This is a genomic window from Psychrobacter sp. S1-30-MNA-CIBAN-0213 (genome assembly GCF_040309845.1).
Lineage (GTDB): Bacteria > Pseudomonadota > Gammaproteobacteria > Pseudomonadales > Moraxellaceae > Psychrobacter.
This window is the reverse complement of the sequence record NZ_JBEOPE010000002.1, coordinates 1-401,079: the sequence shown is the minus strand read 5'-3', so window position 1 is coordinate 401,079 and position 401,079 is coordinate 1. Positions and strand designations below refer to the sequence as shown.

Annotated in this window: 320 protein-coding genes, 5 tRNA genes, 1 other RNA gene and 1 pseudogene; 198 read left to right on the top strand and 129 right to left on the bottom strand. The window is 41.9% G+C overall.

Features of this window, described 5'->3' with window-relative positions; translation table 11 throughout:
• Nucleotides 1-80 precede the first annotated feature (80 nt).
• From AAEY87_RS03485 to AAEY87_RS03455, 7 genes are all read left to right on the top strand, one after another.
• The gene (locus tag AAEY87_RS03485) at nt 81-1,061 is read left to right on the top strand and encodes an O-antigen ligase family protein (protein ID WP_350655964.1); all 981 of its coding nucleotides are present in this window, start codon (nt 81-83) and stop codon (nt 1,059-1,061) included.
• Nucleotides 1,062-1,082: 21 nt separating this feature from the next.
• Nucleotides 1,083-2,210 carry a glycosyltransferase family 4 protein gene (locus AAEY87_RS03480; RefSeq protein WP_350655963.1) on the top strand — a complete coding sequence of 376 codons (1,128 nt, stop codon included), beginning with the start codon at nt 1,083-1,085 and terminating at the stop codon, nt 2,208-2,210.
• A gap of 6 nt (nt 2,211-2,216) precedes the next feature.
• A complete protein-coding gene (locus tag AAEY87_RS03475; protein ID WP_350655962.1) occupies nt 2,217-2,816 on the top strand; it encodes a sugar transferase in 600 nt (199 codons plus the stop codon).
• 2 nt (nt 2,817-2,818) lie between these two features.
• Nucleotides 2,819-3,784: an ATP-grasp domain-containing protein gene (locus AAEY87_RS03470; RefSeq protein ID WP_350655960.1), complete on the top strand. Its 966-nt coding sequence runs from the start codon at nt 2,819-2,821 to the stop codon at nt 3,782-3,784.
• 116 nt (nt 3,785-3,900) lie between these two features.
• Nucleotides 3,901-4,842: a DUF4184 family protein gene (locus tag AAEY87_RS03465; protein WP_350655958.1), complete on the top strand. Its 942-nt coding sequence runs from the start codon at nt 3,901-3,903 to the stop codon at nt 4,840-4,842.
• Nucleotides 4,843-5,152: 310 nt separating this feature from the next.
• Nucleotides 5,153-5,488 carry a hypothetical protein gene (locus tag AAEY87_RS03460; RefSeq protein ID WP_068034810.1) on the top strand — a complete coding sequence of 112 codons (336 nt, stop codon included), beginning with the start codon at nt 5,153-5,155 and terminating at the stop codon, nt 5,486-5,488.
• A 156-nt stretch (nt 5,489-5,644) separates the two neighbouring features.
• Nucleotides 5,645-6,856 carry a DegT/DnrJ/EryC1/StrS family aminotransferase gene (locus AAEY87_RS03455; RefSeq protein WP_350655957.1) on the top strand — a complete coding sequence of 404 codons (1,212 nt, stop codon included), beginning with the start codon at nt 5,645-5,647 and terminating at the stop codon, nt 6,854-6,856.
• A gap of 25 nt (nt 6,857-6,881) precedes the next feature.
• Here AAEY87_RS03455 and scpB read toward each other — a convergent pair whose 3' ends face one another.
• The 8 genes from scpB to mrdA all read right to left on the bottom strand — a co-directional run bounded on the left by scpB (nt 6,882) and on the right by mrdA (nt 14,897).
• On the bottom strand, nt 6,882-7,439 hold the full coding sequence (scpB, locus tag AAEY87_RS03450; protein ID WP_350655975.1) for an SMC-Scp complex subunit ScpB: 558 nt from the start codon (nt 7,437-7,439) through the stop codon (nt 6,882-6,884).
• Nucleotides 7,440-7,549: 110 nt separating this feature from the next.
• Nucleotides 7,550-8,371 (bottom strand): segregation and condensation protein A, encoded by an 822-nt coding sequence (locus AAEY87_RS03445; RefSeq protein WP_350655974.1) that lies wholly within the window; start codon nt 8,369-8,371, stop codon nt 7,550-7,552.
• A gap of 219 nt (nt 8,372-8,590) precedes the next feature.
• On the bottom strand, nt 8,591-9,670 hold the full coding sequence (locus AAEY87_RS03440; protein WP_350655956.1) for a tryptophan--tRNA ligase: 1,080 nt from the start codon (nt 9,668-9,670) through the stop codon (nt 8,591-8,593).
• Between the two features lie 135 nt (nt 9,671-9,805).
• Nucleotides 9,806-10,897 carry an LpxL/LpxP family acyltransferase gene (locus AAEY87_RS03435; protein WP_068326327.1) on the bottom strand — a complete coding sequence of 364 codons (1,092 nt, stop codon included), beginning with the start codon at nt 10,895-10,897 and terminating at the stop codon, nt 9,806-9,808.
• Nucleotides 10,898-11,169: 272 nt separating this feature from the next.
• Nucleotides 11,170-11,556 (bottom strand): 30S ribosomal protein S9, encoded by a 387-nt coding sequence (gene rpsI, locus AAEY87_RS03430; protein ID WP_068034814.1) that lies wholly within the window; start codon nt 11,554-11,556, stop codon nt 11,170-11,172.
• Nucleotides 11,557-11,566: 10 nt separating this feature from the next.
• Nucleotides 11,567-11,995: a 50S ribosomal protein L13 gene (gene rplM / locus AAEY87_RS03425; protein WP_068034815.1), complete on the bottom strand. Its 429-nt coding sequence runs from the start codon at nt 11,993-11,995 to the stop codon at nt 11,567-11,569.
• Between the two features lie 211 nt (nt 11,996-12,206).
• On the bottom strand, nt 12,207-12,893 hold the full coding sequence (gene rsmD, locus AAEY87_RS03420; RefSeq protein ID WP_068034816.1) for a 16S rRNA (guanine(966)-N(2))-methyltransferase RsmD: 687 nt from the start codon (nt 12,891-12,893) through the stop codon (nt 12,207-12,209).
• 12 nt (nt 12,894-12,905) lie between these two features.
• A complete protein-coding gene (gene mrdA, locus AAEY87_RS03415) occupies nt 12,906-14,897 on the bottom strand; it encodes a penicillin-binding protein 2 (RefSeq protein ID WP_350655955.1) in 1,992 nt (663 codons plus the stop codon).
• Between the two features lie 587 nt (nt 14,898-15,484).
• Between mrdA and AAEY87_RS03410 the strand changes: the two genes are divergently transcribed.
• The 6 genes from AAEY87_RS03410 (at nt 15,485) to adk (ending at nt 22,507) form a co-directional block, all read left to right on the top strand.
• Entirely contained in the window at nt 15,485-16,819 is a 1,335-nt protein-coding gene (locus AAEY87_RS03410) for a DUF445 domain-containing protein (RefSeq protein WP_350655954.1), read from the top strand.
• A 324-nt stretch (nt 16,820-17,143) separates the two neighbouring features.
• A complete protein-coding gene (locus AAEY87_RS03405; protein WP_350655953.1) occupies nt 17,144-19,159 on the top strand; it encodes a heme lyase CcmF/NrfE family subunit in 2,016 nt (671 codons plus the stop codon).
• A 1-nt stretch (nt 19,160) separates the two neighbouring features.
• Complete coding sequence (locus tag AAEY87_RS03400) at nt 19,161-19,820, top strand: DsbE family thiol:disulfide interchange protein (protein WP_082785627.1); 660 nt, start codon at nt 19,161-19,163, stop codon at nt 19,818-19,820.
• A gap of 68 nt (nt 19,821-19,888) precedes the next feature.
• Nucleotides 19,889-20,374: a cytochrome c-type biogenesis protein gene (locus AAEY87_RS03395; protein WP_440455122.1), complete on the top strand. Its 486-nt coding sequence runs from the start codon at nt 19,889-19,891 to the stop codon at nt 20,372-20,374.
• On the top strand, nt 20,371-21,651 hold the full coding sequence (gene ccmI, locus AAEY87_RS03390) for a c-type cytochrome biogenesis protein CcmI (protein WP_350655952.1): 1,281 nt from the start codon (nt 20,371-20,373) through the stop codon (nt 21,649-21,651). The genes AAEY87_RS03395 and ccmI overlap by 4 nt, the downstream gene beginning before the upstream one ends.
• A gap of 199 nt (nt 21,652-21,850) precedes the next feature.
• Nucleotides 21,851-22,507: an adenylate kinase gene (gene adk, locus AAEY87_RS03385; protein ID WP_350655951.1), complete on the top strand. Its 657-nt coding sequence runs from the start codon at nt 21,851-21,853 to the stop codon at nt 22,505-22,507.
• A gap of 227 nt (nt 22,508-22,734) precedes the next feature.
• On the opposite strand, the gene secB is transcribed toward adk, so the two are convergent.
• The 4 genes from secB to rsgA form a co-directional block, all read right to left on the bottom strand.
• Nucleotides 22,735-23,187 carry a protein-export chaperone SecB gene (gene secB / locus AAEY87_RS03380; protein WP_068034823.1) on the bottom strand — a complete coding sequence of 151 codons (453 nt, stop codon included), beginning with the start codon at nt 23,185-23,187 and terminating at the stop codon, nt 22,735-22,737.
• Nucleotides 23,188-23,372: 185 nt separating this feature from the next.
• The gene (gene grxC, locus AAEY87_RS03375; RefSeq protein WP_068034824.1) at nt 23,373-23,636 is read right to left on the bottom strand and encodes a glutaredoxin 3; all 264 of its coding nucleotides are present in this window, start codon (nt 23,634-23,636) and stop codon (nt 23,373-23,375) included.
• Nucleotides 23,637-23,894: 258 nt separating this feature from the next.
• Nucleotides 23,895-24,350, bottom strand: a complete 456-nt coding sequence (locus AAEY87_RS03370) for a rhodanese-like domain-containing protein (RefSeq protein WP_068034825.1) — start codon at nt 24,348-24,350, stop codon at nt 23,895-23,897.
• Between the two features lie 137 nt (nt 24,351-24,487).
• A complete protein-coding gene (gene rsgA / locus AAEY87_RS03365) occupies nt 24,488-25,591 on the bottom strand; it encodes a ribosome small subunit-dependent GTPase A (protein WP_068034826.1) in 1,104 nt (367 codons plus the stop codon).
• A 226-nt stretch (nt 25,592-25,817) separates the two neighbouring features.
• Between rsgA and orn the strand changes: the two genes are divergently transcribed.
• Nucleotides 25,818-26,405, top strand: a complete 588-nt coding sequence (orn, locus tag AAEY87_RS03360) for an oligoribonuclease (protein ID WP_068034827.1) — start codon at nt 25,818-25,820, stop codon at nt 26,403-26,405.
• Between the two features lie 88 nt (nt 26,406-26,493).
• On the opposite strand, the gene AAEY87_RS03355 is transcribed toward orn, so the two are convergent.
• Nucleotides 26,494-27,333 (bottom strand): UDP-2,3-diacylglucosamine diphosphatase, encoded by an 840-nt coding sequence (locus AAEY87_RS03355; RefSeq protein ID WP_350655950.1) that lies wholly within the window; start codon nt 27,331-27,333, stop codon nt 26,494-26,496.
• 103 nt (nt 27,334-27,436) lie between these two features.
• Entirely contained in the window at nt 27,437-27,952 is a 516-nt protein-coding gene (locus tag AAEY87_RS03350) for a peptidylprolyl isomerase (protein ID WP_068034829.1), read from the bottom strand.
• Nucleotides 27,953-28,216: 264 nt separating this feature from the next.
• Here AAEY87_RS03350 and AAEY87_RS03345 point away from each other — a divergent pair, with 264 nt between their 5' ends.
• The 7 genes from AAEY87_RS03345 (at nt 28,217) to AAEY87_RS03315 (ending at nt 36,427) form a co-directional block, all read left to right on the top strand.
• Nucleotides 28,217-29,956, top strand: a complete 1,740-nt coding sequence (locus AAEY87_RS03345; RefSeq protein WP_350655949.1) for a glutamine--tRNA ligase/YqeY domain fusion protein — start codon at nt 28,217-28,219, stop codon at nt 29,954-29,956.
• 214 nt (nt 29,957-30,170) lie between these two features.
• A complete protein-coding gene (locus AAEY87_RS03340) occupies nt 30,171-31,184 on the top strand; it encodes a patatin-like phospholipase family protein (RefSeq protein ID WP_350655948.1) in 1,014 nt (337 codons plus the stop codon).
• Nucleotides 31,185-31,329: 145 nt separating this feature from the next.
• Nucleotides 31,330-32,082 carry a phospholipase D family protein gene (locus tag AAEY87_RS03335; RefSeq protein WP_350655947.1) on the top strand — a complete coding sequence of 251 codons (753 nt, stop codon included), beginning with the start codon at nt 31,330-31,332 and terminating at the stop codon, nt 32,080-32,082.
• A 43-nt stretch (nt 32,083-32,125) separates the two neighbouring features.
• Complete coding sequence (locus AAEY87_RS03330) at nt 32,126-33,376, top strand: TerD family protein (protein ID WP_350655946.1); 1,251 nt, start codon at nt 32,126-32,128, stop codon at nt 33,374-33,376.
• A 209-nt stretch (nt 33,377-33,585) separates the two neighbouring features.
• Nucleotides 33,586-34,224, top strand: a complete 639-nt coding sequence (locus tag AAEY87_RS03325) for a peroxiredoxin (RefSeq protein WP_068326362.1) — start codon at nt 33,586-33,588, stop codon at nt 34,222-34,224.
• A 231-nt stretch (nt 34,225-34,455) separates the two neighbouring features.
• On the top strand, nt 34,456-35,118 hold the full coding sequence (locus tag AAEY87_RS03320; RefSeq protein ID WP_350655945.1) for a glutathione S-transferase family protein: 663 nt from the start codon (nt 34,456-34,458) through the stop codon (nt 35,116-35,118).
• Nucleotides 35,119-35,557: 439 nt separating this feature from the next.
• A complete protein-coding gene (locus AAEY87_RS03315) occupies nt 35,558-36,427 on the top strand; it encodes an META domain-containing protein (RefSeq protein ID WP_350655943.1) in 870 nt (289 codons plus the stop codon).
• Between the two features lie 79 nt (nt 36,428-36,506).
• On the opposite strand, the gene ruvC is transcribed toward AAEY87_RS03315, so the two are convergent.
• Nucleotides 36,507-37,091, bottom strand: a complete 585-nt coding sequence (gene ruvC, locus AAEY87_RS03310; protein WP_068034835.1) for a crossover junction endodeoxyribonuclease RuvC — start codon at nt 37,089-37,091, stop codon at nt 36,507-36,509.
• A 152-nt stretch (nt 37,092-37,243) separates the two neighbouring features.
• Here ruvC and AAEY87_RS03305 point away from each other — a divergent pair, with 152 nt between their 5' ends.
• Entirely contained in the window at nt 37,244-37,867 is a 624-nt protein-coding gene (locus tag AAEY87_RS03305) for an FxsA family protein (protein WP_068034836.1), read from the top strand.
• 77 nt (nt 37,868-37,944) lie between these two features.
• Here the strand turns inward: AAEY87_RS03305 and ssrS are convergent.
• A non-coding RNA gene (gene ssrS / locus AAEY87_RS03300) (6S RNA) lies at nt 37,945-38,140 on the bottom strand.
• Between the two features lie 235 nt (nt 38,141-38,375).
• On the opposite strand from ssrS, the gene gpmI reads away from it, so the two are divergent.
• Nucleotides 38,376-40,034 (top strand): 2,3-bisphosphoglycerate-independent phosphoglycerate mutase, encoded by a 1,659-nt coding sequence (gene gpmI, locus AAEY87_RS03295; RefSeq protein WP_350655942.1) that lies wholly within the window; start codon nt 38,376-38,378, stop codon nt 40,032-40,034.
• Nucleotides 40,035-40,265: 231 nt separating this feature from the next.
• Nucleotides 40,266-41,768, top strand: coding sequence for a S41 family peptidase (locus tag AAEY87_RS03290; RefSeq protein WP_350655941.1), 1,503 nt, complete (start codon nt 40,266-40,268; stop codon nt 41,766-41,768).
• 41 nt (nt 41,769-41,809) lie between these two features.
• Here the strand turns inward: AAEY87_RS03290 and AAEY87_RS03285 are convergent, their stop codons facing one another.
• The 3 genes from AAEY87_RS03285 to AAEY87_RS03275 all read right to left on the bottom strand — a co-directional run bounded on the left by AAEY87_RS03285 (nt 41,810) and on the right by AAEY87_RS03275 (nt 46,178).
• A complete protein-coding gene (locus AAEY87_RS03285; protein ID WP_350655940.1) occupies nt 41,810-43,498 on the bottom strand; it encodes a sigma-54-dependent transcriptional regulator in 1,689 nt (562 codons plus the stop codon).
• Between the two features lie 189 nt (nt 43,499-43,687).
• Nucleotides 43,688-45,478, bottom strand: coding sequence for a sensor histidine kinase (locus AAEY87_RS03280; protein WP_350655939.1), 1,791 nt, complete (start codon nt 45,476-45,478; stop codon nt 43,688-43,690).
• 64 nt (nt 45,479-45,542) lie between these two features.
• Nucleotides 45,543-46,178, bottom strand: a complete 636-nt coding sequence (locus tag AAEY87_RS03275) for a response regulator (RefSeq protein ID WP_068034841.1) — start codon at nt 46,176-46,178, stop codon at nt 45,543-45,545.
• 475 nt (nt 46,179-46,653) lie between these two features.
• Between AAEY87_RS03275 and AAEY87_RS03270 the strand changes: the two genes are divergently transcribed.
• Entirely contained in the window at nt 46,654-47,736 is a 1,083-nt protein-coding gene (locus tag AAEY87_RS03270) for a serine hydrolase (RefSeq protein WP_068034842.1), read from the top strand.
• A 102-nt stretch (nt 47,737-47,838) separates the two neighbouring features.
• Nucleotides 47,839-48,516: a thiamine phosphate synthase gene (locus AAEY87_RS03265; protein ID WP_350655938.1), complete on the top strand. Its 678-nt coding sequence runs from the start codon at nt 47,839-47,841 to the stop codon at nt 48,514-48,516.
• Between the two features lie 46 nt (nt 48,517-48,562).
• On the opposite strand, the gene AAEY87_RS03260 is transcribed toward AAEY87_RS03265, so the two are convergent.
• Entirely contained in the window at nt 48,563-48,892 is a 330-nt protein-coding gene (locus tag AAEY87_RS03260; protein ID WP_350655936.1) for a TraR/DksA family transcriptional regulator, read from the bottom strand.
• Between the two features lie 338 nt (nt 48,893-49,230).
• On the opposite strand from AAEY87_RS03260, the gene AAEY87_RS03255 reads away from it, so the two are divergent.
• The 5 genes from AAEY87_RS03255 (at nt 49,231) to ruvB (ending at nt 54,505) form a co-directional block, all read left to right on the top strand.
• Entirely contained in the window at nt 49,231-50,451 is a 1,221-nt protein-coding gene (locus AAEY87_RS03255) for a phosphoglycerate kinase (protein ID WP_350655935.1), read from the top strand.
• Between the two features lie 305 nt (nt 50,452-50,756).
• Nucleotides 50,757-51,143: a hypothetical protein gene (locus tag AAEY87_RS03250; protein ID WP_350655934.1), complete on the top strand. Its 387-nt coding sequence runs from the start codon at nt 50,757-50,759 to the stop codon at nt 51,141-51,143.
• Nucleotides 51,144-51,578: 435 nt separating this feature from the next.
• On the top strand, nt 51,579-52,616 hold the full coding sequence (fba, locus tag AAEY87_RS03245; RefSeq protein WP_350655933.1) for a class II fructose-bisphosphate aldolase: 1,038 nt from the start codon (nt 51,579-51,581) through the stop codon (nt 52,614-52,616).
• A 118-nt stretch (nt 52,617-52,734) separates the two neighbouring features.
• Nucleotides 52,735-53,355 carry a Holliday junction branch migration protein RuvA gene (gene ruvA, locus AAEY87_RS03240; protein WP_068034848.1) on the top strand — a complete coding sequence of 207 codons (621 nt, stop codon included), beginning with the start codon at nt 52,735-52,737 and terminating at the stop codon, nt 53,353-53,355.
• Between the two features lie 172 nt (nt 53,356-53,527).
• A complete protein-coding gene (ruvB, locus tag AAEY87_RS03235; protein ID WP_068039014.1) occupies nt 53,528-54,505 on the top strand; it encodes a Holliday junction branch migration DNA helicase RuvB in 978 nt (325 codons plus the stop codon).
• 98 nt (nt 54,506-54,603) lie between these two features.
• Here ruvB and AAEY87_RS03230 read toward each other — a convergent pair whose 3' ends face one another.
• From AAEY87_RS03230 to AAEY87_RS03210, 5 genes are all read right to left on the bottom strand, one after another.
• On the bottom strand, nt 54,604-56,046 hold the full coding sequence (locus tag AAEY87_RS03230; RefSeq protein ID WP_350655932.1) for an FAD-binding oxidoreductase: 1,443 nt from the start codon (nt 56,044-56,046) through the stop codon (nt 54,604-54,606).
• A 214-nt stretch (nt 56,047-56,260) separates the two neighbouring features.
• Nucleotides 56,261-57,922, bottom strand: coding sequence for an ABC1 kinase family protein (locus AAEY87_RS03225; RefSeq protein WP_350655931.1), 1,662 nt, complete (start codon nt 57,920-57,922; stop codon nt 56,261-56,263).
• Between the two features lie 72 nt (nt 57,923-57,994).
• Complete coding sequence (locus AAEY87_RS03220) at nt 57,995-58,702, bottom strand: ubiquinone biosynthesis accessory factor UbiJ (protein WP_350655930.1); 708 nt, start codon at nt 58,700-58,702, stop codon at nt 57,995-57,997.
• Between the two features lie 88 nt (nt 58,703-58,790).
• A complete protein-coding gene (ubiE, locus tag AAEY87_RS03215; RefSeq protein WP_350655929.1) occupies nt 58,791-59,906 on the bottom strand; it encodes a bifunctional demethylmenaquinone methyltransferase/2-methoxy-6-polyprenyl-1,4-benzoquinol methylase UbiE in 1,116 nt (371 codons plus the stop codon).
• A 164-nt stretch (nt 59,907-60,070) separates the two neighbouring features.
• Nucleotides 60,071-60,784, bottom strand: a complete 714-nt coding sequence (locus AAEY87_RS03210; protein ID WP_068326409.1) for an FFLEELY motif protein — start codon at nt 60,782-60,784, stop codon at nt 60,071-60,073.
• 317 nt (nt 60,785-61,101) lie between these two features.
• Between AAEY87_RS03210 and AAEY87_RS03205 the strand changes: the two genes are divergently transcribed.
• The gene (locus AAEY87_RS03205) at nt 61,102-62,844 is read left to right on the top strand and encodes an ATPase (RefSeq protein ID WP_350655973.1); all 1,743 of its coding nucleotides are present in this window, start codon (nt 61,102-61,104) and stop codon (nt 62,842-62,844) included.
• A gap of 721 nt (nt 62,845-63,565) precedes the next feature.
• Complete coding sequence (locus tag AAEY87_RS03200) at nt 63,566-65,173, top strand: inorganic phosphate transporter (protein ID WP_068034856.1); 1,608 nt, start codon at nt 63,566-63,568, stop codon at nt 65,171-65,173.
• A 179-nt stretch (nt 65,174-65,352) separates the two neighbouring features.
• Here AAEY87_RS03200 and AAEY87_RS03195 read toward each other — a convergent pair whose 3' ends face one another.
• The gene (locus AAEY87_RS03195) at nt 65,353-67,008 is read right to left on the bottom strand and encodes an aminotransferase class I/II-fold pyridoxal phosphate-dependent enzyme (protein ID WP_350655928.1); all 1,656 of its coding nucleotides are present in this window, start codon (nt 67,006-67,008) and stop codon (nt 65,353-65,355) included.
• 651 nt (nt 67,009-67,659) lie between these two features.
• On the opposite strand from AAEY87_RS03195, the gene msrB reads away from it, so the two are divergent.
• The 13 genes from msrB (at nt 67,660) to AAEY87_RS03130 (ending at nt 85,256) form a co-directional block, all read left to right on the top strand.
• Entirely contained in the window at nt 67,660-68,085 is a 426-nt protein-coding gene (gene msrB, locus AAEY87_RS03190) for a peptide-methionine (R)-S-oxide reductase MsrB (RefSeq protein WP_068326416.1), read from the top strand.
• Between the two features lie 66 nt (nt 68,086-68,151).
• Nucleotides 68,152-68,640 carry a glutathione peroxidase gene (locus AAEY87_RS03185; protein WP_350655927.1) on the top strand — a complete coding sequence of 163 codons (489 nt, stop codon included), beginning with the start codon at nt 68,152-68,154 and terminating at the stop codon, nt 68,638-68,640.
• Between the two features lie 376 nt (nt 68,641-69,016).
• Nucleotides 69,017-69,092, top strand: a tRNA-Val gene (locus AAEY87_RS03180).
• A gap of 49 nt (nt 69,093-69,141) precedes the next feature.
• A tRNA-Asp gene (locus AAEY87_RS03175) sits at nt 69,142-69,218 on the top strand.
• 576 nt (nt 69,219-69,794) lie between these two features.
• The gene (locus AAEY87_RS03170) at nt 69,795-70,124 is read left to right on the top strand and encodes a hypothetical protein (RefSeq protein ID WP_350655926.1); all 330 of its coding nucleotides are present in this window, start codon (nt 69,795-69,797) and stop codon (nt 70,122-70,124) included.
• A 94-nt stretch (nt 70,125-70,218) separates the two neighbouring features.
• Nucleotides 70,219-72,510: a tyrosinase family protein gene (locus AAEY87_RS03165; protein WP_350655925.1), complete on the top strand. Its 2,292-nt coding sequence runs from the start codon at nt 70,219-70,221 to the stop codon at nt 72,508-72,510.
• Nucleotides 72,511-73,433: 923 nt separating this feature from the next.
• Nucleotides 73,434-73,706, top strand: a complete 273-nt coding sequence (locus AAEY87_RS03160) for a hypothetical protein (protein WP_350655924.1) — start codon at nt 73,434-73,436, stop codon at nt 73,704-73,706.
• A 108-nt stretch (nt 73,707-73,814) separates the two neighbouring features.
• Nucleotides 73,815-76,796, top strand: coding sequence for a tyrosinase family protein (locus AAEY87_RS03155; RefSeq protein ID WP_350655923.1), 2,982 nt, complete (start codon nt 73,815-73,817; stop codon nt 76,794-76,796).
• A gap of 468 nt (nt 76,797-77,264) precedes the next feature.
• Nucleotides 77,265-78,011, top strand: coding sequence for an acetoacetyl-CoA reductase (gene phbB / locus AAEY87_RS03150; protein WP_068330131.1), 747 nt, complete (start codon nt 77,265-77,267; stop codon nt 78,009-78,011).
• Between the two features lie 237 nt (nt 78,012-78,248).
• On the top strand, nt 78,249-78,932 hold the full coding sequence (locus AAEY87_RS03145; protein ID WP_350655922.1) for a phasin family protein: 684 nt from the start codon (nt 78,249-78,251) through the stop codon (nt 78,930-78,932).
• A 196-nt stretch (nt 78,933-79,128) separates the two neighbouring features.
• Nucleotides 79,129-81,291, top strand: a complete 2,163-nt coding sequence (gene phaC, locus AAEY87_RS03140; protein WP_350655920.1) for a class I poly(R)-hydroxyalkanoic acid synthase — start codon at nt 79,129-79,131, stop codon at nt 81,289-81,291.
• Between the two features lie 179 nt (nt 81,292-81,470).
• A complete protein-coding gene (locus tag AAEY87_RS03135) occupies nt 81,471-83,996 on the top strand; it encodes a DUF3141 domain-containing protein (protein ID WP_350655919.1) in 2,526 nt (841 codons plus the stop codon).
• Between the two features lie 258 nt (nt 83,997-84,254).
• A complete protein-coding gene (locus AAEY87_RS03130; protein ID WP_350655918.1) occupies nt 84,255-85,256 on the top strand; it encodes a D-cysteine desulfhydrase family protein in 1,002 nt (333 codons plus the stop codon).
• A 239-nt stretch (nt 85,257-85,495) separates the two neighbouring features.
• On the opposite strand, the gene AAEY87_RS03125 is transcribed toward AAEY87_RS03130, so the two are convergent.
• The 5 genes from AAEY87_RS03125 to AAEY87_RS03105 form a co-directional block, all read right to left on the bottom strand.
• Entirely contained in the window at nt 85,496-86,476 is a 981-nt protein-coding gene (locus AAEY87_RS03125; protein ID WP_350655917.1) for a glutathione S-transferase family protein, read from the bottom strand.
• A gap of 344 nt (nt 86,477-86,820) precedes the next feature.
• Entirely contained in the window at nt 86,821-87,825 is a 1,005-nt protein-coding gene (locus tag AAEY87_RS03120) for an AraC family transcriptional regulator (RefSeq protein ID WP_350655916.1), read from the bottom strand.
• Nucleotides 87,826-87,988: 163 nt separating this feature from the next.
• Nucleotides 87,989-90,067, bottom strand: a complete 2,079-nt coding sequence (gene capA, locus AAEY87_RS03115) for a caprolactamase subunit alpha (RefSeq protein WP_068034868.1) — start codon at nt 90,065-90,067, stop codon at nt 87,989-87,991.
• Between the two features lie 56 nt (nt 90,068-90,123).
• Complete coding sequence (gene capB, locus AAEY87_RS03110) at nt 90,124-91,908, bottom strand: caprolactamase subunit beta (protein ID WP_068326455.1); 1,785 nt, start codon at nt 91,906-91,908, stop codon at nt 90,124-90,126.
• A 117-nt stretch (nt 91,909-92,025) separates the two neighbouring features.
• Nucleotides 92,026-93,399 (bottom strand): purine-cytosine permease family protein, encoded by a 1,374-nt coding sequence (locus AAEY87_RS03105; protein WP_350655915.1) that lies wholly within the window; start codon nt 93,397-93,399, stop codon nt 92,026-92,028.
• Between the two features lie 396 nt (nt 93,400-93,795).
• Between AAEY87_RS03105 and AAEY87_RS03100 the strand changes: the two genes are divergently transcribed.
• Nucleotides 93,796-95,586, top strand: a complete 1,791-nt coding sequence (locus AAEY87_RS03100; RefSeq protein WP_350655914.1) for a potassium/proton antiporter — start codon at nt 93,796-93,798, stop codon at nt 95,584-95,586.
• A 47-nt stretch (nt 95,587-95,633) separates the two neighbouring features.
• On the opposite strand, the gene AAEY87_RS03095 is transcribed toward AAEY87_RS03100, so the two are convergent.
• Entirely contained in the window at nt 95,634-96,551 is a 918-nt protein-coding gene (locus AAEY87_RS03095) for a LysR family transcriptional regulator (RefSeq protein ID WP_350655913.1), read from the bottom strand.
• Between the two features lie 181 nt (nt 96,552-96,732).
• On the opposite strand from AAEY87_RS03095, the gene AAEY87_RS03090 reads away from it, so the two are divergent.
• The 15 genes from AAEY87_RS03090 to AAEY87_RS03020 all read left to right on the top strand — a co-directional run bounded on the left by AAEY87_RS03090 (nt 96,733) and on the right by AAEY87_RS03020 (nt 113,079).
• Nucleotides 96,733-97,122: a RidA family protein gene (locus AAEY87_RS03090; protein ID WP_350655912.1), complete on the top strand. Its 390-nt coding sequence runs from the start codon at nt 96,733-96,735 to the stop codon at nt 97,120-97,122.
• A gap of 109 nt (nt 97,123-97,231) precedes the next feature.
• Nucleotides 97,232-98,707, top strand: a complete 1,476-nt coding sequence (locus AAEY87_RS03085) for an aldehyde dehydrogenase family protein (RefSeq protein ID WP_350655911.1) — start codon at nt 97,232-97,234, stop codon at nt 98,705-98,707.
• Between the two features lie 106 nt (nt 98,708-98,813).
• Nucleotides 98,814-99,803 (top strand): membrane dipeptidase, encoded by a 990-nt coding sequence (locus tag AAEY87_RS03080; RefSeq protein WP_350655910.1) that lies wholly within the window; start codon nt 98,814-98,816, stop codon nt 99,801-99,803.
• 183 nt (nt 99,804-99,986) lie between these two features.
• On the top strand, nt 99,987-101,660 hold the full coding sequence (locus tag AAEY87_RS03075) for a BCCT family transporter (protein ID WP_350655909.1): 1,674 nt from the start codon (nt 99,987-99,989) through the stop codon (nt 101,658-101,660).
• 143 nt (nt 101,661-101,803) lie between these two features.
• Nucleotides 101,804-103,570 (top strand): hypothetical protein, encoded by a 1,767-nt coding sequence (locus AAEY87_RS03070; RefSeq protein WP_350655907.1) that lies wholly within the window; start codon nt 101,804-101,806, stop codon nt 103,568-103,570.
• A gap of 3 nt (nt 103,571-103,573) precedes the next feature.
• The gene (locus AAEY87_RS03065) at nt 103,574-104,299 is read left to right on the top strand and encodes a DUF3726 domain-containing protein (RefSeq protein WP_350655906.1); all 726 of its coding nucleotides are present in this window, start codon (nt 103,574-103,576) and stop codon (nt 104,297-104,299) included.
• Between the two features lie 440 nt (nt 104,300-104,739).
• Complete coding sequence (locus AAEY87_RS03060) at nt 104,740-105,435, top strand: hydrolase (RefSeq protein ID WP_068326484.1); 696 nt, start codon at nt 104,740-104,742, stop codon at nt 105,433-105,435.
• Between the two features lie 90 nt (nt 105,436-105,525).
• Nucleotides 105,526-105,789: a DUF1427 family protein gene (locus AAEY87_RS03055; protein WP_350655905.1), complete on the top strand. Its 264-nt coding sequence runs from the start codon at nt 105,526-105,528 to the stop codon at nt 105,787-105,789.
• Between the two features lie 171 nt (nt 105,790-105,960).
• Complete coding sequence (locus AAEY87_RS03050; protein WP_350655904.1) at nt 105,961-107,847, top strand: amidohydrolase; 1,887 nt, start codon at nt 105,961-105,963, stop codon at nt 107,845-107,847.
• A gap of 348 nt (nt 107,848-108,195) precedes the next feature.
• On the top strand, nt 108,196-108,558 hold the full coding sequence (locus AAEY87_RS03045; protein WP_350655903.1) for an ArsR/SmtB family transcription factor: 363 nt from the start codon (nt 108,196-108,198) through the stop codon (nt 108,556-108,558).
• 119 nt (nt 108,559-108,677) lie between these two features.
• Nucleotides 108,678-109,085, top strand: a complete 408-nt coding sequence (arsC, locus tag AAEY87_RS03040; protein ID WP_350655902.1) for an arsenate reductase (glutaredoxin) — start codon at nt 108,678-108,680, stop codon at nt 109,083-109,085.
• Nucleotides 109,072-109,830, top strand: a complete 759-nt coding sequence (arsH, locus tag AAEY87_RS03035) for an arsenical resistance protein ArsH (protein ID WP_350655901.1) — start codon at nt 109,072-109,074, stop codon at nt 109,828-109,830. The genes arsC and arsH overlap by 14 nt, the downstream gene beginning before the upstream one ends.
• A gap of 79 nt (nt 109,831-109,909) precedes the next feature.
• A complete protein-coding gene (locus AAEY87_RS03030; RefSeq protein ID WP_350655899.1) occupies nt 109,910-111,220 on the top strand; it encodes an arsenic transporter in 1,311 nt (436 codons plus the stop codon).
• A gap of 93 nt (nt 111,221-111,313) precedes the next feature.
• Entirely contained in the window at nt 111,314-111,583 is a 270-nt protein-coding gene (locus AAEY87_RS03025) for an ArsR/SmtB family transcription factor (protein ID WP_350655898.1), read from the top strand.
• Between the two features lie 263 nt (nt 111,584-111,846).
• Nucleotides 111,847-113,079 (top strand): NADH:flavin oxidoreductase/NADH oxidase family protein, encoded by a 1,233-nt coding sequence (locus tag AAEY87_RS03020; RefSeq protein WP_350655897.1) that lies wholly within the window; start codon nt 111,847-111,849, stop codon nt 113,077-113,079.
• Between the two features lie 24 nt (nt 113,080-113,103).
• Here AAEY87_RS03020 and AAEY87_RS03015 read toward each other — a convergent pair whose 3' ends face one another.
• Both AAEY87_RS03015 and AAEY87_RS03010 read right to left on the bottom strand, forming a co-directional pair.
• Nucleotides 113,104-114,678, bottom strand: coding sequence for an ATP-binding protein (locus tag AAEY87_RS03015; RefSeq protein WP_350655896.1), 1,575 nt, complete (start codon nt 114,676-114,678; stop codon nt 113,104-113,106).
• Nucleotide 114,679: 1 nt separating this feature from the next.
• A complete protein-coding gene (locus tag AAEY87_RS03010) occupies nt 114,680-115,441 on the bottom strand; it encodes a heavy metal response regulator transcription factor (RefSeq protein WP_350655895.1) in 762 nt (253 codons plus the stop codon).
• A 375-nt stretch (nt 115,442-115,816) separates the two neighbouring features.
• Here AAEY87_RS03010 and AAEY87_RS03005 point away from each other — a divergent pair, with 375 nt between their 5' ends.
• From AAEY87_RS03005 to AAEY87_RS02945, 13 genes are all read left to right on the top strand, one after another.
• Nucleotides 115,817-116,140 carry a hypothetical protein gene (locus AAEY87_RS03005; RefSeq protein WP_350655894.1) on the top strand — a complete coding sequence of 108 codons (324 nt, stop codon included), beginning with the start codon at nt 115,817-115,819 and terminating at the stop codon, nt 116,138-116,140.
• Nucleotides 116,141-116,348: 208 nt separating this feature from the next.
• Complete coding sequence (locus AAEY87_RS03000; RefSeq protein WP_068326508.1) at nt 116,349-116,621, top strand: hypothetical protein; 273 nt, start codon at nt 116,349-116,351, stop codon at nt 116,619-116,621.
• 98 nt (nt 116,622-116,719) lie between these two features.
• Nucleotides 116,720-117,319: a c-type cytochrome gene (locus AAEY87_RS02995; protein WP_350655893.1), complete on the top strand. Its 600-nt coding sequence runs from the start codon at nt 116,720-116,722 to the stop codon at nt 117,317-117,319.
• Between the two features lie 201 nt (nt 117,320-117,520).
• Complete coding sequence (locus tag AAEY87_RS02990; protein ID WP_350655891.1) at nt 117,521-118,162, top strand: DUF411 domain-containing protein; 642 nt, start codon at nt 117,521-117,523, stop codon at nt 118,160-118,162.
• Nucleotides 118,163-118,236: 74 nt separating this feature from the next.
• Entirely contained in the window at nt 118,237-119,940 is a 1,704-nt protein-coding gene (locus AAEY87_RS02985) for a copper resistance system multicopper oxidase (protein WP_350655890.1), read from the top strand.
• 25 nt (nt 119,941-119,965) lie between these two features.
• Nucleotides 119,966-121,135 (top strand): copper resistance protein B, encoded by a 1,170-nt coding sequence (locus AAEY87_RS02980; RefSeq protein ID WP_350655889.1) that lies wholly within the window; start codon nt 119,966-119,968, stop codon nt 121,133-121,135.
• Nucleotides 121,136-121,232: 97 nt separating this feature from the next.
• Nucleotides 121,233-121,709: a DUF305 domain-containing protein gene (locus tag AAEY87_RS02975; protein ID WP_350655888.1), complete on the top strand. Its 477-nt coding sequence runs from the start codon at nt 121,233-121,235 to the stop codon at nt 121,707-121,709.
• A 129-nt stretch (nt 121,710-121,838) separates the two neighbouring features.
• Nucleotides 121,839-122,018, top strand: a complete 180-nt coding sequence (locus AAEY87_RS02970; protein WP_068034903.1) for a hypothetical protein — start codon at nt 121,839-121,841, stop codon at nt 122,016-122,018.
• Between the two features lie 114 nt (nt 122,019-122,132).
• A complete protein-coding gene (locus tag AAEY87_RS02965) occupies nt 122,133-124,760 on the top strand; it encodes a copper-transporting P-type ATPase (RefSeq protein ID WP_350655886.1) in 2,628 nt (875 codons plus the stop codon).
• A gap of 78 nt (nt 124,761-124,838) precedes the next feature.
• Nucleotides 124,839-125,138: a Sec-independent protein translocase subunit TatA gene (tatA, locus tag AAEY87_RS02960; protein WP_350655885.1), complete on the top strand. Its 300-nt coding sequence runs from the start codon at nt 124,839-124,841 to the stop codon at nt 125,136-125,138.
• A gap of 87 nt (nt 125,139-125,225) precedes the next feature.
• Nucleotides 125,226-126,518: an ATP-grasp domain-containing protein gene (locus AAEY87_RS02955; RefSeq protein ID WP_350655884.1), complete on the top strand. Its 1,293-nt coding sequence runs from the start codon at nt 125,226-125,228 to the stop codon at nt 126,516-126,518.
• Nucleotides 126,519-126,609: 91 nt separating this feature from the next.
• The gene (locus tag AAEY87_RS02950; protein WP_350655883.1) at nt 126,610-126,939 is read left to right on the top strand and encodes a DUF6122 family protein; all 330 of its coding nucleotides are present in this window, start codon (nt 126,610-126,612) and stop codon (nt 126,937-126,939) included.
• 269 nt (nt 126,940-127,208) lie between these two features.
• Nucleotides 127,209-127,649: an ion channel gene (locus AAEY87_RS02945; RefSeq protein WP_350655882.1), complete on the top strand. Its 441-nt coding sequence runs from the start codon at nt 127,209-127,211 to the stop codon at nt 127,647-127,649.
• A 112-nt stretch (nt 127,650-127,761) separates the two neighbouring features.
• Here the strand turns inward: AAEY87_RS02945 and AAEY87_RS02940 are convergent, their stop codons facing one another.
• Complete coding sequence (locus AAEY87_RS02940) at nt 127,762-128,259, bottom strand: hypothetical protein (RefSeq protein ID WP_350655881.1); 498 nt, start codon at nt 128,257-128,259, stop codon at nt 127,762-127,764.
• Between the two features lie 854 nt (nt 128,260-129,113).
• Here AAEY87_RS02940 and AAEY87_RS02935 point away from each other — a divergent pair.
• Nucleotides 129,114-129,809, top strand: a complete 696-nt coding sequence (locus tag AAEY87_RS02935; protein WP_350655880.1) for a hypothetical protein — start codon at nt 129,114-129,116, stop codon at nt 129,807-129,809.
• Between the two features lie 137 nt (nt 129,810-129,946).
• Here AAEY87_RS02935 and AAEY87_RS02930 read toward each other — a convergent pair.
• Both AAEY87_RS02930 and AAEY87_RS02925 read right to left on the bottom strand, forming a co-directional pair.
• Nucleotides 129,947-130,033, bottom strand: a tRNA-Leu gene (locus AAEY87_RS02930).
• A 150-nt stretch (nt 130,034-130,183) separates the two neighbouring features.
• Nucleotides 130,184-130,957 carry a ferredoxin--NADP reductase gene (locus tag AAEY87_RS02925; RefSeq protein ID WP_068034907.1) on the bottom strand — a complete coding sequence of 258 codons (774 nt, stop codon included), beginning with the start codon at nt 130,955-130,957 and terminating at the stop codon, nt 130,184-130,186.
• Between the two features lie 500 nt (nt 130,958-131,457).
• On the opposite strand from AAEY87_RS02925, the gene AAEY87_RS02920 reads away from it, so the two are divergent.
• Nucleotides 131,458-132,441 (top strand): tRNA (N6-threonylcarbamoyladenosine(37)-N6)-methyltransferase TrmO, encoded by a 984-nt coding sequence (locus AAEY87_RS02920; RefSeq protein ID WP_350655878.1) that lies wholly within the window; start codon nt 131,458-131,460, stop codon nt 132,439-132,441.
• A 44-nt stretch (nt 132,442-132,485) separates the two neighbouring features.
• Nucleotides 132,486-134,273: a type IV pilus assembly ATPase TfpB gene (gene tfpB / locus AAEY87_RS02915; RefSeq protein WP_350655877.1), complete on the top strand. Its 1,788-nt coding sequence runs from the start codon at nt 132,486-132,488 to the stop codon at nt 134,271-134,273.
• Between the two features lie 21 nt (nt 134,274-134,294).
• Here the strand turns inward: tfpB and AAEY87_RS02910 are convergent, their stop codons facing one another.
• Nucleotides 134,295-134,960 carry an acyltransferase gene (locus AAEY87_RS02910; RefSeq protein ID WP_350655876.1) on the bottom strand — a complete coding sequence of 222 codons (666 nt, stop codon included), beginning with the start codon at nt 134,958-134,960 and terminating at the stop codon, nt 134,295-134,297.
• 241 nt (nt 134,961-135,201) lie between these two features.
• Between AAEY87_RS02910 and AAEY87_RS02905 the strand changes: the two genes are divergently transcribed.
• The 6 genes from AAEY87_RS02905 to gspK all read left to right on the top strand — a co-directional run bounded on the left by AAEY87_RS02905 (nt 135,202) and on the right by gspK (nt 140,392).
• A complete protein-coding gene (locus AAEY87_RS02905; RefSeq protein WP_350655875.1) occupies nt 135,202-135,990 on the top strand; it encodes a TatD family hydrolase in 789 nt (262 codons plus the stop codon).
• Between the two features lie 272 nt (nt 135,991-136,262).
• Nucleotides 136,263-136,952 (top strand): TetR/AcrR family transcriptional regulator, encoded by a 690-nt coding sequence (locus AAEY87_RS02900; protein ID WP_350655874.1) that lies wholly within the window; start codon nt 136,263-136,265, stop codon nt 136,950-136,952.
• 198 nt (nt 136,953-137,150) lie between these two features.
• Nucleotides 137,151-138,023 carry a pilus assembly FimT family protein gene (locus AAEY87_RS02895; RefSeq protein ID WP_350655873.1) on the top strand — a complete coding sequence of 291 codons (873 nt, stop codon included), beginning with the start codon at nt 137,151-137,153 and terminating at the stop codon, nt 138,021-138,023.
• Nucleotides 138,024-138,026: 3 nt separating this feature from the next.
• Nucleotides 138,027-138,515 (top strand): type II secretion system minor pseudopilin GspI, encoded by a 489-nt coding sequence (gene gspI / locus AAEY87_RS02890; RefSeq protein WP_350655872.1) that lies wholly within the window; start codon nt 138,027-138,029, stop codon nt 138,513-138,515.
• Nucleotides 138,512-139,318, top strand: a complete 807-nt coding sequence (gene gspJ / locus AAEY87_RS02885) for a type II secretion system minor pseudopilin GspJ (protein WP_350655871.1) — start codon at nt 138,512-138,514, stop codon at nt 139,316-139,318. The genes gspI and gspJ overlap by 4 nt, the downstream gene beginning before the upstream one ends.
• Before the next feature lie 12 nt (nt 139,319-139,330).
• Nucleotides 139,331-140,392 carry a type II secretion system minor pseudopilin GspK gene (gspK, locus tag AAEY87_RS02880; protein ID WP_350655870.1) on the top strand — a complete coding sequence of 354 codons (1,062 nt, stop codon included), beginning with the start codon at nt 139,331-139,333 and terminating at the stop codon, nt 140,390-140,392.
• A gap of 37 nt (nt 140,393-140,429) precedes the next feature.
• Here gspK and AAEY87_RS02875 read toward each other — a convergent pair whose 3' ends face one another.
• The 7 genes from AAEY87_RS02875 to AAEY87_RS02845 all read right to left on the bottom strand — a co-directional run bounded on the left by AAEY87_RS02875 (nt 140,430) and on the right by AAEY87_RS02845 (nt 148,764).
• Nucleotides 140,430-141,110, bottom strand: a complete 681-nt coding sequence (locus AAEY87_RS02875) for a TetR/AcrR family transcriptional regulator (protein ID WP_068034913.1) — start codon at nt 141,108-141,110, stop codon at nt 140,430-140,432.
• A gap of 108 nt (nt 141,111-141,218) precedes the next feature.
• A complete protein-coding gene (locus tag AAEY87_RS02870) occupies nt 141,219-142,667 on the bottom strand; it encodes a deoxyguanosinetriphosphate triphosphohydrolase (protein ID WP_350655869.1) in 1,449 nt (482 codons plus the stop codon).
• 185 nt (nt 142,668-142,852) lie between these two features.
• Nucleotides 142,853-143,944 (bottom strand): redox-regulated ATPase YchF, encoded by a 1,092-nt coding sequence (gene ychF / locus AAEY87_RS02865; protein WP_068034915.1) that lies wholly within the window; start codon nt 143,942-143,944, stop codon nt 142,853-142,855.
• A 232-nt stretch (nt 143,945-144,176) separates the two neighbouring features.
• Complete coding sequence (locus AAEY87_RS02860) at nt 144,177-144,986, bottom strand: phosphodiester glycosidase family protein (protein WP_350655868.1); 810 nt, start codon at nt 144,984-144,986, stop codon at nt 144,177-144,179.
• 59 nt (nt 144,987-145,045) lie between these two features.
• Nucleotides 145,046-146,848: an FMN-binding glutamate synthase family protein gene (locus AAEY87_RS02855; protein ID WP_350655866.1), complete on the bottom strand. Its 1,803-nt coding sequence runs from the start codon at nt 146,846-146,848 to the stop codon at nt 145,046-145,048.
• A 281-nt stretch (nt 146,849-147,129) separates the two neighbouring features.
• Entirely contained in the window at nt 147,130-147,723 is a 594-nt protein-coding gene (locus AAEY87_RS02850; RefSeq protein ID WP_350655864.1) for a hypothetical protein, read from the bottom strand.
• 213 nt (nt 147,724-147,936) lie between these two features.
• Complete coding sequence (locus AAEY87_RS02845) at nt 147,937-148,764, bottom strand: IclR family transcriptional regulator (protein ID WP_350655863.1); 828 nt, start codon at nt 148,762-148,764, stop codon at nt 147,937-147,939.
• 170 nt (nt 148,765-148,934) lie between these two features.
• Here AAEY87_RS02845 and AAEY87_RS02840 point away from each other — a divergent pair, with 170 nt between their 5' ends.
• Together AAEY87_RS02840 and AAEY87_RS02835 are read left to right on the top strand one after the other, a co-directional pair.
• A complete protein-coding gene (locus AAEY87_RS02840) occupies nt 148,935-150,119 on the top strand; it encodes an acyl-CoA dehydrogenase (RefSeq protein ID WP_068034925.1) in 1,185 nt (394 codons plus the stop codon).
• Nucleotides 150,120-150,310: 191 nt separating this feature from the next.
• Nucleotides 150,311-151,549, top strand: a complete 1,239-nt coding sequence (locus tag AAEY87_RS02835) for a CaiB/BaiF CoA transferase family protein (protein ID WP_350655862.1) — start codon at nt 150,311-150,313, stop codon at nt 151,547-151,549.
• A gap of 114 nt (nt 151,550-151,663) precedes the next feature.
• On the opposite strand, the gene AAEY87_RS02830 is transcribed toward AAEY87_RS02835, so the two are convergent.
• Nucleotides 151,664-152,434 (bottom strand): IclR family transcriptional regulator, encoded by a 771-nt coding sequence (locus AAEY87_RS02830; RefSeq protein ID WP_350655861.1) that lies wholly within the window; start codon nt 152,432-152,434, stop codon nt 151,664-151,666.
• 255 nt (nt 152,435-152,689) lie between these two features.
• Between AAEY87_RS02830 and AAEY87_RS02825 the strand changes: the two genes are divergently transcribed.
• The 3 genes from AAEY87_RS02825 (at nt 152,690) to AAEY87_RS02815 (ending at nt 157,371) form a co-directional block, all read left to right on the top strand.
• A complete protein-coding gene (locus tag AAEY87_RS02825; RefSeq protein ID WP_350655860.1) occupies nt 152,690-154,165 on the top strand; it encodes an NAD-dependent succinate-semialdehyde dehydrogenase in 1,476 nt (491 codons plus the stop codon).
• Between the two features lie 149 nt (nt 154,166-154,314).
• Nucleotides 154,315-155,577, top strand: a complete 1,263-nt coding sequence (gene gabT, locus AAEY87_RS02820) for a 4-aminobutyrate--2-oxoglutarate transaminase (RefSeq protein WP_350655858.1) — start codon at nt 154,315-154,317, stop codon at nt 155,575-155,577.
• A 351-nt stretch (nt 155,578-155,928) separates the two neighbouring features.
• Nucleotides 155,929-157,371, top strand: a complete 1,443-nt coding sequence (locus tag AAEY87_RS02815) for an APC family permease (protein WP_068034930.1) — start codon at nt 155,929-155,931, stop codon at nt 157,369-157,371.
• Nucleotides 157,372-157,453: 82 nt separating this feature from the next.
• Here AAEY87_RS02815 and AAEY87_RS02810 read toward each other — a convergent pair whose 3' ends face one another.
• The 6 genes from AAEY87_RS02810 to AAEY87_RS02785 all read right to left on the bottom strand — a co-directional run bounded on the left by AAEY87_RS02810 (nt 157,454) and on the right by AAEY87_RS02785 (nt 165,533).
• A complete protein-coding gene (locus AAEY87_RS02810; protein ID WP_068034931.1) occupies nt 157,454-158,827 on the bottom strand; it encodes an NAD-dependent succinate-semialdehyde dehydrogenase in 1,374 nt (457 codons plus the stop codon).
• Nucleotides 158,828-158,955: 128 nt separating this feature from the next.
• Nucleotides 158,956-160,059, bottom strand: coding sequence for an agmatine deiminase (aguA, locus tag AAEY87_RS02805; protein WP_350655856.1), 1,104 nt, complete (start codon nt 160,057-160,059; stop codon nt 158,956-158,958).
• An 82-nt stretch (nt 160,060-160,141) separates the two neighbouring features.
• Nucleotides 160,142-161,011, bottom strand: a complete 870-nt coding sequence (gene aguB, locus AAEY87_RS02800; protein ID WP_068326584.1) for an N-carbamoylputrescine amidase — start codon at nt 161,009-161,011, stop codon at nt 160,142-160,144.
• A gap of 128 nt (nt 161,012-161,139) precedes the next feature.
• Nucleotides 161,140-162,633 (bottom strand): Na+/H+ antiporter NhaC family protein, encoded by a 1,494-nt coding sequence (locus AAEY87_RS02795; RefSeq protein WP_350655855.1) that lies wholly within the window; start codon nt 162,631-162,633, stop codon nt 161,140-161,142.
• Nucleotides 162,634-162,829: 196 nt separating this feature from the next.
• A complete protein-coding gene (locus tag AAEY87_RS02790) occupies nt 162,830-164,188 on the bottom strand; it encodes an NAD(P)/FAD-dependent oxidoreductase (protein ID WP_350655853.1) in 1,359 nt (452 codons plus the stop codon).
• 1 nt (nt 164,189) lies between these two features.
• Nucleotides 164,190-165,533 (bottom strand): glutamine synthetase family protein, encoded by a 1,344-nt coding sequence (locus AAEY87_RS02785; RefSeq protein ID WP_068034935.1) that lies wholly within the window; start codon nt 165,531-165,533, stop codon nt 164,190-164,192.
• A gap of 479 nt (nt 165,534-166,012) precedes the next feature.
• Between AAEY87_RS02785 and AAEY87_RS02780 the strand changes: the two genes are divergently transcribed.
• The gene (locus tag AAEY87_RS02780) at nt 166,013-166,753 is read left to right on the top strand and encodes a gamma-glutamyl-gamma-aminobutyrate hydrolase family protein (protein WP_068034936.1); all 741 of its coding nucleotides are present in this window, start codon (nt 166,013-166,015) and stop codon (nt 166,751-166,753) included.
• Nucleotides 166,728-167,399, top strand: a complete 672-nt coding sequence (locus AAEY87_RS02775) for a cupin domain-containing protein (protein ID WP_350655852.1) — start codon at nt 166,728-166,730, stop codon at nt 167,397-167,399. The genes AAEY87_RS02780 and AAEY87_RS02775 overlap by 26 nt, the downstream gene beginning before the upstream one ends.
• 72 nt (nt 167,400-167,471) lie before the next feature.
• Here the strand turns inward: AAEY87_RS02775 and AAEY87_RS02770 are convergent, their stop codons facing one another.
• The 7 genes from AAEY87_RS02770 to carA form a co-directional block, all read right to left on the bottom strand.
• Nucleotides 167,472-168,812 carry a glycosyltransferase family 4 protein gene (locus tag AAEY87_RS02770; protein ID WP_350655851.1) on the bottom strand — a complete coding sequence of 447 codons (1,341 nt, stop codon included), beginning with the start codon at nt 168,810-168,812 and terminating at the stop codon, nt 167,472-167,474.
• 149 nt (nt 168,813-168,961) lie between these two features.
• Nucleotides 168,962-169,834, bottom strand: coding sequence for a TIGR03915 family putative DNA repair protein (locus AAEY87_RS02765; protein WP_350655850.1), 873 nt, complete (start codon nt 169,832-169,834; stop codon nt 168,962-168,964).
• Nucleotides 169,835-169,899: 65 nt separating this feature from the next.
• Nucleotides 169,900-171,168, bottom strand: a complete 1,269-nt coding sequence (locus AAEY87_RS02760) for a putative DNA modification/repair radical SAM protein (RefSeq protein WP_350655849.1) — start codon at nt 171,166-171,168, stop codon at nt 169,900-169,902.
• A gap of 273 nt (nt 171,169-171,441) precedes the next feature.
• Nucleotides 171,442-172,380 (bottom strand): hypothetical protein, encoded by a 939-nt coding sequence (locus AAEY87_RS02755; RefSeq protein WP_350655848.1) that lies wholly within the window; start codon nt 172,378-172,380, stop codon nt 171,442-171,444.
• Between the two features lie 281 nt (nt 172,381-172,661).
• Nucleotides 172,662-173,138: a transcription elongation factor GreA gene (gene greA, locus AAEY87_RS02750; protein WP_068034942.1), complete on the bottom strand. Its 477-nt coding sequence runs from the start codon at nt 173,136-173,138 to the stop codon at nt 172,662-172,664.
• Nucleotides 173,139-173,443: 305 nt separating this feature from the next.
• The gene (carB, locus tag AAEY87_RS02745) at nt 173,444-176,707 is read right to left on the bottom strand and encodes a carbamoyl-phosphate synthase large subunit (RefSeq protein ID WP_350655847.1); all 3,264 of its coding nucleotides are present in this window, start codon (nt 176,705-176,707) and stop codon (nt 173,444-173,446) included.
• A gap of 156 nt (nt 176,708-176,863) precedes the next feature.
• Nucleotides 176,864-178,096 (bottom strand): glutamine-hydrolyzing carbamoyl-phosphate synthase small subunit, encoded by a 1,233-nt coding sequence (gene carA / locus AAEY87_RS02740; RefSeq protein ID WP_068034944.1) that lies wholly within the window; start codon nt 178,094-178,096, stop codon nt 176,864-176,866.
• 408 nt (nt 178,097-178,504) lie between these two features.
• Between carA and AAEY87_RS02735 the strand changes: the two genes are divergently transcribed.
• The 14 genes from AAEY87_RS02735 to AAEY87_RS02670 all read left to right on the top strand — a co-directional run bounded on the left by AAEY87_RS02735 (nt 178,505) and on the right by AAEY87_RS02670 (nt 198,996).
• The gene (locus tag AAEY87_RS02735) at nt 178,505-179,041 is read left to right on the top strand and encodes a gamma carbonic anhydrase family protein (protein WP_350655846.1); all 537 of its coding nucleotides are present in this window, start codon (nt 178,505-178,507) and stop codon (nt 179,039-179,041) included.
• A gap of 261 nt (nt 179,042-179,302) precedes the next feature.
• Entirely contained in the window at nt 179,303-180,010 is a 708-nt protein-coding gene (locus AAEY87_RS02730; RefSeq protein WP_350655845.1) for an HAD family hydrolase, read from the top strand.
• A gap of 277 nt (nt 180,011-180,287) precedes the next feature.
• A protein-coding gene (prfB, locus tag AAEY87_RS02725) for a peptide chain release factor 2 (protein ID WP_350655844.1) occupies nt 180,288-181,383 on the top strand; the annotation gives its coding sequence in 2 pieces (ribosomal slippage) (nt 180,288-180,359 and nt 180,361-181,383; 1,095 coding nt in all).
• A gap of 59 nt (nt 181,384-181,442) precedes the next feature.
• Nucleotides 181,443-181,727: a pyrimidine/purine nucleoside phosphorylase gene (gene ppnP / locus AAEY87_RS02720; protein WP_350655843.1), complete on the top strand. Its 285-nt coding sequence runs from the start codon at nt 181,443-181,445 to the stop codon at nt 181,725-181,727.
• Nucleotides 181,728-181,906: 179 nt separating this feature from the next.
• On the top strand, nt 181,907-183,025 hold the full coding sequence (locus AAEY87_RS02715; protein ID WP_350655842.1) for a DNA topoisomerase IB: 1,119 nt from the start codon (nt 181,907-181,909) through the stop codon (nt 183,023-183,025).
• A 205-nt stretch (nt 183,026-183,230) separates the two neighbouring features.
• The gene (locus tag AAEY87_RS02710) at nt 183,231-184,943 is read left to right on the top strand and encodes an AMP-binding protein (RefSeq protein ID WP_350655841.1); all 1,713 of its coding nucleotides are present in this window, start codon (nt 183,231-183,233) and stop codon (nt 184,941-184,943) included.
• Nucleotides 184,944-185,039: 96 nt separating this feature from the next.
• Nucleotides 185,040-185,831, top strand: a complete 792-nt coding sequence (locus tag AAEY87_RS02705; RefSeq protein ID WP_350655840.1) for an SDR family NAD(P)-dependent oxidoreductase — start codon at nt 185,040-185,042, stop codon at nt 185,829-185,831.
• A 159-nt stretch (nt 185,832-185,990) separates the two neighbouring features.
• Nucleotides 185,991-186,572 carry a L,D-transpeptidase family protein gene (locus AAEY87_RS02700; RefSeq protein WP_350655839.1) on the top strand — a complete coding sequence of 194 codons (582 nt, stop codon included), beginning with the start codon at nt 185,991-185,993 and terminating at the stop codon, nt 186,570-186,572.
• Between the two features lie 256 nt (nt 186,573-186,828).
• Nucleotides 186,829-188,802 (top strand): acyltransferase family protein, encoded by a 1,974-nt coding sequence (locus tag AAEY87_RS02695; RefSeq protein WP_350655838.1) that lies wholly within the window; start codon nt 186,829-186,831, stop codon nt 188,800-188,802.
• Between the two features lie 397 nt (nt 188,803-189,199).
• Nucleotides 189,200-191,797 carry an ATP-dependent chaperone ClpB gene (clpB, locus tag AAEY87_RS02690; RefSeq protein WP_068034953.1) on the top strand — a complete coding sequence of 866 codons (2,598 nt, stop codon included), beginning with the start codon at nt 189,200-189,202 and terminating at the stop codon, nt 191,795-191,797.
• A 165-nt stretch (nt 191,798-191,962) separates the two neighbouring features.
• Nucleotides 191,963-193,201, top strand: a complete 1,239-nt coding sequence (locus tag AAEY87_RS02685; RefSeq protein ID WP_350655836.1) for a PQQ-dependent sugar dehydrogenase — start codon at nt 191,963-191,965, stop codon at nt 193,199-193,201.
• A gap of 312 nt (nt 193,202-193,513) precedes the next feature.
• Entirely contained in the window at nt 193,514-195,163 is a 1,650-nt protein-coding gene (locus AAEY87_RS02680; protein WP_068326640.1) for a BCCT family transporter, read from the top strand.
• Nucleotides 195,164-195,460: 297 nt separating this feature from the next.
• Complete coding sequence (locus AAEY87_RS02675) at nt 195,461-197,089, top strand: BCCT family transporter (RefSeq protein ID WP_068326643.1); 1,629 nt, start codon at nt 195,461-195,463, stop codon at nt 197,087-197,089.
• A gap of 248 nt (nt 197,090-197,337) precedes the next feature.
• Complete coding sequence (locus tag AAEY87_RS02670) at nt 197,338-198,996, top strand: BCCT family transporter (RefSeq protein WP_350655835.1); 1,659 nt, start codon at nt 197,338-197,340, stop codon at nt 198,994-198,996.
• 125 nt (nt 198,997-199,121) lie between these two features.
• Here the strand turns inward: AAEY87_RS02670 and AAEY87_RS02665 are convergent, their stop codons facing one another.
• The 9 genes from AAEY87_RS02665 to dnaQ form a co-directional block, all read right to left on the bottom strand.
• Nucleotides 199,122-199,463, bottom strand: a complete 342-nt coding sequence (locus AAEY87_RS02665; RefSeq protein ID WP_068034957.1) for a hypothetical protein — start codon at nt 199,461-199,463, stop codon at nt 199,122-199,124.
• A 276-nt stretch (nt 199,464-199,739) separates the two neighbouring features.
• Nucleotides 199,740-200,117, bottom strand: coding sequence for a DUF3144 domain-containing protein (locus tag AAEY87_RS02660; RefSeq protein WP_068326646.1), 378 nt, complete (start codon nt 200,115-200,117; stop codon nt 199,740-199,742).
• A gap of 34 nt (nt 200,118-200,151) precedes the next feature.
• Complete coding sequence (gene metK / locus AAEY87_RS02655; RefSeq protein ID WP_068034959.1) at nt 200,152-201,318, bottom strand: methionine adenosyltransferase; 1,167 nt, start codon at nt 201,316-201,318, stop codon at nt 200,152-200,154.
• A gap of 144 nt (nt 201,319-201,462) precedes the next feature.
• Nucleotides 201,463-202,059 (bottom strand): DJ-1/PfpI family protein, encoded by a 597-nt coding sequence (locus AAEY87_RS02650; RefSeq protein WP_350655833.1) that lies wholly within the window; start codon nt 202,057-202,059, stop codon nt 201,463-201,465.
• Nucleotides 202,060-202,140: 81 nt separating this feature from the next.
• Nucleotides 202,141-202,785, bottom strand: a complete 645-nt coding sequence (gene nth, locus AAEY87_RS02645; RefSeq protein ID WP_502945443.1) for an endonuclease III — start codon at nt 202,783-202,785, stop codon at nt 202,141-202,143.
• Between the two features lie 139 nt (nt 202,786-202,924).
• Complete coding sequence (locus AAEY87_RS02640) at nt 202,925-203,815, bottom strand: RnfABCDGE type electron transport complex subunit B (RefSeq protein WP_350655832.1); 891 nt, start codon at nt 203,813-203,815, stop codon at nt 202,925-202,927.
• Between the two features lie 111 nt (nt 203,816-203,926).
• A complete protein-coding gene (gene nudC / locus AAEY87_RS02635; protein ID WP_350655830.1) occupies nt 203,927-204,925 on the bottom strand; it encodes an NAD(+) diphosphatase in 999 nt (332 codons plus the stop codon).
• Nucleotides 204,926-204,982: 57 nt separating this feature from the next.
• Nucleotides 204,983-206,665, bottom strand: coding sequence for a hypothetical protein (locus AAEY87_RS02630; protein ID WP_350655829.1), 1,683 nt, complete (start codon nt 206,663-206,665; stop codon nt 204,983-204,985).
• Between the two features lie 145 nt (nt 206,666-206,810).
• The gene (gene dnaQ / locus AAEY87_RS02625) at nt 206,811-208,457 is read right to left on the bottom strand and encodes a DNA polymerase III subunit epsilon (protein WP_350655828.1); all 1,647 of its coding nucleotides are present in this window, start codon (nt 208,455-208,457) and stop codon (nt 206,811-206,813) included.
• Nucleotides 208,458-208,756: 299 nt separating this feature from the next.
• Here dnaQ and AAEY87_RS02620 point away from each other — a divergent pair, with 299 nt between their 5' ends.
• Together AAEY87_RS02620 and AAEY87_RS02615 are read left to right on the top strand one after the other, a co-directional pair.
• A complete protein-coding gene (locus AAEY87_RS02620) occupies nt 208,757-209,356 on the top strand; it encodes a hypothetical protein (protein ID WP_350655827.1) in 600 nt (199 codons plus the stop codon).
• Between the two features lie 76 nt (nt 209,357-209,432).
• On the top strand, nt 209,433-209,738 hold the full coding sequence (locus AAEY87_RS02615; protein WP_068326668.1) for a hypothetical protein: 306 nt from the start codon (nt 209,433-209,435) through the stop codon (nt 209,736-209,738).
• Between the two features lie 118 nt (nt 209,739-209,856).
• On the opposite strand, the gene AAEY87_RS02610 is transcribed toward AAEY87_RS02615, so the two are convergent.
• Complete coding sequence (locus AAEY87_RS02610; RefSeq protein ID WP_350655825.1) at nt 209,857-210,309, bottom strand: YkvA family protein; 453 nt, start codon at nt 210,307-210,309, stop codon at nt 209,857-209,859.
• A 274-nt stretch (nt 210,310-210,583) separates the two neighbouring features.
• Between AAEY87_RS02610 and AAEY87_RS02605 the strand changes: the two genes are divergently transcribed.
• The 4 genes from AAEY87_RS02605 (at nt 210,584) to AAEY87_RS02590 (ending at nt 214,567) form a co-directional block, all read left to right on the top strand.
• The gene (locus tag AAEY87_RS02605; RefSeq protein WP_350655824.1) at nt 210,584-211,843 is read left to right on the top strand and encodes an LD-carboxypeptidase; all 1,260 of its coding nucleotides are present in this window, start codon (nt 210,584-210,586) and stop codon (nt 211,841-211,843) included.
• Nucleotides 211,844-212,330: 487 nt separating this feature from the next.
• Nucleotides 212,331-212,537, top strand: a complete 207-nt coding sequence (locus AAEY87_RS02600) for a cupin domain-containing protein (RefSeq protein WP_350655823.1) — start codon at nt 212,331-212,333, stop codon at nt 212,535-212,537.
• Between the two features lie 156 nt (nt 212,538-212,693).
• Nucleotides 212,694-214,322, top strand: coding sequence for a long-chain-fatty-acid--CoA ligase (locus tag AAEY87_RS02595; protein WP_350655822.1), 1,629 nt, complete (start codon nt 212,694-212,696; stop codon nt 214,320-214,322).
• Nucleotides 214,323-214,336: 14 nt separating this feature from the next.
• On the top strand, nt 214,337-214,567 hold the full coding sequence (locus tag AAEY87_RS02590; protein ID WP_350655821.1) for an SDR family NAD(P)-dependent oxidoreductase: 231 nt from the start codon (nt 214,337-214,339) through the stop codon (nt 214,565-214,567).
• Here the strand turns inward: AAEY87_RS02590 and AAEY87_RS02585 are convergent.
• From AAEY87_RS02585 to AAEY87_RS02570, 4 genes are all read right to left on the bottom strand, one after another.
• Nucleotides 214,568-214,654 (bottom strand) — tRNA-Leu (locus AAEY87_RS02585).
• Between the two features lie 111 nt (nt 214,655-214,765).
• A tRNA-Cys gene (locus AAEY87_RS02580) sits at nt 214,766-214,839 on the bottom strand.
• Nucleotides 214,840-215,135: 296 nt separating this feature from the next.
• Nucleotides 215,136-215,270, bottom strand: coding sequence for a putative transporter small subunit (locus AAEY87_RS02575; protein WP_227514116.1), 135 nt, complete (start codon nt 215,268-215,270; stop codon nt 215,136-215,138).
• 34 nt (nt 215,271-215,304) lie between these two features.
• On the bottom strand, nt 215,305-216,975 hold the full coding sequence (locus AAEY87_RS02570) for a sodium:solute symporter family protein (RefSeq protein WP_350655820.1): 1,671 nt from the start codon (nt 216,973-216,975) through the stop codon (nt 215,305-215,307).
• An 824-nt stretch (nt 216,976-217,799) separates the two neighbouring features.
• On the opposite strand from AAEY87_RS02570, the gene folD reads away from it, so the two are divergent.
• Nucleotides 217,800-218,714: a bifunctional methylenetetrahydrofolate dehydrogenase/methenyltetrahydrofolate cyclohydrolase FolD gene (gene folD / locus AAEY87_RS02565; RefSeq protein ID WP_502945441.1), complete on the top strand. Its 915-nt coding sequence runs from the start codon at nt 217,800-217,802 to the stop codon at nt 218,712-218,714.
• On the top strand, nt 218,707-219,261 hold the full coding sequence (locus tag AAEY87_RS02560; RefSeq protein WP_227514117.1) for a phosphate-starvation-inducible protein PsiE: 555 nt from the start codon (nt 218,707-218,709) through the stop codon (nt 219,259-219,261). The genes folD and AAEY87_RS02560 overlap by 8 nt, the downstream gene beginning before the upstream one ends.
• A gap of 101 nt (nt 219,262-219,362) precedes the next feature.
• Here AAEY87_RS02560 and corA read toward each other — a convergent pair whose 3' ends face one another.
• Nucleotides 219,363-220,577: a magnesium/cobalt transporter CorA gene (gene corA, locus AAEY87_RS02555; RefSeq protein WP_068034990.1), complete on the bottom strand. Its 1,215-nt coding sequence runs from the start codon at nt 220,575-220,577 to the stop codon at nt 219,363-219,365.
• A gap of 189 nt (nt 220,578-220,766) precedes the next feature.
• The gene (locus tag AAEY87_RS02550) at nt 220,767-221,156 is read right to left on the bottom strand and encodes a DUF2237 family protein (protein ID WP_068034991.1); all 390 of its coding nucleotides are present in this window, start codon (nt 221,154-221,156) and stop codon (nt 220,767-220,769) included.
• Between the two features lie 699 nt (nt 221,157-221,855).
• Between AAEY87_RS02550 and AAEY87_RS02545 the strand changes: the two genes are divergently transcribed.
• The 12 genes from AAEY87_RS02545 to AAEY87_RS02490 all read left to right on the top strand — a co-directional run bounded on the left by AAEY87_RS02545 (nt 221,856) and on the right by AAEY87_RS02490 (nt 237,851).
• Nucleotides 221,856-223,163 (top strand): ATP phosphoribosyltransferase regulatory subunit, encoded by a 1,308-nt coding sequence (locus AAEY87_RS02545; RefSeq protein WP_350655819.1) that lies wholly within the window; start codon nt 221,856-221,858, stop codon nt 223,161-223,163.
• 147 nt (nt 223,164-223,310) lie between these two features.
• Nucleotides 223,311-224,600 (top strand): adenylosuccinate synthase, encoded by a 1,290-nt coding sequence (locus tag AAEY87_RS02540; RefSeq protein WP_350655817.1) that lies wholly within the window; start codon nt 223,311-223,313, stop codon nt 224,598-224,600.
• Between the two features lie 339 nt (nt 224,601-224,939).
• Entirely contained in the window at nt 224,940-225,371 is a 432-nt protein-coding gene (gene ndk, locus AAEY87_RS02535) for a nucleoside-diphosphate kinase (RefSeq protein WP_350655816.1), read from the top strand.
• Nucleotides 225,372-225,849: 478 nt separating this feature from the next.
• On the top strand, nt 225,850-227,094 hold the full coding sequence (gene rlmN / locus AAEY87_RS02530; RefSeq protein WP_350655815.1) for a dual-specificity RNA methyltransferase RlmN: 1,245 nt from the start codon (nt 225,850-225,852) through the stop codon (nt 227,092-227,094).
• Between the two features lie 216 nt (nt 227,095-227,310).
• Nucleotides 227,311-228,267 carry a type IV pilus biogenesis/stability protein PilW gene (gene pilW, locus AAEY87_RS02525; RefSeq protein ID WP_350655814.1) on the top strand — a complete coding sequence of 319 codons (957 nt, stop codon included), beginning with the start codon at nt 227,311-227,313 and terminating at the stop codon, nt 228,265-228,267.
• Entirely contained in the window at nt 228,258-229,094 is an 837-nt protein-coding gene (locus AAEY87_RS02520; protein WP_343286416.1) for a helix-turn-helix domain-containing protein, read from the top strand. Before pilW ends, AAEY87_RS02520 begins: the two co-directional genes overlap by 10 nt.
• Nucleotides 229,095-229,206: 112 nt before the next feature.
• Complete coding sequence (ispG, locus tag AAEY87_RS02515) at nt 229,207-230,322, top strand: flavodoxin-dependent (E)-4-hydroxy-3-methylbut-2-enyl-diphosphate synthase (protein ID WP_068034998.1); 1,116 nt, start codon at nt 229,207-229,209, stop codon at nt 230,320-230,322.
• Between the two features lie 101 nt (nt 230,323-230,423).
• Nucleotides 230,424-231,725: a histidine--tRNA ligase gene (hisS, locus tag AAEY87_RS02510; protein WP_350655813.1), complete on the top strand. Its 1,302-nt coding sequence runs from the start codon at nt 230,424-230,426 to the stop codon at nt 231,723-231,725.
• A gap of 93 nt (nt 231,726-231,818) precedes the next feature.
• The gene (locus AAEY87_RS02505; RefSeq protein WP_350655812.1) at nt 231,819-232,637 is read left to right on the top strand and encodes a YfgM family protein; all 819 of its coding nucleotides are present in this window, start codon (nt 231,819-231,821) and stop codon (nt 232,635-232,637) included.
• 178 nt (nt 232,638-232,815) lie between these two features.
• Nucleotides 232,816-233,964: an outer membrane protein assembly factor BamB gene (bamB, locus tag AAEY87_RS02500; protein WP_350655811.1), complete on the top strand. Its 1,149-nt coding sequence runs from the start codon at nt 232,816-232,818 to the stop codon at nt 233,962-233,964.
• Nucleotides 233,965-234,309: 345 nt separating this feature from the next.
• Nucleotides 234,310-235,740: a ribosome biogenesis GTPase Der gene (gene der, locus AAEY87_RS02495; RefSeq protein WP_068326750.1), complete on the top strand. Its 1,431-nt coding sequence runs from the start codon at nt 234,310-234,312 to the stop codon at nt 235,738-235,740.
• A gap of 164 nt (nt 235,741-235,904) precedes the next feature.
• Nucleotides 235,905-237,851: a sensor histidine kinase gene (locus AAEY87_RS02490; RefSeq protein ID WP_350655810.1), complete on the top strand. Its 1,947-nt coding sequence runs from the start codon at nt 235,905-235,907 to the stop codon at nt 237,849-237,851.
• A gap of 142 nt (nt 237,852-237,993) precedes the next feature.
• Here the strand turns inward: AAEY87_RS02490 and AAEY87_RS02485 are convergent, their stop codons facing one another.
• Both AAEY87_RS02485 and AAEY87_RS02480 read right to left on the bottom strand, forming a co-directional pair.
• Nucleotides 237,994-239,160: a D-alanyl-D-alanine carboxypeptidase family protein gene (locus AAEY87_RS02485; protein WP_068035003.1), complete on the bottom strand. Its 1,167-nt coding sequence runs from the start codon at nt 239,158-239,160 to the stop codon at nt 237,994-237,996.
• 514 nt (nt 239,161-239,674) lie between these two features.
• A complete protein-coding gene (locus AAEY87_RS02480; protein ID WP_227514120.1) occupies nt 239,675-240,019 on the bottom strand; it encodes an MCR_0457 family protein in 345 nt (114 codons plus the stop codon).
• A gap of 838 nt (nt 240,020-240,857) precedes the next feature.
• Here AAEY87_RS02480 and surE point away from each other — a divergent pair.
• The 3 genes from surE to AAEY87_RS02465 all read left to right on the top strand — a co-directional run bounded on the left by surE (nt 240,858) and on the right by AAEY87_RS02465 (nt 245,155).
• Nucleotides 240,858-241,763 carry a 5'/3'-nucleotidase SurE gene (gene surE / locus AAEY87_RS02475; protein ID WP_350655809.1) on the top strand — a complete coding sequence of 302 codons (906 nt, stop codon included), beginning with the start codon at nt 240,858-240,860 and terminating at the stop codon, nt 241,761-241,763.
• Between the two features lie 166 nt (nt 241,764-241,929).
• Nucleotides 241,930-242,727, top strand: a complete 798-nt coding sequence (locus AAEY87_RS02470; protein WP_350655808.1) for a LysM peptidoglycan-binding domain-containing M23 family metallopeptidase — start codon at nt 241,930-241,932, stop codon at nt 242,725-242,727.
• Between the two features lie 241 nt (nt 242,728-242,968).
• Complete coding sequence (locus AAEY87_RS02465) at nt 242,969-245,155, top strand: ATP-dependent helicase (protein WP_350655806.1); 2,187 nt, start codon at nt 242,969-242,971, stop codon at nt 245,153-245,155.
• 53 nt (nt 245,156-245,208) lie between these two features.
• Here AAEY87_RS02465 and AAEY87_RS02460 read toward each other — a convergent pair whose 3' ends face one another.
• Nucleotides 245,209-249,885, bottom strand: coding sequence for a PDDEXK-like endonuclease domain-containing protein (locus AAEY87_RS02460; protein ID WP_350655805.1), 4,677 nt, complete (start codon nt 249,883-249,885; stop codon nt 245,209-245,211).
• 237 nt (nt 249,886-250,122) lie between these two features.
• Between AAEY87_RS02460 and AAEY87_RS02455 the strand changes: the two genes are divergently transcribed.
• The 8 genes from AAEY87_RS02455 to AAEY87_RS02420 all read left to right on the top strand — a co-directional run bounded on the left by AAEY87_RS02455 (nt 250,123) and on the right by AAEY87_RS02420 (nt 259,653).
• The gene (locus AAEY87_RS02455; protein WP_350655804.1) at nt 250,123-253,101 is read left to right on the top strand and encodes a contractile injection system protein, VgrG/Pvc8 family; all 2,979 of its coding nucleotides are present in this window, start codon (nt 250,123-250,125) and stop codon (nt 253,099-253,101) included.
• A 32-nt stretch (nt 253,102-253,133) separates the two neighbouring features.
• Nucleotides 253,134-253,877 carry a hypothetical protein gene (locus AAEY87_RS02450; RefSeq protein ID WP_350655803.1) on the top strand — a complete coding sequence of 248 codons (744 nt, stop codon included), beginning with the start codon at nt 253,134-253,136 and terminating at the stop codon, nt 253,875-253,877.
• Between the two features lies 1 nt (nt 253,878).
• Nucleotides 253,879-254,862, top strand: coding sequence for a hypothetical protein (locus AAEY87_RS02445; protein ID WP_350655802.1), 984 nt, complete (start codon nt 253,879-253,881; stop codon nt 254,860-254,862).
• A complete protein-coding gene (locus AAEY87_RS02440; protein ID WP_350655801.1) occupies nt 254,837-256,435 on the top strand; it encodes a M23 family metallopeptidase in 1,599 nt (532 codons plus the stop codon). Before AAEY87_RS02445 ends, AAEY87_RS02440 begins: the two co-directional genes overlap by 26 nt.
• A 47-nt stretch (nt 256,436-256,482) precedes the next feature.
• Nucleotides 256,483-257,160, top strand: a complete 678-nt coding sequence (locus AAEY87_RS02435) for a hypothetical protein (RefSeq protein ID WP_350655800.1) — start codon at nt 256,483-256,485, stop codon at nt 257,158-257,160.
• Between the two features lie 183 nt (nt 257,161-257,343).
• Nucleotides 257,344-257,658 carry a hypothetical protein gene (locus tag AAEY87_RS02430; RefSeq protein WP_350655799.1) on the top strand — a complete coding sequence of 105 codons (315 nt, stop codon included), beginning with the start codon at nt 257,344-257,346 and terminating at the stop codon, nt 257,656-257,658.
• 339 nt (nt 257,659-257,997) lie between these two features.
• A complete protein-coding gene (locus AAEY87_RS02425) occupies nt 257,998-259,251 on the top strand; it encodes an NAD(P)/FAD-dependent oxidoreductase (RefSeq protein ID WP_350655798.1) in 1,254 nt (417 codons plus the stop codon).
• A gap of 63 nt (nt 259,252-259,314) precedes the next feature.
• Nucleotides 259,315-259,653: a RidA family protein gene (locus tag AAEY87_RS02420; RefSeq protein ID WP_068035018.1), complete on the top strand. Its 339-nt coding sequence runs from the start codon at nt 259,315-259,317 to the stop codon at nt 259,651-259,653.
• Between the two features lie 139 nt (nt 259,654-259,792).
• Here the strand turns inward: AAEY87_RS02420 and AAEY87_RS02415 are convergent, their stop codons facing one another.
• Nucleotides 259,793-260,707: a LysR family transcriptional regulator gene (locus tag AAEY87_RS02415; protein ID WP_350655797.1), complete on the bottom strand. Its 915-nt coding sequence runs from the start codon at nt 260,705-260,707 to the stop codon at nt 259,793-259,795.
• 329 nt (nt 260,708-261,036) lie between these two features.
• Between AAEY87_RS02415 and speB the strand changes: the two genes are divergently transcribed.
• The 4 genes from speB (at nt 261,037) to AAEY87_RS02395 (ending at nt 267,084) form a co-directional block, all read left to right on the top strand.
• Entirely contained in the window at nt 261,037-262,005 is a 969-nt protein-coding gene (gene speB / locus AAEY87_RS02410; protein WP_068035022.1) for an agmatinase, read from the top strand.
• A 114-nt stretch (nt 262,006-262,119) separates the two neighbouring features.
• On the top strand, nt 262,120-263,868 hold the full coding sequence (locus AAEY87_RS02405) for a 5-guanidino-2-oxopentanoate decarboxylase (RefSeq protein WP_350655795.1): 1,749 nt from the start codon (nt 262,120-262,122) through the stop codon (nt 263,866-263,868).
• 50 nt (nt 263,869-263,918) lie between these two features.
• A complete protein-coding gene (gene dld / locus AAEY87_RS02400) occupies nt 263,919-265,688 on the top strand; it encodes a D-lactate dehydrogenase (protein WP_350655794.1) in 1,770 nt (589 codons plus the stop codon).
• Entirely contained in the window at nt 265,678-267,084 is a 1,407-nt protein-coding gene (locus AAEY87_RS02395; RefSeq protein WP_350655793.1) for a YjiH family protein, read from the top strand. Before dld ends, AAEY87_RS02395 begins: the two co-directional genes overlap by 11 nt.
• 250 nt (nt 267,085-267,334) lie before the next feature.
• Here the strand turns inward: AAEY87_RS02395 and AAEY87_RS02390 are convergent, their stop codons facing one another.
• Complete coding sequence (locus AAEY87_RS02390; protein ID WP_350655792.1) at nt 267,335-268,381, bottom strand: GlxA family transcriptional regulator; 1,047 nt, start codon at nt 268,379-268,381, stop codon at nt 267,335-267,337.
• 264 nt (nt 268,382-268,645) lie between these two features.
• Between AAEY87_RS02390 and AAEY87_RS02385 the strand changes: the two genes are divergently transcribed.
• The 8 genes from AAEY87_RS02385 (at nt 268,646) to scpC (ending at nt 280,329) form a co-directional block, all read left to right on the top strand.
• The gene (locus AAEY87_RS02385) at nt 268,646-270,466 is read left to right on the top strand and encodes an acyl-CoA dehydrogenase (RefSeq protein WP_350655791.1); all 1,821 of its coding nucleotides are present in this window, start codon (nt 268,646-268,648) and stop codon (nt 270,464-270,466) included.
• 75 nt (nt 270,467-270,541) lie between these two features.
• A complete protein-coding gene (locus tag AAEY87_RS02380; protein WP_350655790.1) occupies nt 270,542-271,324 on the top strand; it encodes an SDR family NAD(P)-dependent oxidoreductase in 783 nt (260 codons plus the stop codon).
• 168 nt (nt 271,325-271,492) lie between these two features.
• Nucleotides 271,493-272,257, top strand: a complete 765-nt coding sequence (locus tag AAEY87_RS02375; protein ID WP_228138917.1) for an SDR family oxidoreductase — start codon at nt 271,493-271,495, stop codon at nt 272,255-272,257.
• Nucleotides 272,258-272,784: 527 nt separating this feature from the next.
• Complete coding sequence (gene tynA / locus AAEY87_RS02370; protein WP_350655970.1) at nt 272,785-275,046, top strand: primary-amine oxidase; 2,262 nt, start codon at nt 272,785-272,787, stop codon at nt 275,044-275,046.
• A gap of 163 nt (nt 275,047-275,209) precedes the next feature.
• On the top strand, nt 275,210-276,634 hold the full coding sequence (locus tag AAEY87_RS02365) for an aldehyde dehydrogenase family protein (protein ID WP_350655789.1): 1,425 nt from the start codon (nt 275,210-275,212) through the stop codon (nt 276,632-276,634).
• Between the two features lie 244 nt (nt 276,635-276,878).
• Nucleotides 276,879-277,916: a histone deacetylase family protein gene (locus tag AAEY87_RS02360; RefSeq protein ID WP_350655787.1), complete on the top strand. Its 1,038-nt coding sequence runs from the start codon at nt 276,879-276,881 to the stop codon at nt 277,914-277,916.
• A 230-nt stretch (nt 277,917-278,146) separates the two neighbouring features.
• Nucleotides 278,147-278,569 (top strand): tetratricopeptide repeat protein, encoded by a 423-nt coding sequence (locus AAEY87_RS02355; protein ID WP_350655786.1) that lies wholly within the window; start codon nt 278,147-278,149, stop codon nt 278,567-278,569.
• A 215-nt stretch (nt 278,570-278,784) separates the two neighbouring features.
• Nucleotides 278,785-280,329: a succinyl-CoA:acetate CoA-transferase ScpC gene (gene scpC, locus AAEY87_RS02350; RefSeq protein WP_350655785.1), complete on the top strand. Its 1,545-nt coding sequence runs from the start codon at nt 278,785-278,787 to the stop codon at nt 280,327-280,329.
• Between the two features lie 379 nt (nt 280,330-280,708).
• Here scpC and yihG read toward each other — a convergent pair whose 3' ends face one another.
• From yihG to hsdR, 5 genes are all read right to left on the bottom strand, one after another.
• On the bottom strand, nt 280,709-281,650 hold the full coding sequence (gene yihG, locus AAEY87_RS02345) for a 1-acylglycerol-3-phosphate O-acyltransferase, YihG family (protein ID WP_068035042.1): 942 nt from the start codon (nt 281,648-281,650) through the stop codon (nt 280,709-280,711).
• A 213-nt stretch (nt 281,651-281,863) separates the two neighbouring features.
• Nucleotides 281,864-282,952 (bottom strand): WG repeat-containing protein, encoded by a 1,089-nt coding sequence (locus AAEY87_RS02340; protein ID WP_350655784.1) that lies wholly within the window; start codon nt 282,950-282,952, stop codon nt 281,864-281,866.
• Between the two features lie 32 nt (nt 282,953-282,984).
• Complete coding sequence (locus AAEY87_RS02335) at nt 282,985-284,736, bottom strand: restriction endonuclease subunit S (protein WP_350655783.1); 1,752 nt, start codon at nt 284,734-284,736, stop codon at nt 282,985-282,987.
• 203 nt (nt 284,737-284,939) lie between these two features.
• Nucleotides 284,940-286,214 carry a type I restriction-modification system subunit M gene (locus AAEY87_RS02330; RefSeq protein WP_502945440.1) on the bottom strand — a complete coding sequence of 425 codons (1,275 nt, stop codon included), beginning with the start codon at nt 286,212-286,214 and terminating at the stop codon, nt 284,940-284,942.
• Between the two features lie 168 nt (nt 286,215-286,382).
• Nucleotides 286,383-288,809 carry an EcoAI/FtnUII family type I restriction enzme subunit R gene (gene hsdR, locus AAEY87_RS02325; protein WP_350655969.1) on the bottom strand — a complete coding sequence of 809 codons (2,427 nt, stop codon included), beginning with the start codon at nt 288,807-288,809 and terminating at the stop codon, nt 286,383-286,385.
• A 763-nt stretch (nt 288,810-289,572) separates the two neighbouring features.
• On the opposite strand from hsdR, the gene AAEY87_RS02320 reads away from it, so the two are divergent.
• The 5 genes from AAEY87_RS02320 (at nt 289,573) to AAEY87_RS02300 (ending at nt 293,950) form a co-directional block, all read left to right on the top strand.
• A complete protein-coding gene (locus tag AAEY87_RS02320; protein ID WP_350655782.1) occupies nt 289,573-290,955 on the top strand; it encodes a type II toxin-antitoxin system HipA family toxin in 1,383 nt (460 codons plus the stop codon).
• 35 nt (nt 290,956-290,990) lie between these two features.
• On the top strand, nt 290,991-291,341 hold the full coding sequence (locus AAEY87_RS02315) for a helix-turn-helix transcriptional regulator (protein ID WP_350655781.1): 351 nt from the start codon (nt 290,991-290,993) through the stop codon (nt 291,339-291,341).
• A gap of 81 nt (nt 291,342-291,422) precedes the next feature.
• On the top strand, nt 291,423-291,836 hold the full coding sequence (arfB, locus tag AAEY87_RS02310; RefSeq protein WP_350655780.1) for an alternative ribosome rescue aminoacyl-tRNA hydrolase ArfB: 414 nt from the start codon (nt 291,423-291,425) through the stop codon (nt 291,834-291,836).
• Nucleotides 291,837-292,014: 178 nt separating this feature from the next.
• Nucleotides 292,015-292,719, top strand: coding sequence for a cupin domain-containing protein (locus AAEY87_RS02305; protein ID WP_350655779.1), 705 nt, complete (start codon nt 292,015-292,017; stop codon nt 292,717-292,719).
• Between the two features lie 70 nt (nt 292,720-292,789).
• Nucleotides 292,790-293,950 carry a flavin monoamine oxidase family protein gene (locus tag AAEY87_RS02300; protein ID WP_350655778.1) on the top strand — a complete coding sequence of 387 codons (1,161 nt, stop codon included), beginning with the start codon at nt 292,790-292,792 and terminating at the stop codon, nt 293,948-293,950.
• 62 nt (nt 293,951-294,012) lie between these two features.
• Here the strand turns inward: AAEY87_RS02300 and AAEY87_RS02295 are convergent, their stop codons facing one another.
• A complete protein-coding gene (locus AAEY87_RS02295; RefSeq protein ID WP_350655776.1) occupies nt 294,013-294,837 on the bottom strand; it encodes an enoyl-CoA hydratase in 825 nt (274 codons plus the stop codon).
• 254 nt (nt 294,838-295,091) lie between these two features.
• Nucleotides 295,092-295,592, bottom strand: coding sequence for a lactoylglutathione lyase family protein (locus tag AAEY87_RS02290; protein ID WP_055124259.1), 501 nt, complete (start codon nt 295,590-295,592; stop codon nt 295,092-295,094).
• Nucleotides 295,593-295,685: 93 nt separating this feature from the next.
• On the opposite strand from AAEY87_RS02290, the gene AAEY87_RS02285 reads away from it, so the two are divergent.
• Nucleotides 295,686-296,555 carry a LysR family transcriptional regulator gene (locus AAEY87_RS02285; RefSeq protein WP_350655775.1) on the top strand — a complete coding sequence of 290 codons (870 nt, stop codon included), beginning with the start codon at nt 295,686-295,688 and terminating at the stop codon, nt 296,553-296,555.
• A 380-nt stretch (nt 296,556-296,935) separates the two neighbouring features.
• On the opposite strand, the gene AAEY87_RS02280 is transcribed toward AAEY87_RS02285, so the two are convergent.
• The 14 genes from AAEY87_RS02280 to AAEY87_RS02215 form a co-directional block, all read right to left on the bottom strand.
• Nucleotides 296,936-298,300 carry an aromatic acid/H+ symport family MFS transporter gene (locus AAEY87_RS02280; RefSeq protein ID WP_350655774.1) on the bottom strand — a complete coding sequence of 455 codons (1,365 nt, stop codon included), beginning with the start codon at nt 298,298-298,300 and terminating at the stop codon, nt 296,936-296,938.
• 479 nt (nt 298,301-298,779) lie between these two features.
• Entirely contained in the window at nt 298,780-300,075 is a 1,296-nt protein-coding gene (locus tag AAEY87_RS02275) for a M20 family metallopeptidase (RefSeq protein ID WP_350655773.1), read from the bottom strand.
• Nucleotides 300,076-300,166: 91 nt separating this feature from the next.
• Nucleotides 300,167-300,949 (bottom strand): 3-oxoadipate enol-lactonase, encoded by a 783-nt coding sequence (gene pcaD, locus AAEY87_RS02270; RefSeq protein ID WP_350655772.1) that lies wholly within the window; start codon nt 300,947-300,949, stop codon nt 300,167-300,169.
• An 87-nt stretch (nt 300,950-301,036) separates the two neighbouring features.
• A complete protein-coding gene (pcaF, locus tag AAEY87_RS02265; protein WP_350655771.1) occupies nt 301,037-302,269 on the bottom strand; it encodes a 3-oxoadipyl-CoA thiolase in 1,233 nt (410 codons plus the stop codon).
• A 50-nt stretch (nt 302,270-302,319) separates the two neighbouring features.
• Nucleotides 302,320-302,979, bottom strand: coding sequence for a 3-oxoacid CoA-transferase subunit B (locus AAEY87_RS02260; RefSeq protein ID WP_068326840.1), 660 nt, complete (start codon nt 302,977-302,979; stop codon nt 302,320-302,322).
• A gap of 26 nt (nt 302,980-303,005) precedes the next feature.
• Nucleotides 303,006-303,728 carry a 3-oxoacid CoA-transferase subunit A gene (locus AAEY87_RS02255; protein ID WP_350655770.1) on the bottom strand — a complete coding sequence of 241 codons (723 nt, stop codon included), beginning with the start codon at nt 303,726-303,728 and terminating at the stop codon, nt 303,006-303,008.
• A 149-nt stretch (nt 303,729-303,877) separates the two neighbouring features.
• Nucleotides 303,878-305,071 (bottom strand): benzoate/H(+) symporter BenE, encoded by a 1,194-nt coding sequence (gene benE / locus AAEY87_RS02250; RefSeq protein ID WP_350655769.1) that lies wholly within the window; start codon nt 305,069-305,071, stop codon nt 303,878-303,880.
• Nucleotides 305,072-305,288: 217 nt separating this feature from the next.
• Complete coding sequence (locus tag AAEY87_RS02245; protein WP_502945439.1) at nt 305,289-306,068, bottom strand: 1,6-dihydroxycyclohexa-2,4-diene-1-carboxylate dehydrogenase; 780 nt, start codon at nt 306,066-306,068, stop codon at nt 305,289-305,291.
• A 218-nt stretch (nt 306,069-306,286) separates the two neighbouring features.
• Nucleotides 306,287-307,303: a benzoate 1,2-dioxygenase electron transfer component BenC gene (gene benC, locus AAEY87_RS02240; protein WP_350655768.1), complete on the bottom strand. Its 1,017-nt coding sequence runs from the start codon at nt 307,301-307,303 to the stop codon at nt 306,287-306,289.
• A gap of 177 nt (nt 307,304-307,480) precedes the next feature.
• Nucleotides 307,481-307,978: a benzoate 1,2-dioxygenase small subunit gene (gene benB / locus AAEY87_RS02235; RefSeq protein ID WP_068035068.1), complete on the bottom strand. Its 498-nt coding sequence runs from the start codon at nt 307,976-307,978 to the stop codon at nt 307,481-307,483.
• Nucleotides 307,979-308,088: 110 nt separating this feature from the next.
• Nucleotides 308,089-309,468 (bottom strand): benzoate 1,2-dioxygenase large subunit, encoded by a 1,380-nt coding sequence (gene benA / locus AAEY87_RS02230; protein WP_068035069.1) that lies wholly within the window; start codon nt 309,466-309,468, stop codon nt 308,089-308,091.
• A gap of 131 nt (nt 309,469-309,599) precedes the next feature.
• Nucleotides 309,600-310,523 carry a catechol 1,2-dioxygenase gene (catA, locus tag AAEY87_RS02225; protein WP_068326855.1) on the bottom strand — a complete coding sequence of 308 codons (924 nt, stop codon included), beginning with the start codon at nt 310,521-310,523 and terminating at the stop codon, nt 309,600-309,602.
• A gap of 125 nt (nt 310,524-310,648) precedes the next feature.
• Nucleotides 310,649-310,939, bottom strand: coding sequence for a muconolactone Delta-isomerase (gene catC / locus AAEY87_RS02220; protein WP_068035072.1), 291 nt, complete (start codon nt 310,937-310,939; stop codon nt 310,649-310,651).
• Between the two features lie 33 nt (nt 310,940-310,972).
• Complete coding sequence (locus AAEY87_RS02215) at nt 310,973-312,133, bottom strand: muconate/chloromuconate family cycloisomerase (RefSeq protein ID WP_350655767.1); 1,161 nt, start codon at nt 312,131-312,133, stop codon at nt 310,973-310,975.
• Between the two features lie 246 nt (nt 312,134-312,379).
• On the opposite strand from AAEY87_RS02215, the gene AAEY87_RS02210 reads away from it, so the two are divergent.
• On the top strand, nt 312,380-313,297 hold the full coding sequence (locus AAEY87_RS02210) for a LysR family transcriptional regulator (RefSeq protein ID WP_068035076.1): 918 nt from the start codon (nt 312,380-312,382) through the stop codon (nt 313,295-313,297).
• Between the two features lie 13 nt (nt 313,298-313,310).
• Here the strand turns inward: AAEY87_RS02210 and AAEY87_RS02205 are convergent, their stop codons facing one another.
• Complete coding sequence (locus tag AAEY87_RS02205; RefSeq protein WP_350655766.1) at nt 313,311-314,447, bottom strand: glycerate kinase; 1,137 nt, start codon at nt 314,445-314,447, stop codon at nt 313,311-313,313.
• Between the two features lie 110 nt (nt 314,448-314,557).
• Here AAEY87_RS02205 and cobT point away from each other — a divergent pair, with 110 nt between their 5' ends.
• From cobT to AAEY87_RS02190, 3 genes are read left to right on the top strand one after another with little or no spacing between them, the layout of a single operon-like run.
• The gene (gene cobT, locus AAEY87_RS02200; RefSeq protein ID WP_350655765.1) at nt 314,558-315,625 is read left to right on the top strand and encodes a nicotinate-nucleotide--dimethylbenzimidazole phosphoribosyltransferase; all 1,068 of its coding nucleotides are present in this window, start codon (nt 314,558-314,560) and stop codon (nt 315,623-315,625) included.
• The gene (cobS, locus tag AAEY87_RS02195) at nt 315,625-316,512 is read left to right on the top strand and encodes an adenosylcobinamide-GDP ribazoletransferase (RefSeq protein ID WP_350655763.1); all 888 of its coding nucleotides are present in this window, start codon (nt 315,625-315,627) and stop codon (nt 316,510-316,512) included. The genes cobT and cobS overlap by 1 nt, the downstream gene beginning before the upstream one ends.
• 45 nt (nt 316,513-316,557) lie before the next feature.
• A complete protein-coding gene (locus AAEY87_RS02190) occupies nt 316,558-317,118 on the top strand; it encodes a histidine phosphatase family protein (protein ID WP_350655762.1) in 561 nt (186 codons plus the stop codon).
• Nucleotides 317,119-317,125: 7 nt separating this feature from the next.
• Here AAEY87_RS02190 and AAEY87_RS02185 read toward each other — a convergent pair whose 3' ends face one another.
• The 9 genes from AAEY87_RS02185 to AAEY87_RS02145 all read right to left on the bottom strand — a co-directional run bounded on the left by AAEY87_RS02185 (nt 317,126) and on the right by AAEY87_RS02145 (nt 328,244).
• Nucleotides 317,126-317,917 (bottom strand): sterol desaturase family protein, encoded by a 792-nt coding sequence (locus AAEY87_RS02185; protein WP_350655761.1) that lies wholly within the window; start codon nt 317,915-317,917, stop codon nt 317,126-317,128.
• A gap of 50 nt (nt 317,918-317,967) precedes the next feature.
• A complete protein-coding gene (locus tag AAEY87_RS02180; RefSeq protein ID WP_350655760.1) occupies nt 317,968-318,609 on the bottom strand; it encodes a CDP-alcohol phosphatidyltransferase family protein in 642 nt (213 codons plus the stop codon).
• 64 nt (nt 318,610-318,673) lie between these two features.
• Complete coding sequence (locus AAEY87_RS02175; protein ID WP_350655759.1) at nt 318,674-319,318, bottom strand: ATP-binding cassette domain-containing protein; 645 nt, start codon at nt 319,316-319,318, stop codon at nt 318,674-318,676.
• 99 nt (nt 319,319-319,417) lie between these two features.
• On the bottom strand, nt 319,418-321,187 hold the full coding sequence (locus AAEY87_RS02170; protein ID WP_350655758.1) for an ABC transporter permease: 1,770 nt from the start codon (nt 321,185-321,187) through the stop codon (nt 319,418-319,420).
• Nucleotides 321,184-322,503 (bottom strand): ABC transporter substrate-binding protein, encoded by a 1,320-nt coding sequence (locus tag AAEY87_RS02165; protein WP_350655757.1) that lies wholly within the window; start codon nt 322,501-322,503, stop codon nt 321,184-321,186. Before AAEY87_RS02165 ends, AAEY87_RS02170 begins: the two co-directional genes overlap by 4 nt.
• A 51-nt stretch (nt 322,504-322,554) precedes the next feature.
• On the bottom strand, nt 322,555-324,741 hold the full coding sequence (locus AAEY87_RS02160; protein WP_350655756.1) for a dihydrolipoyl dehydrogenase family protein: 2,187 nt from the start codon (nt 324,739-324,741) through the stop codon (nt 322,555-322,557).
• A 252-nt stretch (nt 324,742-324,993) separates the two neighbouring features.
• The gene (locus AAEY87_RS02155) at nt 324,994-325,434 is read right to left on the bottom strand and encodes a hypothetical protein (RefSeq protein WP_350655755.1); all 441 of its coding nucleotides are present in this window, start codon (nt 325,432-325,434) and stop codon (nt 324,994-324,996) included.
• A 476-nt stretch (nt 325,435-325,910) separates the two neighbouring features.
• Nucleotides 325,911-327,107, bottom strand: a complete 1,197-nt coding sequence (locus AAEY87_RS02150; protein WP_068035097.1) for an amino acid aminotransferase — start codon at nt 327,105-327,107, stop codon at nt 325,911-325,913.
• A 207-nt stretch (nt 327,108-327,314) separates the two neighbouring features.
• The gene (locus tag AAEY87_RS02145) at nt 327,315-328,244 is read right to left on the bottom strand and encodes a LysR family transcriptional regulator (RefSeq protein WP_068035100.1); all 930 of its coding nucleotides are present in this window, start codon (nt 328,242-328,244) and stop codon (nt 327,315-327,317) included.
• Nucleotides 328,245-328,390: 146 nt separating this feature from the next.
• On the opposite strand from AAEY87_RS02145, the gene hppD reads away from it, so the two are divergent.
• From hppD to nhaC (AAEY87_RS02125), 4 genes are all read left to right on the top strand, one after another.
• On the top strand, nt 328,391-329,497 hold the full coding sequence (hppD, locus tag AAEY87_RS02140) for a 4-hydroxyphenylpyruvate dioxygenase (RefSeq protein ID WP_068326892.1): 1,107 nt from the start codon (nt 328,391-328,393) through the stop codon (nt 329,495-329,497).
• Nucleotides 329,498-329,633: 136 nt separating this feature from the next.
• Entirely contained in the window at nt 329,634-330,479 is an 846-nt protein-coding gene (phhA, locus tag AAEY87_RS02135) for a phenylalanine 4-monooxygenase (protein WP_350655754.1), read from the top strand.
• A 154-nt stretch (nt 330,480-330,633) separates the two neighbouring features.
• On the top strand, nt 330,634-330,987 hold the full coding sequence (locus AAEY87_RS02130; protein ID WP_350655753.1) for a 4a-hydroxytetrahydrobiopterin dehydratase: 354 nt from the start codon (nt 330,634-330,636) through the stop codon (nt 330,985-330,987).
• A 91-nt stretch (nt 330,988-331,078) separates the two neighbouring features.
• On the top strand, nt 331,079-332,482 hold the full coding sequence (nhaC, locus tag AAEY87_RS02125) for a Na+/H+ antiporter NhaC (protein ID WP_068326901.1): 1,404 nt from the start codon (nt 331,079-331,081) through the stop codon (nt 332,480-332,482).
• A gap of 133 nt (nt 332,483-332,615) precedes the next feature.
• Here the strand turns inward: nhaC (AAEY87_RS02125) and AAEY87_RS02120 are convergent, their stop codons facing one another.
• Nucleotides 332,616-333,293, bottom strand: a complete 678-nt coding sequence (locus AAEY87_RS02120) for a DUF421 domain-containing protein (RefSeq protein WP_350655752.1) — start codon at nt 333,291-333,293, stop codon at nt 332,616-332,618.
• Between the two features lie 406 nt (nt 333,294-333,699).
• Between AAEY87_RS02120 and fahA the strand changes: the two genes are divergently transcribed.
• The 3 genes from fahA (at nt 333,700) to AAEY87_RS02105 (ending at nt 336,822) form a co-directional block, all read left to right on the top strand.
• Nucleotides 333,700-334,983, top strand: a complete 1,284-nt coding sequence (fahA, locus tag AAEY87_RS02115; protein ID WP_203226520.1) for a fumarylacetoacetase — start codon at nt 333,700-333,702, stop codon at nt 334,981-334,983.
• Between the two features lie 136 nt (nt 334,984-335,119).
• On the top strand, nt 335,120-335,695 hold the full coding sequence (locus AAEY87_RS02110; protein ID WP_068035116.1) for a VOC family protein: 576 nt from the start codon (nt 335,120-335,122) through the stop codon (nt 335,693-335,695).
• Between the two features lie 59 nt (nt 335,696-335,754).
• Complete coding sequence (locus AAEY87_RS02105) at nt 335,755-336,822, top strand: TRAP transporter substrate-binding protein (RefSeq protein ID WP_350655751.1); 1,068 nt, start codon at nt 335,755-335,757, stop codon at nt 336,820-336,822.
• Nucleotides 336,823-336,878: 56 nt separating this feature from the next.
• On the opposite strand, the gene AAEY87_RS02100 is transcribed toward AAEY87_RS02105, so the two are convergent.
• Nucleotides 336,879-337,736, bottom strand: a complete 858-nt coding sequence (locus AAEY87_RS02100) for an IclR family transcriptional regulator (RefSeq protein WP_350655750.1) — start codon at nt 337,734-337,736, stop codon at nt 336,879-336,881.
• A 292-nt stretch (nt 337,737-338,028) separates the two neighbouring features.
• Here AAEY87_RS02100 and maiA point away from each other — a divergent pair, with 292 nt between their 5' ends.
• From maiA to AAEY87_RS02045, 11 genes are all read left to right on the top strand, one after another.
• Nucleotides 338,029-338,670, top strand: coding sequence for a maleylacetoacetate isomerase (gene maiA / locus AAEY87_RS02095; protein ID WP_350655967.1), 642 nt, complete (start codon nt 338,029-338,031; stop codon nt 338,668-338,670).
• Nucleotides 338,671-339,047: 377 nt separating this feature from the next.
• Nucleotides 339,048-340,010: a LysR substrate-binding domain-containing protein gene (locus tag AAEY87_RS02090; RefSeq protein WP_350655749.1), complete on the top strand. Its 963-nt coding sequence runs from the start codon at nt 339,048-339,050 to the stop codon at nt 340,008-340,010.
• A 299-nt stretch (nt 340,011-340,309) separates the two neighbouring features.
• Complete coding sequence (locus AAEY87_RS02085; RefSeq protein WP_350655966.1) at nt 340,310-341,686, top strand: 2-aminoadipate transaminase; 1,377 nt, start codon at nt 340,310-340,312, stop codon at nt 341,684-341,686.
• A 298-nt stretch (nt 341,687-341,984) separates the two neighbouring features.
• Nucleotides 341,985-343,364, top strand: a complete 1,380-nt coding sequence (gene hglS, locus AAEY87_RS02080; RefSeq protein WP_502945442.1) for a 2-oxoadipate dioxygenase/decarboxylase HglS — start codon at nt 341,985-341,987, stop codon at nt 343,362-343,364.
• A gap of 177 nt (nt 343,365-343,541) precedes the next feature.
• Entirely contained in the window at nt 343,542-345,032 is a 1,491-nt protein-coding gene (gene amaB, locus AAEY87_RS02075) for an L-piperidine-6-carboxylate dehydrogenase (RefSeq protein WP_350655746.1), read from the top strand.
• A gap of 223 nt (nt 345,033-345,255) precedes the next feature.
• Complete coding sequence (nhaC, locus tag AAEY87_RS02070) at nt 345,256-346,719, top strand: Na+/H+ antiporter NhaC (RefSeq protein ID WP_068035120.1); 1,464 nt, start codon at nt 345,256-345,258, stop codon at nt 346,717-346,719.
• A gap of 17 nt (nt 346,720-346,736) precedes the next feature.
• On the top strand, nt 346,737-348,023 hold the full coding sequence (gene amaA, locus AAEY87_RS02065) for an L-pipecolate oxidase (RefSeq protein WP_068035121.1): 1,287 nt from the start codon (nt 346,737-346,739) through the stop codon (nt 348,021-348,023).
• Nucleotides 348,024-348,182: 159 nt separating this feature from the next.
• Complete coding sequence (locus AAEY87_RS02060; RefSeq protein WP_350655744.1) at nt 348,183-349,034, top strand: HpcH/HpaI aldolase/citrate lyase family protein; 852 nt, start codon at nt 348,183-348,185, stop codon at nt 349,032-349,034.
• 121 nt (nt 349,035-349,155) lie between these two features.
• Nucleotides 349,156-350,433, top strand: a complete 1,278-nt coding sequence (locus AAEY87_RS02055) for an efflux RND transporter periplasmic adaptor subunit (RefSeq protein ID WP_350655743.1) — start codon at nt 349,156-349,158, stop codon at nt 350,431-350,433.
• Complete coding sequence (locus tag AAEY87_RS02050) at nt 350,430-351,653, top strand: ABC transporter permease (RefSeq protein ID WP_350655742.1); 1,224 nt, start codon at nt 350,430-350,432, stop codon at nt 351,651-351,653. Before AAEY87_RS02055 ends, AAEY87_RS02050 begins: the two co-directional genes overlap by 4 nt.
• 28 nt (nt 351,654-351,681) lie before the next feature.
• The gene (locus tag AAEY87_RS02045) at nt 351,682-352,437 is read left to right on the top strand and encodes an ABC transporter ATP-binding protein (protein WP_350655741.1); all 756 of its coding nucleotides are present in this window, start codon (nt 351,682-351,684) and stop codon (nt 352,435-352,437) included.
• Between the two features lie 43 nt (nt 352,438-352,480).
• On the opposite strand, the gene AAEY87_RS02040 is transcribed toward AAEY87_RS02045, so the two are convergent.
• The 5 genes from AAEY87_RS02040 to AAEY87_RS02020 form a co-directional block, all read right to left on the bottom strand.
• On the bottom strand, nt 352,481-353,065 hold the full coding sequence (locus AAEY87_RS02040) for a TetR/AcrR family transcriptional regulator (RefSeq protein ID WP_068035129.1): 585 nt from the start codon (nt 353,063-353,065) through the stop codon (nt 352,481-352,483).
• Nucleotides 353,066-353,288: 223 nt separating this feature from the next.
• Complete coding sequence (gene yghU, locus AAEY87_RS02035; protein WP_350655965.1) at nt 353,289-354,149, bottom strand: glutathione-dependent disulfide-bond oxidoreductase; 861 nt, start codon at nt 354,147-354,149, stop codon at nt 353,289-353,291.
• Between the two features lie 163 nt (nt 354,150-354,312).
• The gene (locus AAEY87_RS02030; RefSeq protein ID WP_350655740.1) at nt 354,313-355,005 is read right to left on the bottom strand and encodes a glutathione S-transferase family protein; all 693 of its coding nucleotides are present in this window, start codon (nt 355,003-355,005) and stop codon (nt 354,313-354,315) included.
• Nucleotides 355,006-355,146: 141 nt separating this feature from the next.
• Nucleotides 355,147-356,409, bottom strand: a complete 1,263-nt coding sequence (locus AAEY87_RS02025; RefSeq protein ID WP_350655739.1) for an MFS transporter — start codon at nt 356,407-356,409, stop codon at nt 355,147-355,149.
• 430 nt (nt 356,410-356,839) lie between these two features.
• Nucleotides 356,840-358,039, bottom strand: a complete 1,200-nt coding sequence (locus tag AAEY87_RS02020; RefSeq protein WP_068035138.1) for a sugar transporter — start codon at nt 358,037-358,039, stop codon at nt 356,840-356,842.
• Nucleotides 358,040-358,654: 615 nt separating this feature from the next.
• Between AAEY87_RS02020 and AAEY87_RS02015 the strand changes: the two genes are divergently transcribed.
• The 5 genes from AAEY87_RS02015 to AAEY87_RS01995 all read left to right on the top strand — a co-directional run bounded on the left by AAEY87_RS02015 (nt 358,655) and on the right by AAEY87_RS01995 (nt 362,954).
• On the top strand, nt 358,655-359,152 hold the full coding sequence (locus tag AAEY87_RS02015; RefSeq protein WP_203226492.1) for a hypothetical protein: 498 nt from the start codon (nt 358,655-358,657) through the stop codon (nt 359,150-359,152).
• Between the two features lie 372 nt (nt 359,153-359,524).
• Nucleotides 359,525-360,172: a glutathione S-transferase gene (locus tag AAEY87_RS02010; RefSeq protein ID WP_350655738.1), complete on the top strand. Its 648-nt coding sequence runs from the start codon at nt 359,525-359,527 to the stop codon at nt 360,170-360,172.
• Between the two features lie 198 nt (nt 360,173-360,370).
• A complete protein-coding gene (locus AAEY87_RS02005; protein WP_350655737.1) occupies nt 360,371-361,084 on the top strand; it encodes a DarT1-associated NADAR antitoxin family protein in 714 nt (237 codons plus the stop codon).
• Between the two features lie 361 nt (nt 361,085-361,445).
• Complete coding sequence (gene rluF, locus AAEY87_RS02000; protein WP_350655736.1) at nt 361,446-362,438, top strand: 23S rRNA pseudouridine(2604) synthase RluF; 993 nt, start codon at nt 361,446-361,448, stop codon at nt 362,436-362,438.
• A gap of 78 nt (nt 362,439-362,516) precedes the next feature.
• Nucleotides 362,517-362,954, top strand: a complete 438-nt coding sequence (locus AAEY87_RS01995; protein ID WP_350655735.1) for an SRPBCC family protein — start codon at nt 362,517-362,519, stop codon at nt 362,952-362,954.
• 93 nt (nt 362,955-363,047) lie between these two features.
• On the opposite strand, the gene AAEY87_RS01990 is transcribed toward AAEY87_RS01995, so the two are convergent.
• Both AAEY87_RS01990 and AAEY87_RS01985 read right to left on the bottom strand, forming a co-directional pair.
• Complete coding sequence (locus AAEY87_RS01990; RefSeq protein ID WP_350655734.1) at nt 363,048-363,365, bottom strand: DUF1244 domain-containing protein; 318 nt, start codon at nt 363,363-363,365, stop codon at nt 363,048-363,050.
• A gap of 330 nt (nt 363,366-363,695) precedes the next feature.
• Nucleotides 363,696-364,223, bottom strand: coding sequence for a peroxiredoxin (locus AAEY87_RS01985; RefSeq protein WP_350655733.1), 528 nt, complete (start codon nt 364,221-364,223; stop codon nt 363,696-363,698).
• Nucleotides 364,224-364,545: 322 nt separating this feature from the next.
• Between AAEY87_RS01985 and AAEY87_RS01980 the strand changes: the two are divergent.
• Together AAEY87_RS01980 and ppiC are read left to right on the top strand one after the other, a co-directional pair.
• Nucleotides 364,546-364,674 (top strand): annotated as a pseudogene (locus AAEY87_RS01980) (transposase); the annotation flags it as partial.
• Between the two features lie 277 nt (nt 364,675-364,951).
• Nucleotides 364,952-365,230: a peptidylprolyl isomerase PpiC gene (gene ppiC / locus AAEY87_RS01975; RefSeq protein ID WP_350655732.1), complete on the top strand. Its 279-nt coding sequence runs from the start codon at nt 364,952-364,954 to the stop codon at nt 365,228-365,230.
• Between the two features lie 1,061 nt (nt 365,231-366,291).
• On the opposite strand, the gene dpaL is transcribed toward ppiC, so the two are convergent.
• From dpaL to AAEY87_RS01960, 3 genes are read right to left on the bottom strand one after another with little or no spacing between them, the layout of a single operon-like run.
• On the bottom strand, nt 366,292-367,467 hold the full coding sequence (gene dpaL / locus AAEY87_RS01970; protein ID WP_350655731.1) for a diaminopropionate ammonia-lyase: 1,176 nt from the start codon (nt 367,465-367,467) through the stop codon (nt 366,292-366,294).
• A 60-nt stretch (nt 367,468-367,527) separates the two neighbouring features.
• Complete coding sequence (locus tag AAEY87_RS01965; RefSeq protein ID WP_350655730.1) at nt 367,528-367,911, bottom strand: RidA family protein; 384 nt, start codon at nt 367,909-367,911, stop codon at nt 367,528-367,530.
• Between the two features lie 22 nt (nt 367,912-367,933).
• Nucleotides 367,934-368,635 (bottom strand): helix-turn-helix transcriptional regulator, encoded by a 702-nt coding sequence (locus AAEY87_RS01960; RefSeq protein WP_203226578.1) that lies wholly within the window; start codon nt 368,633-368,635, stop codon nt 367,934-367,936.
• A gap of 379 nt (nt 368,636-369,014) precedes the next feature.
• Here AAEY87_RS01960 and AAEY87_RS01955 point away from each other — a divergent pair, with 379 nt between their 5' ends.
• The 8 genes from AAEY87_RS01955 to AAEY87_RS01920 all read left to right on the top strand — a co-directional run bounded on the left by AAEY87_RS01955 (nt 369,015) and on the right by AAEY87_RS01920 (nt 377,597).
• On the top strand, nt 369,015-370,181 hold the full coding sequence (locus tag AAEY87_RS01955; protein ID WP_350655729.1) for a M24 family metallopeptidase: 1,167 nt from the start codon (nt 369,015-369,017) through the stop codon (nt 370,179-370,181).
• Between the two features lie 18 nt (nt 370,182-370,199).
• Complete coding sequence (locus AAEY87_RS01950) at nt 370,200-371,777, top strand: BCCT family transporter (protein ID WP_068326968.1); 1,578 nt, start codon at nt 370,200-370,202, stop codon at nt 371,775-371,777.
• Between the two features lie 209 nt (nt 371,778-371,986).
• Entirely contained in the window at nt 371,987-372,664 is a 678-nt protein-coding gene (locus AAEY87_RS01945) for a maleate cis-trans isomerase family protein (RefSeq protein ID WP_203226579.1), read from the top strand.
• 182 nt (nt 372,665-372,846) lie between these two features.
• Nucleotides 372,847-373,428 carry a TRAP transporter small permease gene (locus tag AAEY87_RS01940; protein ID WP_068326974.1) on the top strand — a complete coding sequence of 194 codons (582 nt, stop codon included), beginning with the start codon at nt 372,847-372,849 and terminating at the stop codon, nt 373,426-373,428.
• Complete coding sequence (locus tag AAEY87_RS01935) at nt 373,352-374,695, top strand: TRAP transporter large permease (protein WP_350655728.1); 1,344 nt, start codon at nt 373,352-373,354, stop codon at nt 374,693-374,695. Before AAEY87_RS01940 ends, AAEY87_RS01935 begins: the two co-directional genes overlap by 77 nt.
• A gap of 28 nt (nt 374,696-374,723) precedes the next feature.
• Nucleotides 374,724-375,764: a TRAP transporter substrate-binding protein DctP gene (dctP, locus tag AAEY87_RS01930; protein ID WP_350655727.1), complete on the top strand. Its 1,041-nt coding sequence runs from the start codon at nt 374,724-374,726 to the stop codon at nt 375,762-375,764.
• 94 nt (nt 375,765-375,858) lie between these two features.
• A complete protein-coding gene (locus tag AAEY87_RS01925; RefSeq protein WP_068326983.1) occupies nt 375,859-377,007 on the top strand; it encodes a M20 aminoacylase family protein in 1,149 nt (382 codons plus the stop codon).
• Nucleotides 377,008-377,327: 320 nt separating this feature from the next.
• The gene (locus AAEY87_RS01920; protein ID WP_350655726.1) at nt 377,328-377,597 is read left to right on the top strand and encodes a type II toxin-antitoxin system HicB family antitoxin; all 270 of its coding nucleotides are present in this window, start codon (nt 377,328-377,330) and stop codon (nt 377,595-377,597) included.
• Between the two features lie 730 nt (nt 377,598-378,327).
• Here the strand turns inward: AAEY87_RS01920 and AAEY87_RS01915 are convergent.
• Both AAEY87_RS01915 and AAEY87_RS01910 read right to left on the bottom strand, forming a co-directional pair.
• Complete coding sequence (locus AAEY87_RS01915) at nt 378,328-384,204, bottom strand: RHS repeat-associated core domain-containing protein (protein WP_350655725.1); 5,877 nt, start codon at nt 384,202-384,204, stop codon at nt 378,328-378,330.
• A 3-nt stretch (nt 384,205-384,207) separates the two neighbouring features.
• On the bottom strand, nt 384,208-386,661 hold the full coding sequence (locus AAEY87_RS01910) for a hypothetical protein (RefSeq protein WP_350655724.1): 2,454 nt from the start codon (nt 386,659-386,661) through the stop codon (nt 384,208-384,210).
• A gap of 957 nt (nt 386,662-387,618) precedes the next feature.
• Here AAEY87_RS01910 and AAEY87_RS01905 point away from each other — a divergent pair.
• The 4 genes from AAEY87_RS01905 (at nt 387,619) to AAEY87_RS01890 (ending at nt 390,851) form a co-directional block, all read left to right on the top strand.
• Nucleotides 387,619-387,918 (top strand): IS3 family transposase, encoded by a 300-nt coding sequence (locus tag AAEY87_RS01905; protein ID WP_350655723.1) that lies wholly within the window; start codon nt 387,619-387,621, stop codon nt 387,916-387,918.
• Nucleotides 387,919-388,030: 112 nt separating this feature from the next.
• Nucleotides 388,031-388,888 carry a PP2C family protein-serine/threonine phosphatase gene (locus AAEY87_RS01900; protein WP_350655722.1) on the top strand — a complete coding sequence of 286 codons (858 nt, stop codon included), beginning with the start codon at nt 388,031-388,033 and terminating at the stop codon, nt 388,886-388,888.
• A gap of 53 nt (nt 388,889-388,941) precedes the next feature.
• On the top strand, nt 388,942-390,036 hold the full coding sequence (locus AAEY87_RS01895; protein ID WP_350655720.1) for a helix-turn-helix transcriptional regulator: 1,095 nt from the start codon (nt 388,942-388,944) through the stop codon (nt 390,034-390,036).
• 128 nt (nt 390,037-390,164) lie between these two features.
• Entirely contained in the window at nt 390,165-390,851 is a 687-nt protein-coding gene (locus tag AAEY87_RS01890; RefSeq protein WP_350655719.1) for a hypothetical protein, read from the top strand.
• A gap of 248 nt (nt 390,852-391,099) precedes the next feature.
• Here the strand turns inward: AAEY87_RS01890 and AAEY87_RS01885 are convergent, their stop codons facing one another.
• The gene (locus AAEY87_RS01885) at nt 391,100-392,914 is read right to left on the bottom strand and encodes an NAD(P)/FAD-dependent oxidoreductase (RefSeq protein ID WP_350655717.1); all 1,815 of its coding nucleotides are present in this window, start codon (nt 392,912-392,914) and stop codon (nt 391,100-391,102) included.
• Nucleotides 392,915-393,635: 721 nt separating this feature from the next.
• Here AAEY87_RS01885 and AAEY87_RS01880 point away from each other — a divergent pair.
• Nucleotides 393,636-393,818, top strand: coding sequence for a hypothetical protein (locus tag AAEY87_RS01880; RefSeq protein ID WP_350655715.1), 183 nt, complete (start codon nt 393,636-393,638; stop codon nt 393,816-393,818).
• The gene (locus AAEY87_RS01875) at nt 393,811-395,223 is read left to right on the top strand and encodes an amidase (protein ID WP_350655714.1); all 1,413 of its coding nucleotides are present in this window, start codon (nt 393,811-393,813) and stop codon (nt 395,221-395,223) included. The genes AAEY87_RS01880 and AAEY87_RS01875 overlap by 8 nt, the downstream gene beginning before the upstream one ends.
• A gap of 1,594 nt (nt 395,224-396,817) precedes the next feature.
• Here AAEY87_RS01875 and AAEY87_RS01870 read toward each other — a convergent pair.
• The 3 genes from AAEY87_RS01870 to AAEY87_RS01860 form a co-directional block, all read right to left on the bottom strand.
• On the bottom strand, nt 396,818-396,994 hold the full coding sequence (locus AAEY87_RS01870; protein ID WP_350655713.1) for a hypothetical protein: 177 nt from the start codon (nt 396,992-396,994) through the stop codon (nt 396,818-396,820).
• 243 nt (nt 396,995-397,237) lie between these two features.
• Nucleotides 397,238-398,074, bottom strand: a complete 837-nt coding sequence (locus tag AAEY87_RS01865; RefSeq protein ID WP_350655712.1) for a hypothetical protein — start codon at nt 398,072-398,074, stop codon at nt 397,238-397,240.
• Nucleotides 398,075-398,293: 219 nt separating this feature from the next.
• Nucleotides 398,294-399,445 (bottom strand): DUF1353 domain-containing protein, encoded by a 1,152-nt coding sequence (locus AAEY87_RS01860; RefSeq protein ID WP_350655711.1) that lies wholly within the window; start codon nt 399,443-399,445, stop codon nt 398,294-398,296.
• Between the two features lie 713 nt (nt 399,446-400,158).
• Between AAEY87_RS01860 and AAEY87_RS01855 the strand changes: the two genes are divergently transcribed.
• Entirely contained in the window at nt 400,159-401,001 is an 843-nt protein-coding gene (locus tag AAEY87_RS01855) for a hypothetical protein (protein ID WP_350655710.1), read from the top strand.
• Nucleotides 401,002-401,079: the final 78 nt, after the last annotated feature.

Below are 401,079 nucleotides of genomic sequence, written 5' to 3'. Positions count from 1 at the left end.
CTTTATGATTATGTTTGATGATCGTATCAGCAAGCATTTAATCTAAATGGCAGTTACACAGAATCAGGGATGGTCTCAGTTTGATTGCTATATTCTCTCTTGTATTCTTTGTCGTTATACAAAGTATTATCTTCCAAGGTAGTATGTTGATCATAGTTCAGTCTATAGCTTTGGTCCTATTTTTATTTTTTACATCTCAGATAGCTTTAGCTGAAGGTAAGTCTTTCTATCATAAGGAACAATATAAAACACTATCTAAAATCTTACTTATATTGCTCCCTTTTTTCCTTGTAAGCTTTACGCGTTGGTCTGACTTTCGCCAACCTGGGTTATTTATGAACCCAAACATTACCAGCCATCTGGCAGTGATGTTATTACCTTTTATCTTATTGGGTTTGGATCGTAAGAAATACAAATTTCTAGCAGTAATGTTAGTAGCTTTAATCACCGTTATTACTGCGTCTAGAAGTGCAACGTTAGCATTCATATTGAGTTTGTTGTCTTATATCTTTGTCACAAAATTCCCGAGAAGTAATTTTTTCACGTTGTTTTTATTACTAGCAACAGTACTAGGTATATCTATTTATTCGGTCGAAATTGCAGATTGGGTAGCTGGTCATGTTTCTGGTTTAGCAAGTTCGTCTGATTCACGTCTATTGGACACTGGTTATAACGGGCGTGATGTATTAATGCAGTTAGCGCTCGAAAGGTTTCAAAGTCAACCTATAATAGGATTGGGTTTTGATGGTGTTAAATTTGATAGAGGTGGTGGACGTGAGCTTGGCACACACAACGGACTGATAGAAACTTTGATAAAGTTTGGAATTATTGGCACTGTTATTTTCGCTCTGTTTTGCTTGTCTTTAATATGGATGACATCCAAACATAATCCTAGATTCAAAGCTGTTACGGTAATGTCACTTGCAGCAATATTTTCTTTATCTACCAATAGTTCAACTTTCTTTGTACTTAATTACCTGTTTATTTATTCAGTTATCTTGGTTTATTTAGGTTATAGAGCACAAGATGAAAATGAGAAAGAGCTTTCTGTCGAACACTAATATATTTTAATAGAGTTATTTATGAAATTTTTACTTGTAGCTAGTTTTGCCAGTTCTTTAATTGGTTTTCGCAAACCCCTTATAGTTGCGCTATTAGAGAGAGGGTTAGAAGTTCATGTGGCTGCTCCAGAACTATTAGATAATCAAGTGGTAATGACAGAGCTAACACGATTGGGCGTCATACCTCATAGTATTTCGATGCAACGAACAGGCATCAACCCTGTAGCAGATACACAAGCTTTGATTTCTCTCTATGCTTTGATGAGAAAAATCAAGCCAGACTATATGATGGGATACACTATCAAGCCTGTCATTTACGGAACGCTTGCAGCTTGGCTGGCTCGTGTGCCTAAGCGTTTTGCTCTAATTACAGGTTTAGGCTTTGCTTTTACCGGAGAGGATGATAATAAGCGCAAACGCGTACGTGCTGTCGCTCAAGGTTTATACCGTTCAGCGTTGCGTCATTGCCAAGTGGTATTCTTCCAAAATCACGATGACGAGGCTTTGTTTCGTCAGTTGAATATTGTGTCTTCAAAAACACGTACATGTGTAGTCAGTGGCTCAGGTGTAGATGTAGAGGAATTTGATGTTGTACCTTTTGATACGCAAAAGCCATTACGCTTTTTATTGATTGCTCGATTATTAGGCGATAAAGGGGTGCGAGAATACAATCAGGCCGCTCAACAAGTTAAAAAGCTATACCCTGAAGTGCAGTTTGATTTAGTCGGAGGCCTTGATGCTAATCCAACTAGCATTACCCAAGCTGAATTAGATGAATGGATTAAAGCGGATACGGTTAACTTCTTAGGTCGCTTAAACGATGTACGCCCAGCGATTCAAGCATCTTCAGTCTATGTGTTGCCGTCTTATCGTGAAGGTACACCACGTACAGTACTAGAAGCGATGGCAATGGGACGTGCAATTATCACTACTGATGCACCAGGCTGTCGTGAAACAGTTGTAGATGGTGACAATGGTTTCTTAGTTCCTGTCAAAGACGTAGATGCTTTAGCACAAGCGATGCTACGCTTTATTGAGCAGCCAGCATTGATTGCACAGATGGGCCGACGTGCACGCATAATAGCTGAAGAAAAGTACGATGTGCATAAAGTAAATGCCCATATGATTTCGGAAATGGAACTGGAGTAACAACACATGATAAAGCGAATCTTTGATATTACAGCCGCTACTACGGCGCTAGTGGTTTTATCTCCGGTATACGCGGTTATAGCATATAAAGTTAAGAAGAATCTCGGCTCGCCGGTATTGTTTCGACAGATACGTCCCGGTATTAATGGTGAGCCTTTTGAGATGGTTAAGTTCCGTTCTATGAAGGATGCTAAAGACGCTGACGGTAACCTTTTACCTAGCAACGAGAGACTGACACCATTCGGTAAAAAATTACGCGCTAGTAGTTTGGATGAATTGCCTGAACTCTGGAACGTAGTAAAAGGTGATATGAGCCTTGTTGGCCCTCGTCCTCTACTAATGGAATACTTGCCACTTTATAGTGAAGAGCAAGCCCGTCGCCACTTAGTTCGCCCTGGCGTTACTGGTTTTGCCCAAGTCAATGGCCGCAATTCAATTTCTTGGGATGAGAAATTTAATCTTGATACATGGTACGTCGATAATCAATCCCTATGGCTAGATATCAAGATTCTATTCAAAACAGTAAAAAAAGTACTGATAAAAGATGGGATTAATGCTGATGGTGAGAAGATCATGGGCAAATTTAAGGGCAATACTGGAGAGTGATAATGAACATTTTGATAACTTCTGCTGGACAGAGAGTTTCCCTCGTTAAATCCTTCCAAAAGGAGTTGACTGACATCGATGAGAAAGCAAAGGTCTTTACTGCTGATTTTAATCCAATGTTAGCACCAGCTTGCCATATTTCAGATGGGTTTTTTTCTGTACCGAAAGTGACTGATGAAGAATACATTAGTCAATTGCTAAAAAATTGCTTAGACAATGACATAAAGTTAATCATTCCGACCATCGATACTGAATTAAATATTCTTAGTACCAATATCTCAGAGTTTGAAAAAAATGATATTCAAGTAGTGGTTAGTGATGCTTCCTTTATAAAGAAATGCCGTGATAAAAGAAAAACCAATGAGCTGTTTGAAAAGTATGGAATAGATACGCCCACACAGTTTGATCAAGATAACCTTGAGTTTCCTGTATTCGTAAAACCATACGATGGAAGTCGAAGTGAAGGCATATTTACAGCTTTTGAACCGAGCGATATAAAAGATGAGCATATCGATAATAAAAAACTAATGTATATGGAATACATCTCGGATGAGGACTACGACGAATTTACCATAGATTGTTATTATGATAAAAATTCTACTTTGAAATGTGTGGTTCCACGTAAGCGTATCTTAGTGAGGGCAGGCGAGGTAAACAAAGGCGTTACTAAGAAAAATATTATCGTAGATGAGTTTACAAAGAAGCTTGCCAAATTAGAAGGCGCTAGAGGATGCTTAACCATTCAAGTATTTCTACATAAAACTAAAGATATTATGAAAGGTATTGAAATTAATCCAAGATTTGGTGGTGGTTATCCTTTGACTTATTTGTCAGGTGCGAACTATACGAAATGGGTGATTGAAGAATATCTACTGAATAAAGAAGTCACAGACTTTAGTGATTGGGAAGGTGATTTACTCATGCTACGTTATGACGCAGAAGTTTTGGTCAGCAATTACGATAAGTAGAGTAATAGTTTTGGTTTGTATAATCTCTAGTTGTATATGATTCAGCTAGAATGTTAATCGATTAAGTACAAGATTTTTGACTTTTCGTTTAACACAAATAATAGAGTAGATTACAAATGGCTTTTACACCAGCTCATATGGCAGCAGCATTGCCGTTTTATCCTATTAGACGTTGGTTGCAATTTGAGGCATTACTCATTGGCACCATGATGCCAGATTTACATTATTATTTGAATATTCCTGACTCGTTTTCTCGTCAATCCCATGAGTGGGCAGGTTTACTTACGTATTGTTTACCATGGGGCTTATTGGTATTTGCACTATGGTATTGGTTATTGAAACCTGCTGCTTTTGCACTTATTGAACCGTTTATAAAAGGGTTTAGAGAAAATCCTTATGAGCAAAGATATGAAGAGCTAGGGACGAATTTATCTAGTAGGGAACGACAAATTACTGGTTATACTCCTAGATATTGGTCTTTTGCAGGACTAAAGAAGCGTACTAACCATTTGTTAAGCTCATTTTGGCCAACCGTAGTATTTGGGTTGATCTTAGGTGCAGCTACCCATCTAGTTTGGGATGGTATTACTCATGCCGATGGATTTATTGCACAGCGTATAGATTGGTTGCAGTATCCTTTATATTTTTATCCTTTTAAAGGAACAACCATTTCTCGGCTGTTGCAGTACTTAAGTTCGATGGCAGGGTTATTGGCACTGTTTTGGTTTGCTTTAGTAAAATTTAAGTCTTGGCAGCGTAGTAATCATGGATTGAAGAGCAGTAATCAAGTCTTAGATAGACAAGCAGAAGATAGTGTAACAAAGCCAGTATTAGCAAGAAAGCATAGCCTATTAATAGTTAATTCCATTGCCATTTTGTCAATACTATGGAATATGGATACTTTTTTAAGATGGTATCCGTCATTAACTAGTAGTCCATATACTTTCGCTGCAAAAGTATTGGTAAGTTTGCTTCAAGATGTTGCAATACTATGTATTGGTTACGCTGTGATTTATCATTTAATTTATTTATCTAGATACGCATTTCGGAAGAAATAAAAATTTGCTATAAGAAATGTTACTTCAGGTTTTTGCTATATTAAAAATTGGATAGAACTTTGTAAACAGCACTTTAACAAAAATGGCTGACTTATCTAGTTTTTGTGTGGATAGACTGAGTATTGAAAATTTTCTCAATATTTTATAATTCAATAGTCATTGTTAGAGCATTTAATATGTATTTGCTCTGATTTTAGTTAGCTTAGTTAATTTAATGTTTGATATGGCTAGAAGTTTGTATTATATTCGGATTAAAGAATATATAGAAAAATCCCACTAAATTATTTATATATCAACACTTGGAAATATCATGATTCTTATACACAATGCGCTTATTAATAATATCAAACGCTCTGAAGCGGCTTATAAGGTCTACCAACAGGGCTTGACCTATCATCAGGCTTTGCACATTTTTCATGCGAATGAAAAGATTTATGAAGAACTTAATTTTTTGTTGAACAATAACAATATAGATATGGCTATGAGTAAAAAAATATTTAATTATATTTTTTATCTCGAAGATTGGTTTTTACAGTTTTCAAAGCTTGAGAGTGAGATTGATGATATTGAAGATCGCTTTTCTTTTGTGTCATTAAAACATAGTATAGTTTATCCCTCGAGCTTCTTAGATGATGTTATACAATAGGGTGTGTTATTAATTGAACGTCATTGTTGTTTCGATATTAACAATACTCTTGAAGGATTTTTAACAATTACTATTTCTCGCACACTGCATATAAAATAACAAAGATAGAATAAAATCAAAAATTATTAATTTTCAATACTACAATGAGGAAGCTATATGTTAAATTCACCTTTTTCACCTTGGCCAAGCTTTACGCAAGAAGAGGCTGATGCTGTCAGTAAAGTGCTACTGTCTAATAAAGTAAACTACTGGACAGGACAAGAGTGTCGTCAATTTGAGCAGGAATTCGCTGATTGGTCAGATAGTAAGTATGCTATAGCGTTGGGCAATGGTACTTTAGCATTGGATGTGGCTTTGCAAGCGCTAGAAATCGGCGTAGGTGATGAAGTTATTGTTACTCCGCGTACTTTTATTGCTAGTATTTCTAGTGTAGTAAATGCGGGCGCTACGCCTGTGTTTGCGGATGTTGATGAGTCTACTGGTAACATTGCCTCAGAAACGATTGCTGCGGTTATAACAGACAAAACCAAAGGTATCGTGTGCGTGCATCTAGCCGGCTGGCCATGCGATATGGATGGCATGATGGCGCTTGCAGACAAGCATAACCTATATGTGATTGAAGACTGTGCACAAGCGCATGGTGCTCATTATAAAGGCCGTAGTGTTGGTAGTATTGGTCACATTGGCGCATGGAGCTTCTGTCAAGATAAGATTATGACAACTGGTGGCGAAGGCGGGATGGTCACTACTAATGACGAAAATCTATGGCGTAAGATGTGGGCATATAAAGATCATGGCAAAAGCTACGCTGCTGTATATGAAAAAGAGCACCCACCTGGCTATCGTTGGTTACATGAGAGCTTCGGTACTAACTGGCGGATGACTGAGATGCAAGCGGTCATAGGACGTATTCAGCTTGAAAGGATGTCTGACTGGACGGCTAAGCGTACTGCTAATGCGCAAGCAATCTTACAAGCGTGTACCCAATGGGAAGATAAAGGTTATTTGAATGCGCCAAAGTTAGAAGAAACACCAGAGTTTGCAGATTCTAAGCATGCATACTACAAGTTATATGTTTATGTGAATGCTGATAATCTGCCTGATGGCTGGTCGCGTGACCGTATCATTGAAGAAATCAGTCAGCTAGAAGTGCCTTGTTTTTCTGGATCTGCGTCTGAAGTCTATTTAGAAAAAGCATTTGATGGCACAGGGCTGCGTCCTGAGACTAGATTGCCTATTGCAAAGGAGCTTGGAGAGACTAGCTTAATGTTCTTGGTACACCCAACACTTACCGAAGCCGAAATCGAAAAAACGGTTCAGGCAATAAATACGGTATTTGCTAAAATAGACAGCTCAATTCAAGCATAATATTTGCCATTATACTAATTAGAACTCAAGATTCGCCACCAATAGCTGATATATCCGACATTGGTGGCAACTCGTCTAAATTAGTCAGTCCGAATGCATCTAAGAATTGCGCTGTAGTATGCAACAAGGCTGGACGACCCAACGTTTCTTTATAGCCATCTTCCTTTATCCAGCCTTTGTCAAACAACTGACGCAATATATTGCTAGATAGGGTCACACCGCGCACATATTCGATGTCACTGCGTGTCACAGGTTGTTTGTAGGCAATGACGCTCAGAGTCTCAAGCAATGCTTGGCTCAGGCGTTCTTGACGTTGAGGAAAAACGCGTTGTATCAACGCACTATAACTATCCGCTATTTGTAGGCGATAACCGCTGGCAGTCTCATGCAATCTTAGAACACCAGCGTCCAAGCGTAGCTGTAATAACTCTAAAGCTTGCTTTAACTCTTTATTAGATAAAGATAAATGCTTCTTGATGGCGTTCGCAGTGAGTGGTGCTTCTGACGCATGCAACAGTACTTCAATATGTTTGCTCAAATCTTCAAGATAATGATGATGCTCTTCAACAGAAGAAGGTAACATTGCCGATACCGGTTTTTGTCCTTTAGCACTGTGCTTTGTATCGTCAATATCTGTCATTAGAAAACGGCTCTTTTTTAATTATGCTGTGTAAATAAATAAGTAAAAAACGATTAAGCTAGCCACTGTAATGTTAACTGCCCGATTTGATTGTCTATTGCAGAATGATTAACATCAGCAGTATTTGCTACAGTAGTATCTATATTTGAATCAGCATTTACCACACCAACCAGCTGACGCTTCATCAACTCTAACACCGCAACAAAGCTGACTACCACACCTATCTTACCTTGCGCTTTATCTAGTAGCTCATAAAAGGAGCGCATGCCATCAGTGCTTAATTGCCTACTAATACTGGCAATACGGTCAGCAAGTGGTACCGCATCGATCTTGATGGTATGCATTTGATAGTCTGGCTGTAGCTGCATTTTAAACAAGCTATCGATTAATAAGGTAGGTGAGTAGTTCGGTAATTCAGCATTCATAATGTCTTGGCTAGGCATACTCACCATCGCTAAAAACACATCGCGTTCAAGACGGACTAGATTGTCCAAGCGCTGGCTGGCTGCTTTTATTTGCGCATACTCTTCCAAACGCTCAATCAGCTCTGCTTTTGGATCACGCTCATCGCTAGGTGTTTCAGACGAAGGTAGTAGCAGCTCCGTTTTGATCGCAATCAATGTCGAGGCCATCAGTAGATAGTCACCCGCTAACTCAAAATGCTCTGTATCCAACTCACTAATATAAGCCAAGTACTGCTCTGTGATAGGCAATATCGGCATTTGCGTCAAGTCGACGTTGTTTTTTTTGACCAGATATAATAAAAAATCTAATGGCCCAGCAAACTGTTCTAGCCAAATAGCAAACGCTTGCGGTGGCACATAGAGATCTTCAGGCAGCTGCTGCACTGGTGTCTGATAAATGCGCAGAGACATGTCGTGGATAACTGAGCCATCATGTTCGTTGTCATCAGATAATGACTCAGAGGCTCGATTCACGGCTGCAGACAAGACAGCTTTTGGCAAAGCCGATTGTTTGTTTTCTAGCTCAGTCTGCACGTTTAATATCCGCCCTGATTACGACAAGTTATGATAATCAAATGGTTGTTTGAGCCATATGACTATTCATACAAAATAATTGTTTATATTAAGCCACTATTTAAGTTTGGCAAGCGGACGGATACCAATGGCACGGCGAGTTTTGTCTAGTTGTTTACGGCTATGGCGACGAGCTTTGTCTGCGCCCATTTGTAAGATTTCTTCCAACTCTTTTGGATTGGCCATTAGTTCTTCATAACGAGCACGGAATGGCGCAATCTCGTTATTAATTTTGTCAAACAACACTTGCTTGGCATCACCCCAGCCGATACCTGCGGCATACTGCGCACGCATATCAGCAATCTCTTCAGAAGTAGCAAAGGCTTTGTAAATCTCAAAGATAGCAGAGTCATCAGGATCTTTTGGCTCGGAAGGAAGCTGTGAGTTGGTCACAATTTTCATAATAGCTTTATGCATCTGCTTTTCAGGACTGACTTGCGGATTAGGTTCACCAAATAGAGGAATAGTATTGCTATAGCTCTTACTCATTTTGCGACCATCAAGCCCTGTTAGTAGCGGGATGTCTTCATCAACGACCGCTGAGGGTAGCGTAAAGAGGGTTTTATAGCGATGGTTAAAGGTACCGGCAATATCTCGCGCCATCTCAATATGTTGTACTTGGTCGCGACCTACTGGCACATGGGTAGCATTAAACATCAAGATATCTGCTGCCATAAGGACGGGATAACCAAACAGGCCCATCGTAACCCCTTGATCTGGATCGACGTCTGCCTTTTCTGTATTGATATCGACGGCAGCCTTATAAGCATGTGCACGGTTCATCAGACCTTTGGCACAAGAGCAGTTTAAAATCCAAGCAAGCTCTGAGATTTCAGGTACATCTGATTGACGATAGAAGGTCACACGCTCTGGATCAAGACCACAGGCAATCCAAGTCGCAGCAATTACTTTGGTTGACTCATGAATGATAGCAGGGTCATAACAGCCGATAATACCATGATAATCTGCCAAAAAGAAAAATGCTTCATGATCACTATTTTGAATGGATTCAATTGCTGGACGAATCGCACCAACGTAATTACCCAAGTGTGGAATGCCCGTTGGTTTAATGCCCGTTAGAATACGTTTGGTTTCTTTTTTAGGTATATCTATAGGTGCGTCAGTTTGATTGCTCATGAAAAATCCGTTGTTGGTTTAATTTTTGGTTTATTCGATTATCGTTAATATGATATCAATCACTTGAGTAAACGACTCGATTTAATGGGGCAAAGTATAGCAAATTTTCCCAGTCATTTTCTTAGGAATAAAAGCCTACTTATAGATATCGGTACGACCTTCAGGGCTATTTTTAAAGCGACGGTGAAACCACATCCACTGAGTTGGATCAATACGAACCAATCCTTCTAGCACTTCATTGACGCGTGTAGCATCAGCGACCTCATCATTACTTGGATAGTTATCCAGTTCTGGTGTAATCGTGAGATGATAATGTGGCCTTTTACCGCTTGGTAGATTATCTGGCGTTTGCCGATAGGTATGCAGTGCCATTAGCGCTGGTGGATGCTGCTTGTCGCCTAACTTGGCCATACGCCGCGAAGCCGTGATAGTGGCTGCTGGCACGCCAAAAAATGGTGCCATCACGCCTTGCTTAAGACCGTAGTCTTGATCGGGAGAGTACCAAATCACATGTCCAGCTTTGATAGAGCTGACTAAACTGCGCATATCACGACTGGAGATTTGCTTGCCAAAAATATTGGTACGACCATTATAAATAAACCAATCGAGTAGAGGATTGTTTTGTGTACGATACATACAGTCTAAGGGAAAAAATTGGGCACAAAACAAGCCACCTAAGTCGAGCATCGTATAATGTGCGCCTAATAAAATAACAGGACGATTTTCATTTTGAGCATTAACTAAATGCTGTAAGCCCGAAATAGAGACAGTGCGGGTAAAGACATTAGGGCGAAACCAAGCGCATAAGGTTTCAAATACACCAATACCTTGATTGACGAAGACTTGCTTGGCCATCAATTCACGCTCGGCTTCCGGCTTCTCTGGAAAAGCCAGCTTTAGATTAATCAGCGTATCACGTCGCCGCGAGCCTGCAATTTTATAAATCAAAATACCGAGCTTACGACCCAACCAAAACTGCCAACGTAGCGGTAGGTATATCATCGGTAAAAAAATAACCAATAATAACCAAATCCCCCAGTATTTAGGCAATAAAAATTGCCACTGAAACGGCTTTTTTTCTGCTTGCGCAGTACGTTTATGAGTTTGCGTAATTGTTGGCGTACCAATAGGTATTGCTGGCGATTTAGCAGACTGCTGCATGCTCTGCGGCGGCGTGCTACTCTTTAAGGATGGTTTACTCGGATCGTATTGTTCGGGCGCTTTCATAGTGTCCTTTTGCAGCACAGGTTTATAGCATCGGGGCTAATGATGAAAAGTTATTATTATGATGGGGTAGCGGTAGCCTGTTTGCAAGTTAGTTTTATCAAAGCGCATTTATAGAAAGGTAAATATTTAACAGATTTTTCCAATACGCATAAAAAAACCTTATAAGCTGTGACCAGCTTATAAGGTTTTGCAAATCTATTCTTTTACTTGCTGCTGTTACTGTAACTCTGAGATAAAGACAATAACAGCAAGAAAATAAGAGATAGCTTTGATTAACGTTTTGAGAATTGTGGACGTTTACGTGCTTTACGTAGGCCCAATTTCTTACGTTCAACTTGACGTGAATCACGAGTAACAAAGCCAGCTGCTTTTAGCGCAGGCTTGTTAGTATCGTCAAGCTCGATTAGTGCACGAGTGATACCGTGGCGAATAGCGCCCGCTTGACCACTAATACCACCACCTTTAACAGTAATAAAAAAATCATATGCGTTAGAAGAATCAAGTAGCTCTAATGGCTGACGAACAACCATACGTGAAGTTTCACGGCTAAAATATTCATCAAGTGGCTTGCCGTTAACGACAATGCTACCAGTACCTTTCGCTAAAAAGACACGAGCAGTAGACGTCTTGCGGCGACCAGTTCCGTAATTGCGTTCCATAAGTGACTCCTTAGATGTCTAGTTCTTTAGGTTGCTGTGCAGTATGTGGATGTTCAGTACCTGCATATAGCTTTAGCTTCTTAATCATCGCATAGCCAAGAGGACCTTTTGGAAGCATACCCTTAACTGCTTTGTGTAGAACATCTTCAGGCTTATGTGCAATCAGCTTTGTAAAGTTGGTTTCTTTAATACCGCCTGGGTAGCCACTGTGACGATAATACTTTTTATCTTGTGCTTTTTTACCCGTTACCGCGATTTTTTCTGCGTTGATGACAACAATAAAGTCACCAGTATCTACGTGCGGAGTATAAGAAGTCTTATGCTTGCCACGTAAGCGAGTAGCAATTTGAGTGGCTAAGCGACCAAGGGTTTTGCCGTCAGCATCTACGACATACCAGTCATGGGTCACTTCAGCTGGTTTTGCACTAAGTGTTTTCATGATAAAACCTTAAAATTAGAATTCGTTGAGAGTTTAGCTGGGAACGGGGCTCTCAAAAAACAGACTGCACATTATAAGCAGTAGCGCCTACGCTTGCAAGCTGCATTGGGGTTTATTTTCGCCTTATATACATTAAACTGCAGCGTTGGCCAGTTTTTTAGCGGTTTTAAACATTTGTAAAATTTGTTAATCGTTTTTATTAACCAGACAATTATGACGATGATAGACGATAAAGTCCAGCGACAACTTGTCCGACTTTGGTCTGCTTGAGACATTCAAACCTTTTTAAGCCTTGCATTGCAGGTAATAAGCTAAGAGACTCGATCAATTCAGCTAATTGTTTATTTAAATCTTTATCAGCTTCTAAATAAATCAGCGTTTCTGTCGTAATTAATAACTGTTCAATTAAGGCAGTTAAAATGGGTTGCCATAAATCCTTTGCATAGGGTGGGTCAATAAAAACGATATCGAACGGATGCTTGAAATTACTATTCTGAGATAAGACCTGCTCAGCGTTACCGTGAAAAACTTGATAGCTATCAGTATCGATGTTCAACTGCTGCGCGCTTTGCAGTAGCATTTGGTATTGGGCTTGATTGGTTTCAATGAAGGTGCAATGCGCCGCGCCGCGAGATAACGCCTCAAAGCCCAACACCCCGCTACCTGCACAGCTATCTAGTACACGTGCGCCATGCATGTCGGCAAGTAGCCAGTTAAACAGCGTCTCCCGCAAGCGATCTGGGGTCGGTCGCAAGCCATCAGCATCGATAAAATTTATGCTACGACGTTTAAACTGCCCGCCGATAATACGCACATTACCAGCAGAAACTGGTTTTTTATGAGTCGCATTACGCTTGGTGCTACGCGATGCTGATGCTTTTGTCGTTGTTTTTTTCATAATTGTTATTCTTTATTCGGTCGCTGTAGTGGTTGCTGCTTCCGCTTCTGTCTGTTCTTTTAATTTTTCTGCCCGTGCTTGTTCTTGGTCGCGGATGGCATCACGAGCGGCTTTGTCCAATGCCTTTTGGCGTTTAATAGCTTTTAACTCATCAGGAGTTGGTGGCAAGATGGGGTCGCTTTTGCGCTGTAATACCCAATAATCGAATAGAGCACGTCCGATGGGAGCCGCTACTGCGCTACCGCCGCCACCATTTTCAACCAATACAGCGAGAGCGATTTGTGGGTCTTCAACAGGGGCAAAACCATTAAACCAAGCATGATCCCAATGGCGCTTGTCTATCGCAGATTTATCGTAGCGTTTACCTTGAGCGATAGATTTAACCTGTGCCGTACCAGTCTTGCCAGCGATACGGTAGCGCGGCGTGTAAATACCGCGAGCAGTACCAGATTTGACCGTTTCTTCCATCGCATCATGCATACGCGTCCAGTCAGAGGGCTTGCCATTATAATCAATTTTACCATCGGGCTTGGTAATGACGTTGACCTCTGCTGCACCATCACTGTCTTTTAACAAATGCGGCGTTATGTGATTGCCCTTGTTAGCTGTCATAGCGGTCGCATTTGCAATCTGTAGTGGTGTGACTAGAAAGTAGCCTTGCCCAATACTGACAGAGATAGTCTCACCTGGTAGCCAGCCTTTATCGTAGGTGTCTTTTTTCCACTTCGGTGAGGGCATAATGCCAGACTTCTCATTGGGCAAATCAATTCCCGTCTCTTCACCAAAACCAAAGCGCACCATCCAATCATGTAAACGCTGGATACCCATCTCATAAGCGAGTTTATAATAATAAGTATCGACTGACATGACGATAGATTTCTTTAAATCTACCGAGCCATGACCGCCACGTTTCCAATCACGAAAACGATGCGAGTCACCAGGTAAGCTAAAATAACCGGGATCATAGATAGTCGTATTCCAATCTCGCAATCCATAGTGTAGCGCACCTAAACCTTCAAATGGTTTAATGGTAGAGGCAGGTGGGTACATACCTTGTAGAGCGCGATTATAGAGGGGCTGATCAAGATCATCTTGTAGCGCCCCATAATCTTTAAAGGAAATGCCAGAAATAAAAGGGTTGGGGTCGTAACTTGGATTACTCACGAATGCGAGTACGTCACCGTTTTCTGGATCTATCGCTACAATGGCACCGCGGCGACCGTCAAGCTGCTGCTGGGCGATCGTTTGTAAGCCATAATCTAAGCTCAAGGTAATATCGTTACCAGAAACTGGCGGCTTGGTATCTAATTGACGCAGAATATTACCATGGACATCGGTTTCTACCGATTGGTAGCCCGGTTGGCCAAGCAAGATATCTTCATAAAAGTCTTCAATACCAATTTTGCCTATAAGGTCAGTGCCAGCATAACGATCTTTATCGATACGCTTAGTTTCTTTGTCGTTGATACGCCCAACATAGCCGATAACGTGTGCGAATAGCTCATCGTAGGGGTAGGAGCGGGTCAGTTTACTCTGAATGGTAACGCCACGGAAAAACGGTTTACGCTCACTAAACTGTGCCAGTTGCTTATCTGTTAAATCAATCTTGACGGTCACCGGATCATTTTTGCTTTTACTCAACCGCGCCAAAATATCAGTAATATCAGTATCCGTTAAGTCAAAAATAGGGGCAAGCAAGTTTAAAGTACGCTCTGGGTCTTCTACTTCATCGGGGCTGAGCATGGCAGTGAATACAGGCTGATTGTCAGCGAGCAAAATACCATTACGATCATAGATATAGCCACGGCTTGGCGGTGCAGATATGAGCTTGATACGATTATTGTCTGCCTGAGTCTTGTATTTGTCATGCGCATACACTTGCAGGTATCCATAACGCAGTAATAACACACACATACCCAAAAAAATTAACAAACCAAAAATGAGAATACGGCGCGTAAAAATGCGGTTAACATTTTCGGCATCTGGGATAAGCGATTTATTCATGTAAAGTTAGTACCAGTGAGCGCAGTGGATAAAGAAGGAATTACTTTAATAAAGAGAATAATATTACCAGTCATTAGGTCAAGTGCCAGTCATATAAAAATTATAAAACCAACAATTTCAATTACATAGTGTAGGTGGTCTGACAATAATTAAGCATAAGTTGGAGTATATATTGACGTTGTCACTATTGGACAAATTATAACAGAATGAAATAAGTTACGCTGAATTTGCCAACTTATTTCTTATGTGCTTCTTACATGCTAGTGACAGCATTGCTCATAGGCCATTGTATGCATTCGATAATTGGTATCAGACACAAATTGGACAGATGATATTGTCATCTCTAGTCACAACTTGACTAGGGTGGATATGTGCTAATAAATGGCAAGTATGCTAAAATCAGGCGATTTATTTTATAGTGTTTAATTGTCATTAAAGCGCTATTTTTATCAGGATCTGTTGCACATTCAAATGTGGTACTGGCAGTCCTAATACTTGAATGTGTAACAGACCCTAAGCGTTTCTTAATAACTCTAACAAAAAACAACAGATTAACGATAATCGTTACGTCAGAGGTAAAAAGAGTCATGGTCGCAACCTCAATATGGCAGACGCTCGCTGAGCATCCAGAATTTTTTGCCATGCTGACCATTCCACCAGTGACCGCATTTGTCACATGGTTGCATGTATGGATGGCATTGAAAATGCTGTTTTACCCCATTAAGTTTTGGGGTATTCGCATACCTAATTTCCCTTTTTTTGGGTTACCTGGAATTGGCTGGCAAGGTATTGTCCCACGTAAAGCTGGCAAGATATCTGGGGTTATCGTTGATCAGACGCTCTCAAAGCTTGGCTCACTAGACGAGTTTGTTCAAGCGATGGAACCTGAGCAAATGGCTGTTTTTATTACTGATACAGTGGATAAAAATATTGAGCCGCTCATCGACGAGATTATGCTCGAGCATTCAGGGGCGCTATGGGGCAACCTGCCTTATGCTCTAAAGCGCCGTATTTATGCCCAAGCGCATCAAGAGCTACCAGAGATTATGCAATCGTTGGTGACTGATCTGACTTACCATGTCGAAGATTTGGTCGATATGCGTCAGATGATTGTCAATAAGATGGAAAGCGATCGACGTTTAATGGTCAATATGTTCCTAAAAGTTGGCCAACGTGAGATCAACTTTATTTGGCATATCAGTGCTTTGATCGGGTTGATTTTTGGCATTATTCAGATGTTTATTTTCTTAGTTGTACCGCAGCATTGGACGGTACCGTTTTTCGCGGCTGTTTGGGGCTTACTGACTAACTGGATTGCAATTTGGATGGTGTTTAATCCAGTAGAGCCGCATTTTATTCCTTATATGAAGGTTTTTGAACGTTGTGCTGGTTTTCCGTTTATTAAGCCAAGGCTGCCACATATCGCTCAGTTCCGTTTCCAAGGCGGCTTTATGAAGCGTCAAGAAGAAGTGTCTGAGGTTTTCGCTGAGATTGTTGTTACTGATTTAGTGACTCTAGAGAACATTATGAATGAGATGATGTATGGTGATCGTGCTGCGCTAACGCGTGAGTTGATGAAGTCGCATCTTTATCAAGTGTTAGAGTCGCCAGTGGTCAGAACGACCTTGCGTATGGGGCTGGGTCGCCGTGAATATGGTCAATTAAAGAATACGATCATTGATAAGTCGATTACTGCTACCATGGTACCGTTACGAGATCCTGAACTTAATGAGAGTCGTGCCAGTAAAATATTCGGTCTGTTTCGCGATCGTATCAGAGCCTTGTCACCTTATGAGTTTCAAAACTTATTACGTCCAGCGTTTCGTGAAGATGAGATGACACTAATTGTATTAGGCGGCTTGACTGGATTTTTGGCAGGTTGGTTACACCTTGTTTTGGTGTTCTTTCCGGCTGTGCAATAGCAGATAACTTCACAATAAGAGAAAAATAATAAAAAAGACATCAAGAGAAAATAGGTTTTACAACGATAGACTTAGACGAACATAAGACATAAACGAACATGAAAAGAAAACAGCATTAAGTTATAAAACAGTATTAAGTTATATAGTCAATCCAAGATAATGTCGTTACAAGGAAGCTGAGCGCAAGCCATACATTGCTATGGTTAGCGAGGTTACCGTTGTAGCGATTTTTAATGGGCAGGCTATAGGTGCTTTTAAACCAATAAAAAGCCCAATCCGCCACAGTAAACTATGACCGTATTAGGGTAAACAGGGTTAGATTGTATGTTAATCACAGAATTGGGTTATTTTGCCTTACTGGCCGCCTTTGTGTTGGCTATTTTACAGGTAGTATTACCAACTATTGGCGTTATGCGCAACCAAGTCGCTTGGCAGCGTCTGGCCCCAAGTTTGGCTTGGGCGCAGTTTGCCGCGATGATAGTATCGTTTTCAGCATTGATGGCAGGCTTTTATTACAATGATTTTAGCCTTGTCTATGTCGCGCAGCACTCCAACACTTTGTTGCCTTGGTATTACAAATTATCGGCAACTTGGGGCGGGCATGAAGGGTCTCTACTGCTATGGATGACCATCATGGCGACATGGTGCGCGCTAGTATCTTACTTTAGCCGCGGCTTGCCGTTATCGATGCGAGCACGAGTATTAGTCATCTTGGCAGCGGTACAGATGATGATGCTAGCGATGTTGATTTTTACCTCATCGCCATTTAATCGTACCTTACCGAACATACCGGTTGATGGTGCAGATTTAAATCCTGTGCTGCAAGATTTTGGTCTGATTATTCATCCGCCTATGCTGTATATGGGCTATGTGGGCATGGTCGTGCCGTTTGCCTTTTGTATGGCAGCATTGTGGGAAGGGCGCTTGGATGCGGTCTGGACACGTTGGTCACGTCCGTGGGCACTAGCTGCTTGGGGGTTTTTAACCATCGGTATCGCCTTAGGCTCATGGTGGGCTTATTATGAGCTTGGCTGGGGCGGTTGGTGGTTTTGGGATCCAGTAGAGAACGCATCATTGATGCCGTGGCTCGCTGGTACTGCGCTGCTACATTCGTTAGCGGTTACTGAAAAGCGCGGTGTATTCAAAGCATGGACGATCATGCTAGCGATTTTCGCTTTTGCGCTGAGTTTACTAGGAACGTTTTTGGTACGGTCAGGGGTCATTACTTCGGTGCATTCGTTCGCCGCCGATCCGACACGTGGTTTAGTCATTCTAGTCATCCTTGGCATTATCGTGGGTGGTGGTCTATTAATGTTTGCGGTACGTGGTTGGCGATTGACGGTTGAGAGTCAATATCAGCTGATTTCACGTGAGTCATTTTTGGTTATCAATAACGCCATTATTTTAATTGCCACATTAGTCGTGCTGCTTGGTACTCTTTATCCGATCATTGCAGACGCTTTCAATTTAGGTCAGGTATCAGTCGGCCCTCCTTACTTTAATGCATTATTTGTACCTCTGACTTGGTTGCTACTAGTCGCAATGGGTATGGGCTCTAATATTCGCTGGAAAAAAGACAAGCGTCCATTGTTGGGCGTCGGTATGGTCATCGCAGTCAGCAGCCTAGTATTAGCAGCGATTATTGCTTATTTCGTCCATCCATCATCTATGCTTAACATCGGCGTAACCCTAGCTGTAAGCTTTTGGGTACTACTATGGATGATTATTGATTTTAGAGATAAGACTAAGAACGCACCAAATATGATGAATGGTCTACGTCAATTACGTCTTAGCTATTGGGGCCAGCAAACTGCTCATATTGGGGTTTTAATCGCAGTAATTGGGGTTGCCTTTACCAGTAGCTTAAGTATCGAGCGTGATGTGGCATTAGGGCCAAATGATACCGTCAACGTCCAAGGTTATGATTTTACCGTGAGAGACTTCCGTGAGGTCAAAGGCAGTAACTTTGATGCTATTCAAGCGGAGGTTGAGATAACTAAAGACGGACGCGCTGTCACGACTTTATATCCTGAAAAACGTACCTATATCATTAGTATGATGCCGATGACTGAAGCGGCCATTGATGCCAGTCTCATGCGCGATTTATATGTAGCGCTTGGTGAGCCGATCGCTGAAGATAGTAATCAATGGGCTGTACGTATCTACGTGAAACCTTTGATTCGCTGGATATGGCTAGGTTCGATTATCATGGCTTTAGGTGCGCTGATTAGCATGTTTGATAAACGCTATCGCATCAAAAAGACCAAAGCGCCGCATCAGGTTACTGATGATACTGTAGCTAGTACGGCGACACCTGTTGCAACGCTTGGGGAGAAGTAAGATGAATGAATCAGACAACACCACTAATCCCAATAAGCAGAATGACAATGAACGCCGTCATAAAACTATTAAAAAAAAGCAATTAAAAGTATGGTTTCTGATTCCACTTATCGTGTTTTTAGGACTGATGGTAATGCTTTATATGCGTTTAGGTAAGCCTACCGATATCGTAGCGAATATGGCTCTTGAGCGTCCTGTTCCTACTTTTGAGCTGCCATTATTAGCAGATACTAGCCGCATTATGACCAATGATAATTTACCTGATGAGCCGTTTTTGATGAACATTTGGGGCTCTTGGTGTCCAACTTGTATCATTGAGCATCCGTTTCTTATGCAGCTAGAGGAGCGTGGTGTTAATTTGGTAGGTATTAATTATAAAGATGATATTGGTGATGCATTCAGCTATTTGAACCGAGGTGGCGATCCTTTTTCAATGTCTATTCAAGATCTGTCAGGTCAGTTTGCTTTAGACTTAGGTCTGACAGGCGCACCTGAAACTTTTACAGTCGATGGGGACGGCATCATCCGTCAGCATATCATTGGTGAAGTTAATGAAGCCAATTGGCAAGAACGCATTAAGCCTTGTTTGACAGTACTCAATGAGGCTAACAAAAATGGTAATCGTCCAGATCCAAGTCAGGTTGGGGAGGCATGCAAATGAAGGCTGCTCAGATAAGAACCGCTACAGTGTTAAGGCTAGTAAGCTTTGTACTGGCATGTCTACTCAGCATGACCGCTTATGCGGCAATCGATGTTTATGACTTTGACTCAGTGCAGCAAGAAGCTCAGTATCGTGGTCTCATCGAGGAGCTGCGTTGCCCTAAATGTCAAAACCAGAACCTTGCAGGGTCTGATGCACCTATTGCGCAGGACTTAAAGCAAAAAGTTTACGATTCTGTTAAAGATGGGCGCAGTGATGCTGAAATACGCAGCTATATGCAAGAGCGTTACGGTGATTTTATTACCTATAAGCCACCTGTACGTCCGTCAACATGGATATTATGGTTTTTTCCGCCACTATTATTGATCGTTTTGATTACTGGCTGGTTTTGGCAGAGTAAACGTCGACAGCTGGTAGCAAGTGGTGATAGCGGTACGATAGTCGATAGTACTGTCGCTGCTTTAACCCCTGCAGAAAAGGCTGAACTGGATCGTCTATTATCACGTACTAATAGCACTGATTATGACATCACAAGCACAGAGGACAAAAAATGACCGTATTTTCTACTGCTGGCTTATTTATTGCCCTAAGCTTACTCATCGCATTGATACTTGCTGTCATCGTTATTACACCATGGCTACGCGCTACGCGCATAAAAAATAAGCCCGTAGATAACCAACTATTAGATATTAACGTGGCAGTATTCCGTGAACGTTTAGCGGAGCTTAAAACCGACAAAGACAGCGGCACCATTGATGATAACCATTACCAAAACCAAAAGCTTGAGCTTGAGCGCCAGCTATTAGATGCCCAGCGTGAAGCAGCTCCGATGGTGAACCCTGGTATCAAAAGCCGTTTAATAATTACTATCTGGGTACCCGTATTGGCAGCGATGGCGTATTTATTGATTAGCGATCGCACACCAGTATTTGAGCTATGGCAAGCAGAAGATAAAGTTGGCCAAGTAGCTGACGACTTATTGACTGGTAAGATTGATCAGCCACCAGAGTGGGCTATTGAAGATGGCCGTCAGCTGATTGCGGCTATGCAGACCAACGTCCATCGTCATGCTGATGACCCTAATCGCTGGATGCGCTTGTCAGAGCTGTTTTTATCGCTTGAAGTGACTGACTCTGCATTAGAAGCTTTATCTAGGGCATATCGTCTATCTCCTGATAATGAAGAGATTGCGACCACTTATGCGCAGATTAGCTTTTTTGCGAACGAAGGCCAGCTAGATGCTACTAGTCGTCGCGTACTACAAGATGTATTAGCCAACAACCCACAGCATGAGGGCGCACAGATGCTGATGGCAATGGGTGAAGCACGTGCTAGTAACTTTGAGCAGGCAGAAGGCTGGATTCAGAGATTACGTGCTAGTATTGCTGCCAAGCCGGGTGATCATACAAAAGCGTTGACCAGCCTAGATGAGCTAAGTGCCAATGTGAAAGCACAGCAGCAACAAGCGGCTGAGGGTGTTAATGTAACGGTGAAGGTCAATTCTAGCTTATTACCATTAGTCAAAGGCGATGACGTACTATTTGTTGCCATTCGTGATGTTAATGGCGGCCCACCATTTGCAGCCAAGCGTTTGCCTATTAGTGTGATTCAGCAAGGTGAGGCCAGTATTAGCTTAAGTGATCTTGATGCTATGATGCCTGAGCGGACGATACAATCGGCACGTGCGGCAAAAACTCAACTGGCTGTTATTGCTCGTATTAGCCATAGTGGTAATGCAAGTGCAGAGTCAGGGGACTTATCTGGCAACCCAGTCGTGATTAGTGCCGATCAAAAACAAGTTAACGTTGAAATAAATCAGCAGATACCGTAACTTTTGAAAAGCCTCATGACATAAGCGCTGTAGCGTATTGCTGCAGCGTGCAATTGCGTTACATGAACAGATAAGTCATATCTACAGGCGACACTAGTACTAAAAATACTTGAGCTTTATAAAGCCACAAGGTAAGGTATATCCGGCATTCACGCAATTAACCAATCCCCAAATCCCATCCATCAAGGAGAGACGTATTATGATGCGTATTATTTTGCTAGGTCCACCTGGCGCCGGTAAAGGCACTCAAGCACAGTTTATCTCTAAAGAATTTGATATCCCGCAAATCTCGACTGGCGATATGCTACGTGCAGCGATTAAAGAAGGTAGCGAGCTTGGTAAACAAGCTGAAGGCATTATGAATGCAGGTGGACTGGTCTCTGATGATCTTATCATCAACCTAGTAAAAGAGCGTATCTCTAAGCCTGATTGTGCTAATGGCTGCATTCTTGATGGTTTCCCGCGTACCATTCCCCAAGCTCAAGCGCTTGCAGACGCTGATGTTGCCATCGATCATGTAGTTGAGATCAGTGTACCTGATGATGAGATCGTAAAGCGCCTATCTGGTCGTCGCCAGCATCCAGGTTCAGGCCGTGTATATCATGTCGATCATAATCCACCGAAGCAAAATGGTATCGACGATGTGACCGGTGAAGCACTTATCCAACGTGAAGATGACAAAGAATCTACTATTCGTGAGCGCCTTGCAACTTATCATCAGCAGACGTCAACCTTGGTTGGTTTTTATCAAGATAAAGCCAAAGAGGGCGAGAATGCGCCTAAATATGACAAGTTCGATGGCACGCAAGCTATTGATGATGTTAAGCAGCAGATATTGTCAGCGTTAAAAGGTTAATTCGTTTTACGGATATTCTGTATACTGAATTATACTAACGAAGACCCTGCTTATTGGCAGGGTTTTTTAATGTCTTGTAGTAGATATAAATAGTAGCTATAAAAATCCAACTACAATAAATAATGTCATTAGAAAAATGATAGGAATTTATTAAAAGCAATACATAAAAAAGCCATCTACCTAAGTTAGGAGATGGCTTTTTTAAAATATAAACTTTATTTTAAAGTTTAAGCATTACCTTCAGCATCAATTTGCGCTTGCTGTTGGCTCTGTGCATATGCTTGGTCAAAGTTGACTGGAGCAAGCAGTAATTGCGGGAAGCTACCACGAGTCACGATGTCGCTGATGACTTCACGAGCGTAAGGGAACAAAACGTTAGGGCAATAAGCACCTAAAATTTGCCCGATTTGATCTTCAGGAATATTTTTTAGTAAGAAAATACCAGCTTGATGAACTTCAGCAATAAAAGCAGGTTCTTCAGCATTTTTAGCGGTAACGCTCACAGTCAAGATTACTTGATAATGATCGTCATCTAGCTTTTCGGCATTGCTTGATAGGTTAATATCAAGCTCAGGGTTCCACTCTTTGGTGAATACGCCAGCGCCCGGCACTTCAAGTGACATGTCTTTTACGTAGATACGTTCTAGTGCTAATTGTGGTTGTGCTTGTTCTTCAGCCATGATAATTCCTCAAATAAGTAATGCAATGTGTCGTTGATGCCCTGGTAGCAATGTTAAGTTGCAATCTACATTATTACAAGCTAGTGTGGAAATGACAATAGCCAGCTATCGCTTGGTCAATATCATATTTATATTAACCAGAGCCAGCCAATGCCACTATTCTGTAAGCTGCTTAATGTAGCAGATTAACCGGCTAATAGCTCGTCAAGCTTGCCTTGCTGGTTCATTTGATTGAGCTCGTCAAAACCACCAACGAAAGTATCACCGACGAAAATTTGTGGCACAGTGCGATAGTTATTGGTTTTTTGCATCAATGCGCGGCGCTCATCGCTACTCATATCATGCATACCAATTTCTTCATACTCAATGCCTTTATTTTTTAGTAATTGTTTAGCGTTTGAGCAGTAAGGGCAGATAGGCGTAGTATAAACTTTAACTGAGGCAGTCATAAGATATCCTTAATTGACTTTATGTCGTGTAGTTTGTCTATTATCCTGATTTAGATAGGTTAATGACTAGTGTGTATTTGATTATGCTCATTATAAAGTGGGGATGAGGGTGATAAATTCAAGCCAGCTCGCTGCAAAAGGTTATATAAGTTCTTAAGTGACTTGTTATCACTTGAGGGTTGTCCATAAAAAAAGACACAACTGAGAGTCATGTCTTTTTATTAATAATGCATTTTATTAAGGCGTGTTGATGTAGAACTATTTGTGCAAGCTAGGTTTCGCTTTGCCCTTGTTCTTAGGCTTAGCATCTTTTAATCCTACTAATGGCATGCCCGCACCTTGCCAGCCACCAACACCGCCTTCTAGACGATAAACACTGTCTTTACCAATCATCTGAATAGCCGCGCCTGCTTGTACACCCATATCACAAATGATAATCACAGGCTGTTCAATTGCACGAATTTCATCTAAATGATCTTTGAGCTCTGTAAAAGGGATGTTACGACTGCCTTGGATATAGCCGGTGGTAAACTTCTTTTTGGCGCGAATATCGATAAGCTGCGCGTTTTGAGAGTTGACCATCATGCCGAGGGTATTGGGCGACACTTTTTTGCCGCTACGTTTATTTTCAATGGCAAAGAACAGTACGGCAAGTACTGCTAAGATACCAAATAAAAACGGGTGGTTGCCCACAAATTCAAGCGCACGATCCAAACCAAACCTCCAAAAAATTAGTGTTCCACTAAACTGCGAATACAGCCCAGTATTACCGAACAAGGCGCTATTATACCGATTAGGACATCCATAGTAAACGTGCGATAGCTAACCTAAGTTTTAATAGTAAGCAATACCTAGTAAGGCTTGGTATCAGCCTCTATTCGTAACGTGATGAGGTTTTCAACACGGCGCTGCAGTACTTCACCGTCAGCAACGGCTCTCCATAACGCACAGCCTTTACTGTTATGAGTATGACGACAATCACGGAATTGGCAATCACCAGCCAGTGGCGCAAGTTCAACGAAGCCTGAAATCACATCATCAGGGGTCAAATGCCAAATACCATATTCACGAATACCAGGGGTATCGACAATACCGCCTTGGGTAAGATCATCTGGATTAAATGGCAATAGGCGGCTGGTCGTCGTGGTATGCTGACCAAGTTTTGAGTTTTCAGAAATAATATTTACGCTCTGTGCCGATTCTGGTAGCAGGGCGTTAATTAAGCTACTTTTACCGACACCAGACTGACCCGCAAAGATAACCAGTTTTTTATCTATGTAACGCTTTAACTCGCCAAGCCCTTGCTGCTCAGTACTATCGGCGATATTCTCAGGACAGTCGACCGAAGTAAGTACGCTTTCATAACCAAGAGCAGCATACTGTACGAGCAAGTCATTGGTGTCTGCATAACTCTCTTGTACCAACAAATCCGCCTTATTCAATACTAATAAGGGCTTCACGCCAGCATGATGGCAAACGACCAAATAGCGATCGATGAGTGTCGGCGCAGCAGCAGGTAGCGGCGCAAATACAATGGCCAAAATATCGACATTGGCTGCAACAGGCTTAAGCTTATGGTAACGATCTGGACGCGAGACAAGAGAAGTGCGTGGTTGTACGGACTCAATACGACCAAAGCCAGTATTGGGATCGGCACTCCAGCGCACGTGATCACCAGTTGATAGCATTGGCAAGTTAGTGCGCACATGACAACGCCATATATCCCCTAAAGCAAGCGTTTGCCAAAATGGCTCAGGGTCATCGGGTGCGACTTCAGGCTGCACTGGTATGTCGGCTGGCAAGCTGGTCACCTGTACCTCTAATTGCTTGCCATAATGCGCCATGACCACGCCATCCATCAAGCTATCATCTATGCTGTCTTGACTTGCCAGCTGTTGTTTGTCAATGCGACGAATCTGTTGTTTAGTCAGCTTGCGTTGCCGGATTAATGCCATGGGTTTTGAACCTATTAAAAAATATCTCTAAGTGTAGCGTGAAAATTTGCTAACATACAGCCTAAAGCGCCTGTACCAGACAGTGGTTTTGTAATGTTTTGGTTTTTTTAGACATTATGAATGACTAAGCGCAAAAAAATTATTTAAGCATGACCATTTATATGTCATTTATTTAGTTAACATTGCTCCAAAGTTGTTTCAAACTTTATTGACCATAGGACAAAATATGAGTACCGATGACCATCCCAATAAGATTAGAATCAGAAACCAAGGCAAAAAAGGGCTGGTATGGATTGATCTAGAAATGACCGGACTTGATACTTTAAACGATGAGATTATCGAGATTGCTACTGTCGTTACTGATGAAGATTTAAATGTCCTTGCCGAAGGGCCAGTGTTTGCTATCAAAGTATCGGATCAAACATTAAATAAAATGGATGACTGGAATACCAAGCAACATGGCCAGTCAGGATTGGTTGATCGTGTACGCCGTAGCACAGTGACATTGGCAGAGGCCGAAGCTGAGACTATTAAGTTTTTGAACAAGTGGGTCGATAGTGGCAAATCACCAATGTGTGGCAACTCAATTTGCCAAGATCGCCGTTTTATGGCGCGTCAAATGCCTGAACTGGAAAAGTTCTTCCATTATCGCAATCTTGATGTCTCGTCGATTAAAGAGCTATGCTTCCGCTGGCGCCCTGATATCTTAAAGAACTTTGAAAAAGGTGGCAGTCACTTAGCGTTAGACGATATTCGCGATTCTATTCGTGAGCTAAAGCATTATCGTCAGCATTTCTTTAAATTAATCCCTTAGAATCAAGTGATTTTAGATAGTCAAAAAAAGGGTCTGTTATTTTAACAGACCCTTTTTTTATCGTAAATAAGAGACGTTCACATAGATATCATGAAATTAGAAATTTAAATTCAATCAAGTTAAATTTAGCATTATCTGAGTTTTCATCTGTGGTTACTGCGCCAATCACCGCGCTGACTTTTGGCTGGCGTGTATCGCCATCTAGCAGTCGCCAGTCACCCAGCACGTAGCGTTTTTTATTACTGGTCGCTTGATGAATATCTGGACGGTGAGTATGACCATGTAGTAAAGCATCGCTATCAGCCACTGCATGTATCACTGCATCTTTATTGACATCCATGATGTAAGCAGCTTTATTGGCATTATTCTGCTGGCTTTTTTTGCGCATTTTATCTGCGATAGCCAAGCGTTTTTCTAATGATTTATTCAGCAAGTACCACTGGGTTAACCGATTGCGCATGATTTTGCGAAAAAACTGATATTTCTTATCATCAACGCATAACGCATCGCCGTGTTCTAAGCGATAATTCTGCTTTCCAACGGTTAAAGTGTATGGCTCATAAATAAGCTCACCACCGAATAAATTGCAAAATGGCTGACCTAATAAGAAATCACGATTGCCATGCATAATCAAAATCTCACAGCCAGCTACCCGTAGTTTTTTTAATTTAACGATAAGCGGGGTGAGCCAATGGGTTTTGCACTCATCTTCTGATAACGATAAGTAAACGTCATCACCTAGCCATACTTCAAACCAATCGCCTAGGATAAATAAGCACTTTAGCGCGGGCAGGGCAAGACAATCATCAAGCAGCGCCAAAAAAGCCTGCACTAAGGCAGGCTCTTCAGGCGATAAATGCAAATCGCTAATCAATACTTGCCGCACCTCATGAGGGCGGGTGGTAATTAGATGGTCAAAACTTTGCATTTATCCTTATCCTCGTGAATTACTAAGAAGTATCTTTTGATAAGTGCTTACTGAGTGATTTTTCTCAAATAACAGTTATCTACTAAACACTACTGAGTAACAATTACTTAGTAATGATGGTCGCTGAGTTGATAACCACTGGCTCTTTTGGCACATCAGCATGCATGCCGAAACGACCAGTTGGTACGCCGCGCATCTTTTCAATCACGTCCATACCGCTGGTTACTTTACCAAATACCGTGTAACCCCAACCTTGCATATTTTTGCCAGAGTGGTTTAGAAAGTCGTTATCTTTTACGTTGACGAAAAACTGGCTGGTTGCTGAATGCGGATCTTGCGTACGTGCCATCGCAATCGTACCTTTATCGTTCTTTAAACCATTATCTGCTTCGTTTTCAACGGGTGCATTGGTCGCTTTTTCATTCATCTCAGCGTCCATTCCACCGCCTTGAATCATAAAGCCGTCAATGATGCGATGGAAAATCGTGCCGTCATAATGACCAGATTTTACATAGTTTAAAAAGTTTTCTACCGTTTTAGGTGCTTTTTCTTCATTGAGTTCGATAACGATCGCACCCATACTGGTGTCAAGTTCTACTACTGGTGGCATGTCTACCATGTGATATTCCTTTTTGATTGCAGCGCCTTAATTAGCACTGTCGTGAGTGATTGATAAAAAGTCATGGCTAGTCTAACGGCTTTTTTATCTCGTGTCATGTATCAGGCTGTTAATGCGTTTATGAAACCTGATAGAATAACGCAACTTTAACTTTTTATTATAATTTTTGATAACCTATTTTTTTTTAATGGTTTGGTTTGAATTTTCCATGATGCGTGATGGCACGTAGAATGAAATGACAATTTGCGTTAGGAGCAATGCCCGATGAGTGAGCACTCAAGCAACAATGCACAAAAAGACGAACAAAAAAACGATTTTATTCGTAATATCATTCGTGATGATGTCAATGCGCAAAAATACCCACAAATTGTGACACGCTTTCCGCCTGAGCCAAATGGTTACTTGCATCTTGGTCATGTCAAATCCATTTGCCTAAACTTTGGCGTGGCCAAAGAGTTTGGCGGTGTGTGTAACTTGCGTTTTGATGACACCAACCCAACCGCAGAAAAGCAAGATTTCATTGATAACATCGAGAACGATGTCAGATGGCTTGGATTTGAGTGGGCAGGGGACGCGCACCATGCGTCAGGTTACTTCGACCAATTACATGCGTGGGCTGTGCAGTTGATTGAGCAGGGTGATGCCTATGTAGACTTACAGTCGCCTGAACAGATTAAAGAAAACCGTGGCTCATTTAATGAAGCTGGCACGCCATCACCACATCGTGATGCCAGTGTTGAAGAAAACCTAAAACTCTTTAATGATATGAAAGAGGGCAAGTTTGCTGAGGGTAAAGCGGTTTTGCGTGCCAAGATTGATATGGCAAGCCCAAATATGAACATGCGCGACCCTGTTATTTACCGCGTCATGCATCAAGCGCATCATCAAACGGGTGATAAATGGTGTATCTATCCCATGTATGATTTTGCCCATCCGCTTTCTGATGCACTCGAAGGTATTACCCATTCATTATGTACGCTGGAGTTTGAAGATCACCGTCCATTTTATGATTGGGCGGTTGAAAAAGTTGGTTTTGACGTACCACCGCATCAGTACGAGTTTAGCCGCCTAAATGTTGATCACACTATGACCAGTAAGCGTAAGCTTAAGCAGTTGGTGGATGAAGGTATTGTCAGTGGTTGGGATGATCCGCGTATGCCGACTATCGCTGGCATGCGTCGTCGTGGTTATACGCCAGAGGGCTTACGTGACTTCTGTGAACGTGTTGGCGTGACTAAAGTGGACAGTGTTGTTGATTTTCGTTTATTAGAATTTAGCATTCGTCAATCATTGGAAACCACCACTGCACGTGGTATGGCAGTGCTAAAGCCATTAAAAGTGACCATTACTAACTTTGCGGAAGCAGTTAGTAGTTGGGAAGCGCAAAAAGCTGATAGTGTCAATGCGCGCTTTGACGATGCTTCGCAAACTTTATGGCTCACGCAGCCAAATCACCCTAACGTCGATATGGGTGAGCGTGAAATTCCGTTTACTGAAACTTTGTATATCGATCAAGGCGATTACGAGATTGAACCGCCAGCAGGCTATAAGCGCTTATCACCAGAAAAGCCAGAAATTCGTCTGCGCAATACTTATGTATTGGCAGTGACCGAGCATATTACTGATGATAGTGGCAACGTCGTTGAGCTAAAAGCAACGATTGATCCGGCAACGCTAGGCAACAACCCTGAAGGTCGTAAGGTTAAGGGTGTGATTCATTGGGTATCGGCCAGCCAAGGCGTTCCAGCAACGGTACGCATGTATGAGCAGTTATTTAGTGTCGAAGACCCAAGTAGCGTCGCTGATGTACATCAAGTATTGAATCCGGACTCGTTGACTGAACTTAATGCGGTAGTTGAGCCATCATTGGCTAATGCTGAAGCTGGTACGCGTTTCCAGTTTGAGCGTGAAGGTTACTTTATCGCGGATAGCGAAGAACATACTAGTGATAAGCCTATATTTAATCAAATCGTCAGCTTACGTGATAGTTATAAACCGGCTTAGTTACTGTCTGCCAAACTCTTGAAGGTACAATGCTCAGATTAGAGTTACCAGCTAATATTGAGCAATTGCATCGCGCTGATACTTTATCAGTATCGAATTTAGGCGGGCTGCTATTGGCTGCTGAACGCGCAACAAATAATTATTAGCTGGCTTTATCTATCAGAAAACCAGACAGGCAAGCTCAACGATACATCTAAGGGAGTGTAAAGAGATTATGGTTAAAAAATCGATCAATCTAGCACTGCAAGGTGGCGGTTCTCATGGCGCCTTTACCTGGGGCGTACTGGACTACTTCATGGAAGATGGTCGGGTCAGTGTAGAAGGTATTACTGGGACGAGTGCTGGTGCTATGAATGCAGCAGTATTAGCACAAGGCTATATGGATGGTGGCGCAGATGGTGCACGTGAGGCGCTTGAGCAGTTTTGGAGCCAAGTGGCATACATGGGCAGGATGAGCCCTATTAAGCGCAGCCCTTTGAGTATTCTGACAGGTAGATGGGATGTGGATGACTCACCGGCTTACCTAATGCTTGATCTATTTAGTCGAGTTGCTTCGCCTTATGACACCAACCCGCTGAATATTAACCCATTACGTGATTTGGTTGAGTCTACTATTGACTTTGAAAAGGTCAGAGCATGTAATGAGTTAAAACTGTTTGTTGCGGCAACCAACGTGCATACGGGCAAAATAAAAGTATTCAACCGTGAAGAGCTAACCGCAGACATGATCTTAGCTTCGGCATGTTTACCGTCTTATTTCCAAGCCGTTGAAATTGATGGCGTACCCTATTGGGACGGTGGTTATGTTGGCAACCCACCTCTGTATCCCTTGTTTCGCACCACTAAGTCTAAGGATATTGCCATCGTTCAAATTAACCCAGTTGAACGCAATGAAACCCCGAAAAGTGCCATAGAAATACAGAATCGCATTAATGAGATTTCGTTCAATTCATCTTTACTAAGAGAGTTGCGAGCTATCGAGTTTGTGACCCGTCAGTTACGTGAGAACAATCTGGATAGAGAACGTTATTCTGAAGTATTCGTGCACCGTATTGAAGCCACTGAGCAAATCAATCCATTGTCAGCGTCTAGTAAAATAAATTCCGAATGGGCATTTTTAACCCACCTGCGCGATATCGGTCGTGAGTCTGCCAAGGCTTTCCTTGATAAGCACTATGCAACTCTAGGTAAAGATTCTACTCTGGATTTGCGTAATGAATTTTTATAAACGAATGATGTATAAGCTATAGCTCTAATATTATAGATTAAACTCAACAATAGTAGTTTGCAATTGTGCCCGTTTCTAGTACGCTAGAGATGGGCTTTTTTATGAATAAATATGAATTTTAATAGTAGATGTTGAGGGCATTAGAATGGCAAAGTTTTTGAACAGCAGTGGTACGACCTATCATTTAGAAGAATTGATTAAAAATGCTTCTGATAGATTGATTATTATTAGCCCGTATTTAAAGCTTAATGAGCGTATTAAAGAGCTACTAGAGGACCGTAACCGTCTCAAAATCGATATTAGAATTGTTTATGGCAAAAATGACTTACACCCTGAAGAGATAAATTGGCTCAAAAATCTAACCTTTATTCGTACCAGCTTTTGTAAAAACTTACATGCTAAGTGCTATCTCAATGAAAACGAATGCATTATTACCAGTTTGAACCTTTACGAGTTTAGTCAGGTAAATAATAATGAAATGGGGGTGCTGATTTACCGTAACGAAGACGCTAAGCTCTATGCCGATACTTATGAGGAAGCCCAACGCATCATTCGTATCAGTGATGAAGTGCGGATGTCACTTGAAAAGGTGACCGAATCGGATGGTGGGGTTGATAGTACAGCCACTTTTAATAATACAACGGTTGGCACTAATTCAACTGCAAATTCCATTACGGAATCAGCGCAGCTTACTTACTCTAAGCTGACGACTGCGAAACTTGCTAAAGAGCTAGGTTTTAAGACTCAAGAATTAAATGATAAGTTGCTGGCAGTTGGGTATTTACAAGAACAAGAAGGTGAATTGGTATTAACAGACACTGGGCGTGCCGCTGGCGGTACAAGCAAGCGCGGTAAGTTTGGCGAGTTTTGCTTGTGGGATTCAGGAATGGTTGTTTAACCATTGCATAAATTGATACTAAATTATCATTAGGACAATAATAATGCTCAATCTAATTATGGGTCAAAAAGCCAAGTTCACTGAGGTTGGTGTTATGCAGCAGTTTACATTGATTGCAGAGCTATCAGCAGGCGCTACCGTTATTGATGTGGCTTGCTTTGGTTTGAGTAGGCAGCAGAAGTTAATAAATGATGATTATATGACCTTTTATAACCAGCCAAGAACGCCTTGTGGCGCTATCAGTTGGCAGTCAACAGCGATTCAACAGCGCTTCGATATTGATCTCAGTAAACTACCAGATTCCGTAGATTATTTGGTATTGACGGCAACAATCGATGGTCAAGCGACCATGCGTGAGCTTGGTGCTAGTAGCGTGACGTTAGAGCAAGCAGGGCAGATATTAGCAACTTATCAATTTGACGGTAGTGCATTTGATAGTGAGCGCGCCATGATGTTGTTTCAAGTCTATCGTAAAAATAATATTTGGCGCATTAACGCCATTGGACAAGGTTTTAACGGTGGTTTAGATGCATTGGTGACCCATTTCGGTGGGGATGTCGCAGACGAGCCTACTGATCAATTATCTACTATAAATACTACCTCTGCCGCACCGTTGGTTAATGCGACAAAAACAGAGCAGCCAACGGCTGTTAGTCTGAAAAAGGTCATCTTAGACAAACCTGGTAGTGAACATCGAATTAACCTCACGAAAGGCAGTCATGACTATCTAACAGTAGAAGCCATATGGATAGACAATGGTGATGCTAGTGCCGATAACGATGATTTAGATTTGCGTGTTGGAATATTGGCTCAGAGCAGTAAAGACATGAGCTATGTCCATGCTCCCAAGCAAATAGGCAACTTAAATAGCATGCCTTATGTGCATCATCAAGGTGATGTACAAGTCGCTAGTGCTCATGAGCCTGGAAAAGAGACGGTGTTGGTCAATCCTGCTATTGCTGAATATTATGGTGGTAAAGTTGCCTTGGTCTTTTCAGTATATTCTGCGGTTTCGAATGGTGTGGTGTCCATTGCTTCTTTACAGCCAAAAATGCGTATGCAGTATCAGGACCAAATTGTAGAATGTACCTTTAATATAAAGGCCTCACCCAAAGCCAAAAGTCGTTTTGTTTATACTTATGTGATTGGTATTGCCATTATTGATGAACAAGGTATTACCTTGCGGCACTCAGGCGAGACGAGCAAGCGCATGAGTGAGGCGACCCCTAAACTCACATGGAAAGCCGATACCGTTCAATTGAAAATGGATGGTGCCACTATGTTTAAATCTTAACAACCATTAAGCTCTCTACTTAGTGATAAATGGAATAATCGAATTACAATCCGTCACAAGACATTCGTAACCAGTTTGTTAATATAAAATAGGATTCTTACTGACGTTAGCCGAGTTATTAGTTAATAGCTGAGCGCGTCAATGATAATAACAGAGCGCAAGGATACTTTTTAGTGTTAGCGCTCATCAATATAAACAAGGAATTAGGTATGGCACATTTACGTCTAGGTGATACTGCACCAAACTTTGACGCGAGCACCACAGAAGGCGATATAAATTTCCACGAGTGGGCAGGGGATAGCTGGGTTGTTTTCTTCTCACATCCTGCAGACTATACTCCAGTATGTACGACTGAGCTTGGACGCACCGCAGCATTAGGTGGTGAGTTCCAAAAACGTAATGTCAAACCTATCGCATTGTCGGTTGATGGCTTAGAAGATCATAAAGGTTGGGTGAGTGATATCGAAGAAACCCAAGGCACTGCTGTCAACTTCCCTATCATTGCTGATCCTGATCGCAAAGTCGCGAATCTTTACGACATGATTCATCCAAATGCTGATAATACGGCAACGGTCAGAAGTGTGTTTATTATCGATCCTAACAAAAAAGTACGCTTAACGCTTACTTATCCTGCCAGCTGTGGACGTAACTTTGATGAGATTGTTCGTGTTATTGATGCGATGCAATTGTCTGATGAGTATAACGTTGCAACACCTGTTGACTGGCAAGAAGGCGACGACGTTATCATTCCGCCAAGCGTGAAAAACGAAGATATCGCTGCTAATTATCCTAAAGGTCATACCGAAATTAAGCCTTATTTGCGTACGACACCTGCGCCTAATAAATAAATAGCATGTTTATAGATAAGTAAGATTAATTAAAGCCTCATAACTTAAAGTTATGGGGCTTTTTATTATTCTTTTGACAAGCACTAATAAGGCTTTGCTATGATGACTGGAGTAGGCTATAACTATTGTACAGATTATCGATAAAAATGATCTGTATAGATGAATGCAACAACCACAATAAAGCGTATCAGCGCTGAGCCGCTGCTTGACTATCCTTACAGGGAGTTTGCCATGAAAAAATTATATGTAACCCGTACTGCCCCTAACCCGCGTAAAGCCCTTATTTTGTTAGCATCAAAAGGTATTGATGTTGATGATATGGACGATATCGATGTAATAGATATCGACTTTGCCGCTAATGAACAGATGTCAGATGATTTTACCCAAATGAACCCGATGCAAACAGTCCCGGTATTAACGTTGGATGATGGTACGGTACTCAATGACTCACAAGCAGTGTGTGAGTATCTAGATCGGGTATATGGTGAGCGCTCAGTGATGGGTAACGATGTGGTACAACGTGCGCAAGTCTGTTCTATGCGCCGTATTGCTGAATTTGAAGTACTGTACAACTTAATGTTGGCATTTCAGCACAGTCATCCCTTAAAGGCTCAGCGTGTTGAGCAAGTACCAGAATTTGTAGCGCCTTCTATCGCGCGTGCGGTTAAAGCATTACCTTATTTTGAAAAAGCGTTGGAAGGCTATGACTATTTAGTAGGCGATCAACTTAGCTTTGCTGATATAGTATTATATTTGGGGTTAGATTTTGGCAAAATACTCAAGGTCAATCCTAATGAGCAAGGAGAAAACCTAGCGCGTTTTTATCAGATGATGAATGAGCGTTTTAGTATCAAAAAAATTGCTAAGGCGAAATCTACACAAGCTGGCGAGTAGATAAAGGTTTTTTACAGGTATTAAAATCATCCGATATTTAGTGATGGACAGTTGAGAAATCAGCTGTCCATCATTTTTTTGAAAATATGAATTATTAACAAACTACTGTCTAGCGGACTTCAAAGGTTTTATGCAATAAAACTAAACATTTTATTACATAAGACAATATGGTCAAGTCTATAGTAGTTATACTAATTTTATATTCGCCATACCGACTTGAATACTAGAAATATCCAAGATTTAAGACAGAAAAACTTAATTAAAGGAATGTTTATTGCAAGACTACTTCGATAAAGCAGAGCTAGTATTTTGAATGGTCGTAAACAAGCTGTCTATAAATTAGATTGAGCAATCGAAACGCTATATTAATATGGCAACCTCGTTAAAAAAATACATTGAAGAAAGAAATTTTAGGTGAGTGCCCTAAGAGGGATGTAACATGGTAAGTGCAAATTTAAAACCAATTCTAAAAACATTATTATTGCCAAGCCTACTAACAGCTAGTTTGGCTTTAGCGGCATGTAATAATGCTTCAACTAGTGATGATACCAGTGCAGAAGGTACGACTATCAATACTACTGCCCAATCGTCATCTGCTCCTGAAATTTTGAGCGCTGAAGACAAGTTAATTGCTAATCTTGCGCGCTATCGTTGGACATTGGTAACTGCAACAGATGAAAGTAAGCAACCAGTAACATCACTGATGGACATAAATGAGCAAGTTGTTCTGAGCTTCAGCAAGTATCAAGGTCAGAATAGTATTAGCTATAGTGTTGGTTGTAATACAATAACTGCTGCTTATCAACTGCAAGATAATATATTGATGACCGAAGATGGTATGAGTACCAAAATGTTATGTGATGATTTAAATATAGCTGAAAATGAACTAAATGAGCTTATGCGGGGAGAGAGTCAGATAAGCTTGGCAGATGGTACACCGCCGACCCTTACTCAGGTTGCTAGCAATAACGCAACTTTGGTTTGGAGAGGTAAAATGACGGCGCAGGCAAAATATAATAGCAAAGGTGAAACTATATTTTGGGCAGTGAATGCAAAAACTACACCTTGTGCTGATGATAGTACACGAGCTTGTTTACAAATAAAACCCATCACTTACGATGATCAAGGTATAAAGACTGACGAGGGTGAATGGACGGATTTTATGGGTAGTATTGATGGTTATGAGCATGATGGTAAACATAATGAAATACTACGTTTACAGCGTCATAAGCTCAAGGCTGACGATGCTTCAAATGCAGAATACGCTTATGTACTAGATATGGTTATCGAAAGTTCAGTTGTTAGCTAATTAACAGTGTGCTAAAAGAGAAGCACTTCAATAAAAAAACACGCGCCATTTGGACACGTATTTCTTATGGTCATGTGTTTTAGCGCAAATTGCCTAGATCTTCTTCCGTTAGGCGCCAACGGCCTTTTTTCTTAGAGCCGCCGCGTCCACGCATCGAGCTGTTGAGTAGTAGTTTATTCATAGAGTGACTTGAGTGCGCATGACAGATAGCGCAGGCAAGCCCATCAGCAGCATCTTGTTGTGGTACCACATCTAAAGACAATATACGGCAGACCATTTCTTGCACTTGCTCTTTAGCAGCAGCACCATAACCACATACGGCTTGTTTGATCTGACGGGCCGTATATTCTGACACTTCTAAGTCTAATGCCACCATTGCTGCAATGGCTGCACCTCGTGCTTGCCCAAGTTTAAGCGCAGAATCAGGGTTTTCTGCCATAAATACTTGCTCAATAGCAGTATAAATAGGCTCATCAGCATACTTTAGGTGATGCTGAGTAATACGAGTCAAGCCGTTGAAAATACGTTTAAGGCGTTCAGGCATCTCTTTGGTGTCAGTACGAATGGTGCCTGCATCAATATAGGTTAACTTATCGCCTGTTTGTTGAACGATGCCATAACCCGTCATACGTGAGCCAGGATCAATTCCTATAATAATTGCCATAGTATTCCGTCTTACTTTCATTTTATTTTATGGCTTAAAAATCAGCCTTAAGTTTGATAGTATAGCAATCAATCCCCATATACATCATATGTTAGCCATTTTAATTTCATGGCGCTCAATTTTTTAGTTTTTATTTGATAGGACGACGCCTTATGGGTCAGATAGTTGGTATTGCCATCGTTTGGTTTATTATCGAGATGCTCTTGTGGTATTTGCTTGCTCAATTTATGAGTGGCTGGGTAGTATTTATGTGGTTCATTATTGCCGCTGTCATTGGTATCTCTCTGATTCGTAAGGGTATGGTTGCCCTTAATCCAATGGCGCAGCAAATGAAAGCTGGGGGCATGATGAATCCCGCGATGCGTCCGCAAGAATCTACTATGCTAAAGAGTGTCGCTATGGCAGCGGCCGGTATTTTGCTATTGATTCCAGGAGTTATTAGCGATCTATTGGCATTGCTTGTGGTGTTGCCACCAGTACAAAAGAAGCTTAAAGATATGGCTAATAACTATGTCATGAATAATCAGCAAAAAATGATGGAGATGATGGCCAAACAAATGGGTGGGCAAATGGGCGGAGGTCAAAATCCGTTTGGTAGTATGGGTGGTCAAAACCCGTTTGGCGGTGCAGGAGGCATGAATGGGCAAAACCCATTCGGGCAACAACAGCAAAATCCGTTCGGTGACACCTTTAAACAACATACCACGGTTGATGGTACTGCAAAAACCATTCCGAAAGATGTGAAGAAAATTACTAAATCTGCCAACGATGAATAATAGATGGTTTGATAGTCGAACATAAAAAAGCCCCTTTCGTCGATGACAAAAGGGGCTTTTAATGGTCGTAACCGAATATAACAACCAGAGTGCCGCCGTAAAATGGTGACCCATGAACCGTGAAGTTCAGGGCGGATGCGTCATTACCTCGGCAGGTTTCCTGATACACCGCAAGCGGTGCAGGCATACACAATGAAGCAATAGATAGCACATCCAGGTAAAGCATTATCGGCTCAGGGAATAAACATCTACTAGCCAACACTCTAGAATAATTTTATCTTAACCAATGGAATAACTGATTGCAAGTCTGATTTACAGATTAATACTTTGCATCAATAATTGTTTTACTTATTAAGGATGCCATATTGGAAAAAATGGCTTAGAAATTGTGTAAATTAGTTAAAAAATGTCGAGTTTTCAGCTATTTTGAGATATGTGTTAATATAGAGTGCTTTCAACACCCTAATACAACATTATAGGCGTTCATTCACTTGAGGAGCGGTAATATATGACCAGTAACCAGCAGCCATTAGAATCTATTGATGACAATCAGGCGCAGCTTAATAGCAAGCAAGGCAGCGTGCAGAATAAAAAAACACCGCACGTTTTGATGATATTGGATGGCTTTGGACATCGTGAAGATGAGAAAGATAATGCTATTGCTGCCGCAAACATGCCAAACCTTGATAAGATTTATCAGCAGTATCCGCATGGGTTGATATCGGCTTCGGGAGAAGATGTTGGGTTACCAGACGGTCAATTTGGTAATTCAGAAGTAGGGCATATGAACCTAGGTGCTGGTCGTGTCCTTTACCAAGATTCAACTCGGATCTCAAATGAGCTTGCCAACCGCGAATTTTATAAAAATGAAGCGTTAGTTGACGCTGTAAAAGCTGCAAACGAGCTTAGCGGTAATGTACACATTATGGGATTGTTATCTGATGGTGGCGTGCATTCAAATCAAGACCATATCGAAGCGATGTGCCACTCTGCACTGGTTCATGGGGCCAAAAATGTCTTTGTCCATTGTTTTTTAGATGGTCGTGACACACCGCCTAAATCTGCTGACAAATATATCAATCGTCTACGCGATCATATTAATAAACTGAATGCTCACTATGAGGGTGGCCGAGTACAAATTGCTAGTATCATCGGGCGCTATTATGCGATGGATCGTGACAATCGTTGGGATCGTGTCCAAAAAGCCTATGAGCTAATCACTGAGGGTAAGGCTGATCGTCTAGCAACGCGTGCAGATGGTGCAGTGCAGGCAGCTTATAAAGCACGTGAGACCGATGAGTTTATCAGCCCGACGACTGTGATTGGACGTGATGAGGTGCCATATACGGTCGAAGATAATGATGCGCTAATCTTTATGAATTTCCGTGCTGACCGCGCTCGCGAACTTGCGCAAGCATTTGTACTACCAGACCATGAGTTCTCGGGTTTTGCTCGTCATAAGCAACCAAGACTTGCTGCTTTTGTGATGTTGACTAAATATTCAGATATTTTGGCAGACAATGCAAAAACCAGTATTGCTTATTATCCGACGTCATTGACCAATACATTAGGCGAGTATTTGCAGGATCAAGGCAAAACTCAGCTACGTATCGCCGAGACTGAAAAGTATGCACATGTTACTTTCTTTTTTAGTGGTGGCCGTGAAGCAGAATACGAAGGTGAAGAACGTATTTTAGTGCCATCGCCAGATGTAGCCACTTATGACTTGCAGCCTGAAATGAGCGCTCCTGAGGTGACTGATAAGCTGGTAGCTGCTATTGAGTCAGGCAAATACGATGTGCTCGTAGTAAATTATGCTAATGGTGACATGGTCGGCCATACTGGTATCTTTGATGCTGCTGTGCAAGCTGTAGAAGCACTCGATGTATGCGTCGGTCGTATTGAATCAGCGGTACGTGCAGCTGGTGGTGATATGCTAATCACTGCAGATCATGGTAACTGCGAGCAGATGCAAGACTACGAAAGCGGACAGGTACATACTCAGCATACTACCGAACACGTTCCTCTAATTTATGTTGGTGAGCAAAACGTACGAGTACGTAATGGCGGTAAACTTAGTGATGTAGCACCTACCATCTTGGCATTAATGGATATTGAGCTACCAGCTGAGATGACAGGTAAAAGTTTGTTGATTCCTACATTATAGTTTCAAACAGTCACTATAGGTTCAATGATTAGGTTCGATAATTTTTATTATCTGGCAAAAAGGGAGAGATAGCGCATATCTTTCCCTTTTTATTTGCAATAATATCCTATTTTTCAGTAGGGTCTTAATGCTATCTTATAGTCCTCTAGCTCGTTTATATCAGTTAGCTATTTTGTAATCAAACGACAATAATAAAGTTGTATGTGCTTTTTATTTTATGTGAGTCCTCTTATGCTTTTATCAGCCTCAAAACTATCGGTCGAACCAGTTAAATTAGGATGGACACAACGTGCTATCTTCAAGCCTGTGCTTAAGATGGGCTTGCTTGGGCTACTAGGGATAGGCAGTATCAATCTACACGCACAAGCAGCTAATGTGGAGCCTACTGGTAAAAGTGCGACCAATGGTAATAGCCCTACAGCAGGCTTGCAACTTATTAGCTTAAATGTTGATGATGACCTGATAGATAGTGAGGCATCAGAATCAGGAATGCTGAGCGTCGCAGATGAAACAGATAGCTGGACAGATGATGATATAGATGCGTTAGGAGATAACGCCGTAGCGGATTTAGCGGATGATAACTTGACTGATATACCAGCCGAAGTCGAGCAAGTATCGTTAAATGCAATCTCTCCTGAAACCTTAAAAACTTTTGTCGCAGTAGTAGACTTAGTGCGCCGTCAATATGTTGATCCTGTCAATGATGAAGAGTTATTTGACAATGCGATGAGTGGTATGTTGACCAAGCTTGATAGTCATGCTGAGTTTTTGGATGCTGAAGCGTACGAGAATCTACGCGCATTTACCGAAGGCGATGTGGGAAATGTCGGTTTAAAGGCGGAGTATCAACCGGCCGAAGGGTATTGGGTTGTAACTGATATTGTAGATGAGTCGCCTGCCGATAAAAAAGGAATTACCGTTGGTGATTATATCCATCAAATCGGCCAGTTTAAAATTGATGGTGATAGACAGTCTAATGATGTTGAACAGCTGCTTAATGGCATTGCAGGTACGCAAGTCGATGTCACAGTGTCTAAAGCTGGCCGGCGCAAGCGTGTCATCACATTACAACGTAATAATACTCATCTGCAAACCATCGAGACGCGGCTTGTTGATGGAATTGCTGTTATTAAATTACCGGCTTTTCAAAACAATACACGTGAACGAATCCTGCAAAGCTTAACCAATCTTGATGCGCCTGTTACTGGAATACTGCTTGATTTACGTGATAATCCAGGTGGTGTATTAATCTCAGCGGTCAAAGTAGCCAGTTTGTTTATGAGTGATACTGATGTAGTACAGGTAAAGAGTAGACAAAGTAAGTTGCGTACCTTGTCCACGCAAGAGGCTGCACTACTTAAGCCTTTACCAGTAGTCATCTTGCAAAACCGCTATTCTGCTTCGGCAGCAGAAGTGTTGGCAAGCAGTCTACAGACACAGCAACGCGCAACCATCGTCGGCGAAGTAAGCTATGGCAAAGGTTCAGTACAATCGGTTATACCACTCAATAATGAGCAAGCAGTCAAGTTAACGGTAGCTCACTACTTGACAGCAACAGGAAAGAAGATTGATAAGATAGGCGTGCAGCCTGATGTGTCTTTATCTGGTAATGAGCGTACGTGGGAGCAGCAAGCACTTGATGTGTTGCGACAGCAAGTACGCTCTTCAGGGCTTCGCTTTGTAAAAAAGGATAATGTTGATAGTGTTGCTGATAAGGATAAAGAAAGTATCTAAAAAATATGAGGTATAACCTTAGTTAATTTTAATCAGTTAAGCTATTCTAAGTTATTGTCCTGATCTTCATCGATTTCAAGCTTTTTCATGCGATAGCGTAGAGAGCGGAAGGTAGTACCCAATAATTCAGCTGCCTGAGTCTTGTTCCAATCTGTCTGCTTAAGCGCTTTAATAATCAAGCGCTTTTCTTGATCTTGAAGATAGGCCTCTAGCCCTTTTTGGGGTAATTCAGCCTCAGACACACTAACTATTGAGGGCTGAGTATTTATATCATCAACAAATTGCTCTGGTTTACGGCGGTCTTGATTATATACAGATGAAGTGCCGATATTATTAGATTTAGGAGTAGACATGCGGATAGCAGAGGAATAATTTTGGCTGTGAGTGCGATACGGATGTAAGTTATTAATTACCAGTCTGCTATTAACATTCCTGCCACTCTGTTTAGGAGAGTCTTTTGTCTGTAGGGGCATAGGTTTATCATTTACAGCGGATACAGCAGTCATATCTTCGTTACTGGTCATATCTTTAGGATTGGCTTCATCATCATAATTATCAGTGAGCTTAGGTAATCCCAAATGATCATCGTCTATGATTGTGGTATCTGCTAATGTGACTGCGCGCTCCAGTATATTGCGAAGCTCACGAACATTACCAGCAAATTCATGATGTTGGAGTCGATCACAGGCATTCTCAGTCAGCTGTGCTGGAGTATCTAGTTGCCACTCTTCAGATATCAATGCTAAAAAATGCTTAGCGAGTAAAGGTATGTCATCGCGTCGCGTTTTAAGCGTGGGTAATTTAAGTTCGATAACGTTAATTCGATAATACAAATCTTGCCGAAAATTGCTGTCTTTTACCAATTGATTCAAATCTTTATGAGTGGCTGATAAAATGCGAATGTCAACGGGAATCTCTTTGGTATCACCAATAGCACGTACCGTTTTTTCTTGAATAGCGCGTAATAGCTTAACTTGCATAGCGAGCGGTAAATCCGCAACTTCATCCAAAAATAGCGTACCACCGCTGGCTTGTTGAAACAAACCCTGCTTGTCTGCAACTGCACCGGTAAAACTGCCTTTCTTATGCCCAAAAAACTCTGATTCCATCAGCTCAGATGGAATTGCGCCACAGTTGACTGGTACAAAGCTACCATCACGGCGCGGACTTAAGTCATGAATGAGTCTGGCAACGACTTCTTTACCTGTACCAGAGTCACCGGATAAGAACACTGGCGCCTGTGAACGCGCTAGTTTGACAATGGTGGTTTTCAAGGTTTGCATCACGGCAGAATTACCGATTAGACGACTATCTAATAGCTGCTGCTCCAGCGTAATCTCATTGGTTGCTTGAGTGCTTTCGTCTTGATGGATGACTTTAAGTGCATTTTCGACCAGCTGTCGTAAACGAGGTAACTCAAGCGGCTTATTTACAAAGTCAAAAGCACCCATTTTAAGCGCTTCAATAGCCAAATCCATGCTGCCGTGTGCCGTAATCACAGCAACCGGCGTATTGGAGCTGCTACTAATCTGCTTCACCAGTTCTAGTCCTGAGCCATCGGGTAGCTGTAGATCAGTTAGACAAAAATCATAGTGGTTATTTTCCAGATAAGATTTTGCTTGTGACAGGCTGTAGGCGACATCACTTCTGATGCCCATTTTTGTTAGCGTGATTTGCATAAGTCGGCATAAATCTACTTCATCATCGACGACTAGCGCGATTGCTGTCATACATAACCTCATGTTTGTTCAATTGGTACAAGTTACTAAATAAACGCTCATATAAAGGGTTATCATCAATAAATAGAGAACCTTTAACCTTTTTTATCTTTATTAACTGTACAGGTTAACTATCTTGATCGATTATGGAAATCAATATTTTATCAGTGTGGGCGTTATTGAAAACTATTAATAATAGTCTCAAACATCCCAAGCATCTTCTGGGCAGGAGCCCAATGGTATAATCAATCGAAAACAGGTCTTTTCATGTTCGGCGACATACAGTAGCCGTGCATGATTGGCTTCGCTAAATGCTTGTGATAAATATAATCCCAGTCCGGTACCTGCTTTATCAGTAGTAAAAAATGGATCAAATAGGTGCCCTACATCAGTTTCAGCAACCTTATCACCTTCGTTTAAAACATCGATTATAACATCGTTCTGCACACAATATATCTCGACCTCAGCATAAGCGTGTGGATGCACAAGACCACAATAGCGCAAACCGTTGTTGATTAAATTAATGAGTATTTGCTCTAACTGATGGTTATCAAACTGTACCACGGGATGTGAATCATCACGTAAAAAAATATCATTACCGCGAAAATAATTTTCTAAAAATTGTGGCATCCATGTCGCAAGTTCTATTGTCTGTTTATTGGAACGTTGCTGACGTGATAGCTTTAATACGTCTTCAATAATACGATTAACACGCTTAGTCTGTGCAAATATCATCTTGTACAGCTCATTATTGCCATTTGTGTCGATGGCAGCTTGGTTTTTTATCAGTGAGGATGTGTTTTCGCCTACGTCACGGTTGTCGTCTATATCTTCTAGCAATAGCTGACTGGCCTGTGAGATAGCAGCAAGTGGGTTACGAATCTCGTGAGCGATACTGGCCGTTAGCTGTCCTAAAGAAGCCAGTTTTAGCTGTTGAGCGTTGGCTTGTTCGCGACGCAAATCTTCAAACAATACCAGCTGGCTACTATCCTCTAAGGGAATGATTTGTACGCGCAGCTTGTTTGTAACAGAAGCGCTAGCTGCCTCAGGTAACTCATAAATAAAGTTTCTTGATTGATTGGCGGGAACAGAGAGGCAGCTATTGAGTAGGGCTCTATGTTGATGAGCCAAAGCCTGCTGAAAAGCATACAATGGATTATGATGATTCTTAAAATTACGCTGTTGTTGTCTGAGAGTAGACTTTGTATTATCGTTATTAGGGGGTGCTTTTCTAAATGGCGATGCTGGTATCTCAGAAATACCTAGAAGCTGGTAAGTTGCATGATTGGCTAAAACAATATGCTGCTGATCGATAACCATCACGCCATTAAGCATTTGGCTAATAACTTCTTGATTGATTGTATTAAGACGTTCTACTTCTTCTGCTTGCCGTGCTATAAATCGTTCGACATGTACTAAGCGCTGCGAGATCGACCAGCTCAAAAAACCAACGGCTAAAAAACTGGCTGACATTAATAAGGCGTCACCTAGATTGGCTAGACTCATACTATTGGCAATTGCATGGAAAAATTGCTGATAAATGACGAATAAAATTGCTAGTAAAGTGATAATCAGGGCTTGTGAGCTGCGTAACAACATAAAGCTCGCTGCTACGACGACCATATATAGCATAGTCAACTGTAAGTCTGGCGCACCATTGGTATATAACAGCAAACTTAAAACGATTATATCAATACCCAAACCAAATACTAACTGGCGTTGCAGCTGCTTGGTTGCCACCAAAAATAAACTCAGTAAAATCAGACTAAGAATGACATAAAACCCAAGGGCAGTTTGCTGCAATAAGCTTGGTAATAGCAGATTGGTATCTGCTTTGATATTGGCGTACACCATTAACAATAGAAACGCACTGACTACTAAACGATAACTATTATAAATTAGCCCAAGCTTGCGTAACTGTGATGCAGGTAGGGTATTGTCCTGCTTTAGAGATCGGACAACAGCGTTAATAGTTCTAGAAGCAGGTTTCATAAATGGACCGAAGGGAAGGAATAGATATAAATATATTAGTTAAAGAAGCAGACTAACCCTGAAATTAAGGTTGAATCAACCCATGACGAATGGCTAGATGAGTCAATTTAACATCACTATCAACACCGACTTTTTCATAGATACGGTAGCGATAGGTATTAATGGTTTTTACGCTTACGAATAATTGATCGGCAATTTGCTGTGGGCTTTGACAGTTGACTACCATCATGGCGACTTGTTTTTCACGATCGCTAAGCAAATCGAAAGGTGAGGATGCATTATCTGACAATAATACTTCGGCCAACTGCTCTGCAACGTCATGGCTAAAATAACGCCCGCCTTGGTATATTTTTTTGATACCACGTATCATCTCATCGAGCGGCGTACCCTTAGTAATGTAACCATTAACTCCAGCTTTGAGGAGCATTGATGGATACGGCTGCGCTGACATACTACTCACTGCCAATATTTTGATACCCATGTCCAATTGTACCAAACGCTTAGTCGCTTCAAGACCACCGATATTTGGCATGTTTACATCTAGTAGAACCACATCTGGACTAAGCTGCTTAGCCATTTTTAATGCCATATCGCCGCTATCAGCTTCACCTACTACTTCAATATCTGCACTGTCAGACAGCATACGACTGATGCCCATTCGTACTAAATCGTGATCATCTACTACTAATACTCGAATCATAGTTATACTCTTTACTATTTAATAGATTGAGGCGAATTAGAGATAGCCTAACATTGGTTAAGATTGGCTATGCTATAAATATATTACTTAACAGTGACTTATCCCACACAATACAAGTACTTTATTTTATATCGATGTTGCTATTTATAATAATCTTGCTTTATAGTTACTTATCTATAGAATTACTTTGCAGTAATAATAAAATAAATGTTTTAAATTAAGATATGAGACTATAACAAATATTTCTCTAATGTTAATCAATATTACATGAACCCAAAGCAACTGTAGTAATCTTCGTACATGTACAAAAAAATCTCATGAAGTCAGGCCGATACATTAAACTTAAATGCAAACCATGATACACTAAAAGTACAAAAACTCTATACGAGTGTCTACAAACACAATCAGAAACGCTACGTTTATCAATTGCATATGATAATCTGCAATTGACGCGATACCAACAGCAGGGGGAATAATGAAACATTTACCATTAACCAAACAGCAATTAGTCGCTGCCATGATTTCGTTAAGCTTAGGCAGTGCTGCACAAGCTGCGCTTAGTATTAATGGTAGCCCTGAGTCTAGCGCACGCGTCAGTTGGGGTGGGGCGGATAGCTTATCAGAAGCACGCAACATTATGTATAGCTCTAAAAGCTCTACTACTCCTATCAAAAAAGTGGATAACGGCTACGGTACTACTAATATTACTAATGCTAACAGTTATGGCAGTAGCAGTAACAGCTATAACAATACTTATAACACCACTTACCGTGGCGGTTTTGGTAGTAGCGATATGCTACCAATCAGCACAGACTCGCGTAGTGTCGCAGTCATAGATGTCGAGACTGGAAAGTCTATATACGAAAAAGATGCAGATATCGCGCGTCCTATGGCAAGTATTACTAAAGTAATGACAGCCATGGTTGTCTTAGATGCTGGTCTTGATATGCGTGAAGAAATTACGCTTGATCCAGAAGACTTTGTAGGTCCTAAGCGTGCAAGCTCACGTTTGAAATCAGGCGATCGCATGAATCGCGCTGAGATGCTACTCATGGCTTTGATGAAATCTGAAAATCCTGCCGCTAAAAGCCTAGCACGTAACTATCCAGGTGGTTATGATGCCTTTATGCGGGCGATGAACCGTAAAGCTCAAGAGCTGGGTATGACCACAGCATACTTTGGAGATCCAACAGGTCTTGATAAGCGTAATGTTGCATCATCAAATGACTTAGTAAAAATGGTACGTGCTGCGGGTAACTATGATGTTATTCGTCGTTTTTCTACTACCAAAAGCTACGACTTTTACGTTGCCAACTATTCAAGTGGTAACCGCACCTATAAAGCCAGCAATACGAGTAGCCTTGTGCGCTCAGGAGATTATCCAATTGGTATCTCTAAAACAGGTTTTATTAATGAAGCTGGTCGTTGTGTAGTTATGGAGACTCGTGTCAACAACCGCCCTGCTATTATCGTAATTTTAGGTGCTAACAGCTCGGCAACTCGTTGGGGTGATGCTAAGAATATTCTAACCAGCTTAGCCACACGCCGTACAGTATAGGATATTTATCTAAACTGCTGTAAACCATAGTTTGTAGACAAAAGAGGCTGTTATTTAATATAACAGTCTTTTTTTTGGCTTAATTAATCTTAAGGATGATTTATGACTGAACAATCAGCTGTAACTTCAGAGCGAGCAGCGCCTATGCTGTATCTGCTTACTAATGATGATGAATTTGATTTGCTTTATGCTAAGTTAGAGGTAGCTCTAGCGACAGGCGTAATAGGGTTGCTACAAATCAGACGCAAGCAAGTATTGGCTCAGACTCATGGTCAAAAAAAGTTATATGACGAGGCGCTAAAGATAGTAGCACTAGCAAATCTATACGAAGTACCAGTAGTTATAAATGATGATATCGCTTTAGCAATCAAGCTTGGAGTAGGGGTGCATCTTGGACAACAAGATGGTGCTATTAGTGAGGCTAAACGACAATTGGAGTCTAATCAGATTATTGGCCGCACTTGTCATGGAGATGTAGCGTTAGTAGAAGAAGCAAGGTCTGCAGGCGCAACTTATGCGGCAATGGGTGCTATATTTGCATCATCTACTAAACCTCATGCCGATACTATCTCTCGTCAACAGCTTATAGATGGCTGCCAACAGATTATTCATAACGACATTGAACTTTGTGTCATTGGTGGTTTGACAGTCGAAAATATTGTTCAACTAAAAGGGTTACCCATCGCTTATATTGCGGTAGTTGGTGACATTTTAGACTTGCCAGTAGATTCAATTGCGCAGCGCTGTCAAGAGTGGCAGCAGGCGCTTACCGATTGGTAAATACCTGCCCATAAGATTGATGATTTATAGTGTATGGAGAAAAGTTTTACACAGCATGATCCATACATAAGGTAGCGTAAGGCAAGGCTTCTAAGCGCTTTTCTTCTATTGGTTCACCGCACACCTCACATTCACCATAAGTACCGTTTTCGATACGACTCAGGGCATTCTCGACATAAACAAGACTTTGCCGTGCTTCAACCATTAAATTTTTACGCATATCATTTTGACGATATGATATTGCCTGATCATCCCAGTGTTCGTTCAAATCATCTTGTGGATGCTGAATATGATCTTCTATTTTATCAATGCGAGTTTCATACTCTTCTTTTAATTTTAGTAAATTTTGTTTGGCAACATCAAAGTCAATGCTCATTATAATCTCCTAATGGGTTATTGTTATTTTCTATCGGGTTATCATTTATCAAGTGATCGAAAGTCAGATAGTGCTTTATAGTAAAATGAACCGTTACTAAGTGCCACCACGAAATGTTAATGGGCTTCTAAAAAATGTCTCTAAATTATGATGGTATCCTGAATAGCAGGCGCCAAATATTATGCATCTGAGATTTTTACTAAAAATTTACTGTAATACTTGTTTCTTGCCTAGAATGAGCAAGCTCTATTGTATAAACTACGGCTCATATGATATTGGCGGTTAATTTAACTTCATAAAACGATAGACAAAATAATCCATATAGCCTAGGAGCGGTAATGAATTTTTTACGTATGAGTGAGCTGACGTTAACGGACAAAGTAGTATTGATTCGTGAAGACCTAAATGTTCCTATCAAAGATGGTAAAGTGACAAGCGATGCACGTCTGCAGGCCAGCATGCCAACTATCAAAATGGCGTTAGATAAAGGGGCGGCAGTAATTGTATGCTCACATCTAGGACGTCCAACAGAAGGTGAGCCTGAGTCCAAGTATTCTCTCGCTCCAGTTGCTGATTACTTGACAGACAAGCTGGCTGGGCAGATAAAAAAGCCTGTAATGCTTAATAATAATTATCTTGGTGAAGGCGTCTCTATTAAAGCTGGTGAAGTGGTTTTATTGGAAAATGTCCGTTTTAATAAAGGTGAAAAAAAGAATGATGCTGTGCTGGCAGAAGCTTATGCAAGCTTGTGTGACGTGTTTGTGATGGACGCATTTGGTACTGCTCACCGTGCACAAGCCTCCACTGAAGGGGTGACTAAAGCAATGCGCCAAGCAGGTAAGACTGTGTGCGCTGGACCATTGCTCGCAGCTGAACTCGATGCATTGAGTCTAGCCCTTGAGACTCCAGCACAACCGATGTTAGCGATTGTTGGTGGCTCAAAAGTATCTACTAAACTTGAAGTTCTTCATAGCTTAGCAGAAGTTTGTACCCAAATCATCGTTGGTGGAGGTATTGCCAATACTTTCTTAGCCGCACAAGGTCATAGTGTAGGTGCATCGCTACATGAAGCTGACTTGGTCGATACTGCTCGTCAAATTATGACCAAGACTGATATTCTGCTGCCTGAATTTGTAGTCGTCGCTGATAAAAACGATATTGATTTTGATGACTTTGTAGGCTCATTGCAACAAGCGAAAGCTACTGTTAAAGCGGTAGATAATATTGGTGCCGATGATATGATATTGGACATTGCGCCGCAAAGTGCTAAACAATTAGCCAAGGCTATTATTGATGCTAAAACTATCCTTTGGAACGGTCCAGTTGGAGTGTTTGAAGTGGATGCTTTTGGTGCTGGTACTGAAATTTTGGCAACAGCAGTACAAGATAGTAACGGGTTTTCGATAGCTGGCGGTGGTGATACTCTAGCTGCAATTGATAAATACCAAGTTGCTGATGGCGTAAGCTACATGTCTACAGGCGGTGGTGCATTTTTAGAATTTGTCGAAGGTAAAGTTTTGCCTGCGGTAGCTGCATTACAGATTAAAGAACTAAAATAGTTATTCGAACAAAACAACAGTTCTGAAAAGTAACAGGATTATTACAGGTTAATAACTAATTATTAATATAAGTAACAACAATAGTAACATTACGCGTACAAATGAAATTCAACATTTAGGGTAGGCTGTAGGGATATTGTCAGCTTGAGGTATACCAATTAGTATGCAGCGCTGACGATTGAGGATTATTATTAAGCAGTTATTATTTGTTAATATACTGAAAATTGTTATTGCATGTCTTATTTGCTATCTATAAAATAGCGCAATCATGTATTCTGACATGCACCATTTACAAGAGGTTTATTATGTTAAAACGTCATTTGTTACTTGCTAGCGTACTTGCTGGTACTTTTGCAGTCACTGCATGTAGCCAACAAACTGAAGACCAAACCGAAGCTGCTGTTGAGTCTGCTGGCGATGATGCCGCTGCTAACACTGAAGAAGCTGCAGCTCAAACTGAAGCTGCTGCTCAAGAAGCTGAAGTTGCTGCTCAAGAAGCTGGTACTGAAGTTGCTGAGAGTGCTGAAACTGCTGGTGCTGCCGCTACAAATGCGCTAGAAAATACTGGTGATGCTATTGCTGAAGGTACTAACAAAGCTGTTGAAGGTACTGCTTCAGCTGTAGCTGATGGTGCTAACGCTGTTGCTGATGGCGCGAACGATATTGCTGTTGATGCAGAGCAGCAATACTAAGCAAATTAGCAGCTAGTTTATTCATTGATAGGTAAGCCATTAAACTAGTAATTGCTTTATAAGCCTCCAGAATATTAAAAAGCCTTGATAATAATCAGGGCTTTTTTGCGTTTGCTATTTTAATTGTATCTTGCACAGTAGCTTAGCGTGGACGTTAACTGCTTATAGAACCTGCCAGACAGATAAATACTAATGCAACCGCTACGAGATGTAGGTAAATTTTGCTATAATCACCCCGCTATGATTTTGATTGCTATACATAGTTGTCATTATCTATACGCAAAGTCTATGTTTAATGCTAAATAACCATTAAGTCGACATTCACTTTTCGAAGCTAAATCTATTTTGTGACCTGCACATGCTTTTAGTAGCATGATGTTTTTGACAGTATTCAATAATAGTATCATTTTTTAAAAACCAACCAGAGAGCGTTTTATGGCCTTAATTTCGTTACGTCAACTTTTAGATCATGCTGCTGAGCACAACTATGGTGTTCCCGCATTTAACGTAAATAACTTAGAGCAGATGCGAGCGATTATGATGGCGGCGGATGCTTGTGATTCACCTGTCATTGTACAAGCCAGTGCCGGTGCACGCAGTTATGCAGGGTCAGCTTTTCTACGTCATTTAATTATTGCTGCTATTGAAGAATGGCCACATATCCCAGTTGTCATGCACCAAGATCATGGTATGTCACCAGCTATTTGCCAACGCTCAATCCAGCTTGGATTTTCATCAGTAATGATGGACGGCTCTTTAGGTGAAGATGGTAAAACGCCAATGGACTATGACTATAATGCTAGCGTTACGCGCGAAGTAGTCAAACTTGCACATGCTTGTGGTGTGTCTGTAGAAGGGGAAATTGGTTGCCTGGGCAGTCTCGAGACAGGTATGGCTGGTGAAGAAGACGGTTCTGGTGCAGAGGGAATTCTCGATCATGAGCAGCTGCTGACCAGTGCTGACGAAGCTGAGCAGTTCGTAAAAGACACCAATGTCGATGCTTTGGCGATTGCGATTGGTACCAGTCATGGTGCTTATAAATTCACGCGTCCACCAACAGGCGATATCTTATCTATTGAGCGGGTGAAAGAGATTCACGCGCGTATTCCTAATACGCATCTTGTCATGCATGGTTCTTCATCAGTACCCCAAGAATGGTTAAAAGTAATCAATGAGCACGGCGGTGATATTGGCGAAACCTACGGCGTGCCAGTTGAGCAAATCGTTGAAGCGATCAAGCATGGTGTACGTAAGGTAAATATCGATACTGATTTACGTTTGGCATCGACTGGTGCTATCCGTCAATTTTTAGCAGAGAATCCTAGCGAGTTTGATCCACGTAAATATTTCAAAGCTTCTATGGTGGCGATGTCAGATATCTGTACCAATCGCTTTGAAGCCTTCGGTTCTGCTGGACAAGCGCATAAGATTCGTCCGATTAGCCTTGAAGGCATGGTTGATTTTTATCAGTAAGCGAACCTAATAAATAGTTTGGCTTAGGCTTCGTTTAAAGGGCATTAGGAATACTGTTTAGAATAATGCCTTTTGAGCGAAAGTCGCTTATTCGATTGTTAATGACAGGTGATGGATTATGATTGGACTGATTACTGGACAGGTACAATATTTAATGGCACCAACAGCTTGTATCATGACCACCTCCGGTGTAGGTTATGATATTGAGCTACCATTGCCATCATTTTGTCAGCTGCAGGTAGAGCAGCAAGCAAGTATTTGGACGCATTTTCATGTGCGTGAAGATGCTCAGCTGCTGTACGGGTTTATAGATCGTAAAGAGCGTGATGTCTTTCGGCAACTCATTAAAATTAATGGTGTTGGTGCTAAAATGGCGCTAGCGATGCTATCTGCTATGTCAGCGGCTGAGTTAAAAATGCATGTCGAGCAGGACTCGGAGGCAGCACTTACTCGTATACCGGGTATCGGCAAAAAAACAGCACAACGCTTATTAATTGAGCTTAAAGATAAGCTGAAAAATATCGAAGTCGATAATAGTAATTTAGAGTTTGCTATTCAGCCAGTTGCTGTATCTCACGAAGGCAGTATCATTGCCGAAGTGGAAGGCGCATTGATAAGCTTGGGGTATAAAGAAAAAGAAGCTCAGCAAGCGATTAAAGCTGCTAAAAGTAATGGTGATGTTTTTGCTGACACGCAAGGCTTATTAAAGGCGACCCTGCAGCAATTATCTGGTTTCTAAGTTAATTTGTTCAGATTTGATATTATTATAATTAATCTATAAACACTTTTAAGTAAGCGACACTAGTTGTCGCTTATTTTTGTTTTAATGCTTAGTTTAAGACGTTTTGCATGACTTATCCGCTAGGTTTGGTTATGCTGTTTATTTTCTTAATATAATGATAAAACCTATGATGCAAGACCGCTTAATTAATCCGCTACAAGGAGCAGATGATGCTCCGGATAGCAATATTCGCCCTGCATTGCTGTCTGAATATATTGGTCAGCCGGTCGTGCGTGAGCAGATGGAAGTCTTTATTGGTGCAGCGCGAGGTCGTGATGAGGCGCTGGATCACACTTTAATTTTTGGTCCACCCGGTTTGGGTAAGACTACGCTTGCCAATATTATTGCTCGCGAAATGGGCGGTAATCTGCGTTCAACATCAGGGCCTGTGCTTGAGCGTCCAGGTGATTTGGCGGCCATGCTGACCAATTTAGAAGCGGGTGATGTGTTATTTATCGATGAAATTCACCGTTTGAGTTCGGTCATCGAAGAGATACTTTATCCAGCAATGGAAGATTTTCAGCTCGATATTATGATTGGCGAAGGGCCTGCAGCACGCTCTATCAAGCTTGATCTGCCACCGTTTACTTTGGTTGCGGCAACCACACGAGCAGGATTATTGACCTCGCCATTACGGGATCGCTTCGGTATCGTTCAGCGTCTTGAGTTTTATAATATTGCTGATTTGACGACCATTGTTACGAGAGCAGCGCGTCTAATGCGAGTGCCAATGAGTGGAGATGGCGCTATCGAGATTGCTCGCCGGGCTCGAGGTACACCAAGGATTGCTAACCGTTTGCTACGCCGAGTCCGTGACTATGCTGAAGTTAGAGGGGATGGCAGTATAGATGGGATGATTGCTGCCAGTGCACTTGATATGCTGGCAGTCGATAGACGCGGCCTAGATCATCTTGATAGACGTTATATTGAAATCTTGCATGAACGTTTTGATGGTGGTCCAGCTGGCGTTGAAGCGATAGCTGCAGCGATGGCCGAAGATCGTGGCACACTTGAAGATGTGATTGAGCCATATTTGATTCAGCAAGGCTATGTATTACGCACAGCGCGTGGTCGCGTATTAACGCAAATGGCGATTGATCAGATGTAATGATTAATTAGATGTAATATAGTTAATTTGGCTTGCTCAGTTAAAAATGCGCCTACTTTATCGATTTAAAGTAGGCGCATTTTTTTGTCCTAGTTTATTTATGCTTCTACTACTTCTTGTGTTTCTACTATTAAAGGTTGAGGCCATATTTTACCGGGATTCAGGATGTTATTGGGATCAAGAGCGGATTTTATGGCTTGCATTAGCGGTATGGCGTTGCCGTGTTCTTGATCCATATATTTCTGCTTACCTTGCCCGATTCCATGCTCACCAGTGCAGGTGCCATCCATCTCGATAGCGCGCGTGGCTAGACGTCCGATGATATCTTCAGCCTTTGCAACCTCTACTGGATCATCGGCATTAACCAGTAATAAGACATGGAAATTGCCATCGCCGACATGACCGACCATAGGGCCAATCATTCCAGCGTCTTCTATATCTTTTGCGGTGGCGCTGACGCATTCAGCTAAGCGTGAAATAGGGACACAAGCATCAGTAGACAGAGCTTTGGCTTCTGGGCGTAGAGCTGAGCTGGCATGATAAGCATTATGCCGCGCTTGCCACAGACGTTTACGCTCAGCTTCATTGGTATCCCAGACAAAGTCCGTACCACCGAACTCTTCAATAATATCGTTAAAAGTTTGTGCCTGTTCGCGTACGCCCGCTTCAGTACCATGAAACTCTATAAATAACGTTGGCGTCTCAAGTAAATCAAGGTTTGCGTACTGATTACAGGCTTTTATCTGCAAGGCATCAAGTAATTCAATCCGCGCGATAGGCAGGCACATCTGGATGGTGAGCATCACGGCCTGACAGGCGTCTTCAATCGTTGGAAAATGACAGAGTCCGCTACCGATACTTTCACTAAGCCCAAACAGTTTGAGCGTGACTTCAGTGACGATACCAAGCGTACCTTCAGAGCCTATCATCAAGCGTGTCAAGTCATAACCTGCGGCAGACTTTTTAGCACGCGTGCCTGTTCGAACAATCTCTCCGGTCGCCGTAACGACTTCAAGCGCGAGCACTACATCTTTCATCGTGCCATAGCGTACTGCGTTAGTGCCTGAGGCGCGGGTCGCAACCATACCACCAATACTAGCATTGGCACCTGGGTCTATAGGGAAGAATAAGCCTGTATCACGTAAATAATGATTCAGCTGCTCACGCGTGACCCCAGGCTGTACGGTAACGGTCAAATCTTCATTATTGACTTGCAAAATAGCATCCAGCGCATGCATATCGATAGAGAGTCCACCATAAGGGGCGTTTAATTGTCCCTCAAGTGAAGAGCCAATACCAAAAGCAATCACTGGCATTTTATGTTGATTGCAAATCGCTACCGCTTTAGCAACGTCATGTTTATCATGAGCAGTTAACACAGCATCTGGTGGCTGGTTAGCAAGCCATGTCATCGTATGTCCATGTTGTTCACGTACAGTCAGATTGACACTGAGCTGCTCACCAAACTGAGCTTGTAGCTCAGCAATAGCCGCGCTGTGATCCGGTTTAGTCGGTGTGGTATTAACTTGAGAGTGGGGCATAGATAATCCCTATCAATAGAGCAGATTGAATTAAATAAGGTTTTGAATAAGAGATATTAAAATCAGCTAAGCAAGCAAGCCAGCTAAGCAAATAAGCTGAGACGAATGCTCAATAGCTGAGTAACCGCATACTCATGCTATAAGCATACGTCTAATGAGCTATGGTTGTATACGAGAATATTTTTTTAATAGCTCTAAGCTAAGATGCATAGCTTTAAGCTAGGATGCGCCAAACAACTGCTAGCATTGCCAAAATATAAAAGACAGGTGACAACCAGCCGACTACTTGCGTTGCAATGGCGATAAATAGCCCAAATCCTGCTAATGCTAACCAGTCACGGCGGCGATCATTGAGCATATCTGCGCGTATCTGCTGAATCTCACGTAACTGACTGTCTTGACGTGAGCCTTGTGAAGCTAGACTTTGCAGACCTTGATCTAGTAGTTTTGGAATATCAGTACTGGATAATAAAATCTCTGGTAGCTGGGCGCGGAGCTGTTGGAAATTGCGCATAGGGTCAAGCTGTTCTTTAATCCAGCTGCTCAGGATAGGCTTAGCCAGTGACCAAATATCCAAATCTGGATATAAATCACGACCAAGGCCTTCAACATGTACCAATGTTTTCAAAAGTAGCATAAGCTGAGGAGGAATACTCATATGATGGCGACGGGCAATATCTAAAATTTGCATCAAGACGCCAGCAAAATCGATCTCATTGATAGACTTTTGCAGCATCGGGCCAACGGTGCGCTTCATGTCACGCATCAAGGTATGTTTATCAGTATTCGGTGGGATCCATCCAGCACGGCTGACGATATCAACCATAGCAGTGAAGTTGTTGTTCATCACTGCTAACAGCATGCGCGCTACAATCAGTTGGTCATCTTTTGATAAGGTGCCCATGATGGCGCAATCAAGACCAATATAGCGGGGCTCATGGCCGAGATTGACCGCTTGCGTATGACTGTCTAGCGTCTTAACAGGCGGGGTCTCTACGAATACATTACCCGGATGCATATCGGCATGAAAGAAGTTATCACGAAAGACTTGGGTGAAAAATATCGTGAGGCCTTTTTCTGCTAATGCTGCTCGATCATAGCCTAGCTGATCAAATATATGAATTTGTGAGATCGGTACGCCTTGAATGCGCTCCATGACCATGACGTTTTTGGCCGCGTCATAGACCTCAGGCACATACATCAATGCAGAACCCAAAAAGTTGTTACGCATTTGGGTGGTATTATCTGCCTCTAAAGTTAAATCCAGCTCGTTGAGCATGACTTGCCGATAGTCTTCAACGATATCGATGATATGTATCGCACGTGCCGCTTCAATTCGTGCCGATGCCCAATTAGCAAGTTCACGCAGCAGCTCAAAGTCTGAAATGATAGTAGTGCGGATATCAGGGCGGACGACCTTTACCACGACTTCACGGCCATCTGTCAGTGCAGCGGTATGCACTTGAGCAATGGAGGCAGCAGCTAAGGGCTTGACATCAAAGCGCGCAAATAGCGCCTCAATAGACTGACCAAGACCATGTTTTGTATCTTGAATTTGAGCGATGGCAGTATCAGCGTCAAAGGGTTTTACTTTATCTTGCAATTGAACAAGTTGTTCGATAATTTCAGGTGGCACTAAATCGCGACGAGTAGAGAGGAGCTGACCGAGTTTTAAAAATAGCGTACCCATATCCTCTAGCGCATATTTCACCGCATTTGGCTGGTGCTTTTTGCCCCAAGCAGCTGGATGCATACGAATTAAGCGCACAAGAGGCTGTAATTGCGGAGACTCTTCAACGGTAAAATGAGTATCTATGCGGTAGCTTGCAGCGATACGCCAAAGCTCAAGTAAACGGGCGCGATGAGATAATAGCATGGGTGATAGTTACTCTAAATAATAAGGCTAGATAAGGATACAGATGGATAAATGAGGCAAGATAAATCATGCTCATCTATTGGTTAAGCGTGCTTGTTCAGCTTTAATCGCTGCTAGCCGTGCCTCTTCGCGCTCGACATCAGCACGCAGCTTAAGGATTTGCTGCTTAAGACTATCTGCTTCTGCTTTTTCAGCAGGGTCAGGGGCGCTATTGCCCGCCACATCATTTGCCCAATCACTTACATCATCAAAGGCACGCTTGGCAGTATGGCGAAAGCTGCCTTTAAGATGAGATATAAGTAGCTGTAACTGGCTGGCCATTGGTTTGCCAATGAAAGGCTCGAGCTGACCGGCGATATCAGGATCAAATCCAGCAACCAGTTGTTTGAGCTGCATCAAAACCTTGTAGTCGCCATCAATGGGCAGATTGCCTTCAGCGCCGCGCATCAAGTTGAGTAGTTGTGCAGGATTTTCAACGTTGATAGTGCAGTCTGGGCTACTATGACCAATACGCCCCATATGTATATCTGCTTGCTGACGCTCGTCAGAATTTCTGCCAACGCTTTGTCCACGTGGTTCAAACACACTATTAGCAGTAATAGGTTCAAAACGCAGATGCTCATGGTTGAATAGAATATCTAATTGTATCTTAGGCATCACCATATTTAACCGCAGCACTTTACCAGCAAGCGGTACAAGACCAGCTTGAGTAATCTCATCGCTAGCAATAGCCATATTAATGAGCTTTTCGGCACTTGCCAAAAGTAATACCGTTAGCATAATACTCTCACATATTCAAAATGATTATAGTCATGTTGCAGCATTGTCAGCACTGGTTTTAGTGTTGAGTTCTATTGAACAGCATTTGCTATGCCTTAAAACCTCTATGCACAGCAACAATACCGGCCGTTAAATTATGGTAATCACAATTTTCAAAGCCAGCTTGTTCCATCATCTGCTTTAAGGTTTGCTGATCAGGATGCATGCGAATCGACTCTGCTAAGTACTGATAGCTTTCAGCATCGTTGGCCACAAGTTTGCCCATAAGTGGTAAGGCAGTAAAAGAGTACAAATCATAAGCTTTAGATAACGGCTCAAAGATAGGCTTTGAGAACTCTAAAATTAATAAACGACCGCCTGGCTTTAGTACACGGTACATTGAACGTAATGCCGCATCTTTATCGGTGACATTGCGTAGACCGAAGCTGATCGTCAATAAATCAAAGCTCTCATCTTCGAATGGAGCAAGCGTTTCGGCATTGGCAAGGACGAAGTCAACGTTGTTGCAACCAGCGTTAATCAAGCGCTCACGACCAACTTCAAGCATGGCTGCGTTGATATCTGATAAGACCACATGACCATTACGACCGACTTCGCGGCTAAAGACTTTGGCCAAATCACCAGTACCACCAGCAATATCGAGTACATGCTGACCAGCACGTACGCCAGACAAGCTAATGGCAAAGCGCTTCCAAAGACGATGAATACCAAAAGACATCAAATCGTTCATGATGTCGTATTTTTTGGCAACCGAAGTGAACACGTCAGCCACGCGCGCTTGTTTTTCAGCTTTATTAACAGTTTTATAACCGAAGTGAGTCTCTTCTGCACCATCGGTATCAGGTGTATGTGGGTTATTAATATCATCACGTTGGTTAAAGGCAGCTTGCTTTGCCGCTTGTGTATTTGAGGACTGCGCTGAAGTTTTACTCATTTCATTATTGTTTGGCATAGTAGTTTGCTGACCTTGCGGCGTTCCTGTCGGTAAATCTTGTACTTGCGTGAAGTCGCTATTATTGGTATTTGCTGTGACTGTACTATTTGATACTGAATTATTAATCGATGTATTGTGAGTAGGGTTCTGACGAGCTTGAGCCTTCGAGCTAATGTTTTTAGTATGAGCAATACTATCTTTGACTAATTTATCTTGGATATGGCCGTTTGTAGTGAACTTGTGATTGGTCTTTTTTAAGGTGTCGGTCATAGAATTATCCTGTGGCTTATTTTTATGTCTATTTGGTAGTGACAATTATTTAATAATAATTATTATCTTTCCAAATGTAAAAGCATTTTGCTAGCACTTAAATGATCAATAGTTATTGACCAATATTGTGCGCGCAAAATGCCCAATTCAGTGCCTATTTTAGCCTATGATACAGCAAATACGTCAACGTTGCCGTCACTATCAGTATTGTGAACTTGATCGATAATTTTCAGTTCGCGCTCGCAGAATGGTTCAATAAAACTAGCCACACTTTTGAGAGGTTTCATCGCTGTAAAACCTGCATCGATAAAGTCGTATAATGGCTGATAGCCACGACTATATGCCGTGCCTTTAGCAAAAGAAAAAGCCTTACGTAACATAAATGAGTTGAGATATTTGTCGGTACGGTAACAGACTTCTTTAAGATTGTTAATCTGAACACGGCGTTCATCTGCTTCATTAACAGCGCGGTAAGCTTTAAGCATATTCTCTTCATTGACTGGTAGATCTTGCTCTAGCAACCATTGCGCCAAGTGCATATCCAGCTCAATCGCCAAAATAGCTGCCTGTACCGCCATAGTACCAGTCTCTAATACGGACTCTTTGGCAAGTCGCTCAAGCTTTTTCGCTTTTGGAAGAATACGCTCTAGTTGTTTGGCCAATAGCTTGAACTCCTCACCCCCATATAGTTTGGTGAGAAAATAGCTTGCCATCGGCTTGTTGTTTGGCTGCTCAAATAGCTCTGAATGGGTGCGTTGAATACGCGCGCGTTGCCATGCTTGTACGTCATTAAGCTTAGCATGTAATGCTTCATCATCGTGATAAGGTAATGCCCAGTAGCGCGTTAAATGCTGTTGTAATTCAGATAAAGCAGACATAGCAATCCGTCCTGTATAGGTAAATGTGTATTTTCTAAATGGAAATGGCTTTTATTTTAAAGTTATAAATAGTCGTAAATAGCATCGCTAACGTAATATATTACCTTAAAAGAAATTAACACAGAATACAAATGTCAAACTGTTACATAGCACTGTTATTTCCTGCTCAAACGGATGCTATTATTATTAAACAGTAATAATTAATAAAAGCGCTTATAAAAATAAAATGGAATTAAGATATGTCTAATAATAAACAAGATCCTGTTCAGCATAAAGAGCAATCTAAAGATCAGAAGCTAAAAACGGTAAACAATCAAATGAGCAAGCAAGTGATAGATCAGCGTTTGACTCTCAATCCCCTGAGTCAGTTTTCGATGGATAAGGATGCGCTTAGGTTGGCATTGGTGACTGCACAATACGCCTTGCGAGCGACCCGACAACAAACGCCGCCAACCGTCAATAAACCAACCGGGCTTCTGGTGCTGGTCAATGGGATGGAGCAGGCAGGCAAGGGCACTGCTGTCAAGCAATTGCGCCAGTGGGTCGATCCGCGATTATTAAAAGTAGAAGCAACGATTGGTCACCCGCCTCTCAAATACCAACCTATTTGGCAAGCTCATACAAAGGCCATGCCGCGTCATGGTGATGTCATGGTTTATTTTGGCAACTGGTATGCTGACCTGCTATATAACGTGATGCATATGGCAACCGTAGCCATTCAGGATGAGGATATTAAAAAATCAACGCGTAATAAAGGTAAACATTCCAAAGATAAGTGCTCTAAGCATAAAGCTATTAACTACAATGATTCAGATAAACATCAAATGCTACCTATTGCTAAATGGCAAGATTATTTGCAGCAGCAGCTGATTAAGTTGCAGATATTTGAGCGTGATCTAGCGGCGAACCAAACCAAGATACTGAAGTGCTGGTTTCATATTGATGTGGATACCTTGCAGGCACGTTTAAAGGATAAAGAGGCCGATCCACAGTTTTTATATCAAATTGATTGGAGTGATACCGAGATATTAGCGCAGTTTAATCATGTTGCAGTGGCGTTATTAAGGCAACAAGATGACTGGGTCATTATTGATGGTAGTGATAAGTCGCAGGCCGCGACTGACTTTTGTCATGAAGTATTGCAAGCTATGCAGATGGCGCTTGCGAGTAGCGTTCCTGCAGATGATGACAAGGCTACTGACGAAATTACCGATGGAATGGCTGATAAAGCCACTAATGCTAGCGAAAACAACACTAATAACATTAATAACGATAGCGATAACAGCAATCAGAACTTTGCATCTAAAAACCCTGAATCTAGGAATTTTGTACCTGTAAAGATACCTGAGAAGCTTATAGAGATTGATGCTCCAGATGTAGATAAGTCAGATTATAATAAGCAACTTGCGAAGAAGCAGGCCAAGCTTGCAGAGTTACTACGTGCACGCAAGGGTCGTCATGTGGTATTTGCCTTTGAAGGAATGGATGCTGCTGGCAAGGGCGGTGCTATTAAACGGCTTGTCGCACCACTCGATCCACGTGAGTACCAAGTTTATAATATTGGCGCACCGATGTTATATGAGTTGCAGCACCCATATTTGTGGCGATTTTGGACGAGTCTGCCAAATGAGCAGACTGATCGTATAAGCCGTATCGCTATCTTTGATCGTACTTGGTATGGACGAGTATTGGTGGAGCGTGTCGAGGCGTTAACAGACGAGGCAGTTTGGCAGCGCGCCTATGATGAAATTAATCGTTTTGAAGCAGATCTAACAGCAGCAGGAACGATTGTTATAAAGTACTGGCTTGCTATCGATAAAAAAGAGCAGTTAAAACGTTTTGAAGATCGCCGCGAGACCCCGCATAAGCAATTTAAACTAACTGATGATGATTGGCGCAACCGTGATAAATGGCCAGACTATGTGCAAGCAGCGGCTGATATGCTGGCACGTACTGATACAATCGATACACCGTGGTGCGTAATTGCAACTAACGAAAAGCGTCGTGCACGTTTAGAGGTACTAGACCATGCTATTGCACAACTAAAATCCCGCTCATAGATATTACATTAAGTACGATAGCATTATTACAAAGCAACTGAAAAGAGATTGGGTTTAGAACGTCTTGATATTAATACTTTATATGTTTTCTTTGACAATTCACCGTGAATATTGATAATAGGGCCAACAATAACTGAAGATTCTATATACTCTTATTTAGCCTAAGAAAAAGTAAGCAGTATAAAGACAGCTGATGCAGATATCTTCAGTTACAAATCTTATAGTATCATTATGCATTATGTTCAATTATTTAATATAATAGGCACGTGCTCGCAATGGCTGAATAAGCAATCTGCTAATTTCAGCGCAAAGTTATATTACAAATGGGTTATTAGCCTTATTTAATAGCAATAATTAAGTTGTTAAAATTGACAGTATCATGAACATAGCTATCATGAGTGAATATTTAAGCCGCAAGATGCTTTAATCAAATGATTTAGCGTTATACCTTGCGGCTTAGTAGTATGTTAGACGCTCTAATTTCTATCGCACGTTTATAACGTGAAAAAGTCAATATAATGACAAAAAATCGATAAAAATCTACAAGCCAATAAATTTCTAAAAAAGTACTTAAAGCAGTGCTTCAAAACAGTATTCAAAAGAACCATGTCGCGCATATGATGTCATGATTTTAATCCTCCTCTGACATAGATAGTGTTATGCGTTGCAATGTTATCAATCGCAAGTATTTTCAATCAGCTTACGCAAGGCGTATTAATTTATGGGTATTAGCAGCAGTTCTACAGAGCCGACCAAACCAGTTGGCAATATGAGAATCAATCTATTTTTTGCTATTTTACTGATTGCGATGACCAGCTATTTTTTATGGTGGGGATTCGATTACACCCTGCGTCAACAGACGACGCTATTCATTGTTGCGACGGCTTTTGGTGTCTTCATGGCATTCAATATCGGTGGTAATGATGTCGCCAACTCTTTTGGTACCTCAGTAGGTTCTGGCACCTTGACTATCCCGCAAGCGTTATGTGTGGCAGCGATATTTGAAGTGTCGGGGGCAGTACTGGCTGGTGGTGAAGTGACCGATACTATTCGAAGCGGAATTGTAGATTTAGATGGTCTGAGTGTCACGCCCAATCAGTTCATCTATGTCATGCTTTCAGCTTTGATTGCTGCTGCATTTTGGCTGTTGTTTGCTACGCGTAAAGGCTTACCAGTTTCAACGACGCACTCCATTATCGGTGGGGTTGTTGGTAGTTCCATTGTCCTTGGCATCACTCTGGGCGGTACTGAGATGGCGCTATCAACGGTAGATTGGGGAACCGTTGGAACTATTGCTATCTCTTGGGTATTGTCGCCGCTACTAGGTGGTGTTCTGTCCTACCTCCTATATGGACGGATTAAGAAAAACATCATTGAATATAATGATAAAACAGAGGCACACATTGCGACACTCAAAGGCAATAAAAAAACCTTAAAGCAAAATCATAAAGAGTTTTTAGACGCTCTAACAGAGTCAGAGCAACTCGCTTATACTTCAGCGATGTTACGTGACCAAGAAATCTACAAAGATGATGATTGTATCGTTGAAGAATTAGAAACCGATTATTATAAACGGCTTTATGAAATTGAAAACGAGCGCAGTAACCTTGACACGCTAAAAGCACTCAAACAATGGGTACCTATTATTGCCGCTGCAGGTGGCGCAGTAATGACTTCTCTAGTCGTCTTTAAAGGCTTGAAAAACGTCAATAACGGCTTGACGACCCTGCAGGGTTTTTTAATCATGGGGATGATAGCGGCGTTGGTGTGGCTCGCGACCTTTATCTATACCAAGAGTATCCGTGGTAAACATAAAGAAGACTTGACCAAAGCGACGTTTATTATGTTTAGCTGGATGCAGGTCTTTACCGCATCAGCCTTTGCATTTAGTCATGGTTCAAATGATATCGCTAACGCTGTCGGTCCATTTGCAGCGATCATGGATGTGATTCGTACTAATAGCATTTCTACAGAAGCTGCGGTACCACCTGCTGTGATGCTGACCTTTGGTGTGGCACTTATTGTTGGTCTTTGGTTCATTGGTAAAGAAGTTATCCAAACAGTGGGTACAAATTTGGCAAAAATGCATCCTGCTTCTGGTTTCTCAGCTGAATTGGCTGCCGCTGCTGTGGTTATGGGTGCATCGACGATGGGTCTGCCAGTATCGAGCACCCATACCTTAGTAGGTGCGGTACTGGGTATTGGTATTGTTAATAGAGATACCAACTGGAAACTCATGAAGCCGATTGGTCTGGCTTGGATCGTTACTCTTCCTGCAGCGGCTTCAATGTCTGCAATCAGTTATATCGTATTGGTCAACATTTTTTAATGCTAAGGTTGTAAAGTTGGTAAATCAGACTTTATGAGTTAGGTAAACACAATAAAAAACGCTTATCCGTATTTTGCAGATAAGCGTTTTTTTGTATTCAAGTTAAAGCTGAGTATTTAGAGCGTGACATCAATTAGTCATTTTAAGCCTCACGATCTAGATGATGACATACCCTAGATTTAAGCAGTACCGAATTGCTGGCGTTTTTTGGCAAAGAAGCGATCTAAGCGATCCATAGCGTCTTCTAAATCATGCAGGTTGGGCAAGAACACCACGCGGAAATGATCAGGTGCATCCCAGTTAAAGCCAGTACCTTGCACCATTAATACTTTTTCCTCTAGTAGCAGCTCCATCATAAACTGCATGTCATCCTCTATAGGATAAACGGCAGGATCCATCTTTGGAAAGCAGTAAAATGCGCCTTGAGGCATGGTGCAAGAAATGCCTTTGATAGCATTAAGACGTGAAACAGCCATTTCGCGTTGCTTATGTAAACGTCCTTTTTCTGAAGTTAATTCTTTCATACTTTGATAGCCACCCATCGCGGTCTGAATTGCATACTGTCCTGTGACGTTTGAGCATAGGCGCATGGACGCAAGCATGTCCAAGCCTTCAATAAAATCGCTGGCATGTTGTTTTTTACCAGAAACCATCATCCAGCCAGCGCGAAAGCCTGCAATCCGATGCGATTTAGATAGTCCGTTATACGATAAAATAAGAACCTCATCAGACAAGGTACTCATTGGCGTATGCACCATGTCGTCATAAAGCACGCGATCATAAATCTCATCTGCCATAATGACCAAGTCATGCTCAATGGCAACTTCAATGATTTGTTTGAGGACTTCATCTGAATAAAGCGCACCCGTAGGGTTATTAGGATTGATGACGACAATGCCTTTGGTCTTGCTAGTAATCTTTGATTTGATATCTTCAATATCAGGATGCCAGTTGTCTTCTTCATTACAGCGATAATGCACTGCTGTACCGCCAGCGAGATTGGTTGCTGCTGTCCATAATGGATAATCTGGCATCGGAATCAAAACCTCATCACCATCATTCATCAACGCCTGCATAGTCATGACGATCAGCTCAGAAACGCCATTACCTAAATAGACATCACGCACGTCTACGGCAGATAGCAGGCCTTTTGATTGATAATATTGCAGTACAGCTTTACGTGCCGAAAAAATACCTTGCGAGTCTGAATATCCAGTGGCTTCAGGCAAGTTCATTGCTACGTCGCGCAAGATTTCGTGCGGTGCGCTAAGTCCGAAGGGAGCAGGGTTACCAATGTTTAGCTTTAAAATACGCTGACCTTCTGCTTCCATCTTAGTCGCTGTTTGTAGCAATGGCCCACGGATGTCGTAGCAAACGTTTTGTAATTTAGTAGATTTTTTTAGTGATGTCATAGTATTACTACCTGTAGTTATTTTATTTTTTGAGTCTGCTTGCTGGTCTGTTGATTGTATTGCGCTGCTAGCTTCCTTACTGACAGTTTTTTCTTGTGAATTATAAGATGAATGATGACTGGCTTGAGTATCTGATGGGCTAGCTGGTCTATCGTTGTTAATAGCGTCTTGATTCTTGTCGTCATTCTTTAGGTCGCCACGAAGTAAGTAACCTTCGCTACATCCCAAGATACGTGCGAGAGTTGGCAGTTTGGATGAGACGATACCGTTAGTGCCACGCTCCCAATTGGAGATCGCGCCGCGACTAACTTTTGCACCAGCTTCAGTCATCGCTTGAGCCAATTGCTCAGCAGTAAGACCCTTATCTCGACGCAACTGTACTAAACGTTCGGCTTGTGTCAGCTTGTCCTTAGTATCACTCATAATCGTCCCAGCCTTCTATTTTGTTAGAGCTGTTTTAATGACTCTAATTAGGTGTTTTTAATAAATTAAGATTTTAATTGGTATGGAATTATATTTTCACTGTGTCTATTGCAAGATATTATTGCATTATTTACATGGATGCAAGTTTTTTAACAATTGATAATGCAAGTTATTCTTGCATTAAGTTAAGTGAGAATGTAATGGTAGTTTCAATAAGATTATAAATATCATCATAGCTAACATAGAAATTAGTAATCTGCATTAAATAAACTGGAAATGACACAGGTTCTAATCGTCACATAGTGTTGTTATATTCTTTATAATCATGATGTTATTAAAGTTTTAACTAGCTTATTAGTGTTTACCTCACAGCTCGCATTTTTACGTGTAGATTTGGTAAATGTAGAGAAGGATTTATTGTGTAATCATGGTGAATTGCTATATCTTATTTATCTACTATGCTGAGTACTACATACATTCATTAACAAATACGGGCAGCGGGTTTTAGATACTTGCCTTGAATAACTGGCTTATAACCAACAGATAAAGAACGTTAGATTAGTCTCTTAAAGTGTTCGCAATAGTACTTTATTAACAGGCTAGATAATAATTGGCAGACTAGATAATAAATACTCAAATTAAGGATAGACCATGCAAGACAATCAACTTAGCAAAGAAGAGATCAGCCAGTTAACTGAAGCTGACTGGAAAGAACGCCTGAGCGCCGATGAATATCACGTAATGCGCGAGAAGGGTACAGAACGTCCATTTACTGGCGTTTACAATGATACTGAGGATAAAGGTATCTATCGTTGTAAAGGCTGCGGTGCTAATTTGTTTGACTCTGCGAGCAAGTTTGATGCTAGCTGCGGTTGGCCAAGTTTCGATCAAGGGATCGATAACAGTGCTATTGAAGAGCATGTTGATAATTCATTGGGCATGACTCGTACAGAAGTCACATGTAGCAACTGCGGTGCACATTTAGGTCACGTATTCCCAGATGGGCCAAGTGAAACGACAGGCATGCGCTATTGCATCAACTCAGTTGCTATCGATTTGGACGAAGCAGACAAGTAGAATAAGTACTGTTAAGACGACTACATTTTGCACCATTCAAGTAAGTGATTAAAACAAGGATAGCTGATGAGCACTATTTATGATTTTACGGCTGAGCGTGTAGATGGTACGCAGCAAGCGTTTTCTGACTACCAAGGTAAAGTGCTGCTGCTGGTTAATACTGCCAGCAAATGTGGCTTTACGCCTCAATTTGAGGGTTTAGAAGCACTTTACCAGCAGTATAAAGATCAGGGGTTAATGATCATCGGTTTTCCTTGTAATCAATTTGGTAGTCAAGATCCAGGCACTAATGACGAAATTGGTGCGTTCTGTCAAAAGAACTATGGCGTGACCTTTCCTATGATGGCCAAGATAGATGTCAATGGTGACCATGCTCATCCTATCTTTGAATGGCTTAAAGAACAAAAGGGTGGGGTACTCACAGATGGTATCAAATGGAACTTTACTAAGTTTTTAATCGGTCATAATGGACAGGTAATCGATCGCTATGGACCAACGACCAAGCCTGAATCAATGAAAGCTGATATCGAGCGTGCATTAGTAGCCGCTAAATAGTTTGAATAACTAAAATAGCTTTATATTGCTAAAAATATAAAGCTAATTAAAACAATTGCTTGTCGAATTATTAAGTAATAATGCAAAAAATATGGAATAAAAGGTCAAATAGTATTTGACAGGCAGTTGTAAATCTATATAATACACACCCACAGCAAGGGGCTTTAATTAATAAGTTCTGAGTTGTTAGAAATTATCGTTAAGGTATTTCGATATTAACTAGAGCGTGACTACTTTAGTTAATAAAAGCTTTAGAAAATTCTATTTAAAGAATTTTCTCTTGTAGTAAGATATAGGAAACGAGTTTTATAGAATTTTCAGATACGAAAATTCTCTTGCGCTCGGATGAAGCAGTGCTTCATTTATTCCTCGCTCAGGGTGATTAGCTCAGTTGGTAGAGCGTCTGCCTTACACGCAGAATGTCGGCGGTTCGAATCCGTCATCACCCACCACTTATTAGCAAGTGGACCTGTAGAAAGGTTAAATGCTAATACGACCTAAGCAGCGGTAGTTCAGTTGGTTAGAATACCGGCCTGTCACGCCGGGGGTCGCGGGTTCGAGTCCCGTCCGCTGCGCCATATTTAAAACGAATTTAGACTCTCGAGTTTATCCAAGTTTTGCCCCAAGTATTCATTTACTTGGGGTTTTTTTGTGCTTGATTAATTTGTATAAAATATTGATTTATAAGATTATTTTTTTTATAACTTAATACTTGTCAAAAACTTCTCTCTTGTTATATTCAGTATGTTTTCTCGAAAATGATTTTGTTGTTTTTTATCTTATTAGAGGATTATATTGGCAGATTATGTAATAAAAGATGGTGAAATATTGATATGTATTTATTAACTAAATGTTTTTAGTTATAGCTTATATCGAAAAATTCAGCTTGCGTCGTCTTTGCAAGAAGGTTACTGTTATAGATAATTTATGTATGCCGTTGCTAATTTTCATCTAAATATATCCATATATGCGGATATATTTATCAGATTGTAATAATTGTTCCTCATGCGTCTGACAAAAGTATTTTAGTCAACTGAGCTTATAATAATAATTTTAAATCCAGTGTCGGATTTATTCGGCAGTGAACCAATGATCCATGCTTTTGCAATGTGTAAAAAAACAATTGTACTAAACATCTAAATGGAGAAATTGAAATGATTGAGAATAACAAACCTACCTCAGACAAGAAGTATCCCAAATCCACAGAATATAAAGGACGGAAAATTAAGTTTTCTGATCTGCCAGGCTCTGACTTACCAAGCTCTGACCTAAAGGACAAGGCGGCACTTGAAGTCGAGAAACGCATCGATAAAAGCCAAAAGCACTTACGGAAATTAAAGGTTGAAATTGATAACAAAGCATTTGAAGTCGTAGAGTTAAATGAAGGAATATTTGAGTCCGGTTTACTGCCGTATTCTTCGTACTCATCGCCGGTTGAGTTGGCACAAGACGTGATTGACTACATAACAGAATTTAAAAAATAAACTCTCTTAAAAATACAGTTTATCCAAATTCACACTGCCTGGACCTTTGCTTCAAGCATCTAATTCCAAGCATCTTATAAAGGAATTGTCACTCATGACTTGTAGAAAAAATGTGAATGCTCTGACGACAGAGGAAAAGGCAGCTTTCATCACCGCTATTAAACTTATGAAGGCCGAGGAGTACGTGTACGTCGACAACCCAAACGATGAACCACACGTACGTGCCAGATATCCTAATATAACCAACACCTATGACAAGTATGTACTCGACCATCATATCGCTATGTATACAGGGACCCCAGGAGGGTGGGGGAATGGTTTTTTGACTCGCAATGCAGTGTACCGTGGTCCAGCGTTTTTGCCATGGCAACGTGAGTTTATACGCCGTTTCGAGCTGGACTTGGACAGATTGGTGCCCGGGGTGACTTTGCCATATTGGGACTGGGCGTCAGATGCGGCGGACCCTATTAATGCGGTGGTCTGGACGAATGACCTTATGGGCGGTAACGGATCTGGCGCGAGTAGAGTGGTTCGAAGTGGTCCATTTGCTTATGATGATGCAGATCCGGATAACAGTTGGGTTATTATTAATTATCTTGGACTACCGGACGGCGGATTGGTTCGGAATTTTGGCTCGCGCCGTAACACTCCGAACTTGCCCACTCAAGCGGACATTGACGAAATACAGCAGATTTCCACATATGATAGCGGTAATTTTGATACTAGTAGCGTGGGTTATCGCGGCGCGAACGAAGGACGCATACCTGTCAATGGAAAAACACCTCCGCCTAGTAATACCCATGCTCTCGTACATGAATGGATAGCTGGCTCTATGATGCTTGGCACGTCGCCCAATGACCCGGTGTTTTTTCTGCATCATTGCTTTGTGGATAAATTGTGGGCTGATTGGCAAGCGCTGCATCCAACAGTACCTTATGTACCGGGCAACACGGCAAGCAATAATCTTAACGGTCACCGCTTGAATGACGAGCTTGTTGGTTTGGGTACGCTGATATCTGCAACGTTGGATCACCATGCTATGGGGTACTCATATGATACGGATACGCCGCCTATAGTGACTCCGGTCAACACGACGTTAGTATTTAACGACACCCCTGTGGGTAGCACCGCTGTGCAGGCTGTAACTTTTAACATTAGCACCCCAACTCCTGATAACAGTTTTTGTAGAGATTTGATATTCACTATCACAGCCGGCCCGACAGGCACGGGGTTCGGAACTCCTAACGGCGATAGGGTCGTCGTTAATAGAGACAATACGAATACGGCGCAGGTTTGGTTTTCTTACACGGCTACCAGTGACACTGATCCAGTTACGAGAGAAGCAGAAATTACCAGTGTGCAAACAGGGCAGACGTGGCACATTAGTCTGTCTGCCAATACTGTGGCTGTCAACACCACTAGAAAAAGCGTGAATGATCTGACGACAGAGGAAAAGGCAGATCTCATTACCGCGATTAAGCTCATGAAGGCCGAAGAGTACGTGTACGTTAACAATCCAAACGATCCAGCACACGTACGTACTAGATATCCTAATATAACCAACACCTATGACAAGTACGTACTTGACCACCATATCGCTATGTATACGGCAACACCAGGAGGTTGGGGAGGGGATTTCATGAACCGCAATGCGGCGCATCGCGGTCCATCGTTTTTGCCATGGCATCGTGCGTTTCTACGTCGATTTGAGATGGACTTGGCCAGATTGGTACCTGGGGTAACTTTGCCGTATTGGGACTGGGCAACAGATGCAGCAGATCCTATGAATGCGGCTGTCTGGGCGAATGATCTTATGGGCGGCAATGGATCTGGCGCGAATAGAGTGGTTCAAAATGGCCCATTTGCTTATGATGCAGCAGACATAGAGAATAGCTGGGTTATCATTAATTATTTTGGACTACCTGACGGCGGATTGGTTCGAGATTTTGGCAGTAGTACTCCGAATTTGCCCACTCAAGCGGACATTGACGCAATCCAGCAGATCTCCACTTATGACAGCGCTGCTTTTAATCAAGCCAGTGTAGGTTATCGCGGTGCGAACGAAGGACGTCTGCCTGTCAACGGAAAAACACCTCCGCCCTCCAATATGCATAACCTCGTACATGAATGGGTAGCTGGCTCTATGATGCCTGGCACGTCACCCAATGATCCGATCTTCTTTCTGCATCATTGCTTTGTGGATAAAATATGGGCTGATTGGCAGGCGCTACATCCAACAGTGCCCTATGCACCCAATGACACGGCAAGTAATAATCTCAATAGACACCGCTTAAGCGATGAGCTTTTTGGTTTGAGTACGCTGGTATCTGAGACGCTAGATCATCAAGCTATGGGATACTCGTATGATACGGATAGTATTCCATAGTGACATTGGTCAATAAGCGTCAATGTTTAACGACACGGCTGTAAGTGGTACAGCCGTGTAATCTGAAAATTTTAATATAAGTGCACTCAATTATGACGCTGATAGCGTCGTTAATGATATATAAAAAGCCAAAGGGACGACATAGATCGTCTCTTTGGCTTTTTATGACTTAGCTTTTATAGCTTAGTATTAAGAGTTAGATGATTCTTACTTTTCAATCAGTGTATTTTTCATTGTAAACCTCTTTTCATCTAGCATAGTGCCAATTAGTATAGTGCCAATTAACGTAGTGCCAATGAGCAAGTATCTAATCAATCCATCGACATATAATCCATTACATATGAATGTAGCCTTGACTCATTCTAATCATCATATTTCAACTCAAACAACATTAATCTACTATTAGATTTTCACTTTATATTTGTAAGCACTTCTAAAAATTACATTTAAAAAGAATTATAAGAAATCCTATTAACTAAAATTTAGTTATTGAGTATATTTGTAATTATGAATATATCAAAAAATTAAGTCGAGTTTAGCTTAACTAACAATACTTCTTAAGATATTAATGCAACTCTTATAACCATTTGAAGGCTGGGCATTAGGTGTTCGACCCTCTTTTTCTGTTGCAAATTCTAAAAAACATCAAATCAAATATGGATGGATTTTATCGTCAGGATGCTAATCAAAATCTCTATAGATGGAATCTCATGGGTTTGACAACTCAAATCAGACTGTGTATAGATAAAGGTGATAAACCATTGATGTGATGGATAATTTCCAAGCATTAGTACATTTATTTTGTGTGTTTGGTAATCATTTCTACATCTGCTCGTGCTGCTGACTTTCAGTTGTGATGTCTGCCGCAATGTAAGGCTAAACCAAATAATCGTAATAAATATCTGGCTAATGGAGAAATTAAGATGAATGAGAACAACAAACATACCCCAGACGAGAAGTATCCCAAATCCATAGAGTATAAAGGACGGAAAATTACCTTTTCTAAACTGCCAAACTCTGACAAAAGCCAAAAGATTTTACAGATCTTAAAGGTTGAAGTAGATGACAAAGCGTTTAGAGTCTTAGAGTTCCATGATGGATTATTCGAGTCCGGTTTAACGCCGTATTCTTCATACTCATCACCGATTGAGTTGGTACAAGACGTGATTGATAACATACCGGATTTCAGACAATAACCTATTTGATATACACAGTTTATGCAAATTCACAATGCCTGGACCTTTGCTCATAGTCATTCATTTCAAGCATCTAATTCCAAGCATCTAATAAAGGAATTGTCACTCATGACTTGTAGAAAAAACGTGAATTCTCTGACGACAGAGGAAAAGGCCGCTCTCATTAGCGCTATTAAACTCATGAAGGCTGAGTTATACGAATATGTTGACGATGAAAATGATGCAGCACACGTACGCGCCTTATACCCTTTAATAAACAATACCTATGACAAATATGTACTTGACCATTATATGGTCGCGAACTGGGCAACACCGGGGGGTTGGGGTTGGGTTGAAGATGAGGAAGACGCTGACATGCCCATGATTCGAAATGGAGCACATCGCGGTCCAGCGTTTTTACCATGGCACCGTGCGTTTATACGCCAGTTCGAGCTAGACTTGGACAGATTGGTACCTGGGGTGACATTGCCATATTGGGACTGGGCATCAGATGCAGCGGACCCCATGAATGCGGCTGTTTGGGCGAATGATCTTATGGGCAGCAATGGATCTGGCGCAAATAACATTGTTCAAAGTGGTCCATTCAGGGCAGACATCTGGGATATCGTTGAAGTTGACGTTGGCGTTGATTTTAGTGAACTGAATCTGGAAAATCCACAGGTTCGAATTGATGGAGATCTGGTTCGGCGATTTGGCCTTAGCTCTAGGGCTCCGAACTTGCCCACTCAAGCTCATATTGACGAAATTCAGGGAATAACGCCATATGACAGCGCTAATTTTAATAGGAATAGCGATGGTTATCGCGCCGCGAACGAAGGACGTATGGCTCTTGCAAGTGGGTTCCCAAGCACATTATCCAATACTCATAACCGCGTACATGAATGGATAGGGGGTTCTATGTTTCCTTCCACATCTCCCAATGATCCGGTCTTCTTTCTACATCATTGCTTTGTGGATAAACTGTGGGCTGATTGGCAAGCGCTGCATCCAACAGTGCCTTATGTACCTAGCGACACAGCAAGCGATGATCTTGAGGGTCACCGCTTGAGCGACACGCTCTTTGGTTTAGGGACGCTGGTATCCGCGACGCTGGATCATCATTCTATGGGATACTCATATGATACGGATACGCCACCTATAGTGACACCTATCAACACGACGTTAGTATTTAACGCCACCCCTGTGGGTAGTACAGCGGTACGGGCTGCAACTTTTAACATAAGTCCTCCTAGTCCTGACAACAGTTTTTGTAGAGAACTAATCTTTACTATCACGGCCGGTCCAACTGGCACAGGGTTTGGAACGCCTGACCCTGACTTCGATAGGGTCGTCGTTAATAGAGACAGTACTAATGTGGCACAGGTTTGGTTTTCGTACACGGCAACCAGTGTCGGTGATTCAGTTACGGGAACTGCGCAAGTTACCTGTGTGCAAACAGGACAGACTTGGTCAATTGATTTGTCTGCCAACACTATCGCTAAACCAACGGTCGCCACCGTTTTAGTGCTGGATAAATCTGGTAGCATGGCTTGGGGCGCAGGCGATGGTCGGTCGCGTATTGAAGTGCTCAAGGATAGCGCGCCTGTATTCGTTGAGCTATTGGGTGACGAGGACGGTATTGGTGTGGTGTATTTCGACAATGATGCGACTCCGGGAACTCCGATCGAGGTTGCGGGCGCATTAGGGAGTGGCTCTGGGCGTATAGCTGCGAATGAAGCCATCACAGATCAACCATCACCTCCTGGCGGTTCAACGTCTATTGGTAGTGGGATTGAGTTGGCAAGTAGCGAGTTAGCTGATTTAGCATCTGGTAGCTATACTCATACTGCTATGGTGGTACTAACGGATGGTCATGAAAACCGATCGCCTTACATTAGCCAACTTATAGATGATGGCATCATCAATGACAGTGTCTTTGCTATTGGCTTGGGAACGGCGCCGCAGATCCGCCCTGCTGCTTTGGAAGCATTGACTGGTAGTACAAATGGTTACGTCTTAATGACCGGTACTTTGGATACTGATGACTACTTTACGCTTCAAAAATACTTCTTGCAGATATTGTCAGGGGTTAAAAATACGGAGGTAGTGATGGATCCCGAGGGTTGGATTCAACCTGACCGTGAGATACGTATTCCGTTTGATCTTAACGAAGCAGATATCACAGCGAATGCAATCTTGTTGACGGGAGACGTTCTACCAGATGTTTTTCACTATGTGCTTGAAACCCCGAGTGGCAAAATTATCGATCCAAGCATTGCCAATGCTTCTGTTGAGTTAACGTTTTCAGCAAATAAACATGTGCAGTTTTATCGCATGACTTTGCCGACCGCTGTTGCAGGTTTCGAAGAACGTGAAGGTCAATGGCATGCAGTCCTTAATCTGAATGAAAAAGTATTCGCTAAATACTTAGCCAGCCTCGAAAATGACCGTGAAAAATGCGATGAGGTCAAAACACACGGGCTACGCTATTCTTTCAATGTGCATTCTAGTTCTGATCTACGCCTTAGAGCGCAGCTTGAGCAGGCTACCCGAAAACCAGGCGGCATGATAACTTTATCAGCTCAATTGACTCAGTACGAACGACCATTGGATAATGGTGCGTCCATCCGAGCGGAGTTGGAAAGACCTAACGGCACTAAAATCAACCTAACCTTATCGGAGGTTGAGCCTGGTGTTTTTAACGTCACATTTAATGCAGGGTCAGCCGGTGTCTATAAGGTGCGAGTTTTGGCTAAAGGACAGTCAATACAAAACAGCCCTTTCACAAGGGAGCAGCTCTTAAGTGCTTCTGTCTGGATAGGCGGTGATGATCCGTTGCCGAGCAGTAGCAGGGATGGAAGTGAACAGCAACTCTGCCATCTGCTTATGTGTCTGCTAGAGAAAGAGAGTATTCGCAGCTTCCTCAAACGACAAAAGATTGATGCCGAAGAGGTGAGCGAATGCCTCAAGAAAGTTTGTGAAGATGACAATCAATCGGAATTACGGCCCGAGATTGCCAAAAACAAACAATTGGCCGATACCTTACTCGCGTTTGCTAAGAACCCAAACCTCATAGCAAAGTTGCTTAAAGCTGCGAAAAATATGTCGTAGTTTTATAAACATATAAAAAGCCAAAGGGATGAAATAATTTTTCCCTTTGGTTTTTAATTTAACGTATAAATGATCTTCAGAAACTTCTATTCATAGAAAACTCTATAACATTATTTAGATAATTAGCTGATACAACTACTTCGGTCTCAAGTATTCGTTTATTCGGGTTTTTTTGTGTGCCCTTAATTTGTAACATCGAAATGTTAGATTAAAGACACGTTTACGTAATAGTTATTAGCTTATAGAACCTGATTTCTGATAAAGTAAGATTTGCAGGCTTTTACTCTTCATTAGTTTACTAATGATAATCGGTCCTCATTTGGTATTAAACCCTTACAAATAACAATGATTTATTACCAACATAGGATAACTATCACGAGATAACTATGTTATATTCTGAAAAAAGAATACAGCTGTACACTAATTATTCATTAACGAACAAGGAAGTTTTTTATGCCAAAATCAAATATGTCAGATAAAAAAGTTGCTTTAGTAACCGGCGCGCTTGGTGGCATCGGTACGGCTATTTGTGAAAAGTTAGTGGCTAGTGGCTACCATGTTATTGCAACTTTAAGTAAAGACGATCCAGAACGTACGAAGAAGTGGTGCGATGACAATGGATTTGACTCGAGTAACTTTGAGTTTCTGGCCGTTGATGTGAGTAATCACGAAACCGCGATGGTAGCGATTCAACAGACAATTGATAAGTATGACAGTATTTACGCCTTGATAAATGGAGCAGGTATTACTCGTGATAGTAGCTTCAAAAAAATGAGCTTTGCGCAGTGGAAGGAGGTAATTGATACCAACCTAACGTCTCTTTATACCATTGTTCATCCAGTTTTTGTAAAAATGCTAGAACAAAAAACAGGCCGCATTGTCAATATCAGCTCGATAAATGGTTTACGTGGTCAGTATGGACAGACGAACTATTCGGCCGCTAAAGCAGGCATTATAGGATTCACTAAGGCTCTAGCGTATGAAGGTGCTACTTCTTCAGTTACCGCCAATGTCGTCGCTCCCGGTTATACATATACGCCCATGGTAGAAAGTGTACCTGAACACATAATGGATAAAATCAAAGAAACTATACCAATGAATCGTTTAGCTAGTGCAAATGAAATCGCTGCTGCTTGTATGTATCTTATTAGTGATGACGCAATATTCGTCACAGGTGAAACCATATCAGTTAATGGTGGTCAATATATGTCTTAACTCTAATTTTAAATAAATTATATTTGTTACATTACTAAAGAATGTCACAAACTTAATAACATTATAATGTTTTCTTAACAACCAATACGCGTAATTTTTTTAACCATCAATCCCCGGAGTAGTAATATGTCACAGCAAACCCCTCAAGATTATATGAATCAGTTTAACGAGAGCGCAAAAAAAATGTTCGAGCCTTGGACAAAGCTAAATCAATCATTCGATACACGGAGTAATAATATGTCACAACAGACCCCGCAAGATTACGTGAACCAGTTCAATGAGAGTACACAGAAGATGTTCGAGCCTTGGACAAAGCTAAACCAAGCTTTTTTGAAAAACGCTGAAATGATGACCGAGTTTTCACTTAATACTATTAAGACCTACGCAGAAATGGGTCTAGAGAATATGCGTCAAGTTTCAGAAATAGACTCTCCAGAAGCTGCCAAAGACTTTAGCAGCAAGCAAGCAGAAATGCTTAATACAATTAGTCAAAAAATGCTATCAGATGCTCAGCGCATGACAGAGCTTGGCAGTAATATGCATGATGACGTTATGAAGGTTTTGGGTGAAGTTCAGGGTCAAACCAGTGAAAAAATGCAGGAAAATATGCAAAAAACTGCTGACCAAGCAACCAAGACAGGTCAAGAATACGCAGCAAATATGAATAAGATGGCTGAGCAGTTTAGTGAGCAAGCCACAAAGGCTGCAAAAACTGCTACCGGCACAAATACACAAGCAGATACCAAATCAGATACTAAAGCCGATACCAAATCAGATACCAAATCAGATACCAAATCAGATACCAAATCAGATACTAAAGCCGATACTAAAGCTGATGCTAATACAAATTCCAATGCTAAGACAAATGCAAAGACTGGTACTAGTAATACTAGCAGCACTGGAAAATCAACAAATAAGTAATTGTAATTACTAATGAATTTAATTATCTTATTAGTAGTTAATAATGAGATATCATGTAATTATCACACCTAAAAGGTGGGTTAGATAGCTCTATCCCATCTTTTTTCTATTGTGTTAGCAGTGTAAAGTTATTGTGCTTGCACTTTCGTACAAATTAGATGTAGTTTATAGCTAGATATCGTTTATAAACAGGAACATGGGTAAAGATATGGATAATCAGCAGTCCGATAGGGATAACCAGCAGTCCGATGAACAATCAAACAAGTCATCCCACGAGTCAAATACACAAGATAGTCAAAATAACCAAGACAACACTAATGATGCCTTTAATTTTAGTGGCTTTGGTCAACAATATTTAGATCAGTTGAACCAAGTTAGTCAATTCAACCAATCTTTATTTAATCAATCTGGTCAAACTTCAAACCCATTTGAAGCCAATATGAAACTATGGCAAGATTCAATCAATAATTTTGGCAACTTCATGATGCCGAATGCCATTGGTAACATGGGTTCTCAGAAATCAGACTCATCGCAAAATGATAAAAATAAAGACCAAAAAACCGCACAAAACACTGACAACGATGCGGGTGATTTTAACGAATTGACCCAAAAGTTATTTAGCGAAATGTTAAAACGAGTCGGTCAGGACGATAATATAAGCCAGTCCCTAATGCTTAATTTGATAGACGGATGGCAGCAGTTTAATACTGGCGTCACAGACAAAAGCCCCACTGCGTTAATTGAACAGCAAACAAATCTGTGGAAACAGCAGTTCCAACTGTATCAAAACACCCTAATGAAGGGATCAGAAAATCAACCACAACCTATCGTTACCCCAGAAAAAGGCGATAGACGCTTTGAAGATGATGAATGGACCAACAATCCTGTTTTTGACTTGCTAAAACAAAGTTATCTGCTAACGGTTAACGGCATGATGGACACCATTGATAATACTGAAGGTGTTGATGAAAAAACTCGCCAGCGTTTATCCTTTTTTACTCGTCAATGGCTAAATGCAATGGCACCAAGTAACTTCTTATGGAGTAATCCTGAAATACTGCGATTGACCATGGAGTCAAAGGGACAGAATCTAGTAAGGGGACTCAAGCAGCTAACAGAAGACATGGAAAAAAGCTCTAAAATGCTGAGCATTCGCATGACTGATAATGATGCTTTTAAGCTGGGTGAAAACATCGCCACGACGACGGGCAAAGTGGTGTTCCGCAATCGGTTGTTTGAGTTGATACAATATAATCCAACTACAGCCAAAGTTAATAAACGCCCTCTATTGATTGTACCGCCATGGATTAATAAGTTTTATATCATGGATTTAAAAGAGAAAAACTCATATATCCGTTGGGCACTTAATGAAGGTCATAGTGTATTTGTTATGTCGTGGGCCAATCCAACGCGGGCTTATAAAGACGTCGATATGAAAGACTATATGCACGAAGGGTTGCTGACTGCTTTAGATGTCATTAAAGAGATTACTGATGAGCCGGATGCCAACGTCATCGGTTATTGCATCGGCGGTATGTTACTGGCGTTGACGCTGTCTTGGTTAACTGAAAATGAGCAGGCAGATCGTATTGCTAGTGCTACTTTCTGGGCCACGATATTTGACTTTAGCGATCCTGGGGATTTAGGCGTATTTATTGATGAACGTACGGTGAGTGCTCTTGAACAAGAAGGAGATCAACAAGGTGTATTCGACGGACGATTAATGGGCGCCGCCTTTAGTCTGTTACGTGAAAACAGCCTTTATTGGAATTATTATGTGCAAAATTACCTAAAAGGTGAGCGTCCTATTCCTTTTGATCTCTTATATTGGAACTCTGATGCCACCAACGTGACGGCCGCATTGCACAGTTTTGTACTACGTGAGCTGTACCTAGCTAATAAGATGATTAAAAAAGGCGAACTAGAATATGACGGTGTGAAGATTGATTTGTCAAAAGTGACTATCCCAACCTATGTCGTGGCAACATTGCAAGATCATATCGCCAAATGGAAAGGGAGCTACGCGTCTACACAAGTGCTCGGTGGAGATGTTACTTTTGTACTCGGTGAGTCAGGACATATCGCTGGCATTATTAACCCGCCAACGGGAAAATACGGCTTTTATATACATGAAGATTATGTCGCCGATCCTGATGAATGGTATGCCAAAGCAGAAAAACAGGATAAGAGCTGGTGGCTGCATTGGGGAGAGTGGATCAAGAAGCACAGCGCAGGCGAAGTAGATAGCAGACAACCGGGTGTGAAGCACACAGGTAAAGAGTGGCAGGTAATATGTGATGCTCCGGGAGAATATGTACACGTTAGAGCGGATGAAGCTTTACGCCCGATTAACACCTAATTGACAGTTCTTATATTTTGGTTAATAGCTAACTTTACCGGATAGTAAATAGGGGCGGTATACAGCTCCTATTGAACTTAAGACTTAGTATCAAGATTTCAGTATCGAGATTCAGTATTAAAATCAATATATACAATGTATGAAAAAACATGATCGTTAACTCAAAATTGGAACCAGCTATGTCAGACATTATTGAAGAAAATATTGAAAATCCAGACAAAGCCGAAGTATGGTTAAGTCGTAGCAACCCACATCATAGAGCTACAGGTTTGATACCAAACTTTCAAGATATGGTAAACCATCAATTTTACAAAAATGAAAGTACCTTAGACGAACTCAACCTACAAAATCACTATAGGACAGATAGTGCTGGTTTGCTAATAGAAGTTACTTGTAAACATCTACAACAAAATCATCAACAAATTCAAGAAAACATACGGACACTGAGTCAAGACAAGAATGCCATCATGAACAGTTGGCAAAAGACGTATACCCCAAAAAGGCTATGGCAAGAATGGTTAAGCTACAGCACTGACAGTAGTAAACGATTTTTACAAACGGTCGATGTACTCAAGGAGCGTGGCGATATTTTTCTTGAGCATGAGCTGGCTGGCTGTCCACCGGTTTTAGATTATGATTATCAAGTAATCATGGATGCAAGCAAGTTTGAACGCCCGTGCAACTATGTCTTACTGAGAATAGAGCCGCCTGAAGGGATTGTCACCAATGACAATGAACGCCCTTATATTATTATCGATCCTAGAGCTGGGCATGGTGCTGGTATCGGCGGCTTTAAACATGAGAGTCAAGTCGGTGTCGCACTTAATCAGGGGCATCCTGTATATTTTGTGGCGTTTAAGCGTCTTCCAGAGCCGACACAAACCATTGCCGATATTACTTATGCAGAAGGAAAGTTTGTCCGTGAGGTAGAAAAGAGACATCCAAATGCAGAGTCACCAGTAATCATTGGTAACTGTCAGGGTGGATGGGCAGCGCTCATTTTAGCTGCAACCAATTCAGATATTAAAGGCCCTATCGTCTTAAATGGTGCGCCTATCTCAGCTTGGAGCGGAGAGGTTGGGATCAATCCAATGCGTTACAAAGCAGGTGTCAACGGTGGCACTTGGCTATCCATGCTTAGTGCTGATATGAATAACGGGGTGTTCGATGGGGCAGCACTGGTCGATAATTTTGAAAAAATGACCCCCTATCGCAACTATGTGGGAAAATATTACGACTTATACAAAAACCCACAGGCTAATCGTCAGCGCTTTCTTGATTTTGAACGCTGGTGGGGTGGATTTTTCTTGATGAATGATAAAGAAATTCAGTGGATTGTAGAAAATATCTTTATTGGTAATCGTCTTGCTCGCAATACCGCACAGCTAGAAAAAGGGACAAATATTGACCTGCGTAATGTCAAAGCACCGATTATAGCTTTTGCCTCACGTGGTGATGATATTACTCCTCCACAACAGGCATTAACGTGGATTTTGGATGCTTATAGTGATGAGAGAGATGTTGAAGTATGCGGTCAACGTATCATCTATATGATTCATGAACAAGTAGGTCATTTGGGTATCTTTGTGAGCTCAAAAATAGCCAACCATGAACATACAGGTATTGCCTCGATAATGGATATGATCGAAGTTTTACCTCCTGGACTCTATGAGTTGGATATTGACCGTATTGAAGGATCTGGGCAAGAAAAAACGTTTACCGTTGATTTGAAGCGTCGTACTTTTGAAGATTTAAGTCAGGCGATAGGGGATAATCGAACGGATGAAGAGTTATTTAAGGCAGTACATCGCTATTCGATGACTCAAACCCAAGCTTATGAGCATAATTTGCGCCCACTAGTGAAGGCTATGAGCAATGAGACTTCTGCTCAATTTATGCGTACTATGCACCCACTGAGACTGCAAAGAAGCATATGGAGTAGTAAAAATCCGCTAGCAGTAGCTGCCTGTAATTTGAGTAAAGCAATTACTACTACAACCGATCATCAACAAAGTGAAGACTTCGTTCCTACACAAAAAACGCAAAAAACGCATCAGCCTTCTGATGTTTATGCCAGAGTAAAACTGCCAGCTATTGAATCTATGCAGCAGGATAACCTTTTCTTGCAAGTAGAAAAAATGTTTATGGATAGTGTTAGAGTGACGCTAGACTTTTGGAGAGATTGGCAAGGTAGGTATACAGAGAGTATGTTCTTTGGCATTTGGTCAATGCCTTGGTTTCGTGAGTATGGAGAATCAGTAGGCTCACGCCGTCTTTTGAATAAAGACGAATTGCATGAATTGCCGAAGGTAGAGGAGGCACTGACCAAAATCGCTGAAGGTGGTTTTAATGAGGCGGTTGTGCGTATGATGATCCTATGCAATATTGTTGCTGATAATAACATAGACCGTGACCAGCTGATGCGTTTGACCGAAGTGCTTACTGAGCAAGAGCCATTTACTCACTTGTCGCATGCTGATTTGGCGGCTATGATACATACTCAGACGCTTATCGTTCGTTTTGCTGAAGATGCCTCTATTAAATCTTTAAGCACACTAATCGAGACTAAGCCAGAACGCATCGACGCCTTCAAATTGGTTTACTATGTGGTTGGCAATAAATCAGAAGACAAGAACCCTGATACCTTGTCAATGATGAATGATATTAAAACAGTATTAGATTTGACGGATGCTGATATCAAGTAGTAGTTTTCACAAGCACAAAAACCTCAAGTATTCGTTTACTTGGGGTTTTTTTGTCTGTTAATTTATTTAATAACACCAAGAGTTTTATGAATAAGTCGTTAATATGCCAAATATCTAGGCAAGATTTAAAAATAGCTTCTTTTACTACTTTTGGTAGTGTGCTATTAATATAAGTTAAATAACAACCTATGAATAACTATTATCAATGGATAAGGTTTAACATCATCCATAATTTTCTTATTATAAAATGGACAAAACATGGAATATAACCACATAGCTAGAGAGTCATTAGGCTTCTTCCCAACACCATTAATTGAACTCACTAGATTAAGTAAACAGCTTGCTGGCCCTAAAATTTTTATGAAAAGAGATGACAATACGGGACTAGCACTAGGCGGTAACAAAACCCGCAAGCTTGAGTTTATCATCGGTGATGCGCTTGCCAAAGGCGCAGATACGATTATTACCGCAGGTGCTGCACAATCAAACCATTGTCGCCAAACGGCAGCCGCTGCAGCGAGCTTGGGTCTTGAATGTCATTTGGTGTTAGGAGGAGAAGAGCCTGAGCAAGTAAGTGGCAATCTGTTGCTGGATAAAATATTCGGTTGTCATATTCATTGGGCAGGAGCCAACCGTAAAGGTGAAGACATTCCTAAAATCGTTGAGCAATTAACCAAAGCAGGCAGGAATGTCTATGTGGTGCCTTATGGTGGCTCAAGCGAGCTAGGTGCTTTAGCATTTGTAGAAGCCTTTAAAGAGCTAGAGTCGCAACGTGAAAGCATCAACGAAACATTTACTCATATCGTCTTTGCCTCCAGCTCTGGTGGCACACAAGCAGGCTTAATGCTTGGTAATAGAATATTCAACTCGCCTTATAAGATAGTAGGTATCAACATTGATAAAGGCGAAACCGATAAAGTGCCATTTGATCAATATACTATCTCTCTTGCTAACAGTACGGCAAAACTCATCAATGCAGATTACGAGTTTTCAGAGTCTGATTTAATTCTTAATTCTGATTATGTTGGCGAGGGTTATGGAGTGGTTGGCACACTCGAAAATGAAGCCATTGAGTTGACGGCGCAAACAGAAGGAATATTATTAGATCCTGTTTATACGGGTCGTGCGATGGGCGGGCTCATAGATATGATTCGTACGGGAAAAATTAAGAAAACCGACCGTGTTTTATTTTGGCATACTGGCGGTGCGCCTGCCTTATTTGCCTATTCAAGTGAGTTGGATGTCACTCAAAGACACTAATAAAACTACGTTTAAACTTTAAAAAAAGAGGCTGTCCATGATTATGAGAATAATCTTAGGCAGCCTTTTTAGTATGCGAATGCTTATCTATTTACTATAGTCGATACTAAATAAAATGGATACGTTATTTGATAACACGAAACTGGTATAAGTTTTTCTGGCTTGCTGTGCCTACGCAGATAGATGCTGCTAAAAATTCATACCAGTAGTCCTGTATCTTGTTATCGTTACTTGTCTATTTATGATAACTGCTCGCGACCATGTGGCGTATTAAAGTCAATATAAGGACCGACAGGTACGATGCCAGTTGGATTAATATTGGCATGACTGGTGTAATAATGGCCCTTGATATGATCCATATTTACGGTCTCGGCTATACCTAGTACTTGGTATAAGTCTCGCAGGTAGCCCCAAAGGCTAGGGTAGTCGACGATACGGCGCAGGTTACATTTAAAGTGACCTACATAAACGGCATCGAAACGCACAAGCGTGGTAAAAAAACGCCAATCAGCTTCTGTAATGGTATTGCCGACCAAATAACGCTGGTCTTTCAAACGCTTCTCTAGTACATCTAGCGCATCAAATAGCTCATTAACGGCTTCTTCGTAAGCTGCTTGCGTGGTTGCAAAGCCAGATTTGTAAACCCCATTATTTACCGCAGAATATACAAACGCATTAACCTCATCGATCTCCGCTAATAGCTCTGACGGTATAAAGTCACCTGATAGCGCACCAACCTCATCGAAGGCTGAATTGAACATACGAATGATTTCGGATGACTCGTTACTGACGATAGTGTTGGTTTTTTTATCCCATAAAATAGGGACGGTGACGCGTCCTGTATAATCTGATTTTGCGGTAGTGTATATCTCATAAGCGTAGTTAGCATGAGAAATAGGGTCGGCAATTACCCCAGCGCCATCTGCAAACGTCCAGCCGTGATCGCCCATATAAGGATGGACGACAGATAGCGAAATCATATCTTCCAAACCTTTGAGTTTACGATAAATAGTCGTGCGATGTGCCCATGGGCAGGCCAAAGACACATATAAATGATAACGATTAGGTTCAGCTTTGAAGCCGCCTGTACCTGTTGGTCCTGCGCTACCATCTTTGGTAACCCAGTTTCTAAAGCCTGACTCTTCACGTTTAAAATGGCCGCCACTAGCATCGGTATCGTACCATTGGTCCTGCCATTTGCCATCGACTAATAAGCCCATACCGATCTCCTATCTATTTTGATTTTAGTATTAATTTTCAATTTAAATTCGAATGAAAAACGACTATAACGAGGATTGATAAAGATAGGTGATAGTTCAGCTTGAGTATCTATTAAAAAAGGTATGTAAAGAGTAGCTATCTTCTTATGATTTTGTAGCTATGACAAAGCGCTTATCTCGTTCTTAATTAGTCTTATCGTTATCAATCTTACCGTTATATAGTCCTTACAGTTTATTGGCTATTTAGAAGTAGATAAACAGCAATAATTACAAATGAAAGTTCTTGATTGGAGGACAATAATAAATCGGACAAACTGTTTCCATTTTTACGCTATGTAAGCCATTTAGTGAGGCTTACAGTGAGTTGAAGGCGTATCTTTGGGCGGGAAGCCGAAGTGTTTTTTGTAGATACGAGAAAAGTAACTTTGATCGGTAAAGCCGACCTGATAGCCAACTTCGGCAACAGAGCTACAATTGGCCTTGGTTAATATCTTGTTAGCTGCTAGCAGTCTGGTTAGTTTGACCCATTCCGAAAATGAGTAAGGCAGGTCTTGAAATAAAAGATGTATATAGCGCTCAGAGATATGACAAGATTGCGAAACTAGCTTGGGAGAAATCTGGGGGTTGGCCAAGTTAAAATGGATAAAGTTTTCGATACGTTGTAGGTGAGCTGCTTTTATCGTTGAGACTTGGCTGTCTGCTAGAGACATGGTGGGTCGATGCAGAGTATGTATGATTAAATCTAGTAGTTGTTGTTCTAGTAATTGCGACTCTACAGATGATAATTCAAAATTAGTGGCTAAGTGCAGGGCATGATTGATTTGATGATTAAGTAGTCTGCCAGAGCCTTTTTCAGTAGTAATAGGCTGGGCAAAATACTGCTCTATCAAACGCTGATGGTTTTCTAATTTAGCGATAGGCACTTTTAGGACTTGTAGCTTTACAGTTTCAGAGTGGTAAAATTGATAAGGTTCGTGAGACAGCTCGATAAAGAATTGACCTGGGTGACAAGTTAACTGCCGTTTTTGTTGTTGGAAACATACTGAGCCATTGAGCGGAAACGTAAGCAAAATACTATCGCTAGCCTTGGATAAATCCTGACCACTACGCTGATAATGGACGGAATCAGCAACATAGTCTGAGATACCCATTTGATCCAAAACTGCTTGTTGAATTTGTCCAGTGAACTGATTGGGTCTTTTGACTTGCACTTTTAAGTCAAAATAGGTTTCATTAACAACATGTTGCCAACCGTTTGCATTAAGCAGCGGTTTACTTTCTGATTGAAGCCCCTGAGTACTATTGATTTGCTCAAAACTTTTATTCATTATTACTTGACTATGTTCCATTTGCATTCATCCTTAAATGCTTGGCAATGAATTTACAGCTCTTTATTCTTTCTCCACTTATCTTTCAGATTTATCTTAACACAAACGATAAATACCCTTCTCCCATAAAGAGAGAAAGGCGAAGGTTTAACTAATACCTATAAAGAGTATTATATTCACATTATTAAATTTTACTCAACTTATATGTTCCAGATTGATGCAAATCAGCTTGCCAATTAGGTTTAATCACAATAGTTGTGGTCGGCTCTTCAATCAAAGCTGGACCAGTAACGACTGCTCCTGCGCCCAATTTGTTGCCATCATAAATAGGCGTTTGAATCCACTGGTAAGTATGATCATGTATCATCTGGCGCTCATCCACTTTAGCACTTTCTACAGATCCAACTTGAGCATCTAGCGTCGGTAGCTCAGGTTTAACCACTTTACCAATGATTGAAACTTCTACGTTCACAAGCTCTACAGCACTATCTCGTTCATCATAAGTATATAATTCTTTATGACGCTTGTGGAAGGCTTGTAGGATATCTGCGGCAGCATTACTATCTATGTTGCCATTTGGCACGATGACATTGCATTCATGGACTTGTCCAACATAGCGCATTTCCATAGCGCGTTCAACTTCTATATCGTCATCACTAAACCCATCTTCTTTAAGCTTTTCAATACCATCTTTCTCTAGCCTTGTAAGAGTGGCATTCAAAGATTCAAGGTTAGCATCTGCGGACATAATCATAATCTGAGTGGCTAGATATGAGTATTTGACATCAGAGATAATCTGGCCAAAAGCACATAGGCAAGAGGCTGACTTGGGCACAAGTATGGTATTAATACCCATCTCTTCTGCTAAAGGAATAATGTGCATACCAGCAGCACCACCTGCACAGACTAAGGCAAAGTCGCGAGGGTCATAGCCTTTTTCGATAGTGATGCGGCGAATACCATTGGCCATATTTTGATTGACAATAGTGCTGATGCCATAAGCCGCATGCGGCAAATCAATATCTAATGGGCGAGCGATATGCTCTTCGATAGCAGCCCTTGCTTTGTCTTCATCTAAGGTGACAATACCGCCTAATACCGCGCCAGGACGCAGATAACCCAGAATCAAGTTGGCATCGGTGACCGTCGGTAGCGTGCCACCTTTACCATAACACGCAGGACCTGGGGTCGCGCCTGCACTTTGTGGTCCTACCTCTAGCATGCCAAAGGTATTGATATGGCCGATAGAGCCACCACCTGCACCTAAGGTTTCGACATGAATCATAGGTACGCCAATACGATTTCGTAAAAAATCAATATCACGATTCAGACTGGTTTTGCCGTCTTTTGCTAACGTAATATCAAACGAGGTACCACCCATATCGACAGTAATCACGTTATTGATACCGAAAGGTTCAGCGATATACAATCCAGCTTGCGGGGCAGAAGCAGGTCCTGAGTTAATGGCGTTAACCGCACGCTCCTTCATCACTTCGCCCAATGCAAGACCGCCATTAGATTGGAAGTAACGTACCGGTTGATCAGCGCCCAGCTGTTTGAAGTAGTCATCAATTTTATAGACATAAGATGACATAATCGGACTCAAATAAGCATTAACTAGAGTCGTCGAGGTGCGTGTATATTCTTTAATTTGCGGATAGACCTCACTGCCGCAGCATACAAATGCATCAGGCATGTGCTGCTGTACCAGCTCTTTTGCGCGCTGTTCGTGCTTGGTATCGCGTATTGACCACACAAAAGAGATGGCCACACTTTTGATATTTTGGCGTTTAAGCTCTTCTATGGCTGCTAGAATATCGTCTTCATTAAGCTCTTCACGCTCTGTCCCATCGGCAAGTATCCGTCCGCGAATAGGGAAGCGCAAATCTCGCGGTGCTATCTGCGGCGCTGGGGGATAGCTGGCATCATAACGGTGGCCTTCTTCTTTATGACCCAAACGAATTTCGATACTGTCTTCATGTCCCTTAGTACAGAGTAATCCTACCTTCACGCCTTTCATTTGAATCAGAGCATTCAGGGCAACAGTCGTACCGTTAATACATAAGTCACAAGCTTGGATAATATCTGTGATTGAGCGATTAAACTTCTCTGAAATTTGTTGCAGCCCGTTAGCAATCGCTTTGGTACCATCTTCAGGGGTAGAAGGGGCTTTAAACAGATGTATGTCTCCGCCTTTTTCAGCCAACACGAAATCGGTAAAAGTACCACCAGCATCTACGCCTAAACGAAATTCATAACTCATAAGTCATCCTTAAACTTCTTTATATAATATGTAGAGTCAATACATCCCTGTATTAACTATGCCGCTTCTGCACGTAAGGCTTTAGTGGCTTTTTCATCTAGTTGCAAGGTCTCGCTATCGATAACGACACCGTACTCCTTGGCAGCAGCATTTATAGAGACAATACCTTCTATAACGTCACGTAGCACCGCTTCAGGCTCACGCTCAAAAGAGCTACCAAAACCACCGCCACCAGGGTTGGTGTTACGCGCGCGTTCTCCAGCCTTTATCTCAATCACAGTATTATGAAGATGTAAATCAGTCTGGCCGCCTTCACGGAACACTTCTAGCTTACCTAATTTGAGCTCTGGTGAGATTTGCTCAGCACCGCCTGCACCCATGGTTGGGATATGACGTCCTTCACCGAAGGCAACAACCGTCATGGTATGATCAAGTGGCTCAACTTCCCAGACTGTACCGCAACCGCCCCGCAGTCGCCCAGCACCGCCACTGTCTTCTGCCAACCCATATTTATGAATGACGATAGGGTATTGGTATTCTAATAACTCGATATCGCCTGAGCTTAATGCGCCAAAGCAACATAAAGGCCCGCAAGCATGCCAGCCATCCATTTGCTGAGTGGCTCCTGCACCTGAAATAATTGACGCCAAGACCATGGTGACATATTGCTCACCCGTTTTTGGATCAATACCAGCGATGTTAACCCCTGACGAATGTCCCCATGATGCCGTTACGCGCTCTGGTGCAGCGTCCTCTAACGCTTTACGAACCGCATCTGTCAGCGTCTCCATCGGCGTGGTAGTACAGTTGACATGAGGTGCAGGCTCTTTGGCATTACATAGCGTGCCATGTTCACCTAAATCTACCGTGACGCAGCGATACAGACCTTCGTTATAAGGAGGGTCTACTTGAGCGAACATCATGAGGCCCAGCAGGACGCCTGACATCGAATTGCCAGCATAAGAGTTAATAAAATAAGGCACTTGTGGCGGACTGCCTATCTTGATATGGACATCACTGCCTTTGATAGTAATGTCAGCAGTGATGGTCAAATCGCCAAGACCATGTCCTGAATCTTCCAGAATGGCCTCGCCATGATAATCACCATCATTCAGTGATTCGATAAGCGAGCGCATATGCCTATCAGCCATGTTCTTTAGCTCTTCGATAGCTGCACGAACCGTCTCTACACCATATTTGTCTAGCAAGGCAATCATGTTGCGCTCACCAACCGCGCAAGCACCGTACTGAGCATTCAAATCGCCTTCTTGATTGCGACGTGAACGCATATTGCTATGAATTAGGTTGATAACGTCGTTACGTCTAACGCCTTTTTCCCATATTTTGATCGGCGGAATGCGCAAGCCTTCGGCATAAATCTCTTTGGCGTCTGGGTTATATCCAGCAGGAACAGGGCCACCAATATCGGTGACATGACCTTTACATACGGTCCAAAATACCAATTCACCTTCATAAAATACGGGCTTATACATACAGCAATCTAAAATATGACTGCCCATAACGACAGGATCATTATGATAAATAATGTCTCCTTCATGAATATCATCACCATAAAATCCTGCCACCGCTTTCATGGCTGGCATCAATGAGCCTAAATGGATAGGGATATCTTGACCTTGCAGTATCATCTCAGGTAGATGATCAAACAGCGCATTACTATAATCGTGAGCTAGGTTAAACACACTAGAGCGTGCTGTTTTTTCTAAGGTAAGTGTCATCTCGCGTTGCGCGGTTTCTAACGCGCCACGAACAACGGATAAGGTGATAGGATCGAGGGCCGTGGTTGAAGCGGTGGTCGAGGTGTTTGTAGCTTGATTCATGATTCACTCCTTGTAATCTTATTATCGCACTGACTTTACTATAGCAACGCGCACTGTAAATAAATGGATTGTGCAGGCACAGTATTTGACTGTGAGCGCACTTTTTATCTCATTTATTTAGCCAGTCGTTGTTTTTGGTGAGAGTTGTAAAACGTGTTGCTGAGTTTTGGGCATCAATATCGCGTACAGGACAGTCGCCGTAATAAAGGTCAAGGTCGCATACCAATTGACCCAGCTACCGCCAAGATTCATTAGCACGATTCCGACGATTGAGGCTGCTATCCAAGCGACCAATCCTGACTTATCAAATGCTGGCAAGCGCTGCGGATCAATGACGGGAACCGCGCCAAAGATGTCTTCACGTTTAGGATAGAGAATGTGGGTAAGAGCAATCGCCACCCAAGCCACGACAAACACGCCTTGATAAGCCAGCGCTTGTAATAAATAGCTAAATACATCGAGTAGCATGAGAACGAAAATAAAAGTACCAATCAACAACGCACCAACGAATTTTGGAATCTTAATATTGATAGTATCTTTGAGGAAGGCCTGTAAATTGGTCGTCGCTAATAAGTAGTTGGCCGTATTAATACGAGTTTGAGTAATGACCACAAAGATGAGGCCAAACACGCCCATTAATTTTACCAGTCCTAAAGTGATGGACACCTCGGATAACGCGCCTTCTAAGGGAATAGTGCTCACTAAATAAATTCCTGCTAATCCGCTTAAGAAAAAAGCGACGAGATAGAAGGGGATGCCGAAATTAAACCAAGATAAGAATTTGCTGTCTTCTTGTTTGCCATAACGCGCATAATCAAAGGTATACATCATCAATACCCATATGCCCATGTAATATACGGCAACGTTCCACCAGCCAAAAGGCAGTGCTTCTTCAGGTCCTAAAGACAGCCAAGCACTACTATAACCATACTTATTGGTCGCCATAACGACTGCTGCGATGAGTCCGATAATGTAAAACGGCAAGAGCACACCATTTAGTTTGTCCAGCCAGTTTTGGACACTGCCCATAATCATAGGCACACTATAAGCCACCACGATTAAAGCGGCGATCCAGTAAGGGACAGAGGGGTAAGTTTGGCTAAAGGTGACGGCAATGACAGAGCCTTCAAATACCGCATAATACATAGCCGTGGCAAAAAATATGAGTGTCGCTAAAGCTGCACCTTTATGACCGAATAATACGCGAGAAAACAAAGCCACTGACATGCCTGTACGAATGGCATAGCGAGTGATAATCCCGTAAGCGACGCAGCTTATCAATAAGCCGATAATAGCGTTCTTAGTCCCATAATTCTCTGCCATCGCAATACCAATGACCAGATAGAACATGGCGCTACAAACGCCCCACCACGCCATAGTTAAAGAGCCTCTTGTGGCTCGATCTGCGTTTGACACCAACTCTTGGTTAGGATCAGAAGGGGTGGCAGAAATGTCATGCCCTTTATTCTTTGGTTGTATTACACCCGCCATATCACACTCCTTATGATAGTCTATTGGTTGTACCGTCGTCATAATCGTCTATCGGCTAAACATAGTTAGTGGCAAAGACTTTTGATTCGTTGACAGTAGCCACACCATGCCTTTTACGTCCTGTAAAAAGCCGTTATTCCTACAATATCTCTATAGCTAAAAAGATAAATATAGTCATTTAACTATAGACAATACTTTAAGAAATAAAATGACTGGAGATGCAGTATTTTTGATTGAGGGTGCAGGTTTGTTAGAATTTGTCGGTTGGTGGTTTTTGTTCACTTCCACCTAGCCACATCTGTAATAGTTATTTATAGTACTATCAGTGAATATAATTAGCTCGATCACCATAACCAACACCACCGTAATAATTATTAAAAATAGGGCTTAAAAAAGATGGATACCTTAAATATCCTATACCTAGTAGGGGCATTGTTAATTTTCGCCAGTATTATGGCAAGTACGCTATCTGCACGCTTAGGCGTTCCATTGTTGTTGTTGTTTTTAGCAGTAGGCATGTTGGCGGGCGAGCAGGGTATCTTGGGGATTGAGTTTTCACAATATAACATTGCCAACTTCGTCGGGCAGGCAGCCTTAGCCTGTATCCTGCTAGACGGCGGATTACGTACCTCTTTTAAGTCATTTCGAGTCGGTCTAAAGCCTGCGGTCACTCTAGCGACTTGGGGCGTACTTGCTACCGTCATGGTGCTAGGGGGCTTCGTCACTTGGTTGCTTGATGTTGATTGGCGCTTTGGTTTGCTAATGGCAGCAATCGTTGGTTCGACCGATGCAGCAGCAGTGTTTTCTCTATTACGTAATGGCGGCGTCAAGCTCAATGATCGCGTTCAAGCCACGCTTGAGTTGGAATCTGGTGCTAACGATCCTTTGGCTATTCTGTTGGTTACTGGTTTAATCGCTCTAAATGTTGATCCTACTGGGCAGACGGTATTCGGATTTTTAGGTTTACTATTACAGCAGTTAAGCTTTGGCCTAGGAATGGGCTTACTCTTTGGTTATCTACTATCTAGGCTACTACCCAAAGTTCTTTTGGCAGAGGGCATGTATGCAATTTTGATACTATCTGCTGGCTTGTCAGTCTTTGCGGCAACTAATTTAATTGGCGGTAGTGGCTTTTTGGCCGTCTACCTCACTGGTGTGCTAATCGGCAACCATAAGGTACGCTCAACTGAGCATGTCATGCGAGTGATGGATAGCTTTGCATGGTTATCGCAAGCGGTGCTTTTCGTCGTTTTAGGACTATTAGTCACCCCATCTAACGTCATCAATGTCTGGCATTATTCAGTGGCAATTGCAGCCTTTATGATTTTGGTTGCCCGTCCTATTGCCGTCTATACCAGTGTTAAGCCTTTTAAGTTTAAAGACAGAGAGATCGGTTTTATCTCTTGGGTTGGTTTGCGCGGTGCTGTCCCTATTACCCTTGCTATTTTGCCAGTCATGGCGGGGATAGATGGTGCCTTTATGCTGTTCGATATTGCATTTGGGGTGGTGGTCTTATCGTTGATTTTACAAGGAACGACCATTCCTATTATGGCGAATTTATTTAAGGTGCGTATTCCGACTAATAAAGACCCAAAAGAGGAGCATGAAGTTTGGGTGTCAGACAAAGCAAGCATCACTTTGTACGAGTTCGAAGTTCAATCAGGGGCGTTTGCTATCGGTCGTCATCCTAAAGGTATCTCTAACCGGGTGAGTCCTGATGAAATTAGTATTTTTGCGCTAGTGCGCGGACAACAAATCGTCATTGTCGATGAAAATACCAAGCTAAAATTTGGTGATAGTGTCTGGTACGCCATGAGGGGCAACCATGCCAGTAAAATTGCTAAGATTTTTAATGACACAACGTTAGACCGTAAAGCAATTGATGACTTCTACGGAGATTGGTTATTATCACCCAGTGTAAAGCTTGGAGATTTACCGCTTTTTACCGGTGTTATGGCGTCCGAAACGCTCGCAGATAAGCTCAAGTCTAAAGCTGACGACCCATCAGTAAACATGTGGCAGCAGACCGTGGCTGAGTATGTAAAAGAAAGTTTGGACATGGCTCCAGTGTCGGGTGATACTGTTGCGATAAACGACGAATGGTCGTTGGTTATTAAAGAGGTCGATGACAAAGGAGCGTTGAGAACCATTGGCTTAAAACATCAAGAGTTGCCAACGGTGGTCTAATACGATAGTGAAGCTTTGATACTGTTAAAAAACCAAGCTATGAAAAATCAGGCCATATCTGATAAAGAGTAATGCTCCTGAACGTACTTGATACACAACTCATAAAAGGCTTGCGCTGGCGGTGAGACGGTTTTATTGGCCAATTTAAAGATACCAATTTGTCTGTTTAAAGTCGGTTCAAGTAAATCAATCCAAACAAGCTCAGGCTCATTAGAGGGGAAGGCAAGCTTGGGCAAAGTTGTGATACCAAGGTCATTGCATAATAAAGAGAACAGAGAAGTAATGTTTTCAACCGTGTAACGCGCATTACGATTAAGCACCTCAGCAGGCGTGTTCTCAAGTAACCGACAAGTGCCGTTATAAATAAAAGGCTGCGTGACTAGCTGTTGCCATTTAAGCCCTTTTTTTCGTTGATTTTTTAGCTGGCTATTTAATTGGTTTAACGAATTGCTCTTTAAGCAAACGACGCCTATTGGGTCCGAGATGAGCGGGGTAAAATCTATATCCGCCTGATCCATACTGGTACAGTTGCCCAATGCCAAGTCTACCTCTCCTGCCAATAGTCGATTGGCTACACCAACAGAATTATCATCTATTAATACAATTTCGATATCAGGGTATTTTTTTGAGTATTCGACCAATACGCTAGGCAATAGCTTAGTCACCAGCGATGGCACGCTGGCAATTCTTATTTTACCTTTGTCGCCAGACGCAGATGCTTTGAGATCATCTTCTAGTGCCTTATAAATTGTGAGGAACTGCTCAATCTTCGGCAAACAGCTTTCGCCAAAAGAAGTGAGCGTGGCCTTGTTACCACTTTCAAACAAACGCTGACCGAGCGTCTTTTCTAATTCTTTGATGGATGCTGACAACGCGGCTTGCGACCGATTGGCTCGATCAGCTGCGGCACGAAAGCCACCTTCTTCTACCACAAATAAAAAATGCCGTAATTGCTGTAATTTCATATTCTCTACTGCCTAAATCTATTCATTAATGATACATCTTCTATGATAGATTAAATCTATCAATATTAATATTTAATTAGTTAGATTTGTCATTATTAAAAAGGTAGCATGGATGCAATATAGCAATACAGGCTATCAAGTAAATAATTGATACCACCATCTATTTAAGGAATATCACCACATGACAACTCACACCGTCAAGCAACCTGTTAAAACCTCACTTTACGCTTCTAAGTCACCGTTAGAGTGGGCGATTACTAATAATGGCACGCTGTATACTGCGCAGATTCCTATCGATGAGAACGGTGAAGTGGTTGCAGGTGGTATTGAAGCGCAAATTCGGCAAACGCTAGATAATCTAAAACATACTTTGGAATGTGCCAATATCGGCATGGATTCGGTATTGCAAGTGCTTATTTATGTGACGGATCGCGAGTATCTCAAAACCGTTAATCAAGTCTACGCTGAATATTTCGCAGCACCTTATCCAAATCGTGCAGCGCTGGTGATATCAGGACTTGCTCGTGAAGAGATGCTGGTTGAGCTGGTTGTTTATGCCGCTGTGCCTTAAGCTTCTCATAGATTCTCTAATAAATAATCATTGTACGTTTTCAGTATTTTAATTATTCAAATAAATTTTCTAAGCATTTGATTTTAATCGTTTTACTAAGGATGTTCTTATGTCAGCCCAAACCACACAAAAAGTATTGCAACAAGACCCAACCAAATCACTTTATATCAATGGTGAATGGCAAGCGGGCGCTGATACCATTGCCAATATCAACCCATCTGATACCAGCGAAACCATTGGTGAGTTCGCACAAGCAAGTAAAGACCAAGTAAAAGATGCCATTGCCGCTGCTCGTCAGGCGCAGCCAAAGTGGGAAGCAACGCCACTTGAAAAGAAGCAGTCTATCCTGCAAGCGATTGGTGATGAGATGATTGCCCGCTGTGATGAGCTAGGTACTTTGTTGTCACGTGAAGAAGGCAAACCTTTTGCTGAAGGTCGCGGTGAGATTTATCGTGCTGGTCAGTTCTTTCATTATTATGCCGCTGAAGTCTTACGTCAAATGGGCGACCTTGCTGACTCTGTACGCCCTGGGGTCAAAGTCGAAGTCACCCGTGAAGCTGTCGGTGTGGTCGCAATTATCTCTCCTTGGAACTTTCCAACTGCAACTGCTGTATGGAAAATCGCGCCAGCTTTAGCATTTGGTAACAGTGTCATTTGGAAGCCTGCGAATTTAACGCCTGCCAGTGCGGTCGCGTTAGCGGAAATTATTCACCGTCAAGGTATGCCTGAAGGTACGTTTAACCTGCTATTAGGTGGCGGCTCTAGCGTAGGTGATGCGCTTATCAATTCTAAAGACATCGATGCAGTCAGCTTTACAGGTTCTGTACCAACAGGGCGCAAAGTTGCTGCTGCTACGGCACCGAATTTCATCCGCTGCCAGCTTGAGATGGGTAGTAAAAACGCCTTGGTCATCGCTGATGATGCCGATTTACAAGTCGCTATTGATGCGGCGGTTGCTGGTGCGTTTGGTGGTTCAGGACAAAAATGTACCGCGTCTTCACGCTTAATCGTTATGGACAGTATCCATGATGCTTTCGTCGAAGGTGTGGTCGCAAAAATGAAAACTTTAAAAGTCGGTCATGCGCTTGATGACGGTATCTTTATGGGTCCTGTGGTCGATGATAAGCAACTGGCGTCAAACATGGATTGGATCGAAAAAGCCAAGCAAGCGGGCGCCAATTTAGCCTACGGTGGTGAGCGTTTAGAAATGCCACATGATGGCTACTATATGTCGCCGACCTTGTTTACTGAAACCGATAACAGCTGGGATATTAACCAAGAAGAAGTATTTGCTCCGCTTGCTTGTGTCATGCGCGTCAAAAACTTGGAAGAAGCGATTGCGATGACCAATGATACGCGCTTTGGTTTGACTGGCGGCATCATTACTCAAAGCTTACGCAGTAGTGCGATGTTTAAAGAGCAAGTACAAGCAGGCTGCGTCATGGTCAATCTAGCGACTGCGGGTACCGACTATCATGTGCCGTTTGGTGGCCGTAAAGAGTCGAGCTTTGGTCCGCGTGAGCAAGGTCAATATGCGAAAGAGTTTTATACCATTGTGAAGACTGCTTATCAAAAAGCGTACTAGAAACTTCTTAACAAGAATACTAGCCGCTATCGAAGCGACACTGTGTGAAAACATGCTTAATAGCTAATGATGGCGGCTACTTATAACAGTATTAAAGGGAATTGATATGTACCAAGATCATATCGTCATTGACGGATTACAGTATAGCCATTGGGATCGCGACTACTTCAAGATGCTACAAGCCAGTGGTATTAATGCGGTACATGCAACCTTGGTCTATCACGAAGACGCTCGTCAGACCATGACACGTTTTGCTGAGTGGCACGCGCGTTTTGAGCAAAATAGCGATTTGATTTTGCCAGTGTATTCAGTTGACGATATCAAAACCGCAAAGGAGCAGGGTAAAGTTGGTATCTTTTTTGGGGCACAGAACTGCTCACCAATCGATGACGAAATCGGCCTGATTAGTGTCATGCGCCGTTTGGGTCTACTGATTATGCAACTGACTTATAACAACCAAAGCTTATTAGCGACTGGTTGTTACGAGCAGAACGATAGCGGTATTACCCGTTTTGGTCAGCAAGCTATCGCTGAGATGAATCGCGTCGGGATGATTATAGATATGTCACATAGCGCTGAACAATCAACGCTTGAGTCGATAGAAGCATCATCGCGTCCGATATGTATCAGTCATGCCAATCCGACCACAGCACACGATGCACTACGTAATAAATCAGACACTGTCATTAGCGCCTTAACCAAAGCGGGTGGGCTATTAGGTTTTAGTTTGTATCCATTCCATTTGCCCAATGGTAGTGATTGTACGCTTGATGACTTCTGCACCATGATTGCCAATTGTGCTGATAAATACGGTGTCGAGCATTTAGCGATTGGTAGTGATTTATGTCTCAACCAGCCGCAAGCGGTACTCGAGTGGATGCGTAATGGGCGTTGGTCGAAAGCGATGGATTATGGTGAAGGTAACGTTAATAATTCAGGTTGGCCGGATACCTTGCCTTGGTTTGCAGGCAAAGACGGTATGGAAAATATCTATAATGGACTGCTTAAGCATGGCTTTAATGAGGCTGACACTGGGAAAATCATCGGCCAGAACTGGTTTGATTTTCTTGAGATTGGCTTGAAGCCTTTGGCTTAGTGATTAATGCTTTAAAGCTCAGTTTCAAAATCTTATTTTAGAAGTTTAGGTTTGCAAGCTCTCACTCGAAAGCGCTATAAGACAAACGATGTTTTATAGCGTTAAACCCCTTCAATTTTTTATAGTGGATTGACTATATACCCTTGATTTAAATAACGCAACGTTAGCATATGGAGCCACATCATGGCCGATTTAAAGGGATTTAACAACGATGAGCAAGGACGCTCAAACGCCAATAAAACCGTGGGTAACTTGACTCATGTAGAGGGGCCTTCCGATACTTTAGGACTTAAAAACCCAGCGTTTTGGTACAGTGGCGGTTTTCTGGTCGCCTTTGTTTTGATGGCTATCTTTGCAGAAGAGCGCTTGGCAAAAATAGTTGAAGTGGGCTTTTCTTGGTCGGTCAACATCTTTGGCCCTTTTTGGCAAATACTGCTTTTAGCAACCTTTGTAATCGCTTTGGCCGTTGGCGCTGGACGCACTGGACATGTCATTTTAGGCAATTTACCTGTGCCAGAGATGGATAGCTTCAAATGGATGGCCATTCTTTTTTGTACGCTACTTGCTGGCGGTGGGGTATTTTGGGCAGCCGCCGAACCTATCGCGCATTTCGTCTCAGCCCCGCCTTTATACGGTGAGTCACCAGACTTGCAACAACGCGCATTTAACGCTTTGTCACAATCCTTTATGCATTGGGGCTTTTTGGCGTGGGCCATTGTGGGCAGCTTGACGGCTATCGTTGTGATGCATCTGCACTATGACAAAGGCTTACCGCTTAAACCACGTACGCTGCTTTATCCTATGTTTGGCGAGCGTGTGCTCACCGGTCAAACGGGCGCAATCATTGATGCTTGTTGTATCGTCGCGGTTGCTGCTGGCACGATCGGCCCTATCGGATTTTTGGGTCTACAGACCAGCTATGCACTCAATGTCTTGTTCGGTATTCCTGATACTTTTAGCACCCAACTTATCATCATATTATTCGCTATTGCGCTTTATACTATTTCAGCGATTAGTGGACTGACTCGCGGTATGCAACTGCTTAGCCGCTTTAACGTCATATTAGCCTTTGCGCTCATGGTCTTTATTTTAATCTTTGGACCGACCAATTTTATTATCAATGGCTATATTCAAGGTGTCGGTGGCTTGATTGATAACTTCATTCCGATGGCAACTTACCGCGGTGATGAAGGCTGGCTGAGCTGGTGGACGGTGTTCTTTTGGGGTTGGTTCTTAGGTTACGGCCCGATGATGGCTATCTTTATTGCCCGTATTTCACGTGGCCGTACGATTCGCCAATTAATCACCACCGTTTGTATTATTGCGCCATTGGTTACCTGTTTTTGGTTCACCGTCGTTGGTGGTTCAGGGCTGGCGTTTGAGATTGCCAATCCCGGTAGTGTTAGTAGCGCTTTTGAAGGTTTTAACTTACCTGGCGCGCTATTGGCGGTCACGCAGCAATTGCCGTTTCCATTGATTACCTCGATACTGTTTTTGATTTTGACCACGGTCTTTATCGTGACGACAGGGGATTCGATGACTTATACCATCAGTGTCGTTATCAGTGGCGAGCATGAGCCAAATGCTATGATTCGTACATTTTGGGGCGTTATGATGGGGGTTACCGCTATCGTATTAATCTCGCTTGGTTCAGGCGGGGTAACGGCGTTGCAATCATTCATCGTGATTACCGCTGTTCCGGTTTCGTTTGTTTTATTGCCGTCACTATGGAACGGACCACAAATCGCACAGCAAATGGCACGCGATCAAGATTTGTATCGTCCGAATCGAGTTGAGGTCAATCATCGATTAGCGGAGGAGAAGCTCGCTAAAGAAAAGATTATGGGAGAAAAATAGACCATTAGTCAACTATCATAATTAGTAATTCATATATAACATTTTGATTATGATAGAGATTTTTTAAGAAGTTTGGTTGAAATTGTTCGTTAAAACAGTTAGCCAGTTAATTGGTCTGACACATTATGTAAGGTAGTGGAATTATGAATTTGGTTCACGCAAGCAATGAGAGCATTGACGTAGCGACACTGTCTTTACGCAGCCCCGCTGTGGTTATGAATGCTGAAAGATTGGGCGCCATGCACCAGACGCGTATCAGCTTTGTGCGCACATTATTGCGTAAAATTGATAGAGAAAAATGGACGCTGAGCACGCATCTTTGGGACCTAGATGATAATGGTTATGGACAAGTCATTTATCGCCTGCAAACCCCAGAGCACAAGTATCATCTGGTGGTATTCTGTAATGAGCTGGCGGATGACGAGCGTAATGATCGGGTGATAGCACAAAAGTGGGATGTCACCTTTGGTCTCGTTTTTGGGGAGATTGGTCAGGAGCTGCTCGATAATCTCAAAGCCAATGTGCCATTACAAGAGGCAGGTCGCAACTCCAATATGGTGATGGTGCTGGCACGTGCTAATAAAAGCGTGCGGGTCTTTGATCATATCGTCAGTGCGCTAGCTGATGGCAAGCAGCCAGACCTTGATGTACTAGCACAAGTAGGTTATATCCTGCGTACCACGGCAGTCTATGGCAATGGCAAATTTGGTATTTATGACTTTAAGCCATTAGATCATAGTGAAGACTTTAATCAGTCGTTTCGTGCGCAGATGTGTGCAGTTTATTTGCTACGCGAATTTAGCCTTGATTGGGTTGATTTTTTAGCTAAGAAAAAGGGCGGTAGCAAAGCGGTCGCGCTCCATCCAGAGATTAAGCATTATCTCGGTATCGGTAATGCGACTGGTCTGGGTATGGCGCCATATCTCATCAATCATCCTTGCATTGTTGATCAGTGGCTCACCACTCGTGAAGAAGCCGTACAAGCGACTTTGGTCTGCGATATTGAAGCTGAAAAGACTGAGTACTTTGAAAGCTTACTTAAGCGTGCCATTCAGCACTTTACCGAAATCGTTACCATCAATGAGCAGCAAGCTGCGTTAAACACGACCGTCGTTACAGAGTTGACGTCATTACAAAGCGCCTTGATGACGACGATTGAAGATTACACGATATGGGCAGAGTTCCTGCAAGCTCATAATCACTTAAGTTTTGAGAGCCAAGAAGTCATCATTTCCTGCTTGATGGAGCTATATCCTGAGCGTGTGGATTCGTTCCAAGAAAAAGTCAACGCTGATGAAAACTTAACCCTACCGAAAGGGAAAGTGATTCAAGATTTGCTTGACGTCTTAGAGACGCGTTATCAATGGGCGATTACTATTGATTTTAATGAGCCTGAAAATAGCTATTGGTTTTGGTATCGATCGGTGGATAAAGAAGAGCCACGCATGGGCGTACGCGGACAAGAGCCCGGTGATGATCGAGAGCTGTCATTAAACATCGCACGGCAAGCAAAAAATCTGTATTTAGCATTACAGCGAGCCGATCCACAGCAGCTCATATCTGAGTTTATGTTAAGCAAACCTAAGTACCGCTCTATCGCTCGCCGCGTATGGACCATGGGCCATAAAAAAATGGGCGATATCCAGATGAATGTCTTACATAAGAATGCACCGCCGATGCATCTGCTACGCTGTAAGCTATCGATGTTTGGCGCAACTAAGTTCGATCCTAGATCTGATCGCTGGGTGCGAATTACTTTATTCCAAGGTGCGCCTTTATTTGCAGAAGTACATAGTGATGAATGGCTGTTTCCTTTATTGCCTGACTTGTCTACAAAGAGTTTGTCTACAGAAAACTCGCCTACCCAAAAACTGTCCATACAAGACTCAGCCATTACTAAGGAGGTTTAAGACATGATTGTATCGCATAATGAAATCGTGGCAATGGTGTATAAAGCCTTTACTGGTATGCATCGAGAAGTAGGTGAAGCTGATGTGATCGCCTCTATGGTGGCTGAGTTAGAAATGGCTGGTTTGGACGGTGTATGTCACTTTAATAATGCCAGCCCATATATCTTAACTGAGCAAGATATGCCCATTGATATCATCCATCAAGAGACTGGCGCGATTCGCTTTGATCTACATGGCAGCAGTTTGATTTGTCACTTGCCTGCCATAATGGACTATGCACTAGAAAAGATGGGCGATTTGGATCATTTTCAGATTTACTTAATGAACTGTCATAATCGCTGGTTGGCTTATAGTGAGTTGGTCAAGCTTGCTGATAATGGCATTGCCTGTCTAGCGAAGTGGGATAATGGTACGATACCTAAGCATACTTTGTTAACCTTAAATCAAGGCTTTGTCTATCCTGACTTGTACTTTTTTAATGAACCACAAGACAATTACAATACCAACGATATGATCATTGAGCTGGCTACTGCTAACTTCGATATTGAGCAAGAAATCGAGCATTTCGATCATAAAATATCGACGGATGAGCTATTTGCAACGCATCAGCGCTCATGGAAGGAAGGTATCCATGTCGATGATGAACAGTGGGCAATACTCAAAAAAACAGCGGCCGCTATACTGGTAGAAAATAGCGAGGCGTCAAGCAAAGGCGCGGGCGGGGTGTAGATTTTATAGCCTTTAACACTTTTAAAACTTAGGTTCTAAAGTTTGAGCCTCTTGTACACACCCTATCTAAAAACTAAGATTGCGTTAATCAGTTTTACCCTAAGTATTTATTTACTTAGGGTTTTTTTATGTTTAATGCTTTTATGAATGTTAGGTAGGTTTGTTAGTATAAATACTTTTTTGGGACACAGTACAGAGGCTATTAATTGTACTAAAACTGTAATATGCCAATTTTTGCCTTGTACACATAAAGTTTTATTCATATAATAATATTAAGAATATCTAATACTATTATTATTATTATTAAGTTTTTATTAATAATATAATTCAACTTCGTTATACCATTTTAGCATTTATCAATGAGTTAGTAGGTTTCGGCTGTAAGATTTTCCTAGCCCTAAATTTTTATAATTATTCACTTTATTATTAGGATGTTAAATATGTCTAACAAACTTTTAGAATTATTGAACCCTCAGAATAGTCAGCTTATTTTTATTGATCAACAGCCGCAAATGGCGTTTGGCGTACAGTCGATTGACCGCCAAAGTTTAAAGAACAATGTGGTTGGTTTGGCAAAAGCGGCTAAAGCTTTTAATATTCCAACGACGATCACTGCCGTTGAAACGGCTAGCTTCTCTGGTAATACGCTACCTGAACTTTTGAGTGTATTTCCACAAAACGAAACGCTTGAGCGTTCTTCGATGAATTCTTGGGACGATCAAAACGTACGTGATGCCTTGGCCAAACATGCACAAGATGGTCGCAAAAAAATTGTCGTCTCTGGTTTATGGACAGAAGTATGTAACTTATCTTTTGCGTTATCATGCATGCAAGACACAGACTACGAAATTTATATGGTTGCTGACGCTTCTGGTGGAACTTCTGTTGAAGCGCATCAGTACGCAATGGATCGTATGGTGCAAGCGGGCGTTATCCCTGTTACTTGGCAACAAGTCATGCTTGAATGGCAACGTGACTGGGCTAATAAAGCCACTTATGATGCGGTTATGGATATTGTAAGAGAGCACTCTGGTGCTTATGGTATGGGTGTTGATTATGCTTATACAATGGTGCATAAAGCGCCTGCCCGTGCTCAATCTATTGGCAGCATCGGCCCTAACCCTGCCAAAATATAAGATTAATTAATCACAAAAGGTTGGTTGTGTCTTTAGCTATTCTGGACAGCTAAAGGTTCAGCCAACCCTTTATAATAAAATGATAGGAATATGAAAATTTATATCATCTCATTGACTGTCGGTATTCTGGCTGGTTTGTTATATGGTGTACTAAACGTGCGCTCACCTGCGCCGCCAGTTGCTGCCTTAGTTGGATTGTTTGGTATGCTGATGGGCGAGCAGATAGTGCCTTTTGCTAAGCAGTTTATTAACAAACCCTCCTTTGCCTTTCACCAAACCGTGACACTAGATAGTAAAAATAGTAGCGCGCCCGACAGCACTGTTTCTTTAAAAGCTCCTATACAGAATGATTAAAATTAATAACAGTACAATGTTTTGATATGTAGTAATTATAGAAACGTAGTGTTTATAGAAGCAACGTAGTGTTTATAAATGCAGTGTCATTTGATTGGTTTTATTGCTAATAAAATTCATATAGTTAAGTTGTTTGACACTAAGGTCTCTTACTATAACAAGGATAATATTATGACAAGCCCTGACATTATTTATTACAACGGTAAAATGACCACCCTTGATCCTGCTAAGCCTAATGCTAGTGCTGTCGCTATCAAGGACGACCGTTTCATCGCTGTCGGCAGTGATCAAGAAATACAAGCGCTCAAAGGTGATAATACCAAGTCGATTAATCTTAATGGACGTAGCGTGATACCAGGTCTATTCGATAACCATACACACGTCATTCGTGGTGGTCTGAATTACAATATGGAACTGCGCTGGGATGGCGTACGCTCATTAGCCGATGCTATGTCTATGCTAAAAACTCAAGTAGACAAGACACCGTCACCGCAGTGGGTTCGTGTCGTTGGCGGTTTTACTGAGAATCAATTTGTAGAAAAGCGGCTACCGACATTAGATGAGATTAACGCTATCTCGCCAGACACGCCAGTGTTTATCCTGCATTTATATGACCGCGCTTTGCTTAATGCGGCAGCGCTTCGCACCGTGGGCTATACCAAAGATACGCCAGAACCACCCGGTGGTGAGATTCAACGTGATGCCAATGGCAATCCAACAGGTCTGCTTATCGCCCAGCCTAATGCGACTATTCTTTATGCCACATTAGCCAAAGGACCAAAGCTGCCATTTGATTATCAAGTCAATTCAACCCGTCATTTCATGCGTGAGCTTAACCGTTTAGGCGTGACTGGCATCATTGACGCTGGTGGCGGTTCGCAAAACTTCCCTGATGATTATGAAGTCGTGCAAAAGCTCAATGATGATAATCAGCTTACCGTACGTATGGCTTATAACTTGTTTACCCAAAAGCCAAAAGAAGAGAAAGAAGACTTCTTAAGATGGACGCAGACCACCAATTATAAGCAAGGCGATGATTACTTCCGCCATAATGGTGCAGGCGAGATGCTGGTATTCTCAGCCGCTGACTTTGAGGATTTTCGTCAGCCGCGCCCAGAGATGCCGCCTGAGATGGAAGGCGAGCTTGAGGATGTTATTCGTATCTTGGTACAGAACAAGTGGCCATGGCGCATGCATGCCACTTATGATGAGACTATTGAGCGCTCACTAAATGTGTTTGAAAAAGTCCATAGAGACATGCCTATCGACGGTCTCAACTGGTTCTTTGACCATGCGGAAACTATCTCACAACGCAATATTGATCGTATCGCGGAGCTGGGTGGTGGTATTGCGGTACAGCATCGTATGGCGTATCAAGGTGAGTACTTTGCTGAGCGTTATGGTACGGCTGCTGCTGCCAATACGCCACCCGTTAAGCAAATGTTAGATAGTGGTGTCAACGTATCTGCCGGTACCGATGCGACGCGCGTCGCGTCTTACAATCCATGGGTGTCACTGGCTTGGCTTATTACTGGTAAAACCGTTGGTGGTATGAAACTGTATGATCAAGACAATTTGGTTGATCGCGAAACAGCACTGCGTATGTGGACCGAAAAAGTCGCTTGGTTCTCTAATCAAGTAGGCGAACGTGGTCGCATTGAAGTGGGACATTTGGCTGACTTTATTGTGCCAAGTAAAGACTTCTTTAGCGTCGCAGAAAATGAAATTCCATATTTGACGTCGAATATGACGGTGGTTGGCGGAAAAGTCGTCTATGCTGATGGTGAGTTTTCAGATTACGATACGCCGCTACCGCCTGCTATGCCAGATTGGTCACCAGTCAATCAATATGGGGGCTACGGCGCATGGGGCGAGCCTGAGGGTGCGGGTAAAAATTCACTAGAGCCACTGATGAATCAAGCAGCGATGGCTTGTGGTTGTGCCAGCGCTTGTACGCTGCACGGTCATAACCATGCCAAAGCTTGGACTTCGAAAGCGCCGGTGTCTAACTTTAAAGACTTCTTCGGTGCCTTTGGTTGCTCTTGTTGGGCAGTGTAAGCTAATTTATTTTGTAGCCTGTTAGTTGATAACCTGACTTGTTTATTGACATTAGAAACCCGCTAAATTATTTTTAGCGGGTTTTTTGCTGTGTGTTGTATTACCAATTACAAATAAAAAAATGCGTTAAAAATAATGTTCTGCTGGTATAAATTTTCCTCACTTACTGTACGCTTTGCACTTTTCGATGCTTCGATAAATTTACCCAAATGACATTATGTTCTTTTTAAATTAAATCGCCTTTATATTGCTAGAAATTAGATTATCAAAAGCTCTAAGTCATCACTTATCAAAACTTCTGTTTTATTATCTATTGAATTATTTCAATATGTCTGTATTATTGGACATATGGAAATAACTAACGCTATCGCAAGCTTCGCTGCGCTCTCTCAAGATACTCGTCTTAAAGCCTTTAGGTTACTTGTCAGTCAAGAGCCCGAGGGTTTACCTGCGGGTGAAATAGCCCGTCAGCTGTCTGTGCCGCATAACACTATGTCGGCGCATTTATCAGTGCTGGCACGAGCAGGGTGGGTGGTGTCAAAACGCCAAAGTCGGCAGATAATCTATCGCGCCTCGTTGTTGCATATGGAGGCCGTTGTTCAGTTTTTATTGCAAGATTGCTGTGCGGGCCATCCAGAATTGTGTGCCTCGCTCATGGACAGTTTGAGCGGATGTGAGACTGCTAAACCTAATAATCAAGACAGTCCTTAAAACAACCACTAAGCCAATAACTGATTCAATAATTATCTCTCAATAAATAAATTTTTAATAAACGTCTTCTTAACAAATATATTCTTAATAAATATACTTATAAAATAGGTGAGATTGCTATGAAACCATTAATTTTTCATAATCCTAACTGCGGTACTTCTCGTAATACACTAGCTATCATGAAGGCATCAGGCGAGCAACCGGAAGTAGTGGAGTATCTAAAAAATCCGCCAACCCGTGACTACTTGGTTGAGCTATTGGCAAAAATGAACCTCTCGCCAAGAGAGTTGCTACGCAGTAAAGAAGCCATTAATGATGAGCTGGGCTTAGATAATCCTGAGTTATCTGATGATGAGATTATCGATGCGATGATTGCCCATCCTATCTTAATTAACCGTCCTATCGTGGTCACAAATAAAGGCGCAGCCTTGTGTCGACCTTCAGAGCGAGTGTTTGAATTGTTAGACCACCCAGTCAGCAGCTTTACTAAAGAAGATGGAGAGGTTCTACATCATGGTAAAGATTAATACAGGGCAATCTGACGTCGATGACTTATCCAATCTAGATGACTTGCCCAATATTGATGCCAGTCAATTACAACCGATTGATATTGAGTCATTGATTGCGCCAAATGATCCACGTCATCCGCCAAAGATACTAGTGCTATACGGGTCGTTACGTGAGCGCTCATTTTCTAGGCTAGCGGCTGAAGAGGCAAGTCGGCTATTGCGTTGGTATGGCTGCGAGGTGCGGATTTTTAATCCATCGGGTTTACCGCTGCCAGATGATGCTGATAGCGACCATCCAAAGGTACAAGAGTTACGCGAGCTGGCGCAGTGGTCAGAAGGCATGCTGTGGGTGAGTCCAGAGCGCCACGGCAGCATCACTAGTATTATGAAAGCACAAATCGATTGGATTCCGTTATCAATGGGCGGCGTACGTCCAACCCAAGGCAAAACCTTAGCGGTGATGCAAGTGAGCGGTGGCAGCCAAAGCTTTAATACCGTCAATCAGCTGCGTATTCTTGGACGTTGGATGCGCATGATTACTATCCCCAATCAATCGTCTATTCCTAAGGCCTTTTTAGAGTTTAACGACGATAATCGCATGGACAAGTCGCCCTTATATCTGCGCCTCGTTGATGTCTGTGAGGAGCTAGTAAAGTTCACTTGGCTTACTCGTGGACGCTCAGCTTATCTGACAGATCGCTATTCAGAACGGGTAGAAAGCGCTGAAGCAGTGTCGCAACGTGTCAATCAAAAATCGCTCTAATCTTTTATATATTAAGTCGGCTAAACCAATTCGGTTAAAACAAGCCGGTTAAAAAAGTCAGCTCAAATAAGGTTGCTCCATGCTCGCATTAATTATCTTTATCGTGACTTTAGTTTTGGTGATATGGCAGCCTAAAGAATTGGGCATTGGTTGGAGCGCGATGGGCGGTGCATTGGTCGCCTTAGCTTTTGGTGTGGTGCATTTATCTGATGTTGGTATCGTCTGGGACATTGTTTGGGATGCAACCTTTACTTTTGTGGCGCTTATCATCATCTCAATTATATTAGATAAAGCGGGATTTTTTGGTTGGGCGGCACTGCATGTAGCCAGACTTGGCAATGGACAAGGACGGTTATTATTTCCCATGATTGTGATATTGGGCGCGTTTATCTCTGCTTTTTTTGCCAATGATGGGGCTGCATTACTATTGACACCGATTGTCATCGCTATCTTGCTACGGCTTAAGTTTTCACCGCCATCGGCATTGGCTTTTATCATCGCGACGGGCTTTATTGCTGATACTGCAAGTTTGCCGTTAGTGACTTCTAATCTGGTCAATATCGTTAGCGCCAATTATTTTGATATTGGCTTTGGACGTTATGCGGCGGTCATGGTGCCGGTCAATATCGTTTCTGTCATCGCAACATTAGCAGTGTTATGGGTGGTGTATTCACGCCAAATTCCAAAACACTATTCCATCGCCAATCTTAGCGCACCCGTATCCGCTATTGAAGATTCGCTGGTTTTTAAGGCAGCTTTTCCGCTATTAGCATTATTACTTGTTGCTTATTTTGCGACTGAATCACTAGGTATTCCTATCTCCTTCGTCACTGGCGCTGCTGCGCTGGTGCTGATGGCTATTGCAGGACGCTGGTGGCAGGGTGGTCGGGGTGCTGTTGTTTCTGTATCTGACGTCGTACGTAAAGCGCCTTGGCAAATCGTGTTGTTTTCAATCGGTATGTACTTGGTCGTTTATGGGTTGGGTAATGCAGGGTTAACGGCTTATGGTGCCCAAATACTTAACTGGTTAGGGCAGCAGGGCAATATCATCGCTACAGTAGGGACTGGATTCCTTTCGGCGATAGTGGCTTCTATCATGAACAACATGCCATCCACCTTAGTAGGTGCATTGGCTATTGATAGCGCGCAAGTACCCGCAGCGACTCGCGAGCTGATGATATATGCTAATGTGATTGGCAATGATTTGGGGCCAAAGTTTACGCCCATCGGTAGCCTTGCGACCTTGTTATGGCTACATGTATTGGCAGAGAAGGACTATAAAATCAGCTGGGGACAGTATATGAAAATCGGGCTGCTCATCACGCCGCCAGTATTATTAGCCACGCTGTTGGCCTTGGTGTTTTGGTTGCCGATGCTACCGAGTTATTGAAATTAGTTTTAATTATCCGTTGACTCTTATCTATATATCGGGATATTATGATTTATGAATATTGAAAATGTAATCTCCGCCCTTAACAATCCTATGCGGCGTAAAATTCTTGAATGGTTGAAAGATAGGTCGAACTTTCCGCCTTCGCTACCAGAGCATGCTGATTTGGACGGTGTTTGTGTTGCGTACATTCAAGAAAAAGCAGGGTTGTCACAATCGACAATCTCAACCTATATGAGTCTTTTAAAGCAGGCTGGTTTGGTCATTGCTGAGCGTCATGGACAATGGACCTTTTATCGACGCAATGAGGTTAATATCCAAGCGTTCATTGATGAGGTTGAGAAAGAGTTGTTAAAGCCTTAATAATTAACATAAGTAATTAGCATATAGGTAAATCACTTTAAAACCGATACAGCGCTACTGGGATGAATTTTTCGCAGCCTCTGTGTTAACAGCAAGCAAGGAAAATTTATACCAGTAACATGTGGCTATTAACGTATCTATTCTATTTCGTACTGATAAAACTAAAGACAATGCATTTAACAGAACCACAGTATTTAACAGAACCACAGTATTTAACAGACACTTAATATCTAAATATTTCGATATAACGATGGAGAAAGTCGATGAAACAATTACAGACTAAGCATGAACTTTCAAGTTCAGCCAATGTATTAGCCGCTCCACTTGAACTGCCGTGTGGTGTGACGCTCAAAAACCGATTAGCAAAGGCCGCAATGTCAGACTCACTTGGTGATGGAAAAGGCAACGCCACTACAGCACAGTCACGTCTCTATGAGCGCTGGGCGGAAGGCGGTGCAGCCTTGTCTCTGATTGGCGAAGTACAGGGCGATCCTCGACATCCTGAAAAACCTGGCAATCTAGTATTAGGACCAACTACTGATCAAAACGCATTGCAATCCTTGGCACGTCGAGGATCTAACGGTGGAGCGCATATTTGGCCGCAACTCGGACATGCTGGAGCGTTATCCTATTTGCCTGTCAGTCGGCCTAAGGGTCCATCTGCGTTAGACCTTGAAGGATTGAAGTGTGAGAGCATGTCAGTCGAAGACATTAAGGAGTTACCAAGTATCTACGCAAAGGCTGCGTTAATTGCCAAGGATGCAGGATTTGGTGGTGTGCAGATTCATGCTGGACATGGCTTCCTTTTGAGCCAGTTTTTATCTCCGTTATTCAATCGACGTACGGATGAATATGGCGGATCAATCAAGTCGAGATTTCGCATCGTTCAAGAGATTATAGATACGGTTCGGCAAGCTGTTGGAGACGCGTTTCCGATTGGTATTAAAATCAATTCAACCGATAAGTTGGAAGGTGGATTGACGGAAGACGACGCTATGGAGATGGTTCGATTGCTTGATCAAACGTCTATTGATCTAATCGACATCAGTGGCGGAACTTATTTTCCAGGGGCAGTTGCAAGCTCAGACAGTAATTCAGGTGCTGGGCCTTATTTCCTTGATTTTGCAAGCCGTGCGAAAAAAATAACTGTGATTCCAATCATGGCGACTGGTGGCTTTAAGACACGTCAGCAAGCAATTGATGCTGTCGAAAGCGGTGCTGTAGACATGGTAAGTATAGGACGTGCTATGGCGCTTAATCCACATCTTGCACATGATTGGCTAAGTATTGATGGGGGCGATCCAGAGTTTCCAAGATTCAATACCAATCCTCCAGGCGGTGTGACTGCTTGGTATTCGATGCGACTGACAGCACTTGCAGAAGATAAGGAGGATGAATTCAATTTGAATCTCGAATCTGCTATGAGCATATATGACAAGCGTGATGCAGAACGCTGTGAGGGCTGGTGTAAAACCTTTGATTACTTAAGAGAATAAACTTGGAACCTCTAACTTTGAGTGCTACAAAATTACCTCAACTTGGAAGTAATAATCATCTTTGATAGTAATGCTGACTTTGCCGTTATGGGCGTTGACGATAGCTTGCACAATGGATAATCCCAGACCTGATCCTGCATGCATAGTTGTCGTTCTATGATGACGATGGAAGCGCTCAAATAATTTGTTCGCCTCAGTTTGAGTCAAGGGTTCGTCCAAGCGATTGGTGATGGTTATTTTTAAAGGTGATGGTTTAGAGGTTTGTTTTATTGTTTGCCCTAGATTTTGGATGTCATTATTTTTTACATTGCTTGCTACATTGACTTTTGCGCTATTTACCACGTGATGAGAGGCAATAGAAGTAGTGGCAATCGCAGATGCTGCAATAGTAATGACGCTATCACTAGCCGCATAATAGATGGCATTTGACATTAGATTGGCAAACAATCTTTGCAACAAGCCTTCATCGCCTAATACTGCGCCAAAGTTGCCCGTTTTTTCAAAAGCTATCTCACGATCTTCCGCTATCATTTCATAGTAGGAGATAAGCTTTGTGATTAGTGACTCGGTATCGACAACGTTGAGTTGAGAGTCATAAAGCCCTTTTTGAGTTTTAGCTAGCAGGAGCATGTTATTAATCAGCGCAGATAATTGCTCAAGCGTGTCATGCTGATGATGCAATTGCTCGATATATTCATTCGTATTCCTAGTCTTGCTAAGCATGACCTGAGTCTGAGTGCCAAGAGTTGCCAGCGGGGTACGCAGCTCATGCGCGATGTTATCCGAGAAGCGCGATAGTGATTCAAAGTTCCCCTCAAGCTTACTCATCATTAAGTTATAAGACTCAGCAAGCGGTCGTAGCTCTCGCGGCATATCACTAACGATGACTCGTTCATCCAGCTTTTCAGGATTGATGCCCTTCATCTTTTGTACGATAGTAGATAAAGGCGCAAAACCCCAGTAGACACTTAATGCTGCGACTGACACCAATAGCAGGGTAATCGCTATCAATATCATACTGAGCTGGCGGTTAAACTGTAATAAATACTGATGATGGACATCAATAGGCAGGGCGATAAGCGCGAGCATTTGATTGTCTTGAATGATAACTGCTCGGTAACTTCTATTATTTATCTCTATAACAAACTGCTGTTCGTGATGGTCTTGCCATAGAGATGACAGGTTAAAATCTGTGGGCAATTCATCGGCAAAACTACTAGGAGTGCTAGACAATAAGCGGCCGTTTTTATCGGCTACGAGCGTCTTTAGATCGTAGTCTAGCCAAGAGGAATGCAGGTGGTCAGCTCCAATTGGTGCTGGCGCTTGTGCTGGTAAAGTGGGCGAGTTCAGCGAAGTTGATGAAGATATTGAAGAGGGTAAAGTTGGAAAAGCCGTTTCTTCATCGAGATGGGTTACTCGCTTGCGTAGATTAAAGGCGGCATGAGTAATAATCTCTGAATCCATTTGCTCAAAGTGACCATTTACAGAGCGTTGAACCCAAATGTAAATAACGATTTGAGAGATAACAACGAATATCGTCAGTAAAAAAATTGTCCGCCATAGCAGGGGTAAGCGTCGATTTTCGAAGTTATATTTCATTTTATTTGGCTTCAGTGCTATTGATGGCAACGCTATTCATTGCATTGTCATTGATTGTAGCGCTATCAGTATTCGTATCCGAAGTATTTACGGCATCCAATCGATAACCCATCCCGCGCACGGTATGAATCAGCTTTATAGCAAATTCATCATCGATTTTGAGTCGCAGACGTCTTATAGCGACGTCAATGACATTGGTATCACTATCAAAATTCATGTCCCATACTTGCGATGCGATGACGGAGCGCGGCAATACCTCACCTTGACGTTCTAACAAAAACTGCAATAGGGAGAACTCTTTTGCAGTTAGCTTAATGGCGCTGTCGCCTCTATATACGGTGCGCTTGGCAATGTCCATTTTTAGATCTGCTAACTCCATAATAGTACTTTTATAATCAGATTGATTGGCACGGCGCAACAGACTTTTTATCCTGACTATTAATTCTGCAAAGGCGAAAGGCTTGGTTAGATAATCATCTCCGCCGATTTCAATACCTTTGATTTTATCACTCAAATCATCTTTTGCAGTCAAAAATAAGACGGGCGTATGCTTCCCAGCAGCGCGGTAATTGCGTATCAACTCAAAGCCACTGACATCAGGTAGCATCACATCCATTAACACCACGCTGAACTCATCTGTCATCAAGGCATGATAGCCGTCTAGACCAGTCGTATGGTGGTCAACGATGAAGCCAGCCTCGGTTAGCCCCTTTTTTATATACTCTCCAAGCTTTATCTCATCTTCTACCAGTAATACTTTCATAGCCTATCCTTTTTAATGATATTTCTTATATTAATAGCACTTCTTATATTAATAGCATTTCTTACCACACTTTAATAATTCGTAGCTTGACAGAAGATGCTTGATATAACTGCGCGGGCCAAAAAGCATAGGTGCCACCGTGGGTTTTAGCATTTGGTCTTATTGGAGAGTATGACAAGATTGATTTATTTCTAACAAACATGTCATGTATTCGTCATTAAGCTGTCAGTCTCAATTTAGTATCCTTAATCAACGCTAAATAGAAAGCTTTGTCTGCTAGAGATAGTTTCTAAAAAATAAAGTTAACTTCTATAAATAGCTTCACTAACAAACATTCTACTTGAATGTCCAATTATTTATTTTTGAGAGTATTATATGAAAAATTATGGTCTAAAAAATGCAGCTCTATTATCATTGTCGATGCTTATTGGCATGTCAGCAGCAAATGCTCATACTACCAACCTAAGTACTTCGATTATCGACAACTGCGATGCGGTTACTGAATTTGCAAAAAACGCTGATCACAATGATGCGCAAATATCTGATGCTCAAATGAAAAGCTATGTCGATGCAAGAGCGGCCTGTCAGGTTCAGCACCAAGATCAACATCTGCAAGCTGAAAAGTATTTTGTAGACAAGTACGGTAGAGATCGTGACAGTAATGCTAAGGCAATACTAAAGGATTACGTTCAGCATTAAAATCTATAGATGCGAAGATGACAGAATTGTCATCTTAGTGTCATCTGTCAGTCAGAATGAGTAAGTTATCATTTAAACTGATTTAATAGCCTTAGTCTTTGACAACTTTAAGTGACAATATATTCTTTAAGTTTCAATACATTAAAGCTGAATTCAACCCAAACCTACGCTTTATGAGCTGTTAATCAAATCAAACAAGGAATTAATTATGTCACTATTCAAATCAATGCCTAAATCAATCATCGTTACTGCTGTTGCTCTAGTCGTTTCAACGTCTGCTATGGCACATGATCCAAAAATGCATGCTGAAAAGGATCAAATGAACTGCGAAAAGATGGAAAAGCATGTGCAAATGATGGGCAAAATGGATCATAGCAAAATGGATATGAACGATCCTGCTATGAAAGCAATGATGGCTAATATGGGTAAAATGAAACAGATGTACCAAAAACACTGTGTGAGCAGTGACAGTAAGTCTTAAGAATTTCAAATCTAGTCCTGTTAAATATACATCACTATTAGGCAGTTTTATTAAATGATAGTGATGTATTAACAAAAATGGATTTTTAGGATAAGTATATGAAATTTTTATTGGGGGCACTTTTTACCGTTGTTGTCGCAATTGCTGGTATTTTCATTGTCGTTATTAGTGGCGTCTCAAATGTTGGGGCCGATCAAGAGCATAGCCCAATGGTCTACAACTTCTTGGAGACGGCTCGTAACCGGTCTATAGAAAACGCGAGTAAAGATATTGTTGTTCCAGATTTAGAACAAGTAGATATGATTAGCACTGGTGGTGCGGATTACAAAGATATGTGCGCAGGCTGTCATTTGTCTCCTGGGGTAGAAAAGACTGATTTCAGCGAGAGTCTATATCCTAAACCGCCTAACTTTACCAAGACTGATGTTGTTGAACGTTATCAAACGAAAGCTGGTGCACAACAAAGTTTTTGGGCGATTAAACATGGCATCATGGCGTCTGGAATGCCAGCGTGGGGAGCTTCTCATGATGACGATAGGATGTGGGCAATGGTCGCTTTTATTAGATCATTACCTGAATTGAATGAAAGTCAGTACACCATGCTAACGACTAGGTTAGATGACGATATGTTGGATATGTCATTTGATGGTAATATGGATATGGATATGTCGGGCGACGAATCTGGAATGCAGCATTAATTATTTTCAATATTATGGTTTTTAGTATCGTGGTTTTAGTACATGGGTTTTAACACATAGTTTTTAATGTCAACAACGCAGTACTGAGCAATACTGCATAGGTGCTGCGCTTAACATTTTATAATAGGCCTATGCTACTTTAGATGCAGGGTAAAGTATTTAGAATATCAAATATGTAAACAAACGCTTAGGAGTGGCTTTATGAGACGCTATACCAATATATTTCCTAGTGAACACAACCGGTTATCTGGTCGTGTTCTTTTAGTGATGGTGACATCTTCACTATTATTAGCGGCTTGTAGCCAATCAAATACGAGCGCATCTGATTCAAAGCCTGTACAACCTGAGCCAACGGTTGCTACACAAACGGCTCAGGTAGTAGAACCACAAGCTGAGCTTACAGCGGTGACGGCTCCTTTAATAAACCAATCAGATCTCCTTAAAAATGTTTCTGCCACTGTTTATAAAGATGCTAATTGTGGCTGTTGTAAAGAATGGGTAGGTTATGTAGAAGATAATGGTCTAAATGCAACGGCGAACGATGTTGCAGACTTGTCTTTATTCAAAGAGCGTTATGGCGTACCGCCGCAAATGCAGTCTTGCCATACCGCAGTCACCACCGATGGTTATGTCTTTGAAGGCCATGTCCCCGCCAAGCACATGGCACAATTCTTAAAAAATCCGCCTAGCGATGCTATCGGTCTTGCTGTACCCGGTATGCCAGTCGGTAGCCCTGGTATGGAGTATCAAAACCAATTTATGCCGTATCAAATTATGCAAATCAATAAAGACGGTACGACAAGCGTTTATGCTGATGTTGAGTCGCCGCAGCAGCAATTGTAGTTTGATTGATGTTTAAAGTAGCTCGTTTGGTACAAACTCAATTCCCATTTAATGGATTAAGTTAGGTCATCATTATGAATAATAAAAACATGCTTAACCGTCGACGTTTTTTGACAGGGTCATCTACGCTACTTGGCGCGTCTATGTTATCGACGTTACCAACCATTGCCAATAGTGCGTTGGGTGCAAATCAAAAAAACGCCGTCATTAACAGTGATAAACCCGAGCATAAAGTACCCATACTGACAGGCAAAGAGTTTGATCTTTATGTCAGCAAAAAACCCATTATTGTTAATGGAAAATCAAGCACGGCGACACTCATTAATGACTCATTACCAGCGCCGACGCTAAAAATGCGCGAGGGTGATACGGTAGTGATACGCGTCCATAACCAGATGAATGAGTCAACCTCCATTCATTGGCATGGTCTGCTAGTGCCATTCGAGATGGATGGCGTGCCAGGTATTAGTTTTGATGGTATCCCAGCGAATAGCACCTTTACGTATAAATTTACGCTAAAACAATCTGGCACTTATTGGTATCACTCGCACACTGGATTCCAAGAACAAACTGGTATGCGCGGGGCCATTGTCATTGAGCCAAAAGGACGCGAACGTCATCCTATCGAGGAAGACCATGTCATTTTACTCAGTGATTGGACGCACCGCGATCCGCATAACTTACTGAAACTATTAAAGCAACGCGCCGACTTTGATAATTATCATTTACCAGATTTCAAAAAGCTACTGTCCGATATTGCCGCAACAGATCTAGAAGCAGCTTTTGATAAGCGCAAAATGTGGAATCAGATGCGGATGATGCCGACAGATTTTACTGATTTATCTGGTGAAAAAACCTTTACTTATCTAATGAATGGTAAAACGACAGCGGCTAACTGGACGCAGCTCGTCAAAGCTGGTCAGCCCGTCAAACTACGTTTTATTAATGGTTCAGCGCAGACAATATTTGATGTACGTATCCCCGGTCTCAAAATGAAAGTCGTCGCGACAGATGGGATTGATGTCAGTCCTGTCGATATCGATGATTTCCGTATTGGGGTGGCCGAGACTTATGATGTCATCGTGACGCCGACTAAAGATGCGCATACCATATTTGCCCAAAACATTGACCGGTCAGGCTATGTTGCGACAACGCTTGCGACTAAAAAAGGCGCTCGTCCTGCGATACCTGCTATGGACAAAATCGAATGGCTGACGATGGCCGACATGATGGGTGCTATGGGCGCTGATGGCTATAAAGCCAAGCATGCTAAGACAGAATATGACTTTAAGTCCGATATGCGCGTTGATAGTCCGCGTATGAACCTTGATGACCCTGGTATTAATCTACGTAACATTGATAGAAAGGTTTTGAATTATAGTCAGTTGCGCTCTGTCGGCGATGAGATAATGGCAGAGCAGCGCAAACCCACCAGAGAGATTGAAATACATCTGACGGGAAACATGGAGCGCTATATTTGGGCTCTAGACGGGGTTATGTTCAAAGATGCCGCACCGGTCAATATTAAGCCCAACGAGCGCGTACGTATTACCTTAGTCAATGACACCATGATGAATCATCCCATGCATTTGCATGGTATGTGGAGCGATCTGCGGATGCCTTCAGGTGAGTTTCAAGTACGTAAGCATACGATAATGGTACAGCCTGCACAAAAGATAAGCTTTGATGTCACCGGAGAAGCTGGCAGATGGGCATGGCATTGTCACTTGCTCTATCACATGGAAGCAGGGATGTTTAGAGAAGTTGCCGTTGTTTAATAAACCTTCGAATATGAGCCTTATTATGAAAATATATAAAGTAGGTCTACCGTTTATTGGCATGTCATCTTTGATGTTATTAATGTCACCTTTAGCAAATGCTGCTGAGATGTCGCACATGGATCATGGCAGTATGGACATGTCTGGTATGGACATGTCAGATATGGATCACAGTGGCATGGATATGTCGGGCAATATGTCAGATATGGACCATAGTGGCATGGATATGTCAGGCGATATGTCTGATATGGATCACAGTGGCATGGATATGTCGGGCGATATGTCAGGTATGGATCACAGTGGCATGGATATGTCAGGCGATATGTCAGATATGGATCATAGCGGCATGGATATGTCGGGCGATATGTCAGATATGGATCACAGTGGCATGGATATGTCGGGCGATATGTCAGGTATGGATCACAGTGGCATGGATATGTCGGGCATGGATCATGGCAGTATGGACATGTCAGGGATGCAAGGTGGGGAAGCACCAGCCGATGCTCGAAGCCCTGACTACTCGAACGGTGTTCCCTATGGTCGCTTTGGTAAGCCTGTGATGATGGGTAGCTTACCGTTATGGGGCGTATCAGTAGACGATCTGGGCTATCAATTTGACGATGATCAAATCAATTATGAGTTTGATACGTGGTACGGTACAGACAGCAACCGCGTAACGCTACGTAGCGAAGGTAGTATCCAAACTAAAGACGATAAAGAAATTGATAGTTTAACCTCACTCGCTTACTGGAAGCCACTTAGTATTTTTTGGAATGGGGAAGCCGGTGTTGCTTATGATACCGAAAATGATAAATCTGCCGTGATGGCTGGTATTGCAGGCACTGCACCTTACTTCATCGAAACCGATGCTAGAGCTTATTTATATACTGATGGGCAAGTTCGTCTAGATCTAGGTGCAGAGTACGAATGGCGCTTAGATCAACATTGGGTAGTGATTCCAGAAGTAGAGCTGACGGCATTTAGCAAAGATGATACGGATAACCATATTACTAAAGGCTTTAATGAGTTTGGGGCTGACGTTAGGCTTACTTACGAGATGTTAAGTCGTCAGCTCGCGCCTTATGTGGGTATCAGCTATGAGACCGCTTTAGGCAACGCAAGAGATTTGCGACGTCAAGAAGACGAAGCTGTTGATTCTAGTAGCGTTACAGCTGGTGTGAAATTTTGGTTCTAGTGTTAACCATGTAAGCAAAAAACAGTTTATAACACTAGCTCCAAAAAAAGGCACCTCTTCATTTAGGTGCCTTTTTTACTAAATTAAGGACAAGAATATGAATAACCATATGGACAATAAACAGAAGCAAATGAACCCTTATATAAAGTTCACCCTGATGATTTTAACATCGACAGTAGTGATGTTTATCATGATGTATTTTAATACTTATCAATGGGATCACGTTTATTTTAGCGAAACCAGAGCTTATATGGCGTTATATATGGGCGCTATGATGGCTATTATCATGCTCGCCTTTATGACCGATATGTATAAAAAGACCAAGGTCAACCTAATGGTTTATGGGATTAGTGTCGTGCTATTTGCCTTTGGTTTATGGGGCGTTAGATCACAACAAACGGTCGATCAAGTGGATTGGATGCAAGCGATGATACCGCATCACTCGATTGCTATTTTGACCAGTTCGCGTGCTGATATCGAAGATCCGCGTGTACGCCAGCTTGCTGATGACATTATCGAAGCACAAAAGCGTGAAATCGGTGAGATGCAAGCGCTTATTGATGAGTTGGAATAGACAGTCACAAATTTTGAGCACTTTGTATTAGGTGTCATTAAGTAAGCACCCTATTGAAAGGTATACGTTCACACGCCAGTACTATATCATTACTTATACTAAGGAAATAACAAATAAGGAGTACTTATAATGGTTATTATGATGCACGGTATGATGAATGGGCCTATGGGTGGCATGATGAATGGATCGATGATGCATGGTATGAGCTGGGGAATGATGGTTGTCTGTTTAGTATTTGCCCTACTGTTTTTTGCCATATTAGTATTAATAATTATGTCGCTGCTCAAATATCTGCGTAAACGAGATTGAGTCTTACGCTTAACTAAGTTGTTAAGCGTGTAAAGCAAGAGTAGAAACAACGGCTATCAGCGGTTGATATAACTGATTCAAGATCTCTACTCATGGTCTTCAAGGAGTGGTTTTATGAAACATATTGACGATACAAAGTCTATAGAAGGTGGACAGTACGATAAAGTACCTGCTGGCTATAATGGCACAATCTATACCTGCCCAATGCATCCCGAAATCCGAGATATCGAGGATAGTGGCTGTCCAATATGCAACATGGCACTCAAACCTGAAGACCAAGTCGTTAAAGAAGTTGCTGATTCCAAAGACAATGAAGACAGTCATGCGCATTGTCATGGTACGGATACTACTGATAATAGTGCTGAGGTAAAGTCTATCAAAGGCGGGAAATACGACAAAGTACCCGAAAATTATAACGGTACGATTTATATTTGTCCTATGCATCCAGAAGTTAGAGATGTTGAAAAAAGTGATTGCCCAATATGTGGCATGTTTCTTAAACATGAAGACGAGGTTGCTAAAGATGATAGTCACGACAGTTGTCATGGAAAGGGTAGTAGCGAGGTAAAGTCTATCAGAGGCGGTAAATACGACAAAGTACCAGACGATTATAAGGGTACGGTCTATATCTGTCCCATGCATCCCGAAGTCCGAGACGTTGAAAATAGTGGCTGTCCAATATGCGGCATGGCACTTGAGCCAGAAACGGTCACCATCGGCGAAGAAGATACGTCTGAGCTTGACGATATGACCCGTCGATTTTGGGTTTGTACCGTACTCACCATACCGCTATTTTTATACGCGATGAGCGATATGTTCGGGATAAACTTAGATAATATTGGTCAATATGATATCTCAGGCCCCGTCTCGCAGTGGTTGCAATTAGCGCTTGCTACTCCCGTTGTACTGTGGGGCGCCGCGCCGTTCTTCGTTCGAGGCTGGCAGTCTATAAAAAGCCGCAATCTAAATATGTTTACTTTGATTGCGATAGGCGTAGGCGCTGCTTATATTTTTAGTATTATCGCGACCTTTTTCCCGCATATTTTTCCAGACAGTTTCAGAGATAGCGCTGGTCAAGTCGGTGTGTATTATGAAGCGGCAGCTGTCATCGTAACCTTGGTGCTACTTGGTCAAGTGCTGGAGCTAAAAGCCAGAAGTCAGACCTCGGGCGCAATCCGTGCTTTACTTGAGCTCGCACCGCCGACTGCAAGACGTGTCGATGAAAACGGCAACGAAGTCGAAGTCTCACTTGATGAAGTCATCAGTGGTGACCAGCTAAGAGTTAGACCTGGAGAGAAGCTGCCAGTAGACGGTACTGTGCTCGATGGTAATAGCAATGTTGACGAATCAATGGTTACGGGCGAACCCATTCCTGTCTCAAAAGTGCAAGGTGATACGGTCACCGGCGGTACGGTGAACGGCACTGGCACGCTATTGGTCGAAGCGGTCAATGTCGGAGCAGATTCGGTATTATCCAAAATTGTGCAAATGGTCGCCGAAGCCCAGCGCAGCCGTGCCCCTATCCAGCGCCTAGTAGACCAAGTAGCGGGTTGGTTTGTGCCCATTGTCATTGTCAGCTCTATCATAACCTTTATTGTATGGGCGACATTCGGACCTGAGCCGGCTATGGCCTATGCACTGGTCAACGCTATCGCGGTACTCATTATCGCTTGTCCTTGTGCGCTCGGACTTGCAACGCCGATGTCAATCATGGTCGGTACGGGAAAAGGCGCACAAAATGGCGTACTGATCAAAAACGCCGAAGCACTAGAGACGATGGAAAAGGTTGACACTATTGTCGTTGATAAGACTGGAACGCTCACCGCTGGTAAGCCCGAGCTTACCGCAATTGATGCGCTCGCAGGTCAAGATGAAGACGAGTTCCTCGCACTGGTAGCGGCAGTAGAAAGCGCGAGCGAGCATCCTTTAGCAGAAGCTATCGTGAGAGCCGCGCAAGATAGATCACTCATTATTCCTAAAGCTACTGACTTTAATTCGACCACCGGTGAGGGCGTACAAGCCGTAGTCAATGGTAAAAAAGTCGCTATTGGTAACTCAAAGCTTATGGAGAGTTTAAACAGCTTCGATCAGGATTTATCTACTAAAGCCGACGTCCGTAGAAAGGACGGTGAAACGGTAATGTTCGTGGCGATAGATAGTAAAGCTGCTGGTATTATTTCAGTTGCTGATCCTATTAAACCAAGCACCAAAGAAGCTATTTCACTGCTTCATGACGCGGGACTAAAAGTCGTTATGCTAACGGGCGATAACGAAAAAACCGCGCAGGCAGTCGCCAATAAATTAGGTATCGATGAAGTCCATGCCGACGTCTCGCCAGAGGACAAAAACCGCATCGTTAAAGAGATGCAAGACAGCGGTAAATTGGTGGCGATGGCAGGTGACGGTATTAACGACGCGCCCGCACTAGCGCAAGCGAATGTTGGTATCGCTATGGGTACCGGCACTGATGTAGCAATGGAGAGTGCAGGGATTACCCTACTAAAAGGTGATTTGATGGGTATTGCAAAAGCCTATAAGCTTAGCCACGCAACTATGCGCAATATCAGACAGAACCTGTTCTTCGCCTTCATTTACAATGCGCTTGGTGTTCCAATTGCCGCAGGTGTGCTCTATCCCGTATTTGGGCTTCTTCTTAGTCCTATGATAGCAGCGGCAGCTATGAGCTTATCGTCAGTTTCGGTGATTGGTAACGCGCTGAGATTGCGTACTTTGGATTTGTGATGTGAATGTTAGGAAAAAACTGTCAAAACGTAATACCCAATACGGGTTTTATTAGAATTTAAAAATAAGGATATCGTTATGGGTAGTTTTTCTATTACACATTGGCTGATTTTGTTAGTAGTAGTGGTAGTCGTATTTGGTACTGCTAAGCTTAAAAACGCGGGTAAAGATTTAGGCGGTGCAGTAAAGGGCTTTAAAGAAGCAGTCAAAGATGAAGAAACTGAGCACGTACGTAAGAGGCAGGCAATTAGCCATGAAGCCACTACTTCAGCTTCAAGTAATGACTTAAATACTAATAATTTAAATACCAAAGATAGCGCTCAGATTGGGGATTTAGAAATCAGCTCGGTCACCGCTGATGATACAAGTAAAGTATGAGGTTTGGAGCTATAGCTAATCCTATTTTATTTTGGCTGTCTTACATGACATATCAGTACAGTCCCTCTACTTAATGATGACATTCAAATGGAATATTTAACTGACAACCAAGAAAAAGCAAATGACAGTCTTGCAAATCGACTCAATCAAGAATGCTACTGCCTTACCCTAGATCGTAAAGCACTCAATACAAGCCTTCAAGATCAATTGGCAGATGTAAGAGACAATCCAATAGGAGCCAATGAGTTTAGTAAGCTTTTTTCAGCAACACCCGTGTTCGTCCCCAAAATACAGATAGAGGCAATGGTACGGATTGTCGAAGCTATTGAGTCAGCTGTTAAACTGCCATTATATCAACAGCAAGTGCTATCGTGGGCACCAGAAATCGCTGCTTTCGATCCTGGTCCAATAGGGGCTTTCATGGGTTATGACTTTCACTTAGGTATCGATGGTCCTAAGCTTATCGAGATCAATACCAATGCGGGAGGCGCATTTTTAAATGTATTACTCGCTCGTGCGCAAAACCACTGTTGTCATCCCTCCGAGCAAAGTGCTACTACTAATCAAATGCTTGAGGGGTTTGAAGAAGCGGTTACTAATATGTTCAAACAGGAGTGGCAACGACAATCTGCTACTTCCATGCCCAATCGTATAGCTATTGTTGATAACGATCCCAAAAACCAGTTCATGTATTTAGAATTTCAGTTGGCTCGTCAACTACTCCAAGCAAAGGGTATTGATACCGTTATACTCGATCCGTCTGAGCTTGAATATAGCGATGGTACACTGACAGCGCATGGTAAGCCCATTGATATGATCTATAATCGCTTGGTTGACTTTGCATTTGAAAACTCTAGTCACGCCGTGCTTAAAAAAGCCTATTTAGAGGGCGCTGTAGTAGTGACCCCTAATCCCCATGTACATGCTACGTTTGCCAATAAGCGCAACCTAACTTTACTATCCGAGCCGCAAACGTTACGTTTATGGGGATTAGATGACGATTCAGCAGAATATCTGAAAAGGTCAGTGCCAACAACGAAAATGGTTGCAAAAGATGCAGCAGCAGAATTGTGGAGTACACGGCGACAACTGTTTTTTAAGCCAGTTGCTGGTTATGGTAGCAAGGGTGTCTATCGTGGTAGCAAGGTTACTCGCCGTGTATTTGAAAATATTTTAGAGGAAAATTACATTGCGCAGACTTTTATTCCTGCAACAGAGCGATCAATAAAAATCGATGATATTGTGACGACAAGAAAGGTAGATATACGTCTTTATACCTATGGAGGACAGCTGTTACTACCTGCTGGGCGTATCTATCAAGGTCAGGCGACTAACTTTCGTACACCAGGAGGTGGATTTGCGCCTGTTTTCCAAGTGTGATTATACGGGTTTGACTTCTTAAGCAACGCTTATTAGTTTGATCGTTCTGCGTACTAATGCACCGATCAAAATATCATGCTGAACTGGACAAATGATGATTCAAACCTTTATCCATTACTTCCTACATTTTGGTATGCCGTTGATTATTGCCTATACTTTTTTTCGTAATGATTACAAACGAGTATATTTGATCTTATTAGCGACCATTCTAGTAGATTTAGACCATCTGCTAGCGACGCCTATTTTCTCGCCCAATCGCTGTAGTATTAATTTTCATCCGCTACATACTTACTATGCAATGGTAGTTTATGGGTGTTTATTGTTTTTACCAAAGCCCTATAAAATAATTGGTCTAGGATTACTACTACATATGCTGACTGATTCAAATGACTGCGTAATGACTTATCTTAATAGACCCTAGTGTTAGTAGTCGTCAACTATATTGAAAGACTTAGTATCGTAAATTATTGAGCTGAATAAAGAGCCTCTAACCATAAGCAGGTTGGAGAAGAACAATGAGCTTTACAAAGAGTTTTTAAGCAAATTTTCAAAAGGTAAAAGAACTGAATTTATCCAAACAGAATATTGTCTAGGCTAAAGCACTATAAGAGATAACTTCTATCTGCGGATAAAATGTAGTCTAGAGCCGTTCCTTCGACTTCAATGTGGCTTCCTCAAAAAGGGTAAAAAGTGATTCTGGCAATTATAATTGCGGCGTTTTTAATCGCTGTCTGTACGACAATACATTACGGCGCGTTAAAGTTCTCGTCACAGTTTGTGACCCCGTCTCGCCATCTAGGACACTGCCTTGGGGTCGCAGTCGGCTCAATCGTACTTGCCCACACGTTCGAGGCATTGCTCTATGCTGCTGGCTTCTGGGTTGCTGTGTATGGCTTTGAGGTCGGTAACCTCGTATCGTCCTCATCTAGCGATGGTAGCTCCCTTAATTTTATGGACTACTTTTACTTTTCGCTAGTCAACTTCACAACGCTTGGGCGAGGCGATCTCATGCCTAACGGACATCTACGATTCATGACTGCGATGGAGGCTTTTCATGGTTTCCTATTGATTACAGTATCCGGAACCTTTGTTCTTCAGATCATGAGTGGTAAAAAACCCTTTTCCAATTAGCTAAATGTCATCTCAACTATATATTGCGCAAAGCTTCATAACTCATGTCAGGACACTACTATTGACTTTTCCGGAAGCGCTTTGGAAGAATGTGATTGTCGCTTTACTCGATCTACTCGTGTTCGGTGCGCTTCGAAACCAGCCACCCAAGAAACCCCCATTTGACAGCGTAAATCAACACTATCGGAATGATTACCCACTGAGCGAGCGGCAACGCACCTATACCTGACAATGGAATCTCAGGCATAAGGTCACTGTAATTCCACCTCTGGCCAGCTCCAGTTGCCCAGTACTCAAAGATTATTGTCACAATCAGGCCGACGCCAAGGTATACTGATAAAGTCGACAGACGCCATGGCTTTGTAATCCAAAACCAGTTTTTTACAGACAATGCCCCGAGCGTGTAGGCGCCAAAAGCAATATTGGCGTCACCGACGGTCGCACGCGTACAAAGCCAGACCACATCCCAGTGGCTCGCTTCGACCATGCCGGAGAAAAACGGTACCTGTGCCATCTCCCAAAAAAAATGGAGAAAGAAACTTACGCCCCATACCATCAGGGCAAGCACAGCTGACGCCGCTGCTCGGCGCGATCGGCTTACGAGAATCATAATACCTCCAAAAATATCCATAGCAATAAATACAGTTCTATGCTTAATTGACTGTCGTTACTAGACCGAGACGCTGTTTGCTAGCGTCTCCCAACGCTAAATTAGCATATTACCTGCTGCACATATTTATCAAAGTTAGGCGACTAATTTCCATACATTAGATGATGGATTTGTTAATTATTGCCTACATGTTTTTTTCGTAACGATTATAGACGGGTCTATTTAATATTATTGGCCACCATGCTAGTAGATTTAGATCATTGCAATCTGAAAGAGCTACCTAACAGCATCGAGCAACTAACTAGCCTAACTGAGATTTTTATTAGTTATTGCGAATTGGGCGAGCTGCTTAATAGTGTTGGTCAACTTACTAATCTTGAGCTTATTCACTATAATTTTAGAAACCTATCCAGCAGCGACTTTCATCTGGTCTGTCGCTGATTTATGACGTGATGACTTTAAGTAGTCATCAAATGTATCGTTGACATCATTGCGAAAAAACTCAGCTAACCGATGCTTTACAAAAAGCTCATTAGTCGCTTGAACCCAACTAGAAGTAATTCTTCTAATTTTTCTGCAAGGTTCATATCAGTCATTAATTCATTCATCCGAAATTTAACAAATTACTAGCTCAAGTTTATTCGCCAGTTTACACAATACGTATAAATTAGGTTAGATAAGTAAGGATAGGCTATATTTGCAAGAAAAATGCAAAAACCATCATATATCTAAAAGTCACTGAATAAGGGATAATACCCGTCATGGATTCTGCGATACTATAATAGCTAAAACGAGCCGAAACTTATAGCCGCAGATATTCAATACCGCAAACTCATATAACAAGGCAGTTCTGAATGACCAATAATAACCCATACAATCTTGTGCCCCTGCAACCTACTGGCAGAAACGAAGAAGACAATGTAAATACCTATTCTCCTGACGACATGATAACCATATACGAGCAACAGTTTCTCACGCAAGTACCCGAAGACAAACTAACCGAGTTTTTACCAGCTCTAAAAGCCTTTTATGATATCGATGATAATACTTTAGATATCAGCGCGGTTATTTTTGACGCCATCGCTGATTTTTGTATTATCTATAATCACAAGGTAAAAGTAGGTGATTATCAGATATTAGGAAGCTTAGTAGAAGAGCAGATTGAAGTAGATGCAGACAATGCAAACGATGAAAGTAGTGATAGCCAAGCCTACACGATAGACTGTATGCGTACTTTATTTATCAATGATGTAGAGTTGCCTTATCACTTTAATTTATTTATCCAAGGCGAGGGTTATTCTACTTTAACCGAAAGAGATACGTTGTTAGAAAAAATATATTGGTTCGTTAATGCTGGGTTTGATGAGCACCTATTAGGTAATCCTGAGGATGTCGTAAGCTTAGAGTCTATCAACGAAGAGCTAGCCAGTTTGGGTATCAGAGAGATGGATCTGACCACCATCTATGAGTTAGTCGATTATGTTGAAGACAGTATCATAGATGATGACATGGTAGATGCGTTAAACAAGCTAATAGATGACGCTGAGTAGGTTTGGTTTTAGTCGTAGGGTACATTGCACGTACTCTACGAGCCAGAGCCGATATATCGTGAGTTTTTTGAGCAGTTTTATAAACTAATACGCAAAAAAATACCGCTAACCATAAATCGTTAGCGGTATTTTAGTATTGGTACCGGTGGTCGGACTTGAACCGACACGCTTTTAAAGGCAACGGATTTTGAATCCGTCATGTCTACCAATTCCATCACACCGGCGTGTTAGGTGATAAAGTTTATTTAAAAATCAAACATTATCGAATTGGGTTACAGGGTTAACTGTATAGGCTGCGTATTATAACAGCCTATTTTTAGCCGTCAAGAATTATTTATGATAATTGCGTATTAATTAACTCAGTACTAATTAACTTACCCGACAAAGGCACGTTCAACCGCATAATCTGCCTGTACGCCCATGCGTGGTGAGACAGTAAGACCGAAGTCATCTAAAATCGCTGAAACTTCCGCATTGAATGGCATGCTACCGCAAATCATCACACGGTCATCTTCTTTATTCATCGGTGGTAAACCAATATCTTCAAACAGTTTGCCTGATTTCATTAAATCGGTGACACGCCCAGTATTTCTAAACTCTTCACGCGTAACAGTCGGATAGTAGATGAACTTTTCGCGGTACCATTCGCCAAAGATTTCATCATTTGGCAGCTCATTTTCGAACATATCTTGATAAGCCAAATCATCAATGTAACGTACGCCATGTACCAAAATGATTTTATCAAAGCGTTCATAAACTTCAGGGTCACGCGCTAATGCTAAGAACGGCGCAAGTCCAGTACCAGTTGATAGCATATAAAGGTGTTTACCTGGCAATAAATCGTCAAGTACTAACGTACCTGTTGGTTTTTTGCTGACCAATAGCTCGTCACCAACTTTGATATGCTGCAAGCGTGAAGTTAATGGCCCGTCTTGAACCTTGATAGAAAAGAATTCTAGATGCTCTTCATAGTTAGGGCTAGCAATCGAGTAAGCGCGTAGTAATGGTCTGCCATCGATAGCGAGACCAATCATCGCAAACTCACCATTACGAAAACGTAAACCGTCATCGCGTGTGGTTTTGATGCTGAATAGAGCGTCATTCCAGTGATGAACCTCTGTGACCGTTTCGGTGCGAAGTTTTGACATAAAGTCCTCGTTAATAGATTGCTGACTACATTATTAGGTTTAAATGAGTATTAAATTAAAATTTTCAACGGTGGATTCAATATTCTAAAAGTACCTGCTGTTTTTAATCATTATCAAAATTATGATAAAGACAAGTAGCAAAACTGCTTAAGATCTAAAATATTGAACTTATTAAGCTTTGAGGATATGAGTTCAATATAAACTGCTATTTTAACATTATTATAAGCGTTATAAGGGGCTGGGAATGCCTGTAAAGTCTATGTATAGATACGCTAGCATATGAATGCAAGCGATTCTCAACAAATTCCACGCTCATAATACCAAACTTTAAAATAAAAATCCGCTAAGTGGCTCTGAGCGGGCATGATAAAATAGAATATCGTTAGTAAATAATTTTGTATGATTGGATGAGACTGTTTTATAGTCAGTCTGTCTTACTATATAAATCTGTTTTGAATAGACAAATTGTCACTATTGGCAAGTTTTTTTGGAGAGTTTTTATGTCAGGTGACAATGTGTCAGAGAGCTATGCGTCAGAAGGCTATCACCATGCGCCAATTATTGGCTATCATCGTGCGCCACTATCACAGAAGTTTGGGGCGCCAAGACAGCCAAATCTGGTGGCGCTGACTAGTGTGATTGAGGTGTTAGCGCCTTATGATACGCCAGCGGCATTTGTAGGATTAGAAGCGTTTAGTCATATTTGGCTTAGCTGGCAATTTCATCATAACTTTATAAGTAAAAACGGTCATGCAAATAAAGCCAGTCATGCAAGTAAAAACGGCCATATGAATAAAGCGGATAGCAGTTTTCGCGCGCAAGTACGACCACCACGGCTGGGCGGTAATGAGAAGATAGGCGTGTTTGCCAGTCGCAGTATGTATCGACCTTCAGGTTTAGGGCTGTCTGTGGTTAAACTTGAACGGGTCAAGGTAGTACAAGGCCGCGTATTACTTATCATTAGCGGTGCTGATATGATTGATGGTACGCCAATTATCGATATCAAACCCTATGTGGCTTATAGCGATGCTGTTGATGATGCAGAGAGTGGCTTTGCGCCAACTGCACCAACACTGCTGGATGTGACAATGACTGAATCTGCTTACAAGCAGTTTATGACTCTGATTAATGTAGAGCAGGTTAATGTAGAGCAATCTGATAAAGCTAATAATAAAAATAATGACACAAATAGTGGTACGGAAAATGCTGCATTACTTTTTATAAATTCAATGAATTCAATAAACTTAACAAATTCGCTAAACTCAAGAGATGGGCTTGTCCACAAGGTGCAAAAGCAATTGCTGGAATCTGATATCGACTTTATAAAAGCCTTAATCGCGCAAGATCCACGTCCAGCCTATCGCCGTACGGAGATAAATACACCTTTTATCATGCGCTATAAGTCTGTGGATGTGAGTTTTCAGTTGATAGAATCAGGGCAGCTACAAATAATGGCAGTTGTAGAAGTGAATGAGACCTTGTAGAGTGCTTTTTAAGCACCACTTACCGATAATAAAAGAAGAAAAATATGTCCGCTCAGCAGTATTCGATAGTGATTGATTTACGTTGGTGTCTTGATGAACTATTGGCAGATAGGGTGATTGACCAGCGTGGCTATAATTTGGTGATTACCAGTCGCCGTGATAAGGCGCAGCATCCGCTACTGACGATTAGTGAGTTCGGCTTGCCTAATGGTCATGCGCTTGATAATAAGCCTGAGAATAAATTAACGCTGGCATGGCTCAACCAATGGCTGGCAGCCAAAGCAGATATGCCAATCGTGCGTATTGACCCGTTAAAGGTTGATGTGCCAGCGGTGACGCAACTGATGTCTTTTGAGTATGCGCGCTCACAGCATGTTTTGCCGATTGAAGTGACGCTTGATGAGGTGGTCATCGGTACCGATCAGCCGTTCTATACTGACTGGCACTCAAATATCGAAAAAATTATCAAATCTAAAAGCTATCGCACGGTCTATATTAATCCTGAACAGATTAATCGCTATCGGCAAGAATTCTACCAAGTCACGCAAGCGATTGCCGGGGCGAATAGTATCCATAAGCGTGCTGCCGCTGATGTGACCAATGTTGAAGCCTTATTACAACTGGGTGACAATACCAATCCAGATGCCAACGATCAACATATCGTCAAAGTCGTCGATTGGTTATTGCAGTATGCCTTTGAGCAGCGTGCCAGTGATATTCATTTAGAGCCGCGTCGTGAGACGGGCAAGGTACGCTTTCGAATTGATGGCGTGCTGCATACCGTTTATGAGATGCCACTGGCGATTATAGTAGCGGTGACCGCACGTATTAAAATCTTGGGACGTCTCAATGTCGCAGAAAAGCGCAAACCGCAAGATGGTCGCTTAAAAACACGTACCCATAATGGGATGGAAACCGAGCTGCGTCTTTCTACCATGCCGACTGCCTTTGGCGAAAAGCTGGTCATGCGGGTATTCGACCCTGAAGTGCTGGTACGCTCGTTTGCTCAGCTTGGCTTGTCGGGTAAACAGCTTGAGACTTGGCATGAGCTGACGGCGCATCCAAATGGCATTATTTTGGTCACCGGTCCGACGGGTTCTGGTAAAACTACCACCTTATATAGTACGCTCAAGCAGCTAGCAACTGAGCAAGTCAATGTCTGTACTATTGAAGATCCTATCGAGATGATTGAGCCAGCCTTTAACCAAATGCAGGTCAATGCGGGCGTGGATTTGCACTTCGCTGATGGTATCCGCTCCTTGATGCGTCAAGACCCAGACATCATTATGGTTGGTGAGATTCGTGATGCTGAAACCGCCAATATGGCAGTGCAGGCATCCTTAACTGGACACTTGGTGCTCTCGACGTTGCATACCAATGATGCGCCCAGCTCAATCACTCGCTTACATGATTTAGGCATTCAGCCGTTTTTGACTTCGGCAACTATCTTGGGCGTGATGGCGCAGCGCTTGTTACGTACATTATGTCCGCATTGCAAGCAAGCAGCTGATGTTACGCCAGATAGCGAGATAGCTATCCAGTGGCAGGAGTTGGTACAGCCTTGGCGCGCTGCTGTGCCAGCACAAATTTATACGGCGCAGGGCTGTGAGCACTGTCGCCATACAGGTTATCAAGGCCGTGTCGGTCTGTACGAGATCATGCCATTGTCGAATGAACTAAAAAAGCTGGTAGCCGCCGATGCCAATTTGGATACGCTCAAACAACAAGCGTACCGAGAAGGCGTGCAACCATTGCGCCTATCTGGGGCGAAGCGCATTAGTGAAGGGGTGACGACCATAGAAGAGGTGATGCGCGTGGTGCCACTTAATTAACTATAATGGTTTAAGCTATTTCTAGCGCTCCCAGCGCACACTTTGCCGAATAATCTTGGCAGGTGTGCCCGCAACCATACAATTTGGCGTCTCAATGGGTTTATTGACAAAAGCACCTGCTGCAATGATACAACCGCTAGCGATAGTGACGTTTTTAGAAATGGTTACATTGGCAGCAATCCAGATGTGATCTCCTAAGACAACATCAGCATTAGCATTATTCAGTCTTACATTAGAGTCTATATCGTAGACCTTGTGGACGTCAGTCGCCCGAATTTCGATGCCGCGCGATATCATGCAAGCTTTACCGATGGTCACGCTCTTATCACGAGCTAAAATATAACAATCTATGGCAGTGGTACGCTCACCGATATGAATGTGCAAATGATTGCCAACGATTAATAATTGACCAGAAAATTTGACATGCTCTGCGATAGTTATTTGGTTGTGACTACCATTGATATCGATTTTTAACTTATTAAATTGTCCATGTTCACCAATGGTGATTTGATTATCATGACCTTTACGAATGGTAATGACTGAATTACCAATAATACGCGTATCTTTAGCAATATCGATGTGATTATCATATCCGTTGTCCTGCAATAAGAACCGTTGCTTGTACAAATACTTAGGTAGCAGAGTCTTTATAATAGGGGGCAGGGTAACGGTTTTTTTATGATTCATAATGATAGGGCTTTTAAAAGGTAAATGAAGGATGCGACGTTATTGCTAGTGACACGCCATTATTAGCGTAGTATTTTTATGACGTTTTAACCATATCTATATCATCAGTAAATCCAATTTGAATGTTATAAACAGCTAACCTGATAGTTTACTGTTAAAGACCCCTTGAAAACAGTGCTGATTAGAGCAATAAATGTTCAACAGACCCTACACTTACAAAATTTTATTAACGAGATTGTTTATGTTTACTGATACTCATTGCCATCTAAACCGGTTAGATTTAACGAAGTATGACGGTCAGTTGTCCGGTGCAATTGCCGCCATGAAAGAGGCCAATGTCACGCGTGCGATGGCGATTATGTGTGATTTCGCTGAATATGATGAGATTGCCAATATCGTCAGCACTTACGGTGATGAGACACTAAATCTAGGCATGAGCGTGGGCATCCATCCTTGTGAAGATATTGGCGTATTGCAATCAGCGACGGTCGAGCGTTTGATAGAGACCGCCGACGCTGAGCACGTTTGGGCAATAGGGGAGACGGGGCTGGATTATTACTGGTCGACAGAAAATAAAAAAGAGCAACAAGCAAGCCTTGCGCGTCATATTCATGCCAGCCAAAGTTTGAAGAAACCGCTGGTCGTACATATGCGTGATGCCAAAGAGGACACTATCGATATCTTAAAAGCGGAAGGTGCAGAACATGGCATTATTCACTGCTTTACCGAAGATTGGGACACGGCAAAACGTGCGCTGGATTTAGGGTTTTATATCTCGTTCTCAGGTATTGTGAGTTTTAAGAGTGCGCAAATGATTCAAGATGCAGCAAAAAATATGCCTAGAGATAGAATATTGATTGAGACTGATAGCCCGTATCTTGCACCTGTGCCTAAACGTGGTAGACCTAACGAGCCGGCGTATGTTCCTTACGTTGCCAGTTATCTTGCTGATATGTATGGCTGTAGTAGCAATGAAGTAGGGGCGCTAACTGCAAAAAACTTTGAAAATTTACTGGCACAGTATCATTAAAATCGTTATGCTATGACCAGTCAGTCATTAATTGTATAGTCCTATTACTGCGTAAAGAGCCATTAAGCTCTAAAACGTAAGCGTATGATTATCAATGACTATTAAGCAAACGTAAGCAATGTAAGCATAGCCACTATTTATATCATAGTCCCTTATAGCCCTTTATATAGTCTTCGTGCAGTCCTCATACCGTCATTGCCGACTCACTATCTATCGCACTGTTTATCGCAGTAGGGTCATATGCTTAGTCTTGTCAGGTTTTAGGAGAGGTTATGAGTCGTCAACATCAGTTTAAAGCGCGCGAAGAGAATATCTTAGCGATGGCTGAACAATTATTACTTGAGTCAGGCGACGGTGATATCACTTTAGACAGTTTGGCCGATCAATTGGATTTGGCAAAAGGTACGCTATATAAGCATTTTTCGAGTAAAGATGAGCTGTATTTGCGTATTATCATTCGTTATGAAGAGCAACTGTTTGAGATAAATCGTATTGATGATTGCCCGTCAGCAGGGATTGCACGGATGATATTCCAGCAGTTATTTAATCCCCAAAAAGCTATGCTGCTCAATCAAATAGAGGAACGTTTGGCTGCTTCGGTGACCGGTCTCAACCGTCTATTCGGTGAGCTATACGATATTCGCCGCCAGCGTATGAAGCGTTTGCTTGATATTATCAGTATTTATCTAAAAGATGAGCGTAGCAGCTTAAGTACCCGTGATTATCTGTCCTCAATTTGGGCGATGGGTCAGGGTGGAGCGGGACTGTTGAATTCCAGTTTCTATCAGCGTTATTTAGGTCGTCGTGATACTTTGCGTTATGTCTTTGTGCAACAAATGCTGGAATTGCCCAGCCATTATCCAGCTGACGATATCGACCAAAATGCACTGGATGAGGACATGCAAGAGTTGGTTGAGCAAATTGAAACTGAATCAGAAGAACATCGTAATGCGACTTACTGATAGGGTGTACTTTTACTGATAGCATAGATTAAGATTGGTAGGTTGTAAAAATTCCTCTTATAATTTTTAAAAGTAACTTGCCAATTTTTAATCATGTTGATTCGATTTTTTTATGACTCTACTGAAAAACGACCTAGGTTTCTAATAATTACTTCTTACTCCCATTCTACGTATTATATTGTTGATAGTAGGTACATCATGCCGATCACTGCCAAGACTCAGTCCAGCTCAGTGGTCGAGCACGCTTTTTGCCCCACAAAAAGTAAGCTAACTAATCTAAATAATGACACAGCTATAAAATTCAGTCATCGCTGTTGTCAGACTCCTAAGCATTTTCAAGAAAGCTGTTCGCAAGAAAACCATCATCAAGCACTTCCTAATCAGGTACTTCCCACAAAGTTCGCATTATCAAACTTACCACGTTCGCAGACAGGCTTTACCTTGGTTGAAATCATGGTGGTCATGGTTATTTTGTCTATATTCGCTGGCATGATTGCTGTGTCAGTCGGTAGTAGCGAGTCCAGAAAAAACCGCGCCTTTTACGAGCATCTTACTGACTCATTAAGCTATGTCAGACTACTGGCAGCTGAGCGTATGCAGCCGATGGGATTAAGCTTGCAAGCAGACAAGCAAGGTCAAGTAACGCCCGTCATTATGAGTTTATCAAACCCTTATATTAGCTATCAGACCCAATCAGTAACGCCAAGTAACGGTGATAGTACGCCCAAAAACTCAATGGAGTTGTCTGCAGACTTGTCCGGTATGTCAGGGGCTAATGGAGAAAGTCAACCAACTCCTAGCTGGGAGCTGGAATCGGAAGTCACGTTGCCAGAAATGCCAGCTGGGGTCAGCTTAAGCATTCAAAGTCTGCAGGCGAATAATGCGTCAGGGCTAGAGTCTACCCAAACTTTACAACCTTGGTTTAATGGGCAAGCAGTGCCGCAAGTATTGTGGTTTGGTACTGGGCAGGCAACTCCTGTCACAATTGAGGTGCGCCATCAGTCGCGATTAGTCGGAGAAGTCATCACTATTATGCCGGATGGCAGTATGACGATAGGGCAGGGGCTGTAGCAGATGACGAAGAAATATAAGCCAACAACGCATATTACAAATCGTAGCGCATGCCAAACCACACTATCAAAGCGTGAGGGTGGGTTTACACTGATTGAAGTGATGGTGGCACTCGCTATATTAGCAGTGGTCGCCGTTGCCGCTAGCCGTGCCAGCAGTGCATATCTGAACTCGGTTGAGGTATTACGTACGCGCACGCTTGGACACTTTGTAGCACAAAATGCCGCGGCTGATTTGCGGATTCAAGAGTCGTGGTTGACGGCCAATAGCACGCAAACGATGGATGCCCAAGGTCGCGCGTGGCAAGTAGCCATGACCGTCAATAGTACTTTGACGCCAGCGTTAAAAGAGGTAAATATCAGTGTTGCCCCTATTATTGATGGGCAAGTGCGCTCAGCGGTGACGGATATCAATGTGATCCTAGGCAATGCAGAGCAAGATGTCGGTAGTTTAGATTTGGGTAGCTTAAATCCAAGTGGGGGCAACCCGTGAGGCAGCAGCGCGGCTTTACCTTACTTGAGCTCATGGTAGCAATGGCGATATTTGCGATGCTTGCGGTCGCAGGGTGGCAAGTATTTGATGGGGTCAACCGTGCTCGCGAACGGGCGCAGTTTCATGCCGATCAGCTCGCTGTCTTACAGTATGCTTATCTGCAATTACAACAAGATATGGGTCAAGTCATTGCTTATCAAGCACCTTCTACGCAAAATAGTAGCGCGAACGGCTCCAACCTGAACGCCAATACCAATGGCAACACTAATGGCAATAATACTAATAGCGCTCAAGACTCTATAGCTGCTGAACCCTTTATGAGCTTAGATGATGAGCAGCTTAGCTTTGTGCGTTTTGCTGATCCTGATCCACGCTACCAAACCAGTCCAAGCTTGCAGCGTGTTGACTATATCTTTGCAGATGAGCGTCTTATCCGTCGACAATACAATAGTATCCAAGGTGGGTCTGATAGCGTCAGCTTAGATACGGTGCTTCTTAACGGTGTTACAGCAGGGCGCTGGCAGGCCTACCTACCTGAGGTGAGTAATAATTTCCCTAGCGCAGATAACCAATTTGGTAATAATGAGAACAATAATAGCGATAACTCTGCTATTGACGAGACGGAGACTATCTTACTTCCTAAAGGGGTAGGGATGAGTTTTACTTATCAAGATATGCCGATTACTTGGCAATGGGCCCTCGCACCACAATCTCTACCAAATAATAGCAATAGCGGTGCTGGTAATGAGAATAACAACGGCAGTAATGAAAATAACTCTGATAACATGACAAATGGTCAATAATAGGAGGCGCTTATGACAATGACAGCAGACTCCCAGCGCGGTGTGGCACTATTGACCATTTTACTTTTGGTTGTCAGTATTACAGTAGTAGCAGGTGCAATGCTTGCTAGTCAGAAAATCGCCATTCGCCGCAGTGGCTTATTGTTTAATCAAGATCAACTACTACAAGACATCGAGGCCGGTCAGCAGTTAGCAATTACCGTTATTCGCGCTGATGATAAGCTGAATGATACCGATAGCGCACAAGATATTTGGGCACAGCCGATGCCGCCTTATACTTTAGGGGTGCATAGCATCACTATGGAGCTACGTGATGAGGCTAGCCGCTTTAACATCAATAATCTCTATCATGATGGCACAGCCGATACCAATGCATTGGAGGTGTTTCAGCGTTTATTGACACAGTTAAATCTAGAGCCTGAAATTGCTATTGCGGTGCTTGATTGGCAAGATGCAGACAACGAAGTCTATAACGATGGCGGTGATGAGAGTGTCTTATATAGCCAGTCAGCAAGTAGCAGCGCCAATAAAACTCTGCCCAATCAGCCATTGGTTAGTATAGACCAGCTCCAAGAAGTACGCGGGGTCAGCGCTGAGACCTTGGCAATCTTACGACCGTATATTACCGCAGTGCCTTACTTTTTACCTATCAATGTCAATACGGCAAGCCATGTATTGCTCGCTGCGCTGATGGATGAGGTGACCCCAAAACAAATGCAAACGCTGACAGATCTGCGTGCACAACAAGTATTAGCATCTGTTGATGATCTATGGCAATTGCCACCGTTTATTAGTATGGGCACTGAAGAGCGTAAAGGAATGGAATCATTATTAGCGGTGGATACTCGAGCATTCAGAGCTCTTATCACCGCCACTGATAGCACCGGTGTAGGTGCAGCACGGCAACGTTTTGCGACAGTATTAATTAGCAAAACGAGCGCTAGCAGCGACGATGATAGTAATGATAATAACAACAATGGCAACAATAACAATGCTAGTGAAAGTAATAATAATGAGGCTAAGACAGTAAAAGTAATCTCACAGCGCTTATGGGCATTCCGTCCTAGCTTTTAATGTCTAATACCATTAAGGAGAAGCAGCTAATGCATTATCAATCATTAAGCTGGGTTTCTTCGCTCGATTTCCAGTTATAAGCACCATAAAATAGCATTTGTGCTTGACGAGTACAATTGTGTAGCATCAGCTGTTTTTTATCTTCAATTTCTGCTGAATCAACTTCATCGTCATGCTCTTCAGAATAAGTCAGCTCTAACCAATCGATAATCCAAGAGAAAAACATATTAACCCCCGCCTCAGCGAGCAATCGGCGGTCATAAGCATTGATATGAGTAAAAGCAGGCTGTAATGCTAGATCTTCTCCTAGTATTTTCCCATGCATCTTTATCAAATCGCTAATAGCTTTACGGACAGCTTCTGAGCCACCAAAGCGTTCACTGACCAAAAATTGCCAATAACGTGGCTGCGCACTAACGGTTTGTAAAAATAGCTGAATACTCTTGGCAATCTGACGATCAAAACTGCGTTTGCGGCCAATCTGTAGGCCATCACGCAACGTAGCAAGCGTACCACCTAATTCTTCAACAACTAATGCCTCGCCCAATGATTCCATACCATCAAAATGGCGATAAAATGCGGTCGGCACCACGCCAACCTCACGAGTTACTTGTCTAAGACTGATAGAGCTAAAAGATTGCCCAGTAATACATAAGTCTAGCACTGCATTAAAAAATGCGCGCCGAGTTTGAAGCTTTTTTTGTTCGCGACTGCTCATAATATTTCAAAATTACCTAATAGATGTTTATCATACTCATTTCAACGCAAAAATACGAATGAAATCCCTAGTTATGATGGATAAGATGGGTATTGGATGGTGAATTTACTAGACCATCGTACCCCAATGACCTTGCAACTCCTGCGCCAACCTATAAGCTTCATGATCGTTCATGCCAGTAATAAAATCTAAAATATTTAGAATGTTATGATAAATATTATCGGATAGTACCCGCCGATGCTCATCAAGATGCGGCTGTAGCAAGCTTAAGAGGCGCTGCTGCTCAAACAATTTTGGTGCGTCCGCAAGTGCTGTCCAAGCCAGTGGCATAAATGCATCAAGGAGACGATGTAAGCATTGATTGGCCATCAGCTCCATACGTACTTTACTGGGATGATTAAATATTTGTTCGCGGGCCAACTGCTTGGCTTGGGTAATGCCATTTTGTACAGTGGGCTCGCAATGATTAAATAAGCTACCTGTGAGTGTGCCAGCAAGCATAGCACTAGAGTTGGCAACAAAGGCATCGGTTACCGTATTAACCAAGCGCATCATGGCCCGAGCACGTAGAGCTGCTAGCTGTTGTCTGACGGAAACTTGCGGTGGCAAAGCGATAGGCAATGCAATGGTATCAGAGCGTTCACCGATCAGCTCATAAAGGATGGCTGCTACATCGCTATAACTCAGCATGTTTAGATGAATACCATCCTCTAAGTCTATCAATGCATAGCAAATATCGTCTGCCGCTTCGAGTAGATAAGCGAGTGGATGACGCGCAAAGCCATCATGCTGCTGCGAGCGCGGCAAATGCAAACAGTCCGCCAATTGCTCCAACTGCGCAGCTTCACTATAAAAGCAGCCAAATTTTTGTACTTTGGTCGTCGATAAGTTTTTGTTAACATCCTCATTCTTCTGGTCGCTGTTTATTGAATTGCTATGCGTTGCTAGCCACGGATACTTCATAAACGCGCCCAAAGTTGCGCAGGTCAGACGCATACCGCCCTTATCTGGATGATGCTCATTACGCGCTAGCAGTCGAAACCCTTGTGCATTACCTTCGTAAGCCAGCAAGTCTAATTGCTCATTGCTGCTCAAACGCTGCAAGATTGCTTGACGATCAGGATGAGTAAACCAATCACGGATAGCATACTCACCAGCGTGACCGAAAGGTGGGTTGCCGATATCATGGGCGAGGCATGCTGCTTGTACAATCACCCCGACATCAGCTGGCGACACGCCTGCTGGTAGTCCGTTATCCAGTTTGTCATGCAATTTTTCTGCTGCCATTATCCCTAGCGAGCGTCCAATACAAGAAACCTCCAGTGAATGAGTCAAGCGTGTATGGATACCCAATTGATTGGTTAGTGGATGAACTTGGGTTTTTTGATTCAGCTGACGAAAAGAATGTGAGAACACCAAGCGATCATAGTCCTTATGAAAGGAGGAGCGAGCACTATCTTGGATAGGTGCTTTTTTTACACTGCCTAAACGCTGTGCGGTAAATAATTGCGCCCAATGATCGGCTGGAGTCTGTGGCTTCTTAAAATGAGCGACCATAATCTATAATCCATTATTTATTATCGTTTTTGAAGTATGCATTGTAAAAATGTGTGATATTTTTCAGCGCTGGTTAAATCAGTATAATAAAAAAAGCCAGCACAAAGGCTGACTTTTGGTTGTTCTATGCTAAGACTATGTAAGCAAGGTATTAAGTAAGCGAAATACTTAAACCATCAGAAGGCTTATACGTTAAAGCGGAAATGCATCACATCGCCATCTTGTACGATATAAGTTTTACCCTCTAGACGTGATTTGCCTGCAGCAGCTGCGCCTTTTTCGCCATTGTATTCAATAAAGTCATCATAAGCGATTACTTCAGCGCGAATAAAACCACGCTCAAAGTCTGTATGAATCACGCCAGCTGCTTGAGGAGCTGTAGCACCTACTTCAACGGTCCAAGCGCGTACTTCTTTAACGCCTGCAGTAAAGTAAGTCTGCATATCAAGCAAATCATAACCACCGCGAATCACTTGATCTAAACCAGCCTCTTCCATATTCATCTCGGCCAGAAAGTCTTTTTTATCATCTTCATCAAGCTGTGCGATTTCAGATTCAATTTGGTTGCATAGAGCGATAACGATAGAATCTTCGCCAGTGGCATAGTTGCGCACGGCATCTAGATAAGGATTGTTCTCAAAACCATCTTCGCTGACATTAGCGATATACATAGTTGGTTTCAAGGTAATTAAACCATAACTTCTAATAAGCTTTTGCTCATCTCTGTCAAGATTGGCGGCGCGCGCGGCTTTACCTTCTGCTAATAATGGTTCGATTTTTTTGAACACATCAAGCATGGCCCCAGCATCTTTATCACCACCTTTGGCTTTTTTGGTTAAGTTAAATACCGCGCGCTCAACGGCTTCGAGATCAGCGAGTGCCAATTCAGTATTGATGGTTTCGATATCATCAATAGGGCTGACGCGACCATCGACGTGTACGACGTTGTCATCATCGAAACAACGTACCACGTGAGCAATCGCATCGGTCTCACGGATATTGGCTAGGAACTGGTTGCCCATGCCTTCGCCTTTTGACGCACCAGCGACCAGACCGGCGATATCGACAAACTCCATCGTCGTTGGCAATACACGTTCAGGATTGACGATGTCAGCCAATTTCTTTAGGCGTGGATCTGGTACTGGCACGATACCAGTGTTGGGATCTTTGGTACAAAATGGAAAGTTTTCAGCGGCGATTCCCGCTTTAGTTAAGGCATTAAATAAAGTGGACTTACCCACGTTTGGTAGGCCGACGATGCCGCAGTTAAAACCCATAGTAGTTTCTCAATATAGTAATAAGACTGAATCCAACTCTTAAGCTAGTTTAGGCTATGGTTTTAGCCCAGCATTTTGCTTTCGCAAAGATTTAAGCTGAGCTAAAACGGTAGCCTATGATAATGATAGCTAGAAAGCTAAGAGTCAGATAGTTAATTGGTTTAATATGAAATAAAAATTGGCGCTATTGTAGCAAAAATTACCTGCCAACGGGCGTATAGATGTGCTAATTTTACTTCAACTCAACCACTCCAATCATGACACCCATCTCTTTTTTATCGTGTTTATCGATACTGGGTGCATATAATGCCGAAGCAATCCCGCCATCTAAAAATAGTGCATTCGGACAGCTTAAGTCATTTTTAAACAGCGATGCAAACTGATAAAACGTCACAGGCTCATTACTATTAACGAGACGTATACTGCCATCACTGCAAACACCTGCACCATTACGAAACTTGATTGAGTTGCTATCAGAGTTAAACTGCGGGTGTATCTCATCGTTGATGACTAGCATCGGCCCTGATTGCGTGGCATACCAAGGCTTAGCTTCGTCATTCTTAATCTGTTCATCTAAAGCGTTGCTTTCGGTAATTTGTACATTGCCAGATTTATCCCACCACATGACCCCATTAGGCAGTAAATGGAAATTGCCACCACCTTCGTTTAGGTTTAAGGCGCGAATCTCTTTACCTTTAATGACTGTATAACCAATCGGCGCGTAACTTTCGTTATACATGCCTGCATTCATAGCAAAATTAAGCGTTTGGTTAGTTGATAATGTCGCTAATAAGTTATCAAAGGTAAGCAATGGCTGCGTATCGCCGGGCTGTTGCCAAAAAAGCTGTAGTGAATAACGTTCGCTATTTAACGCGTCAGCGTTAACGCTACAAACACTATAAGTAAATGGCGTATCTTGCGACTGACATGACCAGTTTTCCGTATCGCTGTCTAACGCATCAGCGCCTATTGGCTGGCAAGCACTGACGCTTAACGCGAGCAGTGCTAATGATAAGGGTAAGGCAAAAACGAAACTTGGCATCAATTACTTATCTTTTGTAATATGGATATAATTTATAGACTTTTATTGCTGAGCACTTTCTAATCGCTAGTAGATGGAAATTCGCGAAAAGTATTGTTGACGTTGCCGATTAACTGTCCACCGCCAGTGATGCTAGCAAAGTTCCCAAGGCTCTGTTCCGTTGATGTGGTGGTTTCTCTACCTTTATCTCGTGAATCTTTATTATAAGCAATTAGGGCATCGTTATTTGCTAAAAAGCTATCAGGATTTGCCATGACCCACATCTGATTAAACACGTCCGCGCGGGCGCTACTATTAAGTAGGGCGCCTCTATCAGTGAAATAAAAGAATTTCGATAAAAGTTTTATCTGCCCGTCATCTAGACGACGCGCAATATGATAAGGCTGCAACTGACTCGGATGTTGTAGACCAACGGCACCGACGATATTAGAAAGTGATTTGAGCGTATTCTTATGAAAGCTTGCGACGCGCTCAGCTTTACTAGGCACATCGAGCGCCTTTTGACGATAGGGGTCTTGGGTCGCAACGCCTGTCGGGCAGGTGTTGGTATGACAAGAGCGCGACTGAATACAGCCAACGGCAAACATAAAGCCACGTGCTGAGTTACACCAATCTGCACCCAGTGCGATTAGGCGAGCAATGTCGAAGCCGGATACGATCTTACCACTGACGCCAAGCTTGATTTTGTCACGGATGCCAGCGCCAACTAAGGTGTTGTGTACCAATAAAAACCCTTCAACCATTGGCATGCCAACGTTATCCATAAATTCAACCGGTGCTGCACCTGTGCCGCCTTCTGCACCATCAATGACGATAAAATCAGGATAGTTATCAGCTTCCATCATGGCTTTGACAATCGCCATAAATTGCCACGGCTGACCGATACATAGCTTAAAGCCGACTGGTTTGCCGCCCGACAAATCGCGTAATTGCTGCCAAAAAGCAACCAACTCACGTGGAGTACTAAATGCCGTATGTGAAGAAGGCGAGACACAATCTTGACCTGTAAGAACTTGGCGCGTATCAGCAATCTCTTGGGTAATTTTCTCCGCTGGTAGCACGCCACCTTTACCAGGTTTTGCGCCTTGAGATAGCTTGATTTCAATCATTTTAACTTGGGGGTCGACCGCTTTTTCGGCAAAGGACTGCGGGTCAAAGTTACCATTATCATCACGGCAACCAAAATAACCCGTACCTAGCTCCCAAATCAAATCACCACCAAATTTACGGTGATAGGGACTAATCGCACCTTCGCCCGTATCATGGGTAAATCCGCCCATCTTAGCGCCTTGATTGAGCGCCATAATGGCATTGGCAGATAAGCTCCCAAAGCTCATCGCCGAGATGTTGAATACTGACATATCATGCGGCTGCTGACAACGTTCGCCACCGACCATGATGCGAAAATCTTGGTTTTCTAGAGGCTGGCTGACCGCCGACTGCAAAAACCATTCTTTACCGGGCGTATATAAATTATCCAACGTACCAAAGGCATTGGTATCACTGACGTTCTTGGCGCGTTGATAAACAAGGGCGCGCTGCTGGCGTGAAAACGGCACTTGCTCTTTATCGTTTTCTAACAAATACTGACGAATCTCAGGACGAAAGTCTTCAAGTACGTAGCGAATATGCCCCGCCACTGGATAGTTTCTCAAGATGGCATGCTTTGACTGTATGACGTCATAAATCCCCAAACATACTCCAAACCCGCCAAGAATAATCAGCCACCAATTCATCAATAATAGCCCTGCTAAAAACAGCAAGACAGCAGCGGCAAAAGTGCTGTAACGTAACAGCACACCGACTAAATAAGGCGAATTGGTTTTGGGTTCTGGGTTTAGATTGGTACGAGATTGGGGCATAACAACGCTCAACAGTAATATGTAAAGATTAAAAAGGCGAAGATGATTGAAAGAGAAAGTAGGTCAAAAGTCCACTCTTTTATCATCATTATCAAACACAGATAACGCGCTCAGATTTATCGCCTACATCATACACATATGATATCACTGCATAACGGTATTTGAGTAACAATGTGCTAATACTAGTATTCTGACATTGATATTATTAGGTGGTTTTAACAGATAACCTGCACCAATGTTTTATCGCCATCAATGGCTTTAAACTTATTATAAATTACAATCTACGCACAGCCTTCTCCCAACCTTAATGCAGACTCAAAGCCGATACTGATGCTGGTCACGACATTATTATCGACTTGATATTTAGTGCCAATTTTTTGCTCACTGCTTTGACCATTATCTTCATACCAATAGTAGAGAATAATATTCTCGTTTGGATTGCCGTAAGGGCTGTCTTCGACTTCAGGTTGTTGTCCTTGATGCTTAGCGTATAGTTGTTCAAGACTGTCACCTACCATAACCCCATAAGCAGATAAGATGTCTGTACTTGATGTACCTATTTCAACCACAGTATCGTCGATGATTATATAACCAGCAGCAGGATGAGCAGTGCTCTGAGCGCCGAAACAGCCGTCTAAATTTTCAGTGTTTTGAGTCAATATCTGTGGGTTAAAGTCAGAACCGAGCTTTATATTGTCGAAGCTGTTTTTAGTAAACGAACCAGAAGGTGTGATATCAGTAGTAGTGCGGTCATCGACCTTAACTTTGGTATCTATATCGGTGATAGTATCTGGCGGTGGCGCACAGCTGGTTAAACCTAAGAGTAGAGCGGTCATCACTACTATCATTCGGTGCGAGCTAGCATATAGAGTCATCGTTATATCCTTATTCACTAACATCAGTTACCAACGTCATATTCTGTAATCACAGTCAGATCCGTAGTGACAGCAATTTGATAGTTATAAGTAGTGTTCTTTGTATTAATACTACCATTAGTATCGCTATTTGACTGAGCGGTAAAGTAATAGCGTAATAGTTAAAAAATGTTGAACACAGGCTCATATTTTTTATCAGTGATTTCTTATATTCTAAGCACCATTTCCAATCCGCTCAGCCAATTTCTGCAACTTAGGCACAATTACCGCCGCATAGTCGTCGCTTTGCCAATTAGCACTCGGAACGCTGGCATTGAGTGAATAGGCATACTGTCCAGTGGCAACATCAAAGACTCCAACGGCTACTGCTAATATGTCACTAGAAAACTCGCCGTCAGACAACGTATAGCTGTGCTTCTTATAATATTCTGCTGACTGATTCAACGCTGTTTGCGCATGGCTATAATCTGTGTCAGATAAATTATTTTGCAAGTGAGAGCTAATGACCGCTTGTCTGGTTGGTAAGCTTGCCGCATAGAACGCACGTCCAATAGCGGTTCGTGCGACGGGTACCGCTGAGCCTACTTGTAGATTCACGGATAGGCGAGCAGGGCTACGGCAGCAAGCTAAGTAGCGCATTTCACCTTCGATTTCTGTCGCCAAGTTTACTGAGACTTCATTTTGAGCAGCAAACTGACGGAGTAATGGCTCGGCAAACGCGACCACATCATGACGACTCCATGCCGTCGCACTTAGTCGTACCGCGCTACTACCCAATTCGTACTGACCGTGTATCGTCGTACGCAAAAACCCAAGCGTAGTTAAGGTATAAATTAAGCGTGTAACAGTCGCCTTTGGCAGTTCTGTCATTTGACATAATTGCTGGTGACTTAGCTGATCTTGATGTTCAAATGCAGCAAGTAGGGTTAAGCCACGGCCAAGGGCAGTGACAAATTGCCGATCATCTTCCTCTTTGCTTCGAATAAGCGTCGCACCCATTCGATCTAGTAAAGGCATAGTTGCTAGTGATTTTCTTATCATTTTTTGACCATATATATTTAAAAGGGTTTACAAGAAGAATAAATTTTGCTTAAATGGTTTATATTATGAAACTAAGTTTCGCACAGCGGAACATGTAAGTCAATTACTAGTTGCATTAACCAAATCAATCATTATCGTCGGTCAGGATGACTGACACCAAGGAGATCCACATGGCAACATCTACTCGCCCAAGTTTTGATTGGGAAGATCCTTTTTTATTACGTGGTCAGTTAACCGATGAAGAGCGTATGGTCAATGACAGCTCACGTCAGTTTTTTCAAAAAGAGCTAATGCCTGGCATTATTGAAGCCAATCGCCATGAGAACTTTGATCGCAACATTATGCGCCAAATGGGCGAGATGGGCTTGCTTGGTGTGACGATCGAGGGTTACGGCTGTGCTGGCTTGTCAAGCGTGGCTTATGGTTTGATTGCTAAAGAAGTTGAAGCAGTAGATTCTGGTTATCGTTCAGCGATGAGTGTGCAGTCAAGTTTGGTTATGCATCCTATCCATGCCTACGGTACTGAAGAGCAAAGAGAGAAGTACCTACCTAAGCTTGCAACTGGCGAGTATGTCGGTTGCTTTGGTCTGACCGAGCCAGACTCAGGTTCAGATCCTGCGTCAATGTCGACTCGTGCGCGCGCTGTCGATGGCGGTTATGAGCTGACTGGTAATAAAATGTGGATTACTAACAGTCCTATCGCTGATGTGTTTGTCGTTTGGGCAAAAGATGATGCAGGCGACATTCGTGGCTTTATCTTAGATAAAGGTATGAAAGGCTTATCAGCACCGAAGATCGAAGGTAAGTTCTCACTTCGTGCTTCAGTCACTGGTGAAATCGTCATGGATAAAGTATTTGTCCCTGAAGCCAATGCTTTCCCAGATATCCGTGGTCTTAAAGGTCCGTTTGGCTGTTTAAACAAAGCCCGTTATGGTATCGCATGGGGTGCAATGGGCGCAGCTGAGTTTTGCTGGAAAGGCGCACGTCAGTACACGCTAGATCGTAAGCAGTTTGGACGTCCACTAGCAGCAACGCAGTTGGTACAGTTAAAGCTTGCTAATATGCAAACTGAGATTGCTCTTGGTTTACAAGCGGCACTACGTGTGGGTCGTTTGATGGACGAAGACAATGCAGCGCCTGAGATGATTTCACTAATTAAGCGTAATAACTGCGGCAAGGCATTAGATATCGCTCGTGTTTCTCGTGATATGCACGGTGGTAATGGTATCTCTGATGAGTTCCATATCATTCGTCATGTTATGAACTTAGAAGCGGTCAATACTTATGAGGGTACGCATGATATCCATGCCCTTATACTAGGTCGTTCGCAGACTGGCATTCAAGCGTTTTATTAATCTAAAGCATTCAATAGTTTTTGATTAAAGTACAACTCAGTATAGATTTTCAACGACTAACGTACGTTACTGTTTAGCCTTTAATATAGCGCTTAACATTAGCGTGCGTTTTTTTATAAGTTAAAATAATGGTATATGAGCAAGCTTAAAATAATAGATATCTCAATGTTTCTAAAAGGTAAGGGAATATCATGAGTACAACATTACAACCTTCTAATGCACAAGACGATGTTGATAATGCACCACGGGCAGCATTACAGGGTATCAAGGTATTAGATTTATCGAGAGTATTGGCAGGTCCATCTTGTACGCAAGTTTTAGCAGATCTTGGCGCAGAAGTTATCAAGGTTGAACGTCCTGGCATCGGCGATGAAACTCGCCACTGGGCCCCGCCAAAATTTAGCGATGACACTTCTGCCTATTATGCGACTATTAACCGTAACAAAAAATCGCTCACCGTTGATATTACTAAGCCTGCAGGACAAGCCATTATCAAGCAGTTAATTGCTGATAGCGATATTGTGGTAGAAAACTTTAAGGTTGGCGGTCTTAAAAAGTACGGCTTAGATTACGATAGCCTGAAACAAGACAATCCGCGCCTGATTTATGCTTCATTGACAGGTTTTGGACAGACCGGACCGGATGCCAAGCGTCCAGGTTATGATTATATTATTCAAGGCTTATCAGGGCTAATGAGTATCACTGGTCCTAGTGACGGTGAACCGCATAAGGTTGGCGTCGCAGTTGTCGATTTATTTGCAGGCTTGCAGCTCACGATTGGTATCCAAGCGGCACTATTAGCGCGTCAACATAACGGACTTGGGCAGCACGTTGATGTGGCGCTACTCGATAGTGCGCTGGCCATGTTAGCCAATGTCGGTATGAATCATTTAGCGTCAGGAACTGTACCGCCAAGACTGGGTAACCAGCATCCTAATATCGTGCCTTATCAAGTGTTTGCAGGTCAGAGTGAAGAGCATTTCATTTTAGCATGTGGTAATGACAGTCAATTTGCCAAACTTTGTGAAGTGCTAGGAGTCGATTGGCATACCGATATTCGTTTTATGACCAATCCTGCACGAGTGGCAGAGCGTGAATTGCTATGCGATGAGCTGGCTAAGAAATTTGCTGAGCATCCGCGTGCGTATTGGTTGGAGGTTTTAGATCAGGTAGGTATTCCGTGCGGTGCTATTCATAATATCGCTGAAGCCTTAGCAATGCCGCAAGCACAAGCACGTGAGATGATTGTTGATTTCGCCGCGCAAGGCAGTCCTGTAAAAGCACTTGGTAGTCCTATTAAGCTTTCAGGGTCTCCCGTCACTTATCGTACGCCGCCACCAAAATTAAGCGAGCATACTGACAGCACACTTGCAGATCTTGGTTATGATAGTGAGATGATAGCGAAGCTTAAAGCTGATGGAATTGTTTAGTCAAAATAGTAAACAGGAAGTTTCTGGATACTATTCTGAGGGTTCTGTTTTTTGAGGTATTTTGAATTTAAAAGCTTATAAATCAAGGCCTTTAGGTGAAAGCTGTTGGAACAACTAGGCTGGATGCGAAGGTATAAAGCCTAAGCGCTGTTCAATTTGTTTAGCTAATTCAATAAGGACAGCACTAACTTCGGCACGCTTAGATTCATACTCTACCTGCAAAAAGCTGACCGCCATGCCAGCGACTGCAGTGCCAGATGCGTTGCGAATATAAGTACCCAAGCAATACATACCCTCGCGTAGTTGCCCATCATCCAATGAGATACGACTGCTATGAATAGCGGTCAGCTCGTCAGATAGACTAGCAAAATTATCTACACCATTTGGGGTTATTGGTTTAGGAAAGTCGCCTTCGTATAGTGTCTCGATGGTGTCCATAGATAAGGTGGAGAGCATAGCCTTGCCGGTCGCTGAAAATACCGCTGGTACGCGCACCCCAGCACGGAAGGTAAAACCGAGTGGGGCAGGCGCTTCATGACAGGCCAAAAATACGACCTCGCCTAAGTCTAGCTTGGATAGGGTGACAGTATGTTGTAAGAGCGCCGGATATTGTACGATTAGATCTTTAAATAACTGTATGACCCCCTGCTGCTGCTCATATTTGCCCGCCCAATACATTAAGTATGATCCTAGATGAAAGCGATTCTCAGTATCTTTATAAATGACATGCTTGGTCAGTAGACTTTGTAGAATATTATGAGTTGAGCTACGAGGAAGCTCTAGTTCTTTAGCGATATGTGCTGCTGTTAAAGGCTGAGAGCTGGCCGTAATCAAGTCTAAAATCTGGAAGGTTTTATCTAACGCAGGAACGGCGGTCGAGCTCATAAGTAACCTATAAAAGTAAGTAGAAGTAGAAGGTTATAAAAATAAAGCTTTAAATAGTCAGGAAAATGATAATAGGGGTTGCAAAGTGTATCCTATCATTCTTATAATGATGTCTCATATATAGAATTGATGTTCAGTATATTGAACAACGTAACAGTTATCAATAATTATTTATAGATAGAAAGTCGTATCCAAACGATGCCTTTATTTATTATTACAAACACGCAATCAGCCTAATCGACAAGGAGTGTCAACATGTCACAACTGCCACAGTCTACGCTAAAGCTATCAAACCCAGACCTACTCAAACAGCAGTGCTTCATTAAAGATGGCTGGCATATCGCTAGTGACGAAGCGACTCTTGATGTGAGCAATCCTTTTAGCGGAGACATTATTGGTACCGTGCCAAGCCTGACGACCGATGATATCAACGATGCGGTTGCTGCTTCTCATGAAGCGCAAATCACTTGGGCGGCCAAAACCCCAAAAGAGCGTGCTGAGCTACTACAAAAGTGGGCCGACCTCATCGATGCCAATAAAGAAGATTTGGCTATCATTATGACCGCCGAGCAAGGCAAGCCTTTAAACGAATCACGCGGTGAAGTTGGCTATGCCAATAGCTTTATCCGCTGGTTTGCCGAAGAAGGCAAGCGTGTTTACGGTGATGTTATCCCTGCTAATCAATCACAACTGCGCCATGTCATCCTAAAACAGCCTGTTGGTGTCTGCGCGGCCATCACGCCTTGGAACTTTCCAGCGGCGATGATTACTCGTAAAGCAGCGCCTGCATTAGCGGCAGGCTGTACGATGATTATTAAACCTGCGACCGAAACCCCATTTTCTGCGTTAGCGCTTGGCGCTTTGGCGGAGCAAGCTGGTATTCCGGCAGGCGTTATCCAAGTGGTCACTGGTAAATCATCTGTCATCGGCGACATCCTAACCGGTGATGCTCGCATTCATAAGCTATCGTTCACAGGCTCTACCGAAGTCGGTCGTACTTTGATGGCTCAATGTGCGCCAACTATCAAAAAACTGTCATTAGAGCTAGGTGGTAATGCGCCCTTCATCGTCTTTGATGATGCCGATCTTGAAAAAGCCGCTGAAGGCTTGATTGCTTCTAAATATCGTAACGCTGGTCAAACCTGTGTTTGCGCCAACCGTGTCTATGTTCAAGACAGTATCAAAGATGCATTTTTAGATGTATTCGTCAAAAAAGTGGCTGAGTTGAAAGTGGGTAACGGCTTGGAAGAGGGCGTTGATATTGGCCCTCTGATTAACAAAAAAGCGTTAGAAAAAGTGCAAGCACTACTCAAAGATGCATTAGATAAAGGCGCGACGCTCATTGCTGGAGGCAGCACTAACAGCGCATCGGAGCTGACCTACAATCCAACGGTCATCACTGATCTTAGTAGTGATATGGATATTGCTCACGAAGAAATCTTTGGTCCTATCGCAACTATCTTTACCTTTAAAGATGAAGAAGACGTCATTCGTAAGGCCAACGACACTATCTACGGCTTGGCCGCTTACTTCTATAGTGGCGACTATGCACGCTCATGGCGTGTGACTGAAGGCCTTGAGTACGGCATCATCGGCCATAATACGGGTTTAATTTCTACCGAAGTCGCACCATTTGGTGGCGTCAAGCAATCTGGATTTGGTCGTGAAGGATCAAAATATGGCATCGAAGAATATGTTGTAACCAAATACTGGTGCTCTGATATTAGCTAATAGCCTAGCTAACTGGTTCAATATTTAGTTTTAAGCCTTCAGTTGATCAAATAAGTTGTTCGACTGAAGGTTAATTAGATAAATTACTACTCAATAACCGCCACTTAATAACTGGCACTTATGTTAAAAATAAAGAAAAGGACATTTCTATGACTACTACCAATCAATCATTGTTTGAGCGCCGTAAAGCTGTTTTACCAACAGGGCTTGGGGTTGCGTTTCCTATTTTTGCAGAAAAAGCAAAGAACTCAGAAGTTTGGGACGTTGAAGGCAATCGTTATATCGACTTCGTTGGTGGTATTTCAGTATTGAATACTGGTCACAGCCATCCAAAAATCACTCAGCGTGTGCATGAGCAACTAGATAAGTTCACCCATACTGCGGCGCAAATGATCAACTACGAATGCTACGTGGATCTTGCTGAAAAACTTTGTGAAAAAGCCCCTATCAGCGGTGAGAAAAAAGCTTTCTTCTTAACCACTGGTGCTGAAGCGGTTGAAAACTGTATCAAGATTGCACGTGCTAAGACGCGTCGTCCAGGAGTGATTTCTTTCGTTGGCGGTTGGCATGGTCGCACCTTAATGTGCATGAGCCTAACGGGTAAAGTATTGCCATACAAAAAGAACTTTGGTCCTATGCCAGGTCCTGTGTTTCATGCGCTATTCCCTGCTGAAGAGCTAAATGTTACAGAAGCTCAAGCATTGCATAGCCTTGAGATGATCTTCCAAGCGGATATTGATCCTAGTGAAGTGGCTGCGATGATTATCGAGCCAGTACAAGGCGAGGGTGGCTTCCATCAAGTGACGCCTTCATTTGCTAAATCTTTACGCGACATCTGTGATGAGCACGGCATCGTCCTAATTTTTGATGAAGTACAGTGTGGTTTTGCTAGAACAGGTACTTTATTTGCAAGTGAGCAATTAGGCGTTGAGCCTGATTTGATGACTAGTGCCAAGAGCTTGGCTGGTGGTTATCCTATCTCTGCGGTCATTGGTCGTGCTGATATTATGGATGCTCCGCAAGTAGGCGGCTTGGGTGGTACTTATGCTGGTAACCCACTTGCTTGTGTAGCAGCGTTAGCGGTTATGGAAGTGATTGAAGAAGAAAACTTACTTGAGCGTAGTGTGGAGATTGGCGACAAAATTGAAGCATTCTTAAAGGGCTTAAACCTTAGCAGTATTGGTCATATCCGCCATAAAGGCGCGATGCTAGCTTTTGAGCTAATCGACAGCGAAGGTAAGCCTGATACTGATGCGACGGCTAACCTAAAAGCCAAATCTTTCGAGCAAGGATTATTATTAGCATCTTGTGGAATGCATGGCAACGCCATTCGTGTGATGGTACCGCTAACAGTTGAAGATGAAGTCCTACAAGAAGGTCTTGATATTATTAAGGGTATTCTAACTGCTTAATTTTTATTAAGTCTTAGCTATTTTACATTAGACAATATATTATGCGTTGTAGCACTATTAATTACACTTATTAGTTTAATTAAAATTTAAGATGTCAATGTAGTAGTCAAGGTCTACCTCGACTTCGGAGCATTAGCTCTGAGTATAAGCTCTGCAACGGCGTCTTGTAAATCAAGACGCCGTTGCTGTTTTTGGGATTTGAGAATCTCTAATACTCAAAAACGTTCGTTGGAGACGGTACTCAATAAGTACGTTATTTGAACAGAATAATAGGTAGGTTTAACCTATAAATCAAAGTCAGCTTAACCCTAAAAAGGTTAACACGGATGACACACGGACAAGGAGTAAATTATGTCTGGATTAAAGAAATCGTTGGGGACGTTCGATATTATTGCCCTAGCATTTGGTGCTATGGTAGGTTGGGGCTGGGTCGTCTTAGCTGGTGGCTGGATTTTATCTGCGGGCACATGGGGCGCTATGCTAGCGTTCTTAATTGGCGGTATAGCAGTGATACTGATTGGCGTTACTTACGCTGAGCTGGCATCATCAATGCCGATTACAGGTGGTGAGCATACTTATACCCACCGAGCATTGGGGGTCAATGTCTCTTTTATTTGCTCATGGAGTATTTTGTTTGGTTACTTCTCAGTAGTCGCATTTGAGGCAGTAGCCCTACCAACAGTCGTTGAATACTTTATACCCAATTATAACCAAGGTTACCTATGGACCATTGCCGGTTGGGAAGTTTATGCCACGTGGGTAGGCGTCGGTATGCTAGGGTCGGTCGTTGTAACTTGGCTTAATATTCGTGGTATGGAAGTCAGTGCTTGGTTCCAGAAGACAGCAGTATTAGGTATCTTGTTTGTTGGTACGCTGCTAATTATCGGTGCAATACTATACAATCCTGAGACTTCAAATGCAGTGCAATCGCCAGCCTTTATCGGTGGAGTCGGTGGCATGATGGCGGTTATCGTGATGGTACCGTTTATGTTTGTAGGCTTTGACGTTATTCCGCAAGCGGCAGAAGAGATTGATCTGACACGTCCTAATATTGGTAAGTTTTTGATAGTCTCTATCGTCGTTGCTGTGATGTGGTATGTGGGCATCGCATGGAGCGTTGGTACGACATTGCCACTTTTGCAAGCGGAAAACTCAACGCTTGCTACTGCTGATGCAATGACTAACGCATGGCAAGGCAAATGGGCAGGTATCTTGCTAGTTATTGGCGGTGTACTCGGTATTCTATCTAGCTGGAATGCGTTCCTAATCGGTGGCAGTCGTCTACTATATGCCATGTCAAAAGCGCATATGTTGCCAGCATTCTTAGGTAAATTACATCCAAAATACAACACACCTGTTAATGCGATTTTACTGATTGGTGGTCTTGCAACGCTAGCGCCATTGTTCGGTCGCAAGATGCTGGTGTGGATCGTTGATGCAGGTGGTTTTGGTATTGTTATCGCTTATACCTGTGTTGCTATCTCGTTCTTAGTGCTACGCTACCGCGAGCCTGATATGGTACGCCCGTTTAGAGTACCAGCTGGAAAGCTGGTAGGCATAATCACAATTGTTTTATGTTTTGGCCTACTTATTCTATATATGCCAGGTATGCCTTCGGCGCTTATAGGTGTTGAGTGGTGGATCTTCCTTGGTTGGACAGTGTTAGGTATTGCATTGTATGGCTATGCATCAGTTAAATATCCAGGTCAAAGTGAAGCAATCATGTCAGAAGAATTACGTCAATTGAAGATTGTGAATCAGTTGTGGTTAAAAGACAATCCGCCCAAAAGATAATATTTTAGATAAAATATTATCTTCCAATAAAAAAGCCTAACATTCAATGTTAGGCTTTTTTTCTAAAAAATTAATTCATTAATTACGATTTATCACGAATTAACTTATAGTTTAAAAATTCAGTGATACCAAGGGTACCAAGCTCGCGACCAAAACCTGAGCGTTTGACGCCGCCGAATGGGGTATTGGCTTCAGAACCAGAAGGTGAGTTGATCGTAACCATACCGACTTCCAATTGCTCAGCGATCTCTGCTGCTAATGCTGAGTCTTGAGTCTGAATAGAAGCACCAAGACCAAATGGGACATCGTTGGCAATCTTGATAGCATGTGCAACATCACGCGCCTTGTAGATGACTGCGACAGGACCAAATAGCTCTTGGCTATAGACATCCATTGAATCATCAACGTCTGCAAGTACGGCAGGAGCAAACCAAGCACCGGGCTTGTCTTTGACAATGCCGCCTTCAACCAATACAGTTGCGCCCGCTTTAATAGCACCGTCTAACTGCTCTTGCAAATTCTCCGCTGCACTCTGTGATGACATCGGTCCAATAAACGTTTTCTGATCTAACGGATCAGACAAAGTCATTCCACGTACGGCATCTGTGAAGCCTTTTACAAACTGGTCGTACACGCTTTCGACGATGATTAAGCGTTTAGCAGCATTACAAGCTTGTCCCGTGTTACCAAAGCGACCTTCGATTGCACCTTTAACGGCTTGCTCAATATCAGCATCTGCTGCAACGATAAAGGCATCAGAACCACCAAGCTCTAAAACGACCTTTTTAAGGGCGCCGCCCGCTATTTTGGCAACCGCTTGTCCTGCACGTTCAGAACCCGTCAACGATACACCTTGCACTCTGCTGTCTTCAATAATAGTCGCTGCTTGATCGTTGGTAGCAAAGATATTGTTATAAACGCCATCAGGTAAACCGGCGTCTTTTAGGATCTCAACAACGACTTCTGCGGTATTAGGACACTGCGGCGCATGCTTTAGGATAATGGTATTACCCGCTACCACGTTTGGTGCCACAAAGCGTGCTACCTGATAATGCGGGTAGTTCCATGGCATAATGCCAAATAATACGCCAACTGGTAGCTTTTCTACCGAGGCTGAGCCTTGATCTACATCAATGGTATTTGGTGCTAATAGCTGCTCAGCATTGTCCGCATAATAGCGATAAATTTCAGCAACTAGGCCAATTTCACCCTTTGCTTGGGCAACTGGCTTGCCCATTTCTGTAGCAACCCTATCTGCCAGCTCATCCTGACGATCAATATAGATGTCAGCGACTTTATTTAATATTGCACTACGTTCGCTAAGAGACGTTTTTTGCCAGTCTTGATAAGCCGTATCAGCTTGCTCAATAGCATTCTGAATATCTTGTTCGTTTGCAGTAGGGTAAGTGGCTTCAACTTCGCCAGTAGCTGGGTTGGTTACTTGATATTCGCTCATAAATATTCCTTAGGTTCAAAATCCATTTCTGGTTGTTATTTAAAAAGGTGCTTACTCTGTTAAATTAATTTAAATCTTAGAATAAAGTCTTAAACTAAACAGCCCTTAACAGGTTTGTTGTTAATTAATCACAATTTGGCTGCTGGTTGCTGCTGGGTAATACAATGTATATTACCGCCGCCAAAGACAATCTCTTTCGTCCGTACTCCCACTACCTGATGGCTAGGAAAGACTTTTTCAAGCTGCGCAATTGCTAAACTGTCATTAATATCATCATATTGCGGTACGATAATGGCATCATTACAGATTAAAAAATTGGCATACGAGGCGATGCATACATCACCTGTACGACGTGCTTTAGCATCATCAGACTGCTCAACGTCGTAATGTTCAGGCAAAGTTACGGGGTCTTTAGTACAACAAAGCTTATGAACTTTCAAACGTCTACCTTTAGCATCTGTCATAGCAGATAACTGCTGATATGCTTTTTGCGTAGCGTCAAAAAACGGATGACTAGGATCATCGGTAAATAAGCAAACCACTTCACCGGGGCGCGCAAAACAAGCAATATCATCAATATGGCCTGTGGTCTCTTCAGGATCAATACCGTCATCGATCCATAGCACTTTTTGAGCATTAAGATAAGCTTTAAGCTGGTCTTCAATTTGGCGCTCGGTAAGATGCGGATTACGCCCAGGACTGAGCAGACACATACGCGTAGTCAGTACTGTGCCTTCACCATCGACATGAAACGCACCACCTTCCATCACAAAATCTTCGGTACGGTAGCGTTTGATATCTAAATAATCGCATAGACGCGCCGCTAACTTATCATCATCATCCCAAGGCGCATAAAGACCGTCATAGTCTCCGCCCCATGCATTGAAAGTCCAATCACAGCCGCGTAGCTCACCTGCGTCATTGATTAAAAAGGTTGGAACGATGTCACGCGCCCACGCATCATTACTCGGCATAGAGATGACTTCGATATCATCAGGCAGGCTATCACGACATTGTTGATAGTCATTAAGGTTGACTAAAACTGCGACCTCACAAAAGCGTCTGATAGCCATAGCTACCGCTGCATAAGCTGCTTTAGCAGGTATAGCTTGCTGACGCCAGTTATCCGCTCGATAGGGCCATACCATCCATACTTTCTGTAATGGCTCAAATTCCGCTGGCATATAAAAGCCGTCATCGGACGGAGTTGAGTCTTGAATGAGTTCAGACATATGAGTCACCTTGTTAGCAGTAGTATTTTAAGAAACGATTTTGTATGGCCTATATCAGTCATAGTTTGACATTATTTGCAGTTTAGCCATGGGTAAGTAAAGTGCCATACATAGATGGACGACGATCGCGGAAAACACCCCACTGATGACGATCACTGGCAAGCTTATCCAAATCAAAGGTTGCGCTAATCACTTCAGTTTTATCTGCTGAGGCTTCTTCGATAATCTCACCTCTTCCATCAGTGATAAATGAGCTACCGTAGAACGCCATAACGCTATCAACGCCGTTCTGCGTTATCGTCTCGGAGCCGATACGATTAGACGCCACCACTGGCATTAGGTTGGCTGCTGCATGACCTTGCATACAACGCTGCCAATGGCCTTTTGAGTTGATACCCAATGTTGGCTCATCACCAATCGCTGTCGGGTAAAATAATATCTCAGCACCCATAAGTGCCATACTACGCGCGCATTCAGGGAACCACTGATCCCAGCAGATACCTACACCAATCTTGGCATATTTGGTCTCCCAAACCTTGAATCCAGTATCGCCTGGGGTAAAATAAAACTTTTCGGCGTAAGGAATACCATCTGGTATGTGGGTTTTACGATAAGTGCCCAGTATTTCGCCATCGGCATCAATCACGGTGACACTATTAAAAAAAGTATTACCTGATTTTTCATAAAAGCTAATCGGTAGTACCACTGCTAGCTCTTTGGCCAAGTTTCTAAAGTGTTTGATAGCAGCGTTGTCTGCTACTGAGGTAGCAAGCTTAAAATAATCGAAGTCATGAACTTGGCAAAAGTAGGGGGTCTCAAACAACTCTTGTAGCAAGATAATATTGGCGCCAGCCTTGGCAGCTTTAGTGACTAAATCAGTAGCGATATCAATATTTTGTTGTTTATCCCAGCTACAAGCCATCTGAGTGGTAGCAACGGTTACAGTGCGCATAATCTAATTCCTTTTATAGGCGGATAAGTAATGTCGGACAAAAAGATGATGTTGGACAGTTAATAATGGGCAACTACCAATCAGTAATTGCCCATGGTCTAACGGTTAATAATAACGCTAATCGATACTTAAGCCATCATATAACCTAAGCCTAAGAAGGTTACGACGGACAATACTGCACCAAGCATCGCATAGGGGAACTGCGTAAAGGCATGCTGCATCGGTGAACAGCCAGCTCCTTGTGCTGCTAGTAATGATGAATCACTAAAGAAACAAGCATGGCTACCAAATGAAGAGGCAGATAATAATGCGCCGATCATCAATGGTGTACTAACACCTAATGCTAATGAGATTGGAAATACAATTGGCATTGCTAGAACGTATAGACCCCAGCTTGATGAAGTCGCGAATGTTAAGAAAGCCATGACAGCAAAAATAACTGCTGGGAAAATGATAATAGTCATATAAGGCGTGATGGATTCGATCACATACATGGTCATACCAAGCTCATCATTGATTGCTTTTAGGAAAAAGCCACCAATTACGGTTGAGAGTGGGTATAACATCACTTTAAAGCCTTTAAAGATAGCTTCAACTTGAGTCTCAAAGCTTAAGATACCCTGTACCCAGTATACAAGAACGGTCACAAAACAAGTGAGTAACGCGCCTCTTAATAGATCGATTTCAAAGTAAATAGTTGAAACGATCAATAGAATCATAGGGAAAGCAAAGTTAAGGATATTGGCTTTAAATGATAACTTACGTTTAGCTTTGACGTTTGAAACCAACTGTTCTTCTACAAATGCTTCAGGGACAGGGTTACCCGCCTTTGCGCGTGCTTCTGCTCTTTTCATCGGGCCCCAGTCACCGAATATACCCATTGCGACCAAGAATACGATAAGGAGGGCAAACCAAGCATAAGCCATATAAGGGATAGCACTAATATAAAGTCCTAGACCAGCGCCATCTCCTGCGACGTTATTCTCTTCTAGCAAACCTGCAAAATAGACGGCCCAAGTAGAAATAGGAACAATCACACACATAGGTGCTGCGGTTGAGTCAACGATATAAGCAAGCTTTTCACGTGACACGCCATAAGTGTCAGTTAGTTTTTTGACAGACGTTGAGACTGCTAAACAGTTTAGATAGTCATCAATGAAAACCACAACGCCCAAAGCAAATGTAGCCAATAGTGACTGTCTACGCGACTTGATTATTTTTTGTAGCCATTCGCTAAAGCCGTCTAGACAACCGCTAATCTCGAGCAATTGAATAAGACCACCCATTAGGCCACAAACTAAAACAATCCAGATAATAGTCTCATTACCTAGAACCATAGAAATATTGTCAGCAAAAGGTGAAACCAGATTGAAGGGATTAAGCATCACCAGACCAGCGACACAGCCCGCTATCATCGACTCAAATGGACGTCTAGAGATAATAGCAGTAACTAGTACTAGTAGCGTTGGTAGTAGTGATAGGGCGCCCCATGATTCAGATGCATCACGAGTGGTTGAGAGCCAAACAAAAGCAAGGTAAATAGCTATACCCACTACTAGTGTTAGAAAGACTCGCTTGTTATGATACTGTCCTTCAACAGCATCATTGAGCTTCATATTCATGCTTACACTCCTTGTAAAACCTCATTGTTTTTGTAGAACAAAATTCGTTCTTTAATTAGTTCTTAATAGGAGTGGCGAATCGACTTCCTATCAAGCCCATCACAACACTCCATTGTTATGATGGTGTAATGTAACAACGATCCTCAAAATAAAGCTTTTAAAACTGGACTATTATCTATTAATAAACCCAGCCAGTCTACATTCCAGTACTATCTTTTAGGGCGTACCACCATGATCCCATCATAGAATAAGGAACCCTTAATGCACGGCCACCTGGGAAAGGTATCCACGGAATCTTGGTAAAAGTATCAAACTCTGTGGTCTTCCCATTAATAGCATCAGCTAGTATCTGTCCAAATAAATGTGATCCTGTTATACCATGGCCACTATAGCCATGAGCAAAAAATACTCGGTCATGTAGCTTACCTAGTTGTGGCACACGAGAAAAAGACAAGGCAAAATTACCACTCCATGCATAGTCTATTTTGACATCGCGCAACTCTGGAAAGATTTTATTCATATTAGGTCTGATCTTGGCAGTGATGTCGGCTGGGTCTTGACCACCGTAAACAGTACCGCCACCGAATAACATACGTTTGTCGGCAGAAAGACGGTAGTAGTCAAGAATATAGCGTACATCTTCAACACAGACATCAGTTGGGAGTAGTTGGTCTGCTAGATCTCCTAAAGGTTCGGTAGCGATAATCTGAGTGGATACTGGCATAACACGGTCAGTCAGTTTTGGAATGACTTTATTTAAATAAGCATTGCCGCAAATAACCGCTTGCTTACAAGTAACCGTGCCAAACTCGGTAATAATTTTGATAGAGTCATCAGCATACTCAATATCAACCATGAGCGTATTTTCATAAATGATACCGCCGCCTTGTTCAACAGCAACAGCTTCACCAAGCGCAAGATTTAACGGGTGAAAATGCCCACCCGAGTGATCAATGACTCCGCCTACATAAGCATCTGTTTTTATATGCTCTTGAATAGCATGCTTGTCTAACATCTCTCGATCATGCATACCATGGCTTTCCCACAGTGCATGCGTTTCTTGTAAATCTTTTAATTGACCGTTATTTAAAGCGGCAAAGATATTTTTTTCTTTTAGGTCACAGTCAATATTGTAGTCGCTAATGAAACGGCGAATGATTTTGCCACCGCGAGTCACTAGCTGACCGACAAAGTCTGCATTCTGTTGACCATAAGACTTTTTAATCTTTTGTAGACTAGCGTTGAGTCCGTTGACAATCTGACCGCCATTACGTCCTGATGCGCCCCAGCCAATCTGTGCCCCTTCAAGAACGACGACCTCGTGATCAGTCTCAACAAGATGTAATGCTGTTGATAAGCCACTATAGCCGCCACCAACCACACAAATCTCAGTTTGAATGTCGTTTTTCAAAGCAGGTCTGTCGGGCTTAGGATTACGACTGGCAGCATAATAACTATCAGGGTATTGACCTTTGTCTGAATAATGCGGGATATTGCGCTTGTTATTAGACTGAAGGTTTTGATCCATAGGCGGAGTAGCATTGCTATTTGACATATTAGACATCCTGTAAATAGGTGAGGTATTCAAGGTTAGTGACTTGCTGAGCAAAGCGCTTGGCTTCTTGCTTTTTGACTGCGATTAACAGCTCAATCATCTCGCTTGGGAATAAAGAGTCAATTAAATCGCTGCTTTCAAACTTACGGATGGCTGAGAGCCAATCTAAAGGCAAGGTTTTAAGCTCAGCTTCGTTATAAGTAATGCTGTTAATTGGTTCTGGAGCTTCAAGCTTGTTTTCGATGCCATATAACATGCCTGCTAAAACTGCGCTACAGACTAGATATGGGTTAGCATCTGCACCAGATACACGGTGCTCAATGCGGCGTGCTCTAGAATCGCCACCAGGGATACGAACTGCCGCTGTACGATTCTCATAACCCCATGAAATGTTGTTTGGTGCCAGTGTACCAGGGGTAAAACGGCGATAAGAGTTAACATGTGGGGCAAATAATAAGGTGCAATCTGACATAGTCTTTAGCAGACCTGCGACCGCATGACGTAACATGTCTGAGCCTTCATCTGACCCATCATCAAACACATTATTGCCGTCTTTATCAAGCAAGCTACAGTGGACATGAAAGCCATTGCCCGATTGTAGACCAAAAGGTTTTGCCATAAAGGTGGCAGTTAACTTGCGACGTGCAGCGACAGCTTTAACAACTTGTTTGAACAAAATAGCATCATCAGCTGCTTTTAACGGATCGTCAACGTGTAATAAATTAATCTCAAACTGACCGCAACCGTTCTCAGCTAAAGCTGCATCAACGGGAATATCAAGTTTTTCGCATTGAGCATAGACTTCATCTAAAAATTCATCGAATTGTAGCAAGTCATTGATACTTAAAATTGAGGTTTTATTTAATCTCAAACCGCTTTTTGGACGGATAGGTGGTTTTGGAGTTTCACCTTCAATGTAGTCAACCAGATAAAACTCAAGTTCAGTTGCCATCACTGGCGTGAGTCCAAGCGCTTTGAATTTTTTACTGATGTAATCTAAAACGTGTCTAGCATCACCGTAATAAGGCTCATTGTCTTCGGTATATAGCCAAACGGGTAGCAAGGATGATGGTGCACTAGTGTTAAGAAGTGGATATGCTGCGCGGCCTGTAGGACGGGCAATGGCATCTATATCACCATTACATTGAGATGACTCGATGACATCAGCGCCCCAAATATCGACTCCTAAGATTGACAAAGGTAATCGTATCGCACCGTTTTCTGCTTTTTCCATCTGATTAAAAGGGATGCGCTTACCACGAAGTAAGCCATTAATATCACCTGCTGCAACGTATACATATTCGGTGTTGTTTGCAGATTCGACCATTCCATTGGTTGTCGTCATGTCTATAATTCCTATTAATTTTGATGATTTCTTGGGTTGTTGTTACTACGTTTTTAATAGCTGTCGTTTATAACCTTTTAGTAGAGGTTATAAATGGTTTTAAATAAAACAGTGGCTATAAGTGATGCAAAAGATAAGAGCTGATTTACTTGCTACGAGTCATTATCAACGTTAATTAATTTATTTTTTACAATAATATTAACTACTTAACGTTATTTCATAACCACATTTATCAATTTGTTTAATGTATAAAATGTGTCTTTTGTCTTACGGATGTCCTCCAATATATGACTGAAATTTATATATGTCAATTTTTATTTAAAACTATTGAAAAGTAATTTATTACATTCATATTTATTAATGGATATTAATAATGAAGTTTATAGTTTACATTTTAGGAGTGAATATGTTAAATTTTAGTCCATGAGAAGCTCATACTAGGCTTTTAGGTTTAGATGTCACATTCAGGGAAGACTAACATGCATACTTTCAGACCAATTATCGCTATTGTCTCTTGTCACAAAATGGTTGATGGTCAGCCAGCACAAGCGGTTTATCAAAAATATATCGATGCAGTAAACTTCTATGGCGGTAATCCCATATTGCTGCCAAACACTGCTGCTGATAGTGAAAATTTTGATGCACTGCTAGAAATTGCTGATGGCATATTATTAACTGGCAGCTATAGTAACGTCGCACCGACACGCTATGGAGCAACGCATATTGAAGAAAAGCAAGATTTGGGTCGTGATGATCTCAGTTTTAAGCTGTTGGCATATGCTGATAAAACTGGCACGCCCTTATTAGCGGTTTGCCGAGGTTTACAGGAGATGAATGTCCATTTTGATGGAACGTTGCATCCAGATTGGCGTGACATAGATGGATTTTATGAGCCGCATTTAGAAGACAATACACAACCACTTGAAGTGCAGTATCAGCCGGTACATGACGTTATCATTCAGCCGAAGGGAAGGTTAGCGGCGTTTGGCAAAGAGTGGCATGTTAACTCGCTACACAAGCAAGCTATCAGTGAAGTAGGCGAGCGCTTATTTGTTGAAGCAATGGCCCCTGATGGGCTAGTAGAAGCTATAAGCTTAGTACAACATCCATTTATGATTGGTGTACAATGGCATCCTGAGTTAAATTATGCGCAAGATAACTTGTCCAAATTTCTATTCACGGAATTCATTCAATATGCCAGCAAAAAACTCTCTAGATAATATTACTGATACTGATACTGATACTGATACTGATATCGACGATGAATTGATACCTGACAAAGTGTCGGCAGTGCTCGAAACAGATGAACAACCAGAAGAAGATATTGGCAAAAAGATTAATCAGCTGCGCCTTGCTAAAGGTTACTCACAACGTAAACTAGCAAGGATGGCAGGACTGACCAATACTTCAATTAGTGCTATTGAACGCAATAAAGTTAGTCCAGCAGTCAATACATTAAAAGCAATATTAGAGGTGTTAGGTTCTGATCTCACCACCTTTTTTAGTGATGAATGGAAAGAGCCTAAGGCGAGAGTAGTGGTTACCCCTAAGGATTTGATTGAGCTCAGTGAATCTAATAGTAGAGTTTCACTCAAGCAGGTATATAACTGCAGCACAACAAAGAATCTAGGATTCCTGATTGAGACTTATCAACCGAATAGCTCTACTGAAGAGAAGATCGCTCATGAAGGAGAAGAGATTGGCACGGTCATCGAAGGCAAAATTCTTATCCGCATCGAAGAGACCACGTATTTGCTAAATCAGGGTGATAGCTATGTGATTGATACCATGAAGCCGCATACTTTTATCAATCCTAGCGATACTGTCACTCGTATCGTTAGCGCGCATACACCAACGACTTATTAAATTAGAATCTTAGTAAATCTTGTTTAGTAGTATGTTATAGAGTGATATGTCGATAAATTTCGCTGTCTATTTTTATCGATTATTATCAACTTCCTTCTTATTCGTGTTGTCTGTCTTTTTGATAATTACCTTAGAGTCGCCCATCGCTTTTGGCGACTTTTTTAATAGCTCAACCTTAGTACCATCTGGCCTTTTGTGAATAGATTCGATAACAGGTTTGTTAATAGCTTTCAGATGCTTTTTAGATCTCTTTAATGAGTGAGCCTTCAATAGTGCTTGTTCTTCCGCTTGTAGCTCGTCATATAGACTTTGATAGACCTCAATCGTCTCTTTAATCATCTCACGCATGGTGAATTTATCTGTCATCTCAGGACGAGTGACGCTCTCTAGTTGACTTTTAACGACTTTGCACAGTGCTTGAGCACTGTATTTTTTGACCAATCCTTGCGGGTATAGAGGTTGCAAAATTTCACTAAATGCGGCTTGATCCCAACCTACTACTGGTGTGCCCAAATGAATCGCTTGTAGTGCATTAATACCAATAGATTCAGGCTCATTAGCAAGTGCCATCACGATATTTGCTGCTGATAACCACTCACGCATATCATTACGCTTACTGCCAACATAGGTGATGCGGTCCGCAAGCTCAAGAGCGTGAGTACGTTGCCGAAAATCCTCGTGTGCTACATCGCCATCTCTATGATCTTCGTCCATTATAATCGCGTGAATATTGGGAAATTGTTCCTGCAAATTTCCCAAAATATCAATCAGCCATTCTTGACCATACTCATTACCGATTACCGTTGGGAATACCAGCCACTTTTTATGTTCAAGCTCAGGGTATTCTGCAAAAGTCCGTCGTAACCAGTATACGGATGGGTTATGGCGATACGGATAACGACGCGTATCAACACCGCGGTAAATGCGTTTGATTGCTTTAGAGTCGATATCTTCGCGTTGTAGTCCTTTTCTTAAATAATTCGTCACACTGTCTGATACCGTAATAATGGTATCGACATCGAGTAACGCTTGTGAGTATTTATTAATAGAATAAAAGCCATACATGGTTGAGACTAATTTTGGCCGACGTTTTACGCGTGCGCGACGTAAGGCTAAATGTAATATCCAAGCAGGCGTGCGTGAATGCACATGGATAATATCAGGATTGTATTGTTCAATAAGATGACGTAACGGTGCGACCTGTAATAAGGATAACCACGACTTTTTATACATATGTAGCTGATGGTATATATTGCCATCACGCTCTAAACGTTTGACCAAATCGTTATCATCATTAGCGCTAGAGATAATAATGGAGGTATGTCCATTTTTGACCAAGGCACGCCCAAGATGAAAAATACCGCGTTCGGATTCATCATGCTTTAAAGACGACAGTAAGCGCATAACTTTCATAATAGCGTTGGTCACCAGTTAAAATATCAAGCTGCTATTGTCAGTTAAAAGCGCTAAAAACTCAACCATGAAGGCTAATTAGAGGTTACAAATAATTTTGGCAGTTATCTTTTTATAATAAATGCAATTATAGAATGTTTGATCCAAAGTCAGCGCCGTTTTTGCAGGTGCTCAGCATTAGGCAATACTTGTTTTTCACTTAAATATTTCCAGTAGCGCTGCGGTAAATATTGCTTATGCAGACGCGGGTTTTTACGCTCTTTGATATTGACGTTGGTAAAGTAACCTTGCCAAAATTTCTGATAGCGCTGTTCATCCTCACTATGAATACTGGCAGGATTACGTAGTACGGCATCATCAAGGTCAGTAATAGTCTGCAAGGCTGCAGGACGCGAAGGTGTACTTTGGCTCTTGTCATAATAAATACCATAACCACGGGCCAAATCATAAATCGCCCAGTGTTGGTCTTGATAGCGCTGACGAAAATGCTCACCAATCAATGGCAAAACATTAAAATCAGGCTCAACGCGGGTAAAGTAGATGTCATCATTTGTATGCTCAAAGCGCACAAAGGCTTCCATACGATGCTTCTCACGACCGACAGACTTTACCGTCTGTACCAGCTCCAGCACATCTAAATTACCCAAATCTTCCATAATATGGCGGCTAGGGTAGTCGATAGCATATTTAACTACCTGAAATAAAGTCGTGCCGATATCGTCTTTTTCAGACAAAAATCCCCATAAAATATTGCGCATACCTGAACGACCTAATAGCTTATTCATTTTTATCAGTACGCGTTCGGCTTTATCTTCATCAATACTAACATTAGCTGCTTGAGCTATTAGTGAAGGTACGTAACAGTCCTGAGCGGTCAGTTGTAACGATTCATCGTCTTGTAATCGGTTGGCATATACGTAAAACACGGCGCTTAGCCAACCCTCAAAACTTGGCTCATAAAGCACAATACTGGGCGTTAAGTGACCGATAGCGTACGTTGTGTGTTGCGCAAGTTGCGACATCGTCTATCCTAAGATAACATTTAGAATGTAGTGGCTTATTTTATAAATAATTTTTAACACTATATTTAAAATAATGCCAACTGCCCACTGCGCTGATCTTTAAACTTGGTCTGCGTTTGGGCAAGTACATATTGGCGGAAGTTGTCACGCGTTAAATGCGCAAGGTGCTCGTTTTTACCTGTAGTAGCAATGAAGTATTTGGCACGATTGACCGCTGCGCCCATCTTTTTTAAATGATAAAGCGTTAACTGATTAAACTTGCGTGCCTTCACTATCTTTTTAGCCGTCTTAATACCGATACCTGGAATGCGCACAATCATCTCGTAGCTCGCCGTTTGAATATTGACGGGAAAGTGTTCGCGATGGCGAATAGCCCAAGCCAGTTTTGGATCGCAATCTAAATCTAAAAATGGTGATTCAGGTTCAACAATTTCATGTGCGCCAAAACCATAAAAACGCATCAGCCAATCGGCTTGATATAGGCGGTTTTCACGTACCATCGGTACTGGTGTGCCAATCGCTGGCAGGCGACTATCGGATAGCATTGGTACGTAACCAGAATAGTAAACGCGCTTAAGGTCATACTGTTTATAAAAATGACTCGATAACTGAATCACCTGTAAGTCGGTTTCGTTACTAGCACCGACTATCATCTGGCTGGTTTGACCAGCAGGTACAAACTTAGGGGCTTTTTTATGAGTTTTACGGCTTTCACGAATAGTGATGATTTCTTCTTTTACCGTTTCCATCGGTGCTTTTAATTGCTCGTGCGACTTCTCTGGTGCGAGCAAAGCTAGACCAGACTTGGTGGGAATCTCGATATTAACGCTGAGACGGTCTGCATATAATCCAGCTTCTAACAGTAATTCTTTTGAAGCGCCCGGAATGGTTTTTAAGTGAATATAACCGTTAAAGCGCTCACGGGTACGTAATATCTTAGCGACTTCTACCAAGCGCTCCATCGTATGGTCGCCACTTTTAAAGATACCTGAGCTAAGAAACAGCCCTTCGATATAGTTACGACGATAAAACTGCATGGTTAGATCAACGACTTCCTCGACACTAAAAGCCGCGCGCGGGGTGTCATTGCTTTTGCGGGAGGTGCAGTACGCGCAATCATAGATACAATGATTGGTCAGCAGAATTTTAAGCAAGCTGACACAGCGACCATCTTCGGTATAGCTGTGACAGATACCTGTTGCTGAGGCGTCACCGAGACCACCGCCTTGGTTTTTGCGAGTGCCAGCGGATGAGGAGCAAGAGACATCATACTTAGCGGCATCCGCTAAAATGTTGAGCTTACCTTGCAGTCGTTCATAATTGATGGTTGCCATAAGTGGTAGTTACCAATGAATTAATGAAAGACTATTTTATCAAATTTGTAGTTAAGTCATTGTATTTATAGGATTATTTATAAAACAACACGACAGGTAGTGTCGTACTGCAAATAAATGATATTACTGGTAAAAACTGCTCAAATGATTGTATGAAAAATTAATTAAAAAATTTCACCAACTAAAAAAGGCCTTGCCAACTAGAAAACTAGCCCGCAAGACCTTTTATCAACTTTAGTATTTATTAAGTAATAATACTCTAAAATCTAATTTTTATTGAACCTTGGCGCGTATAACCACGGTTTGTGGAGTATTGGCATCAAGATTGACCAAATTCCATTTTAGACCAGAATAGTTCTCTTGAACCACAACGGTGTTGCCAACTTGTTGAATGGTTTGATAGCTGTCACCGCCAGTAGTAGCGAGCGTCGGTAGTGGGCTATTTAGCGATACTAATTTGACGCCAGTTGGTAATGAAACCATGGCATTAATATCATTCACCGGTTGTGCAGTAGTATTAGTATAAGTGGTGTGATATTCAATGACATCACCGGGTGCAACATGATTAGCAGGCACCGCAAGCTCACGACCATCACTGTTTTTTAGAATTTTCATAATTTTGGTTTGCGCGCCAACGATATCAGGCGTACTAAAAGTCGGTTGTAATTGCAAGGTATCCAAAGATGTCGTTGCAGAGACTATTTGGCTGGTCATCGGTTGGCTGCTAATCACTTGGTTCGTTGCTGTTTGATTGATAACAGGCAGCGATACATTGGTAGCGACAGGCAGCACTTGGGCCACTGTATTTACAGGAGTGGTCAACACACCTGCTCGGGTAACTTGGTTGGTCACCGGTATGGTATTGAGGGGTATGGTATTAACGGGGACTGTAGTGACAGTTGTACTGCCCTGAGTAGTGCCTTGATGAATAGTATAACGTGGCACATTAGAGATTTGAGTGACTGCAAACGGTAGGCCGTCTTGCATCGTAATACTATTAGGCGTGGCAGTGATGGTAGCGGTTTTGCCATCAGAGTACTGCTCAACGACGGTAGTACTACCAGTCGTAGGCTGGCTAATCACAATTTCAGAAGCAGCATTTGCTGTAGAAGTAGCAAGAATACAACCAGTAAGAACACCAATAATAGCAGTGCTAATGCACACCGGTTGAGTTTTGTTAAGTGTTTTTGGCATATTAAGATTGATGGTCATAACAGAGTCCTTTCAGATAATAATAAATGAAGCTAAGATAATTAAATACATAGATATAAAAAACCCTCGTGGGTTGACAATCTAAATCATGTCAACCCACGAGGGTAGGAACCTTAATGGAAACCAGCAATTCGACCGACACCATTTACAAGATACGTATTAATTTAAACCCAAACAATTATGCACTAAAAAAATTATATTAGAAAAGCACAATTGTGTAATTTATAAAATATTAAGTAGCTGTAAGAAGGTTCTATAGTCAATAGCTATAAATATCTATACTAACCGTAGATGATTTTCATCACTTCATACTCAACCACACCTTTTGGTGTTTCAATACGGGCTTCATCACCTTCAAACTTACCGATGAGACCACGAGCGATAGGCGAGTTGACAGAGATTTTGCCTGCTTTAAAGTCAGCCTCGTCATCACCAACGATCTGGTAATGTTTTTCTTCTTCAGTTTCCATGTTTTCAATAACGACGGTCACGCCAAATACTACACGACCTTCTTGTTTTAAAGTCGCAGTATCAATCACTTGTGCTCCACCAAGTTTTGCTTCGATGTCACGAATACGTGCTTCACAAAACCCTTGCTGCTCACGGGCGGCATGGTATTCAGCGTTCTCTTTTAGGTCGCCGTGTTCGCGAGCTTCAGCAATAGAAGCAGTGATGCGCGGACGGTCGATACTTTTTAACTGTTTTAATTCGGCTTCTAAAGCCGCATGTCCTTGCGGAGTCATGGGATAACGTTGCATGTTTTTTTCCTTAAACCAATAACATCACACCACCTCATAAGAGATGGTGTCAGCGTTATTGCAATGAATGTGAATATAAAAAAGGCGGTGTTTGCGTTATGTGATCTTTAGATCGTCAATAATTTATTGGTTTGTTCAGTAGCTCACGATAAGCTTACGTAATAAAAAGCATAGTCGCAGGTAGGCCACTATGCTTTTCAAAATGATTACGACATTAAGGTTACGACTATAATTCTAAACACTGTAATTTTGAACTAAGAAATATGTGTTAAGTCGTCATTACTATTATGCTTAATCTACTGAAGTTATTCAACCAAGTCAATAGACTTTGCTTGCTCATGCAAATCTTGTAGCTTATACACATCAAACGGTAAGTCGATAGCATAAGATTTACAGACTGCATCTGCTGCACCTAAGGTAGTGACATAAAATACTTTACCTTGTAGCGCACTACGGCGAATAGAGAATGAATCCTCTTGCGCCTGTTTGCCTTCGGTCGTATTGATAATAAGGTCGATTTTGCCGTTTTTCAAGGCATCAACGATATGTGGGCGACCTTCAGTGACTTTGTTGATTTTCTTACATTCAATACCGTTATCGCTCAGCACTTTTTGCGTACCAGTGGTAGCGACAATGTTAAAGCCAAAATCGACCAATTGACGAGCGATGGGAGTGACTTGTTCTTTATCGCTATCACGTACTGAGATAAAGACCGTTTTGGTTTCGCCTTCAGTTGGTAAGCCAGGCAAGCGCTCATTGCTACCGATAACCGCTTTATAGAAGGCTTCGCCAAAGGTTTTGCCAACGCCCATGACTTCACCAGTTGATTTCATCTCAGGGCTCAAGATTGGATCGACGCCAGGGAATTTAGCAAATGGGAATACCGCTTCTTTTACGGCATAAAATGCAGGAACAATCTCTTTAGTAAAGCCTTGATCTTTTAGCGAGGTTCCAGCCATACAGCGCGCAGCAATTTGTGCTAATGACGTACCGATACATTTGGAGACAAAAGGCACGGTACGGGCAGCACGAGGGTTGACCTCAAGAATATAAACCGTTTCACCTTTTACCGCGAACTGTACGTTCATCAGACCGATAACGCCAAGCTCTTTTGCCATGGCAACGGTTTGAGCGCGCATCACGTCACATAATTCTTTAGATAGTGAGTAAGGTGGTAATGAACACGCTGAGTCACCAGAGTGGACGCCTGCCTGTTCAATATGCTGCATGATACCGCCAATCACAACGTCAGTACCATCGCAGACACAGTCAACATCGACTTCGATGGCATCATCCAAAAAGCGGTCTAACAATACTGGCGCTTCGTTTGAAGCTTGTACCGCTGTGCGCAAGTAATGTCTGAGCTCGTCTTCGTTATAGACGATTTCCATCGCACGGCCACCTAAGACGTATGATGGGCGCACTACCAATGGATAACCAACGTCTTTTGCTTTAACCAAGCCGTCTTCCAAACTAGTTGCTAGAGCGTTTGAAGGTTGAATTAGGTCTAATTGATGAATCATATGTTGGAAGCGTTCACGATCTTCAGCACGATCAATGGCGTCAGGGCTAGTACCAATGATTTTTACGCCAGCAGATTCTAAAGCGCGGGCAAGTTTCAATGGGGTTTGACCGCCGAATTGTACGATAACGCCATCAGGATTTTCGATACGCACGATTTCAAGCACATCTTCTAAGGTAATTGGTTCAAAATATAGACGGTCTGAGGTGTCATAATCGGTTGAAACTGTTTCAGGGTTACAGTTAACCATGATGGTTTCGTAACCATCTTCGCGCATCGCAAGGGCAGCGTGTACACAGCAATAGTCAAACTCGATACCTTGGCCAATACGGTTAGGACCGCCACCGATCACCATGATTTTCTTGTTATCAGTTGGATTGGCTTCACATTCGCTGTCATACGTTGAGTACATATAAGCGGTGCTAGTGGCAAACTCTGCCGCACAAGTATCGACGCGCTTATAAACGGGGTAAACGTTTAAATCCCAGCGTTTCGTACGTAGCTGCTTTTGTGAGACGCCAAGCAGTTTCGCCAAACGTAAATCTGATAAACCTTTACGTTTAAAGCTACGCAAATTCTGTTCGGTTAGGCCACCAAAGCCTAGAGTTTTAACTTGTGCTTCGGTTTTAACGATGTCTTCGATTTGCACCAAGAACCATGGGTCGATTTTGGTAAAGTTGAATACTTCATCGACGCTCATCCCAACGCGGAAAGCATCTGCGACATAATAGATGCGCTCAGGAGTAGGGATGGTCAAGCGATTGGTAATCTCGCTACGGGCTTTCTCAACGCTGACTTTTGATAAATCAATTTGCTCATCAAAACCATCATTGCCTGTTTCCATGCCGCGCAAGGCTTTTTGCATTGATTCTTGGAAGTTACGGCCAATCGCCATCACTTCGCCGACTGATTTCATCTGCGTCGATAGGATATTGTCCGCTTGCGGGAATTTTTCAAAGTTAAAACGTGGAATCTTAGTAACAACATAATCAAGCGCAGGCTCAAAACTCGCTGGCGTTTTGCCGCCAGTGATGTCGTTTTGCAATTCGTCTAGCGTATAACCAACGGCTAATTTTGCCGCGATTTTCGCAATCGGGAAGCCAGTGGCTTTTGATGCCAATGCTGATGAGCGTGATACGCGCGGGTTCATCTCGATGACGACCATACGACCCGTGTCAGGGTTGATACCGAACTGGACGTTTGAGCCGCCTGTTTCCACACCAATCTCACGCAGTACGGCTAATGAAGCATTACGCATGATTTGGTATTCTTTGTCGGTCAAGGTTTGTGCTGGTGCAACCGTGATCGAATCGCCAGTGTGTACGCCCATTGGGTCAAAGTTTTCAATGGCACAGATGATGATGCAGTTGTCGTTTTTGTCACGAACCACTTCCATCTCATATTCTTTCCAACCGATTAATGATTCATCGATAAGTAATTGATGGTTCGGCGATAAGTCAAAACCGCGCTCACAGATTTCGATAAACTCATCGCGATTATAAGCGATACCGCCGCCTGAACCGCCCATCGTGAATGAGGGACGAATGATACAGGGATAGCCCATTTTCTCTTGGGTCGCAAAAGCTTCTTCCATGGTCTCAGCAGTTTCAGCGCGAGGACATTCAAGGCCGATACGCTTCATCGCTTTATCGAATAAGTTGCGGTCTTCTGCCATCTCAATCGAGTCTTTGGTCGCGCCAATTAGCTCGCAATTGTATTTGGTCAATACGCCGTGTTTATCTAATTCTAAGGCACAGTTTAGAGCGGTCTGTCCGCCCATGGTTGGCAAAATGGCATCAGGACGTTCTTTGGCAATGATTTGCTCAACCGTCTGCCAAGTAATTGGCTCGATATACGTCGCATCCGCCATAGTAGGGTCGGTCATGATGGTCGCAGGGTTTGAGTTGACCAAGATGACGCGGTAGCCTTCTTCTTTTAGCGCTTTACACGCCTGCGCGCCTGAATAGTCAAACTCACATGCTTGGCCGATGACGATAGGGCCTGCGCCAATGATAAGAATGCTTTTTATGTCGGTACGTTTTGGCATAGTTAGGGCTACCTTCGTTTGGGTGATATTTTAAGTAATCTATATTTTAACAATATTTTAAATAATGCTTATCATATTTGGTATGCTGCAGCTTGAACCACCGCTAGTGATTCAAGCTTTATGTTGATTATTTGCTTGCGGTTAATCATGGATAACTTAAGCTTTCACTGCTGCCATCATTTCTGCAAACTTATCAAATAATGGCGCAGCATCATGCGGGCCAGGGCTGGCTTCTGGGTGACCTTGGAAGCTAAAGACGGGCTTATTGGTCAGCTCAATCCCTTGGTTAGTACCATCGAACAATGAACGATGGGTAGATTTAACGTTGTCAGGCAGTGTGTCTTCGTCAACTGCAAAACCATGGTTTTGACTGGTAATCATGACCGTACCAGTGGCTAAATCTTGTACTGGATGGTTAGCACCATGATGTCCAGTTTTCATTTTAATGGTGTTTGCACCGCTGGCAAGACCAATCAGCTGATGACCTAGGCAAATACCAAAAGTTGGAATCTCTGTTTGTTCAATGATATGACGTACCGCGTCGATAGCGTAATCACAGGCAGCAGGGTCACCAGGGCCATTTGATAAGAAAATACCGTCTGGGTTCATCGCGAGCACGTCTGCGATAGGCGTTTGCGCTGGGACAACGGTCACATGACAGCCACGGTCTACTAGCATACGCAAGATATTGGTCTTGCTACCAAAGTCGTAGGCAACAACGTTAAATTTTGCTTCGACATGCGTACCTAAGTGCTTAAAGAAGCCGCCCGTGCCGCTATCATGGCTTCCTGGTATATCACGGTTAAGTAGGGTGTCTGATAAATCCCAGCTGCCCACTGTCCATTCAAACGTCGTCGGCGTACAGCATTCTTTTGCCAAGTCCATGCCTTCAATACCAGCAAATTCTTGCGCCAATTTAATCGCTTGCTGCTCGTCGTCGCTGCTAATCGTTGCGCCGTTAGAGGCCGTCATGATACAACCGTTTTGAGCGCCTTTATCACGTAATAGGCGGGTCAACTGGCGCGTATCAATCTCAGCGATGGCAACGGTATCGTGGTTCTGTAGGTAATCGCTTAATGATTCAGAGTTGCGGAAGTTTGAAGTAACCAGCGTTGCATCACGAATGATAAGGCCTTCTGCCCATACTTGATGTCCATTACCAGACTCAGTATCTTCAGCGTTGGTACCGGTATTGCCAATGTGTGGATAGGTGAGGGTCACTAGCTGGCGCGCGTAGCTTGGGTCGGTCAGGATTTCTTGATACCCTGTCATGGCTGTATTAAAGACCACCTCACCGACACGATGACCTTCACTACCGATACTAACACCGCGAAAAATCGTACCGTCTGCTAGTGCCAAAATTGCTTGTATTTCTGCCGATGAATTCAAGGGTTGCCTCCGCTATTATTTGTGAGTGCCACGATAATGTGATGGTTCAAATATTGACCTATAATCGCTATCTATACTGTTATAACTGCCGTCAAAACCAGAATAAAAAAGGGCTAAAGCCAAAAATTTTCCACAAAAAAGCGAGAAGACATTATTGATGGAAACTACAAAACTCACTAGGTAGTGAATAGGTAACTTGCATCATGTCCGCTCGCTTAGGCACAGATTTTGCGCATTATATACAATATATGCTGATATAGCCAGCCGATTCTCTAGGTTAATGGCTACACTATAAATTTACTACCAAAACGGCTGGATTTTAAGACATAGCTTTGCCACAATGGACGGCATTTAATTATATCTACTAAATAATAAAGTCAACACGTACAACTAAAACAAGGATTCGTTATGATTTATCAATATTTAGACAAAGTGCCTGAGTTTGCTAGTCCTTTCAACGGTTGGGTCGCAGATTCAGCGCGCGTCATCGGTGATGTTTATTTGGGACATCAAGCCAACGTTTGGTTCGGTGCTGTGCTGCGCGGTGACAATGAGCGCATTTATATTGGTGATTACAGCAACGTGCAAGAAAACAGCGTCATTCATACCGATGAAGGCATTGAAGTCAAAATCGGCAATCATGTCACTATTGGTCATTTAGCCATGTTGCATGGCTGCGAAGTGGGTGATAATAGTCTCATTGGTATCGGTGCAGTTATTTTGAATAATGCCAAAATTGGTAAAAATTGCATCATTGGTGCTAAAGCCTTAGTCACTGAAGGCAAAGAGATTCCAGATAATTCGCTCGTGATGGGTGCCCCTGCAAAAGTGGTCAAAACTCTGACTGATGAGCAAGCGGCTATGATAAAAGAGTCTGCTATGCATTATGCGGCGCGTTGCCAGAAGTTTAAAACTGGTCTAAAAGAGATTAAGCAGCCAGAATAAGATAACTTTAACAACACTGAGTTAATAGCGATAAAAAGCATAGTGAGTTCAATATAAAAAAGATACAGCGGGACTGGGATGCTTAGTTTTTAATGTTGGTTTTTGCATCCTCTGTCGGCGTCGGCACAGCAAGCCAGAAAAACTTATACCAGTCGCGCGTCACAACCTAACGTATCCATTTTATTTAGTATTGGCTATATCAACCAATTCAACGATATAAAAACATCTTAACCAACACTTATTTCTAATGAGCAATTTAATATGAGCACCAAAAACATCGACACTGCTTCCGTAGCACGCACCCTAGCGTTATTTGACTTAGACCACACTTTACTCGATGTCGACAGCGATTACCTATGGGGCGAATATATCGTCAAGCACGACCTCGTCGATGAAGCCGAATATCGCACTGCCAACCAAAAGTTTTATCAGGACTATATCGAAGGCACCCTTGATGCAACGGAGTATAATGAATTTGTTGCGCAGTTTTTGAGCAGCTTGCCGATGGATAGACTCCATGAGTTACGAGAAGATTATATTAAAAGTGAAATTGAGCCTCATATCCGTCCAAAGGCGATGGAAGTACTGTGTCAGCATATTGAACAGGGTCATGATGTCGTGATTATTTCTGCGACCAATGACTTTGTGGTGTCTGCTATTGCTAAGCGGTTTGGCATCACAGAGGCCAATGTGCTTGCTACACCGCTTGAAATCAAAGATGAGCGCTATACTGGCAAATTGACTGATAAGCCAAACTTTCAAGCGGGTAAGATTTATCATCTTGATAAATGGCTCGATAAGCAGCAAGTAGCAGGGGTTAAGTTTGAGAAAACTTACGCGTATTCAGACTCCAAAAATGACATACCATTATTAAATTGGGCGGATATTGCTATTTGTGTCTCACCTGATGATGCACTGCATGCGCATGCGCTTGCCCATCGCTGGGCAGTAGAGGATTGGTCGATTTAGGCTGTGTAAAGCTTCTTAATATAAACGCTGTTTAATACAAAGGCAGTAATAATTAGCCAGATATTGTATGTCAATCTCATTTAATATAACGCCATATCAGTAAGATATAATCAATCCATTATAAAATAAATACAGTGTTACTGGGATAAATTTTGCGCAGCCTCTGTCAGCGTAGACACAGCAAGCAAGTAAAATTTATACCAGTGACACGTTATAATGTTTGTACTCTTTTTATTTAAGATTAACTATATTTAATATTAACGAAACAGGAAAACCTATGGAAATCAATCCGTATCAAGAACAAATCAAAGATTTATCTGAGCGTGGGCAGGACTTGCGGAGGTATCTTTGACTTCGATGGTAAGCAAGAACGCTTAGAAGAAGTCAATTTAGAATTAGAAAACCCCGAGCTATGGAATGATCCAGAGCGTGCAACCAAGATTAATAAAGAGAAAAGCCAGCTTGATGGGGTCATTGACGTCGTGGTCTCGCTTGAGACCACCTTAGAAGATGCGTCTGCCATGCTGGAGCTGGCGGTAGAGGCAGAAGACGAATCGTTGCTTGCTGATGTACAAGCCGAGCTCGACGATGCGGAGAAGCGTGTTGCGGACTTAGAGTTCCGTCGCATGTTTAGCGGTGAGATGGATCCGAACAATTGCTACTTGGATATCCAGTCGGGTAGTGGCGGCACGGAAGCGCAAGATTGGGCCGAGATGCTACTGCGCATGTATACGCGCTGGGCAGAGGCGCATGGCTTTAAAGTTGACGTCATTGAAGTGTCTTCTGGTAGCGTCGCTGGTATCAAGTCAGCAACCATTGAGATTAAAGGTGACTATGCGTTTGGTTGGTTACGTACCGAAATTGGTGTGCATCGCTTAGTACGTAAGTCACCATTTGATAGTAATAATGGCCGTCATACCTCATTTGCGGCCGTTTTTGTCTCGCCTGAAATCGATGATAATATCGAGATTGATATCAATCCAGCGGATTTGCGTATTGATACTTATCGCTCATCGGGCGCAGGTGGTCAGCACGTTAACACCACCGATTCTGCCGTACGTATCACCCACGAACCAAGTGGCGTGGTGGTAACTTGCCAGAACGAGCGTAGCCAACATGGTAACAAAGCCACGGCAATGAAAATGCTACGTGCTAAGCTTTATGAGCTTGAGATGCAAAAACGTATGGAAAGCCAGCAAGCGGTTGAAGATGGTAAATCTGATGTCGGTTGGGGCAGTCAAATTCGCTCATATGTACTGGATGACTCACGTATCAAAGACTTGCGTACGGGTGTTGAAACCTTTAACACCGGTGCAGTATTAGACGGTGACCTCGATCAATTTATCGAAGCGAGCCTAAAAGCGGGATTATAAAGATATCTTTTAGGATTTAAATAAACTAGAAATTAAACAAAACTACTTAAGGAAAAGTTATGCTAAGCGTTAATAATTATTTTGATGACAAAGTAACTTCTATTGCTTTTCAGACGGCGACTAAGCCAGCTACTGTCGGTGTCATGAGCATTGGTGAATATGAATTTGGCACTAGCGAATTTGAAATCATGACAGTCGTTAGTGGTGCATTAACTGTCAAGCTACCAGAAAGTGATGAATGGCAAACCTTTAATGCTGGCGAGCAATTTACTATTGAAGCCAATAAGAAGTTTAATGTCAAAGTTGAAGTAGAAACCGCTTATTTATGTACTTATGGTAAATAGTGGCTTTTAGATTAGTATTAGAACGATTAACGCCAAGTGTTTAACGCTTGGCGTTTTTTTATGGGTGTTCAATAAGCTAGATTTTACACAGCATTACACTTTATCTGTGGCAAGTAAACAGCAAAAATAATCACAGTTAATTATGCTAAAACAATAACTTTCAATAGGCGTACTGTTTTATGGCAAAGGCAAACCAGCAAGCAATTACGGAAGATACGCGTCATGATTACGAGCATTTAGCGCGCCGTGCTAATCTGCGCTACGTGAGCGACGATGAACCTGGATTTACACGTAGACGTTGGGGGCGCGGGTTTACTTATCGTGATGCAACTGGCAATACTGTGAAAGATAAAGCGTTGCGCAAGCGTTTTGATGCTTTGGTTATTCCACCGATGTGGTCAGAGGTTTGGATATGCCAAGATGACAAAGGCCACTTGCAGTCGACGGGTCGCGATGACAAAGCACGTAAGCAGTATTTGTATCATCCATCATGGAACAATATCCGTGATCAGGCTAAGTTTGATGCCATGATAGGTTTTGCAGAAGCGCTACCAAACCTACGCGCACAAGTCGAAAAAGATTTAGAAGCTGAGCCATTGTCACGCGCCAATGTATTGGCTGCAGTTGTTAAACTGCTTGAGACGACCTTGATTCGTATTGGTAACAGCCGCTATGCTAAACTCAATAAAAGCTACGGCCTTAGCACTTTAAGAAGCAAACATGTCAGCGAAACAGACAACGGTTTGGCTTTTGATTTTGTCGGTAAAAGTGCGAAAGCGCATCATATAGAATTGCAAGACGAGCGTTTAATTGACATTGTGCAGGCATGTAGTGAGCTGCCCGGTTATCAGATTTTCAAATATTTGGATGAAAATGGCGATAAGCAAGTTATTGATAGTGCAAATATTAATGACTATTTGCGGACGCATACTTGCGGCAACGATTGCGAGAGCAAGATGTATAGCGCAAAGGATTTTCGTACATGGATGGCGAGTGTGCTGGCGGCCAGCTACCTTTATGATGAATTGCAAACGTCAGCAGGTCAGCAAGTGCTGGCGAGTGCACCTGACAGTGATGAGCGTCAGCAATTGGTCACGGATATGGTCAAAGAAGTGGCAAATGATCTGGGCAATACGCCCGCCGTGTGCCGAGCCTCCTATATTCATCCTGTCATTCTCGAGAAGTTTTTAGCGGGAGAGTTTTTTGAGCCTTATAAACAAGCACGTCGTGGACGCACTAAAGAATATCAACGCTGTGAAGAGAAAGCGTTACTTGGGTTTTTAAGTACATTAGAATGAATTTATAGCTATTAGAAAGCTTGCATTTAATCGTAAAAATGATACGTTATGTATTGAAATAAACATAGAAATGCGTTACTAATAGGTTATATTAAATGTAAGAATAAGAGACGGTCTATAGGATATGACCGTTTTACTATTAGAACTAACATATATCCAACTTGACCCGTTGATCTCTATTTATAAATTGCTAAAGGATTAGCTCATGACTATCTCATCTTCAAATATCAATTCATCTCAAAACACTGCTTCCGATAATTCAAATACTCTAACAAGCTATGCCGATTACTATAATAATTTTGACATGGATGCGTTATTAACAGAAATCTTTGGCGAGCATCTGGACGATCGACTTAATGCTTATATGGCCTGCTGTGGCCGTCATGTGCGTGACGGTCGTGCTGATAATATCGCGCTAGTACACGAAGATACTGCAGGCAATGTGACGCGTATGAGTTTTGGTGAATTAGATAAAGCCAGCGCACAGGTGGCCAGTTTACTACAGTCTTATGGCGTGCAAGTCGGTGACCAAGTAGCAACCATGCTACCGCGTACGCCTGAGTTATTAATCATTGTATTGGCAACTTGGCGATTAGGGGCGATATATCAGCCTTTATTTACTGCTTTTGGCTATGATTCAATTAAGTACCGGATGGACAAAGCTAACACTAAAGTAGTTTTCACTAACCAAGAAAATCGTAGCAAGTTCGAAGATTTGGCCGAGCAAACCAAAATGGTTTTAATTGGTAGTACAGCTGATAGTGAGGCTTGGGGCGACGACAATTATAACGAGATGATAGCAACACAGTCGCAAGATATAGAACCAGTCTTGTTAGATACGGATGCGTCATTTTTGCAAATGTTTACCTCAGGGACCGTTGGCAAGTCAAAAGGCGTCAGTGTTCCATTAGCAGCGTTGCCAGCTTTTTATCTATATATGCGCTATGCGATTGATCTACGCGAAAGTGATAATTATTGGAATATGGCAGATCCAGGCTGGGCGTACGGTTTGTATTATGCGATTACCGGACCTCTACTATTAGGTGTCACGACTTATTTTAATGAAGCGGGTTTTGATGCTACCAATACGCGCGACTTTATGGTGCGTCATAAGATTACCAACTTGGCTTCTTCACCAACGGCATTTCGCATGATGAAATCCAGCGGTGTCTTTGAAGAAATTACTGAAAATAACTCTTCAAAATTATCATTGCGCTGTGCCAACTCAGCGGGTGAGACTTTGAATACTGAAGTAGTAAGCTGGATTGAAAGTCACTTAGGTTGCAAAGTCTGTGATCAGTATGGACAGACAGAGACCGGAATGACCTGCTGTGAGCATCATGCGTTAGAGCATGAATGCCCAGTCGGCTCGATGGGTATGGCACTACCAGGGCATACCCTCGTCGTATTGGATGATGATATGCAAGTATTACCTGATGGTGAGCAAGGCCAGCTGGCAGTTGTGGTCAGCCAATCACCAGCGTTTTATTTCCGTGGTTATAGCTGGAACGAAAAACAGGCTTTCTTTGAAGATTATTATCTGACAGGAGATGTGGTCGAACGTCATAGCGATGGCAGCTATTGGTTCTCAGGTCGTGATGATGACATTATTACCACTGCAGGTTACCGCGTCGGTCCAACTGATGTCGAAAACACCGTATTAGAACATGAGGCCGTTGCTGAGTCGGCTGCCGTCGGTGTCCCCGATGAGGTGCGCGGACATAATATCAAATCTTATGTGGTGCTAAAAGATGGCATCGAAGGCAGTGACGAGATTGCCCAGCAAATTAAAGACTTGGTACGTAAGCGTTTATCGACCCATGCTTATCCACGCGAGATTGAGTTTGTTGCAGCATTACCAAAGACGCCAAGTGGTAAGATTCAACGCTTTTTATTACGAAGTCTGACTGCTGAATAAATAAGCTTGATTGTCGATAGTTTTTAATGCTTTCAACTAAAAATTTTCCAACATTTTAACTAAAAATACTAAATCTCAAATGGTTAAGGAATAATCATGCAAATTCAACAACACAGCTTTTTGGTTACCGGTGGTGCATCAGGATTGGGTGAGTCAGTCGTTCGTGCCATCGTTAGTGAAGGCGGCAAAGTCGTCATCGCTGATTTGAATGAGTCAACTGGACAAGCATTGGTCGATGAACTGGGTGACAATGCTCGCTTTGTACGCTGTGATGTTACCAGTGGCGAAGAGGTACAAGCGGCTGTTGATAAGGCCGAAAAAGAGTTTGGCGGTTTGCAAGGTTCAATTAACTGCGCAGGCATCGCTGTCGTACAAAAGCTACTCGATCGCGAAAACAATCCAGCGGACCTTGATGCCTTTAGTCGCGGGGTTAATATCAATCTCGTTGGTTCTTTTAACGTAGCGCGTTTGGTCGCAGCTTCCATAGCTAAACGAGTTGCTAATGACAGTAATACAGAGAGCGCCGCAGAGAAGAACGCTGATAATGGTGTCATTATTAACACTGCTTCTATCGCTGCTTTTGATGGGCAAGTAGGACAGGCAAGCTATGCATCGTCCAAAGCTGGCGTGGTCGGTTTAACTTTGCCATTAGCGCGTGAGCTGGCACGTCATGGTATACGCGTCATGACTATCGCACCTGGGGTGTTTGCGACTCCAATGATGGAGACTATCCCTGAAAAAGCTCGTGAGCAGTTAGAGGCTAGCGTTCCTTATCCTAAGCGTTTGGGCAATCCTGATGAATTTGCCAAATTGGTGACTCAGATTATTGATAATGCCTACTTAAATGGAGAAGTCATTCGCCTAGATGGTGCCATTCGTATGGTCTAACTTATACCAGCTAGTTGGAAAATATCTTTAACAATTGAGTCTTATTCATAAAATTTTCACAAAATTTGGCATAGCGCTTTGATACATTAGGCAGATTCATTATCAGATTGGTACATTGTGATTTAGTTCTCCAATAGCCAATCATAAGGATCAAAGCCTATGTCGTTTTCTCCCATGAATTTCAGCAAACATTGGCTAATTATTTCTATTGGACTTGCGATTGCTGTCGTTAGTATAAGTGCGATAGCTTATATAAAAAAAGCCTCGGTCGATACGGAAGCTCTCTCTCATAACCCCAAAGCCATTCCTAATAAGGTAATTATTGATAAAGTCTTTGTCGATAAATCTGCGCGCGCCTTACAGTTACTCAGCAATAACGAAGTGATTAAATCCTATCGTATTGCGCTAGGAGATAGTCCAGTAGGTCATAAGCAGCAAGAAGGCGATCAGCGTACGCCAGTAGGCATCTATAATTTAGATTATAGGAATGAAAATTCTATCGCCTATCGTTCTATCCATATCAGTTATCCTAATGCCGCTGACAAGGCCCAAGCTGAAGCACTCGGTATTAATCCGGGCGGGGATATTATGATTCATGGGCAAATGAATGGCTTTGGTCATCTAGCGTGGATTAATCAAAAAAGCGACTGGACCGATGGTTGTATCGCTGTCGCCAACGATGAGATGGATGAGATTATGGATACCGTTGCGCTAGGCATTCCGATTGAAATAGTAGAGTGATGAGCACTTTTCTTTTCTGTTGCATTAATAATGAACGTTAATTATAATTTTTCACTCTCAAGCACTAGGGCGTGTCCTCAATTTGAAAGAACCTCTTTACCTATAAAAAGTGAATTGAATATTATTACTAGGTTATAACAACACCGTATATCGTGGTTATAAGACCGTATATCAATTATGTTTTATGTTGCTAGTTTTCTTTTAATGTTTCTATGCTATTGTCTATAATCGCTTATACGAATGTAAGGGGAAAATTGTGTTTGATAAATATACTCACCATGAGTATAGAAATGACATCCAAGGATTAAGAGCGGTAGGCGCCATTATTATTATGGTTTTCCATATATGGTTTAATAAGGTATCAGGCGGGGTTGATGTCTTTTTCGTCGTTTCTGGGTTTTTGATGGCTTCAATTGTATTGAAGGGTTATTTTTTAAACGGCACATTTAGCCCATTTCCTTTTTGGGGAGGGGTGATAAAGAGAGTGGCACCATCAGCATATATCGTGCTTGCAGCCACATTAATTGCTAGCTACTTTATTTCATCTCCAGTCCTTATATATACTGTGCTACATGAGATAATTGCCAGCGCCTTACATCTTGAAAATATACAACTGATCAGACTTTCTGTCGATTATTTATCTTCTGGTAGTCCGCCTAGTCCTGTACAACAGTTTTGGGCGCTATCTATCCAGATGCAGTTTTATGTGGTTTTCCCGCTAATTCTAATTCCTCTAGCTTATATCGCTAAGAAAAAACAAACCTCAGCGCCTTTATTTTTAGGAGTAATTTTCGTCATATTGGCGTCTTTTGCATATGCTACGGTGTTGGTTAAAGACGATCCAGCGATGAGTTACTTTAATCCGTTATCAAGGATTTGGGAGTTTTTCTTTGGATCACTCGCATTTCTTTTAATCTCAAATGCTAAAAAAATAAAATATAGACAAGCATTGGGGGTTGTAGGTATTGCTCTGATTGTTGGTGGAGCTATATTGATTCCTAGAGGGGCAAGTTTTTCAGGTCCTGTATCATTGATTCCGGTACTTGGTGCAGTTTTTATTATCATGTCTGGCGTTGGTGGTAAGGGCGTAGTAAACAACCTATTATCAAATAAATTCTTAGTGTTTTTAGGCGGTATATCTTTTACTATTTACCTTTGGCACTGGCCTATCTTAGTATTTTATAAAGAATATTTTGGTTATGAATCTGTTAGTCTGTTGCAAGGACTAATGATTATGATTGCCTCTACAGTTTTGGCATACTTCACCAGTAAAAAAATAGAATCTCCTTTTAGAAAAATACCAAGAGAAAAAGTACTTGTTAACTTCTCAATCGGAGTCCTGTTTTTCTTACCGGTGATGGTAGCGGCTTTCGCATTTAGACATGAAGTAGTATCTACCACCGAAAGTGCAAAGACAGCGTTGGAAAGTAAGTCTGTTGAACCCTTTAAGGGCGACAGTATCTACGTAGAAGATCAAGCCTTCAAACCAGATCGCGATCGGCTGCTTACGATAAAACAAAGAGTTCCTGCTGCCTATGCTCCTGGCTGTAATCAATCTATGGATGGAGAGGAGGTCACTACTTGCGAATTTGGAGACCTGAGTTCTGATAAAGAAATTGTACTAGCAGGAGGATCTCATGCCGTACAATGGATTACAGCGCTAGATACCATTGGACAAGATAATAATTTTAAAGTTATCAATATGACTAAGGCCGGATGCCCTTTAGGAGCACTTGAAGAGTCGAATGAATCTTGTCAAAAATGGAACGAAGCCGCCATTAAAAAAATTATAGATATAAACCCTTATGCAGTCATTACAAACTCTACTAGAGTGAACTTAGAGAAAGGCGAATTTATTCCTCCATCATATGTTGATAGCTGGAAAGTGCTTGCTGATAACAAAATCGATGTTATCGGTATAAGAGATAATCCACGTTTCGACTTTGATGTACCGGACTGTCTACATAGGAATAGAAACGGGTCAGACGTAGATGCTTGTACCATAGATCGTGCAGATGCTTTACTACCGACTGATCCTACTTTAGATTATCAAGACATTATTACGGGCATTGATATGTCAGATATGTTCTGTACCGCCGAAAAATGTCTGACTACTTTTTCTGAAAAAATAATGTACCGTGATGCTGAACATATCAGCATAGAGTATGCTCATTTTATAAAAGATAAATTTGAGGATAAGCTAAAAGGCGCATTATCCACTCTCAGTTAAATAGAGTTTATAGTCGTATATAAGCAAATCAAGATAGCACCAAAATTAGGAAGTAGGGTAATGGATATACGACAAGTATAACTGTTAGCCTACTTCCTTTTTTGCTTAAAAATATTGTCTTTTGTCTTGAGATTTTGCACTTGAAATATATTCTAAAAATACCAATTAACAGTCAATATTAATATCAATACTAGTGGTAAGGTTTAATCTTTGCAGAGGTTGTAATCAGTCTGTCTTATGTATATACCAGAAAGTCATTATCTATTATTGACACGGTATACTTTTTAGTTGAAATACAATTCAACATACCGCATATATATAACAGTTGAACAAAAGGGTTACACTATAAATCCACTACAAAGACTATTGATAAATACTAATTATAAAAGGTGAGAATATGAGGTTTGAAAAATTTACGCAGAAGCTACAGGCCGCCATTCAAGAGGCGCAAAGTCTAGCACTAGGTCGTGATAATACTGGGATTGATCCGGTGCATTTACTGGCAGTTTTATTACAGGATGAGTCTAACTTGTCTATCTGTCAGCAAGCAGGTGCATCTATTCCAGCATTAAAGAATGGCGTGGCGAAGGCGTTGGACAATCAAGCTAAGATTGCTGAACCTACCGGTGATGTAAATCTAAATCCAAACGCAGTTAAAATTCTAAATTTGGCCGATCGCCAAGCGCAAAAAGCTGGTGATGATTTTATTGCAACAGAATGGGTTATATTGGCACTGGCTGAACAAGGCGAGACCAAAAAAATATTTGAAAGTGCAGGAGTGACTGCTGCTAAGTTAAAAGTAGTAATCGAGCAGCTACGTGGTAATGAGAAGGTAGACAATCAAAACGCTGAAGATCAGCGTGATGCACTGAATAAGTATACGATTAACTTAACTGAGCAAGCAGAACTCGGTAAGCTTGATCCAGTCATTGGCCGTGATGAAGAGATTCGCCGTACCATTCAGGTACTGTCACGTCGTACTAAGAATAACCCAGTACTAATTGGTGAGCCGGGTGTTGGTAAGACTGCTATTGTCGAAGGCTTGGCGCAAAAAATTATCAACGGTGATGTACCAGAAGGTCTACGCCGCAAAGAAGTGCTATCGCTAGATTTAGGTGCATTGATAGCTGGTGCAAAATTCCGTGGCGAGTTTGAAGAGCGTCTCAAAAGTGTGCTTAGTGATTTAGCCAAGCAAGAAGGTAATGTCATCTTATTCATTGATGAGCTGCATACCATGGTTGGGGCGGGTAAATCGGAAGGTGCGATGGATGCAGGTAACATGTTAAAACCTGCGCTGGCACGTGGTGAGCTACATTGCGTCGGTGCCACTACTTTGGATGAGTATCGTCAGTATATCGAAAAGGATGCGGCGCTTGAGCGTCGTTTCCAAAAAGTCTTGGTCGATGAGCCGACAGTTGAAGATACTATTGCTATTCTGCGTGGTCTCAAAGACCGTTATGAGCTGCATCATGGTGTCGTTATTCAAGATAGCGCTATCATTGCGGCTGCGCGTATGAGTCATCGCTATATTACTGATCGTAAACTGCCGGATAAGGCGATTGATCTTATTGACGAAGCAGCCAGTCGTCTGCGGATGGAGATGGACAGTAAGCCTGAGGCATTAGGTAAGCTCGATAGCCGTTTGATTCAGTTAAAAATGCAGCGCGAAGTGTTGAAAAACGAAGAAGATGCGGGTGCGAAAGCAGAGCTCAAAATACTAGATACACAGATTGAAGAAGTTGAAAAAGAGTCTGCTGACCTCAATGAGATTTGGCAGGCTGAAAAGGCTTTAGTTGAAGGTAGTAAACAACATAAAGAAAACTTGGATAAAGCACGTATTCAGCTAGAAAAAGCCTCGCGTGATGGCGATTATGCAGAAATGTCTCGATTACAATATGGTGTGATACCCGAACTTGAAAAACAAATTGCCGAGATTGATTTGGCTGAGCAAAAGGAGCAAGCAGGCGAGCCAATATCCGTCAAATTATTGCGGAATAAAGTAACTGACAATGAGGTTGCTGAAGTAGTCGCAGCGGCAACCGGTATTCCTGTCAGTAAAATGATGCAAGGTGAGCGCGATAAGATGCTGGCGATGGAAGACAAGCTCCACGAACGCGTCATTGGTCAAGATGAAGCAGTTGAGTCGGTTGCCAATGCGGTGCGCCGTAGTCGTGCAGGCTTATCTGACCCGAATCGTCCTTCTGGCTCGTTCTTATTTCTAGGGCCAACAGGTGTAGGTAAGACTGAGCTGACCAAATCTTTGGCAAACTTCTTGTTTGATAGTGAAGATGCGATGGTGCGTATCGACATGAGTGAGTTCATGGAAAAGCACAGTGTCAGTCGCTTGGTAGGTGCGCCTCCTGGTTATGTTGGCTACGAAGAGGGTGGTACATTGACAGAAGCGGTACGTCGCAAGCCTTATAGTGTCGTGCTGTTCGATGAGGTAGAAAAAGCGCACCCTGATGTTTTCAATATTTTATTGCAAGTATTGGATGATGGGCGCTTGACTGACTCGCAAGGTCGCGTAGTAGACTTTAAGAATACCGTTATCATCATGACCAGTAACTTGGGTTCACATAAAATCCAAGAGATGGTTGGCGAAGATTACAAAGACATCAAAGCGGCAGTGATGGATTCAGTTGGCGAGCATTTCCGTCCTGAGTTTGTGAACCGTATTGATGAGATTGTGGTGTTCCATGCGTTGGGTCAAGAACAAATGGCTGGTATTGCTGATATTCAGCTGGAGCGTCTGCGCCATCGCTTGCAAGAGCGTGAGCTAGACATTACGCTCTCTGATGAAGCAATGAGTCAGCTGGTCGCAGTTGGTTATGATCCTGTATACGGTGCGCGTCCGCTCAAACGTGCTATCCAACAAGAGATTGAAAACCCACTATCAATGAAATTGCTGGCAGGTGACTTTGTCGCGGGTGACATCATTAAAGTCGATGTTGGTCTAGATGATAAGCTGACTTTCGATAAACTTAGAATGAGCTAATAAAGTCAATTCAATGATCCTACATTAGGATATTAGTTTGGCAATAAACCAACCCCTTACTTGCAATAGCAGGTAAGGGGTTTTTCTATACAAAAACATAATCTGTACCAGAGCGTGCCTTATGCTTGTTATATTAGAGGAAAGCGGACTTAAAGGAATAATATTATGATAACGACTACTAAGCTTATAAAAGTACCTTTGACCATAATAGCGCTATTATTTAGCGCCTCTGCTTGCTCCAATCCATCCACAGTGAATACTGATACAGCCACTGCGCAATCAGAAGCGTCCGACAGCTCTGCTACCGAGGTAAAAGCCGATGGCGACAAACCTGAATTCACGACTAAGACTCTAACCAGCTTTGATGAGCCATGGGCGATGACAGCGCTACCTAAAAGCGATAATGAGTCACGTAAACTACTAGTGACTCAAAAAGCAGGTGAGCTGTTTATTGTCGATACCGCAACAGGGAACAAGACAAAAGTAAACGATGTACCCAAGGTCGCTTATGGTGGGCAGGGGGGACTCGGTGATTTAATTCTTGCGCCAGACTTTGCTACTACCAACATGGTATATCTTAGCTACGTTGAAGCAGGAAGTGGCGTAGATAGCAATCAATTTGGGGCTAAGGTTATCAAAGCCAAACTTGCAGGATTAGATACTGATGCGCCAAGCTTGCAAGAGATTACGCCAATTTGGCAGCAAACGCCAAAAGTTAAAGGTCAAGGTCATTATAGCCATCGTTTACTATTCTCTCCTGATGGACAGTACTTATATATCAGCTCAGGTGAACGTCAGAAAAAAGACCCTGCACAAGATATGACGGTCAATTTGGGCAAGATAATACGGCTAAACGCTGATGGCTCTGTACCAAAAGACAATCCATTTGTAGGCAATGCTAACGATATCGCCTCGCAGTTTTGGACGATAGGTCATCGTAACGTACTCGGTATGACGTTTGATGATAGTGGTAGACTCTGGGCGCACGAGATGGGTCCAAAAGGCGGTGATGAATTTAACCTGATTAAAAAAGGTAGCAATTATGGTTGGCCTATCGTCTCTAATGGGCGTAACTATTCAGGCACTGATATTCCTGATCATAATACTCGTCATGAATTTGAAGCGCCTAAAATCACTTGGACACCAGTGATATCACCGTCTTCTATGAGTATATATTCTTCTGGTACTCAAAACGATTTTCCAGCATGGCAAAGCAGTGCACTTATCAGTGGTCTATCATCCAAAGCATTAATAGTGGTAAGTTTGGATGAAAATGACGCAGCTCATGAACGTTACCGTTATGATATGGGTGAGCGTATTCGTAGCGTGCTGGCAGTAGATGGAGAAGTATGGCTACTAGAAGATGGTGATAATGGTAAGTTGCTAAAATTGCTACCTAAATAGGGTGATTGCATTAGACAGCATTGATAGATGACTTGATTAATTATCCTACATCTCAACCTCACATTTGTACGAAATGTGAGGTTTTTTAACATTTGACTATTAAGAATATTGAGTAAAAATATTGGTTTTTTTAAATCAATTTGGATTAGAGCGAGCGGTTTATCTAACGATACATTGGCATTAAGACAAACTTAGTAGTAGTTAAACAGAGAGATAACAGTAGTATTTTTATTGAGTTTTATTTTGTAATTAATTGATAATTAAGGATTAGTTTGTTAAGGTGACATTCCTTAGATTACGAGATTTTAACCCATGAACGAAGTAAAAGTAGAAAGATTGGGTCCATTCCCAAGGGTTAATAAGCCTGTTTTTATTACCTCAGGTGTTTTAATTGTTGGTTTCATTATTTTTGGTGCTTTTTTTACTGAAACTGCATCCGCACTTTTTAGTTTTTTACAAAGTTTTATTGCTGATAAGTTTGGCTGGCTGTTCATTATATTAATGAACGTGGCATTAGTCTTTTGTATCTATCTAGCAGCGAGTCGCTACGGTGACATTCGTTTAGGTAAACAGACAGAGCGACCACAATATAGCCTTGTCTCTTGGATAGGTATGCTGTTCTCAGCAGGTATTGGTATTGGGCTGGTATACTGGGGCACAGCGGAGCCTTTGTACCATTTCATGGCACCACCAATGGGTGAAGCAGAAACGGTAGAAGCTGCCAAACAAGCGATGAATATCTCATTTGTACATTGGGGATTGCATGCTTGGGCAATTTATACCATCGTGGCGCTCTCCTTAGCTTATTTTCATTTTCGCCGTGGTCTGCCTCTATCAATTCGCTCAACACTGTATCCATTATTGGGTCAAAGAATTTACGGCGGTTGGGGACATACTGTCGATATTTTGGCGGTATTTGGTACGATGTTTGGCGTCGTAACTTCGCTAGGTTTGGGGGTTATGCAGATCAACTCAGGCCTTGAGGGTTTGTTTGGCATACCAAACAGCTTACCTGTACAGTTTCTCATTATTGCCTTTGTGACTGCCTTAGCCTGCGTATCTCTTATGTTGGGTCTTGATAAAGGTATCAAGCGCTTAAGTGATATCAATATGGGCCTTACTGGTGTGCTGTTAGCCTTTATAGTGATTTTAGGTCCAACATTATTTATTTTTGATAGTTTTATTGAAAATATTGGCAACTATCTAATGTCAGTCATTCCATTAGGTTTTTGGGGTGAGGCTTACAGTAATACCGATTGGCAGTCGTCATGGACAATTTTCTATTGGGCATGGTGGGTAAGTTGGGCGCCATTTGTAGGTGTATTTATTGCCCGTATTAGCCGTGGTCGTACCATCCGTGAGTTTGTATTGGGTGTACTATTAATTCCAATGACCATTTTATTCTTCTGGTTTACTGCCTTCGGTGGCGTTGCTATTCATATGGAGCTGTTGGCAGCTCTTGATCCAGCCTTGGTTAGTCCAGGATTGGTCGAAGCCGTACAAGCAGATACTGGTAGCGCAATCTTTAAATTGGTCGAGTACTATCCACTTACCAAACCTATTACTTTGTTAATCGTCATTATGATTGTACTTTGGTTTGTGACCTCATCAGACTCCGCAAGCTTTGTTATCGATATGTTGACGGCTGGTGGTGATACCAATCCACCAAAGATTCAGCGTTTATTTTGGGCAACGATGGAGGGTCTGATTGCGGCTATATTATTAGCAGCAGGTGGCTTAGGTGCACTGCAAGCAGCAGCTATTGTGGCAGGGCTACCGTTTGCCTTAGTGATATTTGTAATGATGTATGCACTTTTACGTGGTCTGGGTCGAGATCGTTTGATACTTTATCGCGCTCAACAACAATTTATTACTGATGAATCTGCGGATCATAACTCAGCCAATGAATTTATTGATGAAAAACTGCTAAAGGGACCACCTAAAATTGTAAAAGGTGACTAATTTTTAGTGTTTAAGTTCTAGTGATTAAGTTCTATAAGAAAGCCCAACTCTGTATGAGTTGGGCTTTTTTTGAGAGCGAGTTTGTAATGATAAAGGCTTAACGATATATGTACTCTGAAGGTAGCTGTTTAATCATTCATATTTAAAATCAATACGTTACTTAAGCAAAAAATAAACTATAACTTAAATCAATAACTCCTTTTTTATTGCAAACTTTTTTTACAATAAAATCCCATTAAATTGATAATTGGGTAACATCTTGTTATGGTAGCAACCCCTTAGATTTTGGAAAGCATAATGAGCGAACTCAAAATTGGCCGTTTAGGGCCTTTTCCACGAGTAAACAAACCTGTATTTATTGCTTCAGCAGTACTGATCTTAGGTTTTATTATATTTGGTGCTTTGTTTCAAGAGCTGGCAAGCACTCTATTTAGTACCATGCAGACTTTTATTACCCAACGTTTTGGCTGGCTATTTGTCATACTGATGAACGTTGCCGTATTTTTATGTTTGTATTTAATATTTAGTAAATATGGTGATATCCGTTTAGGTCATCAAACCGAAACGCCGCAATACAGTTTGCCCTCTTGGATTGGCATGTTGTTTTCAGCCGGTATTGGTATTGGCATTATGTATTGGGGTACAGCTGAGCCTGTTTATCACTTTATGTCACCGCCATTGGGCGAAGCGGAAACAGTAGAAGCTGCAAAACAAGCGATGAATATCTCCTTTTTACATTATGGGATTCACGCTTGGGCAATTTATGCTGTGGTTGCATTGTCATTAGCCTATTTTCATTTTCGCCGTGGCTTACCGCTCGCTATTCGTTCTAGCCTATATCCGATATTAGGTCAGAAAATTTATGGCAAATGGGGACATACTGTTGATACGTTGGCAGTATTTGGTACGATGTTTGGTGTGGTGACCACGTTAGGTTTTGGCGTGTTGCAGATTAACTCTGGATTAGAAGGGTTGTTTGGACTGCCTAATACAGTAACGATGCAAGTTATCTTAATCGCTTTGATTACTATGCTTGCGTGTGGCTCATTAATGATGGGTTTAGATAAAGGTATCAAGCGCTTAAGTGATACTAATATTATTTTGACATTTGTGTTGTTGGGCTTTGCCTTTATCATGGGTCCTACTCAATACATCATGGATAGTTTGGTAGAAAATACTGGTAACTATCTACAAAACCTTGTCCAGCTTGGTTTTTGGAGTGAGGCTTATAGCAAAGGTGATTGGCAGTCATCATGGACGATATTTTACTGGGCATGGTGGGTCAGTTGGTCACCATTTGTAGGCGTATTCATCGCCCGCATTAGCCGTGGTCGTACTATCCGTGAATTTTTGCTAGGTGTTTTATTTGTACCTATGATTATTCTGTTTTTCTGGTTCACGACCTTTGGTGGTGTGGCAGTAAATATGGAATTAATTGGTAACCCTGGATTTATCGAAGTAGTACAGAATGATTATGGTAGTGCTATCTTTAAGTTGATGGAGTTCTATCCATTGACCAAAGCGACTACGATGTTGATTGTCATTATGATTGTACTATGGTTTGTGACTTCATCAGATTCAGCCAGTTTTGTCATCGATATGTTGACGTCTGGCGGTGAAACCAACCCACCTAAAATTCAGCGTTTATTTTGGGCTATTCTGCAGGGTTTGGTTGCAGCTATCTTGTTGGCGGCTGGTGGCTTAGGTGCTCTACAGGCGGCAGCTATCGTCGCTGGATTTCCATTCGCTATCGTTGTCTTCGTCATGCTATACGCTATGTTGCGAGGGTTTAGTCGTGATGAGCTGATACTGTATCGAGCAGAACAACGATTTATCACTGATGAGTCAGTTCAGCACAATACGGCTAATGAATTCACTGATGAAGAGTTTTTAGAAGGCCCACCTGAAGTTGCCAAAGGTGACTAAAAAACAGCGTTAAATCTATGGTTGATAAAAGAAACCCCAGTCTCTTCGTAGACTGGGGTTTTACTTATTAAGATAGTTAATAAAGTAACGAACGTAAAAAAGCTATTCCAAAGAAGTACTTATAAACAAAAAATAATCCCAAAATTTTTAGGTTCGTTTCTTATATTAGAGTTAAGCATAACGACTTTATATTTGATAATTGATTGATATCTTGATATTGTGACGCTATTTTGTCTCTAGGAAGCTCTATGGATCATGTCAAAGTTGGCAGAGTGGGCCCTTTTCCACGGGTAAGTAAACCGGTTTTTTTAACCTCGGTAATTTTGATTACCTTGTTTATTATCTTTGGCGCTTTTTTTAATGAACAAGCAGAAATAGTATTTGGCCAAGCAAAAGAATTTGTTTCTTTGCGCTTTGGCTGGTTCTTTATTGTGGTTATTAATGCCACCGTGATGATGAGTATCTATATGATATTTAGTCGTTACGGCGATATCAGGCTTGGTCATCAGACAGAAAAACCTGAATACAAATTGCTTTCTTGGATTGGCATGCTGTTCTCCGCCGGTATCGGTATCGGACTACTGTACTGGGGAACGGCTGAGCCGCTTTATCACTATATGGCACCGCCACTTGGTAAGGGAGAGACTGTCGCATCTGCTAAGCTTGCGATGAACATCTCATTCTTGCATTATGGTTTCCATGTGTGGGCATTGTATGGCATGGTCGCTTTGGCTTTGGCTTACTTTCACTATCGCCGTGGTTTGCCACTAGCTATTCGCTCAACGCTATATCCCATATTAGGTAAAAAGATATACGGTGGTTGGGGTCATACGGTCGATACACTAGCGGTATTTGGTACAATGTTTGGGGTAGTGACTACCTTAGGTCTTGGGGTGTTACAGATTAACTCTGGTCTTGAGAGTGTATTCGGTATCCCTAACAATATTACCGTGCAGATTATCTTGATTGCATTTATCACTGTGCTGGCAGGATTGTCCTTGTTTATGGGACTAGATAAAGGTATCAAGCGCTTAAGCGATATCAATATCTTTCTGACTATTGTGCTATTGAGCTTTGTGATTATTTTGGGCCCTACGCAGTTTATTTTTAATAGCTTTGTAGAAAACATTGGTAATTATCTACATCAAGTGATTCCTTTAGGTACGTGGACAGAGTCTTATGAAGGTCAAGAAAACTGGCAGTCATCGTGGACTATTTTCTATTGGGCATGGTGGATTAGCTGGTCACCATTCGTTGGGGTATTCGTGGCCCGTATCTCTCGTGGTCGTACCATTCGTGAGTTCACGTTAGGGGTGTTATTAATCCCTATTACGATTTTGTTCTTATGGTTTACTGCTTTTGGTGGCTCAGCGGTACATATGGAGCTAATGGCTGCGGCTGATCCTAATATGGCAAGTCCTGGGCTGGTTGAGGCCGTTAGGGCAGATACTGGTAGTGCTATCTTTAAGCTGATGGAGTCTTATCCACTGACGACCGTATTCAACTTGCTGATTGTGCTGATGATTGTGCTTTGGTTCGTCACCTCATCGGATTCTGCAAGCTTTGTTATTGATATGCTGACCTCCGGTGGCGATACTGATCCACCAAAGATTCAGCGTCTATTCTGGGCAGGAACTGAAGGCGTCATTGCTGCAGTGCTATTAGCAGCAGGCGGGTTAGGGGCATTGCAGGCAGCTTCTATCGTGTCAGGTTTTCCCTTCGCTGTTGTGATACTAGTAATGATGTATTCTCTATTACGGGGTTTGAGTCGAGATCACTTGATCCTTTATCGTCAGCAGCAGTGGTTTACGACTGAAGAGTCAGCAGAGCATAACTCAGCAAACGAGTTCCGCGATGAAGATCTGTTAGAGGGTCCGCCTGATATCGTTGTAAAACCTAACAAGTAAAAACCTAGTAAGTAAATAGACAGAATATCTTTAAAAAGCAATATTGATAAAAACCCCAACTGATATCAAGTTGGGGTTTTTTATTATTAGGATATTAAATGTTTTTGGTTCGAGCTATTGAAAGATTAGATACATTTGCCTGGTACATAACCTATTGCTGCAGTGGTGCCACAGGCTGAGCAGGCATTACCCGCCGTACGATAACTCACTACCGAACCAACTTTAGTAGTAACGCAAACAGGGTCATATTGCATAGTACACATGTTTTGCTCTGGGTTGTGAGGCGGGCACTTAGTAAACAAATTATCACTGGGTGCTGGTTGATTAGTGGCTGGTGTGTGAATCGGAGTGGTATCAGGCTCGGTACCACTCGGTATATTACTACAGCCTGCTAACGTCATTGCTACGGATATTCCTAGTAACGACAAGCATGAACGCCAAGATGTCCAAAAATTATTGTTAAACATAAGATGTCCTTATCTATTAGAGTCACGATTTATGAAGGTCGCAATTTATGAAAACTATAACGTCCTATTGTAGGGGATGAGCTAATAATCGGTTGCGTAGCAGACTCTTCTGCTATATCTGCTTTTATAAGTCAATGATAGCCTAAGCTCGAAGAGCTTGAATTTCTTTTAATATCAATCTAATTGTAGTCAGTCATCTGTTAAAAAGATAGCCAATAAAAAACCCCAGTCTATGAATAGGCTGAGGTTTTGTTTTAAGACTGAATAATAAAGCACTTATTTAGCCGGTTTATCATCTTGATTAAGCTGAACATATTTATCGAAGTTCTGTGCATAATCGGTTAAATTGTCACTCAGCATCTGACGGTACTGCTTAACGTAAAACTCTACGATATCGTCTTTTTCTTTTGCAAAGTCATCACCCTTTATGAAGCCAATAGAGGCAACCGAAGCGCTATAACGAGCTGCAGCATAAAGTAGTGAAGCACCGACTTGCCCTGAATGAGCATCAGGACCTAATTGGCTATTCGCGATACCAATGATAGCATCGGCACGCTGATAAAACGCCTGCATTTCAGGGGTGATTTCAGCCATTGCTTCAGCATTGTCGTTTACGTTAGCGTTAACATTGTTATCGATATTGTCTTGAGACATAAGCTACTCCTATTGAGTGTATTTGAATATAGATTTATAGACCTGCATCTGCTTTTAAAATCTCAGCTTTGTCTGTTTTTTCCCAAGTAAAGGCAGTTTCAGAACCTTCGCGACCAAAGTGTCCAAAGGTCGCCGTTCGTTGATACATAGGCTGGAGTAAGTTGAGCATTTGCGTAATGCCATAAGGACGCAGGTCAAAATGAGTGCGAATCAGGCGAATGATTTCTTCAGAGCTGATTTTACTCGTACCAAAAGTATTAACCGAAATAGAGGTTGGTTCAGCGACCCCAATTGCATAGCTAACTTGCACTTCACAGCGCTCAGCCAATCCAGCTGCGACGATGTTTTTAGCGACATAACGTACCGCATAGGCAGCGCTACGGTCAACTTTTGAGGGATCTTTACCACTGAATGCGCCGCCACCATGACGAGCCATACCACCGTAAGTGTCGACAATGATTTTACGTCCGGTTAAGCCTGCATCACCAACGGGACCACCAATGACAAACTTGCCAGTTGGGTTGATGTGGTAGCGAGTACCAGCATGTAACAGATCGGCTGGCAGTACTTCTTTAATGATAGATTCCATAATCGCTTCTTGCAGATCTTTCTGCGAGATGCTTGGATCATGCTGAGTAGAGAGCACCACTGCATCAATCGCAGTTGGGCGATTGCCATCATATCTTAATGTCACTTGCGCTTTGGCATCTGGACGTAACCAAGGTAGATCGCCTGCACGGCGCAGCTCAGATTGGCGCTCCATAAGACGATGTGCAAACTCGATAGGGGCAGGCATTAAGACTTCTGTCTCATTACTAGCATAGCCAAACATCAATCCTTGGTCACCAGCGCCTTGTTCTTCTGGGCTACTGCGATCAACGCCCTGAGCAATCTCAGGTGATTGTTTGCCAAGCATATTAATAACCGCGCAAGTCTCGCCATCAAAGCCAAGATCTGAATGATGATAGCCGATACCGTTGACTGTATCACGTACGATGCGTTCTACGTCGATGTTAGCAGTAGTTGTCACTTCGCCTGCTAGTATGACTGCACCAGTTTTAACCAGCGTTTCACACGCTACACGTGCTTGTAGGTCTTCACGTAAGATGGCATCAAGGATAGCGTCTGAGATTTGGTCAGCCATTTTATCAGGGTGGCCTTCGCTTACGGATTCAGATGTAAATAAGTTGTATTCACGCATAGTTGGATCGCTTAATTGCAAGGACTGTTATTAATAAAATCAGTCATAATTGAATGTTAACGGAAAATAAGAGGCAAAAGTGAATCAAAAAATTAGCACATTTTACCGTGAATCGAGTTAAAACTCTAGTGTCAGCTATTGTTGCTAACAATCGTAGAAATCATCAAGCTGGCTATCTTCTTGCCAGCGATACTCTGTATAGTTAGCGATTTGTCGCACAGTAGCAATATCATGTCTATCAGCAATAAAACCAAGCGTCATATCCATTCCAGCACTGACGCCCGAGGAAGTATAGAACTTGCCGTCTACTACCCAGCGTGCTTGCTGTATCCAATTAACTTTGTCTGACTGCTTAATAACCCATTGCCAAGAAAGCTTATTAGAAGTGGCGCGCTTACCATCCAAGATATTAGCCTTGGCTAATAACGCACTGCCAGTACAGACGCTGAGCACCCAGTCGGCGTTATCAGAGAGTTTGGTAAGAGTCTGCAAAAACTGGCTGTCCTCGATTACTTGACGCGTACCTTTACCGCCGACAATTAATAAAATATTAGTTTGATGCTCTAACTCTGCTACTGCAACAGTTTGCAACGCGACACCATGATGATTATGAATAATACCACCTGCTATAGAAGCAAATTGGATACGATAATGCTCAGGTAGGCAGCCGAACATCTCTATTGGTCCAAACAGGTCTAGCGTCTCAAAATTATCAAATACTAGGGCAGTGAGCGTTTGCATTATTTTTCCTCAAGTTGAGACAGCTATAATCAGATAGCTATTAAGGTAGCTATAAAAGGTCGTGCTAACTGTATAGAATTTTTAAATCTCTACAAACGCTGCTTTATCTTTAAACATGCATTCTTCATAGACTGGACAGGCACCGCATTTGGGGGTGCGCGCTTGACAAGTATAGCGCCCATGCAAAATTAGATAGTGATGAGCGTCAACTAAGAGATCTTCTGGAATACGCTCGACCAAATTTTTTTCTACGATTAATACGTTCTTACCAGTGGCCAGCCCCGTGCGATTGCCTACACGGAAGATATGCGTATCAACAGCCATTGTTGGTTGTCCAAAGGCAGTGTTCAAGACCACATTAGCGGTTTTGCGTCCGACCCCAGCGAGCGACTCTAAGTCTTTACGGTTATCGGGTACGATGCTATCAAACTTTTCTATTAAGTCGCGACAGGTTTTGATTACATTTTTGGCTTTGGCATTATATAAGCCAATATTTTTGATATAGGATTTCAGCCCTTCTTCACCCAATGCCAATATAGCCTCAGGGGTGTTCGCGACTGGATACAGCTGCTGAGTGGCAATGTTGACGCTCACATCAGTCGCTTGTGCCGAGAGTATTACTGCAATAAGCAGCTCAAAGTTACTACTATAGTTTAATTCAGTGACAGGCTCGTCAATAGTAGCAGCCAGCTTTTCAAAGAACGGTCGCACGTCACGATTGGGCATGCGTCTTGATGGTGGCGTATTGGCAGTTTTATGTTTAACAGTTTTACTCATGGTATTCAGGTAATCATTTCAGCTGTTGATGTTAGTGAGAGCAGATATTGAGTTAGGTTGAATTAAATAGTGGTGCGTTTTCTAAACACTATATCTGAGACAGTTGTGCTTGTAGTGTGGCTAATTCAGCACTTTTTTCTGGATTAGGACGGACGCTTAGCTGTTTTTCTAGCTTTTTAATTTTACTACGTAGTTTGGCGGCAGCAATAGTATCTTTTGCTTGTTGCTCATTGATGTCAATAGTTTGGGTGCTGGCATTATTCAGCTTGGCTTCTACCATACTCACGACAGGTCTGCTATTGCTGCTATCTGCTAGCTGTTCAGTGACCCGTCTAAGGTGAGTATGATAACGCTGGCGTAGCTCGTTTTGCTCTTGAACGCGCTCAGCGGCTGACAGTTCACGCTCAATAGGAACAAGATCAATGCAATCAACAGGGCAAGGCGCAATGCATAGCTCACAACCTGTACATAGGTCGGTAAAAATCGTATGCATATGCTTGCCCGTACCGACGATGGCATCGACTGGGCAGGCTGGGATACATTTTGTGCAACCAATACAATCATCTTCCCGAATAATAGCACGTACTTCATGCGGACGTTCGGTCACAGGGTCTATCGACCACTTTGATGGTACGGCAATCAGCCCTCCATGATCATTACTGGATGCTATACTTTCTGAGAAAACATTATCTAAAGTGACATTATCTGCGCTCAAAATAAAGGCAATCGCATCACTGACAGGTTGACCACCAGGCACACACTTATTATACGGCTCACCGTCTACAACGATAGCAGTGGCGTAGGGTAAACAACCATCTGGATGCTCGCAGAGACCACATTGAGTCTGAGGCAGGCACGAATCGACATATGCAATCCGCTGTTGTATATCAGCAGATTGCGTCTCTAAGGTTAACGTATCAAATAGTATAGGCAGATTCGTTAAACGGGCATGGGTAAGGGAATGGACATTACTGGGCATTTAATTCATGGCCTTAAAACTGGCTTAAAAAATTGGAGATAAATAATAGTCGGTGTAAAAAGTTATATATAGCGGAAAACTATACTTTAAACGCTAACATATCATATAAAGCTAAAGTATTATGCCTTGCTCATGAGCAATCTGTGCGATTAAATCGTAAGCAATACTGCCTTTAAAAGGTATCTTCGGTAAGTTTGAGATATCAAAAAAGTCAGCGTGTGATAACTCATCTTCTTGTATGACTATCTCGCCGCTTGCATAAGAGGCTCGAAATCCTAACATCAAATTAGAGGGAAATGGCCATGGCTGACTACTAACATAGCGAATATCAGTCAAACGAATACCGACTTCCTCTTCTACTTCACGCACTACCGCATGCTCCAAGCTTTCACCTACTTCTACAAAGCCTGCAATCAGTCCATATAGTAGCTGCGTGCTTGGCTGACCATAGCGATGGTGATGCGCTAATAGTATTTGCATCTCACCTGTTTGCGGGTTTGGGCGGGTAATTGCTGTAATGACACAAGGCTGCACACGTGGATATTGACGCAAACGGCAGACTGGACAGACCATCGCTCGCTCACCGAATTTAGCAGTGGTCACTGATGCACTGCAACGACTACAAAACTGAGTATCTGCCTGCCAGCGCAGCAATTGAATAGCTTGGCTCAGCTGCGTGGAGAGGGCAGCAGGAAGTTGTGTTATAAGCTGTCGATAAGTGATGAAATCAACGTTTTCAGTATGTTCGGATGATGAAAGTAACGTGGCTAACTCATGAGAGTTTTTAGTCAACTCAGGGGTAGCAATGCCATGAGTTTGTGCATAATGATAAGTGATAGCATTGTTAACTGGTACATCATCATTGTTTGTAGGCTCCTGATTGGTAGCAAATGCTTGCGACTCATCAGGCTTCCAATGGCTTGCTGCTAAGCTTGCCAGCAACTTAACACGTCCGACTTGATACATATCATCTGATAAGTCTTCTTCCGCTACGCCTTGCTCAACTATATTATTTTCAATAGCTGAAAGGGAGACTTGTAAGGGCCACCAGCCCTTTGCTGTATAGCGGCAGAGTATCGTTTCATTATCAAGTACAAACGCGGTGGTCATAAATGGCTATCCAAAGCAGCAATAAGCTTGCTTAAAAGTTGTTTATATTAATCTTATTTAAGCGGCAATTAATTGACTTAGACTATGTTGACCGGCATCAAGTGACTGTTTGCTTACAGGGTGATTATTCTCAAAACCCTCTAAGCGATAGTCTACTGCCATTAACACATCAGCAATATGAGCAAGCGTACGATCATCTATATTTCGACCACTTGCAAGGCGCTCTTGCATATTAGTAGTCAATTGGCTAAGCATATTGGCAGCGGTAGGTAATTGTAAAAAACGGACTGCCCCAGCGACTTGGTGCATCATATCAGGTATGTTCTGAATATTGAGTAGGTCGCGCTTGTCATCTGCTAAATAGTCGTTAATCGCTTGCTCTGCACTCGATATCGCCATACGGCTTTCTTGTACTAAAGTGTTGTAGGCAGTATCAATTTGGTGTAGCGAGATATGTTGACTATGCGCAGATAGATGAATGGCACCTGGGGTATGCATTTTTGCCATAGCAATTGAAGCGTTCTCTGCATGCATAAGTGCTAATAATAGACTATCGAATTCTTCAGGTGTTGGGGTCTGCCAAGTCAATACGGCATCTGCTGCAGTTTTTAATGACGCTGCAGCATCCGTTAAGCATAATAACCGTAATACTGAGCTAAGTTCTGTGAGGTCAGCGGCTATTGAGCTCACTTGCAGAGCAGTAGAGCTAAGCGTATCACCACGTGCATAACTATCGACTTTTTCTTTAATTGTGCTAATTTGATTTTGAATAATATCGTTTAGAGTATCAGTAATGGCGCGGTTTGGACCAAATAAGAAGCGTTGCATTTGTTCGCGTTGTGGCGAATCTATCTGATTGCTCGCATATTGGATGCGTAGCTTTTGCGCTTGTTCGTTATCACGCTGGCAGGCAAAACTCACTAAGTCAGCAAAACGTGCATCCATCACTGGAAGGTAGCTATGGAACTGCTGTTCTAAGTAAATAAGGGTATGCTTTTGACTAAGGCTCAATGGCAAAATAGTTTGGATATCTGTAACAGCGGCGGTTGCTGCTTGCCAAAATAGGCTACTAGTATGCGCGGCAATCATCGCACAGGCAGCACTCATAGCATCAAGCTTCTGCTGATCATCTGCTGTTAGTGGGGCATTTTGTTGGGTAAGTACCACACTCAGACCACTACGGTAAGCATTGGTCAGTAACTTACTATCCAGATTTAACTCACTTAATGGCTGAAAGTTTTGTTCAGGATTAGCGATAATCACGCTGCTGCTACCAAAATCGGAGAAGTAACTGGCATCGATTGCATCTTGCTGACTATAAGCATGCAGTTTATTAATGATTGGCAGTAGCAGTGTAGGCTCTACCGTCTCAGTTAATAGTACGAATTCAATATAGCGATCAAGGGTCATGATTGCTTCTGATAAATCCATAATCAGCGCTGTATCATTATTATTGCTATCATCATGAAGCTGTTGTAAGCCTTGTGCGATAGCGGCGCTCAATAATTGGCCACCAGCCAATGCAATTAGCTCAAAAATACGAGACAGTTGGGTCAAGACGCTGATGGAATCTAATAATAAAGGTGCTTGCTCTTTATCGTCGTTGAATTCACTCAGATGGTTTTCAGTATCTTTGAGAATAACAGTGATTTCATTATGAAGCAGATGCAACGAAGGTAGTTTAAAGTTAGTAATACTAAGGGTAGGGGTGGTTAACGTTGTTTGCTCAGATTGGCTCATAGTTATTTTTCCATAAATAAAGTATTGGTAGAGTCGACTCTAACAGCAGATATTGATTTATAAAAGTTGGTACTTTAATATATTGTTAGACTTTTCAATGTATTACACTAAGTTAAGTCAACTTAGTTATGCACTTTAATGTGTTTTACCACTGCGATAGTCTGGTTTTTAAATCAGGATAATCTTCTGCTAAACCTGCAAACCAATTTTGATTGGCTTGGTTATCTACGGTTGACTCTAGCAATAAAGATGCCAAATTAGCAAAATTAGCATGAGCGGTATGCCCGCCATCTGCTTGGCTGTCCTCTTCGATCGCTAGCGTCACCTGTCCACCGGTCATTGCCAGATAAACTTCCGCTAAAATCTCCGAATCTAGTAATGCTCCGTGAAAAGTACGATCTTGTTTACCAACATCTAATCGGCGAACCAAAGCATCCAAGGTATTCTTTTGCCCAGGATATTGCTGCTTTGCCATTACTAATGAGTCGGTGACTTGAACACGTTCCGCAAAGTCTGTCATACCAACTTTGCTAAATTCCATATTTAAAAAGTTCATATCAAACGTGGCGTTGTGAGCGATGATTTCTGCACCATCCATGAACTCATATAGCGACTGAGCAACCTGATCAAAGGTAGGTTTATCTGTCAAAAAGGCCTCAGAGATACCATGAATACGGATGACTTCTTCATCCATGCCGCGCTGCGGGTTGATATAAACGTGCAGCTTTTCACCGGTGAATTTACGACCGATCATCTCAACGATACCGACTTCAATGATTCGATCGCCTTTTAGTGGATCAAGTCCCGTAGTCTCCGTATCCATAATCAGCTGGCGATTAGGTTCATGCCGATGGATAGGCTTGGGTAACAAAGGACGAAAGTGTGGGTTCGCACGACTGGTATCGCCATCGAATTTTGGTAATTCTGCAGATGCGTCTAGTGTATTGCTGTCTGCCGTCGTCTCGTTTACTGTCATGTCATCTGATATCATGGCATTGGTACTCATAGGATGTGTAGCATTATTCGGTTTGCTGCTGACTTGAATAGGAATTGAATCATCATTATCTGGCGTTTCATCTAAATCGCTTTCATCTAATAACTCTTCATCGAAATCTTCATCCATCATGTTAAAGCCTAATGGATCGTCATTTAGCCAGTCATTAGCGGCTATTTTATCTTTTTTTTTAGCAATATCAGTGTTAATAGGGGCAGGACTATATACAGAGTTAGATGCAGATAGATGCTCGCTACTAGAGGTCACGCCTAGATTGGCCAGCTCATCAGCTTTTTCGTTGCCTGCGTGCCCAGCATGACCTTTAACCCAATGCCAATCAACGTCGCGTGCTTGACGAAGCTCATCCAATTGTTGCCATAAGTCTTGATTGGCAACAGGCTTTTTGCTGGCAGTTTTCCAGCCACGTTTTTTCCAATTGGCAATCCATTCGGTAATGCCGTTTTTAACGTAGCTGGAGTCAGTCCAAATCTCAAGCTTCAAGTCGCGTGGACTGTACTCTAGGGCTTTTATTGCGCCCATTAGCTCCATACGATTATTGGTGGTTTCTTTATCACCACCGTACAAATCTTGCGTACGTCCATCACTAAAGATAAGGTGGGCGCCCCAACCACCAGCGCCAGGATTACCTTTACAAGCACCATCAGTATAAGCGACGGTAGTATTTGCTTTCACTGCTAGCGGATCAGCCGCATTTTGCTGACTTGCGCCAAAAACGTTTGCAGTTGTGCCAACAGATGCACTAGAAGTATGGAACGATAGAGCAGGGTTGTCTGACATAAAAATCTAATAGCCTAATAGATAGTTAACGTACGATAAACAGATATATTGTTCGCCTCGCAAGCTCATTTCTGTAGAGCCTCTGCACTATTTATTTATATCTATACTATCGAGCTTGACTATAGTGTAACTGAAAGTGTAACTGGAATTAATGCGCTTGATTATAGCAAATCCATTAGCAACATGCGCCATCGCTAAGCACAAAACTGTAAAACTAAATATCAAAACAGAAAGGGGATTGTTTTCTGTTAAAATGAGCCTGATGAGAGCACAGCTTTTCAGGTGAAGCTGATTTTCACATGCCTCAGTCCCTTTTAACGCAGGATGACATTATCATGCTCAAGCGCTCAGACGTTATTTGCAAAAGACTTACCTTGTTAGCAGTTAGCGGTATCACTTGTAGTGCGCTATTGCTAGCAGGTTGTAACGATAGCAGTACGACCGTGGTGAAAGATACGGCGAAGACCGAAACGGATTTATCTATATTTGAAGGTTGCTATACGGTTAGCAATGACGAGCCTGCACAGATTAAGGTCAGTCAGCAAGCAGGCAAGTGGGTCATGCAGATGAAAGAGCCGGCAAGCGCCAAGCGTGTTTGGGACACTGCCGAGCCGTTAGAAGTGCTTGATAATAGCGAGATACCCAAGTTTTTCTCTATCGATCCTGACAATGTCGATGCAGTTATTGGACGTCCTGATAGAGTACTGGTCATGGCGCATGTCAAACCTGTTTATGCCAATATCGATCCACTGCTTGATAGTGAGTATTTGTCTTACATTTATAAAGGCGCCAATACCATTTATCGGGTAGAGTGTGATGAGGTCAATACTGATATATTGGCCAATCCACATGCCAATATTATTATTGATAACGTTGGGCCGAGTACTGAAAGTCTTTGATAGAAAACAGTATTTATTATAGGTTTATTGGACAGCAATATGTTCTGCCAGTCATTTAGTAATAGAGTCAGATAATATGAATTTTTTGAGTTATGTCGTGTTAGGTGGATTGTCCTATGCAGCTGGTTGGGCGATACGCATGTACGTGCTCGACAAGCAACCTGCACCAGAGCAACCTTATAATTTAAAGCATCCTGCTATCCTAGGATATTTAGGCGCATTTTTCATTATTATGCTCATTATTTCATGGTTGATTGGACGCTATTTACTTGGGCACGTCACCATTGATTTACCGTTTATTATCATTAACAGTATCGTTGCGACCTTTGTTTATTCATTCGGTCTGAACCCAGAAAAAGCGCGTTATGATGTGCCTGATTGATTGCTAGTTATCATTTACTAATGATGGTTTACTAATTTTGAGCTTAATACGCACAAAAACACGGTCAATGATGAACTCATTGACCGTGTTTTTGTGCGATTAAAGACATCATTAATCACTATTTCAATAATAGGGATTTTTTCTTAGCCTTTGCATTTTTACTTTCAGTATCAGAAGCTTTATCTTCAGACTTTGCATCATCTTTAGACGTTGACTGCTCGTTTTTCCAAGTTTTATATTTGTTTAAGTCTTTCTCCATCAGTCTTAAGCAAAATCCTAGTACCAAGGCATCATCAACTTGACCAATAAAAGGTATAAAATCTGGAATAATATCAATAGGGTTTAGTACGTACAACAACCCAACCACTGCCGCTGAAACGGTTTTGTAAGGTATATTGCGATAATTGCCTTGGTAATAGTCTTTTACCAAACTCATAAGCAACATCAAGTCTTTAGCGTAACGCTCAAGACCACGATCATTGTTCACTTGATCCTTTATTCTGTCTTCTTTGCTTAAGATGAGTTTGATACTTTCTAAAAGAGACTTATCATCTTTTTCTTTATCAGCCATAGTAGCGTTCCTTTCATTATTAGTGAATCATTCATTACTATTTACTATAACAAGAGTAATGGTAAGTACCAAACGTGGTTGTTTAACAATTTGTTATAGTTGTAACAAACAAGAGTTATGGGGTTATGCAACCATTGTCATTATTGAAGATGAAAAACTGTGATGTCTATATCAAACTACGATGCTTGTATAAAGTTAATGTTAAAAACGTTGATAATTAAATCATTATTCTAAAATCGTTATTCTAAAATAAGTTTTAAGGTAATAGTTCAGTATGCGTACAACAAATCCGACTCTTTTACAACAAGCTGATATAACCACCGCGACTAATAAGGAACTCAATCGTCGCCAATTCTTACGTCGACTAGGGGTGAGTACAGGTGCTGGACTACTTGCAACTCAAGGTATCGCTCAAAGCTTGATGGTCAAAACGAACGATAAAAATGCCAGCATGCAGTTGACCAAAGATGATCTGCCAACGGCGCTGCCAGATGTTAATCAGTCAATAGCGTCCAAATCACGTTGTATCAATCCTACTATTGAGACACGTCTATTTGCCAGCTCCAACGTTGGCGGTAGTAACGAGCGTAACCAATTGGCATTAGAGCGTATGGCTTGCGCAGGTTTTGAAGTGCAGAATCCTACTATTACTGAGCGACAATATTTGCGCTTTGCGGGAACGGACACGCAGCGAGCCAGTGATCTGCAAAACATCGCGACTGGGGCGATTGCTGCACCCAAGCTGCTCATGGGTGTACGCGGTGGCTATGGCGCAATGCGTCTGCTGCCATTGATCGACTGGCAAACGCTGGGACGCATTATGAAAGAGCGGGGCACGATATTGACAGGCTTTAGTGACGTCACTGCCATTCAATGTGCACTGCTGGCGAAAGGGCAAATGAGTTCGCTCGCTGGCCCCATGCTCTATAGCGAATTTGGTAAAACGACCCCTGATGAGATTAGCTGTAGGCAGTTTGCAGAAGCGCTTACTAACCCTAATTTGAGCATTACTGTTCAAAATGCCGATTTGACCAGTAAGAAATTACCAGCGATTCTAGCGACTGATAAGACTCAAACAGTCACGGGAACGATTTGGGGCGGTAATCTGAGTGTGGTATCAGCGCTGGCAGGTAGCGAGTATTTGCCGCGCATTGATGGCGGTATTGTATTTTTAGAAGATGTGGGTGAGCAGGCTTATCGTATTGAGCGCATGCTTTATGATTTATATTTGGCAGGTGTGTTCAAGCGTCAGCAAGCAATTGTGTTTGGCTCACTGTCTGGCACGGGTGAAGATAGCTACGATAAGCGTTACGATGTGGCGATGGTCATTCGCCAGTTGCATAAGCTGACTGGATTACCTATCTATAATGGCATGAGCTTTGGGCATATCAGTAAAAAACATAGCTTTCCACTGGGTGCGACCTGTCAGATTACACCAGCCAGTAATGCAACAGTCGGCTATACATTGAGCTTTACGGACTATCCGACTATTGAGGCAAATAAAATCAATGTCGAAGGATTGTGGCAGGGGTAATGTAGGTTAATTAAAATACTTTAAGCTATTGAATTAACAATAAAATTACGGAAGATATGATTAATATCTGCCAAGATTGATTCTTAATCGTTCTACCATGAATAAGGATTTATCATAATGTTAACCTATAAAAAAACGAAATTATCATTACCTTCCATTCATTATAATTCTAGCTGCAGCTGCAAGAAATGTGGATGTACGAGTCCTTCCACTTGTGAAAAATGTGACATGTGCTCAAAGTGTTGCCAATGTGACCAAACTTAATAAAACCAAGCTTAACAAACAGCTGCTAATTAATAGTTACTTAAAAGAAGCCTTCTAAATTTTTCTAGAAGGCTTCTTTTTTGGTTCTGATATATCGATGCGCGTTTAATACATTGGTCTCAGTAATTTTGATAGTACCTTCCTCATTATTGGATCGTGACTTATCAAGTGGTTAAGCATTATTCCCATAATAATTTTGTGCATAGCAAATGTGCTTATAAGCATGGTTATTGAAGGTTTCATGGTTATTGAAGGCGCGAATATTAACTTTAATGAAGATGGTTCACTGATGTTCATTATGGACTCAGGGTGGATTGAACAAACGCTATATGCAGTAGCGAAAGCCACTGGTCAAAAGATGCCTGGCTATATCAAACCCAACGCCAATAATGACTTTAGTGAGAAAGCCAGTAATAATCCTACGGTTTAACAGTGAGTTTATGTTATTTTAAAATCAATTCAGACAAACTCAAAGGTTTGTCTGAATTGATAATTCTTATTATTCATAGCCGTAGCAGGTGCTTGGCATTCAAGGATACTTTAAATAAGAATAATCTTACTTTTAAATAAATACAGGGAATGTATTATGTTAGGAAAAATGATGTATCAGCCATTGCTGATTAGTAGCCTTATCGAGCATGCTGCTCGCTATCATGGCGACACCGCTGTGTTGTCTAAAGAAGTCGATGGACAAATCACCCATAGTGACTGGCTTACCATCTCTAACAATTCAAAACGTTTGGCAAATGCATTAGCATCTCTAGGTTTAAAATCATCAGAGCGTATAGCTACATTGGCTTGGAATAACCGTCGCCATCTAGAAGCTTGGTATGCTATTTCAGGCAGTGGCATGATTTGCCATACCATCAATCCGCGTTTGTTTCCTGAGCAGCTCAGCTACATTATTAATGATGCTGACGATCGAGTATTATTTTTTGATGTGACCTTCCTACCATTGATTCTAGCGATTAAAGATCAAATCGATAATATTAAGCATTTCATCTGTTTGGGCGCTCGAGAAGATAAAGTACTAGAACAACTGCCTGAGGTTTTGTTCTTTGATGAATTACTAGCAGATCATTCTACTGATTTTGAATGGCCTCAATTTGATGAAACGACGGCCAGCTCCTTATGCTATACCTCGGGCACGACAGGCAACCCCAAAGGAATTTTATACACTCATCGTTCCTCTGTGCTTCATGCCATTGCATTATCCATGCCTGACATCTCAGCACTATCCGCAAAAGACGTTTTGCTACCTGTAGTGCCTATGTTCCATGTCAATGCATGGGGTACGCCCTATGCTGCTGCCCTGACAGGTTGCTCTTTGATATTACCTGGCCCTAATCTGGATGGTGACAGCTTAGTGTCTTTGATTGATGATTATAAGGTCACTGTTGCTTTAGGTGTGCCTACGATTTGGCAAAGCTTGCTAACGGCTGCCAAAGCTCGTGGCAGTAAACTTGAGAGCATGACTCGAACCATTGTCGGTGGCGCTGCTTGTCCGCCATCGGTGATCAAAACCTTTAGAGAGGATTTTGATTGCGATGCGATACACGGTTGGGGTATGACGGAGACCAGTCCGCTTGGCACAATGAATCAGATCAAAGCCAAGCACAAATCGCTTAGCAAGGACGAGATTAACGAATTGCGCAAATCTCAAGGTCGTCCACCTTACGGCGTTGAGATACGGCTTATGGACACCGATCAACCACTGGAGCCAGTTGAAGAGGATGGGGTATCTCAGGGACGTCTACAAATTCGGGGTCACTGGATTATTAACGACTATTACAATCATAATTCTGACGCTATTACTGAAGACGGTTGGTTTGATACCGGTGATATAGCCACCATCGATTCAGATGGCTATATGAATATTCGTGATCGCTCAAAAGACTTGATTAAATCTGGCGGCGAATGGATATCTTCAGTGGAGCTTGAGAATATTGCCGCCGCGCATCCACAGATAAAAATGGCAGCTGCCATTGCTGCAGCCCATAAAAATTGGGGCGAACGCCCAGTGTTGATTGTGGTTAAAGAGCAAGATTCAGAACTGACTGAGGCACAAGTGCTTGCATTTTACGAAGAGAAAATTGCCAGTTGGCAAATACCTGATAAAGTTATTTTTGTAGAAAGTATCTTGTTAAATGGGGCGGGGAAAATGGTGAAAAAGGATTTACGTGATGAATATGGCGATGTGCTGCTGAGTGCCTGATATTATATTTGAAAATGAGTACCACACCTTACTTAAAGGATACTAGAAACAAACAGCATCCTAAATTGGTACTGATATCTTCCATGACTGGATTAATGGGGTGCTACGGATACGCAGGATATTGTGCTTCCAAGTTTGATGTTGTTGGTTTAGCAGATGTACTTGGGATAGATAGAACAGGACAGAATATCAGACATAAAAAAACCACAAATCATTATGATTTGCGGTTTTTCGTACTACTGTAATGGTACCCGGAGCCGGACTTGAACCGGCACGCTATTGCTAGCGAGGGATTTTAAATCCCTTGTGTCTACCAATTTCACCACCCGGGCAAAACTTGTAATATCTATTCAGTAAGCTTTCTACTTCTTAGATAAGTGGTCGCATTATAAACGGTTATGCTAATAATGCAAGCCAAAATTAACATAAAGTTAATAAATAATTGGAGGCTGGAGTCGGAATCGAACCGGCGTTAACGGAGTTGCAGTCCGCTGCATGACCACTCTGCCATCCAGCCAATCAAGGAGGACTATATTAGCAAAAATATTTTAAATTACAAGACATTTTTTAACCAAACTGATTTTAATTCATTTAATGATGGTGTTTTACAAGATTTGGCTGAGTATGTAGGCGTAAAATCATTAAGCCCCACCTATTATTACGCCTGACCTATAAAGTTATTGCTGATCTTATTTGATGACTATAAAAAAGCCACACCGTTCGTACTGAGTGTGGCCTTTCGTTGATGATATCACTATCAAGACTAAGCTTAATGATGACAATTATTTGAAATTAGATAGCTAAACGTTAAGTTTAGACGATATCTTTGTTATTACGGCGTGATTTTTTCAGATCGCGATAAGTTGCAGTACAGATCAGTACGAGCACTGCAAGGGTAATCACGGGCCAAATTAAAATATATAAGCCGTATATAAATGTGTTGTCCATAATAGCTCCTTAAAGTAATTATTAAGTCATGTATTTAAGCGTCTGTTACCGGTTTTACCTTTGTTTTAGGCTTGTCATAATCGCCGACTCGCTGTTTGATTAGATCAAAGTCAAAGTGCTCATTGCCCATCAGGCTAATCGCTACACAGACCACAGTACTCACACCGTAAGCCGTCAATGAAGCGACCAATACCATATATTGACGCAGGAAGCCTGTCGCATATATAAGCATCAATACAAGCGTAATAACGGCAGCACCCATACCCATCTTGCGGCCTAAGAAACCAAAGACCATAAGACCGATCACTACTGCACCGCCGACACTTGCCATCACTTCAAAGAAGAGCGCAGTCACGCCAGTAATCGGTATTAGCTCAAAGCGCGCAATACAGAAGAAAATAAGCGCGACAATGACAGAGGTGGTGAAGGCAACATTGGTCACGCGATTCCAGAATACACTGGCAATCACAGGGAATACTATCGCACCCCATAGCGCCCCAACGAAGACGAGCATCACGAGGATATCGAGCTTAAAGCTGGCAAAGATAAGTCCTGCTGCCGTTGCGACAATCATCGTCGAACGACCAACAAGCATCATTGTTTTAGGCTTTACGCGACCTTTAGCGATATTCTTTGCGTAAATATCGGCCATCATGATGGTCGATAACGCTGATAAATCAGAATCCGCAGTCGAGGACAATGCGCCAATAACCAAAATAAAGAACAGTGCAATAAATACTGGATGCAGATACATACTAACCATCTGCGGAATTAAGTTATTCATGTTGCCATCTAATGGCTCAACACCAACGGTTAGCGCCATAAGTCCAATCATACCCAGACCAATGACAATACCGGCATAACCAACAGTGGCAGTAATAAAGGTCGCTTTAATCTTAGTCTTATCAATTGCAAATAGCCGCTGAGTAATCGTTTGATTACCAATGGCATAAGCTAACACTGCTACAAAATAAGGCGCACCTTGCTGAAAAAACGCTTCAGATGAAAATATATCTTGCTGCTGTAAAGTCAGGTTTGATAATCCGCTGACCATTGCCTCGGGCCCACCCATTGAAAATAGTATCGCAGGAATAATAACGACACCAATCGCCATTAACGCGATTAATTGGGCAAAATCAGTAAAGACCGATGCTCGAAACCCTGAGGTTAAAGTGTAGCTTAGGACACCGACACCAGCGATCATTACACCTGTCTGAAAGGACAATGGTGACAATACTGATACTAATGCACCGGCTGCCGTGAAGTTGACCATCAAGCTAATTAAGCTGCCCATAAGGTTAGATATGGCTAAAATTAATTGGCTTGATGCGCCATGACGGGCATTAATAAGCTCGCCTAAAGTGTGTCCATTGGGCGCCAGTTCACGAAAGCGCATACCAAAGGGGTAGATGAACAAAATCATTAATGCGCCCCAAAAGCCATAATGTAGTGGCCCTGATATGCCATATTTATAGCCGGATGTAGCAGCGGCATAAAACGATGCCGCCCAAATCCACGTGGCGGTCATACTTGCCGCGCCCATCCCGAAGCCAACACCGTGGCCTGCAACCATAAATCCTGTGGTAGATTCTTTGTCTTTCTTAATCAACAAAGACAGCAGATACGTACCACCATAAAACGCCACCAATAATAAAATGATGGTAAGTGCCGAAAATTGGAACAATGACTCAGTTTTCAAATTCATACCTCGCAATTGTTTTAGATAAAAAAAAGTTGGTACTATAATTTATAGTCCCAACTATGATGAATTTAATAAGCAGCCCAACAACATTCGTGCTATTGATACATAGGGCCGTTGCTTTATTAACAGTCGGTCAGCAGAACATACTACGAAAGCGTTATATACGAAGAGTAGAGGCGTAACTCATGACTTGCGTCTGATAATGGAATCACGCTAATAGCGTATCAACTTGCATTTCTTAGTAGTTACTACGAATAAGTATTTATTAGATAAGCACTTATTATTTGTGATAGGCAAGTTGGTAGCATAGAAATACTAACCAATTGCATGTGATACATAGAAAATAGTAGAGTTGTTATTTAGCGTAACGTACGTTTTACATGCATATGCATCTTAGTATTGATAAATAAAACTACATCTAAGTTAAGGATAAGTAACATTTGCGTGTCAACAGAGTAACACTATTGAGTATTAAATCCCAAATTTTCGAGAGATTTAATAATTAAAAGTCGATAATTAACTGTTTTCAATCGCTAATATTAATAGGGTTTACATTAGTTTTTTTATAAAAAAATCTTTAGATTTTGCATTAATTTTGACCTAAGTTATGTTGGTGGCTGGGCTTTTGGTCGCAAAATAGGTACAATGCCCAGCTTAATACAGTCGCTATTTTTTGATATGTTTATCAGCATGATTATCACCTCGATATTGTATAAAGCGTGAGACACATATGCTTACAGTTTGCGAGCGCTAATCTACGGTTACCAAGCAAAATAGTGGCCGACGCTGCTATCATCTTCCTTATCGCTTTATCTATTGGAGTTACTATGTCAAATGCCTCGCCAACTGAAACGACGATGACGTCTGATCACGAGTCTGCCATATTATTAGACGGCAAAGCACTTGCTAAACAAATAGAGCAAGAACTGCGTACTCGTGTCGATGCTATTAAAGATAAGACTGGACGTACACCAAGCTTAGCGACGATATTGGTCGGTGATGATCCTGCTTCTGCCACTTACGTGCGTATGAAAGGCAATGCCTGTAAGCGTGTCGGTATGGACTCTATCCGAGTAGAGATGCCAAGTGTGACTACGACAGCTCAGCTTATGGCTAAGATAGACGAGCTCAATAGCAACCCAGATGTACATGGCATCTTACTGCAACATCCTGTACCTAGCCATATTGATGAGCGTGCATGTTTTGAGCAGATAGATCTTGCGAAGGATGTGGATGGGGTGACATGTCTTGGCTTTGGACGTATGAGTATGCAAGAGTCAGCCTATGGCTCATGTACACCGCAAGGTATCATGCACTTGTTAAGCCATTATGATATTGAGCTTGCAGGCAAAGAAGCGGTGGTAGTAGGGCGTAGTGCTATCTTGGGTAAGCCGATGGCGATGATGCTATTGAATGCCAACTGTACGGTGACTATTTGCCATTCAAAGACAGAAAATCTAGCTGCTCATATTAATCGTGCTGATATTGTCGTTGGCGCAGTAGGCGTGCCTGAGCTGATCAAAGCGGAATGGATAAAGAAGGGTGCTGTTGTAATTGATGCAGGCTTTCATCCCACTGACAATGGCGGCGTAGGGGATATCGAGATGCACGGCGTAGAGAATATTGCTAGTGCTTATACGCCAGTACCGGGTGGTGTTGGTCCGATGACTATCAATACGCTCATCCGTCAAACAGTCGATGCTGCTGAAAAGTCAGCTGGTTTAGTATCAGCTGATGCGTGAATCTTCCGAGCCACAACCGTCATTAAGCAAAGATCCTGAACCTAAAATGGCGAAGACGAATGTAGATATTCATGAGCGTCTGCAATATATCGGTAGAGAGTTTGTTGATATTTGCCACTACATTATCCTATTTTTAATCAGTGTGGTGGTAGTTTGGACGGCTGGTAAAGAGTTCTTGGTGATTGTGCAAAAAGGCTCAGCAGATTTAAAAGATATCTTGATGCTGTTTATCTATCTTGAACTACTGGCGATGATTGGTATTTATTTTAAGACTCATCGTCTGCCAGTACAGTTTTTGATATTTATTGCCATTACCGCGCTGTCACGACATTTGGTCGTTGATGTACAGGCGGTATCAGACTATTTTCATCTATGGTTATTGGCGACTATTTCTGTCGCTATCATGGTTTTAAGTGCCTCTGTTGTTATCCTTACTTGGACGGCAAAAATGTTTGGTCGTCCTGAAGATTATTTAGATGATCATCAGAGCACCAGTACCGAGCATCACTTGCCTAGTGTTGAGAGTGCAAAAAATCGTCGTAAATAGTCATTGATAGATGATTCATCAATAAAAAAAGGCTAACCTCGTTAGCCCTTTTTTATGCTTAAAATTCTTGTGCCTGCCATTCGTGTACTTGGCAGTGCAAGCTATAACCATTTTAATCTTTTAAAGTTATAGTATAGATAACTACATAATGACAGGATAAATAGCATAATTATTAAATAAGAGTACTGCCAGTGTAGCTCAGGCATAAAGTCAAAGTTCATCCCATATATACCAGCGATTGCCGTTGGTACTGCCAAAATACCTGCCCATGCAGCAAGCTTACGTACGACCTCGTTCTGTCCCATATTGACCATAGCTAAATAGGTGTTCATCACTACATTAAGCATCTCGTTCAGACCGTTGATGGCATCTAAAGAGTGTAATAAATGGTCATTAACGTCGCGGAAATAGGGTTTAGCCGCTTGAGAAAATGCTGAAACTAAATCGCTTTTTTTATGATTAATAAAGAAGCTACAGATATCTTGTACTGGCAAAATAACTGCACGCATATGGACCAGTTGCGACTTAAGCTCATATAGGTTTTTTAGGGTGCTTTTATTAAATTCATAGGTAAATACATAGCGTTCTTGCTCACGCAAATAACTGCCTAAGCGATCAGTGACCGGCATATAGTTATCAACGATAAAATCGAGGACAGCATGGAGTACAAATATGGGTCCCATCCGTAGCTTTTCAGGCCGACGGTTACAGTGTTCACGTACCGGCGCATAAGAATTAGAAGGGCCGTTACGAATGGTAATCAGATAGTTTTTGCCCATGAATATTGCTGTAGTGCCGTAGCGAATAATATTGTTTTCAAGTTTAGCCGTACGTAGCACTACAAAGATCATATCGTTATCGTAGTTTTCGACTTTGGCGCGCTGATGGTCTGCAAAGGCATCTTCAATCGCCAACTCATGCAAGTCAAAGGCATTTTGGACTTTTACCATGGTTTCTAAGCTTGGATCATAAAGACCAAGCCAAATAAACTGACCACTGTTACTCAGGGATTTATTGACATCATTAAGTGCTACCTGATCAAGCTGCTCGCCCGTTTTACGAGAATAGGCATAGCAATTGACTACCTCGTCAGCACTAGATAAATCTATATCCTCATAGCGTTCAGAGTCAGGATCGTAAACAGTCATCGTCTCGATAGTATCTTCGGCAGTCGCATCGACATCACCGTAGATATAGCTGTCATAACTATTTAGATAAGGATGCTCGTCGCTGACATCAGAATAAATACGGCTGACATTAGAGTCAGGTGTGATACGAGTATTCGTCCTGACTAGTAGGTCGTCATTGCGGTTCATACGCCCTCCCTTAATATCGTCATAAGAACCCAGTGGAAAATTAACAATAAAGACTATACTTATAAAAAAGACTATATTTATAAAACGCTTATAACAATATCTTGATTAAAGAATGTCTAGAATATGACGTAACGACGTAAATTAGTCAGCCTAAACAAACTTAATCAGTCTCAATAGATAATGTTGAATTTATAGTGCGTAGCGTTTTAAGGTTTCAATATCGACTAGGGTCAATAGACTTTCATGACAGCCTTCTAGTTTTAATTTTGGCGCGATATCAAAATCTAATGCCTCAACCCAACGTAGCGCACAGATACACCAGTAATCACCAGGTTTTAGGCCAGGAAAATTATACTCTGGTAGAGGCGTAATCAAGTCATTGCCCCGACTCGAGGAAAAGTTAAGAAATTCACTGGTCATCTTGGCACAAACAGTATGCTGACCGACATCATGATTGCCAGTATGACAAAATCCATTACGATAGTAGCCAGTAATAGGGTCAAAGCAGCAGCTGGCGAGGGCAGTACCTAATACATTGGTTTGATTAATAGCAGGGTTAGGATGGTAGTCAGATGACATAAGGTCTCCGAAATTAAGTGGTTTTATAGGGGTTGGTAAATTGCTTTTCTGCAATGAGTGGCTTGTGCAGTTGGTTATTTATTGCAAACATACTTTATAAAGTGGCCTTTTATTGATAACCAATTATATATAGTGTATTGCCAAATCGTAGTGATGCTATCAGTGGCTGTTATTCATGAATAAAATGTAATATTACAATGCTTACTGACAGCATCGAACATGCACTAGTGTAACATGAGTCTATCAAGAAGACGTCAATCAAATAACCCGTATAGTGACGTGTAGAGCATAGATGATAACTTTCGCTTACTATTTATCAGTAGCGGAAACCATAAAAAACGACGACTATAGCTTAGAGTAAATGGCATCGAGACTACCAGATATTTATGACCATTCAGAACACATTGATTTGAATTGTGACTAGGCGAACCCTAGCTGCTATGATAAACTAAAACATAAAGTGCCCTGATGATTTATCATATTTTATTAGCGCACAAAGATACTCGTCTTATCATCCTAACTAATACTTATTACTCACCCTTTTTGCGGTTACCTAGTTTGTTTATAAATAATTGGGTCAATGATGTTGCGCGTTAAAAAACTGTCAAAAATTTACAGTATTCATCGTTGATATGTTCGTAAATATAACCTTATCATGCCGCGTTTTTTGGTAAGCGATACGCCAAACAAGGATTTATTGTGTCTGCCAGTTCTGATTCAGCTGTACCCGTCCAATCACGCCCTGAAAATAATGCCACTACTCAGCATGCTGATAACAGTAGCGTACCCAATCATCTACCTTATCTAAGTAATTTTACTGCAGAAGTCGCCAATAGCTGGCTGCTACCTGACGGTGTGGTTGATGTGTTATTTGAGGATGCACAAAAGCAAGAAGTGCTTCGCCATCAACTAACCCAGCAGCTCATCACTCATGGCTATCAGCTCGTATGTCCGCCGATGATTGAGTTCACTGAGTCACTACTTAGTGATGCATCAGAAGATCTGAAGCGCCAGACGTTTAAGATTATCGACCAGCTCACAGGTCGTTTGATGGGAGTACGTGCGGATATCACGCCGCAGATTTTGCGTATTGATGCGCATCATGGTGGCAACGGTATTGCGCGTTATTGTTATGCAGGCGATGTCATCCATACGTTGCCGTCAGGACTGTTTGGGTCGCGTACGCCGTTACAACTGGGTGCTGAGATATTTGGTTGTGCATCACTCAGTGCAGATTTTGAGCTGATAGACGTTCTGTTTACGATGATTAATGATTTAAACATGAGTGCAGCCTTGCATATTGATTTGGGTCATGTAGCCATATTTAAACGTTTAGCCGTATTAGCAGATCTGCCAGAGAATGATACCAAGCAGCTGATGCACCTATATGCAAATAAGAATTTGCCAGAGCTCAAGCGCGTCTGCCAAGCACTGCCAATGGGTAGTGACTTTTATGCATTAGCGCGCTTTGGTCATGATATGACACAGCTATTGGCTAAGCTTTCAGATACCGCTCAACAAGATGTTGATATTGCTACGGCGGTCGATGAGCTTCAACGCTTAAAAACGCATCTGCAAGAGCAATGGAATTGCGATGTCAGTATCGATGTCACTGAACTTTCAGGCTATCATTATCATACAGGTATCGTATTCAACGGCTACATCAATAGTGAAACCCAACCATTAGTACGCGGTGGGCGTTTTGATGGTATGCAGAGCGGTGATCACTTAACAGGTAGCCAGCTGCGCGAAGCCACTGGCTTTAGTATGGATGTCAGCCGCTTATTAGCACATGTTCAACTAGACGCTCCGATGGTCGTTATCGTTGATTATGATACCGTCAGTAATACGGGCAGCGCACAAAAACAGACATTACAACAGCAAGTTGATAGCTTGCGCCAGCAGGGTTATCGCGTGACTGTACCGCTAGATGCGCACGATTGTCCTCAGGGTATCACGCATCGCTTAAGCATCGTTAATAACCAATGGCAATTAACCGCTATTTAATTAAGCTGTTCGTCAAAAAATAATTTTATCAAAAGATAATGTTGTCAAAAAAAGCACTACTTTTCGCTTAGTTTTTTAAATTGTTACCGTATAGCTGTTCGATAATAGACAGGCTATGCATCTAATAAATCATTGTAAGGATTAATCATGGGTCAGAATGTCGTAGTTTTAGGTAGCCAATGGGGCGATGAAGGTAAGGGTAAAATCGTTGATTTACTTACTGAAAAAGCCTCAGCAGTAGCGCGTTTTCAAGGTGGCCACAATGCAGGTCATACCTTGGTTGTCGATGGCAAAACCACTATCTTGCACTTGATTCCATCAGGTATCCTACGCGAAGGTGTCACTTGCTTTATTGGTAATGGCGTAGTGCTAGCACCTGATGCTTTGCTAAAAGAGATGAAAGAGCTTGAGAGTAATGGCGTACCTGTACGTGAACGTCTGCGTATCTCACCGAATTGCCCACTAATCATGCCTTACCATGTGGCTCTAGATCAAGCTCGTGAAGCCAAGCGCGGCACGGGTAAAATCGGTACTACTGGTCGTGGTATCGGTCCTGCTTACGAAGATAAAGTGGCACGTCGTGCTATTAAGCTTGCTGACTTATTCCGTGATGACCTAAAAGAGAAACTACGTAACTTAATCGAATATCATAACTTCCAATTGACTCAATATTATAAAGTTGATGCGATTGATTTTGATGAGACGTTCAAGCTTTGCCAAGAGTGGAAAGAAGAGATTAGAGGTATGGTTACTGATGTGACCGAAGACCTTAATCAATTGCGTTTGGCTGGCAAAAACTTAATGTTTGAAGGTGCACAAGGTACGCTACTTGATATCGACCATGGTACTTATCCGTTCGTGACCAGCTCAAGCGTCACGGCAGGCGGCGTATCTACTGGTACGGGTATCGGTCCATTATATTTAGATTATGTGCTTGGTATCACTAAAGCCTACACCACACGTGTTGGTAGCGGTCCGTTCCCAACCGAACTTTTTGATGATGTTGGTGCCCACTTAGCCAAAGTTGGTCATGAGTTTGGCGCAACCACTGGTCGTGCGCGTCGCTGTGGTTGGTTCGATGCAGAAGCGCTACGCCGTGCTGTCGTACTGAACTCTATGTCGGGTATCTGCTTGACCAAGCTTGACGTATTAGATGGTCTTGAAGAGTTACTAATCGGTGTGGGTTATAACTTACCTGAGACTGAATGTGCAGGCGCGCATGATGCTGAGTTTTATGAGTCAGTGACGCCAAAGTATGAGACCTTGGAAGGCTGGAGCGAATCTACCGTTGGTATCACTAACTATGACGACTTACCAGAGAACGCTAAAAAATACATCAAGCGTATCGAAGCATTGATTGATTGTCCTATCGATATCATCTCAACCGGTCCTGACCGCGAAGAGACTATCGTATTACGTGACCCGTATGATGCGTAAGTGAAGAGACTGAATTATCGAACAATAAAACCCTGATGCATAAGTGTTGGGGTTTTTTATTTATAAGAAATTAAAGATATAGGTAAATTTTTGGCACACCATGCAAGTGTTAACGTTTAATGAATGCTAAGTTTACGTTTAAGTAAGCTGCATTCATCAATTGCCCCTATCATTTATAGCGTCAATCATTATAATAGTCAGCAATCCTGTGTTGACGCTTGTGTTTTTGTATTGATAAACCATGAGTAATCTAAGTCAGACCAAGTCAACGTTGTGATCAAAGAATAAATTAATTGCGATTTCATTTTTATTTAACTTATCATTTATTAGGAGCTTTTCATGGCTAACGAACGTACTTTATCTATCATCAAACCTGACGCTGTTGCTGGCAACCACATCGGCGCTATCTATGACCGTTTTGAACAAGCTGGTCTAAAAATTGTTGCTGCTAAAATGATGCAACTTGATGATGAAAAAGCAGGCGGTTTCTACGCTGAGCATGCTGAGCGTCCATTTTACAATGACCTAAAATCTTTCATGATGTCAGGTCCAGTATTGGTATCAGTACTAGAAGGCGAAAATGCTATCGCTAAACATCGTGAAATCATGGGTGCAACTAACCCAAAAGATGCAGACAAAGGCACTATCCGTGCTGATTTTGCTAGCAGCATCGATGAAAACGCGGTTCATGGTTCAGATTCAGCCGAATCAGCTAAGCGTGAAATCAGCTATTTTTTCAATGATAATGAAGTTTGTGCACGTACGCGTTAATATAGTAAACCAACTATAAACTGCTACGTTGTCAGACTCGCTTAATGTACTAAATGTACGATTTTCTCTCGTCTTTCTAGTGTCAGTCTTATATTAGATTCACTATAGCTGTGATTGTTAAGCTGTAAGCTATTAACAACGAGCAGTATTAATTAGTAGTGTAGCAAAGCGGCTTATACTCAATAGGGTATAAGCCGTTTCATCTATTATCAATAATTTAGATATTTTATTAACTGCGCTGTTATTTATCGAAGCATTATTAAGCTTATCGGTTGTTTTTATTGAAATTTATCGCTATGTCCCTCATTATTGATACTTAATCATTTAATTAGCGTTATCAATCCCTTATCAGCACATTGTCGCTATAGATAATTATTTGCATTCTATATAGGACAGGTTTTGCGCTCATAACGGATTGCTCAATGCATCATTTAATTGTAAAACTACGCTCATGGCTTATGCCAAAAGGTTACCTATTATGTCAACGATTCAAACACCCACTCAGCACGTGCCCAACAAGCTTACTGGTAGCATTAAGCTAGTAGATGAAGCGCAGGCAAGAACCAATTTATTGGGAATGACGCAAGCCCAACTTGCTGATTACTTTAAGAGCATCGGTGAAAAGCCTTTCCGTGCCACTCAAGTGGTTAAGTGGATATATCAGCAAGGTGTTACTGACTTTGAGCAGATGACCAATCTGAGTAAATCATTGCGCGATAAGCTGTCTATGCATGCCTGTGTGACCCCGCCAAAAGTTATTCATCGTCAATATAGTGATGATGGTACGCGTAAATGGGTCTTTGAAGTGACAGGTGGCTCATTGGTTGAGACGGTGCTAATTCCAGCAGATGATAGCAAGGTAAATGGCCGCAAGACTTTATGTGTATCTTCACAAGTGGGCTGCGCACTTGACTGTAGCTTTTGTAGTACCGGTAAACAGGGCTTTGAGCGTGATTTAAGCGCTGCTGAGATTATCGGACAGCTATGGGTGGCCAATGCTTCTTATATGACTGATGACAATGATAGTTTAGAAAATGTTGACCATAGCTTGTGGGAAAACAACGTGACCAATGTAGTTATGATGGGTATGGGTGAGCCATTATTAAATTATAAACCAGTGGTTAGCTCAATGGAGCTAATGCTCAGCGACCACGCCTATGGTTTGTCAAAACGTCGGGTGACTTTGTCAACCTCAGGCGTGGTGCCTAAAATGTACCAGCTAGCACAAGATATCGACGTAGCACTAGCTATCTCGTTACATGCGCCAAATGATGAGCTGCGTAATGAGCTTGTGCCAATCAATAAAAAGTATCCTTTGAGTGAGCTAATCGCTGCTGCAAAAAACTATGTTTATGATGTTAATCCGCGTCATAAAAAACACGTGACCATCGAATACGTCATGTTAGATGGTGTTAACGATAGCAATGAGCACGCTGAGCAAATGGTTAAGCTATTAGAAGGCTTGCCAAGTAAGATTAACCTTATTCCGTTCAATCCGTTCCCGCATGCGCCTTATGATAAATCTAGTAATAACCGCATTCATGCTTTTAGCAATATTCTTAGCGAAGCAGGCTTTGTCTGTACTATTCGCCAGACGCGTGGTGATGATATTGATGCGGCCTGCGGTCAGTTAGTGGGACAAGTGGCAGATCGAACCAGACGTTCGGCAGCATGGCAGCAAAGTATTAAAGATCGCGGTATTAAAGACGATGCAACTGTTTGATAAATAGCAGATATATGGCGAATGAAGGCTTAACCGCAGATAAGGGCTAAGCTTTCTTTTCATTTTATAGATCGCATTAGATAGCCTTCATAACAATAAAAATGTAGTCATAGTAACTAAATTGTACTTAAGGGGTCTAAATCCATTAAACTAATGGCTGTTTGAAACCCTAGTGCTAAACTCACAGTACTGAAACTTAGTTTTATGATGGCGGCTATGATGATTTCTAAATACTCTTGTCAACTCAAGACTCAGCGCAAAATTCCTTTAACAATGAATGAGTCCGCAACAGTGATCACGTATCAAGAAACACTTCATACTGCGCTTAGCAGACCAAAATGTCTGCTAGTTGCTAGTGCCATTATGGCGTTATTGCTAACAGGTTGCCAAAGTACGCCAACAGATGGTTTGAGTGGCAATACCCGTTATCAAACTTCAACGCAGCCAAGTGATAACCGCAACCTTGATAAGCAAGAGATTGCTCGCGTGCGTACTTCACTTGCCGCACAATATATTCGTAAAAATGAGCTTGATACTGCTCAGCGTCAACTTGAAAAAGCTTTTGCTGCTGATAGCCGATATGCGCCAGCCTATGATATGATGGGCGTTTTGTTGCAGCAAGAAGGCAGCCGCCTTAACCTTGAAAAAGCCGATCAATACTTCAAAAAAGCGATTGCGCTTGATAAAGATTTTGATCAAGTGCGTAATAACTATGGCGTATATCTATCACAGATGAAGCGTTATACTGAGGCCGCAGAACAGTTTGAGATTGCAGGTGCAGCACTTGGTTATGAAGGGCGTATTGGCGCACTTGAGAACCTAGGACGTACTTACTTACAGCTTAATAACAATCCAGCCGCAGCCAAAGCATTTTTACGTGCCTTAGATGGTAATCGTAATAGCTTGATTGCTCATATTGAGCTGGTTGACTTATTGCTTGAGCAGCAACGTGTGCAGCAAGCACAAAGACTCTATGATGAGACTTTATTGCTTGTGCAAGGCCAAGGTATTAGCCCGCGTTTGTTATTGCAAGGCATCAAACTTGCTGCCGCTCAAAATGACAGAACCACGCGCCAACAATTGGCACAGCAGCTGCTATCCGCTTATCCATTAAGTGATGAAGCAAAACAACTTAAGACTTGGCTTAACAATCCAGAGGCACCATGGAAATGAACAACCCATCATCAAATCATCAATCTAACGCTCAGGGATCATTTGGTGCCATGTTGCAGCAAGCCCGTAAAGCTAAGCAAATTAGTTTAAAAGAAGTAGCAAGTGAGTTGTTCATCTTAGAGCGTCATCTGCAAGCGCTAGAAGACGAAAACTTTGCCGCTTTACCACAGGTGACTTTTGCACGTGGATTTGCAATCAACTATGCAAAATTTTTAGATCTAGACCCTACAAAAATTGCGACAAGTTTTGATGCTTCTTATCCAAATGAGCTTAAAGCTCGATCGGTAAATAATATTGATACTCCATTGCGCCCAATGGGAACATTGCAGCGTGATAGTCGTAGCCGTATTCGCTTTAACCCATTACTTATTCTTGCAGTAATAGGTCTTATTATCTTAGCGGTATTTTTATTCCGCATGGTGACCAATGCCAGCCAAGATAACCGCACGCCTGTGACGGAAGTTGAGGACTTATCTGCATCGGAACAAGCGCAAGGGGCAGCGGTTAATAGCCAGTTCGATAGTACTGGTCTAGATGATGTCGGGGCGTCAGGTTCAGCACTTAATTTAGATAGTGCTAATGATATGAGTAAAGTCTCATTAGACGTTGACATCACAGATGATGCTAATGTAACCATTACTGATGCGTCTGGGAACAGTCTCATGACAGGTAGCCAAGCTCGTGGCAATTATAAGCTGCTAGGTACACCGCCATTCAATATTCAAATTGATAATACTGATAATGTAAGCTTATTACTTAATCAAGAATCTGTTGCGTTAAATGAATATGCCACTAACAAGCAAGCAAGTTTTGCACTGTCGCCTTAATAGGTGACTTACTATCAGTTTTTAGCGCTATTATTAGTTTTTTATAACAAGTTTATTAAAAGTTTAGACTGCTAATACTCTCTTATCTTTTGCTCTGATTGAAGGATTTTATATGTCAACGTCATCGCCTATTACTCGCCGTCCTACCAAAAAGATTTATGTCGGTGATGTCGCGATTGGCGGCGATGCACCGATTAGTGTGCAAAGCATGACCAATACTGACACTTGTGATGTAGCAGCGACAGTCGCACAGATTGAGCGCTGTGTTGAGGCAGGCGCCGATTTTATGCGGGTATCTACTCCGACAATGGAGACGGTCGAAGCATTTGGTAAGATTCGCAAGCTAGTTAGCGTACCATTGGTCGCTGATGTGCATTTTGATCATAAGATTGCACTTGCGGTTGCTGAAGCTGGCGCAGATTGTCTGCGTATCAATCCGGGTAATATCGGTAGTGATGCTAAAGTGCGCGAAGTGGTAGCCTGTGCTAAGCATCATAATATTCCTATTCGTATTGGGGTCAATGCAGGTTCTTTAGAGAAAGATATTCAGCGCAAATATACTGAACCAACTGGTGCGGCGATGCTTGAATCTGCCATGCGTCATATTGACATATTAGAGCGTTTAAACTTCGACCAATATAAAGTATCAGTCAAAGCGAGCAATGTGTTTTTAACTTTAGATGCTTATCGCTTAATATCAGCACAAATTGATAATCCGCTACATTTGGGTGTGACTGAAGCTGGTGTATACCGTACTGGCGCAGTCAAATCTGCTATTGCGCTTGGTGGTTTATTATTAGACGGCATTGGCGATACTATTCGTATCTCCTTGGCAGCAGAGCCAGAAGAAGAGATTAAAATCGGCTTTGATATCTTAAAGTCGCTTAATATTCGCTCGAATGGCGTAAACTTTATTGCTTGTCCAAGCTGCTCACGTCAAGAGTTTGATGTGATTAGAGTAATGACTGCTTTAGAAGCGCGTTTAGAAGATGTACGCGAGCCGATGAATTTGTCAGTAATTGGCTGTAAAGTGAATGGTCCAGGAGAGGCAAAAGAGTCTGATATTGGTATCGTCGGCGCATCACCAAAGTCATTAGTATACCGCATGGGTCAAAAGAGCCATCTTATCGATACCGACAATCTCGTTGATGAAATAGAAAGCATGGTACGCGCTCATGCAAGAGAGCTTGAGAAATCGCGTGAGAATGAGATTATTAGAGTAAAGTAAGGCGAAGCGTAAAATACTTACTATTGTAAATGGCGGTAAATAGTAACGACAAGAATAACAATAAAGACAATTGTTGTAATATTTAAGGATATAACCGAATCATGATCAAAGCTATTAAAGGTTTTAATGATATTCTGCCGGAACAGGCAGCAAAATGGCTTCAACTAGAAGCAGTGTTGGCAAACGTACTGGCTCGATACGGTTACGAGAATATTCGCTTACCTATCGTTGAACAGACTGATTTATTTGCTCGTGCTATTGGCGGTGCTACGGATATCGTCGAAAAAGAGATGTATAGCTTTGCTGATAAGTCCGAGCCACCAACACCTTTGACCTTGCGCCCAGAAGGTACAGCGGGTGCAGTACGTGCAGTCATTGAACACAATTTGCTGCGCGGTGATACACCAAAGCTTTGGTATATCGGTCCTATGTTTCGCTATGAGCGCCCGCAAAAGGGACGCTACCGTCAGTTTCATCAGATAGGGGTGGAGAGCTTTGGCAGTGCGTTACCAGATGCTGATGCTGAGCTGATTGCGATGACACAGCTGATGTGGCAAGAGCTGGGTCTTAAAGATGAGATGCGCTTGCAGCTAAATAGTTTGGGTGAGATTGATGAGCGTTACGCTTATCGCGATGCTCTGGTTGCTTATTTAACAGACAAGCAAGATCAGCTTGATGATGATAGTAAGCGCCGCTTGACCACCAATCCGCTACGAATTTTAGATAGTAAAGAAGCAAGCACACAGGCGCTGCTCACTGACGCACCCAAACTTGCTGATTTTTTGGGAGCTGAGAGTAAAGCGCACTTTGAGCAGGTTCAAGCTTATCTGACGACGCTAGGCATAGGTTACGAAATTAATCCGCATTTAGTACGCGGTCTCGATTACTATAACAAAACAGTTTTTGAATGGGTGACTGATAAGCTTGGTAGTCAAGCGACTGTCTGTGCAGGTGGACGTTATGACGGCTTAGTCGGTCAGCTAAAATCAATAGATGCTCGTGATGACAAGGATAATAAAAAACCTGTTAAATCTGAACCTGCTGTTGGTTTTGCGATGGGGCTTGAGCGCTTATTGCTACTCATTGATGCTGTTAACCCTATGCCACCTACATCAGCATGCGATGTTTTTGTCGTTGCGCATCCAGAAGTATATAGCTCGGGTCTCAGTTATGCACAAGACTTACGCCATAGCCGTCCAGATTTACGAGTTAAGATGGCGAGTGCGACCAGTATGAAAGCACAAATGAAAAAGGCTGATAAGTCAGGTGCAGCATTGACTGTTATTATTGCGCAGCAGGAGCTTGACGATAATACGATTAGCATTAAAAATATGCAGACCGGTGATCAGCAATCAGTGGCACAGGATTGGCTGGCAATAACAGAGAATTTTACGCGTCTGTAATAGTTTCAATAATAAAGTGCAGCGATGTAATAGACAACCACTTGCTGTTATGCAATTAGATTTTAGCAACTAGATTTTATCAGGTAAATAACCATGGCTCAGAATACCCAGTCGCCAAATACAGACAACTCGATGCAAGCGCTTAAGCAATATGGTAGCTATATCTTCACAGCTATATTATTAGCATTAGCAGGCTATTTTGGCTGGACATACTGGCAAGATAACCATGCACGGGTAGATACCGTTGCCGCTGATCATTATGCTGATATTCAAAGGCTCAATGAAGAAGTTAGTCTAGCAGCACAAAATCCAGATTTAGAGGCTGAGGCATTGACTGCACTTGCTGCTAGTCGTACCCAGCTCAATAAAGATATCGATGCACTAGTTAGCACGCATGGGGACTCAGTCTATGCTTGGCAAGCATTAATGATTAAAGCTCGTCAGCAGGTCGATAGCGATGATTTTACTGGTGCTACCGAAACTTTGAAAAAAGCTCTAGCAATAGATTTGGGTGATGCAGGCTTAAGTGCTATTACGCGCTTGCGTTATGCAGAGACGCTATTATCTGCAGGTGATGCAGATGCAGCTTTAGCAGAAGCTAATAATGATATGCCAAGCTCCTTTGAGGCCAGCCAACAAGAGTTGCTAGGTGATATTTACTTAGCAAAAAATGATGAAGATGCTGCTATCAAAGCTTATACTAATTCTTGGAATCTCATCAGTAAACGTCAAGAAACTCGAGCAGTATTGGCATTAAAGATGGAGAGTCTTGGTATTGTTCCTGAGCCAATTAGCGAGCCAGCTAGTCTTATTCAAGCAGCTGCTATACCTGAGACAGCAACACAAAATCCTAATGTTAACGTTAATGATAGCGTTAACAATAGTAACGTTTCTGACCAAGCAGCGCAGTAAATCAGCAGTATAATAAATAGTAATGTATATTACAGACAATTATGGTGCTATTTATTCGCAGCTTCTCAATTTATAGCCCGTTTATCGATAGTTAATTTATTCGTAGTGAGAACATACAATGACCCGATCTATTCGCTTCAGCAAAACGATAAAAAATAAGACTATAAAGTCGACTGTCATGAATGTGGCAGTCTTGGCGCTGATGACGACTGCTGTCGTTGGGTGTAACCGTGGTATCAAGCCAGTGGTACATGATCCAGTCAAACTGGTGCAAATTGCACAACCTGTTAGTGTGCTTCAGCCTGTATTTAGCGTTGATGTTGGTAATAAAAAAGCCAGTAAAAAAGACCCTCTTGCTCTACAAGTTGGCTATAGCAATGCACAGATTGTCACGGCATCACGTGGTGGTGAGGTGACAGGTTTTGATAGTACTGGTCAGCGTTTATGGTCAATGAATGTTGGCAATCAAATCACGGGCGGTGTGGCACTAGATCCATTAAGTCAAACTGCTATTGTTAGTACACGTAATGGTTTAGTAATGGCGTTCGATAGCGCTACGGGTGCTAAGCGCTGGGAGCATCAATTATCGGGTTCTGTGCTCACGCCTGCACTGATTAGTAATAACCGTGTGGTATTATCTGCTAATGATGGCTTTTTACATGGCTTATCTTTACAGACTGGTCAATCGATATGGCAGTTTGCGACTCAAGTCCCAGCTATTAGTGTCCGCGGTAGCGCAGCGCCAACCTTATTAGATGACAAAACGGCATTACTGGCTACTGCTGATGGCCGCCTGCACGCTATCACGACCGATAGTGGTTTACCACAGTGGTCAAGACGTGTCGGTGTAGGTACTGGTAGTAGTGAAGTTGAACGTATGAGCGATGTCGATGGCATGCCTATCGTTGATAATAATCAGTTATATGCAATTAGCTATAGTGGTCAGTTGCTTGGGATTGATTTAACGTCACGTCAGGTCATGTTTGTTAACGAACTTGCTAGCCTAAAAGCACTTGCTGTGAATAACAAACAAGTCATTGCAACCAGCTTAGAAGGTAAGGTCGTTGCATATGATCGTATTAATGGTAACGTGTTGTGGGAAAGTGAGGCACTTGCTTATCGCGATTTGACCAACCCTGTCATGATTGGAAACTATATCGCTGTTGGTGACCTTGAAGGGGTAGTGCATTTATTTAATCCTGTAACTGGTGATATTGTTAGTCGAGTACAGACTAAAGGTGCGTTAACTAACTTGCAAGTACAGGGTAGTCGTTTAATGACTCAAAGTGTCTCTGGTCAAGTAGCAATATGGCAGTTAGCACGTTAAATACTTAAATCTATTGTTGTTTTAACTTATTGTTTGTAACTTATTAGATTGCGTTACTCGGTTATTTTTCTTAGTAAGAGTATCTAATAATAGCTTTATATAATTTAAACGCTGCCTTGTCAGCGTTTAATGCCTTGTATAGACAGTACGTTTCGCGTAATCTATGCGCCCTTATATAGGTGCAGTTATTTATAACTAGCGGACTGTCTCATACGATTAATGCATTATCTATCCAATCACAGACTGTTATCCCTTATTATTATTTTTTATCTTTATCATTCATTTAAGTTTGCGGTAATATGACACGTATTTGTTGTCATTATTGTCCGTCATTGAGAGTAACGCATGAGTATCAAGCCCGTGGTCGCCCTAATTGGCCGTCCCAATGTAGGTAAATCTACTTTATTTAACCAATTTACCAAGAGTCGTCAGGCTTTGGTTGCCGACCTATCAGGTCTGACTCGTGATCGCCAGTATGGTGATGCTGCCTATGAAGGCAAGTCATTTATCGTTGTGGACACTGGTGGTATCGGTGAAGCAGACGATGGAAGAGGTGATATTGATGACTATATGTCTGAGCAGTCACATACCGCGATCCATGAAGCTGACATTATTGTCTTTGTAGTTGATGCGCGCGTAGGCATGATTGGTGCCGATGCAGAAATCGGTAAGTTCTTGCATAGCTTAGGCAAGCCTGTATATGTTGTCGCCAATAAAGTCGATGGCGCTCATGATGCTGCGCCTGCAGAATTTTATGCACTAGGATTGGGTGAACCTTATCCAATGGCTGCCAGCCATGGTCGCGGTGTCGGCAATCTTTTAGAAGTAATTACTGCTGATATGCCTGAAGACGTAGATGCTGGAGAGCCAGATGGTCTAAAGCTCGCTATTATTGGTCGTCCAAATGTAGGTAAATCTACGCTTGTGAATCGTCTATTAGGTGAGGATCGGGTCGTTGTGTTCGATATGCCTGGTACCACGCGAGATAGTATCTATATTCCTTATAAGCGCGATGGTAAAAACTACGTATTGATTGATACTGCTGGTGTACGTCGCCGTGGCCGTATTGATGAAAAAGTAGAAAAATTCTCTGTTATTAAAACCTTACAAGCTATCGAAGACTCTAACGTTACTGTCATCGTTATCGATGCGCAAGAAGGTATCGTGGATCAAGATCTGCATATGATTGGTTATGCACTTGATGCAGGCCGAGCATTAGTAGTCGCCATTAATAAGTGGGATGGTTTAACTCATGATCAAAGAGACTATATAAAAATTGAGATGGATCGTCGTTTTAATTTCATACCGTATGTAAAAGTGCATTTGATATCAGCATTGCATGGTACGGGTGTGGGTAATCTTTATCCATCCATTTTACGTGCTTATCAGTCTTCTATGTTTGAAGTGTCTACCAATCGTTTGACGCAGATTTTAGAAGATGCTGTTACTGCGAACCCGCCACCAACCGTTGCAGGCCGCCGTATTAAACTGCGTTATGCTCATATTGGTGGCCATAATCCACCGGTAATTGTTATTCATGGTAATCAAACTGGCTCATTACCTAAGAGTTATCAGCGCTACCTCGAAAACCAATTCCGTGAAGTGTTTAAACTTGAAGGTACACCGCTTAACGTGGTCTTTAAGCTCAACGAAAATCCATATGCTAATAAGAGTGATACGCCAACCAAGGCTAAAGCACAACAATTGCTTCAGCGCCAGCGTAATCGCAAGCAAAAGTATTCAAAGAATAATAAAAGCACTGATAAAAAACGATAAGAAATATGTTTAGAGACCTCTGCAATAGAGGTCTTTAGGCCAAATAAATTGAGAAGATGGTACTAGTATAAGTACTTTCTATCCTTACCACGCATCCTAAAACAAACGATCCATACACTTATGAGGTACTATAAGTAATAGCCGCCATGAGTTGATTGATTAACATGAGTACAAGTCTTCCTACAAACATACCCACGATTATACGTCGTTCCGTATTGCAAGCTATTATTGTGGCAGTTTTGGCAGGCTTCTTATTGTCTTTCGTCTATGCCTTTGTTTATAGCTATCAACAAAAACGTCTCCATGTTCAGCAATTGGGTGAGATGCTTGCAAATAGTGCTTCAATCCCTGATGGTGCTAATCTTGTTGCCAGACAAGTAAGTACATTGTTAGATAGTGACCCGACCCTACAAAGTATTTTATTTTATTCGACTGATGATCCTCTTGATTCCTTGGGTCAAGATGATATCGATAGCGTGAGCAACAATTGGTATAACGCCTTGATTGCTGATACGGTCAGCTTTAACTATCCCGTTACCAGTCGCTACCTTAGTGGCAATAGTATTCAGCGTGCTAACTCTAGTCAACAACTTCCTAGTATATTATCTGTTGAAGCTGAAGATACGACTATGTCAACGACTCAACTGGCAGCTCGTAATACCTTAGTTGGCTATATCAATATTACCTTAGATATCAATAAGCTGCGTTGGTACTGGATACGCATTAATCTGTTATCGTGGTTTGCGACCATTGTTCTGGCTATCTCTATTGTTTGGTTTGTCTTGCGTAAACTTAATTGGCCGACCAAAGATATTATTGAGCTGGCAAAAGTATGCGAAACGGCAGCCAACAACCCTGAGCTTGAACAACTACCAACTATTCAACAGCGTTTTGGATTTGAAGAGCTGATACGCATAAAAAAAGCCTTTATTATTTTATTTGATCGACTAAGAGCCGCACAGCAAGACTACCGCGACCTTGCAGATTTTGAGCAGCAGTTACATAACAAGGATTTGTCTCTTGATATGCAGCGCTCCAATTTTCAAAACATGATTACTCATGAGCTAAAGACGTCACTGAATGCTATTACAGGTGGTTTACAGTTATTGGATAATCAATATCTCAACGATGAACAAAAAGACACCTTAGCCATCATTCATAAAGGAAGTCATCATTTAGAATTAACGCTTGAACAGATTATTCAGCTAAATAGGATAGAAAAAGGCCAGATGATCGTCAGTTTAAGTGAATTTAATCCATTACAAATGATTGCCGACTTGATAGAAAAATTCGAGCCCACAGCTAGACAAAAAGATCTAGAGTTAATTAGCCGTATTCATCACGTAGAATATACCCTTGAAGGGGACGTGACTAAGATTCAGCAAATCTTAACCACTTTGATAGACAATGCGATTAAATTTACTTATACAGGCCAAGTTGTTATTGATTCTCAGCTGACACATTTTAATGAGAGTATTCGCTGGCAAATTAAAGTTATTGATACAGGTATTGGTATTGATAAAACCTACTTAGAAGATATTTTTACTCCATTTTTCCAAGTTGATTCGTCAGATACTCGTGAGCATGAAGGGGTAGGAATAGGGCTGTCAGTTATCAAGCAAATTATCCAACTACTTGGTGCAGAAATTGAAGTTGATAGTGAGCTCGGTACAGGTAGTAAGTTCATTGTTACCATGCCCCTGCGTTATAGAAGTCAGACTCAACACCAGAATCTCTTAAAAGGAATGGATATTGTTTACTACCATCACGATGAAAAGGGCTTTATGGTACAGACATTGAAGCAGCTTGGGGCTAACGTCAAATCCCAGCGTAACGGACAATCAATGATGGATTACATTTTGAAAGCAAAAGTAAATACGATCATGTTTGCAGAAGAGGTATTACCCGAACAGGTCGCTCAATTAGCCAAGTGTATTCGTGAACGGGAAACTACTTGTCGCTCACTATTAATTTATTGGTATCCGCCACATAAAGAGCGTTATGTAGAAAGTTTTGAATACGATTTAAAAGCCGCAGGGGTAGATTACTGTCATAGTACGGTACAAGATCCTAAAGTATTAACTATTTTATTGAAAAAATGGTTAGCCTAGTTATTAACTATTAACTATTAACTATCAAGTTTTGCAGTAACAAGCTTTATATCTAGAATAAGAAAAGACGCTTGATTAGAAGCGTCTTTTTTATGTTTATAAGCTTATCAAAAATAATTGACTGGCCATTATTCTAATAAACTTAGAACAAGTTCTGTGCCCAGCGTACCACATGCTGCCACATCCGGCTCATAAAGCCTGATTGTTCGACATCATTGGTCGCTACGATAGGCACTGAAGCTACTGCTTTACCATCAATTACTGCCAACATTTTACCGATTTGTTGACCCTTTTTAATAGGTGCTTCTATGCTGTCAGGGATATCAACAACAGTAGTGATTTTGTTTTTTTGAGTTTTGCTGGTTAGAATTTGTAGAGTATCGCCTGTTGCCAACTCTACCTCATCTGCCTCTCCAAACCATACTGGTAGCTTGCTAACAAACTGACCAGACGGTGCTTTAGTCACGGTAGTAAAGTGTCCAAAACCCCAGTTAAGCAGCTCTCGCGACTGATCAGCACGCGCTTGCTGGCTTTCTGTACCCATAATGACAGAAATCAGACGCATATCATCACGGTTACTTGAGGCAACCAGACAGTAGCCTGCTGCATCAGTATGACCCGTTTTTAAACCATCTACGGTAGGATCGGTGGCAAGTAAAGCATTACGATTGCCTTGAGTGATACCATTGTAGGTAAACTCTTTTTCAGCATAGATATCATAGTACTCACCGCTATTTTTAATGATAGCGCGCGCAAGCTTTGCCAAATCAAGTGCTGATGCTTGGTGACCTTCATCAGGCATGCCCGTTGCATTCACAAAGTGCGTATTATCCATTCCAAGCTTTTTGGCTTGTTCATTCATTAATATTGCAAATGACGCTTCGCTACCTGCAATATGCTCAGCCATTGCTTTTGATGCGTCATTACCTGACTGAATGATAATACCGCGTAGCATATCGATAACACTGGCGGTTTTGTTCACTGGCACATACATACAAGACTGGCTACTGCTACCGCGACACCACGCGTTTTTGCTCATCAGTACTTGCTCATCTTCGGTCAAGTCGCCTGAGCTTAAACGCTGCTCGATGATATAACTGGTCATCATTTTGGTTAATGAGGCTGGTGGTAGAGGCTGGTTAGCGTTTTTTTGCGCTAGTATTTCACCAGTATTATAGTCCATCAATACATAGGCGGTATTATCCATCTCCGGTGGTTGAATGGCGGCATTTGCCATTACTGCACTTAAAGATAAGCTAACACCAACTACCAGCTGTACGAGCTGTTGTTTTACAAGCTTTACTGTCATAGATTGTTACACCACATCATGAAACCCAATGCGTCTACCGCCAACTATACTGATACAAGCATTTGAAGCTGACGGTGGACATAAAATTAAGGCCTTATCTTAGCAAAATGCTACCCGATGGGGAAACAATAAATACGATAAAATAAGACGTCGACAATGTGGGCAAGAATAGTCTAAAAAACAGTCTACAGCAACAGCTATGATGACTATCATTTAGATTTAATTTGTTAAAAGATGCGAGAAACTATTTAGGATAGTGATGGCTTTACTATACGCAGGTTATATAGAGGTTTTAAACTTGTACAAATGTCTTATAAAGGTTTAATACAAAAAAGCTTGCTACCCTTTACTCTTAGCTTTCAGAGTGAGGGGTAGCAAGCTCAGTTTGGGTTAAAGCGATTATGCAGTGAGTTATTATGTATAAAAAAGCTCTTATAATTGTTTTATTAGTAGCTTACTTATAGCTAAATTACCATTAAAACTTGTTTTTACTAGGTTGGCAGTATGCCAGTCATTAGTACTCTGCGTTCGCTAAGTCTTCACAAAGCGCTTTGTTGTCTTGTTTAGAGAATCCAAGAGTCCAACTACGAATGCTTTGTAGAATTTGACGATAATCTTGCTGCGTTGACAAATACTGTATAGCCGCTTTAGGGTCTTCTAAAGAAGGCATAAGTTCATGTAGCTGTGTATTATAAGACTTGTAAAACCGTTGTTTTTGTCTTTTGTTTAGCATCGGTGGGCAAATCTCAGACAGTACCTGCATAACAGCAATCTCATGTTTAGTAATACTAACACCAGACATATCAAGAGGAATGGTAGAGACATTACCATTAGCTGCATTAGACGTTTGTGCTAACATGGCAACAGAGGCTATCAATCCAACAAGGCCAACTTTTGAGGCTATTTTCGAAACTGTTTTTGTCGTTATAGAAATCATAGCTAATATCGATTGATTCTTCATTCGGTATCACACTCGCTTTGCGTTATTTAATGGTGTTATGGTAATCGGAAAAAAAATAAAAGTCACATAAAATATTGGCTTATGTGTAGATGTCTTGTGACCTGATGGCGATTCGTAGCAACATATCAGTAGTATCTGCCCATAAGTTACATTAGCCTTAATAGATAATTGTCTATTGTTGTTCGTTGTTGCCTATTGTAACGAAAAAATAAGCTAAATGGTGACCAATCAGTATCAGTATATACATCCACAAAGGTGGATTTTGTAATGTTAAAGGAGTCATCAAGCATTTGTAGGTGCAATTGCAACTGATTGATTATACTTGACTTTAAGGTAAGAAGTTAAGCGTTAGTTTATGAATGTCCACTATTAAGTTATAATCGCTTTCAAGGTTATATAGTGATTCTATATATCAAGTGATTCTATACACATAAACTAGCTATTGACTTACTTATCTATGAATAGGTATTCATTAAATATAACTATTATTACGCTGATAACTGTATTTCAAATGACATTGTATTTATACGACGTTTTTATTTTTTACTTTTTTATATCTATATTTATCTGCTGCGCTTTAGCTCACCAAAACTATCTTTTACATCAAAGCATTGCTACATTGTGCTGTCTATATTGATAAGTCATATGAACAGTAGCAATGAAACTATAGTAAGCGAGTAAGCGGCTAGAAAATAATAAGCAGCTAGAAAATAAGATATGATTATATTGAGCTGATATGAAGTTTTTAATTAGTAATGATGATGGGATACATGCGCCAGGATTATTAGCGTTATATCAAGCACTCTCTAAAGTAGGAGAGGTAATGGTCGTTGCACCAAATGCAGAAGAGAGCGGTAGCGCAAGCTCGCTCCATATCTCACAGCCATTATATACCCACGAGCTGCCATCAGGGTTTATTGCCGTTAATGGCTCACCTGCAGATTGTGTTTATCTTGCGTTACATCAGCTTTATTCAGATGTTCAGTTTGACTGTGTGATTACAGGTATTAATTCTGGAGACAATTTAGGGCAAAAGGTATTTTTTTCAGGTACTTTTGGTGCGGCGTTGACTGCCCAACTCTTTGGCGTACCAGCGATTGCAACCTCGTTAGTAGGCGGTAAAATCAAGGGTAACGGAGAGGATAAAATCAGTCATTATCAAATGGCAGCAGAAGAAATCGTTAAACTATTGACTGAAACCCCTATATTGGAAGAAATCACGCGTTTGCCCTATCATGTACTAAACGTCAATATTCCTAATGTAGACACGGTTGAGGCTATTAAGGGACGTAAGGTCACGACTCTAGAACATAGTCTACTGGCAAACCCTGTACATCAGATAGTGGATCCACGTGGCCGTGATGCCTATTGGTTGTGTTTAAAAAACTGCCAAAATCCGCAAACCGAAGAGTATAGCGGCGCTTCTATCGATACGTTTAATGTTGATTCTATAAATGGATATAAGCCTCTAGGTATAAACAGCCTTGAGCTTAAAAATCAATCGATAACAGATAATAACGATAGCGTAGTTGTCTATACTGATGCTCAAGCCGTCGCAGCAGGCTACATTAGCTTATCACCTGTTCGTCTGCATCATACGCCGACTTATGCGCTTGATCGACTCTCGACCTTAGCCTTGTAAGGCGCTCATATATTGATATTTAATATTAGAAGTACTGTTTTTATAAATAGAGTCAAATTCTATAAATAGAGCCATATTATGGTTATAATAGCGGCGGTATAACTCTATAAACTGTAAAGATAACAACACGATAATCGTGAGTAATATAAAGAATAGGAAACCTTGTATGAAAAAGCTTATTTCTGGGTCGCAGCTAGCGACTGCTGCTTTAGTCGGAACTCTAGCGGTTGCGATGACAGGCTGTGCGACTAAGCCTACTTATCAAAATTCTGCACAATCAGGTCCTAAAATCATCACCAATAGCCAAGGTGTACCTAACTATCATCTTGTCAGACGTGGCGATACTGTCAGTCAAATTGCTTCACGTTATCGCTTAAATTATCGTCAAATCGGTGCACTTAACGGTCTCGATAGTAAATATACTATCTATAGTGGTCAATGGCTCAAGCTTTGGCACGGTGAGCAAAGCGCGCCTGTACGTCCTACTAGTAACAACAACTATAACGTTGCTGCTACACCATCGACTCCGCAGCCGCAGTACACACCACCGCCTACGACTGGCTCAACTCCTGCTTATGAGGTAACTGCTAACTCGACAGCAGGGTACGAGTATCCTAGCCGTAACCAAGTAATCCGCAATTTTGATGCCTCATCTGGCAACATGGGCATGTGGTTTGCTGGTAAAGAAGGTGATCCAGTACTTGCTAGCCAAAGTGGAACGGTACTGTATTCTGGCGATGGGCTAACAGAATATGGCAATCTTATTATGATTCGTCATAGTGGCAATTACATTACCGCTTATGCGCACAACAGCCAGCTACTCGTCAAAGAAGGCGAAGCAGTACAGCTCGGTCAACGTATTGCCAGTATGGGTAGCAGCGGCCAGACCAACCAAGTAGCACTGCAATTCCAAGTGCGCTTGAATGGTAATCCTATCGATCCGCGTGCAGTCTTAGGTCGTTAAATATTGCTTAACTTAGGTGTCATTTAGTCTAAGCTGAGTAATAGGAGCTCAAAGCCTATTGCATATCTATAACCTGTCACTACTTTTCATATCGTTGCAAAGCCTTATGAAAAATAGTGACAGGTTTTTTTTATAGGTCATTAAAAGTGACTTAATATATAACCCATCAACGAAGTACCATTTTTAATTCAATAATTTTAAATAGACAGTTTTTACCCAAAATTAAAGGCAATATCCTGCAATGACTACCACGATTTTTGACACGCAAAGCTATAACTATCCGCAGAACTTTATGGAGATTAAGCCTAAGCTTACGCGTCTTGAAAAGGCGATAAAAAAGCTCGAGGCTAACCTAATCGACGCCGATGATGCTGCAAATGCTGCGCTGCTGAAGCAAAGATTGAATAGTGATTTAGGGCTAAAGGTAGACTATGCCAGTGAGCTAAATCCTGACCAATTGTTAGCAGCCACTACTATCGATGGCAAGGTATTGGTCATCGCAGGTGCTGGCTCTGGTAAGACCAAAACGTTGACTTATCGCACCAGCTATTTGTTAGAAAATGGGGTGACACCCAAAAGCATTTTGCTACTAACCTTTACTCGTAAAGCGGCGAATGAGATTAAGAGTCGCGCTAAGACGCTGTTAAATAATACTTTGTCTGATGATGAATTATCAGAAGATATACTACCAACTAGTAAAGCGTTAAATGATATCACCAGTGGAACCTTTCACTCATTCTGCAATATGCTATTGCGTCAGTATTCAGGGCTGCTCGGTATCAACCCACGATTTACTATCTTGGATACAGGCGATAGCGAGGATGCGATCGATTTAATTCATAAAGAAAAAAAGTATCCTGCGCAAACCAAAAGCCAAGCCTTTCCGCGTAAAAAAACCTTACAAAATATCATCTCTACTTCTAGAAATAGACGCATTCATATTCGCGACTTAATCGAAAGTAATTATCCTGATATCGCCGTACATATTCCCATTATCGAGCAATTAGCAGTCGATTTTCATGAGTATAAGCGCGCCAATCATCTTTACGACTTTGACGATATTATTAGCCAAGTAGTACGCCATTTAAAGACCAACGATACCTTTCGCCAAATGCTACAAAATCAATATCGCTACATCATGGTTGATGAATATCAAGACACCAATATCCCGCAAAAGCAGCTGATAGATTTGATTTGTGAGCCTAAATCGGTATCACTGATGGTGGTCGGTGATGACAATCAAAGTATTTATGCTTTTCGCGGCGCAAACTACGAAAATATTCTACTGTTCGGTGAGACCTATCCTGAGGCGAGTCTCATTAAGCTGGAGCAAAACTATCGCAGTACGCCTGCTGTTTTAAATTATATCAATGCCTTGTCCGCACAAATCACCTTGGGGTATCAAAAACAGCTCTATTCAAACGCTACTATAACGGGCGAAAAGCCGATATTTAGCCGCCTGAGTGATGAAACGAAAGAAGCTAAGTTTATTGCCGATAAGATTATCGAGTTAAAGCCAGATCAGGATTACAATGATTTTGCGGTACTGTGCCGTACGTCTTTTCAGTCCAATTATGTACAGTTAGAATTTATGGAGCGTCATATTCCATTTATCGTGGTAGGCGGAATTAAGTTCGTTGAGCGCCGTCATATCAAGGATGTGTTGGCCTTTATTAAAATTCTTTATAACCCCAATGATACGATTGCATGGCACCGAATTTTGACCTTGTTCCAAGGAGTTGGGGCAGTCACTGCGACGCGTTTGACTCAAGCAATTAATGCTGATAATAATTCTTTTGAGCCATTGCTGACGGCAAAGTTTGCCAAAAAAAGTGAGCAACTTGAGCTTTTGTATCATACTCTGACTAAGGCAAGTCAGGAAGAATCAGTCGAGACTATTATTGAGCGTATTTTAGAGTTTTATATTCCTGTCTTAAAAACGATTGAAGAGAACTGGCGTGAGCGCAATGAAGACTTTCGTGTGCTTAAAAACTTAGCAACAGAGTACAGCAGCCTTGATAATTTCTTAGAAAATCTGGCGCTCGATCCACCCAATGACTCAGTGGCGACGACCAGTCAGCCAGAAGAGGATGACAAAGATAAAGTGACGATTTCGACCATTCATAGTGCTAAAGGACTAGAATGGCCAGTGGTGTTTGTCAATTCATTAGTCGATGGTATCACGCCGCATCATCGCTCTTTAGATGACTTTGAGGAATTAGAAGAGGAGCGAAAATTATTCTATGTTGCCTGTAGCCGTGCCAAGACCAGATTGTATCTGACTGCGCCTGATTACTTTGCTAGCTATTCAGGGTATTTTGATAAGCCTTCAAGGTTTATCGCAGAATTGTCTGCCGATGAAGTAGATGTTAAAAGCTCTAGGAAGTCCTTAGAGATGCTGGCGAGTGATGATCCGGTGTGGTGGTGACCGTTAAGGTTATACAGCCACCATTTTTAATATTTTAACTAAGCATTATATGCTTAAGCATCAGCTTCGATATCAATGATTAGTGCATCAACAGTCGTGACGACTCTAGGTTCAACATACGAGCTGCTATATGCTGTGTCGGTAGTGATTGGATAAATCTCTAAACGCTCCAATTCTGCTAATAAGTCTTGTATGACTTCATCTTTACGGGTTACAAAAGTGGAAGCAAAGCAGCGCCAGAATTTCCAGCCAGCACGTTCAAGAATACGCTGACGTTGCATGTCGCTGTCCCATTTGTCAGGTCCATGATATCTATCACCATCGCACTCAATGGCTAGACTGTTGTCGTTTTCACCTTCGACAACCATATCAATTCGATAGGCGCCAGCTTTAACCTGCGGAATAACTCGATAGCCTCTCTCAATGAGAATGTCAAAGACTTCTGTTTCAAAAGGCGACTCACAATTATCACGCAAATCAGCGACCTGTTCTTCATCCTGCATAAATGGTGCTTGAAAGTATTTGATGAGTTCTGCTCGATAATTATCAGCTTGGCTAAGCTCATCCAACTCAATACTACGCACCAGATACATTCTATCGCGCGCCCTCGATGCAGCAACATTCATCCGCTGGGCAAAAGTTTCCCTCGTTTGTGCATGGGCAGCTCCAGGTGCCACTACCAATGACAAAAACATGATATCGCGCTCTTTACCCTGAAAGGTTCTCGCATCACTGCAGGCAATATCAAAAGTGGTCATGAGAGTCTCATCCAATTCTTTATTAAGTATCTCCATAATACTATGCGCTTGCTTATTGCCTAATAATGAGACGACGCCGATGGTTTTACCTTTGTAAGCTGGGTCAGAAACGATGGTTTTGATTTCATCGACAATAAACCTGACTTCTGAAGGGTTGATATTAGAGCCTTCAATGCGATAGCCGTCGGTAACGTATACATCAATCAGTGGTGGATCTAAGCGCTCTGAAGGTTTGGCTTTACGTAACGGTATCAGCTCATGATTATAAAATTCACGTTTTGAGAACTCAATAATAGGCGCAACACTACGAAAGTGCTCTTTTAACATGACGCTGCTATCGGCAAAAACGACTTTGAATAAATCATATATTGAACGATCAGGTGACATCTGTGAGCGGTAAACAGGCACTTGATTGCTGAGATACTGTGCCATCAAATTACGAATTTTTTCGATATCGAGACCAACGCCTTCTGGTGACACTTGCTTATCGTCACCAACGATTAGAACTTTCTTCGCTCTCATGATGGCTGGTAACGCTGTTAAATCAGATTGGGACGCTTCATCAATGATAACCAAGTCAAAACTACCAAACTCTGCTGGCAAGGATTCAGAAACACGATAATGCGGCATAATCCAACAAGGGATAGCCGCACTTGCTCCCGCAGAGGCTTCACGCGCTTCACGGCGATAATAATGCGCGCCTTTGCCTGTCCCTTTACCAATACGCATAATGGCAGAGCGGTATTTCTCTAAAGACGCCCTAACGTTTGGCGTCGCATTCTCAGCGACTTTTAGCCATGCTCTTTTGGTGATTGCTTCTTGATAGAGTCTTGCTAGATCTGACTCTAAGTGGCTACGAGTTTTGGTTAAATCAACCAACTCTTTGCGACCATCTATACTGTCTATAAAGCTCATCAATCGGCTAAGACGCCAAATCTGCTGCCAATTATCAGGCAGCAAGTCATCAGATGACAGTTTATCAGGTGACAACGTATCAAATGACAACGTATCTTGAGAATTAAGACAAGGCTCATGGCGCAATTGATTTGCCCAAAGTGGCGCACCACTGTCGTCGATAAGTTGGGTGACGGCAGTGACCGTCTGTAAGTCTGTTGCAAGATTATTTACTCGTTGTAGTTCATTGAGTAGCTCTTCCCACTCCGTACTTAATGCCTCATCTGACAACGACAAATTACCGATTCTCTGATTTAAAAAGAGCGTTATTTGTCCACTAATGACGCCATTACAGTTAGTAAGCTTATTCAGTAAATTTTCTTTTAGCGTGAGACTTTCTGCCAATTTATGTCTCTTTAAGTGTTTTTTAAGAACGCCCTCAATCTCAACTAAAACATCTTTATTATAAGGTGCAGTAGAAATGATATCCCAGCCCAAGAAAATAGCATGTAACGCTTGTTTAATAATGTGTTGTAGGTTGTTGCTACCGACAATGTCTTCATATAAATGAACGGCTGAATTCAAATTAGATAAGTTATCAGGTGCTACGTCGAATATTGGTAAAGACAAGTCATTTGATAATGCATTCCAACGAATAACTAGCGCCTGAGATTTTTTTCTAAAGTCTATATAGCTAGATATATATTGCCAGTCTTCTACAGTTGAGGGTTGCGAAGAGACAATCGTGATAGCTTCAAGGATCTTCTTCTCAGCAGACTTACCAAAAATCCCAGCGATACCAAATGGTTTCTTGCCTTCGGATAAGTTTTTGACCGCGTCAACAAGCTCTGGATTTTTATCAAAACTATCAGCCATCGTGATAGGTTTAGTTAAATAAATGGTTCTCTCATTAAAAAGTGACTTAATCTCATCGTTGAGTACAGTTAGATGAGCGATGATGTCTTGCTTAGTCTCATCAGCTAAGCTCTGCTGAATATGAGTCGTCCAATCCTGCCCAGCCGTTACAATCTTTTGAAGAAGATCAATTAAACGAGAGGTATTAGAAGCAGCATCGTGAGCCATGCTGATAGTGCTATCGTTTTCGTTTGCTAAGCTTGGTAGCGCTCCTTGCTTTTCAGCCTCCTGCGACTCATTGAGATAACTCAAATCCTTGTGCAGTTGTTTTATGGTATTGATAGAAGGGAAGTCTGCAACAGCAGGTGTTTTTTTATCAAGATAATCCAAATCGCTTCCGAGCTTTATTCTTATTTTTCTTAGTTCAGTCATATCGGCATGAGTAAATCTAGGCTTAAATGTCTCTTCTATGCCTAATGTATCTAGAAAGCTTTCGATAAGCTGCCTGTTTTGAGCAACCTCAGTCGCTGCATCTATGGGCTTGATGGTTTCGCTATCTATAACGATATCATCAAGATTTAACCGCGCCCAAGCCGTAATCTTATTGTCAGTACTGGCCAGTTGCGCATGAATGGTATCGATTTGATTATCAAGCATGACGATTTCTTTTTTGTAGGCATCTCGATTGATACTAGATACTTCACTTGATATTTTTTTAATCGTATATTCGAACTGTTTTAAACCTTCGTTTTCACTGGTCAGTAGACTAACCGCTAGTGGGCGAATGGATTCAGGCAGTTTTTCTTGCAGCACCTTTAATGCAGGATCTTTCATCGACGTGACTAACACGCGTTTACCCAGCGCTAAATAATGACAAATAACGTTGGCAATAGTATGCGTCTTGCCTGTACCAGGAGGGCCTTGAACGACAACGCCGTCATGGACATTTAGTTGCTGTACGATTTGTACTTGTTCAGCATTGAATGCTTTAGGAAAATATAGCTCAGCTGGCGTGCCTGTATAATTTTCACTGCCGCTGACCATAGATAGACCACGATAAGCAGGTAGTATTATTTCTTTATTTTCTGTAGCAGGCTCGGTCAACATTGCTATAAGAGCATTTGGTAAAGGAAGGTCATCGCTATTTTCAAGCTGAATGGCGAATTTATCTAAATCTTGCAAAAATATATTATTGCTTCTAGGACGCGCCATAATGACCCATGTATCAGTGACGATAAGGTGATTTTGCGCCTTAGGTATTTTTCGCTCATCTGCAATGGTATGGTCAGGCCAATAAACGCCGGAAGCATCAAGCAAGGTCACTGCTGATTTTAAAATAGGCTCATAGCTACTTGGCAAAAACGGATTTAGTAAAACATCCTCTGATTCATAAAATTGTTTACTATCTTTTAATAGATTGGCCAAACCTTGATTTTCATCCATGGAGAAAGGTTCAGTATCAAGCGTAGAAGGAGAGGGATTAGGCTTTATAAGTAGAGCCATTGTCTTTTGATCTAAGTCGATTTCAACAGATTGTGTTAGTAATGGATACTTGATTTGCTCGCTATTCTGTCCATTATCAGTATTTTTTCTTACAGCAACACCGACACCCCAAACCAGCTCAAGCGATTCATCAGCTAGGTTGCCTTGTAGAATTTGATTGAGCTTAAATAACTTTGCATATAGAGCAATACTTTGGCGTACAAGCTTCTCTTGCACTAGCCAAGGCTTCCAAATGTTTTTGAGATAATCATTAAATTCATCTTGTAAAGATTCTCTTTCAGGAAAATCCTTTAGGTAAATTTCTATTTCTGATGATTCTTCTATATCTGATAATTCATTTTGATAGCTATCATCAACATCAAATGGTGTGAATGCTTCTTCATAAGCGATAACACCATCATCTATTAGATTTTGTACATAGATTTTTTCTTGCAATAAAGGCTGATCGCCAAATTTTATTGGAAATGTTAACCAATGTGCTAATAGTGAGCTGTTGGGTTTAGGTGCTGAGTTTTCACGCAATCGCTCTAAACGAAGCCAAACGTCATCGGAGGTATCGTCGGTGATGTTCAGACTAATACCTGGCAAACCTATTATTTGTTCTTCAGTACAAGTGAAATCAATGTGTTTAGCAAAATCTTGAGTAGGCGCTTTTTTCATTAAAGCACATTGTTTAATGAATTCAATTTGAGAGGCCAGTCTTTGTGCGTAAATACTCATTTATTAAATCTTCCAAATCATCAAAAATATTAGCGATTACTTCACTGAAAACACAAAGACCAAACTATAGCATAGAAATTAAAATCAAACTTTTATGTCCTAATAAGTGTATCAATAGTTACTAATACTTGACAATATTTCAATAAACCCTATACTTTTCTCATAGGATAGTCTAGTAACTTTTGTTGGTAATCTGTCGGTTTTGCTTTTAATGTCGTAATGATGAGAATCCCTTTTATGCCCTCACAAACTGCCCGTCTACACCAACTCAGCGTTGGCAGTGACATTTTAGCAACTACCTCCCTTTATCCAAGTGCCTTTTTCTGGACAAGTAGCCTCAATCAAAGCTCCTTTAGTCACATACTAATGTTCAGTTATGATTTCTTAGATATCGACGCATGTCTATCTTTAATCAGCACAACTGTCTGTTTAACCACACTATCTGCAGATCGGATGCCTACTTGTCGGACAGGCGTCATTCAGGCAATTCGTTATCAACATTCTGATGGGGCCATGCACTTTTACACCCTCGATATCGTCACCCCTGACTGGCAATTGACCCAGTCCATCCATACCCGCAGCTTTACCCATCAATCCACCCTAGATATCATCACCAGCATCCTTAGCGATTACGACTTTAACTGGCAGCTCTCAGAGCAACTACTCTCATCAGAGCCACTAACCACACAGCTCGCTATGCGTATGCAGTCTGATGTCAGCGATTATGACTTTATTACCGGCTTGCTTGCTGATATTGGGGTCACCACCTATTGGGTATCAGGTGACTCAATAGATGAGCTTGGCTATTGGTCTTTAGTCAGTGCGCTAGACGAGAATGAATTATCACCACTTGACTATAGCTACGAGAAGTCTTCAGTACAGTCTGGTACAGACTCTGTTGACGAGCTACAGATGATCGCCAAGCAGTTAGGCACTCGCACAGTGGTGGTACGCGCCGATGGACTCGCCGCTGATACTATCTATGAAGGCATGGCAGATGACGACTCGCCCTTAGCGTTTGATGACACTGCGGTGCTACTTGGAGCGCCGTCTCGGGTGTATAGCGATGCGTCTGCCACCCGCTTAGCTGAGCAATGGGTACGCGCCAATGGTTGCAATAGAGAATACTATAGCGCCACAGGTGCCATGCGTGGCCTAAGCATCGGTAGCAGGGTTAGCATCAACAACCTACCTTCTATCGGCCATTTATCTACATACTGTACCAGTCTGCAGATGATCGGTATTGAGCCTGATAGTGACAGCGTCTCTTATCATAACCAAGTGTTTATCAGGCAGTGGCTTACGCGCAGCGCAAAGCAAGTAACGCAAACAGCACTTAGCGCCATACCCGAGCATGGCTACGACATCGCTCGAGACACTGGTATCTGGGTAACCGCCACGCTATTAGACTCCGCTATTCCTTACTGTCCCTATCCAAGCCAGCAGTCCTTTGTCAGTCATACCTACACAGGCCTGACCCAAGCTCGTACCGGCGATACCAGCACTTCATCCTCGCCAAGTTACGACTCTAGTGTCACCGATGACGGTCTACAACAAACCATCACCACCCCTGTCTGGGCAGGTATCAGCCCACATGACGATGGGCTAACACCGCCGCTACGCTCATTACAACTGTCCTCGGGTGCCAATCACGGCTGGCAGTTTGCCCCAAGGCTTGGACAATCCGTCCTTTTAAACCACTGGTATGGTGATATCGACAGCCCCGTGATTAGTCGCGCTCTCTATGACGGTATCGGCATGGGCGATAGTGACGACAATGACATCACTGCCCGTGATGCCGGACTATCCAACAGACATAACCTACAAGGCGGATCATCGCCAAGATGGCATGGTGGTGGTCTGGGTCACTCGCAAATCTGTGAGGATGATACTCACAGTGGCTGGATCTCTGGTATCGCTCAGTATGGTTTAACAGCAGACTCTGAGGTTGCACTTCTTTTTGATGACACCCCAAATAAGAGTGGCCTGCAGTGGTCGGTCAACACCGCTAGTCGTGCCAATGCGCAAACCCCAACGACAACAGACAAAGCGACCTTTGCTCCTGATGAGCACATCCTAGAATTAGGCGTGCTCCGTCATCGTTTTAGCAACCATCAATCGACAACCAGCGGACAGGGTATTAACCTTGCCAGTGATCATGGTTTGCAAGCAACAGCAGACAAAGGGGTTCTACTTTCCACCTTTGGTATCCGGCACACACAGTCTGAGCACGAGTCGGCTTGGGTGAATGATGCAGGACAACGGCAGTTAAAACTCGGTGCTGAGCTGAATGAGACGCTAGCAGAGGCTAAGCAAGTGCATCTGCAGTCGACCAAAGCCATGAAGACCGCTAATCAATCGTTAGAGGCCTTTCAAACAGCAGCGCAAGTGATAGACGACACGCTACAAACCGAAGTCCTCGGTGCGCCCGATGTGATGCTAGTCAGTAAAGACAGTATCCTCGCCTCCGCAAGCAATACCTTATGGACAGCAAAGACTATAGTAAGGCAATCAGGCAGCACACAGTCGGATGTAGTGGCAGGCAACTATATGCTTACCGCTGATAGTATTGAGTCCTTAGCGGGTGTGGGTGGTCAAGCTCATTTATCAGGACTACATATCAGTGCCAATACCAAACCTGTGGCGATACAGGCACAAGGTGGTGAGTTGCAATTGCACAGTCAGCAGTCGATGACGATTGGTAGTGAGTCAGGTCAGGTAAATATTTCAAGTCCTAAGCGCATTAAGTTTCAGACCTCTGCAGGAGCGTCACTGACCATTGATGAGAGTGGGATTAAGCTGGTGTGTCTGGGGGTGATTAAGATTCAGGCGGTGAAGAAGAGTTTGGTGATGGGCAGTAAGGTTAATGCACCTGTAATTGCTTTGCCGACTTCGGGATTGTTTAGTAAAGCCTTTAATCTTAAAAAACTCATTCCTCAAGACTTAATAGATCAAGGTATTAGCTACAAGCTTATCAATCATACTAGAGGTACAGAGATTGAAGGTAAGCTTGATAAAGACGGTCAGACATTAAGAGTGTTTGGGGATAAAGCCGAGAAGGTTGAGTTAGAGATTCTTGGCAACGTGAACCACAAAGGAGAGATTAAGGTCACTGATGTATCAGATCAGATAGAGTGCGATAATTGCTCTATTGAAGACCTATCTGAAGATTGTGGTGATAATCATGCACATGATGAAGACGACTTTGGCTGTTAAACCTCTTACAGAGTAAGTTTACAGGATAACCTATGTACTTGTTAAATAAAAACCTATGCTTTTTTTCAATATTCCTCTTTACGACACCATTTATCAGTGTAGCTCAAACCACAAACGAAGAAGATTATCAAAGTTATAGAGATAGCATACCAGTTGTTCAGCTCAAGATGATTCCTAATTCAAAAGAAGAAGTAAACGAATCTTTCAACCAAACTAATGAACCAGACTCAATGAGCTATACCGATAAACTAAATAAAGAACTGGCAATCAATGAAGTTCCTTTTCGGTATGTAGATTATGAGTATGGCGATGGGAAATTCACTACTTATCCATTTGAACTAGTGAACGAGAAATTACCAACGATAGAAGGTAGTAATCCTAATTATGATAAAAGATACGACAAAGCCTTTCAAAAAATGATTTCTAAACTTGTCAGCCCTATCGACTTGGCTCACAAGGAAATTTATGCAATGGGAACACAACGAGAAGGAGTGTACATACAAGATATAAATACTAATAAAAAGTATGTGTTCAACAAGATTTGCTTCGATAGTAAATGTGCTTTAGGGCAAGTATTTTATATCTTTGACCCAAAAAGCTATGATATGACAGGTATACTTTACAACGGTTGCTCATTCATCAAGGACAATATAACTGGGAGCGATATGCGCACCAAACTACTTTTACAAAAATATATCGATGTACAAGACCCTCTAGATTATAGCTATGCTCCTGATGCTTGTAGAAAGCAGTTGTCAATAGCGAAGGAAGAATAATATGAGCTCACTAATAAAACCAGTTCAAGGAGTTACTTATACTCCTGATAGAGTAGGATATATTAGAGCTGTTTCTAGAAAGGAGTCAGGATCTGATTTACGTTATTCTTATACATATACTGGGGATAACCAAGAAGCCATTAAAGTAGATAACCCAACAGCTGTTAGTATACTGAACCCTTGGAATTATGTGGGACTGTTTCAGTTTTCTGAAGAAGCATTACAGGATGTAGGCTGTTATCGCTTTGATGGAACTAAAAATTCAAAAACTCAAGACTGGGGTGGGACTGGGAACTATTGGACTGGTAAATTTGGTGCTACTTCACTTAATGTTTTTAAAAGCAGCGGTACTATCCAGATGAAGGCGATCAATGAATGGATTAATCGCTTATGTAGATACTCAAGGAGTAAGAATTTAAACGAATTCTATGGCGTAACTATTACAGGAGCAAGTGGTTATGAAGATTTTGAAGTAACTGAATCAGGCGTAATAGCTGCTATACATTTAAAAGGTTCAGGAGCTGTTAAAAGTTTTTTAACTACGAATGGTAAAACAAATGAATCCGATGCTAACGGTACTAGTATAGCAAAATACATGAATATGTTCGCTCATTATGATATTCAAACTTGTTGTAAACGAAAAGTATATGTAAAGGTTGTGGATGTCAAAAAGGTTGGTATTCCCAACAAAGAAGTTGAAATCAGCTCTGAGTATAAAGGTAAATTTAATGTAGCTAAAATAGTAGTTACGCATAAAACAGATAAAAAAGGTAATTTACCAATAATAATCAGACATCCAAAAGCAAAAATTCAGTTAAAAATAGATGGTAAATTAGTTGAAACTATAGTCCAAAAATCAGATCAGGTACAAGGGTATGAAGTAGTATACCTAGGTAAACACAACTATTCATCTAAACTATCAGAACATGAAAAATTGGAAGCTACTCAGGAAAGTACTGTTGGAAGCTACTCAGGAAAGTACTGATAGTAACGATATTATCAATAATGATGACTCTACTAGTTCAGATCAACCAAATGAAAGCAGTAATATAGTTGACGAAGTCACCTTCAACATAAAACTAGTCGAAGGCGACACAGGCAAACCACTACCAAATACAATCTACCATCTTGAGTACAAGAATAATATCAAACCTCATAAAACCGACAGCTCAGGTATTGAATCTGGTATAACAGCTGATGTTAATCAATCTATCGGCGTCTATCTTGATGACGACGATGGCAAAAAGCAATCTATCTACAGCATGTCATTTCCCGTTACTGGAAATTTAAACGGACAGACCAAAGTACTCAAAGTACCAGTTGTCTCCTTTAACATTAGGTTTGTCGACAACAACAATCAACCCATACCGCATTACGAGTTCAAAACCCTATATCGTGGCAGACAATCTGCTATAAAAAGAGCAAACAGCCAAGGTATTAGCACTATCAAAGCCCTTGCTGGTCAAAAGCTTACCGTTATCGATGGTCAAGGTAGAGCTAAGACAACCGCAATCGTTACCTATGGCTCCAAACAATGGACTATGATAATAGGTACAAACATCACCGAAGAAGATATTAGCAATGTACCAGATATCTTAAATCAAGAAGCATCGACTACTCCAGAGACAAGTGAACAAGATGACAAGCCAAAACCTCAAACAGAGCAAGACCCTGTCATCAAAATAGAAAAGCCAAAGGTAACAGAGGTTGAAAAAAAGACAGAAACAGGGCCGACGCTTGAGGTTGCCTCAGATGAGGCTAAAATCACCATAAAGTTCGTTGATGAAGGAACAAATAAGCCACTATCGGGGCTTTCATATATTACTCAGTCTACCAAATATGGTAAGAACACTTCTGTGACAGGAAAAGATGGTACTAGAGGTAGAACACATGATTCGCTAGTAGGTGTTGATATAACCATACTGGTGTATGAAGACGGTAAGGAAGTTAAGAAAGATGTCATTACAGCAAGTGCTGATCGAAATGATATTCCTCATGTTTATAAGGCTAAGAAGCCTGATACAACTTGGTGCAATCCGTTAGATAAATGTGTAGTTAGAACTGCTCGTTTATCTTCGAGAAAAGCTGCTACATATGGTCGTGTAAGAAGTGGTGGTACAAGAAACCATCAAGGTATAGATTTTCGTGCAATTCTAGGAGTACCGATCAAAGCTGTTGCTAATGGCAAGGTTACTGTTATTAACGAGTCTTACAAGAGTAAAGAAAACTTTGGAGCATATCTTGTATTAGAATGTGAATTAAATGCCTTACCAGAGCCACAAAAGTCTTATGCTAAGAAAAATGTTAAAGGAAATAAAGTATGGTTTTTTTATGCTCATCTTAGTCAAATAAATACTGAATATAAGAATAAAGATGTAACTGCAGGTACAGTTCTAGGTAAAACTGGAGCTAGCGGTAATGCTAGAGGTATGACCACTATCGCTAGTGGAGCACATTTACATTTCGAAGTTAGGCACGTTTCTACAGGGAGTCCTGGCAGAGGATTGGTAGGCAGGTTTGACCCTTTGCCATTTTTTCCAGAAATTCCTTCAGCCTGATGAACTGAAGTCACTATTGATATCTATTAAATTTTGGATAGTTAAGTATGCAATATAGAATCGCTTTTACAATTTTTTTTACTATATCAGTTAGCGCATGTAATAATAACGCTACTACGCAAAACCCAGATATCCAAACTGCTAAAACTCCAACCGAAAAACCTTATCAGGAAGCTCAAGGTGATGAAGCAAGAATTCAACAACATACAAAAACTCAAGACACCAAATTACAAAATCAACAGAAACCTCCTATTATAAAGGAAGTTAAAGTAGGTGAAATTATTAGTTTGGATAGTATTAAAAGTATATCTAGTTTTGAAAATGAGCTAAAAGAAATATCAGTTGTTGAGGATTGTGGAGGTTTTCTTGCTCAAGAAGAAAGTGAATATGAAAGTATCTTTCAATATGGGAATATGGCAGTAAACGTAATGGACGATCAAGCGGTTGTATCAAAAGTTATTGGGTTTCCTGATAATTTCAAATTCAATTACAAAGGACTTGTGGTTGACAGCAATTTTACGCCCAAAGATTTAGACTATGACGACTTTGAAGTCTTTGAAAATGAACTTAATTCGTCACAAGAAATAATAGATATTGAGTTTACAGATATAGAAACAGTTTACGACACTTTATTTAGTTTACGGGCAAATAATAGTGATGATTTATTTTATTTATACTTTTTAAATAATAAGGCTGTTGCTTTGGAGATTATCATACAGTGTTAATTTCTAAAATAATATTGACATAATTGGTTTAAATCTCTTGTACTTACTCTCTTATTATTATAAATATTACAACGTCAATCTTTTGGTACAAATATAAGTATATACATTTAAGTCTAATTCACGATTTTTCCGATGTTGTTACTCATTGTGCTGCTATATGTATAATTGGCATAGAGTCTGATAGTGACAGCGTCGCCTGCAGCCTCATCAAGCTACGCCTCAAGTGTTACCGATGACGGCTGCATAAAACCCTCACCGACCCCGCTCCTTCGTAGCTTGCAACTGTCCTCAGGCGCCACCCACGGCTGGCAGTTTGCTCCAAGGCTGGGGCAAACTGTCCTGCTCAACCATTGGTATGGTGATAAAGACAGTCCGGTGATTAGCCGCGCCCTCTATGACGGTATCGGCATGGGTGATCTAGATGACAAAGACATCACCACCCGTGACGCCGGACTACCCAACAGACATAACCTACAAGGGGGATCATCGTCAAGATGACATGGCGGCGGTCTGGGACACTCTCAAATCAACGCAAATGACATTCACAGTGGCTGGATCTCTGGTGTCACTCAATATGGAATGACCTCTGATACCGAGGAAGTAATAAGAAAGGCGCAATTAGTTAACTAACTTTATAGTTTGACAGTCTAATTCCATATTAAATGTTCATTTAATGTCCCTATTATTCCTACCAATTTACCTCTTATTAGATGCCTATAACCAAAAGTATCTGACAACGAAAAAATCCGTCAGATATGGGTTTATTAATTGTCAGGTTCGCGTTATTATCACCCCCTATTAAGCAAGACTCTACTACCTATCAGGAAAGGATATTCTATGCGCTATGAGGTTATTGTTATTGTTATTGGTGCTGGTATGGTTGGCACATCGATTGCGTGGCATCTACAAAATAACGGTTCGCAGGTGTTGTTGTTAGATAAAAAACTACCAGGGTCAGAGACCTCATATGGTAATGCTGGCTTGATCCAGCGCGAAGCAATTCATACGCATCCTTTCCCGCGCCAAATTACTGAAATGATTAGAGTATTACCTAATCAAGGTACTGATATTCGCTATCGTATACCAGCAATTTTGCGTTATCATCAAGCGTTATTGCAGTATTGGAAATACTCTGCACCCGCGACTGTTAAGCAGATCGAAGCAGAGTGGCAGACGCTGATTGCGCATTGTACCAGCGAGCATCAGACCATGATTACGGCGTCTGGCGCTGATGAACTTATCACCCGTGATGGTTGGTTACAGCTGCATCGTTCTGAAGACACCTTTAAAGAGGCCATTGCTTCAGCCATCGCTGCGCGTGAGAAAGGGGTTGAGCATAACGTATTGAACGTTGAAGAATTAAAAGTGATGGAGCCTAGCGCTAATTTTGATGGTTTTGTCGGTGCGATTCATTGGTTGAATTCATGGCAAGTATCAAACCCAAGCGCCTTGGTAAAAGCATATGCAAAAAACTTCCAAGATATGCAGGGTACGATTAAAGAAAGCAATGTAAAAGAAATCGTCCAAGATGGTGAAGGCTGGAAAGTCATCACTGATAACGATACTTATTATAGTGACAAGCTGGTCATCGCGGCCGGACCTTGGTCTAATGATTTGATTAGACCGCTTGGCTATAATTTGCCGTTGTTCCCGATGCGTGGCTATCATCAGCACTTTAAAGTGACTGATAAAAATAATATCAATCACAGTATGTTTGATATGGATAAAGGCTTTGTCATGGGGCCAATGCAGCAAGGTATCCGTATTACCACTGGTGCTGAGATGACAACAATGGATGCGCCAAAGAATTTTGGACAGTTGAAGACAGTACTAAAATTTGCTAGAAAAATTCTACCATTAGAAGATGCGGTAGAGAGTGAAGCGTGGGCAGGATCACGTCCTTGTATGCCTGATATGAAGCCGGTCATTGGGCCTGCACATAAACATGAAAAACTATGGTTTGCATTTGGTCACAGTCATCAAGGCTTCACTCTAGGGCCTATGACGGGGCGTATCGTTGAAGAGCTGATACATAACAAGCCTGTCGTGGTTGATGTTGAGCCGTTTAGCGCCCAGCGTTTTTCTAACTAAGATATTGTTTTTAACTGAGTCATCACTGATTCAAATACTTTAATAAATTAAGGATTAAATACGATGAAAAAGCTACATAGCAATCAACGTATGAGTAAAATTGTTGTTCATAACCAGACTGTTTATTTATGCGGTCAAGTGGGCAATGCGGAAGATGATATCAAAGCGCAAACACTGACTTGTTTAGAGAAAATACAAACACTGTTAGAAGAGGTGGGCAGTGATAAATCAAAGTTACTATCAGTGACGGTCTGGATAAAAGATATGTCAGACTTTGCCGCGATGAATGAAGTATGGGATAAATGGTTTGAAGGCATACAGCCACCAGCTCGTGCTTGTGGTGAGTCTGCATTGGCACGTCCTGAGCTATTGGTTGAGATGATAGCCATCGCAGCTGAGTAATTAACTTTACATGATATTTGCATAAAATAAAAAGGAGATGATACTAAAATCGTCTCCTTTTTTATGGGCTTTTATGCGTCAAGTTTTTATAAAACGATAGGTTTATCGAAGGAGTTTTAACGAAAGCGAGCTCACTAAACTAATGTGTTTGCTCAGTTAATAGCCTAAGCATTTGTTTCAAAAAATCAGCCACGTGTTTATGCAGGTTTTCTCGATAGGCCCAGTGATGCTTAACTTCGTAACTTGCTTCATCGGGCAGTAATATTCTCATCAGTCCCATCTCTTCATAGCGCATTGCTAGATCACGAGGCAAGTAGCCAACATGATGACCTGCAAGGATAAGCTGCGCAGTCGCTTCCATTTGATAGGTAGTAGCGCTTAATATTTTTGGGCGAATATGATTGATACTGACATCGGTAATATATCCTCTTTTAATCCATGGGTAGTTTTGTTCTAAAGACTTGAAAGTCAGGCCCTCTGATTCATGAAATAATATATGCTCGCGTCCACAGCAGACTACTTGCTTTTCAATAAAGGCATGTTTAAAAGTTAATAAAGGCGGAAAACTGCCAAAATAGCCCACGCCAATATCACTTTCATTACTCAAAAGCTTGTCGAGCATACTCTCAGGGCTCTGCACATCGATAGAGAAGTGTATCAATGGATTATCACGATAGCTGGCAGCGAGACACTGGCGTAAGGCGTCATAAAAAATCGTTGGCATCTGATCTATCAAACATAAGCGAATATGGCCACCACGAACGGAATCTAATTGACGAATATAATGCAATTGATGTTGGAAGCTGGCAACTGCTTCAGTAAAACTCAAGCACGCCTCGTAGACGGCAATACCATCTTCTGTAAGCTTAAATCCAGCACGGCCACGATGACAGAGTGTCATCTCCAGTCTGTCTTCTAGATGTGCCAAGTGACCGCTAATAACAGAGGGGGTAACGTTTAACCGTGATTGAGCGGCCGTCACACCCTGACACTCTACGATAGCCATAAAGCTACGTAGGGTTTTTATGTCTATTTTTATAAGTTCATCGAGCATTTATATTCACGCTATATAAAAATTAAGTGTATAGGAATAGGAGCATTTTAAAGGTCAGGTAGTTTTCGAACACCTATTAGATATTACTGTTGCTCACTGCACATTAACAAATAAATGGTATTTTTATCAAATGTTTAGATTTTATTATCGTTTTTAAAAGTGATTTTATATTCATTAAACTTCTAATAATAACGGTTAAATCTTCTTTACTACGAGATTTTAGAAGTTTACTTCTGAATTTTACCATGGTCTACGCTGATATATTTAGGTATTGTCAAAGCATATAAAAAATTGCCTATTCTAAACAAACTGAAACAAGGATGTGATTTATGAAATTCAATCAACCACTAAGTGGCAATGATATGCCAAGATTTGGCGGCTTTGCTTCTATGATGCGCCTGCCGACTCAAGCTGATGCTGAAGGGCTGGATGTGGCTTTTGTTGGGGTGCCTCTAGATATCGGTGCATCAAACCGCAGCGGTGCAAGATTAGGTCCTAGACAAATTCGTGATGAATCACGCATGATTCGCCCTTATAATGTTGCCACTCGCGCTGCTCCTTTTGAATCTTTGCAAGTCGCTGACATTGGCGATGTGCCTATCAACACCTTTAACCTGCTAAAAAGCGTCGATATCATCGAAAAGTTCTATACAGAAAAAGTGGTGAATCATGGCGCTATTCCATTAACTTTGGGCGGCGATCATACGATTGCACTGCCTATTTTACGTGCGCTTGCCAAAAAACATGGCCCTGTCGGTATGGTGCATATCGATGCTCATGCTGATATCAATGATGATATGTTTGGCGAAAAAATCGCCCATGGTACACCGTTCCGCCGCGCTGTTGAGGAAAACTTAATCGATGGCAATCGCGTAGTACAGATTGGCTTGCGGGGTACTGGCTATAGTGCCGAAGAGTTCGACTGGTCAACCCAACAAGGCTTTCGTGTTGTGCCTGCTGAAGAGTGCTGGTATAAGTCGCTGACGCCATTGATGGCAGAAGTGCGTGAAAAATTGGGTGATGGTCCTGTTTATTTGAGTTTCGATATTGATGGTATTGATCCAGCATTTGCGCCTGGTACGGGCACTGCTGAAATTGGTGGCTTGACGTCAACTCAAGGTATCGAGATTATTCGTGGTATGCGTGGCCTTGACGTGGTCGGTGGAGATTTAGTAGAAGTGTCACCGCCATATGATCCGTTTGGTAACACCTCTGTATTAGCAGCGAACTTGTTATTCGAGATGTTATGTATCCTGCCAGGCGTACGTTATGACGACAAAGTCAAAGCAGTCTACTAATCGCAACTCAAGATATAGATAATAAATCACCCTTTATGAGAATAAAGGGGATTTTTGCTATGCCGCTGAACGACTTATTTAACTGCTATTGAACTTTTTTAGGATGATCTACTCATGACGCAATCAACGCAAGCGCCTTCTTCATTGCCAATCACTTCGCCTCTGACCTGCGGTGAGCTACTGGTGCAATGGCTAGAGTATTATGGAGTTGAGACCGTATTTGGTATTCCAGGTGTACACACGGTAGAGTTATATCGTGGTCTGCCTAATACCAATATTCGCCACGTGACACCGCGTCACGAGCAAGGTGCAGGTTTTATGGCCGACGGCTATTACCGTGCCTCTGGTAAAGTCGGGGTGTGCTTTATTATTACCGGCCCTGGTATGACCAACATCATGACTGCTATGGCGCAAGCGTTAGCAGATTCTATACCGATGCTAGTAATATCTAGTGTCAATAAAGTTAAAGATACGGGTAGCGGTGAAGGGCACTTGCATGAATTGCACGACCAACAAGGCATGGTGAGCAAGGTTGCGCTCATGAGTAAAACTATCTGGCAACCTGAGTCATTACCTAAGGTCATCGCTGAAGCTTTTGCGTTATTTAATGGGGCGCGTCCAGGACCGGTCCATATCCAGCTGCCTATCGATGTGATTACCGCAGATGCTAGTCATGTCGCTAAGCCATCTGATTTAACCTCTAATTTTAACAGCACCAAAAATTTAAATGACACTGCAAAAAGCCAAGCTGATGATGGTTTAGCACTACCGCAAGTCATGAGACCGCTGCCTAATCCTGCGCAGCTTGATTTGATTGTTGAGCAGCTAAAAAGTGCAAAAAATCCAGTTGTATTGTACGGTGGCGGCTGCGTTGACGTCGATTATGATGCACAAAAACTGGCAGAGCTTATCGATGCACCGACATTTTTGACCATTAATGCCAAAGGTTTATTGCCACCTGGTCATCCTTTGAGTTTGGGTAGCAATCAGTCATTAGACGCCGGTCGCGCCGTGATCGCTGAGGCTGATCTAGTATTGGCGATTGGTACTGAGCTTGGTGAGACCGATTACGACGTCTTCTTTAATGGCGAGTTCCAAATCAACGGCACACTCATTCGTATTGACTGCGATGCCCAGCAGTTGCAGCGTCCTTTTAGAGCGGATATCGCCGTATTATCTGATGCGCAAATGGCTATTAGCGGTCTTTGTACGCGTTTAGAAAGTCATCAGCTTAATCATCAAGCAGCGTCACGAGTAGCTGAGGCAAAGCAGGCGTTAATAGAAGCTATGACGCCAGACTTTGCTGGACAAAATGCACTGCTTCAACTAATTAGAGATGAAGTAAAAGACGTCATCTTCGTTGGTGATTCGACCCAACCGGTCTATAGTGGCAATCTTGGCTTTGAGGCGCTGGCGCCCCGTAAGTGGTTTAACTCATCGACTGGATTTGGCACTTTAGGTTATGGCTTGCCTGCCGCGATTGGCGCAATGATTGGATCAAAGCTTCCTGTCATTAGCCTAATCGGCGATGGTGGTATTCAATTTACCATTGCAGAACTCATCTGCGCGGCTGAGCTTGAGCTACCGTTGATTGTCTTATTATGGAACAACCAAGGTTATGGGGAGATTCGCCGATATATGGAAGAAGGTGGATTACCATTGATTGGGGTGAATATTAAGACACCTAACTTCGAGCCGCTAGCAGCAGGATTTGGCGCTGGCTATCGTAGAATTACCGATAAGCAGCAGCTACTAGATGCATTGCAAACGGACATAAAAGGTAAACAACCTGTCATTTATGAGATTGATGAGGCTGATGATTTTCTTTTTGAAATGGGTAAGACCTTCACCTGCTTTAGTTAATGAGCTGATGCTAGTTATGCAAAAGTCTGGTCGCTCAAGGAAGAACGTCTATGGTGTTAAATTCTAATCGCTCGTCTAGTAAGTTGTCTGAGCTGTTAGATGGCTTATTAGCTGATTTGACGGCTGTTATTGGGGCGACTAATGTACTGACCAAGCCCAGCCAGCAGCAAGCCTATGTGTACGGAGCGATTAAGTCTGTTGCTTCTACTACAGTAGCAGTAGTGACACCAGATTCTTTAATCGCACTATGGCGTGTCATCAACCTTTGCGCGGCGGCAGATGTCATTATTATTGCTCAAGCTGCCAATACCGGACTGACTGGAGGATCAACGCCATACGGTGAGTATGATCGGCCTGTGGTAGTGATTTCGATGCAGTCGCTCAGTGGTATTTATCTACTCAATGATGCGACGGAGGTTATTGCCTTACCAGCTGCGACCCTTCAACAACTGGAGTCTAATCTTGCACCGTTAGGGCGTGAACCACATTCAGTATTAGGCTCTAGCTGTGTTGGTGCTTCGGTCATCGGCGGTATTTGTAATAGTTCTGGTGGGATGTTGGTGCAGCGTGGCCCTGCTTATACTGAGATGGCACTGTTTGCCAGACGCAATGCCTTAGGTGAGTTTGAGTTAATCAATCACTTAGGAGTTGATTTAGGCACGCATCCAGAAGAGATGCTTAATAATTTACAAGCTGGCACGTTCGATAAAGATTTGGCTAGGCCTAATAAAGCATGCGCAAACCATCAGTATCAAACCAAAGTACGCGATTGCGAGGCTAAGACGCCAGCTAGATTCAATAATGATCCTAATGGATTATATGAAGCGTCAGGTTCAGCAGGTAAAGTAATTGTATTTGCTGTAAGAGTAGCGACTTATCCTAAACCTAAGCAAGAGCAAGCGTTTTATATCTCGACCGATGATGCTGATACCTTGACCACGCTGAGACAGCATTGGCTTAAAAGTGAATTACATCTGCCTATTTTGGCAGAATATATGCATAAAGATTACAATGACATCACGCTACGCTACGGCCGTGATACTTGTTTAAGTATGCGCAAGCTGCCTGCTAGTAAGATAGGAGCGCTGTATCGACTACAAGCAAAGATTGGCTATTATCTGGATAAATGGCGACTACCAAAAACTTTGCCAGATCGCGTGCTACAGATGGCATCTACCTTTATGCCAGCATCGTTACCGAAAGTCTTAGCTGAGCAAGCAGTATCATACCGTTATCATTTAATTATAAAAGTAGCGAATATTTGTGCAAGTGACAGTCATATCGCATCTGCTCAAGCATTTTTGCAGTCTCATATGCAGCAGCATCAAGGTGTACTACATACATGCACAGAAGAAGAAGCACAGGCATTATTAGTATTTCGCAGTGCGGCAACGGCTGCTATGTTTCGTTATCACAATCTAAATCATAGTGAATTTGGCGAGCTAGTATCTACAGATATCGCCTTGCCAAGGAACGCTGTAGATTGGGATGAATCGCTACCTCTTAACTTGCAAAGACAAGTAAGCAAAACCTTTTATTTGGGACATTTTTTTTGTTATGTCATGCATCAAGACTACTTATTAAATCCTACTATTGACTCAAAAACGTTCAAGGATGAATTGTTGGCATTTTATGATCAGCGTCATATCGAATATCCCGCTGAACACAATGTGGGTCATGTTTATACCGCTAAGTCTGAATTACATTCGTTTTATAAAAAACTAGACCCGACTAATTCGCTAAATCCGGGAATTGGTCAGACAGCGAAATGGAAAAACTGGCGATTGTCGCCCATCATGGAGGAATTAAATGACGGTTAATATCAATAAGTCGCAGCAGCCTGTTCTAGGCAACAATGCTGTCGATCCAAAAACGCCGCAAGGAGAGCAATGGCGCGCGTCATTGTGGAAATTTTTATTATTTTCAGCGCTTGGTATTGCGCTATTTATCATTCCATTTCAATGGGATGGTAAAGTTACTATTTTACTTGGCGTATTAACCGATGCTTTGCAAGCCATTTTAGGTGGTTATGTCGCTTATATTACACTGGCGATAGTTACGACCTCTTTTATCGGGGCACTGGCAGTAAAAGTGTTGCGACCTGACTTGCATACAGACTCCTTATTAAGAAAACTATTCGATGTCGATTGGTTTTGGCTCGCTGCACGTTTTCTAGGCGCCTTGTTCATTTGGATGATTTTTTTACAGATAGGCCCTGAGTTTATTATCAACCGTAATACTGGCGGCGTTATTTTTGAAGATCTTATTCCAATTCTGATTCCTTTATTTTTCTTTGCCATCTTGTCCTTACCATTTTTGACTGATTTTGGCTTGATGGAGTTTTTGGGAACGTTAGCCAGTAAAGTATTTATCAAACTATTTAAACTCCCAGGACGCTCGGCAGTAGATGCCATGTCCTCTTGGTTTGGTGCGGCTTCCATTGGCCTGCTAGTCACTATGCAAGAGTACGATAAAAGTTATTATAGCCAGCGTGAAGCGGCGATTATTGCCACAACCTTTTCGGTAACTTCAATCGCTTTTACTTACGTCGTCGCCAAGACTATTGGCGTAGACAACAATTTTGTTTTCTTTTATCTGACCATCGCTCTGACGGGTTTTATAGCTGCTATTATTATGCCGCGTATACCACCGTTGTCATTGAAGCCTGATACTTACCATTCTGGCAAATGTATGTTAGATGAAGAAATTCCTGCTCAATATAGTATGCCGCAGTGGGCACTGAACCGTGCTGTGACTCGCGCGCATTCTATGCCAAGCTTGGGTAGCGTGTTTAAGCATAGCGTCAAGAATTTATTTGATATCTATCTTGGACTCATTCCGGTTATTTTTGCTATCGGCACCATTGGTCTTGGCTTAGCAGAGTACACGCCAGTATTTGATTGGCTTGCAACCCCACTGGTGCCAGTGCTTGAGTTATTACAGATTCCAGAAGCCGCAAAGGCTGCTCCTGCTATGATTATGGGCTTTGCTGATATGTATCTACCAGCGTTGGTCGGTAAGAGTATTGAAAGTGAGATGACGCGCTTTATCGTCGGTGCTGCATCTATTACCCAGATTATTTATATGTCTGAAGTTGGTGCACTAATTTTGAAGTCAAATATTAAGCTCAACGTTTTAGAGCTGTTTATGATCTTCATTATTCGCACACTTATTAGCTTAGTGGTTATCACGTCAGTAGCACATTTGCTGTATTAGCAGTCTACTTATAGCATCAATAAAGCCGATTTGATTTAAAGTCAGGTCGGCTTTTTGTTTTCTGCTCTTTGTTAAGCCCTCATATAATCGGTCCTGAAAAAATAAGTGCAAACACTATAACGCGCTACTGGGATAAATCTTTCTTGCTTGCTGTGCCTACGCAGACAGAGGCTGCGCAAAATTTACCCCAGTAGCGCTGTATTTATTTTCTAGTAGATCGACTATACAAAAGTACTATTAAGAAACATTACTAAATCGCCAACCGCGAAAACTTATCTTGATATTCTTTCGGTGTCAGCTCGGTGGCGCGCTTAAACAAACGTGTGAATGACGAGATATCCTCGTAGCCGACTTGCTCGGCCAGCGATTTTATCGTCACATCTCCTGATTCTAATAGACGCTTTGCTTGTTCAATTCTAACCGCTTGAATATACTCAATCGGACGCATCGCGACGCAGGATTGAAAACGTCTATTTAGAGTGCGTGGAGTGATATTGACCATGGCAGCCAAACGGCTGATTTGGATAGGTTGCTTAAAGTTTTCCTCGATAAACTCTTGTACTTGCTTAACCAGCTGGTCTGAATGCGGCTTATGCAAAGTCACATTGGTATAGCTATTTTGATTACCCCGTTTACTATCAATAATCTGGGTTTTCGCCACTTGGGTAGAAATCTCGCGCCCACAAAATCGCTCTATCAATAATAATCCCAAGTCATAAAACGCGCTACCGCCCGCTGCACAAAATATATCGCCCGATTGGTGTGCTAAATCACTTTCCGACTGGTTTTTTGATTGAATCTTTGATTGAGTGACAAACTGGTTCTCTTGCAAATCAACCAGTGGAAAATCTGCCTTAAACTTACTGGCATAGCCCCAATGGGTTGTCGCTACTTTGCCATCGAGCAAGCCCGCCTTTGCTAAAAAGAAAGCCCCGCTACAGTTGCTGGCAATATCCGCTTTAGTATTCGCCAGTCGCTGTAAATGCGGAATTAAATTATTATTTTGACTCAACACTTTATCGATTGAATCGCCAATCGTTGGAATTAATAGTAAGTCGCACTCAATCACGTCTTGAATGTCGCAATGCGCTTGCATAATTAAGCGATTGCTACATCTGATATCGACGCCGCCTAGACTGGCAATCTGTACATTAAACCTTGGCTCAACGCGCTCATCCAAAAAGCGTTGCCAACTGACCCCAGTAAACGAAAACAAATCTAGCGCCCCAGCTAGCACGCTGCCGAGCACACCATCGAAACCAACAATGATGACTTTAAAAGGTTTGGAGTAGGGCAAAATTCAGCTTCCTTTAGGTGTATGAGAATGTATATTTGATGTTTACGTGCAGCTGGTAAAGATTTTCTTGCCTGCTGTGCGCTTCGCCAGACAGAGGCTGCAAAAATCTAGATCAGTTGCACTGGGCGTAATTTGAAATTCCTTAACCATAGCTTATAAAATGTCTTATTTGACCATAATTATGTCATAAATGACAATACGGCAAGACGTTAAATTAGATTAATATCAATTGATTATCAAATTTAATGAGTTAACGAGAATACTATGGCAGCAGATACGCTTATCAACGACTTTGAATTACCATTCCAATTATATGATGTATTGGGAACTGAAAATTTAACCAAACATCCAAAATTTGCAGAACACAGTCGCGAAACATTCGATGCGGTACTCGACACCGCCAATAAAATCGCGACCCAGTTGTTCTTGCCACACAACCATTTAGCAGATAAAAACGAGCCTCAGTTTGACGGCAAAAAAGTTAGCATGATAGACGATGTCAAAGTCGCTTTTGATGCGTTTCGTGAGTCAGGCTTTATCGCGGGCCGTTATAGCTTTGACGATGGTGGCATGCAATTACCCGAAACAGTGATGACAGCTGTGGCAGGCTATTTTATGGCAGCCAATCCATCGACCACCGCTTATCCATTTTTAACCACTGCCGCGATTAATGTTATCTCACATTTCGCCAGTGATGAGATTAAAGATGCCTTTATGCCGCGTATGCTGACCGGTGAATTTACTGGCACCATGGCACTAACTGAGCCACATGCAGGTTCGTCGCTTGCCGACATTAAAACCATTGCAATAAAGCAGGACGACGGCAGCTATCGTGTCAAAGGTAGCAAAATTTATATCTCAGCAGGCGATCACGAACTGTCTGATAACATCGTGCATTTGGTATTGGCCAAAGTGCCGGGCGGTCCTGGTGGCGTCAAAGGCATCTCGTTATTTGCCGTGCCCAAGTATCGACTCAATGACGATTTATCAGTAGGCGAGCGTAATGATGTTCATTTAACTGGTCTTATTCATAAGTTGGGTTATCGAGGTGCGACTTCTACCGCATTAAGCTTTGGTGATGAGGGCGAGTGTTATGGCTATCTTATAGGCGAAGAGCATTTTGGTCTGCGCTACATGTTTAAAATGATGAATGAGGCGCGTATCGCGGTTGGTTTTGGCGCGGCGATGATTGGATATCGCGGTTATCAGTATTCGCTCGATTATGCCAAAGACAGAACGCAGGGCAGAATCGCCCCCAACAACAAGCCCGAAGATGCGGCAACGGCGATTATTCAGCACGGCGACGTAAAGCGTATGCTACTGGCGCAAAAAGCTTATGCTGAGGGCGGCATATCACTGTGCTTATACGGCTCGAACCTGATTGACTGTATCAATACTTGTGAAGACGCCACACTAAAAAACGAGCTTTCAGAGTTGTTAGATTTGCTCACACCAGTACTCAAAGCATGGCCGTCAGAGTATGGTCCAAAGGCCAATGACTTAGGTATTCAAGTATTGGGCGGTGCAGGCTACACACGTGAGTATCAAGCCGAACAGTTTTGGCGTGACAATCGTCTCAATCCCATTCATGAAGGCACAAATGGCGTACAGGCACTAGATTTGTCATTTCGAAAGTTGTGGCAAAACAAAGGGCTTGGTATTCAAGTTCTAAAACGTGAAATTACTCAAGACTTAGAAAACATCAGCACCCCAGAAACCGCCAAACTTGCGGGTAAGTTGATGCCTTATATGGGTCATCTGCATGAAGTGTTGGTGCATTTAAGCAAAATCCTGCAAACGGAAAAAGCCATCACGTTGACTGGTAATGCACAAGCCTTGATGAATATCTTTGCCTCTATCGTGGTCAGTTGGATTTGGATTCGCCAAGCCAGCAAAGCTGAGCAATTATTAAGTGAGACCATGGACAGTAATTCACAAGATACGGAAAAGCAAAACTTCTATCACGGTAAACTGCAAGCAGCAAAATATTTTATCGATTGGGAATTGCCCTTAATCAATCGTGATATCGAGCTGTTAAATAACGACAATGCTGTATGTACCGATATGCAAGCAGAATGGTTCTAACCAATGAGAAGTTAGTCGCATCGTGTTGAAAAAACTTGCACCATATAAAATAAAACTCTTTTAAAGGAATAAAGTATGACGTTAAACACAAATGGAGTTGCATCAGACGTAACTGGTAAACGCATTTTAATCACTGGCGGGGCGTCTGGTATTGGAGCCGCAAGTGCGTTATTGCTAGCCAGTCGCGGGGCCAAAGTAGTGATTGGCGATTTGGCAGAAGAGATGGGCGCAGCCGTTGCTAAGCAAGCACAAGACGCTGGCAATAGTATCGTCTTTAAAAAGGTCGATGTCACCAGCGGTGATGATGTACGTGCGCTATTTGCTTTTGCCATGGAGACGCTTGGTGGTCTTGATGTGGTGATAAATAATGCCGGTATTGATCATAAGCCAGCACCCATGCATGAGCTGAGCGATGATGACTTTGATCGTAATATCGCTGTTAATCTAAAAGGCGTCTGGCATTGTATGCGTGCTGCTGTTACTTGCATGGCGACCAATGGCGGTGGCCATGTGATTAATGTGGCCTCTATCGCAGGCCTGCGCTCTGCGCCACTGCTGACGGCTTATAGCGCTGCTAAGCATGGTGTCATGGGACTAACCAAGTCCGCTGCTCACGAGTATGCGCGCGTCAATATCCGCTTTAATGCGGTATGTCCGAGCTTTATTGATACGCCGATGGTGCGTAATACCATGGCGAAGATGGACGAGCGCGCCCAGCAAGCAACCATCAAAGCCAGCCCACTGCGCCGTTTAGGTGAAGTCGATGAAGTGTCTGGCGCGATTGCTTGGCTGGCGAGTGATGAAAGCAGCTTTATGAATGGTCATGCGTTTACCCTTGATGGTGGTATGTTAGCTTAATGGTTTTATACCAATCCCAAAAATATGATTAGCGGTGTCAAACTCGCTTAGTCTACTAATTGTAGTATTTGCACTCGTCTTCCTTGCTGCTCAAATTTTTGGAGATGGTATTGAGTTTCGCAGAGATGATAAAAATTTAAAAATAATATATTTAAAATATAAGGAATAATGATGAAAGATTTATTTGATTTAACCGGTAAGATTGCTTTAGTTACTGGTGCCAGCCGCGGTATTGGTGAGTCTATCGCTCGTCTATTGGCATCTAGAGGCGCACATGTGATTGTCTCTAGCCGTAAGATTGATGCTTGCCAAGCGGTAGCCGATAGCATCGTCGCTGATGGTCACAAAGCCAGTGCCTTTGCCTGTCATGTGGGCGAGATGGAGCAGATTGATGCGATCTTTGAGCATATCAAAAGCGAATTTGGTCAAATTGATATCTTAGTGAATAACGCCGCAGCAAACCCTTACTATGGGCATATCTTAGATACAGATTTGGCAGCTTTTGATAAAACCGTAGAGGTCAATATTCGCGGTTATTTCTTTATGTCGACAGCGGCGGGAAAAATGATGCGCGAGCAGGGCGGCGGGGTGATTTTAAATACTGCGTCGGTTAATGGCTTGGTCGCGGGTGATAAGCAAGGCATCTATTCAATCACCAAAGCTGCAGTTATTAGCATGACCAAAGCCTTTGCCAAAGAATGTGGCCCATTGAATATTCGCGTCAATGCATTATTGCCGGGTCTAACCGATACTAAGTTTGCCTCAGCATTGACTACCAATGATAAAGTCTTAAAAATGGCACTACATGCGATTCCACTAGGGCGCGTAGCTGACCCTGACGAGATGGCAGGTACGGTATTGTACCTAGTGTCTGATGCGTCAAGTTATACGACAGGCGCGACGGTTGTTGTCGATGGCGGTATGCTTGCTTAGTAATGAATGATTGTTTTTAAAAATACAGGCAGTAATTAAAGTAGAGAAACCGTGTGATGCTAATATCATGCGGTTTTTTTGTATTTGCTTTCTGCTATAAGCTCATATTATCTACACTAAAAAATAAATTCACTTTGAAGTATATTTAATAAAAATAAAAAAATAGAAGGGTCGTTGTCGTGTAATATAACTATTGTGATAGTAAATGATGGCTGTATCAAAAGTGATATATAGTCAATCTTTTATAAAAGAACTACAGCGTTAACCTTGCTTGAAGTATTACATATACATCTGCACTCGGTTTCCTTGATCCTCTTTTAAATTGAATCGTCTATAGAGTATGTACTACGTTTTTTACTATCTATCTGTCACAACCAAGCACGAAATGGAATTCATCACAGAGTTAGCATACGCTATCTCTACGCCTCAATACGATAAGGAAATCGTCTATGATACATTCTCATATCACTATTTATAATAAGCAAAAATCCAATAATAAAATTAACCAAAAGTCCACTACTAGTAGGATGCTGAAGTCAACTCTTACCGCCTTAGTGGCTAGTCTAACGCTTGTATATAGCGCGCAGACATTTGCTCATGGCAGCAAAGTAAATATGGTTCCGATAGAAGAAGCGATGACCACAGCAGGGGCAGATGTCAAATACGATAGCTACGCTAATATGTATACCATTACCAAGAATTCCACACGGGTACAAATCAAACCCAATAGCAAAAAAGCCATGGTTAACGGGAAGTCTCTTGCAATTACGAGTCCCCTAGTCATGAAAGATGGTCAAGCTTTAGTGCCTGATTCGTTAGCAAATGAGATTTTGCAATCAGGTTTAGATCAGACTTTTAAGATAGAGCAAAGCCCGCATCCACTCAATGTTTTAAGTAGTAAGGAGATTGAGCAAACGTTGGCTATTATTAAGAAAGCCAAACCTACCGAGACTAATTTACGGTTTTCTGATATACGCTTAAAACAACCTGATAAAGATGCAGTATGGCGTAATGTCACTGAAAACAAGCCTTACCAGGGTGATCGAGTGGCAACTTTTAGTATTTTGAAAGGCAATACGGTCATTGAAGGCGAGGCAAATTTGAATAAAAATTCCTTGATCAGTTGGAATGCGATAGAAAATACCTTTGGTATGGTGCTGGTAGATGATTTTTTTGCCATACAAGATATTATTCAAAACAGCCCTGAATATAAAGTGGCGCTAAAAAAACACGGTATCGATGATGTGACTAAGGTTGTCGGAACCCCGCTGACCGTTGGATATTTTGGTGATCAGGACAATTTGGATCAGCAGCTGCGCGTCCTCAAAATAGTCTCTTATCTAGATGTGGGCGATGGCAATTATTGGGCGCATCCCATCGAAAATTTGGTAGCAGTTGTTGATCTAGATAAGCAAAAAATTATTAAAATTGAAGAGGGCAGTGTTATTCCGGTACCGATGACTCCGCGCCCGATTGATGGTCGTGATAAAAAAGTCGTCAATAGCAAGCCGTTGAATATTATTGAACCAGAAGGAAAGAATTATACCATCACTGGCCGAGACGTTGAGTGGAACAATTGGAAGTTTCATATTGGTTTAGATAGTCGTACTGGCTTGCAACTCAGTACCGTTACCTTTAACGATAAAGGTGTTGATCGCAAAATCATGTATCAAGGCAATTTAGGCGGTATGGTTGTTCCTTATGGTGATCCTGATATGGGTTGGTACTTTAAATCTTATCTAGATGCCGGTGAATACGGCATGGGAACTTTAACTTCTCCGCTAGAAAAAAATATCGACGCACCAGAAAATGCTGTACTCCTTGACGCTGTTCTTCCAGATTATCAAGGCAAACCTTATACCATTCCGAATGCTATCGCAGTATTTGAGCGTTATGCAGGCCCTGAGTTTAAGCATCAAGAAATGGGACAAAAGAACGTCAGTACTGAGCGCCGTGAGCTGGTAGTACGCTGGATAAGTACAATAGGCAACTATGATTATATTTTTGACTGGGTATTTCAGCCAAACGGAACGATTGGTATTGACGCTGGAGCCACTGGTATCGAGGCCGTCAAAGGTGTCCTTGCAAAAACCATGCATGATCCGACGGCTAAAGAAGACACTCGCTTTGGTACGTTGATTGATCATAATATCGTCGGCACAACTCATCAGCATATCTATAATTTCCGCTTGGATATGGATGTCGATGGCGAAACTAATCATATTAAACGCATAGATCCAGTTGTAGCTGACAATACACGAGGCGGCCCGCGTACCAGTACCATGGAGACTCGCGAAACTACAGTGGTGACAGAGATGGCAGCCAAAGAAAATTTTGATCCCGCTTCTGTGCGTCTAATCAGTAATGCTAGCAAAGAGAACCGTATGGGAAATCCGGTATCTTATCAAATGATTCCGTTTGCAGGCGGCACTCATCCTATTGCAAAAGGAGCCAACTTTGCAGATGATGAGTGGATATACAATCGTCTTAATTTTATGGATAAGCAGATTTGGGTGACCAATTATGATGCAAATGAGTTATATCCAGAAGGCAAATACCCTAATCGCTCTAACAAAGATACAGGCTTAGGGCAGTTTACGAAAAACAATGAAAACATCCACAATAAAGATTTGGTAGTGTGGCTAACGACAGGTACAACCCATATTGCACGAGCTGAGGAATGGCCTATCATGCCGACAGAATGGGTAAATGTCCTATTGAAGCCATGGAATTTCTTTGACGAGACACCTTCGTTAAACATGAATCAGAGTGAAAGCGAGAGCAAATAAGCATCTGTAAAATATGAGATTATTAATGTGGCAGTTATATTGTCGCACTAATATCAATTATTGCTGATCAGACTGACGCTCTAGCTCATTTGATTTTATGGCTCGGTTTCAGTATTTTCATTTAATCCTATAGGTAATAATCCTAATAATAAGAGTTAAGAAAATGAGAGAATTTAATCTAATTATCAACGGTAATAGCGTTGGCACTGCTGACTATTTTGATGTTATCAATCCAGCTGACAAATCTATCATTGCTCGCTGTCCAAAAGCGAGTGTCGAGCAGTTGAATGATGCAGTAGCTGCTGCTAAAGCAGCGTTCCCTGCTTGGTCGGCATTGACTTATGAGCAGCGCCGAGACCAGTTAATGCAGCTTGCTGATGCTGTCGAAGACCATGGTGAGGAGCTGATGACGCTACTGACCAAAGAGCAAGGTAAGCCTACTAAAGGCTTTGCTGATCTAGGCGCAGGCTTTGAGTTGGGCGGTACATTGGCTTGGATACGTGCTACAGCCAGCATGGATTTAGAATCAGAAACCATTCAGGATAATGATATAGCGCGTATAGAACTGCATCGCAAGCCGCTTGGGGTTGTAGGTTCGATTACTCCGTGGAATTACCCATTATTGATAGGTATTTGGCACATTATTCCTGCTCTCTTGACAGGTAATACGGTCGTCATGAAACCCTCCGAGATGACTCCATTGACCGTATTGCGTTTTGGTGAAATCGCCAAAGATATTTTGCCAGATGGTGTCTTGAATGTAGTAACTGGTGAAGGTGATATTGGTGCGGCGATGACCTCACACAAAGATATTCAAAAAATCGTATTTACAGGCTCAACGCCCACTGGCAAAGCCATTATGAAAAGTGCAGCTGACAATCTAACCCGCTTAACGTTAGAGCTTGGTGGTAATGATGCTGGTATTGTCTTAGCGGATGCCGATATTGCAGCTTGTGCGCCAAAGATATTTGCAACCTCTTTTATTAATAATGGACAAACTTGTGCTGCGTTAAAACGGCTTTATGTCCATGAGTCGGTGCATGACGAGCTTTGTGAAGCACTAACTAACATGGCCAAAAGCATGAAAACCGGCAATGGCTTCGATGAAGATACAGACTTTGGACCACTACAGAATCAAAAACAGCTAGATATCGTCAAAGCACTTGCCGAAGATGCGAAAGATCGGGGTGCGAATTTCTTATGCGGTGGCGAAGTCACTGATGAGAGTGGGTATTTTTACCCTATTACGCTTATGAGCAACATTAACGATGGCGCAAGGTTAGTCGATGAAGAGCAGTTTGGGCCTATTTTACCTATTATTAAATTTAGCGATGTGGAAGAAGCAATTGCTAGCGCAAATCGTTTGCAAGTTGGACTAGGTGGTTCGGTCTGGTCGCAAGATATTAAAGAGGCGCAAAGTATTGCTTCTCGTTTAGAGTGCGGTACGGTCTGGATAAATAACCATGCTATGGTTCAGCCTGATGCCCCATTTGGCGGTGTGAAAGATTCAGGGTTTGGGGTGGAGTTTGGAGAAGCGGGCCTAAAAGAATTCACCTTTATTCAAACCGTACAAATTTTTAAGTCTTAATACCTGCTGTTATTTATAGAAAGATTTATTAAAGAGTCTGTGATGCAAGAAAGACTGCAACGCAGACTCTTTATTCACATCTGATAACTGGTTATATCATTTGACTCTGACTAGGCACTGGCATATATTCAATGGTTGCTATCAGCAAGTATTGTACGTTTGACTATGGTTTTGAGCCGTATTCAAAGCTGCAATAGTTGCATTATAGAAAATGGAATGCGCCACAACCAATGGAGTGTACAGAGTGAAAATATATAGTCATGAAAACCTAAGTCTGCATAGACCACTGCCTTACTTTTCTTATGGAAAGATGCATGAGCCGTTAGAGATACCGGAGCGTATGGTTGAGATGCTAAAAGCACCAGCGGCATTAGGGCTAAAGGTTACGAATGCTAAAGAAATCGGAATCGGGCCTATCTTAGCGGTACACGACTTTGGTTATGTTGAGTTTTTAAAGCATGGCTATGACGAATGGATGGCGGTAGATGAGGACCTAGGAGCGCAAGTACAGACGGGGATTTTTGTGCCGTATGATAATCCTGGACTGGGCATCATGGCAAAGGCGGCAAAATATCAGGCGGATGATAGCGCGCCAATCAGTGAGCATTCGTGGACATCAATCTATTGGTCAGCGCAAACGGCGCTTAATGCTGCTGAAGCACTACTCAACGATGATAGTGGCGACAGCGATGTACAGCTCTGCTTTTCACGACCTCCTGGTCATCATGCACGCAAGAGCGCAGCAGGTGGATTTTGTTATCTAAACAACGCTGCCATCATCGCTGAACATTTAAGGAAAAAATACGCAAAAATAGCGATCATAGATACGGATATGCATCATGGTCAAGGTATCCAAGAGATATTCTACGACCGTAAAGATGTCCTTTATACCTCGGTACACGGTGACCCTGTTAATTTTTATCCTGCTGTTACCGGTCATAAATTTGAGAAAGGTGAGGGCGAAGGTTATGGCTATAACGTCAACTTCCCAATGCCGCATGGGACTGATGAAGAAGGGTTTTTTGATTACGTCGACCAATCAATCGAGACCATGAAGACATTTGATGCTGATGTCATCGTCCATGTCTTAGGTTTCGATGTCTATCAAGATGATCCAGAAGCAAGATGTAAAGTCAGCACAGAAGGCTTTGAGGTATTAGCGCAAAAGATGAAGGCGTTAAATAAACCTTTGATTGTGCTGGTAGAGGGTGGCTATTACATCCAAAAACTCAATGATAACTTGCAGGCATTCCTATCAGGATTGATAGAAGAAAATAGTTAAATAGGTATTTGATAGATAGTTATTTAATCGAAAAATTGACTTAAAAATGAAAAGGACACGATATCAGTTATCGTGTCCTTTAATGTACTATTTAAGCTGTAACCTACACACTAGTTGTACTTTCTACGATACAAATGCTAAGCACCCGTCATAACTCTTATCCAGTACGCCAATTTAAGCTATAATCATCAGCAATTTTCCAATTCAGTCGCATAAAAAGGCCACGAGTAATGATTAATACCAAAATATATAAATCCATTTATGTTTTAGCTGAAAAGCTATTAGAAGCTGATAGTAAAAACGATCAAAAAACATTTGATTTGCTTTATGGGCAGCTAAAAGATCTTTGCATTGAAAATGAAAAGAGTGATAAAGACCACCCAGAGCAGTGGGAGACACTTGCTGACTTCACTGAGGATTTGGATGCAGCGCTAGTCATTTATGAGAAAGCGCTGAAAAAAGCCACGGCAATTAATTCAAAAGATCACATGTCATCGATTGCTTTTTCTATGGCGGTACTACAAATTGAATTGGGTCAAAAGGACGCTGCTATCAACAGTCTACAAAATGCCAAAGTCAGTGCCAATAAAATTGAAGATAAAGAGTTTAAAGTCGAGATAGACGAGCTACTTGCCACATTATTAGCAGAATAAATTTAACAAGCATTGATTCATTATAAGCTGCATTGGTTCTATCAAATTGAATATACTTAGGCTCATCTACTTGCCTTTTGTAGAAAAATTGTCCAAAATGCTGCAACGAAATCGTATTAACGGATTCGTTGCAAGTTTACCTCATTGTAGTGTTCGTTTTAGTATTCATTGTATTGAGGTCTGATTTTAATAGGGAAGTTAATAGGAAGAATGTTATGGGTTCAATTAACCACGAAGAGCGCGTTCAACATGAAGGCTTGCGTGAAAAGATCATGTCTGCTGAACAAGCAGCTTCATTTGTACAAAACGGAATGACGCTTGGTGTTGCAGGGTTTACGGGTGCAGGCTACCCAAAATTCGTACCAACGGCTATCGCTAATCGTGCTAAAGATGCTCACGCTCGTGGCGAAAAATTCGGCATCGGTATGTTAACGGGTGCGTCAACCGCTCATGATTGTGATGGTGTGTTGGCAGAAGCCAACTGTATTAATTTCCGTGCGCCATTCCAATCTGATCCTGCCATGCGTAACCACATCAATGCTGGTAACACTCACTACGTTGATATGCACTTATCACACTTTGAGCAGCAAGTTCGTTTTGGCTTCTATGGCGATATGGATATTGCATTGATTGAAGCGACTGGCATCACGCCAGAAGGTAAAATCATTCCTTCAATGGGTATTGGTACCAATAACCAGTGGCTCAAAACTGCCAAAAAAGTCATCATCGAAGTCAACTCGCGTCAAAGTATGATGTTAGAGGGCATGCATGATATCCCAGCAGACCTCGGTGAGCCGCCGTTCCGTCAGCCTATTCCTATTGTCAAACCAGATGACCGCATCGGTACGCCGTACCTAGAGTGTGATCTCGATAAGATCATCGGTATCGTTATGACCGATGCACCAGATCGTAATAGCAAGTTTGCTGATCCAGATGATAACTCTAAAACGATTGCTTCACAGATCATTGAATTCTTAGATCATGAAGTCAAAAAAGGCCGTTTGCCAAAAAACCTATTACCACTACAGTCTGGTGTGGGTAACGTTGCAAACGCAGTATTAATGGGTCTACAAGATAGCCCGTTTGATGATTTGATGGGGTACACCGAAGTCTTGCAGGACGGTATGCTTGATCTGGTACTTAGCGGCAAAATGAAGTCAGCGTCGGCAACGGCATTGTCGTTTAGCCCAGATGCGCTACAGCGTTTCAATGATAACATCGAGTTTTTGAGTGACAAACTCGTCCTACGCCCGCAAGAATTCACCAACCATCCAGAGGTTATCCGTCGTCTTGGTATTATCGCTATGAATGCGATGATCGAAGCCGATATTTACGGTAACGTCAACTCAACCCATATTATGGGTACCAAAATGATGAACGGTATTGGTGGTTCAGGCGACTTCACTCGTAACTCACATTTCTCGTTCTTTGTCAGCCCATCAACAGCGAAAGGTGGGGCTATTTCTACTATCGTGCCGATGGTATCGCATCACGACCACTCTGAGCATGATGTGATGTTCTTGGTGACTGAGCAAGGATTCGCAGATTTGCGTGGTAAGTCGCCGCGTCAACGCGCCAAGCTTATCATCGATAACTGTGCGCACCCAGACTATCGCCCAATGCTACAAGACTACTATGACCGTGCTGCTAAGGCCAGTGGCCTACAAACGCCGCATCTCTTAAATGAAGCATTGTCATGGCATCAGCGTTTTGTTGAGACGGGCGATATGCGCATAAATAAGATGCGTTTAGCTGTATAGGCGACTCGTAGCAGTAACACAAAACCAGTAATACATTAGTCATAAAACAGTATTAACGCCTCTTATCTGTCATCAGGTAAGAGGCGTTTTTTTATATCTAAAAATAGCTTCTAAACTGCTAGTCTTCAAACTGCTATAGTCAGTTCACAATAAAAGAGATACGTTCAAAACAGCGTTCTGCTGGTATAAACTTTCCTCGCTTGCTGTACGCTTTGCACCCCAGAGGCTTCGAAAAATTTATCCCAGCAGCCCTATGCTATTTTTGAATTGAACCTACTATATGATACGTTCTACGCACTGGTATTTATGTCAGTGGTGCTTGAAAAGCTGTCATCAGATAAGAGGCTTTTTCTTATGTTCAAAATTAGCTTTCAGGCTCCTATTCTTCAAAATCAGCTAACATCTTGGTGATGCGCTCATCTTTTTGTCGCCATATCTGCTCAACCCAGTCGAACATTCTCGCTTTGACGGCAGCATCATCTTCATAACCGCCATTTTGAACAGCCACAGACAAACCATCCGGTATGTCAATATAGCGGACATCGACGCCTAAGCGCTTGATATTGCCTTTCCACAAGTCACTATAGCTCGGTACGCCATCAGGATAGACAATCGTCATATCCAATATGCCGTCTACCTCTGCACCCAAGGCGTTGATAGCCAGCGCCAAACCGCCTGCTCGTGGCTTGAGCAGATGCGTGTAGGGCGACTGCTGCTTGTCGCGTTTGACAGGTGTAAAACGCGTTCCTTCTAGATAATTGAGCAAGGTGAAAGGCTTGTCTTTGAGCAGTGCGCAGGCCCGTTGTGCTTCTTTAAGATCTTGACCCTTTAAGGCAGGGTTTTTGGCAATATCAGCTCTAGAATGCCGACGCATCATAGGAAAGTCTAAAAAGTAAAAGGTTTGACCCACGATAGGAATGTATATCAATTCAAACTTGGTAAAAAAGCGCGTCAAAGGCAAGCGATCTTGGCTAATATACTGGACAATACTGGTGTCAACCCATGATTGATGATTGCTAATCAGTAGATATTTGCCGTCTGTATACACGTCATCAGGTAGGCTAATTCGCCAGTCCTTTTGCGGTAAGACCATGTCAATCACAGCGTTATTACTATTAATCCAATGATTGGCGATTTTAATCACAGCCTTGTCAGCGATAGCTGCGCCAGTAATCATTTTGGTCGCACCCATAAGCCACACAGGGATGCTACCAGCAAAGCTATTTCCTACAATGACGCCCGTAGCCGTTGCTAGTGATACTGCTTTGGCAAGTTTGGGCTTACGGTCGTGCATTTTTTGAAAAACTGATGCCAAGCGCATGTTAAATCCCTTCTGTTTGTCTATTATTAATTGTTATTAGCGTTATGGCGTAATTTTAGCAGATATAAATATTTGTGCACCAATAGTGGTGTGACTGGTCATTACATATAACGAATATATCAGTAGAAGGTGAATTGGGGCATAACAACCATAGACCTTATAATCTTATAAAGGCATAAAGCGAGGGATTGCTCGAGGACACGCTCTAAAAAATCACTGTGCAATTTCTTCTTCTATTGCAGAGCAATCAATCGTTTCGCCTAAGAGGTCGGCACATACTTCACTTGCATTGTAATCTGCATCCACATCATTGTCAGCGCTCTCAGAACAAGAAACATCTTTCCCTGATTTGTTGATACAGGCAATTTTGCCATTACTCGTTGGTACTTGTGCTAGCTCACTGTCGAAGAAGTCGAAATAGTTGGCTCCCATATAATTGTCTTGGTTACGTTTAACATTACTTTCTAAGTACTGAAAAGGGATGACGATGTTGTTGGCACTGTCAATAAAGCCCCATTTATCACCTTGACGTACACCAGCTAAGCCGCCACCGAAAGGACGAACAGCATCATAAATGAAGGGCACAATGACGTGACCTGAGGTATTTATATAACCCCATTTGTTGCCTTTTTTGACACCAGTGAAACCCTGAAAAAACCCGTATGGTCTTACAACGCTTTTATTCACGTCGTTATACTCAGGGGCAATTACTTGCTTACCATTCTTATCGATAAAGCCCCATTTACCAGCGTTTGCCACTCCAGTGCTTAATAGGACAGGTGCTCTGCCTTCTTTCAACGTACCGATGAATTGGTAGTTATTGTCGAAGGCTAGGATAGTGTTGTTTTGCTTATCGATAATGCCATAACGACCGTCTTTTCTGACGACTACGTGACCTTCATACATAGCATTTGACCATGTTTCGTCATAATCGTTATTAGCATCTATCAAATTGTCGTAAATGGTTGGTACGACCAGCTGACCATCGATGTTCATGTAGCCAACTTTGTCGTCTTTTAAAACGGCAAATATGCCATCTTCCCACGTCCATTCATAGTCATCGACCTTATCGTAACCTTCTAAATAAATGGTTTTTTGGTTTTCTTGATTGATAATGCTAGTAGGTTTACCTTTTTCGAAAACAACACAATATGATCTATTCGAAACACAGCTTTCATAATCCTGATGGTTCTCAGTCACGATGTATTCTTCATCATGGTCGTTTGCATGAGCCTGCATTGAAAATGCGACTAGGACAAAGGTAATCGTTAAGGTCGCTCGTTTGGTTAATGAAGATGTCATCTGGTACCCTAGTCTAATGGATTAACTAAAACTTACGCCAACGCTCTATCAACCAACGCATCGGTAAGCTGAACTTGCGTCTCTTGAGACTGCTTTAGCTTTGCTTTTAGCTGATCGCAAATAGCCATTATCTCATCAAGTTTGGCAACGATTTTCTGTTGTTCGGCTAAAGGTGGTAAAGCTATATTTAAGGCTCTGACCTGATTTCTAGAGACGTTTTTCATAGAACTGCTAGTACCTCCCGCTACCTCTGAATAATACTGACGAGAATAATTACTATTATTCACTAAGTTTATATACTCGCTAAATACATATTTAGTAAAATCAAAACGAATGATTTTGTCACTCATCATTAGTTTCTCTGGTGTGTTTTTTGGAACAACTACAGAACGTGCTACTAAATCAGCCGTATTAGCCCTAGAAATAAGAAAGTCACCAGCTTTCACTTCATACTGAGGTTTTGGCTGTAGATAGTTTGGCAAAGCTTTATTTTCATCAGGCTGATACTTACCCCAAGTTACAGCACTTACCTTAAGTACACCCCAATTGTCTCCTTCTTTTGGCGTAGGATCACATTTGGGACTCCAACCAGCCTCCGAGCTTAAGGATAAACTATCTATTTGACACCATTCCCATCCTTTTGGTAGCTCAAAGAGTTTTTCCTCATCACTAATTGGTTGTAATGGTTTTTCTTTCTTAATCTTTTTATCTTTTATAAGTTGCTCTTTTTCCTCTGCAATCTTTTCTAGCAATACCCAAGCAGGCTCATCATTTGGATCTTGTGGAACTAACTTACCCATTACCGCCAGTTGCAACACAGTTTGCTTTAAGGCTTCTATACTTTGCTCAGTGGTAAACAGGCTATCGAAATGCTCAGCAATTCTCGCCCAGTTTTGCGCTAATTCATCAGAGTCAGTGCTATCTGTCAACGTGGCTAATAATACCTCTACAAGCGTCGCGTGAGCGTCGATACTGGCTTCAGTCTGCTGCTCCAGCTGATCACATAACAGCATGAGCTCATCAACTTTAGCGACGATACGCTGTTGTTCTAAAAGTGGTGGTACGGAAACTATAAAGGGATTAATATTAGTAGCTGTCACTTGAGGTTGTGCGCTTCCTGTTACTATTTGAGATTTATCAGCTGCTGAGATCGAATAGTAATAGAATTTCTGACTTAAATATTTCCAGTTGTTCTCTAAAACAAGAGTATTACTTGTTATAAAACATCTTGGTGGAGAAAGATTTGCTTTACCACTATAAGCACCACGACATGAGACTAAAAGTTGTGGTTTCTCATAATTATATATCTTATATTTTCCTATGATCCCATTCGCACCAAAAACATCATAGCCACTTTCAGTTAGCTTTGAAATAGGCAGCCCTTTGCCATAAACGACATTAAATAAATTTGCAATTCTAGTCCAAACCCAACCTTCTGGAAGCTCGTAGAGCTCTTCGCTATTAGTAACTTCTTTCAATGGTTTTTTATTGTTTTTAATCTCACCATCTTCTAATAACTTAGCCTTTTCAACAGCTATTCTCTCTAATAAAACAGATGCAGGCTCATCATTAGCATCCTGCGGCACCAGCTTGCCACGCACTGCTAACTCCAAGATCAACTCACGTAATTTAGTAATACCGTATAGCTCATACTTTTTGCTGCTACCACGCCCACTAGTAGATTTAGCCAATATAGCATTGGTCCAGATATCGATATGCTCAGTAATTAATTGCTCTGGTTTGCTTATGTCTTTACTCATCTCTAAGCTCGTCTTTACATTCATAACTAGTTGCCCTGTGTCGTGTGATCAGACAGCGCAGCGCCCAGTACTTCTTTTAGTTGGCTACGTAACGTATCGATACTCTGTTGTTGTTTGGCATAGTCAGAGAGTAGTTTATTAGGGTCATAATCAATGACTTCACCTTGGTAAGGGTTGGAGATATCGAGGTTGTAGTTACGTTCGATGACCTCTTCAATACTGACCCTCTAAGCGTGATCGTTTTCGACACGACTGGCAAAGCCGTCAGACTCATCACCCCACCAGTCAATCTCTGTTTGAAACTCTTCAAACTTCATTGGTTTGGTTTTGCTGTAGTTTTTGACGCCTTCAGGATAAGGATGCTCATAAAACCAAATATCTTTGGTTGGTTGACCTTTGGTAAAGAAGAGAATATTGGTCTTAATACTGGTATAAGGGTTAAACACACCGTTTGGCAAGCGCACGATAGTATGCAGATTACATTCTTCCGTCAGCATTTTCTTTAGCTTGGTTTTTACCCCTTCACCAAACAAGGTGCCATCAGGTAATACAACAGCGGCGCGACCTTTATCTGCCAGAACCTCGACGATTAACTGTAAGAACAAATCTGCCGTTTCCCGTGTTTGGAATTCAGCAGGGAAGTTCTTTTCTATACCGTGCTCTTCAGTGCCGCCAAAAGGTGGGTTGGTTACGATGACATTAATATCACTGTCCCAGCTCGCTAGCGGCTTATTTAGGGTGTTATCGTGGCGTATTTGTACAGGTACTTCGATACCATGCAGCATCATATTGGTCGTACAGAGCAAATGCGGCAGTTGTTTTTTTTCAACACCCAAAATTTGTTTTTGTAATATTTGATGGTCTTCAGCAGTTTCGACATAGTTGTTTTTGACATGATCAAATGAGCAGGCCAAAAACCCACCTGTACCACAAGCTGGATCCATGACGCGCTCACCCAGCTTTGGATCTACACGGTCAACGATGAAGCGTGTCACAGCACGAGGCGTGTAAAACTCACCTGCATTGCCTGCACTTTGTAAATCACGCAGCAGTTGCTCATAAATATCACCAAACAAATGGCGCTCATCTGAACGATTGAAGTCCACTTCGTTGAGTTTATTAATCACTTGGCGTAGCAGCGTGCCATTTTTCATATAGTTGTAGGCATCGCTCAAACCTTGACGCACCACAAAGCCACGTGGGTTGGTATCTACTGGTGCGGTAAGGTCTTTTAGATCTTTAAATAGATGATCGTTGACGAACTCAAGCAGCTCGTCGCCTGTTATCCCTTCAGCATCTGCTGCCCAATTACGCCAGAGATATTTTTCAGGAATAGGGGCTTTATAGTTGTCTTGTTCGAACTCAAGCGCTTCTTCTTGTGCATCAAATATCTTGAGAAACAATAACCAAGACAGCTGACTTAAACGCTGGGCATCACCATCGACACCAGCATCTTGACGCATGATATCTTGAATAGATTTGATAACGGAACTGATCGACATAAAGGATCTCTTTTAGATAGTTTTAATAGATGGCTTTGATAGATAGTTTTTATGAGTAAATTTGATAAATAGCTGTGATAAATAATCGTGAATTTTTCACCATAAAATAAGCCTCGATATGAGGCTTAAATAATTAAGTGGTTATACGTAAGTTTTTAAGATTTATACCTAAGCTTGCTGCGGTGGCAATAGATAGATTTCGGCTTCAAGCTCACTGATGGCTTGCTGGTATTCTTGCTTACTACCGAAACCTTTTTTGACTATCTCCATTGGACTACCAAGCTCATCAAGGGGGCGCACCTTTAACACATTTAAGCTTTCAATCTCCTCTACTCCAGCGTCAGCGTACTTATCGAGCAGGGCGCTCAGCACCTTTTGTGCGGTCTCAGAGTACTTAGTAAAGTAATTGCGCTTTTTGACTTGGTTGGCACGCTCACGACGGGTAAGCGCTGGCTGGTCATAAACCACGTGACAAATTAGATCAAAGGGATCCATATCTTGACCAATCTCTTGTTTTAATGCTTCCCAAATAATACCAGCTTCAGCCATCTCATCGATGATCGTCTGCTTGCGTTCAGTATCGTTCCAGCGTTTTATAAACTCATCTAAGCTTGCAAATTGTTTGGTGCAGGTTTTACGAGTGTAGTCCTGAAAAGACTCCGTGACCAGCTTGCCGTCGACGTCATAATACTGCACACGCTTAGCGATGATTTGCACTGAGACATTATTTACATGATACTTTTTAGCAGGTTCGTGAACACCTGTATCGATTGGTCCGGTTTCAAAAGCAGCCGTTTCAGAGTTTCCATCTGTAAAGTCGCCGTCAAGACGATTATCTGCACCCGTATTATCCATATTGTCGTCTGGATTGCCATTTATTATTTCGTCTATCTCGTCAATTTCATTAATGATCTGCTGTGACGTCAAAGTTTTTACACGCTCAGGAGTACCATCAAAGCGCTCATCGGCAAACAGCTCGGTGGCTTTTTTGAAATCGAGAATGGTAAACCAAAGCTTGCCATACTTGTCATTGATACGAGTGCCACGGCCAATGACTTGCTTAAACTTAGTCATCGATTTGATGTTTTGATCAAGCACGATGAGTTTACAAGTTTGCGCGTCTACGCCAGTGGTCATAAGCTCTGAGGTAGTAGCTATGACAGGATAGGGTTTTTTGGGATTAATGAAGTTATCCAGCTGCGCTTTACCCAGCTCATCATCACCAGTGATTTTCATCACATACTTATCATTCTTGGCGACTTGCTTCGGGTTACAATTGATCAAGGCACGGCGCATGCGTTCGGCGTGGTCGATATCATTACAGAACACAATGGTCTTAGCCATTGGGTCGGTTTGCTCAAGATAGCTGGTAATTGTTTTGGCGACCAGCTCTGTACGATCATCAATCACCAAGGTACGATCAAAGTCTTTTTGATTATAGATACGATCATCAATCATCTCACCATATTTGTCCAATTGACCACTAACTGGTCGCCAGCCTAGTAGGTCAATATCCAAATCAACGCGGACGACTTTATAAGGTGCCAAAAAACCGTCTTCAATACCTTGCTTTAAAGTATAGACATAAAGAGGATTACCAAAATAATCAGAGTTTGATACTTCTTCGGTTTCTTTAGGGGTTGCGGTTAAGCCTACTTGGGTCGCACTATTGAAGTACTCTAGAATCTCACGCCATGCACTGTCTTCAGCAGCGCTGCCTCGATGGCACTCATCAATGACAATGAGATCAAAGAAGTCAGGGGCAACTTGTTTAAAGGCTTTTTGATGCTCTTCTGGACCAGTTAGTGCTTGATATAGGCCAAGGTGAATCTCAAAAGCTGGGTCAACGGTACGACCTTCTATTTTGGTCATAGCAGTGCCAAAAGGCTGAAAGTCATTTATCCGAGTTTGATCGACCAAAATATTACGATCTGCTAAAAATAAAATGCGTTTTTTGCTTCTCGCTTTCCAGAGACGCCAAATAATTTGGAAGGCAGTATAGGTCTTGCCGGTACCTGTCGCCATCACTAATAATATACGGTCTTGTCCAGCTGAAATAGCCTCAATGGTTTTATTAATGGCTTGCAGCTGATAATAACGCGGTATCTTACCACTACCATCATCATGATAGTCTTGAGTGATGATGGGGAGCTGCGCCTGCGTATAGCCCTTCCATTGGCAATATTTAGCCCATAGTGTAGCTGGCGTAGGGAAATCTGCAAGAGTGATTTCAGTTTCTAGTTGATTAAGATTGGTTTTGTCATGAAAGATAAAGCCATTGCCATTGGTTGAAAACACAAAAGGCACTTCTAACAGCCCAGCATAATCAAGTGCTTGCTGCATTCCCTTACCCATAGCATGTTTGTTTGCCTTAGCTTCAATGACAGCAAGGGGGAGATTAGGCTTATGATACAGAACAATATCAACAGATTTTACGGTTTTACGCACAGCCATTTGCCCACGGACGATTACTTTACCATCCCGTAACTTCACTTCTTCACGAATTTGGGTCATGTCATCCCAACCTGAACTTTTAATTGCAGGCAGAATGAATTTACTAATGATATCAGTTTCAGATAGTTTGGATTTATCGATACTATTGTTAATATTGCTATTCATACTATCTATAACATAACCCATAGTGATGGCGTCCTATACAGCTTGTGATGTTGACTGATATTAATGAGCATAAAACTCAAAGAGCATGGTAAATTTTTAAGTATGGTTATGTAGGGCACTTTACCATAATACGCTCTCGATATAAGCTCTCGAATAAAATGCTTTGGCTACACTTATCTGAGAAAGTAGAGTGTGGTTTTGATATTTCAATTGAATACTAATTTTCAATCTATAATTTAGCAAACTCAGTTCGACACACTTTGAACATAAGTCTAACTTTACCACATTTTTTGCATTCCACCTGCTATCATAATCGAGTATTTGAATTATCGTATGAAGTAAAATTTTATTTTGAGTGAAATACTATTTTAGGAGCGTTACTTGGAAATTATAGGAGTTATTTTATTCATCATCGGTGTCCTCATCTCTTTTATCTATGGGATTAAGCTGATTATTATTGCCTTTCAAGAATCCATACTCTGGGGTCTGTTATATTTGTTTCTTCCATTTGCCAACTTATATTTTATTATTACGCGCTGGGAAAAATGCAGAGATTCCGTTTTTAAAATACTGATGTCAATTCCGTTTTTATTGATAGGCGCTATGCTTGGTTCAATGCAATAATGAGTAATATATTACTCATTAAACCTATATATTAGTATTAGTGAGTAATATAGTTATCATAAAATGCCAATATATCCTATAATGAGTAATATACTATTCATAATAAGTTAGAAAAATGGCTAATTTAGCACTGACTATTCAAGCGTTTCTCAACGGACATTGGCAAGATATTGCCAAACTAGAATTCAATGACGCCAAGAAAGTTACAGAGCTAATCTATCTTGATGGTTCTAAAAGCTCTGAGCCTAGTGATAACTACAGTCTTGAACACTTCTTAGCAGACAATCACTACGCTATCTCTATCAATTATCCTGTTGAATTATTTGGCACGACGATTACCGATCACTGGTTGCCTCTCTTAGATGACATGATGCCTGCTGGCGCAAGCCGTAAGTACTGGCTACAGCGCCTTGATCTTGCGCGTCTACCAAAAGCAGAACAGGACTATGAGCTGTTAAGGCGCGCGACTATTGCTCCTATAGGTCATCTACGTATTAAAGAAGCCGTACCAAATCGAGAACAAGATCAAGCGCGTCTATTTACACTTGCAGATATAACAGACCGTGATGTCAATTTTTTGGAGTATGCAAGTGAGCAAGGTGCAATGGCAGGCGGTGCTACTGGTGCGGGCGGTGAGGCTCCTAAATTGCTGTTGCGCTGGCATGACGACAATGCGATTTGGATTGATAATCAGCAGTTAGCGAATAACGATGATAAATATTACTTGGTAAAGTATCCTCGCGGTCAGCGTACCAGCCTTGATTGTGACATATTGCGGGCCGAGTATTACTATTACCACGAGCTAAAAGACATGGGGTTCGATACTATCAATGTCGAGGATATGAGGCTGATCGAGGGTGATAGATATCCTTCACTTTGGCTACCTCGTTTCGATATCAAGACTGATAAAGCGCTAGAATATACTAAGCGCTTTGCTATGGAGTCTGTTTATAGCATGCTTAAAAAAGGGTCAGGGACGCTGTTGTATCATGATGCGGTTATACGTGAGCTGATCACCCTTATCGAGCACTCAAATATGGTAGAAAACGACTTTGTCTTTGATAGGCAAGCCTTTGTCATTGAGTGGGTACAGCGTGACTTATTGAATATAGCGTTTGGCAATTCGGACAATCATGGACGTAATCATGCCTTTATGCGTGATGAACATCGAATTTGGTTAACGCCTATTTATGATTTTGCTCCGATGAGAGCAGACCCCGAAGGTATACCACGCACCATAAAATGGAAAACGCGGGACAGACTAGCGTCTCAAAAGCTAGAGTCAGGAGGTCGCTATCGTTTTGACTTAATCGCTGAGCAATTGGCTGATTTGGTGCCACCTGAGGTGTTAATAAGCGAGCTTAAAGCGACAGCAAGGCAGCTTTTGACATTGAAATCTCGCTTGGCAGAAAGAGGGGTTCCTGAGCGCATCTTGACCTTCCCAGCTATTGGCTTTGATTCATTGCCTATAAAGCTAAAAGAGTGGCAACTGCTATAGTCAATTCCATATAAAAAGGATAAGAGGGCAGTATTGTGAATGATGATATGTTAATAAATAACGATGAGAAAATGTTCATCAATAAAAACTATAAACAACGGGCTTCGAAAAACGCTTTAAGGCTTGATAGCACCACACGCAAAGCACTCAAAAATGAGGTTGTTGGGCAGTTGCAAGCTGATAAGCTAACTCAAGGTGAGGCATTGAAGGTACTACGTGTGCAAGTGTTAGGTCTTAAGCAAGAGCAGTTTGCAAGGCTGGTAAAAGTATCTCGTAAAACCTTATCTGATATCGAAAACGATAATGGCAACTATAGTGTGGATTTGCTCAATCAAGTGTTCCGTCCTTTTGGATTGCAAGTGGGCTTAGTAGAGATAAAGAGATAGGCATTTATAAATCCTTAACCACGCCCCATATAGAAGAGAACCATTTAAAAGCCAATTATTTAAAAGAAATAAAAGACAACTATGATTTTTATCAGTAATACCATTAGCCTAAGCGATAGTGAGGTAGAGATTAGCGCCATCCGCGCGCAAGGGGCAGGCGGGCAAAACGTCAATAAAGTCTCCTCTGCTATCCATCTACGCTTCGATATCAACGCCTCAAGTCTGAGTGACGTACAAAAGCAGCGTCTATTAGACAGCAAAGACAGCCGTATCACTAAAGAGGAGATATTCATCCTCAAAGCTCAGCAATTTCGCACCCAAGAGCGCAATAAGATTGACGCTTTTGAACGTCTTAAAGATTTTATCTTACAATCTACCCAAGTCGCCAAAGCTCGCAGAGTTACTAAACCGAGCAGAAATGCTAAGCGCAAACGTGTCGATCAAAAGACACAGCGCGGCAAAACCAAGGCATTGCGCGGTAAGGTTGATTATTAAGCTGGCTATTATAGTTAGTACTGAATAAAAAAGTTACAACGACCAAACGTGCTACTGGTATAAATTTTCCTTGCTTGCTGTGCCTGCGCAGACAGATGCTGCGAAAAATATACCCCAGTAGCACGGTAGTTATTTTAAAATGGATTGACTATATCAAACCAAATTTGGACAATATCCCATGCTAATTAATGCAGATTTTTCACGTCGTGCCGAATTACTCGCTGAAGAGCATCAATGGATTAAATCACCGCAGAATGGTGTCGAGCGCGTCATGCTTGATCGCGTGGGTTTCGAGAAAGCGAGGGCGACTAGCCTTGTGCGCTATGCGCCTAACTCGCATTTTCCGCATCATCAGCATCCGGGTGGCGAGGAGATTTTGGTATTGTCGGGTACTTTTTCTGCTGATGATAAGCATTATCCAGCTGGCTGGTATTTACGCAACCCGCCAGCATCAGGCCATAAGCCTTATAGCGATGAAGGTGCGGTTATCTTTGTTAAGCTGCGACAGATGTCACCGTCCGAAGAGCGTCATGTCGCTATCGATACGCACGATAGCGCCAACTGGCAACGAGTCGGCAACCGTGAGGTTTGTGCTTTATTCTCGGATGATAGCGAACAGGTGAGCTTACAGCGTCTAAATGCAAGTGACACGTTGTTCACAGAAGATCTTACGACTCAAACAGTGGCAGGCGGTGCAGAGCTGTTAGTAGTAGAAGGCACTCTGATAGAAGGCGATCAAACCTATAAACAAGGTAGCTGGCTACGCTGGCCCGTAGGTGCGCAGCCACAAATAAAAGCAGGCGAGGAAGGCGCTACCGTCTACCTTAAGACGGGACATCTTGCGCACGTCATTGGCGCGGATGTTGAAGGTTTAGACGTTTAATGAGCTAAAGAATGTTATCCATAATTTAAGATGTTAAGCGCTTTCAATAAATAATGAAAAGAAAAATCCTATGCAAAAAGTAGATATGACAAGTGTACCCGTAGCAATTATTGGTGGTGGTTTAAGCGGTCTATATGCTGCTTATTTATTAGAGCAAAAAGGCATTGATTATATATTGCTAGAAGCGCGTGATAGTTTGGGCGGTCGCATTCTCGCTAGTAATTTTTCAAAAGATTCAGCCTTAGAGCAACCAATTTCACAATATCTTGGCTCTGATAATGCACAAGAGGTAGATAGCTTTGATTTAGGACCTTCTTGGTTTTGGCCTGATTATCAGCCGCAGTTGGGCGATCTGGTCAATGAATTGCAGCTAGAGACTTTTGCACAGTTTGAAGAGGGCGATATGATGGTTGAGCGCGCTCCTAACGAGCCTGCTGTGCGTATGCAAGGCTATAAAAGCTCACCACCTTCAATGCGTTTAGTTGGTGGTATGGCAGCATTGATTAATGCTTTATATCGTCGTCTTGATTCCTCACGTGTTTTTAATAGTCAGATTGTAAGTCGCCTGCATAGAACAGATGAGCACACAGAGATAACCAGCGAAGACACGTCTGGGCAATTCACGACTTGGCGAGCGCAGCATGTATTACTGGCGCTACCGCCAAGGTTGGTGGAAGACAGCATAACGTTTGAGCCGGCTTTACCATCCGATATGATAACTCAATGGCGCAACACAGCGACTTGGATGGCGCCTCATGCCAAATACTTTGCAGTTTACGATACGCCTTTTTGGCGCAAGCAAGGTCTCTCAGGAGCCGCGAGTAGCTCGCAAGGGCCAATGGTTGAGATTCATGATGCCTCTAGCATGGGTGGCAATGGTGCGTTGTTTGGCTTTATAGGAGTACCTGCCTCCGTACGCCAAAGCGTCTCTGACGAAGTGTTAAAAGCACATTGCCGTGCGCAATTGGTACGTCTATTTGGCGAGCAGGCAGACACGCCCAAAGCTGAGTATCTGAAAGACTGGTCACAAGATAAATTCACCGCAACGACTGCCGACGCAAGTAGTAATGGTCAGCATGCGGTGGCACCTGTTTCTAAGGCAATATCAGGTGTATGGAGTGATTGCCTAACGGGGATAGGCAGTGAATGGTCGCCACAGTTTTCTGGTTATATTGCTGGTGCTATTGAAGCGGCAAGCCTTGCGGTAAAAAGCTTGCCTGAAAATATGTAGTTTTTTAATTTAATTAATAGTATTGTTTTTAAGTAGTGTTTTTCTAAATAGCTACGTAGCTATTAACGTCCCGTCCATACCGCATGGCGCTTTTCGATAAAGGCGTCAATGCCTTCGCTCACATCGTCTGCCATCATATTACAGGTCATCACTTTACCAGCATATTCATAAGCATCGGCTAAGTCCATGTCCAATTGTTTGTAGAACATATCCTTGCCCGTTTTGACGGCGACAGAGGATTTGGCGGTAATGGCATCGATTAAAGATTGCAGCGTTGCATCCAACTGATCCGCTGGCGCGACACGATTAATCAGTCCTTGCTTCACCGCCATATTTGCATCGATAAACTCGCCCGTGATAAGCATCTCAAAGGCTTGCTTGCGAGATAGGTTGCGGCTGACTGCAACGGCAGGCGTAGAACAAAACAGCCCGACATTTATCCCAGAAGTCGCAAACTTAGCGTCATCAGAGGCCACTGCTAAGTCGCAGGCTGCGACCAATTGACAGCCAGCGGCGGTAGCGATGCCTTGTACTTTGGCAATCACAACTTGCGGCATTTGATTGATGGTTAGCATCATCTGACTACATTGTTTGAATAATGCGCTATGGAACGCCTCGTCTGAGTTTGCGCGCATCTCTTTTAAGTTATGACCTGCGCAAAATGCTTTACCATTCGCCGCAATAACGACCAAGCGAATACTGCTATCTTGGGCGATGCTGTCCAGCTCTGCTTGCATGGCGGATAACATATCTACTGATAGAGCGTTGAATTGTTTAGGACGATTTAAAGTGAGGGTAACGACTTCGCTTGAATCTTTACTGTCTTCTCTGATAACTAACGGCTCGTTAGTGTCTGTAGTAGGGGCGTCTGTATTTATAGTATTCATTTATCATCCTTGATAATTAGTATATAAACGTAAGGAAAGATCCAAAAAAGCATTTGAATAATACTCTAAATAGTAGCATGACTTATAAGTTATACAATAGAGCGCTGTTATTGAAATTGTACACATAAAAATAGCGCACTTGTAATATGAGTGCGCTATTGGTTTCTTCATTAAGAATAAGTGGAAATGTAGAGATAAGTTCGATTTTTTTAACTTTTATCATAAATCGTTGTTCTATTCACAAGCGCTACAATCTAATATGCGCCTTCGCTATAAATCAGCTCATAGCTATGGCTGTATATTTCAACGATATTGCCGAACGGGTCTTCCATATAAATCATACGGTAAGGTTTTTCGCCAGGGTAGTAATAACGTGGTTTTTCCATACGCTTTTTCCCGCCAGCCGCGACGATACGTTCAGCGAGTTCTTCAACATTTGGATCTTGAACACAGAAGTGAAAAATACCTGTTTTCCAGTATTCAAAGTTGTTTTCAGGATTTTCTTGATTTTTGAATTCAAAGATTTCAACACCGATACGGTCACCAGTAGAGAGATGAGCGATACGGAAACTACCCCAACCTGAGCCAAAGACTTCAGTACACATCTCACCAATAGGGCTGTTATCTTCAACGATTTCGGTCGGCTCCATGATGGTGTACCAACCCATCACTTCAGTATAGAATTTTACTGCTGCTTCTAAGTCAGGAACGGAAAGACCAATGTGCGAAAAGCTTCTTGGATAAACGTTATTCATAATTCGTACTCCTGTTTTGATATGGGAGTAGTTTACAAAGTTAAGTCTATTACGTAAAATTATCATCTATTATAAAGTTAAGTATGTATTGTAATGATAAATATCACGTGGCTACGTACATTCTGTACCCTTTTTGAAGTGGGGCATTTTACTCGCACTGCCGAGCGCCTACATATGACTCAGTCAGGTGTGAGTCAACACATACGCAAGCTTGAAAGTCAGTTAGATGTTGACTTACTCATCCGTCAAGGTAAACAGTTTTCATTGACGGATGCAGGCGAGGAGCTGTATAGGGAAGCGGGTGATATCTTGCAGCGCTTAGCAAATCTAGAACAGCGTATCGGTGAGGATCCCGCTTATGCAGGGCTAGTGCGACTCATGTCTCCTGGCAGCGTGGGCTTAAAGTTGTATCCGCAGCTTTTGACCTTACAACAGCAGTATCCGCAACTAGTGATTGATTATCGCTTTGCGCCAAATTCTGATATAGAGCGGGCGCTTGTAAAGCATGAGATTGATATTGGATTTATGACTGATATCTCAGATGATGAGGGAATAAGTTGCCAGTCAATAGCTCAAGAAGCGTTAATACTGGTGACGCCTGCGACTACTAATGAACCAAGCTGGGAGACACTCATAGCGCTTGGGTTTATCGATCATCCTGACGGTGCCCATCATGCCAGTATGCTGCTGAGCGCCAATTATAGCGAGTTCCAACATATCAATGACTTTAAGAAAAAGGGCTTTTCTAATCAAATTGGCTTGATTTTAGAGCCTGTCAGTAGGGGGCTAGGCTTTACCGTATTACCAGCACACGCGGTTGCAGCGTACGCAAACCCTGAGCTTATTAGCAGTCATCGTTTGCCAACGCCAGTGAGTGAAACGCTATATCTTGCCGTACGGCGGCAGCAAGCCCTACCTAATAGAGTGCACACTGTCATTAACGAGGTAAAAAATTGGTTGTAAGCGCTTAGCAAGATTTTATAAAATAGCTGTTTTGTAAAGTAATTGTCTCATAGTCAGTCCTAAATAAAAGAAGTACAAAAGTTATAATGCGCTACTGAGATGATTTTTCCTTGCTTGCTGTGCCTACGCAGACAGAGGCTGCGCAAAATTTATCTCAGTAGCGCTATATTTATTTTATAGTGGATCGAATATATAAAGTAACCAGTTTCGAAAAGGATTTGAAGTTACACACTTAAAAATTGCACATACAAAAATAGCGCATTCATAATATGAGAGCGCTATTTTTATTTATCAACCTGTTAATCAATATCAATCTATTAAACAATGCCAGCCTGTTAATCAATACCAGCCAAATCACTATTTAACCGCTATAACGGCTATTAAGTTGATACTGGTGCATCTAAAGTCACTGGTGCTACATTACTTTTTTTACCATCAACTGCGGCGCTTAGGTTCACTAAGAAGATAGCGACGGCGGCGATAATACCAGGTATGGCGATAAACAAGAAGTTCGTTTGGTGGCTTAGCTCAAGCGTGAGTAGCGCCCCAGTCAAGATAGGACCTACGATAGCACCAATGCGGCCAATACCCGATGCCCAGCCCATAGCGGTGGTACGTACAGCAGTCGGATAATACTGAGCGACAAAGGTATAGAGCAGTATCTGTGAGCCAATAGTAGTAGCGCCTGCAATCGCGATAAGGGTATAGAGCACCACTTGCGGGCTGTTGTAGCCAAGTAATATCAGTGCAGCAGCTCCAGCGACAAACATAATCGTTAATACCGGCTTTAGATGGAATCTATCAGCGAGCACACCGCCACCAATAGCGCCGATCATCCCGCCAATATTGAGTGCGAATAAGAACAGCATACTAGCGCCTAGTGAGTAACCTGCTTGAATCATAAGCTTCGGCAACCAGCTGGCGAGAGCATATACCATCAACAAGCACATAAAGAAGGCGACCCAAAACATAATAGTAGTAAAGCCACGATTTTTTAGGAATAACGCTTTAATAGGAGCGTCATCGCCTTTGGTTGGCTCATCTAATATTAAGGTAGTGGAGGCGGTAACTGTCTCTTGTGGTGCAAGTCTGCGGACGATTTTTTTGGCATCGTCATGTCTTTTTTCTTTGACTAAATACATCAAAGACTCAGGCAGCATTTTCCAGATGATAGGTAATAGCAAGGTAGGAATACCTGCGATATAAAACATAATCTCCCAGCCAAAATCCACTACCAAAAACGAACCCAATAGTGCAGATGCCATTCCGCCTATCGCGTAACCACTAAACATAATGGCGACTAGAGTACTACGCATACGTTTTGGGGCGTATTCAGAGGTCAGCGCCACACAAATGGGCATCACGCCGCCGATACCAAGACCAGCAATAAAGCGTAAAGCAGCAAACTGCATTGGACCATTAGCAAAAGCGCCAAAAAAAGTAAAGCTACTAAATAGGGCGACGCAAATCATGATGGTCTTTTTTCTGCCGATCTTGTCAGACAAAGTACCAAAGATCATGGCACCAAACATCATGCCAAAAAGTGCTGCGCTAGCAAGAAAGCCTGCTTGTACCGCGGTCAATGACCACTCTTCCATGAGTAACGGTAGCGCCACGCCATAAATGATGAGATCATAACCATCAAAGATAATAATCAGTAGACACCAAAACAGCACCTTCCAATGAAAGGGCGCAAATTTGGCTTCATCAATAACTTTATTGATATTCAGGGTTGGTGATTCCATTCGTGTTTCTCCATGGGTAATATCCTTATAAGTATCTAACAAGTTATTGTTTTCTGATGATCAAGTCAAAAACTATCTAAGTATAAAGATATACCTATAAAGTATGGGTTTTGATTTTATAGAGTATGAAAAAGTATAAGTGCGTGTAGATAACTTAAGTAAAACCAGTGGAGGTTTTCTAAAATGATATCTAAATAACTCGTAAGGCTATGAATATCCATGATATTTATTTTTTTGAAGAAAGTTATGTGCTTATTAATAATAGATATTATTTCTTAAAAGACGGATAAAAAAACAGCTCATATATCTTTTAAATATATGAGCTGTTTTGATTTTTATCAAAATATGTCGGCTATAAAATACTAATTAACAGCGAAAATTGTGGAGCATTTATCTTTAAGTATTTATTTCTAAACACTTATCTTTAAGTACGAATTTAAGCCATTACTTATACCAACAGGTACCGTTCGCTTAGAGAGTTATTTTTTCATAGCTAAATAATCTATTGCTAGCTGGCTAAGCGCTTTAGTACCCACCTTAAATGATGCTTCGTCTACAGAGAAGTAGGGAGAGTGGTTATAGGGTGCCTTACTTGCGTCTTGCCCTACGGGTGTACCGCCTAAAAAGAAAAATAAACTAGGTACTTCTTGGGCATAAAACGAGAAATCTTCAGATGCCGTTAGCTTAGGCACCTCAAGTACATTGTCTTTACCTGCTACGTTCTTAAGCGTCGGTAACATTTGCGCGGTGAGCGATGGGTTGTTAATCGTAACTGGATAACCTTTATTAATTTTGACGTCAGCTTTCGCACCTGATGCCATTGCTATATGAGTCGCTGTCGTCTTTATATTACTAAAAATTTGGTCGCGATTATTCATATCAAAGTTACGGATAGTGCCAATCATATTGACACTATCTGGAATAATGTTATCGCGTACACCGCCGTCTATTTTACCAAAGGAGACAATGGCAGGCTCTTTAGTGATATCAATTTGACGGCTCACTATATGATTAACTCCGGTAACAATTTGCGCCGCAGCTGAGATAGGATCGACCCCATTCCAAGGTGCTGAGCCATGAGTTTGCTTACCGTTTACTGTTATGTCAAAGGTATCAGCACTAGCCATAATAGGGCCGCTTCGGTAGCCAATTTGACCACTATTTAAGCTCGACATAACATGTAGCCCAAACGCAACCTCGGGCTTATACTTTCTAAAGATGCCTTGCTTAAGCATGAGCTCTGCACCGCCTTCTTCACCTTCAGGGGCACCTTCTTCGGCAGGCTGAAATACGAACATAATATTACCGTGCAATTCATTTTTAACAGCGGCTAATACTTCTGCCGTGCCCATTAGCATAGCAACATGAGTATCGTGTCCGCAGGCATGCATGACACCAACGTCTTCACCCATGTACTTAGTGACAATGGTTGATTTAAAAGGTACATCTGCTTTTTCGGTAACGGGTAATGCATCCATGTCTGCGCGTAGCATCACCGTAGGCCCGGGTTTAGCACCCTTCAAAAAACCAACAACACCTGTATGCGCTATATCAGTTTCGACCTGCATACCTAGTGATTTTAGATGCTTGGCAACAATAGCGGCAGTACGAGTTTCTCTATTGCTTAATTCCGGATGTTTGTGAATATCCCGACGCCATTCAATCACCTTTTTTTCAACACTTTTCACTTCTTTATCGATGTTGATGTTGGCATGAGCACTAAAGGTGCTACAGGCAACAATACCGACAACTAATGATAATAATGATCGTTTCATACCTTCGTCCTTGTTTGATGTTTCGTCCTTGTTATTACTTTCCTATTCTCACATCTCACGTTTCATATGAGAGTTTTAGTGACCAATAGAGCTATTGAATATTTAAATATTGTCGCACGAGTTTATTGAATGCTTCAGGCTGTTCAATATTCGAGATATGCGAGGCATCGATAGTAGCGAGCTTAGCGTTGGGGATATGATCGACCATATATTGACCATCTGCAACCGTCGTCACTGGATCCTCGATACCTGCCACCACTGTGACGGGTACGCGAATATCTTTTAATTGCTCGCGAGTGTCAGCAGTAGCCAATGCCTCGCAGCAGCTGGCATAACCCTCGCTACTGCCAGCCGCGAGAGCACTGGACAATGCCGCGACTACATCAGGATAATCATTGATAAAACCCGCTGTGAACCAACGCGGAGCAGCGGTGGCCGCGATAGGAGCTAGACCTTGCTCACGTACCAATTGCGCGCGATCTCTCCATGCCGCCTCATTACCAATCTTCGCGGCGGTATTGCATAGCATCAAGTGATGAAAACGGTCAGGGTGATGGATAGCTAACCATTGACCCGTCATGCCGCCCATAGAGATGCCACAAAAAAACGCTTTATCGATACTTAGATGATTGAGCAAATCAATCACATCTTGCCCAAGCTGATCCAAACGATAAGGACCTGTTGGTGCGGAGGATTTACCATGACCACGGGTGTCGTAGCAGACAATAAAGTATTCAGTTTGCAAGACATCGATTTGCGGCTGCCACATATGGTAGCTGGTACCCAAAGAGTTGGAGAATAGTAGAGCAGGGTTGCTGCTATCGCCAAAAGTGGCATAGTTTAGCGTTACGTCTTTATTTTCAAATACAGGCATGATGAACGTCCTTATTTGTGATTATCATTTGAGTAAGGTATTGGTTTTTGCCTATTAATGAGGGCATTTATTTTTTTGAGCTATCAATCAATTCTCAATACGCTCAATAATCATCGCGATACCTTGTCCAACGCCAATACACATTGAGCAGATAGCATAACGCTTACCTGTTTTTTCCAGTTGATTGAGGGCAGTTAAAATCAAACGTGCACCTGATGCGCCGAGTGGATGACCAAGGGCAATCGCACCGCCATTAGGGTTGACGCGCTCGCTATCATCAGCTAACCCTAAGTCACGCGTACAAGCTAGAGCTTGCGCGGCAAAGGCTTCGTTTAATTCAATGACATCCATCTCATCAAGCGTTAGTCCCGTATGCTCAAGCAATTTTTTCATCGCTGGTGCTGGGGCGAAACCCATAATACGCGGTTCAACGCCTACCGTAGTTGAGGCCACAATACGTGCACGCGGCTTTAGGTTAAATTCTTTAACCGCTTGCTCTGACGCCACTAGGAAGGCTGCTGCGCCATCATTAATCCCAGAGGCGTTACCAGCTGTTACCGTGCCATCTGCGGTGACGATAGTACGCAGTTTGGTCAACTTCTCAAGGGTGGTGTCAGCACGAGGATGTTCATCGGTATCGACGGTGACAGGCTCGCCTTTACGCTGCGGGATGACGACAGGGGTCATCTCGTCTTTAAAGAATCCTGACGCTTGCGCCGCTGCGGTACGTTGTTGGCTACGTAGCGCAAATGCATCTTGGTCAGCTCGATTGACATTGAATTGCTCTGCGACATTTTCGGCAGTTTGCGGCATGGTCTCTGTGCCATATAGCTCATCAAGCTTTGGATTGATAAAGCGCCAACCCATAGTGGTATCTTCCAGCTTTTGACTACGACCAAACGCCTGATCCGATTTGCCCATCACAAATGGCGCACGGCTCATGCTCTCAACACCACCTGCGATAATTAAATTGGCTTCACCAGCTTTAATCGCACGAGCAGCTATCGCTAACGCATCCATTGACGAGCCGCACAAGCGGTTAACAGTGGTTGCAGGCACTTGATAAGGTAGGCCAGCTAGCAATGATGACATGCGACCGACGTTGCGATTATCTTCACCGCTTTGGTTGGCACAGCCGTAGATGACGTCATCTACTTTTACCCAATCGACATTAGCATTACGTTCCATTAACGCCTTGATAGGGATAGCACCTAAGTCGTCTGCACGTACTGGTGCTAGACTGCCGCCGTAGCGACCAAAAGGAGTGCGAATGGCATCAATAATATAAGCGTTATTTAAACGAGTGATTGAATCAGTCATGGCGATTATCCTGAGTTTTGATTATCTTAAATTCTGATTAAGAGGGTTTTTTATTTAGTAGCGTCAATTAACGTTGCGCCAGTCAATGCTTGCAAGTCCGCAAAGCTCATGCCATCGACCATTTCAGTGACGGCTAAGCCTTTATCAGTGACATCGATGACACATAGATCAGTATAAATTCGATCAACGCAGTTTTTGCCAGTCACAGGGTAGGTAAGCTCGCTGACGATTTTAGGGTCGCCAGTCTTAGTCGTGTGATTGGTCATGACAAAGACTTTTTTGGCACCGACGGCTAAGTCCATAGCGCCGCCAACAGCAGGTATTGCATCCTCTGCACCGGTACTCCAGTTGGCTAAGTCGCCATTGGCAGCCACTTGAAATGCGCCCAATACGCAAATATCGATATGACCACCGCGCATCATCGCAAAAGAGTCGCCATGATGAAAAAAGCTACCGCCATCGAGCATGGTGACGTACTCTTTTCCAGCATTAATCAGCTCGGGATCCTCCTCGCCTTTAACAGGTGGTGGTCCAAAAGCGAGTAAGCCGTTTTCTGAATGCAAAAATACATCTTTATCATTCGGTAAGTATTGGGCAATTTTGGTCGGTAGTCCGATGCCTAAATTGACATAGGCACCATCTGGAATATCTTGTGCAGCGCGCTCGGCGATTTGATCGCGGGTCAAAACAGTGTAGGAAGTATGGCTCATGATGACGCTCCTTATAATTGGCAGTATTAAGCGGTGGCTTTAGTTGCTGTACTAGAAAGTTCAGCGCTAGCAGATTCATTATTAGGAGGCTGGATTTGCACCACATGCTGCACAAAAATACCCGGTGTAATAACGTGCTCAGGATCAAGCTCGCCAAGATCCACCGTTTCAGAGACTTGAGCGATAGTCACGTCAGCTGCCATTGCCATGATAGGACCAAAGTTACGGGCAGACTTGCGGTACACCAAGTTGCCCCAGCGATCGCCTCTAGAAGCTTTGATTAAAGCAAAATCAGCCTTGATCGGATATTCAAGAACATAGTCTTTACCATCGATTTCTCGAGTCTCTTTACCTTCTGCGAGTAAAGTACCAAAGCCTGTTGGCGTATATACTGCACCGAGTCCCATACCTGCTGCTTGAATACGGCAAGCCAAATTACCTTGTGGTACTAGCTCCAGCTCAATCTTGCCAGCATGATAAAGCTCATCAAATACCCAAGAGTCCGATTGACGCGGGAAAGAGCAAATGATTTTACGCACAGCACCCGTTTTTAAGAGCTTGGCAAGGCCATGGTCGCCGTTACCAGCATTATTATTAATGATGACCAAATCCTTTACGCCCAAATTAATCAGCCCATCAATGAGTTCAGCTGGTTGCCCTGCGGTACCGAAGCCACCAATCATGATGGTGGCTCCGTCTTTAATTTGGCTGAGTACGTCAGTTATACTTTTATCCGCTTTATTAATCATATTCATATCCTATGAAAAGTAATATTAGAGATCGTTTCTGCTGTGATATTTATTAGTGCTTTAATGGTTGAAATGCTTTAGAAATTGAAATAGTTTAGATTGCTTGTGGGTAATTGTTTTAAACCATAAAGACTTTACAATCAGGCTTATTAGGCAAATGACAATAAACGTTTTTTGTTTAATACATAATGAGCAATCATGCCGATAAGAATACCCCAGAATACAGAACTAAGACCTAAAAAGCTCATGCCGGATGCTGTCGCCAAAAAGGTAATTAATGCGGCATCTCTTTGTTCATCGTTTTTCATAGCAATGGTGATATTGGCAGAAATAGCACCGATAAGTGCGAGTCCAGCTAAGGCGGCGACCAATTCCTTTGGTAGTAAGCTGAACACCATCACAATACTACCAGCAAACAAGCCACCTAATAGATAAAAAATACCATTGGCTACACCTGCGATATAGCGCTTTTCCTTCAGCTCGTGCGCATCTTTGCCCGTACATAGGGCAGCGGTGATGGCTGCTAGCACAATGGTAATACCACCAACACATGCGACTACTAATGAGGCGAGGCTTGCGACACTGACAATAGGCTTGGCTGGCGTGTCGTAACCACTGAGATTTAAGATAGCCATACCGGGTAAAAATTGTCCGGTTAAGCTGACAAGGATAAGAGGGATAGCAAGGTTAAAGGTGGCGTTCCATGACCATTCAGGCCAAATAATTGTAGGTATGGTGATGGCTAAATTCATGTCGACAGGGTTCATCTTGCCGAAGATAACACTTAAAATGACCCCGCAGAACAGTACCCAAATCATGGTATAACGCGGTGAAAAGCGTTTGGCTAATAAGTAGCAACCAAGCATGCTAAAGACGATAAATGGCATGGTATCAGTTGCAACAAATAACTCTAAGCCAAATTGAAACAAAATGCCAGCCATCATGCCAGCAGCAATGCCGTTCGGAATCCATTGTAGAATCTTGTCAAATGAGCCGGTTGCACCAACCAAAAATATCACAATCGCTGAAATAATATAAGCGGATATCGCCTCATTAATACTCATCTCTGGAAACACGGTCACCAGTAGAGCCGTACCGGGTGCTGACCAAGCGGTAATGATAGGGGTTTTATATTTAATAGATAGGAAGATGCCAGATACGGCCGCGCCAATTGAGACGCCCCAAATCCAAGAGGCCATCATCGCATCTGAAACTTGCGCCGCTTGTGCTGCCTGAAAAAAGATAATCAAAGGCCCAGCATAAGAGATAAGGACGGCTAGAAACCCTGCAACGGACGCGGAGAGCGACCAGTCTTCTTTCAAAGTTTGAATTACAGTTGCCATATTGCTTCCTTGCAAATCAGCACTAGTCAGATAACATAGTCTGTTCAAAAAAAAGAGATACGTTTACTGCTGGTATAAATTTTCCTCGCTTGCTGTGCGCTTTGCCAGACAGAGGCTTCGTAAAATTCATCCCAGCAGCTTTTTGCTCTTCTTAAATTTAATTAACTATAGTAGCTTAAATGCTGTGTTGCCTAACTTAAAAGCTCAATTGATATGGTTAGCCTTCGTCACCGCCGCCCACAGGAATGGTACTCCCAGTGATATATGACGATTCATCTGATGCTAAAAATGCAATGGCATTGACTTGCTCATCTATCGTACCGTAGCGTTTCATAAAGGTGCGGTCAATGGTTTGATCTACGACTGCATTCATCCATAATTTTTCATCATCAGTTAAAGGCTTTGCATTACGTGGAATCTTTCTAGGCGGAGCTTCAGTGCCACCAGTCGCTACTGCATTTACTCGGATACCATCGTTTGAGTACTCAAAAGCGAGCGATGCGGTCATGGCATTGACGCCGCCTTTCGCTGTCGAGTAGGGTATGCGGTTGATACCGCGTGTGGCGATAGAAGATACATTGACGATAGTACCAGACTGCTGCTCAATCATCGTTGGTAATACCGCATGGCAACACCACAATGTCGGAAATAATGAGCGACTGACTTCTTTATTAATCTCTTCTTCTGAGAAATTGACAAAAGGCTTCATCCATATCGCGCCGCCAACATTATTGACCAGCACATCAATACGCTCATAAGTATCAAGCGCTTTATTAATAGCCTCTTGTGCACCTTGATAGGTCTCAAGATCAGCTTGGATAGTCGTCGCGTGCCCGCCATTTGCAATGATTTCTGCTAACACATCTTCTACCAAAGGTGAGAAATCTGCCATCACTATCTTGCCGCCTTCACTTGCTAAGCGTAATGCGACCCCGCGACCGATACCTTGTGCGGCACCAGTTACGATACATACTTTATTATCAAAGCGCTTACTCATTGCTATTCCTTAAAAACGAAACTGTATTTCTAGAGCATATCTGTATGTATTTAATTCAAATTAAATATACTAATTAGCAGGTGTTACTGGTAAAAATTTTCTTGCTTGCTGTGCCTACGCAGACAGAGGCTGCAAAAATTTGTTGCCAGTAACGCTTTGTCAGTTTCAATACGAATTGGCAGTACTATCAATTTCTACTAGTATTGGCTAACAATCTACTACTGCTCACTAGGTGTAAACTTTTCATAATAAAAATTGCTAGGTTTTAGGCTGCTTGTATCTAACCAGTTACTAACGGCATCGACCATTGCTAAAGGGCCACACAGATAAACATCAACATCACCATTATTTAACCAATCAGCTTCGACATGGCTGGTCACATAGCCTTTGCGCTCGTGGCCACTTTCCTCGCTTGCTACACAGGTATAATAGTCAAACCATGCGTGGTTTTTCTTCACCTCTTCCAGCTTTTCAATCTCTATCAAATCAGCGTCATTAGTAACACCGTAGACCATCTTGACAGGATGATGAGCACCCGATACTTCTAAACTTTTTAGCATCGATAAGAAAGGTGCGATACCTGTACCACCAGCCAAAAACAATGTGGGGCGTACAACAGGGCGTAAATAAAAACTACCAAATGGCCCTTCAAAATCAATATCTTGACCTATCTGCGCAATATCGGATAAAAAGGTGCTCATTTTGCCATTAGGAATATTACGGACGACGAATTCGGCCTGCTTAGCACTAGGAATAGAGCTAAACGAGTAGGAGCGTGTCTCATCAGAATCAGGAATGCTGATATTGACATACTGTCCCGGCAAAAATACTAGCGCATCTGGATTGTCGACTTCGACGCCAAAGTGAATGGTAGACTCCGACAGCACATTTAACTGTTGTAGCTTGCCTTTGAACACAGACTTGCCAACTTTGCAGGCCTCAGAAGAGGTCGGTACTTTGATAACGCAGTCGCTTTCAGGAATCATCTGACAGGTCAAAACGTAGCCTTCTTTGGCCTCAGCTTCAGTCAGCGCTTCTTCGATATACATGTCAGGGTGCATATCGTAGCTGCCTGACTCACAATGACAGCGGCAAGTACCGCAAGCACCATCGAGACAGTCAACAGGAATGTTATATTTTTGGCGATAGGCTGCTTCGGCGACGGTTTCGTCTGCTTCACATTTGATGAATCCTGTGACACCGTCTTCGAACTGTAGAGCAATGTTATATTCCATGAGAAATATCCCTTTTCAACATATGGTTACTAACTAATCTAGCTGTATTTTTAATAGGCTCATTGATAACGGCTGATTCATAAAAGCTGGTTGATAACGGCTGCGCTATCAATGAGTTAGTATCAGAAATTTAACTGTGCATATTGGCTGTTACGCATAACTAGAAACACGCAGAATTTAGACGTGATATACATCCATAATTTGATGCACATAATCATCTTTTAACACGACATATTTATCCAAAATCTTTGGGCTGTCTTGAGTCATGTCTATTTTGTACTTGGAGAATCCCCAATAAGTATTGGTCTCCTGATAACGATAGGATTTATTAATCCAGTTAAAGCGGACGCTAATGATACCGTCGTTATCTTCAAGCAACTCAATATTAGATAAATTGTGCGTGGTACGGGTATCAGGAATGGTCGCAGAAGAACGTTCAGTCTCGACACGGAAAATGCGGTCTTCAAGGCCACGACGATCAGGGTAATAGATAAGTGAGATTTCTCGTTGCGGGTCGCTGATCAGCTCGCCATCATCATCCCAGCTGGGCATCCAAAACGGACAGTCTTCGTCATAACAAGCCAACCATTCTTCCCATCTTTTTTCATCAAGCAGTCGTGCTTCACGGTACAGAAACTGCCGTACATCTTCGATGTTAACCGTTGCATTTTTCATTAGAAATATCCTTTTATATTTGTTAGTCCTGCAATAACCAGCAAGTGAGGGGCTTCAGTATTTAGGGGCAATATTTAAATCGAATAATTCCCCTAAATACTTAGCTAATATTAGCCTGCGCCATGTAGTTGCTGCTCTTGCTCTAGGGCTTTTTTCATCTCTTCATGCCAGTAGCGATGCTGTACGGTGTACAAGCCTTCATCTTCGGTCTTGACCCCACTTAATAACGGTTTAAGGTCAATGGCTTTTGCACCTTCGTCAGCGCCTTCTATCCAATGCTCAGAACCGCGGCACATATCGTTCCATTCAAGCTTGATACCGTTATAACCTTGCTGGCACGAGCGAAATTCTTCTAAGTCATCTGGCGTTGCCATGCCGGTCACGTTAAAGAAGTCTTCATACTGGCGGATACGGCGAGTACGTGCTTCATCGCTTTCGCCCTTCGGAGCGATACACCAGATGGTGACTTCGGTTTTATCAACGGCTAGGGGACGTAACATGCGAATCTGTGAGCTGAATTGATCCATGATATAGACGTTTGGATAGAGGCATAAGTTGCGCGAGCGTCCAATCATCCAGTCGGCCATTGCTTCACCATATTGGGCAACATAATCATCGCGATAGGCAAAGTTAGGACGATCTTGCGGATTTTCCCATTGGGTCCACAGCAGTAGGTGACCATTTTCAAAGGAATAGAATCCGCCACCTTGACGACCCCATTTACCAGCGTTCATGGCTTTAATATTGTCTTCTTTCACGGCTTCTTGCTCTTTACGGCGTGCCGTCGTAGCAGCATAGTTCCAATGTACGGCTGAGACATGGTAGCCATCAGCGCCATTTTCAGCTTGCAGCTTCCAGTTACCATCAAAGGTATAGGTTGAGGTGCCACGTAATACTTCTAGGCCTTCTGGTGATTGGTTGACAATCATGTCAAGGATTTTGGTTGAGCCACCAAGCCAGTCTTCAATTGGTTCGACATCATCATTAAGGCTAGCAAATAAGAAGCCTTTATAATTGGCAAGTTTGACTTGCTTTAAGTCATGCGAGCCATCTTTATTAAAGGCGTCAGGATAACCAGCACCGCGTGGGTCTTTAACTTTAAGCAGCTTACCTGAGTTGTTATAAGTCCAACCATGGAAGGGGCAAGTATAAGTGGCTTTGTTGCCTTTTTTATGACGGCACAACTGGGCGCCGCGATGAGAACAGGCATTAATCATACAATGCAGCTCACCTTCTTTATTACGGGCAACGATGACCGGCTGACGGCCGATGTATGTTGTATAGTAGTCGTTGTTATCAGGGATTTGAGTCTCATGAGCCAGATAAACCCAGTTGCCTTCAAAGATATGCTTCATCTCAAGCTCAAACAGCTCTTCGTTGGTAAAGGCACTGCGATGTAGGCGATAAATCCCTTTTTCTGCATTCTCTTCTAAAAAATCGTCAATGGCGATATCTGATCCTTCAGGTACTAGATTAATGCGCTCGCTCATGGCTGTCTTCCTTGTGAATAACGGTGTTAAACGATGTTAGGGTATGACGCTTGATACGACAACTGAGTGCATATCAAGCGAAAATCTATAATATTTAGTGGTTGCTAACAGTAGCTAGCGATACTCAATAATTAAGCTTGAGCACGGCGACGTTCAACTTCACTGCCTTGTACTGGCTTATCAATGTCTTTCACTAAATGAAAGTCAAAATCGATACTGGCATACGGCGCGTCCAGCCCTTTTTCTTGTAGCTTGTCAGCATCTTCAACCATCGTCACTTCTGGTACCAAGCCTTCACGGCTAGCAAAGGCAAAGTCATCCCACAGATACTCATCACCATCGATGTTAATCTGCGTGGTCAATTTGCGATGACCGTCAGCACTCGCGAAGAAGTGAATGTGAGCTGGGCGATGACCATGACGTCCTAGCGCGCCCAATATTTTTTGGGTCATACCTTCTGGCGGCACTGAGTAACCTAATGGGACGATACTGCGAAAAGCATAATGGCCGTTTTCATCAGTGATAATGCTACGACGTAAGTTAAAGTGCGACTGCGACTCATCAAAGAAAGAGTAATTGCCTAAGCTATTGGCATGCCATACTTCAACCTTGGCATTTGGCAATGGCTTGTCATCTTCGCCATAAACGGTCCCTTGCATGAATAGCACGGTGCCATTGTCAAGATCAGTGCCATCATCTAGACGCGCAAAGCCTTTTTCTTCTGGCGCACCAGCGACATAGAGTGGACCTTCGATGGTACGTACAGTGCCACCGTCAAGACCAGCTGCTTTTAAGTCTTCTTCAATCATTAAATCCATAAAGTGATCAAAACCTAGACCCGGTGATAGTAGACCGGCTTCTTTGCCTAGATCGCCGATATATTCAACCCCCGCCCAATATTCATCTGCGCTGATTTTTAAATCATTAATGGTTTGCATCAGGTCGGTCACGATGCGTAGGACAATTTCTTGTACGCGTGGATTGACTTGATCTGGAAAGTCAATCTTGCCTTTGATGAACTGGTTGGCTAGCGCTTCAATTTGAGTACGTTCCATGTCTCTCTCCTAGTTGAGGAATTATTTAGATAACTATGTAGATAATTAAGATGGTATCAAGCAACCTTGCTCAATATGTTGGTACATTTAAAAAGTAGTCTTACGAGTTTAGATATTATTACTTCTTAACTATCATCACTACGCACAGAAGAGGGATGACGCAACAATGGCGTGACCTCAACCTTCATATACGGATAAAGGGGTAGCGACATCATGATATCGTGTAGCTCTTCGTTGCTGTCCACATCAAAGATACTAAAGTTGGAATACTCTCCAGCCAAACGCCAAATATGACGCCATTTGCCTTGCTCTTGTAGCTTTTGCGAGAGGGCTTTTTCAGTGGCTTTTAGTTCGTTAACCTTATCAGCATCCATATCTGTGGGTATTAAAACATCCATTCTCACGTGATATAACATTGCTATTTCCTTATTAATTGTTAGGGGCTGTATTTAAGATTCAGCAGTATATTTCTTTGACTCTGAAAGCTTGGGTAAGGCGATGCCACCCTGTTCAGCATAGTGATAAACCTTGTCTTTATCTACTTCGATACCAAGTCCAGGGCCTGTCGGAACAGTTAAGCCAAAGTTTTGATAATCCAGTGGCTGCGCTAGCACATCATCCGTCAGTAAGAGTGGGCCAAAGAGTTCTGTATCAAAATTTAAGCTAGGATAAGTCGAAAACACATGCGCCGATGCAGCGGTACCGATAGGACCTTCTAACATCGTACCACCATACAGCTCAATACCGGCTAGATGTGCCATTTGACCGATAAGACAAGCTGCTTTGAGTCCGCCTGCTTGATTGATCTTTACGGCAAAGACATCAGCACAATGATTGGCTGCTAAATGAAAAGCGTTCTGTGGATCATGGACAATTTCATCTGCCATAATAGCCACATCAAAGCGCTCTTTTAAACGTTTTAAACCCGCTTGATTGCGCATAGAGATAGGTTGTTCTATCAAATCAACACCGCCTGCTTGCAGTAGGCTAATACCTTGCATCGCGTCAAGCTCCGTCCATGCCTGATTGACATCGACGGTAATACGGCAATTAGGTAGGGCTTTCTTAATAGCCAATACATGCGCAACATCATCAAGGATAGCATTACTACCGATTTTTAATTTAAAGATGCGGTGTTTCTTTTGCTCGACCATTTGCTTGGCCTCGCTGATATCAGTTGCGGTATTACCACTGGCCAATGTCCAAGCCACTTCAATGCGATCACGTACACGTCCACCGATGAGCTCACTAACCGGTAGGTTTAGGCGTTTGCCTTCAATGTCGAGTAGGGCGGTTTCAATGGCACATTTTGCAAAGCGGTTGCCACTGATGTGCAGGCTGAGCAGCTGCATGGCTTTTGCCGTGCTCGCTGGCTGCTCTTTTAACAGAAGGGGAGTAAAGTAGGTATCGATATTAGTCTTGATACTGTGAGGGCTTTCTTCAGCGTAGCTTAGACCACCGATAGTGGTTGCTTCGCCCCAGCCTTCATAGCCATCTTCTGTTTGAATATGCACTAAGACTAATACTTGCTCTCTCATGACCGTACAAGCGAGCTTATGCTCTCGAATAGTCGGTATCGGTACTAGCAAGGTGTTAATTGAGCGAATCATAGTTGTCCTTAACATAAGCGTTATCTTTAATTTATCAGTCGTACTTCCTTATGCTTAATAAGAACTATAGATGCTAAATAAAGCCATGTCTAAGACCTATTTAGTTCATTTTTAATACCTTTTAGGTATTTTGTTGTTTAACCTTTATCATGTTATGTTCCTATAGGTATAAAGCTCATCCTCTATCATTAACTTCTAAAATGTTTATTTGAAACATATTTGTCGCCCAATCAAGGAAGAGAAAAAATGGAACTTAGGCATTTACGCTACTTTGTGGCGGTAGCAGAAGAAAAAAGTTTCAATAAGGCAGCCCAACGTTTATTTATTTCACAACCTCCACTTAGTCGGCAGATAAAACAATTGGAAGAAGAGATAGGAGTGACGCTCATTGATAGAGAAAATCGACCTTTGAAGCTTACTGAAGCGGGGGAGTTTTTTTACGATCATGCTATTCAAATATTGACGAAAGCAGACAACCTGCGTGCTATGACGATGCGTAAAGGCAATTTTGATAGCTCATTATCTATAGGCTTTGTATCATCAATACTATATGGCATATTACCAAAAGTGATTGCACGCTTTCGCGAGATTTACCCAAATATAAATATTAAGTTATATGAGCTGAATTCTTGGCAGCAAACACAAGCGCTGACAGATGGCAAAATAGATGTGGGTTTTGGTCGGCTTTTATTTGAAGATGCCTCTATTAGGCGGTTGTTACTAAGAGAAGAAAGCTTGGTCGTCGCCGTTCCTTCTGGCCATCGTTTGGCGCAAGAAAGACAAGCTAGCGTTCGCCTAATGGATTTAACAAACGAAAATTTATTGCTATATCCAACCGCGCCGCGTCCTAGTTTTATTGATTATGTGCTGGAGTTGTTTGAAGCGCGTAATTTAAAGGCGAATTATTTCACCGAAGTCCGTGAGTTACATATCGCTTTAGGTCTAGTAGCGGCAGGAGAAGGGCTGACGATCGTACCAAAGACGCTTGAGCATCTGCGTAGTCAGGAGGTAACTTATATTCCATTTGAAGATGGGCTGTTAACCTCACCGATTGTGATGAGTGTGAGGCACTTTGATAAATCAGAGCTACTAAAAACCTTATTAGCAGTGACTTACCAAATCTATGATGCTGAAGGCTTCAATTATAAACGTGAAGAGATATAAGAGTTAAGAATAGTTATTTCATGCTTTGCCCTAGCCGAATGGCAGCAGCAATATTGACCGCGGTAGTCTCAATATTTTTATAAGCATTGCTTAATACGTTATCAAGGGTGTCCAGCTTTTGGATACTAGGCATGACGACGTCAAATTGAGTGGTCTGAGCAGGATTTAAGCCGTCAACGCTACCGCAAATAGCGATCACGGGCTTGTGATTGGCTTTGGCAAGTTGACTGATACCGCCAGCGACTTTACCCATTAAAGTTTGCGCATCAAGCTTGCCTTCGCCAGTAATCACCAAGTCAGCGTTAGCAATATGCTCTTCTAGACTGACAGCCTCAGCGACGGTATCAAAACCTGATTTGAGCGTAGCATCGCAAAAGGTCATTAAGGCATAGCCGAGCCCGCCTGCTGCACCTGCGCCTGCTATATTTTGGTAATCCTGATAGCCGTGCTGTCCAGATACCATCGCAAAGTGATTCAAGGCTTTGTCTAATAGTACGACTTGCTCGGGACTGGCGCCTTTTTGTGGTCCAAAGATAGCACTAGCTCCTGATGATCCGCATAATGGATTGGTCACATCACACGCCACTTCAAAGACCGTGTCTTGCAGCTTTGGATGAAGCTTTGCGTCTTCTATCTGTTTTAAGTTGCCCAGTTCGCTACCGCCTTGTGCTAAAGACTTGCCATCATGGTTATAGAAATTCATTCCCAATGCCATTAACATACCAAGACCAGCATCGTTGGTAGCACTACCGCCCAGACCGATAATGATGCGCTTGACGCCTTCGTCCAAGGCATCCGCAATAAGCTCACCGACACCGTAACTGCTGGTAATGAGTGGATTTCTTTCTTCACTCATCAATAAATGCAGACCGCAGGCTTGAGCGATTTCAATCACGGCTGTTTCATTTTCTAGTAGCAGATACTTGGCATTAATTGGTCGCATCAATGGATCATTTACAATCGCGTTTTTCCAGCGTCCGCCTAGCACATAAGATAATACGGCTGATGTACCTTCGCCGCCATCTGCCATGGGCAATAACGTATAGTCTGCATCAGGAAAAACCTGATTAAATCCAGATTGGATGGCGCGACAAACCTCTATCGCTTCTAAGCTTTCTTTAAACGAGTCGGGGGCGATTAAAACTTTCATGAAGATCTCTTATAATTATGCAAGTTTGGATCGTGCAATTAGGCTAATCATATCATTATAAATTAGATAATCTGCTACCATAGTCCCCTGTTTCATTTATAACCTTTAGGATGCTTCCCTTGACCACATTTACACTGCCAACCATTGCCAATATAGAAAATAATGACCTACGTCAGCAGCTACAACAAATTATAGACCTGAAGACCAAACCACTTGGTGCACTTGGTCGCTTAGAGACACTGGCACTGCAATTGGGCATGATTCAAGGGACGCTCACACCGCATATTAATCAGCCACAGATTCGAGTATTTGCTGCCGATCATGGTTTAACCAAACATGGCACCTCAGCGTATCCGAGTGCAGTCACTGCGCAAATGGTTTATAACTTCTTGCAAGGTGGCGCTGCTATCAATGTCTTGGCACGCCAGCACAATATCGAGCTAAAAGTAGTCGACGCTGGTGTGAATGCAGACTTTGCCAATTCTCCTTTTAAAGACCATCCACAATTGCTCGATTATAAAGTTCGTCATGGTAGCCGAGACGCGCTAGCAGAACCTGCTATGACTGAAGCAGAATGCTTAGCAGCGCTAGAGAACGGTATGAAAGTGGTTGAGAACTTAACGGGTAATTTGCTTATCGTCGGTGAGATGGGCATTGGTAATACATCAGCGGCGAGTCTTTTGCTGGCGAGATTAGGTGGTGTGCCGATTGCTGATTGTATTGGTCGTGGTACGGGGCTTGATGATGCAGGGCTACAGCATAAGACGGATATTTTAACGCAAGTATTGCAGCGTCATAGCGAGGCACAGTCTCCACTGGACGTGCTTGCTGCATTAGGCGGGCTTGAGATAGCCATGATGGCAGGTGCGCTGATTCAGGCCGCCAGTGAACGCCGTATTTTATTAATCGACGGCTTTATTGCCAGCAGTGCTTTACTGGTTGCGGAGCGATTAACGCCAGGTGTCGCTCAATACGCTATATTCGCCCATCATTCAGTTGAGCCGGGGCACGCGCATTTATTAAAATTACTTAATGCTGAGCCATTACTCGATATGGGTATGCGCTTGGGTGAGGGTAGCGGCGCGGCGCTTGCTTACCCGCTATTGCAGTCAGCTTGTGCCATTATCAATGAGATGGCAAGCTTTAGTGACGCGGGTATTAGTGAGCAAAACAGCTAATGTCACAGTCATCAAAGCAGGAATCAAAACAGTCATTAAATCAGCCAGAGCCGTCACAGCAGTCATCGTCTAAACTAAGTGTTGGGCAATTTATAAAGCATGAATGGATATTGTTACTGGTCGCTGTTCAATTTTTGACCCGATTGCCAGTCCCGCCATTCAAAAATTATAATCCACAATGGCTACACCAGAGCAGCCGTCATTTTCCCGCAGTCGGTTTGCTGGTTGGACTACTTTGCGCTGGCGTGTTTTGGCTCAGCAGTGTCTTATTTACGCCCTTAGTTGCTGCGGTGCTAAGTACGGTATTCGGAATTAAGCTTACGGGTGCTTTTCACGAAGATGGTCTTGCGGATAGCTGCGATGGTTTGGGTGGCGGTCTGACACGTGAGCGCACTCTGACTATCATGAAAGACTCGCGCTTGGGGACATATGGCGTGTTAGGTCTGGCCTCAGCATTACTAATAAAGATTTCCTTGTTAGCCACCATGCCGTTATCGGTGGCGATTGTCGCGCTGATTATTGGCCATACTGCTTCGCGTTTGCTATGTATTAGCCTACTTGCTCTACTGCCTTATGGCGGTGAGATAGAACATGCCAAGGCCAAACCTATGGCGCAGCAGCTGACACCGTTGCAAGGATTGTTCAGTAGTGGTTGGTTGCTAGTGGCAGGAGTTTTAGTAATGGTCATATTTCCTAATGCCATACAGCAGATTAGCATCGGTCAGTGGTTATTAGCCTTGGTATTGGCTTTAGTTGCTACTGAATATATGCGACGCTTATTACGTAGGCGTCTGGATGGCTATACTGGCGATGGTTTAGGGGCGACACAACAGCTGAGTGAAGTTGCCATTTATGCAGGTTTGGCAGCGGCTATACCTTTTATCTAAGGCGTGGAAATAAAATAGGAAGACAAACATGGGAAACTATTATTAATGACTCTTTATGTCTGGCGTCATCCTAAACCCATTGCTGCTGAGGGTATCTGTATCGGTCAGACGGACATAGGAGTAGATAGACGTAAGTTAAAACGTCTTGCCAATCAGATCGAGCGCTTTGTGCGTCTGTACCAATTGCCTAAAGTCATTTGTGTAAGTCCATTACAACGCTCATTGAAAGTCGGACAGATACTGGCGCACCGTGGCTTTCAATGTCGAGTCGCACCTGAGCTTGCTGAGATTGATTTTGGCGAATGGGATAGTCGCCCTTGGGAGCAAATCGCTAAGCAAGAGATTGATGACTGGTGTGATAACTTTGCGCACTTTGCACCCAATAATGGGGAAAGTTTACAGCAGCTATTTGACCGTGTTGAGGGTTGGTTGAATAAGGTTTTGGCTGAACAAGAAAGTATACCAATACTAGCAATTGGTCATGCTGGCTGGATTAATGCTGCCAAGATGATTGATACTGGGCAAGATGTACCGAAGACAGCAGTTGATTGGCCTTCTTCAGTTGCATATGGGGAATGTAGTTGTTTGACGCTTGCAAGGATTTAGCTATCGCTCATTTACTTTTAAACGGCATTACGAGCAATCCCCATAGTGAGGCGTTTTGCTTGGGTGATGGATATTCTTTTAAGCCAATATCTAGCTCGTTATCAGACTTCTGCGCTTCACTCTTATAACTACCAAAAATCCAATCCCACCAAATGACGCTAAAACCATAGTTTGAGTTGGTCTCACTAACGCGTTGGCTGTGATGAATACGATGCAAAATCTGCGTCATTAATATTAAGCGCAGTGGCTTTTCAACTGCAGGCGGCAGACGAATATTGGCATGGTTAAACATCGCTAAGCCATTTAGAGCAATCTCAAAAATTAGCACTGCAATGGCAGGGACGCCCAATAGGCTGACGGCAACGAGCTTTACTAGGATGCTTAAGACAATTTCAATAGGATGAAACCTAAGGCCTGTACTGGCATCAACATGCGCATCAGCGTGATGTACTTTATGCAAACGCCACAGGATAGGCACACGATGGAATAATCGGTGCTGCCAGTAGATAATGATGTCGAGCAATATTAAGCTTAGTATGATGACAACAATGCTTGGCAAATCGATAATATTGAATAAGCCAATTTTATGCTGCTGATTATAAAGCGCCACAGCGGTTAGACCGACAGGCACGGCTAGACGAGCAATAACGGTTGATGCAAATACCAAGCCAAAGTTAGCGAACCAGCGTTTGCTGCTTTTGATGGGCGCTTTACGTGCAGGCATGCGCCATTCAATCAGCATCATAATCACTAAAATGCTCAAAAAGAACCCAAGCCGCCACCATACTTCGTTAGTCATTGCTTACCTCTTGAGGGTTTAAAACGGCAGGATATTGTGACCATTTTCTTTTATTTTGAACCGACTATGGCATCAGCCTCTAGCTGCTTGAGGGTATGATAGCCGCCATGGATACGGGTAAAAATCGTAATCGCGCAGGCCGTTGCAAAAATGTTAGCAAGTAATACAAAGTGCTGTGGCCAAATGCAAAAGGCAACAAATAGCGCGATGGTTTCGGTGCCTTCCGTCAAACCATTTAAATAATAGAAGCTTTTATATTTGAACTGTGGTTTATCCAGTTTAAACTTTTCAGCGGCAATCGCAAACGCCAAAAAGCTAGAGCCTGTACCAATAAAAGCGGAGAGTAATAACGCACCTGCAATGGCGTTCTGTTCAGGATTTGCCAAGATAAACCCAAGCGGGACTGCTGCATAAAATAAAAAGTCGAGCGTAATGTCTAAGTAGCCACCTGCGCTTGAGCTTTGCTGTGCATGACGAGCTAGAGCGCCATCAAGACCATCAAAAATGCGATTCAACACAATCGCTGCAAGTGCGCCATACCACAGTTCAAACGCCAGTAATGGTAAGGCTAATATGCCGATTACAAACCCCGCTACCGTGAGTTGATCAGCCGTGATGCCGCGTTTATGTAATACAACGACCACAGGGGCTAGTATCGGCTTAATCATGGGCGTAAGAAATTTGTCTAGCATGCGCTTGCCTTTTATATTTCGCTTTGATGATTTAAGATTTATATCTAAGACTATAGACCTAAAACTATAGCTCTAAATGAATAACCTTACCCTTTGCGGCCTCAGCATCGCTATGATCGTGTGTGACCATGATGGCGGGGAGCTTATGAGTGCGGATTTGCTCAAATACCAATTGCCGCGTATCTACTCTTAGCTGAGTATCCAGCTTGCTAAAAGGCTCATCGAGCAGTATCGCTTTTGGCTCGCTGAGCAAGGTGCGCAGTAGCGCCACTCGTGCTTGTTGCCCGCCTGATAAATTATCGGGATGACGATTTCCCATGCCTGCTAATCCCACTTGTGCCAGCGCCTGTTCTATTTTTTCACTACGCTGTTTTCTATCTCCCGTCTTATTACTTTTAGGCATCGCAAAAGCAATATTACCCGCTACTGATAAATGCGAAAACAATAGGGCGTCTTGATACAGTACCCCAATATGACGCAGGTGCGTCGGCAGATGGCTTACATTTTTATCATTTAACCAGACTTCACCAGTAGCGGTAAAACCGTTTGGTAAAGTACCTGTTAGCCAGTTCAATAAGCTTGATTTGCCACTACCAGATGGGCCCATGACAGTCAATATTTCACCACCAGCAATCTGCTCATCTAGGCTGAGGAGTAACTTGCGTTGTCGATATAACTGTAAGTCTTTTATCTGTAAAGAGGATTGCATCAAAGGCCCTTTTATTTGCGTTTTTATTATTAGGTATTTTCAAAATTAGTGCTATTTAGAATCAGTGCTCTTCAAAACGAATATATTTTAAAAAACATTTTAACGGCTGCTATTTTTACCACTTCGAAAAAAGTACTTTGGCAATATCCACGCCAATATAAAGCCAATTAACGGCAGTGCCATTTGGATGATGGCATACACCGCACTGGTGCGCCTACTGGCACCATTTGCGAGAGTCACAGCTTCTGTGGTGATGGTGGCGATACGTCCACCACCTGCCAATAATGTCGGCAAGTATTGACCAAAGCTAATCGCCAAACCAAGGGCGATAGCAATTAACAGCGGCGCAAACAGTTGTGGTAATTTCACCTGCAAAAATACTTTTGCTGGGGTCGCCCCAAGGCTTGCGGCTACATGAGCAAAACGCGGGTCTAGACGCCGATAGCTACTGGCAAGCGATAAAAATACATAGGGCAGCACAAAGAGCAGATGCGTGAACGCCACATTAAAAAACGCCGTTTGGTTATTCACCAACTGCTGTAACCATACCAAACCAAATAGAAAGGCAATGCTGGGCACTAACAGCGGCAAATAGATAATGAAACTGGTAAATTTTGAAAGAGACTTTTTACTTAGTTGTTCGGCTTCCAAACATAATAAAGTCAGCACAATGGCAAATACGGTACTCACGATACCGATAGCAAGAGTATTAAATAATGGCGTACCCATTTGCGTAAAGGCACTTTGAAAATGTAATAACACCAATTGCTCTGGCAATACGGCTGGAAAGCGCCAAAAACCAGCCACTGACCACATTACCAGACCAACGAGCGCCAGCAAGATAAAGCCAATCACCACAGTGGTCAACGCTGCGGTGATTTTTTGCCATAATGCATCGGCATAGTGGCGCTTGCCATTTATCAATGTGCCATTAAAGCAAGTTTTTATCGCTCTCTCGCTACCAAGCCACAAGGCGATTAAGCCACCCGTCAACGCCAGCTGTAATAATGCGCCCGCCGAGGCTTTTATACGTAAGTTTAAATCCACATCGTTAAACCATTGCATGATAGTAACCGCGAGCGTTGGCGGCGTGTTTGGACCCAATATCAATGGCATCTCTACGCTGGCACTGGCATAGGCCAGAACGGCTAAGATAGGCAGACGTAAAAAAGGATAGAGGATTGGGAGGACGGCTTTGAAAAAGGCAGTGATGGGGTAATAACCAAGATTTAGCGCAACTTTATACTGCTGGCGTAACTTTTTACCAAGCTCAGGTTGTGCCAAAGCGCCTAATGCCATGAGTAGTAAAAACGGCAGCTCTTTTAAGGTTAAACCCAAAATGATACTGATGCCGTAGGGGTCATGGGGAAACATACCGCCTGGTGCCAATTCCCAACCGCTTAGCCACGGTGAAATAAACCGTGAAAACATACCAGAAGGCGCGATTAAAAAACCAACCGCGATGGCTGCCGCTGCATGAGGAATGACTAAAATTGGACTCAGCAAACGCTCAATACGGGTCAGCCAAACACTATTAAAAAATGCCGCCAATATCATCAAGGTCATGACAAAAGCGAGTAACGTGCTGATTAATCCAGTAGCGATGCTCAACGCTACCATTTGGATAAGACCCGGCGTCTGCCAAAGATCGTTAAAGCCTTGTAGACTAACGGTCGTTTTTTCAAGTGCAGGTACCCAGCTAAAGGCAGGTAACAGCACGCTGAGTAAACCACCGAGTACGGGTAATATCAACAGTAGCAGTAAAAATTTCGGACTCAAGGATACAATGTGCGTAAATAGGTCTGTTTTATAAGGATCTATCGTTCTAGTGCTTGCATCAGCCGTTTTATTATTAGAATCTTTATTCATGGGCTGACTCCATAACGTGTCTGCCAGCCTTGCATAATGGCATCAACCCAGCTCGGATGTGGTTCATTTACGGTACGTTTTATAGCGTCAATAGGTAGGGCGCTCGGATGCGGTCTGTTAGTCTTGAATAATGCTTGTTGCTCAGGGTCGAGCGTCGATTGGACGAGTACGGTTTTATCACCCCACATAGCAGGCGTTTGCTTTCTAGCCTGTGCTTCTGGGCTTAGCAAGAAGTTTGCCACTAGCTGCGCGGCTTGTGGGTGGCTGGCGTTATAAGGAATCGCCACAAAATGGGTGTTACTTAAGCTGCCATCGCTCATCGCATAGCTACGAATGCTCTGGGGTAAATCATAACGCTGCACGGCCGCAGGAATTTCAGGCGCGGAAAAGCTAAAGGCTAAGCTAAGCTCGGTATCATCGACCAGACGTCGCATGTGCGCGCCCGTTTGCACAAATTGCTCACCCTTACGCCATAAGGTGGGATGCAAATCATCTAAAAACGTCCATAAAGGGGCTAATATAATATCTGTATTTTGCTCAGTGGCTGGCAAGTTGAGCTGTGCTTTGATATTTTCGCCTGTTTTAGCATCTTGCTTTTCGTGCAGCATGACTAAAGCATATTTTAAAAAGCTCATGCCTAAAAAGTCAGGTGGCTTTGGATAGCTAAAACGCCCAGGATTTTGCGCTGTCCAATTGACTAGCTCATTCAGGGTCGTTGGTGGCTTTTCAGTTGATAAGCTGTCGTAATAAAAAGTCAGCGAGGCTTGACCCCATGGTGCTTCCATACCATTGGTCGGTACACCAAAATCAAAGTTAACGGCAGGATTATTCTCTGGATCGGTCAAGGCAAAGTTAGGCAGCTTGTTCGCCCATTGTTTGAGTAATAACGAATTCTCACTCATGGTGGCAAAGTTTGCGCCATTTATCCAGATGAGATCAACGCTGCCTTCATCATTATTGTTGGCAGACTTTTCCGCGAGTACGCGACTAACGGCTTCACTGGTATCGCTCAATTTGACATGAACCAAGTTGATATTATATTTATCATCGACTTGCTCGGCGGCCCACTGTAGATAAGCATTGATCTGCGGGTCACCACCCCATGCATAAAAGTAGACGTCTTGGTTTTTACCTTGCCCCTCTATCTGCTGCCAAGATGATAAATTTTGATTAAGGTTACTGGTAGTGGGTGAGGCAGTGCTTGCTGATATGCTTGAAGAAATAACTGCACAAACGCTAAGCGCCATAGCATAGGTGCTATAGCGGCTTAAGTTTTTTAACGTTGGCATAGCTGGTAAAGATTTAATAACGTACATTTAAGTTTCCGTTATGATGATATGTTTTCAGCGCAGTTGATAAAAATTCAACTAACCTCGACGCCATGTATGATATTTCTCAAGCCAGTTTAATACCGTTTCAGGCGCATGATTGCGTTTCCATTCACCAGCCGCGTATTTATTACCCTCCGCCCATGTCGGGTACATATGAATGGTGCCGAGTATTTTATTCAGCCCTAAGCCATGTTTCATCGCTAATATAAATTCAGGCATCAAGTCGCCAGCATGCTCAGCGACGATGGTCACGCCGAGTATTTTATCTTTACCTTTTGGCGTAATGACTTTGATAAAGCCATCGTTGGCGCTTTCCGTCACGGCACGATCTAAGTCTTTAAAGTCGTAGCGGGTAATCTCAAAGTCGATGCCTTTCTCTACAGCCTCTTGCTCATTTAGTCCAACGCGTGCGACTTCTGGGTCTATAAAAGTCGTCCACGGAATCACGCGATAATCTACTTTAAACTTCTTTAGATGTCCAAACAAACCATTTACGGCTGCGTACCATGCCTGATGGGAGGCCACATGAGTAAATTGATAAGGACCAACGACATCACCAGCAGCGTAAATATTGGGGTAGAGGGTTTCTAAATAGTCATCGGTCTCGATGGTACGTTCAGTTTCAATCCCTAATGTTTCTAAGCCATAGCCTTTTAAGCGCGCACTGCGTCCAACGGCACAAAGCAATTCGTCATATTCAATAGCGATTTCTTGCTTATCGGTACTGCTTTGCTTATCGGTACTGTCGCCTTGCGGTTCAACGATAATGAACTTTTTACCATCGCGAGCTTCACAGCGAATTGCTTGATGCGAGGTTAAGACATTTACGCCACTCTCGACGAGTACTTTGTGTGCAAATTCAGAGACTTCCACGTCTTCTTTTTTCATAAGACGCGCGCCTCTTTCGATTTGGGTCACATTGGAGCCTAAGCGTGCAAAAGCTTGCGCCAGCTCAGAGCCGATAGGCCCACCACCAAGGACGACCAGCTTTTTCGGCGCTTCATCAAGCTCAGTAAACTTGTTCCATATGGTATCGCTGGTCACATAGCCGGTTTCTTCCAAGCCTGGCAAGTCTGGTACAAAGGGGCGCGCGCCAGTAGCGATAACAATGGAACGTGCGGTTAGTGTTTGCGTGCCGCCATCGTTTAGCGCAATCTCTACCGTCCATGGGTCGATAAATTTAGCGTAGCCTTTTAACACTTCGACACCCAAGTCCGTATAACGCTCGACGCTGTCATTTGGCGCGATATCAGCGATGACTTTATGGATGCGTATCATAACGTTTTTGAATGAAAACTCTGGTAGTGTGTTTTCCAAGCCATAACGCTCACCATTGCGCATCTGTTCTGCGACTTTCGCGCTTTTAATCAAAGCTTTGCTGGGTACACAGCCATAGTTTAAGCAGTCGCCACCCATCTCACCCGCTTCGATTAATGTTACTTTTGCTCGGACGGTCGCCGCGATATAGCTGGTGACTAGCCCGCCAGCACCAGCACCAATCACAATCATATTACGGTCGAATTTTTTAGGTTTGCTATAGTTTTTATAGACGCGGCGTTTTTTTAGCATATTTAATATCCCTTTTGCTATTAATGGGAAAAAACCTAACAACGCAAATGAGACAATCAAATTAAACGATAAAATCCCTGACAAACTGTCAATTTGCGCCAGTTGCGTACCGGCATTAACGAATACAAAAGTACCCGCGAGCATACCAACTTGGCTTACCCAGTAGAATGTCCTCGCTTTAATCGCGGTGACGCCCATGAGTAAATTAATCAAAAAGAACGGAAATATCGGCACTAAGCGCAGGGTAAATAAGTAAAATCCGCCTTCTTTTTCAACGCCAGCATCAATGGCTGCTAAGCGTTCAGGAAAACGCTGCTTAATCGTATCACGCAGTAAATAACGTGAGGTTAAAAACGCTAGTGTCGCACCAATACTAGAGGCAAACGAGGCAACCAATAAGCCTTGCCATAAGCCAAATAGCGCCCCAGCTGCCAAGGTCAAAATAGCAGCTCCCGGTAAGGATAGAGCGGTGACGACCACATAAAGTAAAAAGAACCCACCGATAATCAATAGCGGTGATTGCGCTTTGTAGTCGTTAAATTGCGCCATCGACCCTTTTAAGCCGTCAAGCGTCAATAATTGATTTAGGTCAAAATAAAAAAAGCTTGCCGCTAATATCAATATTAACAGTATTAAAAATATTCTTTTAATCATGAAATGTCCGGCTAAATAGTGGGGCAAAGGTTAAAAATCACAGTGATCTTTTTGGTTGAGCATCTTCATTGTTTTAATAGCAGCAGCCATTCCATTGAATGGTTCGAATGGTCTATTAGTTTATCTACTATAAAATAGCTAACTTATCAGTATTAACAGTATATAGCCTGTGTTCTGCTGACTGGCATTTTTATTACCATTATCAAAATGAGGACAGGCTTTAGTCTAACAGTAGGCACGATTTAATAAGCCCTATTGAATAGGCACTATCTGATTTTGCGTAAAAGAGGTTCTTTTGCCTAATGTTAACGTGTCCCAATCTCGCATTAAGAATAACGCGACACAGGCAGCCAACATTGGCCATGCGGCAAAAAACAGTAAGTTATCAAAAGGCGTTAGGTAGAGACCAAAGGTTGCAAAAGTAGAGGCTGCGTGTAGCAATAAAATGATGCCGTATGTCCACTTTCTGAACAAACCTGCCACAAACAAAAAGATGAGTATAATTTGCAAGCTACCAACAACGTAAACAATGCTGGTGCCTAAATTTTCTAGTGCATAAAATTTAGCAAACACACTTGCAGCATGTTCAGGGTTTACAAATTTGTCGAGTGTCCAAAAGAAGAACACAATGAAGATACCAAGTCGAAGCAATAATAGTGAAAGTGGTAAATGTTTTGGCATAACTTTTTGCATAAGTTTTCGCTTTTGAAAAGTTTTAAAAATGGGTTCAAAAAATTAATGAATGAAATGAGTATCGATACTTTCTATCATTATAAAATAAACATAAAGAAAAATATTTACCATATTGAGTGATTGCTCAAAAATGAATACAATATTGCTGCTAGATGCTATAAAGAAACTTATTGTAGTTGTTCTTGAATGATTGTTCAAGTTCGTATTGTCTTGTATATTATGGTTACAAGAATTCGTTACACTCTTTCAATAAATCAGCAATGCTAGCTTAAAGGTGATTGTTTTATATACAATCGACGTTGTATATGATTAGCTTTTTGAGCAGCACATATCGTAATGGGAAATGTTTTTCCTAAATGTTTTCAGAAGAATGCATTTTTAAGGAGGAGCGGGTAGAAGAAATAGACAAATAAAAAAGGCTGAGTCAATGCTCAACCTTTTTATCAAAATAGCTTTGTTAAAGACTTTTTAAATGATTAGTTCTTTAATACTTCAACCATCGCATTAGCAACATAGTCGATATTACTACTGTTTAAGCCCGCGACGCACATACGTGAGTTAGATACCATATAGATACCAAATTTGCTTTGTAGCTGCTCAACTTGTTCAGGGGTTAATCCTGTAAAGCTAAACATGCCGTTTTGAGCAGTTAGGTAGTCAAAGCTACGACCAGGGACTTTAGCTTCTAGCACAGATTTTAGCTTCATGCGCATAGCTTTGATACGATCACGCATCGTATAAACTTCGCCAACCCATTGCTCGTGCAAGGCTTCATCATTCATAACAATATCGACGACGCGTCCGCCATGTGATGGTGGGCTTGAGTAGATACGACGTACCGTAGAGGTCAGCTGACCGAATACACGCTCAGTCTCATCGGTAGTTGGGCAAACGACTGATAGGCCGCCGACACGCTCACCGTATAGTGATAGGTTTTTGGAGAATGAGTTGCTCACAAACAATGGCAGGCCCATATCGACCGCTTTACGAATAGGATAAGCGTCGCTGTCCATGTCTTCGCCAAAACCTTGATAAGCGATATCCATAAACGGAATCAGCTCGCGCTCTTGAACAACGTTTAATACTTTATCCCACTGCTCTTTAGTCAAATCCACACCCGTTGGGTTATGACAGCAAGGGTGTAATAACAGCACATCATCTTTATTCAACGTTTCAAAAAACGCAATCATCTCATCAAATTTGATGCCGCCAGTGGCCTTATCGTAGTACGGGTATTTGCCAACTTCGACATCAGACCCTTCAAAAATAGCAATGTGATTGCCCCATGTAGGGTCACTCACGTAGCATTTAGATTGCGGGAACCATTGATTGATAAACTCAGCGCCTACTTTCAACGCGCCAGAGCCACCAATAGTGGCAATAGTCGCAACCAGACCGTCTTTCAATACTTGAGCATCTTTGCCAAATAACAGTTCTTGACAGCCTTTACGGTGTCCAGGCAACCCTGCCATTGGTAGGTATGGACGAGGAGAAATTGGGTCTGCAATGCGCTGTTCAGCAGTTTTTACACACTCAAGTACTGGCATTTTGCCGTCTTCGTCGTAATAAACACCCACGCCCAAATTCACTTTATCGGGATTGCTATCTTCTGCAAACTTGTCCATCAAACCTAAGATTGGATCACCAGCATAATAGTCGATACGTTCAAACATTTTTTTTCCTTACTAGAATAGAAACAAAGCCGCCAAAAAGCATAAACTAGATTGGCTATTAACTCAACGAGAGATTCATCGATATTGATTAATTAACTGATTAGATGAGCTATTTGATAATCCAAATGCTTTTTAAGCTGATTAGACTATTAATAACCATTTAGAATATAGCATTTAAGAACAGCTATAGAATAGTACCTACTTACTCTAGCTACTCTGCAAGTCGTTGAAGTGAGAGGCAAAATAAGTCTGCAAAAACTGTTTAAAGGCAATGCTGGCAGGCGACAGTGCTCTTGAGGAGCGTTGATAAATAAAGAATCTACGCATCTTAACAGGCTGTGCGAGCGACCGCATTTGTAAGCCATTGGCACTCACCCAATCAATGACCTCAGGCATATAAGGCAGACATAAGGTAATACCGAAGCCTTGGCGCGTCATCTCAAGCGCTGTGGACATAAAGTTCACTTTGTAGCGCGCTTGCTGGATATGAGTGGCAACGGTCTCATCCAGCTCAGCGGTCACTTGCTCAATAAAAGGCCCTTGTAAGGTAATGAGCGGGATATCTATCAAATCCTGCCACGTTACCTCAGTTTTTTGAGCCAGCGCATGGTTATCTGGCATCACTACACAAAACGGCAACTCATATAACAAATCAGCGCTAATGTCGTCTTCACTTTCCATAAAACCAAGCTCGGTACCAACGCCCAAATCTACTTCGATATCCTGAATGTGTTGCAGGACGTTTTCTGCAGAGCAATCTAACAAAGACACGCTGATATCAGGATAGTCTTTTGAAAATTGGGCGATGACTGCAGGCATGGAGGAGGCGGCAAACTGCGATACTGCCAGTCGCACTTGACCTTGCGCTAAGCTCATCAGACTGCTCGCTTCGTTTTCAAATAACTGCATCTCATTAAGCACTCGGCGCGCTTGTGGCAATAAATGTCTGCCTACTACCGACAAAGATAGCTGGCGGGTGGTACGGTCAAATAAGACGATACCAAGACTTGACTCCAATTCTTTTATCAGTCCACTGACGGCAGATTGGGTTAAATGCATCTGGTCGCTAGCACGGGTAAAGCTACCGTTGTCAGCGACTTTGATAAAAGCGGTCAATTGGCGAATGCTGATATTCATAAGTAAACCTGATAAATAAATCAAAAAATACGATTAGTCTTATAAATCAAGCTAATCTAAGATGAATACATCGTCAACAATATTTATTGTTATATACAACTTTTTACACTGATTTATACCACCAATTGACATTAAGGATGATTACAATGGCAGATTTATTCGAAAACCCAATAGGATTGCAAGGGTTTGATTTTGTCGAATTCGCCTCGCCTGAACCGAAAGCGGTAGAAGCACTTTTTGAGCAGCTTGGTTTTACCCATGTTGCCAATCACCGATCAAAAGATGTCTCTTTATACCGTCAAGGTGACATCAACCTCATATTGAACCGTGAACCAAAAAGCCAAGCCAGCTACTTTGTGGAAGAGCATGGAGCAGGGGCCTGTAGCATGGGCTTTCGTGTTAAAGATTCCAAAAAAGCCTACGAGCTTGCGATTGAAAACGGCGCACAGCCAGTAGAGGTGCCGACAGGGGTAATGGAGCTGAGACTTCCTGCTATTAAAGGTATCGGCGGCTCATTGATTTATCTGATTGACCGTTTTAAAGACGGTGAATCTATCTATGATGTCGACTTTGAGTTCTTCCCAGATGTAGATAAGTATCCTGTTGGACATGGCTTCAAAGTTATTGACCATCTTACCCATAACGTCTACCGTGGTCGCATGGCTTACTGGGCAAACTTCTATGAGCGCATCTTTAACTTCCGTGAAATTCGCTATTTCGATATCAAAGGCGAATACACTGGGCTGACCAGTAAAGCCATGACCGCGCCTGATGGCAAAATCCGTATTCCTTTAAATGAAGAATCTAAGCAGGGCGGCGGACAAATCGAAGAGTATCTAATGAGCTTCAATGGTGAAGGCATTCAACATATTGCTTTAGCCAGTGATGACTTATTGGCCAGTATCGATAAACTAAAAGAGGCGGGTATACCGCTCATGACAGCGCCAACCGCTGCTTATTACGAAATGCTGAGTGAGCGCTTACCAAATCATGGCGAAAACGTCTCTGAATTGCAGACTCGTGGCATCTTATTAGATGGCACCACGGAAGGCGGCACACCGCGTCTGCTATTACAAATTTTCTCTGAAACTATCTTAGGTAGCCCCGTATTTTTTGAATTCATCCAACGTAAAGGCGATTACGATGAAGGCTTTGGTGAAGGTAACTTTAAAGCGCTATTCGAATCAATAGAGCGCGATCAAGTGCGACGCGGCGCTATCGGACAATCTGAAACAGAGACAGAAACAGAGTAAATTTATTAATAAGTTAAATAAACATGGCAGGACAAAAAGGAATTTGTCTTGCTATTATTAATACTATAATGATTGATATAGTAAATCTGAAATACTGGTCCAAATAGAATGGACTAATGGCAAAAGGAATACCGGCATGGAACGCCAAAGCAAACAACCTTATCTTTCGCATCAACCTGATGCCAATGGTCATATTCATTATAGTGATAATGAGAATGCCATGTGGCAAGCGCTTCTTGAGCGTCAAGCCAAGCAAATACCCAATCGTGCCTGCTCGGCATATCTAGATGGGCTCAAAAAGCTAAATCTACCGCCAGATCGTATTCCGCAATTACATGATATCGATGAAGTGCTGCAAGCGACCACAGGTTGGCAAACAGCTGCGGTGCCAGCTTTAATTAGCTTTGGTAAATTCTTTAAGCTGTTGGCCAATAAATCCTTCCCCGTTGCGACCTTTATCCGCCGCTTTGATGACATGGATTACATCGAAGAGCCTGATATCTTTCATGAGATTGTCGGACACTGTCCGCTACTGACTCATCCTGCCTTTGCTACCTTTAATGAGACTTACGGCAAGCTTGGTCTTAATGCCAGTAAAGAAGAAAGGTTATTTTTAGCACGGCTGTATTGGTTTACCATCGAGTTTGGTTTGGTCGGGCAAACGAGGGATACTCGCCGAATTTATGGTGGTGGCATCTTAAGCTCACCTTCTGAAACTATTTATGCACTCAATGATGAGGTTCAAAATCAATCGCACGATCAATCAAATCATCAATCACATCATCAACCTGAACACCGAGCCTTCGATTTGCTAGATGTGTTACGAACCCCTTATCGAATTGACCATATTCAGCCTATCTATTATGTCATTGATAATTTAGATACGCTGTTTGACATCGTGAATAGCGACATCATGGGGGTGGTCAAGCAAGCGATGTCACTCGGAATGTTTGAGCCAACCTATAAAGTCGAAACCAACTAATTGCTTAATCAATTGACTGTTTAATCAACTGATCATTAAAGCAAGTGATAGCTTAATTAAGAACACTTAAACATTGGCTGCTTAAATAGACAATCACGTCAACATGGACGTACATTTAATAAAAACTCAATAGTTAAAATAAAAGGAATTTACTATGACTGAGCATTTACAAACCCTATCTCAAGCCAGCTGCGAAGCCTGCCGTGTCGGCGCGCCAAAAGTCGACGATACTGAGGCACGCGAGCTGCTACAACAACTTCCTGACTGGTCGCTTATCGAAGTCGACGGCATCAATCAATTACAACGTCAATATAAGTTTAAAAACTTCGTCACCGCTATGGCGTTTGCTAATCGGCTTGCAGATATCGCGGAAGAGGAAGGGCATCATCCCGGCATATTGGTAGAGTGGGGCAAAGCGACAGTGACATGGTGGTCGCACAGCATCAAAGGTCTGCATCGCAATGATTTTATCATGGCAGCAAAGACGGATGGTCTATTCAGTAAGTAATGAGGGTGGCAATAATCAAAGCAACTCATTAAACTTACTACACTTAAAGCCAACCCTAAACCAAATTCAACTGGTCATCTAAGGATGTGTGATGCCTCCAAAAATACTAACCCAGTTCTCACCCAAACTGGCATTTATTATTGCTACCACTGTCATCGCCATTATGGGTGTCACCATGATTGGCCTTGGCTGGGTGCCACATTTATCATTGATACTCGCTATCTGCGTGTTATTGGCTATCGGTCTATTTAAGGGCCTTAGCTTTAATGATATGCAAGCGCAAATGGCCTCTGGAGTGATGAGCGGTATCGGTGCGATTTACTTATTCTTCTTTATTGGCTTGATGGTTGCCGCTCTAATGATGTCGGGAGCTATACCGACACTGATGTATTTTGGCTTCGAGCTAATATCACCGGAGTTTTATTACATATCAGCCTTTGTACTCACTTCGATTATTGGTATTGCATTGGGCAGTAGTTTGACTACTGCGGCAACGTTAGGCGTGGCATTTATTGGTATGAGTAATGCGTTTGATGCCAATGTCGCTATCGCTGCTGGCGCTGTCGTATCGGGTGCGTTTTTTGGTGATAAGATGTCGCCATTATCTGATACTTGTACTATTGCTTCATCGGTCGTGGGTATTGATTTATTTGAGCATATTCGCAATATGATGTACACCACGGTGCCTGCGTGGATACTGACTGTCATACTTTTTTGGTTCTTCTCTGGACAGACTGTTAGTGGTGACTTGAGTCAGGTGACTGTCTTGCAAGGACAGCTGATCGCAAGTGGCTTGGTACATAGTTATGCAGTATTGCCGTTTGTGGTACTTGTTGGACTGGCTGTATTTCGGGTCAACGCCATCTATACTATTATCTGTACCATTATTACCGCATTGATTGTTACCTACTTGCATAGTTCGCCAAGCTTTGGACAATTGGGCGGGTACTTCTTTGCAGGTTATGCACCCGCTGAATCGCTAGATCTTGGGGAAGTAGGCGGTATGCTCTCGCGTGGCGGTGTACAAAGCATGTTCTTTACTCAAATGATTGTGATATTGGCACTTAGTCTTGGTGGATTGCTGAGCGCTTTAGGTATCTTGCCAGCGTTGCTATCAGGGATAAGAGATACTCTAACCAGTCCAGGACGCGCAATATTTGCAACTGCCATGTCAGCACTGAGCATTAACGTCCTTATCGGTGAGCAGTATTTGAGTATCCTACTGTCAGGCACAGCGTTTCGTCCGATATTTGAGCGCTTAAACTTACACCCAAAAAACCTATCTCGTACTATTGAAGATGCAGGGACGGTAATCAATCCGCTCGTACCTTGGAGTGTGTGCGGGGTGTTTATTAGTCAAGCCTTAGGCGTACCAGTACTGGATTATCTGCCTTATGCGTTCTTCTGTTATCTATCGCTATTACTGACGATACTATTTGGCTTTACAGGGCTGACAATCAGTCGTAAAGATGGAACTAAAGTATCAGCCCGATAGTTAGGTTAGATTTTAGTCACGATTCTATATATTGATAAAGCTCGTACAAAGTAAAGCCGTCCCAATTTAATGGTGACGGCTTTATTAATTTTAGACAAAGCAAAAGTCGATTTCAGGCTGTCTTACAATTTCATTATCTAACAATCCCGCTATCCAAGGCCTTCGCCCAACTTTCACATTCACAGCGTACGCATTGCTGATTTGGCTTCGCAATATAATCGACATAGCCACAATGCATACAAGCATAGCAATGCTTTGGATCTATCTCTTTAACTGGCTGATACTGCTTGGGGAAAAGTGGCAAACCATAACGCGTTTCATCAGGTGGAAATAGCAATAAGCTAAATGAGCCATCCGTCTCTAATAAGCCCACACGTACCTGACCCAAGTGTTCAACACCTTGTTGGCGCATCTCAGCAAAAAACTCATCATGCGACATCTTGCCTCTTTTAATCTTATCTATTACTAAGGCGCCGTCTTCTACAATATAAATCGACTTTCCTTCCAAAAGATCTTCAAAGGGCTGGTATTTCATCATTACCCAAGTGCAGAGCCGATACATGATAATCACGATACTCATGATGAGTACCGCTTGTATAATCGGTAAATCCTCGGTGAACATCGGATCACCAGCGATAGAACCCAGTGACAAAATAATGGTCAGCTCAAAAATAGACAGCTGCCGGACGCCGCGTTTACCAGTGAAACGTAAAAATATGATAATCATGCTAAACATAACAATCACGCGTATGACGATTTCGGCAGCAAACGCCCAAGTTGTGTCATGAATAAAGATACTTGCCAAATCCATGTATGTCTTTCCTTTTAAAGTGTGGCTATCAAAACACGTTATAGCTATTTCTATTGTGGTTAATACAGGCACTTACTTTGCGTGAAATGTCAGATATTAGATGTTAAGCAATGGGGCTTGTGCCGAGTCGCTGCCGAATTTCTCCATTGCTGCAGCATTATAAATTAATAAATTCATTACCTTACAAAACAAATCAAAATTGAGACTAAAATAGGAAGCAGTAAACCACAAAATAGCTTTTATACCTTATTAAATTACTCAGTAATCGCTTGCAATGTAAATTGATATAAATTACATTATATGTAAGATGTTAATCTATACGTAATTTACTATTTTTTATAAACTGTTTTCCATAAAACTATATTCATAAGACTCATTGACCAGCAAGGAGCTAACCATGTCAACGATTGACACAAACCTCTCTTCATTTCTCGATATCGCAAGCGACTCTGATTTTTCTATTCACAATTTGCCTTATGGCATCTTTAGTGAAACTGCCGATGGCAAGCGCCGCGCTGGTGTCGCCATTGGTGAACACGTTTTGGACTTAGCGGTACTTGAAACCGAAGGTCTAATTAAATTAGAAGGTGGTCGCTATTTTGACCAGCCGACACTTAATGCCTTTATTGATTCTGGTCGAGATAATTGGACTACCGCGCGTAGCACTATTCAAACACTGTTAGCTGCCGACACTGACACTCTACGTGATAACCAAGACTTGCAAGGTAAGGCGTTATTTAAGCAAGCCGATGTCACGATGCATCTACCTGTCCATGTCCCTGGCTATACTGACTTTTATTCGTCGAAAGAGCATGCTACTAACGTCGGTACGCTATTCCGTGATCCTGCTAATGCGCTATTGCCGAACTGGAAGGAAATGCCAGTCGGTTATAACGGCCGTGCCAGTACGGTCTTTGTGACGGGCTCCACAGATATCATTCGTCCGTCAGGTCAGCTAAAACCCAATCCAGATGAGCGTCCTATTTTTGCGCCTTGTAAGCGTCTTGATTTTGAGCTTGAAACTGCATTTATCGTAGGTCAACCTAATAAAATCGGAGAGCCAATTTCTATCAAAAACGCATGGGATCATATTTTTGGTATGGTGCTGTTTAACGATTGGTCAGCTCGTGATATTCAAAAATGGGAATACGTTCCTTTAGGCCCTTTTAATGCTAAAACTTTTGCTTCTGAGATATCCCCTTGGATTGTCACTTTAGATGCGCTAGAACCTTTTAAAACCTCAATCCCAACTCAGGATCCGGAGCCACTGGCTTATCTACGTGAGAAAAAATCCGATAACAGCTTTGATATTAATTTGTCAGTGGAATTGCTTCCAGAAAATGCTGATAGCGCTACCGTCATCTCTGAAACCAATTTTAAATACATGTACTGGTCGATGGCTCAGCAATTGACGCATCACACTATTACTGGCTGTAAAGTCGAAGTCGGCGATATGATGGGCTCGGGTACCATCTCAGGGCCAACGCCAGACTCTTATGGCTCAATGCTCGAGATCGCTTGGAACGCGACCAAACCTGTTGAGCTTAAAGGCGGGGGCACACGTACTTTTATCGACGACGGTGATACCGTTATCATGAAAGGCTATAGCGAAAAAGGTGGCATTCGTGTTGGGTTTGGTGAAGTGCGCGGTAAAGTATTGCCTGCTTTAAACTTTGATTTTGACGCATAACTTTTATATAGAACAGGCGTAAAACAATCGATTGGCATTATTAAGATTAGGAGCTATACGACTTAGGTTAGATCGACATAAAAACCTTATAGCGGTAGCAACCTCAGGTTTTACGCCTTATCAAAAGGATATTGATATGAGTTTTAAAATAGAACAAATTCATCATGTGGCTTATCGCTGCAAAGATGCTAAAGAAACCGTAGAGTGGTACAAAAAACACTTGAATATGGATTTCATTTTAGCTTTTGCCGAAGACCACGTACCTTCTACTAAAGCCTTTGATCCCTACATGCATATCTTTTTGGATGCAGGTAACGGTAATGTGTTGGCGTTTTTTGAATTACCCAATCAACCTGAAATGGGTTCTGATCCTAATACGCCAGACTGGGTACAGCATCTGGCAATGAAAGTAAAAGATCGCGATACTTTAATGGCTGCGAAGAAGCATTTAGAGGATGGCGGGATTGACGTCATTGGTGTGACCAATCACGGTATTTTCCATTCTATCTACTTCTTCGATCCTAATGGTCATCGTATGGAACTCACTTACGATGATATTACCTCAGAAGAAAAAGTCTCGATGATTACTGAAGAGATAAAACACGACATGTTAGAAGAATGGTCACGTACTAAACGTGCGCCCGCTCATACACATTTTTTGCATGCCGAAGAATTGAAAGAAGCTAAAGAACAGGTGCCTGTAGGGGAGTAGGCATTGCTTCATGCTAAGCTTTAATAGTGAGAACTCAATCATCAAGAAAGGACTCTACGATGAAAACCAAACTATCTACTGGAATCGCTCTGGCTACCGTACTTGCAATGTCTGGGATAGCATTATCTGGCTGCTCTGATAATAATCAAGCTACATCTGCTAATGGCGACTCAGACGATGTGACAACGCTTAGATTCTCACATTTTATGACGGCTAATGACAATATGAATACTGAAGGCTTTGAGCCTTGGGCGCAAAAAATTGAAGAAGACTCGAATGGACGCCTAAAGATTGAGATTTATCCTTCCGCTACTCTAAGCAAACCAGGCGCCACTTATGATGCTGCGGCAAAAGGCACTGTAGATATTGGTATGCAAGTGCAAGGCTATACCGCTGGGCGCTTTCCTCTAACCCAAGTGGTAGAGCTACCGGGTATATCCAATACCGCAGAGCAACAGACCTGCATACTATATAAGCTCCATGACGATGGGGTTATTTCAGATGAATATGAGGACACCCATCTGCTCGCTTTGATGGGTTCAGGACAGGGGGCGCTGCATACCGTTGATAAGCCCATTCGTACGCCAGCAGATATGAAGGGTATGCGAATTCGTCAACCATCTGTAGTTGCCAGCCACATTATTGAAGCTACTGGTGCTGCTCCCGTGGGGATGCCTGCTAGTGATACTTATACTTCGCTACAGCGCGGCGTCATCGATGGTCTAGCCTTTACTTGGCAGCCTATTCAAGCGTTCCGTCTCGATGAGCTACTTAGCGCGCACACCAACATACCTTTTTATAACTCTACCTTTGTGGTCACTATGAACAAGGATAAATATAATAGTCTGCCTGATGATCTCAAAAAAGTTATTGATGATAATTCAGGGCTAGTCATGTCAGATCGTATCGCTAAAATATTTGATAGAAGTAATGATGAAGCAATGGCTGCCGCTCGTGCCAAAGGCAATACGATGATCGATATTCCAGACCCTCTAAATGATCCTGATTGGCAAGGCCCGTTACTAGAGGGTACGCAGAGATATCTGGATGAGTTAGCGGCTAAAGGCTTGGATGGTCAAACCGTCTATGAAAAAACCAAAGCGGCCAGCGCAGCCTGTAAGGTTTAAATTATTTAATAGGTTAGATGAGCGTTTTGTGCAAAATAAACTAGTTAATAAGACAGCTAAGCAATCTGATAACGCTTAGCTATTGATAGTATTTTATCCATTACTTGCTGGTTATCCAGCGGCAGTTGTTCAGCAGTACCGATAATGGTGAGCGCGTATTCTAATAGCCCACCCTTAGCAGATGCACTGATATCGTTAACGTCTTTAGACTGCGGTAAAGTAACGGGTATGCTAATAGCATTAATCCCCATTAGCATATCTCCGGTAACCGTGGCATATCCTTGCGCCCGGATTCCAGTTTGCAGCTTTGTAAACGCTTGCCATTTAACGGATAGTTCGGCTTTATCGGCTTTAGCAGGAGAGGTGGATGTAGGAGCTGAGGACAAAATATCAATATCTCCTTGCCACTCTGCAAGCACTAAAGGTTTGATAATAGTATCAGGTTGATAGCTGGCAAACAGCCTACCTGTTGCAGAAGACGTCAAAGGCATGCGTGAGCCTATACGAGTAATAATACTAATCGGACTGTCTGGCTCAAATGAATGAATAACGATGGGCCCTTCACTAAACCACTTGGCGATTTGCACCCCGCAATTAACGGCATTTTTAATTTCAGTAGCAGCATTAGTAAGTCGCTGCAAAATATTGTTTTGATCGAAACTGGTGTGACCTAGTGCATTGACTCGAGCACCTAATCCGTAGCGTCCATCGCTCAGCTTGCGCGCATAATCTTTACGAATGAGACTAACCAAATAACGATGTACTTTTGCAGGGTGCATTTGTATTGCTTGAGCAATATCTTTTAGCATCATAGGTTCGTGATACTCTATAAGTACATCTAGTACAGAGAGACCAATCTCAAGTGACTGTATGCCACCTTGGTTTTTATTTGCTGTTGTTTCTGTTGATGACATTGATAGCCCGGTTGAATAAAAAGAACAATTTGACGGTTATGTTTGATAGCTATATTCGATAGTTCGAACTTAGCAGGTTTATCACTGTGACTAATTATATAGGTAATAATGAACGTTTGATATATATAGAAAAACTCCCTTTAACGGCTAATATGATTATAAGCTTGACCTAGTTTTTTGAATGGAATCACCTATGGCTTAGTATTTATAACGAAGCATTCATAACTAAGTGTTTACAACTAAGCACTTATAACTAAGCACCTATAACAACATATTCAGGAGAATAACTATGATGAAACTTTATGGCTACTTTCGCAGTGGTACGTCACACCGTACTCGTATCGCGTTGAATCTAAAGGGCTTAGATTATGATGCTATCTCTATCAATTTGGCACAGGATGAGCAGTCTGAGCCATCATTTAAAGCCATTAATCCGCAAGGTTTAGTACCTGCTTTGCAGACAGACGACTTACTGCTTTATCAAAGCCCAGCTATCTTAGAATGGTTAGAAGAAGTTTATCCGCATAACCCATTATTGCCCAAAGATGCTGCTGGTCGTATGCAAGTGCGAGCGCTAAGCGCGATGATTGGTTGTGACATTCATCCGATTAATAACCGCCGTATCCTACAATATTTACGCAATGAGTTGTCAGTCGATGAAGATGAGGTTTTGGCATGGTGTCAACGCTGGATAGAGGAAGGCTTTGCTGCGTTAGAGACGTTACTAGCAAAAGATGAGTCACGCGGCAAATTTTGCTACGGTAATAGTCCGACTTTTGCAGATTGCTATTTAATCCCGCAAGTCTATTCAGCTCGCCGCTTCAAAGTGGATTTGACGCCTTATCCAAACATTATGGCCATTGATGAGCATTGTCGTACGCTTCAAGAGTTTTTTGATGCGGATCCTATGAATCAACCTGATGCACCGCATTAAAAAGACAATAATGTTCAAGTAAGTTAACCGCTTATTTAACTGTTACTCATTTCACTGTCAATCACTTCACTAAGCCGATAGCTATTTTGCTATCGGCTTTTTAGCATTGCTTTTATAACTGATAGAGTGTTTTTTAAAGTAATACTTTTGATTAGACTATCAAAGAGAGTGAATCATTAGGCTTAATATCAGTACCTGCTGTCCAGTACCTCAATTTGAGATATAATCCTAATACTTGAACACATGCTTTTATTAATAAGACTATCAGTACAGCGTTACTAACGTCTAAACAATCTCCCAGTTTTGATAAACTAGCTACTATCAGCAGTGCCTATTTGTAAATATTTAACACGCCCTACATGAGATAATAAATATAAATGATGAAAACCGAAACCAATAAGCCCCTTGCGTTTAGAAGATATCCGTCGACTACTGCCTTGCAGTGCTTTGAGACAGCTGCACGCCATTTGAGTTTTACCAATGCCGCGCAAGAGATGCATATGACTCAAAGCGCCATTAGCAAGCAAGTCGCTCAGTTAGAGGAGATGTTGAGCATTTCGCTCTTTTATCGTACGCCGCACCGGATTTCATTGACGCCAGCTGGCAAGACTTATTATCTTGAAGTGTTGGAGATTCTCAAACATATCGAGGTGGCGACCACCAGTTTGATGTCACACAGTGATAATACAGAAGTGCTCAAGATTGCTTCACACCCGACTTTTTGTTCACGCTGGTTGTTACCTGCGCTAAGTGGCTTTAGCCAAGCTCATCCATTGATTAATTTAGATATAAAAGAGCAAGTTGGGCCATTTTTTACTGAAGACCAAAACGTCGATATTGCCTTTTTATATGGCGATGGTATTTGGGGTGGCATGGAGGCGATTAAGCTGTTTGATGAGTATTGCGTGGCGGTCTGCCAGCCTGAATACTTGTATGATAAAAATCGAGATAAAAACCCCTGTACGAGCAATGTAGATAACTGCACCTTGCTACAGTTGAGCTCACGTCCAAGTGCTTGGTATGAGTATTTTAAGCAACAAGGCATCAGTATCGATGGGACGTTTGTAGGCCCACGTTTTGATACTTTTCATGCTTGTATTGCAGCCGCCTTGCTCGGCTATGGTATCGCACTCGTACCCCTGCGTTTGGTCGCTCCTGAACTACAGTCAGGGACGCTGGTGACAGCATGGAATTATGCGTCAAAAGGGCGGGGCTCTTACTATATAACTTACCCCTTGTCCTTAGGCAGATCGCATAAGGTAAAAGTTATTTTAGAATGGGTCTCAGTGTATCTTGAAACCTCTAATCAGCATGAGGATGCGATAGATTTTGTTTTCTAAATCTCAAATTGGTTCCAGTATTTAAGTGCATCAATAAGTCTGTGCCGGACTTCATTTAAAGACCATTTTTTATCCAAAATCTATTCTTAATCTAAAACCCATTGCTGAATCTAAAACCCATTTTTAAACATATATTTCTTGGCAAAGATAAGTATCTTCTACTTTGCCAAGTCATTTTTAAGTCTGTTGTTCTAATGGCAATGACAAAAAGGAATGAGCGCACAACTATTATTCGTTTGCTGAGTAGGCAGGGTTTTGCTGAAATGAGAGCCACACTCAAGGAAGATGAGAGACGCTCAATGGATATGCGCTATAACGTCACGGATGCTTTTACGATGGTGCATCCTGTGACTCTTACCAAAGGCAAAAACGCAAAAGTTTGGGACAGTGATGACCGTTGCTACATCGACTTTGTTGGCGGTATCGGTGTCTTAAATTTTGGTCATTGTCATCCTCATATCGTCTCCGCGATTATCAATCAAGCACAATCTCTTATTCATTATGCCTACAATGCGGCTGCCCATCAGCCTTATCAAACCTTTATGCCACGGCTTTGTGAGCTGATTCCAATCAGTGGTGAGCTATCAGGCATGCTGACTAATTGCGGTGCAGAAGCCACCGAAAATGCTATAAAAATTGCCCGCCTAAAGACAGGTCGTGTGGGTGTGATTGCCTTTGATGGTGGCTTTCATGGGCGCACACTGGCTGCGGTAAATCTAAATGGTAAAGTCGCTCCTTATAAGCGCGGGCTCGGGCCTTTAGCAGGTGGCGTTTACCATATTCCTTTTCCTAGCCCAGATAATGAAGTGAGCGATCAGCAGGCTATCGATGCGCTTGCGCGTCTATTTGCGGTAGAGACCGATATTGATAATATCGGCGCCATCATCGTAGAGCCAGTACAAGGCGAGGGTGGATTTCAGATAATGTCGGCCACATTCGCCAAATATTTGCGCGCCTTTTGTGATGAGCAGGGCATTTTGCTCATTATGGACGAAATTCAATCGGGCTATGGTCGTACGGGTACACCTTTTGCCTTTACACATTTAGGGATTGAGCCTGACATGATATTGCTAGGCAAAAGCATCGCAGGTGGTTTGCCGTTAGGGGCAGTGATAGGCAAAGCGAGCGTCATGAATGGCTTGCCTAAAGGTAGCTTAGGCGGTACTTATTCAGGTAATCCAGTAGCGTGTGCCGCCGCCAATGCCACGTTGGACATTATGCAAGAAGATGAGGTATGGGAGTCTGCCAGACATTATGCCCAAATCATTGAAGAAACCGTAAACCAATGGCAGCAAGAGGGCGTATCGCCTTGGCTGTTTGGCCTTACTGGTATCGGTGCGATGCGTGGTATCGAGCTTCGCCATCCTGAACATGATGTCGATCCAAGCGTGATGACATATGTGTTAACGCAAGCGCGGGAGCGTGGTCTGCTATTGATGCCTAGCGGTAAATATCGCCATATTATTCGCCTGCTACCGCCTCTAACAATCGAGCCTGAAACCCTGCAAGCTGGCCTTGATATTCTAAAAGAGGTTTTAAGTACTATTCCTGATGAAATAGCAGTGAATAAAGATTTTATTATTGAAAATTCAGCGAATCAAGTGTCAGCAATCAAAGCGTCAGCGTTTCAAACATCAATGACTCAAGCACCAGCAAATTATTTTTCTGCCACGTAACTCTCTTTGTATAAAGCTCTGCTATATAGTTTTTATGGTTATTTTCCATACTATAGTTTGTTAATTTTAAAAGCGATAAAGTGCTGCTGGGGTAAGTTTTTTGCAGCCTCTGTCCCGCTTGCGAACAGCACGCAAGAAAAATTTATACCAGTAGCACGTGACTATTAATTAGCAACTAATATTTAACCACCTGTATTTAACAACTTGATATTAATAAAAATTTTCGAGATTTTAACAAGGATGTCTATCTGTGAATCATACATTTATAAATAACGATGCTATTCGCCATGAGTTCTCTATGGCAATGTCAGCCATGTACCAAACTGAAGTTCCGCTATATGGTGACTTACTCGATTTAGTCGCTGAGGTGAATACTGAGGTGCTAACCAAGCACCCTGAGATTAAGGAGCAATTGGAGTACACCGGAGAGATTGATAGACTCAGTATGGAGCGCCATGGTGCGATTAGATTGGGCACAGCGGACGAGCTTAGCATGATGCGTCGGCTTTTTGCCGTAATGGGTATGCATCCTGTTGGCTATTATGATTTAGCACCCGCTGGCGTGCCCGTTCACTCTACGGCTTTTCGAGCCATTGATGCGCAAGCATTAAATCAAAGCCCATTTCGAGTTTTCACCTCTTTATTGCGTCTAGATTTAATTGGTGATGAAGTATTAAAACAGGAAGCGTCAAGTGCATTATCCAACCGTAATATCTTTACCGATAATGTCGTCAGCCTGATTAAGCGCTTTGAAGAGCAGGGTGGTTTAACGTTGGATGAAGGTGAGCAGTTTGTCAGAGAGGCTTTAGAGACCTTTCGCTGGCATGATAAAACGCCTGTCTCAAAAGAGCTATATCAACGCTTATTAGAGCAACACGGCCTCATTGCTGATGTCGTCGGTTTTAAAGGCCCGCATATCAATCATTTGACTCCTAGAACGCTGGATATAGATACCGTACAGCAAGGCATGCAGGCAAAAGGCATTCCGCCAAAAGCGATTATCGAAGGGCCACCAAAACGGGAATGTCCGATTCTATTAAGACAGACGAGCTTTAAGGCATTAGAGGAAGCCGTTAGTTTTAAAAATCCAAATGGCGAGTATGAACAGGGCCATCATACCGCACGATTTGGTGAGATTGAGCAACGCGGTGTGGCATTAACGCCAAAGGGTAGAGCACTATATGACCAGCTGCTTAGTCAAGCACGCAATCAATTAGGCGCGACTCCGAACGAAGACAATGCCTTGGAGTATTATCAAATTTTAGAGAGTGCATTTGAAGCGTTCCCTGATGATTATCATGCGATGCATAATGAGGAGCTCGCTTACTTTTATTATAAACCAGTCGATAATGCTGCAGATATAAGTAGTGCTATGCTTGGTTTGGAAAGAGTTGATGTACAAATGATGGATTCAAAACAAGCAATTAATACTTTGATTGAGAAAGGCGCTATCTGGGTTGAGCCTATCGTCTATGAAGACTTTTTACCTGTTAGTGCTGCTGGTATTTTTCAATCTAATCTTCAGCAAGATAAGCCGAGCAACTATGATGGCAATTCAAATAAACATGAGTTTGAGCAAGCACTTGGTGCTAGTATTCATGATGAGCTTGCGTTATATGAAGATATACAAGCTCAAAGCTTGAAAAATTGCCTGATGTCTTTAGGCAGTTATGTGTAGAAAATTAGTTATTTATAAAAAGCTGTTATGTATAAAAATTACATATAGCTGTTTTATTTATTCACTATTCCAAAATGGAATGACCGTAGGAAATTTATTATTTTGCAACTTAAACGGTTGCAGGGTAGCTTAAAGGTCTATTAAGGACGTTATAAATTAATATACAAGGGATTGAATATGATTAAGCAATACATGTCTGCCATGGGTGTCAAAGAAGAACAATATCAACATGGCGATTTTGAAGTCAATACACCTATAGACGGTACCGTTATTGGCAAGATAACCTTAGATAGCGTTGATGAAGTCAATAATAAAATCCAAAATGCCAAAAAAGCTTTTAAGGAATGGCGTGTTGTTCCTGCCCCCAAGCGTGGCGAGTTGATTCGTCTGCTGGGTGAAGTGCTGCGCGAGCATAAAGAAGATTTAGGCATGCTGGTGTCGTTTGAGGCCGGCAAGATTAAAGAAGAAGGCCTAGGTGAAGTGCAAGAGATGATCGATATCTGTGACTTCGCTGTTGGCGTTTCGCGTCAGCTGTATGGCTTGACCATTGCCTCAGAGCGCCCAGGTCACCACATGCGTGAGACGTGGCATCCGCTTGGTGTCATCGGTGTCATCTCTGCTTTCAACTTCCCTGTAGCAGTGTGGTCTTGGAATACAGCACTGGCTATCGTTTGTGGTAACCCTGTCGTTTGGAAACCGTCAGAAAAGGCGCCTTTGGTCGCTTTGGCTTGTCAAGCCATGTTCGAAAAAGCCTTGGCAAAGTTTGGTGATGCACCAGATCATTTGTCTCAAGTGATATTGGGTAAGACGGATATCGGTAATGCATTAGTTGAAAACAAAGAGGTAGCTTTGGTGAGCGCGACTGGAAGTACGCGTATGGGTAGAGCTGTCGGGCCAAAAGTTGCAGATCGTTTTGGCAAGTCTTTGCTAGAACTTGGTGGTAATAACGCCATGATCTTGGCGCCAACAGCCGATTTAGATCTTGCCCTACGTGGCATTATATTTTCAGCAGTTGGTACAGCGGGTCAGCGTTGCACCACCTTGCGCCGTCTTTTCGTCCATGAATCTATCAAAGACGATATTTTACCACGCGTAAAATCAGCTTATGAGACTGTCAGTATTGGTCATCCGCTAGAAGGCAATTTGGTCGGCCCACTGATTGATGAAGACAGCTTTAATAACATGCAAGCAGCGTTGAAAAAGGCTCGGCAAGCTGGCGGCACAGTAACAGGTGGCGAGCGCGTATTAGCAGACAAATACCCTGATGCCTATTATGTAACGCCTGCCATTGTAGAGTTTGATGAGCAAAACGACGTTGCTAGAAGCGAAACTTTTGCGCCTATCTTATATGTCATGACGTATAAAGACTTTGATGATGCAATCGAGATGCAAAACGATGTTCCGCAAGGGCTCTCGTCATGTATCTTTACTAATGACTTACGTGAAGCTGAAACTTTCCTCAGCGATCGTGGTAGTGATTGTGGCATCGCTAACGTCAATATCGGTACTAGTGGCGCTGAAATTGGCGGTGCATTTGGTGGCGAAAAAGAAACAGGCGGCGGACGTGAGTCAGGATCAGACGCATGGAAAGCCTATATGCGTCGTCAAACCAACACCATCAACTATTCAACAGAGCTGCCACTTGCCCAAGGTATTAGCTTCGGTTAATACCATTCTGTTTAAGCGCTTGATGTTTGAGCATTTGGTTTTTTAGCTTTTAATTCGATTTGTATTTAGTAAGCATAAATCGCTGAGTACAAATTACTGAGTACAAATTGTTGGACATAAACTACCAAGCATACTCTGCGTATGCTTGGTAGGCTAATAATTATAAGCAATCAAGGATTGGTTGCAATTACCATTGACGGCTACTAAGGAAGGTAGAATTATCATGATCGATGACAAACCGCATGACCCCGCTAATGATGGCTATGGTCCATCTTCTAGCTTCTTACTTGATATTGCCCCTCTAGTATTGACTGCCATGATTCTCATGGTGCAGTTTTTCGTATTTAAAGACTTTACTCCGCATATACCGTTGGCCTGTGGCATATTAATCACTGGCTTATTTATGAAGATGCGTGGCCGTGACTGGCAGGGTATGGAGGAGCGGTTCTTAAAGGTTATTAAAATAGGCCTGCCAGCGATGATTATTCTAATGGGCGTCGGTATGCTCATTGGCTCATGGATTATTGCAGGGACAGTTCCGACCATTCTTTATTACGGTTTTAGTATTTTTTCTCCTTCCTCATTCTTATTTTCAGTCTGTATTATTTGTGCCATTATTTCTGTCGCCACCGGTACCTCGTGGGGCACAGTCGGTACGGTTGGTCTCGCGATGATGGGTATCGGTATGGGACTTGGTATTCCAGCGCATTTTACAGGCGGCGCTATTGTCTCTGGTGCTTTTTTTGGGGACAAAATGTCACCATTGTCAGATACCACCAACCTAACTCCTGCTGCTGCAGGTGTTGAGCTTTGGGATCATATTAGAGGTATGCTGCCGACGACCGTCCCAGCAATGGTTACTGCCTTAGCGCTCTATGCCTGGATTGGCATGGGTTATGGGGATGACAGTATTGACTTATCTTCTATCCGAGCCTTACAAACAAGCCTAGCTGACAACTACAACTTAAGCATTATTACCTTATTACCTGCGCTTGTGGTTGTTATCGCGGCTGTTATGAAAATGCCAGCGATACCGACTGTCTTAGGCGGCGTTGTCGTGGCATCAGTTATTGCGTTTTTTCTACAAGGCGTTGGGGTCAGTGATATTTTTAATGTTTTACAAAACGGCTTTGTCAGCGAAACGGGTTTTGAGGTCGTTGATAAATTGTTATCAAAAGGCGGCGTCATGTCAATGACATGGGTCATTACTTTGACCATCTTTGCACTCGCTTTTGTCGGCTCACTTGAGCATTACGGCACACTGAAAGCCATCATGGCGAAAATAGATAAGGCCGTAAAGTCGCGTATTGGTTTAATTCTAACGACTTATGCCAGCGTCCTTGGCGTTGGTACTTTAATCGGAGACGTTTATACAACTTTGGTATTACCAGGTCGTTTACTAAAAGAGAAATATAAAGAGATGGGCTATAAGCGCACGACGCTAACGCGCTCTATCGAAGACAGTGGTACGCTATTGTCACCGCTTATTCCTTGGAACATGGGCGGTAGCTTTGTCGCAGCGACACTGGGCATAGCAACACTGACTTATGCACCTTTTGCTTTTGCGTGTTGGTTGTCGCCTTTATTTGGCTTGTTATGGGCGTTCCTTGACAAGTTTATACCGCGTGAAGAGCCCACTGTAGAAAAGCTCGATACAGCTACTTCAACTTCAATTAGTGACGTGTGATACGAAGGGAGTATGAGATGTTGCAAGAGCAATGTTTGTGGAACATAACTGCGCCCAATATTGACACCTACAGCCAGATGAGTAGCGATACTCAAGCGACTATTTGTATCATTGGAGGCGGTTATACAGGGTTATCGGCTGCGATTCATCTGGCCGAAAAAGGCGTCAAGGTTATCTTGCTAGAGAGTCAAACGATCGGTAGTGGCGGCTCAGGGAAAAGCGTAGGGCTAGTCAATGCAGGAACTTGGGCACGGCCTGATGACTTGAATATTGCTTTAGGTGAAGCGGCAGGTGAGCGTCTGACAGAAGCCCTTGGACAAGCGCCAAGCTTAGTATTTGACTTAATCAAGCGTTATAATATCGATGCACAAGCCACTCAAGCCGGTAATATCCACATGGCACATAATGCCAAAGGTGAAGTTGATGTCGATATCAGATACGAGCAACTAAGCCGTCGCGGTGCGAATATTGAGGTATTGACCGGAAGCAAATGCCATGAATATTGCGGTACCAAAAGTATCAATAAAGCACTACTAGATCATCGTGCTGGTACCATAAACCCGTTGGCTTATGTCAGAGGACTCGCAAAAGTAGCAACCAGTCTTGGTGTCACTATCTACGAGCATTCAGCTGTTGAAGCACTAGAAAAAGTAGATGGCCATTGGTACACAAGGACTGCTAAAGCCCGCGTAAAGTCTGAGCGTGTCATTATTGCGACTAATGCCTATACCGAAGGCGAATGGACAGAAATTACCAAGACGTTTTATCTGGTTTATTACTATCAGATTGCGTCTGAGCCACTCAGCGGAGAGGCTGCAGATCGTATTTTGCCATACAGAACAGGTGCATGGGATACGCGCTTAGCATTATCTAGCTTTCGTCGTGATGACGATGATCGCCTGTTATTAGGAACGGTCGGTGGTACGCAGCTTAAACCAAAATCCTTTTACCAATCATGGGCCAACGCTGTACAAAAGAGCTATTATCCAGATTTGCCAGCATTTAAATGGCAGTATGAATGGACTGGTAGCTTTGGCTTTACGCAAGATCATATCTTTCGAGTAATGGAGCCCGATGAAGGCTTACTTACAGCAACGGCTTATAACGGACGCGGTATTACCACAGGCACGCTAATGGGCAAGTGCTTTGCAGACTATATACTGACGGGCAATAGAGACAGTATTCCATTACCATTTAAGACTTTAGAAGAAGCAAAAGTCTCTTTTGGAGGACTCAAATCTGGATTTACTGAAGTAGGATTGACGCTGTATCATGCGGGACAATGTTTAAAAATCATCAGATAAATTGATGAGCATTCTTGCAAGCTATATAAATCAGTAAAGTATTGATTAATAACCGTGTTACTATTATGGTTAAAGCCAGACAGCATTTATGTTGTCTGGCTTTTTTCTTCTATTTTCATCACTCAGAAGACAATTATATTTAAAAAAATGGACACTAACATGCAAGCACCTAGCAATAAAAATTTCACTCATATGGCTAACGTGGCAAATACCAAGACATGGTTATTCGTCCCAGCGACTCGAATAGATAGAGTAAGCAAAGCCTTTGCCAGTGGTGCAAATGCAGTGATTGTTGATTTAGAGGATGCAGTTGCTCAAGAGGATAAAGCGCAAGCGCGCAAAGCATTACAAGGATACTATGATAGTGCAGACTATCAACCAGTTTGGGTACGAATTAATCAAGCAGGTAGTACTGATTTTGCTGAAGATATAAAAGCATGTGAGAAGATGCCCAATCTCGCTGGAGTCATACTGCCTAAAGCTGAACAAGCCACAGATATCGAATACATTCATCATTTAACCGGCTTATCTATCATTACATTAATAGAAAATGCCATAGGTTTGCACCAAGTCGATGCTATGGCAAAAGCGTCAGGACTAATCGCGTTCAGTTATGGCTTTCTAGACTTATGCAATGATCTGGGAGTCCAAGTAGGGACGCTAGCGGCAGATATCGTCGCCAATCAGATTCGCTATCAATTAATCCTTACTTCAAAAATCAATCAGCTATTGCCGCCTATTGATACCGTGTATCCCGATTTTAATGACACTGAGGGATTAAGCGCTCGCGTACAGCTGTGGTCACAAATGGGAATGTCCGGCATGCTCTGTATTCATCCTAAGCAAGTGGCTATTGTCCAAAATGCGCTGCAACCGACAGATGCTGAAATTGAGTTTGCTAGGCGTGTGGTAGAAGAATATGAGCGCAGTGGACAAGCTGTGTTTAAAGTAGATGGTGAAATGGTCGATGCACCAGTGATTCAGCGCTGTGTGCAGCTGTTAGCTAAGTAGGTTAAGAAGAAAATTTGAGTTTTGACACACTTGTTATGTACAAAATTAGATTTACAATGTTTATGTATAAGCTACTTTGCCTATCGATATAACCACTTTTAATTTGAACTGGAGAAACCTATTGCGCGCTGTCAACTATAAGTATGTGATTGTTATCGTACTGCTGATGCTTGCAGTTGGTTTTGTGATATTCCGTTGGTGGCGAGGGCCGTTGTTGCCTAGTTACAGCGTCTCATCCATGCCACTGGTACAGACGGTGGTAGCGACCGGACGTGTAGTGACGACGTCACGTACTCAAGTGGGCAGTGAAGTAACTGGTGTGGTACTTGAGCGCTTGGTACAAGAAGGTGATCAAGTTGCGAAGGGTGATCTATTGCTGGTACTAAATTCAGATGGCGTTGCTGCTCAAGTACGTCAAGCTGAGGCTGAGTTGGCTGAACTTATAACTAGTACACGACCACAAGCCGTAGTGGATTTGTCCAAAGCGAAAGTGCAGCTAGCACAAGCTCGTCGTAACGTAGCACGTCGGCGCGAACTGGCAGCGATTTCGGCAATCTCAGATGAAGAGATGGAGCAAGCAGAGCAGGCAGAAGATCAGGCTCGTAATGATCTCGAAGCAGCACGCTTGCGAGCAGAAGCATTAGCATCTGGCGGCGTTGAGGAGGTTTTACTACGTGAGCGTATCGCGGCCTTGCAAGCGCAACTTGATAAAACTGAAGTACGTAGCGAGGTATCAGGGACGGTATTAACTCGAGATGTAGAGCCTGGTGATTTGGTGCAGCCTGGTCGAACTTTATTTACTATTGCGCTCGATGGTAGTACGGAGATTGAGGTGCCGCTTGATGAGCGCAACTTATCACGGCTAGCATTGCAGCAAAGTGCGATAGGAGTCACTGATGCTTATCCAGACAAACCTTTTCCTGCTCGTATTAACTTCATTGCACCAAGCATTGACTCACAGCGCGGTACAGTCGAGGTTAGATTAAACGTTGATCCAGTGCCTCAATTCTTGCGCCAAGACATGACGGTATCGGTAAACATCGAAACAGGTCGCCGCGAGCAAGCGCTAGTGATTCCAAACGATGCTTTAGCGAATGTCCAAGAAGATAATGCCCAAGTACTGCTATTGCATAATGGCAAAGTACAACGGCAGAAGGTAACTTTAGGCCTGCGTGGCTTGGCAATGTCCGAAGTTATCGAGGGTTTAAACGTTGGCGATCAAGTATTAGTTGATGCAACTTCATCATTGGCTGATGGCGCGCGAGTACGCACTGAAGTACAAGAAACCCCATTCTCTGAAAGTAGCAATTATTTAAATAGCATTGACTCAAATATCAGTGCTCCAACTGACAATAATAATTCAACTACCCGTAATGAACCAGCGGTGAAATTAAATTGAAAAATTTCTTCGGGCGACTATGGATTGAAGCAACCATTGCGATGAGTTTTTTGCGCGAGGGGCGTGCGCAGTCGTTAATGATTACCGTAGGCGTAGCAGTGGGTGTGGCTGTTATCATCTTTATTACGGCTCTGGTTCAAGGGTTACAGTCTAATCTTATCGAAAACACCTTGGGCACTCAGGCGCATATCCGTTTGTTGTCACCGGATGAAGTCAATCGGGTGATTCCGCCTAAAGCTGGTACTGTACAGCTGGTACAAGAAGATAAACGCCCACAGCGACTACGATCAATCAATAACTGGCAGCAGGTAACGACGACTTTGGATCAGCTGCCATTATTGACGGCAGTATCACCGACGGTATCAGGGCCAGCATTTGTCCGTCGCGGTGATGCATTAGAGGCGGTAGCACTTGTTGGTACCGACCTTGAACGTTACCAGAAGATCATTCCGCTGGAAGATTATCTCATTAGTGGCGAGCTGCGAGTAGGCGCTGATGATGTCCTGATTGGCAGTGAATTGGCAAAAAACCTAGGGGTACAAGTAGGTAGTAAGCTGCGCATAGAAACTGGACAGCAGAATAGTGCAGTGGTAAATATCGTCGGTATATTTGACTTAGGTGTACGTGAGTTAGATGCACGCTATGTCTACTTAGATCTGAAGCAGGCACAATCACTACTCAGTCTCCCAGGCGGGGTCACCGTAATTGATTTAACTGTCGCAGATATCTTTGCGGCAGAAGACATCGCCGCGCAGGTAGGTCGCTTGACCTCATTGCAAGCAGAGAGCTGGATTGAGACCAACTCGCAACTGATGAATGCGCTTTCCGCACAAAGCCTATCTACCAATATGATTATTGTCTTCGTTGCTATCTCGGTAGCCTTTGGCATTGCGAGTGTGCTGTCCGTCAGCGTTGTACAGCGCACTCGAGAGATTGGTATTTTACGTGCAACTGGCGCTACCCGTCAGCAAATTTTACGAATTTTTCTGATTCAGGGTGCAGTCTTTGGTTTACTCGGATCAATGCTAGGTAGCGTGGCCAGTTACGCTCTAGTATGGGTGTTTAATACTTTTGGACCAGGTTTATTTTATATTCCAGTGTCTGCAAACTTAATCATGCTGGCAATGTTACTAGCGACGCTCACTGGTATTCTGGCTGCTACGATACCATCACGTCGAGCCGCTGCTCTGGATCCAGTAGTGGCTATTCGCTATGTTTAATCACATGCCCAATCATGAGTCCAATACTATGTCTGACAATACATCTAATAACTTTCATAATTCTCATAACATTCATAACTCTAATAACCCTCATGAAGTCCTACGTTTAGAGGCGTTGAAAAAATCTTATAATATTGGTCAGCCTAACGAGATTGAGGTATTGCATGGCATTGACTTACGCATTGATAAACATGACTTTGCTGCGCTGATTGGTCCCTCTGGCTCTGGGAAAAGTACGTTGCTAAACGTGCTTGGTTTGCTCGATAAGCCGACCAGTGGTGAGCTCTATCTGTTAGGTCAGGCCACTAGTAATATGGATGATGCTGGACGTACTGCCTTGCGAGGCCATAGTATTGGTTTTGTCTTTCAGTTTCATCACCTCATTCAGGCGTTTACAGCGTTAGACAATGTGTTGATGCCACTGATGCTGACTAAAGGTCGCCCAGATAAGTTGGCGATACAAAAAGCAGGTGACTTGCTGGCTGCGGTTGGGCTGGAGAAGTTTGCTGATACCAAACCGAACGAGCTTTCGGGTGGTCAACAGCAGCGAGTAGCCATTGCAAGAGCACTTATAACGGAACCTGCGCTATTATTAGCTGACGAACCGACTGGTAATCTAGATACAGTTACAGCTGCTGAAGTGTTTGAGCTGTTCCGTAAGGTCAATCGCGAACACGATTGTGGCGTGCTGCTAGTCACTCATGATCCACGTCTGTCGGCTTCCTGTGATCGCACCATCAATCTGGTAGATGGGCTGATTGAAAGTGATGCTTTGAATGGATAAACGCTAAATAAGATTAGTGGATACCTTATTAAAAAATACCTTATTAAAGAATACCTTCGAATATACCATCAATGTACTTTTCTACCGCATCCGTATCACTGCTGACTTGCGCATAAGTTCTTAAACCCATTACCTGAATTTGAAAGTAGCGAGCCAGTTCAGCTGGATCTTTATTACTACTAATTTCACCATTATCAATGGCTTGTTGAAAAGTCTTAACAAAAGAGGATTCAACACGTTCTAAAATGCTTGTTGCGTGATTAAGCAAATCTGGACTATCGTTTTGCGTGAGCTCACCGATAGTTTTGACCACCATACACATGCCGCTAGGTGCAGTGCCTTTACTACAGACAGTGACGCTATGAATGAAGCGCTTTAGGCCAGCAAGCACTGTTTTTTCTTGGGCAATACTATTGGCGAGATTCGCAGCACCTTCTTCCGCATATCGATTTAATGCCTCTTTAAACAAATTGTCTTTATTACCAAAAGCGGCATAGATACTACCGGGGCGCATATCAACGACATCTTGCAGATTTCTCATAGAGGTAGCGTGATAGCCCTTTTCCCAATAGAGGTTTTTGGCTTTTTCAATGACATCATCACGATTAAACTTCGCTTGTGCACTCATAATTTTCACCTTAAAAGCTAGTATCTTATTAAAGATATGAGCTTATTAAAAATATAGTCTTAAAATCTGGAAAACCAAGTCACACTAATATTATTGGTAGCATTAATCCTAAACAACAAAAGCATAACCATTATAACGTGCTGTTAGGATAATTTTTTCTTGCGTGCTGTAGCTAGTCGCTGCAAAAAACTTATCCTAGCAGCCCTGTATTGGTGAGAACCAGTTACTCTGGTTTTAGTGCCAACACTTTATCGATATCTGTCGCACTATGGCGATTTTCCAGCTGTTCCCATTCTTCACCGTGAGTACGGTTAACGATGCGGCCACGTTGTACGGCTGGTCGCGCTAAGATGGCTTTTGCCCAGCGCTGCACATGGGTGTAATCATCGACTTGCAAAAAGTCCTTTGCCTCATACTGATTGCCTAAGACTAAATTGCCATACCAAGGCCAAGTGGCAATGTCAGCGATACTATACTCATCACCAGCAATAAATTCATTTTTTGCCAATTGCTTATCGAGAACGTCTAACTGGCGCTTGGTTTCCATTGTAAAGCGATTGATGGCATATTCAAACTTTTCGGGTGCATAAGCGTAAAAATGCCCGAAACCGCCCCCTAAGTAGGGCGCAGAACCATGTAACCAGAATAACCAGTTAAAGACTTGGGTACGTTTGCTGCCTTTTTCAGGTAACAAGACCCCAAATCTTTCAGCAAGATAAACTAAAATAGAAGCAGATTCAAATACCGCTTCAGGCTCAGTGCCAGAGTAATCAACGAAAGCTGGAATTTTAGAGTTAGGATTGATATCTACAAAGCCTGATGAAAACTGATCGCCTTCGCCAATATTAATCATATGGGCGTCATATTCTGCGTCTTTGCCTAATGCTAATAACTCTTCTAGCATGATAGTGACTTTTTGACCGTTAGGCGTGCCCATTGAGTACAGTTGCAAAGCATGTTTGCCTACTGGTAATTCTTTCTCATGGGTAGCACCTGAAACGGGGCGATTCACACTGGCCCACTTACCGCCACTCTCTGCATCATGCGTCCAAATTTTTGGGGGTACATATTGGTTTTCCATTATTATTCCTATTTTTATGTTCGGGGTTATTGCTGTAGTTAGGTCTCTTAAAAGAGATGCAGCGAGACTGGAATAAATTTTTTGCAGCATCGAGCGGCATAGGCACAGCACGCAAGAAAAATTTGTACCAGTATCGCGTATTCTTCCAGTGTATCTATTTTATTTATTAACTATTATATTCAGTGTTTTTCGCAAAGTTTTGTGGATAGAGGGCGCGTGCAGCTGCGTCATCAAAATCGGATTTGAACTGAATGTCTTTAGCAATATTGCGAGCCTTATCTACAGCAGGACGAGCGTTTATACTAGCAAACCAACGTTTAAGATTAGGGTAGTTGTCTAACCCTTCTTCGCCCAAGACAAACGTTGCCTTATCGACCCAGCCCCAAGCGGAGATATCCGCAATAGAATAGTCGTTACCAACCAGATATTCACGGCCTTCCATATGCTTATCTAGCACTTCGTAATGACGCTCAGCCTCACGAAGATAGCGATTGATCGCATAAGGTATTTTTTCGGGTGCTTTATGTCTAAAGTGCACGGATTGACCAGAAAATGGGCCTAAGCCGGTCGCGACAAACATTAGCCATGAGAGCATTTCACCTCGATCTTCAGCCTTTCCTGCAAGCTGGCCTGTTTTTTCAGCCAAGTACATCAAAATAGCCGTCGAATCAAAGACACGGTTTCCATCATCTTCGATAGCTGGGGTTTTACCATTCGGATTAATCGCGCGATATTCAGGCGTATGTTGCTCACCTTTCATGGTATCTATTGGCATTAATTCGTACGCTAAACCCGTCTCCATTAAATAAAGAGCCACTTTCATAGGGTTTGGGGTTTGGTGAAAATAGAATTTAAGCATGTTGGTATCCTTAAAGGGCTCAAAAGGTTTAGGTATTAGTCTTACAACCACTATAAACAAAAATGAACGACCGTTCAAGTATAGTTTGAGTAGTCGTTCATGTCATTGAAGTCAAATACAAAAGGACTCTTACTAAGCAGACTAAGCAGATTTTTGTGGCTTTAATAATAAAGCAAGTCCAATCGCTACAAAGGCTGCAATGCCAGACATCATATAACTGATGCTAAAGTCTCCCGTGATTTCTGCGAGATAGCCTGCTGCCACTGGCCCAAGAGCCTGTCCGCCTGAAAAGGCAAACGTCAGGGCTGCGAGCGCACTTGCGGCCGCTGCAGGCCCGAAATAATCGCCAGCAGAGGCCGCCATAATGACAGGGACGCTCCAAACTACTAAGCCAAACAAGATAATTGACAAGTAAAGCCCTAAAGTCCAATCAGTCAATCCAACCAGCAGATAAGCAATGGCAAGGAAGAAAAAAGCCAGCGCGAGCCCAAGGCGTCTGCCAATATGGTCAGAAATCCAGCCAAACAACATGCCTGAAAAGACACTCAGCAGACCAATCCACGCCCAAATACCGCCCGCAGTCGCTTCACTCAGTTGATATGATCCAACCATGCTGGTCACAATAAAGGTCACGTAAACCATATAAGTGGCGCCATAAATGGCAAAAATGATACCCAAATGTACGAGCAGTTTGACGTTACTACGTTCTAGCTTTTTCTTATTTTTGACAGGTGAGGTGGGCAGACGTCCAAAGGGATTTTGATTAACATCATCTGGATGATTGCGAATCAAAGTGAAGGTAAGCCAAGCCACTATGACATTAATAACTGCAAAAATGAGCCAACCCGTCTGCCAAGACAATAGACCAAAGATGGGTAAGAGTTTTGGTACCACGAAGCCCGATAGAATAATGCCAAACCCAGGGCCAGCCATGACCAGTCCCAAGGCGAGCCCACGATGTGAAGGGAAAAACCAGTGCGACATAACACTCATCATTGGTAAGACCACGCCACCGCTACCAATGCCAGTCAATACGTAAAGCGCGCAGAGTAGGGGAAAGCTGGTGGTAAAAGCCATACCAAGCATAGAGAGGGCGATTAAAAGCAGGCTGGCAGTACCAGTAATTCGAGTACCAAATCGAGGTATGATTAGCGGGCTTAAAAGAACGGCAACCAGATATCCTATCAGGTTAGTGAAGCCCAATATTCCGCTTTGGGTATAATTTAATCCCAAAGAAGAAGACATTGATGGTAGCAACATACCAAATGCAAATCGTCCTAAGCCAAGTCCACAGAACATCGCTATAGAGCCTGTAGCGGCTACAATCCAAGCATAATTTAACCCGCCTAGTCTGAGAGGAGGAGTGCTACCTTGGTCTTCTTGTTGAATGATTTCATCATGCATCACGAAGCTCCGACAAGTCGAAGCATTTGAAAGTTCGTGATGCCCGTCATAATTGTATTTAGGCCGAAGAAGAATACTTCCCTGTTGCAAGTTTTATCCATTTTACACTCATCCTTTTGTGCTTAATTCTTATAGGTCTTTCATCGACTGTTGCATGATATTGACATAAATAGCTTTCGCTCCTTGCTTAGTTACTTATGTCAGTTAGGCTATTCCAATCAGCTTTTTTGATATGGCAATCGATTATATTTCTATCCAATAGAAACGAGTATAACTTTACCTGAACGTTCGTTCAATTGGTATTTGACTAGATTACTGAAATGATTTTACAAGTAGCTCTATTAAAGAAAATGCCAGCTCATTTAAATGGCTGGCATTTTGACTGTTACTTTTTAACATCGTCTTTTTAGCTACAACTTTAGCCTTTTATCTAACCGAGTCTTCTACTTAACTCAGGAAAGCGTTTTATCATAAACAGCATCAGTAGTAATGCCATAACAGCGATAGCTGCCCCAACATAGCCCACGCTTGATAGCGAGAGATGCGTCACTGCATAACCTCCAAATAGCGCACCTGTACCAATCCCTAAATTGATAATACCTGAGAACATCGACATCAGCATGTCTTGCGCATTAACATCGACCATGATGACTTTAGCCTGCATGGAGATAATAAGCAGCATAAGTGCAGCTCCCCAGAGTAACGCATTCATACTGAGCGCCCATATCGACGTTACTACAAGCGACAAAGTGAGCATAGACAGTAGCATCAGTATCGTCGATATCAGCATTAGCCTAGTATTAAATCTATCACCCCAACGACTGAATATCACACTACCTGCAATCCCCGCGACACCGAATAAGAGCAGGACAAAAGTAGCCGAGTTTTCACTGACTGAACCGACCTGACGCATGAAAGGTTCGATATAAGAGTAAGCAGTATAGTGCGCTGTAAAGACCAGTAGGATGAGTAAATACAGGCAGACCAATAACGGGTTTTTCAGCAGTTCTGGAATTTTTCTAAATGAGCCTTCAAACATGCTCGGCAATGTTGGCAACAGTCTCATTTGCAGCACAAATACGATAAAGGCAATACCGCCAATACCGCCAAATGTCGCGCGCCAGCCAAACCATTGACCGACCAAGCGACCCAAAGGCACACCTAGCACCATCGCTAATGAGGTACCCGTCGCAAGTACGCTAAGTGCCAGTGCTTTTTTGCCTTCAGGCGCCACACGTATGGCAATCGCCGCCGTGATGGACCAAAATATCGCATGTGATAGTGCAATCCCAACTCGGCTAATGAGCAGCACATCAAAGCTCCACGCAAATACTGACAATACATGACTGGCAATAAATACCGCAAACAAGCCTAAGAGTAAGCTTTTACGCTCAAAGCGACTGGTCAGCAGCATCAGTGGCAATGACATAGCAGCGACGATCCAAGCGTAGAGCGTTAACATCCATCCAGTCTCAGCTGTAGTAATAGAAAAGTCTTGAGCAATGTCGCTTAATAAGGCGACAGGGACAAATTCTGTGGTATTCATGATAAAGGCACTGACGCCCATCAAAAACACTTGAAAATACTGAGTCCGGCGAGCATTTGAGCTCGCCTTAAGGTTGTGTTTCATAAGATCCAATACAAAAAAGGTATTAATATAAAAGGAGGGTTAGCCAATAGTAGGGTCAAACATATTTGGTAATAAAAGTCTTTAACGATATAAGAGTGGCGAGGCAAGATACCAAGTCAAGGGCATTAGTGAAAGGGCTTTTTTGATAATGATTGTTAATAAGTGGTTTAGCGTTAGATGGTCAGTTCGAAATAAAATTGATACATCAATAATGTCGTGCTACTGGTATAAATTTTACTTGCTTGCTATGTCGTTGCAGCCAGAGGCTGCGCAAAACATATCCCAGCAGCACTGTATCGGTTTTAAAGCGAATCGGCTATATGTTACGGACTAACAATAATTCTAAAAAAGAAGCACACATATTAGTATTTATTTACTCTCATCTGATATGCTATCATCATTCAACAAACTATCGTGGGTTTAACAGTTTTGTATTGCCAATCGCTACTGCCAATTATCATAATTGCAATTATTGGCGACGTACAAACCTTGCAACTTCCAGCACGATATAAAACAATCCTGGTAAAGCGCATGAGCCTGTACTCCGACATCCTCATTTGTGCCTGATTTTATACTTTTTTGTCGGAGTTATAGGAATCTAAGGTGTTCAATATCATGAGCCACTCTACTAATCAATCCAAATATACTCGCCGTTATCATCCGCGTCATCCTTTAGCACAATATGCTATTACTCAAATAGACACGCTTGAACTGCGTGCGCAAGATATTGTAAAAATTATGGGTTACCCTCTAAAGCATACCATACCCGCCTGTGAGCGCCTGCGTCATGTATTGTCGAATAAACATCTTGGGCTTGATGGTAGTTATATTGATAAATGCTTTACGGCTGAGGAGTTTCTAGTAAAGCTTTTCTTAATACTTGATATACCTTATGAGCCATTCGTAGAAGATATCGCCCAGATTAAATATCAGTTGGCGCATTTACCTAATTATTCACCCAAATATAGCTTACCGTCAGACGTTGGTTTTAGGTTTAATAGTGTACATTGGATGTCTCGTGATGCTACTAAGGATTATAAGTTGATTGTTGAGCAGAAGAGTGCGGAGATTGATAAAGTGGAGCGTAAACTGGCAAAAGCCAGCGGTGCTTAAGAAGAAGTACTTAAAGTTTTTTTAGTCGTAAACAGCGAATTTTTAAACATATCAACATAGCATAGCCTCACTATTATAGTGGGGCTTTTTTTTACCAACTGCTTTCTAATATATTATGATTAATGGCTTACTACTAGCTTGGCTTCGGGTCTTCGATTGCAATTTACTAGAGCTTAACCTGTTAGAGTTTGGATAGAGCAAAGGAGTTCTAACATGGGGGTAATATAATCATCATTGAAGGCAAGTGTTCGCGTTGTTATCATGAGCAGTAAAGGTGTTGTCTCTATGATTTAGCATAGAATATGGTAAATAGTAAGATAATAGCCTTCATTTCTGACGTCACTCATCTCGATTCAACTGAGAAAAACATCTATGACTGCTTCATTACCTCTTTTGTACTCTTTTCGCCGCTGCCCATACGCCATACGTGCTAGGCTTGGCATCTTGTTTGCTGAGCAGCAAGTAGAGCTGCGGGAGATAGTACTAAAGAACAAGCCATCACAGATGGTAGCGATTAGCCCAAAAGGTACTGTACCTGTTCTACAGCTTACTGATGGTAAAGTGATTGAAGAAAGTAGAGAGATAATGGAGTGGGCGCTTGAGCAGAAAGATCCGCAAGGGTTGCTTGATGCTGAGATTTTATCTCAGGCCAATGCGCTGATCGATAAAAATGATAATGACTTTAAGCATTGGCTGGATCGCTATAAATATGCTGACCGTCATTTGGAGATGACCCAAAAAGAGTATCGGCTACAGGGTGAAGAGTTTTTACAGGTTTTAGAAGAGTTGTTGAGTAATAAACATTACTTACTTGGAGATAAGGTAACCATTGCCGATATTGGCATCATGCCTTTTGTCCGTCAATTCGCCCATGTAGATCGCGATGTTTTTTACAGTCTGTCTTACCCAAATTTGCAGCGTTGGCTACAACACTGGCTGGAGCATCCACTCTTTTTGCAAGCGATGACCAAGTTTCAACCTTGGCAAGAAGAAGATGAGGAAGTGGTTTTTTCAGCTTAGCAATTAGCGCTTAAACCTTAGTAGTCCTTATTATGATTTAGTATCGCATTGAGTGTACTATTCCAAGCCTTAGTCAGATTATAATGTATTTAAATCACTGCTTATTTAAACGCTATTTATGTAAGATCCGCTATCAAAGAACATTTATACAAAACTATTGATATAATGCCCATCGCTATGAAATAAAGACTATAAATTATGGAACAAAGTAAAAACGCTGTAGAGCAAAAACCCGTATTTATGCCTAGAGTCAACAGTGACAATCTGGTAAAAACGGACATGGTTAGGTTTGAGCGGCATGTGGGGTTTGCCAGTCGCCAAAAGAAAAAATCCATCAATGACCTGCATCAAGTCATTCGCAAAAAATATGGTTTCAGTCACGTCTTAGAGCTATCTAGTAAGTCTGGCAATAAGTTAAGCTTTTTGCTGAGTCCACTCAGCTTACAGCTCACTGATGAGCATAATGGCGGGCAGTATAGTGTCGAAAACATCTTTCAGGCCAGTAAGGTTTTTGAACAGGGTGGTCCCTATACTGACTTGCTAACGGCGCCGCCAAGACAAGCCAAAAAAGACGAGCGCTTACACGACTCAGGTCAGCTTATTAGCTACAATGATTTTGGTGTGGAGTGGGGTATTGAGCCACTAACCGCGTTTTATGATTGGCTTTATATCAATGCACTAAAGCAAAACTCTCAGCTACATGAGGAGGTTATGCAATATCAAGCCTTTACCGATATTGAGTTTAATCCAAAAAAGTCTATCCATTGTGCGGCTTATTCGCTGGCGATGTTTGTGGCGCTCAGTAAGCGAGAGTTGCTCGGTAATGTTGAAGATCCAGGAACGTTTTACGATCTACATACTGAGTTTAAACTGAGTAATACAGAGCATCTTTTGGAAGATGGGTGGTTTTGATAGTGAACCGTCCCAAGATTGTCGAAGACGAAACATTCTGAGTTAATACGAAAATATTGGGGCGGTTTAAAATGAAAGATCTGCTTTCACTGCCGTTTTTCGATTAGAGAGTAGCTTCGTTTGTCCGTCCTACGTCTTTTAATTCGTATAAGCTTTTTGATCTTTTAACATCATGAAGAAGCTCTTTCAACGCCATCTCGATTTATACGATTCTGGATACATTTCTAGGTTTTTGCCCATCTCTCCTGAAATGGGCACTGACTTTCCTATATAATGTGAGCTATTTCGTTGTTGACGATCCATTCAATTTAGGCTTTTTTCTTAGCAAAGAAGGCTTTTTATTAGGTAAAAACGGTGCTTTATGTTTAACGCTTCCTCGACTCGTTTAAATAAATACATCAGCGAAAGCGGTATTTGCTCTCGAAGAGACGCTGACCGCTTTATTGAACAAGGCAATGTGTACGTCAATGGCAAGCGTGCTTCGGTGGGTGAGCAAGTGGTTGCTGGAGATACAGTAAAAGTAAACGGGCAGCTCATTGAGCCGAAAGAAGCTGATGACTTTGTTTTTATTGTATTAAATAAGCCAGTCGGCATTGTAAGCACCACGGAAAGCTCCGAGAAAAATAACATTGTTGATTTTGTCAGACATAGCGTACGTATTTTCCCGATTGGCCGTTTGGATAAAGATTCTCAGGGTTTAATCTTTTTGACCAGTAATGGCGATCTGGTTAATAAGGTATTACGTGCTGGCAATAACCATGAAAAAGAATATTTGGTGACGGTGAATAAGCCGATAACGGATAGTTTTATTGAAGGTTTAGCCGGTGGCGTGCCAATGCTTGGCAAGATGACCAAAAAATGCCCAGTGACTAAGGTCGCGCCCACCGTGTTTAACATCACGCTAGTACAAGGTTTGAATCGTCAAATTCGTCGCATGTGTGAGCATTTTGGCTATGAAGTCGTGAAGCTTGAGCGTACGCGGATTATGAATGTGAATCTTAAGGGTCTTCCAGTTGGAGATTGGCGAGATTTAACCCCAAAAGAGTTGTCTGTACTACTTAAATCTATAGAAGATTCTTCTGCCAATGCTAGTGCTCCGGCCAAGAAATCTCGTAATGCGCCACGAAAAAAACCTCGCATTGATACCTCTTCAAAGTCAAAGGCGTCTTCAAAACCAAGGGGCGCAGCAAAGGGGAATAGTAAACACCCTAAAGACGGTGCTGGAAAACCAGCGGGTTCTAAAGGTGGGCGTCCTTCTGGTTATGGTAAGAAGGCTGGGGGCAATGGCAAACCTGCAGCAAATGGCAGGCGCCCTGCAAAAGGTCGAGGGTCTAAGCGGTCTTCACGGTCGTAGGTTTTTAGAGTGTGATTGCTTCGTTCATTTTTGAAATGGCAATAAGCTAGAGAACTTTAACCTTGACGAGATAATATTATGTTTAAAATAAAAGTAGAACGTATTGTCAAAAAACCGATTGACGAGGTATTTGAAGCACTAAGTGACCATGCCAGTTATGCGTTATTTAAATCTGTAGGTGTTGCTGAGTTGTTGACTGAAGGTGATGAAGAGCGCAATGGCACTGGCGCTTTACGAACGGTACAAACCGGAGCCTTTAAAGTATGGGAGCGAATTACTGCGTTTGAGCGTCCTATTCATATGCAATATCAAATCGAAAAAGCCAAGCCTATAAAAATGGAACACTACAAGGGCATTATTGATTTAAAAGATTTAGGGGATGGAACCACACACGTGACTTGGGTGTCTGAAGGCCGACTGGTTGTGCCACTGATCGGAGGTTTGTTTGATCGCAAAATGCAGAAACAAGGCATGATAGTTTTTAATAGTATGCTCAAGTCTTTAGAAAGCCGCTAAGTTAGCGGCAACGTTTACTTTCTATCTCAGTCTTTTAGTAGTGCCTTTTATGGTTTGATCTAAGCATAGCTCATGGAGTGCGGGCAACTCTTGTTATTCTTTATTAGTCTCGTTCTTGGCAGTTTCAATTTCATTAAAGCGTGCTAATTGCTCCGGTGTGGCTTTTTGTTGATACTTCTCTTTCCACTCAGAATAAGGCATACCATAAACAAGTTCGCGCGCATCTTCATAGTCGATTTCGATACCACGCTCTTCACCAGCCGCTTTATACCATTTGGATAAACAGTTACGACAAAAGTCTGCAAGGTTCATAAGATCGATGTTTTGTACATCTTTGCGCTCGTCTAAGTGAGCTAATAAGCGACGAAATGCAGCGGCTTCTAATTCGATGTTTGATTCTAATTTTGCCATAAATTTTGCCTCAGCGTTAATGCGTGTTTGTGGTTATGTATGGTGTCTTAAAAGCAATGGTAACCTATATACTGGTTGGCCGCCTATTACAGATGTAATAATATCAGATGATTCTCTTCTATATTTACAGTTTATCTATACTTACAACTTACTCTTCTAAGGGCTGATCAAGAGTTTGAGAGGCCATTCTTTTAAAAACCATAAAAAAACTATGTAGCCCTTATATTTAAGGGCTACATTTAAGGGCTACGCAGTTCGGCAGTTTGATAGTATTAGAGCATCTATCGATGCCTGATAACACTTAATAACAACAGTCAAGCGTCAATGTGGTTAAGCATTACTTTTCAAGTACTCTAACATAGTGTCTGCATCTGATACTTCAAATGGGTCTATTGGGCAGTTGTCGCCAAAATCAGGTTCCTTAAACACTTTTTTGATGACTTTATTGTCGACATACATCGAATAACGCCATGAGCGCATACCAAAGCCAAGATTACTCTTATCAACAAGCATACCCATTTTACGGGTGAACTCACCATTACCATCGGGAAGCAAAAAAACGTTTTCACGGTTTTGCTTTAGGCCCCATTGGTACATGACGAACGCATCATTGACAGAAATGCAAACGATTTCATCTACGCCTAACGCCTTAAACTCATTGTAAAGCTCTTCATAGCGAGGTAGATGGCTGGTCGAACATGTTGGCGTAAAGGCACCTGGTAATGAGAACACAACCACTTTTTTATTGGCAAATAACTCATCTGTGGTTAGGTCATGCCATTTGAATGGGTTGTCTCCTTCGATAGATTCATCACGAACACGAGTTTTGAAAGTCACATCAGGTACATGGGTAATCATTATTTACTCCGATTTAGGTTATTGTCTTTTTGTTTTCAAAATCCAGCATTTATATGATAATAGTTATAGTAGTTCATAAGCAAATCTTTAAGCTGATATTCACTATATAAGCTATCAAAATATATGAACCGCCCCGGGATTGTGGGAGACTCAAGCTTCTAAGAGAATACGATCATAATGGGGCGGTTTACACTACTTTTTACCAACTACACCATCTAAAAATCGACTGACAGTCTCTGATACATCTGAAAGAGGATTGAGCTATGCTGAAGAAACCGTACAACTAAAATTGGTAAACTAACGACTCTATGAGGAATTTATCATGACCAAGAAAAAGCAACGCTACAGTGCAGCTTTCAAAGCTGAAATCATCGAATAGATAGCAGATAACAAAGGTAATGTTTCAGCGACTGCAAAGCAGCTAGATATAGCCATGCAGACATTATCTAACTGACAAAATACAGCGAATGGAGGTTGTCGTATTCTCTCAGCATATTGAGTCTCCGACAATATCGGGACGTTTCACTTTGAAGTAATGAATCACATCAGCATTATAAAGCCTATGGTGTAGTGGCAGCGATACTCAAAAGATATCGATTCTCATCCAAAGAGTAGCGCCTGTGTAGATAATGACTTTTTATGAAGTAGAGCGTACAAGTGAGTTTAGCAACCAAGGTAAGTAGTGATATAATGCTCCGATAATCGATATTTTATGAAGGGTTTACATTATGGCTCGTACAGCTAGCGCATTACATATTTTAGTAAAACACAAAGAACTGGCTGACGACATTATTGCCAAGCTTAAAAAAGGCGCCCAGTTTGATGTGCTGGCTAAGAAACACTCAACCTGCCCATCAGGTAAAAAAGGCGGCAGCTTAGGTGAGTTTAAACAAGGCGACATGGTACCAGCATTTGATAAAGTCTGCTTCAACGGCGAACTATTTACCCCACATTTAGTGAAAACCAAATTTGGCTGGCATGTGGTTAAGGTGCTTTACAGGACGTAAGCGTTAGAGTCTGTAGTGGCATAGAGGCTTTGGACTGTTTTTAATAGATGATGTACAAGAAAAGCCAGACAACTAAGCTGTCTGGCTTTTTTATGATTAATACTTATCTGTCTGCCAAAAATTATGCTCACATATACAGGTACTTCAATCAGACAAGGATAATTGCAGTACTCACATATAACATCGTCTAAGTAAGCATAGCATTGGGAAATCGTCTCAAACTGGGTTTTCTATATTATGTGCTCTATTTCTTTCTAAATCGCCTTACCACCAAAAATATCCAAAAATTGATTGACAGTTTTCGATGCATCCGAGAGAGGGTTGTCAAAAAGGTTAATCGATCGGTTGCAAATGATACGGCTAAGCTAAAAAAATTCAAGAGTTTGAAAAGGACATGCCTAGTTTTGAAGGTGAGGTTACAAGCTTAGATAGTTATAATGACTATGTGCTAACTGTGATTAGTCAACTTAAACAGAATAATAAAGGAAGTCTTTCTTCTGCTTTGATCAGCTATGTGATGCATCTTTTGTTGATAGTTAATGATTTAACTAGTTAAGAAACAGAAACGTTAGGTTAGTGTGTGAGAGATTGAAAATATGGCTTATAAGCATACTACTCGATTGATACTGGTTCACCCATTTCGATATGTCTTTTAATAGTAACAAACGGTTGCTACCTCTTCACAACCTTGCTGATAGTAGCGGCCTATTACCGCTAACTTAAAGTCTGTGTCGCACTTCATAACATCCATATATTGTGTCCAATTAATGGGGCAGGGCAAGTTCAATAAAAAGGTTTGAAGAAACTTAAAGGTTATAAGTATGTTATTAAGTGAGCTATTGATTAGTAGTTTTCTAAATAGTGAGCACGATTTCATTAATAAATATTGGATATCGTAAAGTATATAAAGAAAAATCAAAACATAAAGTATATGTAAATCTATACTTTATGTAAAACCTATCAGACACAAAAAAACCTCAAGTAAACGAATACTTGAGGCAAAACTTGCTTAGACTTAAAAATCTAAATTCGTTTTAAGTAGGAATGAGCACTAATAAAATCTAATACTTAGCATCCCAAACAATATCTCTATATCTATTTGGATTAGTATCTCCTTCAGAGCTAAATACTAAGACTACGGAGTCTTGATCCAAACCTAACTTTTCAAGTAGATCATGATTTGAGGGGTCGCTACAAAGCTTGTAAAGCACACCAAGTGTAATTGCGCCAGATTCTCCACTAATAACTCGAGGATCATCTTGTAAAGGATTACCCAGTACTCGCATACCAGTGGCAGTTACGTTGTCATCAACAGAAGCAAAGTAATTACTGCAATCTTTTAAAATCTGCCAAGTGACTGGATTTGGTTCACCGCAAGCAAGCCCTGCCATGATACTGTTTAGTTCACCCGTTACATTAACGATTTCACCTTGCGCACTGGTACCGGAGCGATAAATACAGTCAGCTGCTGCAGGTTCTGCAATAATGGTTTCAAAGTTGTCTGCACCAAGCTTGTCTGCAAGATAGCCCAGTACACCACCAGCCATCGAACCAACACCTGCTTGTAGTATTACATGAGTTGGCATTCCTTCAGACATTTCAGATGCTTGTTCAATAGCTTCATCTGCCATGGTCATGTAGCCTTGGGCGATCCAGGTCGGTATTTTCTCATAGCCTTTCCAAGCGGTATCCTGCACTAAAATCCAGCCATTTTCTTCGGCTGTTTTATTTGCTAGGCGGACTGTATCATCATAATTTATATCGGTTACGATACATTCTGCACCTAATCCTCGAATACGCTCGACACTTACTGGTGATGATCCCTTCGGCATATAGACAACAGCTCTTTGTCCCATTTCACGAGCAGCCCACGCTACTCCAGTGCCATGATTACCAGCTGTTGCTGTCGCAAATACTAGAGGCTTGTCTAATTTAGAAGATACTGTTTTTAAATCAATTTCTGTAATATCAATGTCAATATATTCAGCTAACAAACTTCCTAAAGCATAGGAGCCACCTAGAACTTTGAATGCGTTGAGTCCAAAACGATGAGATTCATCCTTAACTAGGATTGATTTTACACCAAGTTTTTTCGCCAACATTGGTAATGAGACTAGAGGCGTCGGTTTATAACCATCAATCTGACAGTGAAATTTACGTATTTTTTTAGCTGATTCTGCATTAAAAAGGGACGAGTTTTGACCTGTATAAAAATGGTTTTCAGATATTTTCAGCATAATGTTCTCTTAGAGATAAAGAGGAGAAATGATACTGCGGTAGCAATATCGACTTATAGATTATCGAATAAAAGCAATTGCTTCTATTTCTACCAGTGCATTTTTTGGCAAACGTGCTGCTTCAAAACAGGTACGACTCGGCGCGGCATTAGTACCGAATACTTCAGTATAAACATCATTAAACGCAGAGAAGTTTTCCATATCAGAAAGCAGACATGTTGTTTTCAGTACTGAGTCTAAAGAGGCACCACTTGCTTCAAGTATCGCTTTTAAATTGGCTAGAGACTGGCGTGCTTGCTCTATGATTCCACCTTCCACAAACTCCATTGTTTTAGGATCTAGTGGTAATTGTCCTGAGGTAAAGACTAGCTCTTTAAATGCCATACCTTGAGAGTATGGTCCAATTGCTGCTGGTGCTGCATCTGTATGGATTGTTTTTTTCATTACCAATTCCTTTTGTTGGTTATTAGGATTTAAATTCTCGGATATATTTATAGATTGCATGGCGAGTGATTCCTAAATGCTCAGAAACCATTGCTGTTGCTTCTTTAAATTCAAATATTTCATTTTCAAGTAAAACTTTAGTTATAGCTTTGTTTCTACCTTTCTGGTTAACCGATGAGTCATTGTCAATTTCCAAAATTGCGTTATTAAGTGCTTGTTCAATTATATCTGTTGCAGATGAACTAAAGTTTTCATTAACGCCAGCATGTAAACCTGCCATATCCGGCATTAACGTTTGAATAATTTCTGGAAAAGGGCAGGATAAATTCATATTTATGCAGAACAATCCAATTGGTTTACCATCTTGACCCGCTAATACACAAGTAGTTGATTTGAGCAAAGCGCCATCTTTACTGGTAGTAAAATAACTTTTTGGTGCTACTTCGCCTGTTTTCTTGAACTGGCTGAGCATCTTTAACCCTACATCTGTAATAGGTGAATAGACAGTACGACCAGTATGGTGACCATTGACTATTTTAACGACTGATTTCTCAAAGCTTGCAAATGAATGAATCACTATTTCGCAATGAGGACCTATTAAGTCAGCGATTGTGTCAGCAAGTCGAAAGTAAGTTTCTAAGAACTTTGCATCTTCATCGGTAAATTCTGCGTTTAGTGCCTTAAATATTGTTTTTTTCACTTTTGAATCACTATTGTTAACCAAGTATGTTGCTTATATTGGTCTTCATAAAATAAAAACGCAAGCTAGAAATTAACTTTGCGTCACTATAAGACCATAAGTTTTGAATCAACGCAACTGTAAAGTTCACTAAATGTAATAATAATTAGCTACTTTTAATAAGTTAAAGTAATTTTTATGTATAGATAAATCGTTGATACAAAAGGTCTGTGACTACTTATTTACATAAAGTAACAATATATCAATTATTTTACACTCTTATAACGGATACTATATTTAACTATTAAGAAGCAATATTTTATTCAGGTAATTTTTATCTAAATAACGAAAACCGTAAGGCCTATAGTTCACTTATGTGGCTTTTGGTCATGTACCCTACTGTGATAACAAGGAAGATGTCACCATGATTAACTATCTACAACGTGGTTTTGAGCAGTCTGAATTTGAAGAAAGAACTGCCCGTGCACAGAAAGTTATGCACAATATGAAATTGGACGCGATGTTTTTTACCACTGAACCAAACGTACGTTATTTCACAGGGTTTCATACCCAGTTTTGGAAGAGTCCAACGCGACCTTGGTTTATAGTTATACCCGTAGAAGGCAAGCCAATCGCAGTTGTACCTGAAATCGGTGCCAGTGGTATGGCGGAGACTTGGGTTGATGACATCATCACTTGGCCATCGCCACGACCAGAAGACGATGGCATTAGCCTCGTTGCTGATACCCTAAATATGCTACCGAATCGCTATGGTCGTGTGGGGGCGACGCTAGGTATCGAATCGCACTTACGTATGCCGATTAACAACTACCTACAGCTTACTGAAAAAGTAAATAAAGAGTTTGTTGACATCTCTTTAGCGGTACATGAGCTGCGCCAAATTAAATCTCAGGCTGAGATTGAAAAAACGCGTGAAGTCTGTCGAATTACCAATTTCGGTTTTAATAAACTGCCCAGTTATGCTCGTGTCGGTATGACGGAGCGTGAAATCTGTAAACAGCTACGTATCGATATGTTGCAAGAAGGTGCAGATGAATGTCCATATATCATTGCAGGTTCTGGGTATGATGGCTATGACAGTATCATTATGGGCCCGACAGATCGAGCCATTGAAGATGGTGATGTATTAATTATTGATACTGGCGCAGCTCGTGATGGTTACTTCTCTGACTTTGATCGTAACTGGGCTTTTGGGCATGCAAGCGAGCAAACTAAAGCGGCTTATCGTGCTACATATGAAGCCACAACCAAAGGCTTTGAAGCTGCACGTCCCGGTGCAACCACTACGGATATATATAATGCAATGTGGGGTGTATTAGAGGCTAATGGCGCATTAGGGAATGATGTTGGCCGTCTGGGTCACGGCCTAGGTATTGAGCTGACAGAACGGCCATCCATTACCGCAACTGATAATTCTGTCCTCAAAGCGGGCATGATAATGACACTTGAGCCTGGCATGGTGTATGCGCCGGGAAAATCTATGGTGCACGAAGAGAATATCGTGATTACAGAAGACGGTGCAGAGTGGTTAAGTGTGCGCGCTGAGCCTGAGCTTATCATTATTAAATAATCCGCAGGAGTAGCTGTTATGTCAGATATATCAACAAAAACTGCGGAACCTAAACAAGGTCGATTAATATTTTTTAGCACCATGAGCTTTATTGTTTTAGTAGTAGCAGCAGGGATATTATTTCCAGATAAATTGTACACAGTAGGCATTGGTACTATGACTTATCTGACCGATACTTTCGGTTGGATATATATGGCAGGCTCATTTCTTTTTGTCATGTCGATGTTTTATCTTGCTTTTAGTAAGTATGGTGATATTAAACTTGGTGCTGATGATGCCAAACCTGAATTTAGCACGTTTTCTTGGATAGGTATGCTGTTTTCAGCAGGTATGGGTACGGTCATGCTCTATTGGGGTGTGGCAGAGCCTGTATATCATTATATGGAACCGCTATCTACCACTGGTATCCTTCCGCAAACTGCAGAAGCCGCGGAATTTGCAATGAAGCAGAGTTTTATTCACCAAGGTATTCAAGCTTGGTCGGCTTTTTCAGTGGTTGGTTTGGCTGTCGGTTATCTGATGTACCGCAAAAAAGAGAGCGGTCTAATAAGTAATATTCTCATTCCTTGGGGACGTGATAAAGCCAGTGGTTCGCTTGGAAAAATAGTTAATATAATCTGTGTCTTTGGTGCTATCGCTGGTATTTCAACTTCCCTTGGTCAAAGTGGACTATCCTTAGGAGTTAGTTTTTCTTACCTTTTTGGTACACCTGACGCGCCTTGGGTCGTCTTTTTACTCGTTGGTGTAATTGCTTTAATTACTATTGTATGTACCACGACCGGTCTTGAAAAAGGCATTAAATTGCTCTCAGATTATAATGCCTACCTGCTAATTGCTCTTATTCTACTAGTAGGATTTGTCGGGCCAACGACGACTATGATCAATGTCTATTTTGATTCTATCGGTAACTATATCAATGACTTTTTTAAAGATGCGTTGATGCTACCAACATTCGCAGCAGAGGAAGAGGCACCTTGGATTCGGGGTTGGCCAATCTATTATTACGCTTGGGCTATTGCTTGGGCACCCTTTGTAGGTCCATTCATTGCGCGGGTCTCTAAAGGACGTACTATACGCGAGTTTGTTTTGGGTTCAATGATTCTACCTTGTCTTGGCATCTTCTTATGGGTTGCCTTCTTTGGGACTATAGGTATTCAGTCGGAGCCTGCGGTATTAGAAGCAGCGGCAGCGTCCTCAAAAGCGGCAACCTTTATTGTATTAGAAGACTTTCCATTAGGTAAGGTTATCTCGCTAGGTGTGGTTATCGCGCTATTTACTTGCTTTATTACCTCACTTAACAGTTCTACTTTCACCCTAGCCAGCATGAGTGAAGAAGGTTCAGATAATCCCAGCAATAAGATGAAAATTATCTGGGTAATCGCTCAATCAGCTATGGCACTTACGCTAATGATGAGTAGTACAGGTATTGATTTATTACAAAGTATTAGCTTGATATTTGCATTGCCGTTGATGTTCGTACTTTTCTTGTGTGTTGCCAGTACCTTTAAAATGCTACGTGCTGAATTTGCAGAAGAATCTACACTTACCTCTAAAAGTGTTGCAGTAAAAATAACAAAAGATATAGAAACTGATTAACCAAAATCTGACTATTAAATAAGCCCTTACAAGTTTTGAAATATTAGATGCCAAGTTTTTAAATAAAATAGAGGTGTTCTAATGGCAAACTTATTTCTAATTAAGAGTTTAGTAAAATGAGAACAATAGACGAATTTAAAAATTTTGAAACACCTCTATCTTACGTTCCTGCAGAAAGAATGAACAGAGTTCATATAGGGCTTGTACAGTTGAGTACAGACCATTCATTGGAAATGGATTGGGCAAAATTGGTTGGTTCACAAGCGGCAGTATTTAGTACTCGAGTTTTTTATAGCAGTGAAATGAACGCAAAAGCACTTAATCAAATTGCAACGGGGATTAGTGATGCATCTAAGCTAATTGCAATGGGACTACCGATGGATGTCATGGCATTCGGCTGCACTTCAGCATCCATCATCATTGGTGAAGAAAGAGTTGCAAAACTATTAACCGAAAATCGAGGCAATATTCCAGTAACAAACCCATGGACAGCGGCCCAATCTGCATTTAAGCATCTTGGTGCTAATAAAATAGCAGTGTTTTCACCCTATACAACAGAGGTAAACTTTCCGCTTTACCAACAACTAACGCAGGCAGGGTTCGAAGTCTCTGTATTAGGGTCATTAGGCATAGAGAAAGATACCGATATTACTTTGGTATCTAAAGAGTCAATGTTCGAGGCGCTAAACCAGTTGTTGCCAGACTCAGGTGCTGACTTGGTGTTTATGTCTTGTACTAATCTAAGAGTATTAGATCACATTCAAGAAATTGAAGATATGTTTGATATGCCAGTTGTGTGTAGTACCTCAGCAATGTTCTGGCACGCAATGCATCTCACAGGAAAGAAAGCCATTTGCCCAGGCTACGGAAGTTTACTAAATAGTTAAATCATAATTAGCTTAGATATTCCGAAGTAATCTCAAGCTAATTATGAACATATATAGACACTGAATAAGGCTACAAATTATATGATTAAGATCGTTTGTTGCTGTTTTAAGTTTTAAGTGTAAACCGAGTATTAATTTTATATTAACTATCAATAGATATCTTAAATTTAAAAGGAGTTTAAATGGGTATCTTCAATAAAATCGATGATTTTGTTTCGATGATAACAGAATGGATTCTTGGCATCAGTATCATACTGATGGCAGTTACTTTGATTGCAAACGTCATAGCTAGGAAAGTATTTTCTAATAGCATTCCTGCAGCAGATGAGATTGGCGCTACGCTTCTCATTCTTGTTACCTTTAGTGGTATCGGTTACGCAGCTAGAAAGGGACGACATATTAGAATGTCAGCAATTTTTGACGCTGTACCCTTTAAAGCACAAAAAGTATTAATCATTATCATATCGATTGCAACTTGCATCACTTATTTATACGTCTGTTACATCGCATATGAATATATTCAGCATACTAGAATGTTAGGAAGAGTAACTTCAGCTCTTGAGTTGCCAGCATGGATCATACAGCTCGTCGTTCCTATCGGTTTTGGTTTAGGTGCTATTCAATATTTTTTAAACGTTATTGTAAATATAAAAGAGCCTGAACTATATATTGGAACAGAAAAAATAGATGGAGGTGATGGGATGGAACCCGATTTGTATACTGTGGATGAAGAAACGAGCGGAGGCCCTAAGGATGTTAATTAGCCTCTTGGTAGTTATGATTGTACTGCTTCTTATGGGTTTTCCCATGATGATGACAATGTTATTTTCAACACTCTTTTATATGATTTTTTTTATGCCTGATGTTGAAACTTTCACTTCAGTTCAACAAATGGTTCTTGGTGTACAAAGCCCTGTGCTGTTAGCCATTCCAATGTTTATGCTTGCCGCAGACATTATGTGTACGGGACAGACCTCAAAACGGCTTCTTGATTTTGTCGAAAGTTATGTAGGGCACCTCCCTGGTGGAATGGCAACGACGACAGCTATTACGTGTGCACTTTTCGGATCTATTTCAGGATCAACACAGGCAACGGTGGTGGCTGTCGGACGTCCTGTTCGTAATAGACTTCTTGAAAATGGTTATGATGACAGCGAAGTTATGGCGTTGATCATAAATGCTAGTAATTTGGCATACCTAATTCCTCCTAGTTTAGGCATGATTGTTTACGGAGTTGCTAGTGGTGCTTCTATTGGTGACCTATTTATTGCAGGCATAGGCCCTGCAATTCTAATTATAATTATGTTTTCTATTTATAGTGCTTTTTATGCAAAGGTTAAAAAAATCCCAAGTCTAAAAAAAGCATCGAATAAACAAAGGTGGGTTGCAACTAAAAAATGTCTTCTCGCTTTCGGATTTCCCTTAATTATTATGGGAGGTATTTATACAGGAATATTTAGTCCTACTGAAGCCGCTGCCGCCGCTGTACTCTATGCAATCATTGTAGAAGTAGGCTTCTATAAAAGCATTAAAATTCAAGAAATTTATAATATAGCTCTATCAACAGGCGTTATTACCACTGTGGTTTTCATTCTTGTTGCAGTAGGCGCTGCTTTTTCTTGGATTATCTCTTACGCTAGAGTGCCTCAGTTAATAGCTGAAGGACTTTTAGGAAATGATCCTTCAATCCTTACCATACTACTCGTTGTTAATATATTCTTTTTTATAGGATGTATGTTCGTAGAAGCAATCGTTGTTATTCTAATTCTCACTCCAATATTTGTACCAATTGCTTCTGCAGCTGGTATAGACCTTATTCATCTCGGCATCATAGTAACATTGCAGGTAGCCATTGGCTCAGGGACTCCGCCTTTTGGTACAAGCATTTTTACCTGTAGCGCTATCTTTGATCAACCTTACTTAAAAGTAATAAAAAACCAGGGTCCTTATATCGCTATGCTACTGATAGCCTGTGTGCTCGTTTCGGCATTCCCTAGTATATCGTTGTATTTAGGAAGCTTCGCTCAATAATTTTTTTGCAATTAAAGGATATAATGCAATGAAGAATATAAAGTCATATCTCGCCCTTGCTTTGTCGCTACCATTGTTGTTTGGTTGTGGCTCTAATGAAAGTGCCTCCACAAACGATCCAGATAAAGTTTATACGGTTAAAGTCACTCATGAAGAATACGCCGATACTGTACCTGATCTTTATGCTAAAGAACTAGCAAAACGTGTTGAGGAAAAAAGTAATGGTAGAATGAAATTTGAAGTATTTCAGGTTGGTCAGTTGGGAGTCGGTGTTGATTTAGTTGATCATCTTTTAACCGGAGCAACTCAGATGGCCATCATGAGCCCTGGTAACGTCGCAACAATCGTACCTGAAGGTCAGGTTTTTGCCCTTCATTATTTGCTCCCAACGGATGTGAAAGAGGCTTATGATTTTTTGGCAGAGAGCAAGGTTGCAAATACTGACCTACCAGCTATTTATGCTGAAAAAAACCTCAAACTAATGGACTTATGGCCTCTTGGAGGCAGTCAATGGCTTACTAAGAAGAACATACAAAGTCCTTCTGATTTTGATGGAATGGCTTTTAGAACCATGGATACGCCTCTAATTGTCAAAAACTACGAAGCATACAACGCCAATCCTACGCCTGTCTCATACACTGATGTTTATAGCGGCTTGCAGCTAAATATGGTTTCAGGAGTAGAAAACCCGCTTGGTGCTTTAGTAGATATGAAATGGTACGAAGTTCAAGATTATTTAATCATGTCTAATCATATTATGTATCTTGAAGGTGTTTTCCTTAATGACAAATACTTTAATTCACTTCCTGAAGATCTGCAAATTATTCTAAGTGAAACTATTGATGAAATGCATGACTATGCTTTCGAACTTCAGAAAAAAGCTAATGAAGACGCTGGGAAAGTACTGGCTGAGAATGTCAAAGTGATGCAGCTATCTAATGAACAGACTGCGAAATTCAAAGCTGCAGCGCTTCCTGTTCGTGATTATTTCAAGAAAAATGAAAGTGAAAGATCTGCTAAAGTACTTGAAGACCTAGAAGCAGAAATAAGCGCATTTGAAAAAAAGTAGATACAGAGATCTTCACATAATAGTAACTATTAGAACAAATAAACCTAGGGCAGCATGACAGTGCTGCCCTTTTTAAAGTTATTAGGAGAAAATTATGACTCTAGCAAAAAAAGTCGCTGAATGGCGCCGTCACATCCATCAATATCCTGAGCTAAGCACTAAAGAGTTTAAAACTGCAGAATTCGTTGCTAATAAGCTTGAGACGTTTGGGCTAGAAGTACATCGTGGTATCGGTGGCACTGGTGTAGTAGGTATTTTGAAAAATGGTACTAGCACGCGTTCCATTGGTCTGCGCGCTGATATGGATGCTTTACAAATTCATGAACAAAATACTTTTGATTATGTCTCCAAAAATGAAGGCGTTATGCACGCTTGTGGTCATGACGGTCACACCGCCATGCTACTTGGTGCAGCTCATGTGTTGGCAGAAAATAAAAGCTTTGATGGCACCGTGTATTTTATTTTTCAGCCAGATGAAGAGCGTGGTACTGGGGCTAAAGCGATGATTGCTGATGGTTTATTCACCCGTTGGCACATGGATGCTATCTATGGCATGCACAATATCCCCGGTGTCGCCAAAGGCAAGTTTGTCACGCGACCAAACGCACTGATGGCCAGTGAAAGCAGCTTTAAAATTATCATCAATGCCACTGGTGGTCATGCCGCACTACCGCATATGGGTACTGACCCGATTGTCGTGGGCGCGCAAGTGGTGACCGCGCTGCAAACCATCGTCTCGCGCAATTTGAGTGCTATTGATGAAACCGCCGTGATTTCAGTGACTAACTTTGAGACTAATGGCACGGTGAATGTTATCCCCTCAAAGGTAACGATTACCGGAGACACACGTAGCTTTACCGATTCAGCAATGCACAAAATTGAAAAAGCTATTGAGCGCGTGGTGGCAGGGCAATGTATGTCGGCAGGCGTAGAATATGAGTATAATTTTAACAATAGCTATTTATCCACAGTTAATACGCCAGAGCAGACCGCCCACGCAGTAAGTGCTGCCCAGAAAGTAGTTGGCGCTGAGAATGTAGATGGCAGTTGCGAGCGTTACACCATTAGTGAGGACTTCTCATTTATGCTACGCGAAGTTGATGGCTGCTACATTTTAATTGGTAATGGGGAGGGCGAGTGTGGCGGTACCGCACTGCACAATCCGCTCTATGATTTTAATGACGATATTCTCTCAATTGGAATAGAATATTGGAAAACTTTAGTAAATAATCAGCTTGATTAGCGGTATCTGTATTTTATAATGTCTATATTTAGAAAACTAGAATTGCGGCTTTCATGTCGCAATTCTTTTTAATATTAGGGACTGTCCTAGATAAGTAAAATTATTTAGGATAGCCCGTAATTTTATTTTAAGTATTAGAAAAGTATTGCCGTAAGCTAGAGACTTTTATAAAAAGTCGTGATTTAATCAGAGCTATAGAGAAAGGTGGTTGGTACGAAGTAAGTGTTGTTGGTAGTCATGACTATTTTAAAGCGGGCTGGGTTGACTATCTGACTTGTTTATTTTTCAATACATACACTTAAGATTATTAGGAGTGGAGGATGAAATATCCCATAGCAATCCAACAAGGTGATGACGATACTGCGTATGGCATCATTATCCCAGATACAGCGGGCTGCTATTCAGCTAGTGATGAGGATGAAAATATTTTGAAAAATGCTAAACAAGCTATTGTGCTTCATATAAGTGGCATGATAGAAGATGGCGAACCAATTCCTATGCCTACTGATAGTAATAAATATAAAGATGACCCTGATTTTGAGGGAATGCCTTGGGCAACGGTCGATGTTCAAATAGTTGAGTTTTATTGATGAAGTTGAATAGTAACCAATGTATACAAGAGATGAGAATTGAACTCATGCTAATCGATACAGTTATACGCCTATAAGCAATTACAAATAGTAGTAGATTGAATAGATCGGTACTCATAATGTAAATAGCATTTAGATGAATTGCTTATTTAAATGCTATTTATGCCAGACAAGTTGTGAAAGAATATTTATACGAGAGTATCGATATAAGGTATATCGCTATGGAACATGGAATGAGCAGATGCTATTAGAACTAAAAAAAATATATGTCGTAAGCTATGCTGAAGCTCATTTGAGGATAGGCTGTTAACTTCGCCGATTGTGATAAGTATGAGGTATTTTGACAAATCAGAACTGTTAAAAATATTATTGGACGTGATTGCTCGGATTTATGATGCAGAAGGCTTTGACTCTAAGTGTGATTATATAAAGATAAAGAGACTAAATAATACCTGGGCACAATATTTAAAAAAATATCAGTCAGAACTCCCCAAATCTACCGTTGAATTAATTGGTTTGTCACTCTAACTTTCTATTTCACTATTAAAAATAGGTGTTTTTACACAGCCTAGAGATCATCAATGGACATTAGCCATGATAAGAATTCTCTTCAATGTCTATGCTAAGAGGTAATCTTGGCACAGCAATCCTATTGATTAAGAGATGATAGAGAGTATTGTTCTTATTAGAATAAACTAATCGAGTCTGATCACATTGATTACCGTTAGTTTTAAGGCTTTAGGTGATGCGCATTAGCAGTTGCAGAACTAAAACACCAATTTAAAACGCATACCCTATTATTGGCTAGTGATTTCATTGGTATTGGGCCGGACTTTGCTACATTATGAACTCCAAAACCTCTAAATGGACCTATATTACGTTCTCTTCGAAAAAACTCTTCAGCTAAATCACCACCAGGGTGAGTGCCACGAAAATTTCCTTCGGGCGTTCCATGAGTACCAGTATACCAAGAACCAATTTTCCCAGTTTTTCGCCCATCTTTAGTAATTCCTGTAAGTTCTGCAATTATTTTCATATCAGCTTTAACGCCATTCCCAGAGGCTGGAGCTGGAGACTCATAAGTCACTAGATTATCTGTTATTCGAATAATTCTTTCACCGCGTGAGTCGTTGATCATATAACGACCATGTCCTAATTCGGAAACTGTTTTTAATTTCGAACTACTTGAAACTAGTGTGGTTGTAGATTTGGTGTTTTTAATTGACTTAAAACTTTTGAGCCATGATGAAGCTTGTCGCATCCCAATAAAGGCTCTACCAGATATTGCTACAGGTGGAGCACCTGTGTACGCTGAACAACCAAGATGACCGCAAGTATTAAGTTCAACATAGTCAATAGGCCACAAGACCGTATCAAAAATAGATCCAACTGCATCTCTTAATGCATATTCACCTTCCATTACAAGGTCATCAGCCTTTCCCTTTAATTTAGAAATTCCATTAATAGTACCTCTTAGGCTTTCTTCGATACCATTACGCTGAGGACCTGGACCAATGGGGTGACACCCACTTGGGCAAGCCTTTGAATATGGATTGTTAAAACTAGGAACTTTATATGAATAATTGCTAGGTGGACCACTTTTGTCATCTATATAAAAAGTGTCACGCTCTGGTCGAGAGTTTGTCCCCATAGGATCTTTAAAGTTGAGAGGATCATTTATTGCATAACTATATAAATTAGTCCCATCAAGCATTCCTTTAGGATCTCGCTGCACAAATCGACCAAGCTTTGGGTCATACTGCCGTGACCTATAGTCATACGTTTCAAGCTCATCATCCAATCGCCGAGCTGTGTAACGCCAAGGGTTATAAGTATCATTAACCGGTAATTCAACTAACTCCCCAAAGGGCGTATAGCGATATCCTCCAAATGAATCACCGTTAGCATCAGTTAGCAGACGAATCGACCCTACCAAATCTGCATGATACCAATGCTCAACACCTTCAGCGGCAATATGCAGAGGGCTATCTATACCATCATCATAAACATATTGCGCAAAGAGGCCGCCATCTCGATACTCAGTAATAACGTCATCTCCATCAGAAACTAACTGGGTAACATGACCACCGAGTTGCTCAAGAATACGGCGCCCAAGTGCATCGTGCCAGAAGACAGCAATTTCATTTATACATTCTTTATCTGCACATACTTGCACTAGTCTGTTGAGCGCATCGTAAGTAGAGAATTGCTGTTGATCATCCTTAAGGTTGCCATTGTCATCATGGGTGTAGTTTGTGTTACCGCGAGACCTGTATTGATCCAATTGATCGGGATCATAATTGATACTATTACCATCAGACGTTCTTTCAATATCACGATTACCGACTAGATCATAATCATAGGTTTTCGGTATTTGAGGCAGCTCTAACGCACCTATCAAGGTCGTGATAGCGGATTGGCGATTGGGTAACGGGTTTGCTAGTTCCGTATTTGATATTCCAAAATTAGATAAGTCAAAGGACTCAGTTGTATCTGGCTTAAATTCATGCGCGAGTCGATAAAGTGAATCATAAGCAAAGCGTTCCGTACGGGGAACTGCTGTCAGCACATCATTTCGTATACGTACATTATTAGCGGCATCGTAAAGGTATTGGATTATTAAATGCGCTGCATTCGGGCCACTGTGAGCTATCTCAGTCAAGCGCCCACCACCATCATGTCGATAGCTTGTGCTGGCCCCGTTAGCAAAAACACATTGATCAGGTTGTAGACCCGCGTAAATCATTTGAGCAATTGGACGAATATCAATCGATGCTGAGTCGCCAGGATAATCAATTCCATTTGCGATGTTTTGTGTGTTTGTCCTTCTGTTTAAGTCATCCCGATCTATGTGTAGACTGCGCCCACTAGGGTAAGTCAAATCTGTAAGAGCACCGACATCATTGAACTTTCGAGTGATGGTGAAGGGAGTTTTAAGCGGGGCTTCATTTACAGTATATGTAATAGTCTCTTGCAATTGCCAGCTCAGTGAATTATATCGGAAAGAACAAATAGCAAAATCATTCTCGGCCATTATTAGGCGATCAAGACCATCATACTCATAGCGTTCAAAAGTTGCTCCAGCAACTACGAGATCAGTAGATAAATTAATTGTATTGACATCTATGCGTGTCGTACGGTTTAACGCATCAAGTGTAAAAAAGCGCTGTAAGCCATTATTGTCCTGCGTACGAATGACATTACTATTTTTATCGTAGTCAGTCAGCATCTTACTGTCATTCGGGTAAATGATGGCCCGACGGCGATCGAGCGCATCATACTCATATCTGGTTTTTCGACCCAAGGCATCAGTCACTGATATCAAGTTATTGTTAAGATCATATTCTTGTTTCGTCATCACTGGTATTGCTGCTGGTGTGACTGGTCCTATACCAGTATCGGTTAGAAAATTAGTGGATTTAATGAGCCGATTATAAACGTCAAAAGTTGATTTTGTCTCATTTCCTAGTGGATCAATCAGTCGTATCATATTGTCACGGCTATCGTAAAATATGCGAGTGGTATTTCCTAGACTGTCTGTTTGACTTGTCACACGATCAAGTTCATCGAATGTTGAACTGCTTGCAAAAAATCGTTTACTATTTTCTGTTCCGTCTTCTGCAAGCACACTGCCAATCTGGTCTGTGCGAATGACGTTATTATGTTCATCATATTGAGTGAGAGTTTGATTACCTAGTGAGTCGGTAACAAGAGTAGGGCGATCGAGGTTATCATATGCAAAATGTACTTCACGCCCAAGCGGATCAACAGTTTTTACAACTCTGCTATTAGCGTCATATATTGTTTTAGTTTCGACTAAACCAGCTGGATTAGGTGAATCTAACATTATGGTATCAAGCTGACTTAATAAAAATGGGCCTAATGGTTCTTCAAAGCGATCTACGCCATTACGAATGGCACGATTGAGCTCATCGTATTCGGTCTCACTACGAGACAATAAAAAGTAACCGTTGAATTGTTTTTCGAAGAATCGTACGCAGGTAACATTACCGGCTTTGTCGTAGTCAGTTCGTATGATGTGACCCAGAGCATCTACTGTGGCGATAGCACGGCCAAATACATCAAATTCGAACGTCGTTGGGTTACCAAGAGCATCAAATGAACGATGCACTCGTCCATCGCCGTCATATTCTATCCGCGTTGTGGCTGCATCTTCCGATCCTGCTCCAGTCGTTTGAGAGGCTGGTAATTGTCGTTCGTTATAACAAGTACGGATTTGATTACTCTTAGGTAAAATGGTCAGGATTTGTTGACCAGCACTGTCATAAACATACTTTGTGACGAGGTGTGTGTCTAAATCAATACCTCCTGTTGTGGTCTTAACTAAGTTAAACTCTTCATCATAGCAAAAGGTAGCGACGCTTGACCCACCTAGCTCTGCTTGCCCAAATTCATCTTTTAAATCTATATCTATCCTTTCTAGCTTACCGGTTCGATCATAAAACTTTTGGGCTTTGAAATTAAATGGAGCTGTGGATGTTGTTTCGATAACTTGGTCGAGCTCGTTATATGAAGTGTGAGTCACAAACCGTCCGTCAGCTGCAGCTACTGATTTTGGCGCATGAACAGCAGTTGTACGACCAAGCTCATCTACCTCATTACGCACTGTAATGTCAAAGCCGCCGACATCGACAACGATCTGCTGCAAATGTCCAAAAGATAATTCGTTTTGATCTTCAAAAAAACTACGTTGTGTAACAACGCCGACTGGATTTACTGAGCGTAGTAATCGGCCTTTTGAATCATAATCGGTAAATAGTTCAACAACGATTGGTTGTGGTTGATTATCGGGCAAGTGTGGCTGAGGGTATTCAACTTTTGAAAGAAGTTTGGTGAGGCCAGTGTAGGAATACTTAGTGAGCGTATCATCATACGATTGAAATTCGTTTGCATCAGGGTTAGCACTTTCGGTATATCGGGGGTCAGAAATAGTGAGTAGCTGACCAAATTCATCTTCATAAGTCATTTTGACAACGATATCTTGGCTTCGATCTATAGTTGCAGGGAAGTGACCATCAAGAATGTCTGGGAAGTTTCCCCATATACCTTGCGTTAAAGTAAGGCTATTAAAATTTGCATAGCCGCCACGGCGAGTTGTGGTAAGTATACGACTAAAAGCTTGCCGCTCTTTCCATGTCAATTGCTCTGTTGGAATATCTCCATTTTCCATCAACGGATGATGACGGGTAAAATAATCCCGTCCGAACATATGCTGGGTCAAAACACCTTCAGGACTCAGTGATGAAACGACATTGCCATCTCGATCATAACGGTACTGTTCGATTAGTTTTCGCAGTAGACCATTCTCAATGACACATTGTTCTCGCTGCAATAAGTTTCCAAACTTATTATATATGTGACATAAAGACTGACCATTTCTTTCAATCAGGGTGGTTTTATTCGTTGGTCGCTGTTCTGCTGGATAATCAGCATCAAAAAATTGATCGATGATTTCATATGTAAATTGATATTGACCGCCGCCTTGACGTTGCCGAGTGACACGGTTGTAATTCTGTAGCTCAGGAGAACTACCGTATTCTGTTTCAAGATATATCTGGCCGGCTGCATCAATTATTCGAGTTAAGTTATGTTGCAAATCTCCAGTTTGGAATGTAGAACTATATTCATAGCAAACTGTTAGGCCGCACTTGTAGCGGTCTGTTGAAGGTGAAGTAACTGCAATTAAGTCGCCGATAGAGTCATAAGTATAATTCCATTGTCGATTGGTATAATCGCTGATAGAGCAAATACGGTTTTGCGTATCGTAAGCAAATTGAACATATCTTCCCGGATGGTTTATTTCAATATCTTTTAACTGGTCGGTAGCGGGATCATAACTGAGCGTTAAATGATTTCCAAAACGGTCTTCTATTTTTGCCAATCGGTGTAAAAAACTGTGTTTTGGATCAACTTCAAATACTTGCCGCGCACCATTTGGCTGACGAAGTACATAGGAGCCGTTTTCTGCGAAGAAAACGCCATGGCTTCCATCCGGTGGCATCCAGTAATCAAACTCATTATTTATTGTCTCGCCGAAACGGGGATGTGTTATATACGTTTCTTCACGAAAATCACCTGTAGATAGGAAAATAGAGGATGAGCCTTCCCTTAGCCAAACGTGAAAGTTATGTATCCAGTTATAACCAAGCGGCCCATTGAATATGGTCTGATTTCTATAGCGGCGGCTAAAAACAAAATCAATACCCGCGCCATTGATACGTATGTCATCTACATTGTGAATGAACTGACCTTTATACATCATGACTGGATCAGCACCGACATCGGCCAAGTTATCTTTATGTTGGTCTGCGCGAACAGGCTGTTTTTTTTCTGTGATTGGAATCAGCTTTTCTAATATTTCAATTTCCAATGCAGGATTGCTCGACTGACTCATCTCACCTGCAATGAAGTTCGCGACATCAACAGGATCTCTTCCTTCTTTCTGAGCCGCAGCAAGATCTTCTGCTAAGGCTGGAAAACACTCTAATATTGCATCGATATAGCGAGCTTGATATTCTTCATTTTCATCTTCATTATTAGTTTGGTCATTAAGATTTTCTAATTTAGAACAGTTAGATGTATTCATAATCTACTGCTCCTTGCTGTTTGGCCTGCCGCTTTTATCATCTGGTATAGATATACCCAAAAGTAAGCGTCTCGCGTTTGATGCTTCTTCTACACCTAGGCCTGTTTTTCGAGAGAATCGCGCCAAGTCGATGGATAAAGCCTGATCAACTGTTAGGCTAGCTCCTAAAGTCTTTATTACTTTTTCCGGTAGTCCCTTAATCTTAGATATAGGAGTTTCTAAATATTCCTTCGGCAAAATGTCTTTAATCTGATTTTTAAAATAGTCACTTTCTAAAAACCCTACTTTGTCGTCTGATGAATGGCGGCTTATACTATTGTGACTTCTCGTTAGTGCGGACTGTACTTTTGAGAGAAATTCTTTTGCAAGTGGTGCTCTATTTTGACGAATTGCACTTTTAGTCATTAATGCTTTATTAATTCTGATTTTTGGCTCATCGACTATGAATTCAATAATATCAGGGTCTTCTTCCCGTTCAGGTGGAGGAGTAAGAGGTGGTGGGATAATCTCTATACATTTTCCTGATTTGAAACAAGTACAAAGTTTACGACTAGTAATAAATAGGCTTCCTATATCTGCATGAGACTCTGCGTGACTGGTTTTTGGAAGCTCTGATCTCATAAATACTCGGAAAATAGCACCTTGAAAAATTGCTAGATCCCCAGCAGCTCCACCACCCACAGAACTACTACCTCTACCACTACAAAGTTTTGCAGACACTACAAGTGTTCCCGCTATAACACTATAATTCAAAGCTGTAACATTTTCGCTATGACCAGAAATTAAGGCAACTCCTGGATGCCCTTCTTGCCATCCAGAATCAATATCCTCACCTTCTTTTATTTTTCGTTCTTGCCTTTGATCGACAATAAAATCTTCTGGCAAAGGCCTTATAAAACTAAGATCTTCACATTTACCATCACCTGCGCCATTCCCTAAAGCGTCTGATCCATTTCCGCCGGACACTCGCATAGTAGGAACGTGAAAATCAAAATGAGTTTCGTAATACTCCTCTGGAGGTTCGACAATTACTGCGTTTTCTGGATAATGTCCCGTTTCAAGTGAGGCTTCTATGCAAAGGCCTTTAACTCCTTTTGGCCTTGAAACAATTAAGAAGTATTCTTGCATTCCTTCAATTGCTCGAAGACCTTGAACAAAGGTCCTATAATCTGTAGGCTGGAGTACATGAGGGCGTGCTAAACTAAGGAACACAGCTCGATTTGTACCAGCATGGTAACCTGTTAATAGGTTGTACATTTGGCTTAATTGTGTAGTAGTTCCTTGTGTTTCGCGTCTCTCACGAGAGGCATCTGTTTGTACACTCCATTGGTCTTGATCAGTTTCTTTATTCGTCTGTTTAGTTGAAACAGATGCATTTACACCAATAGGAAATTCTGGAATTGGTATAACGGCCTTCACTCCAGCCTCAAAGCTAACACTGTTTTCAGTGCTCTCAGTATGAGTGAGCGCTTTGTTTGTCGATAATGCGGATCTTGATCCTGTAAGAACTTCACCAGCTTCAGTTGCGGCTTGATAAAGATCACGGCGCTTGGGTTCAAAGTCAATGATGTGAGGGAAATTCTCTAAATCAGTTGCTTCTTCTTTTCCTAATACAAAATAGGCAAATTCGAGAAGTGAGGATTTACCTCCAGATGTAGTAATTATTACTTTTTGAATACCTTCTGCTTCAATGATTAGTTTATGAACTTGACTAGGTTCCAACTCTGATGATTTCGTACCAACCAAACCATCTGCAGAAAACGCTTCCATCTTTACAACTGCACTTTCTAAATAAATAATTTTAGCTTCTACAGCAGCTATTCCCGATGTATCCGGAATTTCTATAACCATCTCTTTTTTTAGGTCAAGTTCAGCATCTGTGTTGTTAGCCAAAGTCATAAGATTAACGAGGTCATTAGATGGTTGACCAGAGTTAAAGCTTACCCCGCTTTCTTCGTATGGGTCTTCTAGCTTGGTTCCCACTTTCAATAGGGGAGCGTCGATTGGTGCGCCTTGTTCCCATAGTTTAGAAAAATCTATTCTATTACGCTCTAATAGAGCTTTGTTAGAACTTGGGAAGACCGCAACGTTAAGCATAACTCCATAACAAGCGAAGTAGTCTTGTGCTATTCGATCTATAAAACCTCTAAAACCTTCCTCCGGAAAATCAGGAAATTGAACTCCAGTTGGACCGATAATATGGTCTAACAAACCTATTTCTTCTTTGGTTGGCTGATAGCCTGTTATAGAAGTAGTAACCTTAATATAAGTGATTTGATCTCCACATAACTCTTCAGGTAACTCTTCAGGCTTAGGTTCATAAACTGATATGGCCATTGAAGATCGCCAAGGAAATGGAAATCGTTTGTTGCAGAACTTTTCATCCATCATATCTGGGCTGACGGCAATTTGTCTCCAAGGAATACTCTTAGGTAAATTAAAATATTGTCCTGACATACATTTCTCCTTCAAAGTTTTGCCAACTGCCAAAACTTTTTACGTTCATCAAATATGGGTAGTGTGGAATCCCAGATGATGTATAAATTAGAGAGTGACCAATATTTAATTACATTTATCCAATTACATTGTTTCCCAAGCTTGATAGACATTGTGAGCGCTATTAAATATTAGTTATCACCAAATGATTTCAGATTTCAAATTAGGGGATAATTAAATTCCAAACCTAGCTTAGAATACTTTTCCGCAGGTGACTGAAATCGTGAAGCACTAGCTTTATCAGTAATGATAATAATTTTCATTACATACTAATAACCTACACTATATTGAGTTTGACTAAATGTATATTTTGTATTAATCAGTTACAATTATAAGTTAAGTATGGATTTAGGGCCATTCTAAGTTAGAGCGTAATACGCATTACATATAAATTATAAGTTTGATTTTCTTATCTAACAAAATCTTAAAATTTATTAACCTCTTAAAACTTTGTTAGGTATAGCTCTAAGAGGTATTTTTAATATCAAAAATTATCCTCAATATTGAAAACCCATAGATATATTGTGAAATTAAACCTTAAAACATTCTCACATAAGTTGTTGATCACTAAAAATCGCCCTGAGACTGTCGGAGAGTTAACTTTCTGAGAAAGTACGACAATAAGAAGACAAACCTACACTACTGAGATTAAAGAACGCGCTGTTCACATGCTGATTGAAGCATCAAGCGATTATCCCTTCACATGGTCAGCCATCCGAGCCATAGCCTCAAAGATTGGCTGCACGCCTGAAAATCTACGATCATGGTATAAAAAGCACATAGAACAAACCATTTTTGAAGCTGTATAAGCTCAAAGTCAAGGTCAGCGCATTAAGGAGCTTGAACGTGAGAATAGAGAGCTGAAGCAAGCTAACTAGATCATACGCAAGGTGGTCGCTTTTTTCGCCCACCCAAGTAATGATCAATTTCATCGACGACAACAAACAGTTTTATGGAATCAAGCTTATCTGTAGGGCTCTACCGATTGCTCCATCGACTTATCGTCTTGCTAAAGGCTTAGAAATTCATCCTGAAAAGCGATCACTGCGCAGCCATCATGGTGGCTTCTATATCAGCGAGATTAAGCACATCTGGCAGGATAGCAAATGTCGTTATGGCACTCGTAAAGTCTGGCAGCAGATGAAAGCTGATGGCATAAAGGTTGCTCGTTGTACTGTTGATCGTCTAATGAAGCAACATGGATTGCAAGGGGTTTGACGCGGTAAGAACAAGATGACCACCAACAGCCGTAATGTTATCCGACCTAGAAAATAAAATTATAGGTTGTTCGCTATACTAGTCTTTATGATAAACATATAGGCTTATAATCATGACTGCTTCTCCTAATAATTGTCCTTCAAAAGTTAACTCCTTTATAGCACAAGCCTGTGTAATTACCTTCCTAGGTAATGCCAGTAATAACCTACAGCAAGATGCTTTTTTCTTTTTAGATCACTGGTATCAAGAGGACTTAGGAGTGATGGCAGTGACACCGGTTGCAGCGCCATTTTGCTTGGCAGTATCTGACGGTGTCGCAAGCTCCAATCGCTCGCAGCATTGTTCAAAGGCAGTGGTAAAAGCGATCAGGCGGTTATGGAATGATCAGAAGAGTATCAGTTCAGACAGTATTCATCATCTGATTCATCAAACCAAGCACTCATCTAAGCGTCATGGCGCCGCAGCAACCCTCGCAATGGTGGTCGGAGAGCTAGATAATGATGGAATAGTAAAGGCGACGATAACCCATGTAGGTGACAGTCGTGTTTATCGGCTGCCTAAAGGCGCGTCACAATGGCAGTGCCTGACTCGGGATCATAACTTGTTAAATGAACTTATTGACCAGCAGGCACACGAGCAAGGTCGCCAAGCGGAGTTTGCAGACTATAACTTAGAGGGCATGGCGGGGAGCTTATATAGCATTACTGAATGCTTTGCATTGACGACTGATGACAGCTATACAAGCAATGAAGCACCAGAAAGTAACTCCCGTAAGTTTGATATTAATAGTGGCGACTGTATCTTGGTTTGTACGGATGGTATTCATGATTTAGTGTCGAGTCATAAATGGCAACTTATCAGTGCGGAAACGGATTTACAAAATTGGTTAATCACTCTTAAGAACCAAGTTTATGATTCAGATGGCAATGCTTATGATAATGGCACAGCAATATTAGTTCGCTTTGATTGAATATTTATTTTAATAATGAAATTATAAAACTATCACTTAATAGAGCAATCAATATGCCCGCACATCCAATCGCCAGCTATACAAAGTCAGCACGTCTATTTGCTTTATATCAATCTCTTCCTCGCAGTGAAGCAGATGCTATGTCACTGACAGAGCTTATGAAAAACTACGGTGACAAATCTGATAATTACACAAATGAGCGTAAAAACTTAGAGAACGATCTGATCAGTCTCAGTCAAATATTTAACGATATTTTTTATAGTGAGGCCTTGGTTCGAGTACCAGCGTGGGGGCAGAATATCAGCGGCCAGACAGCACGGTTTTATATTGAGCCGAGCTTTAGTATCGATATCATTAACGAGCAAACAGTGTTCTTTTGGGAGATGCTTGATAAATATACCGCAAACTTTTTACCAGTGTCTTTTAAACAAAGTATCACAGATAAGCTCACTCAATTACATCGACAGGATAAGAATAATTTCCATCAAAGTCCACTAGGACAATGGCAAGATCATCTCATTACTTTACCTAGTGTGGTACAGGCTCCTATACTTGATAATGAGGTGATTGTTAGTATTCATCAAGCTTTGCTACAAAATTGCCAATTACAAATAAGCTATCAAAATAAATGGGATGATAGTGCTGTTCAAAGAGTGGTTTATCCCAAAGGACTTATCTTTATTAACAATATGATCTACCTCACAGGCTTTAGCCCTGCTGATGATCATATCGATGATGACGTGCTGTTAAAAACGCATCGTAATTTTGCGGTCAATCGTATTACTGAAGCTAATGTAATAAATGAGCCAATACCTGATTGGGTAGGGCGAAATGCTTTTACATTACAGAACCTGCATAAACTTGGCAAGCTTGAGCTAAATGATGGTACCCAAATCCATTTAGTTTTGAAGGTGCAAAAATATGCTTGTCAGCATCTCTATGAGCGTCCTTTGTCAGAGGATCAAACTATTAGCATTATCGATGACGCTTGGAATGAGGTGCTCGCTACGGTTGCTAATACTCAACGCCTGCAAGATTGGCTAGTGAGTATGTCGCAGTTGGCAGTGGTCGTAGAGCCGATAGCATTGAAAGCGGTTATTCTTGAGCGTTTAATGAGTGCGTTAGAGCTTTATAATGAAAAAAACTAAATACTCAAAAAGGTGCATTAACTTTTTGTGAAAGGTCTAGTAGTAAGGATTTTAAAAAATTAATTAAAGGTGTTTGTTAACATTAGAGTAAATAAAACTTATAACAACTTTGTATAACTCAGGACGACATGATTAGGAAAAGTAACAGTATTGATCGGCCAAAATCAGGCAATACCTCCAAATATACTTTACCTCAGGATGAAGACTTGCATTGGAAGAAAACGCCCGCTGCCGCTTTATACCAACCAAATATGGATGACTTTCCACTATCTATCATTGGTTGTTTTATCATAAGCGATGGTTGGGATGAACAAGCATTATTGGCACTAAAAGAGAAAGTAGGGGCTGATTTTTTAGTAGGTCTACAAATAGATGATAGTGAGTTTGAGAGCTTGGACATCATAGAGGGCATTGTTAAGTGTCAGCCAGATAAAGTAAAGGATGTTATTAAACTGCTTGATGTAAACTCTGCAAGTACCATCATCGGTATAGATGTTGTGGATATCAAAAGTCTGTTTGAGTGTGGCAATTTATTTCAATTCATTCAAGCAAGTGCCACAGGTGAGTCTGAATCAGATTTAATAAAAGTAGCTACACACAAGCTTGTTAGTCAACTTGCAAAAGCTCATGATACTAAAGGGTTATTTGTAGGGATGCAGAGTGTTCAAAGCTTACCAATGGAAGCTTTTGCTTACGTAGCAGATGCTGTTGAAGCGTTATTATCTAATGGTGATGCGTCTATCTATTATAGTTCAAGTAGTACTGATGAGTTTAACTCTTTTCATTTGAAGGCGATATATGTTGAGGCACAATAAACTTGGACTATGTTTAGAAAAATCTGTGAATGAAAAACCGAACAACCTAAGCTGTCTGATTTTTTTGATGGTCAATTTTATTGCCTACCAACAGTTAGTCTATAACGAATGAATCACTTATTAAACCGCCTGAACTATCCCAAACTCAAAAATAGCTGACCTAATACAAAATGGCCATACTGAATCAAACCAGTACGGCCATCACACTTACCATTTTTTATAAGTTACTTGCAATAGTAACGTTCAACTTACTCTAAGTGATGAACTTCTTGTAAACCATACACAGGAGTCTCTAAACCTTCCATCCTAGCTTTAAGTTGCAGCGACAAGTACTGAGAATAATGTCGAGACTGATGCAGGTTTCCGCCATGAAACCATAACGCCTCTTGCTGCGTTGGTTTCCACATATTTCGCAGCTCACCTTCCCAAGGTCCTGGATCTTTAGCTGTATCTGAGCCCATTCCCCAACACTTACCGACTGTATCGGCTACTTCTTGTGAAATTATTTTCGCAGCCCAACCATTCATGGAACCATATCCAGTAGCATATACAATTAAGTCAGCTTCTAACTCCGTACCATCAGTGAGTACCACTGAATTAGGTTTAATATGATCAATACTTACGTTGGACTTAAGCTTTATCTTACCTTCCGCTACAAGCTCAGAGGCACCTACATCAATATAATAACCAGAGCCTCGACGTAAATATTTCATAAAGAGACCGGTATGATCTTCACCAAAGTCGAGCATAAAACCTGCATTAGTTAGCTTTTTATAAAAATCAGCATCCAACTCTGCCACTTTACGGTAAACAGGCTCATGAAATTGCGGCATGATTTTAAAAGGAATAGAGCCGAAAGTTAGATCTGCTTTATAAGTGGTAATACCTTTTTCAACCGCTTCTTCTGAATACAAACCACCTAATACCTCATCCATCAAGGTATCTGATTTGATAATATGCGTTGATGAGCGTTGTATCATAGTGACGTCTGCGCCATTTTCCCAAAGGGCAGCACAAATATCATGCGCCGAGTTATTAGCACCCAGTACAATACATTTTTTCCCTCGATAAGCCTCACCGCCTGGATGTTGACTAGAGTGATGTTGCTCTCCTACAAAATCTTCCGCACCAGAAATCTCAGGAATGTTTGGCAACCCCGACATACCAGTAGCTAAAACCAGATGTTTAGGATGCAATACTAAACGTTCACCTGCTCTATCAACCTCTACATTCCACTGCTGTAATTCTTCATCAAAATCAGCGCTGATACACTCAGTCGACCCCCAGTAGTTTAACTCCATAAGCTTGGTGTACATCTCTAACCAATCCCCAACTTTGTCTTTAGGGGTAAACACTGGCCAGTTCTCAGGAAAAGGAATATACGGCATGTGGTCGTACCAGACAGGATCATGCAAACATAATGACTTATAACGGTTACGCCATGTATCACCTGGTTTAGGTTGCTTATCAATGATAATGGTCGGAACTTCGAGTTGACGTAAACGAGCGCCTAGACCTATACCACCTTGCCCACCACCAATAACTAAGCAGTAAGGCTGTTCGCTATAACCAAGATTTTTCTCTTCAAGATCACGTTTTTCCTGCCACGTTAAACGATTAGGGTTAACGCCATGTTCAGCACCTTTTGGGCGCAAATTTTTTCGCTTTTCAGGGAAGTCTTTGAGCTCAACCATAGTGGTTAATAATGTCCAAGCTTTGCCGTTACGCAGACGTAAATGTCCATAGCCTCTTGCCACCTTAGTATTAAAGGTTATCCATGCTTCTATAACCCCCTCGTTTTCTACCGCTTCTTCATCAAGCTGCCAGTTATACGGTTCAGTCGTTTTTAAGGTATTTGAAAGCATTTCTTTAATTTCATTTTTTCCTTCTAGCGTTTTTATGTTCCAAGTAAAAGAAACTAAATCACGCCAATATCCTTCCGTTTCAAAGTACTCAGCTGCTTTGTCTATGTTTTTTGTACGTAAGGCTTGATCAAAATCCTGCAGCCAATTCGTTACTTGTTGACTTGCGGATAATTCACTGTCTACTTTTTGATAAGTCATGAAATCCCTCTCCTTGGTTATACATATTTGACTCTATTGCTGAACTCCATGTGCAGCAGCAAAACATTCACTAAACACCAAGTATTATGCTTTTCGAAGCGAATCGAAAAGCATAATCTGTTGATATAATTAAGTGTTATTTCAAAAAAGAAAGTAACTATACTTAAGAAAAAGTATAGTCCATACAGACTATAGCTTGTCTAAACAGATGTTGTCAAACTTAGTATATTGGCATTCGTATATGGCTTTGTCATCTAGGTACTATGTAGGGCAGCCTTCATTTTCAGTTTCATGAACCGCTCTCATTTCGCTACTGCTTGAGTATCTTGATAACGTTATAGTTGTAATTCACGCATCTGATAGACATCGTTCCTAAGTTAAAAAATATAATGTTTATCTAAGCGTGTCTAATATTAAAGCAATAGCTGTAATGGATTTTGTTAAAGCTATCCTTGTTAGTATTTATCAATAAACTTAGCTAGTGGTGTAGGGGCTACTGGAGCCATTAGCGCCAAACACAGCTCTCACTTTATTCTAAAGACAAGATTGTTTATTTTTGTCTCGAAATGATCCTTTAATATGCTTGAATGGTCATTGACAGGTATCAGGTTGAATCGTATATTGATTTAGCGAGTTTAAAAAATGACGGTTGAGATCTACAGTATATATTTGCATTCGTCATCAAGTTTTATATTATTTCATCAACATAAAGGAATATGAGATGAGTATATCTATACGAGATACTTTAGCCACTAAAGGTGTACATCCTAGCGATGAGCATTTGGTGATTATTGAACAGAAATGGAATGAGTACGAGCAATTGAAAGGTGACTTAGAAGGCGTTGCTCTTGACGATGCTGATATTTCATTAATTAACATTGCTGGAGGCGATCATCATGAATAAGGAATTACTAGAAAAAACCGTCACCGAACTTGCAGATCTTATTAAGACTCGTAAAGTCTCCCCTGTAGAAGTCACCAAGAACCTTTTAGAATACATTGATCATATTAATCCCCAAACCAATGCTTATATTTCTATTACAGCTGATACAGCAATAAAGAGTGCACGTAAGGCCGAAACGGAAATCACTGCAGGCAACTACAAAGGGGTTTTCCACGGCGTCCCCATTGCTTTAAAAGACAATATATATTTTGGCAAAGAGCTGACTACCATGGCCTCTAAAATTCATGGTGATTTCATCCCAGAACATGATGCCACGGTAACTGCAAAACTACGCGAAGCTGGTGCGATTTTCACTGGTAAGTTAAACATGCACGAATATGCTTGGGGTGCTGATAACAATAATCCACATTTTGGAGCCGTGCATAATCCATGGAATCCTGAAAAAATACCTGGTGGCTCAAGTGGTGGTTCCGGTGCAGCCGTCGCTTCGCACAGTACTTATAGCTCTTTAGGTACAGATACAGCTGGCTCTATCCGCATTCCATCTGCCTCTTGCGGTATTGTTGGATTAAAACCTACTCACGGCCGAGTCAGTAAATATGGCGTTTACCCTTTAGCATGGACGTTAGATCACGTAGGGCCAATCGCAAAGTCAGTTGCAGATGCCGCAGCGATGCTCTCGACCATTTCTGGTTTTGATATCAACGATCCAACTTCTGCAAATGTACCAGTCCATAACTATCTTAGCGGGCTGAATGGCAATGTGAAAGGGTTGCGTATAGGGATCAATGAAGATTACTTTTTTAAAGATGTAGATTCTCGTGTAGAAAAAATTGTCAGAGATCGTATAGCAGATTTAGAGAAAATGGGTGCCGTCATTAAACCAGTATCAATTCCAACGTTACGTCATGCACAGTGGATTGTACTAGCTACTGGTTTGCCCGAAGCATCCACTATTCACCATCGTAATCTGCAAACTCGCCCAAACGACTTCGGTGCTGACATCCGTCTTTTATTTGAAATAGGTGAATTGTTTTCTGGGGTCGATTATCTGCAAGCGCAGCAAGCGAGACGTCAACTTAAAATAGAGTTTGTACAAGCTCTATCAGAAGTCGATGTTATTATCACACCTACTATACCGCTTATACCACCAACTATCGGAGTAGATACAGTAGACATCAACGGTAATACAGGCAGTTATATTGAAAACAGTATTCGATTTACTGGGCCAAGTAATTTAACAGGTTTGCCTGCACTCTCAGTACCTGCAGGAATAGCCGAAGGCATGCCAGTAGGCTTGCAAATTATAGGTCGAGCTTTTGATGAAGCTAGAATACTTAACGTTGGTATGGCAATCGAGCTCATGAAGCCATTAGGTGATCATCGTCCTGTTTTGTATCCTTAACTTAAAATACTTGTCCAACCCTAAAATCTGAATTGACCCCCTTGAGTTGAAAAGGCTTATGGGGGTTATTTTATGAAGTATGATATTAACTTCAAATTAATAGTCATAGGTAATTATCAACAAATTCATTCAAGTAAGTCCATAGCAAATAGCTTTATAGCTGATAATAAACATTTTGTGATTTTAAGTAATAAATGTCGATAATGCCGATATTGCGATGTACCGAAACAAAGATAAGCTCAACATAGCAAGGATTAAAGAGTTCACTGCAATCTGTCCAATTTGCTCCGGACTAATAGAACTGGCTAATGGCAGACCTGATCAAAAGCCACCGCTAGTAGGGCTCTGTAAGGAAGTACCTCATGCACATATCTATAGCTTTGATAGGATGACGATGAAGGGTTACTCTTTAGGTGTGCCAGATTATTTAACAGACAAGAAAAGTAAAAATTAGTATTGGGAATTATCACTTACATATTTGAAATTAGCCATTATTTGAAAACAGAAAGTGTACACGACGTAAACTGTCGTATATCGTATTTTCTTAGGACTAAAGTTAGGTTTTTACTGCTATTATAGCTATAAGTTAAGCGCAGTCTATAATAATGGTATTACTTATTGGTTTATACTTTGGTGTTACTCAGAGTTTAATGCGGATGATTGGCTATGCACTAGCTCTACAATTCTTATTTAGTTTACTGAATGAGCTTCTTGGATTACTTTTGTAATACTGGAAATTCTAGTAATCAAGAAGATGTATGAATTGCGTTCAGTTATCGATGTCTATTTGTTCAATTGATAATAAAGAGCCTTTTAAAGACTATAATTATAGCTGAAAATTTGAGTTATTTAAGAGCCATCAAACTCGAATAACAAGCATGAAGAAGTTCTAGTTATAGGGCTTTTTTTGAGAGTCATGTTAGTGTAGATAGCTACTAGTATAGCAGAGTGGGTTAATACTAAAATTGCAGAGCGCTCAGTCTAAAATTATTAAACCGCCTTAACTGTAAGAGTAGGGCGGTTTATTTTTTTTGTAAATTTTAAGGTTTTGTAGGTTAAATAAGAGCATTTTTAATGAGCCTTACGAATTTCTTTTTTATTGAAAGTTACTAAGTAAGCTTTAATTAACATAACAATAGATGGTCTAATATAAGTGGTTCCATTGAACAGGTCTATTTTGAGTAGTCTATAAATACATGTGCAGGTATATCAAACTGGTTCCATTGAGTTATACTTAGTGTGAGTATTTAGAGATGTTTTAGTAGAGTTTAACCTCAGTTTTAGGATGGGAACTTCTTAACTCACAGATTTGCGCAGTAAGATAAATAACCGCCTTCGCCTATCCAAAAATTCACTTTTTTGCAGTGTGAATCCTACACAATATACTGAATACCTACGAAGGAAGATAAAAAATTTCTGACCAATACACTCAAACGTTAATTAAAATCAAACCTTTTATTTCCTACTTGAGACTTTTCCGCTAATTGCAGATTTATAAAATTACTAGAACAATTTTTTTTCAACTTCTATCTTACATAGCCACCACCCTTCGCACCATCTGGATAGCAGCTAATCGACAGGCGCTATTTTCTTTTCAGCTACATGTCCCACTAGGATTGATACAGCCTGCAGCTGATCCGCTAATGGGAGGGCCACCGCCACCACTTGGATCTAAATGGTAACCAGACCGCTCACCAGAAGCATTAAGCGTAGTACACCCAGAAAGCACTGATAATAAGCCTGTAAAGAGGACTATTTGGATTATTTTCATAAGAACTCCTTGATATATTATAATTTCATAGAAGTTGAAAATTAGTAGTGGAACATTAAAAAACTTTCTCTATCTTAATATATTATATAGTAAATATTGTAAATAAAACTCTAGTAAATTTTTTTTCATAAATTGACTTATAGTTAGTGTAGGAATGCATCTATGAATGAAGAAAATTTCAAAAATTTAAATTCGAAAAAAATATTAACAAAAGAAAGTATACTTAAAAATTACTAGTGTTCATTATTCAGCAGTAAGCTCGGGTTGGGTCATTTGCTGAGCAACCTGCTCAGGTTGTATGTTTTTACTAATGGGTTTTACCCAGATAACCTGTGGGTCAAGATGCGTACCTTCGTCACCTATTTTTGATTGTATAACAGCCATAGTCTCCAAGGTTTTTAAGATACTAGTATCGTCAATTGTTGTATTTAGCAATATCATCCCAGCATTATTCTTGAGCCTAATGCCGATTGTATCGACATGTAAGGTTCCCTGTAATTTATTTGCTTTTGCTGCAGCACCCAAAGCTATTAAGCTTCCTACGTTAATACCGCCTTCCATCGTAGTGATTTTTGCAGTTAGCCTTAAACCAAGCCCTATTCTGGCATCCCCAACCTTAATATTATCTGGTGTTAAAGCGTCCTCTATAATATAAGGGGTGTAGTCCATAATAACCCTATAATCACCTATTCCAATATTTGAATTTGCTATTGGAGTAGATATCTCTCCTTTTGCATTAACTTTATTTATACTGATCTCAGACCTTGTATTACTCAATAATTTTAATATTTTTTCATTTCCTAATTGAGCCCACGCTTTGGTAACGCTTTCTCCAGTCTCTTCATCACGAAATGTTACCATTGGTGACCTTAATGGAGGATCCATGATTATCCACTCTTTAGGGTTATATTTTAAATAACTTTCATCTACCATTACTGCTGAGACTAATACTTGTTCTGGTATATTATTTGTACTTTCCTTAATGCTAGTACCGGTGGCACAACCAATTAAAAATAGCGGTAGAAAAACGGCTACATATTGGCTATTTTTTTGAAAAAATCCTACTGTTAAGAAACTCATAACAACCTCCTTATGTTACGGGTGATGCATCCAACCATAAGGCACCACGTCATTAATGGAATTGTATATATGCTTAAAATTGAGTATATCTTTGATCTCGTAACAAAAAATCTAGATGTTTACGAAAGGAACTCAACTATTGAAAATGGTAATTTAACTAAAGAACAGAAGTATATATATCTAATCACCTCCGTTCTTTAATTAATATTCGTATAATAACTATTTTCTGCTAGGTATATCCAAACTTCTAAGATTATCTAAATTTGCAGGCATACCTATATTTTTAAGATTCTCTAGATTTCTAAGATTCTCTAGATTTCTAAGATTATTCGGGTTTCTAAGATACTCTAGCTTTCTAAGATTCTCTAGAGTTCTAAGATTATCTAATTTTCTAATATTTCCTGGCTTTCTAAGACTCTGTAAATTTGCAGATATACCTATATTTTTAAGCCTCTCTATATCCTTAGAGTTTTCTTGTTTAAAGTAGTAATCATTTGGATCAAGAGCACGAACATTCATTTCGATTTCTACCAAAGACATATTTGGGTTTTTATCAATTTCTCCTTTAACTCCCTTTAAGTTATTATTCATTTTTTCAATATCATAATTAGCATTTTGCGAACGCATTGTAGTGGAGTAATCCCCAATCGTGCGTGTTATAGTTGAAAAGTCTCCAATCTTTTGCGTAACAGTACTTTTTGTGCAATTGAGTGCATTAGAGTCTTTGCACTCTCCTACATCGAGCACTGCGTGCCCTGTATTAATTACTTCATCCATTTCCCATTTAGGACCCTTGTAATAAACCGCGCTATACATCCAACCTGCTTTCTTTCTATTTAATTTAAGGTCAATTAATGCATCATAGTACATTATGTGTGTGTCTTGCCATGTCCTACTCTTACCTCTGTTTTCTTGAAAGCAGTAATGATCATGTATAATAGAAGCCTTTAGATAGGATAGATCGAAAGGTCCTCCCAAAAGCCACTTTGTAAAAAATGGGTGTGAATTACCGTCTGTCGTTCCTGATTTTATCGTACTTTCACTTCCATCTTTCCATTTAGCTGACTGCCATACAGAACCATCACGAGAGGATTTGTAAGTTAATACTTCGTTAAGCTTACAAATTCGTTTACCTGAGTTCTGACATCCTTCAGGAAATAGATCTATTTTTCCAGTAAAATAGCCAGCAGAAACAGGTAAAGCTAATGGTGATATTAGTGGAGGATTCACCGCTTCTGCGGTCATAGTTGAAGTCTGATTAAAATCCTTAGATATACCCGTTATTGTCGAGCAACCAACCAACAGCGTCGAAAGAACAACTGCTAAATATAACGACTGCTTTTTAAGTAATTGTGCTAATAGGTAACTCATGACAATCTCCTTATACTAAAGGTAGTTCATCTAACCACAAGACAACATAGAGATAGAATTTAGTCACATAGTTTAAGCTAATTATATGCTTATTAGTTTTACTAAAAATACTTACTTATCACTCAATTACAAATTGAAATAAAGTTTTTAATCGATACTTCCAAAAACTGCCTATTGTTCCTACAATAACATTTATGGTAGTAAAAATAATGATCTAAAGGCTCAGTGCATGTACACAACGAAGTACACTGCTACTACCTCAGTAAATCAAACTATTTATACCAATAACCTACCTAAAACAATCAGTAATAATACGGCTAGGGATAGCATCATTTTGTCACCTGAACAGCTCGCTATGCGTTTAAGTTAGCTATTCAGAAATCTAAGTACCTTCTTAGACGATAAATTCAGCAATAGTTTACCTATTAACCTAAAACAAGTCTCTAAAAGTCTTTTATTAGTAGTTCCATAATCAAAGTCTGTTGAGGGTAATCTTTTGACTAAAAAAATAGGTTCATCAGTCTGATTAATCGATACTGCTAAGGCATAGTTTTTTCATTTGCTCTTAATAAATATTAAAATTAAACAATTAGATAAATTAAAAATGATATTATTATTTATATAGACTGCAATCAAATATTTAGGACTACTAGCTTTCTTATAGCGTTACTACACCTCTCTTGCAATACCATTGATAAGAAGGAGTTAGGACCATGAAATCAAGAAACCCTGTCAAAAAATTTACCCAACTAGGTATACTTTCTATATTTACTTTCTCTCCTGTTCTTTATGCTGACGATACTTCTCTATCTACTGAAATAGTAGATAATGTTACTATGCAAAACATCAACCGCAATCTTACACAATACGAAAATCTAGATTTACCAAAACTGGCTTTGCCTAAAGAGGCTTTACCTAAGAATGCTAGTCAGGCGCCTAATATTTATAACGATCAGACATTATGTAAAGTTGGTACACAGCGGACTATTGATTTTGGTCCATTTGCCCATGATTCTAAGCGTAGAGCCAAACACTCATGGAGCGATGTACGTCAACAAGAATATTTTTCAAGTAATGGTTGGATACCAGATTCTGGAAAATTGACTATAACATCAAGAAGTCCGCTATCCTCTTTCTCCATATCTAAAGTAGCAAAAGATATGGTTATTAATAGAAAACAAGATTACATAGTGGCACAGAAAAAAGCGAATGATTATGTAGTTGGTCTAGATCTTCCTGAAATTGTAAAAACTAACTTAAATGCGAAAATCGATGAGTTTAGCGCCAATTATCAGACAGTAAGCGACCAACTAATGAGCTCACATAATGGATTTTTGGTAACCACGACCGTTAGTGGTACCGGTTTCTTTAATCTTAAAGACCCTTACTCATGGGTTCATGGTTCCTTTGCAATCACTGAAACCTGTATACCACCAGAAGTCTATAATCCAGATTTACTAGAGAAAGCGTATATTGCGTGGGTTAATAGTACTGTTGCTTCTATTAAACAATCTATAGATTTACCAAAAGATGATAAGACTGGGAAAAATAAATAACTATAGCCAAACCCATTTAAAAGTGTTATAAACTAATTATTAAACCTAATTGTTATCATAAAGACCATGACTTACTCA

Excerpts from the sequence above, each read along its gene's own strand:
- AAEY87_RS03480 (WP_350655963.1), top strand. The coding sequence starts at position 1,083 with ATGAAATTTTTACTTGTAGCTAGTTTTGCCAGTTCTTTAATTGGTTTT.
- AAEY87_RS03475 (WP_350655962.1), top strand. The coding sequence starts at position 2,217 with ATGATAAAGCGAATCTTTGATATTACAGCCGCTACTACGGCGCTAGTG.
- AAEY87_RS03470 (WP_350655960.1), top strand. The coding sequence starts at position 2,819 with ATGAACATTTTGATAACTTCTGCTGGACAGAGAGTTTCCCTCGTTAAA.
- AAEY87_RS03465 (WP_350655958.1), top strand. The coding sequence starts at position 3,901 with ATGGCTTTTACACCAGCTCATATGGCAGCAGCATTGCCGTTTTATCCT.
- AAEY87_RS03460 (WP_068034810.1), top strand. The coding sequence starts at position 5,153 with ATGATTCTTATACACAATGCGCTTATTAATAATATCAAACGCTCTGAA.
- AAEY87_RS03455 (WP_350655957.1), top strand. The coding sequence starts at position 5,645 with ATGTTAAATTCACCTTTTTCACCTTGGCCAAGCTTTACGCAAGAAGAG.
- scpB (WP_350655975.1), bottom strand. The coding sequence starts at position 7,439 with ATGTTACCTTCTTCTGTTGAAGAGCATCATCATTATCTTGAAGATTTG.
- AAEY87_RS03445 (WP_350655974.1), bottom strand. The coding sequence starts at position 8,371 with ATGTCTCTGCGCATTTATCAGACACCAGTGCAGCAGCTGCCTGAAGAT.
- AAEY87_RS03440 (WP_350655956.1), bottom strand. The coding sequence starts at position 9,670 with ATGAGCAATCAAACTGACGCACCTATAGATATACCTAAAAAAGAAACC.
- AAEY87_RS03435 (WP_068326327.1), bottom strand. The coding sequence starts at position 10,897 with ATGAAAGCGCCCGAACAATACGATCCGAGTAAACCATCCTTAAAGAGT.
- rpsI (WP_068034814.1), bottom strand. The coding sequence starts at position 11,556 with ATGGAACGCAATTACGGAACTGGTCGCCGCAAGACGTCTACTGCTCGT.
- rplM (WP_068034815.1), bottom strand. The coding sequence starts at position 11,995 with ATGAAAACACTTAGTGCAAAACCAGCTGAAGTGACCCATGACTGGTAT.
- rsmD (WP_068034816.1), bottom strand. The coding sequence starts at position 12,893 with ATGAAAAAAACAACGACAAAAGCATCAGCATCGCGTAGCACCAAGCGT.
- mrdA (WP_350655955.1), bottom strand. The coding sequence starts at position 14,897 with ATGAATAAATCGCTTATCCCAGATGCCGAAAATGTTAACCGCATTTTT.
- AAEY87_RS03410 (WP_350655954.1), top strand. The coding sequence starts at position 15,485 with ATGGTCGCAACCTCAATATGGCAGACGCTCGCTGAGCATCCAGAATTT.
- AAEY87_RS03405 (WP_350655953.1), top strand. The coding sequence starts at position 17,144 with ATGTTAATCACAGAATTGGGTTATTTTGCCTTACTGGCCGCCTTTGTG.
- AAEY87_RS03400 (WP_082785627.1), top strand. The coding sequence starts at position 19,161 with ATGAATGAATCAGACAACACCACTAATCCCAATAAGCAGAATGACAAT.
- AAEY87_RS03395 (WP_440455122.1), top strand. The coding sequence starts at position 19,889 with ATGACCGCTTATGCGGCAATCGATGTTTATGACTTTGACTCAGTGCAG.
- ccmI (WP_350655952.1), top strand. The coding sequence starts at position 20,371 with ATGACCGTATTTTCTACTGCTGGCTTATTTATTGCCCTAAGCTTACTC.
- adk (WP_350655951.1), top strand. The coding sequence starts at position 21,851 with ATGATGCGTATTATTTTGCTAGGTCCACCTGGCGCCGGTAAAGGCACT.
- secB (WP_068034823.1), bottom strand. The coding sequence starts at position 23,187 with ATGGCTGAAGAACAAGCACAACCACAATTAGCACTAGAACGTATCTAC.
- grxC (WP_068034824.1), bottom strand. The coding sequence starts at position 23,636 with ATGACTGCCTCAGTTAAAGTTTATACTACGCCTATCTGCCCTTACTGC.
- rsgA (WP_068034826.1), bottom strand. The coding sequence starts at position 25,591 with ATGGCATTAATCCGGCAACGCAAGCTGACTAAACAACAGATTCGTCGC.
- orn (WP_068034827.1), top strand. The coding sequence starts at position 25,818 with ATGAGTACCGATGACCATCCCAATAAGATTAGAATCAGAAACCAAGGC.
- AAEY87_RS03355 (WP_350655950.1), bottom strand. The coding sequence starts at position 27,333 with ATGCAAAGTTTTGACCATCTAATTACCACCCGCCCTCATGAGGTGCGG.
- AAEY87_RS03350 (WP_068034829.1), bottom strand. The coding sequence starts at position 27,952 with ATGGTAGACATGCCACCAGTAGTAGAACTTGACACCAGTATGGGTGCG.
- AAEY87_RS03345 (WP_350655949.1), top strand. The coding sequence starts at position 28,217 with ATGAGTGAGCACTCAAGCAACAATGCACAAAAAGACGAACAAAAAAAC.
- AAEY87_RS03340 (WP_350655948.1), top strand. The coding sequence starts at position 30,171 with ATGGTTAAAAAATCGATCAATCTAGCACTGCAAGGTGGCGGTTCTCAT.
- AAEY87_RS03335 (WP_350655947.1), top strand. The coding sequence starts at position 31,330 with ATGGCAAAGTTTTTGAACAGCAGTGGTACGACCTATCATTTAGAAGAA.
- AAEY87_RS03330 (WP_350655946.1), top strand. The coding sequence starts at position 32,126 with ATGCTCAATCTAATTATGGGTCAAAAAGCCAAGTTCACTGAGGTTGGT.
- AAEY87_RS03325 (WP_068326362.1), top strand. The coding sequence starts at position 33,586 with ATGGCACATTTACGTCTAGGTGATACTGCACCAAACTTTGACGCGAGC.
- AAEY87_RS03320 (WP_350655945.1), top strand. The coding sequence starts at position 34,456 with ATGAAAAAATTATATGTAACCCGTACTGCCCCTAACCCGCGTAAAGCC.
- AAEY87_RS03315 (WP_350655943.1), top strand. The coding sequence starts at position 35,558 with ATGGTAAGTGCAAATTTAAAACCAATTCTAAAAACATTATTATTGCCA.
- ruvC (WP_068034835.1), bottom strand. The coding sequence starts at position 37,091 with ATGGCAATTATTATAGGAATTGATCCTGGCTCACGTATGACGGGTTAT.
- AAEY87_RS03305 (WP_068034836.1), top strand. The coding sequence starts at position 37,244 with ATGGGTCAGATAGTTGGTATTGCCATCGTTTGGTTTATTATCGAGATG.
- gpmI (WP_350655942.1), top strand. The coding sequence starts at position 38,376 with ATGACCAGTAACCAGCAGCCATTAGAATCTATTGATGACAATCAGGCG.
- AAEY87_RS03290 (WP_350655941.1), top strand. The coding sequence starts at position 40,266 with ATGCTTTTATCAGCCTCAAAACTATCGGTCGAACCAGTTAAATTAGGA.
- AAEY87_RS03285 (WP_350655940.1), bottom strand. The coding sequence starts at position 43,498 with ATGACAGCAATCGCGCTAGTCGTCGATGATGAAGTAGATTTATGCCGA.
- AAEY87_RS03280 (WP_350655939.1), bottom strand. The coding sequence starts at position 45,478 with ATGAAACCTGCTTCTAGAACTATTAACGCTGTTGTCCGATCTCTAAAG.
- AAEY87_RS03275 (WP_068034841.1), bottom strand. The coding sequence starts at position 46,178 with ATGATTCGAGTATTAGTAGTAGATGATCACGATTTAGTACGAATGGGC.
- AAEY87_RS03270 (WP_068034842.1), top strand. The coding sequence starts at position 46,654 with ATGAAACATTTACCATTAACCAAACAGCAATTAGTCGCTGCCATGATT.
- AAEY87_RS03265 (WP_350655938.1), top strand. The coding sequence starts at position 47,839 with ATGACTGAACAATCAGCTGTAACTTCAGAGCGAGCAGCGCCTATGCTG.
- AAEY87_RS03260 (WP_350655936.1), bottom strand. The coding sequence starts at position 48,892 with ATGAGCATTGACTTTGATGTTGCCAAACAAAATTTACTAAAATTAAAA.
- AAEY87_RS03255 (WP_350655935.1), top strand. The coding sequence starts at position 49,231 with ATGAATTTTTTACGTATGAGTGAGCTGACGTTAACGGACAAAGTAGTA.
- AAEY87_RS03250 (WP_350655934.1), top strand. The coding sequence starts at position 50,757 with ATGTTAAAACGTCATTTGTTACTTGCTAGCGTACTTGCTGGTACTTTT.
- fba (WP_350655933.1), top strand. The coding sequence starts at position 51,579 with ATGGCCTTAATTTCGTTACGTCAACTTTTAGATCATGCTGCTGAGCAC.
- ruvA (WP_068034848.1), top strand. The coding sequence starts at position 52,735 with ATGATTGGACTGATTACTGGACAGGTACAATATTTAATGGCACCAACA.
- ruvB (WP_068039014.1), top strand. The coding sequence starts at position 53,528 with ATGCAAGACCGCTTAATTAATCCGCTACAAGGAGCAGATGATGCTCCG.
- AAEY87_RS03230 (WP_350655932.1), bottom strand. The coding sequence starts at position 56,046 with ATGCCCCACTCTCAAGTTAATACCACACCGACTAAACCGGATCACAGC.
- AAEY87_RS03225 (WP_350655931.1), bottom strand. The coding sequence starts at position 57,922 with ATGCTATTATCTCATCGCGCCCGTTTACTTGAGCTTTGGCGTATCGCT.
- AAEY87_RS03220 (WP_350655930.1), bottom strand. The coding sequence starts at position 58,702 with ATGCTAACGGTATTACTTTTGGCAAGTGCCGAAAAGCTCATTAATATG.
- ubiE (WP_350655929.1), bottom strand. The coding sequence starts at position 59,906 with ATGACCGACACCTTAAAAAAGACCAATCACAAGTTCACTACAAACGGC.
- AAEY87_RS03210 (WP_068326409.1), bottom strand. The coding sequence starts at position 60,784 with ATGTCTGCTTTATCTGAATTACAACAGCATTTAACGCGCTACTGGGCA.
- AAEY87_RS03205 (WP_350655973.1), top strand. The coding sequence starts at position 61,102 with ATGAGCAAGCAAGTGATAGATCAGCGTTTGACTCTCAATCCCCTGAGT.
- AAEY87_RS03200 (WP_068034856.1), top strand. The coding sequence starts at position 63,566 with ATGGGTATTAGCAGCAGTTCTACAGAGCCGACCAAACCAGTTGGCAAT.
- AAEY87_RS03195 (WP_350655928.1), bottom strand. The coding sequence starts at position 67,008 with ATGAGTGATACTAAGGACAAGCTGACACAAGCCGAACGTTTAGTACAG.
- msrB (WP_068326416.1), top strand. The coding sequence starts at position 67,660 with ATGCAAGACAATCAACTTAGCAAAGAAGAGATCAGCCAGTTAACTGAA.
- AAEY87_RS03185 (WP_350655927.1), top strand. The coding sequence starts at position 68,152 with ATGAGCACTATTTATGATTTTACGGCTGAGCGTGTAGATGGTACGCAG.
- AAEY87_RS03170 (WP_350655926.1), top strand. The coding sequence starts at position 69,795 with ATGATTGAGAATAACAAACCTACCTCAGACAAGAAGTATCCCAAATCC.
- AAEY87_RS03165 (WP_350655925.1), top strand. The coding sequence starts at position 70,219 with ATGACTTGTAGAAAAAATGTGAATGCTCTGACGACAGAGGAAAAGGCA.
- AAEY87_RS03160 (WP_350655924.1), top strand. The coding sequence starts at position 73,434 with ATGAATGAGAACAACAAACATACCCCAGACGAGAAGTATCCCAAATCC.
- AAEY87_RS03155 (WP_350655923.1), top strand. The coding sequence starts at position 73,815 with ATGACTTGTAGAAAAAACGTGAATTCTCTGACGACAGAGGAAAAGGCC.
- phbB (WP_068330131.1), top strand. The coding sequence starts at position 77,265 with ATGTCAGATAAAAAAGTTGCTTTAGTAACCGGCGCGCTTGGTGGCATC.
- AAEY87_RS03145 (WP_350655922.1), top strand. The coding sequence starts at position 78,249 with ATGTCACAACAGACCCCGCAAGATTACGTGAACCAGTTCAATGAGAGT.
- phaC (WP_350655920.1), top strand. The coding sequence starts at position 79,129 with ATGGGTAAAGATATGGATAATCAGCAGTCCGATAGGGATAACCAGCAG.
- AAEY87_RS03135 (WP_350655919.1), top strand. The coding sequence starts at position 81,471 with ATGTCAGACATTATTGAAGAAAATATTGAAAATCCAGACAAAGCCGAA.
- AAEY87_RS03130 (WP_350655918.1), top strand. The coding sequence starts at position 84,255 with ATGGAATATAACCACATAGCTAGAGAGTCATTAGGCTTCTTCCCAACA.
- AAEY87_RS03125 (WP_350655917.1), bottom strand. The coding sequence starts at position 86,476 with ATGGGCTTATTAGTCGATGGCAAATGGCAGGACCAATGGTACGATACC.
- AAEY87_RS03120 (WP_350655916.1), bottom strand. The coding sequence starts at position 87,825 with ATGGAACATAGTCAAGTAATAATGAATAAAAGTTTTGAGCAAATCAAT.
- capA (WP_068034868.1), bottom strand. The coding sequence starts at position 90,067 with ATGAGTTATGAATTTCGTTTAGGCGTAGATGCTGGTGGTACTTTTACC.
- capB (WP_068326455.1), bottom strand. The coding sequence starts at position 91,908 with ATGAATCAAGCTACAAACACCTCGACCACCGCTTCAACCACGGCCCTC.
- AAEY87_RS03105 (WP_350655915.1), bottom strand. The coding sequence starts at position 93,399 with ATGGCGGGTGTAATACAACCAAAGAATAAAGGGCATGACATTTCTGCC.
- AAEY87_RS03100 (WP_350655914.1), top strand. The coding sequence starts at position 93,796 with ATGGATACCTTAAATATCCTATACCTAGTAGGGGCATTGTTAATTTTC.
- AAEY87_RS03095 (WP_350655913.1), bottom strand. The coding sequence starts at position 96,551 with ATGAAATTACAGCAATTACGGCATTTTTTATTTGTGGTAGAAGAAGGT.
- AAEY87_RS03090 (WP_350655912.1), top strand. The coding sequence starts at position 96,733 with ATGACAACTCACACCGTCAAGCAACCTGTTAAAACCTCACTTTACGCT.
- AAEY87_RS03085 (WP_350655911.1), top strand. The coding sequence starts at position 97,232 with ATGTCAGCCCAAACCACACAAAAAGTATTGCAACAAGACCCAACCAAA.
- AAEY87_RS03080 (WP_350655910.1), top strand. The coding sequence starts at position 98,814 with ATGTACCAAGATCATATCGTCATTGACGGATTACAGTATAGCCATTGG.
- AAEY87_RS03075 (WP_350655909.1), top strand. The coding sequence starts at position 99,987 with ATGGCCGATTTAAAGGGATTTAACAACGATGAGCAAGGACGCTCAAAC.
- AAEY87_RS03070 (WP_350655907.1), top strand. The coding sequence starts at position 101,804 with ATGAATTTGGTTCACGCAAGCAATGAGAGCATTGACGTAGCGACACTG.
- AAEY87_RS03065 (WP_350655906.1), top strand. The coding sequence starts at position 103,574 with ATGATTGTATCGCATAATGAAATCGTGGCAATGGTGTATAAAGCCTTT.
- AAEY87_RS03060 (WP_068326484.1), top strand. The coding sequence starts at position 104,740 with ATGTCTAACAAACTTTTAGAATTATTGAACCCTCAGAATAGTCAGCTT.
- AAEY87_RS03055 (WP_350655905.1), top strand. The coding sequence starts at position 105,526 with ATGAAAATTTATATCATCTCATTGACTGTCGGTATTCTGGCTGGTTTG.
- AAEY87_RS03050 (WP_350655904.1), top strand. The coding sequence starts at position 105,961 with ATGACAAGCCCTGACATTATTTATTACAACGGTAAAATGACCACCCTT.
- AAEY87_RS03045 (WP_350655903.1), top strand. The coding sequence starts at position 108,196 with ATGGAAATAACTAACGCTATCGCAAGCTTCGCTGCGCTCTCTCAAGAT.
- arsC (WP_350655902.1), top strand. The coding sequence starts at position 108,678 with ATGAAACCATTAATTTTTCATAATCCTAACTGCGGTACTTCTCGTAAT.
- arsH (WP_350655901.1), top strand. The coding sequence starts at position 109,072 with ATGGTAAAGATTAATACAGGGCAATCTGACGTCGATGACTTATCCAAT.
- AAEY87_RS03030 (WP_350655899.1), top strand. The coding sequence starts at position 109,910 with ATGCTCGCATTAATTATCTTTATCGTGACTTTAGTTTTGGTGATATGG.
- AAEY87_RS03025 (WP_350655898.1), top strand. The coding sequence starts at position 111,314 with ATGCGGCGTAAAATTCTTGAATGGTTGAAAGATAGGTCGAACTTTCCG.
- AAEY87_RS03020 (WP_350655897.1), top strand. The coding sequence starts at position 111,847 with ATGAAACAATTACAGACTAAGCATGAACTTTCAAGTTCAGCCAATGTA.
- AAEY87_RS03015 (WP_350655896.1), bottom strand. The coding sequence starts at position 114,678 with ATGAAATATAACTTCGAAAATCGACGCTTACCCCTGCTATGGCGGACA.
- AAEY87_RS03010 (WP_350655895.1), bottom strand. The coding sequence starts at position 115,441 with ATGAAAGTATTACTGGTAGAAGATGAGATAAAGCTTGGAGAGTATATA.
- AAEY87_RS03005 (WP_350655894.1), top strand. The coding sequence starts at position 115,817 with ATGAAAAATTATGGTCTAAAAAATGCAGCTCTATTATCATTGTCGATG.
- AAEY87_RS03000 (WP_068326508.1), top strand. The coding sequence starts at position 116,349 with ATGTCACTATTCAAATCAATGCCTAAATCAATCATCGTTACTGCTGTT.
- AAEY87_RS02995 (WP_350655893.1), top strand. The coding sequence starts at position 116,720 with ATGAAATTTTTATTGGGGGCACTTTTTACCGTTGTTGTCGCAATTGCT.
- AAEY87_RS02990 (WP_350655891.1), top strand. The coding sequence starts at position 117,521 with ATGAGACGCTATACCAATATATTTCCTAGTGAACACAACCGGTTATCT.
- AAEY87_RS02985 (WP_350655890.1), top strand. The coding sequence starts at position 118,237 with ATGAATAATAAAAACATGCTTAACCGTCGACGTTTTTTGACAGGGTCA.
- AAEY87_RS02980 (WP_350655889.1), top strand. The coding sequence starts at position 119,966 with ATGAAAATATATAAAGTAGGTCTACCGTTTATTGGCATGTCATCTTTG.
- AAEY87_RS02975 (WP_350655888.1), top strand. The coding sequence starts at position 121,233 with ATGAATAACCATATGGACAATAAACAGAAGCAAATGAACCCTTATATA.
- AAEY87_RS02970 (WP_068034903.1), top strand. The coding sequence starts at position 121,839 with ATGGTTATTATGATGCACGGTATGATGAATGGGCCTATGGGTGGCATG.
- AAEY87_RS02965 (WP_350655886.1), top strand. The coding sequence starts at position 122,133 with ATGAAACATATTGACGATACAAAGTCTATAGAAGGTGGACAGTACGAT.
- tatA (WP_350655885.1), top strand. The coding sequence starts at position 124,839 with ATGGGTAGTTTTTCTATTACACATTGGCTGATTTTGTTAGTAGTAGTG.
- AAEY87_RS02955 (WP_350655884.1), top strand. The coding sequence starts at position 125,226 with ATGGAATATTTAACTGACAACCAAGAAAAAGCAAATGACAGTCTTGCA.
- AAEY87_RS02950 (WP_350655883.1), top strand. The coding sequence starts at position 126,610 with ATGATGATTCAAACCTTTATCCATTACTTCCTACATTTTGGTATGCCG.
- AAEY87_RS02940 (WP_350655881.1), bottom strand. The coding sequence starts at position 128,259 with ATGATTCTCGTAAGCCGATCGCGCCGAGCAGCGGCGTCAGCTGTGCTT.
- AAEY87_RS02935 (WP_350655880.1), top strand. The coding sequence starts at position 129,114 with ATGACCAATAATAACCCATACAATCTTGTGCCCCTGCAACCTACTGGC.
- AAEY87_RS02925 (WP_068034907.1), bottom strand. The coding sequence starts at position 130,957 with ATGTCAAAACTTCGCACCGAAACGGTCACAGAGGTTCATCACTGGAAT.
- AAEY87_RS02920 (WP_350655878.1), top strand. The coding sequence starts at position 131,458 with ATGTCAGGTGACAATGTGTCAGAGAGCTATGCGTCAGAAGGCTATCAC.
- tfpB (WP_350655877.1), top strand. The coding sequence starts at position 132,486 with ATGTCCGCTCAGCAGTATTCGATAGTGATTGATTTACGTTGGTGTCTT.
- AAEY87_RS02910 (WP_350655876.1), bottom strand. The coding sequence starts at position 134,960 with ATGAATCATAAAAAAACCGTTACCCTGCCCCCTATTATAAAGACTCTG.
- AAEY87_RS02905 (WP_350655875.1), top strand. The coding sequence starts at position 135,202 with ATGTTTACTGATACTCATTGCCATCTAAACCGGTTAGATTTAACGAAG.
- AAEY87_RS02900 (WP_350655874.1), top strand. The coding sequence starts at position 136,263 with ATGAGTCGTCAACATCAGTTTAAAGCGCGCGAAGAGAATATCTTAGCG.
- AAEY87_RS02895 (WP_350655873.1), top strand. The coding sequence starts at position 137,151 with ATGCCGATCACTGCCAAGACTCAGTCCAGCTCAGTGGTCGAGCACGCT.
- gspI (WP_350655872.1), top strand. The coding sequence starts at position 138,027 with ATGACGAAGAAATATAAGCCAACAACGCATATTACAAATCGTAGCGCA.
- gspK (WP_350655870.1), top strand. The coding sequence starts at position 139,331 with ATGACAATGACAGCAGACTCCCAGCGCGGTGTGGCACTATTGACCATT.
- AAEY87_RS02875 (WP_068034913.1), bottom strand. The coding sequence starts at position 141,110 with ATGAGCAGTCGCGAACAAAAAAAGCTTCAAACTCGGCGCGCATTTTTT.
- AAEY87_RS02870 (WP_350655869.1), bottom strand. The coding sequence starts at position 142,667 with ATGGTCGCTCATTTTAAGAAGCCACAGACTCCAGCCGATCATTGGGCG.
- ychF (WP_068034915.1), bottom strand. The coding sequence starts at position 143,944 with ATGGGTTTTAACTGCGGCATCGTCGGCCTACCAAACGTGGGTAAGTCC.
- AAEY87_RS02860 (WP_350655868.1), bottom strand. The coding sequence starts at position 144,986 with ATGCCAAGTTTCGTTTTTGCCTTACCCTTATCATTAGCACTGCTCGCG.
- AAEY87_RS02855 (WP_350655866.1), bottom strand. The coding sequence starts at position 146,848 with ATGCCCCAATCTCGTACCAATCTAAACCCAGAACCCAAAACCAATTCG.
- AAEY87_RS02850 (WP_350655864.1), bottom strand. The coding sequence starts at position 147,723 with ATGACTCTATATGCTAGCTCGCACCGAATGATAGTAGTGATGACCGCT.
- AAEY87_RS02845 (WP_350655863.1), bottom strand. The coding sequence starts at position 148,764 with ATGATAAGAAAATCACTAGCAACTATGCCTTTACTAGATCGAATGGGT.
- AAEY87_RS02840 (WP_068034925.1), top strand. The coding sequence starts at position 148,935 with ATGGCAACATCTACTCGCCCAAGTTTTGATTGGGAAGATCCTTTTTTA.
- AAEY87_RS02835 (WP_350655862.1), top strand. The coding sequence starts at position 150,311 with ATGAGTACAACATTACAACCTTCTAATGCACAAGACGATGTTGATAAT.
- AAEY87_RS02830 (WP_350655861.1), bottom strand. The coding sequence starts at position 152,434 with ATGAGCTCGACCGCCGTTCCTGCGTTAGATAAAACCTTCCAGATTTTA.
- AAEY87_RS02825 (WP_350655860.1), top strand. The coding sequence starts at position 152,690 with ATGTCACAACTGCCACAGTCTACGCTAAAGCTATCAAACCCAGACCTA.
- gabT (WP_350655858.1), top strand. The coding sequence starts at position 154,315 with ATGACTACTACCAATCAATCATTGTTTGAGCGCCGTAAAGCTGTTTTA.
- AAEY87_RS02815 (WP_068034930.1), top strand. The coding sequence starts at position 155,929 with ATGTCTGGATTAAAGAAATCGTTGGGGACGTTCGATATTATTGCCCTA.
- AAEY87_RS02810 (WP_068034931.1), bottom strand. The coding sequence starts at position 158,827 with ATGAGCGAATATCAAGTAACCAACCCAGCTACTGGCGAAGTTGAAGCC.
- aguA (WP_350655856.1), bottom strand. The coding sequence starts at position 160,059 with ATGTCTGAACTCATTCAAGACTCAACTCCGTCCGATGACGGCTTTTAT.
- aguB (WP_068326584.1), bottom strand. The coding sequence starts at position 161,011 with ATGCGCACTGTAACCGTTGCTACCACTCAGATGGCTTGTAGCTGGGAT.
- AAEY87_RS02795 (WP_350655855.1), bottom strand. The coding sequence starts at position 162,633 with ATGAATATGAAGCTCAATGATGCTGTTGAAGGACAGTATCATAACAAG.
- AAEY87_RS02790 (WP_350655853.1), bottom strand. The coding sequence starts at position 164,188 with ATGTCAAATAGCAATGCTACTCCGCCTATGGATCAAAACCTTCAGTCT.
- AAEY87_RS02785 (WP_068034935.1), bottom strand. The coding sequence starts at position 165,533 with ATGACGACAACCAATGGAATGGTCGAATCTGCAAACAACACCGAATAT.
- AAEY87_RS02780 (WP_068034936.1), top strand. The coding sequence starts at position 166,013 with ATGCATACTTTCAGACCAATTATCGCTATTGTCTCTTGTCACAAAATG.
- AAEY87_RS02775 (WP_350655852.1), top strand. The coding sequence starts at position 166,728 with ATGCCAGCAAAAAACTCTCTAGATAATATTACTGATACTGATACTGAT.
- AAEY87_RS02770 (WP_350655851.1), bottom strand. The coding sequence starts at position 168,812 with ATGAAAGTTATGCGCTTACTGTCGTCTTTAAAGCATGATGAATCCGAA.
- AAEY87_RS02765 (WP_350655850.1), bottom strand. The coding sequence starts at position 169,834 with ATGTCGCAACTTGCGCAACACACAACGTACGCTATCGGTCACTTAACG.
- AAEY87_RS02760 (WP_350655849.1), bottom strand. The coding sequence starts at position 171,168 with ATGGCAACCATCAATTATGAACGACTGCAAGGTAAGCTCAACATTTTA.
- AAEY87_RS02755 (WP_350655848.1), bottom strand. The coding sequence starts at position 172,380 with ATGACCATCAATCTTAATATGCCAAAAACACTTAACAAAACTCAACCG.
- greA (WP_068034942.1), bottom strand. The coding sequence starts at position 173,138 with ATGCAACGTTATCCCATGACTCCGCAAGGACATGCGGCTTTAGAAGCC.
- carB (WP_350655847.1), bottom strand. The coding sequence starts at position 176,707 with ATGCCAAAACGTACCGACATAAAAAGCATTCTTATCATTGGCGCAGGC.
- AAEY87_RS02735 (WP_350655846.1), top strand. The coding sequence starts at position 178,505 with ATGATTTATCAATATTTAGACAAAGTGCCTGAGTTTGCTAGTCCTTTC.
- AAEY87_RS02730 (WP_350655845.1), top strand. The coding sequence starts at position 179,303 with ATGAGCACCAAAAACATCGACACTGCTTCCGTAGCACGCACCCTAGCG.
- ppnP (WP_350655843.1), top strand. The coding sequence starts at position 181,443 with ATGCTAAGCGTTAATAATTATTTTGATGACAAAGTAACTTCTATTGCT.
- AAEY87_RS02715 (WP_350655842.1), top strand. The coding sequence starts at position 181,907 with ATGGCAAAGGCAAACCAGCAAGCAATTACGGAAGATACGCGTCATGAT.
- AAEY87_RS02710 (WP_350655841.1), top strand. The coding sequence starts at position 183,231 with ATGACTATCTCATCTTCAAATATCAATTCATCTCAAAACACTGCTTCC.
- AAEY87_RS02705 (WP_350655840.1), top strand. The coding sequence starts at position 185,040 with ATGCAAATTCAACAACACAGCTTTTTGGTTACCGGTGGTGCATCAGGA.
- AAEY87_RS02700 (WP_350655839.1), top strand. The coding sequence starts at position 185,991 with ATGTCGTTTTCTCCCATGAATTTCAGCAAACATTGGCTAATTATTTCT.
- clpB (WP_068034953.1), top strand. The coding sequence starts at position 189,200 with ATGAGGTTTGAAAAATTTACGCAGAAGCTACAGGCCGCCATTCAAGAG.
- AAEY87_RS02685 (WP_350655836.1), top strand. The coding sequence starts at position 191,963 with ATGATAACGACTACTAAGCTTATAAAAGTACCTTTGACCATAATAGCG.
- AAEY87_RS02680 (WP_068326640.1), top strand. The coding sequence starts at position 193,514 with ATGAACGAAGTAAAAGTAGAAAGATTGGGTCCATTCCCAAGGGTTAAT.
- AAEY87_RS02675 (WP_068326643.1), top strand. The coding sequence starts at position 195,461 with ATGAGCGAACTCAAAATTGGCCGTTTAGGGCCTTTTCCACGAGTAAAC.
- AAEY87_RS02670 (WP_350655835.1), top strand. The coding sequence starts at position 197,338 with ATGGATCATGTCAAAGTTGGCAGAGTGGGCCCTTTTCCACGGGTAAGT.
- AAEY87_RS02665 (WP_068034957.1), bottom strand. The coding sequence starts at position 199,463 with ATGTTTAACAATAATTTTTGGACATCTTGGCGTTCATGCTTGTCGTTA.
- AAEY87_RS02660 (WP_068326646.1), bottom strand. The coding sequence starts at position 200,117 with ATGTCTCAAGACAATATCGATAACAATGTTAACGCTAACGTAAACGAC.
- metK (WP_068034959.1), bottom strand. The coding sequence starts at position 201,318 with ATGCGTGAATACAACTTATTTACATCTGAATCCGTAAGCGAAGGCCAC.
- AAEY87_RS02650 (WP_350655833.1), bottom strand. The coding sequence starts at position 202,059 with ATGCAAACGCTCACTGCCCTAGTATTTGATAATTTTGAGACGCTAGAC.
- nth (WP_502945443.1), bottom strand. The coding sequence starts at position 202,785 with ATGCCCAATCGTGACGTGCGACCGTTCTTTGAAAAGCTGGCTGCTACT.
- AAEY87_RS02640 (WP_350655832.1), bottom strand. The coding sequence starts at position 203,815 with ATGCCCAGTAATGTCCATTCCCTTACCCATGCCCGTTTAACGAATCTG.
- nudC (WP_350655830.1), bottom strand. The coding sequence starts at position 204,925 with ATGACCACCGCGTTTGTACTTGATAATGAAACGATACTCTGCCGCTAT.
- AAEY87_RS02630 (WP_350655829.1), bottom strand. The coding sequence starts at position 206,665 with ATGAGCCAATCTGAGCAAACAACGTTAACCACCCCTACCCTTAGTATT.
- dnaQ (WP_350655828.1), bottom strand. The coding sequence starts at position 208,457 with ATGTCAGACAACCCTGCTCTATCGTTCCATACTTCTAGTGCATCTGTT.
- AAEY87_RS02620 (WP_350655827.1), top strand. The coding sequence starts at position 208,757 with ATGCCTCAGTCCCTTTTAACGCAGGATGACATTATCATGCTCAAGCGC.
- AAEY87_RS02615 (WP_068326668.1), top strand. The coding sequence starts at position 209,433 with ATGAATTTTTTGAGTTATGTCGTGTTAGGTGGATTGTCCTATGCAGCT.
- AAEY87_RS02610 (WP_350655825.1), bottom strand. The coding sequence starts at position 210,309 with ATGGCTGATAAAGAAAAAGATGATAAGTCTCTTTTAGAAAGTATCAAA.
- AAEY87_RS02605 (WP_350655824.1), top strand. The coding sequence starts at position 210,584 with ATGCGTACAACAAATCCGACTCTTTTACAACAAGCTGATATAACCACC.
- AAEY87_RS02600 (WP_350655823.1), top strand. The coding sequence starts at position 212,331 with ATGGTTATTGAAGGTTTCATGGTTATTGAAGGCGCGAATATTAACTTT.
- AAEY87_RS02595 (WP_350655822.1), top strand. The coding sequence starts at position 212,694 with ATGTTAGGAAAAATGATGTATCAGCCATTGCTGATTAGTAGCCTTATC.
- AAEY87_RS02590 (WP_350655821.1), top strand. The coding sequence starts at position 214,337 with ATGAGTACCACACCTTACTTAAAGGATACTAGAAACAAACAGCATCCT.
- AAEY87_RS02575 (WP_227514116.1), bottom strand. The coding sequence starts at position 215,270 with ATGGACAACACATTTATATACGGCTTATATATTTTAATTTGGCCCGTG.
- AAEY87_RS02570 (WP_350655820.1), bottom strand. The coding sequence starts at position 216,975 with ATGAATTTGAAAACTGAGTCATTGTTCCAATTTTCGGCACTTACCATC.
- folD (WP_502945441.1), top strand. The coding sequence starts at position 217,800 with ATGTCAAATGCCTCGCCAACTGAAACGACGATGACGTCTGATCACGAG.
- AAEY87_RS02560 (WP_227514117.1), top strand. The coding sequence starts at position 218,707 with ATGCGTGAATCTTCCGAGCCACAACCGTCATTAAGCAAAGATCCTGAA.
- corA (WP_068034990.1), bottom strand. The coding sequence starts at position 220,577 with ATGAACCGCAATGACGACCTACTAGTCAGGACGAATACTCGTATCACA.
- AAEY87_RS02550 (WP_068034991.1), bottom strand. The coding sequence starts at position 221,156 with ATGTCATCTGACTACCATCCTAACCCTGCTATTAATCAAACCAATGTA.
- AAEY87_RS02540 (WP_350655817.1), top strand. The coding sequence starts at position 223,311 with ATGGGTCAGAATGTCGTAGTTTTAGGTAGCCAATGGGGCGATGAAGGT.
- ndk (WP_350655816.1), top strand. The coding sequence starts at position 224,940 with ATGGCTAACGAACGTACTTTATCTATCATCAAACCTGACGCTGTTGCT.
- rlmN (WP_350655815.1), top strand. The coding sequence starts at position 225,850 with ATGTCAACGATTCAAACACCCACTCAGCACGTGCCCAACAAGCTTACT.
- pilW (WP_350655814.1), top strand. The coding sequence starts at position 227,311 with ATGATGATTTCTAAATACTCTTGTCAACTCAAGACTCAGCGCAAAATT.
- AAEY87_RS02520 (WP_343286416.1), top strand. The coding sequence starts at position 228,258 with ATGGAAATGAACAACCCATCATCAAATCATCAATCTAACGCTCAGGGA.
- ispG (WP_068034998.1), top strand. The coding sequence starts at position 229,207 with ATGTCAACGTCATCGCCTATTACTCGCCGTCCTACCAAAAAGATTTAT.
- hisS (WP_350655813.1), top strand. The coding sequence starts at position 230,424 with ATGATCAAAGCTATTAAAGGTTTTAATGATATTCTGCCGGAACAGGCA.
- AAEY87_RS02505 (WP_350655812.1), top strand. The coding sequence starts at position 231,819 with ATGGCTCAGAATACCCAGTCGCCAAATACAGACAACTCGATGCAAGCG.
- bamB (WP_350655811.1), top strand. The coding sequence starts at position 232,816 with ATGAATGTGGCAGTCTTGGCGCTGATGACGACTGCTGTCGTTGGGTGT.
- der (WP_068326750.1), top strand. The coding sequence starts at position 234,310 with ATGAGTATCAAGCCCGTGGTCGCCCTAATTGGCCGTCCCAATGTAGGT.
- AAEY87_RS02490 (WP_350655810.1), top strand. The coding sequence starts at position 235,905 with ATGAGTACAAGTCTTCCTACAAACATACCCACGATTATACGTCGTTCC.
- AAEY87_RS02485 (WP_068035003.1), bottom strand. The coding sequence starts at position 239,160 with ATGACAGTAAAGCTTGTAAAACAACAGCTCGTACAGCTGGTAGTTGGT.
- AAEY87_RS02480 (WP_227514120.1), bottom strand. The coding sequence starts at position 240,019 with ATGTTAGCACAAACGTCTAATGCAGCTAATGGTAATGTCTCTACCATT.
- surE (WP_350655809.1), top strand. The coding sequence starts at position 240,858 with ATGAAGTTTTTAATTAGTAATGATGATGGGATACATGCGCCAGGATTA.
- AAEY87_RS02470 (WP_350655808.1), top strand. The coding sequence starts at position 241,930 with ATGAAAAAGCTTATTTCTGGGTCGCAGCTAGCGACTGCTGCTTTAGTC.
- AAEY87_RS02465 (WP_350655806.1), top strand. The coding sequence starts at position 242,969 with ATGACTACCACGATTTTTGACACGCAAAGCTATAACTATCCGCAGAAC.
- AAEY87_RS02460 (WP_350655805.1), bottom strand. The coding sequence starts at position 249,885 with ATGAGTATTTACGCACAAAGACTGGCCTCTCAAATTGAATTCATTAAA.
- AAEY87_RS02455 (WP_350655804.1), top strand. The coding sequence starts at position 250,123 with ATGCCCTCACAAACTGCCCGTCTACACCAACTCAGCGTTGGCAGTGAC.
- AAEY87_RS02450 (WP_350655803.1), top strand. The coding sequence starts at position 253,134 with ATGTACTTGTTAAATAAAAACCTATGCTTTTTTTCAATATTCCTCTTT.
- AAEY87_RS02445 (WP_350655802.1), top strand. The coding sequence starts at position 253,879 with ATGAGCTCACTAATAAAACCAGTTCAAGGAGTTACTTATACTCCTGAT.
- AAEY87_RS02435 (WP_350655800.1), top strand. The coding sequence starts at position 256,483 with ATGCAATATAGAATCGCTTTTACAATTTTTTTTACTATATCAGTTAGC.
- AAEY87_RS02425 (WP_350655798.1), top strand. The coding sequence starts at position 257,998 with ATGCGCTATGAGGTTATTGTTATTGTTATTGGTGCTGGTATGGTTGGC.
- AAEY87_RS02420 (WP_068035018.1), top strand. The coding sequence starts at position 259,315 with ATGAAAAAGCTACATAGCAATCAACGTATGAGTAAAATTGTTGTTCAT.
- AAEY87_RS02415 (WP_350655797.1), bottom strand. The coding sequence starts at position 260,707 with ATGCTCGATGAACTTATAAAAATAGACATAAAAACCCTACGTAGCTTT.
- speB (WP_068035022.1), top strand. The coding sequence starts at position 261,037 with ATGAAATTCAATCAACCACTAAGTGGCAATGATATGCCAAGATTTGGC.
- AAEY87_RS02405 (WP_350655795.1), top strand. The coding sequence starts at position 262,120 with ATGACGCAATCAACGCAAGCGCCTTCTTCATTGCCAATCACTTCGCCT.
- dld (WP_350655794.1), top strand. The coding sequence starts at position 263,919 with ATGGTGTTAAATTCTAATCGCTCGTCTAGTAAGTTGTCTGAGCTGTTA.
- AAEY87_RS02395 (WP_350655793.1), top strand. The coding sequence starts at position 265,678 with ATGACGGTTAATATCAATAAGTCGCAGCAGCCTGTTCTAGGCAACAAT.
- AAEY87_RS02385 (WP_350655791.1), top strand. The coding sequence starts at position 268,646 with ATGGCAGCAGATACGCTTATCAACGACTTTGAATTACCATTCCAATTA.
- AAEY87_RS02380 (WP_350655790.1), top strand. The coding sequence starts at position 270,542 with ATGACGTTAAACACAAATGGAGTTGCATCAGACGTAACTGGTAAACGC.
- AAEY87_RS02375 (WP_228138917.1), top strand. The coding sequence starts at position 271,493 with ATGATGAAAGATTTATTTGATTTAACCGGTAAGATTGCTTTAGTTACT.
- tynA (WP_350655970.1), top strand. The coding sequence starts at position 272,785 with ATGCTGAAGTCAACTCTTACCGCCTTAGTGGCTAGTCTAACGCTTGTA.
- AAEY87_RS02365 (WP_350655789.1), top strand. The coding sequence starts at position 275,210 with ATGAGAGAATTTAATCTAATTATCAACGGTAATAGCGTTGGCACTGCT.
- AAEY87_RS02355 (WP_350655786.1), top strand. The coding sequence starts at position 278,147 with ATGATTAATACCAAAATATATAAATCCATTTATGTTTTAGCTGAAAAG.
- scpC (WP_350655785.1), top strand. The coding sequence starts at position 278,785 with ATGGGTTCAATTAACCACGAAGAGCGCGTTCAACATGAAGGCTTGCGT.
- yihG (WP_068035042.1), bottom strand. The coding sequence starts at position 281,650 with ATGCGCTTGGCATCAGTTTTTCAAAAAATGCACGACCGTAAGCCCAAA.
- AAEY87_RS02340 (WP_350655784.1), bottom strand. The coding sequence starts at position 282,952 with ATGACATCTTCATTAACCAAACGAGCGACCTTAACGATTACCTTTGTC.
- AAEY87_RS02335 (WP_350655783.1), bottom strand. The coding sequence starts at position 284,736 with ATGAATGTAAAGACGAGCTTAGAGATGAGTAAAGACATAAGCAAACCA.
- AAEY87_RS02330 (WP_502945440.1), bottom strand. The coding sequence starts at position 286,214 with ATGTCGATCAGTTCCGTTATCAAATCTATTCAAGATATCATGCGTCAA.
- AAEY87_RS02320 (WP_350655782.1), top strand. The coding sequence starts at position 289,573 with ATGGCTAATTTAGCACTGACTATTCAAGCGTTTCTCAACGGACATTGG.
- arfB (WP_350655780.1), top strand. The coding sequence starts at position 291,423 with ATGATTTTTATCAGTAATACCATTAGCCTAAGCGATAGTGAGGTAGAG.
- AAEY87_RS02305 (WP_350655779.1), top strand. The coding sequence starts at position 292,015 with ATGCTAATTAATGCAGATTTTTCACGTCGTGCCGAATTACTCGCTGAA.
- AAEY87_RS02300 (WP_350655778.1), top strand. The coding sequence starts at position 292,790 with ATGCAAAAAGTAGATATGACAAGTGTACCCGTAGCAATTATTGGTGGT.
- AAEY87_RS02295 (WP_350655776.1), bottom strand. The coding sequence starts at position 294,837 with ATGAATACTATAAATACAGACGCCCCTACTACAGACACTAACGAGCCG.
- AAEY87_RS02290 (WP_055124259.1), bottom strand. The coding sequence starts at position 295,592 with ATGAATAACGTTTATCCAAGAAGCTTTTCGCACATTGGTCTTTCCGTT.
- AAEY87_RS02285 (WP_350655775.1), top strand. The coding sequence starts at position 295,686 with ATGATAAATATCACGTGGCTACGTACATTCTGTACCCTTTTTGAAGTG.
- AAEY87_RS02280 (WP_350655774.1), bottom strand. The coding sequence starts at position 298,300 with ATGGAATCACCAACCCTGAATATCAATAAAGTTATTGATGAAGCCAAA.
- AAEY87_RS02275 (WP_350655773.1), bottom strand. The coding sequence starts at position 300,075 with ATGAAACGATCATTATTATCATTAGTTGTCGGTATTGTTGCCTGTAGC.
- pcaD (WP_350655772.1), bottom strand. The coding sequence starts at position 300,949 with ATGCCTGTATTTGAAAATAAAGACGTAACGCTAAACTATGCCACTTTT.
- pcaF (WP_350655771.1), bottom strand. The coding sequence starts at position 302,269 with ATGACTGATTCAATCACTCGTTTAAATAACGCTTATATTATTGATGCC.
- AAEY87_RS02260 (WP_068326840.1), bottom strand. The coding sequence starts at position 302,979 with ATGAGCCATACTTCCTACACTGTTTTGACCCGCGATCAAATCGCCGAG.
- AAEY87_RS02255 (WP_350655770.1), bottom strand. The coding sequence starts at position 303,728 with ATGATTAATAAAGCGGATAAAAGTATAACTGACGTACTCAGCCAAATT.
- benE (WP_350655769.1), bottom strand. The coding sequence starts at position 305,071 with ATGGCAACTGTAATTCAAACTTTGAAAGAAGACTGGTCGCTCTCCGCG.
- AAEY87_RS02245 (WP_502945439.1), bottom strand. The coding sequence starts at position 306,068 with ATGAGTAAGCGCTTTGATAATAAAGTATGTATCGTAACTGGTGCCGCA.
- benC (WP_350655768.1), bottom strand. The coding sequence starts at position 307,303 with ATGGAATATAACATTGCTCTACAGTTCGAAGACGGTGTCACAGGATTC.
- benB (WP_068035068.1), bottom strand. The coding sequence starts at position 307,978 with ATGAAAAATGCAACGGTTAACATCGAAGATGTACGGCAGTTTCTGTAC.
- benA (WP_068035069.1), bottom strand. The coding sequence starts at position 309,468 with ATGAGCGAGCGCATTAATCTAGTACCTGAAGGATCAGATATCGCCATT.
- catA (WP_068326855.1), bottom strand. The coding sequence starts at position 310,523 with ATGGAACGTACTCAAATTGAAGCGCTAGCCAACCAGTTCATCAAAGGC.
- catC (WP_068035072.1), bottom strand. The coding sequence starts at position 310,939 with ATGTTATATCACGTGAGAATGGATGTTTTAATACCCACAGATATGGAT.
- AAEY87_RS02215 (WP_350655767.1), bottom strand. The coding sequence starts at position 312,133 with ATGATTCGCTCAATTAACACCTTGCTAGTACCGATACCGACTATTCGA.
- AAEY87_RS02210 (WP_068035076.1), top strand. The coding sequence starts at position 312,380 with ATGGAACTTAGGCATTTACGCTACTTTGTGGCGGTAGCAGAAGAAAAA.
- AAEY87_RS02205 (WP_350655766.1), bottom strand. The coding sequence starts at position 314,447 with ATGAAAGTTTTAATCGCCCCCGACTCGTTTAAAGAAAGCTTAGAAGCG.
- cobT (WP_350655765.1), top strand. The coding sequence starts at position 314,558 with ATGCTTCCCTTGACCACATTTACACTGCCAACCATTGCCAATATAGAA.
- cobS (WP_350655763.1), top strand. The coding sequence starts at position 315,625 with ATGTCACAGTCATCAAAGCAGGAATCAAAACAGTCATTAAATCAGCCA.
- AAEY87_RS02190 (WP_350655762.1), top strand. The coding sequence starts at position 316,558 with ATGACTCTTTATGTCTGGCGTCATCCTAAACCCATTGCTGCTGAGGGT.
- AAEY87_RS02185 (WP_350655761.1), bottom strand. The coding sequence starts at position 317,917 with ATGACTAACGAAGTATGGTGGCGGCTTGGGTTCTTTTTGAGCATTTTA.
- AAEY87_RS02180 (WP_350655760.1), bottom strand. The coding sequence starts at position 318,609 with ATGCTAGACAAATTTCTTACGCCCATGATTAAGCCGATACTAGCCCCT.
- AAEY87_RS02175 (WP_350655759.1), bottom strand. The coding sequence starts at position 319,318 with ATGCAATCCTCTTTACAGATAAAAGACTTACAGTTATATCGACAACGC.
- AAEY87_RS02170 (WP_350655758.1), bottom strand. The coding sequence starts at position 321,187 with ATGAATAAAGATTCTAATAATAAAACGGCTGATGCAAGCACTAGAACG.
- AAEY87_RS02165 (WP_350655757.1), bottom strand. The coding sequence starts at position 322,503 with ATGTACGTTATTAAATCTTTACCAGCTATGCCAACGTTAAAAAACTTA.
- AAEY87_RS02160 (WP_350655756.1), bottom strand. The coding sequence starts at position 324,741 with ATGATTAAAAGAATATTTTTAATACTGTTAATATTGATATTAGCGGCA.
- AAEY87_RS02155 (WP_350655755.1), bottom strand. The coding sequence starts at position 325,434 with ATGCAAAAAGTTATGCCAAAACATTTACCACTTTCACTATTATTGCTT.
- AAEY87_RS02150 (WP_068035097.1), bottom strand. The coding sequence starts at position 327,107 with ATGTTTGAACGTATCGACTATTATGCTGGTGATCCAATCTTAGGTTTG.
- AAEY87_RS02145 (WP_068035100.1), bottom strand. The coding sequence starts at position 328,244 with ATGAATATCAGCATTCGCCAATTGACCGCTTTTATCAAAGTCGCTGAC.
- hppD (WP_068326892.1), top strand. The coding sequence starts at position 328,391 with ATGGCAGATTTATTCGAAAACCCAATAGGATTGCAAGGGTTTGATTTT.
- phhA (WP_350655754.1), top strand. The coding sequence starts at position 329,634 with ATGGAACGCCAAAGCAAACAACCTTATCTTTCGCATCAACCTGATGCC.
- AAEY87_RS02130 (WP_350655753.1), top strand. The coding sequence starts at position 330,634 with ATGACTGAGCATTTACAAACCCTATCTCAAGCCAGCTGCGAAGCCTGC.
- nhaC (WP_068326901.1), top strand. The coding sequence starts at position 331,079 with ATGCCTCCAAAAATACTAACCCAGTTCTCACCCAAACTGGCATTTATT.
- AAEY87_RS02120 (WP_350655752.1), bottom strand. The coding sequence starts at position 333,293 with ATGGATTTGGCAAGTATCTTTATTCATGACACAACTTGGGCGTTTGCT.
- AAEY87_RS02110 (WP_068035116.1), top strand. The coding sequence starts at position 335,120 with ATGAGTTTTAAAATAGAACAAATTCATCATGTGGCTTATCGCTGCAAA.
- AAEY87_RS02105 (WP_350655751.1), top strand. The coding sequence starts at position 335,755 with ATGAAAACCAAACTATCTACTGGAATCGCTCTGGCTACCGTACTTGCA.
- AAEY87_RS02100 (WP_350655750.1), bottom strand. The coding sequence starts at position 337,736 with ATGTCATCAACAGAAACAACAGCAAATAAAAACCAAGGTGGCATACAG.
- maiA (WP_350655967.1), top strand. The coding sequence starts at position 338,029 with ATGAAACTTTATGGCTACTTTCGCAGTGGTACGTCACACCGTACTCGT.
- AAEY87_RS02090 (WP_350655749.1), top strand. The coding sequence starts at position 339,048 with ATGATGAAAACCGAAACCAATAAGCCCCTTGCGTTTAGAAGATATCCG.
- AAEY87_RS02085 (WP_350655966.1), top strand. The coding sequence starts at position 340,310 with ATGGATATGCGCTATAACGTCACGGATGCTTTTACGATGGTGCATCCT.
- hglS (WP_502945442.1), top strand. The coding sequence starts at position 341,985 with ATGGCAATGTCAGCCATGTACCAAACTGAAGTTCCGCTATATGGTGAC.
- amaB (WP_350655746.1), top strand. The coding sequence starts at position 343,542 with ATGATTAAGCAATACATGTCTGCCATGGGTGTCAAAGAAGAACAATAT.
- nhaC (WP_068035120.1), top strand. The coding sequence starts at position 345,256 with ATGATCGATGACAAACCGCATGACCCCGCTAATGATGGCTATGGTCCA.
- amaA (WP_068035121.1), top strand. The coding sequence starts at position 346,737 with ATGTTGCAAGAGCAATGTTTGTGGAACATAACTGCGCCCAATATTGAC.
- AAEY87_RS02060 (WP_350655744.1), top strand. The coding sequence starts at position 348,183 with ATGCAAGCACCTAGCAATAAAAATTTCACTCATATGGCTAACGTGGCA.
- AAEY87_RS02045 (WP_350655741.1), top strand. The coding sequence starts at position 351,682 with ATGTCTGACAATACATCTAATAACTTTCATAATTCTCATAACATTCAT.
- AAEY87_RS02040 (WP_068035129.1), bottom strand. The coding sequence starts at position 353,065 with ATGAGTGCACAAGCGAAGTTTAATCGTGATGATGTCATTGAAAAAGCC.
- AAEY87_RS02030 (WP_350655740.1), bottom strand. The coding sequence starts at position 355,005 with ATGCTTAAATTCTATTTTCACCAAACCCCAAACCCTATGAAAGTGGCT.
- AAEY87_RS02025 (WP_350655739.1), bottom strand. The coding sequence starts at position 356,409 with ATGCATGATGAAATCATTCAACAAGAAGACCAAGGTAGCACTCCTCCT.
- AAEY87_RS02020 (WP_068035138.1), bottom strand. The coding sequence starts at position 358,039 with ATGAAACACAACCTTAAGGCGAGCTCAAATGCTCGCCGGACTCAGTAT.
- AAEY87_RS02015 (WP_203226492.1), top strand. The coding sequence starts at position 358,655 with ATGAGCCACTCTACTAATCAATCCAAATATACTCGCCGTTATCATCCG.
- AAEY87_RS02010 (WP_350655738.1), top strand. The coding sequence starts at position 359,525 with ATGACTGCTTCATTACCTCTTTTGTACTCTTTTCGCCGCTGCCCATAC.
- AAEY87_RS02005 (WP_350655737.1), top strand. The coding sequence starts at position 360,371 with ATGGAACAAAGTAAAAACGCTGTAGAGCAAAAACCCGTATTTATGCCT.
- rluF (WP_350655736.1), top strand. The coding sequence starts at position 361,446 with ATGTTTAACGCTTCCTCGACTCGTTTAAATAAATACATCAGCGAAAGC.
- AAEY87_RS01995 (WP_350655735.1), top strand. The coding sequence starts at position 362,517 with ATGTTTAAAATAAAAGTAGAACGTATTGTCAAAAAACCGATTGACGAG.
- AAEY87_RS01990 (WP_350655734.1), bottom strand. The coding sequence starts at position 363,365 with ATGGCAAAATTAGAATCAAACATCGAATTAGAAGCCGCTGCATTTCGT.
- AAEY87_RS01985 (WP_350655733.1), bottom strand. The coding sequence starts at position 364,223 with ATGATTACCCATGTACCTGATGTGACTTTCAAAACTCGTGTTCGTGAT.
- ppiC (WP_350655732.1), top strand. The coding sequence starts at position 364,952 with ATGGCTCGTACAGCTAGCGCATTACATATTTTAGTAAAACACAAAGAA.
- dpaL (WP_350655731.1), bottom strand. The coding sequence starts at position 367,467 with ATGCTGAAAATATCTGAAAACCATTTTTATACAGGTCAAAACTCGTCC.
- AAEY87_RS01965 (WP_350655730.1), bottom strand. The coding sequence starts at position 367,911 with ATGAAAAAAACAATCCATACAGATGCAGCACCAGCAGCAATTGGACCA.
- AAEY87_RS01955 (WP_350655729.1), top strand. The coding sequence starts at position 369,015 with ATGATTAACTATCTACAACGTGGTTTTGAGCAGTCTGAATTTGAAGAA.
- AAEY87_RS01950 (WP_068326968.1), top strand. The coding sequence starts at position 370,200 with ATGTCAGATATATCAACAAAAACTGCGGAACCTAAACAAGGTCGATTA.
- AAEY87_RS01940 (WP_068326974.1), top strand. The coding sequence starts at position 372,847 with ATGGGTATCTTCAATAAAATCGATGATTTTGTTTCGATGATAACAGAA.
- AAEY87_RS01935 (WP_350655728.1), top strand. The coding sequence starts at position 373,352 with ATGGAGGTGATGGGATGGAACCCGATTTGTATACTGTGGATGAAGAAA.
- dctP (WP_350655727.1), top strand. The coding sequence starts at position 374,724 with ATGAAGAATATAAAGTCATATCTCGCCCTTGCTTTGTCGCTACCATTG.
- AAEY87_RS01925 (WP_068326983.1), top strand. The coding sequence starts at position 375,859 with ATGACTCTAGCAAAAAAAGTCGCTGAATGGCGCCGTCACATCCATCAA.
- AAEY87_RS01920 (WP_350655726.1), top strand. The coding sequence starts at position 377,328 with ATGAAATATCCCATAGCAATCCAACAAGGTGATGACGATACTGCGTAT.
- AAEY87_RS01915 (WP_350655725.1), bottom strand. The coding sequence starts at position 384,204 with ATGAATACATCTAACTGTTCTAAATTAGAAAATCTTAATGACCAAACT.
- AAEY87_RS01910 (WP_350655724.1), bottom strand. The coding sequence starts at position 386,661 with ATGTCAGGACAATATTTTAATTTACCTAAGAGTATTCCTTGGAGACAA.
- AAEY87_RS01905 (WP_350655723.1), top strand. The coding sequence starts at position 387,619 with ATGATCAATTTCATCGACGACAACAAACAGTTTTATGGAATCAAGCTT.
- AAEY87_RS01900 (WP_350655722.1), top strand. The coding sequence starts at position 388,031 with ATGACTGCTTCTCCTAATAATTGTCCTTCAAAAGTTAACTCCTTTATA.
- AAEY87_RS01895 (WP_350655720.1), top strand. The coding sequence starts at position 388,942 with ATGCCCGCACATCCAATCGCCAGCTATACAAAGTCAGCACGTCTATTT.
- AAEY87_RS01890 (WP_350655719.1), top strand. The coding sequence starts at position 390,165 with ATGATTAGGAAAAGTAACAGTATTGATCGGCCAAAATCAGGCAATACC.
- AAEY87_RS01885 (WP_350655717.1), bottom strand. The coding sequence starts at position 392,914 with ATGACTTATCAAAAAGTAGACAGTGAATTATCCGCAAGTCAACAAGTA.
- AAEY87_RS01880 (WP_350655715.1), top strand. The coding sequence starts at position 393,636 with ATGAGTATATCTATACGAGATACTTTAGCCACTAAAGGTGTACATCCT.
- AAEY87_RS01875 (WP_350655714.1), top strand. The coding sequence starts at position 393,811 with ATGAATAAGGAATTACTAGAAAAAACCGTCACCGAACTTGCAGATCTT.
- AAEY87_RS01870 (WP_350655713.1), bottom strand. The coding sequence starts at position 396,994 with ATGAAAATAATCCAAATAGTCCTCTTTACAGGCTTATTATCAGTGCTT.
- AAEY87_RS01865 (WP_350655712.1), bottom strand. The coding sequence starts at position 398,074 with ATGAGTTTCTTAACAGTAGGATTTTTTCAAAAAAATAGCCAATATGTA.
- AAEY87_RS01860 (WP_350655711.1), bottom strand. The coding sequence starts at position 399,445 with ATGAGTTACCTATTAGCACAATTACTTAAAAAGCAGTCGTTATATTTA.
- AAEY87_RS01855 (WP_350655710.1), top strand. The coding sequence starts at position 400,159 with ATGAAATCAAGAAACCCTGTCAAAAAATTTACCCAACTAGGTATACTT.